Annotated in this window: 381 protein-coding genes and 5 tRNA genes (1 of these 386 running past the window's edge); 225 read left to right on the top strand and 161 right to left on the bottom strand. The window is 47.1% G+C overall.

What is annotated here, in order from left to right:
* Positions 1-656, top strand: the final stretch of a protein-coding gene (locus ACFS25_RS03950; RefSeq protein ID WP_381497102.1) for an IPT/TIG domain-containing protein. It extends 1,138 nt beyond the left edge of the window; only the last 656 of its 1,794 coding nucleotides appear in the window; its start codon lies beyond the left edge, outside the window; it ends in the stop codon at positions 654-656.
* A gap of 121 nt (positions 657-777) precedes the next feature.
* Here ACFS25_RS03950 and ACFS25_RS03945 read toward each other — a convergent pair whose 3' ends face one another.
* A complete protein-coding gene (locus tag ACFS25_RS03945) occupies positions 778-1,713 on the bottom strand; it encodes a 2-hydroxyacid dehydrogenase (protein WP_381497101.1) in 936 nt (311 codons plus the stop codon).
* 188 nt (positions 1,714-1,901) lie between these two features.
* On the opposite strand from ACFS25_RS03945, the gene pdxA reads away from it, so the two are divergent.
* The 7 genes from pdxA to ACFS25_RS03910 all read left to right on the top strand — a co-directional run bounded on the left by pdxA (position 1,902) and on the right by ACFS25_RS03910 (position 11,470).
* On the top strand, positions 1,902-3,545 hold the full coding sequence (gene pdxA / locus ACFS25_RS03940) for a 4-hydroxythreonine-4-phosphate dehydrogenase PdxA (protein ID WP_381497100.1): 1,644 nt from the start codon (positions 1,902-1,904) through the stop codon (positions 3,543-3,545).
* Positions 3,546-3,628: 83 nt separating this feature from the next.
* Positions 3,629-4,516 carry a YicC/YloC family endoribonuclease gene (locus ACFS25_RS03935; protein WP_381497099.1) on the top strand — a complete coding sequence of 296 codons (888 nt, stop codon included), beginning with the start codon at positions 3,629-3,631 and terminating at the stop codon, positions 4,514-4,516.
* Positions 4,517-4,521: 5 nt separating this feature from the next.
* On the top strand, positions 4,522-5,157 hold the full coding sequence (locus ACFS25_RS03930) for a DNA-3-methyladenine glycosylase (protein WP_381497098.1): 636 nt from the start codon (positions 4,522-4,524) through the stop codon (positions 5,155-5,157).
* Between the two features lie 404 nt (positions 5,158-5,561).
* Complete coding sequence (gene treZ, locus ACFS25_RS03925) at positions 5,562-7,487, top strand: malto-oligosyltrehalose trehalohydrolase (protein ID WP_381497097.1); 1,926 nt, start codon at positions 5,562-5,564, stop codon at positions 7,485-7,487.
* A complete protein-coding gene (gene treY, locus ACFS25_RS03920) occupies positions 7,429-10,176 on the top strand; it encodes a malto-oligosyltrehalose synthase (protein WP_381497096.1) in 2,748 nt (915 codons plus the stop codon). Before treZ ends, treY begins: the two co-directional genes overlap by 59 nt.
* Before the next feature lie 332 nt (positions 10,177-10,508).
* Complete coding sequence (locus tag ACFS25_RS03915; protein WP_456242995.1) at positions 10,509-10,910, top strand: hypothetical protein; 402 nt, start codon at positions 10,509-10,511, stop codon at positions 10,908-10,910.
* Entirely contained in the window at positions 10,889-11,470 is a 582-nt protein-coding gene (locus ACFS25_RS03910) for an alpha-amylase family glycosyl hydrolase (RefSeq protein ID WP_381497094.1), read from the top strand. Before ACFS25_RS03915 ends, ACFS25_RS03910 begins: the two co-directional genes overlap by 22 nt.
* Positions 11,471-11,533: 63 nt before the next feature.
* Here ACFS25_RS03910 and ACFS25_RS03905 read toward each other — a convergent pair whose 3' ends face one another.
* The 5 genes from ACFS25_RS03905 to ACFS25_RS03885 form a co-directional block, all read right to left on the bottom strand.
* Positions 11,534-13,096 carry an ABC transporter permease/substrate-binding protein gene (locus ACFS25_RS03905; RefSeq protein WP_381497093.1) on the bottom strand — a complete coding sequence of 521 codons (1,563 nt, stop codon included), beginning with the start codon at positions 13,094-13,096 and terminating at the stop codon, positions 11,534-11,536.
* 117 nt (positions 13,097-13,213) lie between these two features.
* Positions 13,214-13,945 (bottom strand): ABC transporter ATP-binding protein, encoded by a 732-nt coding sequence (locus tag ACFS25_RS03900; RefSeq protein ID WP_381497092.1) that lies wholly within the window; start codon positions 13,943-13,945, stop codon positions 13,214-13,216.
* Entirely contained in the window at positions 13,942-14,223 is a 282-nt protein-coding gene (locus ACFS25_RS03895) for a DUF427 domain-containing protein (protein ID WP_381497091.1), read from the bottom strand. The genes ACFS25_RS03900 and ACFS25_RS03895 overlap by 4 nt, the downstream gene beginning before the upstream one ends.
* A gap of 189 nt (positions 14,224-14,412) precedes the next feature.
* Positions 14,413-14,874, bottom strand: coding sequence for a GNAT family N-acetyltransferase (locus tag ACFS25_RS03890; protein ID WP_381497090.1), 462 nt, complete (start codon positions 14,872-14,874; stop codon positions 14,413-14,415).
* 4 nt (positions 14,875-14,878) lie between these two features.
* Positions 14,879-15,373: a MarR family winged helix-turn-helix transcriptional regulator gene (locus tag ACFS25_RS03885; protein WP_381497089.1), complete on the bottom strand. Its 495-nt coding sequence runs from the start codon at positions 15,371-15,373 to the stop codon at positions 14,879-14,881.
* Between the two features lie 234 nt (positions 15,374-15,607).
* Between ACFS25_RS03885 and ahcY the strand changes: the two genes are divergently transcribed.
* The 6 genes from ahcY (at position 15,608) to ACFS25_RS03855 (ending at position 22,128) form a co-directional block, all read left to right on the top strand.
* Positions 15,608-16,918, top strand: coding sequence for an adenosylhomocysteinase (ahcY, locus tag ACFS25_RS03880; RefSeq protein ID WP_381497088.1), 1,311 nt, complete (start codon positions 15,608-15,610; stop codon positions 16,916-16,918).
* Between the two features lie 412 nt (positions 16,919-17,330).
* Entirely contained in the window at positions 17,331-18,575 is a 1,245-nt protein-coding gene (locus tag ACFS25_RS03875; protein WP_381497087.1) for a hypothetical protein, read from the top strand.
* A gap of 83 nt (positions 18,576-18,658) precedes the next feature.
* A complete protein-coding gene (locus ACFS25_RS03870; protein ID WP_381497086.1) occupies positions 18,659-19,399 on the top strand; it encodes a 5'-nucleotidase C-terminal domain-containing protein in 741 nt (246 codons plus the stop codon).
* Positions 19,377-20,336, top strand: coding sequence for a metallophosphatase (locus ACFS25_RS03865; RefSeq protein ID WP_381497085.1), 960 nt, complete (start codon positions 19,377-19,379; stop codon positions 20,334-20,336). Before ACFS25_RS03870 ends, ACFS25_RS03865 begins: the two co-directional genes overlap by 23 nt.
* A 134-nt stretch (positions 20,337-20,470) precedes the next feature.
* Positions 20,471-21,157: a phosphoribosylformylglycinamidine synthase subunit PurQ gene (gene purQ, locus ACFS25_RS03860; RefSeq protein WP_381497084.1), complete on the top strand. Its 687-nt coding sequence runs from the start codon at positions 20,471-20,473 to the stop codon at positions 21,155-21,157.
* Positions 21,158-21,558: 401 nt separating this feature from the next.
* Positions 21,559-22,128 carry a type 1 glutamine amidotransferase domain-containing protein gene (locus ACFS25_RS03855; protein WP_381497083.1) on the top strand — a complete coding sequence of 190 codons (570 nt, stop codon included), beginning with the start codon at positions 21,559-21,561 and terminating at the stop codon, positions 22,126-22,128.
* A gap of 59 nt (positions 22,129-22,187) precedes the next feature.
* On the opposite strand, the gene ACFS25_RS03850 is transcribed toward ACFS25_RS03855, so the two are convergent.
* The gene (locus ACFS25_RS03850; RefSeq protein WP_381497414.1) at positions 22,188-23,969 is read right to left on the bottom strand and encodes an ABC transporter ATP-binding protein; all 1,782 of its coding nucleotides are present in this window, start codon (positions 23,967-23,969) and stop codon (positions 22,188-22,190) included.
* Positions 23,970-24,229: 260 nt separating this feature from the next.
* On the opposite strand from ACFS25_RS03850, the gene nusB reads away from it, so the two are divergent.
* The 8 genes from nusB (at position 24,230) to ACFS25_RS03810 (ending at position 31,701) form a co-directional block, all read left to right on the top strand.
* Positions 24,230-25,366: a transcription antitermination factor NusB gene (nusB, locus tag ACFS25_RS03845; protein WP_381497082.1), complete on the top strand. Its 1,137-nt coding sequence runs from the start codon at positions 24,230-24,232 to the stop codon at positions 25,364-25,366.
* A 125-nt stretch (positions 25,367-25,491) separates the two neighbouring features.
* Positions 25,492-25,794: a YtxH domain-containing protein gene (locus tag ACFS25_RS03840; RefSeq protein ID WP_381497081.1), complete on the top strand. Its 303-nt coding sequence runs from the start codon at positions 25,492-25,494 to the stop codon at positions 25,792-25,794.
* Between the two features lie 114 nt (positions 25,795-25,908).
* Positions 25,909-26,361 (top strand): DUF1573 domain-containing protein, encoded by a 453-nt coding sequence (locus ACFS25_RS03835; protein ID WP_381497080.1) that lies wholly within the window; start codon positions 25,909-25,911, stop codon positions 26,359-26,361.
* An 11-nt stretch (positions 26,362-26,372) separates the two neighbouring features.
* Positions 26,373-26,696 carry a preprotein translocase subunit YajC gene (gene yajC / locus ACFS25_RS03830; protein ID WP_381497079.1) on the top strand — a complete coding sequence of 108 codons (324 nt, stop codon included), beginning with the start codon at positions 26,373-26,375 and terminating at the stop codon, positions 26,694-26,696.
* A gap of 3 nt (positions 26,697-26,699) precedes the next feature.
* Positions 26,700-27,398 carry a YbbR-like domain-containing protein gene (locus ACFS25_RS03825; RefSeq protein WP_381497078.1) on the top strand — a complete coding sequence of 233 codons (699 nt, stop codon included), beginning with the start codon at positions 26,700-26,702 and terminating at the stop codon, positions 27,396-27,398.
* 69 nt (positions 27,399-27,467) lie between these two features.
* Positions 27,468-28,076, top strand: coding sequence for a dephospho-CoA kinase (coaE, locus tag ACFS25_RS03820; protein WP_381497077.1), 609 nt, complete (start codon positions 27,468-27,470; stop codon positions 28,074-28,076).
* A 52-nt stretch (positions 28,077-28,128) separates the two neighbouring features.
* Positions 28,129-29,796, top strand: coding sequence for an amidase (locus tag ACFS25_RS03815; protein WP_381497076.1), 1,668 nt, complete (start codon positions 28,129-28,131; stop codon positions 29,794-29,796).
* A 453-nt stretch (positions 29,797-30,249) separates the two neighbouring features.
* On the top strand, positions 30,250-31,701 hold the full coding sequence (locus ACFS25_RS03810; RefSeq protein ID WP_381497075.1) for a DUF937 domain-containing protein: 1,452 nt from the start codon (positions 30,250-30,252) through the stop codon (positions 31,699-31,701).
* Positions 31,702-31,765: 64 nt separating this feature from the next.
* Here ACFS25_RS03810 and ACFS25_RS03805 read toward each other — a convergent pair whose 3' ends face one another.
* Positions 31,766-32,677 carry a nucleotidyltransferase family protein gene (locus ACFS25_RS03805; RefSeq protein WP_381497074.1) on the bottom strand — a complete coding sequence of 304 codons (912 nt, stop codon included), beginning with the start codon at positions 32,675-32,677 and terminating at the stop codon, positions 31,766-31,768.
* A gap of 270 nt (positions 32,678-32,947) precedes the next feature.
* On the opposite strand from ACFS25_RS03805, the gene ACFS25_RS03800 reads away from it, so the two are divergent.
* Positions 32,948-33,385, top strand: coding sequence for a MarR family winged helix-turn-helix transcriptional regulator (locus ACFS25_RS03800; RefSeq protein WP_381497073.1), 438 nt, complete (start codon positions 32,948-32,950; stop codon positions 33,383-33,385).
* A gap of 63 nt (positions 33,386-33,448) precedes the next feature.
* A complete protein-coding gene (locus ACFS25_RS03795; protein WP_381497072.1) occupies positions 33,449-34,348 on the top strand; it encodes a flavin reductase family protein in 900 nt (299 codons plus the stop codon).
* 113 nt (positions 34,349-34,461) lie between these two features.
* On the opposite strand, the gene ACFS25_RS03790 is transcribed toward ACFS25_RS03795, so the two are convergent.
* Positions 34,462-35,370 carry a phospholipase A gene (locus tag ACFS25_RS03790; protein ID WP_381497071.1) on the bottom strand — a complete coding sequence of 303 codons (909 nt, stop codon included), beginning with the start codon at positions 35,368-35,370 and terminating at the stop codon, positions 34,462-34,464.
* A 120-nt stretch (positions 35,371-35,490) separates the two neighbouring features.
* Positions 35,491-37,314 carry a gamma-glutamyltransferase gene (ggt, locus tag ACFS25_RS03785; RefSeq protein ID WP_381497070.1) on the bottom strand — a complete coding sequence of 608 codons (1,824 nt, stop codon included), beginning with the start codon at positions 37,312-37,314 and terminating at the stop codon, positions 35,491-35,493.
* Positions 37,315-37,516: 202 nt separating this feature from the next.
* Between ggt and ACFS25_RS03780 the strand changes: the two genes are divergently transcribed.
* From ACFS25_RS03780 to ACFS25_RS03755, 6 genes are all read left to right on the top strand, one after another.
* A complete protein-coding gene (locus ACFS25_RS03780) occupies positions 37,517-38,761 on the top strand; it encodes an ABC transporter permease (RefSeq protein WP_381497413.1) in 1,245 nt (414 codons plus the stop codon).
* 426 nt (positions 38,762-39,187) lie between these two features.
* A complete protein-coding gene (locus ACFS25_RS03775; protein WP_381497069.1) occupies positions 39,188-39,313 on the top strand; it encodes a hypothetical protein in 126 nt (41 codons plus the stop codon).
* Positions 39,314-39,324: 11 nt separating this feature from the next.
* Positions 39,325-39,657 carry a winged helix-turn-helix transcriptional regulator gene (locus ACFS25_RS03770; RefSeq protein WP_381497068.1) on the top strand — a complete coding sequence of 111 codons (333 nt, stop codon included), beginning with the start codon at positions 39,325-39,327 and terminating at the stop codon, positions 39,655-39,657.
* 7 nt (positions 39,658-39,664) lie between these two features.
* Positions 39,665-40,801, top strand: a complete 1,137-nt coding sequence (locus ACFS25_RS03765) for a fatty acid desaturase family protein (RefSeq protein ID WP_381497067.1) — start codon at positions 39,665-39,667, stop codon at positions 40,799-40,801.
* Positions 40,802-40,873: 72 nt separating this feature from the next.
* Positions 40,874-41,776, top strand: coding sequence for an SAM-dependent methyltransferase (locus ACFS25_RS03760; RefSeq protein ID WP_381497066.1), 903 nt, complete (start codon positions 40,874-40,876; stop codon positions 41,774-41,776).
* A 29-nt stretch (positions 41,777-41,805) separates the two neighbouring features.
* Positions 41,806-42,684, top strand: coding sequence for a transglutaminase family protein (locus ACFS25_RS03755; protein WP_381497065.1), 879 nt, complete (start codon positions 41,806-41,808; stop codon positions 42,682-42,684).
* Positions 42,685-42,809: 125 nt separating this feature from the next.
* Here the strand turns inward: ACFS25_RS03755 and ACFS25_RS03750 are convergent, their stop codons facing one another.
* The 18 genes from ACFS25_RS03750 to ACFS25_RS03665 all read right to left on the bottom strand — a co-directional run bounded on the left by ACFS25_RS03750 (position 42,810) and on the right by ACFS25_RS03665 (position 63,563).
* Positions 42,810-44,870 (bottom strand): alpha-1,4-glucan--maltose-1-phosphate maltosyltransferase, encoded by a 2,061-nt coding sequence (locus ACFS25_RS03750; RefSeq protein ID WP_381497064.1) that lies wholly within the window; start codon positions 44,868-44,870, stop codon positions 42,810-42,812.
* 92 nt (positions 44,871-44,962) lie between these two features.
* The gene (locus ACFS25_RS03745; RefSeq protein ID WP_381497063.1) at positions 44,963-46,633 is read right to left on the bottom strand and encodes a sensor histidine kinase; all 1,671 of its coding nucleotides are present in this window, start codon (positions 46,631-46,633) and stop codon (positions 44,963-44,965) included.
* Between the two features lie 4 nt (positions 46,634-46,637).
* Positions 46,638-47,651, bottom strand: a complete 1,014-nt coding sequence (locus tag ACFS25_RS03740; RefSeq protein ID WP_381497062.1) for an ATP-binding SpoIIE family protein phosphatase — start codon at positions 47,649-47,651, stop codon at positions 46,638-46,640.
* On the bottom strand, positions 47,644-48,069 hold the full coding sequence (locus ACFS25_RS03735) for an ATP-binding protein (RefSeq protein ID WP_381497061.1): 426 nt from the start codon (positions 48,067-48,069) through the stop codon (positions 47,644-47,646). The genes ACFS25_RS03740 and ACFS25_RS03735 overlap by 8 nt, the downstream gene beginning before the upstream one ends.
* Positions 48,050-48,433 (bottom strand): STAS domain-containing protein, encoded by a 384-nt coding sequence (locus ACFS25_RS03730; RefSeq protein ID WP_381497060.1) that lies wholly within the window; start codon positions 48,431-48,433, stop codon positions 48,050-48,052. The genes ACFS25_RS03735 and ACFS25_RS03730 overlap by 20 nt, the downstream gene beginning before the upstream one ends.
* Positions 48,434-48,445: 12 nt before the next feature.
* Complete coding sequence (locus ACFS25_RS03725; RefSeq protein ID WP_381497059.1) at positions 48,446-49,330, bottom strand: STAS domain-containing protein; 885 nt, start codon at positions 49,328-49,330, stop codon at positions 48,446-48,448.
* Positions 49,331-49,540: 210 nt separating this feature from the next.
* Positions 49,541-51,049 carry a phosphatase PAP2 family protein gene (locus tag ACFS25_RS03720; RefSeq protein ID WP_381497058.1) on the bottom strand — a complete coding sequence of 503 codons (1,509 nt, stop codon included), beginning with the start codon at positions 51,047-51,049 and terminating at the stop codon, positions 49,541-49,543.
* Between the two features lie 30 nt (positions 51,050-51,079).
* Positions 51,080-51,997, bottom strand: a complete 918-nt coding sequence (locus tag ACFS25_RS03715) for a hypothetical protein (RefSeq protein ID WP_381497057.1) — start codon at positions 51,995-51,997, stop codon at positions 51,080-51,082.
* Between the two features lie 191 nt (positions 51,998-52,188).
* Entirely contained in the window at positions 52,189-52,761 is a 573-nt protein-coding gene (locus ACFS25_RS03710; protein WP_381497056.1) for a carboxymuconolactone decarboxylase family protein, read from the bottom strand.
* A 53-nt stretch (positions 52,762-52,814) separates the two neighbouring features.
* Entirely contained in the window at positions 52,815-54,218 is a 1,404-nt protein-coding gene (locus ACFS25_RS03705) for a vanadium-dependent haloperoxidase (RefSeq protein ID WP_381497055.1), read from the bottom strand.
* A gap of 365 nt (positions 54,219-54,583) precedes the next feature.
* On the bottom strand, positions 54,584-55,147 hold the full coding sequence (locus ACFS25_RS03700; RefSeq protein WP_381497054.1) for a carboxymuconolactone decarboxylase family protein: 564 nt from the start codon (positions 55,145-55,147) through the stop codon (positions 54,584-54,586).
* An 84-nt stretch (positions 55,148-55,231) separates the two neighbouring features.
* A complete protein-coding gene (locus ACFS25_RS03695) occupies positions 55,232-55,921 on the bottom strand; it encodes a hypothetical protein (RefSeq protein WP_381497053.1) in 690 nt (229 codons plus the stop codon).
* A 209-nt stretch (positions 55,922-56,130) separates the two neighbouring features.
* Positions 56,131-56,691: a carboxymuconolactone decarboxylase family protein gene (locus ACFS25_RS03690; RefSeq protein WP_381497052.1), complete on the bottom strand. Its 561-nt coding sequence runs from the start codon at positions 56,689-56,691 to the stop codon at positions 56,131-56,133.
* Positions 56,692-56,704: 13 nt separating this feature from the next.
* Positions 56,705-58,252: a phosphatase PAP2 family protein gene (locus ACFS25_RS03685; protein ID WP_381497051.1), complete on the bottom strand. Its 1,548-nt coding sequence runs from the start codon at positions 58,250-58,252 to the stop codon at positions 56,705-56,707.
* Between the two features lie 13 nt (positions 58,253-58,265).
* Positions 58,266-59,162, bottom strand: a complete 897-nt coding sequence (locus ACFS25_RS03680; RefSeq protein ID WP_381497050.1) for a hypothetical protein — start codon at positions 59,160-59,162, stop codon at positions 58,266-58,268.
* Positions 59,163-59,194: 32 nt separating this feature from the next.
* On the bottom strand, positions 59,195-61,411 hold the full coding sequence (locus ACFS25_RS03675) for a TonB-dependent receptor family protein (protein ID WP_381497049.1): 2,217 nt from the start codon (positions 61,409-61,411) through the stop codon (positions 59,195-59,197).
* 60 nt (positions 61,412-61,471) lie between these two features.
* Complete coding sequence (locus ACFS25_RS03670; protein ID WP_381497048.1) at positions 61,472-62,587, bottom strand: hypothetical protein; 1,116 nt, start codon at positions 62,585-62,587, stop codon at positions 61,472-61,474.
* 439 nt (positions 62,588-63,026) lie between these two features.
* Positions 63,027-63,563 carry a hypothetical protein gene (locus ACFS25_RS03665; protein WP_381497047.1) on the bottom strand — a complete coding sequence of 179 codons (537 nt, stop codon included), beginning with the start codon at positions 63,561-63,563 and terminating at the stop codon, positions 63,027-63,029.
* Between the two features lie 162 nt (positions 63,564-63,725).
* Between ACFS25_RS03665 and moaA the strand changes: the two genes are divergently transcribed.
* A complete protein-coding gene (moaA, locus tag ACFS25_RS03660) occupies positions 63,726-64,706 on the top strand; it encodes a GTP 3',8-cyclase MoaA (protein WP_381497046.1) in 981 nt (326 codons plus the stop codon).
* 61 nt (positions 64,707-64,767) lie between these two features.
* On the opposite strand, the gene ACFS25_RS03655 is transcribed toward moaA, so the two are convergent.
* Positions 64,768-65,724: an ABC transporter substrate-binding protein gene (locus ACFS25_RS03655; protein WP_381497045.1), complete on the bottom strand. Its 957-nt coding sequence runs from the start codon at positions 65,722-65,724 to the stop codon at positions 64,768-64,770.
* A gap of 233 nt (positions 65,725-65,957) precedes the next feature.
* Positions 65,958-66,728 carry an NUDIX hydrolase gene (locus tag ACFS25_RS03650; RefSeq protein ID WP_381497044.1) on the bottom strand — a complete coding sequence of 257 codons (771 nt, stop codon included), beginning with the start codon at positions 66,726-66,728 and terminating at the stop codon, positions 65,958-65,960.
* An 86-nt stretch (positions 66,729-66,814) separates the two neighbouring features.
* On the opposite strand from ACFS25_RS03650, the gene ACFS25_RS03645 reads away from it, so the two are divergent.
* The 3 genes from ACFS25_RS03645 to ACFS25_RS03635 are packed head-to-tail and all read left to right on the top strand — an operon-like array spanning position 66,815 to position 71,566.
* On the top strand, positions 66,815-69,619 hold the full coding sequence (locus ACFS25_RS03645; RefSeq protein WP_381497043.1) for a PQQ-dependent sugar dehydrogenase: 2,805 nt from the start codon (positions 66,815-66,817) through the stop codon (positions 69,617-69,619).
* Positions 69,620-69,677: 58 nt separating this feature from the next.
* On the top strand, positions 69,678-70,703 hold the full coding sequence (locus tag ACFS25_RS03640) for a sugar phosphate isomerase/epimerase family protein (protein WP_381497042.1): 1,026 nt from the start codon (positions 69,678-69,680) through the stop codon (positions 70,701-70,703).
* Positions 70,704-70,723: 20 nt separating this feature from the next.
* A complete protein-coding gene (locus ACFS25_RS03635; RefSeq protein ID WP_381497041.1) occupies positions 70,724-71,566 on the top strand; it encodes a ThuA domain-containing protein in 843 nt (280 codons plus the stop codon).
* Between the two features lie 123 nt (positions 71,567-71,689).
* On the opposite strand, the gene ACFS25_RS03630 is transcribed toward ACFS25_RS03635, so the two are convergent.
* Both ACFS25_RS03630 and ACFS25_RS03625 read right to left on the bottom strand, forming a co-directional pair.
* On the bottom strand, positions 71,690-72,553 hold the full coding sequence (locus ACFS25_RS03630) for a polysaccharide deacetylase family protein (protein ID WP_381497040.1): 864 nt from the start codon (positions 72,551-72,553) through the stop codon (positions 71,690-71,692).
* Between the two features lie 234 nt (positions 72,554-72,787).
* A complete protein-coding gene (locus tag ACFS25_RS03625; RefSeq protein WP_381497039.1) occupies positions 72,788-73,720 on the bottom strand; it encodes a polysaccharide deacetylase family protein in 933 nt (310 codons plus the stop codon).
* Between the two features lie 545 nt (positions 73,721-74,265).
* Here ACFS25_RS03625 and ACFS25_RS03620 point away from each other — a divergent pair.
* Together ACFS25_RS03620 and aspS are read left to right on the top strand one after the other, a co-directional pair.
* On the top strand, positions 74,266-75,735 hold the full coding sequence (locus ACFS25_RS03620) for an amidohydrolase (RefSeq protein WP_381497038.1): 1,470 nt from the start codon (positions 74,266-74,268) through the stop codon (positions 75,733-75,735).
* 139 nt (positions 75,736-75,874) lie between these two features.
* Entirely contained in the window at positions 75,875-77,644 is a 1,770-nt protein-coding gene (gene aspS, locus ACFS25_RS03615) for an aspartate--tRNA ligase (protein ID WP_381497037.1), read from the top strand.
* A gap of 87 nt (positions 77,645-77,731) precedes the next feature.
* On the opposite strand, the gene ACFS25_RS03610 is transcribed toward aspS, so the two are convergent.
* Both ACFS25_RS03610 and ACFS25_RS03605 read right to left on the bottom strand, forming a co-directional pair.
* A complete protein-coding gene (locus tag ACFS25_RS03610; protein WP_381497036.1) occupies positions 77,732-78,394 on the bottom strand; it encodes a Rossmann-fold NAD(P)-binding domain-containing protein in 663 nt (220 codons plus the stop codon).
* A gap of 58 nt (positions 78,395-78,452) precedes the next feature.
* Complete coding sequence (locus ACFS25_RS03605) at positions 78,453-79,940, bottom strand: sulfatase family protein (protein ID WP_381497035.1); 1,488 nt, start codon at positions 79,938-79,940, stop codon at positions 78,453-78,455.
* A gap of 220 nt (positions 79,941-80,160) precedes the next feature.
* Between ACFS25_RS03605 and ACFS25_RS03600 the strand changes: the two genes are divergently transcribed.
* Complete coding sequence (locus ACFS25_RS03600; protein WP_381497034.1) at positions 80,161-83,142, top strand: sialate O-acetylesterase; 2,982 nt, start codon at positions 80,161-80,163, stop codon at positions 83,140-83,142.
* A 36-nt stretch (positions 83,143-83,178) separates the two neighbouring features.
* Here ACFS25_RS03600 and galU read toward each other — a convergent pair whose 3' ends face one another.
* The 4 genes from galU to ACFS25_RS03580 form a co-directional block, all read right to left on the bottom strand.
* Positions 83,179-84,045, bottom strand: a complete 867-nt coding sequence (gene galU / locus ACFS25_RS03595; protein WP_381497033.1) for a UTP--glucose-1-phosphate uridylyltransferase GalU — start codon at positions 84,043-84,045, stop codon at positions 83,179-83,181.
* A gap of 17 nt (positions 84,046-84,062) precedes the next feature.
* Positions 84,063-85,058, bottom strand: coding sequence for a mevalonate kinase family protein (locus ACFS25_RS03590; protein ID WP_381497032.1), 996 nt, complete (start codon positions 85,056-85,058; stop codon positions 84,063-84,065).
* A 162-nt stretch (positions 85,059-85,220) separates the two neighbouring features.
* Positions 85,221-85,706, bottom strand: coding sequence for a hypothetical protein (locus tag ACFS25_RS03585; RefSeq protein WP_381497031.1), 486 nt, complete (start codon positions 85,704-85,706; stop codon positions 85,221-85,223).
* A 108-nt stretch (positions 85,707-85,814) separates the two neighbouring features.
* The gene (locus ACFS25_RS03580) at positions 85,815-86,192 is read right to left on the bottom strand and encodes an XRE family transcriptional regulator (RefSeq protein ID WP_381497030.1); all 378 of its coding nucleotides are present in this window, start codon (positions 86,190-86,192) and stop codon (positions 85,815-85,817) included.
* Positions 86,193-86,447: 255 nt separating this feature from the next.
* Between ACFS25_RS03580 and ACFS25_RS03575 the strand changes: the two genes are divergently transcribed.
* The 5 genes from ACFS25_RS03575 (at position 86,448) to ACFS25_RS03555 (ending at position 90,668) form a co-directional block, all read left to right on the top strand.
* Positions 86,448-87,101: a hypothetical protein gene (locus tag ACFS25_RS03575; RefSeq protein WP_381497029.1), complete on the top strand. Its 654-nt coding sequence runs from the start codon at positions 86,448-86,450 to the stop codon at positions 87,099-87,101.
* A 113-nt stretch (positions 87,102-87,214) separates the two neighbouring features.
* Positions 87,215-88,006 (top strand): PD-(D/E)XK nuclease-like domain-containing protein, encoded by a 792-nt coding sequence (locus ACFS25_RS03570; RefSeq protein WP_381497028.1) that lies wholly within the window; start codon positions 87,215-87,217, stop codon positions 88,004-88,006.
* A 20-nt stretch (positions 88,007-88,026) separates the two neighbouring features.
* On the top strand, positions 88,027-88,374 hold the full coding sequence (locus ACFS25_RS03565; RefSeq protein WP_381497027.1) for a hypothetical protein: 348 nt from the start codon (positions 88,027-88,029) through the stop codon (positions 88,372-88,374).
* Between the two features lie 209 nt (positions 88,375-88,583).
* Positions 88,584-89,360 carry a pentapeptide repeat-containing protein gene (locus tag ACFS25_RS03560; RefSeq protein ID WP_381497026.1) on the top strand — a complete coding sequence of 259 codons (777 nt, stop codon included), beginning with the start codon at positions 88,584-88,586 and terminating at the stop codon, positions 89,358-89,360.
* A 120-nt stretch (positions 89,361-89,480) separates the two neighbouring features.
* Entirely contained in the window at positions 89,481-90,668 is a 1,188-nt protein-coding gene (locus tag ACFS25_RS03555) for a DUF748 domain-containing protein (RefSeq protein WP_381497025.1), read from the top strand.
* A 73-nt stretch (positions 90,669-90,741) separates the two neighbouring features.
* Here the strand turns inward: ACFS25_RS03555 and ACFS25_RS03550 are convergent, their stop codons facing one another.
* Positions 90,742-91,077: a hypothetical protein gene (locus ACFS25_RS03550; protein WP_381497024.1), complete on the bottom strand. Its 336-nt coding sequence runs from the start codon at positions 91,075-91,077 to the stop codon at positions 90,742-90,744.
* 19 nt (positions 91,078-91,096) lie between these two features.
* Positions 91,097-91,381 (bottom strand): hypothetical protein, encoded by a 285-nt coding sequence (locus tag ACFS25_RS03545; protein ID WP_381497023.1) that lies wholly within the window; start codon positions 91,379-91,381, stop codon positions 91,097-91,099.
* Positions 91,382-91,569: 188 nt separating this feature from the next.
* On the opposite strand from ACFS25_RS03545, the gene ACFS25_RS03540 reads away from it, so the two are divergent.
* From ACFS25_RS03540 to ACFS25_RS03515, 6 genes are all read left to right on the top strand, one after another.
* Positions 91,570-92,166, top strand: coding sequence for an RNA polymerase sigma factor (locus tag ACFS25_RS03540; RefSeq protein ID WP_381497022.1), 597 nt, complete (start codon positions 91,570-91,572; stop codon positions 92,164-92,166).
* 72 nt (positions 92,167-92,238) lie between these two features.
* On the top strand, positions 92,239-92,676 hold the full coding sequence (locus ACFS25_RS03535; RefSeq protein ID WP_381497021.1) for a hypothetical protein: 438 nt from the start codon (positions 92,239-92,241) through the stop codon (positions 92,674-92,676).
* Between the two features lie 106 nt (positions 92,677-92,782).
* Complete coding sequence (locus ACFS25_RS03530; RefSeq protein WP_381497020.1) at positions 92,783-93,451, top strand: porin family protein; 669 nt, start codon at positions 92,783-92,785, stop codon at positions 93,449-93,451.
* A gap of 103 nt (positions 93,452-93,554) precedes the next feature.
* Entirely contained in the window at positions 93,555-96,581 is a 3,027-nt protein-coding gene (locus ACFS25_RS03525; RefSeq protein ID WP_381497412.1) for a glycoside hydrolase family 3 N-terminal domain-containing protein, read from the top strand.
* Entirely contained in the window at positions 96,578-97,039 is a 462-nt protein-coding gene (locus ACFS25_RS03520) for a DinB family protein (RefSeq protein WP_381497019.1), read from the top strand. Before ACFS25_RS03525 ends, ACFS25_RS03520 begins: the two co-directional genes overlap by 4 nt.
* A gap of 449 nt (positions 97,040-97,488) precedes the next feature.
* Positions 97,489-98,022, top strand: coding sequence for a hypothetical protein (locus tag ACFS25_RS03515; RefSeq protein ID WP_381497018.1), 534 nt, complete (start codon positions 97,489-97,491; stop codon positions 98,020-98,022).
* A 75-nt stretch (positions 98,023-98,097) separates the two neighbouring features.
* On the opposite strand, the gene ACFS25_RS03510 is transcribed toward ACFS25_RS03515, so the two are convergent.
* The 11 genes from ACFS25_RS03510 to ACFS25_RS03460 all read right to left on the bottom strand — a co-directional run bounded on the left by ACFS25_RS03510 (position 98,098) and on the right by ACFS25_RS03460 (position 119,025).
* Entirely contained in the window at positions 98,098-98,760 is a 663-nt protein-coding gene (locus ACFS25_RS03510) for an endonuclease III domain-containing protein (RefSeq protein WP_381497017.1), read from the bottom strand.
* A 93-nt stretch (positions 98,761-98,853) separates the two neighbouring features.
* Positions 98,854-100,182, bottom strand: coding sequence for an OmpA family protein (locus tag ACFS25_RS03505; RefSeq protein ID WP_381497016.1), 1,329 nt, complete (start codon positions 100,180-100,182; stop codon positions 98,854-98,856).
* 86 nt (positions 100,183-100,268) lie between these two features.
* On the bottom strand, positions 100,269-101,297 hold the full coding sequence (locus tag ACFS25_RS03500; protein WP_381497015.1) for a cyanophycinase: 1,029 nt from the start codon (positions 101,295-101,297) through the stop codon (positions 100,269-100,271).
* Between the two features lie 124 nt (positions 101,298-101,421).
* A complete protein-coding gene (locus tag ACFS25_RS03495; protein ID WP_381497014.1) occupies positions 101,422-102,795 on the bottom strand; it encodes a RagB/SusD family nutrient uptake outer membrane protein in 1,374 nt (457 codons plus the stop codon).
* Between the two features lie 18 nt (positions 102,796-102,813).
* Positions 102,814-105,888, bottom strand: a complete 3,075-nt coding sequence (locus ACFS25_RS03490) for a SusC/RagA family TonB-linked outer membrane protein (protein WP_381497013.1) — start codon at positions 105,886-105,888, stop codon at positions 102,814-102,816.
* Between the two features lie 379 nt (positions 105,889-106,267).
* Positions 106,268-107,968, bottom strand: a complete 1,701-nt coding sequence (locus ACFS25_RS03485) for a RagB/SusD family nutrient uptake outer membrane protein (RefSeq protein WP_381497012.1) — start codon at positions 107,966-107,968, stop codon at positions 106,268-106,270.
* A gap of 19 nt (positions 107,969-107,987) precedes the next feature.
* Positions 107,988-111,251: a SusC/RagA family TonB-linked outer membrane protein gene (locus ACFS25_RS03480; RefSeq protein ID WP_381497011.1), complete on the bottom strand. Its 3,264-nt coding sequence runs from the start codon at positions 111,249-111,251 to the stop codon at positions 107,988-107,990.
* 826 nt (positions 111,252-112,077) lie between these two features.
* Positions 112,078-113,715, bottom strand: a complete 1,638-nt coding sequence (locus tag ACFS25_RS03475) for a RagB/SusD family nutrient uptake outer membrane protein (protein WP_381497010.1) — start codon at positions 113,713-113,715, stop codon at positions 112,078-112,080.
* A 21-nt stretch (positions 113,716-113,736) separates the two neighbouring features.
* A complete protein-coding gene (locus tag ACFS25_RS03470; protein WP_381497009.1) occupies positions 113,737-116,946 on the bottom strand; it encodes a SusC/RagA family TonB-linked outer membrane protein in 3,210 nt (1,069 codons plus the stop codon).
* 358 nt (positions 116,947-117,304) lie between these two features.
* On the bottom strand, positions 117,305-118,084 hold the full coding sequence (locus ACFS25_RS03465) for a patatin-like phospholipase family protein (protein ID WP_381497008.1): 780 nt from the start codon (positions 118,082-118,084) through the stop codon (positions 117,305-117,307).
* Between the two features lie 95 nt (positions 118,085-118,179).
* The gene (locus ACFS25_RS03460) at positions 118,180-119,025 is read right to left on the bottom strand and encodes an MBL fold metallo-hydrolase (RefSeq protein WP_381497007.1); all 846 of its coding nucleotides are present in this window, start codon (positions 119,023-119,025) and stop codon (positions 118,180-118,182) included.
* Between the two features lie 161 nt (positions 119,026-119,186).
* Between ACFS25_RS03460 and ACFS25_RS03455 the strand changes: the two genes are divergently transcribed.
* The 5 genes from ACFS25_RS03455 (at position 119,187) to ACFS25_RS03435 (ending at position 123,215) form a co-directional block, all read left to right on the top strand.
* Positions 119,187-120,053 (top strand): helix-turn-helix domain-containing protein, encoded by an 867-nt coding sequence (locus ACFS25_RS03455; protein WP_381497006.1) that lies wholly within the window; start codon positions 119,187-119,189, stop codon positions 120,051-120,053.
* Positions 120,054-120,184: 131 nt separating this feature from the next.
* Positions 120,185-120,787 (top strand): peroxiredoxin-like family protein, encoded by a 603-nt coding sequence (locus ACFS25_RS03450; protein WP_381497005.1) that lies wholly within the window; start codon positions 120,185-120,187, stop codon positions 120,785-120,787.
* A gap of 121 nt (positions 120,788-120,908) precedes the next feature.
* Positions 120,909-121,664: a cytochrome b/b6 domain-containing protein gene (locus ACFS25_RS03445; RefSeq protein ID WP_381497004.1), complete on the top strand. Its 756-nt coding sequence runs from the start codon at positions 120,909-120,911 to the stop codon at positions 121,662-121,664.
* A complete protein-coding gene (locus tag ACFS25_RS03440; protein WP_381497003.1) occupies positions 121,661-122,461 on the top strand; it encodes a molybdopterin-dependent oxidoreductase in 801 nt (266 codons plus the stop codon). The genes ACFS25_RS03445 and ACFS25_RS03440 overlap by 4 nt, the downstream gene beginning before the upstream one ends.
* Before the next feature lie 19 nt (positions 122,462-122,480).
* Complete coding sequence (locus ACFS25_RS03435; protein WP_381497002.1) at positions 122,481-123,215, top strand: DUF1223 domain-containing protein; 735 nt, start codon at positions 122,481-122,483, stop codon at positions 123,213-123,215.
* 97 nt (positions 123,216-123,312) lie between these two features.
* On the opposite strand, the gene ACFS25_RS03430 is transcribed toward ACFS25_RS03435, so the two are convergent.
* Entirely contained in the window at positions 123,313-125,715 is a 2,403-nt protein-coding gene (locus ACFS25_RS03430) for a family 78 glycoside hydrolase catalytic domain (RefSeq protein ID WP_381497001.1), read from the bottom strand.
* Positions 125,716-125,931: 216 nt separating this feature from the next.
* On the opposite strand from ACFS25_RS03430, the gene ACFS25_RS03425 reads away from it, so the two are divergent.
* Together ACFS25_RS03425 and xylA are read left to right on the top strand one after the other, a co-directional pair.
* Positions 125,932-127,413, top strand: coding sequence for a xylulokinase (locus ACFS25_RS03425; RefSeq protein WP_381497000.1), 1,482 nt, complete (start codon positions 125,932-125,934; stop codon positions 127,411-127,413).
* 214 nt (positions 127,414-127,627) lie between these two features.
* A complete protein-coding gene (gene xylA, locus ACFS25_RS03420; RefSeq protein ID WP_381496999.1) occupies positions 127,628-128,968 on the top strand; it encodes a xylose isomerase in 1,341 nt (446 codons plus the stop codon).
* A gap of 124 nt (positions 128,969-129,092) precedes the next feature.
* Here xylA and ACFS25_RS03415 read toward each other — a convergent pair whose 3' ends face one another.
* Positions 129,093-130,055, bottom strand: coding sequence for an HNH endonuclease (locus ACFS25_RS03415; protein ID WP_381496998.1), 963 nt, complete (start codon positions 130,053-130,055; stop codon positions 129,093-129,095).
* 373 nt (positions 130,056-130,428) lie between these two features.
* Between ACFS25_RS03415 and ACFS25_RS03410 the strand changes: the two genes are divergently transcribed.
* The 12 genes from ACFS25_RS03410 to ACFS25_RS03355 all read left to right on the top strand — a co-directional run bounded on the left by ACFS25_RS03410 (position 130,429) and on the right by ACFS25_RS03355 (position 151,425).
* On the top strand, positions 130,429-131,046 hold the full coding sequence (locus ACFS25_RS03410; RefSeq protein WP_381496997.1) for an RNA polymerase sigma factor: 618 nt from the start codon (positions 130,429-130,431) through the stop codon (positions 131,044-131,046).
* Between the two features lie 117 nt (positions 131,047-131,163).
* The gene (locus ACFS25_RS03405) at positions 131,164-132,297 is read left to right on the top strand and encodes a FecR family protein (RefSeq protein ID WP_381496996.1); all 1,134 of its coding nucleotides are present in this window, start codon (positions 131,164-131,166) and stop codon (positions 132,295-132,297) included.
* Positions 132,298-132,503: 206 nt separating this feature from the next.
* The gene (locus tag ACFS25_RS03400) at positions 132,504-136,004 is read left to right on the top strand and encodes a TonB-dependent receptor (protein WP_381496995.1); all 3,501 of its coding nucleotides are present in this window, start codon (positions 132,504-132,506) and stop codon (positions 136,002-136,004) included.
* A 78-nt stretch (positions 136,005-136,082) separates the two neighbouring features.
* Positions 136,083-137,534 carry a RagB/SusD family nutrient uptake outer membrane protein gene (locus ACFS25_RS03395; protein ID WP_381496994.1) on the top strand — a complete coding sequence of 484 codons (1,452 nt, stop codon included), beginning with the start codon at positions 136,083-136,085 and terminating at the stop codon, positions 137,532-137,534.
* A gap of 114 nt (positions 137,535-137,648) precedes the next feature.
* Positions 137,649-138,203: a gluconate 2-dehydrogenase subunit 3 family protein gene (locus ACFS25_RS03390; protein ID WP_381496993.1), complete on the top strand. Its 555-nt coding sequence runs from the start codon at positions 137,649-137,651 to the stop codon at positions 138,201-138,203.
* A gap of 46 nt (positions 138,204-138,249) precedes the next feature.
* Positions 138,250-139,959 (top strand): GMC oxidoreductase, encoded by a 1,710-nt coding sequence (locus ACFS25_RS03385; protein WP_381496992.1) that lies wholly within the window; start codon positions 138,250-138,252, stop codon positions 139,957-139,959.
* A 93-nt stretch (positions 139,960-140,052) separates the two neighbouring features.
* Entirely contained in the window at positions 140,053-142,242 is a 2,190-nt protein-coding gene (locus tag ACFS25_RS03380; RefSeq protein WP_381496991.1) for a hypothetical protein, read from the top strand.
* 108 nt (positions 142,243-142,350) lie between these two features.
* Complete coding sequence (locus ACFS25_RS03375) at positions 142,351-142,941, top strand: RNA polymerase sigma factor (protein ID WP_381496990.1); 591 nt, start codon at positions 142,351-142,353, stop codon at positions 142,939-142,941.
* Positions 142,942-143,075: 134 nt separating this feature from the next.
* Positions 143,076-144,092 (top strand): FecR domain-containing protein, encoded by a 1,017-nt coding sequence (locus ACFS25_RS03370; RefSeq protein ID WP_381496989.1) that lies wholly within the window; start codon positions 143,076-143,078, stop codon positions 144,090-144,092.
* 89 nt (positions 144,093-144,181) lie between these two features.
* The gene (locus tag ACFS25_RS03365; RefSeq protein WP_381496988.1) at positions 144,182-147,700 is read left to right on the top strand and encodes a SusC/RagA family TonB-linked outer membrane protein; all 3,519 of its coding nucleotides are present in this window, start codon (positions 144,182-144,184) and stop codon (positions 147,698-147,700) included.
* Positions 147,701-147,729: 29 nt separating this feature from the next.
* Positions 147,730-149,169, top strand: coding sequence for a RagB/SusD family nutrient uptake outer membrane protein (locus tag ACFS25_RS03360; RefSeq protein ID WP_381496987.1), 1,440 nt, complete (start codon positions 147,730-147,732; stop codon positions 149,167-149,169).
* A 78-nt stretch (positions 149,170-149,247) separates the two neighbouring features.
* Complete coding sequence (locus ACFS25_RS03355; protein ID WP_381496986.1) at positions 149,248-151,425, top strand: alpha-amylase family protein; 2,178 nt, start codon at positions 149,248-149,250, stop codon at positions 151,423-151,425.
* On the opposite strand, the gene ACFS25_RS03350 is transcribed toward ACFS25_RS03355, so the two are convergent.
* Positions 151,422-151,589: a hypothetical protein gene (locus ACFS25_RS03350; RefSeq protein WP_381496985.1), complete on the bottom strand. Its 168-nt coding sequence runs from the start codon at positions 151,587-151,589 to the stop codon at positions 151,422-151,424. The two genes, ACFS25_RS03355 and ACFS25_RS03350, sit on opposite strands and share 4 nt — an antisense overlap.
* Here ACFS25_RS03350 and ACFS25_RS03345 point away from each other — a divergent pair.
* The 8 genes from ACFS25_RS03345 (at position 151,575) to ACFS25_RS03310 (ending at position 162,071) form a co-directional block, all read left to right on the top strand.
* Positions 151,575-153,344, top strand: coding sequence for an L-lactate permease (locus ACFS25_RS03345; RefSeq protein ID WP_381496984.1), 1,770 nt, complete (start codon positions 151,575-151,577; stop codon positions 153,342-153,344). The two genes, ACFS25_RS03350 and ACFS25_RS03345, sit on opposite strands and share 15 nt — an antisense overlap.
* Positions 153,345-153,364: 20 nt before the next feature.
* Positions 153,365-154,276: a sugar phosphate isomerase/epimerase family protein gene (locus ACFS25_RS03340; protein WP_381496983.1), complete on the top strand. Its 912-nt coding sequence runs from the start codon at positions 153,365-153,367 to the stop codon at positions 154,274-154,276.
* A 127-nt stretch (positions 154,277-154,403) separates the two neighbouring features.
* The gene (locus ACFS25_RS03335) at positions 154,404-155,363 is read left to right on the top strand and encodes a D-2-hydroxyacid dehydrogenase (protein ID WP_381496982.1); all 960 of its coding nucleotides are present in this window, start codon (positions 154,404-154,406) and stop codon (positions 155,361-155,363) included.
* Positions 155,364-155,375: 12 nt separating this feature from the next.
* The gene (locus ACFS25_RS03330; protein ID WP_381496981.1) at positions 155,376-155,528 is read left to right on the top strand and encodes a hypothetical protein; all 153 of its coding nucleotides are present in this window, start codon (positions 155,376-155,378) and stop codon (positions 155,526-155,528) included.
* Positions 155,529-155,648: 120 nt separating this feature from the next.
* Entirely contained in the window at positions 155,649-157,805 is a 2,157-nt protein-coding gene (locus tag ACFS25_RS03325) for a hypothetical protein (RefSeq protein WP_381496980.1), read from the top strand.
* Positions 157,806-157,824: 19 nt separating this feature from the next.
* Entirely contained in the window at positions 157,825-158,730 is a 906-nt protein-coding gene (locus ACFS25_RS03320; RefSeq protein WP_381496979.1) for an NAD(P)-dependent oxidoreductase, read from the top strand.
* A gap of 31 nt (positions 158,731-158,761) precedes the next feature.
* Positions 158,762-159,904 (top strand): glycerate kinase, encoded by a 1,143-nt coding sequence (locus ACFS25_RS03315; RefSeq protein WP_381496978.1) that lies wholly within the window; start codon positions 158,762-158,764, stop codon positions 159,902-159,904.
* Between the two features lie 46 nt (positions 159,905-159,950).
* A complete protein-coding gene (locus tag ACFS25_RS03310) occupies positions 159,951-162,071 on the top strand; it encodes an alpha/beta hydrolase domain-containing protein (protein WP_381496977.1) in 2,121 nt (706 codons plus the stop codon).
* Between the two features lie 11 nt (positions 162,072-162,082).
* On the opposite strand, the gene ACFS25_RS03305 is transcribed toward ACFS25_RS03310, so the two are convergent.
* Both ACFS25_RS03305 and ACFS25_RS03300 read right to left on the bottom strand, forming a co-directional pair.
* Positions 162,083-162,892, bottom strand: a complete 810-nt coding sequence (locus tag ACFS25_RS03305; RefSeq protein WP_381496976.1) for a metallophosphoesterase family protein — start codon at positions 162,890-162,892, stop codon at positions 162,083-162,085.
* A 131-nt stretch (positions 162,893-163,023) separates the two neighbouring features.
* Positions 163,024-165,105 (bottom strand): CehA/McbA family metallohydrolase domain-containing protein, encoded by a 2,082-nt coding sequence (locus tag ACFS25_RS03300; RefSeq protein WP_381496975.1) that lies wholly within the window; start codon positions 165,103-165,105, stop codon positions 163,024-163,026.
* A 122-nt stretch (positions 165,106-165,227) separates the two neighbouring features.
* On the opposite strand from ACFS25_RS03300, the gene ACFS25_RS03295 reads away from it, so the two are divergent.
* The 3 genes from ACFS25_RS03295 to ACFS25_RS03285 all read left to right on the top strand — a co-directional run bounded on the left by ACFS25_RS03295 (position 165,228) and on the right by ACFS25_RS03285 (position 169,558).
* Entirely contained in the window at positions 165,228-166,574 is a 1,347-nt protein-coding gene (locus ACFS25_RS03295; RefSeq protein WP_381496974.1) for a Gfo/Idh/MocA family protein, read from the top strand.
* A gap of 122 nt (positions 166,575-166,696) precedes the next feature.
* A complete protein-coding gene (locus ACFS25_RS03290) occupies positions 166,697-167,689 on the top strand; it encodes an aldo/keto reductase (protein ID WP_381496973.1) in 993 nt (330 codons plus the stop codon).
* Between the two features lie 117 nt (positions 167,690-167,806).
* Entirely contained in the window at positions 167,807-169,558 is a 1,752-nt protein-coding gene (locus tag ACFS25_RS03285) for an alpha-L-rhamnosidase-related protein (protein ID WP_381496972.1), read from the top strand.
* 5 nt (positions 169,559-169,563) lie between these two features.
* Here ACFS25_RS03285 and ACFS25_RS03280 read toward each other — a convergent pair whose 3' ends face one another.
* Both ACFS25_RS03280 and ACFS25_RS03275 read right to left on the bottom strand, forming a co-directional pair.
* Positions 169,564-170,304 (bottom strand): LytR/AlgR family response regulator transcription factor, encoded by a 741-nt coding sequence (locus tag ACFS25_RS03280; RefSeq protein ID WP_381496971.1) that lies wholly within the window; start codon positions 170,302-170,304, stop codon positions 169,564-169,566.
* Positions 170,304-171,551, bottom strand: a complete 1,248-nt coding sequence (locus ACFS25_RS03275; RefSeq protein ID WP_381496970.1) for a histidine kinase — start codon at positions 171,549-171,551, stop codon at positions 170,304-170,306. Before ACFS25_RS03275 ends, ACFS25_RS03280 begins: the two co-directional genes overlap by 1 nt.
* Positions 171,552-171,836: 285 nt before the next feature.
* On the opposite strand from ACFS25_RS03275, the gene ACFS25_RS03270 reads away from it, so the two are divergent.
* The 7 genes from ACFS25_RS03270 to ACFS25_RS03240 all read left to right on the top strand — a co-directional run bounded on the left by ACFS25_RS03270 (position 171,837) and on the right by ACFS25_RS03240 (position 178,490).
* Entirely contained in the window at positions 171,837-174,929 is a 3,093-nt protein-coding gene (locus ACFS25_RS03270; protein WP_381496969.1) for a ligand-binding sensor domain-containing protein, read from the top strand.
* 266 nt (positions 174,930-175,195) lie between these two features.
* Positions 175,196-175,561, top strand: coding sequence for a hypothetical protein (locus tag ACFS25_RS03265; protein WP_381496968.1), 366 nt, complete (start codon positions 175,196-175,198; stop codon positions 175,559-175,561).
* A 33-nt stretch (positions 175,562-175,594) separates the two neighbouring features.
* Positions 175,595-175,921 (top strand): hypothetical protein, encoded by a 327-nt coding sequence (locus ACFS25_RS03260; RefSeq protein WP_381496967.1) that lies wholly within the window; start codon positions 175,595-175,597, stop codon positions 175,919-175,921.
* A 114-nt stretch (positions 175,922-176,035) separates the two neighbouring features.
* Positions 176,036-176,869, top strand: a complete 834-nt coding sequence (locus tag ACFS25_RS03255; RefSeq protein WP_381496966.1) for a hypothetical protein — start codon at positions 176,036-176,038, stop codon at positions 176,867-176,869.
* Positions 176,870-176,879: 10 nt separating this feature from the next.
* Entirely contained in the window at positions 176,880-177,089 is a 210-nt protein-coding gene (locus tag ACFS25_RS03250; RefSeq protein ID WP_381496965.1) for a hypothetical protein, read from the top strand.
* A gap of 117 nt (positions 177,090-177,206) precedes the next feature.
* Positions 177,207-177,953 carry a Gfo/Idh/MocA family oxidoreductase gene (locus tag ACFS25_RS03245; RefSeq protein ID WP_381496964.1) on the top strand — a complete coding sequence of 249 codons (747 nt, stop codon included), beginning with the start codon at positions 177,207-177,209 and terminating at the stop codon, positions 177,951-177,953.
* Positions 177,954-177,968: 15 nt separating this feature from the next.
* On the top strand, positions 177,969-178,490 hold the full coding sequence (locus tag ACFS25_RS03240; protein WP_381496963.1) for a hypothetical protein: 522 nt from the start codon (positions 177,969-177,971) through the stop codon (positions 178,488-178,490).
* A gap of 147 nt (positions 178,491-178,637) precedes the next feature.
* Here ACFS25_RS03240 and ACFS25_RS03235 read toward each other — a convergent pair whose 3' ends face one another.
* On the bottom strand, positions 178,638-180,731 hold the full coding sequence (locus tag ACFS25_RS03235) for a S9 family peptidase (RefSeq protein WP_381496962.1): 2,094 nt from the start codon (positions 180,729-180,731) through the stop codon (positions 178,638-178,640).
* A 146-nt stretch (positions 180,732-180,877) separates the two neighbouring features.
* Between ACFS25_RS03235 and ACFS25_RS03230 the strand changes: the two genes are divergently transcribed.
* The 26 genes from ACFS25_RS03230 (at position 180,878) to ACFS25_RS03105 (ending at position 208,546) form a co-directional block, all read left to right on the top strand.
* Positions 180,878-181,549, top strand: coding sequence for a DUF3431 domain-containing protein (locus tag ACFS25_RS03230; RefSeq protein WP_381496961.1), 672 nt, complete (start codon positions 180,878-180,880; stop codon positions 181,547-181,549).
* Positions 181,550-181,756: 207 nt separating this feature from the next.
* Entirely contained in the window at positions 181,757-183,250 is a 1,494-nt protein-coding gene (locus tag ACFS25_RS03225) for a M20/M25/M40 family metallo-hydrolase (RefSeq protein ID WP_381496960.1), read from the top strand.
* Between the two features lie 92 nt (positions 183,251-183,342).
* Positions 183,343-183,741, top strand: coding sequence for an FtsL-like putative cell division protein (locus ACFS25_RS03220; RefSeq protein WP_381496959.1), 399 nt, complete (start codon positions 183,343-183,345; stop codon positions 183,739-183,741).
* Entirely contained in the window at positions 183,731-185,860 is a 2,130-nt protein-coding gene (locus ACFS25_RS03215; protein ID WP_381496958.1) for a penicillin-binding protein, read from the top strand. The genes ACFS25_RS03220 and ACFS25_RS03215 overlap by 11 nt, the downstream gene beginning before the upstream one ends.
* An 85-nt stretch (positions 185,861-185,945) precedes the next feature.
* Positions 185,946-187,415, top strand: a complete 1,470-nt coding sequence (locus ACFS25_RS03210) for a UDP-N-acetylmuramoyl-L-alanyl-D-glutamate--2,6-diaminopimelate ligase (protein ID WP_381496957.1) — start codon at positions 185,946-185,948, stop codon at positions 187,413-187,415.
* Positions 187,416-187,493: 78 nt separating this feature from the next.
* Complete coding sequence (gene mraY, locus ACFS25_RS03205) at positions 187,494-188,702, top strand: phospho-N-acetylmuramoyl-pentapeptide-transferase (RefSeq protein WP_381496956.1); 1,209 nt, start codon at positions 187,494-187,496, stop codon at positions 188,700-188,702.
* 126 nt (positions 188,703-188,828) lie between these two features.
* Entirely contained in the window at positions 188,829-189,272 is a 444-nt protein-coding gene (rplM, locus tag ACFS25_RS03200; protein WP_381496955.1) for a 50S ribosomal protein L13, read from the top strand.
* Positions 189,273-189,277: 5 nt separating this feature from the next.
* On the top strand, positions 189,278-189,664 hold the full coding sequence (gene rpsI, locus ACFS25_RS03195; protein WP_093825819.1) for a 30S ribosomal protein S9: 387 nt from the start codon (positions 189,278-189,280) through the stop codon (positions 189,662-189,664).
* A 146-nt stretch (positions 189,665-189,810) separates the two neighbouring features.
* Positions 189,811-190,647: a 30S ribosomal protein S2 gene (gene rpsB, locus ACFS25_RS03190; RefSeq protein WP_381496954.1), complete on the top strand. Its 837-nt coding sequence runs from the start codon at positions 189,811-189,813 to the stop codon at positions 190,645-190,647.
* A gap of 190 nt (positions 190,648-190,837) precedes the next feature.
* Complete coding sequence (gene tsf / locus ACFS25_RS03185; RefSeq protein ID WP_381496953.1) at positions 190,838-191,671, top strand: translation elongation factor Ts; 834 nt, start codon at positions 190,838-190,840, stop codon at positions 191,669-191,671.
* A 166-nt stretch (positions 191,672-191,837) separates the two neighbouring features.
* On the top strand, positions 191,838-192,440 hold the full coding sequence (locus ACFS25_RS03180; protein ID WP_381496952.1) for an RNA polymerase sigma factor: 603 nt from the start codon (positions 191,838-191,840) through the stop codon (positions 192,438-192,440).
* 5 nt (positions 192,441-192,445) lie between these two features.
* A complete protein-coding gene (locus tag ACFS25_RS03175) occupies positions 192,446-192,649 on the top strand; it encodes a hypothetical protein (RefSeq protein WP_381496951.1) in 204 nt (67 codons plus the stop codon).
* Positions 192,646-193,482, top strand: coding sequence for a mechanosensitive ion channel family protein (locus ACFS25_RS03170; protein ID WP_381496950.1), 837 nt, complete (start codon positions 192,646-192,648; stop codon positions 193,480-193,482). Before ACFS25_RS03175 ends, ACFS25_RS03170 begins: the two co-directional genes overlap by 4 nt.
* Positions 193,483-193,515: 33 nt before the next feature.
* Positions 193,516-194,517: a DUF3078 domain-containing protein gene (locus ACFS25_RS03165; protein ID WP_381496949.1), complete on the top strand. Its 1,002-nt coding sequence runs from the start codon at positions 193,516-193,518 to the stop codon at positions 194,515-194,517.
* 62 nt (positions 194,518-194,579) lie between these two features.
* Positions 194,580-194,912, top strand: coding sequence for a large-conductance mechanosensitive channel protein MscL (gene mscL, locus ACFS25_RS03160; protein ID WP_381496948.1), 333 nt, complete (start codon positions 194,580-194,582; stop codon positions 194,910-194,912).
* 167 nt (positions 194,913-195,079) lie between these two features.
* Positions 195,080-196,429, top strand: coding sequence for a UDP-N-acetylmuramoyl-L-alanine--D-glutamate ligase (gene murD, locus ACFS25_RS03155; RefSeq protein ID WP_381496947.1), 1,350 nt, complete (start codon positions 195,080-195,082; stop codon positions 196,427-196,429).
* A 76-nt stretch (positions 196,430-196,505) separates the two neighbouring features.
* A complete protein-coding gene (locus tag ACFS25_RS03150; RefSeq protein ID WP_381496946.1) occupies positions 196,506-197,627 on the top strand; it encodes an FtsW/RodA/SpoVE family cell cycle protein in 1,122 nt (373 codons plus the stop codon).
* A 71-nt stretch (positions 197,628-197,698) separates the two neighbouring features.
* Positions 197,699-198,790 (top strand): undecaprenyldiphospho-muramoylpentapeptide beta-N-acetylglucosaminyltransferase, encoded by a 1,092-nt coding sequence (gene murG / locus ACFS25_RS03145; protein ID WP_381496945.1) that lies wholly within the window; start codon positions 197,699-197,701, stop codon positions 198,788-198,790.
* A 67-nt stretch (positions 198,791-198,857) separates the two neighbouring features.
* Positions 198,858-200,243, top strand: coding sequence for a UDP-N-acetylmuramate--L-alanine ligase (gene murC, locus ACFS25_RS03140; protein ID WP_381496944.1), 1,386 nt, complete (start codon positions 198,858-198,860; stop codon positions 200,241-200,243).
* Positions 200,244-200,280: 37 nt separating this feature from the next.
* Complete coding sequence (locus ACFS25_RS03135; RefSeq protein ID WP_381496943.1) at positions 200,281-201,054, top strand: cell division protein FtsQ/DivIB; 774 nt, start codon at positions 200,281-200,283, stop codon at positions 201,052-201,054.
* On the top strand, positions 201,051-202,448 hold the full coding sequence (ftsA, locus tag ACFS25_RS03130) for a cell division protein FtsA (RefSeq protein WP_381496942.1): 1,398 nt from the start codon (positions 201,051-201,053) through the stop codon (positions 202,446-202,448). The genes ACFS25_RS03135 and ftsA overlap by 4 nt, the downstream gene beginning before the upstream one ends.
* Before the next feature lie 81 nt (positions 202,449-202,529).
* Positions 202,530-203,966, top strand: a complete 1,437-nt coding sequence (ftsZ, locus tag ACFS25_RS03125) for a cell division protein FtsZ (RefSeq protein ID WP_381496941.1) — start codon at positions 202,530-202,532, stop codon at positions 203,964-203,966.
* Positions 203,967-204,035: 69 nt separating this feature from the next.
* Entirely contained in the window at positions 204,036-204,746 is a 711-nt protein-coding gene (locus ACFS25_RS03120; protein ID WP_381496940.1) for a DNA alkylation repair protein, read from the top strand.
* A 235-nt stretch (positions 204,747-204,981) separates the two neighbouring features.
* Positions 204,982-205,794: a TerC family protein gene (locus tag ACFS25_RS03115; protein ID WP_381496939.1), complete on the top strand. Its 813-nt coding sequence runs from the start codon at positions 204,982-204,984 to the stop codon at positions 205,792-205,794.
* 45 nt (positions 205,795-205,839) lie between these two features.
* The gene (locus ACFS25_RS03110; protein WP_381496938.1) at positions 205,840-207,441 is read left to right on the top strand and encodes an NADH-quinone oxidoreductase subunit N; all 1,602 of its coding nucleotides are present in this window, start codon (positions 205,840-205,842) and stop codon (positions 207,439-207,441) included.
* A gap of 112 nt (positions 207,442-207,553) precedes the next feature.
* The gene (locus tag ACFS25_RS03105; protein ID WP_381497411.1) at positions 207,554-208,546 is read left to right on the top strand and encodes a bifunctional heptose 7-phosphate kinase/heptose 1-phosphate adenyltransferase; all 993 of its coding nucleotides are present in this window, start codon (positions 207,554-207,556) and stop codon (positions 208,544-208,546) included.
* A 44-nt stretch (positions 208,547-208,590) separates the two neighbouring features.
* On the opposite strand, the gene hemE is transcribed toward ACFS25_RS03105, so the two are convergent.
* The gene (hemE, locus tag ACFS25_RS03100) at positions 208,591-209,610 is read right to left on the bottom strand and encodes a uroporphyrinogen decarboxylase (protein WP_381496937.1); all 1,020 of its coding nucleotides are present in this window, start codon (positions 209,608-209,610) and stop codon (positions 208,591-208,593) included.
* A 122-nt stretch (positions 209,611-209,732) separates the two neighbouring features.
* Here hemE and ACFS25_RS03095 point away from each other — a divergent pair, with 122 nt between their 5' ends.
* Positions 209,733-210,815 carry a glycosyltransferase family 4 protein gene (locus tag ACFS25_RS03095; protein ID WP_381496936.1) on the top strand — a complete coding sequence of 361 codons (1,083 nt, stop codon included), beginning with the start codon at positions 209,733-209,735 and terminating at the stop codon, positions 210,813-210,815.
* Positions 210,816-210,964: 149 nt separating this feature from the next.
* Positions 210,965-212,797 (top strand): ABC transporter ATP-binding protein, encoded by a 1,833-nt coding sequence (locus tag ACFS25_RS03090; RefSeq protein ID WP_381496935.1) that lies wholly within the window; start codon positions 210,965-210,967, stop codon positions 212,795-212,797.
* Between the two features lie 7 nt (positions 212,798-212,804).
* On the opposite strand, the gene ACFS25_RS03085 is transcribed toward ACFS25_RS03090, so the two are convergent.
* From ACFS25_RS03085 to ACFS25_RS03060, 6 genes are all read right to left on the bottom strand, one after another.
* A complete protein-coding gene (locus ACFS25_RS03085; protein WP_381496934.1) occupies positions 212,805-213,701 on the bottom strand; it encodes an SAM hydrolase/SAM-dependent halogenase family protein in 897 nt (298 codons plus the stop codon).
* A gap of 20 nt (positions 213,702-213,721) precedes the next feature.
* Positions 213,722-214,534 carry a class D beta-lactamase gene (gene blaOXA / locus ACFS25_RS03080; RefSeq protein ID WP_381496933.1) on the bottom strand — a complete coding sequence of 271 codons (813 nt, stop codon included), beginning with the start codon at positions 214,532-214,534 and terminating at the stop codon, positions 213,722-213,724.
* On the bottom strand, positions 214,531-215,349 hold the full coding sequence (locus ACFS25_RS03075) for a bacteriorhodopsin (protein WP_381496932.1): 819 nt from the start codon (positions 215,347-215,349) through the stop codon (positions 214,531-214,533). Before ACFS25_RS03075 ends, blaOXA begins: the two co-directional genes overlap by 4 nt.
* A 63-nt stretch (positions 215,350-215,412) precedes the next feature.
* On the bottom strand, positions 215,413-216,069 hold the full coding sequence (locus ACFS25_RS03070; protein WP_381496931.1) for a DUF305 domain-containing protein: 657 nt from the start codon (positions 216,067-216,069) through the stop codon (positions 215,413-215,415).
* A 234-nt stretch (positions 216,070-216,303) separates the two neighbouring features.
* Positions 216,304-217,611 (bottom strand): UDP-N-acetylglucosamine 1-carboxyvinyltransferase, encoded by a 1,308-nt coding sequence (gene murA / locus ACFS25_RS03065; RefSeq protein ID WP_381496930.1) that lies wholly within the window; start codon positions 217,609-217,611, stop codon positions 216,304-216,306.
* A 93-nt stretch (positions 217,612-217,704) separates the two neighbouring features.
* Complete coding sequence (locus tag ACFS25_RS03060; protein ID WP_381497410.1) at positions 217,705-218,541, bottom strand: DUF4290 domain-containing protein; 837 nt, start codon at positions 218,539-218,541, stop codon at positions 217,705-217,707.
* A 143-nt stretch (positions 218,542-218,684) separates the two neighbouring features.
* Between ACFS25_RS03060 and ACFS25_RS03055 the strand changes: the two genes are divergently transcribed.
* Positions 218,685-220,076 (top strand): MATE family efflux transporter, encoded by a 1,392-nt coding sequence (locus ACFS25_RS03055; protein ID WP_381496929.1) that lies wholly within the window; start codon positions 218,685-218,687, stop codon positions 220,074-220,076.
* A 13-nt stretch (positions 220,077-220,089) separates the two neighbouring features.
* Here ACFS25_RS03055 and ACFS25_RS03050 read toward each other — a convergent pair whose 3' ends face one another.
* The 3 genes from ACFS25_RS03050 to ACFS25_RS03040 all read right to left on the bottom strand — a co-directional run bounded on the left by ACFS25_RS03050 (position 220,090) and on the right by ACFS25_RS03040 (position 223,461).
* Positions 220,090-220,329, bottom strand: a complete 240-nt coding sequence (locus ACFS25_RS03050) for a hypothetical protein (protein ID WP_381496928.1) — start codon at positions 220,327-220,329, stop codon at positions 220,090-220,092.
* A 93-nt stretch (positions 220,330-220,422) separates the two neighbouring features.
* Entirely contained in the window at positions 220,423-222,552 is a 2,130-nt protein-coding gene (locus ACFS25_RS03045) for a carboxy terminal-processing peptidase (RefSeq protein WP_381496927.1), read from the bottom strand.
* A gap of 135 nt (positions 222,553-222,687) precedes the next feature.
* Entirely contained in the window at positions 222,688-223,461 is a 774-nt protein-coding gene (locus ACFS25_RS03040) for an FKBP-type peptidyl-prolyl cis-trans isomerase (protein WP_381496926.1), read from the bottom strand.
* A 374-nt stretch (positions 223,462-223,835) separates the two neighbouring features.
* Here ACFS25_RS03040 and atpA point away from each other — a divergent pair, with 374 nt between their 5' ends.
* From atpA to ACFS25_RS03015, 5 genes are all read left to right on the top strand, one after another.
* Positions 223,836-225,410, top strand: a complete 1,575-nt coding sequence (gene atpA, locus ACFS25_RS03035) for a F0F1 ATP synthase subunit alpha (RefSeq protein WP_381496925.1) — start codon at positions 223,836-223,838, stop codon at positions 225,408-225,410.
* Positions 225,411-225,493: 83 nt separating this feature from the next.
* Entirely contained in the window at positions 225,494-226,393 is a 900-nt protein-coding gene (gene atpG, locus ACFS25_RS03030) for an ATP synthase F1 subunit gamma (protein ID WP_381496924.1), read from the top strand.
* Between the two features lie 262 nt (positions 226,394-226,655).
* On the top strand, positions 226,656-227,228 hold the full coding sequence (locus tag ACFS25_RS03025; RefSeq protein WP_381496923.1) for a DUF4136 domain-containing protein: 573 nt from the start codon (positions 226,656-226,658) through the stop codon (positions 227,226-227,228).
* 96 nt (positions 227,229-227,324) lie between these two features.
* Positions 227,325-227,630, top strand: coding sequence for a hypothetical protein (locus ACFS25_RS03020; RefSeq protein ID WP_381496922.1), 306 nt, complete (start codon positions 227,325-227,327; stop codon positions 227,628-227,630).
* Positions 227,631-227,851: 221 nt separating this feature from the next.
* The gene (locus ACFS25_RS03015; protein WP_381496921.1) at positions 227,852-228,925 is read left to right on the top strand and encodes a M48 family metalloprotease; all 1,074 of its coding nucleotides are present in this window, start codon (positions 227,852-227,854) and stop codon (positions 228,923-228,925) included.
* A 121-nt stretch (positions 228,926-229,046) separates the two neighbouring features.
* Here ACFS25_RS03015 and ACFS25_RS03010 read toward each other — a convergent pair whose 3' ends face one another.
* The 4 genes from ACFS25_RS03010 to ffh all read right to left on the bottom strand — a co-directional run bounded on the left by ACFS25_RS03010 (position 229,047) and on the right by ffh (position 238,906).
* Positions 229,047-229,658 carry an NADPH-dependent F420 reductase gene (locus ACFS25_RS03010; RefSeq protein WP_381496920.1) on the bottom strand — a complete coding sequence of 204 codons (612 nt, stop codon included), beginning with the start codon at positions 229,656-229,658 and terminating at the stop codon, positions 229,047-229,049.
* A gap of 51 nt (positions 229,659-229,709) precedes the next feature.
* Positions 229,710-232,055, bottom strand: a complete 2,346-nt coding sequence (gene tamL, locus ACFS25_RS03005) for a translocation and assembly module lipoprotein TamL (protein ID WP_381497409.1) — start codon at positions 232,053-232,055, stop codon at positions 229,710-229,712.
* 89 nt (positions 232,056-232,144) lie between these two features.
* Positions 232,145-237,205 (bottom strand): translocation/assembly module TamB domain-containing protein, encoded by a 5,061-nt coding sequence (locus ACFS25_RS03000; RefSeq protein ID WP_381496919.1) that lies wholly within the window; start codon positions 237,203-237,205, stop codon positions 232,145-232,147.
* A 381-nt stretch (positions 237,206-237,586) separates the two neighbouring features.
* The gene (gene ffh, locus ACFS25_RS02995) at positions 237,587-238,906 is read right to left on the bottom strand and encodes a signal recognition particle protein (RefSeq protein WP_381496918.1); all 1,320 of its coding nucleotides are present in this window, start codon (positions 238,904-238,906) and stop codon (positions 237,587-237,589) included.
* A gap of 379 nt (positions 238,907-239,285) precedes the next feature.
* Here ffh and ACFS25_RS02990 point away from each other — a divergent pair, with 379 nt between their 5' ends.
* Both ACFS25_RS02990 and ACFS25_RS02985 read left to right on the top strand, forming a co-directional pair.
* Positions 239,286-239,633: a hypothetical protein gene (locus ACFS25_RS02990; RefSeq protein WP_381496917.1), complete on the top strand. Its 348-nt coding sequence runs from the start codon at positions 239,286-239,288 to the stop codon at positions 239,631-239,633.
* A 351-nt stretch (positions 239,634-239,984) separates the two neighbouring features.
* Positions 239,985-240,827: an endonuclease/exonuclease/phosphatase family protein gene (locus tag ACFS25_RS02985; RefSeq protein ID WP_381496916.1), complete on the top strand. Its 843-nt coding sequence runs from the start codon at positions 239,985-239,987 to the stop codon at positions 240,825-240,827.
* A 61-nt stretch (positions 240,828-240,888) separates the two neighbouring features.
* On the opposite strand, the gene ACFS25_RS02980 is transcribed toward ACFS25_RS02985, so the two are convergent.
* Together ACFS25_RS02980 and ACFS25_RS02975 are read right to left on the bottom strand one after the other, a co-directional pair.
* Positions 240,889-242,586 carry an amidohydrolase gene (locus ACFS25_RS02980; protein ID WP_381496915.1) on the bottom strand — a complete coding sequence of 566 codons (1,698 nt, stop codon included), beginning with the start codon at positions 242,584-242,586 and terminating at the stop codon, positions 240,889-240,891.
* Between the two features lie 130 nt (positions 242,587-242,716).
* On the bottom strand, positions 242,717-243,076 hold the full coding sequence (locus tag ACFS25_RS02975; protein WP_381496914.1) for a DoxX family protein: 360 nt from the start codon (positions 243,074-243,076) through the stop codon (positions 242,717-242,719).
* A gap of 250 nt (positions 243,077-243,326) precedes the next feature.
* Here ACFS25_RS02975 and ACFS25_RS02970 point away from each other — a divergent pair, with 250 nt between their 5' ends.
* Together ACFS25_RS02970 and ACFS25_RS02965 are read left to right on the top strand one after the other, a co-directional pair.
* Complete coding sequence (locus ACFS25_RS02970; RefSeq protein ID WP_381496913.1) at positions 243,327-244,550, top strand: NADP-dependent isocitrate dehydrogenase; 1,224 nt, start codon at positions 243,327-243,329, stop codon at positions 244,548-244,550.
* 87 nt (positions 244,551-244,637) lie between these two features.
* Complete coding sequence (locus ACFS25_RS02965) at positions 244,638-245,048, top strand: Dabb family protein (protein ID WP_381496912.1); 411 nt, start codon at positions 244,638-244,640, stop codon at positions 245,046-245,048.
* 238 nt (positions 245,049-245,286) lie between these two features.
* Here the strand turns inward: ACFS25_RS02965 and ACFS25_RS02960 are convergent, their stop codons facing one another.
* The 3 genes from ACFS25_RS02960 to ACFS25_RS02950 all read right to left on the bottom strand — a co-directional run bounded on the left by ACFS25_RS02960 (position 245,287) and on the right by ACFS25_RS02950 (position 247,305).
* Positions 245,287-245,787 carry an FAD-binding oxidoreductase gene (locus ACFS25_RS02960; RefSeq protein WP_381496911.1) on the bottom strand — a complete coding sequence of 167 codons (501 nt, stop codon included), beginning with the start codon at positions 245,785-245,787 and terminating at the stop codon, positions 245,287-245,289.
* 53 nt (positions 245,788-245,840) lie between these two features.
* Entirely contained in the window at positions 245,841-246,347 is a 507-nt protein-coding gene (locus tag ACFS25_RS02955; protein ID WP_381496910.1) for a SixA phosphatase family protein, read from the bottom strand.
* 151 nt (positions 246,348-246,498) lie between these two features.
* A complete protein-coding gene (locus ACFS25_RS02950; RefSeq protein WP_381496909.1) occupies positions 246,499-247,305 on the bottom strand; it encodes a 3-keto-disaccharide hydrolase in 807 nt (268 codons plus the stop codon).
* 617 nt (positions 247,306-247,922) lie between these two features.
* Here ACFS25_RS02950 and ACFS25_RS02945 point away from each other — a divergent pair.
* A complete protein-coding gene (locus ACFS25_RS02945) occupies positions 247,923-248,990 on the top strand; it encodes a PLP-dependent cysteine synthase family protein (protein ID WP_381496908.1) in 1,068 nt (355 codons plus the stop codon).
* A 130-nt stretch (positions 248,991-249,120) separates the two neighbouring features.
* On the opposite strand, the gene ACFS25_RS02940 is transcribed toward ACFS25_RS02945, so the two are convergent.
* On the bottom strand, positions 249,121-249,519 hold the full coding sequence (locus ACFS25_RS02940) for a T9SS type A sorting domain-containing protein (protein ID WP_381496907.1): 399 nt from the start codon (positions 249,517-249,519) through the stop codon (positions 249,121-249,123).
* A gap of 338 nt (positions 249,520-249,857) precedes the next feature.
* Here ACFS25_RS02940 and ACFS25_RS02935 point away from each other — a divergent pair, with 338 nt between their 5' ends.
* The 13 genes from ACFS25_RS02935 (at position 249,858) to ACFS25_RS02875 (ending at position 264,274) form a co-directional block, all read left to right on the top strand.
* A complete protein-coding gene (locus ACFS25_RS02935; protein ID WP_381496906.1) occupies positions 249,858-251,462 on the top strand; it encodes a DUF1800 domain-containing protein in 1,605 nt (534 codons plus the stop codon).
* Positions 251,463-251,514: 52 nt separating this feature from the next.
* Positions 251,515-252,801: a DUF1501 domain-containing protein gene (locus ACFS25_RS02930; RefSeq protein WP_381496905.1), complete on the top strand. Its 1,287-nt coding sequence runs from the start codon at positions 251,515-251,517 to the stop codon at positions 252,799-252,801.
* 153 nt (positions 252,802-252,954) lie between these two features.
* A complete protein-coding gene (locus ACFS25_RS02925) occupies positions 252,955-253,209 on the top strand; it encodes a hypothetical protein (protein ID WP_381496904.1) in 255 nt (84 codons plus the stop codon).
* A gap of 392 nt (positions 253,210-253,601) precedes the next feature.
* Positions 253,602-253,844, top strand: a complete 243-nt coding sequence (locus tag ACFS25_RS02920) for a hypothetical protein (protein ID WP_381496903.1) — start codon at positions 253,602-253,604, stop codon at positions 253,842-253,844.
* Between the two features lie 242 nt (positions 253,845-254,086).
* Positions 254,087-254,386, top strand: a complete 300-nt coding sequence (locus ACFS25_RS02915; protein ID WP_381496902.1) for a hypothetical protein — start codon at positions 254,087-254,089, stop codon at positions 254,384-254,386.
* A gap of 547 nt (positions 254,387-254,933) precedes the next feature.
* Positions 254,934-255,398, top strand: a complete 465-nt coding sequence (locus tag ACFS25_RS02910; protein ID WP_381496901.1) for a cold-shock protein — start codon at positions 254,934-254,936, stop codon at positions 255,396-255,398.
* 112 nt (positions 255,399-255,510) lie between these two features.
* Positions 255,511-255,690, top strand: coding sequence for a hypothetical protein (locus ACFS25_RS02905; protein WP_381496900.1), 180 nt, complete (start codon positions 255,511-255,513; stop codon positions 255,688-255,690).
* A gap of 177 nt (positions 255,691-255,867) precedes the next feature.
* Entirely contained in the window at positions 255,868-256,554 is a 687-nt protein-coding gene (locus tag ACFS25_RS02900) for a response regulator transcription factor (protein ID WP_381496899.1), read from the top strand.
* Complete coding sequence (locus tag ACFS25_RS02895; RefSeq protein WP_381496898.1) at positions 256,551-257,918, top strand: HAMP domain-containing sensor histidine kinase; 1,368 nt, start codon at positions 256,551-256,553, stop codon at positions 257,916-257,918. Before ACFS25_RS02900 ends, ACFS25_RS02895 begins: the two co-directional genes overlap by 4 nt.
* 87 nt (positions 257,919-258,005) lie before the next feature.
* On the top strand, positions 258,006-259,256 hold the full coding sequence (locus tag ACFS25_RS02890) for a TolC family protein (protein WP_381496897.1): 1,251 nt from the start codon (positions 258,006-258,008) through the stop codon (positions 259,254-259,256).
* Between the two features lie 23 nt (positions 259,257-259,279).
* Positions 259,280-260,380, top strand: coding sequence for an efflux RND transporter periplasmic adaptor subunit (locus ACFS25_RS02885; protein ID WP_381496896.1), 1,101 nt, complete (start codon positions 259,280-259,282; stop codon positions 260,378-260,380).
* Positions 260,381-260,524: 144 nt separating this feature from the next.
* Positions 260,525-263,629 carry an efflux RND transporter permease subunit gene (locus tag ACFS25_RS02880; protein ID WP_381496895.1) on the top strand — a complete coding sequence of 1,035 codons (3,105 nt, stop codon included), beginning with the start codon at positions 260,525-260,527 and terminating at the stop codon, positions 263,627-263,629.
* A gap of 249 nt (positions 263,630-263,878) precedes the next feature.
* Positions 263,879-264,274 carry a LytR/AlgR family response regulator transcription factor gene (locus ACFS25_RS02875; protein ID WP_381496894.1) on the top strand — a complete coding sequence of 132 codons (396 nt, stop codon included), beginning with the start codon at positions 263,879-263,881 and terminating at the stop codon, positions 264,272-264,274.
* A 60-nt stretch (positions 264,275-264,334) separates the two neighbouring features.
* Here the strand turns inward: ACFS25_RS02875 and ACFS25_RS02870 are convergent, their stop codons facing one another.
* On the bottom strand, positions 264,335-265,339 hold the full coding sequence (locus ACFS25_RS02870; protein ID WP_381496893.1) for a YpdA family putative bacillithiol disulfide reductase: 1,005 nt from the start codon (positions 265,337-265,339) through the stop codon (positions 264,335-264,337).
* 210 nt (positions 265,340-265,549) lie between these two features.
* On the opposite strand from ACFS25_RS02870, the gene priA reads away from it, so the two are divergent.
* Both priA and pyk read left to right on the top strand, forming a co-directional pair.
* Positions 265,550-268,078: a replication restart helicase PriA gene (gene priA, locus ACFS25_RS02865; RefSeq protein ID WP_381496892.1), complete on the top strand. Its 2,529-nt coding sequence runs from the start codon at positions 265,550-265,552 to the stop codon at positions 268,076-268,078.
* Between the two features lie 106 nt (positions 268,079-268,184).
* Complete coding sequence (gene pyk, locus ACFS25_RS02860) at positions 268,185-269,621, top strand: pyruvate kinase (RefSeq protein ID WP_381496891.1); 1,437 nt, start codon at positions 268,185-268,187, stop codon at positions 269,619-269,621.
* 143 nt (positions 269,622-269,764) lie between these two features.
* On the opposite strand, the gene ACFS25_RS02855 is transcribed toward pyk, so the two are convergent.
* Positions 269,765-270,277 carry a DUF5606 family protein gene (locus ACFS25_RS02855; RefSeq protein WP_381496890.1) on the bottom strand — a complete coding sequence of 171 codons (513 nt, stop codon included), beginning with the start codon at positions 270,275-270,277 and terminating at the stop codon, positions 269,765-269,767.
* 66 nt (positions 270,278-270,343) lie between these two features.
* Positions 270,344-271,000 carry a ribosome biogenesis GTP-binding protein YihA/YsxC gene (gene yihA, locus ACFS25_RS02850; RefSeq protein WP_381496889.1) on the bottom strand — a complete coding sequence of 219 codons (657 nt, stop codon included), beginning with the start codon at positions 270,998-271,000 and terminating at the stop codon, positions 270,344-270,346.
* A 184-nt stretch (positions 271,001-271,184) separates the two neighbouring features.
* On the opposite strand from yihA, the gene ACFS25_RS02845 reads away from it, so the two are divergent.
* Positions 271,185-271,658 carry a thioredoxin family protein gene (locus ACFS25_RS02845; RefSeq protein WP_381496888.1) on the top strand — a complete coding sequence of 158 codons (474 nt, stop codon included), beginning with the start codon at positions 271,185-271,187 and terminating at the stop codon, positions 271,656-271,658.
* A gap of 30 nt (positions 271,659-271,688) precedes the next feature.
* Here ACFS25_RS02845 and ACFS25_RS02840 read toward each other — a convergent pair whose 3' ends face one another.
* The 14 genes from ACFS25_RS02840 to tgt form a co-directional block, all read right to left on the bottom strand.
* Positions 271,689-272,720 (bottom strand): MraY family glycosyltransferase, encoded by a 1,032-nt coding sequence (locus tag ACFS25_RS02840; protein WP_381496887.1) that lies wholly within the window; start codon positions 272,718-272,720, stop codon positions 271,689-271,691.
* Positions 272,720-273,634 carry an NAD-dependent epimerase/dehydratase family protein gene (locus ACFS25_RS02835; RefSeq protein ID WP_381496886.1) on the bottom strand — a complete coding sequence of 305 codons (915 nt, stop codon included), beginning with the start codon at positions 273,632-273,634 and terminating at the stop codon, positions 272,720-272,722. The genes ACFS25_RS02840 and ACFS25_RS02835 overlap by 1 nt, the downstream gene beginning before the upstream one ends.
* Positions 273,631-274,887 (bottom strand): glycosyltransferase, encoded by a 1,257-nt coding sequence (locus tag ACFS25_RS02830; protein ID WP_381496885.1) that lies wholly within the window; start codon positions 274,885-274,887, stop codon positions 273,631-273,633. Before ACFS25_RS02830 ends, ACFS25_RS02835 begins: the two co-directional genes overlap by 4 nt.
* Positions 274,884-276,521 (bottom strand): heparinase II/III domain-containing protein, encoded by a 1,638-nt coding sequence (locus ACFS25_RS02825; protein ID WP_381496884.1) that lies wholly within the window; start codon positions 276,519-276,521, stop codon positions 274,884-274,886. Before ACFS25_RS02825 ends, ACFS25_RS02830 begins: the two co-directional genes overlap by 4 nt.
* Positions 276,514-278,730, bottom strand: coding sequence for a bi-domain-containing oxidoreductase (locus ACFS25_RS02820; RefSeq protein ID WP_381496883.1), 2,217 nt, complete (start codon positions 278,728-278,730; stop codon positions 276,514-276,516). The genes ACFS25_RS02825 and ACFS25_RS02820 overlap by 8 nt, the downstream gene beginning before the upstream one ends.
* A gap of 2 nt (positions 278,731-278,732) precedes the next feature.
* Positions 278,733-279,827: a non-hydrolyzing UDP-N-acetylglucosamine 2-epimerase gene (gene wecB / locus ACFS25_RS02815; protein ID WP_381496882.1), complete on the bottom strand. Its 1,095-nt coding sequence runs from the start codon at positions 279,825-279,827 to the stop codon at positions 278,733-278,735.
* Between the two features lie 33 nt (positions 279,828-279,860).
* Complete coding sequence (locus tag ACFS25_RS02810; protein ID WP_381496881.1) at positions 279,861-281,000, bottom strand: Gfo/Idh/MocA family protein; 1,140 nt, start codon at positions 280,998-281,000, stop codon at positions 279,861-279,863.
* Entirely contained in the window at positions 280,969-282,132 is a 1,164-nt protein-coding gene (locus tag ACFS25_RS02805; protein WP_381496880.1) for a glycosyltransferase family 4 protein, read from the bottom strand. Before ACFS25_RS02805 ends, ACFS25_RS02810 begins: the two co-directional genes overlap by 32 nt.
* Complete coding sequence (locus ACFS25_RS02800) at positions 282,129-283,148, bottom strand: glycosyltransferase family 4 protein (protein ID WP_381496879.1); 1,020 nt, start codon at positions 283,146-283,148, stop codon at positions 282,129-282,131. The genes ACFS25_RS02805 and ACFS25_RS02800 overlap by 4 nt, the downstream gene beginning before the upstream one ends.
* A 7-nt stretch (positions 283,149-283,155) precedes the next feature.
* Positions 283,156-284,487 (bottom strand): hypothetical protein, encoded by a 1,332-nt coding sequence (locus ACFS25_RS02795; RefSeq protein WP_381496878.1) that lies wholly within the window; start codon positions 284,485-284,487, stop codon positions 283,156-283,158.
* The gene (locus ACFS25_RS02790; protein WP_381496877.1) at positions 284,487-285,521 is read right to left on the bottom strand and encodes a CgeB family protein; all 1,035 of its coding nucleotides are present in this window, start codon (positions 285,519-285,521) and stop codon (positions 284,487-284,489) included. Before ACFS25_RS02790 ends, ACFS25_RS02795 begins: the two co-directional genes overlap by 1 nt.
* Before the next feature lie 20 nt (positions 285,522-285,541).
* The gene (locus ACFS25_RS02785; RefSeq protein ID WP_381496876.1) at positions 285,542-286,834 is read right to left on the bottom strand and encodes a nucleotide sugar dehydrogenase; all 1,293 of its coding nucleotides are present in this window, start codon (positions 286,832-286,834) and stop codon (positions 285,542-285,544) included.
* 78 nt (positions 286,835-286,912) lie between these two features.
* Positions 286,913-288,061 (bottom strand): Wzz/FepE/Etk N-terminal domain-containing protein, encoded by a 1,149-nt coding sequence (locus tag ACFS25_RS02780; protein ID WP_381496875.1) that lies wholly within the window; start codon positions 288,059-288,061, stop codon positions 286,913-286,915.
* 80 nt (positions 288,062-288,141) lie between these two features.
* Positions 288,142-289,272, bottom strand: coding sequence for a tRNA guanosine(34) transglycosylase Tgt (gene tgt, locus ACFS25_RS02775; RefSeq protein WP_381496874.1), 1,131 nt, complete (start codon positions 289,270-289,272; stop codon positions 288,142-288,144).
* A gap of 124 nt (positions 289,273-289,396) precedes the next feature.
* On the opposite strand from tgt, the gene ACFS25_RS02770 reads away from it, so the two are divergent.
* The 7 genes from ACFS25_RS02770 to ACFS25_RS02740 all read left to right on the top strand — a co-directional run bounded on the left by ACFS25_RS02770 (position 289,397) and on the right by ACFS25_RS02740 (position 294,428).
* Entirely contained in the window at positions 289,397-290,590 is a 1,194-nt protein-coding gene (locus tag ACFS25_RS02770) for a glycosyltransferase (RefSeq protein WP_381496873.1), read from the top strand.
* Between the two features lie 98 nt (positions 290,591-290,688).
* On the top strand, positions 290,689-291,318 hold the full coding sequence (gene rsmG / locus ACFS25_RS02765; protein ID WP_381496872.1) for a 16S rRNA (guanine(527)-N(7))-methyltransferase RsmG: 630 nt from the start codon (positions 290,689-290,691) through the stop codon (positions 291,316-291,318).
* Between the two features lie 32 nt (positions 291,319-291,350).
* Complete coding sequence (locus ACFS25_RS02760) at positions 291,351-291,653, top strand: hypothetical protein (RefSeq protein WP_381496871.1); 303 nt, start codon at positions 291,351-291,353, stop codon at positions 291,651-291,653.
* Positions 291,654-291,767: 114 nt separating this feature from the next.
* Positions 291,768-291,841: transfer RNA gene (locus ACFS25_RS02755), tRNA-Asn, on the top strand.
* A gap of 746 nt (positions 291,842-292,587) precedes the next feature.
* Positions 292,588-293,169: a carboxymuconolactone decarboxylase family protein gene (locus tag ACFS25_RS02750; protein ID WP_381496870.1), complete on the top strand. Its 582-nt coding sequence runs from the start codon at positions 292,588-292,590 to the stop codon at positions 293,167-293,169.
* 6 nt (positions 293,170-293,175) lie between these two features.
* A complete protein-coding gene (locus ACFS25_RS02745) occupies positions 293,176-294,036 on the top strand; it encodes a hypothetical protein (protein ID WP_381496869.1) in 861 nt (286 codons plus the stop codon).
* An 11-nt stretch (positions 294,037-294,047) separates the two neighbouring features.
* Positions 294,048-294,428: a response regulator gene (locus tag ACFS25_RS02740; RefSeq protein ID WP_381496868.1), complete on the top strand. Its 381-nt coding sequence runs from the start codon at positions 294,048-294,050 to the stop codon at positions 294,426-294,428.
* A 177-nt stretch (positions 294,429-294,605) separates the two neighbouring features.
* Here ACFS25_RS02740 and ACFS25_RS02735 read toward each other — a convergent pair whose 3' ends face one another.
* Positions 294,606-295,301, bottom strand: a complete 696-nt coding sequence (locus tag ACFS25_RS02735) for a 3-keto-disaccharide hydrolase (protein WP_381496867.1) — start codon at positions 295,299-295,301, stop codon at positions 294,606-294,608.
* 251 nt (positions 295,302-295,552) lie between these two features.
* Here ACFS25_RS02735 and ACFS25_RS02730 point away from each other — a divergent pair, with 251 nt between their 5' ends.
* Complete coding sequence (locus tag ACFS25_RS02730) at positions 295,553-296,140, top strand: Crp/Fnr family transcriptional regulator (RefSeq protein ID WP_381496866.1); 588 nt, start codon at positions 295,553-295,555, stop codon at positions 296,138-296,140.
* A gap of 100 nt (positions 296,141-296,240) precedes the next feature.
* Positions 296,241-296,993, top strand: coding sequence for an SDR family oxidoreductase (locus tag ACFS25_RS02725; RefSeq protein ID WP_381496865.1), 753 nt, complete (start codon positions 296,241-296,243; stop codon positions 296,991-296,993).
* A gap of 162 nt (positions 296,994-297,155) precedes the next feature.
* Here ACFS25_RS02725 and ACFS25_RS02720 read toward each other — a convergent pair whose 3' ends face one another.
* Entirely contained in the window at positions 297,156-298,241 is a 1,086-nt protein-coding gene (locus tag ACFS25_RS02720; protein WP_381496864.1) for an alpha/beta fold hydrolase, read from the bottom strand.
* A 340-nt stretch (positions 298,242-298,581) separates the two neighbouring features.
* Between ACFS25_RS02720 and ACFS25_RS02715 the strand changes: the two genes are divergently transcribed.
* The 3 genes from ACFS25_RS02715 to ACFS25_RS02705 all read left to right on the top strand — a co-directional run bounded on the left by ACFS25_RS02715 (position 298,582) and on the right by ACFS25_RS02705 (position 303,547).
* Positions 298,582-299,268, top strand: a complete 687-nt coding sequence (locus tag ACFS25_RS02715) for a hypothetical protein (protein ID WP_381496863.1) — start codon at positions 298,582-298,584, stop codon at positions 299,266-299,268.
* A gap of 405 nt (positions 299,269-299,673) precedes the next feature.
* Positions 299,674-302,454, top strand: a complete 2,781-nt coding sequence (locus ACFS25_RS02710) for a DUF7133 domain-containing protein (RefSeq protein WP_381496862.1) — start codon at positions 299,674-299,676, stop codon at positions 302,452-302,454.
* 52 nt (positions 302,455-302,506) lie between these two features.
* Positions 302,507-303,547, top strand: coding sequence for a sugar phosphate isomerase/epimerase family protein (locus ACFS25_RS02705; protein WP_381496861.1), 1,041 nt, complete (start codon positions 302,507-302,509; stop codon positions 303,545-303,547).
* A 302-nt stretch (positions 303,548-303,849) separates the two neighbouring features.
* Here ACFS25_RS02705 and ACFS25_RS02700 read toward each other — a convergent pair whose 3' ends face one another.
* The 3 genes from ACFS25_RS02700 to ACFS25_RS02690 form a co-directional block, all read right to left on the bottom strand.
* Positions 303,850-304,755, bottom strand: a complete 906-nt coding sequence (locus tag ACFS25_RS02700; protein WP_381496860.1) for an oxidoreductase — start codon at positions 304,753-304,755, stop codon at positions 303,850-303,852.
* A gap of 79 nt (positions 304,756-304,834) precedes the next feature.
* On the bottom strand, positions 304,835-305,743 hold the full coding sequence (locus ACFS25_RS02695) for a helix-turn-helix domain-containing protein (protein ID WP_381496859.1): 909 nt from the start codon (positions 305,741-305,743) through the stop codon (positions 304,835-304,837).
* Between the two features lie 150 nt (positions 305,744-305,893).
* Positions 305,894-306,385 (bottom strand): YdcF family protein, encoded by a 492-nt coding sequence (locus tag ACFS25_RS02690; protein ID WP_381496858.1) that lies wholly within the window; start codon positions 306,383-306,385, stop codon positions 305,894-305,896.
* A 479-nt stretch (positions 306,386-306,864) separates the two neighbouring features.
* Here ACFS25_RS02690 and ACFS25_RS02685 point away from each other — a divergent pair, with 479 nt between their 5' ends.
* Both ACFS25_RS02685 and ACFS25_RS02680 read left to right on the top strand, forming a co-directional pair.
* On the top strand, positions 306,865-307,740 hold the full coding sequence (locus ACFS25_RS02685; protein WP_381496857.1) for an alpha/beta hydrolase: 876 nt from the start codon (positions 306,865-306,867) through the stop codon (positions 307,738-307,740).
* Positions 307,741-307,812: 72 nt separating this feature from the next.
* Entirely contained in the window at positions 307,813-309,438 is a 1,626-nt protein-coding gene (locus tag ACFS25_RS02680; RefSeq protein WP_381496856.1) for a carboxylesterase/lipase family protein, read from the top strand.
* 304 nt (positions 309,439-309,742) lie between these two features.
* Here ACFS25_RS02680 and ACFS25_RS02675 read toward each other — a convergent pair whose 3' ends face one another.
* Positions 309,743-310,276, bottom strand: coding sequence for an RNA polymerase sigma factor (locus tag ACFS25_RS02675; protein ID WP_381496855.1), 534 nt, complete (start codon positions 310,274-310,276; stop codon positions 309,743-309,745).
* A gap of 237 nt (positions 310,277-310,513) precedes the next feature.
* Between ACFS25_RS02675 and ACFS25_RS02670 the strand changes: the two genes are divergently transcribed.
* The 3 genes from ACFS25_RS02670 to ACFS25_RS02660 all read left to right on the top strand — a co-directional run bounded on the left by ACFS25_RS02670 (position 310,514) and on the right by ACFS25_RS02660 (position 312,395).
* Positions 310,514-310,819 carry a (2Fe-2S) ferredoxin domain-containing protein gene (locus ACFS25_RS02670; protein ID WP_381496854.1) on the top strand — a complete coding sequence of 102 codons (306 nt, stop codon included), beginning with the start codon at positions 310,514-310,516 and terminating at the stop codon, positions 310,817-310,819.
* An 86-nt stretch (positions 310,820-310,905) separates the two neighbouring features.
* Positions 310,906-311,595: a YjjG family noncanonical pyrimidine nucleotidase gene (locus ACFS25_RS02665; protein WP_381496853.1), complete on the top strand. Its 690-nt coding sequence runs from the start codon at positions 310,906-310,908 to the stop codon at positions 311,593-311,595.
* Between the two features lie 11 nt (positions 311,596-311,606).
* A complete protein-coding gene (locus tag ACFS25_RS02660) occupies positions 311,607-312,395 on the top strand; it encodes a 3-hydroxyacyl-CoA dehydrogenase (RefSeq protein ID WP_381496852.1) in 789 nt (262 codons plus the stop codon).
* A gap of 150 nt (positions 312,396-312,545) precedes the next feature.
* Here the strand turns inward: ACFS25_RS02660 and ACFS25_RS02655 are convergent, their stop codons facing one another.
* From ACFS25_RS02655 to ACFS25_RS02640, 4 genes are all read right to left on the bottom strand, one after another.
* A complete protein-coding gene (locus ACFS25_RS02655; RefSeq protein ID WP_381496851.1) occupies positions 312,546-315,497 on the bottom strand; it encodes a TonB-dependent receptor in 2,952 nt (983 codons plus the stop codon).
* Positions 315,498-315,780: 283 nt separating this feature from the next.
* The gene (locus ACFS25_RS02650) at positions 315,781-316,674 is read right to left on the bottom strand and encodes an FKBP-type peptidyl-prolyl cis-trans isomerase (RefSeq protein WP_381496850.1); all 894 of its coding nucleotides are present in this window, start codon (positions 316,672-316,674) and stop codon (positions 315,781-315,783) included.
* Positions 316,675-316,709: 35 nt separating this feature from the next.
* On the bottom strand, positions 316,710-317,648 hold the full coding sequence (locus ACFS25_RS02645) for an FKBP-type peptidyl-prolyl cis-trans isomerase (protein WP_381496849.1): 939 nt from the start codon (positions 317,646-317,648) through the stop codon (positions 316,710-316,712).
* Positions 317,649-317,735: 87 nt separating this feature from the next.
* Positions 317,736-318,692, bottom strand: coding sequence for a fasciclin domain-containing protein (locus tag ACFS25_RS02640; protein WP_381496848.1), 957 nt, complete (start codon positions 318,690-318,692; stop codon positions 317,736-317,738).
* A 332-nt stretch (positions 318,693-319,024) separates the two neighbouring features.
* Here ACFS25_RS02640 and ACFS25_RS02635 point away from each other — a divergent pair, with 332 nt between their 5' ends.
* From ACFS25_RS02635 to ACFS25_RS02615, 5 genes are all read left to right on the top strand, one after another.
* Positions 319,025-319,762: an isoprenyl transferase gene (locus ACFS25_RS02635; RefSeq protein ID WP_381496847.1), complete on the top strand. Its 738-nt coding sequence runs from the start codon at positions 319,025-319,027 to the stop codon at positions 319,760-319,762.
* A gap of 109 nt (positions 319,763-319,871) precedes the next feature.
* On the top strand, positions 319,872-322,466 hold the full coding sequence (bamA, locus tag ACFS25_RS02630; RefSeq protein WP_381496846.1) for an outer membrane protein assembly factor BamA: 2,595 nt from the start codon (positions 319,872-319,874) through the stop codon (positions 322,464-322,466).
* Positions 322,467-322,581: 115 nt separating this feature from the next.
* On the top strand, positions 322,582-323,154 hold the full coding sequence (locus tag ACFS25_RS02625) for an OmpH family outer membrane protein (RefSeq protein WP_381496845.1): 573 nt from the start codon (positions 322,582-322,584) through the stop codon (positions 323,152-323,154).
* A gap of 19 nt (positions 323,155-323,173) precedes the next feature.
* Complete coding sequence (locus ACFS25_RS02620) at positions 323,174-323,839, top strand: OmpH family outer membrane protein (RefSeq protein ID WP_381496844.1); 666 nt, start codon at positions 323,174-323,176, stop codon at positions 323,837-323,839.
* Positions 323,840-324,084: 245 nt separating this feature from the next.
* The gene (locus ACFS25_RS02615; protein WP_381496843.1) at positions 324,085-325,671 is read left to right on the top strand and encodes a hypothetical protein; all 1,587 of its coding nucleotides are present in this window, start codon (positions 324,085-324,087) and stop codon (positions 325,669-325,671) included.
* Positions 325,672-325,722: 51 nt separating this feature from the next.
* Here the strand turns inward: ACFS25_RS02615 and ACFS25_RS02610 are convergent, their stop codons facing one another.
* The 8 genes from ACFS25_RS02610 to ACFS25_RS02575 form a co-directional block, all read right to left on the bottom strand.
* The gene (locus ACFS25_RS02610) at positions 325,723-326,607 is read right to left on the bottom strand and encodes an aldose 1-epimerase family protein (RefSeq protein WP_381496842.1); all 885 of its coding nucleotides are present in this window, start codon (positions 326,605-326,607) and stop codon (positions 325,723-325,725) included.
* An 86-nt stretch (positions 326,608-326,693) separates the two neighbouring features.
* Positions 326,694-327,161, bottom strand: coding sequence for a 30S ribosomal protein S7 (rpsG, locus tag ACFS25_RS02605; RefSeq protein WP_381496841.1), 468 nt, complete (start codon positions 327,159-327,161; stop codon positions 326,694-326,696).
* A gap of 136 nt (positions 327,162-327,297) precedes the next feature.
* Positions 327,298-327,729, bottom strand: coding sequence for a 30S ribosomal protein S12 (rpsL, locus tag ACFS25_RS02600; RefSeq protein WP_381496840.1), 432 nt, complete (start codon positions 327,727-327,729; stop codon positions 327,298-327,300).
* Positions 327,730-327,894: 165 nt separating this feature from the next.
* Positions 327,895-328,218: a DUF3467 domain-containing protein gene (locus ACFS25_RS02595; protein ID WP_381496839.1), complete on the bottom strand. Its 324-nt coding sequence runs from the start codon at positions 328,216-328,218 to the stop codon at positions 327,895-327,897.
* A gap of 49 nt (positions 328,219-328,267) precedes the next feature.
* Positions 328,268-328,657: a DUF4870 domain-containing protein gene (locus tag ACFS25_RS02590; RefSeq protein ID WP_381496838.1), complete on the bottom strand. Its 390-nt coding sequence runs from the start codon at positions 328,655-328,657 to the stop codon at positions 328,268-328,270.
* A gap of 201 nt (positions 328,658-328,858) precedes the next feature.
* The gene (locus tag ACFS25_RS02585) at positions 328,859-330,091 is read right to left on the bottom strand and encodes a TlpA disulfide reductase family protein (RefSeq protein WP_381496837.1); all 1,233 of its coding nucleotides are present in this window, start codon (positions 330,089-330,091) and stop codon (positions 328,859-328,861) included.
* A gap of 66 nt (positions 330,092-330,157) precedes the next feature.
* Complete coding sequence (locus ACFS25_RS02580; protein WP_381496836.1) at positions 330,158-333,607, bottom strand: pyruvate carboxylase; 3,450 nt, start codon at positions 333,605-333,607, stop codon at positions 330,158-330,160.
* A gap of 271 nt (positions 333,608-333,878) precedes the next feature.
* The gene (locus ACFS25_RS02575; protein WP_381496835.1) at positions 333,879-334,991 is read right to left on the bottom strand and encodes a hypothetical protein; all 1,113 of its coding nucleotides are present in this window, start codon (positions 334,989-334,991) and stop codon (positions 333,879-333,881) included.
* 112 nt (positions 334,992-335,103) lie between these two features.
* Between ACFS25_RS02575 and ACFS25_RS02570 the strand changes: the two genes are divergently transcribed.
* Positions 335,104-335,748 carry a DUF1345 domain-containing protein gene (locus ACFS25_RS02570; protein ID WP_381496834.1) on the top strand — a complete coding sequence of 215 codons (645 nt, stop codon included), beginning with the start codon at positions 335,104-335,106 and terminating at the stop codon, positions 335,746-335,748.
* 3 nt (positions 335,749-335,751) lie between these two features.
* Here the strand turns inward: ACFS25_RS02570 and ACFS25_RS02565 are convergent, their stop codons facing one another.
* Both ACFS25_RS02565 and ACFS25_RS02560 read right to left on the bottom strand, forming a co-directional pair.
* Positions 335,752-335,949 (bottom strand): hypothetical protein, encoded by a 198-nt coding sequence (locus tag ACFS25_RS02565; protein WP_381496833.1) that lies wholly within the window; start codon positions 335,947-335,949, stop codon positions 335,752-335,754.
* Between the two features lie 76 nt (positions 335,950-336,025).
* Entirely contained in the window at positions 336,026-337,261 is a 1,236-nt protein-coding gene (locus ACFS25_RS02560) for a nucleoside recognition domain-containing protein (RefSeq protein ID WP_381496832.1), read from the bottom strand.
* A gap of 86 nt (positions 337,262-337,347) precedes the next feature.
* On the opposite strand from ACFS25_RS02560, the gene ACFS25_RS02555 reads away from it, so the two are divergent.
* Positions 337,348-338,046, top strand: a complete 699-nt coding sequence (locus ACFS25_RS02555; protein WP_381496831.1) for a M15 family metallopeptidase — start codon at positions 337,348-337,350, stop codon at positions 338,044-338,046.
* A gap of 249 nt (positions 338,047-338,295) precedes the next feature.
* On the opposite strand, the gene ACFS25_RS02550 is transcribed toward ACFS25_RS02555, so the two are convergent.
* Together ACFS25_RS02550 and ACFS25_RS02545 are read right to left on the bottom strand one after the other, a co-directional pair.
* Positions 338,296-340,788, bottom strand: coding sequence for a zinc-dependent metalloprotease (locus ACFS25_RS02550; protein WP_381496830.1), 2,493 nt, complete (start codon positions 340,786-340,788; stop codon positions 338,296-338,298).
* 130 nt (positions 340,789-340,918) lie between these two features.
* The gene (locus tag ACFS25_RS02545) at positions 340,919-341,428 is read right to left on the bottom strand and encodes a DUF4293 domain-containing protein (RefSeq protein ID WP_381496829.1); all 510 of its coding nucleotides are present in this window, start codon (positions 341,426-341,428) and stop codon (positions 340,919-340,921) included.
* Between the two features lie 146 nt (positions 341,429-341,574).
* On the opposite strand from ACFS25_RS02545, the gene mnmD reads away from it, so the two are divergent.
* The 19 genes from mnmD (at position 341,575) to ACFS25_RS02450 (ending at position 362,125) form a co-directional block, all read left to right on the top strand.
* Positions 341,575-342,249, top strand: coding sequence for a tRNA (5-methylaminomethyl-2-thiouridine)(34)-methyltransferase MnmD (mnmD, locus tag ACFS25_RS02540; RefSeq protein WP_381496828.1), 675 nt, complete (start codon positions 341,575-341,577; stop codon positions 342,247-342,249).
* Positions 342,250-342,345: 96 nt separating this feature from the next.
* Entirely contained in the window at positions 342,346-342,936 is a 591-nt protein-coding gene (locus ACFS25_RS02535) for a thioredoxin family protein (protein WP_381496827.1), read from the top strand.
* A 109-nt stretch (positions 342,937-343,045) separates the two neighbouring features.
* Positions 343,046-345,061, top strand: a complete 2,016-nt coding sequence (locus ACFS25_RS02530; protein ID WP_381496826.1) for a M13 family metallopeptidase — start codon at positions 343,046-343,048, stop codon at positions 345,059-345,061.
* Between the two features lie 127 nt (positions 345,062-345,188).
* Complete coding sequence (locus tag ACFS25_RS02525; protein WP_381496825.1) at positions 345,189-345,731, top strand: hypothetical protein; 543 nt, start codon at positions 345,189-345,191, stop codon at positions 345,729-345,731.
* A gap of 114 nt (positions 345,732-345,845) precedes the next feature.
* Positions 345,846-345,928, top strand: a tRNA-Tyr gene (locus tag ACFS25_RS02520).
* A 12-nt stretch (positions 345,929-345,940) separates the two neighbouring features.
* Positions 345,941-346,013: transfer RNA gene (locus tag ACFS25_RS02515), tRNA-Gly, on the top strand.
* A gap of 32 nt (positions 346,014-346,045) precedes the next feature.
* Positions 346,046-346,117: transfer RNA gene (locus tag ACFS25_RS02510), tRNA-Thr, on the top strand.
* Between the two features lie 156 nt (positions 346,118-346,273).
* The gene (gene tuf / locus ACFS25_RS02505) at positions 346,274-347,461 is read left to right on the top strand and encodes an elongation factor Tu (RefSeq protein ID WP_381496824.1); all 1,188 of its coding nucleotides are present in this window, start codon (positions 346,274-346,276) and stop codon (positions 347,459-347,461) included.
* Between the two features lie 123 nt (positions 347,462-347,584).
* Positions 347,585-347,658 (top strand) — tRNA-Trp (locus ACFS25_RS02500).
* 15 nt (positions 347,659-347,673) lie between these two features.
* Positions 347,674-347,865, top strand: coding sequence for a preprotein translocase subunit SecE (gene secE, locus ACFS25_RS02495; protein ID WP_012928967.1), 192 nt, complete (start codon positions 347,674-347,676; stop codon positions 347,863-347,865).
* A gap of 103 nt (positions 347,866-347,968) precedes the next feature.
* Entirely contained in the window at positions 347,969-348,529 is a 561-nt protein-coding gene (gene nusG / locus ACFS25_RS02490; RefSeq protein WP_381496823.1) for a transcription termination/antitermination protein NusG, read from the top strand.
* A 149-nt stretch (positions 348,530-348,678) separates the two neighbouring features.
* Positions 348,679-349,122 (top strand): 50S ribosomal protein L11, encoded by a 444-nt coding sequence (rplK, locus tag ACFS25_RS02485; RefSeq protein ID WP_381496822.1) that lies wholly within the window; start codon positions 348,679-348,681, stop codon positions 349,120-349,122.
* 25 nt (positions 349,123-349,147) lie between these two features.
* Positions 349,148-349,846 carry a 50S ribosomal protein L1 gene (gene rplA, locus ACFS25_RS02480; RefSeq protein ID WP_381496821.1) on the top strand — a complete coding sequence of 233 codons (699 nt, stop codon included), beginning with the start codon at positions 349,148-349,150 and terminating at the stop codon, positions 349,844-349,846.
* Between the two features lie 3 nt (positions 349,847-349,849).
* Positions 349,850-350,383: a 50S ribosomal protein L10 gene (gene rplJ / locus ACFS25_RS02475; protein ID WP_381496820.1), complete on the top strand. Its 534-nt coding sequence runs from the start codon at positions 349,850-349,852 to the stop codon at positions 350,381-350,383.
* A 57-nt stretch (positions 350,384-350,440) separates the two neighbouring features.
* Entirely contained in the window at positions 350,441-350,824 is a 384-nt protein-coding gene (gene rplL / locus ACFS25_RS02470; protein ID WP_381496819.1) for a 50S ribosomal protein L7/L12, read from the top strand.
* Between the two features lie 250 nt (positions 350,825-351,074).
* Positions 351,075-354,944 (top strand): DNA-directed RNA polymerase subunit beta, encoded by a 3,870-nt coding sequence (rpoB, locus tag ACFS25_RS02465; protein ID WP_381496818.1) that lies wholly within the window; start codon positions 351,075-351,077, stop codon positions 354,942-354,944.
* Positions 354,945-355,031: 87 nt separating this feature from the next.
* The gene (rpoC, locus tag ACFS25_RS02460) at positions 355,032-359,381 is read left to right on the top strand and encodes a DNA-directed RNA polymerase subunit beta' (protein ID WP_381496817.1); all 4,350 of its coding nucleotides are present in this window, start codon (positions 355,032-355,034) and stop codon (positions 359,379-359,381) included.
* A gap of 268 nt (positions 359,382-359,649) precedes the next feature.
* The gene (locus ACFS25_RS02455; RefSeq protein WP_381496816.1) at positions 359,650-361,692 is read left to right on the top strand and encodes a hypothetical protein; all 2,043 of its coding nucleotides are present in this window, start codon (positions 359,650-359,652) and stop codon (positions 361,690-361,692) included.
* A gap of 85 nt (positions 361,693-361,777) precedes the next feature.
* A complete protein-coding gene (locus ACFS25_RS02450; protein ID WP_381496815.1) occupies positions 361,778-362,125 on the top strand; it encodes a winged helix-turn-helix domain-containing protein in 348 nt (115 codons plus the stop codon).
* Positions 362,126-362,318: 193 nt separating this feature from the next.
* On the opposite strand, the gene ACFS25_RS02445 is transcribed toward ACFS25_RS02450, so the two are convergent.
* Positions 362,319-363,977: a hypothetical protein gene (locus ACFS25_RS02445; RefSeq protein ID WP_381496814.1), complete on the bottom strand. Its 1,659-nt coding sequence runs from the start codon at positions 363,975-363,977 to the stop codon at positions 362,319-362,321.
* A 105-nt stretch (positions 363,978-364,082) separates the two neighbouring features.
* A complete protein-coding gene (locus ACFS25_RS02440) occupies positions 364,083-365,462 on the bottom strand; it encodes a PQQ-dependent sugar dehydrogenase (RefSeq protein ID WP_381496813.1) in 1,380 nt (459 codons plus the stop codon).
* Between the two features lie 203 nt (positions 365,463-365,665).
* On the opposite strand from ACFS25_RS02440, the gene ACFS25_RS02435 reads away from it, so the two are divergent.
* From ACFS25_RS02435 to ACFS25_RS02425, 3 genes are all read left to right on the top strand, one after another.
* Positions 365,666-366,010 (top strand): tRNA-binding protein, encoded by a 345-nt coding sequence (locus ACFS25_RS02435; RefSeq protein ID WP_381496812.1) that lies wholly within the window; start codon positions 365,666-365,668, stop codon positions 366,008-366,010.
* Between the two features lie 173 nt (positions 366,011-366,183).
* Positions 366,184-366,717 (top strand): hypothetical protein, encoded by a 534-nt coding sequence (locus tag ACFS25_RS02430; RefSeq protein WP_381496811.1) that lies wholly within the window; start codon positions 366,184-366,186, stop codon positions 366,715-366,717.
* Between the two features lie 72 nt (positions 366,718-366,789).
* Positions 366,790-368,118, top strand: coding sequence for an adenylate/guanylate cyclase domain-containing protein (locus ACFS25_RS02425; RefSeq protein WP_381496810.1), 1,329 nt, complete (start codon positions 366,790-366,792; stop codon positions 368,116-368,118).
* Positions 368,119-368,163: 45 nt separating this feature from the next.
* Here the strand turns inward: ACFS25_RS02425 and ACFS25_RS02420 are convergent, their stop codons facing one another.
* Positions 368,164-371,826 carry a BamA/TamA family outer membrane protein gene (locus ACFS25_RS02420; RefSeq protein ID WP_381496809.1) on the bottom strand — a complete coding sequence of 1,221 codons (3,663 nt, stop codon included), beginning with the start codon at positions 371,824-371,826 and terminating at the stop codon, positions 368,164-368,166.
* A gap of 180 nt (positions 371,827-372,006) precedes the next feature.
* Here ACFS25_RS02420 and ACFS25_RS02415 point away from each other — a divergent pair, with 180 nt between their 5' ends.
* The 4 genes from ACFS25_RS02415 (at position 372,007) to ACFS25_RS02400 (ending at position 378,188) form a co-directional block, all read left to right on the top strand.
* The gene (locus ACFS25_RS02415; protein WP_381496808.1) at positions 372,007-373,260 is read left to right on the top strand and encodes a Pycsar system effector family protein; all 1,254 of its coding nucleotides are present in this window, start codon (positions 372,007-372,009) and stop codon (positions 373,258-373,260) included.
* A 125-nt stretch (positions 373,261-373,385) separates the two neighbouring features.
* The gene (locus tag ACFS25_RS02410) at positions 373,386-374,771 is read left to right on the top strand and encodes a M20/M25/M40 family metallo-hydrolase (protein WP_381496807.1); all 1,386 of its coding nucleotides are present in this window, start codon (positions 373,386-373,388) and stop codon (positions 374,769-374,771) included.
* A gap of 59 nt (positions 374,772-374,830) precedes the next feature.
* On the top strand, positions 374,831-376,105 hold the full coding sequence (locus ACFS25_RS02405; RefSeq protein ID WP_381496806.1) for an aminotransferase class V-fold PLP-dependent enzyme: 1,275 nt from the start codon (positions 374,831-374,833) through the stop codon (positions 376,103-376,105).
* A gap of 85 nt (positions 376,106-376,190) precedes the next feature.
* The gene (locus ACFS25_RS02400) at positions 376,191-378,188 is read left to right on the top strand and encodes a S9 family peptidase (protein ID WP_381496805.1); all 1,998 of its coding nucleotides are present in this window, start codon (positions 376,191-376,193) and stop codon (positions 378,186-378,188) included.
* A 73-nt stretch (positions 378,189-378,261) separates the two neighbouring features.
* Here the strand turns inward: ACFS25_RS02400 and ACFS25_RS02395 are convergent, their stop codons facing one another.
* Complete coding sequence (locus tag ACFS25_RS02395) at positions 378,262-378,849, bottom strand: hypothetical protein (RefSeq protein ID WP_381496804.1); 588 nt, start codon at positions 378,847-378,849, stop codon at positions 378,262-378,264.
* 238 nt (positions 378,850-379,087) lie between these two features.
* Between ACFS25_RS02395 and ACFS25_RS02390 the strand changes: the two genes are divergently transcribed.
* The 6 genes from ACFS25_RS02390 (at position 379,088) to ACFS25_RS02365 (ending at position 388,082) form a co-directional block, all read left to right on the top strand.
* Positions 379,088-380,275, top strand: coding sequence for a glycoside hydrolase family 172 protein (locus tag ACFS25_RS02390; RefSeq protein WP_381496803.1), 1,188 nt, complete (start codon positions 379,088-379,090; stop codon positions 380,273-380,275).
* A 200-nt stretch (positions 380,276-380,475) separates the two neighbouring features.
* Entirely contained in the window at positions 380,476-381,648 is a 1,173-nt protein-coding gene (locus tag ACFS25_RS02385; protein ID WP_381496802.1) for a pyridoxal phosphate-dependent aminotransferase, read from the top strand.
* 78 nt (positions 381,649-381,726) lie between these two features.
* Positions 381,727-383,301, top strand: a complete 1,575-nt coding sequence (locus ACFS25_RS02380; RefSeq protein WP_381496801.1) for a flavin monoamine oxidase family protein — start codon at positions 381,727-381,729, stop codon at positions 383,299-383,301.
* Between the two features lie 127 nt (positions 383,302-383,428).
* Positions 383,429-384,454: a Hint domain-containing protein gene (locus ACFS25_RS02375; RefSeq protein WP_381496800.1), complete on the top strand. Its 1,026-nt coding sequence runs from the start codon at positions 383,429-383,431 to the stop codon at positions 384,452-384,454.
* Positions 384,455-384,624: 170 nt separating this feature from the next.
* A complete protein-coding gene (locus tag ACFS25_RS02370; RefSeq protein ID WP_381496799.1) occupies positions 384,625-385,833 on the top strand; it encodes an acetyl-CoA C-acetyltransferase in 1,209 nt (402 codons plus the stop codon).
* 38 nt (positions 385,834-385,871) lie between these two features.
* A complete protein-coding gene (locus ACFS25_RS02365) occupies positions 385,872-388,082 on the top strand; it encodes a 3-hydroxyacyl-CoA dehydrogenase NAD-binding domain-containing protein (RefSeq protein WP_381496798.1) in 2,211 nt (736 codons plus the stop codon).
* 71 nt (positions 388,083-388,153) lie between these two features.
* On the opposite strand, the gene ACFS25_RS02360 is transcribed toward ACFS25_RS02365, so the two are convergent.
* On the bottom strand, positions 388,154-389,176 hold the full coding sequence (locus ACFS25_RS02360) for an AraC family transcriptional regulator (protein WP_381496797.1): 1,023 nt from the start codon (positions 389,174-389,176) through the stop codon (positions 388,154-388,156).
* A gap of 118 nt (positions 389,177-389,294) precedes the next feature.
* Here ACFS25_RS02360 and ACFS25_RS02355 point away from each other — a divergent pair, with 118 nt between their 5' ends.
* On the top strand, positions 389,295-389,816 hold the full coding sequence (locus tag ACFS25_RS02355) for a nuclear transport factor 2 family protein (protein ID WP_381496796.1): 522 nt from the start codon (positions 389,295-389,297) through the stop codon (positions 389,814-389,816).
* A gap of 52 nt (positions 389,817-389,868) precedes the next feature.
* Here the strand turns inward: ACFS25_RS02355 and ACFS25_RS02350 are convergent, their stop codons facing one another.
* The 5 genes from ACFS25_RS02350 to ACFS25_RS02330 are packed head-to-tail and all read right to left on the bottom strand — an operon-like array spanning position 389,869 to position 393,584.
* Positions 389,869-390,444, bottom strand: a complete 576-nt coding sequence (locus ACFS25_RS02350) for a ribonuclease HII (RefSeq protein WP_381496795.1) — start codon at positions 390,442-390,444, stop codon at positions 389,869-389,871.
* Positions 390,445-390,447: 3 nt separating this feature from the next.
* Complete coding sequence (locus ACFS25_RS02345; protein ID WP_381496794.1) at positions 390,448-391,533, bottom strand: VWA domain-containing protein; 1,086 nt, start codon at positions 391,531-391,533, stop codon at positions 390,448-390,450.
* A 4-nt stretch (positions 391,534-391,537) separates the two neighbouring features.
* Positions 391,538-392,548: a hypothetical protein gene (locus ACFS25_RS02340; RefSeq protein ID WP_381496793.1), complete on the bottom strand. Its 1,011-nt coding sequence runs from the start codon at positions 392,546-392,548 to the stop codon at positions 391,538-391,540.
* On the bottom strand, positions 392,548-393,411 hold the full coding sequence (locus tag ACFS25_RS02335) for a DUF58 domain-containing protein (protein ID WP_381496792.1): 864 nt from the start codon (positions 393,409-393,411) through the stop codon (positions 392,548-392,550). Before ACFS25_RS02335 ends, ACFS25_RS02340 begins: the two co-directional genes overlap by 1 nt.
* 41 nt (positions 393,412-393,452) lie before the next feature.
* Positions 393,453-393,584 carry a hypothetical protein gene (locus tag ACFS25_RS02330; protein WP_381496791.1) on the bottom strand — a complete coding sequence of 44 codons (132 nt, stop codon included), beginning with the start codon at positions 393,582-393,584 and terminating at the stop codon, positions 393,453-393,455.
* A 676-nt stretch (positions 393,585-394,260) separates the two neighbouring features.
* On the opposite strand from ACFS25_RS02330, the gene ACFS25_RS02325 reads away from it, so the two are divergent.
* The 5 genes from ACFS25_RS02325 (at position 394,261) to ACFS25_RS02305 (ending at position 398,483) form a co-directional block, all read left to right on the top strand.
* Positions 394,261-394,686, top strand: coding sequence for a response regulator transcription factor (locus tag ACFS25_RS02325; RefSeq protein ID WP_381496790.1), 426 nt, complete (start codon positions 394,261-394,263; stop codon positions 394,684-394,686).
* Positions 394,687-395,102: 416 nt separating this feature from the next.
* Complete coding sequence (locus tag ACFS25_RS02320) at positions 395,103-395,477, top strand: DUF4296 domain-containing protein (RefSeq protein ID WP_381496789.1); 375 nt, start codon at positions 395,103-395,105, stop codon at positions 395,475-395,477.
* Positions 395,474-396,829: a protoporphyrinogen oxidase gene (gene hemG / locus ACFS25_RS02315; RefSeq protein WP_381496788.1), complete on the top strand. Its 1,356-nt coding sequence runs from the start codon at positions 395,474-395,476 to the stop codon at positions 396,827-396,829. The genes ACFS25_RS02320 and hemG overlap by 4 nt, the downstream gene beginning before the upstream one ends.
* A gap of 93 nt (positions 396,830-396,922) precedes the next feature.
* The gene (locus tag ACFS25_RS02310) at positions 396,923-397,756 is read left to right on the top strand and encodes a polyprenol monophosphomannose synthase (RefSeq protein ID WP_381496787.1); all 834 of its coding nucleotides are present in this window, start codon (positions 396,923-396,925) and stop codon (positions 397,754-397,756) included.
* Positions 397,757-398,042: 286 nt separating this feature from the next.
* Positions 398,043-398,483, top strand: coding sequence for a BLUF domain-containing protein (locus tag ACFS25_RS02305; RefSeq protein ID WP_381496786.1), 441 nt, complete (start codon positions 398,043-398,045; stop codon positions 398,481-398,483).
* A 152-nt stretch (positions 398,484-398,635) separates the two neighbouring features.
* Here the strand turns inward: ACFS25_RS02305 and ACFS25_RS02300 are convergent, their stop codons facing one another.
* The 4 genes from ACFS25_RS02300 to ACFS25_RS02285 form a co-directional block, all read right to left on the bottom strand.
* Positions 398,636-398,899, bottom strand: a complete 264-nt coding sequence (locus tag ACFS25_RS02300; protein WP_381496785.1) for a DUF167 domain-containing protein — start codon at positions 398,897-398,899, stop codon at positions 398,636-398,638.
* Between the two features lie 100 nt (positions 398,900-398,999).
* Positions 399,000-399,917, bottom strand: coding sequence for an SDR family oxidoreductase (locus ACFS25_RS02295; RefSeq protein ID WP_381496784.1), 918 nt, complete (start codon positions 399,915-399,917; stop codon positions 399,000-399,002).
* Between the two features lie 30 nt (positions 399,918-399,947).
* Complete coding sequence (locus ACFS25_RS02290; RefSeq protein ID WP_381496783.1) at positions 399,948-400,652, bottom strand: peptidylprolyl isomerase; 705 nt, start codon at positions 400,650-400,652, stop codon at positions 399,948-399,950.
* A 43-nt stretch (positions 400,653-400,695) separates the two neighbouring features.
* Positions 400,696-401,322, bottom strand: a complete 627-nt coding sequence (locus ACFS25_RS02285; protein ID WP_381497408.1) for an ATP-binding cassette domain-containing protein — start codon at positions 401,320-401,322, stop codon at positions 400,696-400,698.
* A gap of 167 nt (positions 401,323-401,489) precedes the next feature.
* Between ACFS25_RS02285 and purN the strand changes: the two genes are divergently transcribed.
* Together purN and ACFS25_RS02275 are read left to right on the top strand one after the other, a co-directional pair.
* The gene (gene purN / locus ACFS25_RS02280) at positions 401,490-402,065 is read left to right on the top strand and encodes a phosphoribosylglycinamide formyltransferase (protein WP_381496782.1); all 576 of its coding nucleotides are present in this window, start codon (positions 401,490-401,492) and stop codon (positions 402,063-402,065) included.
* A 2-nt stretch (positions 402,066-402,067) separates the two neighbouring features.
* Complete coding sequence (locus tag ACFS25_RS02275) at positions 402,068-402,463, top strand: hypothetical protein (RefSeq protein ID WP_381496781.1); 396 nt, start codon at positions 402,068-402,070, stop codon at positions 402,461-402,463.
* Positions 402,464-402,492: 29 nt separating this feature from the next.
* Here ACFS25_RS02275 and ACFS25_RS02270 read toward each other — a convergent pair whose 3' ends face one another.
* Positions 402,493-402,723, bottom strand: a complete 231-nt coding sequence (locus ACFS25_RS02270; RefSeq protein ID WP_381496780.1) for a DUF4834 domain-containing protein — start codon at positions 402,721-402,723, stop codon at positions 402,493-402,495.
* Positions 402,724-402,858: 135 nt separating this feature from the next.
* The gene (locus ACFS25_RS02265) at positions 402,859-404,415 is read right to left on the bottom strand and encodes a M20/M25/M40 family metallo-hydrolase (protein WP_381496779.1); all 1,557 of its coding nucleotides are present in this window, start codon (positions 404,413-404,415) and stop codon (positions 402,859-402,861) included.
* A gap of 107 nt (positions 404,416-404,522) precedes the next feature.
* Here ACFS25_RS02265 and ACFS25_RS02260 point away from each other — a divergent pair, with 107 nt between their 5' ends.
* A complete protein-coding gene (locus ACFS25_RS02260; protein ID WP_381496778.1) occupies positions 404,523-406,277 on the top strand; it encodes a DUF6044 family protein in 1,755 nt (584 codons plus the stop codon).
* A 7-nt stretch (positions 406,278-406,284) separates the two neighbouring features.
* Here ACFS25_RS02260 and ACFS25_RS02255 read toward each other — a convergent pair whose 3' ends face one another.
* From ACFS25_RS02255 to ACFS25_RS02230, 6 genes are all read right to left on the bottom strand, one after another.
* Entirely contained in the window at positions 406,285-407,181 is an 897-nt protein-coding gene (locus ACFS25_RS02255) for a LysR family transcriptional regulator (protein WP_381496777.1), read from the bottom strand.
* An 8-nt stretch (positions 407,182-407,189) separates the two neighbouring features.
* Positions 407,190-407,648: a DsrE family protein gene (locus tag ACFS25_RS02250; protein WP_381496776.1), complete on the bottom strand. Its 459-nt coding sequence runs from the start codon at positions 407,646-407,648 to the stop codon at positions 407,190-407,192.
* A gap of 22 nt (positions 407,649-407,670) precedes the next feature.
* On the bottom strand, positions 407,671-408,540 hold the full coding sequence (locus tag ACFS25_RS02245; RefSeq protein ID WP_381497407.1) for a c-type cytochrome: 870 nt from the start codon (positions 408,538-408,540) through the stop codon (positions 407,671-407,673).
* 90 nt (positions 408,541-408,630) lie between these two features.
* Positions 408,631-412,278 (bottom strand): ABC transporter permease/M1 family aminopeptidase, encoded by a 3,648-nt coding sequence (locus ACFS25_RS02240; RefSeq protein ID WP_381496775.1) that lies wholly within the window; start codon positions 412,276-412,278, stop codon positions 408,631-408,633.
* A gap of 93 nt (positions 412,279-412,371) precedes the next feature.
* The gene (locus ACFS25_RS02235) at positions 412,372-413,301 is read right to left on the bottom strand and encodes an ABC transporter ATP-binding protein (RefSeq protein WP_381496774.1); all 930 of its coding nucleotides are present in this window, start codon (positions 413,299-413,301) and stop codon (positions 412,372-412,374) included.
* A 189-nt stretch (positions 413,302-413,490) separates the two neighbouring features.
* The gene (locus ACFS25_RS02230; RefSeq protein WP_381496773.1) at positions 413,491-414,003 is read right to left on the bottom strand and encodes a DUF2480 family protein; all 513 of its coding nucleotides are present in this window, start codon (positions 414,001-414,003) and stop codon (positions 413,491-413,493) included.
* 160 nt (positions 414,004-414,163) lie between these two features.
* On the opposite strand from ACFS25_RS02230, the gene dnaN reads away from it, so the two are divergent.
* Both dnaN and ACFS25_RS02220 read left to right on the top strand, forming a co-directional pair.
* Positions 414,164-415,285: a DNA polymerase III subunit beta gene (dnaN, locus tag ACFS25_RS02225; protein WP_381496772.1), complete on the top strand. Its 1,122-nt coding sequence runs from the start codon at positions 414,164-414,166 to the stop codon at positions 415,283-415,285.
* A 98-nt stretch (positions 415,286-415,383) separates the two neighbouring features.
* On the top strand, positions 415,384-416,604 hold the full coding sequence (locus tag ACFS25_RS02220) for a TCR/Tet family MFS transporter (protein ID WP_381496771.1): 1,221 nt from the start codon (positions 415,384-415,386) through the stop codon (positions 416,602-416,604).
* A gap of 71 nt (positions 416,605-416,675) precedes the next feature.
* Here ACFS25_RS02220 and ACFS25_RS02215 read toward each other — a convergent pair whose 3' ends face one another.
* Positions 416,676-417,272 carry a Crp/Fnr family transcriptional regulator gene (locus tag ACFS25_RS02215; protein ID WP_381496770.1) on the bottom strand — a complete coding sequence of 199 codons (597 nt, stop codon included), beginning with the start codon at positions 417,270-417,272 and terminating at the stop codon, positions 416,676-416,678.
* 202 nt (positions 417,273-417,474) lie between these two features.
* On the opposite strand from ACFS25_RS02215, the gene ACFS25_RS02210 reads away from it, so the two are divergent.
* A complete protein-coding gene (locus tag ACFS25_RS02210; protein WP_381496769.1) occupies positions 417,475-417,891 on the top strand; it encodes an OsmC family protein in 417 nt (138 codons plus the stop codon).
* Between the two features lie 118 nt (positions 417,892-418,009).
* Here ACFS25_RS02210 and ACFS25_RS02205 read toward each other — a convergent pair whose 3' ends face one another.
* The 8 genes from ACFS25_RS02205 to ACFS25_RS02170 form a co-directional block, all read right to left on the bottom strand.
* On the bottom strand, positions 418,010-419,503 hold the full coding sequence (locus tag ACFS25_RS02205) for a serine hydrolase (RefSeq protein ID WP_381496768.1): 1,494 nt from the start codon (positions 419,501-419,503) through the stop codon (positions 418,010-418,012).
* A 75-nt stretch (positions 419,504-419,578) separates the two neighbouring features.
* Entirely contained in the window at positions 419,579-420,136 is a 558-nt protein-coding gene (locus tag ACFS25_RS02200) for a YceI family protein (protein WP_381496767.1), read from the bottom strand.
* Between the two features lie 45 nt (positions 420,137-420,181).
* Positions 420,182-420,865, bottom strand: a complete 684-nt coding sequence (locus ACFS25_RS02195; protein ID WP_381496766.1) for a hypothetical protein — start codon at positions 420,863-420,865, stop codon at positions 420,182-420,184.
* An 18-nt stretch (positions 420,866-420,883) separates the two neighbouring features.
* Positions 420,884-421,420 carry a Rieske 2Fe-2S domain-containing protein gene (locus tag ACFS25_RS02190; RefSeq protein WP_381496765.1) on the bottom strand — a complete coding sequence of 179 codons (537 nt, stop codon included), beginning with the start codon at positions 421,418-421,420 and terminating at the stop codon, positions 420,884-420,886.
* A gap of 64 nt (positions 421,421-421,484) precedes the next feature.
* Entirely contained in the window at positions 421,485-423,077 is a 1,593-nt protein-coding gene (locus tag ACFS25_RS02185; RefSeq protein ID WP_381496764.1) for a porin family protein, read from the bottom strand.
* The gene (locus tag ACFS25_RS02180; protein ID WP_381496763.1) at positions 423,058-423,636 is read right to left on the bottom strand and encodes an RNA polymerase sigma factor; all 579 of its coding nucleotides are present in this window, start codon (positions 423,634-423,636) and stop codon (positions 423,058-423,060) included. The genes ACFS25_RS02185 and ACFS25_RS02180 overlap by 20 nt, the downstream gene beginning before the upstream one ends.
* Positions 423,637-423,761: 125 nt before the next feature.
* The gene (locus ACFS25_RS02175; protein ID WP_381496762.1) at positions 423,762-424,604 is read right to left on the bottom strand and encodes a hypothetical protein; all 843 of its coding nucleotides are present in this window, start codon (positions 424,602-424,604) and stop codon (positions 423,762-423,764) included.
* A gap of 136 nt (positions 424,605-424,740) precedes the next feature.
* Positions 424,741-425,916 (bottom strand): App1 family protein, encoded by a 1,176-nt coding sequence (locus ACFS25_RS02170; protein WP_381496761.1) that lies wholly within the window; start codon positions 425,914-425,916, stop codon positions 424,741-424,743.
* 194 nt (positions 425,917-426,110) lie between these two features.
* Between ACFS25_RS02170 and ACFS25_RS02165 the strand changes: the two genes are divergently transcribed.
* The 9 genes from ACFS25_RS02165 to ACFS25_RS02125 all read left to right on the top strand — a co-directional run bounded on the left by ACFS25_RS02165 (position 426,111) and on the right by ACFS25_RS02125 (position 432,820).
* Complete coding sequence (locus ACFS25_RS02165) at positions 426,111-426,479, top strand: Rid family detoxifying hydrolase (protein ID WP_381496760.1); 369 nt, start codon at positions 426,111-426,113, stop codon at positions 426,477-426,479.
* Between the two features lie 84 nt (positions 426,480-426,563).
* The gene (gene gltX / locus ACFS25_RS02160) at positions 426,564-428,105 is read left to right on the top strand and encodes a glutamate--tRNA ligase (protein WP_381496759.1); all 1,542 of its coding nucleotides are present in this window, start codon (positions 426,564-426,566) and stop codon (positions 428,103-428,105) included.
* A 115-nt stretch (positions 428,106-428,220) separates the two neighbouring features.
* Positions 428,221-428,511 carry a hypothetical protein gene (locus ACFS25_RS02155; protein ID WP_381496758.1) on the top strand — a complete coding sequence of 97 codons (291 nt, stop codon included), beginning with the start codon at positions 428,221-428,223 and terminating at the stop codon, positions 428,509-428,511.
* A gap of 130 nt (positions 428,512-428,641) precedes the next feature.
* A complete protein-coding gene (locus tag ACFS25_RS02150) occupies positions 428,642-429,421 on the top strand; it encodes a TIGR00266 family protein (RefSeq protein ID WP_381496757.1) in 780 nt (259 codons plus the stop codon).
* Between the two features lie 63 nt (positions 429,422-429,484).
* Positions 429,485-429,775 (top strand): hypothetical protein, encoded by a 291-nt coding sequence (locus tag ACFS25_RS02145; protein WP_381496756.1) that lies wholly within the window; start codon positions 429,485-429,487, stop codon positions 429,773-429,775.
* A 95-nt stretch (positions 429,776-429,870) separates the two neighbouring features.
* A complete protein-coding gene (gene gldD, locus ACFS25_RS02140; RefSeq protein WP_381496755.1) occupies positions 429,871-430,458 on the top strand; it encodes a gliding motility lipoprotein GldD in 588 nt (195 codons plus the stop codon).
* A 29-nt stretch (positions 430,459-430,487) separates the two neighbouring features.
* Positions 430,488-430,922 (top strand): c-type cytochrome, encoded by a 435-nt coding sequence (locus ACFS25_RS02135; RefSeq protein WP_381496754.1) that lies wholly within the window; start codon positions 430,488-430,490, stop codon positions 430,920-430,922.
* 77 nt (positions 430,923-430,999) lie between these two features.
* On the top strand, positions 431,000-431,899 hold the full coding sequence (locus ACFS25_RS02130) for a Gfo/Idh/MocA family protein (protein WP_381496753.1): 900 nt from the start codon (positions 431,000-431,002) through the stop codon (positions 431,897-431,899).
* A 27-nt stretch (positions 431,900-431,926) separates the two neighbouring features.
* Positions 431,927-432,820 (top strand): glycosyltransferase family 2 protein, encoded by an 894-nt coding sequence (locus ACFS25_RS02125; protein WP_381496752.1) that lies wholly within the window; start codon positions 431,927-431,929, stop codon positions 432,818-432,820.
* Here the strand turns inward: ACFS25_RS02125 and ACFS25_RS02120 are convergent.
* Both ACFS25_RS02120 and ACFS25_RS02115 read right to left on the bottom strand, forming a co-directional pair.
* Positions 432,735-433,307, bottom strand: a complete 573-nt coding sequence (locus ACFS25_RS02120; protein ID WP_381496751.1) for a dTDP-4-dehydrorhamnose 3,5-epimerase family protein — start codon at positions 433,305-433,307, stop codon at positions 432,735-432,737. The two genes, ACFS25_RS02125 and ACFS25_RS02120, sit on opposite strands and share 86 nt — an antisense overlap.
* Positions 433,308-433,636: 329 nt before the next feature.
* Positions 433,637-435,247, bottom strand: a complete 1,611-nt coding sequence (locus tag ACFS25_RS02115) for an acyl-CoA carboxylase subunit beta (RefSeq protein ID WP_381496750.1) — start codon at positions 435,245-435,247, stop codon at positions 433,637-433,639.
* Between the two features lie 547 nt (positions 435,248-435,794).
* Between ACFS25_RS02115 and ACFS25_RS02110 the strand changes: the two genes are divergently transcribed.
* Complete coding sequence (locus tag ACFS25_RS02110; protein WP_381497406.1) at positions 435,795-438,848, top strand: VPS10 domain-containing protein; 3,054 nt, start codon at positions 435,795-435,797, stop codon at positions 438,846-438,848.
* A gap of 150 nt (positions 438,849-438,998) precedes the next feature.
* On the opposite strand, the gene ACFS25_RS02105 is transcribed toward ACFS25_RS02110, so the two are convergent.
* Both ACFS25_RS02105 and ACFS25_RS02100 read right to left on the bottom strand, forming a co-directional pair.
* On the bottom strand, positions 438,999-440,003 hold the full coding sequence (locus ACFS25_RS02105; protein WP_381496749.1) for an MlaD family protein: 1,005 nt from the start codon (positions 440,001-440,003) through the stop codon (positions 438,999-439,001).
* A 169-nt stretch (positions 440,004-440,172) separates the two neighbouring features.
* On the bottom strand, positions 440,173-441,093 hold the full coding sequence (locus ACFS25_RS02100) for an N-acetylmuramoyl-L-alanine amidase family protein (protein WP_381496748.1): 921 nt from the start codon (positions 441,091-441,093) through the stop codon (positions 440,173-440,175).
* 979 nt (positions 441,094-442,072) lie between these two features.
* Here ACFS25_RS02100 and ACFS25_RS02095 point away from each other — a divergent pair.
* The 3 genes from ACFS25_RS02095 (at position 442,073) to gldG (ending at position 447,038) form a co-directional block, all read left to right on the top strand.
* On the top strand, positions 442,073-444,967 hold the full coding sequence (locus ACFS25_RS02095; protein WP_381497405.1) for a putative LPS assembly protein LptD: 2,895 nt from the start codon (positions 442,073-442,075) through the stop codon (positions 444,965-444,967).
* 84 nt (positions 444,968-445,051) lie between these two features.
* A complete protein-coding gene (locus ACFS25_RS02090) occupies positions 445,052-445,300 on the top strand; it encodes a hypothetical protein (RefSeq protein ID WP_381496747.1) in 249 nt (82 codons plus the stop codon).
* Positions 445,301-445,370: 70 nt separating this feature from the next.
* Positions 445,371-447,038 carry a gliding motility-associated ABC transporter substrate-binding protein GldG gene (gldG, locus tag ACFS25_RS02085; RefSeq protein WP_381496746.1) on the top strand — a complete coding sequence of 556 codons (1,668 nt, stop codon included), beginning with the start codon at positions 445,371-445,373 and terminating at the stop codon, positions 447,036-447,038.
* A 5-nt stretch (positions 447,039-447,043) separates the two neighbouring features.
* On the opposite strand, the gene ACFS25_RS02080 is transcribed toward gldG, so the two are convergent.
* Both ACFS25_RS02080 and ACFS25_RS02075 read right to left on the bottom strand, forming a co-directional pair.
* Positions 447,044-448,723 carry a complex I subunit 4 family protein gene (locus ACFS25_RS02080; protein ID WP_381496745.1) on the bottom strand — a complete coding sequence of 560 codons (1,680 nt, stop codon included), beginning with the start codon at positions 448,721-448,723 and terminating at the stop codon, positions 447,044-447,046.
* A gap of 109 nt (positions 448,724-448,832) precedes the next feature.
* Positions 448,833-450,740 carry an NADH-quinone oxidoreductase subunit 5 family protein gene (locus tag ACFS25_RS02075; protein WP_381496744.1) on the bottom strand — a complete coding sequence of 636 codons (1,908 nt, stop codon included), beginning with the start codon at positions 450,738-450,740 and terminating at the stop codon, positions 448,833-448,835.
* Between the two features lie 179 nt (positions 450,741-450,919).
* Between ACFS25_RS02075 and ACFS25_RS02070 the strand changes: the two genes are divergently transcribed.
* Positions 450,920-451,813 (top strand): class I SAM-dependent methyltransferase, encoded by an 894-nt coding sequence (locus ACFS25_RS02070; RefSeq protein WP_381496743.1) that lies wholly within the window; start codon positions 450,920-450,922, stop codon positions 451,811-451,813.
* Here ACFS25_RS02070 and ACFS25_RS02065 read toward each other — a convergent pair.
* Genes ACFS25_RS02065 through ACFS25_RS02045 form a run of 5 tightly spaced genes read right to left on the bottom strand, consistent with a single transcriptional unit; the run spans position 451,782 to position 457,197 of the window.
* Positions 451,782-452,390 (bottom strand): 2OG-Fe(II) oxygenase, encoded by a 609-nt coding sequence (locus tag ACFS25_RS02065; protein ID WP_381496742.1) that lies wholly within the window; start codon positions 452,388-452,390, stop codon positions 451,782-451,784. The genes ACFS25_RS02070 and ACFS25_RS02065 overlap by 32 nt on opposite strands.
* Positions 452,391-452,449: 59 nt before the next feature.
* On the bottom strand, positions 452,450-452,761 hold the full coding sequence (nuoK, locus tag ACFS25_RS02060; protein WP_381496741.1) for an NADH-quinone oxidoreductase subunit NuoK: 312 nt from the start codon (positions 452,759-452,761) through the stop codon (positions 452,450-452,452).
* Positions 452,748-453,305 (bottom strand): NADH-quinone oxidoreductase subunit J family protein, encoded by a 558-nt coding sequence (locus ACFS25_RS02055; RefSeq protein WP_381496740.1) that lies wholly within the window; start codon positions 453,303-453,305, stop codon positions 452,748-452,750. The genes nuoK and ACFS25_RS02055 overlap by 14 nt, the downstream gene beginning before the upstream one ends.
* An 11-nt stretch (positions 453,306-453,316) precedes the next feature.
* Entirely contained in the window at positions 453,317-454,741 is a 1,425-nt protein-coding gene (locus tag ACFS25_RS02050) for a 4Fe-4S dicluster domain-containing protein (RefSeq protein WP_381496739.1), read from the bottom strand.
* 50 nt (positions 454,742-454,791) lie between these two features.
* Positions 454,792-457,197: an alpha-ketoacid dehydrogenase subunit alpha/beta gene (locus tag ACFS25_RS02045; RefSeq protein WP_381496738.1), complete on the bottom strand. Its 2,406-nt coding sequence runs from the start codon at positions 457,195-457,197 to the stop codon at positions 454,792-454,794.
* A 241-nt stretch (positions 457,198-457,438) separates the two neighbouring features.
* Here ACFS25_RS02045 and ACFS25_RS02040 point away from each other — a divergent pair, with 241 nt between their 5' ends.
* The 3 genes from ACFS25_RS02040 (at position 457,439) to ACFS25_RS02030 (ending at position 460,389) form a co-directional block, all read left to right on the top strand.
* Positions 457,439-457,891: a DUF1573 domain-containing protein gene (locus ACFS25_RS02040; protein WP_381496737.1), complete on the top strand. Its 453-nt coding sequence runs from the start codon at positions 457,439-457,441 to the stop codon at positions 457,889-457,891.
* A gap of 311 nt (positions 457,892-458,202) precedes the next feature.
* Positions 458,203-459,108: a prohibitin family protein gene (locus tag ACFS25_RS02035; protein WP_381496736.1), complete on the top strand. Its 906-nt coding sequence runs from the start codon at positions 458,203-458,205 to the stop codon at positions 459,106-459,108.
* A 132-nt stretch (positions 459,109-459,240) separates the two neighbouring features.
* Positions 459,241-460,389 carry an acyltransferase family protein gene (locus tag ACFS25_RS02030; protein ID WP_381496735.1) on the top strand — a complete coding sequence of 383 codons (1,149 nt, stop codon included), beginning with the start codon at positions 459,241-459,243 and terminating at the stop codon, positions 460,387-460,389.
* Positions 460,390-460,395: 6 nt separating this feature from the next.
* Here the strand turns inward: ACFS25_RS02030 and ACFS25_RS02025 are convergent, their stop codons facing one another.
* Positions 460,396-461,316, bottom strand: coding sequence for an alpha/beta hydrolase (locus ACFS25_RS02025; protein WP_381496734.1), 921 nt, complete (start codon positions 461,314-461,316; stop codon positions 460,396-460,398).
* Positions 461,317-461,373: the final 57 nt, after the last annotated feature.

Below are 461,373 nucleotides of genomic sequence, written 5' to 3'. Positions count from 1 at the left end.
ACCGAATTACCGGGGTTACTATCAGTGGCATTTCCGTACCTATCACTAGTCGCAATGAGGGTTTCGACCTGCTCGTTGGCATTCCCGCAACGGCAGTTAGTGGACCGGTTACGGTTACTAGTCGGGCGGGTACAGCCTCGGCACCACTCGTTATTATTCTGAAAGCGGTTGTTTCGGACATCGTTCCACTGAAAGCGCGACCCGGCGATCTCGTGGTTATACAGGGCAACTTTTTACTAAATGCTCAGATTTTCTTCACCGGATCGGCTACAGCCGCCGTCGATGGCGGCAAAAATGAAGATACTGAACGATGGGTTCTGGTCCCGGCAGATGCCCAAACCGGTCCTTTGAAGGTGGTTAATTCAACGAATGATGCGACCACAACGGCGTCGTTCACCATACTACGGGTTGTTGCAAACGCAGATTTCACCCCTAAATCGGGCAAGGTTGGGGACGACGTTGTTTTGACCGGTCTAAATTTATCATCCGTTCAGGAAATTCGGTTTGGCAATGGCGCATCGGTAGCCGCTAAGTTTGTGCTGGAAGGAGCAACCATTAGAGTGACGGTTCCGACCGGAGCCACGACCGGGCAAATCTGCCTGACAAATGAAGCGGGTACAACCTGCACCAGTGCTAACTTCACGGTAACTAAATAAGAGTCGCCAGGTATTGCCGGACTACGATGTGCCGGCACTACCTGACGACCCTTATTGGATGTCCTTGTTCATATATACATCGCTGACGCATAGGAGCCTTAAGGCACTACAGATCAGCTATTTATTTCAGCAACTGTCTTACCAGCACTTCATTAATTCTAACATAGCTTTCGTGGGTCCAGCCAGCAATGTGGGGAGTTAGCACAACCCGGTCTGATTGACGAAGATAATCGAATGAAAGCTGCTGGTCGGGGGTGAGTTTCGCCAACTTTTCGTTTTCCAGCACATCTAAACAAGCTCCACGAATTTTTCCGCTTTTCAACCCATTTACCACTGCCGACAGCGATACAATTTCGCCCCGCGCAATATTTATCAAGTAGAACGGCTTACCGAATTGACCAATGAAGGTGTCATTGATGAACATTCGTGTCTCGTCGGTTAGTGGAACGTGCAGACTTAGAACATCCGCTTCGGTTTTAATTTCGTCCAGCGTAGCTTCTTTGGCAAAAGCGTCGCCGTAGTTCGTCAGGAATTTATCATAGGCCAGTACCCGGCAGCCAAATCCACTAAGTCGCTGGGCCGTAGCATGACCGTTGTTACCATAACCAATAAGACCAACCGTGAGGCTACCAAGTTCGTACCCCCGATTACCTTCCCGATCCCAAATATCCTGGCGCACCTCACGGTCTGCTTTCAAAATATTCGCCAGTAAAGCCAACAGCATGCCAACCGTATGTTCAGCTACGGCGTCGCGGTTGCCTTCACCCGCGTGAAAAACCCGGATACCCCGCCGTTTCGCAGCATCGAGATCAATTAAATCAAGCCCAGCGCCCGCCCGGCCAATAAAACGCAGCTTTGGTGCCAGCGCTAATAACTCCTCATTAACGCTGGTCTTGCTTCGGATAATAAGACCATCAAAGGGAGAAAGGGCGGTTAGCAGCTCATCGCGTGTAATTTTGGGCTGATAATCGTAGTGAAAGCCCGCTTGATCGAGCATAGCAAAGAGCGACGGGTGCATTTCGTCGGCAATGAGAATAGAGAGTTGGTTCTGGGACATCCGTTGGGTTTTCGTAACTTGCAGGCAATAAAAAAAAGAACGCTGACTGAAGACGGGGTAACCGGAGCGACGAAATGTAAATAGCGTCGCTTCGAGAGTTAATTATCCCTTTTTTATCGCTCCGGTTACCCGGTCTTCAGTCAACATTATTCATTAGTTAAAATTCCCGGCGAAACTACAAAAAGTGCATGGAACAACGCCAATCCGAAGAATCGAACCCACCCCGTACGACTCCGTCAGCCGCGCCCATCACAAACGCCCGACCAGATAATACGCAAGTGGACGAAACCGGATCAATACCCTCACAACAGATGGGGAACCAACCTGTCGGTAATCAGAAGGAAGGGCCAAAGCGCGAGAATCGCACTGGCGAACCTCGCACCGGTGAACCTCGAAATGAGCGTAATCGCAATGGCGAACCACGCGATGGTGGGTCACGAAATAGCGGCCCACGCGAAGGAAGTGCCAATCAACGCGACAACCGACAGCAACCAAATCGGACTGGTCGTAACGAACGGCCTGCCGGTGAGGAGGAGGCCGGTACTGCTCCAGTCGATCGGCCAGAAGGGACACCCCGACCTGGGCAGCGGTTTAAAAATCAACGCGACGGGCAACCCAACAACGGCCAACGGTCTAGTGAAAATCGCCAGCGCGAGGATAACCAGCCCGACCGTAACCGCCCAACAAACGCCACCCGAAATGGACAACGCGAACGCGAATTCATGCCAGGTGATTTGGAGCAAAACGATGATGACAATCAGTCGTTACAACCAACTGAAAATGTCGGGCGGGAAGATCGGTTAATTATTGGCATTTCACTCGGCGATTATAATGGAATTGGGCCCGAAGTGATTCTGAAAGCCTTGCAGTATAACCGTCTACAGAAAATCTGCACGCCTGTGATCTACGGGTCTATGCGGATTTTGAACCGTTATCGTAATTTGCTAAACTTAAAAGACTGGAACCTCAATGGTGCTCAGACTGTCGGGCAAATCAGTCATAAGCTCACGAACGTTATTACGTGCTGGCCCGATCAAAATCAGGATATTCAGCCAGGGCAGGTAACCCCCGACGCCGGGCAGGCCGCTTTTGCGTGTTTGCAGCGGGCCGTCGATGATTTGAAAGACGGCAAACTAGATGCTATAGTGACAGCACCTATCAATAAAAATAATATTCAGTCGGAGGAGTTTAAATTTCCTGGGCATACCGAGTATTTGGCGAAGGAATTTGGCGTACAGGACAACCTGATGTTTCTGGTGAGCCAGACGTTGCGCGTAGGCGTTGTAACAGGACACGTACCGTTGGGACGCGTTCGGCAGAATGTTACCCGCGAACGAATTGCCCAGAAACTAACCTTGATGATGCAGTCGTTGAAGCAGGATTTCGGCATCGAAAAGCCAAAAATTGCGGTACTGGGTCTCAATCCACACGCGGGCGAAGAAGGGCTGCTGGGTACGGAGGAAAATGACATCATAAAGCCGCTTATTGCTGAATGGCGAGACAAAGGTCAGTTGGTGTTTGGCCCCTACCCCGCCGATGGTTTCTTTGGTACACGAGCCTATACGAAGTTCGACGCGGTATTGGCTATGTATCACGACCAGGGCCTGATTCCGTTTAAAGCCATTGCTTTTGAAGAAGGGGTCAACTTTACGGCTGGAATGTCTGCTGTCCGAACGTCGCCAGATCATGGCACTGCCTATGATATTGCGGGTAAAGACCTAGCCGATGAAACATCCATGCTGCAAGCTATTTATACTGCCATTGACATTGCCCGAAACCGGAAAGAGTTTTTGGAACTGGAAGCAGGAGCCTTGAAAAGACAATCCATTTAAACATATATCATGGTTTGTGCGTAATGGACAAAAAATAGCCATGCGTCTGCCACCCACAAACTACATAGTAAAACTCATTACAAATGCTCAAATCAATGACCGGCTTCGGCAACGCAACGGTGGAGGCCGGTGGTCTGTCTGTAACAGCTGAAGTTAAAACACTGAATTCTAAGTTTTTAGACATTTATTGCCGAATGCCCCGTCAATTCTCCGACAAAGAAATTGAGTTACGGGCATTGCTGACTCAACAACTGGAGCGTGGCAAAGTTGAACTTTCGCTTAACCTTGCCCGAACAAACGCCGTTCGGCCAAGCATTACGATTAACAGACCACTCGTCTTGGCTTACGTTTATGATATCAAAGAAACGGCCAACACTATGTTGATGAGTATACCCGACAGCGATGTACTGCAACTGGCTCTGCAACAGCCCAATGCGTACCTCTCTGAATCGGCTGATTCCACAGCCGATTCATCAGACTGGTCAACAGTGGTGGCGGCTGTGCAGGAAGCCATTCGCCGGTGCGATGGTTTTCGCAAACAGGATGGCGCTGTTTTAGAAAGCAAATTTCAGGAGTATATCCAGATTATTACCGACCGCCTGGCGGATATAGAAGAACACGATGTTCGGCGGATTCCAGCCGTACGGGACCGAATGCGTAACTCCGTGCGGGAGTTGTTAGAGAGCGAAACGTTTGACCAGAATCGCTTTGAACAGGAGTTAGTCTATTACGTCGAGAAGTTCGACATTTCGGAAGAGAAAGTCCGGCTCAAAAACCACCTCAGTTATTTTCTGGAAGTACTGGCAACAGAAGAAGCCAACGGTAAAAAGTTGAATTTTATCTCGCAGGAAATCGGCCGCGAAATAAATACGATCGGTTCCAAAGCCAACGACGCATCCATTCAGCGGTTTGTGGTTCAGATGAAAGATGAACTGGAGAAAATTAAAGAGCAGACAATGAACGTGATCTAGGAGATATGTCGAAACTCGCACTCGATTTTTATCAATCCCACGACACACTGACGCTGGCTCAGCTTCTGCTCGGCTGCGAACTTGTTCACGAAACGCAGGAAGGCGTTACCGCGGGAATTATTACGGAGACGGAGGGCTACCTCACCGACGATCCGGCCTGCCATGCTTATCGGCGGCAAACGCCCCGAAACGCAGCGATGTTTGGCCCGGCTGGAATGCTGTACGTGTATCAGATTTATAACCACTACAACTGCATCAACGTTGTAACGGGACCGGAGGGTGTAGGCGAAGCAGTGCTAATTCGCGCGCTCGAACCGACAGAAGGCCTTGACCTGATGGGACTTCGGCGAAACGAAGCTTTCAAAATCGGCTTTGAACGATACCGTAACAATACCATTGATTCGACCACAGCTGATGGCCAGCGTAATCTCACAAACGGCCCCGGCAAACTAACTATTGCGATGGGTATCAACCGGCAGGAGCACAATTCTTCGTCACTGACAACAGGGGAGATTTACATTCGTGGGCCGGTTTTGCACGACTTCGATATGGTTACCACCACGCGCATCGGCTTGACACTGGGCGCCGATTTGCTGTACCGATATTATATAAAAGGAAATAAGTTTGTGAGTAAAAAGTAAGGTATACCATGTGGTTCTACACTTCCTGTGCAGGATAATGGCTTTCTGTAAACCTCTTCTATTTAGGGTAGAGTCCTTTTATCAATCTGTGATTCTTATTAGGAAAGCTCCGTTTATCTGTCGAGTAATGCTGTCGTTCAACTCATACAACTGGCCGTAGGAAGGTAGAAAAGCCTAAACCCAGTGAAGAATAAGGTGTAAACGTGACCTATTTTTCCTACTTTCCCGCTTTAGATTGGCTATAGAGCCGTTGCCTCACTTCACATTCTTCTTAATCGACGTCTGTTACTGCATGCCTGTTTAATAAAGAAAACAGGCATTGGCCCATGTTGTATTCTCAGAGATGAGTCCAACTGGCCGCACAGCGTTAAGCCTGCCGAGAACGCTATAAATCTTTTACGCGTATGACGCACCTCATTACCAGCGATAGGCGCTCACTTGGGGTAAGCTTCCCGACTGCAAATCAGGCGAATGTAGTGGTATGGGCACCTCTGGCCATACATGTTGCCATTAAGATTTATGGAAATCCAGCCGCTATTCCCTTAAAAAAAGAAGAGCTGGGGTATTGGCGATTAACAACTAGCCAAATCAGGCCCAATGACCTGTACACGTTCATACTCAATGGCCAACAGGAGTATTCCGATCCGATATCGCTTTGCCAACCGCAAGGGGTGCATGGCCCCTCACAGGCGATTGATACAGCCTCTTTTCGTTGGGAAGATCAGAGTTGGGTCAACCCTCCGTTAGAAAAATACCTGCTATACGAGATTCACACCGGCACCTTCACGCCCGAAGGAACCTTCCAGAGCCTGGAAAGCAAACTGGACTATCTGAAAGCGTTGGGTATAAATGCCATTGAAATCATGCCTGTGGCCCAATTCTCGGATACCCGTGATTGGGGTTATGATGGGGTCTATACATTTGCTGTTCAAAACTCCTATGGCGGTGCCAATGCCCTGCAACACCTGATTAATGCCTGCCATTTTAGAGGCATCGCTGTCGTGCTGGATGTAGTCTATAATCACTTTGGACCCGAAGGAAGTTACGTCAGTGAGTTTGGCCCCTACTTAACCGATAAATATCATACACCTTGGGGGAAGGCCATTAATTTTTACGATGCCTGGTGTGATGGTATCAGGCACTATGTACTCGAAAACGCGTTGATGTGGTTTCGGGATTTCCACGTTGATGCCCTGCGGTTGGATGCCGTTTATGCCTTTAAAGACTTTAGCCCCGTTCATATTCTGCAGGAACTTCGGCAACAGGTCGATTTATTGATGGAAATAACCGGCCGTCAGCACCATCTGTTGGTTGAGTGCGATTTGAACGATCCCCGCTTTATTGACCCCTTAACCAGACAGGGTTACGGCATGAATGCTCAGTGGATGGATGAGTTTCATCATTCGTTGCGGGTTGCCATCGGAGAGGAGAAAACAGGCTATTATGCCGATTTTGATGGGCTGGCTAATCTGGCTAAGTCCTACCGGGATGGATATGTTTATGATGGGCAGTTCTCGACCGTACGCAAGAAGTTCTTTGGCCGTAAAGCCGATATAGATTCGGGCCAGAAGTTTATCGTCTTTTCGCAGAACCATGATCAGGTGGGTAATAGAAAGCAAGGTGAGCGTTCGAGCCAGCTATACAGCTACAATGCCCTAAAATTACTGGCGGGAGCGGTATTGGTCAGCCCTTATATTCCCCTGTTATTTATGGGCGAAGAGTGGGGCGAAACCAACCCATTTTTTTATTTCGTAAGTTATTCCAAACCCGAATTGATTGATGCCGTGCGGCAGGGTCGTCAGGAAGAGTTTGCCACGTCTCACCCAGATGAGAAGGTAGCTGATCCACAAACAGAAGAAACGTATAAAGAGGCTAAACTGCAATGGAATCTGCTGGAGCAATCTCCTCATCAAAGCCTGCTATGGTACTACCAGACCCTGATTGCCCTGCGCCAACAGCTACCGGCTCTCTATCACCTGGATCGTCAGCAAATAGATGTAATTGACGACCCCGAAAAAGAAACCCTCACTATACACCGATGGCACGAGGATCAGCATGTACTTTGTTTGATGAATTTCGCCAAACAACCACAATCCATACCCTTACAGATAGTCGGAGACGAACACACACTCTGGCAAAAACTTCTCGATTCGGCCGATCCGCAGTGGCAACTGCACCCAAAATTGGAGACCAGTACAGCTCCCGAATTCGTATCTGGCTCTGAAACCATACGACTTCAAGCTGAGTCATTTATTCTTTATGCCCAAAATCATGAAAAATCTCGTTTCCACCTACCGGATCCAATTTCACCGCGGCTTTACCTTTCTTGATTTTGAGCCCATTATTCCCTATCTGGACAAACTTGGTGTTCGCACCATTTATGCCTCCCCCATTGTTGAGGCCGTGCCAGGTAGCCTGCATGGGTACGATTCGGTAAACCCCCAGCAAATTAGTCCCGAAATTGGTACGGAAGCGCAACTACGGTCCATTAGTCAGAAGCTTACCCGGCGGGGCATGCGCTGGATACAGGATATTGTGCCTAATCACATGGCCTTTCATCCCAATAACCACTGGTTGATGGATGTTATGGAGAAGGGTCAATTATCGCTTTATGCACCATTTTTTGATATAGACTGGACTAGCCCGGTGTATGAAGGACGGCTCATGGTTCCTTTTCTGGGTTCTTCATTAGAAGAAACACTCGAAAAAGGCGATTTAGCGGTGGCCTACCAAGGCAGCAAGTTCGTCATTACCTACTACGATACGGTTTATCCGTTACATGTGCGCTCTTACGCTACCATTTTGCAGGCGGGTAAAGGTGGCCCCAATGAGGCTGTTCAGGAACTGCTTGACCAAGTTAAACAACTTCAAAAAACCATCGATCCACAGGTCTACACTCGGCAAAGCACTCACTGTCAGCAAACACTTGCCAAGTTGATGGAGGAGGCTACGACAAAAGCCTATATCAAGCGTTGCATAACATCGGTTAATACACGACCCAACTGTATGCAGCAAATTACCAACGAGCAGGCGTACCGGCTGTGTTATCATGGAGAGACAGACCAGCAAATTAATTACCGACGCTTTTTTACGGTCAATGCTCTAATCTGTGTTAACATTCAAAACCCGGTTGTTTTTGAACAGATTCACGCGCTTCCTAAAGCATTGCTTGACGAAGGCATTTTTCACGGGCTGCGAGTCGATCATATCGATGGCCTGTATGATCCCAGTGGCTACCTAAAGCGACTTCGGAAACTGGCGGGAGAGGACACGTACATAGCCGTCGAAAAAATTCTTCAAAACGACGAAGAGCTTCCTTCTTACTGGCCTATTGAGGGAGCAACAGGTTATGCATATTTGTCGATGGTTAACAACCTATTCACCCGAACTGACAGTGAAATCACTTTTACCCGGTTCTATCAGAGCCTGCTGGGAAAGAAAACGGTAGTGCATCAGGAGTTGTACGACAAGAAAGGTTATATCCTCAACCAGCATATGAAAGGCGAGCTAGACAACCTGTATAAGCTTTTTCTGACATTGAAACTGATTGACAAAAAGCGGTTAGCGGAGGTATCACCTGATCATCTAAAAGCAGCAATCGGTGAGTTTTTAATTCAGTGTCCGGTGTATCGGTACTATGGCAACCAGATGCCCTTGAGCACAGTCGAAACAACAGCAGTGGGTGCTATTTTCAAGCGGGTTAGAAAGAGAAAACCAGCGTTGGCACCCGCGGTTAATTTTCTGGAAGATGCCTTACTGCAAAAACCACAGTCAGAAAAAAAAGATTACAACGACAAGGCATTGCGTTTCTACCAGCGCTGTATGCAATTTACTGGGCCGCTGATGGCTAAGGGCGTTGAAGATACGCTCATGTACACCTACAACCGCTTTATCGGACATGACGAAGTGGGTGACTCTCCTGACTACTTTGGCCTTACAGTCGATACGTTTCATCAGAAAATGAGTGGTCGGCAGGCTCATTGGCCGCTGGCGCTCAACGCCACCTCAACCCACGATACCAAACGGGGCGAAGATGTAAGAAGTCGTCTGAATGTGCTCACCGATCTGGCCGATGAATGGGTCAGCGTTGTGCAGGAGTGGCAGCAACTAAACGTTGACCTTAAACAAAACACAACTCCCGGCCAAGATCTGCCCGATGAAGCTTCTCCTGACCCAAACGACGAATATTTTATATATCAGACGCTGCTTGGCGCTTACCCGATGCCTGATCAGGACGAGGATGATTTTCCTGACCGGCTGACAGAATACCTGCAAAAAGCGATGCGGGAAGCCAAGCGAAATTCGACCTACGATGCGCCTAACGAAAGGTATGAAGAAGCAACCATAGCATTCGCTACGCAGTTACTGGATAAGAAAAGGCCCTTCTGGGACAGTTTTCAGGCTTTTCATCAACGGATAGCTGACTTCGGTATTATTAACTCTTTAGTGCAGGTTGTTCTTAAATGTACCTGCCCCGGCCTGCCCGATATTTATCAGGGCTGTGAAGGTTGGGACTTGAGTCTGGTAGACCCCGATAATCGCCGTCCAGTTGACTTTGATTTGCGCCAGCGATGGCTGAATAAAGGGATGCAGGGCGATGCTGAAACAATATGGCGTGAGCTATGGAAAACGCGGTATAATGCCCACATTAAACTTTGGCTGGTGCATACCCTATTGACCGAGCGCAATCAACATCCCGATCTCTTTGCCAACGGTAATTATATTCCGTTGTTAGTAGAGGGCCGTTACAAAAAGCATGTACTGGCATTTGCCCGACAGTATAAACAGACTTGGTATGTTATTGCGGTGCCACTGGGCCTATCTCAATTGGGTAGCAAACAACCAGACGAGATAGTCACTCTGGACTGGCAGGACACACGTATTATCATGCCTGCTGAAGCGCCCAAACAATGGCATCACCAATTGCTGAATAGTATGGGTAAGGTCGCCAATGGGATTGTCATAGCAGACTTATTTAATGTTCTGCCAATAGCAGTACTTAAATTGGATCTCAATTAATTACTTTACTTCCGTTGCTTCCAACAACACGTTGAGTCTAACTTAGTAATTGAAGAAGGAAGTAAATATCAGATCAAACGGCCCTGGATAATTTTGAACAGTCCCGGGACTATACTTGGCAACAGATGCAGCAACTAATGGTGGAGCAGTTGACCATGCATCCGTAAAATAAAAGGCAAAGACCGCTCATTGACCTTTAATACAGTAGGCTGTTTATGGGGAAGATGGTAGCTGGATAAAGGAATTGCCGGCTTTCGGGTGGACGCGGTTTCCTTTCTAATTGAAATTGCTACCCCGACTTCGATCCAGAGAAGCCTGAATATCAGTTCGATATTATTACACAATTACACCAATACAGTCAATGGCATAAACGGGATGCTATTTTACTGGGGGAAGCTAACGTCGATCCGAAAGATCAGGAGCCTTATTTCGGGAAAGATGGCCAGAACATGCAGACGATGTTCAATTTTTTCACTAACCAGCACCTCTTTTACGCCCTGGCAACAAGCGAAGTAAAATTGCTTAGAAAAGCACTGGAAGACACCAAAAATATTCCACCAACGGCTCAGTGGGCTCATTTTCTGCGCAACCATGACGAAGTAGATTTAGGGCGACTAAGCGATAAAGAACGGGATCAGGTTTATGCTAAATGCGGTCCCGATACAACCATACAACTTTACAAACGAGGCATCCGTCGCCGACTGGGGCTCCTATGCTTGGTGATCGCCGTTTGATTGAGTTGGCGTACAGTATGCTGTTTTCATTGCCCGGTATGCCGGTTATCCGATACGGTGAAGAAATTGGTATGGGCGACGATCTTACGTTGAAAGAGCGTCTGTCAATTCGAACGCCAATGCATTGGTCAACTAGACTCAACAGAGGATTTTCGGGCGCGGCCAAGCTGGTTCGGCCTGTCATAAGCAAGGGCCCATATCGCTATACTCAGGTTAACGTAGCCTCTCAACGTTCCGACTCCGCTTCGCTACTAAACAAAATCACCCGATTGGCCCGTCTGCGCAAACAATGTCCTGAAATTGGTTGGGGAAAATGGGATATCCTCGACACGGGATCAGAGCACGTATTGGCTATCCGGTATGACTGGAAAGGCCGTTCCTTGGTTACGATACACAACTTCAGCCCTGACCCGCAGCAATGCCAGTTAAGTAAGATACTGAAACCCAAAAGTACGTTGCTTAATCTGTTGGATAACACACAGCATCAGGTTGGCAGTAAAGGCGAGTACACAGCTCAGGTGCCAGGTTACGGATACACTTGGTATCGATTAGTAAACTGATGCATCACAAAAACCACGGCTAACAGACTGATAAAATTCAACAATTAATGTACCAATAGATCATCATTTCTTGCCAAGATAGCGCACCAGATCGTCAATTGACTGAATCCCCAATTGTTTCGCCTGCTCCCGGCGCATCATCAGGCAATAGCTATTGTTGAAACCCAGTGGTTTTAACCAGTCGAGCTGATACGTTTCCTGAAACTGTCGCCGACAAAACTGGTAAACCGAGTCCGATTGCATAGACAGCGTTTTGAGCGTTGTAGCCGAGGGTTGCAGAACGACCAGCAAACCGGTGCCGGTGTACTCGGGATAGAAATCAATTGCCCCGGTGCGTAGCGCATCAAAACAGATTTGCGTGCCGCCAAGACCTGTTTTTGTCACGACCCGCAGGTTGGTTTGACCTTCAATTAGTTGGCGGTACATTTCGGCTAGAATATATTGTTCCGTAAACACTTTCGAACCTATTACAACCGTTTCTGACCGGTCACCTAATGCGGCTGGAGTTTTGTATAAACCAACTCGTTGTAAAAAATTCCGTGCTACTATTTCCGGCGATTCTTTTTTATAATCGACTCGGTAATTCAACGCAGTCATGACCGAATCAGTCAATTTACCAGCCAGCAGATTAAGCGTCGGGCCGAGATCGGGGTAGCGAGCAAGGGTTGTTTGTCGAACCACCGGAGCCGCTTCGTAGGGCGGAAAGGCGTGGCGGTTATCTGCCAGCACCAGCAAGTCGAACGCTTTGATGCGGCCATCAGTCGAGTAGCCGCTGATAATGTCAACCTGCTCCCGACGAATGGCTTCGTACATCAGGTTCTGATCAATAAGTTTAGGCCGCAGGTGCAAGCCGTAGGTTTTCTGCAAACCCGGATAGCCATCCGCCCGTCCATAAAATTCGTGCGCGAAGCCAGCAACGAGTTTGTCTTGTCGGCCCGGTAACAGATAAAAAGCCGATAGAAAGGGCACTAGAAATACGAAAGCCAGTACCCCAACGCGAAGTTTTCGGCCCGACAATCGTTGCAAACGAGCTAGTCCAAAATCAAACCCAACAGCTAGCAAAGCCGCCGGAATAGCCCCTGCCAGCATCATGTTGACGTTGCTGAGTGCGATACCACTAAAAATAAATTCGCCCAGTCCACCCGCAGCGACATAAGCCGCCAGTGTTGCCACCCCTACATTAATGACCGTTGCCGTACGGATGCCCGCAAAAATAACGGGCAGAGCCAATGGCAATTCAACCTTAGTTAACACTTGATTATCGGTCATGCCCACACCCCTGGCGGCTTCCTTCACCATCGGGCTAACTTCTGTAATACCAACGTAAGTGTTTCGGATGATGGGCAACAGCGCATACAAAAATAACGCAACCAACGCCGGACCGATACCAATGCCCAATAGAGGAATCAGGAAACCTAATAGTGCAACGCTTGGCACCGTCTGTAATACACCCGCAACTCCCAAAACACCACTCGCCAGCCGGGTCCAGCGCGAGATAATAATGCCAAGCGGCACACCAATCAGCAATGCCAGTAGCAATGACACAAACGTCAACCAAATGTGGGTTAAGGTTTGCTCCAGTAATTTATTAGCATGGTCGCGGATAAAAGCAAAAAAATCAGTCATGAATAATTGATGTCATACTGAACGAAATACGCAAGTAAAGACTACGGTTTCCAGCAAAATAAGTACCGTTCCGGGAAGACAATTTCATTAACAAAAGGGCTGATCAATCCGGCGAAATCACTTGGTTCGCAGTGGTTTATCATCCAGAAAATCGCGTACAAAATCAGTAGCCGGATTAGTCATCAACTCGTCAGGCGGGCCGATTTGTACGATGCGTCCCTTGTCCATGAGGGCAATACGGTCGGCTAGTTCGAGGGCTTCATTTACATCATGTGTTACCAGCACAACGGTCGTTTCGCGTAGTTCATTTAGCCCGAATAATTCCCGTCGAACGTGCCGACGGGTGAAAGGGTCAAGTGCGCCAAACGGCTCATCCATCAGCACCACAGGCGGCTTAACAGCCAACGCCCGCGCCAACCCGACGCGCTGCCGTTGGCCGCCACTCAGTTCAGCCGGATAGCGGGTCAATACTGAAGCGGGTAGTTGGAGTTTGTCAATCAGTTCGCGAGTTCGCTCCTGAATTTGGGCGGGTTCCCAACCGAGCAATTTTGGTACAGTTGCAATTGCGTCGGCAACGGTATAATGTGGAAACAACCCCCCATCCTGAATAACGTAGCCAATTCGTCGGCGCAATTCAGGACCGGGTTGCTGCCGAACATCTATACCATCCACACTGATTGAACCCGTTGTGGGTTCAATCAGCCGGTTAATCATTTTAAGCGTAGTCGTTTTGCCGCAGCCACTAGTCCCCAGCAACACCAACGTTTCACCTGGTCCAACTCGTAGCGATACCTCGTTAACAGCCGTGTGCGAGGCAAAGCGTTTAGTCAGATTTTGAATGTCAATCATTCGGTTATTTTTACGCCTTTCCAGAAAGCCACATACTCTTTGATTTGACTCGCGGCTGGTTTTGGATCAGGATAATACCAGGCTGCATCCGTATTGGTCTTGCCATCTACCGTCAATGAGTAATACGATGCCAAACCCTTCCAGGGGCAGGTTGTATGCGTTTGGCTATCCGTTAGATAGTCAGCCTTTACCGAATCTTTCGGAAAATAATGATTGTTCTCAACGACAACCGTGTCGTTACTTTCGGCGATAGTTTCACCGTTCCAGATAGCTTTCATATTGAGTTATTTTTACGTAGCAAAGACCCGTAAGGGTTGCTGTACGACGTAAAGATATGCAGTTGTTTGCGACACAGAGTCAACTATTTTGCAGAATGTGTGTGGTGGAAAAGTTCTGACCGCTAATGTGCCAAAATACGCTACCGACTAAACAGGAATCGGCAGAACTACTAACTTAAGTGTCTCAATTTAGAGCGTCATTTCCATCCGAATATCGGCGCGCGAGTAGGGTGTTGGCACGCTGGGCACTTCACAAAAACCTACACTCGCATACATCGTCAGCGCGGGAGTAAGTATTCGATTGGATTCGAGCCAGACGGTTTTAATTCCTAATTGTCGAGCGTAGTTAATAGCTGCCAAGCATAGTTTTCTGCCAATACCTTTGCCCTGAGCACTCGGCGAAACCGCCATTTTAGCCAGTTCAAAACCTGTCTCTCCCATATTGACCATGGCCACACAGCCAACAATTTCATCGCCAATCCCAGCAAAAAAAATCTGGTCATCGTTCGGCATAATATGTGCTTCAGGATGATCTAACTGTTCGAGGTCGTGCGGTTCGACCGTAAAAAAGTGTGAAATCCAGTTAACATTCAAGCGTTTAAAATCGGGCTGATACTCAGGTGAATAAGGAATAATGTAAACGTCATTCATGTCATTACAATAAGTTAGTGTTACGAGTCAATTGATCCTGAATCCGATCAAAAAAGCTTCGATCGGAAAGTTGCGCTTCCATTTCCTGAAGCGACAGCAATAGATTATGCGTCTGATGGGCTAACATACTTTTATTGACAGCAATGAATGCATCAAAGAGCGGCTGAAGTTTGGGTAACATGGCTTGGCCGGCCTCACTCAGTGTCAGTAACCGCTTGCGGCCATCCTGTTCTGACTTAGCGGATACAATGAGACCGTGCTTTTCGAGTTCATTAATCACCTGAATTACCGCCGGATGAGTAATGCCTAACCGGTCGGCAATTTCCATAACAGCAACGGGTCCATGTTGAGAAATCAGAACGAAAATGGTTGCCCAGCGCACATCGAAATCCAAGCCTGTCTGCCGATAAGTCGCCGTTACACCCTGCCAATAAAGGTCACTTAATCGCCTGAGTCGGCTGGCAAGCGCCAACTCAGCCATTCCAGCCATAAAATCCATATTATGTAAGAACTTACGTAAGTTCTTACATAATTAGCATAAGTTTAAACTGAAATCAAGTAAGTAGCCTTAAATTTTTCGCCTACATAATTTTTCCGCTTGCTAAAGTAGTTGTCCTTCAGATAGGGATTCTGCCTTACACTCCTTATTTTTGCACTTTCCTAAGAAATCAACTCGCGAAGGCAGTCGTTTTTATGGCTATACAAACGCTCCTTGGCATCTCAAAAATCAACTATGCAAACGTCAACCTACGTCCCATATAAAGTAAAGGACATCGCGCTGGCCGAGTGGGGCCGCAAGGAAATTAAACTTGCTGAAGCCGAAATGCCGGGTCTGATGGCTCTCCGTGCCGAATACGGTCCTTCGCAGCCCTTGAAAGGTGCACGCGTTGCCGGTTGCCTGCACATGACCATTCAAACGGCCGTGTTAATTGAAACACTGGTCGAACTGGGTGCCGACGTAACCTGGTCGTCATGCAATATTTTTTCGACACAGGATCATGCCGCTGCTGCGATTGCTGCCGCTGGCATTCCGGTGTATGCCTGGAAAGGTATGAATGAAGAAGAGTTCAACTGGTGCATCGAACAAACGCTGTTCTTCGGCGAAGATCGTCAGCCATTGAATATGATTCTTGATGATGGTGGCGACCTGACCAATATGGTTTTCGATGTATATCCTGAGTTGATTCAGAATATCAAAGGCTTGTCTGAAGAAACGACTACCGGTGTTCACCGCCTGTATGAGCGCATGAAAAACGGCACGTTGCACCTACCGGCTATCAATGTTAATGACTCGGTAACTAAGTCTAAATTTGATAACAAGTACGGTTGCCGCGAATCGCTGGTGGATGCTATCCGCCGGGCTACCGACCTGATGCTGGCTGGTAAAGTAGCCGTTGTTGCCGGTTACGGAGACGTAGGCAAAGGTTCGGCGGAGTCGCTTCGGGGTGCTGGTTGCCGCGTTTTGGTAACAGAAATTGATCCTATTTGTGCCCTGCAAGCCGCTATGGATGGTTTCGAAGTTATTCCTATGGATGAAGCCGTACCCCGCGCCCAAATCTTTGTAACGGCAACCGGTAATGTAGGTATCATCAAGGCTCGTCACTTCGAGGCTATGCGTGACAAAGCTATTGTCTGCAACATTGGTCACTTCGATAACGAAATTGATATGGCCTGGCTGAATCAAAACTACGGTCAGACGAAGAGCCAGATCAAACCACAAGTGGACATGTACGAGATAAACGGCAAGGACATCATTGTGCTGGCCGAGGGTCGTCTGGTAAACCTTGGTTGTGCTATGGGTCACCCTTCCTTTGTTATGTCGTGCTCGTTTGCCAACCAGACTCTGGCGCAACTTGAACTGTGGGCCAACTCAGACAAGTACGAAAACAAAGTGTATGTGCTGCCTAAAATTCTTGATGAAAAAGTAGCTGCCATGCACCTTGCTCACGTAGGTGCCCGGCTCGAACCACTTGAGCAGGAACAGGCCGACTACATCGGCGTACCGGTTGCAGGTCCGTTCAAATCAGATATGTATCGGTATTAGTAGATGTATAATTTGTGCGTCAGCACCCTAAAAAGTGTACATCGTAAGTGACTAGGCGCGGCTTCGGAAAGGGAGCCGCGCTTTTTTTGCGTTAAATTTGCTAGTATTGGCCTAAGGAAACGATGTTCGACCATGATATTCCCGCTCAATCCTACTATATACTGGAATGATCGCCTGACAGACAATAAATTTTATGCAGTCTGTCAGGCGAATTCTTCACTTCGCCTTGAACGCGAGGCAGATGCCAGATTATTTTTGCGTTGCCCGACAACACAAAAACGAGATTGAGGAATGTTGATTTGATCAGTAAAATTGATCTATCGCAAAAGAGGAGAAATACCAGCAGAATGGCGTTCGGTTAGGCTGGGTATTGATTCACTTAATCAGCAAACAACAATTTGCCGCCCCAACAGTGACCCTGAAACCAAAGGTTTGCGATGAATTGAGCGGTAAAGATGTACTTTCAGGTTTCCATAATACGATTAAGCGATTTACTGTAACGATACTCGAAATGAAGCGCCTGCTCCTCGTGCTGCTTTTGTCTCCCCTGCTCAGCTCGGCGCAGGCGACGATTGATACGCTGCACTGGCAAGCAACCCGGCGCTTGCAACTGGCTGATTTTCACTCACCAACCCAACCTGGGTTGGGCGGGTCCGAGTTTTACTATCAGATTGGCTATGAAGTTCGGGCAACGTCAGTTTGGAGTCAGCCTGCCATTGATGCCTTCTGCCTGATGTTTCGTAACTTATCTTGGGTATCAGAAACCGCTCGCAATGAACGAACATTAGCATATAATCAGGTCTTGTTTGATCTGGTAGAAATACATACCCGGCTGATGAAAGCCAAACTGATTGCGCTTCGCACTGACCGACACTTCAAACAACAGGCTACTCAAATTGAATACCTGACTAACGCCGAACTGGGTGCTGAAGTCAACCGGTTTCGGGCCGAAACGGGTGGTGGCGATGATTTGCCAGTGCTAAAGCGCTGGCAGCTACAGGTGGCACAACGCTTCTATGATACACCCGATTTAGTGACAACCTATCATTCATCGAAAATAGGTTACGGCTTGTTCATGGGTGTAGGTGGTGTTTTACCAACGGGTCCGCTTGCGCAAACGCTCAACCCATCGGCAGGCATTGGATTTGGTTTGGATATTGCCTTCCAGCGAACGATGTTACTCCTCCACCCAACCCTGTATAATGGTAGCCTACGGTCGGGGTTTTCACTCCATAATCAGACTTGGGACAAAGACATGACCGTCAGTTCAACCTTATTTGAAGTGGGTCTGGGCCATGTTATAAGCGACTCCCCCCGTAGTCGGCTGATTCCATACGTTGGCTATCGGTTGCTCGACCTATCCCCGCGAGACCATACCGACGAACGCTACAAAGGTTTATCCTTACTCAACCACGCACCAGCTATCGGAATTATACTTGATATTAAGTTGGGCGATAATACCCGCAAGCGCGACCGCTCGGAGGATAGTTTTTGGTTTGTGCGGACAAAGATATCGTACAGTCCTCTTCTGGATGTGCAGTCTTTTTCAGGCGGCCTGATTAATATGCAAATTAGTCTGGGCGGATTTAGTCGGGTTCGTAAAGTGACTTACATGTCCGAGCACACCCTTATTCCTTTACCGGGCAATAGCCTTTAAGGTTGTTATGGCACAGGTTGACAGTGGTTTCTAACAATTTGTTAACACATGATTGCGCAGACTTTCCGAACTTGCCGTTTCGTATGAAAAAACACTTACTGCTACTGGCTCTGGCTGCCTTGTCGGCCTGTAACCCGAGCTATCATCTTACCAATCGGACGGCGAACCGCATTGGCGTGGACTCGCTGGCGGCTGCGTCGGACAGTAGCGTTGCTAACTTTCTGCAACCTTACCGGCAAGGTCTCGACAAAACCATGAATGAGGTACTGGCCCACTCGACCGGGCGCATTGAGAAAGGCCAGCCCGAGGGGCCGCTCAATGATTTGCTAACAGATGCCCTACTTCAACAGGCTGCCCAACGCTATGGAAAACCAATTGACTGTTCGCATCTCAACTACGGTGGTATTCGGAGTAATTTACCAGAGGGAAATATTACAATTGGCTCCATCTTCGAAGTAATGCCCTTCGACAATCAGCTAATAGTGTTGACCGTTAAAGGAGATATGCTCCAGCAATTGCTGAATCATTTCGCCAAAGGGGGCAAATTAGTTGTGGGTGGATTACGGGCTAAAATACATGACGAGCAAGTACAATCGGTTACGTTCACAAATGGGCGAACACTCCAGCCTAGTGAAACGTACACCGTTGTCATGAGCGATTATGTAGCCAACGGGGGCGACGAAGCCGGTTTTTTGAAGAATCCCGTCAAAAGCGAGAACATTAATTATCTTATGCGGGATGCCTTGCTGGATTATTTCCGGCAGCGGGGCAAAACCGGTCAACCTATTAATCCCGTTTCTGATGGACGCATTAGTATCGAATAGACGGCAATTTCTGAAACTACTAGGCACAACTGCTGTGATCGGCTCAGTTGCGCCAACTGTGCTGGCCCGCCCTGCATTAACCAGCAGTACTGTACGTAATAAATTAACATCGTTGACTATTTTGCACACCAACGATGTGCATAGCCGATTGGACCCGTTTCCAATGGATGGGAGTCGGAACGCGGGTAAGGGCGGGGTTGCTCGCCGGGCCACGCTCGTCCGACAAATACGGCAGGAACAAGTGGATGGTCGCCCTCGCAACGTACTGCTATTCGACGCGGGTGACATCTTTCAGGGAACACCTTATTTCAACTTGTATAAAGGCGAACCCGAAATCTTGGCTATGAATCGGCTCGGCTACGATGCCGGGACCATCGGAAACCATGATTTCGACGGTGGTATTGACAACATGGTCACGCAATTTGGCAAGGCCAGTTTTCCACTGATTATTGCCAACTATGACTTTAAAAACACCGTGATGGATGGGCGGACAATGCCTTACAAAGTGTTTGACAAAGACGGTGTTCGGATTGGGGTTTTTGGCCTTGGAATTAAACCCGAAGGACTGATTCCTAGAGACGCGTACAAGGAAACGAAGTATCTGGACCCCATCGAAATTAGCAGCGACATTGCGGCTAAATTGCGTAGTGACAAAAAGTGCGATTACGTCATTTGCCTGTCTCACCTCGGTTTTAAATACAATGAACCAACCGTTTCCGATAATGTACTGGCGGCTAAAACCAGAAATATCGATCTTATCATCGGCGGCCATACGCACACATTCTTAGATGCCCCGGTTGCCGTTAACAATCTCGACGGGCAGCCCGTCTGGATCAATCAGGTTGGGTTTGCCGGTATTAATCTTGGCCGAATTGATTTGGCATTTGAGCAGGGGAAAACCATTTCCAGCGCAGGAAAATCAGTGGAAGTGAAATAGGTTCGATACGAGTAATCAGGCATTTCCAACCGACTAACATGATCATTCAGGTACACTCTACCCTATATCAGTGGTAGAAGTAGCGATTGAACTGTTATCTTTGTGTATTACATCGATTTAGCAATCTCCCCGCTATGAAATTTGGCGTTGTTGTTTTTCCCGGCTCTAACTGCGATCAGGATGCAGTAGACACGCTGGAACTAATGGACCAGGAAGTTGTAAAACTCTGGCACAAAGAGCACGATTTGCAGGGCTGCGATTTTATTATTTTGCCCGGCGGATTTTCTTACGGCGATTATCTTCGCACGGGCGCAGTAGCCCGGTTCTCACCAATTATGAACGAAGTTATTGCTCATGCTAACCGGGGCGGCTACTTAATGGGAATCTGCAACGGTTTCCAGATTCTGGCCGAAGCGCGTCTAGTGCCGGGTGTCCTGCTTCAGAATAGCAGTCAGAAATATGTTTGCAAAAACATTTATTTAAAGCCCGAATCAACCGATGCTTTGCTCACGGCAGGATTGGATCAGGCAGCCTATAAGATACCTATTGCTCACGGCGATGGTCGGTATTTTGCTGATGCGGATACGTTGAAAGCACTAAATGACAATAATCAGGTGCTGTTTCGTTATTGCGACGAAACCGGAGCCGTTACTGAAGCCGCCAATCCAAACGGAAGTCTAGAAAATATTGCGGGTGTGACTAATAAAAACAAGAACGTATTAGGACTGATGCCTCACCCGGAACGAGCTTCAGACCCCTCGCTTGGCAATACCAACGGGCGGCTGATTATGGACCAGATCCTGAAAGCGGTCCTGGTTTAATTCATCTGCTGAGAAAATAATTAAGTATCAAGAAGCCCCTTCTGAACATTCAGAAGGGGCTTCTTGATTAGGTACACCCAATTAAAAATTAGGCATTTGTTTTTTCTTCCAGCTCAGAGTAATCAGCTTATACTTTTCCGTCAGTGTTGTACAACGTTGTGAAATCAGGCTGGCTTAGCTCGGCACCGGTTTTCAAGCGCTCTACGGAATTCGGTAATAGCACCCGTTGCGCTCTCGCACGAGTTAAAATTCATAATACAAACGTGACAGAAAACGGCTTGTTAAGGCGCAGTATTCAGGCATATCAGGCTTCAGGCCCACAATTTACATCTTACTAGGTCGAAATAACCTTCTGCTTATTTCTATAGTTGCTATAAGCATAACCAACTTCTTAACGTATTATGGAAACGCAGCAACGATTGAAGGGAAAGAAGGTAGCGATTCTGCTAACCGATGGATTCGAACAGGTTGAAATGACCGAACCACGCAAAGCATTACAGGATGCTGGTGCCGTTACGCACTTAATTGCCCCTAATGGCGGAGAGGTTAAAGGATGGGATGAAACAGAGTGGGGCGATAGCTTCCCCGCCGATTTACCCCTTGCCGGCGCTGATCCAAATCAGTACGATGCTCTATTATTGCCCGGTGGGGTGATGAACCCCGATAAACTCCGGACGGAACCCAAAGCAGTACAGTTCGTTCGACATTTTTTTGAGTCGCATAAGCCTGTAGCTGCCATTTGCCACGCGCCAATTATGCTCATCGAGGCCGACGTTGTTAAAGGACGGAAGCTCACTTCTTATCCCTCAATTCAGACAGATCTCCGTAATGCCGGTGCCAACTGGGTAGACGAGGAAGTAGTGACGGATCAGGGGTTGGTAACGAGCCGAAAACCAGCCGATATACCCGCTTTCAATCGCAAAATGATTGAAGAAATTCAGGAGGGTAATCACCAACGACAACATGCATAACCAAAAAAGGCCGATCCACTGGATCGGCCTTTTTTGGTTATTCTAATTTACACTCTCTATCAGGCTTCTTCTGTCTGCAACTGTTTTTCATACAGTTCCCGATAGGCTCCGCTTTTGGCTAGTAATTCCTGCTGGGTACCTTCTTCGATAATCTCGCCCTCGTCAACCATGATGATGTAATCGGCCAATTTCGCGGAGGAAACCCGGTGCGAAATCACCACCGATGTGCGGTCGGCCATGATGCGCTGAAGGTTGTTCAGAATGATGTTTTCCGTATTCGTATCTACCGCCGACAGACAGTCATCCAGAATTAGAATCTTTGGGTCGCGGGCAATAGCGCGGGCAATACTAAGGCGCTGCTTCTGCCCACCCGACAAGGTAACACCCCGTTCGCCAACGCGCGTTTCAAATTGTTCCGGGAAGTCTAAAACGTTCTGATATAAGTCGGCATCCCGAATAGCCTGATCTACGCGTTCCTGAGGCAGGTCGGGTTTGCCAAAGCGGACATTATTACTGATCGTTTCAGAAAACAGGAATACGTCCTGAGGCACGTAGCCCATTTGTTCCCGCAAGGAGGTCAGGTTGTAATCTTTAAGCGGGATACCGTCTACGCGAATCTCGCCCGATGTTACGTCATACATCCGAGTTAGCAGGTTAGCCAGTGTACTTTTTCCCGAACCAGTCGTTCCCAGTATCGCAACGGTTTCACCCGCCCGAATGTGCATCGAGAAGTTCTTAATGGCGACAATACCCGAATCGGGATAAACGAATCGGACGTTTTTAAACTCTACTTCACCGTTTATCGTGTGACGAATATTTTTCTGCGATACGATATCGGTTTTAATATTCAGGAACTCATTAATGCGCTGTTGCGAGGCAGCCGCCCGTTGCGTTTGGCTAGTTGTCCAGCCGAGCGCCATAACGGGCCATGTAAGCATATTTACGTATAGAATAAACTCGGTAATGTTCCCCGGCGTCAGTCGTCCGGCTATGATTTCCTGTCCACCAACAAAAATCACCAATACGTTACTCAGGCCCACCAGAATGGCGACAATAGGAAAAAACAGCGAATCGACCCGAGTTAAACTCAGTGATTTACTGCGGTATTCATCACTTTCAACTTCAAATTTTGCAGCTGAATTAGTCTCCTGTACAAACGCCTTCAGCACACGAATTCCCGAAAAAGCTTCCTGCACATAGGTCGAAAGCCGCGATAAAGACCGCTGAATTTCCTCTGACCGACGAATAATAATGTTATTGACGATATAAATTGCCACCGACAGAATCGGCAATGGCAATAATACGTACAAGGAAAGTCGGGCATTAATGCTCACCATGTATGTAATGACCAGAATAAACAAGATAATCAGATTCAACCCATACATGATACTCGGCCCGACGTACATGCGAACCTTACTCACATCTTCCGAAATACGAGCCATCAAATCGCCGGTGTTGTGCTGGCGATAGAAGCTAAGCGGCAAGGTTTGGTAATGATTATAAATCTCATTTTTCAGATCGTATTCAACGTGTCGCGACATCACAATTAATGTCTGACGAACCAAAAACAGAAAGAATCCCTTCAGCAACGCCAGTACGAGCGTTAACACGCCAAACAGTAAAATGCTGAACGCAAATACGTCGTACAAAGACGATTGTAGAGGAGATTTGTCGTAGAGATAATATATGTCCAGTGTCTCACGCACTAAATCGAGTGCATAACGAACCAACTGCGCCGGAAAAATGCCAAACAGGTTTGAGATAGCGGTAAAAACCGTTCCCAGAATCAGATACCACTTGTATTTGAGAAGGTATTTATTAAGATAAGAAAGTGCTTTCACAGTACGGCCAAACAGCGTTTTGTTCGTAACCGACCAAAACAGCGAAAAGTTGCAAGCCACTAAGTAGTGAACACATAGTCAAGTTTTTCTTTCCCGTATTAGTTACTGATTATTGTTCACTGCTCACTGATAACTGGTTTACTGTTGATTATCGACGGAATAAATCGTAATTTTGCACCCGATTTAAGAAGTTCTTTTCTTACTGGTAGCTATTAGACTTAGGCGGGATGCTCAACAGGCGACTACTCCGAATAAAGGTCATGCAGGCGTTATACGCCCTTCGACAGGCCGAATTCTCCAATCAACAATTAGCCATAGATGGCATCAATGATTTATTTCAACCCGACCTAAACTCGATGCTGCCGCAGAATAAGCGGCAACTCGAAGGCTATCGAAAGCTCGCTGGTCTACTGTTTGAGGAGGCTATCAAGACAGACAAAACGGCTCAGGACGACGATGCACCCAGAAACGTGCTCAAAGCGGCTAACGACGGTTTTGTATTCTACCAAATTCGTACTAGAAAAGATCGGCAGCACCTGGCACAGATGATGCTGAAGCAGGTAAACGGCATCTACGACGATTATCTGCGCGTTTTACTACTGCTTATTGAGCTCGGCCACGCGGCTCGCATTGATAGTGAGCGCCAATATCGCAACGTTGACGAGACACCATTTCCGTTCGAATCGAACCTGAACGACAACACCGTTGTGAAGGCGCTGGCTGAACACCAGCCGCTCATCAATGAAGCCGTCCGGCATGGAATTTCGTGGACTGATGATCTGGGGTTTGTTCGTAAGGCGTTGCACGAAGCGCTGAAAACTGATGAGACTTATCGGGCCTACTGTGACCAACGGACGCATACTATAGATGAAGATCAGGCATTGGCACAATACGTGCTACGAAGTCTGATATTTAAGCATGAAATTATTCGCGATCACTTGGCTGAGATTGACTTGAGTTGGACCGAGAACAGCGATGTGGTGCGGGGATTATCTATCAAAACGCTAAAATCTGCTCAAAGCCCAACGGGTTTGCAACTCGAACCACTCACCGACGATTGGGAAGAAGATGAATTATTTCTGAACACCTTGTTTGAGAAATCAATTGAAAACGACGCGGATTATGAGCAACTGCTGGCTGACCAACTTCAAAACTGGGATGTTGAACGGGTAGCCATGATTGACAAAATTATTCTCAAATTAGCCGTTTGCGAATTGCTCAATTTCCCAAACATTCCGGTCAAAGTAACGATTAATGAATATATCGAGCTGGCAAAGGCATACAGTACGCCTAAAAGCGGTAAATTTGTCAACGGAATTTTAGATAACCTTTCCGAGAAGTTACAATCATCGGGCCGTCTGCGTAAAAGTGGCCGTGGGTTACTAGACAATAAATAAATGAGTTCGTAGTCTGTACCGGGCCGCCGGTACGGAGTAGCATTTTTAGGCATCGGACAACTAATCGATGTATGAATACTGTAAACTCTTAACGACACGATACAAACCACAAACTGTTTTTTCAAATGAGCAGAATTGGCCGTGATTTAACCTTTTTGCTGACTGGTATTGCTGCCGGGTCCCTTTTGGGATTGCTGTATGCGCCCGACAAGGGCAAAATTACCCGTGATCGACTGTCGTTCCGATTGTCGAAATACAGAGAGCAAATTAATCAGTTACTAACCGATTTAAGCAAATCGGTGGAACTACCCGAAAATTCATCGAAAAACGAGGGACAGCGTGTAGTTAATGACGCCCGCGAAAAAGCTGAACGATTGCTGGAAGATGTGGATAGGCTAATGGCTCAGATCAAACAGCAAAACGCCTGACAGTTGAGTTAAGTAATTTGGGCTGGGCCACCGTAAGTTTGTCATTTGCGTTAGTTTACTGACAAAACGGCGAACTACCCGGTAGCCCGGCTCAGACCTTAAACTTCTTTAATAATGTGCAGTAAGAATTACCTATTATTAGTGGCTTTAGCCGGAATAAGTTTTGGACAGATTAGCTGCGATAACCGTCAGCAAAGTCAAGCGTCGAAAGAAACAGCTTCGGCAAAAATGCCCAAAATTACGTTTGCCGAAAAAGGTATTCACGACTTTGGCACACTCACCGAAGGTGATACGGTCGAACACATTTTTGCCTTTACGAACACGGGAGAATTTCCGTTAATTATCAATAATATTACAGCTTCGTGCGGTTGCACGACACCCGACTGGCCACGGGAGCCGGTGGCTCCTGGTGCGAAATCGTCGGTGCGGGTACGCTTTAATAGTCGGGGCAAGAATGGTGAACAAAGCAAAACCATTACCATCTTTGCCAACACGGAACCGGCCATGACCGATCTGCAATTTAAAGCACTGGTAAAATCCAGGGCCGATTCTACCAAAACCTCATAACCCACCAACGTATGTTGTCAATTTTGTTACAGGGCCTAATGGGCGCCAACACCTCAATGATTTATAATGTGCTGCTTTGGGTAGCCATAATTGGTGTGTTTTACTTTTTCATGATTCGTCCGCAGCAAAAAAAGCAGAAAGACCAGAAGAGCTTTGTAGATAATCTCAAAAAAGGAGATAGCGTCGTCACGATTGGCGGGTTGCATGGCAGGATTGCATCAGTTGATGCAACGACGATTACGCTCGAAGTAGACAGGGGCGTTAAAATGACCTTTGAGAAAACCTCTATCTCTCGTGAGGCAACGATTAAACCGGTCGAAGCTGAGAAGCAATAGTGTGTGAACACCACCCAAAACGTCCGCTCGTTTCAACCCACCAAAGCTTTGCTTTGTATAGGAGCAGCCACGCTGTTCTGGTTTCTCAATGCCCTTAATAAACCAGGCTATACGCTCAATGTCGAGTATCCTGTCCGGTTTGTCTATGACGATTCGTTGTTCATTGCTACCTCACCTCTGCCGCACGCTGTGCGGGTCAATGTGTCGAGCGATGGATGGGGACTGCTACGTCATTCGTGGCTTCCCTTCCGAATTGACCCGGTAGACTACATTGTCAAGGATCCTCTGCAGGCAACAGCTATCAATACGTCTTCTCTGGCAGCAGCCTTGGCTGAACACGTTAAAAAACTGCACATCAATTACGTCGTTGCCGACACGCTCGCCATGAGTTTCGACCGGCGTATGACCAAAACGATTCGGTTAGTTGCCGATAGTCTACATATCAATCTGGCCCCTCGATATATGGTGTCGAGCGTGATAAACATGACGCCCCACACTATTGAGGTAGATGGTCCGGCTAGGTTGGTACGAGGTCTACCGGATACGCTATTGGTAAAGATTCCGCGCAAACGTATTTCCGATAATTACGATGAAGAAGTTATGGTAACTCAACTTCGCCATCCACTTTTGCATACCAGTTCCGAGCGCGTAGCAATCAGCTTTGAGGTCGGAGAATTGCTATCGCCCTTACCACAAAAATGATCTAACAAAATGGTGATTTAGTCTGGTATCGGTTGGATACCAGACTAAATCACCATTTTGCAAAAACATATGAAAGCTCCCCTTCAAATTGGCGTAACGGGCGGCATTGGTTCGGGCAAAAGCGTTGTTTGTGAGGTTTTTCGGGCATTGGGTATTCCCGTCTATCAAGCCGATGAGCGAGCAAAATGGCTTACCGAACATGATCCAATCCTAAAGGCCGACATCCGGCGGGTTCTTGGTCCCAATGCTTATGATTTGCTGGGTCACTACAATCGGGCCTGGGTTGCCTCACAAGTGTTTGCTGATCCTGTATTATTGCAACAGCTCAACAGCGTTATTCATCCTCGTGTAAACAGCGACACAACTGCCTGGGTAAATCAGTATGCTGATAGACCTTACGTGGTTAAAGAAGCAGCCTTGATGCGAGCCGCTGGGGATGACAATTCGCTCGATAAAGTGATTGTCGTACACGCTCCAGTAACCCTGCGTATTGAGCGTATACGCAAACGCGACCCCCACCGCTCCGAAGCCGAAATTCTAAATATTATTGAGCGTCAACTCAGCGACGACGAGCGTTTACAAATCGCTGATTATGTAATTGAAAACGACGAAAGCCGCTTGGTACTACCACAGGTGATTCGACTGCATGAGGTTTTTTTACAGCAAGTGGTCAATTAATGCCCATACTGCTGTAATTTGGGCTATTACTTCATCAATTAGCCCAAACAGAGTGAAACAACGCTTTACACTTCTTGCCGCCTGCGCCAGTAGCTTTCTACTGGGTGCATTTATCACCAATGACGACCCAAAAAAACCGCTGACCTCCGACATGGTTGAGGTAGCCGCACGCGTATTTGGGTTGGATTTCACCCCCGCCGAGCGGGATTCAATGCTCGACAATCTTAATAACGCCCGCAACAATTACGATGCCCTGCGCAAGATTGATTTACCCAATGATATTGCTCCGGCACTGTATTTTAACCCCCTTCCAGCAGGTTTTACTATGCCTACCGGCCCATCGTCGTTTAAAGCGTCGGTTTTGAGTAAGGTAGCCCTGCCGACAAATCGCGACGAACTAGCTTATTACACGGTCGGGCAGTTGGGCCAACTAATCCGAACAAAACAGATTTCATCCGTCGAATTAACTCAGTTTTTCTTAAATCGGCTGAAAACCTACGACCCCAAATTACACTGCGTTATCACCCTGACCGACGAATTAGCGCTGAGTCAGGCCAAACGCGCCGACGCTGAATTGAAAGCGGGAAAATACCGGGGACCGTTGCATGGAATCCCCTATGGTGCCAAAGATTTATTGGCAAAAAAAGGCTACAAAACTACTTGGGGGTCAGTACCTTATAAAGACCAAACGATTGATATGGACGCTACGGTTATTCGAAAACTCGAAGAAGCCGGGGCTGTACTGTGTGCTAAAATGACGTTGGGTGCATTAGCTATGGGCGACGTCTGGTTTGGCGGTATGACGCGCAATCCATGGAATCCAGCCACTGGCTCTAGCGGGTCATCGGCGGGGTCGGCGTCGAGTGTATCGGCGGGTTTATTACCCTTCGCCATTGGCACCGAAACGCTAGGATCAATCGTCTCTCCGTCAACGGTTTGCGGTACGACCGGCTTACGCCCAACCTTCGGGCGGGTGAGCCGTCATGGGGCCATGGCGCTTAGCTGGAGTATGGATAAAATTGGGCCCATTACCCGGTCGGTTGAAGATTGTGCCTTGGTATTCAATGCTATTTACGGCCCCGATGGTAACGATCCAACCGTTATGGCCGCTCCGTTCCGGTACGCACCGATGCTATCTTTAAAAGGAGTGCGGATTGGCTATGTAAGAAAAGCGTTTGAAAGTAACTATCCTAACCGGGCAAACGACTCCTTAACCCTGCAAACCCTTCGCAAATTGGGAGCCGACCTGGTGGCGTTCGATTTACCAACGGGTGTTCCGTCCAACAGAATTTCGTTCTTATTAAGTGTCGAGGCTGCTGCATCGTTCGATGAGTTAACCCGTTCAGGGCGTGATGACCAGATGGTACGGCAGACAAAAAATGCCTGGCCGAATGCCTTTCGTTCAGCGCGATTCGTACCAGCCGTTGAGTACATACAGGCCAACCGTGCCCGTACCAAACTCATTAACGAAATGGCCGAAAAACTTAAAACGACTAAAATCGATGTGTATATTTCCCCATCCTACGCAGGCGGCAATCTCACACTGACGAACCTTACAGGCCATCCATGCGTAGTGCTCCCCAATGGATTCACCAAACAAAACCTGCCCACCAGTATCACTTTTATGGGTCAGTTATTTGAGGAAGGAAAACTGTTAGCTGTAGCAAAATCGTATCAGGATGCTACCGAGTTTCACAAGAAACACCCGGTTATTGAGTAGGTATCTTGAGTAAGAGAGTCAAACGTTCCAATAGCACAGTTGGTTAATCTGACTCGAATTGCCGCTCAATATTAACGAAGCAGATCAAGCATTATAGAGAAACGCCCAAGCATATTTAGTAGAACCCTAGTGCCTGTTTATATATTCCCGCTATTGTCGATCGATCGACAATAGCGGGAATTATTTTATTTAGCTATCTCCGCACCCGTGACCAAAACACGCTTGTCCTCTAATTCGCAGTCTACTTCGGGAGAAATACAGGCAGATAAAACGGCAACAACTCCCTCTTGGTAATTGACTATAATCGCCTGTTAATCGAATCGTTAAGGATAACTACACACTACTTGCCATTACTCTTTTCATGAACATTTGTATGTAGTCGATGTTTCAGTAAAGAGATTTTAGAGACTTTCCTTAACCCGTTCAACCAATCAGTTAAACGTTCACGTTCCTATGGCAGAAAATCTGTTGGATTTAGCAAAGAGTTATCTAAGCGACGATGTCGTTAGTCAGGTTAGTACGATGCTTGGTGAAGATCAGCAAAATACGCAGAAAGCCTTTGATGGCGCATTACCCGCTATTTTTAGTGGCTTGGTGCAAAAGTCGGCTGAGCCGGGCGGTACAAGTTCTATAATGGATTTGATTGGCGAAGTGATGTCGCCAAACCGAGCGGCAGGCGAGGTAATTACCCCAATTGGCGGTATTCCAGCTCACTTAACTAGTTTGTTGGCTGACAGTACCGAGTCCAGCAGCCTACTGTCAATGGGAGCCAGCATCAGTCAAAGTTTATTTGGTGACAAAACGGGGGCTATTGCCACGGCTCTTGCCTCTTATAGTGGGGTGAAGCAATCATCAGCCTCATCGCTTTTGAGCCTTGCCGGACCAATTTTATTCAGTGTTCTAGGCAAAAAACTAGCTGACGATGAAATAGGTATATCAGGATTGGGTGGTCTACTCAGCGGCCAAAAAGCCAATAGTCAATCCGCTGTGCCGTCAGGTTTTGCTTCGTTATTAGGCAGTATACCAGGTTTGAGTCTATTTGGTGGGCTAGGTAGCAACATAAGCGATTTACCATCTCCTGCCGCTACGGTTCCACCCATTACGCGTGTTACGACGCCCCCTATACCTAACGACGTTCCGCCGGTTGCTCCAAGTCGCCCTACACTCGCACCCGTCAACACCGTCAATGACGTTCATTCATCAGATAAGGGTAATCGTTGGTTACCCTGGTTATTATTGGCATTGGGCGTGGCTGCGCTCTTTTACTTCATGCGTTCGTGCCGCAACGATGGTCAGGAAACAGCTCGAGGTACAGCCGATAGCGTTAGCGCAACCGTCGATAATATGGCTACCGGCGTGAGTGTAACGGCTGATTCGGCAGGTAGCAAAGTGGGCGCAGCGATGGATTCGGCAGGCAGTGCCGTGAGTGACGCAACCGCTAAGTTAGGCGCGTTCTTTAAACGTAAGCTGCCATCGGGCTATGAGTTAAACATTCCCGAAAACGGCATCGAAAACAATCTTGTGAAGTTTATTGAAGACAAAAGTCGCCCTGTTGATAAAACGACCTGGTTCAACTTCGGTCGGCTATTATTCGATACAGGCAAGGCAACGTTAAAGCCTAACTCAATAGAAGAAGTAAAAAACATTGCCGAGATTTTGAAGGCGTTCCCCGGTGTTGACATTAAAATTGGTGGTTATACCGACAATACGGGTAGTGCCGATATCAACAAGAAACTCTCTCAGGAAAGGGCCGATGCTGTCATGGCTGAGTTGGTGAAATTAGACATCGCTAAGTCGAGACTTGCGGCTGAAGGGTATGGACCTGAACATCCAGCGGCAACCAACGACACCGAAGCTGGTCGGGCAGAAAACCGCCGGATTGCGGTTCGGGTAACGAAGAAATAAACTTGATGCGCTATTTGAAAAAAGGGGCTTTCCTGTTCAAGAAAGCCCCTTTTTCAAATAGTATTTACCATAACTTAGCCGGATAAGCACCCGCTTCGTGTAGCTGTTTCAAGGAAGCCTGTACTACCGGTTTATCGTCGGGGTAGGTTACTCCAAACCAAGCTGAGTGGCTGCGAAATACTTTACAATGGCCCGTGTCAGTCTGAATCAGGTTGGTCATAACGGTTGGAATATAAAATTCGGCTTTGGGCGAATTAAAGTTAGCCAATGCGTAACTCTCGAACTGGTGCTGCAACAACGGAAATACACTCGGTTTGAAACCCCAGAAGTTCATCGAAACGGGGGTATCAGGTGCCAGTGGTGTTAAATCGGTGCCCTCTTCAAACACAATTTTCTTCTCGCCAGACGCGTTCTCCTGCTCATAAATTTTCGTGCGCTCAATAACTGACGTAAGATTACCATTCTCGGCCACCTCACAAACGCCCCTCGACACCGAACCATTCTCGGAGAGGGTATTCTTCACTTCATAACCAACCATTGCATGGAGTTGATCGTCGGTGTCAGTTTTCAAAAAATCACTAATTAGCTGAAATGCTTCAAGCCCATAAAAATCGTCAGCATTAATAACGGCGAAGGGTGTGTCCGTGTGATCTTTGGCACAGAGCATTGCATGACCAGTTCCCCAGGGTTTAGTACGAGTTACCAGCCCTAACTCAGCCGGAACATAAGAATCGAGTGCCTGAATGGCATAATCTACGTCGATTTTACCAGCTAATTTCTCACCAAAAACTTCCTCAAAATCCTGACGAAGTTCTTCCCGGATGATAAACACAACCTTGCCGAAACCGGCCCGAATGGCATCGAAAAGTGAATAATCTATGATGGTTTCGCCGTTCGGTCCAAAGTGATCGAGTTGTTTGACACCACCATAGCGGCTGCCCATACCGGCGGCCAGAATCAAAAGGGTAGGTTGCATTTCAGTTATCACCGGAACGCCGGTACGTTAAACAAGTAGTAGTCTTCAGTTGCGGCAAACGTTGCGCGCCCAAAAGTAAAAAAAGGGGATGGGCTTTACTAGTCATATCGAAAACGAATCAGGCGTACTTGTTCGTCGTTAATTCCAACAAATTGTTCTATCCGTTGGTACAACCGATTGAAGGAACCTAGGAGGCTTATTAGTCAGTTAGATTGGCTAATTTTGTCAGCTATTTATGGTGCTCCTTCTTAACCAATTCTGATTTTAACAATGACGCACCCATCCGATACGCGTGCTTATTTTTTTAAGATTGATACAACGATCAAAAAAATCCGCAATGCTCTCCAAAAGCAATTTACTGATGCGGGGTTCGATCTTACCGTAGATCAGTGGGTAATTATTGACCATCTCTATCGCAATCCCGGTATTAGTCAGAATACAATTTCGGAAATGACAACGAAAGATGCCCCAACAGTTACGCGAATAATTGATTTGCTCAGCCAGAAAGGACTAACCGAACGGCGCATGACGGACACAGATCGGCGCAAGTTTCTGGTATATCTAACCAAGGTTGGGGAAGCAAAATACAGCGAAGTTTTACCGGTTGTATCGGCTATGCGACGCAAAGGATGGGGCGACTTAAGCGATGATGATTATCAGCAGTTTGTCCGAATTATGGATTCAATTTACAGCAATATTAGCGAGTAGATCCCCCATTATTTAGGTACCGAGTTGGGTTGATCAAAACGAAGTATAAGGAAATAGCCACTCATGAAAACTGTCAATCCAAGCGACGTCCAACCCAATGAATTTTACCGGTTCATGATCGGCACTATTGGTCCGCGACCTGTTGCATTTGCCAGCACCATAGACGCTAATGGCAACGTTAATTTAAGTCCATTCAGCTTTTTTAACATCTTCGGATACAATCCACCAACGCTGGTTTTTGCGCCCACCATTAATAGACATGGCCATAAGAAACACACATTACTAAATTTGGAAGAAGTTGGTGAGGTTGTAATCAACGTTGTAAACTATGCTATGGTCGAGCAGATGTCGCTGGCCAGTGCCGATTTTGATCGGGGCATCAATGAGTTTGAAAAAGCCGGATTTACAGCTGTCCCGTCTGATCGAATACGTCCACCGAGGGTAGCTGAATCACCGGCAGCGTTCGAGTGCGTGGTAAAACAAATCATTCCAACCAATCCTGACGCCGGTGTGTCTGAATCTCCGGGGTCAGCTCATTTGGTTATCTGCGAGATAGTTATGGGTCATTTCCATGACAACATTTTCGATGCAAAGGGGGCAATTGATCCGCATCAACTTGACCTTATTGGCCGTATGGGGGCCGACTGGTATTGTCGGGCTCACGGCGACGCCCTGTTTGACGTTGCCCGTCCTCAAGTCGGCATCGGTGTTGATCAGATACCAGGTGATATTAGAAACAGCACCATTTTATCGGGTAATGATCTGGGTAAACTAGGCAGTTTTGATGTCCTCCCAACGCCCAGCGAAATAAAGCACTTCCGGGAATCGGGTGCACTGAATGAGTTAATCGATGAAGCCCGCTACGGCTGTCAATACTTACCTGATTTACTTCACTTGCGAGCTAAAAAACTACTAGCTGAACGCAAGATAAAGGAAGCATGGCTAACGTTGTTGGCCAACTAATTACGGCCAAAGCAGGCCCTACTTCAGTCGATTGCCTAAAAATAAACGTGTTTTTATGGCATGAATCGATTCGTCGCAGCAGTAACTAGTTGATTGATAGCCATATTGATTTGTCAAAGCCAGTCGACAAGCGAAACAGCCAAGCCAATCGTCGTTTGTTTATGGTTATAATCAATTAGTGTTTCGCCGTAGCCGTGCAGAATCTGAAGATCTCCCCGTAGGTTGCCCATCACTGGAAACGTCCAGTCGAACTGAGCTTGTCCCCTGTTTTTAGCCCCGCCCCGAAGCGAATGGCTACCGACGACCGAAAATAAATTTCGTCCGGTACGGTAGATTACTGTAGCGTCGGCTCGACCGATGTAATCCAGAATAGCTGGGTTCTCATCGTCGGTATCGGGGAGACGCCACCACGGTCGGAGCAACACCACCCACTTGCCCCGCTCAAAGCCCGCGTGTAAAATAATACGATTCCAGCTTCGCGAGAGGGGTATGGCCCGGCCGTTGGATTGGTGGTTGAGGGCAATACCCAGCATCCGGGTTTTCAGACCAAGCACCGAAAAGTTCGTAGCGAAGTTAAGAATTATTTCTGGCTCATAATTAGTTTCCCGGAAGGGGCGGGAGAAAGTAGTGTTGTATACTTGCCAATGTGACTTTTGGGTATAGCCAACCCATATATCGCCATGTCCGCCAAAAATACCCTGGAGCATTTTCACTTTCAGGCTCAACTGGAAGCGGGCTTCATAATTTCCCAAGTTGATATAAAACGGATAATTGTACGCGGGATTTTCGCTGACGGGCTGTCCGTTGGGACTATTCGACCACCGCCCGGCTGTCACATATAGAGGCTTGTAAGGTGTAACCAGAAACGTACCCTTCCGGGTAGCTGAGTCGAGTTCCCACCGGTCAGATAATGACCGAAAAACAGGTTTCTTCGTGAATAGCGGGTCTATCTGTGCATACAGGTCAGGCAGAGAGGACCCCAAAAGCACCGCGATAAGAAAAAGTATAGGTCTACAATTCATACGTTGCGCTCGGAGAGCCTTTCTCCCTTTTATAATAAATCGTTCCCGTTGTCTGCCTAATAGAGCTAGAGTACGAATAGTCCTGCTTGTTTTGGATAGACAATCTGGTCAGCCCCATTTTCAATATCCTCTCGCCGTGTTATCAGCCCGTGGGTCGGATGCGCCTTCGTAAGAACCATCCGGGCGAATTAGAACGCAGTCCATACGGCCGAGGGTATTTGTGAGTCTTTCCAGAATATAACCCCTGTTTTTCAACGATTCGATAGTGGCCTCGGAGAACGCCCCATTTTCAAAAATTGTCTTGTCAGGGAGCCACTGGTGGTGAAACTTCAGTGCATTAACGGCCTGTTGCATGGTCATGCCATGTTCAATTACGTTCAGGATGGTTTGATAAACGGAGGTCATAATAGTTGAGCCGCCCGGTGTACCAACCACCATAAACAATTTCCCGTCTTTCTCCAGAATGGTCGGTGTCATGGACGACAACATCCGTTTGTTGGGAGCAATGGCGTTGGCCTGATTACCAATCAAGCCGTACATATTTGGAGCACCCGGTTTCACGCTGAAATCATCCATTTCGTTGTTCATGAAAAACCCGGCTCCGCCAACTACCACCCGGCTACCAAAACCACCATTGAGCGTTGTGGTAATACTCACCGCGTTTCCATCTTTATCCACTACCGAAAAGTGGGTTGTTTCGAGACTCTCATAACCCGGAATCATCCCTCCTTTCACGGCCCGGCTGTCGGTAGCTTTGGCCCAGGAGAAATCAGTCCAGCGGGTACGCAGGTATTGCGGGTTGATGAGTTGTGTTACGGGCACCTTTACAAAATCGGGATCACCTAAAAACTTAGATCGGTCAGCATAAACACGCCGTTCGGCTTCAACCATGACCTGTACCGTACTATCGCGGTTCCAACCCCACTGGCGCAACGGATAAGGTTCTGTAAAACGCATCATCTGTACCAGCGCTACTCCCCCACTGGAGGTTGGTGGCATTGTAATGACGTTATAATTTTTGTAGGTGGCCTGAAGCGGATCTCGCCAAACAGAATGGTAATTTTTCAGGTCTTCTTCGGTGATCATACCTTTACCCCGCACCATTTCTTCGGCTAGTAATCGGGCGGTTTCCCCTTCATAAAAACCCGCCCGACCCTGCAACTGAATGCGTTGCAGCGTTTTGGCCAGATCAGCTTGCGTTAGTAAATCACCTTTCTGCCAGGTAGTGGTATCAGCTATCACTGCACTTTTGAAAAAGTACGTTTTGCCGGGATTAATGGTGGTCAGGTCGGTTTTAATTCGATTCAGGCCAAGCGCATCACGTTCGGTAAGGGCAAACCCTTTTTCGGCCAAATCAATAGCGGGTTGCAACACCTGTGCCCATGTCAGTTTGCCAAAACGTTTGTGGGCTTCGGCCATACCATCGACCGAACCCGGTACACCACTGGCCAGATGCCCGCTGATACTCAACCCCGGACGAATGTTACCCAATGAATCAAGATACATATTTGGTGTAGCCTGGCCGGGTGCTTTTTCACGATAGTCGAGTGTATAGGCTTTACCACCGTTATCGCGATACACCATAAATCCACCCCCGCCAATATTGCCCGCCCCCGGATAGACGACTGCCAGGGCAAATTGTACCGCCACAGCTGCATCGACGGCATTGCCACCTGCTTTCAAAATAGCTAATCCAACCTGCGAAGCTTCTGGATGAGCCGATGCTACCATACCATTTCGGCCAACAACGCCAACCCGGTCTGAGAAAAAAGGCTTAACCGCAACACCCGCCCGCGTTGGATCTTCGTCACGGTATTGATAAACACCCTGACTTTGCTTTACACTAGTTTTGGTGGCCGACGTGGAGGACGATTGGGTTTTGCAGGAAGCGACCGCTACGGCGAAGAGTAGCAATAAAGAATAAGGAGCGACACATTTGTTCATAGAGTGTTATTCTTGCGGTTGTAATCCGTTAAGGTACAAAAATAGTGTTATCTGAATGATACCCAAATCAGCCACTTATCCGACCGAACGTTACACTTATCCGAAATGGGTTGTCCGGTAAGCGTTTGTGCAGTATGTTTATGAATTGTGCTTCGGCAGTGCCGGTACACCAACCCAGTCATTTACCCTTTCTTTAAAACAGGTGAAGTTTCTTCGTCAGACTTACGAAAGTTTTCGGTTCGCGTGGGAAGCCCTACGTTCTAACATGCTACGCACCATGCTGTCGCTACTGGGGGTAACGATTGGTATTTTTGCCATTATCGCCGTTTTTACACTGGTGGATTCGCTGGAGCGTAACGTTAGAGACAGCCTATCGTTCATTGGCGATAAGGTAGTTTATGTTCAGAAATGGCCCTGGTCTTTTGGGGGTGGTGAATACCAATGGTGGAAATATTTTCAGCGACCTGAACCAACCTACAAAGAATATAGATTTCTGAGTACTAAACTTGAAAATGCAAAAGCCATTGTGGCCATGGATTTCAAAGGACGCGTTACCGTCAAAAATGGCAATAACAGCATGGCGTCGCTTATTCAGGGAACGACGTTCGAGTACAACATCATTTCGGATGTGCCCATAGATCAAGGACGTTACTTTACCCAACAGGAAATGGACGTAGGCCGGAACGTAGCCATCATCGGTTCTGACGTAGCGGACAATCTGTTTCCTGGCCAGGAACCTGTTGGCAAGTCGTTAAAAATTAACAGCTTGAATTTCGTGGTCATTGGGGTACAACACAAAAAAGGAGAAAGCATTATTAACGTAGGCGGCAACCCCGATATTAAATGCATGATTCCATACGGAGCATTTTCCAAGATGTTTCACTCGCTTAATCCCAGTATTGACATTGCCATTAAGGGGTACGATACCGATGAGGGGCTACTCGAACTGGAAAGCGAAATTCGGGGGCTTATGCGTACCCGACGCGGATTACGCCCTTTGCAGGACGACAATTTTGCCATCAACCGCCCCGAAGCTGCTGCTCAGGCTATTAGCGGTATTTTTATAGTGCTCACATTAGCGGGCTGGGTTATTGGCGGCTTTTCTATTTTAATTGGCGGCTTCGGTATTGCTAATATTATGTTTGTCAGTGTGAAAGAACGAACAAATATTATCGGGATTCAGAAATCGCTGGGAGCTAAAAATTACGTAATACTATTTCAGTTTCTGTTCGAAGCTATATTGCTAAGTCTGGTTGGTGGATTAGCGGGTATTTTTCTCGTTTATCTATTATCATTCATGAGTTTAGGCAGTCTGGAACTTCAACTAACGGCAGCAAACATCACGCTGGGGCTGGGGGTCTCGAGCGTCATAGGCATATTGGCGGGCATCATTCCCGCCTTCTCAGCCTCCCGTCTCGACCCGGTGATCGCTATCCGGGCCAAGTGATTGTATATGTTACCAGGATTGGCACACTGAGATTATTCGCTTGAAACAAGCATTTTGTTCCGGAATGAGGGTAATGAACCTTTTAGCCAATTATACAGTGCATATGGGGGTTTGTCCTGTATAGCTAATCGCCTTTCCTTATATTTGTAAGGAACTTACTTACATGTAATTAAGTTACCTGGTAGATAGTGACATTTCACTTTCTACACTCACGCCCCCCTTATTTAGTAACTTCATTACAGCTATAGTTGACGAAGGCTTACTAAATTCTCACTTCCCCTATCTGCTTATTTGGTTTTTCGTCAAACAAGTATCTTCTTTACTTTTCTCATTCTAATTTTGTGCCATATCACTTATTAAATCTCAACTCTATTAAGAATCTTTAAGCTTTATCGAGATCACTTCCTTTGACGAAACTGCCTGTAGATGAGTCATCATTTTACTCAACAAACGGCTGCTAGCCGAAATCAGAATAACTACTATATCGTTGAGAATGAGATTCATTTCACGACTGCTTCGGTTTGGGCTACAACCCTGATTCGGTTCGGTTAATTTTAACCACAATGACAGAAAATAACCGAATCGAGCTAGCTTTTGGACCTGATCTACTTTTAATCAGTAATGCCCTGGTAGTTATTTCCGGCAAATGGCGACTGTATATCATTCTGATATTAGGCGAGCAAACACTCCGCTACGGTCAACTTAGTGATAAGTTGCCCAATGTTAGCGAAAAAGTATTGGCTAGCGAGTTAAAAGCACTTGTCGCTTTGGGCGTTATGAAACGAGAGGCATACGCCGAAATCCCCCCACGGGTAGAATACACACTTACCGAACGAGGCCTGTTGGCTCTACCTATGTTGAGAGAGGTACAGCAAATCGGCCAAATTTTTAACTAACTTATTGATGTCAACTCCATTAAAATTTAAGGATAAAAACCGATCACAATTTTTTGCCACCGTTCGAAAACGAGTCGATACTTATTTCACCGAGGAAGCCCTTTCGCCCCATGCCAATGGTGCCATGTGGACTAAGGCCAGTTTTTTCTTAGTCGGCTACGCTTTTATTTATGGACTGATTCTATCCAATCAATTTGGATTATGGACAATGTTGGGGCTGGCTATTGTGTTGGGAATGTTCGCAGCTTTTATTGGTTTTAACGTCTCACATGACGGTTTGCATGGGTCTTTTTCGTCTCGTAGTTGGGTCAATCGTATGGCAGGCAACAGTTTTTATCTGCTGGGAGCGAACCCTTACGTATGGAAGATTACGCATAATATCGTTCACCACACCTATACGAATATACCCGGTCACGACGAAGACATTGAGATTGCTCCGGGACTAGTGCGCCTGGACCCAGACGAGAAACTTCGCCCTTGGCATCGTTATCAGCACTGGTACACCATTCCTCTGTATTCTCTGGCTTCTCTATCCTGGGTGTTTCGCAAGGACTATGTAAAATTTTTTAAGAGTAAGATTGGCCATCACGACAACTCATCGCATCCACGGAGCGAGTACGTCAAGTTGTTTGTTTCCAAAGCGATCTATTATTTTTTCTTTTTAGTTCTGCCATTTCTGGTACTTGACCTGACGTGGTGGCAATTAGTTGTCGGTTTTGTTCTGATGCACGTAGCCGAAGGATTGGTATTGGGCCTTGTTTTTCAGTTGGCGCATGCTGTAGAAGGTACCGCTTTTCCAACACCCGATGAGCAGGGCGACATTCAGGAGGCATGGGCTATTCACCAAATGAACACAACAGCTAATTTTGCGCCCGACAGTTCAGTAGCTGCGTTTTTTTGTGGTGGCTTAAACCGTCAGATCGAACATCACCTGTTTCCCCGAATTTGCCATATTCACTATCCGGCTATTGCCGGTATTGTCAAGAGCACAGCTCACGAATTTGGGTTACCTTATCTGGAAAATCGAAGCTTTACATCGGCACTTGTGTCTCACTTCCGCCTTTTGCGAAAATTGGGTCGGCCTGTTCCGATTAAGCCTGTTCGGACCAACACCCGCAATTTAGCTAGACAGGTGCCTGCTTAACGTCAATAAAGTCTGGTAAGACGTGCCAGTATTACCCCATTAAATATCCTCTTTTACCTCCCACCTTAATTTATGGCGTCACAACAAGATCTGGATTTCACGTACACGACTATTGATAAAGTTTTCCGCTTAAGCATTGGACAAACCGGCGATTACAGTGGCGCGATGTACAATGGCGATTTCTCACTAACCCTTGAGCAGGCTCAACAGCAGAAACACCAATTCATAGTTGATAGTCTACGGATTCGTTCCGGTTCACGTGTACTTGATATGGGTTGCGGTTGGGGTCCATTCCTGACATTCATTAAAAAACTTGGGGCTAACGGACGCGGAGTAACGCTCTCAAGAGGACAGGCAGAAGCCTGCCGGGAAAATGGACTGGAAGTCGACGTTAAAGACTGTCGCCTGATTACACCAGCCGATTACGGTACCTTCGATGCGGTTACGTGCATTGGCGGCATGGAGCATTTCTGTTCCATAGAGCAGTATCAGGCGGGTCAGCAGGATCAGGTATATGCCGACTTTTTCAAAAAACTGTATGATTTATTACCGCTAGGTGGTCGATTTTACATGCAGACAATGGTATTCGGTAAGAACATGATTCCGTTTGACCAAATCAGCTTAGACGCCCCCAAAGATTCGCCTTCTTACGCGCTGGCTCTCATGATTGCCCAGTTTCCGGGGTCATGGTTGCCCTACGGCGCTGAGCAAGTGATTCGGAATGCTCAACCTCTTTTTAAGCTCATTTCCCAAAGCAGCGGACGACTTGATTACATCGAAACGATTGGTCAATGGCGAAAACGTTTCCGGGCTTTCAACCTAAAGAAGTACCTTCTCTATGTCTCGCTGTTGCCTAAGCTACTGACCAACAAACCATTTCAGGATCTTATTGCTGTGTTCAGGGTTAGCCCGAACCGAGTATGTTTCGAGCAGGAGACAATGGAACATTACCGATTGGTATTTGAAAAAGTATAGCTCAAGAAACAACCACTTTATAAGCAATTATGTCTGTCCGCGTCGCTATTCACCACCATACCCATTATGAATTTGATCGGATGGTTTTTTTGTCTCCTCACCTGATTCGGCTCAAACCGGCAGCTCACTCTAGTGCCCAAATTGAATCGTATTCGCTGACAATTGAACCGGCAAATCATTCTCTACACTGGCAGCAGGACCCTTTTGGTAACTTTATAGCACGGATCGATTTTTGGGAGTCTATGCAAAAAATGTCGATTGGAGTGGAGATTACGGCTGTTCTGGCGCCTACCAACCCCTTCGATTTCTTTTTGGATACCTATGCGCAGTCGTTTCCTTTTCAGTACGAGACGCAACTCAAAAAAGATCTTATGCCGTATCTGGAAATCACGGAGCAGGGACCTCACCTGATGCAGTGGTTACAGAAAATAGATCAGACGAAACGGGATATCATAGAGTTTCTGATTATGCTCAATAAGCAGGTCTTTCAGGATATTGCATACAGCATACGACTACAACCAGGCATACAAACGACCGAAGAAACGTTGGAACTGGCAATAGGCTCCTGTCGTGATTCGGGCTGGTTACTGGTGCAGATTTTACGTCATTTCGGCTTGGCAGCCCGCTTTGTTTCCGGCTATCTGGCTCAAGTAATTACGGACGAAACAAGACGCAATGACTCATCTGGAACAAAAGAAGATTCGCTGGCTTTACATGCCTGGGCTGAAGTGTATATACCTGGTGCAGGGTGGATTGGCCTCGATCCTACATCGGGAGTGTTAGCTACAGAGGGGCATATTCCGCTGGCCTGTACCTCCGACCCGGCTAGTGCAGCACCCGTAACAGGCACCACCGACATAACAGAAACAACGCTCACGTATAGCAATACGCTGACTCGCCTTGACTAACCAGCCGTTTATGATGCTCTGGTTTAGCCGGACATAATTAACCTTTTACCAATTGCACAAACGCTCAAATTCGACTACCGAATTTGAGCGTTTGTGTATAACTGAAAGCCAGCGTAACCTACTGTTTAAATTTCAATTCTGAATAGGTGCATAGGCAGTACATAAGGGTCCAGTTCAACGTAATTTTGGTCACCCTTCCAGGTATAGTAAGCCTCGGTAAGCAGGTCATGAACGGTATAGGTTTGATCGTACCCAATGCCTAATTGCTCGATGGGTATCTGCACCAAACCGGCCCGACGCTGGTATGCATCGGTATTGACCACAATGAGCAGCCGATTATCACCGGTAATTTTCAGGTAGGCCATTATAGCGTCGTCGTTAACGGAGCAGAATGTCAGATTATTGGTTGTTTGCAAAGCCACATTCTCATGTCGAATTCGGTTAACAAGCGAAATTAGGTAAGTCAATTTATTGGTTTTATCCCAGTCCCAAAGCCGAATTTCGTACTTTTCTGAGTTCAGAAATTCTTCTTTATTCGGAAAGGGCACATGCTCCATCAACTCAAATGATGGGCCATAAATACCATAATTGCTCGATAGTGTGGCCGCCATGAAATAGCGAATCAGGAACTGCGGTTCGTGGCCCGACTGTAAACTATATGGATCAATATCGTGAGTAGTTGGCCAGAAGTTAGGACGGAAATAGTGCTTCATTTCCCCTTGCGTCAGCTCAGTCATGTATTCCTGTAGCTCGGCCTTCGTGTTACGCCAGGTGTAATAGGTGTACGAATGCGCAAAACCCCGTTTGGCCAACTCCTGCATGACCCTCGGCTTTGTGAACGCTTCGGCCAGAAAGAGCATATCCGGAAATTCTTTCTTGACTTCCGCGATAATCCATTCCCAGAAAGCAAATGGTTTGGTATGTGGGTTATCGACCCGAATAATACGGACACCCCACGAACCCCACACCAGCAAAACACGCTTTAGCTCTTCCCAAAGATTCTGCCAGTCTTCTGTCTCGAAATAAACCGGGTAAATGTCCTGATATTTTTTGGGCGGATTTTCGGCGTATTGAATCGTACCATCGGGCCGTTTTTTGAACCACTCAGGATGTTCTTTAGCCCAGGGGTGATCGGGTGAACACTGAATAGCGAGGTCCATCGCAATCTCCATTCCATAGTTATTGGCAATGGCAATCAGGTGTTTGAAATCTTCCACTGTTCCAAGCTCGGAATGAATAGCATCGTGGCCACCTTCTTCCGAGCCAATTCCGTAGGGAACACCCGGCTCACCTGGCTGGCAAATAACCGAGTTGTTTTTACCCTTTCGGTGCGATGTGCCGATGGGGTGAATCGGTGGTAGATAGAGAACGTCGAACCCCATACCCGAAATACGTGGCAGCAACGCTTCTACATCCCGGAAAGTACCGTGCACACCCTCCTGCCGTGAGGCCGAACGGGGAAACAGGCAGTACCATGTGCTGAACCCGGCTCGGGCACGATCTACTTCTACTCCCAATTCATGGGTGTAGCGCGTTGGATAGTTACGCTCAGGGTAACGGTTCGCATAAAACGTAAACTGATCGCTTTCGGCTATAGATACGGCTTCGTTGTAACGATCCTCATCCGATGCGTCTGACCCAGCCCGAAAAAGCGCAGCCATTGCCCGGAGTGCCTTCACATCAGGCGATTCTTCACTGATTTCAGCTTTCTTTCTACCCTTGCCTTTTGCTCCTACTAATGGCTCATCTACCTTCTTTCCACCCGCCCGTTCAACCATCCCATCTAGATACTGAGCACCGGCCAGCAATTCGCTTGTAATACGTTGACCATCGGCTACCTTCAGATGAACTTCGTGCTGCCAGGATGCGGGATGATTAACCCAGGCTTCGAGTGTGTACACATATCGCCCTATTTTTTCAACGATAAACGACGCCCCCCAGCGGTCATTCCAACTTGGAGCCATTGCCGATTCGGTCCAAGTGGCGTCGTCGATATGTTTATAGAGCAGAACAGCCGTGAGGTGATCGTGACCATCGGCAAAGATGTCGGCTTCAACCGCTACAACATCACCGGGAATTGCTTTTATAGGAAATTGACCACCGTCAAGTTCAGGGCTAACACGCTCGATAACTACGCGGGACTGGCCGAAACCAGATTGGTTGGAAAGAGAATTGAGAAAGCTCATTACTAAATCGTTTGACTAGTTAATCATAAACGGTTGAGCAATGTTACAAAAAAAGCTGGTTCTACTACGTTGATTTGCGGTAGTCTGCTACATTAGTTTACGGGTAGATAGACTAGAAACGTAGCGCCATGACCAGGCTGACTGCGGGCCGTGAGGTATCCACCGTGATTATCTGCAACTTTCTTGCAGATAGCCAAGCCAATGCCCGTTCCGGCATATTCGCTGCGGCCATGCAGCCGCTGAAACAGATTAAAAATCCGATCTATGTATTTCTCATCGAACCCAATTCCATTATCGGCTATGCTTATTTCGAGGTAATTATTGCCGGGGCTTAAGGGTGATACAGGCAACTGCTCGGCAGAAACAGTTCGGGTATCGACACAAACAACAGGCACTCGCTCGGATGGCGTGAATTTCAGTGCGTTACTCAGCAGATTCTGAAATAGTTGCCGCAACTGAAGAGTATTTCCCTGAATAACCGGGAGAGGCCCAACCTGAATCTGGGCAGAACGACCTCTAATGGCAGTTTCCAGGTCGCTTTGTACCTCAGCCACCAACGCCGATAGTGATACTTTATGGAACGAAGGTCTCTCGGTATTGAGCCGGGAGTAGGTCAATAGCCCCCGAATTAACTCCTGCATCCGGCTGGTAGCAGACTGCATCCGGCGAATAATGTCCTGCGCATTAGTATCCAAAGCCGGTCCATACTGCTCGGTCAGCATACTACTGAAAGCCTGTATTTTGCGCAATGGCTCCTGCAAATCATGGCTGGCTACATAGGCAAACTGCGCCAGTTCGGTGTTGCTTCGGCTTAGTTCATCAATATCATCGGTCAGTTGTTGTTGGCTGCTTTCTAAACGGCTTTTGTTCTGCCGCAATTCTTCATTGTCCCGTAACGTCTGCTCAATCACTTTCTGGGCATGAACATCAGCCAGAAACCCGGTCCAGTGAACGACCTGCTGATCAGCATTACGCAGGGGCGTAGCCGAAACCATGTGCCAGATATATTCGCCCGTCAAACTGTTTCGAAGGCGCCATTCTCCTTTGAAAGGCAAACTGGACGCTACGCTATCAGCCCAAATCATTTTTACAACCGGGTAGTCGTCTTCGTGAAAATGCCTTAACCAGCCTTCTTCATTCAGATCGGGTATCGTCTTGCCCAAAAACGTAGTAAAACCCTGGTTTGTATAAATCAGTTTTCCATCTGAGGTCATCGAAAAAATCAGCAGTGGTAATGAGTTCGTTACTTGTTTGTACTGCTGTTCACTTTGGCTAAGCCGCTCGGCCAATTCCTGTAGCTGGCTATTTTTGCGTTTGATATCATCATAGGGCGATGCAGACGGCTCGCGAATAAACTGGTCTTTCCATCCATTAATCCGATCCGAACTAACCGATTTCAAATCCGCAACGGTGCAGTACAATCGAATGTCGGTACCCTTATCAGTAACATCAATACTCAATTCATCGACCAGCCGCCGGGCATGTGTTAAGGCGGCTTCGAAGGTTCCGGAGATATACTGCCGACGATCCTGCAACAAGGCCAACATGCGCCAGCCCTTCGTGTCATTGGCGCTAACGCCGAGCGTCAACGAAGCATGACTACTGCTGGTGACAGCCAGCCGGGCAACCTCCGAAACAGCCGTGGCGAAGGTTGTTTGCGAAGCCAGCGAAAGCCCTGCCAGCTCAGCCAGTTTCATGCTACGCTTATGGACTAAAATGATGTCCATTTCGTTGTCCAGCATTAATTTTGTCAGTTCATGCATAACGTTAGTATAGCTTGCTCACCAACACCGACATATCATCGGCATGGCGGGCGCATTCTTTATAAATAATAGCCGCCAGTACAGACGGATCATAATTGCCAATACTGGGATAGCGCGCTGGATTCCAACGTGCCTGCAATCCATCGGAGGTCATAATCAGTACCTGATTACGCTCATAAGGCAGTTCAACATCAAGTAATGTTCGAGGCAAGACATTACCCAAAATACCATTTTGAGAAATGTATCCTTTTATGCCCAATGAGCCACTCAGTTTGGCGACTATATTACCAACTCCGCAAAGCTTCCATTTCCGACTGGTAAAGTCGAAGACAGCGCAGGTACCTACCAAACCACGGGTTCCTGTGCAAGCCTCATGAACGGCAGCCAACAAGCTAGCAGGACTCCTATCAATTACCCTTCCCAATGCTTGAATAGCCTGATCAACAGCATCTTGTGCCAGCACACCATGACCTAATCCATCTCCCAGAAATACCGTCAGAGATGAGTTTGTCAGTTTACTAAAATAGGCATCGCCACAAGCGGTTTCACCCGTTTTTGGCACACAAATACAACGAATATCAGCACGGGCTGGTATCGTAATTGGCGGTTTGATTTTCTGATGGAGCCGCACCAGCATCACGGTTCCGCGGCCTGGATGCGAATACAGCTGAAACTCGTCTGCCAACCGTTGAATGGCCCCTAATCCCTGACCCAGCGACCCGCCCGTCGATACACCATCCACCATCATTCGGTTAGGCTCGCTCATACCCGGACCACTATCCACGCTGATCAATTCGAGGCTGGCATTGTCCGTATCATGAATCGGTTTGACCAGCAACTCACCGTCGATGGCATATTTGACTAAATTGGAGAGTAGTTCGGCAACAATAATGTCCAGTTCACTCAGCTTTTTTTCGCTGAACCGAAGTCTGGTAGCCAACAAACGAACCTCCCGTTTGATAGAAGCCCCATAGCTGCGATCAGATGCGACAAAAGAGCGGTGAGGTGTACTATCCATTCGTCCACTTGGTAATGACTACGGTTGTTCCCTGCCCAACTGTACTTTTAATAAAAAATTCACTGGATAGCCGTTTGGCACCCGGCAATCCCAGACCTAAACCCATTCCGGTTGAGTGACCATTTTGCATAGCTTGTGTGAGATCGGCAATACCAGGTCCGTTGTCTTTAAACGTTAACCGCAGTCCGGTCTGTTTACCCCGCTTTACCATGTCGATTAATACGTCGCCCGCACCCGCATAATTAAGGATATTGCAAGCCAATTCGCTGGTAGCCGTGATAAGTTTGGTTTGATTAAGTACGGTCATACCGACACGCTGGGCCTGCATACGAACATAGCGAATTAGGTATACTACATCCTCTTCGCTCCCGATAGCAATTGTTTCTGTCGCGGTAATTTTAATCGTCGAAATCGGCATCTTCGTCGGGCACTATCTTGCTATGCAGAAGTTCCATACCTTTCTCCACATTTAATGCCGTATAAACGCCCATCAGAGGTAAGCCAAGTTCAACCAGCGTAATGGCAACGGCAGGCTGCATACCTACAACTACCGTCTCGGCGTCCAGAATACGAGTCATGCTGGCTATGTTGCTCAGAATACGGCCCATAAATGAATCGACAATAGAAACAGCCGAAATATCAATCATGACGCCCTGTGCCTGATGTTTTGTTACGGCATCAATGATATTAGCTTCAAGGTCAAGGGCGAGCCGGTCATATAAATCAACCTGAATCGTTACAAGCAGAAACCGACCCATCTTTAGAATAGGAATTTTTTCCATAGCCGGTCTTCTTTAAAAAGATAGTGGATTGCCCAAGGGTGTGGAGCTTGCGGGTGCTTTCCGTACCTCCAAACGCAATGATCGGAATGCGTGTTTGAGCGCACTAGCCATTGTAGATTTAGTCACAACGTTCGACAAGTCGATTCCCAGATGTACAATTGTCTGGGCAATTTCTGGTCTGATTCCACTTATAATACACTCAGCACCCATCAGGCGGGTTGCATTCACGGTTTTAATGAGGTGCTGGGCCACCATTGAATCGACCATCGGCACACCCGAAATGTCCAGAATAGCAATATCACTACCAGTGTTGACGATCTCCTGTAACAGGTTTTCCATCACGACCAGTGTTCGCGAACTATCCAGCGTACCAATGAGCGGCATCGCCAGAATGCCGTCCCAAACTTTCACCACCGGCGTCGATATATTAGTCATTTCATCCGTCTGACGCAGAATTATTTCCTCACGCCCCTGAATGAATGTCTCAAACGTAACGATACCTAGTTTGTCAATGAATTTGCTAACCTTTAATGTTTCGAGGAAAAGCCGTTGTATATCGTCTTTTATTTCCGCTTGAAGTGTCTCCAGCAAAGCATCTTTCAGGCTAAAGATATACCCGCCCGTTTCGCGGGGGGTATAGCCCTGCCGGGCACGGGACATCGAAATTGACGATAATGTGTTTATGAGGGGTTCGAGATCAGGCGAGTTCTCCTGGGTAAGATTAGCATCGGTCAGAACAGTAAAGAGCATATTGAGAAAATCATCTGACTGCTCCCGAAGTTCGTCATTAGGCATCAAATCGTCACGAAGGCTATCATCAGCTAACTGGATTCTCATCCAGGTAGTTAGAATTTGTTTTTTCTTTTGCCGAAGTAGTTCGACGATCGAATCAGTCATAAGAACACGTTATTCTGTTTTGTAATTACACCCGCTGAGCCGACTGATTCTGAAAGGAGACGTCTATCTAAAAAATATCTAGTCAAGCAGATTAGCATCGATTTAGTACAACAAAAAGAATGTAGTAAAGTTTGTGAAAATGCGCTCAGCCGATGCGAATCTCACCTCCCAGCTACATTGGTAAGTAGCGTGTGACAGTATTCTATTTGCTTACTTCGCACCATCGGCTTTTGCGTCGGCAATGGCCATTTGACCGATAAGCGTCCCTAGCTTCGTTCCCGCTTCCGTGTCGAACCGAACCTGTGTTCCGCCATAAAGTCCCGACATAGCTGCTTCGGCTGCCTGTGCTGTCAAACTAACAGCTTCATCGGGAAACAAATAGGCTAGTACCGTCGTGGCTGTAGCCGCAACGGTTGCATTATCAGCCATGTAACCGGGCGTGTTTGGGATAACGGTCGCGGTTTTAATCGTCGGGTCTAGCTGGGACGGACGTGGCGTAAAGTAGGTATATTTTGTAGACCAAGCAGCCGTTGTGCCGTCCTGCATAGCGCGGTTTAGGAGTGCATAGGTGCGAGCCGTTCTGAGTTCATTCTGGCGAGTTTGCCGAATAAGGTCTTCAACATAAAAATTCCAGTAGCCAGAAAGGGCGTACGTATTGGTCCCATTATCCCAATAATTGGCAATGCGCCACTGTTCACGAGTACGCGTATTGGCAATGTCACGCACCTCGCCCAAGGCTTTCTGATAGTCAGCCGAGGTTGTGGCTGGGGGCGGACCAGGAACTGCCTTAAAAATTGCGGTTGAATCGAACCAGGTTTTTACCCTGCCCGCCAGCGGTAGTATTGGCGAGCGGGCGGGTAATTCTAAACTACGCCATTTAAGATCGTAGGAGGCCGTAACAATTTTCGTTTGCCACGTATTATTCGGGTCATGAGCTACATCAAAGCGGTCGCTTTTTGCGCGGTCGATAACTTTAGCGGTCACGGTAGCAGCTAGCTCTTCGCCAGCTTTTACGTCACTGGGAACATTAGCCCCGGCCCAAATCCGACTTTGTTTATGCTCGGTGGCTTTTGCCTTAAGCCAGGCCACTTCATTTGGGAAGAAAAACGCCAGCATTTGGCAAGAAGCCTCTGCAATGGCCGCATCTTCCGACGGATAGGAGGGCACATCCAGTATTGGCACGCGTGTAATGATACCCTGCCGCTCCAGCGATGACCGATTGTACTGATATTTTGCCCGCCAGGCAACTACCAGCGCATCATATTGCACCACGCTCAACAAGGCGTAAACCCGAGCGGCATAGGGCGGACCCGCATATGGATTAGCGGCATCCGATGCAACGATCTGACCCGTTGCGTTGTCGTAGCCGGGTGCTACATTATATTTCGCCACCAGTTGCCGGGCAATCTGGTTCCAGCGAAGAACGCCCCCAGCGGCCCAATAGTCAACAGCCGTATTTTGCTCAGGGTTAACACTTAACAATCCATTTTTGAGGTCGCTCAACTCATGCTGATAAGCATCAGACGTAGTGGCAGTGGGTTGCGGCACACTGATATCAGCCGCCGATTTTAGAATGATAGGCCGCCAGGTTCCACCGTCGGCCTCTGGCGAGCCCGGTTCTGTAAATGGCAAAATACCTTCGTCGATAATAGGCTCTTTACACGCTGTTACCCACACCAACAAAGCACTTAAAAATATAGACGAAAAAAGCGTTTTCATAGATAGAATGGTCATTCAAAAACCACGCGGCTAATTGTTGGCGGTCCAGTGACCAATGACTAAACCGCCATTGATCTGTGTACTTTTGCCCGTATTACGCCCATCAAGGGTGGTACTGTAGCCTGCTGTCAGACCAAATTGTTTCAGTAACCGCACATAAGCCGTTGCGCCTACCCGCGTAAAGCCAATCGCATTCGTCGGAAACGCAACGCCCGGGCCAATATTTGTCCCTTCGTTATAGGGCGTTTGTCGCTGCCCCCAAACATCCACGTTAACTACTTTCGTTACGAATCCCGTGCGAATAATGATTTCAGTTACGTCGGGTACGTTAACGTTTGAGCCACTGTTTGGATTGAGTTGACTTGGATCATAAGCGTTTACGGGATGATCGAGCGTTACCTGACCATTTCGTATGTAGCCAAACTGGCCGGTCAGGAAAAACGAGCGCGTCTTAAAATGCAGTAGTGTACGGCCATCCAGATTGCGCGACCCACGCCCGATAGCAACCAGCGCGTCATTCACATAATTTTGAATGGGCATCGAATATCCTACTGCGAACTGCCACGACACGTGAAGTTTACCAAATTTGTAATCGAAGGCCTCCCAACGCAACGCAGCCGACACGTTTTGAAACCCCTCCTGCTTAGGTGAATAACCCGCACTGGCCTGCGTTCGCATATAGGGAGCCGCTACAATCAGGTCCAAATCATAGCCTAATCCATACGTTCCAACGAGGGTTAGAGCCTCCGTTGTAACCGTGCCCAGGTTAGGATTGCGCGTTTCGGTTTTGTTGACATAATAGCTGTCATAAGTCGCTTGTGAGCCGATTACGGCTAAACTGGCCTTTCGCTGACCACGCATAAAGCCATCTACCAAACCCTGCGCCTGCATTGGCGAAGCAAGAGTCAGAAGAAGTAGGATACTGGTGGTAAAGGCTACTAATCGCATAAATCCATTTTAGGTTAAACAAAAGTAGTCGTTCGGGGTGAGCATATAGTATGAACGACTGTTTTCCTTGTTAGCGGTTAATCCAATGATAGATTTCTAGATTTTATTATGGAAATAGCCATTTGATTCGCTTATCCATAAAAAAGCCGGGTTTTGAGGCCCGGCGATATGGTTTACGACATCTCCTTTTCTCATTTCGGCATGTAATGATCTTCGTGTGTGTAGCCATATTCAGCTACTTTTTGAGCCCGATATCGATAAAGGGACGCATCTTCGGGTGCCCATGTTGCCAGTCCGTCTACATACCGGTTGAACATACAAAAGGCAGCTGCAATTAACACCGTATCGTGAATGTCGTGATCGGTAGCGCCTTCGGCGCGGGCCGCTTCAACCTGCGCGGGTGTGACAGATTTGCCTCCCTGCTGAACACTACCGGCAATCGTCAGCAGTGTTTTTACTTTCGGTGAAATAGCCGCTTCCTGATAATCACGTTTTACCGAGTTGACTAATTCCCAATTGTCGTCTCCGAGGTGATGGCTGGCAATAGCACCGTGAATGGTCTGACAAAAAAAGCAGTCGTTCAGCGACGACACATAGGTGGCAATTAATTCGCGTTCGCCTTCGGTCAAACCTGACTCCGGCAGACGCGCATTAGACCTTAACAATACATTAACCAGATCGTTGAGGGGGCGGGCTGTTTCGGGACTGAAAGCCATTGGCCCACGAATGCCGGGCAATCCGGCAGGTAGTTCGATATGTGGCACAGTTTTGATTTGTTTAGTTATAGATTAATGTTTTTCTTAACAAAGCGTCACCATTACTTCTCCCAGGGTAAAAGATTCACTTTACGCCCAATTGCGTAGCCCATGCGTAAGCCTTCTTCACAATCCATGCGATAATGTACCCCCAGAACAACCCGCGAATAGGCATTCTCTTGAGCCATTTCGTAAAAACTATTAAAACTTCGGGGTGCACCGTTGAACTCGGTTCGTCCTTCGTGGCAGTGATCGGTCATGGCGAAGCTGGACCCATAAATATTTGTCAGAACTTCAGCCGCCACAGCGCCAAAACACGAATGCCCGGATGGATAGGATGGAAAAGGGGGCGTAATTCCTTCCATAATACTAATCGGATTATTCAGGTGAGTCTGCCAGGTTGGGTCAATCGTCCGTCGAATATAGGTAATGGGCCGTTCGATATTATAGACATATTTGGAACTCCAGCACGCTACACCAATATCGCTCAGGCCGATTCCCAGTTTCGCATAGGTGTACACCGCTTTATCCAGGGCTGCTTTTTCCTGCCGGACGACCTGTTGCGAAATGGCCAGCCAACGGCCCGCCGGTTCAAAAGTCAGTTTGTAAATATCATCGCTCCAAAACTCACCAATCCACTTCTGCTCTTTCGACAACGGAGTTGTGGCTGTATATATTTCTAATCCCTGAGCAAACAGGACAGATTTCACGCTGGTGCTGTAATCGAGGGGAGATTTTGCCAATTTATCGGCTTCATTCGCAACAAACGTCCTGACCTTACCCCAATAGGGCAATAGTGCCCGGCTGTAGTCGGGAGATGTGGGTTGCCACTTACCAACGCCCGTTGGCGGCACGTAATCAGCCGGTTGGTTACGCAGATAAGCCCCATCTCCGGCGACATCCGTTTTAGCGTAGGCCAGCACAGCTACTGCTATTTCTTGCCCGAATTTTTTAGACCGGTCCAGTTCATCGGTGGAACCAGTTACAGGAATCAGTTTCTTATGCAACGTCTCAATCTTGGCTTTGTCGGCATCGACAACCTGCGGAAAAAAGCCTTTCATCATGAGATAATAGGTCTCATTTACAGCCACATCCCACCGATATGACTTACCTGATTCGACAGTTGGCACCGCTAAACCCGTAAATTTATATGCCACCGATTTGTACTTTATTGAGCCAGGCACAACGGTTTCATAAGCGGCTAGGCCAATATAACCCAACGTTCGGGCTGCAACCGGCGGTCTATAACCCGGTGCATAGCGTTCGACATCCAGAAACAAATCCATCCATTGAAGAGCTACCGAGGCATCTATTATGGCTGCGGTTGGCGTTGGAGCCACAGTCTCTTTCGCTGATTGACAAGCAGCCAGTATGCCAAAAAAAACGACAAATAATGTATAGCGAATGCCGCGCCCAAGCCTACAGGTATTAATTTTCCATTTTGAATAATGGGTGCTGAACTTCATGGCTGGCTGTATATAGTGTGCAGTGTAAGCAAGACAGTAAATGCTCGTTGGCATACCATTACTTACACTACGGGTTAATAGGGTTAGCGAAGAACACATCTTCGCCCTCAGAACAAAGGCAACACTAATAGACTCCTGTAATCATTTTGATTATCAGGCCGTCGGGGCAGTGATATGAGAATAAGCAATTACTAATTCTCGCTAGCACTCCACTTAGTCTTAGTATACACTTTGTTCTTTTTTGTTAGCAACAATAGTGCCCCAGCTACAAAGTAGCCAGGGACTACATAACCAACCTATGATAAATGAGTAGTTGTGGATGATACTAGCAAGCGTCATCCACTATCTCTTATTGATGATATTCGTTAAGCCGTTTGCGGCTCATTGATATAAACGTATCCTTTTGTTGCCAGCATTTCACCCATGTCAGCATACGTAGCCGGATCGGTGGGTGTGAGTGTTGCCAGCCCGTCTACATAGCGATTGTACATACAGAATGAAGCGGCAATCAATACCGTGTCATGAATGTCCCCGTCAGTTGCTCCCTTATCGTGGGCCGCTGCCACTAAATCAACTGAAACGGTACGAGCGTCGGCCTGAACATGATCGGCAATGGCTAATAAGGCTTTTAATTTCGCTGAAATCGGGGCTGCACTGGTATCATCTAAAGTCTGATCAACTACCTCGCGCTGGTCGGCGTAGAGGTAGCGGGCTGCGGCTGCATGGCTGTTCATACAGAAATCGGTTCGGTTCTGCTTCGATACGAAGGCCGCAATCAGTTCGCGCTCAGCATTGATGAGTGTGCTATCGGGCGACCCGGCACGAAGCAGAGCCTGAGCCAGCGCATAAAGCGGTTGACCCGTATCGGGCCGGTACATAGCAAGACTCCGAATACCCGGAATACCCTCTGGAAGTGTAATATGAGCCATAATTAATGAGTGTTAAATCTTGAAAATCATTTACTTTCTCAAACTGACCCTTTCAGGATCAATGTTTACAGAGAATTTGACTGCTTATTTTTTGAACCAAACAGCACCAAACGCGACCATGAAAGCCGCAGAGAATACGAGCAACGCATTTCCGATTCCACCTAACGCGATTGTTAAGGCACCAACAAAAAGCACGGTTGTGGCCGTAAATAACCGCCCAACATTGAAACAGAATCCGGTGGCGGTAGCTCGGATTGAGGCAGGAAACAAGGTTGGCACGTAAAACCCATTGACCGAAAAGCGATTACAACCCGTATAATTAGCTGTTCCCTTGGCAAAGTTATAAGAATAAATAGCCTCCAGTTTTGGGGTAATGCGGTAGTGAACAGCTCCGTTCAGTTTCAGGCTATAGACAGTATAATCAGTCAGGTCTTTTTCTAAATAGTCCATACGGGATACCTTGCCGATACCGGTAATGGTCCGGTTCACCTCATCCCCATAGACATTCAAGCCGTTATAGGCGGGGTTGCTAAGTCCCTCCTTTTCGGGCAATGTCGTTGCATCCACGTCTGTATAGTCGGTGGCGAACCAGTCGAGTCCTTTCATATAGGAAGCGACCAATTTTACGGCCAACCGATTGCTAAACGCTTTGGCATAACGCAGTCCATAGTCCTGATAAATAGCCGCTCCCGTATTCGAATCGTTGACATGATTTACCCCTACTTTCGTCTGTACACTAAGTCCCTGATACCGAAATGGGTCTTTACTGGTCATAAGTAAGGCACCATCGTCAGTGTGGCAATGATTTGTCTTGTTTTCATGTCTGTTTCGTTAAAAAAGAGCAAACGGTGGGTGGGCCGACCGAAAATGTGAGTTTTCGGTCGGAGAAATAAAAGCCAGTAAATAGGGTAATCGATTTGTTTTTAAGTGAGCCGTTCAGCTAGTATGCCTCACAACGGGTGAGTTAAGCTTCTGATAACCAGTTAATGCGTTTGTAGTTGATACCCGCCCGGCGGTCGAACGTAGCCCCGGCTGGTTATTCGTTCGCCAAGCATCTGGTAGTAAGCCGGATCGGTGGGCGTTAAGCTTGCCAATCCATCCACATACTTGTTATACAAGCAAAAGAGGGCCGTAATTAGTACCGTGTCATGAATCTCACGGCCGGTGGCACCTGCTTCACGAGCTCGGTCAACGGCTTCGGGTGTAACCTCCTTACCGTTCTTCTGCGTGAGAGCCGCAATGTGAAGCAGCGCCTTCATTTTTTCGCTTACCGGAGCCGTTTCGATATCCTGTTTCACGGCGCGGGCTATTTCGTCGTCGCCCAGCAGTAAGTCAGCGGCTTTGGAATGGGCTGCTTCGCAAAAAACCGTGCCGTTACGAGACGATACCAAGGCAGCAATTAACTCGCGTTCACCCTGAGATAACGTTGATTCACCACGCAGCAAAATCTGCGTGAGTTCACGGATCGGCTGGGCTGTATCCAACCGATATTCGAGCAGACCAGTAATACCCGGTAGTTGTTCTGGTAAGGGAATATGTGGCATAGTTGACAGTAGATTACAATCCTGACCCATCTGCTTTGCCTCGGGCTACGGCGTAGGAACCTATTTTTTTACCGTGTGCCAAACCATCATTCGCGTCGAATCGATAATGAATCAGGCCATATACCCGCGACAGGGAGGCTTCTGTCGCTTCTGCATCAAAATCCTGCGCTTTATCAGGAAAAATCGAACTTAACACGGTAGCAGCGGCTGCCGAAAAGGTTGAGTGACCGGATGGATAGGACGGGAAATTAGGCAACCCAACCGATGTTTTTACCCCAAACTGTTGCGGACGCGGAAAGTAATAATAGTACTTGGCATCCCAGCAACCAATACCGGCATCCATCAGAGCTGTTCCCACCAGCGCCAGTGTTCGGGCCGTTCTGACTTCGCTATATTGGGCATCGTGGGCAGCATTGGCAGCCGTGCGGTGCCAGTGACCAGGAGGAGTGTAGCTACCCGCCCCATCAGACCAGTAGTTGGCAATGCGGGCCTGGTCGCGCGTTTGACTTTTATTGATTTGCCGAAGTTCCGCTATATCCGTTTGGTAATCAGCCGTATTGAGCGCCGGTGGCGGACTTGGCCGCAGTTGAGCCACGGTTGCTTTGTCGAAATTCCAGGGCATTACCGCCCCATAATTTGGCAGCATGGGTGGGCGCAACGGACTTTCCTGACTCACCCAGACTTCAGCAAGTCCACGATCTTTAGCGGCTTGAATCATCCCCGCCGTGAGAGCCTGATTATTAGCCGCACTCATGCCATCCGTTTTGGCCCGGCTCATGACCTTTGCCGCCACAGCACTACCAAGTGCCGCACCAGCCGCCAGGTCGCTCTCTACATTCATGCCCGCCCACAAACGACTGTTGCGGTGTTCGGCCAGTTTAGCATCCAGATATGGCACTTCACCGGGAAACATTGCTTTTAAAATAACAGCGGAAGCAGCCGCAACGACCGCATCCTCCGATGGATACGACGGGAGCGATGATACGGGCAGCAGGGATTTGAGCGTAGCATCTGTCTTGGCAGGCGCAACCCGATTGTAAAGATATTTATAATACCAGGTCGATACCAAGGCGTCATATTGCGCTACGCTCAGATAAGACAGGGCACGAGACGCGTAAGGAGGATTGGCAAATGGAAACTTAGGGTCGGCCAGTGGATTAGCCGCGTCTGGAACCGGGTATTTACCATCGGCATTTGACGCAGGCGGAATATTATAGCGAGCGCATAACTCACGGGCAATTTCATTCCAGCGGTATACCGCTCCGCCCCCCCAATACGTGACGGCATCCTGCTGGTCACTAGTGAGGTTCGTTGCTTTCTGTTTCAAACTGGCAACTTCGGCCTGATAATCTGATGAACTAATCGTAGCGGGTACGGCCACACTTACCTCGGTAGGCGATGTCAATACGTAGGTTTTCCAGGCTCCGGCTTTCTCGTCCACGTTGGTGGGTGCGTAAGCCGATAGCTGAAGTTCATCAATTGTTTTACTGCACGAAATAAGCGCAGCTGATAAGCTAATGATGGCCGCGCTGATCGCGAAAAGGTGACTATATTTTTTCATGACAGGTACGGACTTATTTCTTAAAACTGATTTGATATAACAGACCCACCATATAACTGGTGCTCTGACCCATGTTTAACCCATCGACTACATAGCCGACACGGGCATTGAGGCCGATGTTGTGGGGCTGCACTTTACCGTACCAACCCACCGATGTAGCCTGCATGTTGTTGGTTGGAAAAGGCATATCATTCCGGCGAATATTGTCACCATTTAAGCAGGATGTGCGCTCGGCCCACACTTCGGTTTGCCACCCCCGACGCAGTACACCCAATCGGAGAGCCGCGTCGTATGTATTCGGCACCGGCACCTGATTGACGTTGTAGACTTTGTCGTTGGCCTGATAGACATCCTGATCTATTTTGCTATTACTGCGCCAGCCGTAGCTGCCATGTGCCGTTACATAAAGGCCCGTTCTGGGTTCTCTGTAGTTGACCAGCAACCGCCCAGTAAATGTGCGGCACTGCAAACCAATAGACATCGGTAAGAAATTTGGCACGTAACTCCCCAATGGAATTGACCCGCCCACAATCGCATTGAGTGAAAAACCTCCAACCTGAACGGCTTTCACTTTCAGCCAGGCCGATAGATCCTGAACACCATGCTGACCCATCAGATTGCCCGCGCTGGTACTGGTCCAGACATAAGGCAGACTCAGAATAACGTTCACTCGTTTGCTAATCCCGATAGCAGGCATCAGTGTAACGCTCTGCGTGGTCTGCGTACCGATATTGAAATTTTCTCGTTTGAGCGTATTCTCCCAGTATTGACTCCAGGAACTAGACCCGTACATACCAGCAATACATACCTGCTTTTTTCCCATGTAAATTGCATCATGAGGCATCTGTGCCTGAGCCGCCAACGGCGTCAGCAAGGATGCGATAATCAGACAGTTTAGACTTGTTTTCATAGGTTATTTGTTATTCTAATACGATGGAGTTTTTAAATAGTAAGGCCAACTGTCAACACGGCGCTGCGTCCATCAGAAGGCCACACGCCCGGTCCCGGATAGAATGTTGGGCGTTTGGTGAAATACTGGTGATTCAGCAGATTATTAATACTTCCCCGAACGGTGAATTGACGACCGATGCGCCATGTGCCGTTCAAATCCCACAAACTATAAGCTGGTACGGGACCAACTGCGCCATTAGCAGATGGATTGGCCGTATTCAGGGCATCGGAAAATGTTTGGGCAACATAACTGTATTGTACTGTCAGGCTGGCCGTTCCGTACCGGGCCGTCAATCCATTGCGACTTGTCCAGCGCGGAGCCGATTCCACCTGATTACCCGTGACCGTTCGGTTGTCGATGCCCGTTGAAACGCGGCCATTTATGTAACGGGCGTTGTTAAAGGCCGTTGATGTAAACGCACTGATCAAGACTTTTTTGGTTCGGAGCAATTGACCTTCGATGAGTGCTTCTACACCTGTGCTCCGGCTATCGCCAATATTCGTGCGAAAAATGTAGTTCGTTCCATCGGTGTTGGTCAATAAGAGCGTGCCTAATCGGTTGCGGTACAGCAGATCAAAGACTGTTATATTCAGGTGCAAGCCCCGCCACCGACCATCGAGACCAATTTCGGCGTTGTAGCCGTACGCATCTTTCAAATTCTTGTCGATACGTTCGTAGACCGACGTTGGAATAATGTCCTTAAAAACAACCGGACGATACGCCTGCGACCAGCCGCCGTAAACTTTAACCGCATCATTAACTTTATACTGCCCATTGATACCCAACAGCGCAAAATGGTGGCTGATGTCAGTAGGCAGATTGAGCGGGTCGTAATACGTAATGGTACCGCGCATCTCTGTTTTCCCATCTTCAATCCGAATACCGGGCGAAACCGTCAGACGATCAGTCAGGTGAAACTGATTTTCAACAAAGACCGCTAAGTTATTGGTCCGAAAATGCAAGTCACGCTTGAACGGGCTGGTCAGCGTCAGATCGAAGTCGCTGGCCGTTGTTCCCACACCAAGTTGCCGACGATGCAAATCTGTACTCATCAGCTGGATGCCGCCCGCAATCGTTGATTCTACATTACCCAGTTGGTAGTGGTGCAGCAACCGAACTTCTGTGGTGTAGCTATTGAAATTATCAACATCTACCTGCCGGGCTTTGTATTGCCCCGTAACCCGGTTGATGGTATCGGGAACTGTCGCAAAGGCATCAATCTGAACACTATTGCGGGATCCAAGTACAGCCGATGTCGTCCAGAGCAATCGTGTTCGATCTGAAAGTTGCCAATCCAGTTTCAGCGAGGGAACATAAATATCCGGGTTAAAGTAGTTCCGGCTTCGAGTCGACTGGCGCGGGTCCTGAGCAAACATCGCATCGGTCAGCGGGCCAGGAATCTGGTATGTGTAGGTTGAGCGGCCCAACTCTGCCGTTAGCCCCAATCGCTGCGTTGCCTGGAAATGCAGACTACCGAATTGAGCCTCAGCATTTGATACGCTATTTTTTCGGTATCCATCCGAATGACGACGGTGATAATAGGCATAGTAGGTCCATTTGCCAACACGGCCACCAATGGCGTTGTATGTACTCACCAGCCCATAAGAGCCAACTGAATTGATAGTCTCAAAACCGAACTTGCGGGTGCTGTCAGCCCGTTTGGTTACGTAATTCAACATACCGCCGAATTGCGCACCATATTGCAACGACGCCGTTCCCCGCACAAATTCGACCCGTTCAACGCTTTCCATTGGGGGCGAATAGTGACTGGCCGGATAGCCATACATATCTGAATTGGTGATAACCCCGTTCTGCCGGATGTTATTTTCCCACGACCGGTGCGGATCAAGGCCCCTTGTGGCTATGTTAATCTGATTGCCAGTGCCATCCATATCATACACAAATACGCCAGGAATTCGGGCAAAAATCTGCCGGGGCGTTTTCTCGGCAACGTTGGCATCAATGTCCGACAAACGGATTACCTCACTACGTTTTCCACTCATCAGATAGGTTCCATGTACATCAGGAAGCGACTCAACAACGGTTGGCCGTACACCTTTTACGGTAATCTGGCTTAGCGTGCGGGTAGGTAATGAATCGACTCCCTGTTTTTGTTTAGAACGTTCCGGACCAGTCGCTTGCGCGAATAAGCAGCCTGATACCAGACACAGGCCAATGATCCAACTCGTTACGTTTATGTTTTCCATTAAAAGGTTGTAGTAGTAAAAATGGTACGAAGGCAATCACCTTCGTACCGGCAAATCAGGTTAAAACCAACGAGACACATTGATCGAAACCAGGTAATCGGCGAAAGCTGCATCACCATGTTTCAGCCCCAGCGGGTCAAGCCGGTCGGCATAACTGGTAATACGATTGCGGTAAACAGCAATGGGAACGGTTGCCGCTACTGACGTTTTATGGCGCATATAGGATAGGCCCGGCTCGACTGACACGATATAGCCGGGACGACGGAAACCCGAACTTCCACCAAAGGCATCAATAGCGGGTACGCCCTCAACACGACCGCCCAGCATGACTGCCAAACCCGGAATAGCCTTAATAGATTGGCTCAAGCCAACACGCGCGGCAAACTGATCAGCCACCGAGAAGGTCCCTGTTACTAAATCAACCGTTGTGGATTCGGGGTTGCGTACGGTGCTGTTCGTTTCGCGCGGATTGAACAAATAAAATCCGTTGGCATAGGCTGTTAGTGTTTTTGTAATCTGTGCATAGCCCTGAAGTTCAACGCTTACACCTACACCCCCATCACCCAGCTGAATAGATTGATCAACGGGCTTATTGATGGTGTAATCCACACCTTCTTTCGTCAGTTTATGGAAATTGTCGGTTGCGCCGTAATTCCCCGTTGGCAGTTTGACACCTAATCCCACCGACAAATTAGCTTTAGGTAGTTTGAATGGATTAACAAGCCAGTAACTGCCCGAAATACGCAAGTCGCCAATGCCCTGCGAGTTGGTATGAAAACGTTTTTGTTCGGGGTTCTGCGCGATAGCATTACCATAATGTTCGTAGAGCGACGAGCGGTCGTTGTACTGAATCGGCAGATTTACCGAGAACGATAGCCGCTGATTTACCAGGTGAGTAATACCCAAATCAATGGCGTGCGATACATTAATAACCTGCGTACCCTGCTCAACACGCTGTTTCTGTTCTGCATCGCCCACAAAATGTTTATACGATCGAAAGAAGCGATAACCAGCCGATACCTGCCAATGGCCCGTACGCTGTTTAAAATAATCGGCTGAACCCACCGGAGCCGCAGAGCTCATGTGCCGAACAGCCACGCAACCCTGCGCTAACGTTAACGCAGTAGAAAGTAACACGCAGGCAAAAGCCAATACGGTAGTAAAAATTGATTTCATTCTTGAAGAATATCTGAGAAAATGGATACGAAATGCCGCACAATTAGGCTGAATAGAACGATAACCCTACTCTTTGACGAGACGGATTAACGAGGCTTAGCCAAGAATTTTGCAGGTAAATGGACTGTAGAAAATACAGTCTACGGACAGTCGGCGCGGAGCGATACAGCGACGGAAACTAATTCATACTACCCCACTTACTCTAGTTTGCTAACTACACTCTACGTAAGTGGCAGAAAACCGTCCGATTACGTAACCACCAGGGTCTTCACAGGATACGGAGGTATCTTGTCTTGTGAAAACAGGGAACGCCAATACGGAATACAGTAGTCTACGTCAGCCATTAACAGAAGCCGATTAGAGCACCTATCATGGTTAATCAGGAAAGCATGAATAAATTAATTCGCCAGAACGCATCGCAAAGCGACCGTAACGTACCTCAGATTTCAGGAGGGGGCGAATGAACGGGCAGGGCGCGGGCCGCAAACACAAACAGTGCGTTGGGAATGCGAATAGCCTCGCGCCAGTTGGGAGGGAGAAAATCAAAAATGGCCCGCGGATTGGACGAGTACTCTTTTAGCAGGAATTTCAGAAATTTATTGGCCTTATGCGAGTCAGTTGTGCCGGTGATGTGATCATCCAGAAACGACAACAGGTCACTTTGCCAGAACGAGCGATTCTCTGACTGTAAGCCAGCAATATTCAGCGTATCACCCCGGACTTCCAGGCTTACAACACTATAGTACTGGCCCCGGTAGCTGAAGCCGTCCGATGTGGAACGGGTAATAGCATTGGCATCAGGCTTACCTTTCAGCGGAATCTGAAACTCAACCATACTATCCACCGACCGATACACTAAAAGCCGTTCCGACAAGTCATGCTCAGCCTGCCACCACATACTCACAAACGCCAGCACATAAGCCAGTGTGTGGTACAGGAACAAGCTAAAGAGACCGATGGAAACAGCTTTTTTCACAGATGCCGCTAAAATGTTTTCGCCAAAAATAATACTAATTATTGAACAAATCACAAAAACATAGGTTTTCCCAACTTTTGCCAATTAATTAGTTGAACCGATTCGTATCTATCTGTCCTCTTTGTAATCAAAAGCCATAGTTTTTGGTTAGTCTAATACTACATGATTTACGACAATCACAACCGCCCTATTACTTATCTTCGGCTGGCTGTAACAGACCGTTGCAACCTGAGATGCTTTTACTGCATGCCCGAAGAAGGTATCAAGTATCTGCCAAAACATCAGGTATTAACCTATGAGGAAATGGCGCGATTGGTACGCGTACTGGCTCGGTTAGGGGTGCAAAAAGTGCGTATTACGGGTGGGGAGCCATTCGTGCGGTCAGGTCTGATGGATTTTTTACACGAGTTGGCAGATATTGACGGCCTCAACGATATCTCGTTGACAACCAATGGCGTGTTGACAACACCGCACGTTCCAGCACTGGCCGCGCTTGGCGTTAAGTCCGTAAATTTGAGTCTGGATACGCTTGATCGGGAGCGTTTCCGGAAAATTACCCGTCGTGATGAATTACCTGCCGTCTTGAAAACCCTCGACGCGCTGCTATCAGCCGGGATTCAGACTAAAATCAATGCAGTCGTAATGGACGGTCAGAATATCCAGGATTTGATTCCATTGGCCGACATGGCCCGTACGTTACCTGTTGATGTGCGGTTTATTGAAGAAATGCCATTTAACGGAGAGGGAAGCCATTATCCCGTTCTTTACTGGACACACCAACGTATTGTTGATGAGATTCGGGCGCATTTCCCCGATTTGCAAAAATTACCAGATTCACCTTTTTCTACTTCGGCCAGCTATCAGATTCCTGGTCATCAGGGAACAATTGGTGTTATTGCCGCTTTCAGCCGGACATTTTGCGGTACCTGCAACCGTATTCGCCTAACAGCGCAGGGCACCCTTAAAACCTGCCTGTACGATAATGGCGTTCTCGATGTTCGGGCCTTGCTGCGCAGTGGCGCATCAGACGACGAGTTGACGGCGGCTTTCCTACAAGCTTTTTCTCACCGCCCAGCCAACGGATTTGAGGCTGAACAACAGCGGGATACCGTCACCGAATCAATGGCTACAATTGGCGGCTAATTGATCCGGTGACGGTCCAGATTGCACTAAATGACGTTCTGAATTGCGGTTGAGAAACTCGTTAACGCATCATAGCGGGCACGCCTTCCAAATACTTATTCGTGAATAGGACATCAGCATCCATTCGCTGAATCAGTTCGCCGGTGGGGTCGGTGAGCAGGTGGTTGCGAATCATCCAGTTAATAAACGATACCCAAACGTTCCGATGCATAAAACCCCAGTTCCCTTCGCCATCCAGGTAATAGCCCGAAACCATTTGCTGACTTTGCTCTACAAAATTCCGCTTGGTCAGCGTTGGGTGATTAGCCGTTTTTATTAACAGCCGGGTGGCCTCATCAGGGTTTTTCATGGCAAATCGATAAGCGATTGCTGTCACCTCCAGAAACCGTCGTAAAGCGTCGCCATTTTGTTCAATCCAATTACTATGGGCTGTAAGCACGGGATTGTAGCCATACGGAATTTCGTACTCATCGAACAAAAACTGATTCAGATCGACGCCCTGAATATCTGCCAGAACGCCCTCCCAGGTTAGCCAGCACCAGGCCGCATCGACTTCACGGGTCATCAACGCACGCCAAATGCCTGACCAGCCCAATTTATGGGATATATATTGTCCACGGCCATCGTCGTTCTGAATCAGTTGACGAATAATATCATCTTCATACCGAGCTCCGTATGAAGCGTATACTTTCCCGTCCAAATCCTTCGGCCTGTCGATACCACTTTCTTTCAGCGTGACGATAGCACTGGTATCTCGGGCTAAAACGGTGGCTACCGCAATTAAGTCAACACCGTTGGTCTGATAGCTAATAACGCTTTCGGAGGGTGTAATAGCCAGCTCGGCACTTCCCTGCACAACACGCCGGGCGGGGGCTATCTGGTAGTTATCCTGATCGGGAGATATAAATTCTACGTCAATGCCGACCTGCTTATACGCTCCTTTAGCAAGAGCGACATAGAATCCTGTATGGTTGGTGTTTGGTGTCCGGTCGAGGGCTAAACGAATTCGAGTGTTCATACTGTGTGGTACTATTATGGCTTCTTTACGGGCCAGATCAAAAAACTAAACGGTAATTCAAGTAGCGGGGAAACAAGCTTAATTGACTAAAAATACTGGGTTGATTTACTTATAAATGCCTCTACTTGCCCAGATACCACTGCGCTGCGCCACTAGTTAACAAGCCAACCGATGTAAGGTTTTCTAAAACGTTCGGGCATAATTAATAACAAAAAAATGAGCAAGTAAAATCGCTATCCTACAAATAATATTTCATCGCTTAATGCCTTTTCATACTTCTCTTTATTAAACCGATACAGGTACGGTGCCTTATGTGCTCCACCAATTTTTCGTTCTTCCAGCCGCTCCAGAATACCATAACCAAGCATTCGCTTCTGAAAATTGCGCCGGTCAAGCGTCTGACCCAGAATAGTTTCGTAAAGCTGTTGCAGATCAGGCATCGTGAACTTGTCGGGCAACAACGTATAACCAATAGGCTGATAACTAAGTTGCCTGCGCAATGTCTTTAAAGCCAACGTAATCATATCGTTATGGTCGAACAGAAGGAGCGGAATCTGGTCAATATCCCACCAGCGGCACTCTTCCGTAAAAAAATCGGGGGTGGGCGTTACTCCGGCAAATTCAACCAGGGCATAATAGCCTACCGACACATCCCGACTTATTATTTCCATACCTACCTCAATAGGTAAACCCAGCTTTGTTAACGTTTCCTGGACGCTGAAATTTTTATAGCGTATCACATCACCGAACGTGTGGAACTGTTGCAGGAAGATCTCGCTTAAGCCGGTGCGTTTCTGTAAGCTTCGGTGGGCGGCAGCATCCAGATTCTCATTATGATAGACCCGACCACCAGGTAGGCACCAGTCGTTTGTTTCCTTCCAGCGCAGCAGCAGAACTTTCAACTGTCCATCGTGAAAACCGAATATGGTACAGTCTATTGACACATGCGGTAAATAGTTTTTTAAGTCGTCAATAAATCGTATGACCTCTTTTTTGTACTCCACCGTGGAAATGTAAAATTTTTTATAGTGTGTTTTTCATACACAATGGAAAATAATTGCTATCATTGTGTTGAAGCTACGCATTAAAAATGAAACTCAATTCCTTTCCATCAAAATCGTACAGAACGGTAACTGTGCTGTGCATAGGTGCCATTGGCCTTTGGGCATACTCAGCCAAACCACTAATTGACCCTGGTGACCTCCCCGATGAAAATCGGTTTGCGAAGACGGTATTAGCTGAAAAACTCAACGAGCCGCTCGAAATGGCTATTCTGCCCGATGAGCGCGTTCTGTTCGTTGAGCGTCATGGCGAGGTTCGTCTGTATTCGCCAACGACTAAACAACTGAAAACAATTGCCACCATTCCGGTTAGCACGAAATATAAAGACAAAGAAGGCGTCGAAACCGAGGCCGAAGATGGGCTGTTAGGCATTAATATTGACCCAGACTTCGAAAAAAACCACTGGATTTATCTGTACTACTCACCGGCTGGTGCCGACCCCAAAAATATTCTAACACGCTATGAGCTCCGTGGCGATGAACTGGTTGTTTCCTCGAAAAAAGTGCTGCTGGAAGTAGTGACGCAGCGCGAACAATGCTGCCATACCGGCGGCTCAATCGACTGGGATCGAAACGGTAATCTCTATCTCTCCACGGGAGACAATACCAGTCCCCGCGCCACCCTATACGCACCCATTGATGAACGTCCCGACCGTGGTCCCTGGGATGCTCAGAAATCGTCGGCGAATACGAACGACCTTCGGGGTAAAATCCTGCGCATCCACCCCGAAGCCGACGGGACGTACACCATTCCAGATGGCAACCTGTTCCCAAAAGGTACACCTAAAACACGTCCGGAAATTTACACGATGGGCCACCGTAACCCATACCGCATTGCGGTGGATAAGCATAATGGCTACGTATACTGGGGCGATGTTGGCCCCGACGCGGGTATTGATTCTGCCGGGGTTGGGCCTACTGCCGAAGACGAATACAATCAGGCAAAAAAACCGGGTTATTTTGGTTGGCCCTATTTTGTGGGTGAAAATAAAGCCTATAACGATCTGGATTTCACGACGGGTAAATCAGGGGCTAAGTTTGATCCGGCTCACCCGTTCAACGATTCACCCAATAACACGGGTTTGCACGACCTCCCTCCTGCCCAGCCTGCCCTGATTTCGTACACAGCGGCTGAGACCAAAAAATTCCCGCTCATGGGCACCGGCGGTCGTAGTGCTATGGCCGGACCAACATATTACAAAGACGATTTCAAAAATGCAAAGCGCCCTTTCCCAGATTATTATGACGGGAAGGTGTTTATGTATGAATGGATGCGCGACATGATTCTGGCCGTCAGTTTTGATGGTAAAGGTGATATGACCAAGATGGAGCGCTTCCTTCCCAACATGCCATTCAGCCATCCGATTGACATGGCATTCGGCCCAAATGGTGACCTGTATGTACTTGAGTACGGCACGGGCTGGTTCCTCAAAAACGACGACTCGCGCTTGGTGAAGATTGAATACAATGCCGGAAATCGCAAGCCTAGTGTGCGGGTTGCCGTATCGACAGACCGGGCCAACCAGAGTGCGGGTGCTGTTCCATTGAAGGTCAATTTATCTTCGGAAGGAACCAAAGATTTTGATGGCGACGCCCTGACTTATCAATGGAAAATTTTTAGCAAGCGGTCAGACGGGTCTGCGGGCAGCCAGCCAACGGTTTTGAACGAACCTAACCCAACGTTTACGTTTCAGAAGCCCGGTCAGTATAAAGCGATTTTGACCGTGACTGACGCTCACGGCCTTAAGGATTCCCGCGAGGTAGATATCATGGCGGGTAACCAGCCACCGCAGTTAGCCCTGGAGATAACGAAGGGTAACAAGAGTTTCTATTTCCCCGGCCAATCTATTGCCTATCAGGTTAAAGTAACTGACAAAGAAGATGGTAGCCTGGCAAATGGCCGTATTCCAGCGAAACAGGTATTGGTTCGGGCAACTTATCAGGACGAGGCAAACGCTCAGAACGTAAGCCAGGCGGGTCATAAATTTTCGGAAGCTACGTACTTATCAACCGGACAAACGCTTATGGAGAAAAGTGACTGCAAGGCGTGTCATTTTATGGATAAGAAATCGGTTGGTCCAGCCTTCGCTGAAGTAGCCAAACGATATAAAAGTGACGCCAATGCAGTAGCAAGTCTGTCGAACAAAATTATCAAGGGCGGTGGCGGTGCCTGGGGCGATGCCATCATGACGGCCCATCCGCAACTGGCTTTACCTGACGCAAGCGAGATAGTGAAGTACATTCTCACCTTGTCAGATAAGAAAGTAGCCAGCCCATCCATGCCGACGCAGGGCATGTATACGCCGAAAGAGAACGAAAAAAGTAATCTTGTTTTTCAGGCTTCTTACAAAGATAAAGGGGCCAATGGGCTACCCGCACAAGCAGCTGAACAAGTCTTGGTTCTGCGAAATCCACTGGTAGCTATGGGTACATCAACCAGCCAGTCGAAGGGAATCACACTGTTCAAAATGGGCACGCAGCCGTATCCGCTTGTTATAGTCATGGCCTCGGACACGTATGTAAAGTTCGATCACCTGGACCTGACGGGTATTAAGACGATGGAATTTGCCGTGGCCGTTCCTAAAGCACAACTCATTGCCGTTGGCGGACGTATCGAAGTGCGAATCGACTCGCCAACAGGGCCACTTCTTGGCCAGACCGAAGAGCTTCTGCCCAACGAAAGCAAAGACCCAGCTGATCTGTTTAAGCCCAACATGGCGAAAGTTGCCATTAAGCCTACAACTAGTCAACACGATCTATATTTTGTGTTCAAGAACGAGAAAGCCGGAAAATCTCCGCTATTCGTTCCTGTAACAGTGCAGTTTACCCAATAGCCTACCTCACCCTATCCCCTCTTCTGAAACCAGGAGAGGGGCTTTTCTCCATTGAACCATGACACAATCTCGTCGCAATTTTCTAAATCAACTGGGTCTGACAGCCGCCGGAATGGGTGTAGCATCGGCCTTGCCAAATAAACTTTTCGCCGAAATGACTGCGAAGAAATTCAACTTCGATATCTCGCTGGCAGAATTCTCATTTGCCGGAGAACTCATGTCGGGAAAAATGACAAACATGGAATTCCCGGCCAGAGCTAAAAACGATTTTGGCATTAACGTGCTCGAATACGTTTCTATGTTTTTCAACAATAAACATACCGATCAGGCTTACTTAAAAGAACTCAAGCAACGTTGCGATGATCTCGGCATGAAAAACAACCTGATCATGGTCGATGGGGCGAACATTGCCGATTTGGATTCAGCGAAACGCCAGCAAGCGGTAAACGCTCATCACGCCTGGGTCGATGCGGCAAAGTTTTTGGGTTGTAGTGCTATCCGGGTTAATCTGGGCGATAGCTCGAAAGCTATGTCGGGTGCCGATGACGACCCCGCCGACGAAGCCGCTAAAACCGCTGCGGATGGCTACCATAAACTGCTGGAATATGCAGCAAAATCAAACATGAATGTCATCATAGAAAACCACTTTGGTAATTCGACGAATATCGACTGGTTAGTGGGTGTTTTGAAGCAGGTCAACATGCCAAATGCAGGCTTACTACCCGACTTCGGCAATTTCTGCACCCAGCGCAGTAAGCCCGAAACTAATGATATCAAAGGCATTATGAGTACCAAGTGCATAAAGGAATATGACCGCTACGAGGGTGTGAAGAAAATGATGCCCTACGCCAAAGGTATCAGCGCCAAAACACACAAGTTCGACGCTAGTGGCAATGAAACGGAAACCGATTTCCGGCGAATGTTCAAAATCATTAAAGAGGCCGGGTTCAGCGGCTACGTGGGCATTGAATACGAAGGAGGAATTATAGGTATGTATAAACCAGATGGTGGATATTTACCTACTACGGAAGGCATTCGCACGACAAAAACACTGCTGGAACGTGTGAGAACGGAGCTTGCTTAACGTTAAAATCAACCGTAATCATGCTGCGTAAACTCCCGAAAATACTGTTGGGTCTGGTGTTATTTTTAGTCATTCTGGTGGGCGGATTCGTCGTGTTTGGAATGTATGTTACCCGTCAGCTACCCTGGCAAAAGCCGGTGTTCGATACGGTTCTTCCAGCCGATCCCGGTCAGGTTGGGGCCAAAGGCGTTCTAGTTTTCTCGAAGACTAACGGTTTCCGTCACGAATCGATAGAACCGGGCATCGAAGCGATTAAAAAAGTTGGCAGAGAAAAGGGCTGGGATGTCCGCACAAGCGAAAACGGCGCATTCTTCAACGACAACTACCTCAATCGTTTCAAAGTGGTGGTATTTATGTCTACCACGGGTGATATTCTGACTTCGGAACAGGAAAAAGCGTTTGAGAAATTCGTAGAAAACGGTGGTGGCTATGTGGGTATTCATGCCGCATCAGATACAGAATATAGTTGGGATTGGTATGACCACATGCTTGGCACCCACTTCCGCGACCACCCGCTGTATCCGGAGCACACACCCGAAGCCGAAATCATCACGGACACTCGGACGCACCCAACAACCAAACACCTGCCAGCTAAATGGCGGAAAGTTGACGAGTGGTATAATTTTAAACAGAGCGTACGCGGAAAAGACAGCATTCAGGTATTGTTGACCCTAAATGAAGCGTCTTACAAAGCAACCTGGCCCAAAGCAATGGGGGGCGACCACCCAATTTCGTGGACGAATATAATTGGCAAAGGCCGCGTGTTCTACACCGGCATGGGCCACACGAACGAAACCTTTACGGACAAATATGCTATGCCGCATATTGTGGCGGGTATCGAATGGGCAGGCCGATTTGACTAAAGTAGCCTAAGTTGTGAACAGAAACGCTCATTCCTGAAACCTTGAACTGTTTCAGGAATGAGCGTTCTTTTTTTCTTAATGAAATTTACCTACAAGAGCCTAACTATCACATTATTATCTCATTTACTTCGTTAAATCGTTGTAGCCAATTAGCTGAATCCCTTTGGTCTTGATTAGCTCTTTAACGCGTTGGTTAGTCCATGTATCCGTTACGCCCTGACGATCAGTAGCTACGTTTTCATAGCCAATATGATGAATGGCCCGTATCTCCGGTGTATCGAGTCCGGGGTGATCTACAAAGATGTATGTTTTTCCTGGTTCAAGACTTTCGAGCATCTTCGTAAAGCTTTGCAGTTTCTCTTCAGACGTTACATGTTCCCCCACATAGCCAGCAACCGTAACCCCAGCCCCTTTAAGACTCATGTCATACTGCTGGATATGATATTCCTGCACCAATTTTTCAACGAGCGCGCTTACCTCATCAGTCAAACCTGTACAGCCCATATGCCCGGAAATATGACTAATCCGTGGAATTTTCTTTAGCGCAAGTTCTATCTGAGCGCGAAACTCCTTTTCGACATCGGCTAATTTCCAGTCATTTTCTACCACCGACCGCTTAGGGTAATTCTTGTTTGGACGAAGCATCGGGTAAAAATAGCCATCGGCATCCCGCAAGCTGGGACAGTCCGAAAGAGGACGCCACTTAATATTATCCCACTCGCTGGTCAGCGTTAAATGAATACCGACATCGGCAGTAGGTATTTGCTCTAGCATTTTAACGGCTTCCGGAAACCACGGCGAGGGGACAAGTACTTCGATAGATTTCTCAATACCGTCTTTATAGCATTTCAGAATAGCTTCATTGCCTGCGTGAGAATAACCCATATCATCACCCCGAATTATTAGCCGGGGAGGAGTTGATTGGGCTTTAGCGAAAAACAGGCTCGAAAAAACAAACGCCAACGTAAGCAGAGCTTTACTAGTCATTAGTGGTAACGGAAATAAGTTATTAGTTCGATAAATAAAGTCTCTCTGTTTTGACTACTATTGATTTGACCCCGCTGGGGTCGAATCAATAACCTGACGCATTTATCCACAGGACAAAACGTTTATTAACAAACGCGTCCTGTTCAAAAAAATACTGTGATAAACACGGAGCCAGGCTCTCAAAGCGACAAAAGCGGCTCGAGCCGCTTTTGTCATTCAATCCAAAAATCAGAATTATTTATCATCAAAGCTTTGAATCATATTCCGGTAAAACGTTTTGGCTTTCCACTGACCTCCGGCAATAATACGCCGGACTGTATAAAGTGGCATACTGTCATCGCGTTTATCAGCCAGCGTGAAAGCAGCCACATAGCCATGTTTTTGTAATTGGGGCAGGGCTTCCTTATTCCACAGGCCAAAAGGATAGGCGAAGTAATTCACGGGTTTGCCGATAATGCCTTCCAGCTTTGTTTTTGGTTCTTCAACCTGAATTTTCCAGTCTTCACCCTGGTATTTTTTCACGTTGTGGTGATCCCACGTATGCGCACCAATGGCATGTCCTCTATCCGACAGATCTTTAATCTGCGTCTTGTCCATGTAAGGCTGTTTTCCATGCCGACCAATAGCAACGGTCATGATAAAAAACGCGCCTTTAAAGCCATGCTTTTCGAGTTCGGGAGTCGCCACCGTATATTGGTCCAGGTCGCCATCGTCAAAGGTAAGCATGACAGGCTTTTTGGGCAGTGATGCGCCAGTGGTTAGATAAGCATACAGTTGGTCGGGCAGAATAGTGTGATAACCACTGTCGGCCAGCATCTGCATTTGCTCCTTGAAGGCGGCCACTGGAATAATGTAATCCTTCGACGTTTTGGAATCACTGGCACGCCAGTCGCGAATCTGATGATAGCACAGGACGGGTACTTGCGGACGTGCCAGAATGGTGGCGGCATCAGCAATTTTACCAGCTGGAATTGAACTTGGATCCGGGGCCGTAGCCGTTTCGGGGACTTTATCAGCCGACTTTTCGGCAGTAATGTCGGTTTTCACCGAATCAGCCGTGGTTTCGGTAGTCCCGGAACCTTTTGACTGGCAACCCGTCAGGCCATTAGTAACTAAAACAGATAGGCCAAAGGCCGCTACAAAAGAGAGTGTTTGACGACTAAACATAATAGATGAATATGCCCCAAACTTAATGAAAACTCCGCAGGTACCGATAGAAACTTAGGGAACAGAATCAAAGTTTATGCTAATTATATCATACGTACCGTCTGGACCCATCGTTTACGCTTTCCAGATGACGAAAATAATTTTGGGCCAATGTTCTAGTTGACCCTAAACCGTTTCTCCCTAAACATTCCGCTCAAATCCAGCATTTTCTGGGGCATGGCGTCTACATTGATCACACCTTGACGCGGGCAGTGAACGTAGCGTCTGTTAACCGGGCAATTTCACTCAAACGCGAAGATCATCTGGTTCAAGTTGGCCATAAGAAGCTTATTCTCTGATGTATGACAATAGGCAGGCCATCAATAATTTGCCAATCGAACAGAACTGGCTGCTGACAGCGCAGGTAGCTAATCTGCTTCGGTCAGGTTGGTAATTACAGAACAAAATTGAGCAGGCATCTGGAATGTATGACCCATCAAATTGTCTACCTCCCCTTTTTCCCCTATTTTTATCGGTTTACAACCCAATTGTCAGAATACAATCCCATGAAAACACAATTCCTCACAGTATTCCTTCTGCTGCCGTTGCTCACCATAGCACAGCCCAAGGCAAAGAAAGTCGGGTCTTCGGCTGTCGACCCCGACAAAAAAACCATCATTGATGATTTAAATAAGCGGTTGCCCGAATATGCCGGTATTTCAAAGCAAATCTGGGACTTTGCCGAGCTGGGTTACATGGAAGAGAAGAGTTCCAAACTTCTGGAAGAGCAGCTAGTCAAAGAAGGCTTCGACGTAAAAACGGGCGTAGCTGGCATTCCAACAGCGTTTGTTGCTACCTATGGATCAGGAAAACCTGTCATTGGTATTCTGGGTGAATACGACGCTCTACCAGGACTGGCTACCGAAGCCAAGCCCGAATTTACGCCCATTCCGGGGCAGAAAGGCGGACACGGCTGCGGCCATAATCTCTTCGGGACAGCGTCTATGGCGGCTGCGGTTGAAGTAAAAGACTGGCTCAAAAAATCAGGTCATTCCGGAACGATTAAAATTTACGGCTGTCCGGCAGAAGAAGGCGGTTCGGCTAAAGTATATATGGTGCGCGAGGGATTGTTCAACGATGTAGATGTGGTGTTACATTGGCACCCCGGTGCACAGAATGCGGCTGATGCTGGTACGTCGCTGGCCAACAAGAATGCGAAGTTCCGATTCAAAGGTATTGCCGCTCACGCAGCGGCCTCGCCCGAGCGCGGTCGGTCGGCGCTGGACGGTGTCGAAGCGATGGATTATATGGTTAACATGATGCGTGAGCATATTCCATCCGACACCCGTATTCACTATGTCATCACTAAAGGTGGTGACGCGCCTAATGTGGTTCCAGCCAATGCAGAGGTGTATTATTACGCCCGTAACAAAGACCGGTCGGTGGTGCAAAGTGTCTGGAAACGTATCGAAAATGCGGCTGAAGGTGCTGCTAAAGGAACGGGTACTCAGGTAACGTGGGAAGTATTGGGCGGTGTTTATGATTTGCTGCCCAACGTAACGCTGGCCGAAGTAATGCACCAAAATCTGACAACCGTTGGGGGCGTAACCTATACACCCGAAGAAACGGCTTTCGCGGAGAAAATCAGTGAGACGTTTGGCGACCAGAAAGTGCCCGTCACCAATGCAGCTCTGGTAAAAGATTTCCGCGACGCATCAGAAGGAGCCATTAGTGGTGGCTCGACCGATGTGGGCGACGTGAGCTGGACAGTCCCGACGGTTGGCTTATCAACGGCTACCTGGGTACCGGGTTCATCGGCCCATAGCTGGCAGTCAACAGCCGCGAGTGGCATGAGCATTGGGCAGAAAGGCATGATTGTGGCCGCCAAAACGCTGGCCATGACAGCACTGGATTTATACAAAACGCCCGCCCTCATTGAAAAAGCCCGTGCCGAATGGGTAAAGAAACGCGGAGCCGATTTCAAATACGAAGCCTTGCTTGGCGACCGAAAACCAGCGTTGGATTACCGGAAATAACCTTGCCCGTTGCGGTCTGAGTCTGTACCTTTGCGGCAGAATTTAAATGAGTGGGTGATTGAATGCGTAAACAGCTGAACGAATCCCATCGCACCAGCAATTCACGCATTCAGTCACCCACTCTTTCGCTCTTTAACTAATGCTTCGGACACACACTTGCGGAGAACTCCGCCTTACCGACGACAATACTACGGCCACGCTCTGTGGTTGGGTTCAGACTATCCGCGACAAGGGTGGCGTATTGTGGATTGACCTCCGCGACCGCTACGGTATCACGCAGCTTTTGCTTGAAGATGGACAAACATCTGCCGAACTTTTTGCCATCTCCCGTTCGCTCGGTCGCGAATTTGTTTTGAAGGCGACGGGAACCGTGATTGAACGGAAATCGAAAAATCCGAACATTCCAACGGGTGATATTGAACTGAAAGTAACGTCTTTAGAGATCCTGAATCCGGCTAAAGTTCCGCCTTTTCTTATTGAAGACGAAACCGACGGGGGCGATGATATCCGCATGAAATATCGGTATCTGGACTTGCGCCGGAACCCCGTTCGGCGGAATCTCGAACTGCGTCACCGCATGGCCCAGCAAACACGGGTGTATATGGACGGCCAGGACTTTATTGAAGTCGAGACACCGGTTCTGATCAAATCGACACCCGAAGGTGCGCGGGATTTTGTGGTACCAAGCCGCATGAATCCCGGCGAGTTTTACGCCCTGCCGCAGTCGCCCCAAACATTTAAACAACTACTGATGGTATCAGGTTTCGACCGCTATTACCAGATAGTGAAGTGTTTCCGCGATGAAGATCTCCGCGCCGACCGTCAGCCAGAATTTACGCAAATCGACTGCGAAATGTCATTTGTGGAGCAGGAAGATATCCTGAACATGTTCGAAGGTTTGGTGCGGCATCTGTTCAAAGCCGTAAAGGGCATTGACATGGCCGAGGTGCCACGCATGACCTATGCCGATGCCATGAACCGCTACGGTTCCGATAAGCCCGACACGCGATTTGGGATGGAATTTATTGAACTCAAAGGCACCTTCGATACCATTGATATGACATCGGGCAAGGGCTTTAGTGTCTTCGATTCGGCGGAGCTGGTCGTGGGTATCAACGCACCGGGTTGCGCCCATTATACGCGCAAACAACTCGACGAACTCACGGATTGGCTCAAACGCCCACAAATTGGCGCAAAAGGACTAATCTACCTTCGCTATAACGAAGACGGAACGCTCAAATCTTCCGTAGATAAATTCTACTCCGAAGCCGACTTGAAAGCATGGGCTGCGCACTTTGGCGCAAGACCCGGCGACTTGATGTTAATTGTTTCGGGCGATTGCGGTAAAGCCCGTAAGCAACTGAGCGAGTTACGTTTAGAAATGGGCAGCCGGTTAGGACTGCGTGACCCAAGCGTGTTCAGTGCCTTGTGGGTGCTCGATTTTCCGCTACTCGAATACGGTGAAGAAGATAGCCGCTGGTTTGCCATGCACCATCCATTCACCTCGCCTAAGCCGGAGGATATTCCCCTATTGGACACTGATTTGGGTTCCGTTCGGGCTAATGCCTATGACTTAGTGATCAACGGTACCGAAGTTGGCGGAGGATCGATTCGGATTTTCAACCGCGACTTACAGGCCCGTATGTTCAGCATTCTGGGTTTCTCAGACGAAGAAGCCAAAGCGCAGTTCGGGTTCCTGATGGATGCATTCGAATTTGGTGCGCCCCCCCACGGTGGTATTGCCTTCGGCTTCGACCGGTTGTGTTCTCTATTCGGTGGTGCCGATTCGATTCGTGATTTCATTGCTTTCCCGAAAAATAATTCGGGCCGCGACATCATGATTGATTCACCTTCGCCGATTTCGCAGGCGCAGTTAAATGAATTAAAAATCGCAACGGTAGCGAAGTAAAAAATAACAAAGAACCACGGAGCACGCAGAAATCGGGTAGTTATACCGGCTGTGTGCTCCGTGGTTCTTTTATTAAACTACAGTATATCAGGATTTTGCCAGGGCCACAATATCCTTTACCTCCAGTATTGGTTTTTCGTATCCTTTCTTCACGACGTTGATCATAGCGATACCTAGTTCAGCCAGAGTCGAAACGAAATTGGGAAAAAGAACCCGCATCACCGGGTAAGCCCAAGAAACATAGTGATAATAACTCAGCGTATTTTTCATTCCCTCTGTTGAATGCAGGTAGCCCGGTCGAAACATATAGGCTGCCTTGAAGCCCAGGTCCATCAGGTGATTTTCCGTTTTCCCTTTTACTCTGGCCCACATACTCCGGCCGTGTTCGGTGCTATCCGTTCCCCCGCCCGATACGTAACAGAAAATCATATTCGGGTTTAGCTTTTGTAAGGTACCAGCCACAGCCATCGTTAAATCATACGTCAGTCGGCGATACTCGTCTTCCTTCATGCCGACCGATGAGACACCCAAACAAAAGAAGCAGGCGTTATAATTTCTCAACTGCTCTTCAATGGGCGAAAGGTCAAAAAAATCGGTGTGCAGGATCTCGGTTAGTTTAGGGTGCGACACGCCACCGGGCTTCCTGTTAATCACTAAAACCCGCTCAACATCGGGGTGACGTAGGGCTTCGTGCAAGACACCTTCACCAACCATGCCAGTAGTTCCGGTTATGATAACACTGATTTTCATAGGGTCTATTTTTCTAATGAAGCGTTTTTTTACGGCTAAAATTCCCTTACTCAACCGTTCATTTACTCACCCAGGGGTCACGGGTTTGCTGTTGAAAATGCTTTAGTTTGGTTTTCATTCTAGCCAACACATCCCGATAACGTGAATTACCAGCTAAATTCTGCACTTCGTCGGGATCAGTTTGAAGGTCATATAATTCAAATCGCGGACGATGTAAATAAGCCTCCACCGTTCGTTTACCGAATCGCGTTTGTTTCGTTCGAAGTAGGTCCTGCCACGTAAATGAATTATACAAATCGAAGGCCATTGGGTACGGAAGTGCGTGAGCAATATTAAAAATCAGCTTGTACCGACGTTCACGTAGCACCCGCATTGGATAGTACATAGTTATCTCGTGCAGCGAATGAGAGGCATATATCTCATCCCAACCAGTAACGCCCTCCTGCTCAATGATGTCCTTAAAGGAGCGGCCTTGTTTCGGCATATTATCCAACCAGACACCGGCGAAATCCAGGAGCGTGGGCGTTATATCGACCCATGAAATCATAGCGTTCTGCACAAATCCCGGCTTTTTTGGTTTGGGTAATTTAATAATACAGGGCAGCCGTATACCCGGTTCATAGACAGTCGTTTTCGACCCAGGGAACGGAGCCCCATTGTCCGACAGGTAAATAATCAGGGTGTTGTCGTACTGGCCCGTGTCTTTCAGGTAATCAATAAGGCGGCCAACGCCCTGATCAAGGCGACTGATCGATTCGTAATACTGAGCCAATTCTGCCCGGCACGCTTTCGTATCGGGTAAGTACGACGGTGCTCGAACCTCGCGGGGCTGATAGAAATGGTCACCTACCTGCGGATACCCACCGGGGCGATTGCCAAACAAATTAGGTTTCGACCCATCGAAAATCGGTGACCCATCAGGCGCAACAGTATTGCTACGGTGCGGATCGTCAGTAGCGAAATAGAGGAAAAACGGTTGTGTTGATTTCTCATCCAAAAACGCATAACACTGACGAGCCATCTCCACTGGGCTACGGCCAATAGATGCCGGATCATTAACGCCACCCGCCTTAAGCACCTGCTGAAAATGATAAACTCGCTCTGGGGCCACGTGCAGTTTGCCAATGCGGGCGGTACGGTAACCAGCCTGTTCGAGCAACACGGGCAACGACCGCACGGTATCAAATGAGCTAAAATGATGCGCCTGATGCTCCAGCCCATACATGCCATTAGCGTGATTATGCAGTCCAGTCAGCAATACAGATCGGCTGGGACTGCAACTGGCTGTTGTACAAAACGCATTCGAGAAACGAACTCCATCGGCTGCCAACTGGTCGATATAAGGTGTTTTGATAGCCGGATTTCCATAGCAGCCAACTGCTTCCCGGCCATGATCGTCGGCCACAATCAGCACAATATTCGGGGCCGTACCAGATGAGTGCGATGTTGGTTTGTCTACCCCATGACGATACCCATACATTGACTTACTATACAATGCCAGTAGGCTGAATATACATAACGAAAAAATACTAAGAAATCTATTCATACTAACAAATATGTAAGTCTTACACATATATCCTTTTATAATCATTTTAATGATTTTTGTTTACACCTAAATATATACTCGATACTGTATCAGTATTTATGTTACCATTTATACACATTAAAAAACTATTAGAATATAAAATACCATCATTAGACACAACAACGGGCACAATATTTGTACACATGCTTACTGCTTTATTCAACTATTAATATCAACATGCATGACTTCTCCTTTTCGATGGGTATGGATATGCCTATTTCAATTAGCTCCTTTTGTAGCACTTGCTCAACTTACGATAACCAGTCCGGTTCCACGAATGGTTTTTCAACGCAATTTAGCGAATGAAGCTATCGTAACGGTAACAGGTATGGCCCCGAAGACGGCTACAACGGTTGAAGCTCGTTTTGTGCCTTTAGCCGTTGGACAGGGATCCGTTACTGCCTGGACATCATTACGTTTTTTACCCAACTCATCAGCCTTCCGGGGAAAAGTGACCGTATTGGCAGGCTGGTACCGCTTGGATATCCGGGCGAAAGCCGGTGCAACGCTCTTGGCTCAAACCCAGGTCAACCGGGTTGGAGTTGGCGAAGTATTTGTGGTTGCCGGACAGTCAAACGCCTACGGTGGGTTTCAACGGGTGCCCAGTTCGGTTGAAGACCGCGTTATGTGTATTGATTTTCGGCAGGATAGTCTAAGCGAACAATTACTGCCGCTTCAGTTTAGCCACATCACCTATGGCACCAACATTGGCCCCAGCCAGCCCCCCCACTTATATGGTATTTTGGGGGACAAACTCGTACAACGGCTCAATGTCCCGGTTTTATTTATAGGCGCTGCCTTGGGCGGAACTACCAGTGACCAATGGTATCAATCGGCTTCTGGCAATATAGGTACAACACCAGGACCATCTGTTTATCGGCGGCTGGGAGCTGCCCTGCTGCATTATGTGTCTAGAACTGGCGCACGCGCCGTTCTTTGGCATCAGGGCGAGGGAGATATAAACACCAATACGCAAACGTATTTCAATAATATTAAGTACGTGATCGATAAAAGTCGCCAACAGGTCGGGTCAAAGCCATTGGCCTGGGTCGTTTCCCGGGTGAGTTATATTAGTGGACAAACGAACCCATCTGTTATAGCTGCTCAAAATCAACTCATTAGCACTGTATCCAATGTCTTTGCAGGACCCGCCACCGACAGTCTTACGGGTTATGATAACCGATCGGATAACGTTCACCTTCAGGGAGCGGGTCTATTCCGGTTTACGAATGCCTGGGATCAGAGTCTGTCAAGTTCCTTTTTCCAGAATGCGGTGCCGTTTATGCCAACCGATTCGGCGGCACTCATTACCAGCGGCTACACCTTACCGCTCACACGTCGGCCCGGCGAAACCGTAGCTGTAGCTTCCCTCCGTAGCGATTCACATGAATCGGACAATCAGTACACGGCCCAAATAGTCCGCGTCAGTGATGGGGCAATGGTCTATGAATCTCCCCCAAGCACCGATAATCCCATTCTGATAACCTTACCCTTTACGCTGACCAATGGTCAGTATCGACTACGCACCCGCTCAACCCACCCCGTCATTCTTGGCACTCTGGGCGAGCCGTTCACCGTCAATCAGGATGTATCGCCAAGCCCGCTGTTTCTCATATCTCGTCCACCCGTGAGTAGCGGCACAGCTGATACTATAATCCGTCGATTGGCGTATAGCTATGACTACCCAGCGCATAGCTTTTATGCGATGGTGCAGGCCACGGGCCCTGTAGAGGTTCGACTACAGCGTACTGATGGGGGGAGTTTCAGTGATTCGGGCTGGAATGTTGCACCACCCAGTTCGCAGGCACCTGACTACGAGTCGTTTTCCGATTTCAATTACCTGCGTAATTATCCACCCATATCAGGTGGCGTAGGTGGCGTTGAACCGGGCAAATATCGGTTATCAGTGCGCCGTCAGGGCGATACCGGGGAAGGCTTGTCGTATGAAATGGGGTTAATCAATGGACGTAATATCCTTTATTATCCGATGGAACCCATTATTGGTGCCATTCCACCCGTATTAACGGTCAATGAGCCAGTGGCATCTGTATGTTTGAGTGGAAAATTAACTATAGGCATTACAATATCAGACGGGCCATTGAACAGCGGGAATATTTTTAGCGTTCGGCTATCCGATGTTAATGGCTCGTTCACCAACGAAATAACAATTGGCACGAGTACAACCAGTTCCATCCCCGTCACGTTGTCGCCATCGCTACCGGTCGGAAACAAATATCGTCTACGGGTAGTAGCGAGCAACCCAGCCGTAGCGAGTGCGCCCACCCAACCACTGTCAGTCTGTGCCGGGGGCGCCGATCTCTCTATGTCCATGAGTATCAGCAACCGAACACCGGATACCGGTGAGCCCATCACGCTCACGCTGATAGTAACTAACTCGGGACCATCGGATGCGGCTAACGTAAAAGTCCAAAGTTTGCTGCCCGCTGGTATAGATTTCATCGACGCGACGTCGGCAGCCATCAGTGCAACAGCAAATACGGTCAATATTAACGCTGGCACACTACCTAACGGAGTCAGCCAGCCCTTCGCATTTCGGGTTAAGACCAGTAAGCCGGGCGTGTTTGCCACCTCCGCCCAGATTACAGCCAGTAGTCAATTTGACCCCGATAGCCAGCCAAACTCAGGTACCGGTGATGGACAGGACGACGAAGCTACGGTAGACTTGCGCACGCCTAATGCCAGTGGACCAATTATCGCTTCGCCAAATCCTGGTCAGGTACCACTGCCTACCGTACAGTCGAACCAACCCACTACAGACCCAACCAAAGCCGATTTGAGTTTAGCCATCAGTACCAGCAGTTTGGTCGTTACGCCTGGTCAAGTAGTTAGCGTAACCTTGACCGTCAGCAACCGAGGTGGCGCGACGGCTAACAACGTAACTCCACAAACCCTCTTACCCACCCAATGGCAATTAGCGTCTACGACGGGATTAACAGTTAGCGGTCAAACCGTAACGGGAAATATAGGCTCGATTGCATCAGGTACTACCGGATCATTAGTTCTATCGGTGAGAGTGCCGGGGGCGGGTACATTACGTTCGCAGATAGCAAGTGCTACACCTACGGACCCGGACTCAACCCCCGGTAATGGCTTTATGAGTGGCACAGACGATGAAGCATCAATTAGTATACGAACAAAGTGACGAATAAAGAAGGCCCCGCTTGTTGCGGGGCCTTCTTCATTGTTTCCTGAGAATTTCTTCCAGAAACGTCCGAAACTCGTCGGCAAACTCGGGTCGCTTGAGGGCAAACTCAACGGTTGTTTTCAGAAAATCGAGTTTATTACCAATGTCGTGGCGCTTGCCTTCAATTCGGTGGGCATACACATTCTCACGTTTCAGCAGCAGCAACAGCGCGTCGGTTAGTTGAATCTCGTTGTTCTTACCAACTGGTGTTTGTTCCAGCATCGAAAAAATATCGGGTGTCAGTATGTAGCGACCAGCAATAGCCAGATTCGAAGGGGCTTCACTTAGCGATGGTTTTTCTATCAACGTATCTAATTCCATGATCCGATCGCTCAACGATTTACCCCCTACAATGCCATACCGATTTACCTTATTGTGTGGCACTTCTTCAACGGCAATTACAGAGCAACCATATTGAGCATAGGTATCAATAAGTTGCTGCGTAACGGGAATAACCGAGTCCATGATGGTGTCGCCTAGAAGGACAGCAAAAGGCTCATTACCAACATGGTGACGAGCGTACCGAATGGCATCACCGAGCCCATTCAGTTCACGCTGGCGAACGTAGTGCAGATTGGCCATATCTGAAAGACGGCGCATCTCGTCCAGCAGCAACTGGTCTTCCTTTTCTTCGAGCCGGGTTTCGAGTTCGTAGTTACGGTCGAAGTGATCTTCGATGGCCCGCTTGCCTTTTCCCGTAATAATCAGAATATCTTCGATGCCCGAATCAACGGCTTCCTGCACGACATACTGAATCGTGGGGCGGTCAATGATAGGCAGCATTTCTTTGGGTTGAGCCTTGGTGGCGGGCAAAAACCGGGTTCCAAGACCGGCAGCGGGGATAACAGCTTTTTTGATCATGAGTTTTCGTGGCGTCTCTACACTATATAAGGCTTAATGACGCGGGCATTTACTTTTCTAAGTCCGACAAAGAGCCGGTTCAGCATAGCATCATCACGGTAAAGACCAATTATAGACCCTCCCGAACCCGTGAAAGAAGCTGAGGCACCACAGGCGCGCGCTGTTTCAATCAGACTCCGATTCCGGTCGGTGATGGTATAAATCTGAGCGCGCAAATCGAAATTACGGTTGACGAGTTCATTCAGCAATTTGGTGTCCTGTCGGAGCATGGCTTCCCGCCCTTCGCGGGCAACATCGGCAATGGCACTCATCGTGTCAACTACAAGTGACTCGCCTTTGAGCCACCGCGCCCGAACGTCGTTATGTACCCGTCCCGATTGTTTACCTAAGTCAGTGTTATAGGCAATATACAATTTGGGAATCAACCGCGAATCGAGCGGTTCGTACTGGCCGTATCCCTGCCGTTCCATCGTATCCCGATCAAAATCCATGTAGACGCACCCTTCATAGCATTGAATAACGCGGTCCTGCAAACCAGCCGTAATACCCAGTTCTTCAGCTTCGGTAGCCAGTACTAAATTAGGCAATATTGGCCGTGGAATCTCAACATCATAAAATTGCATGAGTGCCCGAAAAGTAGCCACAATAATGGCGCTGGAACCAGACAGGCCCACTTGCCGGGGGATAGACGTATTATATCGAATCGAAAAATTCTGATTGGGGAGACGTATCTGTTCCGCTTCGCAGTATTCAGCAAATTTCTTGATGGAAGCCTTCAACAGCGGAACACCCCCGTGATAGCCGAGTGTACTGACAGCATCGCGCAGATGATGCAGACTCCGGAACACGTTCGTATCCTGTGGCTGAGGTTCAATGTGTAGTTCAGGCGAAGCATAAAGCGTTACAGACGCCCCGAAGTTGCGGACGGTGATGGCGATGGTTTTACCAAAAAATCCATCAGACGGGTTGCCGAGTAGCCCCGCCCGAGCATAGGCGCGGGTTTCGATGAGCAAAATATAGTGGGCGGAACCGGTGTCCGCTGGCTAATTGATTAAACGACAAGTTTACGAAAGAATCGTCAGCATAAAGAACAGAGAGCAACTCACACGATAATAAAAAAAGCGACCGGAGTATTTCCCCGGTCGCTCTACTCTATAGTCAATGAGCATCAGGACTCAGTCAACATCGTTTTTTTCCACGTCCGTTTTATCTTTTTCTGTATAGCCCACGTTGTGTGGATCGTAGCCTTCTCCCGGCTTATCACCTTCTTCAAGATAGGTGGCATCAGCCCGGTGAAAAAGTGCGTCGTCGGAGGGGTTTTCGGCCACTTCACTTAGCTTTTTGGCTGCTTCATCGCTCATCATACGACCTTTTGGTGCTTCAGAAATAGCATCGGCGTTAACATCCCATTCCTGGGTTCCGCCGAAACTTTCCCCGTGCGGATCACCGGATCGGCCTTCGCCGACATTGGCCTCGCGGGTGTCACGCGTTATTTCCAAATTTTCGCTATCCATATCCATACCCGACGACGAGTCTTTATATGAATTTGTTCCAACGCCTTCCGATTCGCGACCGTAGTCCGAATCACCGTGCTGGTTGGGATCTTTCGAATAAAATTCAGGGTCTACTTTATCCGGATCGAATGGTGATGTAGTTGCCATAGCGTTACGTGTTTTTACACTATAACCCCGAAGTGGAATAGGTTGTTCGGAAGGGGGAACGGGAGGAGAGATTTGTACGCTTACGCGTGACCTTTATTACCCTGCCCCTTACCTTCCTTTCGGCCCTCTATTTAATGAACTCAGTTCAGCAAGGAGTTGGTCGTTGGTTTCCTGAAGCAGTGAAATCCGTTCGTTAAGTTGAAAAAGCAGAAACTCCATATTTCGCAGTCGCTCTTCGGTGGTGATCGCTGCCGATGGCGAACTAAGTAATTTAAACATCAAGCCTTCACCCCGTAATAACCAGTCGCCATTCACCTGCGGATAAGCCACCAGAATTTTTTCGAGCGTGTCGTAGCGGGGCTTCAACCGACCATGCAAAATATGATAAACTTTTTCGCCCCGATGTTCGCCTAACTGTCGGGCAAATTCGAGCACACTAATATCAAGGGAATCGATAAGTTGCTGAAGGCGGAGGTGGATAGTCATAATTTACATTTTTTCGTGTAAAAATCGACAAAAAGTTAGAGCGCTCAAAACAGGTCGGTCATAACAGCTAATAAAGCACACCTAATAGCCTAAATTCGACAATTTACCTTTCTGTCAATCCACAAAAATAGCTACAAAAGAGGCTTGTTTTTTACACAGTTTTGTGTAATTTTATATCTGTAAACACCACCTCTTAAAAAGGCAAAAGGGACCTCAAAATGGGCCCCCTGCTTGAACAGTAAACAACAAATACTAATGAACACACAAAACAAAAGCCAAATCGAGACAATTCAAAGCGATAATGGTCTTAAACCATATCAAAAGATTAACGAACTGACTGGCGAGGTTATCAATAACGGGACCGCCCGGCGGTATAAATACCTGGAAGGACACCCACGGCAATACCGGTTTGATGCCAAGGAAGGTGTGTTCAACATCAACGGTAACGAGAAACTGGACCGCACCCTGACGTTTCAGCCCATCGCCTGGCGTATTTTCACGGACAATATCCTGAACATGGGCACCAAAAACTGGGCAGAACTTTTCTTTATCGATGAGAAAAACTGCGTGTCGGCGGTATTATTCCACGGTTATTCTGTGGATAATATTTTTCGATTGATCGAGCCCCTCTACTATGATGATCTGACGCTGGCCGATGTGGTTATTACCGCCATTGCCGAGAAAAAAGAAAACAACAAAATTCAGCCAAAGGGTGTGTATTACATCGCCAACTTTTCCTATAAAATGGCTGATGTGGAGAAAACAAACGAGCTGAAACAATTTGCGCAGGAGGTCAAAGTATTCCGGCAAGAAACTCTGACAGACATTGCCAACATCAAAACGGCCATGAACTACTACAATCCTTTCGCCAACCCTGTCGACGAGCCAGAACTGCTGGCTGCCGGGTAATTTCAGGCGTAATGGAGTAGACCGCCTGGCGGTAGTAATCGGTTGTTTGCATCAACACTCAACGGAGTGGTACTGCCCAGTGGTCCACTCCGTTATACATTTCCCTTTTCAGAATGATTTCTCAACGAACCATCTACCCGCAGTCTCTCATAAATCCCGGCGACGATTACCGTGCGTTGGCTCGGGTGTCAAATTCTGATTTAACCCGGATGAAAGAAGAACATCTAGGCTACTGGTCAGTGCCTTCAGCGCGGTTTATTCCCGAGAAGACCAAGGTATTTGGCCGGGCGTTTCACCAGCATCTGCTTGAACCCGAAACGGTTGGGACGGTGCTGGCTCAGTTTCTTCCCGATATGATTGACCCGGCAACCCGTCCCGATGTGAATACGCTTGCACCGGCTCAGACCAAGCAGTTACAAACACTGATGCAGACTATTCGGAAGGATGGTTTTTGCCGACGGTATTTGCGGCTGTCGGAGCGGGAACGGGTTGTGCTCTCTACCGAACCAACGACCGGTATTGCCTGCAAAGCGCGTCTGGACATGGTTTATACCAGTCCAAAGCGCCGTAATGCACTGGTGATTGACCTGAAAACAACCTCGGCTAGAACGCAGGCCCAGTTTCTTGAATCATGCTATACCTATGACTACGACCGGCAGGCAGCTTTCTATGTGGATAGCCTGCGCCATGCCGATGGAAACGAATGGAGTGCAACGAAGCAATTCCGTTTCGTATTCATTGGTATCATGAAACAAAGTCCTTACCGACTCTTTGCCGTCGATGCAACGTCGATTCCCGGTTTTATGGAGTATGGACGAAAGAAATACCGTTTCTGGCTTCGCAAATGGCACGATGAACAGGCAACCGAAACATTATCCGTTCCAGCCTGGAGTATGAGTGCATAAACCCCAAACGAACCAACGTTATGAACGCTTCTATTATCACCCTTACCCCTACCGAACTCCATTTTGACTGGGGTACTGATGGGCTGGTGTTGTGGATTGAAGAATTAGATGGAACCGATAGTCTGGCGGGCCAGATGCATGAAGTTATGGACCGGATTGCCTTCGCTATTGAACTGCAAACGGGCTGGGATCACCGAACGGATGCCGATACGCTGCATCCACTTTATGGGTACCGGCTTCTGCTGCGCGACGCGTCGGGCCGCTGGAATGCTGTTCGGACGGATGAGACTGGACACTTTGCCGGATTGATTCCGCTCGAAGAAATGGATTATGAGGTTGCTTATGATAGAGTCATGTGGCTGGATTAGCCAAATTAAAATTTTCCTGTAGTCCCCTTCTTAACGTCACAAAGACACAGCACGAAGAGAAGAGTTGATGAATACTATTGGATATCTTCTAACGTTGAAAACAAATCTGCCGGGCTGGTAACTAAGTCCGGCAGATTTGTTTTCCAGCCCCACGCAACGTTTGTAGTCTGGTATGCATCTTTAGCCAAACACAACTTCAGAAAACACTCATGAAAACAATACTTACCTTCCTCCTGTTCGCCTTCACTGCAATAGCGCCCACACTGGCTCAGACAACCGTTGATGCCAAAGATATTATTGCAAAAATCAACCGCAAGGAAACTATTTCGTACCAAAATGCCACGATTACAGGCGACCTTGATTTGACTAGTTTAGCCAACCGGCATGAAGTGCGGGAAGGTAGCTGGAAAGGCGATTCTCCGCAGTTTTTGAGTGTTGTAGAAGTGCCGCTATCCTTCAAAAACTGCAAATTTCAGGGGAAATTCCTGGCTTACCGAACGGAGGATCAAGACAGAAAATTTTTAAAAGTTAACAATACAGTCTACAATACCAATTTCACAGAAGCTGTTACCATTGAGGGATGCCAGTTTGCCGATGACGCTGCGTTTAAGTATTCAACCTTTAGCCAGCGTGCCATTTTTACCAATAATGCGTTTCGGAATGGGGCTCTGTTCAAGTACGCTAAATTTAGCAACGAAGCCGATTTTAGCGGCTCAACCTTCCAGGATTATGCTGATTTCAAATACACGAATTTTAATGAATCGTCGTCTTTTCAGAAAGTAACATTTGAGCGATATGCTGACTTCAAATACGCAAAGTTCGATGAACGCGTTGATTTCGGTCAGGCGCGCTTTACAAATACTGCCGATTTCAAATACACGAAACTTCCACGCGGCACGAATTTCGACGATGCCCGTTTCAGTGGTTCCACCGATTTCAAGTATGCCACACTCGATGGCCGGAAGTTTTCGCCAACTAGCCGATAGACCAACCAATTAGGAAAATCAGATGAACAGGTAACTGGCTTTTCCAAAAGTTCGGTTACCTGTTTAACCATTTATCAACTTCCGGGTTTATCAAAACGTTAGACCAAGCCATTCAACGTTTTGAAACGCACAACAAAAATCTTATTGGCCCTTGTCGTTCTGCTGATAATCGCCCGGTTGCTGTTACCCTATTTTGTGCTACGCTATGTTAATAAGACCCTTGCCGACATGGGTGCTTATACCGGCCATGTTGAAGATATTGACATCCAGCTCATTCGGGGGGCATATCAACTAGACGACCTGCGCATTCGAAAAATCCACGGTAAAATTAAAGAGCCGTTTATATATATTCCCAAAACTGACTTGTCAGTTGAGTGGAAATCATTGTTCAAGGGCAAATTGGTGAGCGAGGTAGAATGCTACGAGCCCGAAATTAACTTTGCTTTTAGCGACAATGAAGCCAGTAGTCAAACCGGGGCAGATGTAGACTGGACCACCTACCTGAGAAAGATGTTGCCTATCAGCATCAACCGCTTCGCCGTTATTAATGGCAAAGTCAATCTGACAAGTTTGATCACACAGCCCCGCGCTGACTTATCCATACAGAAGTTTCAGGGGGAAATTCGCAATATTCGTAATGTTGAGGACGGGAATAAAAAGCTTCCCTCGCCTGTTGTGGCCTCTGGCGATGTTCCGGGTTATGGTGGCACAATGAATTTCTCGGCCAATATGAACCTGCTGAAAGAAACGCCGGATTTCGACTATAACCTTCGGTTTAGCGATCTGCAATTGGTGAAACTCAATCCGCTTGCCCGCCAATATGCCAATCTTGATTTTGAACGGGGAACGGTGAGCGTCTATAGTGAAATGGCGATGCTCGATAGCAAGCTAAATGGCTACCTCAAGCCCCTCACCAAGGGCATGCAAATTTTTAAGCTTGATGAACACAAAGGGCGAACTGTAGGCCGTTTCTTTACAGAACTGCTGGCTCAGGCTGGCACTGCCATACTCAAGAACCAGAAACACGATCAGGTAGCAACCCGCATCCCGCTGAATGGGACCATAGATAACATCAAAACATTTACCTGGCCAACTATTTTTGGCGTGTTACGCAATGCGTACATCGAAGCCTTCAAAGGTGAGTTTGATAATAACATTACGCTGAAGGATGCACTCAAAAGCGTCAAAGATGACTTCAAAGCCAAACGTGCCGAACGAAAAACGGAACGTAAGGAAAAGCGAGCCGAGCGCAAAGCCGAGCGTCAGCAGAAACGGGCCAAGCGAAAGGCTGAACGCAAAGCAAAATAAAACCCTGTAGTCGGTGCATATTGCGTCCGGACTACAGGGCATTAATACCCTTTTCATTGATCTATACGGTCACTTACGGCTTCCTCCGATCAATCAATGTATCTTTACGGGCACCTGATGCCGTCCGTCTTGGTGTATATCTATTGACGCCCTTATGCACACCAGCATCCTTTTCCTTTTTATAGGAGGGAATAGCATCATCGCCACTTTCAAGTTTTTCCTTCAGCGACGGCTGTGGTAATGGCCGCATTGGCTTAGTCGTCTTGGCGCTAGATGCCATCGAACTAGCCGTTGGCTTGGTTGATCCTGTTTTTGCCGTTTTAGGTGCCGTCTGAGCCAGAGATGCAGTGGTAATCAGTAAGGCACCAAGCAGTACTTTAATCATAATGGTGTTAGTTAGTTTTGTCATCAGGATTATACAAAATGAATTACCGCCGGACGCTGTCTACTCGCGTAGCACCACCCCGGCGCAACGAGTCAGGTCTCAGTCGCCGTTGTTTGCGATTTTTAGGCAAAGTCGAATCCATACCAGCTTCCATTTTCGACCGTTGCCGGCGATTGATAGACTTCATTTTTGGCTGAGCCGGATTAGCCTGGCGTGTATCCGTCGTTGAGGTCGATTGCTGCATGGTTGGTGCCTGACCACTTTGGGCAAACACGTTCAGGCTTAGAACCACACTCAGCATACTACTGACAAACAGGAATCGTTTCATAATTTCGATGAGTTCGTGTTATGTTGGTAACGACTGGCAGCGGCAATAGGTTATGAGACAGGCAAGTTATTGAGGAAGTAATCTGGCAATGTATTCTTTTCTGTTACGGCTAATTTGTAGTCAGCACCGAAACAAGTATGGAATTTAGCCCGCCCATGCATCTTTATGAGTAAGCAGTCAGTTCGTGTATGTTTCTAAAACTGTTTCGTAAGCCTAAATCCAGTACCGGCCAATCTCGTAGCGATCCGGCAGACTACCTTGCGACCTACCGCGCTACGGGTGATTTGACTGTATTGGGCGAACTTTACGAGCAACACATGGACTTAGTCTATGCCGTTTGCTTCAATTACCTGCGCGATGAAGATGAGGCCAAAGATGCCGTAATGAATTTGTTTGAACAGTTGGTAACCGATCTGCGTCGGCATGAGGTGCAGCAGTTTGGACCCTGGCTACACAGTGTGGCTCGCAACTACTGTTTAATGCAGCTCCGAAAAAATCAGGCCCACCCTAAAGCCACTTTAGTAACAGGCACTGACATGGATGAGGAGTTACTTATGCGGCTTCCGGCAGATGATACAGACGACATGGACCTGGAAGAAGACCTAACGTTCATGGAAGCCTGTCTGCAAACATTGCCAACTGAACAGCAAACATGCCTGACGCTTTTTTATCTGGAGCGAAAAACATACACCGAAGTAGCTGACCTAACTGGCTACGAGTTGAAAAAGGTGAAAAGTTATTTGCAAAATGGGCGTCGAAATTTGAAAATTTGTATGAATAAGTAACGGGCGGGATCGCTCGTATTTTAGTCTATTGCGGGCGGCTCCACCTAACGGATAACCGCACGCGCCACTATTATGATTGACCAACTAACTTTCGATGAGTTGCGGGCTTACCAGTCGGGACAATTGAGCGAGTCGGCGCGGTATCGCGTAGAGCGGCTTTTACTCGAGAACCCCTTCTACGCCGATGCCCTGGCGGGTTTGGAGGCTATGCAGCAAAAAGCAACCGATACATCGGTTCGCCCAACAACTGAGCAACTAGCCGACCTTCGTGACGCGTTGCATGAGCGAATCCATGCGTCGGCGAATCAGAAACGGCTCTGGCCACTCTGGATTGCGACCACTACGGCGGCTATTCTATTTATGCTGGCAATGGCGATTTATTTTATCTTCTTCGCACCTAAACAACCGGCTAAACCCAAGCAGAAACCGGCAAATGTCGTAACGAGCCTGACCGCCTTTCCAACAACCAAATACCTGATCAACTATGGCATCGCCACCGTTTTTCATTGAAATTTCCCAGCTGGTTTCCAGCAAAATCCTACATATTATTCTGACACAATAAAACATTTGCAAAACGTCGAGCGTTAACCGGACATACCACCTTATTTAATTGTTTATGTTTCGCACACATTTATTACGCTCTACCCTCTTTTCACTTATCGTTCTTAGTAGCTGTTTATCAAGCAGTTTTGCCCAACAACGCTTCAGTGCCGGACCACGTGTTGGCTTAAATTTATCCACATTTGGTATGGACGCCAAAGGGTATACGATGCGGCCAGGCGTAACAGCAGGAGCTTTTTTAATGTATAGCTCCCTAAACCACTTCGGTATATCGGGCGACCTTCTTTACTCGCAGATGGGCGGTAAGTATTCGGATGGAACTACCTCTTTCAAACAACGTGTCAACTACCTGGAGATTCCGGTAGCACTTCGTTATTTCCTGACGTTGAAGGGCAATTTCCGGCCTAACTTATTTTTTGGGCCATCGCTGGGAATAAAGCTAAATGCGAAACAGACGAACTTAGTAACAAGTGGCGTTGCCTATCCAACTATTAACAATAGCGATGCCTTTCGGCCGCTGGACTTGGGTTTAATCGCAGGTTTTCAACTCAACTTTAAAGGGTTGGGTGATCGGCAGCGCTTCCTGATTGATGCTCGCTACCGCTATGGACTGAGTGATATTACGGTTGATAACAACGCCAATATCAACAACTCAACGATTACTCTAACACTCGGCTACGGCTTCGGCGTTGGTGCAGAACACCCAAGTCGGTATCGTAAGTAATTGATTTTTGTTTGCTGTTATGTGTCCTCGCCATTCTCATTTAATGAAATAGCGAGGACACTTTTTTGTATTTTTGGCTCCTCACGACCCAATTCACTTGCTCATGCCCTTCTGCCGGTCTGCTTTATTTAGTTTACTCAGCTTTCTATTATCCTTTACCGCGTTCGCGCAATCAACGTCACCAACGTTTCTAAAACTCAACGTACGGCAAAATTGCTGGGTCGATTCGGTGTTCACCAACATGACAACCGACGACCGTATTGCCCAGTTGATTATGGTGGCCGGTTACTCGAACCGCAAACCAAGCTACGAAGACTCACTTCTGACGCTGGTACAGACTAATAAACTCGGCGGAGTTGTGATGTTTCAGGGTGGACCCGTTCGGCAGGCCCGGCTCACCAACCGCCTGCAAGGAAGTTCGGCAGTGCCGCTGCTCATAGCCATGGATGCCGAATGGGGCCTGGCGATGCGGCTCGACAGCACAGTTCGTTACCCGTATCAGATGACACTCGGTGCCATGCAGGGCGCGGGTTCCGATTCGTTAATTTATCAGATGGGAGTCAATTTGGCAAAGCAATCCCGGCGCTTGGGTGTTCATGTCAACTTTGCCCCGTCGGTCGATGTCAACAGCAACCCCAATAATCCCGTCATTAATTTTCGGTCGTTTGGCGAAGATAAGTACGCGGTTACACGAAAAGCACTCGCGTATATGCGTGGCATGCAGGATAATTACTTGTTAACCAGCCTAAAACACTTCCCGGGTCATGGCGATACCGGCACCGATTCGCACTACGACCTACCACTAATCAGCAAAAGCCGCGCTCAACTTGACTCGCTTGAATTATATCCATTCCGGCAGCTCATCAACGCCGGAGCAGCGGGCGTAATGATTGCCCATTTAAGCATTCCATCCCTCGATACCACTAGAAACCGCCCGTCAACGCTCTCACCTGCTATTGTTACGAATCTGCTCAAGAATGAATTGGGATTTCAGGGCCTGGTCTTTTCAGATGCCATGAATATGAAGGGCGTAACAAAATATTTTCCATCTGGAAAGGCGGATGAACTGGGGATTGAAGCGGGAATGGATGTGCTGGAATTTACGGAGGATGTTCCGGCTGCGCTGGCTCAAATCAAACAGGCCGTATCTGATGGACGTATCTCACAAGCGTCTCTGGATGCCCGCTGCCTGAAAGTACTGCGGGCCAAAGCGTGGGTTGGCCTTGACCAGAATAAGCCCATCGTGCTGGATAATCTTGTCAGTGATCTTAACCCTGTTCAGGACGACCTGCTCAACCGCAAACTTACCGAAGCGAGCCTGACCGTTCTAAAAAATGAACAGGTTGCACCAGACCGAAATTTATTACCATTGCAACGGCTTGACACACTGCGGATTGCATCGGTTGCGGTCGAAAGCGATAAAATTACTGCTTTTCAGCAAATGGCGGCCAACTATACGCAAGTTGACCACTTCAATATAACCTCCCGAACACCCGATTCTACGCTGGCGCAGATACGCGACTCGCTCAAAACATACAACCTAATTCTGGTTGATGTCCACCTGAACAGCATCCGTCCAGCAGCAAAATATGGTTTACAAGCCAAAACCGCCGAATTAGTGGGTGAGTTAGTGTCTACGGGAAAGGCTGTCATAACAGTGTTTGGCAATGTTTATGCGCTGGATAAACTGACGTTTCCGATGGATACCGCCCAACCCAGCCGCAACATCGAAAAGGCCCGTGCTATCATAATGCCTTATCAGCTAACTACTTATACCGAGGAACTGTCGGCACAATTGATTTTTGGCGCTATCGGTGCATCGGGCAAACTACCTGTAACGGTCAATCAACGTTTCCGGGCGGGCGACGGCCTATCCATTCAGCCCATTGGCCGACTCAAATATACCATTCCAGAAGAAGTGGGCATTGACAGTCGATACCTGACTCAGCAAGTCGATTCGCTGGTGAACGTAGCCCTGACACAACGGGCATTTCCGGGTTGTGTCGTGCAGATGGCCAAAGATGGCAAAGTAATTTTCAGCAAAGCCTATGGGACCCACACCTACGATGCCTCGCTTGGTGCCGAACCCAGAACCGTACAACTGGACGACCTATACGATATGGCATCGGTGACGAAGGTGAGCACCTCAACCCCCGCCCTGATGCGTTTGGTGGATGAGGGGAAGTTTAACCTGAACGGGAAAATGGCCGATTACCTACCCAATTTCAAGAAATCGAACAAGGCCAACTTGCTCTGGCGTGATGTGCTGACTCATCAGGCCCGCCTGAAAGCCTTCATTCCATTTTGGGTAGACACCAAAAATACGGATGGCTCCTGGAAGCCCAAAACCTTCAAAGCAGAACGTTCCGGACGCTATTCAATTGAGGTAACCGACAGCCTGTACGAATTTACCAAATACCCGAAAACCATCTTTCAGCAAATCAGAGATTCACCCCTGAACGCGAAGAAAGAATACGTTTACTCCGATTTATCGTTTATCCTGTATCCTCAAATTGTGAAACGATTGACGGGAGAAGATTTTGAGGACTACCTCAAAACGACCTTTTATAAACCGCTTGGTGCTTCTACACTTACCTTTTTACCACGCCGGTTTTATTCGCTCAACCGTATTCCACCAACGGAGTACGATTCGCTGTTTCGCAAGACACTTATTTGGGGGCGCGTGCATGACGAAGGAGCGGCCATGCTCAATGGTCTGTCAGGTCATGCGGGCCTATTCGGTTCAGCCAATGACTTAATGAAGGTCTATGAGATGTATCGTCAAAAAGGAAGTTATGGCGGACAGCAGTATATTTCGGCTAAAACAATCGCCGAGTTTACACGGTACCAATTTCCGGAGCTAGGTAACCGGCGCGGGCTGGGTTTCGACAAACCCGCGTTTACCTACAACGGTAATGCGCCAAAATCGGCAACCAAAGCCAGTTACGGGCATTCGGGCTATACGGGTACATTTGTGTGGGTTGAGCCCGATCCAGCCTATAACCTGACGTATATATTTTTATGCAATCGCGTTTATCCTACCCGAAATAACCCTAAACTTGGGAATCTAAATACCCGCACCAACATCGTCGAAGCATTGTATCAGGCAACAAAACGTGGACTGAAATGAAAGACTATCTGATTAAGTTACTGGACTATGAACTCTGGGCAAATCGACGATTAATTGATGCAATCGAAAATATCAATAATCCGCCAGCGCGGGCTATTGCGCTCATGGGCCACATTTTATCGGCTCAGCATGTATGGTTCGGGCGTATTATTCATGCTTCAACGTTTGTAACTATTTGGGAAGACATTCCGGTAAGCTGGATGGGCGAAACCGCCGAACGACAGCACCGGCAATTAGTCAGTCATTTGTTGGGTCTCAGCGAGTCCGACATGCTTCAGTTGGCCGAGTATATCAACACTAAAGGCATCGTGTACCAAAGTTCACTACTTAACATACTAACGCATCTAAGCCATCATGCGGCCTATCACCGTGGCCAGATGGTACAGCTCATTCGGCCAATGCTCGAAGAAGCGCCCGAAACAGATTTTATTGTCTGGACGCGGGAAAATAAGGAATAAAGCACAAAGGGCTGAACACTAATCTGATCACCCATCGGCTTTGTCTTTTTTTCTTTTACTCTCTGCGAACTCGCGCATATACAGCAGGATCGTGTGCTTAATTTGGGGAAAATCGACTAAAAGCTTACTAATTTGTGCCAAAAAAAACCAGATAATAACGACCCCAAACGTAACCATCGATAGTGCCAACTCTGCTAAAATGGCGGACCCCACCGATGTAGTCAAAGAGGGTTACTAGCCTAAGCCTATATACTTTACTTGTATTCAGGGCTGGAATGTTGTGTATATCTTGAGTGGATACGCACAGTGTTCCAGCCCTGAATGCTTTTAGTGGTGGACTTCTAATTTCAGAAACTTACTTTATCGAATCACTGATAGGTTATATCTTCGTGTCAGCTTTCGATAGGAGGTTTTCAAAAGCTAATTCTCAAGTCAGAAGCTTATCCAACATGAAATATCTGTTTATTTTCTCGCTATTTTTTTCCGTCACTTCGTTGGCGCAAGTTCAGTTGCCAACCAATGACGCCGGTCAGGTTCAGTATCAGGAACTTGTGCGCGTACCGGATGCGAAACGGCCAGCCCGGCAGATTATGGAACAGACGCGGGTATGGGCTAACCACTATTACTCGGCAACGAACGAAGCCGAACAGCAGTATGACCAGGAACATAACATCCTGTTTGTCAGAACCTTCTATCAGATCGACAAAAAATCCGTACGCTATACACTGACGGTTGAAACGAAGTTTGGGCGTTACCGGGCGACTATAACTGATTTGATGGTTGAGGAAGCTGGGCTTACGCAACCCGTTCGAGCCGTCAGTTCAACCGTTGAGGAGATGAGACAAGTTCCTGATAGCACGGCCAAAAACGAAAAGTTGATCGAGCAGATTGCTACAAATCAAGCTGACTTATATGGACAAATTGACAAGTCCTGCCGCGATACGCTGGCTAATCTGAAACAAGCGTTGACCGAAGATAATTAGAAGCATTAGTTATTGTCGTAATATGACCCCGATGGGGTCATACTATATAGACCCAATTAAATTCTGTATGATTACTTACCGGTGACGTTCTACCCCGACCTGTTCGCACCAAGGCAGCACGGGGCAGGTTGAACAATGTGGCAATACACCGGTACAAATATGCTTTCCGAAAGGCATAAGCAAGCGGTTGATGCTTACCCACTGTTCACGGGGCACCTGCGCTTCCAGTACCTTCAGCGTTTGTTCGGGTTGCTTGGTGTGCACATATCCCCAGCGATTTACTACCCGATGAACATGAACATCGACACTGATAGCCGATTGTCCCGTTGCCACACCCAGCGCCAGGTTTGCACACTTCGGGCCAACGCCTTTTAGCGAAATCAGGGTATCGAAATCGGCGGGTAGTTGTCCATTGAATTCATTTATAATTCGCTCGGCAATGCCCCGCATCGTATACGCCTTTTGATCGGGGTAGGTCGTGCCGTACAGCAATTGGGTTAGTGTTGGAATGTCGAGTGCAAGAAGTTGTTCGGGCGTTCGGGCCTGTTCAAACAACCGAAGTGACACAGGAATTGTCGTTTCATCGAGCGTTCGGATCGATACGATGCACGAAATCAGCTGCTCAAATAATGAATTGTAGCCCCGTTCAAACAGATCAAACATAGCCGCTTTGGGGTATGGCCGAATGGCCTCCTCAGTATGGGCAAGAACAGTAGTAAGGTCGAAGTTGGGTTTCATTTTTTTGTCGTGTGAGAAACGTTCTGTTTTCAAGTTCTCAAACCTGATACTAGACCAGCTCTCACATGACAAAAAAAGCAGTTAAACTGTTTTCTAAACCTTTACAATAACCATCTCAACGCGTCGGTTTTCGGGACGCTCCTTGAGGCTTTTATTGGTGTTGATGGGCCTTGATGGGCCATACCCAACGGTTTCAACCCGGCTGGCGCTGATACCTTTTTCAACAAGATAGCGTTTCACCTCATTAACTCGATTGCGTGACAATTCAACATTTGCATCGAACTCACCAACGGTGTCCGTATGTCCTTCGAGTCGAATTTGCATGGTTGGATTCGACTTCATTACCGTCACCAACCGATCCAACTCGGGAAATGATTCCGATTTAAGGTCATACTTCGACATGTTGAAATAAATATTCTTCAGGGTAATTTTTGCTCCGGCTTCAATCGGCGCAAGATCAAAATCGCGAACAACGTCAACACGATTCGTGGCTAATGTATCGCTCTGACTAAAATACCCTTTCGCCGTAGCCGTCACGGCATAAACGCCCCGTCGGTCAATAGCTATTTTATATTTCCCTGTCGGATTATTACTCTGCACCGAATCGGCTGGATCATTGCCCGACGCTTCGGCACCAGATAATAACCGGTACGTAACCGTTGCCACAATCGGCTGTTTTGTTTTAGCGTCGCGCGTGATGCCATTAATCGCTACAGTAACGGGTGCGGGTAGTCCTTTAGGCTGAGTGGGTACAGGCGTCGCCGGCTCTGGTGGCAATGTAGATTCAGCCGGTGTATCCGATTCACCGACACCCGGCTTTGTTCGGGGTGTATAACGTGGCTGCTGCGGTTTTGACTGGACGGGTGGTTGTGGTCTGGCTCTCGGAGTCCGTTGGGAGTAGCTATCTTTACGAACCGGATTTACAATGTGCACACCCCAGAAATTGAAGCAAATAAAACCTCTACCGTCTTTACATTCAAACAAATCGAACGTTGTATAGCCGGGATCGATACGCTCAAAATACGCCACAAAATCGACACGTTCGCCGGGGCTAACCTGCCTGCGTACTTCCAGAGGAATGTTCTCAGCACGAATAAATTTATACGAACGCTCCCCCTGATTCACGTATAAACGTGATGTCGGCTGAAAACCGATGTTATTTGTCGATTCTACTTGTCCACCCTGACCCCCATTTGGCATTGGAATCGAAAACGGCCACGACCGTCCTTGGGAACCTTGTCTGCGGGCCTGAAACTTCATGTAAATTACAGTATACTGAGCCGTCAATTCAACGCGCTGGATAGTCACGTCGTCGTCGTTAACGTCATCTACGCGGGGACTTTCAGTCGTAAACTGTACCTGCGCACGTAGACCGGGGGCAACTAGCAGAAAGAACAGACAGGCAAGTAATCGGCGGTTCATGGTCGTTATAAACAAGGGATTTATTGTATAAACGTTTGACCATGCCCGGTAGTTTAGGGTTTAATAAATTGCGGCAGAAACTGATTTTACTTTCTCACTCCATTCTCAATATACCAATAGTCGGGCATGGTCTTCGCCAGCGATTTAAACGTTAACAGATTAAAACCGGGATTACCCGCAACCGATCCGGCTATAGTTGTTACTTGTACACCCTTCCTGTTGCCTTTCCACGTTAAGGGTTGATTGGGCTGGCAAATTTCGGGTTTAGTACCGGTCGCTTGCAGGAGATAAGCGTTGCCCTGACCGAATACCTGCACGTTGCCGTCGGGTGTCACGCCAACAGCCGTTTTTTCGTCTACACCAATGCCACGTGATTGCTGGCCCCAATCAGTAACAGCACGAGCCATAAATACCAGATGCCGGCCCTGCCGTTCGCGGGCACTGTAATGCATATCGGTAATGGTATTGGCTAATAGTGGTTGCATCAAAAAATCGTTCCGACGAAGATCTACCCGTTTATCATATGGGTTTGCCAGCGCTTCGGCTGACGTGATAGTTCCTTCTTTGGCCGTAAAATATACCTGTCCCAGAATGCCGCAGCCTGCGCTCGTTCCTCCCAGTACGGCTCCCTGCCGAATACGCTCGTTCAGTGCATCGGCTACGGGTGTTCCCTGCCAGAAATTCACATAATTACCCTGATCGCCCCCGGCTAAAAAGATGGCTTCAGCCGTGCGTACTTTCCTGATAATAGCGGCATTATTCGACAGTTCACGGTTATCGAGCAGGATTGTTTCAACCGAATTAACCGTTTCGCCCAGTTTTTGGTACAGATACTCATTGTAACCATCCTTACCCGACGCTCGGAGGATAAGCACATCACCCCCACCCGACCGGTGCAGAAACCACCGCATAGCCGCATCGACATCCGTACTTCCTCCCGCCAGCAACACGCCACCTTGTGGTTGCGGGCTAACATCGGCAGTATCGCCGACTATCCAGGATGTATAGGCCGGTATTGACTGAGTGAGTGCTAAATCGGGCGTTGGCTGCGAAGGCGCGTATAAACTAAATAATAGCAGACCCGTTACGCCAAGGGCTATATTCTGAAGCGACACAGACGAAGAAAGGTTTATGGTTATGGCTGAATCACCTGTGGTAGTACACTCATAGCAATTGTATATTGTCTATAAAAAACATAGACCGGACAGCTACGTCCGGTCTATGTTTGTGTCTGTTAGATTAATACCCTGGGTTCTGCACTAACGCCGGGTTGGTTGTTATTTCCCGTAGTGGAATGGGAAAAATCAGTTTGGGACTGTTATAAGGTAAAGTCCCAACATTTGATTTCGTGCGTTTCAGATCGTGAATATATGTCCCTTCAAAAGCCAGCTCAAGCCGACGCTCTTTCAGAATGTTTGCCAGCGTTAGCTGAACCGCCGTCAGTGCCGTTGTACCGGCACGGGCGCGAATCAAGTTAATGTCGACCAGGGGAGCCACTCCTACCGACGTACCGGCCCGGAAGTTAGCTTCGGCGCGGGTCAGGTACATTTCACCCAGCCGCAGCACCTGAATATTGCCATATTGATTCACGAATTTAAGCGTTCGGATAGCCCCAACGCCATCCTGATAAAACAACTGCGCCCGTATGTCATCAGCAGCAAACTGGTTGAGGAAATTTTCCGTAATCTCAATGTCGCCCCGGCCCCCTTCTTCGGTTGAGCCGTAAAAGGTGTTCAGGTCATTGATACCATCCTGGTCCGTCATTTGAACAGCAAAAATCGTTTCGGCTGTATTGGCACCATTCTGAAATTCACGCAGATCAAAAACATTTTCAATGGTAACTAACTGATAAGCAGCACTTGCAATGACACGATTAGCGGCATTAGCGGCATTTGGGTAGTCGGCTTTTTGCAAATACACCCGTGAAAGTTGCGCACCAGCGGCTCCTTTTGTAGCAAAGAAGCTATTCGATGCCGGGAGTTTCGCTTCGGCATCGGTCAGGTCCGTAAGTACCTGCGTATAAACAGCGGCTACCGTACTACGTGGAATATTGGAGTTGGCGTCAAGAACAACTGTTGGTGTTGTTACAATTGGCACACCCAGGTTGGCATTCGGGTCGCCATCACCCCAGGTTTTGGCATAGAACCGTACCAGTTCAAAATACAATGAACCACGAATGAACTTCGCTTCTCCTTCCATCCGGGCCTGATCAGCTGTAGCAGCCAATTTCAGATTAGCCAGTACGGTGTTGCAAATATTGATCGTGCGGTAGGCATTGGTCCAGGTAACATCGGCTTGGTCATTATTGACCAGTATGTTTTTGGTATAAATCTGCTGAGGACCCGTAAATGTTCCTGTCCAGAGCACATCACCATCGGTTGGAACCGTAGCAAACAGTTCACCGTCACGAATTAAGCTGCCCCCGTAGAGATTAACGCTGCTCAGTCCATCATAAGCCCCTACCAACAAAGCGTTCAGGTCGGCAGCAGTAGTTAGCGCCTGGCTGGTAGCGACCGAGTTGACAGGCTTAATATCCAATTGGCTATTGCACGAGGTTAGCCATAAGCCAACCGACATCGCCGACGCCAGTATGATTGATTTTTTCGTTTTCATAAGAGTGTTTGTCGTCGCTTAGAAACCAATTTGTAGCCCACCGATAATTGTGCGCGGCTGTGGAGCTGAGTAGAAATCAATACCAAGGTTAACCGGATTAGCCGTGTAAGCATCCGAGTTAACTTCCGGGTCCCATCCTGTATATTTCGTAAAGGTCAGCAGGTTTTGGCCCGTCGCATAAATTCTAACCCGGTTCAGGTGGATACGGCTGAGTAGCGCTTTTGGCAATGTGTAACCCAGCGTAACCGTCCGTAAGCGAACGTAATCCCCTTTTTGCAGGTAACGCGATGATTCACCTGTGCCATTTCCACCCAACAAGCGAGCCTGTGGCACATTTGTTACATCACCCGGCTTTTTCCAGCGATTCAGCTGGTCAATAGATTGGTTATCGAAGTAATCGCCGTTGGCCGACTGGAACTTGCCACCACCATTGTAGATGTAGTTACCAAACTGACCATTAAATAATACACTCAGGTCAATACCTTTAAAGCTGAATGTATTAGTAATGCCACCAATGAACTTAGGCGATGGACTTCCCAGTGGCACATAAGCGGCACTGTTATAGTCGTTGGTCGTTGTCCGATCGAGACTACCATCGGCGTTTTTGGCATTCTTGTAATACAAGGCATCACCGTTTTGGACGTCAACACCCGCATACTCCGGCCCAACAAATACGCCTAGTGGCTGGCCTTCCTGCGCCCGGTTCAGGAAACTTCCGGTAATAGTGGTACCACCCAGATCCGTTACCTTATTTTTATTGTAGGCAATGTTCAGCGATGTAGTCCATTTAAAGGCACCAGTTAGGTTATTTGAATTAAAAACAAACTCAAATCCTTGATTTTGCAGCTTGCCCACATTGCGTAACTGCGTCCGAAAACCCGACGAACCTGGTACGTTGACATTCAGCAGCAAACCGCTCGTATTTTTCTGGTAGTAGTCAATTTCTCCAGAAAAGCGATTGTTTAAGAAACCAAACTCCAGCCCAATGTCAGTTTGAAGCGTTTTTTCCCAAGTCAAATCTGCGTTTGGAATCTGTGAAGGAGCCTGACCAGGAACACCAGCGTAGCCTGCTGAAGTACCAACATTGTTAGTTGCTGCATATAATGCCAACGAACTAAAGTTTCCAATTTCGGCATTCCCGGTCAAGCCATAGCTGGCACGTAGTTTCAGCAGACTCAACGCACGAACGTTTTTCAGGAATGATTCTTCGGTAAGAATCCAGCCAGCAGACACGGCTGGAAAGAAACCATATCTATCATTTGCACCAAAGCGCGACGATCCGTCAATACGACCCGACGCACCCAGCAAATAGCGATTGTTGAAGCGGTAGTTTACACGGGCGAAGTATGACAGGAAGCTAAAGCGGCTTTCCTGACCATCGCCAGCCGTAATTTTAGCCGCAGCCGTGATTTGTTTATAAGCGCTGCTCGGAAATTGCTGGCCCGTTACAGAATTGAAATTAAGCCGCGACTCCTGATAGGACATACCCAGCGTAGCATCAATATCATGTTTCTCGGCAATCGTCCGACCAAACGAGAAATAGTTGTTAGTCGTGTAATTGGCTATCTGCCGAAAGCTGTTCGACCCTAAACCATTCGGTGCACCTGTGTTCCGTTGTGTTTCGCTACCGTAATATGCTTCTTCCTGCTGGCTGAGTAAATCCGTGCCAAATTCGGTACGGAAAGACAAACCAGGCATGAGTTTATAATCAGCATATACGTTACCAATGACTCGGTATACACGGGCTTGCAGCGCAGCAAAATCGCGGTTGAGCAGCGGGTTGTAATACAACGTATAGTCGCCACTCAGTTGACTCGTTCGAGGATCAATGATTGGTGTCATAGGTGGCAGGGCTACAATCTGCAACGGTGTCGAGAATGCGTTGTCGTCTGATACACGGTCGTTGATCGAGTGCGAAATATTCATGTTCACACCCAGTGTCAGCTTGTCCGTTGCAGTGTGGTCTAAATTGATCCGACCGCTCAACCGGCGAAAACGGTTCTTGATAATAATCCCGCTCTGATCAAAATACTGTCCCGAAATGAAGAAGCGGGTCTTTGCATCGCCACCACGCGCACTGAGATCATACTGTTGAGAAGGTGCATTCTGAAACGCTTCCTTCTGCCAGTCTGTATTGTATTTGGGGGTTGCTCCCTGCCAACCGGTGGCGTCACCAGCGGCATAGCGCGTAAAGCGAGCGGCTAACGAAGCAGCTGTATAAACGGGAATGCCTAAAGCGGCTGAGTTATTCCGCGCTTCCTGGTACAACTCTACATATTGCTGGGTATTAAGCCATTGGCGTAAGTGCGTGGGATTACTGGCTCCCATCTGCGCTGACGCTTCGAAGGTTGTTTTTGCCGCCCGCCCTTTCTTGGTCGTAATCAGCACAACTCCGTTCGATGCCCGCGCCCCGTAGATGGCCGCCGACGACGCATCTTTCAAAATCTCCAGCGACTCAATATCGTTAGGGTTCAGGTCGGCAATGGGGTTAGTTGGTGCCGTTGTCGATGACTGATCGGATGATGTCATTGGAATGCCATCGATAACATATAGCGGCTGGCTGCTAGCCGTCAGCGACGACGAACCGCGCACCCGGATTTGTAATCCCTGCCCGACTTTACCGTTTAGAGAGGTAATCTGCACCCCGGCGACTTTGCCCTGTAGTGCCTGCTCTACACTCGGTACGGGAATGTTTTCAATATCGCGGGCATTTACTTTGGCAATATTACCAGTCAGGTTGCGCTTCGACTGAGCACCGTATCCTGTTACAATTACCTCATCGAGCGAACGGCTGTCATTACTCAACGTCACGTTAACCACCGAACGATTGCCAATGGCTGTTTCCTGAGTAGAGACGCCCACAAAACTATAAACCAGCGTACCAATGTTGGCGGGTACCTCCAGAGAGTAGTCTCCATTGGCATCAGTTTGAGTGCCTTTGCTTGTTCCTTTAGCGACGATAGATACCCCTGGTAATGGGGTACCATCTTCGGCGGAGGTAACTTTCCCCGTCACCCGTCGCTCCTGCGCTAAGGCTGAGTTTGTTGTCATAGCGCACAAAAGCACAGCTATAAACAGTAGAAAACTTCTCATAGAGTAAATTTTTATTCGTTGAACTGCTAAAATAAATGTTAAATTCTAGTTAAGAAACGGAACTTCCTAATAATTGTAAAAATACTGCATTTTGAACAATTCTAATATAAACAAAGCTTGTTTGGTTAATTACGTTGTATAAAGTATAGATACAAAAATCCCAGCTCCTGAAAGCTGGGATTTTTTGTCGGCAATTAAACTAGTACGTTATTTTTCGAAATCACTCGCTTCTACTGGTATCTAAACGCTGGGTTTTATACACCAGTTTGTTCGGAGAAATTTTATTCTGAGCAACAGAACGCTGTGTGACGTTCAGGAGAAAAGACACAGAACAAACTATCGTCTGAACAGTCTGTCCTGTACTTTCCTGTTAGAAAAACTAAAAATTGGGGTTCTTAGTAGCAACACCGGCGGATGGATTCAACACCGATTCATCGGCGGGTACATCCCAATAATCCAGGAAGTTATAGTTAATAGTAACCTTGGTATTCACCACACCAGCTGTCGTTACCACCGTTTGATTATAGGCTCCTCCACCATTAGCTATGTCATAAATCCAGCCCCATCGTCGACTGTCATAATAAGACAATCCTCGGCTAAACAGCGATACTCTTCTTTCGCGCGTCAGTTCATTAAGGGCACCCGATAAGGACAATGCGGTTCCTGTAACGGCAGCAACCCCGGCACCTTGATATGTTCTTACCGCATCTACAAAAGCCAAACCCGCTTCTGTATTACCCAGACGCATATTAGCTTCGGCCAGCATTAATGCGTTTTCCTCATAACTACCCGCAATAAACAGTTCATAGGCACTTGCTGTTCGGCTTCCCATAACGTACACACCAGCGGCTCCGAGTCCCCCATCAACCAGACTATACCTGGTTGTATAGATATAATTGTTCTTATAAGTACTGACCGTGCTAAAATTGTTGGTTAGTCGCTTATCGCCCGCGTTAAAGTTCTGGATCAACCGTTCACTAATTCTGAAAGTCGTGCTAGTATTTGAACCTGTAGCTAGCGAAGCAACCGTTCCCCCGGTAGGTGAGAAAAAAGAGTTGCTAGCTGTACTTCTGCCAGTAAATACGAGATCTGTCTTCTGAATACCATTGGTAACCAGGTTCAACACAGTGGTCCAGTCTGCCGTTGTCATAGCTGTTGTCGACGATTTGGCGATGGTAGCACTAGGGTTACCATTCACAAAGGGAGCCAGTTTATTGACCAAAATATTACGGGCCAGCATGGTGTTAATATTCCGCTTCCACATATCTACCGTGAGCACACCGCCATGACCAACCTGACTGGCAGCCGGGATCAATGCACCCAAAACAGCTTGGTAATCAGCCACATTAGTAATTGCACCCAACGCAGTAGTGGCCATATTAAAGTAGGTATTCGACTGGTTAATAATAGCGTCGTGCAGTACATAATTGCTGTTGGTTGTACCTTCTTTATCGTTAATCAGACCCGAGTAATACATGGAGCCAATAGACGCATACGCATATCCTTTCCACCAATAAGCCCATGCTTTAATCGTGTTTGATCGGGAAGCGGCATCACCCGAGAACTTTATCCCGTCAGTCAAGGCTAGTATCTGGTTGCAGCCGTTGTTCAGGGCATACATATTTGCCCACTGGTAAAACAGCGGGTTGTTACCAGCGCCGGTTGCACCCCGGCTATTGAATGACCGGATAATACCAATTTGTGGAGAGGGATTGGTCAATTTAGTACCATCATCCAGAATGATATAATCCGGTTGACCGATGGTCGTGACCTGGTTGTTCGAGGCATCAGCACCTACCAAATCTGCCATAAGGGCGCTATACCCCCAGGGCAACGAAAAGTAGCTATCCCCTAACCAGGTATCAACAGTACCATTAGGTGAAGGTGCATTACCAAAACCATTGATGTATACAGCGCCCTGAGCGAAATTTAAAAGGCCGGTTTCTGTATTGACATTGGCCGTGTAAGTCGGAGCATTGGGATTACCAACATTCAATTGCTCTTTGCAGGAAACTGCGCCAAGAAAGAGAGCCGTCAAACAAGCCGTATAAAGGAATTTATTTTTAGTAAGAAAATCCATGTTCGAGGTAATTTAAAGATTAGAACCCGAGGTTTAATCCAATCTGATACGACTTGGTATTTGGCAGTGTACTGTGATCTACCCCTCTGTCAAACGAAGAGTTAGACGAACCCGAACTAATTTCAGGGTCGTAACCCGTGTATTTCGTAACAGTAAAGAGATTCCGGCCGGTTACGACCAGCTGAACTTTATTGAAATACGGCAATCTGACGAGTTTAGCTACATCTAGTGCCAGCGAAACGTTTCTTAAGCGGGCAAAAGAAGCATCTTCATAGAAGAAATCTTTCGTGGCGTTGTTACCAGCACCGCGTGTGCTTCCCCATAGCGCATAATACGCGCTGGACCAGTAAGCCGAGTAAGCACCCGTTTTACCATCAATCGTTACAGGCTTGGCAAAATCGCCATGGATTCCATCCCGGTACATCCATTCTTTCGTTTGGTTGTAGAGGTGGCTCCCGTATATCCAGTCAATCTGGAAATTGAAGGTAAGGAAATCTTTAAAGGTGAATCCATTGATAAACGACATGTTAAATTTCGGGCTTGGATTACCAAAGGCATAAGTCTCGTTGGTAAACATGATCTGGTAATCAGATTTCCGAACAACGCGTCCATCCACCATTGTGTAGTTTCCTTCATCCGACTGAGGTATGTAGCGAACGCCTTCCTTATTGGTATAATCGAAACTTGTCAAGGCTTTATAGCCATAGATTTGTCCAATTGGCTGACCGGGTGTTAATACCAGAGCGGTGCTGCCTGCTGCCGAATTTAAGATAATATCAGCACCACCGGCAATGGCATCGACTTTAGAAAGCTGATGGCCGAAGTTGGTCGTGAAATCCCACTTGAAATTCTTGGACCTGTACACCGGCAGGGTCAATTGAAACTGAACCCCATTCGACGACATATTGATCGCGTTGGTCAACTGGCCCGTCGCTCCTGTTGATGGCGCTACGCTTACCGTATAAATTACGTTGGCACTGGAGCGTTTCCAGTAGGTAAACGAACCCGAAATTGAGTTCAGCCAGGAGCGCCCCGAATTACCACCAATAGTGAAGTCAGTACCGGCTTCAAATTCTTTGGAAACCTCCACCTGTAGGTTCGGATTGTTGCTGGTCGATTGAATCGAGTAGACGAGACCCGTACCTAGATTTCGCTGATCTAAAACAGGGTAGCGGTCGAACGCACCCGGCTGAATACCCGCTTTACCAAAAGCAGCCCGTAACTTGAAGTACGTTAAAGTGTTAGACAATTTACTGTCTTTAAAGAACGATAAAGGAGCAATATGTCCGTCGAAGTGCGGGAATGTGAACGGGGTAGACCCAGCACCGAAGGCTGAAGACCAGTCCGTTCTGAAACCAGCTGTAAAACCGCCAAAATCACCAAAATCAACTTTCTGGTTAACCAGATAGCCATACGTCACAAAAGGTTTGACGTAGTCAAGGGCTACGGCCTGTGTCGACGAAGAGGAGATATTGAAAGGTGGTGCTGTCCCTAGGCCCAATCCGTATGTGTCGTATTCGGTGTACCGGTTTTTCCGGTAATCGAACGAAATCTGCGTACTGGTTTCAATCGGCAGTTTGATATGGAAATCATCCTGAAAATTAGTCCGTATAAAGGCCGTAGCTAAAAAATTCTGGAATGTGGTATTATACTGAAAGTTATCTATCTCACCCTTGTTGTTAGATGCATAGTTGGATGAGTACGAATTGTAAAAATTGGAGTTTACGTTTTGCGACTGGTTGTAATACGTCCACCGGGCATTCTCGTTCCGGTAGTTGATCCCGTACTTGGCATCCAGTTCTACAAATTTGTTTACCTTATAATTAGCATCGAAATTTTGAACGATATCTACTTTATTGTCCAAGCCGTCGGTGTATTGCATGTTGTAATATGGATTACTGGCATTGATACTCAGGTAGCTATCTCCCTGTTGGTGACGTGGATACGAGCCATCGGCCAGTCTGGATGTGAGGTCAAAGAAAGGAGACGTGTTCAAAAATCCATATACCGACCCAATATTACCCAACGAGTTTCCCTGACCGTAATAGGTACCGCCAGCGGCACCCAGTCCTGGTTTCAAGGTATTCTTGGTGTACACTAACTGGGTAGTGGAGCGGATCGTAAACCCTTTAAACAGTTCGGTACCAAAATTGGCCGACAGATTGCTTCTGTCTATGTAGCCGTTTTTCAGAATCGCCGAAACCGTATGGTTATTGGCCGCTGCTATGTTAAAATCGCTTTTTTCGGAGGCACCCGAAATATTAACGGTATTATTAGAAGTGGTTCCTGTCTGAAATACTTGCTTGAATTGATCATAATATTTCAGATTCGCATTGTATGCTTTATCCGCTACGTTCCGAATATCCTGGATGGCGTAACGCGTTGCCCCACCATACTGGTAAGATATACCCGGTACTGAACCATACTGATCATAGCCTACGATACCTCCTGTGGCATTGACGATGTTGTTATTGGCATCGGTCAGATAAGGATGCAGTTCCGCCTTGTGCACATTACCCGTATTCAAAAACTGATTCTCCGAATAGCTGCTTGATACGTTAACGGCAATCCGGCCTTTCTTACCTTTCTTAGTAAACACCTGGATAACACCATTTGCACCCTGAGCACCGTAGATAGATGCTGAAGCGGCCCCTTGAACAACCTCGACCCGGTCTACGTTACTTAAGTCGAGTGAGTTGATATCTGTAGCGGCTACCTGTACACCGTCCACCATAATCAGTGGTTTAGTACCACCCTGTACTGAGTTGATGCCACGCAGTAGAATATTTACGGGATCACCAGGGTTACCACTGACAGAAGAAATCTGCGCTCCCGGAATCTTCCCGATCAGGGCCTGATCGATAGAAGCCGTTGGCGTCTGTGGCAGATCTTTAGCAGAAACTGATTCAACTGCAATCCCTAATCTGGCCTTGCTGGTAGCGACCCCGCTACCCGTTACAACGACCTCGGTAAGTAATCGTGAATCAGATACCAGACTGACATTTAGCTCCGACTCGTTACGCACCTGAATCTCCTGGGTTGCAACACCCACAAAACTAAATACTAGAACAGGGCCTTTTTCGGCTCCCAACGTGATATCATATATCCCGTTAGCATCAGTGGTCGTACCCTTTGTTGTTCCTTTCACGACAACCGAAACTCCTGGCAGAGATGAACCATCTTCTGCTGATGTTACCTTACCAATTACTCTCCGCTCCTGGGCCCACGCCGTGGTCCAAAGTGTGCATACCAAGAGCATACCCACACATAGAATCTTCCTCATAAAATTTAGTATTAGGTCAAGAAAACGTTTATTAACTAGACAAATTTAAATAACAAAAAATACAATACAAATTTTTGTGCTAAATCTTAACTTCAAACCTTTATTCTTTGTAATCCATTCTAAACAAAATAATATTCCGAATTAGGAAGATTAAAAATGTATTAACGAATAAGATTATTCCAATTTTAGACTTTTTCCAGAAGAATATATGCCTAAGTAATTCTAACAGGTTATGCTATTTTAATGGAATAGTTCAACTTACACCGTCATATTCGCTCTTGATTGACGCCCTAAAGTAAGACATATCTATAAGTATTTTTAACTAATACGTATAGTTTGTACATTCAAAAATAAGTTTCCCGATAGGGCATTTTCACAGAAAAATTGCAGATATCAGCTCTTTCGAGACCCCTGCGCTAAATAGATGCAAACGAGGAATTATACTCAACGTAGACTCCCGCCGGAATCAAGTAGCTTTCAATCTTTTTTTGAACTTTATTTATTTTAGTAACTTCTGGCTGATTGGCTCCGTGTTATCATAGCATTCGTCAACCATGCCTTCGAATGAGGAAAATGGCGATCAGGATAGATAGGCAAGCTGGCAGTTATTGACTACAAACGAATTGGCCCGCACAACTCTGAATTTGAAATAAAATGCCCTGCAACGCCAAATTAAACGTTGAAAATCCAACCTGGTCGGTATCGCACTACATAGCCAACTTAATTGATAATGATTTTTGGGTGGTACTTCATAAAAAGAGAGGTTCCTCTATGACAGAAGAACCTCTCTTTTTATGAAGTGCGTTTCGTTAGTTAACCCTACATCTTATTTCGGGTTTTTTATTGGTGCGCTACCTGCTGCTGCTGGATTATACGCTAATTCGTTATCGGGAACGTCCCAATAGTCGAGGAAGTTATAGCTGATCGTTGCTTTTGTGTTGAGCTTACCCGCTTTATCAACAACAACTGCGTTTGTTCGACCCTTCGTGATCACTTCCCAACGGCGTGCATCGTAGAAAGATATTCCCCGTAAAGCCAGACCTACCCGGCGCTCTTTGCGAAGTTCTTCTTTAGCTGCATCGAGAGCTAATCCGCTCAGAGCCGCTAAACCCGCACCCTGATACGTCCGAACGGCATCAATCGAAGTCAAACCACCGGCAATATCACCCGTATAAAGTTTGGCTTCAGCTTTCATGAGTTCGTTTTCTTCGTATGTACCCGCAACATACAGTTCGTAAGCGCCAACTGCCTGATTGCTTAATACAACGACACCAGCCTGTCCTTTACCGGCATTAACCAACTGCCAGCGCGTGTTAAATGAGTTACCACGGTCGGAGTTAAACAACGAGGGCGCAGCCAATTGGGTAAAGTTATTAGCCAGTCGCTTATCGCCCGCTGGGAAATCCTGGATCAAGCGTTCACTAATTTTGTAGGTTACGCTACCTGGTGTGCCCGTAGATTTAGCAGCGATGTTGCCATTTGTGCTGGAAAAGAAATCGGCATTATCAGTTGAACGGCCAGAAAATACATTGTCAGTTGCTCTTATTCCATCATTTGCTAACGCTAGAACCTGTCCCCACTGCGCAGCCGTCATCGTTGCCACTGTCGTGTTAACCAAGAGATTACGGGCTTTCAGCGTGTTGATATTCCGTTTCCACATATCCGTCGTTGGTGGAAGACCTTTCCCAACCTGGTTAAAGGTTGGAACCAACCCGGTGATCGTCGCGGTATAGTTAGCATCGGTACCCAGAGCGGTCAGTAACGTAGCCGCCTGATCGAGGTTTTTGTTGGCTTCCGTAATGATGTTCTCTTTGGTCACATAGTTGGCATTGGTAGCCCCCGTTTTGTTGTTGATCAATCCAGCATAGTAAATTGAGCCAATACGAGAGTAAGCATATCCTTTCCACCAATAAGCCCAGGCCAAAACGGTATTCTTTTTGGCAGTTGCTGCGGTTGCTTCCCCAGTAAACGTGGTTGTGTTCGTAATATCAATCACGTTGTTCATGGCGTTGTTGATATTATACATGTAAGCCCATTCATAGTAAAGCGGATTGGCTCCTGCATTGGCATTCGTATTGACGGTTCTTAGCAATGCGATCTGTGTATTGATTGAACTGGGGTTTACCACTTTCGTTCCGTCGTCCAGCGTTACCAGATCAGGCATACCAATCTGATTGCCATACACGTTGGCGGCTTCTTCCCCAATCTCATCGCCCATGAGTTCATGGAATCCGATAGCACCCGTCCAGAAATAGCCGGGTGTACCATCCGTATATTTAATTCCATCTTTGAACCCATTGATGTATACGCTGCCCTGAGCCAAAGCAATGACACCCGTTTCGGTAGCCGCACTGGAAGGTGTGGGTTGGTTCGGATTTTTGACATCCAGTTGTTCCTTGCAGGCGCCAAGCAGGCTAACCAGCGCAAAGGACAAAATAGTAGTTCTTATTATATATCGTTTCATGTGTTATTCGAGCTGATAAAATTAGAGGCCAAAGTTGAGAGAGACTTGGTACGAGCGGTTGTTCGGCGTCGTGTTGTGATCGGTGCCCCGATCCCAAGCTGAGTTCTCACCACCACCGCTGGCCAGGTTGCTACCTGTCGTCTGACCGGAGTTCACTTCGGGATCAAAACCAGTATACTTTGTGAATGTCAATAGGTTACGACCACTGAAAACAACTTGCAAACGGCGCAAAGGCAATTTGATGAGTTTCGTCAGCTCTACTCCTAAGGCTACGTTACGCAGGCGAACAAATGAAGCATCTTCGTAGAAGTAATCTTTCGTACCATTGTTGGCTCCAGCCTGATAAACACCCCGGTAGAAAGCTGTCCAGGCACCCGTTTGACCGTTAATGGTAATTGGGTTTGTATAGTCCTTATGAATACCATCCCGATACATCCATTCTTTCGTCTGGTTATAAATATGGCTTCCCTGCGTCCAGTCGAACTGGAAGTTCAGTGTCACGATGTCCCGGAATGAAATATCGTTGATAAACGACGAAACAAACTTTGGGTTAGGATCACCAAAACTGTACTGTGCTGAGCTAAAGAGCGGTTGCTTAGTCGTTTTGTTAACCACGTAGCCATTACTCGCCACTTCGTAGTTTGGCTTGGCACTTTCGGCAATAGCCGGTGTCCCATCGGGTAGAACTTGGTCGAGACTATGTATACCCAGGTAGCCAAATAACTGACCAATTTTCTGCCCTGCTTTCAGTACATAGTTAGTAGACCCTGCGCTCGATGTTACGACAATCTGCTGATTGCCTTTTACCGCATCAATCTGTGAACTCTGATGACCAAAATTCGCCGTTAGATTCCAGGTAAAACTCTTTCCCCGATACATTGTCGCGTTCAACGAGAGTTGGGTTCCCTTAGAGGATAACGAGAAAGCATTGTCCTTTATATTACCTATCCCCGTTGACGGAGCTGCATTCACGTTGTAAATAGCGTTATCGGTAGAACGAGTCCAGTAGCTAAACGCAAAATTGAGCTTGCGGAACCAATCTCCATTGCCCCCTTTCACGGTAAAGTCTGAGCCAATTTCTAATTCTTTCGATACTTCTACACCCAGGTCTGGATTACTTTGGGTAGTTGTATTATAGAATACATTGTTCGTACCAAATGTACGGGTTCCCAATGTCACGTAGCGGTCGAAAGGCCGGGGTTGAATACCAGCCTGGCCATAAGCGGCCCGAAGTTTAAACTCAGGTATGTAATTTCCCAGGGCACTATTCTGCCAGAAGCTAAGCGACGAAGGGCGAACGTATCCATCGGCGTGCGGGAAGGTAAAGGGAGTTGACCCACCACCAAAAGCCGACGACCAGTCACTGCGGAAACCGGCCGTAACACCAGCTAGTTCACCGTATTCAATATGCTGATTGATCAGGTAACCGTACGTTACAAACGGTGTGCTGTTATCAAGCGATATACGATAGGTACTGCCTTGAGCTGCGGTGTAAGGCGTGTAAGTAGGCAAGCCAAGACCGTAGGCGTCAAACTCCTTGTAATTGTTTTTTCGGTAATCAAAAGCTATTTGTGTTGATGTCCGGATAGGAATATTTATTTTGAAATCTTCCTGGAAATCCGTTTTAATAAACGCGCTGGCTAAGAAGTTCTGAAAAACTGTCTTGTACTGATACGTATCAATTTCGCCTTTCGCATCACTGGCATTGCTGCCAGTATAGTAAGTTGGGTTAGCGACGATGTTGCGATTTAACGTCTGATTCGCATATGTGTAGCGATCTTCTTCCTGCGTATAGTTCAAGCCATATTTAGCATTCAGGTCTAAGTATTTAATGGGCTTGTAGTCTAATTCTACACTCTGAATAATATCTACTTTATTATCCTGATGGTTCCGATACTGCAACCGATAGTTAGGATTGTAGCCATTTACGCCCACTGCACTGCCCATAGCGGCTGCGTAGTTCCCGTCAGGATCGACATAATCGTAGTTAGCAAATGGACGCGTATTGTTAATATCATACCATACCGACCGGTCGTTGGTTTTTATCGTGTTCTTCGTATAAACTAACTGTGTAATGCTCCGCAAAGTCAGATTTTTAGCCAGCTTCATACCTATGTTGCTGACAAGGTTACTGCGATCATAAGCACCGTTATTTTTCAGAATTGTCGTTTGATAACTGTTCGAGGCCGTGATGCTATAGTCTGCTTTAGCACTACCTCCCGATATACTCAGCGAGTTATTGATCGTTTCTGAAGGCCGGAAAAACATGGCATACAGATCGTAAAATTTCAGGTTTTGATCGTATGCTTTATTAGCCTGACTGTTGACGTCCAGCGCGTTATATTGCACGTTTTCAAGGTAGGTACTAGAAGTAGGATCCAGCGTAAGTGGCTTACCCGACACCCCAATGACGTTGTTACTGGCATCCGTTACAAACGCATGTTTGTTGGCCTGAGCAACACCACCACTATTAATATATGAGTTGCTGGCGTAGCTATTCGAGAAACTGATCTGCGCTGGTCCGTCCTTACCCCGTTTACTGAATAATTGAATTACACCATTGGCTCCCTGAGCTCCGTATAGAGTACCAGCGGCAGCGCCCTGAATTACCTCTACGCGGTCAATCGTGTTTAGGTCCAGCGAATTTAGATCGGTAGAGCCTACTTGTACGCCATCCATCAACACGATAGGTGCTGTACCTCGGTTAATTGTATTAATACCGCGTAATAAGATGTTAGCTTTTGAGCCAGGTGTACCGTTGGCACTGGTGATTTGTGCACCGGCAATTTTACCAACAAGAGCCTGGTCAATTGACGCAGTCGGAGCGGGTGGGAGATCTTTAGCTGAAACAGATTCAACCGCAATACCAAGTTTAGTTTTAGAGGTAGCTACCCCCACACCCGTTACGACAACTTCTGACAGCTGACGGGAATCTGACACTAAACTTACATTTACTTCAGTATCACTACCGAGCTTAACCTCCTGGCTTGTAACGCCTACGAAGCTAAAAACGAGAATAGTACCTTTACTATTTGGCACCACAAGATCATAAACACCACCGGCATCCGTGGTCGTACCTTTAGTAGTGCCTTTTATTACGACCGAAACACCCGGTAACGACGATCCATCTTCTGCCGATGTGACCTTACCGACTACTCTTCGTTCTTGGGCCCATGCTGTGGTCCAAAGTGAACATACTAATAGCATACTCACACATAGAATTCTACTCATGTACGTTTATATGTTAGGTTAAATAAAGTGTTGTTTGTGCAAAACTAATCAAACCCATACGCATAACAAAATTTTGAAAACATTTAATACTTCACTATATTATCATATTTAAAGATGCAATAGCCAAATTATATTTTGTTTATAATTATTTCAATACTTAGTTATAAATACTTAATAGTATCATTAGAAACCGATTAATAGCAGATAAGTAGTAAGTAATTAACATATAGATAATTAAGCATCCTCCTGTTTCGTAAATACAGCGATAGACGATATTTACGAAACAGAAGGATGCCATAAAAAACGCCAGGCTGTGCAGCCTGGCGTTCTATTCTTTTATCTGGATAATGACAATAGCCTATGATAACTCTAGGGTGGGTCTATTGAGCGCTTTTTCAATATCAGCAGTCATTGATCGGGTATACTGATAGCCGATTCTAAATAAATCTCTCGCTTTACTGATATCGGTGGTGGCGTACTGCGATAATTGGGGCGGTTCGATCAATACGTTGCATTTTACAAAGCGATCTCTTGTTTTACTCTGTACGGCCAGCACCAGACTCCGCTCGATAACTCCGCGCATAGATGTAATCGGTTTGCGCGGTCCCAATACATTGCAATGTGAGCCAATCAAAAAGTCGACCTTATTCTCGATAACATCAACCGGCAAGTTGTTGAGTACGCCCCCATCTACAAACTGTCGCTTGTTAATGAGCATCGGTTCAAAAATACCGGGCAAACAACATGACGCCAGCACCGGCCTGATAAGATTGCCCTGCTCAAATACGACTTGTTCGCCAGCATTCAAATCAACGGCTACCACGTGTAACGGGATTTGAAGCCCTTCAAACGAATCATGCGGAATATACTTTCTGTATAAATCAATAGCCGTATCTAATCGTAAAAGGCCCATACGATTCCAGGCGGGCCTCAGATGACGAACAAAGGACGACGATTCTATGATTTTCAAACTTTCGTCGGGTGTATAGCCCTGTGCTACCAAGGCCCCCGTAATGGCACCAGCACTGGTTCCGGCAATCTGCTCAAAGCCGATACCCATTTCCTGTAGGGCTTTTATGACACCTAAGTGAGCAATGCCCCTCGCTCCGCCCCCCGATAATACCAACCCTATTTTCATAACTCCGTGAGTGAATTAGTGAATGCAATACACCTGACTCTTTAACGGCAGGCATGAAGGTTTGGTTTGGCGGGGCCTTCTCTAGTACGTTACTGTCATGTATGGTGAAGCAAATCGGTTAGGAGTCCTTTGTCCTTAATCCGGACTCCTTTTTCAGTCAGTTCAACGGTGGCAGCTTCCGTAACTGAGTCGTGTTCAAAAACCAGTATCCAGTTTTCGTCGGCTGCTTGCTGCAATAGGCGGGTTTTCTCATCCATCGTAAGTAGAGGCCGCACATCGTAGCTCATCACATAAGGAAGTGGCACATGTGCCGACGATGGAATAAGATCAGCCATGTAAGCGACCGTCCGACCGTTGATATAAAATAAAGGCAGCGCCATTTTTTCGGTATGGCCGTCCACGTAGAGCAGGTCAATATCGGAAAAAGGAAACGGATTTTCCGTCAGAAATTTCAACTGACCGCTTTCTTGCAGAGGAAAAATATTTTCGCTCAGAAACGACGCTTTTTCTCGTGGGTTCGGCTTAACAGCCCAATGCCAGTGCGCCGGGTGTGTCCAATACGTAGCGTTCGGAAAGGTGGGCATCAAGGTCTCGTCAACACGTTTGACCGCTCCGCCCACATGATCGAAGTGAAGATGCGTTAACAACACATCCGTTATATCGGCTTCTGAATAACCCGCTTTGTAGATAGAATCCATCAGTGTAGCGTTTCCATTCAGGTCGTAATGACCGAAGAACTTAGCGTCCTGTTTGTTGCCAATTCCCGTATCGACCAGTAAGAGCTGGTCACCCTGTTCGTATAACAGGCAGCGCATAGCCCAGTTGCATCGATTTTGCTCGTCGGCAGGGTTAAGTTTATTCCAGATCGGTTTGGGAACGACGCCAAACATGGCTCCGCCATCAAGTTTAAAAAGACCAGTATCAAGGGTTTGGAGAGTCATATAGGCTTAGTATATTACAAACAAAGGTAAAACCATTGCCCGATAACTCAGGTCACTAACTCAAAATCGGCCACTAACGAGTAGCAACAAGAACAGGATTACAGTATTTATCAGGCTGCTTTTTACAGCAGCAATACGTTCACATACCAATTTACTTCTGCATGTTACACGCCTATCACGACCCTAAAACCGGGGGTATTCTGAACCTGATATGCCGGGAACCTGGCTTTGAGCAACATCCCTTCCGGACAAGACCAAACCGCCTGTTAACTATCGCCTGGAACGTGGGCAGCGACCAAACGATTACGGTTGATGGCATTACCTACGTTTTTCCGGCGCAGTCTATACTACCTCTCATGATTAGCCAGTTGTTTAGTCTGGAACGCCCCGAGACCATTGTAGCCTGGCAATTCGATCGGGATTTTTACTGTATTGTGGATCATGACAAAGAGGTATCGTGCGTAGGCTTTTTGTTCTACGGCGCTAAAGATCCGATGTTTTTACAGATAGATGCCACTGAGCAACGTAAGTTTGAGGCTTTGCTGATGGTCTTTGACGATGAATTCCTGACCAATGATACCATCCAGGGTGAAATGTTGAGGATGCTGCTGAAACGATTGATAATCAAACTCACTCGCTTAGCCAAAAACCAATACCTCAATCCGGCCCTGACCGAAAAAGACCTCGATATTGTCCGTCAATTTAATTTACTGGTCGAAATCAATTATCGAAAACTCCATACCGTGAGTGACTATGCCGATTTACTGAACAAATCGCCCAAAACACTTTCCAATCTGTTTGCCTTATACAATGAACAAAGTCCGCTGCACATCATTCACCATCGGATTACGCTGGAAGCCAAGCGGTTGCTACTTTACACAGAAAAATCGACCAAAGAGATCGCGTATGAGTTAGGTTTTGATGAAGTATCGCATTTCAGTCGTTTCTTCAAAAAGCAAACAGGTCTGCCGCCATCGGCATTTAAAGACCAGGCGACTATTAATCCTTCGTCTTTCGGGAAAAATTGATAATAGAATGGGCAGTCCAGCCATTTTAACAGGCTGAACTATATATCAGCTTTGTTGCAGCTCCGAAATCCATCTTTTGGGCAATTTTTCATACCCTACATTCATTCACGCATTGGTCAATTGACAAAATCATGAAAAGTATTCTTTCGATTAGTTTACTCGCTCTTTTGTTTGCTTTCACAACAGGAATTGACGTTCCCCAAAAGCCGGAAGATATTAGCCCACTCTTGATTGGAGAAACGATCCCCGATGTTCATCTACAAACACTCGACGGTAAGTCTATCTCGTTGCTGAGTGAAATTGCAAAAAAACCGACCCTTCTGGTTTTTTATCGGGGTGGCTGGTGTCCATATTGCAGCCGACAGTTAGCCGAATTACGCACCCTTGAGCCTGATCTGGAAAAAATGGGGTATCAGCTCATTGCCGTAAGCACCGATAGCCCTGAAAACTTAAAGAGCACTCTCGACAAAAACCACCTCAATTATACACTCCTTTCCGATGCCGATGTAACAGCGGCCAAAGCGTTTGGTTTAGCCTTCAAAGCACCCATCTCCTACAGTTCAACGCTGGAGAAAGGCAGCAACGGCAAGAACACCGAAAAGCTACTGCCCGTACCGGCTGTTTTTCTGCTCAATCAACAAGGTATCATCAAATTTGAATACATTAATCCCAATTTTAAAGAGCGGTTGCCGGGTAAGCTACTGAAAGCGGCTGCCGAAGCAGTTCTCGACTAAGCTACTTTGCGATGAAGCGTTATCTATTCGAATACAATATCGTTACTAATCCAATGGCTTCAATTATTCGTTATATTAACAGCATACATACTACTGTCACTATATCTTCCTATCCCGACTTATGAAACGAATCGTTCATAAACACCCGTTGGCTATCCGCTGGTTTCACTGGATCAATTTTCCGGTTCTGTTCGTCATGATCTGGAGCGGGTTATTAATTTACTGGGCCTACGACCCGTATAAAATCACCATCGGCAATTATACGCTTGTTTCGTTCTTTCCAGACGGATTTTATAAAGCACTGAACGTACCGAAACGGCTGGCCGAAGGTATGGCCTGGCACTGGGTATTCATGTGGCTATTTATCCTGAATGGACTGCTCTACGTTGGCTATACATTTATTTCGGGCGAATGGCGACATCTGGTGCCCAATCGAGATTCATTCCGTGAAGCCATTCAGGTAACGCTTTATGACCTGGGGCTACGCAAAACGCAACCCCCCTTCGTTAAATACAACGGAGCGCAAAAAATCGCGTATTTCTCAATTATGTTAATGGGTATTGGATCGGTACTGACGGGTTTCGCCATTTACAAACCCACTCAATTTTCGTGGCTGACCAATTTGCTTGGCGGTTACAAAGCTGCCCGTCTGGAGCATTTTATTTTAACAGTTGGCTACGTCCTATTCTTCTTTATTCACGTCGGGCAGGTAATTCGCGCCGGTTGGCATAATTTTCAGTCGATGGTGACGGGATTTGAGGTCGTTAAAGACGATAATCAACCCGTCGGACTAACTGAACGTCCGGCAATACCTGACCAACCTGTAACGCCCGAATTAACCCCAACCGTAGCACCCGTAAAACCCGTCTTATCATGAGCTCGTCGAAAGAACCAAAACTACCTGAAAGCGATATTCCAGAGTCGGTCGTTCGGCGGCAAATGATTAAATCCTTCGGCTGGTTTACGTTGGCGGCTGCTGTCCCCGTTGGTGTATATGAATGGATTACAAACAGCCCGAAATTGCTCGGCGTGAAGAAACCATTACGTCGGGTACTGGACGCTAATGAACAGATTGCAGAAACCTATTTCAGCGACACGCACCTAGTACCAACATTCCCGGTGAACCAAGCCGCGAAAAATGCCCGCGTTAATGGGTACGATGGCATAAAAACACCTATTCCTGAAGACTGGAAGCTGCAAATCGACCGGCCGGGTGCTGAGTCGTTAATGCTAACCATCGCCGATATCAAAGCCCTCCCAAAGCACGAAATGGTGTACGAGTTCAAGTGCATTGAGGGCTGGAGCCAGGTGCAACATTGGGGTGGAGCGCGACTATCCGATTTTCTGGAAAAATATAAGCTTGGTACCAAAAGCGGCAACGCGCCTAATCCCGATACGACAGACGATCTGTTCAAACATGTGGGTATGGAAACGCCCGATAAGGGTTATTATGTGGGCATCGACATGGAAAGCGCCATGCACCCCCAAACATTGTTAGCGTATGAGTTAAATGGTGAACCAATTACGGCTCCGCATGGAGCTCCCCTTCGGCTGATTATTCCGGTTAAGTACGGGGTCAAGAACCTCAAGCGCATTGGCCGGATTTTCTTCGCAGATGAGCGCCCGCGTGATTTCTGGACCGAACGAGGGTATGATTATTATGTAGGATTATAATTAAACTATTTTCATCGCCATGAACTATCTCACATTCCTCCTTATGGGCTTAGGATGGGCAGTTTCATCCTCTACGAGCCCGGTAAAACCAGCGACCCAACCTGTTGTCGTATTGGAGTTATTCACCTCGCAAGGTTGTTCTAGTTGCCCGCCTGCCGACAAGACGTTGCAGGAAGTGACTCAGCAAGCTGCCCGAACTGGACAAGCGGTCTACAGTTTATCATTTCATGTGGATTATTGGAACAGATCAGGTTGGCAAGACCCATTTAGTGCAAAACAATACACCACCCGACAACAGCAATACGACCGCGCCTTAAATACGCAGACGTACACGCCCCAACTCGTTATCAATGGTCGTCAAGACGTAATTGGCGGGCAACGCGGACGTATTGAACAGGCCATCCAAACAATTCAAAAGCAACCCGTGTCAGCCTTCGTGGGCGTTGATGGCAGTATTGCCCGTGATGCCAAACAAGTAACCGTCAAATACGAACTATCAGCCGCCGGTCCCTACCGTATAAATGTAGCCTTGGTACAGAAAGAAACCCACACCGAAGTAAAAAACGGCGAAAATGGTGGCCGTACATTAGTCAGCGCGAACGTTGTAAGGCAATTCAAAACGGTTGACGAATCAGGGGTAGCAGGTAGTGTAATAGTCCCTTTTCCTAGTGATTTAATCGCTAATCAAACGGCAGTGTTAGTATATGTTCAGCGAACGGACAATGGACAGATTGTTGGGGCGAAACTATTCTGAAGCACTACTCTGGAGCACTATATTGCAATCTGATTTTTAGGCGTTCGTAGCGAGAAAGCAATTGCTTTCTACGGATAGTCTATTTGGTTATATCCACTCACAAACTAACGGCTTGTTTCCCCGCCTTCAACGGCAATGTCTTGCCTTTCCAACGCAGCGTACCCGTTAGGGGAGCTGGTAGAGTGATGTTACCCGTTAAACCGCCGGTTGGAGTTTTCTGAAATTGCACGATAATCTCGCCCGCTGGATGTGGCATTTTTCCGTCTACAGTTGTTAAATCGCCCAAAAACGGTTCAATACGCACAGACTTGAATCCCGGTTCGCCAGGACGAATGCCACAGGTTGTGGATAGAAACTCGTACAAAGGGGAGGCACTCCAGGCGTGGCAATCTGAGCGGGTTGGCTCAGGGTTTTCGGCGAAGGTCGTCAGGCCCATAGCCAGCATGTCGCGCCAGGGTTTCAACTGTGCCACAAACTGATCGCCAAGACCCGTTTTTTTCAGCGCTTCGAAAAGGTAAAACTTAAAATAAAACGTGGCCTGCGTCAGTGAGTCCGAGCTGCCGTCGGTCATTATTTTCTGTACTAAAGCGGCCTGTTGAGCCGCAGGTACGGCATCGGTCAGCACTGCGAGAATATTGGCATGCTGACTAAAACTGTTCTTACCGGCGGGTACAATGGGTTTATCGGCCACCAATCCGCGTCCAGCATCCCAGCACTGAGCCATAACAGCTTTGTTTAGCCGTCGGCCTAACTCACGATAATGTTCGGCCAGTTCATTTTTCCCGTAGTGCGCCAGTAAATCACCAGCCCGGAAATACGTATACGCCTGTTGCAGCGATAGTATGCTTGAGCCTCCTTTTCGCGCGCCTGATGGCACACCGCCAGCCGTTTCATCGCCCGCATTTTGCCATTTCGACCAGTCTACGAAATTCCACCATTCCAGCGGTCCATTCAGACCCGTTTTAGCAACGCGTTGTTCGTGCCAGTTCAATACGCTAAGAATCCCGGGTAACATTGATTTCACGAATGCATCATCCTGACGATGCATCCAGTAGTCGTGTATCATACAAACCCAGAAAAGCGAGAATGTTGGAATCACTTGAAAATCAGCCGACGGATAGCGACTTTGTGTCAGTCCATCGTTGAAACGGCTGTGGTCGTAATCCATGATTGCCTTGCGCATCAGCCGGTCGTCGCCCGTTACGTAAAGCGAAATCATGGACTGAATACGCGTGTCACCCGTGTATTGAAGTTGCTCGTAATAGGGGCAATCATAGTAGGTTTCGCCCGCGCAAAGGCGAGCCGTTCGCCAGCCAACGTTCCAAATGGCTTTCAGCGTGGTGTCGCTGGTGGCAAACTGGGCTTTTTCCTCAAACGGATAGCCAGTAAATTGACCAACAAGATCTTCCAGAACCAGTGCTTCATCTTTGGTTTCAACGGTCAGTTGCAAATACCGATATGTGCGAAACCAAAGCGGACGGAAGGTTCGCTTACTGGCTCCATCAGCAATAAATTGGTCGTCAAAACCAAGTAACGTCCTACCTTCTATCTCGTTTCGGTTTCCCTTCTGATTCTTCGCATCTACCAACGCTTCGGCATAACCCATCGTTACAGTAGCCCCCTTCCCCTGACTGACGGTCAGTTCGGGATAAGCGTTGGTAAGATTACCCTGATCGAGCAAAAATACGGCTTTGGTATTGGCCGGAACTGTCGTCGGTGATTTTCCTTGCAGGAACGAATTTTCCATCTTACCATTTTCACTCCGCCGAACGGTTGCCAGCCGAACGATGCCTTCTTCCATCATCGGAATAGTACGCGGCACCAGCCCCCAGTTTCCGTCGGTGCCGAAGCCACGGGGTTTCGTCACAAAGCCAAGTGGCTTGGCGGCAACCCAGGTTTTATCGTCAAAATTGGGCTGCTCCCACCCCCACGGATATTGAGCCGCATCGACCCGGTCACCGTCACCGGCAACGATATAGGTCTTGAGTTTAGGAATATCGTTTTTGATGGGCGAATAGGCTAGGTTATGAAAAATCTTCCAACTGGCATCCGTATTAGCTATTCTTTCAGTTTCGCCGTTGCCTTGTACCAGAAAACCAAGCTGATAACTCATCTGCGCGAAGGGTGCCCCCTCACCCATATACCAAACCTGCGCAGCCAGAACGTTACGACCCACCTGTAGGTAAGGGGCTAGATCGAGGGTTTCGTAATTCCAGTTTTGCGTATCACTGCGAGCGGGCCCCATGGCGACCGATTTCCCATTGACGAACAGCCGATAGCGGTTGTCAGCGGAGACGTGCACCACAAAGTGAGCGGGCTTCTGTGGCAACTCAATAGCCTTGCGAAAGTGATAGATACCGTACTGACGGGCCGGTGCCGTAGGGTGTAAAATCCATCGGGCAGTCCAGTATTGATTTGTCCAGTCGGGTGTAGCTGTCTGGGCAAAACTAGCCGACACTGTTGTAAGAAAGAGGGCGAAATAGAGCAGAAACTGTTTCATAAAAGCAGAATAATAGGCAAGATAAGGGACATTTTTATTGTACATACTGATTATCCACGCGAAGTAATCAAGTTGTATCAAACACCTCTGGCTGTTTAAGTCCCAATGCTGGCTAACGCTCCTATCCGTAAATTATCCTTTTACCAAACAGACGGAGGCTGTTTGTAAAACTTCCCGTTGTACTTTCGCATTGGATTTCCTAACTCCAGTACCCACATGTATTTTCTTGGATTTGACCTCGGCAGTTCGTCCGTCAAAGCGTGTTTAGTTGATGCCGATAGCGGTAAGGCTGTTGCTTCAGCATTTTTTCCGGAGACGGAAATGGTCATTGAATCACCCCAAACAGGTTTTGCCGAACAACAGCCTGAGAACTGGTGGAAAAATGCCTGTCTGGCCAGCAAAGCCGTCATGAAGCAGGCTAATGTCCAGCCTGACGATGTGAAGGCTATCGGTATCTCCTATCAAATGCACGGTTTGGTCGTTGTCGACAAGGAGTTTAACGTTTTACGGCCTTCCATTATTTGGTGCGACAGCCGGGCTGTTCCTTATGGTAACCAGGCATTCGACGCCCTCGGCCACGACCGTACGCTACATCATCTGCTAAATTCGCCGGGTAATTTCACAGCCGCTAAACTTGCCTGGGTTAAAGCAAACGAGCCTGATGTGTACGCCCAGATCGATAGATTTATGCTTCCCGGCGATTATCTGGCGGCTCGCATGACGGGTGATATTGTGACGACGGCATCCGGGTTATCAGAAGGGGCTTTCTGGGATTTCCAGGCCAACCAGCCCGCTCAATTTCTACTCGATTACTTCGGTTTTGACCCGGCACTGATCCCGACGATCAAACCAACCTTTGCGCCACAGGGCGAATTGACCCCATCGGCAGCCGCCGAATTGGGTCTCTCGGCGGGAACACCCGTAACCTACCGCGCAGGCGACCAACCGAACAACGCGCTGTCGTTGAATGTGTTAGAACCGGGCCAGATTGCGGCCACGGCTGGCACGTCGGGCGTAGTATATGGCATCAGTGACCAGGCCAGCTATGATCCCAAGTCACGGGTCAATACATTTCTGCACGTTAGCCACACACCTGAGGCACCACGTTACGGTGTTTTAATGTGCGTGAACGGTACGGGCATTTTGAATAGTTGGTTACGAAATCAGGTATTGCAACGATCCATTAGCTATCCTGACATGAACATACTGGCACACGAAGCTCCCATTGGTGCTGATGGTTTACTATGCCTGCCCTTCGGCAACGGTGCCGAGCGAATACTGGAAAATGCTGATTTAGGCGCGTCGTTTCACGGTTTACAGCTGACGCGTCATGGCTTGCCACACATGATTCGGGCGGCACAGGAGGGTATTGTTTTCGCCTTGTACTATGGCATTCAGATTATGGAGAGCGTGGGCGTAGGCGTGCAAACCGTTCGAGCGGGCGAGGCCAATATGTTCCTTAGCCCCCTCTTCCGTGACACACTGGCTAACCTGACCGGAGCCACTATCGAACTCTATAACACCGACGGGGCGCAAGGAGCCGCTCGCGGAGCTGGATTGGGGTTAGGTCACTATAAAAATGCTCAGGAAGCCTTTGCCGGACTGCATGTTACGAAAACCATCGAACCCGATATGCGGGCTCAGGAAGCCTATCGGGACACTTATGAGCGGTGGCTGGCGGTGTTGAAAACTAGTTAAAGGCCGGATAATTTTTAGGTGATATTACTTTACCTACCGTAGTAGAACAAGTCTGTTTCAGTATGGATTTCATTTTCGACAAACTCCCTCACACGGCTTAGCTATAAATTGCGAAGACTAATCGAGAAGCTATACAAAGACGTTGCCGGGTAAATAGGGAAAAACTACCTTTGGCTTTCTTTTTCAATTAAGAAGTACCTTAATTCCTTTCTTCATGTCTGACGTCAAACTAACACTCGGCGAAAAAACGTATTTCCCCTTTATAGAAAAGCCAATTGCCTACGAAGGTCGCGAATCCGACAATCCAATGGCTTTCAAGTTTTACGATGCCAATCGGCTCATTCTGGGTACACCAATGAAGGACCTGTTTCGGTTCGCAACGGCTTACTGGCACACCTTCTGCGGAACCGGTGCGGATCCCTTTGGACCGGGCGTTAAGCATTTCCCATGGGATGCCAAGACCGACCGGCTGGCAGCAGCCCATGACAAAATGGACGCGGCTTTTGAGTTTATCACGAAAATCGGCATGGAATATTACTGCTTCCACGACGTCGACGTTGCGCCGGAAGGCAATTCTAATTCTGAGTTCGAGAAAAATTTTCGCGCCATTGTTGATTATGCAAAACAGAAACAAGCGGCTAGCGGAGTGAAATTGCTCTGGGGAACGGCTAATCTATTTTCGCACGAACGCTACATGAACGGGGCATCGACCAACCCCGATTTCCATGTACTGGCACACGGTGGCTGGCAGGTTAAAAATGCCATTGATGCAACCATCGAATTGGGCGGACGCGGCTACACCTTCTGGGGAGGTCGTGAGGGGTATATGTCGTTGCTCAACACCAACATGAAGCGTGAGCAGGAACACTTAGGTAAATTCCTGCAAATCAGCCGCGATTACGCCCGTAAGCAAGGGTTCAAAGGGTCGTTTTACATTGAGCCCAAACCAATGGAGCCGACCAAACATCAGTACGATTTTGATGCGGCTACTGTAGTTGGTTTCCTGAATCGCTATGGCTTGCAGGACGATTTTGAACTGAATATTGAAACGAACCACGCAACACTTGCGAATCATACATTCGCGCATGAGTTGCAGGTCGCAGCAGACAACAACATGCTGGGTAGCCTCGATGCTAACCGGGGCGACTACCAGAATGGCTGGGATACCGACCAGTTTCCGGTGGATGTGTATGAACTAACGGAAGCCATGTTGGTGATTCTGGAAGCGGGAGGTATTAAGTCAGGTGGCGTTAATTTCGATGCCAAGACGCGCCGGAGTTCAACCGACCTGGAAGATATTTTCATTGCCCACATCGGTGGCATGGATACGTTCGCTCGGGCAGCCATCGCAGCCGAAGCCATCCTGGACAAATCGCAGTACAAAAAGCTACGGGCCGAACGCTACGCCAGCTACGATTCTGGCGCAGGCGCTCAGTTCGAAAAAGGCGAATTAACCCTCGAAGACTTGCGCCAATTTGCCCTGTCTAATGGTGAGCCAAAGCAACTCAGCGGACGGCAGGAGTTGTATGAAATGATCGTTAATCAATACATTTAGGTATAACAGGTGGAGGGCGTTACGGCTCTCCACCTATTTATTAAGAAACTTACCCAAAGCCTTCTTTGGGTGGTAGCCGTTACAAGCGCGAACATCTACCCATTCGGCATTTATGCCCTATAGGTTACGGCCTGAATTTCGTGTTCAAATGCCACCGAAAACTCTCCATTTTCGGGTAATGCATTTCGCCAAAGGGCAACCGTAGCGGTTGGCCGTGAAACCGCGTTAGATTATACGGACTCGATACATTGTCAGCTAAGGAAGGCGAGACAACCACACGCAAACGTTCATCTACACTAATCATACCCTTGTCAAAGGCGGTGTGCAGGTTCGGGCATAAGGCAATGCCGTTGGTGACTTTGTCGTCGCCAGAGATGCTAATCGGAATGATATGGCAGGCTTCAACCAACGATGACCCGTCAACAGCAATCACTTTCATGCCTGAAATGGCACAGGTAAAATCGTAGACCTTAGGCACTAGTTTTTTAAACAAGCCACCTCGTACAAAACGGGTTTCTTCGTCGTCTATCGGTTGTAACAATCTATAAGGAACTTCCTTTTCGTTCAGCAGATACGTTTCGAGATCGTGTAGATAGCTGCGTCCGGCGTTTTTTATATGTAGGAACTCAGCTTTGGTATCGGCGAAATAAGTATCCAACAGCAAATTTTTGAGATGGAGACGGGGAGTTACCTGCGTCAGCAGACCGTATAGATCATCGGTGAAAGAAGCGAAGTCAAGTCGGTCACTTAACGTTTGTACAGAGCGGATATGCGCGTCGATGATGAATGTGGCCTTAGGGTGAAGTAACCAAAATTTCTCGCTTTGGAGATAGAAAAAGGGCTGTGTAAAATCGTCTTTGTGGGGTGTCTTAACCAGTAAAGCAAAGTTCTCCTTAAACGTAGCGACTAACTCCGGCATTACACCTATCTTGTTTTCAGTGATAAGTTGCTTCTCAATCAATTCAATAACAGTGAGTAGAAAAACGGGTTTATGGGGAGCTTTCCCGTAGGCCGTGCCGCCTTGTTTCAACCGAGTAAACTTATGGGCGTATGTAGCTAAACGTTTCTCGTCAAAATTAGTGGTCATGGAGTTAGTAAGTCGAACAGCCAAATATAACGCTGTCCTGCTTGTCTAGCCTAAAAACGCTGTTTGGCTATTTACCCATTTCCTTAATTCTACGAATACAACCACTTGTCGTATAGCCAGACAGCGTGATCATTGACTGGAATTAGACCATATAACTTACCGATATCTAGCGGTGTAATGGGTACCCCCAACCTGGAAAAGCAACTGATCTGTTGCCTTTGGAGCACATCTATCTTGCTTCGTCCAAAGTCCTCCACCTATTTCTGTTACACGTCGATGACCTATCTTTATATAAACCAATTGCATTTTGCATATCTATAATTAAATTTATCCAATTATAGCCTCTACGAATAATCGGTTTTTCTAATTAACAGTGGCCAGTCTATCTTCTTCCTGGATCGATTCTAACGATCAACAACTTTGGCGCGGCCTTCGCGACGGGAATGAATCGGCATTTACGGCCATTTTTGACCGCTATCACCGTACACTGTATAATTACGGAAGTAAACTTTCGACCGATTCGGCGCTGATTGAAGATGCTGTGCAAGAGGTGTTTATCGATATTTGGCGTATGAGAGCCACATTATTGGAAGATATTACGTCGATCAAATTCTATCTGTACCGATCACTCCGTCGCCGAATGCATCGAATGCAGGGCAAATATCAAATCGGCGAAAACATCGACGAGATCACCGATGAAGAAGGTACGCCAACGACCAGCACAGAAGAAACGGTGCGAATTGAACAGGAGTCCAGAGAGTTGTTGACCCGGCGCATTCAGGAGTTGTTGGCCCACTTGCCCAAACGCCAGGTCGAAGCACTTACGCTTTATTATTATGATGATTTCGGCATCAATGAAATCGCCCAGATTATGGATGTCAACGAAAAATCGGTTCGTAATTTCATCCACCGGGCGCTTACTTCACTACGCCAAAATCGGAACTGGCTCATCGGTTCGCTACTGATTTTCTGGCTGTTACTGATTATGTGAAATTTTTTAGAAAAATTTTCCTCTAAAAAAGAGGTCATCCGGCCAATTCATGCTTCTTTCTTAGTGAAGGGGAAATAGTTCTATAACTTCTTCTATAGATCCCGTTTTCTGTATACTATGAAACAAGCCTCCTATTCGCTGGTAGAATTTCTGGAAGACCCAGACTTTATAGCCTGGGTAAAACACCCCGATGAGACCCGGAATGCGTACTGGCAACGGTTTGTGGAAGTATATCCAACACAAAAACCAGTAATTGAGAGCGCGCGCCAATACGTTTTACAGCTAGTTGAGCAAACCAGCCAGAACCAGCCTTCTGCGTTTCAGACAGAGTCTATGCAGCAGACGATTCAGAAGCATATTCGGGAAGAACGGATGGCTACACCCTTCACACGAACTACCGGGACGGGTACGAAATGGGGATGGATGCGTGTCGCAGCGTCGATTATGCTGGTGCTAGGGTTAGGTACAACGGGATACTGGTATACTCAAAGCCAAGCAAACCAGCCCGAAAGCTACCAACAGTTTGTGCAGGCATCTCCGCAGGGAATTGCTTTACGCGAAACGCGTAACGATACGGACGAACCGCTAACAATTTTTCTGAGCGATGGCAGTTCAGTCGTACTTCAGGCCGGTAGTCAATTGAGTTATCCTGATACGCTCAAGAAACGCGAAGTTTATTTGGTTGGCAAAGCTTTCTTCGAAATCGTTAAAGATCCTGCCCGACCGTTTTTGGTGTATACACGCGGTGTAGCAACCAAAGTACTGGGAACCAGCTTTATGATAGACGCTCCTGAATCGAACCAGCCAATAAAAGTAGCAGTGAAGACGGGGAAAGTAGCGGTTTATGCATTGAATGAATCGACATCGGTTCGGCCCAAAGTCACCGATTCTGAACTTAGTGGCATCGTTCTGACGCCCAATCAGAGTGCTGAATATATGACCGCAAGTCATCGTTTGGTGCGCACACCCGATACGGTGCTTGCTTTTACGCAGCCGGGAACACAAGTTGTTGCCAAACAGTCTTTTGACTTTGATGAAACACCTGTCTCAGAGGTATTTAATACGCTTGAGCGGGCCTACGGTGTTCATATTGTTTATAACGAATCATTGCTGGGAACGTGTACATTATCGGCCTTGCTCGTAGGGCAGCCTTTTAACGAAAAACTGTCAGTGATCTGTAAAGCACTGGGCGCTCAGCACACTATTGAGGACCACCAAGTGATTATTACGGGTGGCCAGCGTTGCCAATGACCTTTAACTATACCTAACCTTTTAACCAAATTGACAAAAACAATACCTATTTCCGTCCAATAAAAAACGGTCAGCTATGCGGGAACATAACTGACCGTTGAAACTCCCCTTCTTACCGACCTGACAAGCCATAGCCATTCATTATCAATGAATGGGTTGGGGGGATTTTGTTGAATTTTTATTCAAAAACAAAACCGTACAAATGTATGAAAAAACTACAACTGACAGATTACAGTCTTCTAACAATCATGCGTATAACCCTCATCCAATGGTTTCTGGTCTGTGCCTTCGCCGGAATTTCGTGGGCTCATGATGGGAAGGCTCAACAACTCCTCGATCAGCGGATTACGATTCTGGTTGAGGGTCAGAATGTAAAAAAAGTGCTGCATCAGATTGAGAAACAAGTTGATGCCCGATTTGTCTTCAGTTCTCAACTCATTCAATCGAATCGTAAAATATCAGTACATAGCCAGGCAGAGCCGCTTGCCGATGTACTAAACCGAATCCTGAAACCACTCCAGCTAACGTATGAGGTGAGTGGGAACAACATCATTATTAAGCCCGATCACCCGGTTAAATCTGTTCAGTCTGACGTCCAACAATCTGCCTTGCCTTCGGCAACAGAAGCAGTAATACAGTCAATATCGGGAACGGTAGCAGACCTGACTGGTGAAACATTACCGGGTGTCAATGTTCTGGTTAAAGGAACCCAGAAAGGCACCACAACCGACGCAAAAGGGCAGTTTAAAATAGACATGGCCGATACCGAAACAACGCTGGTTTTTAGCTTTGTTGGGTATCTAAAGCAGGAGGTTGTAGTGGGCAACCAAACGAATCTTTCGGTTGTTCTGGCAACCGATACCAAATCACTGGGCGAAGTGGTGGTGGTGGGTTACGGTACGCAAAAGCGGACTGACGTAACGTCGGCCATCGCGTCGGTCGCAATGGGAGAAGTTAGAGACATGCCCGTTTCAAACGTAGCCAACGCATTACAGGGCAAAATTCCCGGTGTTATCATTCAGCAAAGCAGTGGGGCACCCGGTAGTACGCCCGCTATCAAGGTCAGAGGGTTTGGTTCTATCAGTGCGGGTACATCGCCTTTAATTGTTGTCGATGGTAATATTGTAGGTTCCGGCGTTTTCGGCTTGCTGAACAGTATTGATATTGAAAGTATCGACGTATTGAAAGATGCTTCCTCTACCGCTATTTATGGGTCCAAAGGTTCCAATGGTGTTTTGCTAGTTACCACAAAACGGGGAAAGTCTGGACGCACGAACGTCAACTTCGATGTGTATACGGGTTTTCAGGAAGTAAGCAAGAAAATTGACCTACTCAACTCGCAACAGTACGCCGAATTCGCCAAAGAAGGTTCGAATAATGCATATCTGGATAACGTACCCGGAGCTAAAATTACCGACCCAAACAGCGTTCGACCAGCGAGTTACCTCCGGTACCGTTATCCACGCGGTGATCTGTTCGACTGGTTTAACTACGACGATCCAGCCAAAGTAGCTAACCTGCCTTACACGGACTTTCAAAATCTGATTTTCAGGAAAGCCAAAATGAGTAACTATCAGCTTTCGGTATCGGGTGGCAACGACAAGGTACGTTTTCTGGTGAGTGGCAGCTACTTGAAACAGGATGGTATCATTCTGAAATCGGGACTGGATCGGTATATCTTTCGGGCTAATGTCGAAGCGAATATATTGCCTAAACTGAAGATTGGGATGAATCTGAACCCTTCGTTCAGATCAACGCAAGAAGTTACGGCTGAGAATCAGTGGTTCAATCAAGGCATTATTACGGCGGCTCTGGCGGCTATTCCGATGGCTCCAATCTACGCTGCCGATGGTACGTATTCCTCTCAGCTGGCGCTGGCGGCCCCTTATAACCTACCGGGTGTTACGAATCCGTTGGCGAATATCACCGAATACAATAGCCAGTATCTGTCCGGAAATTTGTTGGGAAATGTATACGCTGAATACGGTTTTCTGAAAAATTTCAACTACCGGGTATCGGCCAATATTAATTTCAGCGATAATCGCCGGAATACGTATCGTACCTCTAAAATGCCGAATAGCAACCTGTTGCCGCCCAATACGGCTATGGGAACGAACTATTCTGACCAGAATATCAGCTGGTTAGTCAATCAGGTGGTCAGCTATAATAAGAGCATTAACAACGTACACAATTTTGAGGCTCTCGTCGGGATGGAGTCTACTACGTCCAAGTTTCAGTCGAGCAGTGCGTCGGGGAGTTCATACGCCAATGATGTTGTCGAAACGCTGAATGCCAGTGCCAGCGGCTCAACCACGACGGCCTGGGCATTTAAAGCCGCTAACGCTTCGGTTTCTTACTTTGCCCGTGCCAACTATAATTACAAAGGCAAATACTTAGCGAACATCTCCGTTCGTCGGGATGGGTCATCCATCTTCGGGCCTGACAATCGCTGGGGTACGTTTCCCGCTGGTTCGCTGGGCTGGCGCATTAGCGAAGAGCCCTTTATGAAGGACATCCGGGCGATCTCCGAAACAAAGCTGAGAGCCAGTTACGGCCTTTCTGGAAACAACGCCTTTGCAGACAACTACCCGTATGTAGCCCTATTGAGGCCCGATAACTACAGCTTTAATAATAATCTGGTCAATGGATTAGCCCCGTCTACGCTTGGAAATCCCAAACTGGGCTGGGAAAAAAATCAGCAGTTTGATGCCGGTATCGATATTGGCCTTTTCAACAACCGCATTTACCTGATTGTCGATTATTACCACCGAATTACTAAAGATTTGCTTTTGTCGGTTAATGTGCCGTCGCTGACGGGCTTCACATCGGCTTATAAAAACATTGGTAAAATGGAGAATAAAGGGTGGGAGTTTGCCATCAATACCCGCAATTTCACCAAAGGATTTATCTGGAACACGTCGTTAAATCTTTCGCTAAACCGGAACAAAGTACTGGCGCTTGGTCCCAACGGCGACCCAATTCGGACAACGAGTGGTAGCATCGCTGATCTGACTATTACACAAATAGGCTCACCCATTGGCAGCTTTTACGGGTACAAACAGCTTGGCATTTTCCAGAATCAAGCTGATTTAGACTCTCATCCGCACGATGTTACGTCTCACCCAGGCGATGTGAGATACGCCGATACTGACGGTGATGGCAAAATTACGGCAAACGACCGGACGATTTTAGGAAACAATCAGCCTGACTTCCTGTACGGATTCACCAACTCGTTTAGCTACAAAGGATTCGACCTGAACGTCACCATTCAGGGTACGCAGGGTGGCAAAATCCTTAATCTGGGCCGACGGTATTTCGACAATATGGAAGGCAATCAAAATCAGATGACAACGGCGCTACATCGCTGGCGTTCGGAAAGCGATCCGGGTGACGGTATCACGCCACGAGCCAATGAACGTAGCACGGGTAATAACAATGCCATCTCGTCGCGCTGGGTAGAAGACGCCAGCTATTTACGGATTCAGAATGTCAGTTTGGGGTACCGATTACCAACTGCCCTGTTAAGTAGAGCCAAAATTCAGCAGCTACGTATTTACGTATCGGCTCAGAATCTGCACACGTTTACGAAGTACCTGAATTACAGCCCTGAAGTAAGCAATTACGAAAGTCCGCTGTCGGCAGGAATCGACTACGGTGCTTATCCACTAGCCCGAACACTCACCTTTGGCATTAGTGCAGGATTTTAAGCAATCGGCAATCCTCGTTTAGTCTCTGATGTAGTCAGAGATATAAATTTCCCAAACAGATCTAAATCATTCGGAACGATGAAGCCCTATAAAATTTTTATTAACCTATTGATTATTAGCCTAATCAGCTCCTGCAAACAACAATTTCTGGATTTGAAGCCAATATCCAACGCCACCACCGACAATTTTTATAAAACGGGCGACGATATCAGAAATGCCGTGAGCGGCAGTTACGCATCTTTACAAGCTGACGGAATCACAGGCAACAGCTACGTATTCAACGAAATAGCCTCTGATAATACGTTGCCGGTAGCCTCTGGCTCAATTACAGATCAGGACGAATTTGACCGCTTTTACATCAAAACGACCAATCCGTACATAAACGGTCGGTGGAACGATAGCTATTCGGCCATTGCCCGATTCAATACCATTCTGGATAAAGTTGGTGGTATTACCATGGACGAAAGCCTTAAGAGCCGGTACATTGGTGAAGTCAAATTCCTGCGTGGTCTGGTTTATTTCTATCTGGTTCAAACGTACGGCGATGTGCCCCTGGTTATCAAGGCGATCAACGACCCGGATGAAGGTTATGCCTACACGCGGAACCCAAAAGCGGAGGTATACACCCAAATTGAAAAAGACCTTGCTGAGGCCGAAGCTGCTTTGCCCGCTACATATACCGGAGTCGATATTGGTCGTGCAACTAAGGGGGCTGCCAAAGCACTGTTAGGCAAAGTTTACCTCACCGAAAAGAAATATCCGCAAGCAGTTGCCAAACTGAAAGAGGTCATTGATCTAAACGTTTATACCATTCTGCCCAGCTATGCCGACGTGTTTAAAGTAGGCAATAAAAACCATAAAGAATCGGTGTTCGATGTGCAGTACAAATCGGGTGGAGCGGGCGAGGGTAATGCCTGGCCCAACTTATTTGCCCCACAAAACTCGGGCACATCGGTTATTGCGTTCAGTGGCAACGGCAACAATCAACCTACCGACGATTTGATCAAATCATATGAAGTGGGTGATGCACGCAGAGATGTATCGCTGGCTACGTCGTATGTCAACGCCAGTGGTCAGACGGTGCAGGCCAACTATGTGAAAAAATATTTTGATACGCCGGTCGCCATTAACGACAATGGTAATAACATCCCGGTCATCCGGTACGCCGATGTCTTGCTGATGTATGCCGAAAGTTTGAATGAAGTTGGCTATCAGGCAACGGGCGCAGCGTTTACTTACCTCAATCAAATTCGGACGCGGGCCGGTTTAAAATCGAAGACCGCAACCGACATTCCCGATCAACCGTCATTCCGACTTGCTATGGAACAGGAACGACGGTCGGAATTTGCCTTCGAAGGGCAGCGTTGGTTTGATCTCGTACGCACAGGACGGGCCGTTCCGCTACTAAACAGCAAAAAAGATCAGATTCGTCTGGTAACTACACTGACTGACAATAATCTGGTGTTCCCCATTCCTCAAAGCCAGATCGACATTAACAAAGATAAAATAAAGCAGAATCCGGGGTATTAACCAGACGTAGCAGGCTTTTGTGTGGAGTCAGGTTCTCAAACCTGACTCTGTGAGGACAAAGGAATCAACACCATTGGAATTAGTAGACAATAGCAAAACGTAATTACAAAGCGAATGAACAGACGGGAAGCAGTAACGCGGGTTGCCTGGATGGTGGGCGGAATCCTTTCGGCACCAACTCTACAGGCTATGAATCGCTGGGAGCAGATCGCTACATCAGGAACGTCCCTTAATCGCATGGGTTCGTTTCTGAACGAAACACAACACGCGATTATGGCCCGAGTCTCCGACTTAATCATACCCCACACCGATACGCCGGGCGCTCTTGATGTTGGTGTACCCGATTTTATCGAAATCATGCTTCGCGACTGTTACAAAAAGCCCGCGCAGGATTTATTCGTAGAAGGTCTTGGCGATCTTAATCGGAAAGGCTTTCTGACGTTGCCGCCTGATCAACAGATCGCTACGTTAACTAAAATTGAGACTGACGCGCAGAAAAACAGCAACTTATCATTCTGGCAACTGATTAAAGAACAGACGTTGCTGGGCTACTTTACGTCGGAAGCGGGCATTAAGGCATCGTTTGATTATCAGCCAATTCCGGGACGATTCGAGGCAATCAAGATTAAACCCGGTCAGAAGGATTTCATGTATGGCAATCAGGCTTAATCGCACTTATTCATTCATCTGTCGTAACATTCGTTAGCCAAAACCTATGAATCTGAACATAAAAGCAGAAAAAGCTCAAACGTATGATGCCATTGTCGTTGGGTCAGGAATGACGGGCGGATGGGCAGCTAAAGAACTAACCGAGAAGGGCTTGCACGTTTTAGTGCTCGAACGGGGATACGAGATCAAGCACGTTGAGGATTATAAAACGGCGATGGAAGACCCGTGGGAATTTGAACATCGGGGCAAAATCACAACCGTTGCCGCCGAGGAGCATTATGCCAGCATGTATTTTTCGGCCAAAGAAGGCAGTCAATTCATGTATACGAATGATAAGGAGAACCCTTACATTCAGAAGCGGCCATTCAACTGGATTCGGGCGTATCACACCGGCGGCAAATCGTTGCTGTGGGGCAAGCATACTTACCGTTGGAATAGTGAAGATTTCATGGCGAATGCCAAACAGGGACTTGGCATCGACTGGCCCATTCGGTATGAAGAGCTAGTTCCGTGGTATAAGTACGTCGAAAAATTCGTTGGCATTAGCGGTCAGGCAGAGGGCTTAGCCGTCTTGCCGGATAGTACGTTCCTGCCGCCAATGGCTATGACGGCCCCCGAAATCCATTTGAAAAAATCGGTGGCACAAAAGTTAAATCGGCCCATCACGATTGGGCGGGTGGCTCACCTTACTAAACCGCAGCCCTGGCATTCGGCGTTAGGCCGAGCTACCTGTCAGTTTCGGAACCGGTGTTCGCGGGGCTGCCCATTTGGGGCTTATTTCAGTTCACTGGCTGCTACGTTGCCAGCCGCTCGCCAAACTACCCGGTTGACGGTGATTCACAATGCTATCGTCAAGGAGATTTTGCTGGACGATAAAGGGCAGAAAGCCAAAGGGGTGCGGGTTATTGATCAGAACACAATGGAGGTACGGGAATTTTACGCCAAAATAATTTTCCTCAACGCTGGCACAATTGGCTCTACCTCCATTTTAATGAACTCTAAATCGGCCCGTTTCCCGACAGGGCTTGGTAACGACAGCGACCAATTGGGACGAAATTTGATGGATCATCACTTGAGTGTAGGCGCCAGAGCCGACATCGAAGGTTTTGAGGACGACTATTATTTCGGAGCCCGTCCGGGCAGTTTGTACATTCCACGTTTCCGAAACTGGGGCAACGATAAACGCGACTACCTCCGGGGATTTGGTTATCAGGGCGGTGCTTCCCGCGCAGACTATTCACGAGGTGCAACCGAGCCGGGGTTTGGAGCCGATTTTAAGAAAAAAATGACGCAACCCGGTCCGTGGAAAATCAACCTCAGCGGCTTTGGTGAAGTGCTGCCGAATCCTAACAATCGATTCACGCTCAGCGAAGATCAGAAAGATAAATGGGGGCTACCACAAGTCATTTTCGATGCTGATTTTGGCGAAAACGAACGTGCCATGCGGAAAGATATTATGAACGACGGAGCCGAAATGCTGGAAGCCGCCGGTTTCAAAAACGTTACTCCCTACGATAACGCGGTGGCACACATGGGTTTGGGTATTCACGAAATGGGAACAGCTCGCATGGGGAAAGACCCAAAAACGTCAGTCCTCAACAAGTTTAATCAGGTTCATGCCTGCAAAAATGTATTTGTGACAGATGGTTCGTTCATGGTCTCATCGTCGAATGTAAACCCGTCGCTGACCTATATGGCGCTCACCGCACGCGCTGCCAACTATGCCGTAGAGCAGTTAAAGGCCCACAACCTTTGACGTGATCGAAAAAATCAAACTCTGAGATTATCGTGTGTCTATGTCCTCACAGGCATGAGGTAATCTTATAAAATTTAATTTGTCTGAGTGCGTATGCAACGGCAATCCGCTATTTTATGGCTATGTATGCTAACGTTTCTGCCTCGGTTTGTGTCCGCACAAGCGAAGGCAGAGCGGCTTGTTGTTGCCTTCGATACGACGAATAAACCAATTCGATTTGGTGTAAGCCATCTGGAAAAAGCACTTCAGAAAGCGGGGCAATCTATCAATACGATGCTACTTGTATCGGGCGCGAAAGCGGCTACTATTACCATTCGGATTGTGCCCGCTCAGACTGAGTCATCTATCCGGGAAGAAGGCTATCGAATTAGTTATCAGCAGACCAACCTACTGATAACCGCTACCGATTCTGTGGGGGCTATGTACGGCGTAATGGACGCAGCCGAACAGATTGGGATGGGCAAAACCTGGAGAACACTCACCACAAAAAAAGTTGATCCGCACCTGACCGTTAGAGCCTTAAAGGTCAATTTACCCTGGTCGTCTTACCGATCCGGCCCGGCGATGGAGTTGCATACGGATGTATGCCGGGATCTGAAATATTGGCAGCGATTTTTGGATCAGATGGCCGAAAATCGCTTCAATATCCTGTCCCTTTGGAATATACATCCGTTCTCCTACATGGTGAAGCCGACCAATTTCCCAGCGGCCAATAGCTTTTCGGCTCAGGAAATGGCCGACTGGAAACGTTTCTGGACAGCCCTGTTTCGGATGGCACAAGAGCGGGGTATTGCCCCATACATTGTCAACTGGAACATTGCCGTATCCCCCGATTTTGCAAAGCAATATGGTGTCAAGGAGCGAAATGACACGTCGGCTGTTGTTAAGCGATACACGCGTGAAGTCGTTACGCAGGTTATCAACGAGTATCCTGATTTAGCCGGTATCGGGATTACCCTGGCCGACTGGATGAGCAATTTTAAGACAGCCGATTCTCCCCTACCGGACATGACACCTAAAGACCGCGAAGACTGGCTTGAAGAAACAATCGTGGCCGGAATCAAAGCCGCCAATCGCTCGGTTAAATTGCTGCATCGCTCGGTGCTTTCAGCCGACCCTGGCGAGATGCGACGCGTCATTAACAATGCTCACCTGCCCGATACCACACTTGTCGAGATCAAATTTAACTGGTCACACGGGCATTCTACGCCGGTGCTGGCATTAACGCATGATTCCCATTCGGGCAAGCGGGACGACGGTTATTGGAATCCATTGCCCGCCAATTACCGCATTCAGTGGATGATTCGGAATGAGGATTTTTTTATTCTGCGTTGGGGACAGCCTGACTTTATCCGTCGGCATATTGCGCAGAACACAGCGCCTTACGTTAACGGCTATTTTGTGGGTTCTGAGGGTTATATACCTGCCAAGGACTATTCACATATCGCAAATTCGCATCGCACCTGGGAGTATGCTTTCGAAAAACAGTGGCTGTTTTATCAACTTTGGGGCCGTTTGTTATACGATCCAGCCACACCTGATGCTGTGTTTGAAGCCAGTTTTGCGAATCGATACGCGCTTAAATCTGGCAAGTCGATGCTCGATGCGTTTTCTGCCGCCAGCCAAATGCCCCTTCGGTTAGCCTCCTTTTACGGCTCAACCTGGGATTATACGTTGTATTCAGAAGGATTTCTATCGCCATTTTCGGCTAGCAAGGGAATCCAGGATGATTTTTCTTCCTTTATTTCCATCAATGAATTAATTGACCATTCAACCTTAGACCCGGCTTATGTTTCCATAAAAGACTACGTTACCGGGACACAGGTAAAGAAGGCCGTCCCAGCCGGAATGACTAGCCCACTGGCGCTCGCCGATTTGCTGGACGCCGATAGCCAAACAGTAGTTGATCGAGTTCAGCAACTACGACCCAATCCAAATCCTACGCTAGCCTGTGAGCTAGCGGATTTAGAAACTTGGGCGTATTTAAGCCGCTATTTTGCTGATAAACTTAGAGCCGGTGTAGCCTTACAAACCTACCGGCTATATCAGGATAAAACACAGCAACAGAAAGCTATCATGCTACTCACCCGTTGCCTGTCGCACTGGCAAAAAGTGGGTGAAATTACGGCTAGCCACTACCACGAAGTCCCTTACATCGAGGGGTATTTATCCAAAGAAAATGCCTACAAAGATGCCCGACGTTTTTCCTGGACCAACTATCTGCCGCAGGTTGAGCGTGACATTGACTTAGCAAAAGATGGCAACTTTATAGACGTGAAGTAACCTACCAATTGTACAAATCGGTGAGGTTATCGGTGAAATATAGAACAAAACGTATATTTTCTTTAACTTGCTAGCCAGTTTAATGAAATGGTTTCTTCTAAAAGTCTAATGAGTTCCTTTGTTCAACAGGAAGATGAAACTGAGCAGTGGCAGAAACTTCAACATGGAGAACAGGATGCGTTGGCCTATTTTTATGAAAAATATGCCGATTGGCTGTTAAAGTATGGTCTGTCTGTAGTCTACAATCGTGAACTGATACAAGACTCCGTCCAGGAGCTTTTTATACAGATCTGGAACCGCCGTGAAAACCTGACCGTCCCTCAGTCGGTCAAGTATTACCTCATGGTTTCATTGCGCCGAATTATTCTTAAAGATGTTACCAAAAGTCGGCTTACCACGAATGTTTTCCCGGATGATACCGTCTCTTTAGCCCATCAACACAACCTTGATTTAGAAGAGTTTGACGAAACTGTCGCGCGTAAAATACAGGTAGCCGTTCGGTCATTGCCCCCCCGGCAACAAGAGATTATTTTCCTGCGATTTTTTGACAAATTGAGTTACGAAGAGATTTCGGAAATCACAGGGCTGGACTATCAGATTCTTCGAAATACCATCCATCGGGCTGTAAAAGCCCTTAGACACGCGCTTGTTCACACGATTGATTTTTTACTGCCTTTTCTTTTATTTTTATCTATTTAACTGATTATCAGGGCATTTCGAATTTTTGTTAAATTTTTAGAAAAATTTTCCTTTTTCGAAGGTTACAAAAGCTGGCTACGGCTTTCTGTGTATATGTAGTTACACCGCCCAACCTTATTACCAGCCTCTTATTTATGAACTATCTTCATTTTACTGAGGAAGATTTTGCGGCCGATGAGTTCTTTCAGCGATGGGTTATTGAACAGGATATTGAAAGTAAATTATTTTGGCAGAAGTGGCTTGCTGAACATCCTGAAAAGAAACCGATTATTAAAAGAGCACAATGGCTCCTTCAGACTATTTCCTTCAATGAAACGTGGAGCGCAACCGAACGGGCCAGCATGTGGCAAACCATTCAGGCGAATCTAACTTCGGGAACTGGTGAGACTGTAGCCATTATTCCGCTGTGGGGTCGTCCGATCTGGAGACGTTTAGGTTGGATTGCTGCGGCTAGTGTTGCCTTACTGCTCGTGAGTTTCGGCTTATTTTATTCAACGCTACAAACGAAGAAAATAGAGACTTCTTTCGGGGAGATGAAAACGGTTACGCTGGATGATGGCTCAATTGTAACGCTGAATAGTAAGTCAAAACTTCATTTTGCCAACGACTTTTTAGAGAAATCCAGCCGTGATGTCTGGATAGAAGGAGAAGCTTTTTTTGACGTTGCCAACCGAACAGTGAATGGAAAGAAAGTCCCCTTTATCGTTCACGCCAATAAGTTGTCTGTCCAGGTATTAGGAACAGCGTTCAACGTTCTCAACCGCCGGGATAAGGTAGCTGTTGCTCTGGAGCGCGGCTCAGTTAACGTAGTGGACGAGGAGAATGAGAAAAACACCGTCATGCTGAAACCAGGCGAGAAAGTAAGCCAGGCCGATGAAAAAGCTTTATTGGTGAAACAGAAGGTCCGAATAGAAGACTACACATCCTGGAAATCGAAGGTTATTTTGTTTAAACAGAAGTCCTTGCCCGACATCGCCGACATGATGAAAGATATGTATGATATCGACGTAGTCATCGATAATCCTGCGTTAAAACAGGAAACATTTACGGGGTCATTTCCCTCCGATTCGGCTGAAGTGTTTTTTGAAAAACTAAAAAAAATGTACCCAATCGACATCCATAAGGATGGCAACGTCTTTCACCTGAAGTGACAAAAAATCCCGCCCTAATGCTGAGTCTTGCCGGACGAGTAGCAGGAGGACGGGCTAAATCAATTGTAAACCCTAAACCTAAAAAAAGGATGTCTCAATTACTACGGGCAGTTCTGTTTTTTTTACTGCTGCACTGCGTCTTTCTGTCGCCGAGTGCCGCCAGTGCCCAGACATTTGCCGCAAATTATGCTCGTCCTGTGTTTCAGGGCGAAGTGAATCCATCAACCAGGCTGTCGTTAAATGAAGCATTGGATGTATTAAGTAAACAGCACCAGGTTATTTTCGAGTTTAACGACAATCTGCTAAAAAATAAAACGGTTGATCGAAGTATTATTGACAGCAAGAAAAGTTTGAAGGAAAAGCTTGGACGTATATTGACACCGTTCGGTCTGAATTTCGAACGATATGGCAAGAAATCATACATAATTTTTCCGCCTGCTAACGCGTCCAGATCATCGTCTGAACTAAAAGAGAAGGAGCTTTTGAAAGCTTCAGCTAACAATAATTCCGCCTATAATCCACTAGAACCGAAAGCTGGACGTGACAGCTTTTTGAAATTAGGCGATATGCAGGTAAACAGCGTTCCAGTAGCCGATATATCCATTCAGGGAACTGTGTCAGACGAAAAAGGAGAAACGCTACCGGGGGTAAGTATCGTCCTGAAAGGGTCGCAACGAGGTACAACAACCGATGCACAGGGACATTATAAGATGGATGTACCTAATGTAGACGGCACATTAATATTCAGCTTTGTCGGGTATCTATCTCAGGAAGTGAGCGTTGGCAATCGGGTTACGCTGGATGTGGTCCTTAAGGCCGACAACAAAACGCTCGACGAGATCGTGGTTGTCGGTTACGGCACCGTAAAACGGAAAGATCTGACGGGTGCTGTTGGATCGGTTAACACGCAGGAAATAAAAGAGTTAGCCGTAGCCCGTATCGATCAGGCTTTATTAGGAAAAGTGGCTGGTGTTCAGGTCAAAACTGTTTCCGGCGATCCCGGTGCGGCTCCACAAATCAAGATACGCGGCATCGGTAGTATATCGGCGGGGTCCAATCCGTTATATGTTGTCGATGGATTCCCGATTGATAATATCCAGACGCTAAACCCGAATGATGTCGAAAGCATGGATGTGCTGAAAGATGCGTCGGCAACGGCAATTTATGGATCACGCGGAGCCAACGGCGTTATTATCATCAACACAAAACGAGGAAAAACGGGAAAAGCAGTCATTAATTTCGATACGTATTACGGCTCGCAAAGCGTAATGAAACGGCCCGAATTCCTTAATGCAAATCAGCAGGCTCAATATTATTACGATGGTGTTCGGAATCGAAACATCGATAATGGCAACAACATTTCCGGCGCGGCAGGCAGTTGGACCGTACCCGTTCCGCAAACCGTTCTGGATGTGTTGTCGGGCAAAAACACCCTGAACACCGATGCATTAGGTGCCGTATTACGCAACGCACCCCAACGCCAGTATCAATTATCGGCATCGGGTGGGAGCGAAAACGTGAAATATGCCCTGAGTGGCGAATATTTCAATCAGGAAGGTATTATCCTGAACAGTAACTTTAACCGGTATTCGATACGCGCCAATATCGACGCCAAACTCACCAATAGATTATCCGTTCGATTTAATTTTAATACAGCCTATACCGAAGCTAAAGTGGTGACGGCCAGCGGACCTGGTGGTGGCGACAATGATGGCATCATCGCGCAGGCAACTTCCGCCCAGCCGTACTATCCGTTGTACAATGCCGACGGCAGTTACTTTGTTTACTCGAACATCGATGCCTCTACTATTCTGCTGAACCCGGTAGCTTTGGCCCAGGAAATCCAAGCCAAACGAAAAGGTATGCGGGTATTGGGCAATGTTAATCTCGCCTATAAACTAACCGATGCGTTAACCTTAAATATTTTACTGGGTGCCACCTCTTACAACTCGAGAGGCTCGCGCTTTAGACCGCAGATTCCCGCTTTCTTTAACAATGCAGCCGTAGGTGCTGATAGTTCGTCGAACACCTTGAACTGGCTTACGGAGTACACCCTGAATTACCAGAAAAGTTTCGGCAAGCATAACGTAACGGGTCTGGCTGGTTTCACGGCGCAGAAAGAAACGACCGAATCGAGTTTCCTGACCAGCAACCGGTATCCAAACAATTTAGTCCCCACCCTGAGCGCTGTGAGCGGTATTCTTACCGATGGATCGTCAAATAGGTATCAATGGTCACTGATCTCTTACTTAGCTCGGGTAAATTATAATTATAGTGATAAATATTATCTGACGGCCTCTATCCGAACGGATGGCTCATCCCGTTTTGGCAGTAACAATAAATATGGCGTTTTTCCCTCTCTGGCCCTGGCATGGCGTATTTCGGATGAGAATTTTCTGAAAAGCATTCCGAGCGTAAGCGAACTGAAACTGCGGGTTAGCTACGGGGAAACGGGGAACAATAACATTGGGAATTATGACCACTTAGCTACGATTAACTACGAGAAATATACATTAGGTGGAGTGGCCATTGGCGGGTACGCACCATCCCGATTGGCGAATCCAAACCTTACCTGGGAGAAGCAGAAATCATTCAATATGGGGATTGATGCCAGCTTCTTCAACCGCCGTTTGGGCATTAATATTGATCATTTCGAGGCCCGGAATACGGATTTACTCCTGAATGTGAACGTTCCCGACATCACCGGATTCAGTACGGCTTTGCAGAATATTGGTGAAGTAAAAAATACGGGTTGGGAGTTTGTGGTCAGCACGCTGAACCTGCAAAATAAACTGGTCTGGTCAACTGACTTTAATGTGTCGACCTACAAAAATAAAGTGGTGAAACTGGGCGCTCAGGGAGACCCAATTATCTCTGGCCGGAACATTACCATGATTGGGCAGCCCATTGGCATGTTTTACGGCTATTTGACCGATGGTATTTTCAAAAGCCAGGCTGATGTAGACCGGGGACCAATTTACAATCCGGGCGCTACGGATCGCTCACGTCCCGGCGACATACGGTTTGTTGATGTTAGTGGTCCAAATGGTACACCGGATGGTATCATCAATAACTACGATAATACCATTATCGGCACGCCCTATCCAACGTTTTATTATGGCATGACCAACCGCTTTGCGTACAAAAGCATAAGCCTGAGCGTAAGTCTGCAAGGGTCATACGGGAGTGAAGTAATCAGCACCGCCCGGAACATCACCTTGCTAACCCGGTCGCGCAGTCGGACGTTGTCCTCCCAGGCCAACTACTGGAAATCGGAGCAGGACCCCGGCGATGGCGTCACCCCGCGACCCAACGATGCGCCTACGGGTGGTATTCGGTTAGCCAATCAACGTTATGTCGACACTGGTACATATCTGCGTATCAACAACGTCACACTTAGCTATCAACTGCCCAGCGAACTCGTTAAAAAACTAACGCTCAGCTCTATTCGAGTGTATGCCAGCGCTACAAACCCCTTCATTCTTACGAAAAATACGTCGTTCAACCCCGATGTTAGTAGCAGTGGGGATGCGCTTACACCGGGTATCGACCTGAATAACTACCCCTTAGCAAAGAGTTTCCTATTGGGCTTAAATGTTTCATTTTAATGTCAGGCCATTACGTAAAAAATAGAACGATGAAAAATATAATTTGGCTTTTCGCCGTGACATCCCTGCTGATGCTATCGTGCCGTAAAGAGTTTATCGAATTAACCCCTGTATCGACCGTAAGTGTCGACGTTTTATACAAAACAGATAAGGATTTTCAGGATGCGGTTGTGGCTACCTACAACACCCTGCAAACCCAGTATCAGGATTTCTGGATTTATGGAGACGCGCGCGGTGATGATTCACGGCAGGAAGTTGTTAAATCCGACCCCTGGTATTTTTCGGATGCCTTTATTCTGAGTAGTGACAATGATGTGCTGAGAACGACGTGGCGCAACTACTACAACATCATCAACCGCAGCAATACTATTTTAGCCAAAATTGAAAGTGCTGATGCGGCTGTTATCACCAACAAACCCCGACATATTGCCGAAGCGAAGTTTTTACGTGCTCTGGCTTATTTCGATCTGGTCCGGATTTTCGGCGATGTGCCGTTGCTCACCAAACCGGTAACGACTGATGAAGCCTATAAACTGGCGCGCGAAAAAACGGACAAAATTTATGATGAAATCATAATCAAGGATTTATTGGATGTAGAAAATGTATTGCCCCTGAAGTACACGGGAACGGACGTTGGGCGCGCTACAAAAGGAGCCGCTAAAGCTATTTTAGGGCGCGTTTACATGACCCGCAAGAATTTTGCCAGTGCCGAAGCCAAATTACTAGAAGTCACTGCGTTAGGATACGCTCTTTTGCCAAATTACAACGATTTATTCACTTACACAAAGGACGAACACCACAGTGAATACATCTTCGACATTGAGTACGAAGAAGGTATTGGCGAAGGCAGCGTTTTCACAAACCGTTTCTTTCCAAATTCGGCGGCAATGGCTGATGTCTATGGCGTGAAAGGCGGGTTGACCGAAACCAATTCGCCATCGCCCGCTTTGTTTGCCCTATTCGTCGCCGGGGACCTTCGGAAAGACGTTACAGCCCAAAAAGATGGCTTTATCGATAAAAACGGCACATTCGTCAAGCTTCCTTCTGCAACATCGCAGGCGTATACTAAAAAGTACATCACTCCGGTAGCGACCGCCAACGATAGTCGGGCAAACTGGAAGGTGATACGGTATGCTGATGTTTTGTTGATGTACGCTGAAGCGCTGAACGAAAACGGTAAAACCGCTCAGGCCCTGCCTTTTATCAACCAAGTACGCACTCGGGCCGGTTTAACAGGCTACAGTAACCTCACCAAAGATGAGTTACGCGAAAAGATTTACTTGGAACGTCGATTAGAATTGTCGTTTGAGGGCGTACGGTGGTTCGATTTAGTCAGAACAGGCCAGGCATTCGATACGCTCAAACCGTTGGGAATGAAAGATTACATGACGGTTTTTGCCGTTCCCCTCAGCCAGGTTCAGTTGATAAACAACCGGGTTCTGTTTCCGCAAAATCCGGGTTACGAATGAAACCGGCAAATCCAACCATACATGTCATAAGTACCCTCAACCCAAGAACTAATGTGAGTTTTTCGCTCACCCCCACTCATGGAAAGAAGAGATTTCATTAAAACCACCGGCCTCATAGGCGGTGCTTACGCGCTCTCAATGCCTGCTGGCCTGGCTAATTCGTCGGCCAATATACTGGCACCAACTTCTCCATATTGGCTCGATGGGCCGATGCGGTGGGCGCAACTTGCCTTTGTCGAACGCGATCCCGGTCATTATGATCCTGATTTCTGGCTTAGTTACTTCAAGAAAATCCATGCTGATGGTGCTTTGCTGAGTGCCGGTGGCGTCGTGGCTTTTTACCCGACCAAGATTCCGCTGCATCACCGGAGCGATTTTATGGGCAACTCCGACACGTTGGGTTATCTGGTGGAAGGCTGCAAAAAGCTGGGCATGAAAATCATGCTTCGGACCGATCCACACGCGGCCCGGCAAGATGTTTACGACGCGCACCCCGACTGGATTGCGGTGAATCCAGACGGCACGAAACGCCGTCACTGGGCCAATCCGGAGTTATGGGTAACCTGTTCATTCGGCCCCTACAACTTCGAGTTCATGCCGAAGGTGAACCACGAGATTATGGAGCTTTACAAGCCCGAAGGGATCTTCTCAAACCGTTGGGCTGGTCATGATATTTGCTACTGCGAGCATTGCGTACGCAACTTCAAGGCGTATTCTGGTCTGGAACTTCCCCAAAAACCCGATAAACTAGACCTGACGTATCGGAAATATAATGATTGGCGGATCAAGCGCTTACGGGAGGTGTGGGCCTTGTGGGACGATGGAATCCGTAAACAACAGCCCAACTCCCGTTTCATACCAAATGGTTTTCCCGACAAGGTATTAACGGGTAAAGAAGCCGATCTCTTCTTTGCTGACCAACAGGCCCGTCGTGGTCTTACGCCACCCTGGGCGAATGGCAAAGGCGCTAAAGAACTACGGTCTACCTTGGGTCTGAAACCGCTGATTGGTATATTCAGCATCGGAATAGAAGAAGAATATCGCTGGAAAGATTCCGTTCAGAGCGATGCCGAAATCAGGATTTGGGTGGCAGAAGGTACTGCCAACGGTATGCGCCCTTGTTTTGTGAAATTTGGTGGCGACATCTACGATAAGCGATGGATGGATGCCGTGGCCAAATTATATGAAGGCTACTATAAAAACGAAAAATACCTGCGCAACACGGCATCAATGGCGCGCGTTGGCGTCGTGTATTCGGAACAAACCGACCGTAATTACGGCGGTCAATCGTGGCAGCAGAAAAGCAGTGACCACCTGGACGGTATCTACCACAACCTGGTGGAGAGTCGGGTTCCGTTCGATATGGTAAATGACCGACTGCTCAGTCCTGACGACTTGAAGCGGTTTAAATTGTTGATACTGCCCAATATCGCGGCTCTTTCTGATTCGCAATGCAAGCAATTACAGGCATTCGTAGACAATGGTGGTAGTATCGTGTCAACGTTTGAAACGTCACTTTATGACGAAGAAGGCAAGCAACGTTCCGACTTCGGTCTGGCCAGTTTGTTTGGTGTTTCCTACGACAAAAAAGTGGAAGGGCCGATGCGAAATAGTTATCTGCAATTGCGGCAGGATGTCAAAGACAGCCAAACGGTGGCCATATTGAAAGGTCTGGACGGTACGCCCCGCATCATCAATACCATTTATAAAGTCAATGTAAAGCCCACAACGAAGTTTTCCAGCCCAATCACGCTCATTCCTTCGTATCCCGATTTGCCAATGGAGGATGTGTACCCACGGGTGGCCGAAACCGACACGCGGGAACTCTATTTACGGCAGGTTGGCAAAGGTCGGGTCGCGTATATTCCCGGCGATCTGGACCGGTCTTTCTGGCAAATGCTGGGCACCGATCATGGACAACTTCTGAGTAATGTTATCAATTGGGCGCTGGATGAAGAACCCGTTGCTGCCGTGAAAGGACCAGGTGTAATCGATGTCAATGTCTGGCGTCAGGATAAATCCATGACGGTCCATTTGGTGAACCTCACCAATCCAATGATGATGAAAGGGCCTTTCCGGGAGTTAATTCCCGTAGAAGCACAGGTTACGGTCAACGTTCCGGCTGGAGCAAAAGTGACGGGCGTGAAACTACTGATGAGCGGGCTTACTCCGAAGTATGAATTAAAAAGCGGTACTTTAACCGTGACAGTCCCCAAAATTCTCGATCACGAGATTGTCGCGCTGGATTTAGCTTAATGCTGTAGGGTCGTGGTGTCGGTTTTGAGCGGTCCGCCGTTGCGGAAACCGACACCACGCGTCAGCCATTTCACGTTGACAATTGCGTCGGTTTTGACCGGACTGGCGTTCCAGAAACCGACACCACTCTTATTAACTGAATACAACTCATGATCTGGAAACAAGTTATTGACCCATTTAATAGTATCGCGTTATCCGTGTTAGTGGCGGCAATACCGATCATGTTCATATTCTGGGCCCTGATTATTAAAAAAATGAAGGGGTATCAGGCTAGTTTAATTGCTACAGGTCTGGCCATGATCATTGCTATTCTGGGGTATGGCATGCCCGTAAAGCTCGCGTTGCTATCCGCTACGCATGGGGCCGTATATGGCTTATTCCCTATTTGCTGGCTGGTAATTATGGCAGTTTTTCTGTTTAATATCACCGTTAAAAGCGGCCAGTTCGAGATTATCAAATACTTTATGGCGTCAATCACCTCCGACCGGCGGTTGCAGGCGTTACTGATTGCCTTTTCATTCGGTTCATTTCTGGAAGGTACCGCTGGTTTTGGCGCGCCGGTCGCCATCACAGCTGCCATGCTCGTCGGGTTAGGGTTCAACCCGCTCTATGCGTCGGGCATTTGCCTGATTGCCAATACAGCACCGGTTGCCTTTGGCTCTATTGGCATCCCCATTACGGTTGCCTCGCAGGTGTCGGGCATTCCCGAACTGCCCATCTCGCAAATGGTGGGACGGACCCTGCCAATTTTGTCTATTATGCTGCCTTTCTATCTGGTGACCATTATTGCCGGGTTCAAAAAAGCGAAGGAAATATGGCCTGCTGTATTGGTATCGGGTATCTCATTTGCCTTCCTGCAATGGTTTTCGTCCAACTATTTGGGGCCCGCCCTTCCCGACGTTATTGCGGGCCTTGGGTCAATTGTTTGCTTAATGGTTTTTCTACGATTCTGGAAACCTAAAACCACCTGGCGCTTTGCCAACGAATCAGCGGCTACGTTCAACGCCGACATAAGCTACACAAACGGACAAATCATCAGAGCCTGGTCGCCTTTTATTATCCTGACGATCATGGTCATTTCCTGGGGCGTACAACCAATTAAAGATGTACTAAATTCGGTTGGGATGATCCAGTTTGAATTTCCTGGGCTTCACAACGCCATTCAGGGAGGAGATGGCGTCTTATTAGCTAAGTTATTTAAATTCAACTATTTATCAGCAGCCGGAACGGCTATTTTAGTAGCAGCTCTTATCGCAATCCCACTGGTTGGATTAACGTATCGCACGGGTGTAAGTGTGTTTGGCGCTACACTAAACCAGCTTAAGTTTCCGATTCTTACAATTGCGGCTGTGTTAGGATTCGCCTATATTCTGAACGATTCGGGTATTACGCTCACGCTGGCGGCTGTGCTGGCCAACACTGGATTCCTGTTTCCATTTTTTGCCCCTGTACTGGGTTGGCTGGGAGTTTTCATCACGGGTTCCGATACGTCTGCCAACGCCCTATTTAGTAAATTACAATACGCTACCGCCCAATCCATCGGCGTCGATCCGGTGGTCACTGTAGCCGCCAATATATCGGGTGGTGTGGTTGGTAAAATGATTTCGCCACAATCCATCGCCGTAGCAGCGGCAGCGGGTAACCTGGTGGGAAAAGAGTCCGAACTATTCCGCTTCACCGTGAAGCACAGTTTCTACATGCTCATCTTTATCTGCTTCATTACGCTGACGCAGGCTTACGTAGTTAAATGGATAATTCCCGTATACGAAATGCTCGGCAGTAAAAAAGCAGTCGCTATGCCTGATGTATCCAAAGGGTACACATACCTGATCATATTGGCCATTTTATTGGCCGTTATAGCCACGGCTATCCTAAGAACTGTCAAAAAGAAAGCACCAACACCCGATTTAGTAAACTAACTTTTGCAACCTGAATTAACATGAATGCTCCACTTTGCAACTACATGAAAGTTGGCCTTGTCCATTTTATGGCTTTTCCCGAAACCATGAAAGGCGAAGGACCCATATTTGAAACCATTAAAAAAGTAGTTCTGGATGAGTACTTTACGGCCATAGAAATTACTACGGTTAAAGATATTGATGTTCGTCGGAAAGTAAAAAGTCTGCTGGAATCTTCGCATATGACCATAGCGTATGCCGCCCAACCCCGGCTACTGACCACCGGCCTTAACCTGAACGATACCAATGAAGAAGGTCGTCAACGGGCGCTGGCAAACGTTAAAGAAGGCATCGACGAAGCCTATGAAATTGGGGCTACCGGCTTTTCGTTTCTGAGCGGAAAATACGATGAAGCCCGCCGGGAAGAAGCGCTTGAACTATTGGTAAAATCGACTAACGAAATCTGCGCCTATACAAAAAGCAAAGGCGACATGAAGGTTTCGCTGGAAGTGTTTGATTATGACGTCGATAAACGGTCGCTGATTGGCCCGGCAGACCTCGCCTTACGTTACGTGCAGGAAGTTCGGAAAGAGCATGACCATTTCGGACTGATGGTCGATTTGAGCCATATTCCACTCATTCACGAAACGATTGAAGAATCACTTTTGCCAGTCAAAGACTACATTACACATGCGCACATTGGCAATTGCGTGGTCAAAAGCCCGGATATGCCCGCCTATGGCGATGTTCACCCGAGATTTGGCTTTCCCAATGGCGAAAACGACGTAGCCGAAGTGACTCATTATCTGAAAGTACTTTTGGAAATCGGTTATTTAAATACGGAAACCCCGCCAATCGTTAGTTTTGAAGTTAAACCGTTTGGCGATGAAGATTCGGATGTTGTAATTGCCAATGCCAAGCGGACGTTAAATGCGGCCTGGGCGAAGGTGTAGTTTTTTGAGTCACGGTTTATTGGTTTTCGTGGTGTCGGGTTTGAGATGGCACCGGCCACCCGGCCCGACACCACGAAAACCAATAAACCGTGACTCGGTTCGTGATATAAACGTAAAAAAATCAACGATGAAGATTGTCGTATTAGATGGATACACCTTGAATCCGGGCGATTTATCCTGGGAAGGGTTGGAAAAACTCGGCGAGTTGACAGTATATGACCGAACATCAGCCGATAAAGTGCTGGAGCGGGCGCAGGGTGCCGAGATTATATTTACCAACAAAACACCGTTGGGTGAAGATATCTTAGCGCAGTTACCCGACTTGAAATTTATTGGTGTGCTGGCTACTGGTTTCAACATTATCAATACAGACGTCGCAAAAAAGAACGGGGTTATTGTCAGTAACGTACCGGGTTATGGAACGCCCTCGGTCGTTCAATTAACCTTTGCGTTGCTGCTCGAACTGACTCAACATGTGCAACGACACAGCGATTCCGTTCGGGAAGGTAAATGGTCGCGCTCGGCCGACTTTTGTTTTTGGGATTATCCGCTTGTCGAACTGTCGGGCAAAACAATGGGGATCATTGGCTTTGGTAGTATTGGCGAAGAAGTGGCTGATGTAGCCACGGCTTTTGGCATGAATATCATTGGCTCGAAACGGCACCCTACGGATCAATCGCACCGTAAAAATTTCAAGTGGGCCGAGATACCCGAATTGCTGGAACAGTCTGATGTGGTGAGTATTCACATACCTTTGTCGCCCGAAACGCAGGGCCTAATCAACAAGGCGAATTTAGCGCTGATGAAGCCGTCTGCATTTCTGCTGAACACGTCCCGAGGCCCACTTGTCGTGGATCAGGATCTAGCCGATGCGCTTAACAATGGCGTTATTGCCGGAGCGGGTATTGATGTCTTGTCCAAAGAGCCACCAAACGCCGATAACCCACTATTTACCGCGAAAAATTGCCTGATAACGCCACATATTGCCTGGGCTACATTGGAAGCGAGAACCCGGCTAATGGCAATTACCGTTGATAATCTGGCTGCATTTATCAATAAAAACCCCGTTAACGTAGTCAATAAGTAAGCAAGTTAATTTATGGGATATAACCCAATCGGACGTTTGTTCGCTACCCGGCGGACGAATGCCCTAAGCCTCTTATTGTGCCTATTTTTTGCCAGTCTACCCGTTGTAGCCCAGCAAAATCAGCACGCTGACAAACGTAAAGCAGGTGATTCACTCGATCACTAGCCCAGCCATATTGAGGTACTGACCCACTTTGGGGAGCGGGCCGACATAAAATAAGCTGACCATTGACTCCCTAAAAGCGGAATAAGTGCCTTTTTCTCCTAAACCTAACTCGTTTCGATCATGAAAACGATCCATCATGTCATAGTCTTTTTTGCCTTTTCTCTGGTGTCCGGCAAGGTAATGAGTCAATCAGGAACAGCGTCAAAAGCCACGACGACCGAACTGGCAAAGATCGATCCGGGCAGTTACGACGCAAGCTGGTGGAACCGGGCACCCGTTCGCCTGATTCAAACTAATCTTCGGGAAATTGATGCTGCCATGAATACGGATGCCTATGTGCAGTCGATGGTCGATGCATCGGCCACGGTTGTGATGTTGAACGTTGGCGGCATTGTCGCCAACTACCCCACAAAGCTTGCCTATCATTTCAAGAATCAATACATGAACGGTGGCGATTTGATTGGCGATCTGGTGACCAAACTTCACGCCAAAGGCATTAAAGTAATTGGCCGTTTCGATTTTAGTAAAATAAACGAAACCTATGCCGACAAGAAACCGGACTGGTTATATGTCAGTACGGAAGGAAAACATGTGCATTTCAACGGGCAGGTTCATACGTGCCCCAACGGCGGTTACCAACAGGAATATGGCTTTGAGATACTTAAAGAGGCTATTACGAACTACCCACTCGATGGGATTTTCTTCAATATGATCGGGTACACAACGTCGGATTATAGTGGAACGTACTACGGTATCTGCCAATGCAACAACTGCAAAAAGCGATTTCACGACGAAACGGGTATGACGCTTCCGGTAAAAGCAGACATGAACGATCCGGTCTTCCGACGGTACAACACCTTCAAAAAAACTACGTCCGATGAGCTTTTTCTCAAAATAGGCGACTATGTTAAAAAGCTGAACCCGAATTTGATAATCAATACATATGCCGATGCGGGTGTCGATATGATTCGGGATGAGTCAAGCTCCTGGCTGACTGACGACTACGAGTGGAATTACTCCGGTACCGACCACGTAAAACGCGTCTTAGGCTCTTTTAAAGACAAAGTGCCCAGCAACGTTTTTATTTACTTTTTGGCCATCGGATTTCGGCACACAGCTACCTCGCCAAATATTGGCCGGGTGTGGTTGCTCGGTAATATGCTCAACGGGGCACCCCTCGATTTCAATGTCGTTGGCACACTCGTTAATCAGGACGACCGGGTATTTATCCCAATCCTGAATGATCTGTATGGCTTTCACAAAAAGCATGAGAAACTGTTCACCAACCTCAAACCCGTTAGTCACGTAGCTCTTATCAAGGGGTCGAAAAAGGAATACGAAGGCATGATAAAACTGCTTTCGGAAGAGCACATTATGTACGACATTATCGAACCGTCAACGATAGGCAACACATCAGCACCGCGCCAGTTGCAGGAGTACGACGCCATTATTCTGGGCGATGTTGCCAACATGGATGATCGTCTGGTTTCTCTGCTTGACGACTATGTAAAAAATGGAGGTAAACTGCTGGCAACCGGATTCAGCTCGACAAACGACGAAACAGGCAAACCGACGAAAACAATCCGGCTCAAGTCGTTGGGTGTGATGCCTGACTATGACGTATTTTCACAATCGAAATCAACGTATTTGCAAGTGTCAGCCAGTGACAAAAAGACGCTTGGCATCGACGGATTCAAGGACATTGACTTAGTTATGATGTACTCCGATTTCATGAAATGCAAGACTAGTGGTCCAACCGAAGCTTACTTAAAACTGATACCGACGACCCGTTTTGGACCACCCGAAAAATCTTATTTCACCGATGCCGACGTTACCGATGCGCCCGGTTTAATCGGCAATACGTTTGGCAAAGGGAAAACAGTTTTCATTCCCTGGAGGCTGGGTACGCAGTATGAATTTAAAGGTCATCATGCGCACCGGACTCTTTTCGTAGCGGCCTTACAAACTATGTTACAGACGCCAACGTCCTTAAAAACCAGCGCGTCACCGCTCATTGAAATGACGCATTTGGCAAATCGTAACGGAGCTTTTGAGTGGATTGGCATGATCAATCATTCGGGGCAAATTGGTGCGTCGTTACGGGAGCCAATTCCGATTCAAAACACGATAATCCGATTCAAACCTGCCAAGCCTGTGAAGCAGCTTACGCTCATGCGGTCGGGGGGCGAGTTAAAGTTCACCCAAACTGATGGTTGGGTAGAGTGTGTCGTACCCAACGTGGCCGATTTCGAAATGCTGGTTTGCCTCTACAGATAACCACTCACTACCAGTCCTTATGAAAAACAAGATTATCGGCGTGATTGGAACCGGCCTGATGGGCAATCCAATGGCGAAGCATTTATTGACTGCCGGATACACCGTAAACATTCATAACCGCACCAAAAGCAAAGCTGATTCATTGATCGGGATGGGCGCAACTTGGTTCGACACACCAGCCGCCCTCCCCCAAAAGTCGGATATAATCATCACGATGATCGGCTTTCCAAAAGATGTTGACGAATGCTACTTTGGGGTCGATGGTATATTTCAGGGTATAAAACCGGGTGCCGTTCTGATTGATATGACCACGACCAAACCCAGCCTTGCCATCAGAATTTCCGAACAGGCGTCTACAGTTGGTGTTGATTTCATTGATGCGCCCGTATCGGGTGGCGAGGTGGGCGCCATTAACGGAACACTTTCGATTATGATTGGTGGCGAAAAGGAAGTTGTGGATACGATGATGCCTATATTTGAGGTGTTCGGCAAAAATAGGGTGTATCAGGGGCCAGCCGGTTCGGGGCAGCATACCAAAATGTGCAACCAGATAACCATTGCGGGTACGCTGATTGGCGTGTGCGAAGGACTTATTTACGGGCTCAAAGCCGGACTTGATTTAAACAACCTGTTGCAATCAATAAGCAAAGGAGCCGCCGAATGTTGGAGTCTGCACATTCTGGCCCCCAAGATTGTAAACGGTGACTATTCGCCGGGATTTACGGTCGATAATTTCGTGAAAGATCTGGGCATTGCACTCGAGGAAGCCGAAGCCATGAAACTGTCATTACCGGGGCTTGCTTTAGTAAAACAACTGTACCTGTCTGTCCAGGCGACGGGCAATGGTTCTTCGGGCAATCAGGCGCTCTATCTTGCGCTTGAAAAGCTCTCGAATCTGGACCAAAAACTAACCCTTGTCAACTAAACTTGACCATACCAGCAGTCCTTTATTCTCCATGAAACCAACGCGCGTCCTTATTGCTCCAAATGCGTTTAAGCATAGCCTGAATGCCATAGATATTGCCAATGCGATTCAGAAAGGGTTAACACAAAGTAAGCTTGACTGCACCTGCGAATGCTTTCCGGTGGGTGATGGGGGCGATGGTACGGGCGAGTTGATGATCAAAAAATACGACGGCTTAGTGGTTTCGGCTGACGTAAATGACCCGTTTGACCGGCAGATAACATCGTCTTTCGGGATGGTTAATAACGGGGAGACAGCCATCATCGAAATGGCGAATGCATCAGGGCTTCAACTGGTAAAACCGGATGAATTAGACCCGCTACGGGCCACCTCATTCGGCACAGGCGAACTCATTAAACTGGCACTGGATAAAGGCGTAAAAGAAATTATCCTGGCCATCGGCGGATCGGCCACCGTAGACGGTGGAACGGGAATTTTGCGGGCGCTCGGTATCCGCTTTTTAATGGCAGAAGGTACCTTTTTGACCACCCCCGAAAGCCTGACTGACTTGGCAAGAATTGATGTTTCAGGACTTGATCAGCGAATTCTGGCTTGCGAGGTAAACATTCTTTGCGATGTAGATAATACGTTAGTCGGTGAGCAGGGGTCGGCGGCCGTTTTTGGACCTCAAAAAGGAGCCACGCCCGAAGGCGTAAAAAAATTGGATGCAAGCCTGAGCAAGTTCGCCGAAGTAGCCTTTACGCAAACGGGTATTGATATGACACGCGTGAAGCACGGCGGTGCAGCGGGCGGTGTGGCTGCGGGGCTCTACACATTTTTCAACGCAAAGCTGGTGAACGGCATTGATTTCTTCCTTCAGTTCACTGGTTTCGATAAAGCGTTGGATAACGCTGATATCGTTATCACCGGCGAAGGCAGCATCGATGAGCAAACCTTACACGGGAAAGGACCATTTGGCGTAGCCTTTCGGGCAAAGCACAAAAACCTACCTGTAATTGGTTTGGCAGGCAAGATTCCGTTAGAGCAGAACGAGAAATTGACTCAGTATTTCGATGTCTTACTGGCTATTGGCAATGGCCCGACAGACATAGACACCGCTATGCAGTCTACCGAGCAAAACCTGATCCGAACCGCCTGGCAACTTGGTAATTTGTTAGCAATGAAGTCTCTTTAAAAACTGGCAATAACCGAGATCAGATGAACCTAAGAGAGTAGGTAAGATGAAAAAGTGGTTTAACATGGATAAAGAAGTCATTAGACATGGCCTCAAACTTCATCTGCTTTTACTCACTATGGCTGGCAATTATTTTAAGCACATCCTACTTACATTAACTCGTGCGCTTGTAGTACTAGTCGGCTTGGCCTCATTGGCGCAGGCGCGTATCATTCGGATTGAGATCACCAGCGTTCAATCGCCCACCTTTGAGGGGAAGGCATTTGGCCGGGTAGGTGCCTACGATAAACTTCGGGGAAAAGCGTATGGCGAATTAGACCCAAACAGTCCGCAGAATGCACTCATCACCGATATTGGCCTGGCTCCACGCAATGCGAAGGGTATGGTGGAGTATTCGATGGATATTTATATCCTTAAACCTATCAAACTCGCCAATGGCAACCACAAGTTGTTTTTGGAAATCAATAACCGGGGCGGCAAGCTCTTCGGCGGATTCAATAAAAGCAGCGGAGGCAACGACCCTACAACGGCTGACCAGGCGGGAGAAGGTTTTCTGATGAATATGGGTTATACAATGGCCTGGAATGGTTGGGATTGTTCGGCAACTTCGGCAAATAATAACCTGACTATCAGTGTCCCCGTAGCCAAAAATACGGATGGTTCATCAATTACGGGTCCCTCCTACGAATATATCGTCTACGACAACGCAACGGCCCTCTCCTACTCACTCGCTTATCCCGCAGCGACATTAACGAAATCTCAGGCAACACTCACCGTGCGCGAACATTTGCAAGACACCGCCAGCGTTATTCCAGCCAACGAATGGGAATACGTCAACGAGCGCACCATTCGGTTGCTCCCCGCTGGAACAACCTTCCGGCAGAGTGCCATTTATGAGTTTAATTACACAGCACGCGACCCCATTGTGGCGGGCGTTGGCTTTGCGGCAACCCGCGATTTCGTGTCGTTTCTGCGATATGCCATAGCCGATGACTTTGGAAACCCCAATCCCTTAGCCGGTGATGTGCGCTACACTTTTTCGTATTCGCTATCTCAACCGGCCCGCTATGTCAATGATTTTCAAACGCTGGGTTTCAATGCTGATGAACAGAATCGGCGGGTCTTGGACGGAATCGAAAACTGGTTGGGGGGCGGCAGCGGCATTGGCCTCAATGTTCGGTTTGCCCAGCCTTCCCGAACGGAGCGCAATCGGCAAAATCACCTGTATCCAGAGGGGCTTTTTCCGTTTGCCTATCCGGTTATGACCGACCCGCTTTCGGGGAAAACAGCGGGGCGTCTTGCCAGATGTTCGGCCAGCAATACGTGCCCAAAGGTGTTTGAAATCAATTCAGCAAACGAATATTGGGTTAAAGCCGCTTCTTTGCTCCATACGGACAGTAAAGGAAATGACTTGCCCGATCCTGAGAATGTTCGCTTTTTTCTGGTATCCGGCGCACAACACGGTACGGGTAACGGGGCTACTCGGGGTTTATGCCAGCAACTCCAAAACCCAACCAATGCCGATCCAGTCTTACGAGCGCTCTTCGTTGCCCTCGATGAGTGGGTCACGAAGGGAACCGTACCACCCGCCAGCGCAGTACCCCGACAGTCAACCGGAACCGCCGTTGTCGCAACTCCACAACCAGGCTCCCAAACGGGTCTAATTTCGCAAGCGGCACTTGGGTGGCCAACGATTCCGGGCGTGGCGTATACGGGCGGCATTACAACGCGCTATCTGCTCGATTTCGGTTCTTCGTTCGAGAAGGGATTCATAACAAAATTCCCGACCGTCGTAGCAGAGCGACCTATCTACGTAAATTTTGTATCCAAGGTTGATAAAGACGGCAATGAACTAGCGGGTATCCGCTTACCTCCCGTTGCCGTACCAACTGCCACAACGACCGGCTGGGCCTTACGACGGGCAGGCTTTGGTGAAAACGACGGTTGTGAAGGTTCTGGCCAGAATATACCGTTCAAAACGACCAAAGCCGAACGCTTGTCAACCAACGACCCGCGCTTGTCGTTGCAGGAACGTTATGAAACACATGATGGCTATGTAAAGGCCATTCAAAAGTCTGTCCAGACATTAACAGCGCAACGTTTTTTATTACCCGAAGACGCGCAACAATACATAAAATCTGCGCAGGACAGCCCTATTTTACGATGAGATAATGAGGCTTATTTTTGCGTATCAGAAGGTGAATAGTCTGAATTTCTTTGTAAAAATTCAGCGTAGAAATCGGGTATAGAGCTATTATGAATCCCCGCAACTGTCTGCTCAATAGAGTAGTTCACTTTGATTAGTTCATACGTTATTGAATCTGGACCAAAGGCAACCTGTTCGCCAGAAACAGTTAATAGTAAGTAAGTCGCCAGAGCATCAGCTTCTTTGGAGCGCCCAACGGACCCACAGTTGATCGCAATTGGCGGAAGGATTTTCTCTGCCGAGTTGAGTTTATTGCTAAGCGGGCGGATATACGACATATGAGTGTGCCCCATAATCAACACGTCAGCGTTCTGCTGGTTCATCATCGCCAGTAAATCGTCCTGATCGTGGCTCTGATAAATGTATTCGTCGTTGGTCCGTGTACTGGCGTGTACCAGAAGAAGAGTAATGGGTGTATCAGCAAAAGAAAAAGACAATTGAATCTGACGCGGTAGACTGGCGAGAAAGGCTTTATTACTTTCGGTAATTGCTTGTCGTGTGTAGTTAATGGCGGCTGTTCGAGCTTGCGTTTCCTGATACGTGTGTTTGGGTAACGGAATAAGCGGCTGGTCGAAGGCAATTCGTTCATCATGGTTTCCCATCAATGTAGGAATACGCTGCTGCCTGATTAACTCAATGACTTCATTCGGCCAGGGGGCAAAGTCAACCAGATCACCGAGGCAAAAAATTTGGTCCACTTTTCTGGCGTCAATATCTGCTAATACGGAGTTGAAAGCGGGGAGATTTGCGTGAACGTCACTTAGAATGGCGATTGTCAACATATATATACAGCTTGTTGGCTGAGCATCTTTAAAGGACAAAGATACTACTGGCGCAATTGGCCTAACAGAACAAATCCGGCCTTGTCTGGTACTAACCAATAGTATTTTGTAGAGTAACTAACGACATCCACTCAACCCTCAATCCATATTTGCTGCGTAAAGGCACCGTTAACAGCCGCATCCCACACCTCAAACCGTACCCATTTTCTGCCCTTGAGATTAGTGTTAAATGTAAATTTCTGTTTGCCGAAGGGAAGCGTATTCGTTAAATCTATTCGCTCCCGAAACACCTGCTTTCCATCGCCGGAGATGATTTCGGCAAACGTTAGCGGGAATGTCCAATCCATATCGACCACGACACTGGCTTTTCCATCCTGAGATAAGGTGAGCGTTTCGCCCGCACCTTTTCCATTTACCGCAAACGTCGGCAGCAACACTTCGCCCGTCGTAACAAAGAATTTCCCTTGCTGCATGACGTCTAAGATTGGTTGCCAACCCTTATTATAATCCGGCAGTTTATTGAGTTGTAAGTAGTTTACATTGAGGTGGGCGTACATTTCGTTTTCCGGCTCGATGGTAAATAAATCAGCTTCGGCAATGACGTGTTTTTTGAAGCCCCAGTTTGCCATATCGTCCATTAAATCCAGCACCCTGCGGCTTAATCGGGGTTCCGACAAATCGGCGGGTATGTTTTTCCAGGCAGCTCCGAAAAAACGGTCGGACTTGTAGAAATCCTCGTCTTTGTATTTGTCAGGAAAACCGGTGGACCCTTTGGTACGGGCGTGGGCGGTCCAGGCAAGTCCGTTTTCAGCTTCCAGCAGTTTCAGCATATCCGCTTTGTCGCCAATACGATACACTTTTCCGTATTGCGGGTCGGCCGTTACGAAAGGCATCTCGGGCTTGCGCGACATGATCCAGTATACCGGCTTCGGGAAAAAATCTAACCAGTGACCACCAAAAAATTCGTTGGGTTCTTCGCCGGGTAATAACAGAAAATCGTTAGTTGACCAGCGTTTGCACATGTCGAACAAGGTTTTCAACTCTAAAAGCCGTTGGTCATCGGGACCCTTCGGATGAGCGGTGTAATGAAACTCAGCCAGATGCACGATGTCAATACCCGTATTTTTAAAAACCTTAACGAAATTTGGTACGTCTGGAACTGGCTTTCCGGCCAGTATTACGCTCATAACATACTCATTATGAAAGTGGCTCGACATGGTTTTGTAGCCCGACACCACCGGATACTTGTCGTTATGGGTGAATTTCTTCACATCTTCCAGTACTTTGGCGGGTGTGTCAGTACTCAACAGGCAAAAAAAGTTTAATCGCTGCTGGGTTTTAGGTGGTGCGTTTACCCAGGGCACCCAGCGTTTATCACCCATCAAATCCTGCCGAATACCGATACCAAAGCCCGGTATCAGACTCCGATAGTTGCTGCCGTACCAGGTAAAGTCCAGATTGAACGCTTCGTCTAACGGGTAAAAATACTGGTGGGGAGCCGGAAATACAGCCAGACTGCCCGTTGCGCCAGCACCAATAATAGTACGGTATTTCACGCCCTGTGCTTTGTTGGGTTGTTTCAGATCGGCGGGTACGCTCTGCATCTGGCCTTGAGTATCCGACCAGGCAATGGTAGTCCATATCGGCAGTTTACTGACCAAACCCGCGTCGTAGAGAATGGCTGTAGAATCCACATCTGTAGCCATAACAGCGGCTATATTGAATAACGGGCTGCCATTATAAAGTGTAATTTCAATGGCTCCGGTAAACGTAGCGGCCTGAATGTCTGACACCCGAATTACGGTTCGGGAGCCATTAGTACGTACACTTGCGCTTCGCTTAGTAAGCGCGACGGCGTAGGACTTATGGGGTAGTTTGTTAGTTTTATCAAAAAAGATATTCCAGCCATTCTGCGAAATCAAATCTCGTTTGCCGACCGTAAGAACAAAGGCGGGGTCGAGGGCTTTGGCGATTTCCCTAAAAGCTCCTCGCTGAGATAGCTGGATACTGCTGAACAGCGGCTTCTCTTTCGCTAAGTCGATAATTAGTTTACCAGTCTCCTTATCTGTGGTAGGCCAGCTTACGACCAGATCATCTCCCTGACTGATGACCGTTACGCCATTTTTTTTCTGATAACCAGACAAATCGACCGGAATCTGCGCACGAACGGCCAAGCCAGTAATGAGTAATAGAAGTAAAAGAATTTCTTTCATAGTTACGGATTCAGATCATTTACACAAAAGGCAATTGGGACTATTTACTTAACAGTACTTAGTGTAAAATCTACCCGGATAGGCTGTCAACAACCGCTTCGTTTCTAAACCTCTATAAACAAATGAAACCTACACGCAGGCATTTTTTGCGAAATTCTGCCCTTGCCGTCACGGGTGCGGGCCTTATTAGTCTCCCAAGTCTGGAAGCCATTGCCAGCCAGCGGCAACGAATTTCGCCTAATGATAAACTTCAGGTTGGGTTGATTGGCTGCAATGGCATGGGCTGGTCAGATCTTCGCTCCCACCTACTACAGAGCGATGTGCAATGTGTAGCTTTAGCCGATGTAGACCAGAGTGTTCTGGATAAACGAGCCACCGATGTCGAAGCCATGCAGCATACCCGACCGCTGCTTTTTAAGGACTACCGGAAGCTGCTTGAGAACAAAGATATAGATGCCGTTATTATTGGTACGCCCGACCATTGGCATTGTATGGCTATGATTGATTCGTTGTCGGCGGGGAAACACGTTTATTGCGAGAAACCATTAGCCAACAGCATCGAAGAATGTAATTTGATGCTGGCTGCTGCGCAGAAGTACAAAAAGATTGTACAGATTGGGCAATGGCAACGTAGTGGGTCACATTACGAAAAAGCAATTGAGTACGTTCGGTCGGGCAAATTGGGGAACATTCGTTTAGTAAAAGTCTGGGCTTATCAGGGGTGGATGAATCCCGTTCCTGTCCGGCCCGACAGTGCGCCCCCGGCAGGCGTTGACTATGCGATGTGGCTTGGACCTGCCCCCAAACGACCGTTCAACCCCAACCGATTCCACTTCAATTTCCGTTGGTTCTGGGATTATGCCGGTGGATTGATGACGGACTGGGGCGTTCATGAAATTGACATCGCTCTGTATGCCATGAATGCCAAAGCACCCAAATCGGTGATGGCGTCGGGCGGGAAACTCGCCTATCCCGATGATGCTTCGGAAACGCCTGATACCTTGCAGGCGGTCTACGAATACGATGGCTTCAACATGCTTTGGGAACATGCCACGGGTATCGACGGCGGCAACTATGGCAAAACGGAAGGCATCGCTTTTATTGGCAACAACGCTACGCTTGTTCTAAACCGGGACGGCTGGTCGCTTCTTCCCGAAACAGAAACAAAGAATGGTATCAAGGTTTACAAAGTGGAAGACATCCCCGATCAGGTGCGTAACGGCGAATACCTGAACGAGCATACAAAAAACTTCGTAAAAGCGATTAAAGCCAACGATGTGAGTATGCTTAAATGCGGTATCGAAACGGGTAGTATTGCTGCCATTAACGCCCACATGGGTAACATTGCCTATAAAACAGGCCGAAAAGTTTATTGGGATAACGCGGCAAAAGGATTCAAGAATGATACACAGGCAAACACGTTAATGGCGGCTCATTACAATAATGGCTGGAAATTACCCGTCGTTTAATGAAATCATATAATCTGGTCTGAAAGCTCCCAACTCACTAATATAAACAGCCAAATAAATAGCCGCCTTAACAAAACAACGAGCGATTTGCTTCTACAAGCAAATCGCTTTTTAGAGAACACATGGAATACAGAAAACTAGGAGAATCTGATTTGAGCCTGTCAGTTATCACGTTTGGCGCCTGGGCTGCCGGGGGCTGGATGTGGGGCGGAACAGAACGAAAAGGAGCTATCGAAGCCATCAAGGCATCTTATGATCTGGGGGTAACCTCTATCGACACAGCACCTATTTACGGACAGGGCACCAGTGAGGAAATTGTTGGTGAAGCCATCAGAGATATTCCCCGCGACAAAGTACAAATCCTGACCAAGTACGGCATGCGCTGGGATTTAGCCAAGGGTGATTTCGGATTCAAAAGCCAGGATAACGATGGTAACGCGCTCGACGTGTATAAATATTCGGGTAAAGAAAGTATTATCAAAGAATGCGAGGATAGCCTGAAGCGGTTAGGGACAGATTACATTGACCTGTATCAGATGCACTGGCCCGATAAAACCACCCCCATCGACGAAAGTATGGAGGCTGTCTTACGATTGATTGAGCAGGGTAAAGTTCGTCAGGCGGGTGTCAGTAATTACACCGTCGACCAGATGAAACAGGCGGAGAAAGTGCTCAAACTCGCGTCGAATCAGGTGCCGTTCAGCATGATTAATCGGGGAATAGAAGATGAACTTGTGCCCTATTGTGTAGAGAACAAGAAGGCCGTTCTAGCATATAGCCCAATGGAGCGCGGGTTGCTGACTGGTAAAATTAAACCCGGCCATCAATTTACTGAAGGTGATCATCGGGCAAGCTATCGGTTCTTCAAAGAGGAAAATATCCAACAGACCGACAGCTTTCTGCAAAAAATCAAGCCATTGGCCGATAGCAAAAACGCCAGCCTGAGCCAGTTGGTCATTCGCTGGACTATCGAACGCCCCGGAATTACGATTGCGTTGGTTGGTGCCCGTAATGCGGAACAGGCCGTCCAAAATGCCAAAGCCATTGATATTCAATTGTCGCCTGATGATATTACGTTCATCAATCAGCAAGTAGAAGCATTAGAGTTGGTATAAATTATAAAATTTGAGCCTACCCGAAGCCGGTCGATTGTACCGGCTTCGGGTAGTTTATTGATTTCTCCCTTGACGCTCGGTTTTGTTTGGAGGATCGTTTGAACGGAAAATAAAATTATGACGCGTATCTACAGCCTTAATATACTTATTGGGCTCTGCTTTAGCCATCTGGCTTTGGCGCAACTGCCGCCTATCTTTGACCAGAGCCGGATACAGGCAGCCCAAAGCGAAGCCACCGTTCGTCGGTTTCTGGCACCCGTAAAAATTCTGTGGACTACCGGCTCAATTACAAACGCAGAACGACTGCTAAAGCCCGGCAACGGGCAGGCCGATTTATCAGGAAAAGACCTATGCTCGCTGAAAAGCGATGCAACGGGTAAGCCTAGTCTACTACTCGATTTCGGGAAAGAATTGCATGGTGGACTTCAGATTGTGACGGGCCAATGGAAGGTTAGTAAACCCATCACGGTGCGGATACGGTTTGGCGAATCGGCCAGTGAGGCTATGGCCAATATTGAACCGAAACAAAATGCGACCAACGATCACGCCATTCGGGATATGACATTGCAAGTGCCGTGGCTGGGCAAGCTGGAAATCGGAAACACAGGTTTTCGGTTTGTCAGAATTGATCTGATCGATGGAGATACTGAACTGTTGCTAAAGGAAGTACGCGCCATTTTCACCTTCCGTGATATTCCCTACCTCGGCTCCTTCCACAGCAGCGACGAACTTCTGAATAAAATCTGGGCGACGGGTGCGTATACCGTTCACCTTAATATGCAGGATTACCTGTGGGATGGTATCAAACGCGACCGGCTGGTTTGGGTGGGCGATATGCACCCCGAAGTATCGACAATAAATGCTGTATTTGGCTATAACGATGTGGTACCCAAAAGCCTTGATCTGGCCCGCGACATTACACCCCTACCCGGCTGGATGAACGGCATTAGTACGTATTCGATGTGGTGGATTCTCATTCAGCGCGACTGGTATCAGCACAACGGCAATCTGCCTTATTTGAAGCAGCAGAAGGATTACCTCGTCAATTTACTGAACCTGCTCATAGAGAAAATAGACGACAAAAATAGTGAAAAGCTAGATGGAACACGCTTTCTGGACTGGCCTTCTAGCGAAAACACAAAAGGTATTCATGCCGGATTACAGTCTATGATGGTGCTTTCGCTAAGCGCCGGAGCTGATCTATGCCGCATCCTGAATGACCCCACAACGGCTACAAAATGCGACAATGCGGTGGCCCGCCTGAAAAAATACGTACCCGACCCGAACGCGTCCAAACAAGGCGCGGCTTTACTGGCGTTGTCGGGTTTGGTACCCGCCGAGAAAGCGAATAAAGACGTACTAGCCATTAACGGTGCCCATAATTTCTCCACGTTTTACGGCTATTACATGCTTCAGGCAAAGGCCAAAGCGGGTGATTATAAAGGCGCATTAGCCAACATCCGGGAATTTTGGGGCGGCATGCTCAGCTTAGGCGCCACCACTTTCTGGGAGGATTTCAATTTGGATTGGATGACGAATGCGGGCCGCATTGATGAACTTGTGCCAGAAGGCAAGAAAGACATTCACGGCGATTGTGGTGCCTATTGTTACATTGGCTTTCGGCACAGTCTGGCGCATGGCTGGGCGTCGGGGCCAACGCCCTGGCTGACGGAGCACGTACTTGGTATTCAGGTAGTGGAGCCGGGCTGCAAAGCCATCAAAATTGAGCCGCATCTGGAAGATTTAACGTTTGCAGAAGGTACTTTTCCAACGCCCTACGGGCTGGTAAAGGTGAAGCATACTAAATTGGCCAATGGAAAAATACAGTCCGAAATAAGTGGGCCAAAAGAGGTAAGAATCATCCGGTAAGACGATCATATTTTCTCTAGAAAGGCGAGAAACTCCTGCTTTTTATTGCGAGATACAGGGATGTTTTTATTATTAGCCATAATGACTTCTCCCCCGTCGCCACGAATGTATTTTTGGACATAGCGCAGGTTTATCAGATACCCGTGATGCACCCGGCAAAAGCCCTTACTTTCCAGAACTTCTTCTACTTCTTTCAGGGTTTTGGAGATCAATATTGTTTTACCGCTGGTCAGAAAAAAGTGTGTATAACCACCGTCGGATTCGCAATAATATATTTCTTCACTCTGTAAAATCTGTAGCCCTTCCATCGTGGGCAACGCAATCCGATCACCGGTTTTCTGCCGATTCAAATAAGCCACAAAATTGTCTACCTGCGTTGTAGGCCGGGATGACAGTGTCGTTTCAGCTTTCGATACGGCCTGGTGTAATTCGTCTTTATCAATTGGTTTCAGGATATAATCCAGCGCATTATGTCGAATTGCCTGAATGGCGTATTCATTATAAGCCGTTGTAAAAACGACCCGAAAACCAGTAAAGCGGCAGTCCTTGAGCATGTCAAATCCACTCATGCCAGGCATCTCAATGTCCAGAAAAACCAGGTCAGGATGGTGCTGCTCAATAGCATTTAAGCCTTCTTCTCCATCGGCGCAAGATGCCAGCAAACGTACCTCAGGGCAGTATTTAGCCAGTAACAGGGCCAAAACATCGCGGCAATGTTTTTCGTCATCAACTAAAATGGCGGTCATCAGTAAGGTAGTTTTAAAGTAAAACGAACGCTGGTGCCAGTCGCTAATCCGTCAGCCTGATAGTTGTCAGTCAGATCAATCCGGGCATTTACGCCATACATTTCATTAACCAGGAGCAATCGTTCCTCCGTTAGTTTGAGGCTCTGAGCCTCATGCGTCACTACTTGGTTGACCCGTAGATTGGCTGAGGCTACCCGACCGATACCATTGTCATTAATTTCTACAACTAAATTTCCCTGTTCCTTGTGGCAGTTGATTTGCAATATTGGTGTTCCATTTTTCTTGGGCATCAACCCATGCCAAATGGCGTTCTCCACGTAAGGCTGAGTAATTAATGGCGGCACATGGACGGTGTCCTGATCTAATTCATCACTTACCTGGTAGTCTACTTCAAACTTTTTATCGCAACGAAGTAATTCCAGTTCCACATAAATTTGCAAGGCTTTTAGTTCGTTACGCAGCGACACCCATTCTGTTTTTGAGTTATCCAACACCTGCCTCATCAGTCGGGAAAACTTAGTGAGCAGGTCCGATGCAAGATCGACCTCGTTTTGCAAGATAAAGCTATTGATCGAATTCAGACTGTTGAAAATAAAGTGAGGATTCATCTGCATACGCAACGCCAACAACTTCGTCTCGGCGACACGTTTGTTAGTCTCCATGAGTTGACGCTCGGCTTGCCAATAGGCCGCGTCTACCTCCACCTGTTTAATCTTTTGGGCGCACAAGGCAGCTACCGTCGTCATAATTTTCAGATGGCGGGACTGAAAAAAATCTTTCCTGGGATGTTCAGCATCAATAACTCCTATGATTTTACCTTCCGAAAGGATGGGTACGGTAATCTCTGCCAGCCGCATGGCATCATCCTGTATATAACGACTATCAGTAGATGTGTCGTTAATGAGTTCAGGCAACCCGGTTGAGGCCACTGTACCAACAATTCCCTGTCCCAGAGGAATATTAATAGGCCGAAAAACAGTGTGCCCACCAGGGTTTTTAGGACCATGTGCCGCTATTTGCACCAACACGTTCCGATCCTGATCGAGCCAGTACACAACACAATCGACAAAGTTGAGCCGGGCGATGCAATTTTTAGCAACGTCCCAAAGCACTTCGTCAATCGTTGTCTGGGCAATCATTGATGTCGCAAAGAAAGTAACTGCCTTTTCTGCTTCTAATTCCTCGCGTAATGCGGTTAATTCCTCTGCTGCGTAGCGGGTAGCTGCTCGTTTTACTAACTTCGTCATTCATCATAAGGTGTCACTCTGGCCGCAACTACGTTAGACTGGCTATTTTTAAAAAGCTTTACTGAATACTTGGTGATTTTCAGGCGTTAACTACCGTAAAAAGTCTATTATTGGGATTATTTTTCGCGTCGTTTTTCCGCTAATCAATCGCTGCGGATGGCTCAGTTCATTACCTATACCCCGTTGGAGAACCGAATCATTTTTGCTTGCCTAACGCTATCATGGTTGTATGGATGGCCGGCCCAATTATGTTACGCTCAATCAGGCGGCAACCCTGGCAGCGTTATGGCTCCTCCATCCACGCAATGGTTTCAACACCTTACCCTTCGGCAGGGACTGGCCGCTAATTATGCCATGTCTATCACGCAGGATAAACTTGGTTTCATCTGGGTCGGCACAGTCAACGGTCTGAACCGCTTCGACGGACTGCGCTGTCTGACATATACACGGCAGACCGGAAGTGCTCATTTGCTTTCGAATCGTATTGTACGGAGCGTATTTACGGCAAAAAATGGAACGCTCTGGGTTGGCACACAGGAGGGATTGAACCGGTTCGAGCCTGACAAGCAGACATTTCAACAATATTCACTTTCGCATTTGGGGATAGGCTGCAATCTCATTCGCAACATAGTCGAAGGCAGTTACGGCACCCTGTTTCTGGCCACAAATGGTGGTCTTGTGCTACTCAATCCAACGACGGGAAAATTCAGCCTGTTGACGCTTCCGGCAGATTCCGCATCTCGTCTGGGAGCGAATACCATCCGGCGACTACTAGTAGATGGGTCTACGCTTTGGATCGCTACTCAGGCGGGTCTGTATGCCTACGACCAACGCACAAAGCAGTTCCAGGTCTTTCACCATGACGAAACCAATAGTGCCTCGTTACCAAATGATTATGTATCGGCACTGGCCATTCATCCAACTACTCGTGAGTTGTTTATCGGTACAAATGAAGGCCATATCGCTAAGCTTAATCCAGCTACACGGGCATTTCGGCAACTACCGTTGCAGGCTAATCATCCAATTTCTTCGATACTTTTCACCAAAACTCACGACCTGTGGGTAGGCGTTTTGGGGGGAGGAATCCAGCGGTACGATTCCATTCGAAATCAATTTTCGGTGTATCTGAATGACGAGAACAATCCCCGCAGTCTGGGCTCAAATTCGGTCAGGGACTTATTTGAAGACCAGAGTGGCGTTGTTTGGGCCGTTACAGATGATGCGGGCGTAAGCTGGTTCAACCCAACGGTGGAGAAGTTTCATTCACTCTTCGACGACGTTGGCTACCGGCCAGCCTCTTCATTAGGTCTCGATGCATCGCGGCTCGCAATCGACCGGCAGAATCGTCTTTGGGTTGCTACTCACGACGGGGTAGTGTGGATCGACCCGAAAACCCAACGCTACCACTCGTACCGCCATGATCCAACCAACCCGCACAGCCTCAGGTCAAATCTGGTGCATTGTGTGCTAATCGATCAACGTGGGCAAGTTTGGTTTGGTAGTGCCAAAGGGCTTGATCGCTTTAATTCATCTACGCAACAGTTTGACCAAATACGGTGTCTGCCTACGCCAGAAAGTCCAACTCAATATCCGGAATTTGACTCAACAAAACATCTGTTTGTTGCTGGAAATCAAGTGTTCAATCTTGCTCAAGGCGCGAATGGCCGCATCTTCGTCGGCACAGATGAAAAGCTAACTATTTACGATCCGAATCGCCACACATTTCGTAACCAGTTTAACGATGAGCGCATCCGCCGGTTACCAGGAAAAAATTACAATACGCTTTACGTAGATCGTCAAAATAACCTGTGGGTAGGCGGCTTGGGGCCTGTTTATAAAATAAGCTCCGATTTACGACTAGTAGCGCAGTACGTACACAAGGAAGATGACCGGTATAGTTTGCCCGACGATGGGGTGACTGACTTTGCGGAGGATGCCTCAGGCCGAATGTGGCTAGGTACTGACAATGGCCTGGCCCGTCTGGATCAGAAAACGGGCCGCTTTACTGTCTATACAACCCAACACGGGTTGCCCAACAACGATATAGCGGCCCTGTTAATGGCAGGCGATTCACTCTGGGTAACAACAAGCCGGGGGTTAGCCTGTGTTGACACACGCCAACTCAAATTCACGGTTTTCGATGAGGCCGATGGCAGTCCTGCGTCGGAGTTTGAGTCGGGCTCGGCCAAACAGGATTCGGCGGGCCGACTTTATTTTGGGGCTATGCGCGGATTGGTTTACGTTCAGCCAGACCGCATCCGCCTGAACCGTTTCGTGCCCCCCGTTTATCTAACGTCGCTTCGAAGCACCGATCAGGAATTTTTACAAGGTTCCCAAACGACTCCGCAAACAGTTGTTCTCAATTACACCCAGAATGCATTTTCCTTCGATATGGCTTCGCTGAATTTCGACCATCCTGAAGGCAATCAGTATGCGTATCAGCTCGAAGGGTTCGAGGATCATTGGAATTCGGCAGGCAATCGGCCATTTGGCAGTTACACAAACGTGCCCCCCGGCGACTATGTATTGCACGTTATCGCGGCAAACAACGATGGCGTTTGGAACCGACGCGGTTATCGTTTGCCATTACACCTCAAACCGCCCTTCTGGCAAACCTGGTGGTTTCGGATCGGTAGCCTTACTACACTGATTACCTTGATTTTAGTGGTTGCCAAACGACGTGATGAAACCATACAGCAGGAGCATCGAGACAAAAGTGAATTCCGTGAACGCTTGGCAGCATCGGAATTGAAAGCATTGCGTTCGCAGATGAATCCGCACTTTTTGTTCAACTCTCTAAATGCGATTCGGCTGTTTGTACTCCAGAATGACAGTGATAATGCCGATAAATACCTTGTCAAATTTGCCCGGCTTATGCGGCTGATTCTGGATAACTCGGGGCAAGAATGGGTGACGTTAGCCAGCGAACTGGATCAGTTGACGCTATATTTAGAGCTGGAGCAACTGCGGTTCAACAGCAAGTTCGACTTCTCGATAGTAATCGATCCAATTTTACAACAGGAAAGAACCAAGATTCCACCAATGATTATTCAGCCATATATCGAGAATGCTATTTTGCACGGCATGGCCCACAAAAAGACCCCTGGTACAATTCTGATTAGCCTAAAACCGGTCAACCAATATTTGGAATGTGTGGTAGAAGATGATGGCATTGGGCGGCAGAAAGCCATCGAATTAAAGAGCAAAACGGTGGCTTCGCATAAAAGTGTGGGACTAAAAGTAACGGAAGATCGGTTGCAACTCATGAGTCAGCGCAGCGGGCAAGAGGCTCGCGTCGATGTGATCGACAAAGTGAACGAAGCCAACGAACCGATGGGCACTAAGGTAATTATTCAGTTACCCCTGATTACCTACTAAAAACGCCTGACTATACAGCCAAGCGTTCCGTCTGAACCAATCTGCGGCCTTAAAGCCCCAAGGTACCATTGGTCAGCTGCTGAGACTATTCCAGTAAAATCGACTACTTATTCATTTATCTCTACCCGTTGTCAATTCCTGCGTTGACGGCGGCAGCAGGTGATATTGTTTTGTGCTCGCTAAACAACTATTTCTGTACTTCTGCGCCACCGCTAATTCACTTCTTTACTGCCTGATTTTTAAACTCTCTTACTTACTATAATACAATGGCAAACGAAAAAACTATACTTGATGAATGGTCCGTCAAAGACCTGGAAGATGGCTCATCGTTGACGATCACCATCGTTAACTGCACAGAGATGGGAAACCAATCGGTACCCGGTATCCAAGTTTTATACATGGGCCAAACGGTAAATTACGAACCCCTGATCACAGAGCGCTGGATCTATCAGGCGTCAAAAACTGATGCTGATGATGAGTATTTACTCGAAGACAATTCGTGGATGGTTCACGAAAATCAGTTTGTAAAAAACTACTTGGTGCTTGGCTCACCTCTTAAAGCTAAAGTAGCCGTGAAAACGCGTAGTTCCAAGGTAATTACCAAAGAATATGAACTCCCGTTTGCCGTGTAAGGGCAATTAAATTATAACCATCTCTCTACATTAGTGGAAGACATCTTTTCGCCGGACCGTCGATATAAAGTGAGCTTTGGAAGCTACGAGGTTAGAATGAGCCACTGGATTGATCAGCCTTACCTAATCCGGGTTAGTGACAATGTCAGCCTTTTCAACCTCAACGCTGATGTCTGGTCGGCGTCGAACGTGCGCTGGCTGGACGACTCAACGGTTGAGCTATATATGCGTAAATATCCCGGTCTGGTGGCCTGCACCCTAACTTTAAATGCATTGACTAATCACGCCAGCGCCGTAAACCAAACTGCTTCTTTTGCAGGAGCATTCTCAGAGCTAAAGATTTGGTTATTAAGTTTATAGAAATCGAAGATACCTTTCCTATCGGGATTATATCTTAATTTTTTACAGTCCCTATCCACTATTAATTAGGAGTAACTATCGGCCTTTGACCGCGCCAAGCGAGGAATAGAATCCATGACGCACTGCCTACACATCATCCTGCGAATTTTGTTCTTTCCATTAAGTTTGCTGTTCATCCGTTGTGGCAATTCATCTCTGTCGTCCGGGGTGGTGGTAGACCCGGCACGTCTTCGTATCAACGTTATCATATCCCGTTCAACAGGCGATGAGGGGAACACGAACGAAAGTATTCTGGCCTATATTAAGGACAATAAAGACCAAACAGTGGCTAACCAGCAGATTCTGATAAAGGTGAATGGTAAGGCGCTACGCCTTACAAATGGGTCGTCAAATTACTACGGTGTATACCCTCACTACCAACTTACGGACACATCTACGGTTATAAATGCCGACTCCACGTACGCCATTACCATCGTGCTTACAGATGGCAGGGAATATAAAGTAGGCAAGATTCAGCCCCAGCCCGACCTTACATCAATGCTTTTTCCCGTACCCGTTACCCACTCCCGTCAGCAGCCGTTAACCTTGCGATGGCAGGCAGTGGAACCCCACAATTGGTTGATTAACCATTGGAAAAGCTGGCAGGGTGAAACATCGGCAACGGAGCTAAAAATCTCAAAAAGCAATAGGGTGCACGATAAGTGGAATACTGTACAGTATGAGCGGAGCAGTACACAAGAATCTGATTATTTAAGTACGTCCATTAGGTCGGGTAATGGGTCATACACGATTCCCTTATCCTATCTGCGGGGGGATACGAAACCCTTCAATACCGTTGACATCCTAGTTGACTCAGAAAAACGCCAGAAGGCGGCCAGCCCTTTCCTGAGCGGTAGTACCATCAGCAGCCGTCGTACAGGTAGGTATCGACTTGCGCTCACTAACTAAAAAATCATCCATGAAACACGTCGGTATTGGCTTACTCGCGGCTCTCATTGGCTATGTAGTCATTGCGGCCATTGGTTATTTTTTATTGCTCAAACTTTCCTCAAACGGCCATGATCGGTCTGTTGAAGCCAGTATGACGAGTATCTTCATTTTCGGGCCCGTTGGCGCAATTATCACATTTATCGTAGCCTTTATATGGTCCAAAAACGTTTTTCACTAACCCAACTAAGGGTACTATCCTGCCGAAATCAACCTTTCTTACAGTAGATAGATCACAGTATTGGCATTAGAAGTAGAGACTACGTTAAGCTAGTCAACCCAACCTGCTGCTTTTGCTATGACGCTCCAATCGAACCGACGTAATTTCCTAAAACAAGGTAGCGCGGCTGCCCTTAGTTTAGCCCTATTTCCGAGCCTAAAGCGCAAAGTTGCTCCCAGCGACCGGGTGCGGGTGGCGCATATCGGTCTGAACGGCATGGGCACTAATCACCTCAATTGGTTTGCTAAACTCCCCGAAGTGGAGGTAGTTGGCCTGTGCGATCTGGACGAGACACATCTAGGCAAAGCGTTAAGCACGTTACAAACGTTGCAGCCCAATACCACGGCCAAAACATATCCTGATTTTCGATATTTACTTGACCGTAAAGACATTGACGCCATCACCTGCGCTACCCCCGACCATTGGCACGCTCAGGTCGCCATCATGGCGTTTCAGGCGGGGAAAGATGTGTATGGCGAAAAACCACTATCCTACAATGTTCGGGAAGGCCAGAAAATGTTGAAGGCCGTTAACCGCTACGACCGAATTTTTCAGTTAGGGACCCAAATTCACGCGGGCGATAACTACCACCGTGTTGTCGAGCTGATTCAGGCCGGGGCCATTGGCAAAGTGCATACCGTACGGCTCTGGAAAACGGGCTTCCCGCCCGTGTTGGGTCCAGCCAATTACCAAACACCACCGTCTACGCTGAACTGGGATATGTGGCAGGGACCCGCTCCGGTTTCATTGTATACCCCTGAACGTTGCCATTTCAACTACCGCTATTTTCTGGATTATTCGGGGGGCGTATTTCAGGATTTCTAGTGCCACATTGCCGATGTGGTTTGGTGGGCCATTAATCCTACGGGCCTGAAAAGTATTAAGGCCAAAGGCGAAGCGCCCGAAGGCATTGGGGATGCGCCCAAGTGGATAGATATAGACTACGAATTTGAGGGTTTGTCGCTACACTGGACCAATACGCCCCCCAACGTACCAGGTGCCGAAAAACGGGGTATTGGTGCTTATTTCGAGGGGGATAAAGGAACACTGCTTTGCGATTATAACACCCGGGAAATCACGATAAATGGCATAGTCATGAGCGATATTGCCGAAATTCCCATTACACTCGAACGGTCGCCGGGTCATCAGCAGAATTTCATAAACTCTGTAAAATCGCGTAAGCAGCCTGAGTCGAATTTAGCCTATGCCCGGCAAATGACTATGCCAATGCACCTCGGCCTGATTTCCTATCGGCTTGGCCAACCATTGGAGTGGAACGCTCGCAAAGAAAAATTCCGGCATAACTCCGAAGCCAATGCCCTATTGTCGCGGGACTATCGCAAAGGCTGGGATTTGATCTAGTTATGGGTGGCTAGAAAATGTCAACTAGTTCTATTGGATTACGCTTAAAATCAGCACAAAAAGATAATAATTTTCTATCATTCGACCGAAACTCTGTAGTCCGGTCGAATGATAGAAAACCTAATTTTACGCATGGAAGAACTTCGTCTACTGCCGTTCACCAACCAGATTCAGTATAAATGAATACTCCAACGCTATTTCTTTAAGCGCCTGGAATCGGCCCGATGCGCCACCATGACCCGCTTCCATATTCGTATGAAGCAAAAGTTGATTGTTGTCTGTCTTCATAACCCGGAGCTTGGCGACCCACTTGGCAGGTTCCCAATACTGCACCTGCGAATCGTGTAAGCCGGTGGTTACGAGCAAGTTCGGATAAGCTTTCTTCTCAACATTATCGTAGGGCGAGTACGACAGCATGTAATCGTAATATTCTTTGTTTTTTGGATTGCCCCACTCTTCAAACTCACCCGTCGTCAGCGGAATACTTTCATCGAGCATCGTCGTTACGACATCGACAAACGGCACAGCCGCCACCACGCCCCGATACAGTTGCGGAGCTTGATTAATAACGGCGCCCATGAGCAAACCGCCCGCGCTGCCGCCCATAGCAAAGAGCTTATCCGAACTGGTGTATTTATTTTTGATGAGAGACTCAGACACGTCTACGAAGTCGTTGAACGTATTTTTCTTTTTCAGCATCTTGCCATCTTCATACCATCGGCGTCCCATTTCCTGCCCACCCCGAATGTGCGCAATGGCGAAAATAAACCCTCGGTCGAGCAGACTTAGGCGTGTGGAACTAAAGCCGGGATCAGTCGAGTAGCCATATGAGCCATAGGAATATTGCAGCAACGGAGCCGAGCCATCCTTCTTCGTGCCTTTGCGGTAAACCAGAGAAACTGGCACCTTCACTCCGTCGCGGGCGGTGGCATAAAATCGCTCCGAAACGTAATTGTTCTTATCAAAACCACCGAGCACTTCCTGTTGCTTCTTAAGGACTTTCACCCTCGTATCCATGTTGTAATCGAAGGTCGAGTTGGGCGTCGTCAGCGACGAGTAGCTATAACGCAGGATATTCGTGTTGAAATCTGGATTATAACCAATCCCCGCAACGTAAGCCGGTTCGCCAAAATCAAGATATTCATCGGCCTTGTTCTGCTGATTAATAACCCGAATACTGGTCAGGCCCGCTTTACGTTCGCCCAGCACGAGGTGATTGGCAAATACATCCATATTAGCTAGGTAGACATCAGGCCGGTGAGCAATCACTTCTTTCCAGGCCGCCCGGTCCATAGTTTTTCCTTCCGGAACTTCCATCAGCCGAAAGTTTTCAGCTTTCCAATTGGTACGAACGTAAAACTTGTCTTTGTAATGTACTATTTCATACTCGTGGCCTTTTTCGCGAGGCAAAAAGACGGTAAACTGCCCTAATGGTTTATTGGCTTCCAGTAGTCTGGACTCGGTTGCAACGCCGTTGTGGTCGGAACTAATCTCGATGTATTTTTTTGATTTCGAGCGGCCCAACCCCATGTAAAACTGGTTATCCTTTTCCTCATAAACCAGCACATCGGCACTAGAGTTAGTACCCAAAACGTGCCGGTAAACTTGATAACCGAGTAGTGTCTGCGGATCTTTTTTGATGTAGAAAAGCGTCTTATTATCAGTTGCCCACGCAAAACTACCAGCCTCCGTATCCTTGATAGCTTCGGGATAAATCTTGCCGGTTTTCAGATTCTTAACGCGCAGGGTGTAGAGCCGACGGCTAACGGTGTCTTCCGCAAAAATGGCCAGCTCGTCGTTGTCCGACACCTCGAAACCACCGATTTGGTAATAATTATGGCCTTTCGCTAATACATTACCATCGAACATAATCTCTTCGGCACCTTGTAGCGACCCCTTTTTGCGACAGTAAATTGGGTACTCTCCACCCGTAATATATCGGGTGTAGTAGTAATAGTTACCTTCTTTGTAGGGCACCGATTCATCCTGTTGCTTAATGCGCCCTTTCATCTCCTCAAACAGCTTGGTTTGCAAGTCTTTGACAGGGGCGAGAACCTGATCGAGATAGGTATTTTCGGCTTTCAGATAATTGACAACCTCCGGGTTTTCGCGTTCGTTGAGGTAATAATAATTATCAGTTCGTTTATGGCCATTGGTAATGAGCTCTTTAGGTTTGATGGCCGCTTTGGGGGCCGTATTGGATGGTGCTGTTGGTACGCCTGTATTTTGTGCCTGTGTCATGCTGTGTAGCGTGAGTGTGATAGTAAATAGTAGACAAGTCCGTTTCATACTAGTCTGTCGCTGGGGTTCGTTTCTGAAGATTATCCGTAAAAATAAGGTATGGATTAACGAAACCTATACGGTTTCAAAAACCTTATAGGTTTGCCATGCCCGAACTCGTCGTTGCCCACTATACCGAAAACTTAAATTGGCTACGCAACGTGCCCACAGGCTGGCAAAAAACAGTGTACGACAAAAGTCCCGATGGGTTAATAGATGGGGACGCCATTGCGCTACCTAACATCGGGCGAGAAGCGCATACGTATTTGCATCACCTCGTCAGTCGGTACGATTCGCTGGCCGAGTGGACGGTATTCTGCCAGGGCAAGCCTTTCGACCATGCCTACGATTTCAAAAAAACACTGCGTGAGTTTGATCCCAATCCAGTCGAATTTCGGTGGCTCGGCCATTTGATTGATACTGACGATAATCAGGGCCATCGGCTATTCAAGCCCTGGAGCAAAAATGAGGACGGGCGCGGCCTTGATTTGCGCGGGTTCCACCGCGCCCTGTTTGACACGGATGGTCCAGACCTTTATACATTTGTGCTGGGCGCTCAATTTGCCATCCACCGCAACATTTTACATCGAAAACCAGTATCCTTCTATGAGCGGGCATTAGCCGTATCAGTATCCTTCCCGGATGCGGCTCATTGTTTCGAGCGGAGTTGGGACCGCGTTTTTGGTGTGGTTGGCATTGACCCCGACTGGCTGGCTGGACGGCTGATGGTTCAACTAAAACCGATGAAGGCTCAATCAACCGATTATCACAACGTATGACCAGCCCCTCTATCTCTACTCAGGAAAGCTTCATCGACCATCATTTATACCAAAACAAATCGAAAACAGGAGCATAAGCGTAGGTTACATAAAAAAGATTCAAATCGACTAAACGCTTTGACAAGACTTCGTGTCTAATCATTCAGCATCAAAAAATCAGCATTCCTTTTTGTATCTTTAACCAAGAATTCTACCACCCATCTTCTCATGGCCCGAACAATTTACGTGCCTCGCTTTCGGCTCGTGCTGTTCTGTATCGGTACTGCCGGTACGCTAACCGCTTTTTATCCAGATACCCTTTCCTTCCGAAAGACATTTACCCGTATTAACAACGAGGTACGCGAACATAGCCGCGCCTACGAAACACTTGCCGATGCGTCCCAACGGGTTGGACACCGCCTAACGGGTAGCCCCAATGGAACACGGGCCGAAACTTACGCCTTCGACCTGCTGTCGTCCTATGGATTTAAGGAAGTTCGTTATGAACCATTTGAAGTTGAGGCCTGGATGCGCGACACGGTTACGTTGGCCGTCGTGCCCGACAAAAGCGACAATTTTCGGGATGTTCCGGTTGTGGCGTTAGCCCATTCGCCCATCGAAGCGCATGTCAAGGGTGAAATTGTGGATGTGGGGAACGGACTGGAAGGTGATTTTGCCGCGCTGAAAACAAAACTAAAAGGAAAAGTAGCCTTAGTGAATATTGGTCTGGCTGCTCCAACCAAAGGGGCCAGGAACCTGCATCGCTCTGAAAAAACGGCGCTTGCCATTCAATACGGGGCTACGGGCGTCATTATGGTGAATCTGGTGCCGGGTAATGTATTGCTGACGGGCACCGCTTCTGTAACGGGAAAATTGATTTCGATTCCATCAGTTTGTATCTCGCTCGAAAGTGGGCAGGCACTACGGGCTTGGATGCAGGAGGAACACGAAAAACTCCACGCACAGATTGACATGACGAATATGAGCCGCAAAATACGCGCTCGTAATGTAATTGCTACCCTGAAAGGCTCTAAGTATCCCGAAGAAAAAATCATTGTCGGGGGACATTTAGACTCCTGGGACCTTGCCACGGGTGCTATTGACAACGGCATCGGTTCATTTGCTATCATAGACATTGCCCGTACATTTAAAGCGTTGAAACTGAAACCTAAGAGAACGGTTGAGTTCGTCCTTTTTATGGGTGAAGAACAGGGGCTTCTTGGCTCGCGGGCAATGGTCGAGAATCTAAAAAAGGCGGGTCAGTTAGACAAGGTGCGCTACATGATAAACCTCGATATGACCAATGATCCCACCGGCTTGAACGCTTTTGGCAGGAACGACATGACTTCATTTCTGAATACGGTTGGTGAAACGATAAAAGAAGTTGAACCGGAATTTGCCAATCAAATGGAAAACCAGGCGGGTCTGCACTCCGACCACCAGCCGTTTATGCTCGAGGGTGTGCCGGTCGCGGGTATGAACGGCCACCTAACCAAAGAAGTGCTTGACTGTTATCACGCTAATTGCGACCGTCTTAACCTTGTCAATGCCAACCAGTTGAAGAATACCGTCCGCTACTCGGCTATGCTGCTCTTCGCCCTGGCCGACGCTGACGATATTCCGACCCGTCGGCAGACAGATGCCCAAACACGCGACTACCTTGTGACCCAGGGCCTACGTACACCCCTGCAAATTGCCAACGAATGGCGATGGAAAGAGTGAGTTAAGTAGGTTTTTACAAAATTTAGCTAGTGGCGGGCGGGACCCGTGACGATGTTTTGTTTCTTTGTACTTACATCGCACCCTAACCCATCATGGCTAAAAATACCTTCCGACAACCTGAGCGTATAGCCAAACAAAAGAAACAACGGCGTAAGCTTCGGCTAGCCTCATGGCTCAATGATTTCATTGGTTTAGACCGCCTTTTCGGGGAAGATAATGCCTGGCCGATTCAGCATATCGACCGTATTCTGTGGGTCACGTTTCTGCTCATTCTGTACATTGGCCTGAATCATAACGCCGAACGGCTGGTTCGCCGAAATCAGCGCACAAAAGCTCAGGTCGACGAATTGCGGTCGCAGTTTACCGTCCTACAGGCCGATTTCAACAAAAGCGGCAAGCAATCCGAAATTAGTAAGCGCGTCGAAATTCTTGGCCTTGCCGATAGCCAAACTCCACCCAATAAAATTGTTGTCAGGACCAATGAACATTAAGCAGGACATCATTCAGCGGGCAAATCACGTCTTTTATTTTGTTATTTTTCTGGCTATCTGCGTTGTAGTACGGCTCGTATCTGTGCAGTATTTTCAGAAAGATTTAAAGGGTAAGTTCTGGAGTGAACGCGTAGCCTCAACCCTCATCCAGCGGGATACGATTCGGGCCATGCGTGGGAATATCTACGCCAATGATGGCAGCTTGCTGGCTACGTCTTTACCAACCTACGTTGTGGGCCTTGATCCAACAATGGCCAAGCCTGAGTACTTTGCTAAAAAAGTAGATTCGCTTGGCGTACTTCTTGCTCAAATTTATGGAGACCGCTCCGCGCGTGACTACGCCGACCTCGTTCGGGACGCTCGTATTCGTAAACGCCGGTATGTGTTGCTGAATCGTCGGCGCGTTACGTTTCAGGAACGACAGAAAATGCTTAAATGGCCGTTTTTTCGGTCATCGGCGAAGGTGGCAGCTCGTGGCGGTGTGCTACGCGCTTATTACGAACGCTATCATCCATTCGATCAGATGGCTGAACGAACCATTGGTAACCTCGACGCCAAAACTGGCCGGGGCCTAATTGGATTGGAAGCTAGTTTTCAGCCCGCACTGGCGGGTAAAAATGCCGTCGGTTTGGTTGAAGTATTGTCTGGTGGGGTGCGTAAACCCGTTGATGATGGCCCCGAAATGAGACCCGAACCGGGCATGGACCTCTACACGACGATTGACGTCAACTACCAGGACATGGCCGAATCGGCACTACGCTCGACCCTCGAAAAGTACAACGCAGCCAAAGGGTGTGTGATCGTGATGGAAGTGGCCACCGGCGAAATTCGGGCAATGGCTAACTTAACGAAACAGAGTAGTAGCAGTGGACCAAACCATTACGTCGAGAATTTTAATCACGCACTGGCAGGGCGCACCGACCCTGGGTCAACGTTTAAGCTAGCGACGATGATGGCCCTGATGGAAGAAAAAGCCATTTCGCTCAACCAACCGGTTGCCACTGGCAATGGGTCAATGACTTATCATGGCCTGGGTATTCACGATGCCAGCCGGACGGGTAAAGGAACGATTACGGCCCGACAGGTTTTCGAGAAATCGTCAAATGTCGGCATTCACTTGCTCATGCGCAGCTATTTCTACAGCCGCCCCGACCTCTATTGTCAGTACCTGCGTCGGTTTCATCTGACCCAACCGACAGGTATTCACATGAAAGGTGAGGCCATGCCTGTTGTACGCAATCCTGATATGAAAGGGTGGAGCAAAGTATCCCTAACCTCCATGTCATATGGGTATGAAATGCAGATTACTCCGCTGCAAATGCTGGCTTTTTATAATGCCGTAGCCAATGGGGGGCGCTGGGTTCGGCCCGTTCTTGTTAAGCAAATTAAGCTGGCTGATGAGATTATTGAAGATAATAAACCTTATATAGCCGCCGAACCGATCTGCTCGAAAGAGACTGCTCGAAAGGCACAGGAATTATTGCGGGGCGTGGTCGAGCATGGCACCGCCAAGCACATTAACAACCCACATTATGCCATTGCCGGAAAGACGGGTACAGCCCAGAAAATTGTGAACGGCAAATATCAGGTCGGTAAATATTACACCTCATTTATCGGGTATTTTCCGGCAGATAACCCCAAGTATAGCATGATTACGGTTGTCGATAGCCCACAGGGCGACAATATAGACCTGCTGTATGCCGGTGCAGTTGCCGCTCCCGTGTTTAAGGCAGTAGCCGACCGAATTGTCGCTTACGACATTCGGATGCACGCGCCCATTCGAGCAAATACGTCGCAACCACGCTCATCGACGGACTTGGTGGCAGGTTATGCCGATGATCTGCATACCATTAATTCAACGCTGAATATCAATAACGAACCATCCACCGAAGGTTGGGTTGAAACAGCCTCGAATGGTCGCTGGAAAGCCCGCCCAACTCGCTCTGACCGTGTACCCGACGTACGCGGCCTCACATTGCGCGATGCTTTATTTCTGCTCGAAAACCGGGGTTTCCGTGTTTTGGTTGAAGGGCGGGGCAAGGTAAAAGAGCAGTCGGTAGCGCCAGGATTAGGAATTGAAAAAGCGTCAGGCAACGTGATAACACTGACGCTGGGGTAAACATGGTCAGAAAAATTAGGCAATTCCGCCCCTAACTCGTTTTTTTGCAGCCGATAAACGGACGAACGGTTCGTTCAACCCGCGAATGCAACTCAAAGATCTCCTCTATAAAATTCCCCTGTTGGCTACATCGGGCAACATGAACACCGATGTGACGAGCCTAACGATGGACTCGCGCAAAGTCGGTCCTGGTAGTCTGTTCATAGCAGTACGCGGGACCCTCACCGATGGTCATTCTTATATTGAAACGGCTATTCGGCAGGGTGCAGAAGCTATAGTATGCGAAGAGCTTCCAGCAGATCCAGCCCCAACGGTGGCGTACATTCGTGTGCAGGATTCAGCTCGGGCAATGGGTTTTGTAGCAGCCAATTTTTACAACCAGCCCTCACAGAAACTTAAACTTGTGGGTGTAACGGGTACGAACGGAAAAACTTCCGTAGCAACGTTACTCTTTCGGTTGTTTCGATCATTAGGCTATCGCTGCGGCCTATTATCGACTGTTCAGAATCAGATTGACGATGAAGTAATACAAGCCACTCACACCACACCCGATGCGATTACGACAAACCAACTACTAACGAAGATGTTGGCGCACGGGTGTACGCATGTATTTATGGAAGTCAGTTCGCACGCGGTGGTGCAGGAGCGAATTGCAGGATTGTCATTCACAGGGGGAATTTTCACGAACATCACCCACGACCATCTGGATTTCCACGGCACATTCGATAACTATATCCGAGCAAAAAAAGGCTTCTTCGATCAACTCCCGGCCTCGGCCTTTGCCCTGACGAACGTGGATGACAAGCGCGGTTTGGTAATGCTCCAGAACACAGCCGCCCGTAAAGAAAGCTACTCGCTCCTAACCCTGGCTACCTTTAAGGGAAAGGTGATTGCCGATAGTCTATTTGGGCTGAATATGTTTATCGACGACCGCGAAGTCTGGTTCAAACTCATCGGTCGCTTTAATGCCTATAACCTTCTTAGTGTGTACGGTACGGCTATTCTGCTGGGCGAAGATCCGGCTGAAGCACTGACGTTACTATCGGGAATTACACCCCCACCAGGCCGGTTCGAGCAGGTTGTTTCGGACGATAAAATTGTGGGTATCGTCGACTACGCGCACACCCCCGATGCGCTGCAAAATGTGTTGGAAACCATCAATGGTCTACGCTACAGCGACGAACAGGATTACCTGCCACAAATTATTACAGTGGTGGGATGCGGAGGCAACCGCGATGCTACTAAACGCCCGATTATGGCCGATATAGCCTGCCGGTTTAGTAACCACGTTATCCTGACTTCGGACAATCCGCGCAACGAGGATCCAATGGCCATTTTGGAACAGATGCAGGCCGGTGTTTCGCCGGTTGATGTAAAAAAAATGACTACGATTGAAGACCGACACGAAGCCATTAAGCAGGCCATTTCTCTAGCTCGCCCGCACGATATAATTCTGGTGGCGGGTAAAGGTCACGAAACGTATCAGGAAATAAAGGGGATTAAATACGACTTCGACGACCGGGTAGTACTTCGGGAAGCTTTCACAAAACGCTGAAATCAGTAACTTTGGCCTGAATCAAAGGGTGAGCGAGCAAAACCGCCTTTTCACTCTTTCACTCTTTCGCTATTTATAATGCTCTATTACCTTTTCCGGTTTCTTGATGAACGCTATAACTTCCCTGGTGCGGGCGTTTTTCAATACATTTCGTTCCGCGCGCTTGGTGCTGTTATCACCTCATTGCTCGTTGCGGCCATCTTCGGTCGGCGTATAATAGATACATTACGCAACCTTCAAATTGGTGAATCTATCCGCGACCTAGGGCTGGAAGGCCAGATGCAGAAGCGAGGAACCCCAACGATGGGTGGGTTTATTATTCTGGCTTCGTTGCTAATTCCGGCTTTATTGTTCGCTAAACTTTCCAATGTGTATGTCATTTTAGCCCTTGTCTCTACTGTCTGGACGGGATTAATAGGTTTTATAGACGATTACATAAAAGTTTTTAAGAAGAATAAAGAAGGACTGGAAGGAAAATTTAAAGTGGTCGGACAAATTGGCCTGGGTCTTATTGTTGGGTTAACACTCTATTTCAACGACTACGTTAAAATTCGGGTCTACGCACCCCGATTGCTTAGTACGTCGACTGTTCCCGACGTTTACACCGACATCAAGTCAACGCTAACGACAGTACCCTTCATCAAGAACAATGACTTCGATTACAGCTCGCTCTTATTTGGGTTTCTACCGGACAGTTATACGTGGATTGTTTATGTAATAGTCTGTATTTTTATTATTACGGCTGTCTCAAACGGGGCAAATATTACGGATGGTATTGACGGGTTGGCGGCTGGAACTTCCGTCATTATTGGCCTGACATTAGGCGTACTCGCTTATTTGTCAAGCAATAAAATCATCTCGCAGTATCTAAGCATCATGTATATTCCCAACTCTGGCGAGCTGGTAATTTTCTGTGCGGCCTTTGTGGGGGCATGTGTTGGCTTTTTGTGGTACAACTCCTATCCGGCACAGGTATTCATGGGCGATACAGGCAGTTTAATGCTGGGTGGCGTGATTGCCGTATTGGCACTGGCCATTCGAAAAGAACTGATGATTCCACTTATCTGCGGCATCTTTCTGGTCGAGTTAGTGTCAGTAATTATGCAGGTTAGTTACTTTAAATACACCAAACGAAAGTATGGCGAGGGTAGGCGAATTTTCCTGATGTCACCCTTACACCACCATTTTCAGAAAAAAGGATACCATGAAGCCAAGCTCGTCACACGCTTCTGGATTATTGGTATTATGCTGGCCGTATTGGCTTTAGCCACCCTAAAGTTACGGTAGCTAGGAATTCTCATTATACCCTTGTTTTTCAGCCTTATACCACCTATATTTGCACTCCCGTTTCAGGATGGGCCTGTTTTTTATGCAGGTAAGTAATTACAAATCAAACAATTAGTCTCCATAACAGTGAATACGCTCAGTTACAAAACCATCTCTGCCAACAAAGCAACGGTACAGAAGGAATGGATTGTGGTTGACGCTCAGGGTGAAGTGCTCGGTCGGCTGGCCAGCCAAATCGCACGCCTGATTCGCGGCAAACACAAAACCAACTTCACTCCGCACGTTGACTGCGGAGACAACGTGATTGTCATCAATGCCCATAAGGTTCGCCTGACTGGTGCTAAGATGACCGACAAAGTTTACACTCGCCACACGGGTTATCCCGGTGGACAACGGTTCACATCGCCCCGTTTGCTGCTTGAAAAACACCCCGAGCGCATCATCGAACACGCCGTGAAAGGTATGTTGCCGAAAAATCGACTTGGTCGGCGGTTGTATACCAACCTGTATGTTTACGCTAGTGAGCAACACCCGCACGAGGCTCAGCAACCCACAGCAGTTAAATTTTAAGTATAATGGATCGTATTAATACCATTGGTCGCCGTAAAACTGCCATCTCCCGCATCTACATGTCGGCGGGCAGCGGAGCCATCTCGGTGAACGGAAAAGATTACAAACAATATTTTCCTACCGAAGTACTGCAAATCATTCTGAACCAGCCGTTTGCAACTGTTAACGGTGTTGGTGGCTACGACGTAAAAGTAAACGTTCGCGGTGGTGGTGTAGCCGGTCAAGCCGAAGCTACCCGTATGGCTATCGCTCGTGCACTAGTCGAGTTGAACGCTGAGTTCCGTCCCGCTCTTAAAAAAGAAGGGTTCTTAACTCGGGATTCGCGTATGGTTGAACGGAAGAAGCCAGGCCGGAAAAAGGCCCGTCGTCGTTTCCAGTTCTCGAAACGCTAACATTGGCAGTAGGTCTGTCGCAAATAGCTTGGGTTTTATCCTAAACGCTATATCCCAGTCCTACGCAAAATTGTCCAGACTGCCCTTAGATGATGCCGACGGGTGGTGCTGCATATTTTTTATAACATTCATTTTTCAATTCGAAAATGGCACAAATTGAATATAAAGACCTCTTAGACGCTGGTGTGCATTTTGGCCACCTTACGCGTAAGTGGGATCCCCGGATGGCTCCGTACATCTTTATGGAGAAGAACGGTATCCATATTATTGACCTTAACAAAACGGTTGCTGCGCTGGAAGAAGCGTCGAATGCTATTAAAGGTATCGTTCGCTCAGGCCGGAAAGTGATGTTTGTCGCAACAAAGAAACAGGCTCAGGAAATCGTTTCGGAAGAAGCGCGTCGCCTGAAAATGCCTTACGTAACTGACCGCTGGCAGGGCGGGATGTTAACGAACTTCGCTACGATCCGCAAATCGCTGAAGAAAATGCAAACGCTGGACAAAATGCTGAAAGACGAGGAGACCGTCAAGAGTATTGCCAAGCGTGAGCGTTTAACTCGTAGCCGTGATAAAGAGAAACTGGAACGCGTATTAGGCGGTATTGCCGATCTAACTCGTTTGCCAGCCGCTCTTTTCATCGTTGATGTAAAACGTGAACACATTGCTGTTGCCGAAGCTCACCGTTTGGGTATTCCCGTATTTGCTATGTGCGATACGAACTCGAACCCCGAAGAAGTTAACTTCGCCATTCCAGCTAATGATGATGCTTATAAGTCGATTTCTCTAATTACGCTTGCCATTGGCAAAGCTATTGAAGAGGGTCTGATGGAGCGGAAGCAGGATAAAGACGATCAGCGCGTTCAGGAAGAAGAAGAAACCAAGCGCACTGACGATCTGGCTCAAGCTAAGGCAGAAGGTGAAACTCAGCCTGAGTCCACATCTGCACCAGCCGCTGTTGCTGAAGAAGACGGACAGGAAGCATAAAGAAGTAGTAAAGTTGTCCGGTTTCTGTGTGGGCAAAAACCCTATGACTTTACAACCGCTATGGCAAAACATTTATAATTCCATTGCAGAATAGCCCGTAGCCAGCCGCTATGGGCTATTCCATTTCGGGATACAATTTATTGAGTCCCAACTAATTTTTGACAATCTTAAAAGACAATCACCTATTACTATGGCAATTACCGCTGCTGACGTAAATAAACTTCGGCAAGAGACCGGAGCCGGCATGATGGACTGTAAAAAAGCCCTCACCGAAGCCGATGGCGATTTTGAAAAAGCAAGAGAAATTCTGCGCAAGCATGGTCAGAAAATAGCCGATAAACGGGCTGATAATGCAACGGCAGAAGGCATTGTATTAGCGCACGTTAGCCCTGACGGTACAATGGGTCGCGTAATAGGATTAGCCTGTGAAACCGAGCCTGTTTCGAAAGTAGCTGATTTCCAGAATCTGGCGATGGCAATATTAGGTACGGCTGTTGCCACAGAAGCCACTGATAAAGCGGCTCTGTTAGCAACCTCTCAGGCTGATGGCCGTTCGCTTCAGGATCACATTACAGACCTGATGGGCAAAATCGGCGAAAAAGTAGAAATAGCGTCGTATGAAACGGTGTCTGCTGACAAAGTAGTATCCTACGTTCACTCGAATGGCAAACTAGGCGTATTGGTTGGTCTGACAAACACGAACGGTACTGACGTAACCGAAGTAGGTAAAGACATCGCCATGCAAATTGCTGCTATGAAGCCGGTGGCCTTGGACAAAGATGGCGTTGATGCTACTATCGTACAGCGCGAAATCGAAATTGGTAAAGAACAAGCTCGTCAGGAAGGAAAGCCTGAAGCCATGCTCGAGAAAATTGCTATGGGTAAGCTTAACAAATTTTACAAAGAGAATACGTTGCTGAACCAGGAATTTGTAAAAGATAACTCGGTAACGATCTCCCAACTATTAGATAAAACTAGCAAAGGATTAACTGTATCTGCTTTCAAGCGGGTGTCTATTGGTTAATATCTTATAGTACATTTCTTTTTGAAATACCCGGCTGAAAAGTCGGGTATTTTTTTTGTTTCTGATATAGGGGTAGGGACGTTTCTTTTTATTATTAATTATTAAGGTCAATGTTACTTCTTATATGGTTTCAGGTCTCATCAGTCACCACCGTATAAATTGAAGTATGATGTCGGATGAGGAGCTAGTTCGATTATACGTCGAGACACAGCGAAACATATATTTTGAGCAATTATACGAACGCTATTGCGATAAAGTTTATCGAAAATGCCTGTCGTTCACGAAAGATACGATCCGTGCAGAAGACCTAACACACGATGTTTTTCTAAAATTAGTCGTCAAACTCAGTAGTTTTCGGGAGCAGTCTAAATTTTCAACTTGGTTATATTCAATAACATACAACTATTGTACGGATCAGTTACGGTCATATAATCTGCGCCGGGAAGTTCATATGGATGATGGCTGGGAGCGGTTGGATGTTGGCGAGGACGATGGGTTGTCCGAACTGGCAGAATTGGAAGCTCAGCAACTTGAACGAGCCTTACATCGACTCCCACCCGAAGAGCAAACCATGCTTCTGATGAAGTATCAGGATGATATTAGCATTCGTGAACTCGCTACGTTTAATGGATTGACGGAGAGTGCAGTAAAGATGCGGCTCAAGCGTTCGCGCGACAAACTGCGCAAGCATTACCTTGAAGGAGCTGTATTCTGGTTGCTGATAGCCATCAAAGTCGCTCTATCTATTCGCTGGCCTTTTCGCCAATAACACTTATGGAAAATCCAAACCCATTTAAAGAACTCGAATCAGATGCTACCTGTCCTCCTCATTTGAAAAATGAGTTGATTTCCGAAATCGATCTTATTCGGAACGTCATCACCGTCATAGAACTTTACGTCGGTGATTTATTCGGTCTGGCCTCAGCCCTGGCAAGCCCATCTCAGGTAACTTCTGACAATACAAATCCTCCCTTATGAATCAGCTCCCAAATTTGACTGAAATTTTACGTAATACCTTTCAAACTCTTATTGACCAGTTTATTGATTTCGTCCCCCGTATACTGGGCGCTGTCGTTGTGATGATCATTGGCGTGGGCGTTGCCCGACTGGCCTCATTCATCGTCCGGCGGGTTTTGGGCCGGGTGGGTTTCGATAAGATTGGGGATCGGCTGAACGAAATCAGTATTATTAAACAGCTTAAAACCGAAATTAAGTTAAGCGAAATTATCTCTAAAGTTCTCTATTATTTTATTCTGTTAGTATTCATCACAGCCGCAACCGAAACGTTAGGCGTAGCAGCAATAACCGAAATGGTATCTTCGCTGGTGAATTTTATTCCCAAATTAATTGCCGCTGCCATTATGTTGCAAGTGGGTGTTTTACTGGCAGATACATTACGGGGAGCTGTACTAAATTTATGTCAATCGTTCAATATTAATTCCGGTCGTTTACTGAGCATGATTGTCTTTGTCTTTTTCCTAATCATTACTATCATTAGTGCGCTCGGACAGGCAGGTATCAATACCGAATTGCTCGAATCAAGTTTCAACCTTATTATTGGCGGAGTTATTTTCGCATTTGCTATTGGTTATGGCTTTGCTTCGCGCGATGTGATGGCTAACATTCTGTCATCCTTTTACACAAAGAACAAGTATCAGGAAGGCCAAATAATTCAGGTAGATGATGTTAAGGGTGAAATATTGAAGATTGATACAATGTCGCTAACCCTTCGTACCGGCGAAACCACAACCGTAGTTCCTCTCCAGACGCTACAAACGAAAAAGGTGGAGGTGTTTCAACCAATTGATTAGTTTAAGATAACAAGGGTGTTTCCTGAATAACATATGAAAAAAATCCTACTATTTATTCTCACTAGCTGGTTATGCCTGAACAATGCAATAGCACAAGATTCGCTCAGAGCTACTACAAACTTCAAAGACACCGTAGCGGTAAGAATTGACACTTCATATTGGCAACGTTCATTCAGTGGCGGAGTCAATTTCAACCAGGCATCATTCAGTAATTGGTCGGGTGGAGGTGTTAACTCAATCGCAGTAGGTGGTGTTGTGGCTGCTCGTGCTTTGTATGAAAAGGGGAAAACTTCCTGGGACAATACCGCTGATCTTCAGTTGGGCTACGTGACTCAGTTAGGGAACACTCGTAAGGCAGCCGACCAAATTATCCTGATTTCTGTCTTAGGGCACAAAATAGCCCCTAAATGGGATTTATTTATTTCCGGGACGTTCAATACATTTTTTGCCGCCGGTTATCGGTATGATAAATTGCCTGCCGACCAGACAAGTCTGAAGGTATCCAATTTTTTTGCACCTGCTCAATTTACACTTGCCGCTGGTATAGCTTATAAACCTACTGACTGGTTTGCCCTCAGGATAAGCCCAATAGCGCCCCGTTTCACTTTCTTAGCTGATCAGAGTGTTCGGGTGCGGCAGGATGCCGTAACTGGTTTATATGTTCTTGACCCTACCCAAAAAGCCTACGGTGTAGACCCAGGGAAAAGCGTCCGAACTGAGTGGTTGGCGTTTCAATTACAGGCTGCCTTGAATAAAAACCTAAGCGAAAACGTATCATTAAGCGCTCGCTATCAGATCTTTACAGAGTATTCACAACTTGATAATATCAACCACCGGCTCGACCTTATTTTGACCGCTAAAATAAGTAGATATTTGAATACTACTTTTGGCCTGATTGCCTTGTATAATAAAGATTTTAGTTCTGAATTACAGATTCAGCAAACGCTGGCTCTTGGGCTCTCGTATAATCTAAGTTCATTTCGGAAGAAAAAAGACCCGCTCAAAGCGACTGATCCATTGCCTGGCCGGTTTTGATTTAAAATCACCAGTATATAACTTGAGCACCAAAAAAAATCTAACCTAAATCAACTGGCCTCATGTTAAGTGAATTTCGAACGTTCATTGCTCAGGGTAACGTATTGGATTTAGCCGTTGGCGTCATTATTGGCGCGGCTTTCGGTAAAATAACTACCTCATTAGTCGAAGACATTTTTAATCCCATATTGGGATTACTACTTGGTGGTGTTGATTTTAGTCAATTAAAAATTGTGCTGAAAGAAGCGGTTGGTACAGCGCCCGAAGTTGCTATTCGTTATGGTAATTTTCTGAATACATTTATACAATTCTTACTCATTGCCTGGGTTATTTTCCTGATTGTGAAACTGGCGAATCGTGCCCATTTATCGAAGTCACTAACTCCTAAAGAATAAGATCAAGGTCTTCTTTCAAGGTTAGTTACAGCCCCAGCTTCTGATTTTGTGGCAATGCATAAAGTTAAAGCCTGAAAACATATCTTAAATTTTTTAACCCAAAAGCCCTGGCTTATAGACAGGGCTTCTTCATTTATGCTTTATTTTGCCAGTTGTACGGTCTTATTATGTCCATTCAGAAAATAGTTATTCTTGGCGGGGGCGAAAGTGGTGTTGGTGCTGCTTTGCTGGCTCAAGCTAAGGGATTCGAGGTATTCTTGTCAGATAGAGGGGCACTCAAAGAAAGTTATCGAGCCACTCTTCAGGCAGCAGGCATTCCATTTGAAGAGGGTCAACATACCGAAGAGCGTATTTTAGAGGCAGACGAGGTTGTGAAAAGTCCCGGAATTCCGGCTACGGTTCCACTTGTACAAAAGCTCCAGGCGCAGGGCATACCCATTATTTCGGAAATTGAGTTTGCCGCCCGGTACACGAACGCCAAGCTTATTGGCATAACTGGCAGCAACGGCAAAACCACCACTACTCTTCTAACATACCATCTTCTCAAATCAGCAGGGCTAAACATTGGGCTAGCGGGGAATATTGGTGACAGTTTCGCTGAACAAGTCATTGCCGACACCTTCGATTATTTCGTGCTGGAACTAAGCAGTTTTCAGTTAGACGACATGTATAAAACGCATCTCGACATAATGGTGCTGCTTAATATCACACCCGATCACCTCGACCGGTACAACTACGATTTCCAGAACTACGTATCATCAAAATTTCGGATTTTACAGAATGCCCGTCCTAAAGATGATTTTATTTATTTCACAGAAAGTCAGCCCATTATGGATGAACTGGCTGAGCGGCAACCCGTTGTGAATATGCTACCTATTTCATTGCAAGTGGCCCTTTCGCCCGGTGGCTACGTAACGAACGGTCAATTAATCACAACAAACAACGAGCATTCTTTCTCCATTCTACAAAGCGACACTCCCCTACGTGGGTCGCATAATGCCATTAATATGCTGGCGGCTATATTAGTTGCGCAGTCGGTGGGTGTAGAGAACGATGCAATTGAGGCCGGTCTAAAAACCTTTCAAAATGCGGCTCACCGGCTAGAACCAGCTGGAACCGTCGATGGGATTCAATTTATTAATGACTCGAAAGCCACTAATGTAGACTCGGTGTTTTATGCGCTGTCAAGTATGGACGCGCCAACAATCTGGATAGCCGGTGGCTTAGACAAAGGCAACGATTATAGCCAGTTGGACGAAGTTGTACGCCGTAAAGTAAAAGCGCTGATTTGTTTGGGCGTAGACAATCATAAATTAGTAGATTACTTCGGTGGTACGATTTCATCTATTTATGAGACGCAGGACATCGCAGATGCAATAGCGAAAGGACTTGAGTGGGGGAAACCCGGCGACGTTGTGCTGTTAGCTCCCGCCTGCGCAAGTTTTGATTTATTCAAAAATTACGAAGACCGGGGCAACCAGTTCAAAGCTGCGGTTAAAACCTTAATGATAAAGTAGGCGGGTAAAGTTTAGCGTAAGAGACTGCAACAATTTTTAACTTATCACGCTTAAAGCTTAACCCATCATAAAAAACATGTTTCTTCGAAACTGGATTCGTACACATCTCAAAGGTGACCGCCAAATTTGGTGGATTGTCCTTTATCTATCCATTATGAGTGTATTGGTCGTTTATAGCGCGACCGGCACAAAGGCATTCCGCGAACTCGACGGCAATACCGAAGTCTTTTTGCTTAAACATGGGTCTCTCCTGCTTATCGGATTAGCCTGCACCTATTTTGCCCATAAGATCAACTACGTTTACTACGCCCGTCTATCAAAATACGGCTTATGGCTCTCTATTCCACTATTATTATGGGCATTTTTTAAAGGTACAAACCTAAATGATGCTTCGCGCTGGGTTACGATTCCGATAATTAATCAAACGTTCCAGCCTTCCGATTTGGCTAAACTAGCCCTTATTTCCAATCTGGCAGCTATGTTGGCGAAGCGGCAACGCTTCATGAGCGACCCCATTGTTTTGTTTAACCTGATTCTCTGGATTGGCGTCATTTGCTCACTCATCATTCTCTCAAATACCTCAACCGCCCTCTTATTGGGGGCAACCTGCTTCTTGCTGATGTACATTGGCCGGGTACCCGTTCGCTACTTGGGCTACATGATTGCTGTTTGCGTACTGTTTGGCGGAATAGCCTTAGCAGCGGGACAGCGCTTCGGCACGGCGTCGAACCGGGTGAAAAATTTCATGAATCACGATACCATTTTTTACCAGGTCGAGCAGTCTTATATCGCGCTGGCAAACGGTGGACTAACTGGTCAGGGGCCGGGTAATAGTCACCAGCGAAACACCCTGCCGAATCCATTTTCTGATTTCATCTATGCTATCATCGTCGAAGAATACGGCTTGTTACTTGGGGGAATTCCGATAGTGCTTGCTTATCTGTGGTTTTTGTGGCGAGGGATGAAAACCCTCCAAAAAGCGACACGACCCTTTGGAGGATTACTATCGGCGGGATTAACTTTTAGCATTGTTTTTCAGGCTTTTGCCAGTATTTGCGTAGCCATTGGCCTGGCTCCCGTAACCGGCCAGCCCTTGCCTTTATTAAGTATGGGTGGTACATCGCTCATATTCACCGGTTTAGCTATCGGCATTGTATTAAGCGTCAGTCGAGACGAAGCCGACGAAAGCAAAATTTAGTGGTTGGCAGATAGTGGCTTATGTAGAACGAGCCCATTTGTCTGACCATTAATTACCAGTTACTAATCATTATGAACGTTATAATTAGTGGGGGCGGTACTGGTGGGCATATTTACCCAGCAATTGCCATTGCCAACGAACTTAAGGTAATTGACCCGGCTATAAAGATTCTATTTGTTGGGGCCGAAGGTAAGATGGAGATGGAAAAAGTTCCTCGTGCTGGCTATACTATTGTGGGGTTGCCGGTTGTCGGAATTAAACGCGAATTGACATTGGCAAATTTAGCGTTTCCGTTCAAATTAGGTCGGAGTTTGATTCGTGCGCGACAAATTGTCCATGACTTTCGGCCCGATGCAGCCGTGGGTGTGGGCGGTTATGCCAGCGGTCCTTTGCTTTTAGCAGCCTCAATGAAAGGGATACCTACCCTCATTCAGGAACAGAATTCCTACGCCGGTCTGACCAATAAAGTACTTGCCCGCTGGGCAAAACGCATTTGCGTGGCCTATCCCGGTATGGATACGTTTTTCCCAATCGACAAGATTAAACTAACAGGCAACCCAGTTCGTAGCGACATCCAGTTTGCCAGTCAACAAGTGGAAGCCGGTCGAAAGCTGTTTGAGTTAGACAGTAACCGTCCGACGCTGCTAATTATTGGTGGCAGTCAGGGAGCGCGAACAATAAACGAAAGCATAGAAGCGGGCCTAATGCGATTTGTCGATGCGGGCATTCAGGTAATTTGGCAAACCGGGCCAGCCTTTATTGAGCGGGCACGAACAGCCGTAGCAGCAACTGGATCAACATTGATTAAGGCATATGATTTTATTTATGAGATGGATAAAGCCTATGCCATTGCCGATTCGGTTGTGTCGCGGGCGGGTGCCTTGTCTGTGTCAGAATTATGCTTGGTAGGACGCCCAGCCATTTTGGTACCTTTCCCGGCAGCTGCTGAAGACCACCAAACAAAAAATGCAATGAGCTTGGTTGAGCATAATGCGGCTCTGCTCGTCAACGACCGGGTGGCTCGCGAGGAACTTGTTACAGCCGCCCTGAATTTGCTGGCGAATCCGGCCCAACAACAGCAGTTAAGCCAGCAAATAAAAACGTTAGCCAAACCAAATGCCGCCCGTGATATTGCAAATGAAGTACTTAAACTAATAAAATAAGAAAAAAAAGTAGCTGGAAGGGGAACATGATTTACACTCCTTTTCACCTTCTCTTTTACCACGAATAATGACTTTAGACCAATTCAAATACATTTATTTCCTCGGCATCGGGGGAATCGGCATGAGCGCACTGGCCCGCTGGTTTCAGGTTAATGGCTATGCCGTAGCCGGATACGATAAAACATCGACTGTGCTGACCGACACTCTTCAGGCAGAAGGGATGATGATTCACTTCACGGATGCCATTGATCAGATTCCAGTTGAGTTTCGGGAGAATCAAGCCGAAACGCTGGTAATTTATACGCCTGCCGTTCCGAAAACTCATTTAGAATATATTTATCTGACCGAACAGGGCTTTACCTTACAGAAACGCTCACAGGTATTAGGCTTGCTGGCGGGACAAATGACTACTATCGGCGTGGCCGGTACACACGGAAAAACCACTACATCATCAATGGTGGCGCATATTCTGCGCGATGCCGGTGTCAATTGTGCAGCTTTTCTGGGTGGAATTACCAATAACTACGGTACTAATTTCCTACTCAATCAACCTGCCGATGACCTTCGGTCGGTGGTTTGCGTGGTAGAAGCCGACGAATTTGACCGCTCATTTCTGACTCTGTTTCCGAAGTTTGCCATAGTGACCTCAACCGATGCCGACCATCTGGATATTTATGGAGCGCACGAAGCTGTGCTCGAATCATTCAGCAAATTCGTTAGTCAGATTGAGCCCGACGGTGTGCTGTTCATGAAGCAAGGCTTGTCTCTAGCCGACAAAACAGAGGCCACCGTTCGGTCTTACTCACTGAAAGAAGGCGATTACTACAGCCAGAATTTGCGCATTGAACAGGCATCTTTTCTCTTCGATTTGGTCCATCCGAAAGGCATTATTTCTGACATTTCCTTGGCAGTTCCTGGCTTCCACAATGTTGAAAATGCAGTGGCAGCCGGAGCGGTATCCCTCGAGGTAGGTGTATCGCCGGAAGCTATCCGGTCGGCACTGAATAGTTACAAGGGCGTTCGCCGACGGTTCGAGTACATCCTGAAAACGGATTCGGTCGTATTTATTGATGATTACGCCCATCACCCGGCCGAAGTACAGGCATTTTTGTTGTCAGTGAAAGCCCTTTATCCTGATCGCGAACTGACAGCTGTGTTTCAGCCACATTTGTTTAGTCGCACCCGCGATTTTGCCGATGGTTTCGCAGAAAGTCTTTCGTTGGCCGACCATGTTATTTTATTGGATATTTACCCAGCCCGTGAATTACCGATGGAAGGAGTGACCTCAGACTTGATTTTTCGTCACGTACACTCGAAAACTAAAAAAAAATGCACCAAAGCCGAATTACCCAACGTTGTGCGGGAAATGAAGCCTTCTTTGCTCGTAACCATTGGTGCGGGAGACATTGATCAACTGGTAGGAACACTAAAAAATATACTTGCAGACCAATAGATAGAAATATCTTAAAAACAATCCAGCTTATTTACAGATGTTTTCTACCTTTAAATCATCCAAAAAATGGTTACTCACCGCTGGAGGACTGTTGAGCCTGTTTGGGCTTATTGCTTTCACGGAAATTCGGCAGGGACAAAAGCACGTTCGAGCAGTAATTGTTCGGCTTGATCAGGGTGACGGGCATCGTTTTCTGACACGTCGGGATGTAATGGGTTACCTAACTAATGAGGGAGCTGATCCGGTAATCGGGAAGAATTACGGAGAGGTTGATCTCCGAAGGTTAGAAACGAGGCTGAGACAACATGGATTAGTAAAAAATTGTCAGGTTTCACATGACCTAACAGGTAATTTATTAGTTGTTATTGAACAGCCGCGTCCGTTGGCCCGGTTAATACTAGCTGGTGATGGCATCAGGAATGTATCAGGACAATATGTAAGCGAAGAGGGGCATTTTTTCCCGATTTCGATGAATTACTCGGCTCGTGTGCCGGTTTTAACGGGCAGTTATTTTGTCCAAAACCGTTCATTGTCGAATGATCGAAACCGACCATTGCTGGATTTATTAAAACGAATTCACGATGATCCCTTTTGGCGGGCACAAATTACCGAACTGTCGGTAGACGACCGGGGCGAAATAACAATGTGGCCGCAGATTGGCAATCACAAGATTGAGTTTGGGCCACCTACGGAATTAGATGCAAAGTTTAAGAAATTGAAATTAGTATATACGGACGTTTTACCGGCAAAAGGTTGGGACCACTATAGTCGAGTAAGCGTTCAGTACCGAAACCAAATAGTTTGCGAATGACACCAACGGGCATGGACGAGAAAATAGTGGTAGGTCTGGACATTGGCAGTACCAAAGTATGTGCCGTGGCGGGGCGATTAATTCGAAATAATAAAGATCAGGAAACACTCGAAGTATTGGGTGTGGGCGAGACAAATTTGACCGATGGCGTAGCAAAGGGCTCTGTCGTGAATGTCAATAATACGGTGAACGCGATCAAACGTGCGGTGGCTGATGCCTCGAACCAGTCGAATTTAAACATTCATCTGGTTAATGTCAGTTTTAGCGGCTCCCATGTGATGTCGATTAAATCCAGTGGTAGCATTACTCGCTCGTCGTCGGGCGATGAAGTGCAGACCGAAGACATTGATCATCTGCTTAATGACATGTATCGTACCTCTATTCCGGCAGACAAGGAAATTATCCATGTTCTGCCAATGGATTTTGTGGTCGATAATGAAACCAGTGTCAATCAGCCAGTTGGTCGGAATGGCGTTAAACTAGGTGCTGATTTTCAACTTATCACTGCTCAGGCCAACGCAGCCCGCAACATTCGCAAATGTATTGTTCGCAACAATCTGGCGCAGGATACCATGATGCTGTCGGCTCTGGCATCTGGCTTAGCCGTGTTGACCGATGAAGAGAAATATGCAGGCGTGGCTCTGGTAGATATTGGGGGTGGTACAACAGAAATGGCCATCTATTACCGAAATGTACTACGCCATGTAGCTGTGTTCCCCTGGGCTGGAAATAGCTTAACATCTGATATTCAGGCAGGCTGCAAAATCCTTCCCAATCAGGCTGAGCTCCTTAAGAAAAAATTTGGCAGTGCTAATCCGGGCGAATACAACCTCAACGAGGTAGTAGCTGTACCGGGCCTGAGCAATCGTAAACCTAAAGATGTGCTACTGAAAAACGTAGCTGTCATCATTGAAGACCGGCTTCGTGAAATTGCCGCGCTGGTGCAGGCCGAAATCATTCGGTCGGGCTATGACGGTAAATTGCTGGGCGGAATTGTGTTGACTGGTGGTTCTGCTCTGATTCCCGGCGTAGAACATACGTTTGGCCGGGTAACCGGTGTTGAAGAAGTTCGTGTTGGTTATCCCGAACATCTTGAACCCAATGGTCGTGCCGACTTAGTTGGCGACCCAGCCTATGCAACAGCTGTTGGGCTGGTATGGGCTGGTTATAAGACAATTGACAACCGTATTTCGTTTATCAGCGATCCCAATCGGACATACAAGGAAGATGATCAGCCCGTCGGGCCTGTCCGACCTGTGTATCCATTAGGCGGCAGTGCTACTAAGCCACCAGTAAGCGTCAAGTCACCGGAGCCCGAACTTAAGAAGAGTTGGCTGGATAAGCTTAAAGAAGCTCTTCAGCCAACACGAGGGAACGAGACTGATACGTATTGATGCTCGTAGCAAACCGGCCCTCTGCCGGGTTAATGGCAATTAGGCAGTTTTTTACACGAACAGACACCATATACCCACACGATGAATAGTCAGGGCTATAGATTCGAACTTCCCGATGACAACCCAATTATAATTAAGGTTGTTGGCGTGGGCGGCATGGGCGGAAATGCCGTCAAACACATGCACAAACTAAAAATGCAGGATGTCAATTTTGCTGTTTGCAATACTGATCGTCAAGCACTTATGAGTAATCCGGTACCTACTAAGTTGCAACTAGGCGACGGATTAGGAGCGGGTACTGAAGCCAAAGCAGGTGAAGATGCAGCCCGTGCCAGTATCGAAGAAATTCGAAATCTGTTGGCTCCGCCTACTAAAATGGTCTTTATTACGGCGGGTATGGGCGGTGGCACTGGTACAGGTGCGGCTCCGGTGGTGGCTGAAGTAGCCCGTGAAATGGGCTTGCTAACGGTAGCCGTTGTGACGGCTCCGTACTGGTATGAAGGTACTGACAAGAAAGAGCAGGCACGTGAGGGTATCGAAAAACTCAAGAAGAGTTGCGATACCGTACTCGTTGTGTTGAACGATAAACTGGCCGAGTTATACAGCGAGTTAACCTGGACAGAAGCCTACGCGCATGCTGATGATGTGCTGGCAAATGCGGTGAAGAGTATTGCTGAGATTATTACGACTCAGGGCGATATCAACGCTGACTTCGCCGACGTTAAGAAAGTACTTGAAGGGGCAGGCCAATCGGTGATGGGCTCCGCAGAGGTATCAGGTGAAGATCGGGCACTCCGAGCCATCGAAGCCGCCCTGAACTCTCCCTTGCTCAACGACCATGACATTCGGGGAGCCAAGCGGATTCTGCTGACTATTTCATCGAGCAAAGAGCACGCCATGCGTTTGAAAGAGCAAATGGCAATTTCAGAGCACGTAGCCAAGAAAATTCAGAGTGAAGCCAGAATGTTTAAGTTCGGAGCTATCACAGATGATAATCTTGGTGAAGGTCTACGCGTGACCATCATTGCTGCTGGTTTCGATGGAACGACCACGCTGATGGATCAGCTTAAGGATACGACGCAGCAAAATAATCATATTGATGCCAATACTGAGTCTGACGACCTGCCAGATGCAGAAATGGAGCAGAACGAACCAACAGACGAGTTAGTGCTTGTTGACGCTGATGGCGACGAAATAGATCCTAATCCAGTAAATCTAAGCGTTAAGTCTGATGACAAACAAACACCAACCGGCTACAATGGCACGACGATAATTCGTCCTGAAACACCGGGTATTATTCGCCCGTTTCCGCATGATGAGTCCGAGCTTTTGTTGATTGATGATGAGGAGCGGCCCAGTGACACCGACCAGATTAAGCAGATGGTAGATGCCTTTGTAAAGGGTCAGTATTTGGCAGCCGACCTTGACAGACCGACTTTTGAGCGAAATAAGACAATGCTTTACTCCCTACCGATGCTCTCTGAACAGGAGTTTGTGCGCTCGAAACTAAATGATTAATTGAGTGTAAGATACGCTCCGGGTATTGGGCAGAGATTCACAGGAGTCTCTGCCTTTTATTTTGCTCCTATGGAATCAACTTATACTGATGTTAAGACCGCTTTACTTGCTTTAGCACAGCCCGAACGAGCCTTGCTGGTGGCCCGTTTTTTCAAAACTGCGCCCGGACAATATGGAGAAGGTGACCAATTCCTGGGGCTTTCAATGCCGCAGCAACGCCGTATCGTCGAACAGTATCAAAACCTATCTCTCAATGATACAGAGAAGCTAGTACGGGATCCAATTCACGAGTGCCGGATGACAGGGTTACTTATCTGGGTTTATCAGACCCGTAAAGCAACGTCAACGCAGCAAGCGTCTATACTGGAACGGTATCTGTCGAACCGACGCTATATTAATAACTGGGATTTGGTTGATGTCAGTTGTTACCACATTCTCGGCCAGTATGTGGTAAAAGGAGATCGCTCAATTCTCTACGATTTAGCTGGTGAGGACTACTTGTGGAGCCAGCGCATAGCGATCGTTTCAACATTCGCGCTCATTCGCCTGGGGCAGTTTGCCGATACATTTGCCATTGCTGAAATGCTGCTGTCGCACAAACATGATCTTATTCATAAAGCCATTGGCTGGATGCTCCGGGAGGTGGGAAAGCGTAGCGCAGAGGCACTGGAAGAATTTCTGCACGATCACGTGCCAAAAATGCCCCGCACTACGCTCCGATACGCTATCGAACGATTTGAACCGGTACACCGTCGATATTATCTGGATCTATCAAAATAATTCCTTTATTGCTTCGATTCCAGTCATGGAATCGATTAAGACAGGTAGCTTATCCGATTTACTTAAGCCGATTATACCCAATTCGGCTATTCACGGTTACCACAACTCACTTCACGGATAAGCAACCAATTGTCCCATTTAGCAACCTTTTGTCCGGTTTGGGGTGCTTTCTTGAACAAGTTGTTGCAGACCCGGACCGGAGGGGGTAATTTTGGGCTTTCACTTCTGTTCAACCATGAGCGATCTCTTCACTGCTGAGTCAATCATCAGCCTGTTAACCCTGACATTTCTGGAAATTGTTCTGGGTATTGACAACATCATTTTTATTTCCATTGCGGCCAATAAGCTCGCTCGGGGAGACCAACCCAAAGCGCGGAACATTGGGTTGATTCTGGCTATGGCTTTCCGGTTAGTGTTATTGCTGGGCATTTCAATCGTTATATCGCTTAGTAAGCCATTTACGCACATTGATATCGGCTGGTTCAAAGCGGCCTTGACGGGGCAAAGCCTGATTCTGTTTGCTGGGGGGATATTTTTACTCTACAAAGCCACCTCCGAAATTCACCATAAATTAGAAGGCGGTGGAGACGAAGAAGTAGAAGGCAGCACAAAAGGCAAAGCAACTATTTCGAGCGTCGTCACGCAAATTGCTATTACAAATATTGTTTTCTCAATTGACTCCATTCTGACGGCCATTGGCCTGACACAGAACGTAGCCATTATGATGATTGCCGTTGTGCTGTCCGTTCTGATTATGATGTTTTTTGCTGGACCGGTTGGTTCTTTTGTCAATGAACACCCCACTATTCAGATGCTGGGTTTAGCTTTTCTAATTATGATTGGTTTCATGCTGGTGGCCGAAGGAGCTCACTTGTCCGAAGTAGTTATCTTCAATCAGGAGGCCGGTACCGTACCAAAAGGTTATTTGTACTTCGCTATTGCTTTCTCACTCTTAGTTGAATTTTTGAACATCCGGCTACGTAAGAAGCAGGCTCCGGTGAAACTGCACAACTACGAAGGGCGGCCAGAGCGTGATGGAATAGTCTGATAAATTCTTCATATCTGCGCTTTTACCTAACGACAAACCACTATTTTGTCCCTTACCGAACAACTTACCGACATTCTCAACAGCCTCGGCGGCTTCGGGCCAGAGGTATGGCTGTCGGCATCGTTTTGCTTACTGCTGTTAGCCGAACTAATTTTAATGCGGCTAACGTCGTTGCTAAACGTACGTCGGTATCTGGCCGGATTAAGTGTTGTGATCTTGCTGGTGGCTGGTCTTTGGACAGGGCTATCGCCCACGCGTGGCTTCCTTTTTATGCACCTGCTCTTCGTCGATAGTCAGGCAATTTTCATTCAGGTTGTGGTGGCGTTGGGAGCTGTACTGGTTATTCTGTACGAGTGGTTTACATCGCTTCCCAAACCTACATTCGAGGAGGCTCTCACGGTGCAAAAAGGCGAAGGGGCACTTGTCGGGAGGCCAGCGTTACCCCTCGAGTGGTACGCCCTGATAATTGCCATGACACTGGGCTTGTTCCTGATGACAATGTCAGTCAACATGCTCAGTATTTATCTAAGCATTGAACTCGTTTCTATTTGCTCCTATCTACTTACCGCGCTCATCGCCGACCGCAAAGCATCGGAAGGAGGCATTAAATACTTACTGTTTGGGTCCATAAGTTCGGCTGTGATGCTATATGGGATGTCATTGCTGTATGGCATGACCGGTACCCTCGACCTTACGGCTGATGTCTTTGGGGTCATACTTGCTCAACAGGACGCGTCTGTGGTAGCGGTGGCCCTACTGCTGACGCTGGCTGGCCTATTGTTCAAACTTGCTGGCGTGCCGTTCCATGTCTGGACGCCTGATGCCTACGAAGCTGCACCGGTGCCAGTCGCTGCTTTCTTTTCCGTTGCTCCTAAAGCGGCAGCGGTGTTGGTCCTGATGCGGATTGTAACGGCTCTGCCAATCGAATCGGGACTAGGCGGCACCACAGCAACAGTATTACAAACTCCACTGGCTGTATTGGCTCTGGCGGGTATTCTACTTGGCAATTTGTCGGCTCTTCGACAAACTGACGCTAAACGGCTGTTGGCCTACTCGACTATTGCGCACGCAGGTTTCTTGCTGGTGGGCGTTGTAGCGTTGAGTGAAGCTGGCTTCGACGCTGTTTTGTTCTACATCGGTACGTACTTGTTCATCTCGCTTGCTGCTTTTTTCCTCGTCGATTTGCTGGCTCGTAGCAATGGAGCTAGTCGAAATAGCTCTGGTGGAGGGTCAGCTTCTCAACCAACCGGATCACTGACCATTAGCAATTTTGCTGGTTTAGGGCAAAAGCAACCTCTGTTATCCATAGCCCTGACGGTGGTTATGCTGGCCTTAACGGGCCTGCCCCCAACGGTTGGCTTCACGGCCAAACTCTTATCATTTTCGGCCCTCTACGAAGCGTATCAGCAAACGGGCGATAACTGGCTGATGGCGTTGTTTGCGTTGGGTTTACTGAATGCATTGATTTCACTGGTTTATTACCTTAAGATTCCCTTTCTTCTTTTCTTTCGACCGGCTCCTCTGGAGTTTACTAACGCTATACCATTGCCGAAACCTGCGGTCTGGTTGGCAGTTGGCTTAGTAGTGCCGGTAATCTTATTGTTTCTAAAGCCTGACTTACTGCTTCAATTCATCACAAAGCAGTAACTGCCCTGTTTCTTCAAAGCCATAATACCAATTTCGGAAAAGGCGTTGGCGTTTCGTTTCTTTGTATCCAGAAACAAGTTGCTTTGTGCTTATGAGTCCGGTTCACGACCTTATGGTCTTAGATATGTCCCTTGATGAACTGTTCGATCAGTTCGATAAACTCCGCGTTCTAATTATTGGCGACGTGATGCTCGATTCCTACGTTTGGGGACGCGTTGAGCGGATTTCGCCCGAAGCTCCCGTACCGGTCGTAACGGTTGACCGGCGCGAACAGCGCTTAGGCGGAGCGGGTAATGTATTGCTAAATGTGCAGGCATTGGGGGCAGAAGCCATCATTTGCTCCATTATTGGTACCGATACACCGGGCGATCAGTTAGAACAGGAACTGTGTAACCGGGGCCTAAATTGTGATGGGCTCATTCGAAGTGCAGCCCGCATCACAACCATTAAGGAACGGATTATTGCCGGTTCTCAACAGGTGGTACGCGTCGATACGGAAACGGACAAATACATCACTGCCGACGAACGGGCTCAACTAATTGCGAAAGCGAAAGAACTCATTCCAACTTGCCACGTCATTATTTTCGAAGATTATGACAAGGGCGTCCTGAGTAAAGAAGCCATTGCAGAAATTACTGACTTTGCTAATGAGCGCAACGTTCCAACGGTAGTTGACCCTAAAAAGCGCAACTTTCTATCGTATCAGAACACGACGCTTTTCAAACCGAATCTGAAAGAATTGCGTGAAGGATTGAAAGTGGATTTTGACGTAGACAATCCCAACGAATTACAGGCGATTGTTGATCAACTGAAACAAACCCTAAATCTGAAAGGCGCACTTATTACGCTGTCGGAACGCGGTGCATTTATTGACTATAATAGCGAGACATTGAAACTACCGGCCCACGTTCGCAAAATTGCCGACGTGTCGGGCGCGGGTGATACGGTCATTAGCATTGCCGCCTGCTGCGTAGCGCTAAAACAGCCACCGCGTATCATTGCTGGCTTATCAAACCTTGGCGGGGGCTTGGTTTGCGAGTCTGTAGGCGTGGTACCAATTGATAAGGCGCAATTAAAACAGGAAGCAAAAGAGAATTTATACTAGTAATTTGGTTCACTGGCTTTCAAGCCGGTGAACCAAATCAACGCCTACATTTCTTTCACTGCATCGACAAAGCACCTTGCTTTGTCGGGGTCAGTATCAGGGTAAATGCCGTGTCCAAGATTGGCGATATAGTGCTGATGGCCAAACGCGTTGAACATCTGTTTCACCTCGGCCCGAATTTGGGTAAAATCAGCGTAAAGAACACATGGGTCTAAATTTCCCTGCAACACCCGGTCGGGAATCAACTGCCGCGACTCATGCGGGTCCATGTTCCAGTCTAAGCCGACAACATCGCAACTTAACTGCCCAATTGCGTGCCGGGCAAAAAAAGCGCCTTTGGCAAAAACCGTCACCGGAACATCGGAAATCAAATCACAGATTTGTTTGATATAGGGTAGCGAAAACGTCTGGTATTGCTCTGGTGAGAGAATGCCCGCCCACGAATCGAAAATCTGAACCAGATCGACTCCGGCTCGTATCTGCGCCTGCAAATATGAAATTGTGCTGTCTGTAATTTGTTGAAGTAGCGCGTGGGCGAAATCCGGGTCAGTATATAGCAGTTTTTTAGCGACAGAAAAGGTTTTCGAGCCTTTACCCTCGGTCATGTAACAAAAAATGGTAAAGGGTGCTCCGGCAAAACCAATAAGCGGCACGCGGCCATTTAATTCTTTTTTTGTCAGTTTAATTGCCTCCAGCACGTAACCCAAATCGCTTTCAGCATCGGCCACACGCAGGCGGCTCAAATCGGCTTTATTGCGTACCGTTTCGGGGAAAACCGGCCCCCGGCTTTCAATCATCTCGTAGGGCAGACCCATCGCTTCGGGGACTACCAGAATATCAGAGAAAATAATAGCGGCATCGACATCAAACGCATCGACCGGCTGAATAGTCACTTCAGCGGCTAACTCGGGCGTTTTCGCCAGCGTGATGAAACTACCAGCCCGCTCGCGAACGGCCCGATATTGGGGTAATACGCGCCCGGCTTGCCGCATCATCCAGACCGGCACTCGCTCAGTCAATTCGCCCCGTGCCGTACGGAGTAATAAATCATTTTGTAAAATCATGGTGCAAATATCCGAACTCCTGTTTGTCTGTAAGAAGATTTCGCCGTAAAGTTTATCAGGAGGGATTTATAACGTGCTGGAGTTCCTAATATTTACCAATTTTGCTGAAATTAGAAAACTCAATGCCTTCTCTTTTCATTGACGCCGAACGTTTGCGCGACCTTAATAGTGGTTTGGGACAGGTGTGTTTGCACCTCGGACACGAACTTGTTCGCCAGCGCCCCGACGGGTGGACTATTACATTTCTGGTTCCAAAAGGTCAAGCGGGCGTGTTTGGTAACGAGGCCGAGTATATTGAAGCGTCATGGCTACGTAAGCTTTGGATTCCGGGCAAGTACGATGTTTGGCATTGCCTGCATCAGGACTCCGATTATTTACCCCGCCAATCCAACTTAATACTGACTATTTACGACCTGAATTTCCTGGAACGAGCCGATTATTCTGTCGCTAAAAAAGGGCGTAAATTAGCCCAGCTTCAACGTAAAATCAATCGGGCGTCGTTGCTAACGGCTGGATCAGCTTATACAGCCTCGGTGGTTAAGGAGTATTTACACGTTCCCGAAACACTACCGTTGAACGTAGTTTATACTGGTGTGGCTGTTAATCCCAAAAACACGCCAGCCGACTTACCCGCGGATTCGCCCATTCGCTCATTTACCCAATCGTCGTTTTTCTTGTTCGTGGGAGTTATTCACCCGAAAAAAAACGTCCATACGTTACTGCCGTTGCTCGAAGCGTTTCCAGAGTATCGGTTAGTGCTGGCCGGACCCGACCGCCATCCCTACGCTCAGCACATTCGCGAGCAGGCCCAAAAGCTTGGCGTTTCCGACCGGTTACTGATGCCCGGTTCGGTAGATGAACCCACCAAATTATGGCTTTATGCCCATTGTGAGGCTTTTTTATTTCCGTCACTAACCGAAGGATTTGGCCTACCCGTAGCTGAAGCCATGACATTTGGCAAGCCGGTGTTTATTTCTGACTTGACGAGCTTACCCGAAGTAGGTGGCAAAGAAGCGTATTATTTCGAGAATTTTGAGCCAGAAAGTATGGCCAAGGTTCTACACGACGGCCTGCACGATTTCGGCCAAAATCCGCTACGTGAAGAACGACTACGCCGACGGGCAGCCGGGTTTAGCTGGCCAAGCATAGCGGGGGAATACTGGACGTTATACAAAGAATTAGTGACCGGAAAGATTGGTCGGTGAGTTCCTGCATTAACTACTTGATTTTAATTTGAACTCTAAATTTAGCCTTTCCAAAAACGCCAACAATTCTGGCTATGCGCTCAGAGGTTTTACCGTGACTAGTTTTCGTGAGTGAATAATATTGCGGGGCGCGTACCTTTGCGGGACTAATGAAAACATACCTTCGATTACTCTCCTTTGCTAGCCCATTAAGCCGCTTCCTGACGCCGTTCGTATTGACGTCGCTAATTGCCAGTGTATTTGGTGTATTGAATTTTACACTGCTCATTCCGCTGCTCAGTATCCTGTTCGATAAGGTCGATACAAAGCAAATGCGGGAATTTCTGAGTCAGCCCGCGCCCTCCTTGACCACCGGCCCTACCGATTTTTTTAGATACTATTTCGCGCAGGTATTTCAGGAGTATGGCAAAGTCGGCGCATTACAGTTCGTTTGCTTTATTATTATACTATCCGTTCTGCTCAATAATTTATTCAAATACTTATCCGTTAGGCAATTAGAGTCATTTAAGGCGCGCATGGTGGCAAAACTCCGCGAAGCTGTATTTGCGCAAACGCTGCGGTTGCATCTCGGTTTTTTTTCGAACGAGCGCAAAGGCAACCTCATTTCCCGCATCACCACCGATGTGCAGGAAGTTGAAAACTCTATTGCTAATACGCTGTCTGCCGCATCAAAAGAAGTGTTTTTGCTGATTGGCTACATCGTGGCCCTGTTGAGTATTTCGGTTAAATTGACGCTGTTTGCTATTATCGTCATTCCGATTTCTGGTGGTTTCATCGCTACTCTTGTCCGACGAATGAAGCGCGATGCGCAGGAGGGTCAACGGCGGTTGAGCGGTTTAGTGAGTCTGTTAGATGAAACCTTCGGCGGTATGCGCGTCGTGAAAGGCTTTGTAGCGGAGGGCTTTATTCTGGACAAATTTCGCCGTGAAAATGAAGGCTATCGAAAGGCCATACGCTCACTGGCGAACCGACGCGAATTAGCTTCTCCATTCTCGGAAGTAATGGGTGTGGCCGTTGTTGCCGGAATTTTATTCTATGGTGGTTCGCTGGTATTGAGTGGCCAATCGGATTTAACGGCGGCTCAGTTTATCGCCTACATCGCTATTTTCTCACAGGTAACAAGACCCGCTAAGGATATTTCTAATGCATTCAGTGGATCGCAACGAGGACTAGCTTCGGGCGAGCGCGTTCTTGAATTGATTGATACTCCCCCTGCTATTCAGGATAAACCGGGCGCCGTAACATTAGACGACTTTCACGACCGGATTTCGGTGCAACACGTATCATTTTCGTACAATACCGATACGCCCGTTTTGCGTGACATCAGTTTCGATTTAGCCAAAGGGAAAACCATTGCGCTCGTCGGGTCGTCGGGCGGAGGAAAGTCAACAATTGCCGATCTAATTCCGCGTTTCTATGACCCGACAGAGGGAAAAATTTTGATTGATGGCGTTGACATGCGCGATTGCACAATGGCGTCGTTGAGAACGCAGATGGGCATTGTGACCCAGGAGAGCATTTTATTTAACGATACAATTTTTAACAATATCGCCTTCGGTAGCGCAGCAACTGAAGCGGAAGTGATGGAGGCTGCCCGGATTGCCAACGCGCATGATTTCGTTATAGCCCAGTCCGATGGCTACCAGACCATCATTGGCGACCGGGGCGGCAAACTATCGGGTGGGCAACGGCAGCGTATTAGCATTGCCCGGGCTATTCTGAAAAACCCACCAATTCTGATTTTGGACGAAGCTACATCTGCGCTCGACACGGAGTCTGAGAAGCTGGTGCAGGAAGCGCTGACGCGCCTGATGGCTAATCGCACGACGCTGGTGATTGCGCATCGGCTTAGTACTATTCAACACGCAGACGAGATTCTGGTAGTGAATCAGGGTCGTATAGTTGAACGGGGTCGGCATGATGAACTCCTGATGCTGGATGAAGGATTCTATCGGAAATTGAGTACGATGCAAAACGTTTGATACCAGATCATTTACTCACGACGATTTTCCAGTCTGGCCCACTGAACACCTTGTACTTCTCTGAAAAATTGCCCTGATTAACAGCAATTGAAAAATTCAAGAGACTGTTTACATACCCCACGTCGTCGCCGGTAGCGGCTTCGCCAAAGGTGTTAACCAGACGAACGGCCTTATCGTACAGGGTGGCGCCTTCGTGAAAAATCTGAACATGTACTATTTCACCAGTTTTGAGGCCAAGCTGGTCAATCATAGCTCTGGGAATATTGCTCCAAACGTTGCCGTACTGAACGTCTAGCACGGGGATATTACCCTTTACAGTGCCCTTACTATACTCTGCTTTTTGATAAGGCAGCCGAACCACTTCATCAGGCAGCTTGGGACCTACCTGCTCAAATGTAATCGTGCGCGAAGCCAGTCGGGCAGCGGTGTACGCATATACGTCGCGGCCGTGGAACGTATAGGATGCGCCAGAATTTTTGAGTCGGTTAATGGCTTCGTCAATTTGCCGAACTTCGAGAATACCAAGGTGTTCGGCTACTAAGGTGAGCGTCCCATTATCGGGTGTCACAATATAATGCCCGGATTTCGTCTGCATCACAATCGAATGCCGTTCTGTGCCCACACCGGGATCGCAAACGGAGACAAATACGGTTCCTTTGGGGTAATAAGGGACAGTTTGGTGTAATCGATAAGCAGCTTCCCAAATGTTGTAAGCAGGAATTTCGTGGGTGAGATCCAGTAATGTAAGGGTTGGTGATACACCTATTGCTACCCCTTTCATCGCGGAAACAGCACCATCTTTCAGGCCAAAATCCGATTGAAATACTACGATGCCATTCTGTCCCTTCGCCAGTGGTTTACCAAGCATGAACAGCAACAAAATATAACCGCAGATAATGCGCATAATGGGTAGTTTAAAGTAGGTCAAATAATCCCCAACTCAGCCAGAATTTTCTCTGTAATACCACGACGGGCCGAAACAAAATTATCGGGCACGGGCGTAGGATGTTCGATGTTAGTAGCAAAGAAATATACATCGTTACCTTTCTCAACGTAGCCAACAAACCAGCCGATGTTTGGTCCTGTAACAGTAACCCCATCAAGATTGATAGCCCAGCCTGTTTTTCCATAAAGCTTGTAGGTTGGCTTATCGTCGATAAGCATTATTTTTTTCAGAACAGCCCGGCTGTGTTCTGAAAACGGCACGTCGCCTGAATAAATACGTCGGAGAAAATCGATTTCTTCAACTTGCGAGATTCGTGACTTTCCCGTGAGCCAAAACATATCGAGGTTGTCGGCATGGATATCCATGTGGCCATAGTCTGCTTTTTTAACGAATGACTTCATTCGCTTCAGACCGATTTTCCGGGCTAGTTCGCGGTAACAGGGTACACACGAAACTTGAAAGGCTGACCGCAATGTATGGTCCTGATTCCAGGATACAATGTCCCGTTTCACACCATCCCATTTCATAGGCGAGTTTTCACCCTGCAACACTCCCGTTTCCAAGCCAATCAGTGTGTTCGCGATTTTAAATGTGGATGCGGGCAAAAATGTTTCTTTACAGCGGTCATATCGGTAAGCCATATAAACATCTTTCTTGAGGTCATACAGCAAAAATGAGCCGGGTAGCTTTTCAGCTTCGAAAAAGCGGGCAAAGTCAGGGCGGTCAATTACTGAAGGCGGGCGATAAGCCGATAGCAAACCTACAAGGCTAAGCAGATACAATGTTCTCATGATTTGTTTTCTACCGGTTTCGTACTCGCAAAATAAACGAGTAACCCCAGTCCAGCTTTAGTAGTAATGTCGGCAATTGTGTAAGCAATATGAATCCAGTTGAAGTCAATATTGCTCACTGTCAATATATAGCCAATCGGATAAGTGATACCAAAAGCACCCATGACAAAGGCCATTAACCGATAAGTGCGTTGTTCGTCGGGCTGAACCTGATTGACAACTTGTTTCCAAAGCCGGGATAGCGTCAGCAGAATTATCGCATACCCTATCATTGAAATAGCGCCCCAAATCAATTTGGGACCAATCTCGATTTCATTGTCGAAGGCGAGTTGCTGATGACCGATATAGCCGGTCAGAATCATAAAAAAACTAGCGACCAGCAATGTAACTAGTGGCCGTCTGCGCTCACTTGGCTGAATTTTGAGCGTAAAAACCACCTGAATCAGCAACAGAGGTATTGTTACGGCCCAATCCATGTAGCGATATTGGCCAATAGCGTTATATGACTCGCGGATAAGTACCTGCCGGTCGTTGGCATTGGTTACAGTCACCAACTCCGCCAGCATATCGTGGTAGTACCCTTGGATGAAGTAGTAGGAAAGACCCGCAACGGCAGAAATAATGGCCGTCAGGATAGGAGATAAATTCTGAAATCGATTCTGGACCTGCTCTGGCTGAGTAGTTGTTCGGGAAGCCAGGGCGAAAATAAAATTACCCAGAAAGAGATAGGTAGCCACGATTAAAAAAAAGTACGTGACTAACGGAAAAATTCCAACGACACCCGCCGTTGGAACAAATGAATCGGCTATTTCCATGAATGCAATAACGTTAATAGCATCAAAATTAACGCTACTGCATTCATGGCGCAATGGGTTGCGTTATTTAGGTGTACCTGGCAACGCCTTAATTTGCTGCATTTGTTGCTTTGACTTATCAACTAATTGCTGGGCAAATGTCCGCAGTGTGCTGTTCTTGCCATATTGCAAATAGCCGGTAGCCATATCTATAGCATCCTGATGCTGATCAAGAAAAAGCGTGGAGAAATTATTGTCTATATCGCTTGTTAATTTATCACTCGAACCCGTCTGTTGCAATTTAAGGCTCATAGCTTCCAGATTTCGACTTTGCTGCTGTACGAAAGCTTGGTTTGGGCGCGTCGGTTTAACTTCTTTAAGCGTCCCGTCGAGCAAATTCATATCAGCTTCGAAAACTGGCTGTAACGACTTCGCCATTTGCTTTAACGAAGAATCTTTCCCGTTCTGAATTTCCTGTTTCAGCAAATCCAGCGCGCCCTGCGTGTGAATTTTAGCCTGAAAAGCGTAGTCAAAGTCCGGGTCGCCAGTTGCCTGCAACTTTTTCATTTTCGCAATCATCTGCTGCAACGGTTGCAGTAGCATTGTTTTAGCCGGGTCGCTGGTTGGCGGGGCACTGGCCGTAGCAGCACTCGTTGTAGCTTGCGCACAAGCCACCAAGGAGCCGCCGGATAGAAGAGCCGCTAGCGCCCAGACTGACAGATTGGATTGGAGCGTTTTCATTAGGTGTCTTTATTTTTTGCTGTTAAACTAATCTTATTCCACTCTAAAGACAAGAATTAGTGAAGAAGGTTTAATTGACAAGACTTTGTTATCAGACAATTAACCGTTTTTGGTGAAGATACTAAGTTGTCATGTTAATGATCTACTTGTAAAATACCTACTGTATAAATGAACGGCTACTGAATGAGAATAGGGCAGTCAACTGCCCTATTTATACGTTGAAAAAGAGTCTTTTTACATCCTGATAATCTCGGCACCAATGGCATTTAGCCGCGTATCAATGTTCTGGTAACCTCGGTCAATCTGCTCAATATTGTCGATAATACTAACACCTTTGGCCGACATAGCCGCAATCAGCAACGCTACTCCTGCCCGAATATCCGGTGATGACATTCGGATACCTTTCAGGGGAATCTGCCGATTGAGACCTACAACAGTGGCGCGGTGCGGATCGCAAAGAATAATTTGTGCGCCCATGTCGATAAGCTTATCGACAAAGAAAAGCCGACTCTCGAACATTTTCTGGTGAATCAATAGGGTGCCCTGTGCCTGTACGGCTGTAACGAGCACAATACTTAATAAATCAGGTGTAAAGCCGGGCCAGGGTGAATCGGCAACGGTCATCATACCGCCGTCAAGAAAGCTTTCAATTTGATAATGTTCCTGCGCCGGGATGAAAATATCATCGCCCCGAAACTCCATTTGAATGCCTAATCGCTTAAACTGGTCGGGAATGATTCCTAACTCTGGAATCTGGCAGTTTTTAATCGTGATTTCTGACTGTGTCATGGCGGCCAACCCAATGAATGAGCCAATTTCAATCATGTCGGGCAACATAGTATGCTCGGTTCCTTTCAGTTCCGATACACCCTCAATGGTAAGCAGGTTAGAGCCTACACCCGTAATTTTAGCCCCCATTGAGTTGAGCATCTTGCTCAATTGCTGCAAGTACGGTTCGCAGGCGGCATTGTAAATCTGAGTCGTGCCCTCAGCCATCACAGCGGCCATAAGAACGTTGGCAGTACCTGTTACAGATGCTTCATCGAGCAGCATATAGGTGCCGCGCAGGTTGCTGGCATCTACCTGATAATAACCCCCGTCATTGGCATCGTAATTAAATCGGGCACCGAGTTTCTCAAAGCCCAAAAAGTGGGTATCCAATCGACGCCGACCTATTTTATCGCCACCCGGCCGGGGGATACGTCCTTTCTTAAAACGGGCAAGCATCGGTCCCAGTAGCATAACCGACCCGCGTAGGGCGGCTGCTTTGCGTTTGTAAGTATCGGTTTCGAGGTATTCGAGATTAACGTCGCTGGCCTGAAAACGATAAGAACTTTCGCCAATCTTGGTAACCCATACACCTAAATCACCAAGTAGATCAATGAGTTGGTTAACATCCCGGATACCCGGAATATTATGAACGGTAACGGGTTCTTTAGTAAGTAAGACGGCACAAAGGATTTGCAGAGCCTCATTTTTAGCGCCTTGCGGATTCAGTTCGCCTTTTAGCTTACGCCCGCCTGTAATTTGAAAAGATGCCATTTAGGAAATAATAAGTAATGAGAAATAAAGGCTGGTTAAAGAAGAATAGCTGGTGTACAGCTATTCTTCTTTAACCAGCCTTTATAGAAAAATCTACCGCCGTTTACGTGAGTTGTCGTTCCGGTCGTTGCGATTACGACTGCCGAAATTGCGTTGTCCCGGTCCGCTATCGCGTGAATTGTCGTTACGGTTATTTGGCCGACTCGGTTGTCCAGTTCCGCTATCGCGTGTTCCGGTTCCATTATCATTCCGGTTGCGATTGTTGACATTGCGCGGCCCACCATCGCGTGAGTTGTCGTTCCGATTATTTGGCCGACTCGGTTGTCCAGTTCCGCTGTCGTTCCGGTTGCGATCATTCCGGTAGTTATTCCCTCCGATGCGCTGGGGTTGATCGCCGGTACGTTCGCGGGGAGTTGCTTCAACGAGGCCCTGTTCCCGAATTAGTTTAATATCGTCGAAGAGTTTACCCTTAGAGAGTTCAATCAGACTCTGGTAAATGGTTTCGTCTTCAACGGCCTCTTTATTCCATGCCTGATAAAACGTGCGCATTAAGCGCGTCAGGTAGGAAACAAACGCACGTCGCTCTTCAGGTTCTTCCAGCGCAACGGCCTTTGCTATCAGCAAATCCACATTACGGCCAAAATGCTTAAACTTCAGATTATGCGTATTATAAGGAACCCGTTGTGGTTTTTTGCCTAGTGACTCCTCCGATGGTGGCGGATAAGGACTATCAACATCCAAGGTAAAATCGGACATAATGTACAGGTCGTCCCACAGTTTATTGTAGTAGTCCTGACCATCCTTCATATTAGGATGGATTTGCCGCATCAACTCAATCAGGATATGCGCATACCGAGTTCGGGTTGAGCGATCTTCGATGTTGACCATGTTGTCAACTAATTTTTGGATACTACTGCCGTATTCTTTCAAAGGCTTTTCCGATAGGTGATAAAGAAAACAAAAGTACGAAGGAATGGGGCAAGGGGCAAGGGGCATTGTCCATAGGATGAGTGGAAGGGAAGAAAGGTTAGCGTATAACCGTTACCTTTGTTTTCTACGCTGTTATTTAGTCAATGCCCACCACACCCCGCCCTTTACTGCTCACTTACCGTGCCGAGTTCACCGATACACTTCGACTGAGTATCCCGATTATCATTGCTCAGCTAGGCGTTGTCTTGATGGGGGTGACTGACAATCTTTTTGTTGGGCGTTTGCTGGGAGCCGTCCCTTTGGGCGCAGCCGGACTGGCAAATTCACTGTCTTTTCTGATGTCGAGTATTGGTGTAGGCGGCCTGTCAGTTGTGGCAGCTTTAGTGTCAAAGGCGAATAATCAAAACGATCCGGCTGCCGTAAACCGTTTGTTTCGGGCTGGATTGCGCGTGGCGGGGTTGCTCAGTATACTGCTGGGCGGCTTGTCGGTGCTTTTAGCGTACAACTTCAGCCTGTTCGGACAAACTCCCGAAGTAACACGATTAGCGCGTAATTTCATGTTGATCTTGAGCGCATCGCTCCTACCCTTGCTGGTTTTTGTGGCGGCTCGTCAATTATGTGATGGTCTGCGTTATCCGCGTGTAGCAATGGCGATTACCCTATCGGCACTCGGCATAAATGCACTTTTCAACTACCTATTCATCAGGGGAGTTGGGCCATTCCCGGCTTTGGGGCTGATGGGATCGGCTTTGGCCACCCTCTTGTCACGCACGTTCATGGCGGGTGCGCTACTGGTTTATATTTACCGGACAACGCACTTTCGGGCTTACTTGAAAACAGGTCTTACTTCACTAGCGTCTACCAGCGAAGCCTGGATAATTCTTCGGCTAGGTATTCCGGGTGGATTAACTTTTTTCTTTGAAGTTGCCACCTTTTCATTGGCAGTAGTTATTGTCGGTTGGCTCGGCGAAGCACAGTTAGCCGCTCACCAGATTGCAATCAATATGGCATCTGTTACATATATGATGGCAACGGGCATTTCATCGGCGGCTGCCATTCGGGTTAGTGCCGCGGTTGGTCAGGCAAGTCGTGAGGGAGCCTGGCGTGCTGGTGTAGCCGCCTTCCTGCTATCGGTAAGTTTTATGAGTGTAATGGCAATAGTGTTTTTGACGGCTAACGATTGGTTGGTGACGCTCTATATTCGTGACAGTCCGGAAGTCATGACTATCGCTGCCTCACTCGTTATTATAGCTGGTTTCTTTCAACTTTCCGACGGCGTGCAGGTGGTAGCCTTAGGGGGATTACGGGGGTTGTCGGACGTAAACGTACCAACCCTGATTACATTATTTTCGTACTGGATTGTCGCCTTGCCATTGAGTTACGTGCTGGCGTTTCCATTTGGCATGGATGCCATCGGTGTTTGGATTGGCCTGCTGGCTGGCCTGACTATTGCGGCTGTATTGCTGACATGGCGTTTTTTTCGACGCGTTCAGCGTACTACTTTATTCGTTGATGCAAGTATGGCAAACCCCTAACAACCTAATTTTTCTACTGCATTTCCACCAGCATATCGTCTCTCGTTGGTCGGTCAGCCGTCAACTTATACTCGATGCCTTCACGATCCAGATAATCCATAAACAAGGAATAAACATCCTTTTCAACAGAGAAAATATACCAGTTTTCAAACGGTTCGTTGAACAATTCCACCTCTGCTAACGAGGCCCTTTTTTGCAGACGCTGATATTGAGCTTTTTCGAGTGCCCGCTGTTTAATGAGGAAATACCACATGTGAAGATGCGCGAATTTTACTATTAAGTACAAAAAACGCGCATCGAAAGTTGCGCGTTTTTTGTACTATCTATTTGTAAAGCAAGCTATTATTTATTTTACAGCCAGAATATAATCAGCCAGCACCAACCCTGCTTCGTTCAGATACAGGTCTTTTTTCTTTTTAGGCGTAGCTGTTCCGGCAGTTGGCGATGGTGTTCCGGTTTCATCAATCGGAGCCGATACCTGCGACACTTTATTGGCAGCAGCTCGTTTGCGTTCGGCTTCGTCACGCTCTTTCCGACGTTTCGTTTCCTGCAACGACACAACCGTATTCTCTTTGGCTTTCTTAAAATCAGCCAAATCCTGCGCCAGTTGTTTCAGTTCAGGGTCTGACTTAAGCCGTTGATCGAAACGATCGCGAAGACGAGCCAGAATTTTATCATCAATACCGCGCGATTGCTCATACCGGGTCGAGTTAATCTGATCCCAGGGCAGCGCACTTGGCTGCGAACTTTCACCGTATTCCTCAGCCGAAAAGGCTGATGGTAACTGTACATCCGGAGTTACACCCTTGTGCTGTGTGCTGCTGCCATTGATGCGATAAAACTTCTGAATGGTCATCTTTACCTGACCTACTTTTTCTGGTTCCTTAGGCAACCACTGATTCAGATCAATCAGCGTTTGCACGGTTCCCTTACCGAACGTTTGTCCGCCCACAATAATACCACGCTTGTAATCCTGAATGGCAGCGGCAAAGATTTCCGATGCCGAGGCACTAAAGCGGTTTACTAAGACAGCCATAGGACCTTCATAGCTCACAGACGGGTCGGGGTCGGTATAAACTTCGGTTTCGCCCGTTGACTCACGCACCTGCACAACTGGTCCCTTCGGAATAAACAGGCCGGTCAGGTTAATGGCTTCGGTAAGTGAGCCACCACCGTTATCGCGCAGGTCAATGACAATGCCGTCCACCTTCTCAACTTTCAACTCTTCTACAAAGCGCTTCACATCACTTGTGGTGCTGCTGAAACCCTCTTCACGTTTACGGGCACCCTCAAAATCACGGTAAAACATGGGAATATTAATAACCCCTATTTTGAACGGCTTACCATTGTCCGAAACTTCAATGACTTCTTTTTTGGCCCGTTGTTCTTCCAGCTTAATCTTCTCGCGTACCAGCCGAATCTCTTTCGGTGGGGCACCCGCCAGCGCATTAGGCGGTACAACCTGCAACCGGACAACCGTACCTTTAGGACCCTTAATCAGTTTGACAACCTCATCAACCTGCCAATTCATAGTATTGACCATTGTGCCATTGTCGCCTTGAGCCACGCCCGCAATTCTATCTTCTTTATTGAGCAGTTTGCTTTTAAAAGCCGGACCGCCAGGCAAAACATCCGTTATGCGGATATATTCTCCATCTTCACGCAACATAGCCCCAATACCTTCCAGAGACTGACTCATCTCCTGATTGAAACGGTCGGCGTTGCTAGGTGACAAATAGTTAGTATGAGGATCGAGCGCTTCGGCAAACGAGTTCATGTACATCTGAAATACGTCAGCACTTTTTACCCGATTGATGGCTTTATCGAGGTTGGCATATCGCTGATTCATAAGTGCTACTACAGCACTATCCTTTCGACTACCTAACCGCAATTCCAACTCTTGATTTTTAAGAATCTTCGTCCACAGCTCGTTTTGCTCATCTACTGTTTTCGGCCAGGCAGCCTTTTCCCGGTCTGTATTAAAGTTTTCATCGGCAGTGAAGGCAAACGGCTTTTTGACCTGTTCTTTAATGAAATCGCTGCGCTCCTGATAACGTTTGCGGAAAACATTATAAAGCTCATAAGCAGCTGTCAAATCACCGTTGATCAGGGCATCATCGATCTGATACCGGTACTTCTCAAACGTGGCTACATCAGATGCCAGCAGGTAAGCTTTGTTACCGTCTACTTCCTTAAGGTAATTATCCCAAACGACGGACGACAGTGAGTCGTTAAGCCGCACCTTCCGGTAGTGATAAGTCGTTAGTAGCTTGGCTACCAGTGTTTCGACTTTTTCCTGTGAGATAGACGGTTGCAGATCGGCAACCGTAGACGATGTCGGTGAAGACAGCGTAGTACCCTGAGCCACACCAGCGGTGGTGCCAGGCGAATTTATATTGGGCGCACCATTCGATGGCGAATCCGGCTGAAAACTTAGCATCAGCACGGGCACTAGGGTTACCAGATACTTTTTCATCTATATTACCCAGATTAATGGCGAAAGAGTAAAAGTACGGGCCGCCGTGATAGTGAATGAGCAAGTTAACAACTAATACTTCTCGCTTTTACTCATTCCCTACATGACAGTGGCCCGGCTTCATTTTTTCGCTCTTTATTGTTTAACTATATCAAGCAACTCTACGTCGAAGACTAATGTTGAGCCGGGTTTAATTTCAGCACCAGCACCCCGGTCTCCGTAAGCTAAATCAGACGGGATATATAGCTTCCACTTTGACCCAACCGGCATCAACTGCAAAGCTTCTGTCCAGCCTTTAATCACTTCAGTTACACCAAATTCGGCAGGTTGACCACGTTCTACTGAACTGTCGAACACCTTGCCGTCGAGAAGTCGGCCTGTGTAATGTACTTTAACACGATCTGTAGCCATTGGTTTAGCCCCAGTCCCTTCTTTCTCAACTGAATATTGTAATCCACTGGCGGTAGTTACTACCCCTGTCTTTGCCTTGTTCTCTGTCATAAAAGCAGTACCAATTTTTTTATTTTCGGACGAAGCCTTTGTCCCTTCCGCATTGCGAACCGCCATCTGTTTCTGCATAAAGTTATTCATCACCTGCCCCGCCTGAGCTTGTGTCAATCGCGTTGACTTACCGTTTAGAGCATCTTCCAAACCGCGCATCAATAATGCGTTGTTGAGATCAGTTATGCCTTGCTGTTTTAAATTCTGAGCCATAAACAAGCCGATACTATAACTAATCGAGTCCTGGGGTGATAAGAGTGATGACCCCGTTGCGACTGTTTTAGCAGCGGTAGCTGATTTAACTGAAGCAGGCTTTTTTGCTGTTGCTTTTTTTACTTGTGCCGTAGCGGAACCGGCGACAAAAACGGCTGACACCATACTGGCCAGCATCCATTGGTTGAACTTCATGCGAAAACGAAACGTGGTGTATGTAAACGAAACTTATATACTATTGAAACGTGAATGAATAGGATAAAAGTTTAAGTAGTGAATAGTTTGATAAAAAAATAGTATGCCATTTGTAACCCGCTAACCTTTAATCTTTGTAAGGTAAGCCGAATAAAAGTAGTTGAAAAATTGGCGTATGACAATTTCGGTTGCTTAAAGTACTGTTAATTCGTATGAATGGTTTCTTCGGCCAAGTCAGTGGCTAAAAGCATACCGATATTTTATCGGAAAAGTCTAACGTTCAGCAGGTGCTTCTTTGTTTCATCGCATTTTTGTCAAATTTTAATCGTACCTTTGCGGCCGAAAAACCAACATTAAATTCTCATTATATACATATGGAATCCGTAAGACCCGACGAGATATCAGCCATCCTGCGCCAGCAACTGGCGGGAACCCAAACCGAGGCTGAACTCGAAGAAGTCGGTACGGTACTGCAAATCGGCGACGGCGTAGCGCGTATCTACGGTCTCTCGAAAGTGCAGGCCGGCGAATTGCTGTCTTTCGACAATGGGCTTCAGGCCATGGCTCTGAACCTCGAAGAAGACAACGTCGGGGCGGTACTGCTCGGCGATTACTCAGAAATCAAAGAAGGCGATACCGTTAAACGTACCGATCAAATTGCCTACGTAAATGTTGGTGATGGTATTCTTGGCCGTGTGGTAAACACTCTTGGTTTACCGATTGACGGTCTGGGGCCAATTCAGGGCGAATTGTTTCAAATGCCGCTGGAGCGTAAAGCACCAGGGGTAATTTTCCGCCAACCAGTAACGGAACCGTTACAAACAGGTATCAAAGCTATTGACGCTATGATACCTATTGGCCGGGGACAGCGCGAACTGATTATTGGTGACCGCCAAACGGGTAAGACCGCTGTGGCTATCGACACCATCATCAACCAGAAAGAATTTTACGACAAAGGCGAACCAGTATTCTGTATCTATGTAGCCTGCGGTCAGAAAGCATCGACCGTGAAGCAGGTAGAGCAAACGCTGCGTAAGGCCGGTGCTATGGATTATACCGTAGTCGTTGCGGCCAGTGCGTCAGATCCTTCGCCAATGCAGTTCTTTGCGCCATTTACGGGTGCCGCTATTGGTGAGTTCTTTCGCGACACGGGTCGTCCCGCACTGGTTGTTTATGACGATTTGTCGAAACAAGCTGTTGCTTACCGCGAAGTGTCGCTTCTGTTGCGTCGCCCACCGGGCCGTGAGGCTTATCCGGGAGACGTGTTTTACCTGCATAGCCGTTTGTTAGAGCGGGCTGCAAAAATTAACGCCAACGACGAAATCGCCAAGACTATGAACGACCTGCCGCCGAGTCTGAAAGACAGAGTGAAAGGTGGTGGTTCGCTAACGGCTCTGCCAATTATTGAAACTCAGGCAGGTGACGTATCGGCTTATATTCCGACAAACGTAATTTCGATTACGGATGGTCAGATCTTCCTTGAATCGAACTTGTTCAACGCAGGTATCCGTCCAGCCATCAACGTTGGTATTTCGGTATCACGTGTTGGAGGTAATGCTCAAATTAAGTCGATGAAGAAAGTGGCCGGTACGCTAAAACTTGATCAGGCTCAGTTCCGCGAACTGGAAGCCTTTGCCAAGTTCGGTTCTGACCTTGATGCTTCGACCAAACTGACCATCGAACGGGGTCGTCGTAATCAGGAGATATTAAAGCAGCCTCAATATTCACCGGTTTCTGTTGAGCAACAAGTCGCTATTATTTATGCGTCGGTAAACGGTCTGCTCGATAGAGTGCCCGTTAATAAAGTGAAAGCATTTGAGAGTGAGTTCGCTATGATTCTGAGTGCGCAACACCCAGCCGTTCTGAGCGACCTTCGCGCCGGAAAACTGACCGACGAAGCTACGGCAACGTTGAAGAAAGTAGCGGCTGATTTGTCGGCTCAATATTAGAAATTAGTTGTAGGTAGGTAGGTTGTAAGTTTCCCAATGGACTCACTTACAACCTACTGACTTAGTAACTTACTCAGTGAAACATGGCAAGTCTTAAAGAAGTACGCGCTCGGATTACGTCGATCAACTCGACACAGCAGATAACCAAAGCCATGAAAATGGTGGCGGCAGCCAAGTTGCGCCGGGCGCAGGACAACATTACGCAACTGCGGCCCTATGCTCAGAAATTGAGCCAGATGCTAGGAACCGTTTCGGCTGGAGCAGAAACCGCGTCAGAAAATCCGTATAAGCAGGCACGCACAATTGAGCGAGTCTTGTTGATTGTGATTACATCGGACCGGGGTTTATGTGGCGCTTTTAACACAAATGTGGTGAAAGGTGCGCTGACACTTTTGGATCAGAAGTATACGGCTCAGGCTCGTTCGGGCAATGTTGACATTATGGCCATCGGCAAGAAAGGCGCTGAAGCGTTTCAACGCCGGGGCTTTAAAGTCAACACATCACATGTTGATGCCTTTAGCTCATTAAGTTTTGCTACTGTCCGGGCGGCTGCTGAAGAAGCAATGGCAGGGTTTGCCAATGGCCGTTACGATGTGGTTGATGTAATTTATAACGAGTTCAAAAATGCCGCCATGCAGATTGTACGGACGGAGCAAATGCTGCCTATTGCTGCGGCAGAAGCTCCAACTGGATCAAAGCCCGGCGTTCCAGCAACCTCCATCAATTACATTTTTGAGCCGTCTGAAGAAGAGATCATTACAGAATTAATTCCTAAAACGCTTAAAATCCAGTTGTATAAAGCCGTTTTGGATTCGAACGCATCAGAACATGGTGCCCGGATGACAGCGATGGATAAAGCAACTGAAAACGCGGGTGAACTTCTAAAGGAACTCCGACTGGTCTATAACCGGACGCGTCAGGCAGCCATCACAACCGAGATTCTCGAGATCGTGGGGGGTGCCGAAGCACTGGCCAGCGCCTAAAACGGCTCTATTTAACCTGCCAATAACAAAGCCACTACCCAACCGGGTAGTGGCTTTGTTATTGGCAGGTTAAGAGTTTGTTAAAAATGGTTAAAACCTAAAATCAGTTTGATTATAAGCACGTTACGAAGTTATCTTTACCGGTAACCGATCAGTATATCCTGAACGAATGAGGCTTATTACTAGTTATTAAGGTGTGATATACGAACAAGTTTTTTTTAGCGTTTACTAATCGGTTCGATACCATCTAACGATTCAAAAAATGAAACTTAACCACATAATCACCAGTTTGTTCGTCGCCGGTACGCTGGCTTCCTGCGCTCCGGCCATTACGGTCAAATACGACTACGATCCTAAAGTTAACGTTCGGCAGTTTGCTACGTATCGTATTGAGGCAGACCGACAACGTAATGCAGACCCTATTGTAGGTAGTAATCTAAACCAACGCCGGATTGCCGATGCTCTCGATCAATCGCTTAAGGCACGTGGTTATAAACCCGTAACGCAGGGTGAAGCTGATTTAGTTGTCCGGTTCTTTATGGATTCTAAAGACAAGCAACAGATGCAGTCCAACAACATGTATTCACCCTATTCGTGGTGGTATGGCGGTGGTATGGGTAACAATATGTACTCCCGGCAATATGAAGAAAACCGGGTGGTTATTAACGTATCAGATGCTCGTACAAATGATATTGTTTGGCAGGGCTGGGCAACGGGCCAGTTAAACAACCGTAACAAGGAGCGTGATCGGGATCAGGCTTTCCGCGAAACAGTGACGAGTATCATGAAGAACTTCCCAGAGAGTGCCGGGCAGGATTATGGTGCCGCTCGGTAATAAGTTTAACTACTTAGTAAAAAACCTGCCACCCAACGGTTGGCAGGTTTTTTTATGGCCATCGGTTTTCGTTAATTTGATACTTTCTACCCTGCTATGTCTGCTATAAGCCGAGGAGTTGTGTATTCTCTCATAGCGGTAATACTTGTACTACTACTAGGCATTGCGGCTATGTTGAGTATAGCGTATCATCGACATCAACGGCTGGAAGACACAACCATTGATCTTCAACGTAATCTTAGCCAGCAGAAAGGGCAAATAAAAGACCTCCAGCAGCGGCTTGACGATTGTGACACAATTCAGACAATGGTTCCGGTTGACACCACCTGGGGCAAGAATGCACCAATAGATTCGGCCAGTGTTATTAGTATGGCCGTTCGCTACCAACAATTTTTACAGTAACAAGGTTATCAATCTACTGGTCAAGGAAGGCGGCTAACTCAGCGGAACCCAATGTTTTAGACCGGATAAAGAAGATTGTTGGCGCTCAACTTAATAAGGGTGACTGATCTGTAAATAGCCCTGATTTCCTTAAAGTCTACAACTTTAGCGACACGCTTCTAAAATAGCTATCCCGGTTTTTTCGTTATTCAGCCGTGTTGAACGATTAACCCCAACCGGTTATGCTTGTGAAAGCGACTTTATCCCTACCCATTATAGTATTAAGTACGGCCCTTGCTGGCCCATTATTTGCCCAGAAAAATACAACGGTGCTTCCTATTGGTTCAGGTGCCTTCATTTGTAGCTATACTGGCGGCAAAGTTGGTCCACAAGTCATCTGCGCCCCAACTACAGCATCTAGCGGTCATGCCGAGCGGGTAGTAGACCGGATTCTTAAACCTATCGGCCTGATGCGGAACTTCAAAGTAATTGAATGTTCTAACACCGACAACTGCTTCGCAACCGTTCTCAAAGGTCAGCGATTTATTGTCTACGATGGAGCATTCATGCAGCAAATTGAAGACGAAACCGAAACAGACTGGTCGGCCATAAGTATTATGGCTCACGAAATCGGGCATCATTTGCAGGGCCATACAATTGATGGACAGGGTGGACAACCGCAAAAGGAAATTGAAGCTGATAAGTTTTCGGGCTTTGTGTTACACCAGTTGGGCTCATCGATGGAGGAATCAACTGTGGCGGTGAAAGCTCTTGGCGATGAACACGCTACCTCAACGCATCCAGCAAAACCGGCTCGTATTGCAGCTATCCAAAAAGGCTGGCTGGAAGCGGAGGCCATGTATCCCAAAAGCCGAACTGCTATAAAGACGCCGGTTGCAATGGCGCCAAAACCAGTTACGGCAACGACTAATCCTGTAGCAGCAGCGAGGCCGGTTATTGTGCCAAAAGCTTCCGTTCGACAGTCCAGTGTTTCGGCAACTGTAGGGTGCGTTTCTGGCGATTGCGAAGATGGTAAAGGTGTATTCGTTTACCCAACTCGCGAGCGCTATGCCGGAGAATTTGAAGAGGGTGACAAACACGGTGAAGGCGTTGAATACTATGCCGACGGTAAAATAAAATACAAAGGCAATTTCCGCGACAACCTCCGCTCTGACTATGGAGTTTACTACTACCGTAACGGTGATAAATACATGGGCTGGTTCCAGAATAACATCCCGAATGGGAAAGGAACTTACCACTTCGCCGACGGTGATCAAATCGTGGCTACGTTCAAAAATGGTCAGCCGGTGCAATGAACAGGTAGAAGGAAAGCAAAAAGGCAAGCGGGTAAATTACCCGCTTGCCTTTTTGCTTTCCTTCATATATAAATGTAGAGATATTCTGTCCTGGCAGTCTCAGACGCTCAACAATAGCCTATTATTCGGGTAACTTAATCAGGTTATTGCTCGGTAAAGGTCCACCAAATTGTTGTAGTTTTCCACCTGTAACAAGTCCGCCAAGGTCAATACCAGCAAAGCCAATCTTCTTGATTAGTTGACTAACGTCTGCTTTTGCAGCAGTATCATCGCCCGACATAAAGATAACTCTTTGTCCACCAGCTTCATGCGGATCAGCCGCTAATATTGCCGCATCAAGCGTGTTGAATGCCTTCACCATACGCGCTCCGGGCACGAATTCAGCAACGACCTCACTCGATGTTTTTTCGCCAAGATCAGCGGGTGTGAATGCAGGGAAAACAATGAAATTTGTTGCGTCAATAACGATACGACCACCCCAATTCGGCAAGTCTGCCAAGGCTTCGGATAAGTGCGTCCACGGCAGAGCTAATAAAACAATGGCAGCTTGCGCAGCTTCTTCAACGGTACCAGCCTTTATACTACCTCCCAGTGTGTTAACTACTTCCGATAAAGATTCTGGGCCCCTACTGTTGCTAATTATAACCTGATAACCGGCTTTTGCTACATGTTTAGCAAAAGCTTGAGCAATGTTGCCCGCTCCTATAATTCCAATCACGTCGTTTGTGTTCATCAGTTCTCAGTTAACTTGTTGACTATAGAACGTAGATTCCGATAATAAAGATTAGAAGGGATAACCAACTGCAATGTTGAATACCAAATTTCTTTTGCGCCAGTCTGTGCTGCTGAAGTCTATTTGATTAATAACCCACTCACTACCATTGGTTTTGTAAGGTTTCCGCAAAGGTGTTGCCAGATCGAAACGCACCAGGAAATACGACAAGTCAATACGAATACCAACGCCCGCACCAATAGCTATCTGCTTTATAAAATCTGAACTGAATTTGGCGTGTGCATCTTCCCCAAACGTGTCGTTGTTTGAGTAGGTCCAGACGTTACCCGCATCCACAAAAACGGCACCTTCGATATACTGCGTGAACTTGGCTCGAAGTTCGGTGTTAGCTTCGAGTTTAATGTCTCCCCCACCATCCTGAAATATATATCCATTGCGAATGGTGTCTCGGGCAAACAAGCCCGGCCCAATAGCACGTGGCCGAAAAGCTCGGATGCTATTACTGCCCCCCACAAAATACTGCTTCGTCAGCGGCAGTTGAAACCCTTTAGAGTTGCCATATGTAACCCCTAAGCCCGCAAACAGGCGATTGGCCCACGTTATTTTTGGCGTTAGTTTTCTGTATAAACGAGCGTCAGCATCAACCCGAAGGAACTGGGCAAACGGAACATTGAAAATGATTTTGTCTCCGTAATCATTTCGTTTATTGGTCAATAAGTTAGCCAGATTACCCGCTATCTCAACATTTGTTGCCAGTCGGAATGTAGATGCCGAAGCCGAACGAAGCGGTGTATTATAGTTGAATGAGTATAAGCTGCTGAAAATTAGCTGCTGGGAGTTACTTACCGTACGAAATTGCTGAAAGGTATACGAGTTGTTTGCCGCTGAGTCAATAAAGGCCGTACTGATATTAGATGGCCTTACATACGTAACATTGAACGGTTGAAAAGAATGTTCGACCTGCTGGTTCTGTCGCCAGGAATACCCGAATGTTGTCTGGAATGAATTCAGATCATACAAGCCTCCCCGAATAATTCTCTGATAACTTAACGTAGCATTTGTTTTAGGTAGTGCCTGACGACGCTGATCGTAGCGAAATGGCAACGGGCTTACCAAACGAGGAAAGCTGAGTAGTATGTCGGCCCCCAGGCGGTAGTTCGTGATACTCTGTTCTCCGCCACCTACCTGGAATTCAATCCCCGCCGTCGTATTGATAGTCAGCAGTTCAGCACGTTTTAGCGTGTTACGATTACGCCAACTTAGAGTCACCTGCGAACCGTTGAAGTTGTTCGAGCGCGACGTTCCGTCCACCTCCACCCGCACTGATTTAGCCGGGTAGGGCGTCAGGTAATAATGCACATCCAGCACGGCGGAGTCACCCTGCTGGTCGGGTTCAAACCGGTTACGGACAAACTTAAAGGCACCTACGTTAATAAACCGGGATAGAGTCAAATCCTGCGCGCGACTGTTATACCGGCTACCGGGCTGCACTGTTAAAATGTCGCGAAACAATTTAGGATCAAATCGGCGTGTGGTATCGACAATAGTAAACCGTTCGTCGCTCTTATAAGACTGGCGTAGGTTTGTATCGGTCTGGGCGGTTGAGAGATTATAATTCGGGTAAATAAACACATTCCGAATCCCATAAGGCACACCGGCAGCATTGGGCATTTCGGGCTTGATAGCGAAATACAAATTGGTCCGATGATTGACCGAATCATTGTCGGCCAGTATGGCTATATAATCAGGCAGAAAATAATAATAGCCACGTTGCTTGAGGGCCTGACTGATGCGTTCGCGCTCTAACTTAATATTATCAAAACGGTATGGGTCACCTTTTTTGATAATGGTACGCCTGCCAGCCACGCGTAAGGCCCGCCGAACAGGTGTTGAATCAGTAAGAAACGCCACTGAGTCAACATGGTAGCGCTGTTGAACATTGACCGTATAAACCCCTCTCGCTTTGTAGCCACTTTCTTTCAATTCTCCCGTAACGTTTGAGCCGAAATACCCTTCATTTTGAAGAGTAGCCTTCCAGACCGGAATATTTGACGAAATAGCCTTTGCACTCGCTAATGTAGGTTCTTCACCAAACTTCCGACGAAACCATGCCCGGAACCCATTTTTTTTGGGTTCACCAAACAGATAGTACAGCCCAACTTTGTACGGATAACCAAAGAGTTGCTTGTTGGGTCTCGGACGGGCTAAGGCGCTTAATTGCGTATTTATGTTCCCCTGCTCATCTTTAGAAACGGTCGAATCGGCCTTGATAACAATGTCCGTTCCGGCGTAAAGACGCTCATTTTCGGGTAAGTGTTTGGCAATATTACAGGCATTAAGCGAAAGAATACACAGCCACAAAAACAGATGCATCGCCGGGCGGAAGCCTGTAGCCATGCCTTGTTTTAACCCGGATTTTGACCGGAGAATACGTATGTTTTGAGTGACTATAGCAGCAATAACTGTATATATACGAACCATCATAGTTAATTCAGCGAGGGTCTTGGCGACCGACGCAGGATGTCGGCCAGCGTATTATAATCGACCGTGATGACAAAGCCAACGCCCGTTTCAATAATATAGCCATCTAGCACGGCCTGATAATCATTACGTCTGTAGCCTCGGAGTACATAACGCCCGTCGCGGCTGAGGTTGTAGTTCAACGAAACGTTGTCAAATACCTCGTTTGGATTGCGGGTTGCGCTTTGAGCCGCATTTTCTAGTACAAAATTCCGGCCAACGGCTACCGTGAGTCGCCCAGAAAGAAAACTCTTTGAGAGACCCACATTCAAATCTGTGCGGGCTCCATTGGTGGTACCTCCGGTATTGGAACTGCCCGTTTGCGACAGGAGGTTAAAATCAACATCGAAGCCTTTCAGAATACCCGATGCCAGTCGCCCCAATTGTTCAGAAATGAGTTTACTAACGCTGCTCCGGGCTACACCCTCTGCCTGCGTATCCAAACCTCCATTGTTGGACGAGGAGAAGAAATCCGACGTATTTTCGGGTAAAAACCGGTTTAAAATCAACAGGGCAAACACCTGTTTATTTATCTGTGACTGGTCTTGCCGGAGGGTTTTGAGCTTGTTTTCAATTGTCGTAGCAAACTCACTCGATGCAGCGGCTCCACCATCTTCAGCTTCGGGAAGGCGAATATCGAAATCCAGTTTTGGCGCAGCTAAGTTATTGCCAATAGTTAACGCTACATCAAAGGGGAGCTTTCGATTAAGTGCTGCCGGACTCGTTGTTGTGGACTCGTTGCCAATGAGGTCGTCAGGAGAAGTAGACACCTGATAAATAGCTGTGATGTTAATATCTGCCTTGAGTGGATCGCCGGTAAACTGGATATAGCCCCCCTTTTGAATCTTAAATTGTCTTTTTAATACCTGATAGGTCAGCGAATATTCCCCCTCGGTTACGTCATACCTTCCCAAAACAGTTATCTCACCGGCGGCATTCACGCCCACGTTGAGCCGGGCATTACCCTTAGCCCGTAGATAATCACCGTTTAACTCATCTACCACAATTGTTAGTTCCGACTTCTCATCAGCCTCTAAATCAAGCGAGATATTAGCATTACTAAGTTGATCAAAGGCTAGCCGGGGTGCCAGACTATCGCGTTTGGGACGGTATAAATATTTTGTCAGCGCCAGCGAATCTTTATGGTTGATGAACGTAACAATCTTGTTCGATTCATTCACATCTAACTGTTGATCGGGTAGCACTACCGATACCTTACTCCCATCTTCGAGCCGAATGGTCCCGTTAACGGAAGGACTGGTACCTGCGCCTTTAATCCGTAAATCAGCTGTAACGGCGGCTTGTCCGTAGGCATAATCATTATCTTTTCGGGCTGCGTTCAAGACCTGAAAATGATCGGCCCGGACGCGCAGATTGTACGTCGCATTGGGCAGGTTTCGTAGCACAACCGTACCATCAGTCGTTAATGTCCGACCTTGATTATCACGCAACTTAAAGCCATCCAATGTGATGGTTTGGCCTGAGAAAGCAAGATTCTCTTTGTCAATATGGTACGTTGCGTTGAGTTGCTTAATGTTGAAAGCGACCGAATCAAAGGCAACACTACCGTCTAGCTTTGGGTTGTCGGCGGCTCCCGCCACTGTAAACCCGCCACTGAGATTACCCTTAGCCTGCCGCAATTCGCCAAAGCTAAAGGCTTCAATCGTACGAGCATCTAATCGGTTCAGCTTGATGGCTAGATCAAACGCTTCCTTTGCATCCTGAGGATTATAGAAACCCGTAATTGTCGCATCATTATATGGTCCGGCAAGAGTTGTATTGACGCTGATACGTCCGTCAGTATTGTTACTGAAGCGGGCGGTAAGGTTGCCGATTGGTTTGCTCATCGCCTTAAGGCTGTCTATGTAAACAGACCCTGTAAAGGCTAAATGGTTATTGCTCCCCATATAATCGCGCACAATCACTGTACCGTTGAGCTGACCACTGGCTAACGTAGTATCCTGATTGGCTAACCGGGCCAGATTAGCAAGCTCAATGGCGCGGGCAGTAACCCGAATTGGCGCATTACCATACTGTTCGGTACTACTAATTTCAAGTGATTGCTGCTTATCTTCAATGTGTAGTTGATTAATCAACACCCCATCTTTACCGTATTGCGCAAAACCAGTGGTATCAGTCGTCCAGCGTTGATAATTGGTTAATAGGCCATTAGGTGCAAATTTGAACCGGTAGCTGGAATCGACAATACTCAATGTACCCGAAACGCCGTGCAAATCCTGATTGATTGAATCTTTATTGACGACTGCAAACCGGAACTGGTTATTAGCGGCTATCCCTTTCAGGTCCGTCTGTCGAATGGTTATGCCATCATATAGCACCCCGTCGATTCGCCCGTCCACTTTCAATTGATTGTTGGCTCCCCGCAGGGCCAGCGTACTTCCCTGTAACGTGGTAGTATCATAAACGACAACACCCGTACGCAACGTAGCCGACAAAGTAGTGTCGCGGGTATTGTCCAGATAGGCATTCAGCCGGACTGTATCCAACCGGGTCAGCGCCGGGACAAACGCCTGAAAAAGAGGATTTTGATAGGCTTTCAGCCCTAGCGTAAACGCATGAGGGGGCGGAATTCTTTTATACGTAAAAGATGGCAACGCAATGTACTGGCTGATTTCGCCCGCAATAATATCATACAATTGGGTGTACTCAAACTGCCCGTTAAGGGTCAATCTCGCCCCCGGCAGTTGAGCCACCACGTCCTTAGTAGGGCCATTGGCGGCCAATCGGGCATACAATGAATCGACTGGGTAATTTTTACCGTTCAGGCTTAGAACCGCATCACTCGCCGAAACGGTGCCAATGGGCCGGGCCGGATCGGTTGAAACCATATCAAGTATAATTCGGCCTTTGAGCGATAATGGATCTTTATAGAGCTTAAGTTTTTGCAGATTCAACTCGTTTATTACTGTCTGACCTACGATGCTTGGGAAGTCGCCCTTTAAACCAACTTTAGTGTCCAGGGTTAAGTTGGCATTAGGGTCTTTAAGTGAGCCGGTGAGATCCAAATTGCCATTCGCCAGTTTGCCTTCTGCATCAAGGTTCTGGTATGTGTAACCGTTCAGATCAGCTGACTGAATATTCAGGTCGAAGCGAGTAGTGAGCGTTTTGGGGTCAATACCCCGTCCATCAACAGTCGCCCGGCCCGTCAATTTACCAACCGTGCCCGTTTGTTTCAGCCACTTGCCCGCATCGAAATCATTGAGGTTCAAGGTGCCTTTATACGTCTGATTTTTGCCAGCCACAAAGCCAGCCAACTTACCATCGAATGCCGCCGTTCCCCAGTCGGTGTTCAGCTTGGCATCCAGAACAAGGTCGTTTAGCTGACCCTTGAGTTTCCCTGTCAGTTTAAACGTGGGTGGTAGAGCAATTGATGAGGGAATCGACCCTTTGGGTGCCAGCTTATTAATATCAGCCAAACTGGTTACAGCCTCCTGCACCGTCATGTCTACCCCAATATGATCGGGGTCGGTCACGTTTGTCATGCGACCACTAGCGCGTACTCTTGTTCCCGATAGCATCGTTAGCTCCATGCGGGGCAGGTTCAACGCAGCCAGTGTACCTACTGCCTGAGCATTTGCCTTGAAAACACCACCGCGATTCCCGGCAAATGGGGGCGTATCGGCCAAAAAGGGAGCTAGTTGCAGAACATCTTCAACCGACAGGCGACTTTGACGCAGGTTTACCCGAACACCCACACGCTTCGCAAACCGTGGGTTACTCAACTGCCCTAACGAGTCATATCGTAATGTTAACTGGTCGCGCAGCAGAGTCGTTGGCGTTTGGATATAAAGTTTGGTCAGCGTGGTGGTCGTATCTGTGTACAGAACATTGCCATCCATTTGCTGGAGAACAAAGCCACTGGTAGACCGGAACCGACCATTTCTTAGTTGCCCACTGATGCGCTGACCCCGTTTACCTAAGTCCTTATAAACCAAAAACCGCCCGTCGATTCCTAAGTTCTGTAAATCGAGATGACCGTAATCAAGACCCTGTTTTTGGCGGGGAGCGGTTTCATCATCGTAACGAATGCGATTATTGGCAAAGCGGACGTTGGTGAGTTTAGCTTGCCAGCCCGGTGCTGTAGTGACGGATGCCGTTGCCGGTTGAGTAGTCGTTGGTTTCTTTACCGGTTTGGTTAAAATGGCCGCAACATCGGCGTTGGACAGATCGAGTGATTTGATACCGATTTTCTCGCCATCTAAATAGAAATAATCTGACTCCATGGCTAAACGTTCCGCGTTGCCCTTCGTCCGAAAATCGGCTGTTTCAACTTGCACATCCCATTTGGCACGGTTAACCTGCCATTTTCCTAAAGCAATATCGAGCGTATCGCCGGGTTTGGCAGGGGGGCTGGGTGGCGTTGGTAACCCTTCGAATAAGCGTGTATAGATATCAAGTCCATTTACGGCTACAGTAGATAAATGATACTTGGATTTGGATACGTCGGTCTCACTGAAGTTGGCCCGCAGGCTATCTACATACGCGTTGACATCAGCTCCAACTACATCATCTTTATACTTAATCCGAACGTCTTTCAAGGCAATACCCGTCAGATTAATGACCATCGAACTAGCGGTTGTGTCAACGGTCGTAGCAGGTCCTGGCGTAATAAACGCATTGACCAGATATTGAAAATTGAATGCCGTGTCTGGTAAGGTACGGTTGATATTCAAGCGAATATGTTCTAATTCAACTTGATTCAGGGCAACGCGATTGTTGAGTAACCCCCACATATCGAGGTCTATGCGCATTCGGCCTCCATTGATCAACGTATCGCCTTTTGGTGTTTTGAAGAAAACGTCCTCTAATTCAATCCAATCCGGAATAGAATAGGTGACACGCCCGATATGGAAAGGCGACTGAATCTTTTTGGTGAGATATGAATTTACCTGATTCGTTACCAACTGCTGCCCCCAGGGAGTTGTGGCCACAAGCACCACAAATCCTATCAGTAACAGGACAATGGCAAGTAAACCAAGCAAAATACGGACAAACAGTTTCGACACAACACGCTGAGTTTTGGCGGGTAATTGACCGGTTCTAAGAACGCATCAGGAAAATAATAGTTGCGATTATAACGAGTTACGAGCGTAATATGTTACTGATTAGCCCTAAAGCTACTAAATGTCCAGAAATATCTCCTATTTATAGAATTGAAAGCCATTTACCAAATCACATTGAAAACATGAAATTATCACTTGTCACTGAAGCTAAGTAGGGAGGAATTACTACCATAGACGTAATTGCCAGGCAATAATAACAGGATGTTGCTGAACAATTTTAACGGCATACCACCAGGGCTATTTAGATTTCTAAAAGTACCTTAATAAAAAGGGACAGTCTTTTCACGACTGTCCCTTTTTATTATCCTAACCGAATACCAGCGTTTATCGCACCATTTTATTCAGCTTACCCGAAGACTGCATAGTGTTCATTTTCTTCATCATCTTACGCATCTCATCAAACTGTTTCAGTAAGTTGTTCACCTGCTGAATACTCGTTCCACTGCCGGCAGCAATACGCTTCTTTCGGCTACCGTCAATGAGTTCGGGACGGCTCCGTTCGATAGGCGTCATTGAACTGATAATGGCTTCGATTGGCTTGAAGGAGTCATTGTCAATATCCAGATCCTTAATCATCTTGCCCATGCCCGGAATCATACCCAGCAGGTCTTTGACATTACCCATCTTCTTGATCTGTTGCAACTGCGACAGAAAGTCGTCGAAGTCGAACTGATTCTTGCGCATTTTAGCACTAATGCGCTTGGATTCGTCTTCGTCAAAGGCTTGTTGAGCCCGCTCGACCAGCGAAATTACATCGCCCATGCCTAAAATGCGGCTAGCCATCCGGTCTGGATAGAACACGTCGAGGGCTTCCATTTTCTCGCCCGTACTAATGAACTTGATGGGCTTGTTAACGACCGTTTTGATGGACAGGGCAGCCCCTCCTCGGGCGTCGCCGTCAAGTTTGGTTAAAACAACCCCGTCGAAATTAAGTCGTTCGTTGAATGTTTTGGCCGTATTGACCGCATCCTGCCCGGTCATGGAATCGACCACAAACAACGTTTCGCTGGGAGATATTGCCCGTTTAAGGTCTTCAATCTCCTGCATCATAACTTCGTCAATAGCCAGACGCCCGGCGGTATCAACAATTACGACTTTCTTACCAGTCTTACGAGCCTGAGCAATACCATTCAGGGCAATTTCAACGGCATTTTTGTTGTCAGGCTCCGAATATACCTCCACGCCAACCTGTTCGCCCAGTACTTTTAACTGGTCGATAGCCGCCGGGCGGTAAATATCTGCCGCAACAAGAAGAACGGTACGACCCTGTTTTTTCAGGTACGCTGCCAGTTTACCCGAAAAAGTCGTTTTACCGGACCCTTGCAAACCGGCAATTAGCATAACAGCCGGATCACCTTTGATATTGATGCCCTGCGCTTCGCCACCCATCAATTCGGTCAGTTCTTCCTGCACGATCTTGACGAATAGCTGGCCTGGTTCAACTGAAATAAGCACCTTGCGATCGAGAGCTTTATCGCGGATGCGGTCCGTAATGTCCTTCGCAACTTTGTAGTTAACGTCGGCATCGGTAAGAGCGCGACGTACTTCTTTAATCGTCGCGGCAACATTTATTTCAGTAATACGGCCCTGTCCTTTTAAGGTCTTAATAGCCTTATTTAACTTATCCTGAAGATTCTCAAACATAGTCTATAACAAACGATGGGACAAAGATAACAGTTTCTGACGGGCGTTTTTGCAGTGAAATACTAGTTAGGTCAGCTTCTACGTTATTTTCCTGAATTCGCTGTTTTGTTGAATAGGTAGAATTAAGGTAAATTTATTAATAACACGTAAAAACACAACAACTTTACACGGCTACAGGGTGAATGTTCTGCTAACGAATAGGTAAGGCAAAAAAAAGTTGGCATCATGTTTGTTAGCATCAACTAAAGCAGAACTATTTAGAAATATCTTAATACAACTATATGAAGCAATAATACTATTATATATATTTGTAACGAATGCATTTCTCTTAGCAATCGTCACAAATAGCATCTTTTAGTGACTCTTAACCAACTGCATCGTGAGAACTACTTTGATTAAAACCGCAACGGGTTGTCTAGCCATTGTTTCGCTGATAGCCTGCCCTTTTATCTTATCAGATACCATCGCGATGTCGTCGCGAGATGCATTCTCAACTACCTCAACCTTTGTGAAAGACCCAACTAGTCACGCTCAAGCGCGGCCAGTTACCTTCGAGAAAAATCACATTTTAGCGCGTAATTCGTCTGCAAAGGTAGAATCGGTTTCAACAGCCACCGCCCCAAAAGTAAACAAGGAGGCTGAGAAAAAAACAATTAGTCGGTGTTGGAAACGGTTGATGAATATGGCGCGTGAAATACGACACGCTCACACGAAAACTACTAAATAGAACTTTGCTCAAAAAGCAAATGCCCCACGGTCTAGCTAGACCGTGGGGCATTTGCTTTTTGAGCAAAGCTGAAAAGAAATGTGATAGCTTAGCCAACAAAAACAAGTATACCGTTCTGAAAAGCATTGTACTTATCCCATAAATTTAAATTTATTTAGAGATTTAGAGCTATCAATTGATTATAGCACAAATTCTATTTACTGGCTCTATGAATGTGCAGAAATAAGCGTCACCTACGGCGAATCACCCTGGCCAGTTGACGTATCTGGAAAATAGGCTAAGAAATTTTCCGTGATTGTGTCTCGTTACAGGAAATATCTGTTTTGTATGCCTTTCTAACTAATGACTAAAATGCATATATCAATTCTCCTCCTGTTTGCGGGTATGTTAGCCTTACAAACATCATTTGCCCAAAAATCTGAACCGATTACGGTTGCTACCTATAATATCCGCTACCAGAATAAAAGCGATGGCCCAAACGCATGGGAGAACCGAAAGGAAAATGTAAAAGCATTAATCCGGTATCACGAATTCGATTTATTCGGAACGCAGGAAGGCTTGCGAGAACAGCTAAACGACATCGCCGAACTGAACGAATATGCCTTTTTTGGGGCCGGTCGCGATGATGGAAAGGAAGCAGGTGAACATTCGGCTATTTTTTATAAAAAAGACCGATTTAAAGTTTTACAATCCGGCAATTTTTGGTTGAGCGAAACACCAGACAAACCCGGTAAAGGATGGGATGCCACGTGTTGCAATCGGATCTGCTCTTGGGTGAAACTTAATGATCTGAAAACTAAAAAAGAGTTTTACTTCTTCAGCGTTCACTTCGATCATCAGGGTGTCGAAGCTCGTCGGCAATCGGGTAAGTTAATGGTTGAGAAGATCAAGGAAATTGCTAAAAATGTACCTGTAATTCTCGTGGGCGATTTTAATTCAACACCCGAAACGGAACAGATTCAAAGCATACAAGGCTTGCTGAAGGATTCTCGTACTGTGACGGCTATGCCCCCTTATGGTCCGGAAGGAACATTTAACAGCTTCAAGTTTGATGCTCCAATGGACAAACGAATCGACTACATTTTCGTCAGTAAACAATTCAACGTATTGAAATACGGCGTATTGACCGACGCCAAAGAACAACGCTACCCGTCTGATCATCAACCAGTAGAGATCAAAGTCGTTTTAAACTAACGAAGGTGGTGTCAGGGTTTAAACCCCTGACACCACCTTCGTTAGTTTAAAACTGATATAACTATTCTGACCGCGACGAAGAAACTTTCGCTGCTGCCTTTTCAACCTCTTTCTTAACCGCTTCCCGCTGATCATCGCGCAAGGTCGGATACGTAATACCCAATTGTTCTAAATAGGTCTTGTACTTAGATGGATTGTAGTAGAACGGCTCCAGCTTAGGCTTGAACTCAGTCATTATTTTTTTATTCAAATAGATGGCTGGTTTCTCTTTAGACGAAATCAACGGCTCATATTTGATGTCTTTGGTCTGCTCGTCTTTGTAATAGGCCCAGGCTTCTTTAAGAATTTCGGGCTTCAGCAGCAGGTCCAGCAGTGTCATGGCTTCCGCCTTAGCCCCATACACAATGCCTTTATGAGCGATTGGCGTAGCCATCGAAATAGCGTTAGCCCAGTGGTGACCCGGTAAGCCTGGAATATTGCTGGGGTAGCGTAATACAATCGTTGGTAACGACCAGGAAATATCAGCGATATCATCAGAACCACCACCCATTGGCGTCATGGCCTGACCACCCATCATTACAACCGGTGCTGATGAAGTAGGCATACCCATCGAATCTAATTTCACAGCGAGCCCTTCAACTTTGGGCGCTTGTAGTTCAAGCTGCGACGCTCGTGCCAGAAGCTGATCATCGTCAGACCAAGTTGGCAGGCCAACTTTCTTGATGTTCTCGTACATAGCGGCTGCAATCGGGCGGTTAGTGTGCACCGGCCAGGCCGACCCCAAAATATCGTACGTGAATTTTGTGTCCGTCATCAGGGCAGCCCCTTCTGCCATTTTTATACCCGTTTCAAACAACTTCTTGATTTTCGGATAGGTACGTTCGCGGAAATAATACCAAACGGCGGCTTTAGATGGCACTACGTTCGGCTGATCACCCCCGTCAGAAATGACATAGTGCGACCGTTGGGTCAGTTCAAGGTGTTCACGTCGGAAATTCCAGCCGATGTTCATCAACTCTACGGCATCCAGCGCACTCTTGCCGCGCCAGGGGGCACCAGCCGCGTGAGCTGCCTGACCTTCAAAATTAAACCGCGCCGAAATCAGACCGTTATAGCCATTATCTCCCCACGATACACCCAAGTTATTACCCACGTGGGTAAAAATGCAGGCATCAACGTCTTTAAAATAGCCATCGCGAATGTAGAATGCTTTAGTACCAACGAGTTCCTCGGCAACGCCCGGCCATAGCATGAGCGTACCGGGAATCTTTTCGCGTTCCATCAGTTTCTTCACCGCCAGCACAGCCACGATATTAAGTGCCTGTCCCGAATTATGACCTTCGCCATGACCGGGTGCGCCCTCTACGATTGGGTCTTTGTAGGCAACACCGGGTTTTTGACTGGCTTTGGGAATGCAGTCAATATCGGAGCCGACAGCAATGAGTGGTTTCCCCGATCCCCAAGTAGCAATCCAGGCGGTTGGAATACCGGAAATGCCTTTCTGAATCGTGAAGCCTTCTTTTTCGAGTAGCGTAGTCAGGTATTTGAAGGACTCTTCTTCCTGGAAACCTAGTTCTGCAAAGCTGAACAGCATGTCGTTGATTTGCTGTGCCTGAACCTTATTAGCCTCAACGGCAGCAACAGCTTCGGCCTTAAGTTTTTCGATACGGTCGTTAGGCTTAGCCGCTTTTTTGCTCTGGCCAAACAGCAGCACAGGGAGCAGCAGCAGCCCAAATAAAAGATTTGTACAGTTTTTCATTAAATTATCAAAATTTCGTTTGGATTATTGGGCTATTGTCAGTTCAATATACTGACAAATTTACTAAACTAAAAAGATAAAAAAAGCAACTCGCTCGTGAGTTGCTTTGTAATGAAGACTATTATTTCTATTACAATGGTTTTGATGGTAGAAACAAACCTGGCTTTGTCAAAAACATAACGACCCAAACAAATGACAACAGAACTACGGGTGATGTTACGGGCTCACCATGCGCCAGGTGGGCAATTATGGCTCCGCCCAGATAACTGCATATCAGAAAAAAACCGATGTTGCGCGTAACCGGCAGCAGATATAGACCTACAATAACCACTTCAATTACGCCAATCAGGGTGATGTATGGCCCAACGCCTAATGCGGTCAAGCCTTTAACAACCTGTTCGGTACCGGCAAGCTTGCTAAAACCACTGCCCAATAATGCAAGGGCAGGGAGAGCAATTAATATCCATTGAATCCATTTGTTTTTGATCATATCAAGTGATAGTTACAGAGTTATGAAAAGTAAGTATTTATAAATGATTGTCAAACAACAGCACCTGACCAGGGCAAGAATATACGACAATCAGCACGCTGAACCATGCCGGATTGACCCTTTCGGTTTGAGAATTCGATGCCGTTACAGACTTTGGCCCGAGGATGGGTTTAGTTTCCCGAATCCGCTTGAATCACTACCTTTGCACCTAAGTTTTTGTATCGTTTTCAATCGTTTATACTAAAGTCAAATGGAAAAAATTAAAGTGGTAAATCCGGTTGTCGAACTGGATGGCGACGAAATGACCCGTATCATCTGGAAATTCATTAAAGACAAGCTAATTCTGCCCTACATTGACGTTGACATTAAATACTACGATCTAGGCATCGAATACCGCGATGAAACCAACGATCAGGTAACGATTGACGCGGCCAATGCCATTAAACAATACGGTGTTGGTATCAAATGCGCTACCATTACCCCCGACGAAGACCGCGTTAAAGAGTTCAATCTGAAACAAATGTGGAAGTCGCCGAACGGCACGATCCGCAACATTCTGGATGGAACAGTATTCCGCGAGCCGATTGTAATGAGCAACGTTCCGCGTTTGGTAATCAACTGGAAAGCGCCAATCATCATTGGTCGTCACGCCTTTGGTGATCAATATAAAGCAACGGATTTCGTCGTGCCGGGCAAGGGCAAACTGACCATGAAATTCGAAGGTGAAGATGGAACAGTTCAGGAATATGAAGTCTATAATTTCCAGGGTCCGGGCGTGGCAATGGGTATGTATAATGTAGACGAATCCATCCGGGGTTTTGCGAAAGCCTGTTTCAACATGGCCCTGCAAAAAAACTGGCCGTTATATCTCTCGACCAAAAACACGATCCTGAAAAAATACGACGGTCGTTTCAAAGATATTTTCCAGGAAATCTACGACGCCGAATTTGCGGGTAAAGTTCATTACGAACACCGCCTTATCGACGACATGGTTGCTTCGGCTCTGAAATGGGAAGGCAACTTTGTGTGGGCCTGCAAAAACTACGATGGCGACGTTCAGTCGGATACGATCGCACAGGGATTTGGTTCGTTGGGTCTGATGACTTCCGTACTTGTTACACCCGATGGTGAGACGATGGAAGCCGAAGCCGCTCACGGTACTGTAACGCGCCATTACCGCGAGTATCAGAAAGGAAATAAAACATCGACTAACCCAATTGCTTCCATCTACGCCTGGACGCGTGGCCTAGCATTCCGGGGGAAACTGGACGACAATCAGGAACTGATTGACTTTGCCAACGCGCTCGAAGCGGTTTGCGTTGAAACAGTTGAAAGTGGTATCATGACAAAAGATTTGGCTCTTTCTGCCTATCCGGTTGGTACGAAATTAACTGCTGGTGAGCAATACGTTAACACCGAGGAATTCCTCGAAGCACTGGACACGAATCTAAAAGCAAAGCGTGGCATTGCGTAATGTTAAGTTATAGTATTTCATCAAGAAAGGGCCGCTCAAGTAGGGTGGCCCTTTTATTTTCTTTACCCTCTAAAATCCTGTTGTCTCATGAAACATATACTTGCTCTCGTGACGTTGGCTCTGTTATCGGTAACAACCTACGCTCACAATCCCAACGCAGAACCACCCACAAAAAAGATGAAAGCAACTACCAGCGTGCAACACATTGTGTTATTCAAGTTCAAGCCCGAAACAACACCCGAGAAACTAAAGGAGATCGTGGCTGCTTTTGAAGCGTTGCCCTCAAAAATCAAAGAAATTAAGGATTTAAAATGGGGTCTGAACAATAGCCCCGAAGATCATGCTCATGGCCTGACTCATGCGTTTATCCTGACGTTCGACTCCGTAAAAGACCGCGATGCCTACCTGCCCCACCCCGCTCATAAAGCGTTTGGCACCATTGTCGGTCCCTGGATTGCCGACTTGACGGTGGTTGATTTTGCAAATCAGGGGAAATAAGTTTGCTTTACGTTTAGACCCATTATCATAGTTCGACCCCTTCAGGATCGCATGTTTATAGCTCAATTGTCTATAAACATGCGACCCTGAAGGGGTCGAACTGTTCTGTTGGTATTATGCTGATTACTAGCAGCTTCACTTTTCAGCCGTAGAACCTACAGCCTGATAAACAAGACAAGCTTCACTTTCTTATGGACTGCAACACCAGCAAGCGCATCGGACCAAAGCGTCACCGCATTTAATTTAACCTCGATGCAGCTGGAATCATGGCCATAAACGAGTCGTAGAATTTTGGGTAGATAGCGGGTACAGTTTTATCGGTTGCTCCCCAGGTAACTTCATTTTTCCGTTTGCCTTTTCGCCACCCAATAAACGTATAAATATTACCAGGTTTGTCGAATTTGGCGGTTTCAATTTTACACTTTTCCTGGGCCACAGTAAACACACGCTTCGTATTGGCTATCGTTTGCTGACCAATAAACGTAAACGCAGTATCACGACTACGTCGCACAAAAAGTTTGCCGTCATCTAAAAGGTAATAAGTAGTTGATAAGCCCGTCATACCTCCGCCACTGCCCACCATAACCTGGTGACCGGTGTAGGTTGTGGGGGTACTACCAGTGGCCGTTTTGCTTACTTCCGGCGTTTTTCTATTAACAGCCCGGATGCTCTGCCCCTGAACAACCAGTGTTGTTAAGGTGAAACAAAGAGAAAGCGTGAGCAGAAATAATCGTTTCATCAGGAAATAGAATAGGAATAAAAGGAGCGATAAGTACCAGGGATTAATCAAGCCTAAGGTGGTGTTATCTGGCCGTAGGTGGTGGGCAGGAATGTAACTGACCGACGAAATAGACCACGATGAATGCGCACCCGAAATAAGTTATCAAAATCTCCCGATTCAATTTTGGCTATTGCTGGCTTCGCGCCCAGTCCTCTTGCAATTTCCAGAATCGTATTGCTGTGCCCCACTACCAGCACCGTTTTTCCATGAATTCGGTTAACCCGATCAACAATAGCCTCGGTAGGCTTAGCCGGGTACGCCGTCACTTGAACGCCAATACGTTTGGCGAGGGGCTGGGCCGTTTGTTGGGTACGATAGTACGGTGTTGTAAAGATAGAATCGATACCCCGGTTGGCTAAGGTATCAGCCAACGCAGCCGCCCGAACGTAACCAGCAGGACTGAGATCGGTGGTATCGGTTTCGTTCATCTTCTCAGCGTGACGTACAATGTAAACGGTTGTGCTTGAGCAGGCGGTAGAGACCCCAATCAGAAAAACAAAACAAGCAAAAAGGCGCATAAAATGTATTCAGGAGTTCAACCTGCGATTAAAGTAGCAATTACTCATTACGGATTAAAGTCCGTGGATACAATAGGACAAAAAAGCCTCCGGCGAATGCCGGAGGCACTTACTGATTGGTTAACTCATTGACCGAACAGTGAGCTTTTGATTACAATTCGCGAATCCAGATGTTACGAAAGCCAACTGGATTGCCGTGATCCTGCAACAAGATTGGACCGGCTCCGTGAGCCTGAACTTTTGGATAGCCAATGTATTCGGTCGTACCGCGAATAGCTGCGTGGTTCTGCACCAGTATGCCATTGAGCAACACAGTCACATAGGCATAATCGAGCATCATACCCGCTTTGTTGAAGCGGGGTGCCTGATAGACAACATCATAAGTTTGCCATTCACCCGGTTTACGGCTTGGATTTACCAGCGGAATCGCCTGTTTGTAAATCGACCCAACCATACCGTCTACATACGTTGGATTCTCGTAGTTATCGAGTACTTGTAACTCATAACGACCTTGTAAAAAGACGCCACTATTGCCCCGAGCCTGGCTTTTACCTTCTACTTTTTCGGGTGTTTTGAACTCGAGGTGAAGTTGGAAATCGTTGAACTCCTTCTTTGAGCGAGCCGAAAAACCTTTGGTCGAATACATAATGCCATCTGTCACCGGCCATTTCAACGGCCCTTCATTGGTTTTCTCCCAACTGGAAGGTGCATAGCCTTTAATGGCGACCCATTCATCAGTGTTTTTACCGCCGAAGAGTACGACCGCATCAGATGGGGGTGTAGTACCACTTGTACTGGCCGAAGATGTACCAGGCGTTACAACGGGAGGAACAGGTTCCCATATCTCGGTAGATTGGGGAGTTTGTTTGGTCGGTTCAGGTTGGGCCACAGCCTGACGGGTAAGGGCGAGACTAATAATACTGGCACAGAAAGCCAGCGATACGTGTACGTTTTTCATGGAAATTTATTCGGGTTAATGCATTCGCCTATAAAACGTTCAAATATAGGCTAAATGTCAATTAGCAGTCTTTTACACGGAAAAAATGTAACTTTCTACCTGCAAAATTAGGTTCTCACTAACATGGTACCCCCAACAATTGCGGCTCGCTTTTCTTGGCTGCGGGACATGGGCTAGATTATTGGCCTCGGTTTCACAACAGCCCAACCCACACCAGCACCGAGCATTAAACTCCTAATCAATGACTTAAGTGTGTTTGTACCACCAATATTCAACTATTAGATTGTTGGCAATAGTCGGGCTGGAATAAACAAGCCCAATACGCTCGTTACCGACAAAGACACCAAAATTTTAGCTACTATTCCGCTGGTGAATCTACGCGCCGACACAAAAAATCTTTACTCGTTTGATCTAATCACGATGCTGCACTACTCGACGCAGTTGCCCAACCATCCGGCTTATTAACGTATAAAATGCGTTTGAAATGAAGCTATAATCAAAGGAACGACCGACAAAATGCTGGAAAAGCAACGCCTGTATCTATTTTTAAACGTTATTATCAATGCAGTGACAAGCGTACGTGACCTTATTTCCCAGTAGTTCCTTTATCAACTTACATGAATTTACCCATCGAAAACGCGCTTAAACCAGCCGTTCAGGAAAAATTTGAACACCTCTGGCATTTGGTCGGCAACACGCCGATGCTGGAATTATTTTATACATACAAAGGTCAGCCCCGTTCGCTGTATGTTAAGTGTGAGCACTATAACCTGACAGGTAGTATGAAAGACCGGATGGCGCTCCATGTGCTACATCAGGCCTATCGAGAGGGCCATATCCAACCGGGCGACCGCATCGTGGAAGCGACCAGCGGTAGTTCGGGCATTGCCTTTTCGGCGGTAGGTCGGGCTTTGGGCCACCCCGTTACGATTATTATGCCAGCCGGTATCAGCCAGGAACGTATCGACATTATTCGGAGTTTGGGGGCTGATATTGTCCTGTTTACGAAAGAGGAAGGCGGTTTTATGGGAGCAATTCGTCGGTCGGAGGAGTTGGCGGCCAGCGATCCGCACATTTTTTTACCCCGCCAGTTTGCCAATAAGTACAATGCCGAAGCCCACCGCCTGACTACAGGCAAAGAAATCTGGCTGCAACTCCAAAGCGTGGACATTACCCCTGATGCGTTTGTGGCCGGAGTTGGAACGGGCGGAACGGTGATGGGTGTGGGACGTTACCTTAAATCCCGCAAACCAGACATCCGCATTCATCCGCTCGAACCCGCCGAATCACCAACCCTATCGGTAGGTTATAAAACAGGAACTCACCGAATTCAGGGCTTTTTCGACGAGTTTATACCAGACATTCTAAAGCTGGACGAACTGGACCGCGTGGTGCAAGCCAGCGATGGCGACTCGATTTTGGTGGCTCAGAAATTAGCCCTACAACTGGGTGTTGCAGTGGGTATTTCGTCGGGAGCAAATCTTATTGGGGCGATTAATCTCCAAACCGAAATGGGAGCAGATGCACGCGTGGTTACTATTCTGTGCGATAGTAACAAAAAATACCTTAGCACCGACTTAGTCCGTGAAGAGCCCGTAAAGCCCGGTTACGTTGCGCCTGATATTGAGTTCACCGACTACCGGCCTATTAGCCGTTTGTTAATAGGTAGGCCGGGGGTATTTTGACAAATTTTAAATTTAGCTGATTAGATGCCTTTAAGAAGGTATCAATCAGCTGGTTTTCAGCAATATCGAACAGTAAAAAACCTCGCCTGTTGTACAGGCGAGGTTTTTTACTGGAAATGAATGCGAGCCATTAGTTCAGGGCAACAAGGCGAGTAGGCGTTTGCGGTTGTGGGGTTGAGATTGTTACGTTATGCGTAGTCGTTTCAACACCGTTTGTAATTTCTACTGTGTAAACACCGTCAGGTAATTCGTTGACATTCAAACGAGTCCGGGATTTAGTTTCCTTTTTACCTACGTGTTGGTTGTATAAAACTTTACCCTCGGTATTTTTCAACTGAATCTCAACAACACCACCTGTTTGCTTATCGAGGGCAATGTTGACGTTACCGCCGATAGACGTGTATATGCCGGATTTGTACGATGCGACAACCGATGGGTGACCAATTGGTTTTGCTTCACTGAAAGAAGCTACAGATGTCAGAAAGCCGATTGAAAGAGCTAAAGCGAGTGATTTGATGAGGGTTTTCATAATTTCTATGTTTTGATTCTTAGTTTAAAATCTAGTCGGGTTATTCCCGATTGGTGAAACAAAGATATAGGTTGCATACAGTACTATGTAATGCAAACTACTGGAACGGTAATTCGACTGGATGAATGGCGAAAAACCCGTATGCCTGAGCGAGCGGTATACATGAATAAGCTACATAATCGGGTAACCGGGTACGTCTAAACCAATATTGACCATCGGAATTGGCTTCTAATGTATCATCAGACATCAGTTAAACTTATATTAAAAGTGAGCCGGTTACCCCCTTTCCTGCGTTAGAGGTCTGTTTGACAAGTCGTTTCCCAACATGAGCCAACAGCATGGAAAACACAGGAGTTATAAATCAACTGGAGCCGTTTAAAACTAAATGGAAAGCTGAGGACATAAAGCACTTGCTTAAGCGCACAACGTTCGGAGCTAAGCCCGACGATGTTGTGCACTTCCGTACGCTCTCACTCCGCAAAGGACTCAACGAACTTCTGGCCGACGAACCCACTTCACCCCCACCCGTCAATAACTACAACGACGACAAATTCACCGACGACGAAATTCAGTCTGGCGAAACCTGGACGACATCTATCAACTACGACGGAATGAACAACGGTCGGCGCAAAAACTCGTTCAAAGCCTGGTGGATGGGGTTAATGCTGAACCAAAATCGCACCCTACGCGAGAAAATGGTGGTATTCTGGCATAATCATTTTGTTACGGAGACCAGTATGGTTGATAATGCGCTGATGTGTTACCGGCACAATGCGCTGTTACGGCAGCATGCGCTGGGCAACTTCAGGGAGTTGGTGAAGGCAGTAACTCAAGACCCGGCCATGCTGAAATACCTCAACGGGACATCTAGTAACAAAAAAGCACCCGACGAAAACTACGGTCGCGAGTTACAGGAACTTTTCACGGTGGGCAAAGGCCCCGGCTCACACTATACGGAAGATGATGTAAAAGCAGCCGCCAAAGTGCTTACTGGCTTCCGTAATGATACCACTACATTTGTCAGCATTTTTGATCCGGGTCGACACGATAGTACCGATAAAATCTTCTCGGATTTTTATAAAAACACGACCATAAAAGGGCAGCGCGGACCCGAAGGTGAACAGGAACTAGACGCTCTGCTGACGATGATTTTCGCACAGGACGAAGTGGCGCGGTTTATCTGTCGGAAACTCTACCGATTTTTTGTATACCATCAGATCGATGCCGATACCGAAGCCAACGTCATTACGCCCCTGGCGGGTGTTTTTCGGGCAAACAAGTATGAAATAAAACCCGTACTGCGCGAACTGTTTGGAAGTCGTCATTTTTTCGAGGCCAATAACCGGGGTTCAATCATTAAAAGTCCACTCGATTACACAGTGGGGCTTTGTCGGGAATATGGCATCATCTTTCCCGACACCACAAATTATGCTGATCAATATGGGCTCTGGCTGGCTATTCAGAATCAGACGGCGAATATGCAACAGAATATCGGCGACCCACCGAATGTAGCCGGTTGGCCCGCTTATTATCAGGAGCCGATGTTCGATAAGCTCTGGGTAAACTCCGATACGCTGCCTAAACGTAATGTATTTACGGATGGTATGACAAACGGCAATATTGGCCGGAATGGCAAAAAGCTGATTATCGACGTAGTGGCCTTCACTCAATCGCTGCCCAACCCTGCTGATCCGGTCGCCCTTATCGACGACGCTGTCCAACGATTATATGCCATAGAACTACCCGAAAAAGACAAGCAATACATCAAGTCCAGCATTTTACTGTCGGGTTTGCAGGACACGATGTCGGACCATTACTGGACACAGGCGTGGCAAAATATGACAGCCAAACCTGACGATACCGCCAATAAAACCAACGTAATACGCAAGCTAAAAAGCCTATATAAATACCTGATGAATCTGCCGCAATATCAACTCACTTGATTGAGATTGACGGGGGTGCCAGCCAATCATTCGCTTATTCACTCATTGATGTATGAAACGTAGAGACTTCATAAAAAATACGGCCATTGCCGGGATTGTTTTACCCCAATTCCTGAACGGATTTTCGATCAAGGCAATGGGGCAAACGGCTCTGATGCCTGCCATTGGGCACGACTCAACCAACGACCGGGTATTGGTTCTGATACAGCTCAACGGCGGCAACGACGGACTAAACACGGTCATTCCGGTGGATCAATACGGAGTGTATCAGGCGGCACGACCGAACATTGCGCTGCCGCAAAATAGCCTACTAAAACTGAACGGTGCCGATGCTACAGGGCTGCACCCGGCATTGAGCGAAATACAGCGACTTTTCAATGACGGCAAGGCAGGGGTTGTGCAAGCGGTGAGTTACCCAAAGCCTAACTTTTCGCACTTCCGGGCCACCGATATCTGGATGACGGGTTCCGATTCTGACAAAATCCTAAATACCGGTTGGGCCGGACGATACCTAAATGACTCGTTTCCAGGATTTCCCGATAAATACCCCAATGAAACCATGCGCGACCCATTAGCGATTCAGGTTGGTTCGGTGGTGGCGTCTGCCTTTCAGGGACCAGCGTTCACAATGGGATTGGCGATTAGCAATCCAGCCAATTTCTATGACCTGATCGAAGATAAAACCGATGTGCCGACCAACACGCGCTGGGGTGAACAGTTGGCCTACCTTGAGAAGATGTCGCAGAAGACCGATCAATACGCAGGCGTTATTAAAAAGGCCGCCCTGAGCGTCACGAAACAATCAGATAAATATCCTGCGTCGGGAAAGAATCCGCTTGCCGATCAGTTAAAAATCGTGGCTCGGCTGGTAGCGGGTGGATTACAAACCAAAGTATATTTAGTCAGTACCGGCAGTTTCGATACCCATGCCAAACAGGCCGAACCTGATGATACGACTACCGGAACACATGCTCAATTACTACGTCGGGTATCTGAGGCTGTTGGTGCCTTCATGGACGATTTGGCGGGCTTAAACGTAGCGGATCGGGTGATGGGTATGACCTTCTCGGAATTTGGACGACGGATCAAATCCAATGCTAGCGGAGGTACTGACCACGGCGCAGCAGCGCCGGTTTTTTACTTTGGTAATACTGTCAAATCAGGTGTTATTGGGAGCAATCCGCAATTACCGACTACGGCGACGGCAAATGACAACATTGCGATGCAGCATGATTTCCGGTCGGTCTACGCAACGGTGCTGCAACGATGGCTCAACCTACCACCAACTGATGTGCAGAACGTATTGATGGGACAGTTTCCGTTGCTGCCAATGGCATAAAAGTACACTTTCAGCGCATTCATCAGCCCTTAAGACAGTCTCAGAAATTTGGTCTTTAATTGAATTAACCTAATTAACATTTCGTTAATAAACCAAAACTCATTAAACATTAATTACAAGTTTCTGTTTTGCTTATTATTATAGCTTATTGATATGAAGTCCACAGCAGAAAACATCAAAAATCTCTGGTTTGGTGCTGATACACCCCTTCGCCAGAACAAAATAAAGCTACACCCCAGATTATGGGCTGCCTGCCAACGGGCTAATGGAAGCTTTATTCCACCATCGGGAGCCTTACATATAGAACATTATCGAAAATCAGATAAGGTAGCTTTCGCCAAGGCTGTATTGAAGGAATTAGATCAGGACCAGCCAGTTTCGGAAGAAGCTAATTACCATCTGGTGTAATTGCGGGTCATTGTAGCCTTACCCGGTAGCAGGGCTTTCTTATAAAAACAATTACCAGCTACTTAGACCAGCGATGTGCTCTTTGTGGCGTCGGCGGAGTCGCTCCGCCGACGCCACAAAGAGCATTTTTATAAGAAAGCCCTATACCCAATGGTGGTCAAATAAATCATAAGCGACAAAGTAGCCGGGATCAACAGTTTTGACTTCCCTATACGCACTCTGTATATTTTTGACGAAAGGGTGCGTATTGGCAAGCCTTGTCGTGGAATACTATTCTCCAGAAGGCAGTCTATTCCGACTCCTTAGAGTAAAACAAATGTGAGGCTCTTTGGTACCCAACCATTGTTTTGTTATCTTTATAACTCAAAATGCCTTTAAACTAACCTTTCAGAATGATCAGTAACAAAGAGGAAAGCCAACTAGCCCATGCGCTTAGCCACGACATCAACGATGCGTTGAACCACCGGATCGAAGAGCGGTTTCGCGCTGCGTTGTTTCTGGTCGATCCGGGCCTGGATATGGCTACGGTTACCATCGTTAGCAATGTAGAAAATGACAATGAACTAACCATTGACGGCATAGACGACGAGACAATTGATAAAGCAATGGTCATTTTTGAAGCTCAGCAGGAGTAAAGAACGCTATAATCAGCACGAACTTTTTAGTCCTGTTTCGTTCAATCGTATGGGGCTCATTGACCTAAGATATGTTGCATTCTAACGGTAGGATTAGCCAATAAAAAGCGCCCGGCTTTATAAGCCGGGCGCTTTTTATTGGCCGGGAAAAGATTATTATTCACCTCAAATTATCAAGATAGTATCCATTTTCATTTTCTCGACTCAACCAGTTAATTTGTATAAAACCACTTAGAGATTACATGACAACTTACCTAACCCTTATTCCTTTATCCGATTTGTTGCAACGGGGTGAGGCCATTCTACCTGGCGAACTTATCGGCTTCGACAGTGCTGAGGGCGCCCAGTGGTGCTACTATTCCCACATCAACGCAGGAATAGTATGCCTCAGAATTTTACCTGACGCTGATTCAGAAAATGATCCGGCGATGCTGGCTGAGCACTGCTTTGTTCAACGTCCAGCGGTATTAGTGACTGATGTAGTAGCAATGCTACAGGAAAACCAGTCTAGCCTGATTAATCAATTACAAGCGCATAGTTGAGGGAGACATATTATTAGTCAGCTACTTTTTACGGTCTCAAATCACGCAAGCGAGATCTTTGGGATAAATTACTATCTAGCTTGATACTATCAAAAAATAACACTAAGTTTACTTAAGGTGATTTTCATTAATATGTGGATTTGTAATAATTAGGTATAGTAATACAAAGCCCGACTGCCATGTAGTCGGGCTTTATTACTTTTTACCGACCTTCGTTTCACAGCAATCTGGGTTTTGGATTATTTCCTTTAATTTATACGAAGTATATCATTATACTGTAATAAGTCAGATAATCGCTTTAGAGAGAATTAGACACACTTTCGGATGTGCATACTACCTCGAAACGTACGTTATATGGTAATAACCGCTTGCCAAATTCGGAATCAACCAGAAGGGAATCAACTTATTTTAGTTGTTTATGGTTCAATATAAGGTGGGGCGGCTAAAGCCGTGTTGACAATCTGGTTTTCAATCTACTTAGGCCACCTTTTTCGAAAAATCTTATGCCGTATATGGGCATGTTAACCTCACAAGAATAAACCAAGGAATGGAGACATTTAGTAAAAAAGAAAAAGAAAAGGCGAGACAAAAAAAGAGAAAAGACAAAGAAGAAAAGCGAGAAGACCGAAAAGCCAATGCCGTAAAAGGGCTGCGTCTTGACGATATGTTAGCCTATGTGGATGAAAACGGCAATATTTCGTCAACTCCTCCCGACCCTAGAAAAAAGAAGCGCATTGATCAGGAAGACATTCAGATTGGAGTAGCTAAACAAGAACCGGGTGAGCCACAGGACCTAATCAGACAAGGAGTTGTAACCTTCTTTAATGATTCTAAAGGGTATGGTTTTATTAAAGATTTACAGACTCAGGAAAGTATTTTCGTCCATATTAATGGGTTGAAAGATGCCATTACTGAACATGATAAAGTGACATTCTCCGTCGAAATGACCCCCAAAGGGCCAAATGCGGTTGACGTTAAGAAGACAGTTGCTGTAGTATTGCCAGTGGTATAGGCTGATCTTGGCTATAGTCTACCATCATTGGACACTAATTATAACAAAACGGGGTTATCTAGCTAGACATAGAGCCATGCGGGCGCATGTACTCTTTATTATCCCCTAAGTTATGAGCCAACCAACATACACTTCCATTCCTCCTACCACTGATAGCGCCTACTGGCTGCTCAAATCTTCGGATGGCAAAACCAGCATATTTGTGCCTCGGGATAAAGAGCTAGATCGGAAACTGAAAGTTAAGTTTCAGGCCGAGGTTGCTGCCAGAACATCGCTTAAGCGAAAAAGGTAAGAGTCGCAATAAGTGACTTAGTTGTTTGTTATAACATTGCCCGGCCCATAATGCCGGGCTTTTTTATGAGGTTCCATAAGATGGATTTCTCTCATTGTAGAAAAGTCAGTACAAACCAACGACACTATTTCTATCTTTCTGCCGGGTAAACGTCCTCTGAAAGGCTTTAGTAGCGAAATGAAAACTATCCTGCTTGTAGAAGACGACCGGCGCATTGCCCAAAATATCAGCCGTGGCCTGACGGATGAGGGCTACGCAACGATTATCGCTTACGATGGACTCGATGGCCGCCAACAAGCCCTATCGAAGGTGTTTGATCTGGTAATCCTGGATGTGAACCTGCCGGGACTGAATGGATATGACTTATGCCGCGAACTACGGGCCGTAACCCCACGCCTGCCCGTGTTAATGTTAACAGCTCTTGGCGAAATAGAAGATAAAGTAACCGGACTAGGCGTTGGTGCCGATGACTATTTAGTCAAACCTTTCGATTTTCGGGAGCTGCTGGCCCGCGTCGCAGCCTGCATCCGCCGGGTTGACCTCCGCCCCGAACCGGATGACATTATCCAAATAGCCAACCTAACACTGAACCGTACCACCCGACAGGTTAGGCGGGATGAGATCGTTATTGACTTAACGACTAAGGAGTTTGTGCTTCTCGATTACCTTATGCAGCACACTGACCGGGCCGTATCGCGGCTTGAGCTAACCGAACACGTCTGGAATATACCTTTCGACACGGGCACTAACGTGGTGGAAGTGTACATCAATTACCTGCGCAAAAAAGTGGATCGGGATTTTTCACCCAAACTTATCCACACCCGCTCCGGCTATGGGTATGTCCTGAAAGACGAACAATCATGACCATTCGCAATCGTATCTCGGGGCAGTTCACGTTGATTGTCGCGTCAATCTTAATTGGCTTTTCGTTACTGATTTACCTGGTTTCAGCGACGTATCGGCGCGAGGAATTTTACGAACGGCTTAAAAGCAAAGCCCGTACTACCGTCCGGTTTCTGGTTGAGGTGAACGAGGTAGACCGCGATCTGCTTCGAATCATTGACCGAAATACATTAACTGCCCTGTTTGATGAGAAAGTACTCATCTTAGATAATCACAACCAATTGGTATACAGTAGTGTAGATGATCTGCCGATTCGCTACAAGCCCGATCTGCTCGATGCTGTTCGCCAAAGTCGTGAGGTAGAAACAACCAACGGCGACAACGAATTGGTTGGTATTCTGTACGAAGCCAACGGGCAGCGGTTAGTTGTACTAGCCTCGGCCTACGACCGATTTGGGCAAAGTAAATTAGCAAACCTACGCTTAACTCTTTTCTGGGGACTGGTAGGCGGTATGGCGATAACGATAGGGCTAGGTTTTTTCTTCGCCGGGCAGTCATTGCAGCCCATTGGCCACATTAACCGACAAGTACAGACCATTACGGCTCGCAACCTGCGTCAACGTCTCGATGAGGGCCGTCGTCAGGACGAAATCGATCAATTAGCAGTCAATTTCAATGCGGTATTACAACGGCTCGAACAGGCTTTTGATCAGCAGCGTAGTTTTGTATCACACGCGTCGCACGAACTTCGAACACCCTTAGCAGCTCTCAAATCCGAAATTCAGCTTGGTCTCCGCCGACCACTTTCACTGGAACGTCACACCGAAATCCTTCAAAATCTGCTCACTGATACCGATCGTCTTATTGCTCTTTCCAACAGTTTGCTACTGCTGGCTCGTACGCTCGAAAACCTGGAGGCCGTAACGATGGGGCCAATGCGACTCGACGATGTAATCTTTGCCGCTCAGGATGAATTGCTCACGGCTCACCCCAACTATATTGTACAGTTTCACTATGAACAAATCCCCGATACCGACACCGATACGGTCGTACTGGGCAACGAATCACTGCTAACGCGGGTAGTCCTGAACTTGCTTGATAATGCGTGTAAATATGCCAATGACCACCGGGCGCGGGTGAGTATTGGCACAGGACTAAAAAGCGTTTGGGTGAGCGTGACCGACACGGGCATTGGCCTGAGTGCCGACGAACAGGCGCATATTTTTGAGCCGTTTTATCGGGCACCAGGGGCAGTAAAATTTGAAGGATTTGGTGTAGGACTCGCTGTTTGTCAACGAATTATGGAGCTTCACAATGGGCATATCAGTGTAAAAAGCGAACCGGAACGAGGCAGTACATTTACCATAACACTACCCCGGAATTAAAATCTAATTTTTTTCTAATCCCTTCGGAGCAGTCTTCCTGCCAGGTATTAAGGAGCTTTGTGGCTGGTATCAACAAAACCACCCGTAATGCGTTCTTGGCTTTCATTTTTATTCCTGCTTCTCGCCAGTCAGGTCAGAGCACAGGACTCCCTGCGGCTTACCCGGCAACAGGCTGATAGTTTGTTTCTCAAAAATAACCTGTTACTATTCGCCGAACGCTTTCGGATTGACATTGGGCAGGCTCAAATTTTACAGGCCAGTTTGCGCGACAATCCTACCGCCACCCTTGAACTTAGCGCTTTCAACAACCAAACAAACCGGGTACTGGATGTGGGACGCGGAGGTCAAAAAACCATATCCATTCAGCAACTGCTTTACACCGCCGGGAAGCGCAACAAACGGATTGCTTTAGCCACAGAAGCTGCCCGCCTAACCGAACTTGAACTTCTGGACCTATTGCGTGGACTACAGTTCGAACTCCGTAGTCGGTTCTATGCCATTTATTTTCAGCAACAGACTCTCGGTCGCTACGACCGGCAGATTGCTACGATTCAGACAACCGTGACCGCCTACGAGCGGGAGTATGAGCGGAATAACGTGTCGTTGCGCGAACTGCTCCGCCTTAAAGCTCTGCTGTTTCAACTCAGCAACGACCGTACAGAAATCCGGTTTCAACTTGCCGAAGACCAGCGAATTATACGAACCTTATTATCGGTTAATCAACCCATCCGTCCACTTGTGCGGAATGACGCCCTGACACGGTATCACATCCCGGCGCAACCAGAAGATTCATTGCAGCAGTTGGCCCTACGCAATCGACCTGACCTACTAGCCGCCCAATCGCTCAACCGGCAGGCCGAATTGAATTATACTCTACAGCGAGCACTAGCCAAACCCGATCTGCGCGTGGGCGGCACCTACGACCAGAATGGCAGTTACATTCCCAATTACGTGGGTCTATCGGTGGGAGTAGATCTACCCGTGTTCAACCGCAATCAGGGAGCCATCCGGGCAGCCCGCAGCCAGATTGGTTACCAAAGCCAAGTGCAGAAACAGCGGGCTATGCAGGTAACTAACGAAGTAGCCACAGCCTTACAAAAAGTTCGGGATGTGGAGCAGATGGTTCAGTCGGTGGAAGGCCGCTTTACTGAGCAGTTCGAGTTATTAAATCAGGGTGTTGTTACAAGTTTTCAGAAGGGTAACATCTCGTTGCTGGAATTTGTGGATTTAATTGAAACCTACAACGAGAGCGTTCGGCAACTCAACCGCCTGAAAGCCGACCGCGTCAACGCCTACGAAGAACTGAATTATCTCATTGGCGACGACTTATTTAACTAAGAAATCCCCTGATTTTATTGACAATGAAAGCTACGCTACACATGCGCTCAATTACTCTTTTTTTCCTACTAGCTCTCCTCGCTCTGCTATCTGGTTGTCATCCCAAACCAGCTCCTCAGGAAGCTACGGCGTTTATTCTGTCGGATACAATGATGAACCGTATCCGTATTGACACCGCCAGAACCCAACCACTTCGCAGTGAACTGACACTTGTGGGGCGAATAATGGCCGACGAAAACCGGGTTATCGAAGTATTTCCGCTGGTGGGTGGTAATGTCGAAAACGTAAAAGTAGAGCTGGGGGATTACGTCCGCAAAGGCCAGACACTAGCCACTATACGTTCTGGCGAAGTCGCTGATTTTGAACGACAGAATACTCAGGCTCAAGCCGATTTGTTGCTGGCCGAAAAGAATCTCCGTGTGGCGCAGGACCTGTTCGAAAGCAAACTTAACTCCCAGCGCGAAGTCATTGCGGCTCAAAAAGAAGTGGAGCGGGCACAGGCCGAAGTTAGCCGAATTAAGGAGGTGTATCAGATTTATGGCGTCAGCAAATCATCGACGTATACCGTCAAAGCCCCCATAGAAGGGTATATCATTGAAAAAAATGTCAATCAGGGCACGCAGTTACGCTCCGATAACGCCAATAGTCTGTTCACCGTGGGGCAAATCAGCGAAGTGTGGGTGCTGGCAAATGTAAATGAAGGCGACATTGGGCGAGTAAGGTCTGGCATGGCGGCTGATATTCAGACGCTGGCTTACCCCGACGAATTATTTCGGGGGCGGGTCGATAAACTGTATACTGTACTTGATCCCGGCACCAAAGCTATGACGGTGCGAATTCGGCTACCTAATCCGGGTCTGAAACTACGGCCCGAAATGCACGCCACAGTTGTCCTCCGTTACGATGATGGTGGTCAGATGGTTACGGTCCCCGCCGGATCGGTCATTTTCGATAAATCAAAACACTACGTAATGATATTTCGGAGCCGAACCGACATTGAGACCCGCGAGGTTACGCTGCTTAAATCACTCGGCGATGTGGCTTACATCCGTACCGGCATCAAACCGGGTGAACGGGTTATCTCCCAAAATCAACTCTTAGTATACGACGCACTGAACGACTAATATTCAGGCTAAGACAATTTTCAGACAGCTCCCTAAAAACAGGAAGCGAAGGAAAGTACGCAGAATAAGGGAGGGTGGCGGTGAATTTGCCCCTTTTCTATCTCTCACCTTCTCGTCTTTTCTCTCTACTCATTTCTCCCATTTATGAACGCTTTCATCCGTAACGTAGTGGGTTTTTCGTTGAAGAACCGCTTTTTCATCTTTTTCATGACGGCTGGCCTGATTATCGCCGGTGTCGTCAGTTACCTTAGCACACCGCTCGAAGCATTTCCTGATGTTACGAACACGCAAATTATTGTCGTGACCGAATGGAATGGTCGCTCAGCCGAGGAAATTGAGCGATTCGTGACAGTGCCCATCGAGGTAGCCATGAATTCAGTACAGCGCAAATCCAGCGTCCGGTCTGTCACTATGTTCGGGCTAAGTGTTATCAAGATCATTTTTGATGATGATGTTGACGATTTTTTTGCCCGTCAGCAGGTCAATAACCAACTCCGTTCGGTGTCGCTACCTGACGGGGTTGATCCCGATGTGCAGCCGCCATACGGACCCACAGGCGAGATTTTTCGGTTCACGCTTCAATCCCCTACCCGCGACAGCCGCGAACTCCTTACCTTACATAACTGGGTCATTGACCGACAACTCCGTAGCGTAGCGGGTGTGGCTGATGTGGTAGCTTTTGGCGGGCGCGAAAAAAGTTACGAAATCCGGGTAAATCCCACGCAACTAGCCAAATACGATATTACTCCACTGGAAGTCTATCAGGCAGTAACGCGCAGTAATATCAACGTTGGGGGTGATGTAATTGAGCGTAATGGGCAAGCATACGTAGTGCGGGGCATTGGCCTGTTAACGTCAATTGCCGATATTGAAAACCTATTGGTAGAAGATCTATCGGGCAATCCGGTGCTAATTAAAAACGTGGCCGAAGTAGCCGAATCAAATTTGCCGCGCGTGGGTCAGGTTGGGTTAGACAGCGAAGATGATGTGGTGGAAGGCATCGTTGTGATGCGTAAAAATGAAAATCCCAGCGAGATTTTGGGGCGGGTAAAAGCGAAAATCGAGGAGCTGAATACGCGCATCTTACCGTCAGATGTGAAGATGGTTACGTTCTATGACCGCGATAATCTTATCTCGTTCTGTACTCGTACGGTACTGCATAATCTTACCGAAGGCATTGTGCTGGTTACGGTGATTGTGTTTCTGTTCATGGCCGATTGGCGTACCACCGTCATTGTGTCTATCATCATTCCATTGGCATTGCTATTCGCTTTTATGTGTCTTCGATTACGGGGAATGTCGGCGAATCTGCTATCAATGGGCGCGGTCGATTTTGGTATCATCGTCGATGGAGCCGTCGTTATGGTCGAGGGTATTTTTGTAACCCTCGACCATCAGGCACATCGAGTCGGCATGCCCAAATTTAACCGAATGGCCAAGTTGGGTCTAATCAAAAAGACCGGGGGTGAGTTAGGAAAGGCCGTTTTCTTTTCTAAACTCATTATCATCACGGCCCTGCTTCCTATTTTCTCATTCCAGAAAGTTGAAGGAAAAATGTTTTCGCCCCTAGCCTGGACATTAGGTTTTGCCCTGCTTGGTGCGTTGCTCTTTACCCTGACGCTGGTGCCCGTACTTTGTTCGATACTACTCAAAAAGGACGTTCGGGAAAAGAACAACCCGCTGGTCAATTTCTTTGACCGTATCGTTATGGCCGGATTCAACTGGTGTTTTTCGCATCGGCGGCTAAGTTTGCTGACGAGTATAGCTTTCATGGCAACCTCCTTCTTTTCGGCCACGCTGCTGGGGTCAGAATTTCTACCAACGCTCAATGAAGGTGCCCTGTGGGTTACGGCTGAAATGCCGATGAGCATGTCGCTCCCCGAAAGTGTTAAAATGGCCCGAACGATTAGAGAAGATTTGCATAAGTTTCCTGAAGTAAAGCAAATCCTCTCACAGACAGGCCGTTCCAATGACGGTACGGATCCAAACGGATTTTACTTTTGTCAATTTCAGGTCGATCTCCAACCGAAAGAGTCATGGGAACGTACTATCTCGGTTGATCAACTAATTGAGGAGATGGATGTAAAATTAAAAAGTTATCAGGGTGTCAACTACAACTATTCTCAACCAATTATCGACAACGTAGCCGAAGCCGTAGCGGGGTTCAAGGCTAGTAATGGCATCAAAATTTTCGGTACCGACTTAGCCGAACTCGAAAAATATGCCAACACCGTCATTGGGGCTATCCGCGATGTACCGGGGGTAAAAGACGTAGGTATTCTACGTAACATAGGTCAGCCGGAAATCAGCGTATTATTCGACGACCGTAAAATGGCTCTCTACGGTGTCTCAACCGCCGACGCACAATCGGTCATAGAAATGGCTATTGGCGGCAAAACGGCGTCTGTTTTGTATGAAGGGGAGCGCAAGTTCGACATTCGCGTTCGCTACGGGGAAACGTACCGAAAAACCGAAGATGACATTATGCGGCTGATGGTGCCTACGCTACGCGGCAATAAAATTCCACTGCGTGAAATTGCTGCCCTTCGTGAAGTAACCGGCCCGGCGTTTGTTTATCGTGATAACAACAAGCGCTTTATTGGCGTAAAGTTTTCAGTCCGGGAGCGCGACCTCGGCAGCACCATTGCTGAGGCCCAGCAGCGGGTCGATGAGGCTGTGAAAGATCTACCCAAAGGCTACGGCATTAACTGGACTGGCGAGTTCGAGAATCAGGTTCGGGCCACCGCCCGATTGGGACAAGTGGTACCAATTAGTCTGGCGGCTATTTTTGTCATCCTATTTATTTTGTTCGGTAGTGCCAAAGATGCGGGGCTTGTGTTGCTTAATGTGCCCTTCGCGCTCATTGGTGGCATTCTGGCCCTGCACGTCACAGGCATGAATTTTGGCATTTCGGCGGGGGTAGGCTTCATTGCCTTGTTCGGCATTTGTGTGCAGAACGGGGTCATACTAATTTCGGTTTTCAACAACAACCGCAAAGCGCGAATGCCGCTTGACCAAGCCATTCGGGAGGGCGTCCGGTCGCGTGTTCGACCCGTAGTAATGACGGCTTTAATGGCCGCTATCGGATTACTGCCAGCAGCCATATCTACCGGTATCGGCTCCGAAACCCAGAAACCGTTAGCTATCGTTGTCATCGGCGGGCTCATTACGGCTACGATACTGACGCTACTCATTTTTCCAATTATATACCGCATATTCAACCGAACGCAGCGTGCTTTAGTGGTCTGATGAAAACGGCAGAATTATTTCTAATGGGATTGTATTCGAAGGGTATTACGCTACACCAGGTTATAGCGTAATACCCTTCTGTCATTCACTTACCATATACCGCTATTCAGCTACCATCTGTAGCTGTTGACAACATAAATCCAAATTTGGTTACACAGGTGATTAGCTTTGGGTGTTACCAAACAAGGTTAACAGATTTCATTTTTAATTGTGAAAGCTGAATTGACCTGATTTATCCAGCAGCCATTTATGAGACCTATTCTCCACCCTATTCCCCCAAGGCTTTCCTTACCAACGGATTCCATCAACATGTACATTCGGCATAGCGGCCAACTCGCCATTCCTATAGCAGACCTTATGTTTTTGCAAGCCACCGGCAATTATAGCTGGCTACATTGGAAGGAGGGGCAACGTATGCTGATGCCCCGCACCTTAAAATATTATATACCTCAACTGCCTAAGGAATGGTTTGTCCAACTGCACCGCAACTGCATCGTTAATCTGCACTACATTGAGCGGATGGAGCGTATTAATCCAGATAAAGGCGGCCTGGTTTACCTGCAATCAGGCGCAATTTTACTCGTATCACGTCGCCGATGGTTTGCCGCTAAACAGTTATTCTCTCAACGCATTTTTTCCAGCTAATTTTATAAACCAGGTGTGTTGGCGTAAGATCAGTATGGACCAGCCTTGCGCCAATACACGTTAAATTCGCTGAATTAATTCGGCTACTTTGTGTACTTCACGGCCCATAATATGATCTATGATGGACTGAGCATGTTCGCGCCCATTTTCAATGAATACTTTCTCAGTATAGATTCCGGCCATGACCGTACCGCAGACGTATAAACCCGGTACGGTGGTCTCAAAGGTTTCTTTATCATAAACGGGAACCTGTGTAACCGGATCAAGTTCAATACCACAGCGACGCAATAAGTCCGCATCAGGAATATACCCCGTCAATACCAGTACAAAATCAGCCGGAAGTTGGGTTTCTTCGCCCGTTTTCAGGTTGTTAACCGTTACTGATTTCTCGTCAATTTGCGTCACGCACGAGTCGAAAACAGTTTTTATTCTGCCCTCTTTCACACGGTTTTTCACATCCGGTACGAGCCAGTATTTTACCGTACTGCGGAAATCATCGCCCCGGTGAACTATTGTTATATTCACGTCGTGGCGGTATAATTCTAAAGCCGCTTCGACCGCCGAGTTCGACCCGCCGATGATAACCACATTGGTGAACGAATACTTAAACGGCTCATCGTAATAATGCGACACATGGGGCAGGTTTTCACCCGGAATATTAAGCCAGCGTGGGCGCGTAAAATACCCCGTCGCCATAATCACTTTGCGGGCTTTATATTGATCACCAACCTTGGTTGTGACCGTAAATAAGTCGCCTTCTTTCTTCACATCCCAGACTTCCTGAAACAACTTAAAATTCAAGTGAAAATAAGCAGCGGCTTTGCGATAATACTGAAGGGCTTCGTCACGACCAGCTTTCACATCCGAAATCGCAAACGGCAGCCCACCAATTTCAATATTTTCGGCCGTCGAGAAAAATCGCATTCGGCGTGGGTACTGCCGGATCGATTCAGTCAGGCTCCCCATGTCCAGAATTAAATGGCTCAGTCCAGCTTTTGCCGCGTCAATGCCAGCCGCTAGCCCACAGGGGCCTCCACCAACAATAATAACGTCGTATGTTTGCATATAATAATTGGTAATGCCTGTTCCCTACTTGTAGCGCGTCTATTTCTCAGGTTTCCGCAGCAGCGGCAAACAGTCAGCGTCACTATAGACTAACAGTCAAAAAGCCTCCAAAGGTTTAGGTGAATCTGCCTTTTTTGCTATCTCTGGAATTCGCAGGACCAACGCCGGGTTTTCTGTATATTTACCTGACGTACCGCCCGTCTTTACTCCGTGGAAAACCAAGCCAATACGTTATTTTCATCATTTGACAGCGAAGAAGAAGTAACTTTCTTCGCCGATTTAATTTTACCCATCCCAGTACCCAAATTATTCACTTATCGTGTTCCGCGTGGAATGGCGGAGGGGCTAAAACTTGGTGCCAGAGTGATTGTTCCTTTCGGAAAAAAGAATGGGCGTGTCTTTACAGCCATTGTGGCAAGGCTTCATAATACGCCACCCACTGGCTACCAGGCACGTTACATCAATGAAGTACTGGACGACTATCCATTAACAACGGGGTATCAACTGGAGCTTTTCAAGTGGATTGCCGAGTATTATATGTGTTGTATAGGCGAGGTTATGAATGTAGCCCTGCCTTCGGGTCTGAAGATTTCGAGTCAGTCGAAAGTACAGGCTAATCCAGATTTCGACTACCCTGAATTGCTTACTGAATTTGAGCAAACATTGCTCGTCGAACTCAAAAAGCAGTCGGCGTTATCGTACGAAGAACTCGGGCGGCTCGCGGGTGAGGGCAGTAATGTGGCAGCCCTGATTAAATCATTGGTGGGAAAGAAAGCAATCATTGTGTTTGAAGAAGTTCGGGAAAAATACGTTCCCAAAATGGTGCGAAAGGTTCGACTGCACCGCAACTATGAAGAGCGGGAGCAGCTTCTGGTGTTGCTGCAACGGCTCGAAAAGCTGCCCAAACAGCAGGAGGTTGTTATGCGCTACCTGAGTCATATTCCGATGCAGCGCACACCGTCGCTCAATCAGAAAGGACTAGACAAGACGATTCTTAATCAGGACGACGAACTTTCTCAATCATCTCTGGCAACACTCATCAAAAATCAGGTATTCGAAGCGTTTGAAATTATCCAGCCACGCTTTTCGGACAATGACGCGCCACAAGCAGAAATAAAACTAACCGAAGCTCAACAGGCGGCTTCGACGCAAATTATGGCCCAGTTTGAGCGCCAAAACATTGTGTTGCTACACGGCATTACGGGTAGCGGTAAAACCGAAGTTTACATAGAACTCATCCAGCAAGCCCTTTCCAGCGGGTCGCAGGTGTTATATCTGTTACCCGAAATTGCCCTGACAACCCAAATTGTGGTGCGTCTGCAACGCGTTTTTGGAGATAAAATGGGTATCTACCACTCCAAATTTTCAGATAATGAGCGTGTGGAAGTTTGGAAGGGCGTTGTGTCAGGGCAGTATCAATTTGTGGTCGGTGTGCGATCAGCCGTGTTTCTGCCCTTCGACAATTTGGGATTGATTATCGTAGACGAAGAACACGAAACCAGTTATAAACAACACGACCCTGCCCCGCGCTACCACGCCCGCGACGTAGCTATCATGCTGGCCCACTGGCAACAGGCCAAAGTTTTGCTGGGATCGGCTACGCCCTCACTCGAAACCTATCATCAAGCCAAACAGGGTCGCTATGGTCTGGTAGAGCTGTTCCAGCGATTCGGCGCGGCAACGCTGCCCAATATTATACTGGTAAACACACAGCAGGAGAAGAAACAAAAGACGATGAAAAGTGAGTTTTCGTCGACTTTGCTCAATGCGCTGGAAGCGAATATGGAACGCAAAGAGCAAAGTATTCTATTCCAGAACCGTCGCGGTTATTCTCCCTATATGCAATGCGAAGACTGCGACTGGACAGCCGAGTGTCCTAACTGCGCCGTGAGCCTGACCTATCATCAGCGCGACGCCGAGTTGCGTTGCCACTATTGTGGCCATAAAGAATCTGTTCCGCGCACCTGCCCAACCTGCGGCTCTACCAAAGTGCGTACTATTGGTTTCGGAACAGAGAAACTGGAAGATCAGCTACTGATTTTCTTCCCCAAGTCGCGGGTACTTCGCATGGATTTAGACACGACTCGCGCCAAAAACGCTTATCAACAAATCATTCAGGAATTTGAGGGCGGTCAGGTAGATATTCTGGTTGGAACACAAATGATTACCAAAGGGCTGGACTTTGACAACGTCAGTTTAGTTGGCATTTTCGATGCCGACCGGCTCATTCACTTTCCCGATTTCCGAGCGACAGAACGTGCTTTTCAGATGATTACACAGGTGAGCGGGCGGGCAGGCAGGCGGGCAGGACGGCAGGGAACGGTGCTGATTCAGACCAGCAACCCACACCAGCCAATTTTGCAAAAAGTAATCGACAACAATTATAAAGGTCTCTTTGAGGAAGAACTTCAGGAGCGGCAGAATTTCAATTATCCACCTTTTTCGCGGCTTATTAAATTAACGATTCGCCACGCCGACCGCGCCGTTAGTCACCAGGCAGCCGAACGGCTTGCTGCCGAATTAACTGACGCCTTGGGCAGCAGCCGCGTTTTAGGACCCGAAGAACCGCTGGTTGAGCGAATTCGAAACCAGTTTCTATTTGATATTTTGATTAAAATCGAGCGCGATAAGGTGAACATAAAAGCCGTGAAAGCGTACATTCAAGACCGCATAAACGACATCCTGACCGACAAAGGTTTACGTCAGGTTAGCGTAGTTGCAGATGTGGATTGTTTGTGAGTTCGGTAACTCATCCGTAAAATTTCCATAAATACAACCGTTTATTAGACCATAGGGTTATTTTTGTACCGGCTTCTGGCCGATTTTGCCCAATTTTTTCCGTCTTATGTCAAAGAAAACCAAGATCGTGGCCACTATTGGTCCCGCTTCCGATACGAAAGAACAATTGCTGGCATTAGCCAAAGCTGGAGTAAATGTTTTCCGGCTCAATTTCTCTCACGGCACGCACGAAGACCACCTGTTGCGGCTTAACCGCATTCGCGAACTGAATGTAGAATACAACCTCAATCTCTGCATATTGCAGGATTTGCAGGGACCTAAGATTCGCATTGGCAACGTCGAGAATAAAGATGGCGTTACAATTGAAGCCGGTCAGGAACTTGTCTTCACTAACGACGACATCATTGGCACAGCCAAACGCGTTAGCACGCCCTACAAAAACATGTATCGGGACGTACATCCGGGAGAGCGTATCCTGATGGACGATGGAAAGTTAGAAGTGAAGGTTCTACGAACAGAAGGAACCGACGTTGTTACTGAAGTGGTTTATGGCGGCTCTATGAAGTCGAAAAAAGGTGTAAACCTGCCTAACACGAAAGTGTCGATGCCTGCTGTTACCGAAAAAGACTGGGCTGACCTGGAGTTTGGTCTTGAGCACGATGCCGAATGGATTGCCCTGTCGTTTGTTCGCGAAGCTTCCGAGATTCTTGAGATTAAGGAATACATCAAGTCGAAAGGCAAAAAGTGTCGTGTCATCGCCAAGATTGAAAAGCCCGAAGCGATTCAAAATATCGATGCAATTATTGCCGCTACCGATGGGCTGATGGTAGCCCGTGGCGACCTTGGTGTTGAACTGCCCGCCGAAGAGGTTCCAATGATCCAGAAAATGCTGGTGGAAAAATGCAACCGAGCTGCCAAGCCAGTTATTGTGGCAACGCAAATGCTCGAAAGCATGATTGATGCCCCACGCCCAACCCGCGCCGAAGTCAACGACATTGCCAACTCGGTGATGGATGGAGCCGATGCCGTAATGTTGAGCGCAGAAACTGCATCAGGCAAATATCCACTGCTGGCGGTCGAGAGTATGGCAAACACCATCATACAGGTGGAAACCATGACCGACAAGATTTATTATCGTTATCACGCCCAGGTAAACGAGCAGCCGACGGAGAACGTTATCAATGATAATGTGGTAATGAGTGCCTGCCGATTGGCCCGAGACACAAAAGCAAGAGCGATTATTGGTATTACAAACTCAGGCTACACGGCTGTGCGGCTTTCGCACCACCGCCCCAAAGCTGATTTACTGGTCTTCTCCAACGACGCGCAATTGCGCAACACGCTGGGCCTATACTGGGGTGTTCAGGTAATGCCTTACGAACCCGATTTAACGCTGACGGTTGATCAGACAGTTGAAGGTATTAAACAAACGCTCATTGGACAGGGTCGTCTGGAGTCTGGTGACATTTTCATTAATACGCTCAGTATGCCTCTGACGCAGGCTCGCCGGACCAACACGGTGAAATTGAGCACAGTCGATTAAAACAACGTCTCTTATATACTAAAAAGCCGCGAAACCAATGGTCATCGCGGCTTTTCTGTTCTCACTGAAAATGAAGAACTTTATTCGTTATACCTGACCAATTAACTTGGCACGACAAACGTATGTTTAGGCTTTCGGTATTTTTAAGCCTCTGGCGTTATCTTTTCTTCGGCGACGGGTACTTCATCGACAACAGTTTCTTCAGCAACCACCGACTCTTCTGAGCCTTCCTCCTTGGCTTCACCAGCGGTTACCTCGAATACTTCAGGAGCAAACTGTCGAAGAATTCCGTACCAGACGATTAGTTTCTTGATGTCTGTTGTCCGAACACGGTCGCGATCATAATTCGGCACAACCGATGCCATAAAATCAGCTAGTTCATCATTCGATCCTTTTGGATTAACGGATAATGTTTCACCGTATTTTTCATTGATTGCCAGCAACACCGGTCCCAGCGATACGGATTGGTCTTCACTTTCGTCATCGACATAAATCGAAATGTCATTCAAAACTGATACACGAGCTGTCGGCCCCATCATAGTCTTGGCCTTCTTTTCGTCTAATGACTCAACAATCACACCCGCCCGACCGGGTTTCAGAATTCGGTAAAGGCCAGTATAACCGGCCACATTGGCAATCTGTTTTAATGCTTCCATAGAGAGACTTTGTAAATTAGTAACGTGTGTTTTGGTGGGCGTATTGCTTTTTAGAGAGCGAAAGAATTACGCACCAGTTTTTAACTGTGGTGCTCTTCGGCGTTCCGGCTTCATTATTTCACTCTTTTTATAGCCCTCATTCAGGGGTCGAATAAAGGAAAGAATGTCTTCTCGACCGGCTGCGGTAATAGCCGACGTAACAAAAAACTGCGGGGCTTCTTCCCACTCTTCGAGCAGTTTAGCCCGATAGGTGTCAAGTGTGTTCTGGAGTTTCGTTGGACTATGTTTTTCGGTTTTTGTAAAGACAATGACGAATGGCAATCCTCTTTCGCCCAGATTACTCATAAAATCGAGATCTTTTTTTTGAGGGGCAATTCGCGCATCGACCAGTACGAAAATGCATAGCAGATTTGGCCGACTTGTCAGATACCCATCAATGAGACCGGCAAATTTTTCACGGTCACTTTTGCTCACCTGTGCGTACCCATAACCAGGAAGATCGACCAGATACCATTCATTATCAATGATAAAATGGTTTATCAACTGCGTCTTACCGGGTTTCCCCGAAATTTTGGCCAACGACGAACGACCCGTCAGCATATTAATCAGCGACGATTTGCCAACGTTCGAGCGGCCAATAAAGGCATACTCGGGCCGGTCGGGTGCGGGGCATTTGTCCGGTTCGGAGTTGCTGATGAGAAATTCGGCTTGCTTAACAGGCATAATATGATTGACTAAAACGACCCCAAAGTTCGGAAAGATTAAGGAGAATGGCACATGATTTGTAATTTGCCGTTCTATGCGTTAATTATGTTCTATAAAACAACTCGTAGCCGGAAACGAAAGTTGCCGGTTCGTTCGTTATTATCCCGAAAACCATAAAGACCACCGGTAGGCCGGTTCGACTATGAAAAAAGTAATTTGGCTGCTGGCTATACTGCTGGTGGGAGTCCATTCTGTACCAACCAATGCTGCCCTCCATTCCTCTAAGTTGAATCGTATCGGAGATGGTAAACGTACTCCAGGTAATAAGGCAGACGGTATTCAGTTTACAGAAGCTTCCTGGAAAGATATTTTGAAAAAGGCGAAAGCTGAGAAAAAGGTGATTTTTCTGGATGCCTACGCTAGTTGGTGCGGTCCCTGCAAACTGCTTCAAAAAAATGTTTTCACCAAAAAAGCGGTTGGCGAATTTTATAATGGAAAATTCATCAATGTAAAAATGGATATGGAGAAAGGCGAAGGCCCTGCCCTGTCAGAGTTGTATCCGCTGGAAGCATACCCAACGTTGCTATTTATCGACAGTAATGGGAAAATGTTGAAGAAAGTCCTAGGGCTTCAAACCCCGGAAAATCTTATTGCCATTGGTAAGAGTGTGAAGTAGTACCGCTCTGGCGGCACGACAGATCTTATCTCACGTATTTTCAAGATTTTTCAGATCAATATAGTAGAGTCGGTTTTCCAAGACCGACTCTTTTTTTGTGACTATACCAATTCGTTTTCTTGTTGTAACATACGCAATAAGCAGACTACCCCAAATCAATCCTACCAACACAAATTGACTTATCGGCAACCAATTCATAGCCAGAATTACCAGTCCGTTAATTCCTAATTGAACAAGTGCGTAAAGCAGTGAGACCCTAAGGTGGGGCCAACCGAGTTGATGAACCAGCAATTGAAAAAGATGCATTTGGTGCGCCCGAAATATATTTTGTCGTAGATAGAGCCGATAAATAATGGTTAGCAGGGTGTCTATCCCATATACAGAAATGAATAAAATGGGCAGGTAGGTATGACTTCGATTAATACTTGCCAGCAGTCCATACAAAATAATAAATCCCATAGAAATACTACCGACATCACCCGCGAAACAAATAGCCCGACGCCGGGCGTTGAAATAACTAAAAACCAGTAGAGCGACAAATACACAGGGAAATAAAACGTCATTCTCCCCCGGTCCTGATTGCTGAACTTGCCAATACCAGAGCGTTCCAACTGTAACTAGGCTGTAAAAAGCAGTCATCCCATTAATACCATCCATGAAATTATAGGCATTCACGATGCCAACCCCAATAAAGAACACCCCGGCAAACAGCCACCATTGGTCAAGAAATGCTTTTTCCTGAAACGTCAGTAACCCTACAGCTAACATATGAATAGCAAGTCGATACCATTTTGGCACAGACGAAATATCGTCCCAAAAGCTAATTAATGTAATGAATGTGAGGCCCAGATAAACATAGGGCAAGCTAAGTTTACTGATCCAAATGGCACATACTACAGCCAGGTAAAACACAAAACCACCACCCCGAATTGTCGATAAATTTAGGTGTGCACTACGCTCATTAGGTCTATCGAAAAGCCCTAAATGCCGAGCCAGCTTTAGATAAAGCAACTCGGCACCGATCAACAAAACCGTCAGGAAAAAACAAATGGGCAGGCTCATTAGAATAAGTCAAGCACAGGACGGGGATTCCATTCGAGCTTTTGCCGGGCCAGATCGTCGGAGAAGGTTAGCGTATTGGTCAATTTCTGGAAGGCAATTGAGTCGAGTGGGAAGCGTCGGCAAACCAACGAATTAATACCATCACCAACTCGGGCAAGGGCCTTAGTAAACGGTACTGGCATTGACGGAATTGGCCTGCTCCGGCCAGTATAGCGGGCAAGGGCATTTTCCAGTTCACAAATAGTTGGATGGCACCCATCAGTAAGATTATAGATACCCCCTACTTCGGCCACACGGGTAATTACGTCCGCTACATCGTCGGCCCGAACCATACTCCGACGTGCCAGCCCAGTGCCGATACGAATATAATAACCATGCCGAATAGCCTTTAGCATCGCGGCTAGATTACCCTTCGGTTGCTCGGCAACGATCAATGGTAAGCGCAGAATAGACAACCGAATTCCCTTGCGTTCGGCCCACTCACACATAAGCATTTCAGCTTCGATTTTGCTGAATCCATACGCATCAGTAGCCTGAAGCGGAGTTGTTTCGGGAAGCAATTCACCCATTGAACAACCATAAACCAGTACAGTGCTAATATGAACAAGGGATTTTGGCAGAATTGACAAATATTCCAAGGCCGTCAGAAAGTGAACTGTACCCTGCACATTGATGCGTTGATAATCAGCCCTTTCTAAAGCTGTACGTGGCACAGAGTGGGCTTTCCCAGCAACGTTAACGATAATATCATACGATTCATTAGGTAACAGAGGCACTTGTTCTGCTAAATTGCAACGAATGTGTCGGCTGTGGATGGGCGTTCTCCCCAACGTTGTAATAGTATGCTCCAGGGCTAAAGTGCGATAAATCCGGCTACCCAAAAAACCCGATGCACCAGTTAGCAGAATGTTCATACGGCGACGGTATTTAGGGTATTTACTTTGTCAACAGTTGTTTCTGCTAGTGTTCTCAGTATTTGCCGGGCCATTGCCTGGCTTATGTTTTTTCGCTGAAACTGTGCTCTAAAATCGGTTCTAACTTGTGTATAGTAAGGCTTTTCACGCAATTGCCTAACCAAATCTGTCGCATCGCCGGGACTAAACAAAATGTGGTTGGGAATATATTCACGCACGAAGGAAGCCGCATGGCCAGCTACACCAGCCACAATGGGTTTATCCATCGCGCCACATTCAAACAGTTTCGACGGCAATACCCGTTTACAAGCGTCCAGATTATTGAGGTGCACAAATAGGTAATCAGCTTTTTGATAGTACTCAATCAATTCCGTTGGGCTCACAGGCTGACGTACCTCAACGTTCATGACTTCTTCAACCCGAATGGCCGCTTCCAGCTTGCCCTTGGCCCCACCATTGCCGATAACAACGAACCGGTAACCGTCGCCCAATAGCCGGGCGGCTTGTGGAATAATTTTATGCAAACTTTGCCCTTCGCCAATATTACCCGCGTAGAGAAGTGTTTGAACATGTGGATCTGGAGCTTCAGGACGGCTCGGAATAGTTAAAAATGTATCATCAATGCCATTGGTAAAATAACTGTATGTTGCCTGAGGGAAGGACTTGAAATACGACCGAAATCCCTCTGAGACCAAGTTGATATGAGTGGCATGACCAAACGTGTATTGTTCAACAGCCCATAACAATGGGTTTAATAACACGCCAACAAAGGGCATTTTGACCATCTCCAGAATAACCTCACGGAATAAATCGCGGATGTCTAAAAACAGTGGTATGTGCTGGTCTCGGGTGAGTCCACGCCGGGACAATCCACGCCAGGCCAGTTTCGCACCTAGAAAAGCCGTAAACAACCGGGACGACGAGGCTACAACCAGATCGTAGTTGACTTTTTTTGTGAGTCTATGCGCGACCCAATAATAGGCGGCAAACGACCGTATCTGATCCAGTAAGCCGCTAGCGTGCGTTGGAATTTTGATACGCTCAATTATAACCGAACAACCTCCATAGCGCTGCTCTTCATATTCTGGGGCTATTGGTTTGTAGGATTTATACCGATTAGGCTGCGTCGTGACTACGTGAATTTCACTATCCGAGCTGAGTTGGCGGGATAGTTCATGCACTAAAGATGTATTTCGGAACGCACCGGGACCAATGTCAGGCTCGAAATAAAAGGTCAGGTAAAGTATTTTCATGGGGTAGGAATAATGGTGGTTTCTAGACTATTTGTAAAAACAACGTTAAGGCAGTGTCCGGTGCGCAGTTTATTAAACCCCTCCGCCATATCATACTTAGTAATATATAATGACGGCTTACTTTCCGACGAAAATGACATTTGCAATGGCCCGCTAATAAGCATATCGCCCAGAATCTGTATCTGAACGGTTGGGTGAAAATGAAAACGGGCGATTCCAGACTGGTCTACTTTGCTCTTGCCACGACCTCGTATCAGTTGGTCGTGTATAATAAATCTGGTCGGCTCAATAAACCAGGCTCGTTCATGGACGACACCAAATCTATAGTAGCCATCGTGGTGGGCTTTAAGTCTCGTTTTCGTATCTGTCAGCACTGTTACCCGCGCCCGGTTTCCAACTCGGAATCCGGCCCAGACTTCAGACGAATTGCAACCGTTTACAGCTACCGTATTGTGGGCGGATGTACTCCGTTCTAGCTCCCGGCGCGGACCAATCTGGTAGGTGGATAACCCGTTATCCACAATCAACGGAAAGTTATCCACATATAGCACGAAGGAAAACGTGTCAGCGTGGGCATGACCGGGCTGATGGTCGGGACCGATCGGCCCGATATCCACAAAAAGTTCGTACCGACCAAAGCGGAACATCCGATAGCCGCTTTCCTGTAGCGTTGCTGTTGCAAGTGTAGTCTGTAAGGTCACGAAACCCGCGCTCGACTGAATTACACTCGCTGCCTTTTTCTGAAGTTGTGCCGTTGTGGGAGCAATGCCGAAAGCAGAGTCGTTAACCATCGGCACATCGCCGTTACGAAAGGTGATAGCGTTTAGCCAATTGAGGATTTGACACGCTTTATAGGATAGGAAGCCAACGAGATCTGCATCCTGTTCCTTATACCAAACATCGTGCTGTAAAGCCAACAGAACCGTTAACAATTGATCGAGCAGCCGCTGATGATACATTGAGCTACGCTCATCATGGCCACCGTCGGATAAAATCTGTTTCTTTAGCTCGGCACGAATAATCTGTGCAGCCGTTCTATACCAATATTTATGACGGAAAAACAAGGAACTTATGAGTAGCGCATAGCCATTTTCGAGTAAGTGATTACCGGCTATGTGGTACTCCAGCCGACGGCTCAGTAAATCGGTCTGGGCAGCTAAATGACTATTGGTAGCGTCACACTGAATTTGATTACGGCTTAAAAACTGTATCCAATTTATAATTCGTAGCGACGTTGGGTAGGAGTCCAAACCGTCTCCCAACGAATCTGTTTGAGCTATAAAATCATGAATCAAGGTCAGTCCTGTATCAGGAGGCAAATCGGGCTGATTCAGGAAATCGAAGTAGTTAAGATTGTACGTCCAGAGTTTGCCATAATTGGTCGGTTTGGCGTTACCGTAATTCCAATTGATGAGACTAGGTGGTGGCGAATAAGACTTATTCAAAAACGTAAACGTTCCGGCTTGCCACGACACGGGCTTATCGGCCTTACCTGCCGTTATGAAATGAGTCGTTGGAGACGTTTTGGAGAAGTGAAGTTTGGGGCGGCTACGTACGCGAGTAAGAACTTGAAAAAGTAGCTGTCGGGGGGTCAAATGCCGAACGGTTCGCCAGAACAACCCAGGGTTATTCATTCTCTTGTGCTGTTAACGGCTGCACTTGAGCCATTCCAATGCTCATCACATCAACCAATCGGTTCTCACGCAGGCTTTGCAAAGCGGCTAACATTGTTTGCGTGGTATTTATTATATCCGCAAACGAAATCAGACATTGCTCTGGTCTACTCAGTCCGGCGGTATAGCTTTTCTCCATTTCCCCCATACGCACCGCTCCGATTAATCGCTTCATCTGCTCGATATGGCCTTTATTTTGCCGCCCAGACAAACGCGAAAATCCTTGAAATCCATAGCCAGTCAGTGTGCGAAAATTGTCCAGCACTAGCGTCCGTTCCTGCGAATAAACCTCTACACGCTCTTTAGCGTAAGCTTTGCTACCATTGCTAAAGTAATTGATCGCGCCTGTTGACCCGTTTTCATAGCGTAAAAGCAACGATGCCGAATCGCTCGTTTCTGTTGGTTGCCGACCCATTGCATTCAGGTATACACTTACGACCCGGCTGCCTGTCAGGAATGTAATCAGGTCTACAAAATGGCAAGCTTCGCCCAGGATTCGGCCACCCCCAATGGCTCGATCGTGCACCCACGAATTAGCTGGAACAAATCCTGCATTTATCGTCGCCACTACATTTATGGGCAATTTGTCTGTGTTTTCTCCAGGTAGCAACGCCTTCATCTTCTGCGCATAAGGCGAAAACCGTCTATTGAAGCCAACCATTACAAGCCGACCGGATTCCTGTTGGGTTTTAATAAGTAGAGGCAGTTCATGAACATGAACTGCTAGTGGTTTTTCAACAAATACATGCTTACCCGCCCGTAGTGCCTCAATAGTCAACCGAGCATGGCTATTGTGCCGCGTTGTAATCACACACAGGTCAATCTCGGAATCGGTCAGAATTTGCCGGTAGTCTGTTGTGCTTTGCGAAATGCTGAATTTCTTCGCTAGTAACGTTGCATTCAGACCGTTGGCACTGGCAATGATTTTTGGAATCGCCCCAGCTGCTTTCAACGCCGGTAAAAGTATAGCTCCGGTGAAGTTACCAGCACCAATTACCCCAACGGTACCGGACCCCGGTTCGTACACGTGCGTCCGTAGTTCAATTACTGGATTCAAGTCTACCTGTTCGGGATAACTGAGCAATGAGGCAATCCGCTCCGACGACTTAATATCGCCGTAGATTTTGTTGAAATCTGCCAGAGAGACACAGTCAGTAATAAACGGCTTTACTCGTAACTGACCGCTAGACAGGAAATTAAGAATCGACTGAAAATTGCGATTTGCGGTCCAGCGTACGTGCGCTATTGGGTAATCATAACCTTTCTGTTCATAATCGTCGTCGTAGCGACCCGGCCCGTAAGAGCACGAAACCTGAAAGGTCAGTTCTTTTTCATAAAAATCGGCTCGGTTTATTGTCAACTCAATTACGCCAACGAGTATGACTTTCCCCTGTTTACGACTCATGCGGGCCGCCTGCGACATGAGTTCGTCCGCTTGGGACGAAGCGGTAATAATCACGCCATCAGCCCCCACGCCGTTGGTGAAAGCCAGAATAGCTTTTACCGGATTAGTACCAGAAGCCGGATTGAAAACTGTTATGCCGCACTTCTCTGCCAATTGGCATTTGGCTTCATTTATGTCTATGCCAACCACGTGGCAACCGTTGATTCGGAGAAGTTGGACCGTTAACAGACCGATCAATCCTAGCCCAATTACCACGACGGTTTCGCCAATATTCGGTTTTAGAAGTCGTATACTCTGCAAGCCAATGGCTCCTAAAACGGTAAAGGCGGCTTCGTCGTCACTCACGGTAGAAGGAATTGGAGCAACCAGATTACGGGGTACACAAACTACCTCGGCGTGGTGACCGTTAGAGACAACACGGTCGCCAACGCGAAGGTCATTAATACCTTCACCTACCGCCAGTACCGTTCCAACATTGCAGTAGCCGAGTGGAAGCGGCTGATTGAGTTTTCGGATCACCGTTTCCAGCGTTGGTAATAAGCCATCGGTTTGAATTTTCTCAAACACCTGCTTCACCTTATCGGGTTGCTGACGCGCTTTAGCAATCAAACTGGCCTTCCCAAATTCAACCAGCATCCGTTCAGTGCCCAGCGATACCAGGGACCGACGCGTCTGAATTAGCACTTTCCCCCGATGCACCAGAGGAGCTGGTACATCTTCGAGCAGCGTTTCACCGGTGTTGAGATTCTGAATGAGTTGTTTCATAGCTAGGGATGGCGCAGTAGTATCTCGGCAATTCGAGTGGCAGTTTGACCATCCCACAAGGGCGGTACTTGACCCGTTTTAGGTTGGCCATCCAAAATTTCCAGTACTTTCTGCTGCACGGTTTCGGGATTCAAGTCGGCCAGTAACTGGTTTGTACCCAGTTTAACAGTTACGGGTCGCTCGGTTGAGGTACGGAAGGTTAGACAGGGCACATTTAAATACGTCGTTTCTTCCTGTACACCCCCCGAATCAGTGATAACGATGGCCGCGTGCTCCATCAGATTCAGAAATTCCAGGTATCCCTGCGGTTCCAGCAATTGGACATTGTTTATGGCTGATAATCGCTGCATCAGACCGAATTCCTTCAATTTAACACGGGTACGGGGATGCAGCGGGAACAACACTGTTTTGTATTTAGCGGTGTCATCTACAAGTTGCAGGAGTCGTTCCAATCCACTTTCTGTATCTACATTGGCGGGCCGATGCATGGTTACCAGCACGTAGCTTTGTGAACTTATACCCAGCGAGTCAAGCGTATCGAGCTCATTTGCTTTCTGCCGATACTGCACCAGCGAGTCAATCATGACATTACCGACAAAGTGGACTTTCCCGTCCGCGACACCTTCACGCCGAAGATTATCAAGTCCAGCTTGCTCCGTTACAAATAGTAAATCCGCAATTGAGTCGGTCAGGATTCGATTAATTTCTTCGGGCATTCCGCGATCACCCGACCGAAGGCCCGCTTCAACATGGGCCACCCGAACGCCCAGTTGAACCGCCACCAACGCACAGGCAAGTGTACTTGTCACATCGCCGACAACCAGCACCCAATCAGGCTGCTCGGTATGAAGTATGCCCTCAAATTTGAGCATAATGTCAGCCATCTGTTGCGTTGGGGTTCCGGCTCCCACGTTCAGACAATGGTCAGGTTGAGGTAGGTTGAGTTGCCGGACGAATATGTCACTCAGCTGAACATCATAATGCTGACCTGTATGGACGATTTTCGATTTGATGCTTGGATGTTCCAGAAATACCCGGTGCAGCGGGGCTACCTTCATGAAATTAGGCCGGGCTCCAACAACGCTGAGGATTTTCATTTGCAGATGATGGCCGAAAAACGGATTGATTATTTATGAATCCCTAAAACCAGCTACGCTAATTATCGTGGATGTATCCAGTGCCTCTTTGGTTTTGAGTATGAGATAACCAGACTCCCAGATCATCGCGACACTGTCTCGCTTCGACTCATCAGTTTGCATTAAGTAACTTTTTAGCACAGACTGTTTATGACCGTGATTTCTGAACCGTAGACGCCTACGAACTACTGTTGAATTTATATCCAGTCGGAGTTCGCTAAAATCACTCAGATTAGCCAGCAGATTACCTTTATGCGCATTTAGGGTTTCCCGGACTCCCTCGAAGGTATGTCCTTTGGCCGAAAAGGTAATTATTCCAATAGAACCGTCACCAAATACGTAGGAAACGCTGATGTCGCAGTCGGATTGGCGGGAACGTGTTGGAATAATCTGAATCGGAAAACGGTTTTGGGCTGGAATCAACCGCAATGTAAAGTCAATCCAATGACACAAATTTCCCAAAATACGCCCACCTTCCTCCTCCGCAAAATACCAGTGGTCAGCCTCGATGGCATGGCCCGCCACAAACCAATTAATCATCGATGAACCGGATTGAGCATCTAGGTACTGCTTTAGCAGCAAACCCAATGCACTTTCAGGCCGGTTAAAACCCAACCTGACCCGCCCGTTATGCTCACGGATTGCCGCACATAATCGAATTAGTTGATCTTCATTGACTACGTGAGGTTTTTCAATGTGCACTGCTTTACCCAACCGGATAGCGGCAATGGCGTATTCGGCATGTGACGCGTGATTCGAAACAATGTAAATCAGGTCAATGTGCGGGTCATTTATAACTTCCTCTGCACTGGTCGTGTAGTAATCGGCCCGGTACCGTTGGGCTAGCGATATTGCTTTATTCAAATCGGTATCCATGACGCCCCGAATGACCGAACCGTACTTTTTGTGGACATAATAAGCCACGTTCGCATAGGCAAACTTTCCGCAACCCAATATCCCAACGTGTTTTCCGGTAGGACCTGATGGCACCGGTAGCGACTGCCTACCGACAAACTCCTTTTTCATGTGGTAGTGTGCCTGCACTTTGGTCAACGTTCTGATAAGGCCAAACAACCGCACATACCGAACGACCTTCTGAATTTTAACGCGTATTTTTTGCTGGGTATAATCCATAAATTGCGGGTGCTTTTCGGGTTAGTACACCCTTGTAGAAATCCACCCAAACAGCTGATTTTGCAGAAATATCATAGTCTCGTTGGGCCAGGCATAATGCTCGTACTCGGTACAGGTCATATTGGGCTGACGGCATAGTGAGGAACTCCTCAATGGCCTGCCGAAGCGAAGCCGAGTCATTGGATACCCAACGGCCAACCCGCTCCTCATCAAGCACTTGCCAGGGTGTATTGGTTGATGCCATAACGGGTGTTCCTTGCGCAAGCGACTCAATAACAACGTTGCCAAAATTCTCGGAATGTGAGGGCAAAATCAGTAAATGGGCATCTGCATATAGCTGTTCTTTACGTTCGCCCTGAACTGTCCCGATAAATGACACCTTTGCCGAAAGTCCTAGTGTCAGCACTAACTCATTCAGTTTCTTTGTGTAACCTTTATCAGAATCTGAACCGGCGATTTGCAACGAATAATTACTTTCCCGAAATAATTTCGATGTGCTGAGAGCTTCCAGTAAACGATCAATGGCCTTGATTGGATGCAGTCTCCCCATAAATAACAAATAGAGCCGAGCTACTCTTACCGCCAGAACGGGTAGTTCCATCATCGTTCGGATTTCGTTAACCATTATAGACGATCCAAAGTAGTGTTGAATCTGATTTTTCTCCTCAGCACAGGTAGCATGAAACCAAACCTCGGAACTACACCATCGGAATATATTTAGTAAGAGCCTCTTTAGGCGTGGCCGAAATCGTAATGCCACGGCGCTTAGTTCGCCGTGGGGTGACCAGACAACAGGTTTTCCCAGCAGACGACACATGATTATCCAAACTAGCGAAGCGGGGTAAAACAGGCTGTTTACATGAACTACATCAGCTTTCCGAATGGCCAGTAAGCCGTACCATATGTGTTTGAGAGGTAGATAAAAGTGCATATTTTTGGTGTAAATCACCCGTCCACAATCGAGCTTTAGCCAGCAGTCAAGCGGTACCGATGTGGGTAAGTCCTGCGAAGTGGCTACCACTGTAACGTCGTGACCAGCCTTCATCAGGGTCTTCGCTTGCCAGTAAATCGTATTACCAGGGCCACCCATCTGCGCCGGATAAAACCGGTCAGCTGACATGACTATCCTCATAAAACAGGTTGCGTTGACGGATGGATTGGCACAAGTTTCTGATACAGTCCCTTATAGCGATCGGCGGCTATCGCTATTGTATATTGTTGAGCGTTTTTTAGACTGACTTCAATTAAGGATTGCCTGTATGTGTCGTCCTGAAGTAGCCGCAAAATACCCTGACGAATCGCTGCACGATCAGTTGGGTCAACCAGATGAGCGGCTCCGGCAGCTATTTCACGCATCGGCGAAATATCAGACGTAATGATCGCCCGGCCAACTGCGTTAGCCTCAAGAATGGGCATTCCAAATCCTTCGTACGTCGAAACGAAGGTGACAATATCGCAGTCTATATATAGTTGAACGACTTCAGCCCGGCTCAGATTGGCGTAACTTTGATAACTAATCTGCCGTCGTTGCAGATCGACTAAAGTTTTGTCGGTCAATGGACCAACGATAACGAGGGTACAAGGGATACCTTCGATAGCCGCAATCAGACGAGACAAATTTTTATGCGGGGCTGTACCTACCTGTAATAACATCGGGTGATCTTGGCAAAAGGACTTAGGACTATTTATGAATACCGGATCATACCCATTAGGAATGACCTGTACCTTCTGCGCTATACGTCCAACGTATAAGAGCAACTCTTGCCGTGTTTTCTCCGAAACAACCGTCACAATACCCGCCCGGCGGATAGGCAAGTAATACCAGAGCAACCAAAACAGCACATACTGTAACGGCTGATTCCTGTTTTTCTTTAATAAGGAACAATCGTGAATCGTCAGTATCGTGCGTGATGCGGGTAAGGCCAGCGCCACGTAATGACTATCGCCGGTGAGGTGGAAAATGTCGGCGGTCAATCGTTTCACAAACTGGATATTTTTCCAGACACTGCGTAAGCCCCGACTAATATGTGGTAACTGAACGGCCTTTGTTGTTACACCCTGCTGACCAATTTCGCATAGAATATTGCCAAATAGTTCTTCAATACTGTGTCCGGTACCGGTACTGCGAAATAAGTAAAAGACGGTCATTCGTGAGTCATAGCTGGATACCGATGCGCTTCAAAGACCAAACTAGCAGCATAACAAAAATGGCATTATTAACTAAACTACCCCATGTTGACAGCAGGTCGGTTTCCATTGTCAGGCAATTAATGTATAGCATTGGTAACCAGAGTATAATGGATGGGATGTTCTTTGCCAAATGCAGGATATACTGAAAAATTCCACTTAACAACAAGCCATAGAATAGGGCAAAAAATACGCCCCCATAGCCAAAATTCACGTATCCCTCTCCCAACGGCGACAGATTAATACTTGTATTTTCATACTGCGGCAGAGTGGTAAAACGTCGAATATTTTCGTAGCCACCCGTCTGAGGTTTATTGGACCAGAGTAGTCGGGGGACGAACGGGTAAATCAACGATAGCATCACATCACCATTGGCGTAGGCTTCATGCATCGGCACTTTTGCCATTGCGCTCCCAATCATAATGCCCTGATTAAACCGGACAAACGACAGAAAAGCATGATCTACATTCAACAGCTTTTCGGGGTTAGAAAGTCTATCAGCCAGTAGTTCGCCCATCAACTGTGCATTGCTATTGCGTTCGGTCTGTTGATGGCCCCAGGTATTATAGCGGTATTCACCTTTAATAGACTGGATTAGCAATAAGAACGTAAAAGCGAAAATAGTAACGATGGTTTTTAGACGAATTGTTAAGGTATCAGGTCTACCGGCTGCAATGAAGATCGTCACCAGCATAATCCAGAAAAACAGGTCACCAAACATACCTGTCCAAACCGTATAAGCCAGCAGAACGGACGCTGCGATACTGATACGAATAAAGCGGTATGTACTCCTAGAATAGCAGGCATAAAACACGCTGACAAACAGGCAATAGGCGGGCAATGCCCCCACTATATTCGGTGCAGCTGGTATGAATACTTTGACTATGAATCCCAACAAGCCAATGATTAACAATACAGTACTGGACGACTGTTTACCCTGAAGATAGGTAGTTACGGCCTGAATATAAGACACATGTGGGCGTTCGGACTGGCGGTTGATAAACCAGTTTATACCGGCATAAAATGCCAGGTAAGCAGGCAGAGCATAGGAAAAATAAATGAACGACTCAATGGGCATAGAGGCTGGAAAAATCCAGTACGTTACGGCTGGTACCAGCAAAACCTCAAGTGACGCAATGAAACTGATACACTCCAACAGGGCAATGGTTTCACCAATACTCGCAATGAATGTCAGAAACGTATAAATCGACAAGGCTACCGCCAATGCTTCAGGGAGTGTAGTATCTACAAGTTGGCCGGCCAGGAAAACAATTAAAAAGATTGGCAATAGGCTTTTCATCAGGTAGTCTTTCTGGCGACTTCTGAAACAGCCACTGAAGGCATCCCAACCGTACGAATCAATTGCTCAACGCGTAAATCGAAGGTATGGTACTGCTGAAAATGGTCGTATTGCCGAGCTGCCAGCTCATGCCGATCTTTAGAATGAGCCAGATAGTAGCGGATTTTATCAATAGCTTCATCCATCGTTCGATACGTTACATGGTCAGTAGGAACGCCCGTATATTCATCTATAGTTGGTTTGTAATCACACAGTTGAAAACCGCCAATGCCATTGATCTCAAAATACTTCTGATTAACCGATGTTATTTCGGCATAATGGAAATTATTAAAAACGATTTTGGCTCCATAAAGTAAACGGGTCTTCTCTGGCCCGACTAGATATTGTCGGCGAAAAGCTGACCGCACGACCGGACGTAAATAGGGGCCTTCGGTGCCGTATACGGCAACATTTATACCTGCCCGCATGAGTTGCTCCACCATGCGGGTACGATACGCGTACAAATTGCCGAATACCAGCACATCAATATTGGTTAGCCATTCGGCAACAGCTTTCTCGATAGTTGGTTTTTGATGAATGCGCGGGTTGAATCCTTCGGGCAGATAATGTGCCTTCACTCCAACTTTGTCCCGTAGAAAATCAACGATATATGGTTCTTTGGAAAAATAATGATCAAAATCGGTGGCAATAATCTGCTGCTTTTCAAGGTTTGAGAGGGCGTCCGGGTTAATTTGCACGACAGGGATACCGGGACATTGGACCTTAAACTTCTCCACCAGTACCGGGTGCAGATTTCTGTACACAACAAGGACCAGATCGGGGTCAAGCAAGGCAATTTTATTAGCCAATCGCACACTTACCGCCCGATCGTAGGATTTAATAAAGCGCGACGCCCAATAAGTCAGTTTAGCCGAAACAGGCAACACATCAATGACATCCAATATTGAAACGTCATGCCCCAGTACACTGAACGAATCGCTCAGGTGATACTCAAATGAATCGAACGTCCGGCTTCCTACAATAACTACCTTCATAATTTTTACTCATGCTTACATTATAATCGCCAGTACTCGATTTCATCACTTTTTCGTATTGTGTATAATCCCTTCAAATCCAGTAGAATCGGAGGCTCATTCATCAACGATTTAAAGTATGACACGTCAAGCGTCCGATACACGTCGTGGCCAACGGCCACAATCACAGCGTCGTATTGGCTGGATGGTTTGTCCAGAAGGGTCATACTATATTCATGAGCAACCTCGTTCGGCGATGCGTGTGGGTCAACAACATGTACATTAATGGCGTATTTCGTCAGTTCCCGTACTAAATCAGCTACTTTCGAATTTCGTATATCGGCAATATTTTCTTTGAAGGTCAGGCCCATTACAAGTACTTTCGTCTGGGCCGGATTTTTATCACGATGCAGTAACATCTGCACCAATTTGGTGGCGACAAAAGCGGGCATACCGTCGTTAATTCGTCGACCGGAATTAATCACTTGTGGGTCGTAGCCAAGTTGACGGGCTTTATAAAGCAAATAATACGGATCAACACCAATGCAGTGCCCCCCAACCAGCCCTGGTGTGAAGGGCAGAAAATTCCATTTCGTCGAAGCGGCTTTAATCACTTCCTGCGTATCGATGCCCATTTTATCGAAGATGATAGCCAGCTCGTTCATGAGCGAGATATTAAGGTCACGCTGAACATTTTCAATGACTTTGGCGGCCTCCGCTACTTTAATAGTCGGCGCGGTGTAGATACCCGCTCGGATGATACAACCATACACGTCGGCAATGGTCTGAGCAGCTTCGGTATCGTTGCCCGAAACTACTTTCAGAATATCGGGTAACGTTCGGGCTTTATCGCCGGGGTTAATGCGCTCGGGCGAATACCCCAGTTTAAAGTCATTGCCCAAGCTCAGACCAGAATATTGCTCCAAAAGCGGCAGGCAATCGTCTTCCGTACAGCCCGGATAAACAGTCGATTCATAAATCACATAGTCGCCCGGTTTCAGTGCCCGACCAATCGTTTCGGAGGCCCGCTGCAACGGTTTCAGATCAGGCACCTTATAATCATCTACAGGCGTAGGTACCGCGACTACAAAGAAATGGGCTTGTTTAAGGTCATCGGGGTTGTCCGTAAAGACAATGTCGGCTCCGGCGAAAGCGTCTGATTGTAACTGGCGTGAAGGGTCCTCGCTCCGTTGCAACATGGTCACGCGTTCGGGGTTGTTATCGAAGCCCACAACCCGGAATTGTTTAGCAAACTCAAGCGCAATCGGCAGACCCACGTAGCCCAACCCGATAACGGCGATTTGTTTTTCTTTCTGTCGAAGCGCGTTCAGCAAAGGGTTGAATTAGTTAAGTATCGTTATTAGTTGGTGTTTGGACAGTCAACAAAAAGCGTTCCATTAATCAACTTCCGTTTAATCATCAGCTACCATCGCTCGGAATCGACCAGCCACATTAGCCTTCTGAGCCAGTACGTACACTATTCCCAACCCCAGCCCTAACACCGCAAAAAGTAACACCAATATAAGTCGCTTTGGCGATATTCGCTTGAGCGGCACTTTGGGAGGCTCAAGTACTTTAAAGACGGGTGTTCGCGCCTGCACCTTCAGCTTCGACTGCTCAAACTGGCGCGATAGCTCCGTATAAACTGTTTGAGCGATTGTCAGTTCAGCTTCCATACGATGTCGCTCCATCGTAGTAGCCAGCATCACAACATTTCGGTTATGGTCGTTATATTGAAACACATTAAGTTGTGCCGTATGATACCGTTGCTGTGCCTCCTTCAATCGTTGACCGTAGAAGTGTAAATCCTGACGCGCTTTCTCAGTGCGGTAATTCGTTACATACTGGGTCAGGTAGTTCATGGCTATCTGTGCCACAGTTGCCGCCACGTTGGCATCGGGCATTTTGGCCGCGATGGTAATTATGCCTGAACGTGTGTCAAATTTGGCACTGACTCGCTCCCCAATGTCTTCAGCTAACTCTTGCTGACTGGCCGACAATTGTACCGTACCATTAGCCTTATTTAGTGGCAACGGCATACGTCTATCAGCGTTATTAAAGGGCAATAGCTGCTTCCAGGACCAGCGATTATCATCGTGAAGTAGAAACTGACCTACCGTTTGCACCTGTCCGTCGGTTGTGGTGATGGACTGGTCGATAAGGTACAGGACGAATGGCGTACTCTGCAACACATTAGGATACAAGTCTGGGCGAATAGCATCCATACCATCTGCATCAGAAAAGTCTACACCGGCAAATCCCGCTACAGATGCCAGCCTCTTTAGTATATCGCCCGATCCATTGTTCATTTCGGGCATAATTCGCGCTTCTGACCGAAACTCTTGTTGCATCAACAAGGCAGTAATAATACCCAGACCGATAAACAGGAACATCGCGACAAGAACCTTATATCGTTCTTTCCAGAGCGTCCGTATGATCACATCCGTTGGCAAACGCAACCAGCGATTTGTGGACAATACCGGCTTTGATTCGGTCAACACAATCATATAAATTTGGTTACGGTTACGCAGCTTACAACCTGTAGAGGATTGAGCATGCATATAGGACGATGAAATACAGAAAAAGTCTCCCAATAAATCGTTCGGGAGACTTTTTTAGATTCTTTTAGTAACCTTACTTCTTATAGTCGCTGCATAAGCCGAACAACCATTTCGTTTTTCCAGGAAACAAAATCACCAGCCTCAATGTGCGCTCGCGCTTGCCGAACGAGCCAAAGATAAAACGTGAGGTTGTGGAGACTGGCAATTTGACCACCGAGTAACTCCTCTGATTTGATCAAATGGCGAAGGTAGGCTTTCGAGTAAAATGTGCTAGCATAGCCCCCTAATCCTGCATCAATAGGACTAAAATCACGATTCCACTTTTCATTCTTGATATTAATAATTCCTTCCGTCGTGAACAGAAGTCCATGTCGGGCGTTGCGAGTAGGCATCACACAATCAAACATATCGACGCCTAACGCAATGGCTTCCAGAATATTAGCTGGTGTTCCTACGCCCATCAGGTAACGTGGCTTGTTGGCAGGCAGGATTCCGTTTACCAGTTCAATCATAGCGTACATCTCCTCGGCTGGTTCGCCCACAGCTAAACCACCGATAGCATTTCCTTCACGCTCTTTGCTGGCAATCACCTCGGCAGACTGACGACGCAAATCAGTATATGTGCTGCCCTGCACAATGGGAAATAAAGTTTGTTGATGGCCATACAGCCCTTCAGTCGCGTCGAAGCGATCAATACAGCGGCCAAGCCAACGGTGAGTCATTTCCATCGACTTCCGGGCGTATTCGTAGTCGCAGGGATAGGGCGTACACTCATCGAAGGCCATAATAATGTCGGCTCCAATGGTGCGTTGAATATCCATCACACTTTCGGGTGTAAATGTGTGTTTCGACCCGTCGATGTGCGACTTGAACGTAACACCCTCCTCCTTAATTTTTCGTGTATTTGATAAGGAATATACCTGATAACCACCGGAATCGGTCAGAATAGGCCGACGCCAACCGTTAAACCCATGCAGTCCTCCAGCCTGGTTCAGCACCTCTAGACCAGGTCTTAGATAAAGGTGATAAGTATTACCCAGAATAATTTCGGCATTAATATCGGTTTCGAGTTCGCGCTGATGAACAGCTTTTACGGTTCCAGCCGTGCCAACAGGCATAAAAATCGGTGTTTGAATGGGTCCGTGATCCGTTGTCAGTGTTCCCGTTCGAGCCTTTGACTGCGGGTCTTGGGCAGTAATCGAAAATGTCATTCTGCAAAGATACTAGGTGTAAAGCAGGAAGAAGGGAGTAGCCGGTTAAAACCTCCTCTCCTTTTGTTCTATCTTTGTCCCTTCAATCAAAAACAATGCATTCGCAAGTAAACGTTTCCCCTTTGTGATTACAGCCTTGCTGATAATCTGGCTAGTTGTAGTTAGTATTCAGCTTATTTATATTTTCTTTGTTTATTCCAGAACGGCCTTTTATCGCCAATCTTACCCAAGCACTGTAGCCTTGCACACAAATTCACCCGGCGAATCCACCACGCCGGGTATAACTATTGTGGTTTGTGCCCGTAATGAGCTGGAAAATCTGACCGAACTATTGCCGTTGCTGAATAGCCAGCACTACCCAACGTTCGAGGTTTTGGTCATGGACGATCGATCAACCGATGGAACCGACCAATTTCTGGAAAACGATATTGCTGACCTCCGATTCATTAGATTCATCCGTATCGACAAGGAGCACGGGCACATAACGCCTAAGAAATATGCGCTAACGATTGCCCTAAAGAAAGCAATTTACTCCATTGTTCTGCTCACGGATGCTGATTGTCGCCCAGCTTCAACTAACTGGCTATCGGAAATGGTCGCTCCCTTGCTAGCTGATACAAAAGATATTACGCTAGGATTTTCCCCTTACGAACACCGGCCCGGCTTTCTAAACTTACTTATCCGGTCTGAAACCTTATTTACGGCTGTACAGTATTTTTCGCTGGCCTTGGCTGGTCGGCCTTACATGGGTGTCGGTCGAAACTTGGCTTACCGAACCAGTCTATTTTTTGCTAATCGGGGCTTTTACACGCATATAAATGTGACAGGTGGCGACGACGATTTGTTCATTAATGAAGTCGCCACAAGCCATAACACAGCTATTTGCATTAACCCGAACACGTTTGTCTGGTCGAAGCCTAAAGAAACCTGGGCGGACTGGAAGCTTCAGAAGCGACGCCACCTAAACGTCGGCAAATATTATAAACTGAGCAACAAACTTCTACTTGGCCTACTAACCGGTTCTCATGTACTAAGCTGGCTACTAGCCCTGCTTGTTGGTATGGTCGTTTTGGTCCATGAATTTCTACATCGTTCCTTTAGTACTCATGAATGGTTACTTTTACTGGTCAGCACTAGCTTTTTCATCGCCCGGGGTCTCATTTTTTGGAGCGTAGTTGGTCGGATTAGTTATCGGCTGGCTCATACAGTCCATTGGGCAATTATGCCATTTATGGATCTCTTACTGGCCGCTTACTACGGTCTGGCAGGTACGAAAACGCTGTTTAAACGTCGCAGACAACGACTTTACTGGCGATAGTTTTACCAGGCAGCGAACTATGGCAAAGCCTACTAGTTCAGGTTGGTTTGCCAGGAATAGTTTATTATTCTCATATTATTTACAGTATCCATTCGACAATGAATATTGATCTTATCCTAAAATACTTCCCTAAGCTGACGGATGAGCAGCAAGAACGCTTTACGGCTTTGGATGGTTTATACCGCGACTGGAACGCTAAAATTAACGTCATTTCTCGGCAAGACATCGACGCTCTCTACGAAAAGCATATCCTGCATTCGCTGGGAATTGCTAAAGTCGTTTCATTCAAGCCCGGCACCGAAATTCTTGATGTTGGAACAGGCGGTGGATTTCCGGGTATTCCACTGGCAATTCTTTTTCCGATGGCCGACTTCCATCTGGTCGACAGCATTGGCAAGAAAATAAAAGTGGTACAGGAAATTTCTAATGCACTGGGTCTAACAAACGTGAAAGCCGAACAAATCCGTGTCGAGCAATTAAACACGACCTATGATTTTGTGGTGAGTAGGGCCGTTACGCGCTTAAATCCATTTTTGGGTTGGATGCGCTACAAAATTCACAAGGCGGGTAACAACGACCGGCCTAATGGAGTTTTGTACCTCAAAGGGGGTGACCTTACTGAGGAATTGGCTGAAGTTCCGGACCGTTACCGGGTGTATGATCTTTCAGACTATTTTGAAGAGCCTTTTTTTGAGACTAAGAAACTAATTTACGTACCTAAAAAATAACCTCTCCGGCAATCGGAAGCGATTCAAACGATATGGCAGAAAAATTCCGCTCCAGCAGTTTTAAAGACCCACTCAACCCCGATGAGGTTGAATTCAACGACAAGGGCGTTACGTTCCGCGCACGCAAATTGATTGGCGGCACCGACAACTTCGTATTCTACTCTGACATCTCAGGTGTTGAGATCGACAATGGGTTATTCTTTGCAACCATCCGGATCATTCCACGCGCCCGGCCTGAGATTATCATCAATAATTTCTCGAAAGGGGATGCCCGACGCATCAAAGAACTGATTTTACAGAATGTTCCTAACCATCGGCCCGATACGTTTCGCTAAATTATTGGTCTGATAATCATATTATTGCGAGTAAAGTTAAATTTTTTTCGGCCTGATACTTGCGAAGTAACGTAGTGCAGCTTACTTTTGCACCACAATTCACCCAGTTAACACTCCTGAATAGCTCAGCTGGTTAGAGCATCTGACTGTTAATCAGAGGGTCGTTGGTTCGAGCCCAACTTCGGGAGCAAAAAGCCTCAAATCTTACGATTTGGGGCTTTCTTGTGTTTGTTTATATGCTTACATGTAACATTTAGCCATTGAAAATTAGACCTTTAATTGATCTATATTTTGTTAATGTTTTCAAAGGCTTGAGTGTAATTAGGGTTAATCACATGTGCTTTTGTGAAGTTTCCTTCAGCTCCAAGTAGTAGTCCTTCAGTCTCTTTCCTCGATGTCCTCCTTGCCAGTTCCGAAAGCGTATTACCTAACCCATTAAATGGTTGTGGTGAGGTAGGAGAATCTTCTAGTATTTTTTTATAAATATTTATTTTTCACTAATAGCCCAGTAGTTTGTGTAGAGTCTTCAAGCTTGGATGCTCTGGCAGTAATGATGTAAGAGCGCTTGGCGGTCTCTTCCCATGGCTCGACTCATCCAAATTACCCTGAAGAAGCTTTTTGGTTGGCCGTTTAGGGCTGGGTAATATAAGGCACTTTGTCTGTTGATCAATCACCTTGCCCAGATAGGGTATATGTTGACGCCGATTATGCCTCTCAACCTTCATTGTCCAAAATAGCCCGTTTCATAAAAATAAGGTCATATAAACGTTAATTCAGAGCCAGTAATTTGGTTTATTAATTATTTAGTTAAAAATTTAACTTTAATAATAACATTAAGTACTCAATATTCCTTATTAAGTAAAATATTATTTAACCATATGTATAAAAGTAAATTTTAACATCAACTGCAAATTGCGTTTACTTTCCCCAATCAATGGTCGCTATTACTATGGAACAGCATTTACCTTTTAAAGCCATACCCTATGAACAGGCAACGGTTGAAGTTCAGCAAATCTATGATGAAACCAAGCGGGCATTAGGGTTGCCCTTTGTGTTAAACTGGTTTACATGCCAAGGCGGAAACCCCCTACTTTTACAGGGGAACTGGACTAAACTACGCGCCACTCTAATTGAGGGAGTAGTGCCTAACATTATTAAGCAACTCATTATCTACAACGTTTCTGCGCAGCGAGGGTGCCAATATTGCGCCAAAGCCCATGCCGTTTTCGCCAACACAATGGGCAAGTCCTTTGGAGAAAACTTTATCATTACCCAAAATTTAGATTCAGATCTGATTCCGCTCAGCTATCGAACAGCGGTGAAGGTAGTCACTAAGGCCGCTCTGCATTCAGCTTCGATAACCACGACGGATTTTCAACAGTTAACCGATGTGGGCTTTAACCAGTCCGAGATTCAGGAACTGATGGCCCAAGCTGATCTGGTAAACATGCTCAATACCATTGCCGACATTTCAGGTATCAAGATTGACAATGAACTACTGGAAATCGATACTTAAGCCCGCATGTCTACTACTCTGGCCTTCAAGTATCGCATTATTTACGAGTCCTTATCGCGGTTTTCGAGCGCTCTGAGTCGCTCGACTACGCTGGCGGAAGTGAAGCAGTGCTTACAGGGGCAGGTAAAGTATCTCTTCGATTACCAGCTGGTTCGATTCTGCTTTTATCAGCAGGCGTATTACATTATCTATTCGCTGGTTCCTACCCAATGCGCTCTGGAATGTGGTTCTGAAGTCTTGCTGTGGGCGCACGAACGCGAGTTAAAAGACAAAGACATGCCGATAATCATTGATGACCAAACTCTGATTGTTAATAGCCTGTCTCAAGATATGCTTCCCTTGGCGGGTACACCCACGCAGCTTTGGGGGTGGCACATGGGATTTACCGCTCAGTCAGGCATGATGGTATCGGTCTATTCAGGTAATGGCCGCCAATTTCAGCCCACCGATGTGCCCATTTTAAAGATCGCCCTGGAAAACCTCTACGCTAAACTATTGACTATCCGGTTAATTGACGAGCTGGGCAATAGCAAGCAAGCCGTTGAGCAGGCTCTGCTGGGTCTTCAGGAGCAAAGTGCCATCATCGCCCGGTTGGTGGCTACTCAGGAAGATATTATTCGGAAACGTACCCGGGAACTGGAAACAAAAAATACCCGCCTGCTGCATTTATCAAGGCAACATGCCCATACCATTCGCGAGCCGCTATCCAGAATTCTTAGCCTGGCTTTCCTGATGGAGGAGTTGTCAGCTGACGAAGTAATTAATGAGATTATCCCTTTGCTGGTTATGACATCCAACGAGTTGGATGGGGCTCTCCAGCAAGTCATTCAAAGTATAGATACGGACCTAATTCCTGGGGACGAGTAACCCCTACCTGTATGGCAACAACAATTATGTTGGTTGATGATAGCCCAATCTGTAACCTGATCATGAAAAAGGTGCTAGGGCGAATACCCATAGATATTAATACGCATGACTTCACCGATCCGGTACTGGCCTTTTCGCAGTTGTTACTCCTTAACCCAGCGCTGGTATTTTTAGATCTAAATATGCCCCAACTGGATGGATGGGGGTTCTTAGAACAGATGAAGGCAACTGGACAAACCAACCGAGTTATTATCCTTACCTCGTCGACAAGCGCTTTGGACCGGGAACGGTGCGCAGAATTTCCCAATGTTTTAGCTTACTATACCAAACCTCTGACGCAAATTTTGGTCAGAGAGTTAGGGCACATCTTTCAGAGGGAGCTGGCTGAGTAATCGCGTCTGCTTCATCGGACAATCGCTTAAACGTGAGTAGTGTCAGATTGTCTTGTCTGAAAATAGACTGAACATTTCGTTCATTACAAAAAGGTTTGCTTGAATAGAAGTAGATCCATTGCTCAATTATCCTGTATAAATTACAGGCAGTTGGAGGGCTACTTATGGTTACTTTTTTTACAGTCGTTTGATTTTGATGTTTTTCAACCAAACCTTCTGTCCATGATGCTGGAACATAATTAGCCCATTAGTCGATTTAGCGAATTTAGGATTATTTTTGTATTTGCTTTGGCTAATCAGCTGATTTAACACCGATGACCCTAGTTGATACTCAACCACTTTGGTCCCGTTCAACCAATGCTCAACATGATCATTATTTACAACTAACCGAGCCTGATTGTACTCACCTACCGGTTTTAACTGCTTATTAGTTGGTACAATCAAATCATAGAGTGACCCTGCTGAACGGATGGGCGCTTTATCGTTAAAATTGATATCGTCTAATAGTTGCATTTCAAAATTATCCAGCCAATTCGGGCTGTTTCCATTGCCTGCTTCCTGATTGGCCTCTTCGTTTACATAGTAAAACACACCGCCGTTACCCGCTACCGATACTTTCCAATCAAAGGAAAGGTCGAAGTTTTTATAGGTCTCTTTAGTTACCAAGTCTATATTAGGCACACCCGGTTGGGCAACCAGAGCACTATCTTCAATTTTCCAGGCTTCAGTCGGGAAGGTGGCCATTTTGTAGCCTCTTAAAGGAGCCGCCGATTTACCATCGAACAGATAAGTCCACTGTGATTTTTGTTGAGCATGAGCTATGGTACTACATAAAGCAACAAGTGCAATTAGGTAAACAAATGAGAGTTTCATAAATGAATAAGTTGGACTAACTATACACGTCTTCTCCATAAGGCACCGAACGGCGCGAACAGATAGTGCTGGTTCGCTCATTACAAGGGCGCATGGAGTATTTTCTACTAATTCATTGGCTTGCTCTGTTCAGCCAAAAGGTACTTGACGTCACCAATTGTTCTTACATTTGGTGACGAGCCCAATCACCTAATCCGGACCTTTAGAAAGGAGTTCGGCGCTTACTTTTTCAACCAATTCGTGCGCTTCTAATGGATAGCTTTTCAGAAATAAAACAATATGTTGCCAGAAATATCCAACTGACTGAAGAAGAAGAAGCCCATTTTGTTTCTCTCTTACGAATCATAAAGGTGAAGAAAAGGCAATTTATTGTTCAGCCCGATTTTGTTTGCCGGTACAGGACGTATATCCTTAAAGGTACGCTACGCGCTTACCTTATTGATACAAAGGAGCAGGAACACACGGTTGCCTTTGGTATTGAAGACTGGTGGATTGCCGATTTCAATAGTTACTTTTTTCAGCAACCGGCAACGCTATTTGTAGAAGCACTGGAAGACAGTACGCTGATCCAGATCGAATACAATAAAGAACAGGAACTGATGAAGACCATTCCAAAATTTGAGAAATTCTACCGAATCATTGCCCAAAATGGCTATGCCTCTGTTCAACGAAGGATACTATCCAACCTCAGTATGAGTTCGGAGGAACGCTACGAAGAATTTATGCTGAAATATCCATCTATTGCCGCCAGAGTGCCTCAATATACGTTGGCATCGTATCTGGGTTTTACAACTGAGTTTCTAAGCAAAATCAGGAACAAAAGGGTTAAGAAAAGATGAACTAGTTCATCTTAATTTCCTAATCTGGTTCATTTTTAGCGGCAGGCCTTTGCGGCAACTTTGCATTGTCAATTTCGACAAAAAACAACACAAAAAGGTCATGTCACTAAAATTAGAAAATAAAGTAGCCGTAGTTACAGGCGGTAATAGCGGTATTGGATTAGCAACCGCAAAACTATTTGCTGCAAATGGCGCAAAAGTCACCATCACCGGTCGTAATCAAGTAACCATTGACAGTGCAATAAACGAGATTGGCCATGAGTCGATTGGTGTAGTTAGTGATGTTTCTGATATCAGAAATATTGACAAGGCATACCAGAAAGTCAATGAAACATTTGGCAAAATAGATGTGCTGGTGGTGAATGCCGGAATCTTCCTGGCTGCTCCGCTGGCTGATTTCACTGAGGATATGTTTGACCAGACCAGTGACATTCTTTTTAAGGGAGCGTTTTTTTCTGTGCAACGAGCCTTGCCTTATTTAAATGACGGGGCGTCAATTATCCTGACATCAACTGCCTTGAATGAAAAAGGACTTGGTATTGCTGCTGCTTACTCCGCGTCTAAAGCCGCTGTTCGTTCCTTGGCCAGAAGCTTCTCGGCTGAATTATTAGATAGAGAAATTCGGGTTAATGTACTATCGCCGGGCGCTATTGATACACCTATTTTTGGACGGGGAGGTGGTTCAAAAGAAGAAGTTGATGGCACGAAAGCCTATTTTGCTTCCGTTGCTCCCGCAAAACGGCTGGGTACTGTTGACGAGATGGCAGCCGGTTATCTCTACCTGGCCTCCGACGATTCGAAGTACATGTTGGGCGGAGAATTGGTTCTTGATGGTGGCGTTAAAACACTTTGAGCTATAAATTTTCTGTTTGTTACTGTGCTTGTAATAGGGTTGAAATTTGGTGAAATTTCAACCCTATTACCTTTAATAATCAAGGATAGTTGCCATAAAAATTAACTACTGAATAACGCAATTTCTGCACCGAGCAGATAGACTATTTTTTAGTAGGGACGATTACTTTCCGGTGCCAAAGAGAAAGTTGCTGATGTTTTCGTTTAGAAATTTAGCATCAGCCGGGTTACTGGCGGCACCAGCCGTGTGCCCCCACAAGGAGGGAATAGGCATTAAAGATACACCGGGTATAAAGGCTGCCTCATACTTCGCATCGCCCAGGGGAAAATACAAATCGGTTTCTGAGGGCATATACAGTAAGGGTACCTGAATACTGCGTAGGGCCTTTTCTATGTTACCGTCAAATCCGTCTGTGCTGCCAACATCATGATGCTCCCAGGTGCGCATTTGCAGAATAAGGTCGTTAGCATCTGCTCCCTCAATAAAATGTGTCCGGTAATTCGTGAGCACTTGCTCAAAGGTAGTACCTGGCTTGGCCCGTGCCCGCCATAGTTCCTTACGCCACCACTCCTGAGAAAAGAGCCACCCAGCCCAGACAACAGAGAAAGCCTGAATACCTTTTGTGGGGGGTGCTGTATAGTCACCATTCATGAAAGCAGCATCAGTGGTGAGAGCCGCTATTTGACCTTCAAGGCGAACCACGCCATGCGGATAGTTTTTAGCCGTACCCGCCGTTGCCACAATACGGTCGGCAAATTTGGGATAACTTACCGCCCACTGGAAAGCCTGTTGAGCACCCATCGAGAAGCCAACAATGGCCCGTAGATGTGATATGTTTAACTGATTGACCAACAGACGATGGACAGCCTCAACATTATCCCGAATGGTCATCGTTGGAAAGCGGGGACCGTGATAGGGTTCTGGCGTATTGCTGGGCGACGATGACCGGCCATTACCGAAAAGTTCGGTGGCTATCAGAAAGTATCGGGTAGTATCCAATGCCTTCCCTGGCCCGATCAACCATTCGTAGCCATGATATGTAGCCATGTAATGCGATGGCAGGAGTATAGCATTATCATGGGCGCTATTCAGATGACCATAGGTACCATATACAAGGTGGGCTTTGGGTAATGTGACTTTACTTTCGGTTTTGAAGTTATCGATAACATATTCGGTACGCCCATCCGATAGGGTAGACTGAGCCAACAAACGTTGGGAGAGTAAAAGCATCAGGAAAAATTTCTTCATAATTGGTTGTACTTGTTCGTCAGATGAAACATAGATCCTACTTACTGGAAGAACTCAACGCCCTACAGTGGTGTGGCTCTAAAAACGTCTAAATCTATATAAAAAAGAGGTACTCAAGTGCGTTTTGCCCCTTTCTGAAGGGTAAAACCGCGAGATTGAGCAGCTTCACTTATTCGTTTATAATAGTAGAGCCAAATTATTTTTATAGACTTATTCACCGCCTATTTGTTTAACTCAGTATATAGCAGATGCGTTTTGCCTGAGAACACATTTCTTTACTCATAAACAGGCTTGCCAACTAATCGTCCAAAATATACGCTTACTATCTGTGGAAGATCTTATGTCAAAACCTACACGCTTGCATCAACGGAAGATTGGCTGGTGGCTATGGCGAGGGGGTTTACTAATAGTACTCATCTGGATTGCCGTTGACATTTTTGTGCCACACCACCACAGTATTCGACAGTTCAACCCGCAGGAAGTAGCTCGACTTGAAACAGCTATGTGGAGGTCGTATTATGATAAAAAACCGGTGGTATTATTTTGGCAATTGGCCGGAGGCTTACGTCAACAGTTTCATGCACCGTTCTGGCGATCATTTGGATTAGCGTTTCTGGCGACTAAAGCTGCGTTTGTTTTTAAGCAAGGCCAATCCCGCACCGATTACCAGCAGGCATTACCCGCATTAATAATCTATTATGAGGCTATCCAGAAACTCACTGTCGAGCGTTTCTCTGTACAAAAAGTAGCTGCCCTAGAATTAAACTGGTGGATTATCCATCGCCAGCGGGACCGCTATTCGTACGCCGACTTGGCAACTGCATTAAGGCAAACATCTGCTGCTTTGTATGATCAGCCAACCGCACAGTTCGCTACTTACGGAAATTTACGGGCAGATGCTATGCGCCTGTGTGACGAAGCCGGACGCCAACCTGGGGGAGCAACTGAAGCCAATTGGCTGCGTATTGAGCAAAAGTTAAGTCAGGCATGGAACAGTCTGCACGATACGGTCCTTATAACTAACTAAAGCGGCTAACCTGATTAAGCTTATAGCCCATTCTGTCTTCTGTATTGACTTTTTTATCCTCATTAATCTAGTTGAAAACTAGTTAATCATCCCATCTATTAATGACAATCTATCGGCTAGAACGGTATATCTGTCGACGTTTTCACTCTCATTGTCTATTGCGTTTGTACATTCACCATAAAAAGTATTGCTTTGGCACTTAAAATGCCAAGTCTCATTCAAGAAAAATAATATAGGAAGCATTTAGGCTACAAGCCTAAACAAGCCGATGAACAGGTTACGTTCACGGGTAGAAAACAGTATATAAAAGATTCCCCGCTACCAGAGTTGGGATTCATTGGGCCGTTAATGCTGCGTTCGGCCGCTATTACTTAGTGCAGTATAAAACTAAACGGTTTTGATTATATGTTGAAATCTTTCTCTACAATCAGTCTGACAGTAGCTCTTTGCGCGATTGCTATGTCGGCTTTTATTGGTTCAGACCCAATCATGCAAATTCGCCTGCAACAGAATTATGTTGTAACCGATACGCTGCCCAAGCTTAGCCTGCCCGAAGGCGCTAATCCCGATGATCCCGATTGGAAAGACGTTGATTTAGAAGCCAAAGCGCCTGTTCAGCCCTTATCGCCGACGGACGAAGCCAAACTTTTCCTGTTACCACCCGGCTACAAAATCGAACCCGTTCTGACTGAACCGGCTATTCAGCAGCCCGCTGCCATCAGCTTCGATGGCAATGGGCGGATGTACGTGCTGGAACTACGAACATACATGCTTACAGCTGACTCCAAAGACGAGTTGAAACCGACGAGCCGGATTTCCAGATGGGAAGACAAAAACAACGATGGCGTTTACGAAACCGGAACGGCCTTTGTCGACAACCTGATTTTCCCCCGCTTTGTGCTGCCCTACGGCAAAGACTGTATCCTCACCATGGAGTCTGATGCCGACAATGTTTATAAATATACCGATACCAACGGCGACGGCAAGGCCGATAAGAAAGAGTTGTTTACCACTAAGTATGGCCGGTCAGGTAATGTCGAGCACCAGCAGGCTTTCATGTATTGGGGCATGGACAACTGGCTCTATAGTACGGTCAACGCGTTTCGGGTTCGAGAAACACCCAATGGAGTCATTCGTGAAAAAACGGGATTTAACCGCGCTCAATGGGGTATTACCCACGATGACAACGGCAAATTATGGTTTCAGGGCGGGGCCAGTGGCGTGCCTTCTTATTTTCAATTCCCGGTCCAATACGGCAATTTTGACGTACCCAATGAGTTGGCTAAGGGCTTCGACGTGCCGTACGGAGCCGCTGTAAAGCTGGCCGACATGCAGGGGGGAATGGATGAAGTTCGTCAACCGGACGGATCGCTGAATCATGTGACGGGCTCGGCTGGCAATGATGTGTATCGGGGGGACCGCCTACCCGCCGAATTGAAAGGACAATATTTTTACGGCGAACCCGTCGCCCGGATTGTCCGCCAAATCAACCCCGTTGTTACCGAAGGACTTACGACGCTGCACAACGTCTATCAAGACCAAAAATCAGAGTTCCTACGCTCAACCGACCCCCTGTTCAGACCAATTGATATGACCACCGCGCCCGATGGAACGCTGTACATTACGGATATGTACCACGGTATCATTCAGGAGGGGCAATGGACGCAAAAGGGAACTTATTTGCGGACGAAGATTGAGCAGTATCAACTGGACAAAGTTGTCGGCCTGGGTCGAATCTGGCGCATTACCTACGAAGGGAAAGAGCGGGATAAAACTCGGCCCAATATGTACGCGGAAAAGACAGCCGATTTAGTAAAGAATCTGGCTCATCCTAACGGGTGGTGGCGCGATGCAGCCCAGCAAGTACTGGTGCAGCGAAAGGATCTTTCTGTCGTACCGCAATTAACGGCGATGGCGCTTACCAACAAAAATACGTTGGCCCGAACCCACGCCCTCTGGACGCTGGAAGGGCTGGGCGCGCTAAAGACGAGCGTCGTGCAAAAAATGCTTAAAGACGCCAATCCGCACCTACGTATCCAAGCGCTTCGGGCCAGCGAAACTGTCTACAAAGCAGGCGATAAAACACTGGAAGCTGATTACAAGCAAGCCTTGACCGATGCTAACACCGACGTACTGATTCAGGCTATGCTCACGGCCAAGTTTTTAAAACTACCCGACTTGGATAATGGCATAAAAACGGCGATGGCCAGCAATAAGGCCGCAGGCGTAAAATTGGTCGGCGAACAAATTCTGACGCCCCCTAAGCAACGTAACATGGGACCGTTTGGCGCACCAGAATTGAGTGCCAATCAGAAAGCACAGGTGGAGCGTGGAGCACTGATTTACAATGAATTGTGTTCGCAGTGCCACGGTAACAACGGCATGGGAACACCAGCCGGAAACGGGCGTTTGCTGGCCCCGGCCTTAGCGGGTTCACAACACATGCAAGCGCACCCCGAGTATCCCATACGAGTCGTTTTGCATGGTCTGGAAGGGGCAATTGAGGGGAAGATGTATGCTGGCGGTATGATGGCGAGTATGAAAGAGCAATCCGACGAGTGGGTGGCTGATGTACTTTCGTATATACGGAATGGACTATCAAACGATGCGTCGTTGATTTCGGCGCAGCAGGTAGCCAGGGTTCGCCAAAAAACGGCGGATCAAAAAGGGTCGTACCAGTACGCACAACTGTCGAAATTGACCCCTTATGAACTGCAACCCCAGGCGTTAACCGTTACAGCCAGTCACACGGCGTCTACCCGCATTGGGGGAAATGTGTCGCCCGCGAGCGCCTTTACCTACGAGGGCTGGTCAACGGGTGGCCGCCAGGAGAAGGGTATGTGGTATCAGATTGAATTTCCCAAGGAGGTAAACGTAGCCGAACTACGATTTACTGCCTCTCAATCCATAAAAAAGGGTTGGAAACCAACACCCGGCCAACCTATGGGATCAATGAAGATACCGTTTATTCAGAACTATCCCCGAGCCTTCATTATTGAAGTATCCTCCGATGGCCAAACCTGGCATGAAGTTCCGGCTGAAGCCAAAGGGGTTGAGGGAGATAATATCATTTCGCTGAATGGAGTTAAGGCCAAATTTCTGAAGATGCAATTAAGCGAGAGTTTAGCAAATGATCCGGATGAGATTCCGTGGTCAATGGGCCAGCTAAAAGTGTTTGCCCAATAGTTGCGCGTCTTTTATATTCCTATCATCTTATCAAACATACAGCATCAAATACATGAAAAATCATCCAACACGCCGTCAGTTCTTGGGCGCTACAGCAGCACTTGTTTCGGGAGCGGCACTAAGTAGCAACCAGCTTTTTGGAGCACCCGCTTTACTTCGTAGTCTGGGCGATAAACCGAATTCATTAATCGATGGGGTTCAGATTGGCGTCATTACCTATTCGTTTCGGGATATGCCCGACCAAAGCGCCGAAGCTACCTTACAATACGTGTTGGATTCTGGGATTAGTGCTATTGAATTGATGGGTGGTCCTGCCGAATCGTTTGTAGGCGCTCCCAAAAATTCGGTTGATATGAAGTCAGTCTTCCCGTTGATGCGAAAACGATTCGAGAAACAGGAACTCACAGAAGACGAGAATAAACAACTCGCCGAAGTAGATACGAAGATGAAAGCGTATCGGCAAGAGATGACCAAATGGCGGCTCTCGGCACCCATAAACAAGTTCGAGCAAGTGCGCAAGATGTATAATCAGGCAGGCGTAAAAATTTATGGATTTAAACCCGATACCTTTGGGATACAAAGTTCAGATGCCGAGATTGAATACGGGTTGCGGGCGGCCAAGATGCTGGGTGCCAATCAGGTTACGGTCGAACATCCCGGCAATGATGCTCATACCCTTAAATTAGGGACGATGGCCCACAAACAGGGTTTACGAGTGGGCTATCATGGGCATGAACAGCAAACGCCAACTTTCTGGGATACCGCCTTGGCTCAATCGCCGGGGAATGCGATAAACTTCGATTTAGGGCATTACGTAGCTGCGGGCAATCCCGATCCGTTAGTATTCATCAAGCAAAAGCATGATCGTATTGCCAGTATGCACATTAAAGACCGTCAAACAGCCGACCATGGGAAAGGCAATTTGCCATGGGGACAGGGCGATACCCCCTTACTTCAGGTGTTGAAGCTGATGCGCGAACAGAAATATACCTTCCCGGCCACGGTCGAACTGGAATATCAAATACCACAAGGCTCCAATGCAGTTGCCGAGGTGAAGAAGTGTGTGGCGTTTTGTCGGAATGCATTGAGCTAGGACTGGCAAAGATCAACCATATGGCTCTTTTTTAGAGAGAAATTTATGTTGCAATAGATGACGAGTTACCAAAAAACTGGCCAAGAACGAGTACTCGTTCTTGGCCAGTTTTTTGGTAACTCGTCATCTATTTGACCTTATCTTCTTGTGGCTTACCTGAAAAACAGGAGTTCATGGTAATTTAGTGGCGTTGGCTTTTGTCCTTCGCAGTAGACTATTGGCTTGACTAACTCCCCATTCTACTTATCCTATTACGAGTTAATGAGAGTTCCCAAGATGGAGCTGCCGGGTTACAAGCATACTTATAGGTTGGGATAATGAACACCTGTCGCCTGCTCAGCCAAACTCCAGAGTTTATGCGCCACAGTTGTATCTAAGGCGTTAGGGGTTATAGTTGCCTGAGCCGGAAAGCCTCGGTATCCCCCATCTCTGTCTGGTCCATACAAATCTCCTCCAGTAACCTCCGTTGAAACAGCAGCATACAAGGATGGCAAAGCCCCTTGCCAGGGTTCCATAAGCTCGCCAATGCGCGCGACTGCTGCGTTAAAATCATCCTGATCCATATGCCGCGACAGTTCAGTCTTGTTGGCTCCAGGCTGTGCGGCTACAGAAAGTATTTTATCACCGGCAGTGTCGATTCTACGCTGTAACTCAATTGAAAACAACATATCGGCTAGTTTGCTTTGGCTGTATTCACGCATTGGGTTATACGATTGTTCTGATTTTAGGTTATCAAAATCGATGGTCCCGTTGAGGTAGGCCAGGCTGCTTAGCGTAACAATCCGTGAACCGGGGGTGGATTTTAGAATAGAATACAAATACCCGGTAAGCGCGAAGTGCCCCAAAAAATTCACTCCAAATTGTAACTCATACCCTTCAGCTGTTTTCGTTGCGGGCGGTATCATCACGCCTGCATTATTAATTAGTATGTGGAGTTGCTGATGCGTTTGTCTAAACGTTTCACTAAATTGTTTGACAGAGGTCAAGCTCGACAGATCAAGAAGTGCGGTTTCCAGTGTACCACTCCCTTTTTGCTCCTGTATTTTAATTAAGGCTTCTTCTGCATTTTTTAAATTTCGGCAAGCGAGTATAACATGTGCGCCTGCTTCATAGAAAGCAACGGCTGTTTCAAAGCCGATTCCGGCATTAGCACCGGTTACTATTACCGTTTTGCCGGTTTGATCCGGCATGTTGTTCTTTGTCCACATAATGAATTTAGTTTATGAGTCAAAGGTCCTGAAAGGGTAACTGCCAACGATATCAAAATGAAAGCAAAAACTGTATAAATCAATCAATTTCAGATTGTCTGAATTTTACTGGTGCGATATTTACCCGGCTCTTGAAGAAGCTGGAAAAATGATTAGGCTCATCAAAACCAAGGCTCCAGGCTATTTCGCTAATTGTCCAGGTGGTACTTTTTAATAATACTTTAGCTTCCTGCACAATTCGGTTATGAATTAATTGAGAGGTCGTATGACCCGTTATTTCTTTCAGCGCTTTGTTGAGGTGATTAACATGAATATTCAATTGTCTGGCAAACGCGGAGGGTGAATGTAATTTGATAACTTGATTCCCTAATTCAATTGGGAATTGCCGTTCCAATAACTCAGCAAACAGCGCAGTAATTCGTTCGGGAGCGTTAGAACCGACCGGTAAACTTCCGGAAGCCGGCTGCTTTTTTTGGGCCGCATGGATAACCTCCATCAACATATTCCGCAACAGATCGTATTTATACACATAATCGCTGTGTAGTTCATTGAACATTCGCAAAAATAGCTCCTTGAACAGGGGTGTCTCAGCGGCTGATAAGGGTATCACCGCAGCATCGGCAAACTGGAAAACGGGGTAATCTTTTATTGATCCAAACCGATTAAAAAAAGCTTCGGTAAATATGCAGATATAGCCACTTTGCTTTTCACTGATTATTTCCCAATGGTAAGGGATCATAGGATTCGTAAAAACCAGCACGCTGTCGACAACTTCAATACATTGATCGGCATAATGTATTTTACTATGACCCGTGACCAGGCTTACCTTGAAAAAACTGCGTCGGCTGTAGGTAGCCTGTTTGTGGTTTTGTAGAATCATATCTTCTACTTTAAATAGATTAAAGTGTCCGATTTCATTTTTAACCGGCTCTAACGCTTGGTTAGGAATATGTTTATAAAATGTTTGAAGTTCAATGAATCCAGCCATGATCAAAGATACAAAAATCAAATAATTAGTACCCGTACAGGTTGGTACATTTCAAGTATCGTTGATGGCATTCACTAATTTACCAAAGGGGCTACTTAAAGAAACCTTCCGTTCGTTGCCGTAAGTTCACCCCAATTTTCCCTTAACTCTTTATCGTACACCGTGATCGACTAGATCCTGCAACGCTATTTCTTCGTGCCGCTTGAGTGGATTGATAATGGACGGATCAATAAATTCACTCGAAGCGACGGCAAATGTAATGTTGGTAAAAGGCGCGTAAACAGTTTCAAAAATCAGTTTTGCGCGGGCCTGATGATAGTCTGAGGTAACGATAATAATCTCGTCGGGCTTATACAGATCGATAATCCATCTAGACAACTTAGCATCCTCAACAGAATTTCCGGATTCAATCAACGCCAAAACGTCGGCAGTCGTAACCCCGGAAGTAAGCAAAGCCTGCTGTAGGTAATGCGCGTGAGGTTTACTCGTCGTATTGAAATGCGTTCCAAATCCTCCTGTGAGTACAATTTTGGTTAAACCGGCAGAATACAATTGGCGACAAACCTGCAAACGACTAAAGGCCATAGCACTCAATTCACCATTGGAAGAATTAGGCGAACCTAACACCAGAATAATTTTCATACCAGTACGGAAGTCTGTTTTCAAAGCGCGAAATCAACCTCTATTTAGTAGTCAAAATTCAATTGTATAACACTATCAATAAGACCCTAATAGTCATCACTGTTAGACGATAATTTGTCAAATTGAAAATGATTATCGTAGGCTTTGTAGAAGACTACGATTAAGAAAGACGAATCTCCGGAGAGACAATAGTAAAATAATTTAGCCGCCAGGGGACCACTCAACCAGTAAACGGAAACTAAGTTGTTCATCAAGCGACAATCAATTAAATGATCATCGAAGCGTAATTGACAAGTGAATAAACAGCCGGATGGTTATACTTAATCATAAAATTTTCCACAAAATATCATTTTGTATTGATGATATGATCCATCTTTCTGTACTTTTGACACAAAGATAATACTCGGTTCTTACACTTACTGAATCAAGATAAGGCTGCTCTATCCCTTACTCTACATACTCACGTTTAATCTATGGCTATGAGCTTATTCCGCGTGTTCATCTGCATCAGCCTGCAACTCATTTCACTCGTTGTCTTCAGTGCGAAAGTCGATACACTGGATGTACCAAGCGCGAGTATGAATCGAACCCTTCGGGCAGCGGTAGTCTTGCCGGAGCGGTATAAAAAAGCCAAATCACCATTGCCTGTCCTGTACCTACTTCACGGTGGTACGGGTAATTTTCGGGATTGGCTGACTAAACTACCGGACAAAATGCTGCTTCAGCGACTGGCCGACCAGTACAATCTAATTATTGTGACGCCTGATGGCGACCCAACCAGCTATTATTTCGACAGTCCATTGGTCAAAAGCAGCCAATTCGAGACCTTTATCGCAAAGGAGTTAATTGACAAAATTGATAATACCTACCGTACCGTTCGCGACCGCAAAGGCCGTCTTATTGCGGGTTTGTCGATGGGCGGCCACGGGGCAATGTTCATCTCGTGTCGTCACCCTGAACTATACGCGGCTGCGGGGAGTATGAGTGGGGTTATGAATATCAACACCGCAGCCTGGAAAGTAACCTCCGATTTTGCAAAGTCCCGCGCTGAAAATTTCGCCAAGCTGCTGGGACCACCGAAGGAAGGTGACGCGCCATATCCGGGTTATACAATGGTGACACTTGCCGACCAACTTAAAGCCAATAACCTGCCCCTGATTTTCGACATTGGTGTAGACGATTTTCTGATTGAGACGAACCGCGATCTGCACCGCCGATTAGTGGAAAACAAAACCCTGCATGACTACATTGAGCGACCCGGTGGACATACCTGGGACTATTGGGAAAACGCATTGCCTTATCAACTGCTGTTCTTCAACAAAATCCTGAAAGCGAATGGCATAGTGACACCCTGAAAATGAAGACAACGCAACCCCAGTAACCGCATACATACTCTTTATAAAACTGCCGTTAAATAACTAGGTTCCATGAAAGTCAAAGAAATCTTACTCTCCCTGATTGTGCTCACGCTGCCCCTGCTGGCGATTGGACAAACTAAAAAAGAAACGGCTCCCCCCATCGTGGCGGGCAAGGGAATCGCCACCGTCTCCACCGAATCCGGTACTGTTCGAGGCTATATTCACAACGGTACGTTCACCTTCAAGGGCATTCCCTACGCAAAGGCCGAGCGGTTTATGGCTCCATCGAAACCCGATTCATGGACGGGCGTACGGAGTTCCATGTCGTACGGCCCTGTTTGCCCAATGGATATAACGACGACAGTCAACGACGAGATTGAATTTCCCTTTCACCACGACTGGGGCTATACCAATGAAAATTGTCTGAGCCTAAACGTATGGACACCCCACCTGACGGATGCGAAGAAACGGCCCGTGATGGTCTGGCTGCATGGGGGCGGATTTACGGGTGGTTCTTCGGTTGAGTTACCATCGTATGATGGCGAAAACCTGACAAAAAAAGGGGACGTTGTGATTGTGACGGTAAACCATCGCCTGAATATCCTGGGTTTTCTGGATTTGTCAGCCTATGGCGAAAAGTACAAAAGCTCCGCAAATGCAGGGCTGCTGGATTTAGTAGCGGCCTTGCAATGGGTGAAGCAGAATATTGCGCAGTTTGGCGGTGATCCAGGCAACGTAACCATATTCGGCCAGTCGGGCGGGGGTGGCAAAGTAACCTGCCTAATGAATGCGCCCTCAGCCAAGGGTTTGTTTCATAAAGCTATTGTACAGAGCGGCAGTTACATAACCAATTTCACAGAACGCGAATTAGCCCAGAAAGTGAGTGCGGCTTTGCTCAACGAACTGCATTTACAACCCAATCAGATTGACTCACTGCAAACAATCTCGTACGAACGCCTAAATGCAGCCGGTAAAAAAGCCCTCCGCCACGTGTCGGATGGTATGAAAGCCGAAGGGCTACCTGCCTTTGGGCTAGGCTGGGGGCCAATTCATGACGGCAACTTCCTCCCTTACCAACCTACGGAGCCAGCCGCAATGGCACTTTCTAAAGACATTCCACTGCTGGTAGGTTCGACTAAAAATGAGTTTACCCCTTTTGTACCTGGTACCAGAGACATTACAATGGATGGAGCCAAGGCTAACCTCCAGAAAAAATACGGCGACAAAACCGAGGCTTACCTGGCAGCGGTCAAAAAGGCGTACCCCGAAACAGTGAAGCCATCCGATTACATTGACATTGACTTCAACTTCCGACCTCTTACCGTTCGGCAGGCCAATGGGAAAGCGGTTCCGGGTGCAGCACCGGTATATATGTACCTCTTTACCTGGCAATCGCCAGTGCTGGATGGGGCTTACAAAGCTATGCACTGCATGGAGATACCCTTTGTATTCGACAATATTAGCCGCTGCGAAGAAATGACGGGTGGTGGACAAGAAGCACATATATTGGCCGATAAAATGAGCCGAGCCTGGATTGCCTTCGCCCGAACTGGCAACCCAAATCATAAAGGATTACCCAACTGGCCTCAGTATACGTCAGAAAACGGCGCCACCATGATTCTTGACAATGTGAACCAGATGAAAAATAATCCAGATAAAGAGTTACTGCAAATTGCTACCGGCAAGTCATTATAGTACATCATTTCCTTTTACTGCAGCCCCGCTGAACCGAGCGGTGAATTTTATTGGGGAAAGATTTCTGTTGATTCAACATGCTCAGGTTGAAATAGAGAAGGCTGTAAAAATGATCTATCAAAAAACAGCCTTCTCTACTTCTCTATTTCAACCTCTTTGGCTTTGCTACCATAGGTATTTTCTCATCCCATCCTGCTGGTTCTTCTCTATTTTGGTTTCTGGCTGGATTATGCGTCAAAAAAAAGATACTGCCCGAAATCAAGACCTGATATAGGTCTTATAACCAACTAAAACGGCTGGTAGCTTACGCTTTTGGCCGTGTTCGCAGTTGTTGCATGGCTAAACGCAATTGCTGACGCGCCGTTTCGACTGGCATACCGATTGAAACGGCGGCTTCTTCGGGTGTGCAGTTGTCGAAGAGTACAAAATTGAGCAGTTTCTTTAATCGGGGGTCAGTCGAATCTTTACTGAAACCAGTTGATACATCTGTATCACTTGCTGGAAGAGGAACTACTTTCCCCGTCTCTGTCAACTGCAATACAGGCGTTAATTGTCGGCGTTCTTTAAGCGCATTCAACGCTGTACATCGGGCAGTAGTTATTAACCAGGAAAAAAGGGGTTGTTGCTCAGAACGAGGTTTATTTATTTCGGAATGAATTTTTGTGAACGTCGTCTCCAGCAGCACCGCAGCCTCAGCTTCATCTGAAATTATTTTTGTAATAACACCCAACAACGCGGGGGCATATTTATCATATAACGTAAAAAAGTCGAGTTGGCTCATTCCATCATGTACGCCAGATAATTCGGGTTCATAATGTGACTCTGTTAGGCGGTTCATGAATGGATATGAGTATATTTCTGGTACGCTACAGCAATCCTATCTAGTTACTTACCAGATAGTCAGAAAGTTCTACTGAAATCTGTAAATATATGTACCTACACAATAACTGAGTAAGGTTGATTTGGTTCAGTTAATTTTTTATTCGGTAGGTAATGCCACTGGCAATGAGCACAGGTAAATAAATGGTCGTTGCGTAGGTTCTTATTACCTTTGAGTACTGATTTAACCAAGTTTATGAAATACCAAAAGCACATTTTTATCTGTACTAATCAAAAAGCGGCTCCCAAGAAATCCTGTGGTGAAGCACATGGTACTGAATTGGTCGATGCATTTAAAGCGGCCATTGCCGAACGCGGCCTGTCAAAAGAAATGAGAGCACAGCGAACGGGGTGCCTAGACGCCTGTGCCTTCGGCCCTGCACTGGTCGTTTATCCTGAGGGTACTTATTACGGTAATGTTCAACTTACCGACGTTGCCGAAATTGTTGATAGCCATTTGGTAAACAACCAGCCCGTAGAGCGGCTTAAACTTGATTTTTAGTGCTTAGCTGCCTGTGTGGTCAGGAGAAAATTATAGGCTCTAACCGCATGGGCGGCCCAATAGTAGCTAGTAAGCACTAACCCTTTATGTACAAACACCTCTTTTTCGATCTTGATCACACTCTTTGGGACTTCGACCGTAACTCAGCGGAGTGTATTGCAGAATTGTTCGATACGTTCCGTTTAGCTGATCTGGGAATTGCTTCGTCTGCTGAATTTAGCCGCCATTTCATTGCTATAAATCGGCAATTATGGGACGACTACGACAAAAACCTTATTGAACACGGCTATATCAGACAGCACCGATTTCCAATGGTATTTCGAGCGTTAGGTGTCGATGAGTCAGCTGTTCATACAGACCTGAATACCGAGTATCTGCGTTTGTTGCCTCGCAAGTCGCATTTGTTGGAGTCGGCCAAAGAGGTATTGGATTATCTGAAAGGTCGGTACACAATGCACATTATTACCAATGGGTTTGCCGAAATCCAGGCATTGAAAATGGACAGTTCTGAAATCGCACATTATTTTACCCACGTTGTTACAAGTGAAAACGCCAACGCCAAAAAGCCGGATCCGCGAGTATTCCAATATGCAATGGAAATTAGTGGCACCAACGCAGCAGAAAGTCTAATGATTGGTGATAACTACGAAGCCGATATTTTGGGGGCGAAAAGCGTTAATTTGGATACTGTGTTTTACAACCCACAACGCCAGCGGGTTACCAATCCACCGACTTACGACATTAGCCACCTAAAAGAACTACTGGCCATTTTGTAAATAGAAGCCGCATGCAACTCACTAATTCAACGGCCATCGTTACCGGAGGAGCTTCGGGATTAGGCGAGGCAACTACACGTTTACTCGCCCTTAACGGTGTTAATGTTGTCATTTTGGATTTGAACGATGAGCGCGGCAACGCACTGGTCGAGGAATTGGGCGCAACTGTTCGGTTTCATAAAACCAACGTGACCGACGAAGCTAATGTGCAGGAAGCCATTAATCTCGCTATTGAAACGTTTGGTGGCCTACATATAAATGTCAACTGCGCGGGTGTGGCCGAAGCCCGGAAAACACTTGGCAAAGTTGATGGTGTTTACGGGGCGCATTCACTGGCGGTTTTCCAGAAAGTCATTTCCATAAACCTCATTGGTACATTCAACGTAATTCGGCTGGCAGCTCTTGCTATGGAACGTAATGAACCACAAGACGGACCATTCGCCGGAGAGCGGGGTGTTATTATCAATACGGCATCTGTCGCGGCTTACGACGGTCAAATAGGACAGGCCGCTTACTCAGCCTCGAAAGGTGGAATTGTGGGCATGACCCTGCCCATTGCCCGCGATCTGGCTCGTTCCGGTATACGAGTTATGACTATTGCACCTGGCCTGTTTGAGACGCCTTTGCTCGCAAGTTTACCCGACGAAGCCCGGTTGTCATTGGGTCAGCAGGTACCATTTCCGTCTCGACTTGGCCGACCGGAAGAATATGCGATGCTGGTTAAAAGTATCATCGAAAACCCTATGCTGAATGGTGAAGTAATTCGGCTGGATGGAGCCATTCGAATGGGACCGAAGTAATGTACTAGAGTAGGTATAAGGAGCGAAAGGCCAATTGGTATCAACAATAAACCCCGTTGGAGTTACCTCCAACGGGGTTTCGTTTTAAAGGTAGCCTTTTAAAAACGCTTCCTGAATGGTCAGCAAAACGCTTTCACTGACTCCGGTTGATTAAAAATTCACATTTATCCGACCAAACACATAGCGTCCATTATACCCGCCCTGATTTGGCGAATAAAGGAAACGGCCCCGGTTCGAGTTGTCACGACCAGACGCGTAATCGGTGCTACCAAGAGCATTACGGGGGTCAATGTAAAGTTGATCAGGGTACACATCAAAAATATTATTGGCACCAATCGAAACGCCAATGGCTTTAGTTGCCCGGTAAGCTATAATCAAATCTGTAATCCAAACGGGCTTGAACGTCTGATCGATAAAGGCATGACTTTCGTCACGCAGAAACTGGGTGTTCCATAAGGTACCATCTGCTTTTTTGGCATCAGGGTCGATTGACGTTTTGAATTTCACTTCGCCAAAACGCACTGTGCGCGCGGTAATATCAAACTTACCAATCGTGTAGGTTGCACTCAGGTTCCATTTGCTGCGGGGCAGATAATCTTCGATGATCGAAATCTGGTTACGGTCAAATAGCGAAGTCCGATACCACGTACTTGGGTTAGCACCAGCCGGATTATTTTTCGGATCATCAATCAAGGGAGTACTATTGATAGCCGTCACCGTGTTTTTATTGAAGTTCAATGCAGCCGTCAAGACCAATTTACCTTTCCCAAGATCAAGTCGCTCAGCCGCAACGATGTCGAGACCCCGTGTTCGGGTGTTAATAGCGTTGGCAAAGAAACGAACTAAGTTTACACCCGGATAATCGGTTGCTCCGAAGCCCAACTGAGCGCGGGTAAACGACCCCGAATACACAATCCGGTTCGTAATGTCAATCTGGTAAGCATCGACAGTCAAGGTAAACGCACGACCAGCGCGGGCAGTTACACCCAGAGCGACGTTTACAGAAGTTTCAGGTTTCAGCGCATTTACGCCAATCACATTCCGAACAATCGGGCTGTCGTTGTTGAGTGTCAATGTGTTTGATGGCAAGCCATTCACAAACTGAGTACTGGTATTTTGGAAATACCGTTGGTGAAGCGATGGTGCCCGGAAACCCGTACTGGCCGATCCACGCAAGGCAATAGCGGGCGTTACCTGAAGCCGTGCCGTCAGTTTACCGTTGATGGTTGAGCCAAAGTCACTATAATTTTCGAAGCGACCGGCTGCACCAATTAACAATTTACCTTTTTCGCCTTCAAGGTCAAGATAAACAGCCTGACTGGTCCGCGACTTACTCAACGCGTCAGTTGGCTGATTACCCGGAAATACCTGCGCTCCCGGAGCCGCTACCACGGTACCCGATACCGGAGGGGCCAGGGTTAAGATACGCGTTGGATCGCCCGAATAAGAACCGGGTTCACCCGCTTTATTCTGAAAGTTCTCATACCGAAACTCAGCGCCATAGGCGACGTTGAGTGTGGCACTATTCGTCGACACAAACCGCCGGCTTAAGTCCAAATTGAACGTATTCTGAAGGAATGAAAGCTGACCTGCGTCGAAGCTGGTTTGTATATTATCACTGGCGGGCAGCGATGCATTACCAGAGTTCGTAACGCTGAAGGCAAATGAATTTCGGCCAATTACGTTGCTGATATCTGCATTCCACTGTCCAAACATCGTTTTATACCCCAAAATCAACGATTGGTCATTAATGTTCGATCCAATACCCGGCAGGAAACCATCTGGGTAATAAAGCGATCCATCAAGTTTTAGCGGCTGCTGGTTACGTGAGTTTGGTATGCGGTTGTTACCATAGCCTGTACCTGTACGGTGAGTGATACCCCCCGAAAAGTAGAACTCAGACTTACCGTTAATCGGAATACCACCGTTGAAGAACAAGCCCAGATTTTTGGCGTTCGAGTTACCAACAACCATGTTATGACGGTCATAACCACGTTGCTGAATGATCGCCTGATCTTGAGCAATTAGTGTTTTGCGAAACGTTGTTGCGTCCTGCCCGCTTGGAGTAGCAGGAAAACCGCCCGCCGAACCAAGGTAGATTGTAGGACTGTTATCGTCGCCACTACGGTTGGTTTTACCTCGCTCGTTGTACTGACCGCTAACGGATAGGCGTCCTTCTTTGCCAAGGCGAAACCCTTTCGAGAAATCAAACTGAACCAGGCCACCATCATTTATCTTCTGAGTTTTCTGATCCAAGCCGCCACTAATATTAGGGATCATGTACTTCATGGTGGTCGTGTTTTGTCCACCTGTAAGCGATGCCGTAAACCCGTTATAATTTTTCTTGAGTACTACGTTAATAACACCCGCAATGGCATCCGTACCGTATTGAGCTGCTGCCCCATCGCGGAGTACTTCAATACGTTCTACAGCCGCTACCGGAATCACGTTCATATCGGTACCGACCGAACCACGACCTACTGAACCATTGATGTTTACCAGGGCCGTTGTGTGCCGACGCTTACCATTCACCAATACCAGAACCTGATCGGGACCCAACCCTCTGAGTGATGCCGGATCGATGTGATCAGTACCGTCTGTAACGGTCTGACGGTTCGAGTTGAACGAGGGAGCCACGTAGTTCAGAATCTGGCTAATATCCACCTGAGGAAAAGCTTTCAGTTCCTTGGTTGTAATTACATCTACCGGTGCTGCCGTTTGAACGTTCGTCCGGGCCGTCTGCGATCTTGACCCAATGACAACAACTTCGTTTAAGCTGGATGTGGTTTCAGTTAGCGACGCATTGGCAACCGCTGATTCTCCATCTGTCACCGTTACAGGCACGCTCAATGTCTCGTATCCAACGAAGCTAACGCGCAACGTGTACTTACCGGGAGTCAATTTAATGGTGTAGTCACCGCTGGCATCAGCCGTTACACCAGTGTTTGTATTCGCAACGACAATTGTCGCTCCTGGAATGGCAGATTTCGTAGTTATATCCGTTACTCGACCCCGAACCCCTTGCGCCAATAAAGCTGTAAGCGGTAGCAGCCAAATGGCTGTACTCAATAAAAAACGATTCAATGTAAACTTATTTCTCATAGATAAATTTTTGTAAATAAATCGCAACTTACAACTAAGCTTAGTATAAATAAAATTTATCTTTATTATATTTTGATAAACTTAACTTTTCCCAAATATTATTAACCCTTTACCAGTAGATTACATACATCTATCTGTACCTTATTGATATACTAAGTAGCATTATCAGTAGTGTTTTATTTCGGTCTGCTAGTCGGGAAACGGGAATTTTCGGTAGCCGGAAACAAAAAGTGGCTGCTGTTCTAGAACAGCAGCCACTACTACTACATGGTTGGCAATAAATTTATTGCGCTAAAATCAACTCTATATCAAATCGCATAGGGGCATAAGGTGGGATACTTCCCCTACCAACAGACCCGTAGCCTAGTTTAGACGGCAAAATAATCGTTGCTTTTTCCCCTACTTTGAGTTTGGCTAATCCCTCATCAAACCCTGGAACAGACTGGCCGATAGCCGTCAGGTACGTGCCCGTACCAGTACTATCGAAGGCAGCAGTGGCTCGCAATAGCTGACCTCTATATTTTACAGTGAGCGATTGCCCGGGAGTTGGCGTGTTTCCGGTAGAGTTGCTGAGCGTTTTGATGAACCGTAATCCGCTTACCGTTACTTCAGTAGGCGTCAGTTTATTCGCGGTCATGTACTCATTTATCTGTTGATCTTCCGTCCGTATCCGTTTCAGATTTATATCAAGTCGAACGGGCGAGTTAGGTAAAATTACCCCATTACCACTCCCTGCCGTGCCAAATGCATAAACAGACGGTAATAATATAGTTGACTGATCACCTTCATGCATACGTAGTAACCCTTCCGTCAATCCCGGATTAGTGGCTACGAGGTATGTAAAACTAGACTTGGTTGCAAAGGTCGAATCAACAAGTTTATCCGTTACCACTGTTGAACTGCTGGTACCACTAACTAATGTATACAACGTATAGCTATACTCAGCTTCCTGCCCGTTTCCAGGGGTTACTGTAGAACCTCCAGCTTTATTCAACGCATAATATACGCCCGTTGGAGTCATTGCGCCAGACAGACCTTTGCTTGTAGCGTAGTTAATAATTTCCTCTTTGTTCGACTGCAGGATACTGTCGTCTGTAAGGCCAACGTCTTCTTTATGACAGGCAAATAACCCACTGATAAACAAGCAACTAAAAATGAATGAATATAAATTGCGCATGGAAATAGAGTAAAAAGAACAGATTTATTTACGAGCTATTTCGCAGATACTACTTCCAGGTCAAATCTAATTGGCGAATAGGGTGGAATGACGTATGTTTGATCCTGAGCCGCTCCTACCGCCCCATACCCCAGTGAAGACGGAAAAATAACGGTTGCTTTTTCCCCTACTTTGAGTTTAGCCAAGCCTTCTTCAAAACCTGGCACGTATTTAAGTACTCCAACCGTTTTGGTATCTGTTCCCGTACCACCAACAAACCCGGCAGTAGCCCGCAGCAATTTACCGGCATAATTTACGGTTATTATCTGACCGGCTGTTGGGACAAGGCCCGTTGGGTTATCTTTCGTTTTAATAAATCGCACGCCAGTTGTAGTTTTTTCGGTAACGACCAGATTATTAGCTACAACATACTCGTCGATCTGCTGATCTTCGGTTCGTGCCCGTCTCAGGGTTACATCGAACCGAACCGGCGAGTTAGCCGGAATAATTGTGCCAACTGTGGTAGCTACAGTACCAAATGCCAGAATAGACGGCATGATCAATATTGCCGATTCACCTTCGTGCATTTTCAGCAAACCCTCTTCCAAACCTGCCTTTAGTGAACCGGCAAAAAGCGGAAAGAACGTAGAGGTTACGGCATAGGCGGAATCCACCAGTTTATCCGTTACGACAGTCGTACTCGTGCTACCCGTATTACTGGGACCATTTAGCACATATAGCTTGTAATTGAATTCGATTTCCTGACCATAGGCCGGCACTACCGTTGACGAGCCCGGTTGAGTAGATAAATAATAGAGCCCTGAGGTGGTGGTGGTTCCTGACAATCCTTTACTCGTGACATATCGTTGAATGTCGGCCATATTAGCCGTAAACGTAGTAGCGGTATCGCCACCGGCATCAATATTTTGCGTTTGGCAAGAAGCCAGTACGCCAATAAGAAATGCGCCAAGAATGGCAAAATGAAGTTTATACATGAAAAATAGAGTAACAAGAAACAATAGTACTACGCTTACTGACCTTAAAACGTGGCAAAGGGTTGTAAACTGCTTAATCTTTATAGATTACGGTTGCAACACCTGATCTATGATATGAACCACACCGTTAGTGGCAGCTATATCAGCCTGCTTGATAGTGGCTGCCGTCGTGTTCTTATTACCTTTAATTGTAATTTGATTGGCGGTTGAACTCACAGTCAATTTGTTATTACTTAATAATGTGCTGATACTGCCCGTTTGAAACTGATTTGAAAATGTTACTCCTGGCACAACATGATACAACAGTGTGTTTGTCAAGGTTTGCAAACTGACTGAATTAATAGCAGACAAATCTTTATAGCCCGCCGACTGAAAAGCCGAATCATTTGGGGCAAACACCGTCACACTATTTGCAGATAATTCTGTGTCCAGCGTTGCCAGCAGGTTAGGATTGCTGGTATTTATGCGCTTTATAGCCGCCGTTAGAAACGTCAGATTCGGGTTATTCTGGATTGTTGTCAGGAGATTTCCTGCCGAAGGAGTGAGCACCCGATCTATACTATGCACATACCCATTGGCTACAGCGATGTCGGCCTGAATTACCTGTGCATTATTAATATAAATAGTACCAACCGACGTTTTGTTCACATAGGCAACCCCGTTACTGGCCGTTGAGATAGAATTCAGACCCGTCGGAATCGTTGATGTCGAAACGGAACCGTATAATACATGATATAATACGATTGCCTTGACCTGATCTTTAGAAAAAGCCATAATGGCTGCTGGAGTTGCCAGACCCGATGCCTGAAAAGCGACATCGTTCGGTGCGAAAAGAGTTAGATTACCTCCTTTGAGCACATCGCCAACTTCTGCGTAGGCAACGGCTGCCCTAAACAGGCTAAATTGACTATCTTCCAGAATACGGTCGGTGATGGTTTGGGGCGTTGCAACGGTGTCGTCGTCTTTTTTGCAACTCAGTAAAGCCACCAGCAACAACGCAATCACACCGATACGGCGGGTATTCATCCAAAAAATGAGGTTCATATGCAAAAGGACACGTTAACGAGAGTCTATATGTAAAAACGTCAACCCCCGATGTATAGTCTTCAATGACAAAGATACGGAGAGTTCGTCAGTCAACTAGTCTGACAAGCGAATGGAGATATAAAACGAGTTTGTGGTGATTCAGCTATATAATTAACCGGTAAAATCCAGTCAATTATATAGCTGAATCACTAGATCAGGCCGTATGATTCAATAGGCGAACGCTTCACCAGTAAACTTAACTCCCTCTTCCCTCTATACTGGCTTACCGACTAACTAAATTTCCGTATCTTCGCGGTCTTGTTAAGTTTTGTTAAAACTCCCCCATTGGGATGAAAGAACATATTGACCCGAGCAATCTGCCCCAGCACATAGCCGTTATCATGGACGGAAACGGACGCTGGGCTAAACAACAGGGCGCTGCCAGGGTATTTGGCCATCGCAATGCGATTAAGGCCGTTCGTGAGGTAACGGAAGGATGCGCTGAATTAGGCGTGAAGTTTCTGACGTTGTATACCTTTTCAACCGAGAACTGGAAACGTCCGAAATTTGAAGTAGATGCATTGATGACGTTGCTGGTTCACACCATTCGGGGAGAGATTAAAACGCTGATGGACAACAACGTACGACTGGCGACCATTGGTCATATAGATAGTTTACCCGGCGATTGTCAACGTGAACTGGCTGAAGCTATCCGCGAAACAAGCCAAAATACTGGCCTGACGCTGATACTGGCTCTTAGCTACAGCGGACGCTGGGAAATTTTGGAAGCTGTTCGGCAACTGGCGGCAGATGTTCGCGATGGCAAACTGACACCAGACCAAATTGACGAAACCGTATTCGGGCAACACCTTGCCACAAGTGGCATTCCCGACCCCGAACTAATGATCCGTACTAGTGGCGAAATGCGCATTAGTAACTTTATGCTTTGGCAACTAGCTTACTCTGAACTATATATGCCCGATGTGCTTTGGCCTGATTTCCGTAGAGAGCACCTGTATAAAGCTATTTTAACGTATCAACAACGTGAACGCCGGTTTGGTAAAATCAGCGAGCAATTAGCTAAATAAGATAGTATAGGGAGTCAACCGCTTACAACTTGGGAAATATAATATCATATTCCAACCATTTTGTTTGAAACTGGCTCCTGAAAATCACCAACATAATACGTATTACAACTTGGAACACCGTATAAAAGTTATAGTAGGAGCCGTTTGCCTGCTCATTAGTTTATTGTCTGCTCAGGTCCGGGCTCAGGTGCGCGTTGGCATTGGTCGCGATAAGGCCGCTCCAACAACAGAAAGTAACGATCTGCTTAATTACGCTAGCCCCAAAGAATATGAAATTGCAGGGTTAACGGTAACGGGCACTCGCTATCTCGATCCAAATTCGCTGGTTTCTCTGGGCGGGTTGAAACTGGGCGACAAAATTCGCATTCCGGGTGAAGCAATCGGTTCGTCGGTGCGAAAACTAATGGAATCCGGCTTGTTAGATAACGTCGAGTTATTTGCTACTAACGTGGCCGACAATAAAATATCACTGATGTTTCATGTGCAGGAGCGGCCCCGACTTTACCGGGTTAGTTTCATGGGCGTTAAAAAAGGTGAACAGGATAACCTGAAGGATAAAGTAAAACTCAATCTGGGTAAGATCGTAACCAACACAATTACGAAAAACACCCAAATGGCCGTACGAAAGTTCTTCGTCGATAAGGGCTACCTGAATACGAAAGTTAAAATTACGACCATACCCGACAGTACCCGCAACAATGCCACCATGCGTGTATTGGTTGATAAAGGGCAAAAAGTAAAAATTGCAAAAATTAACTTCGAGGGTCTGAGTAGCGTAGATGAATCGGCTGTTCGGATGAAGATGAAAAACACTAAAGAGCAACGTTTCGGGCGGGTGTTCTCACCGTCGAAGTTTGTTCCTAAAAAATACGAGGAAGACAAGCTGAAGCTGCTTGAGTATTATAACAAGCTCGGGTATCGTGATGCTACCATTGAACACGACACAGTTGTCAATAAGGGTGGCAATGCTATTAGCATTAATCTGAAGATAAACGAAGGTCATCAATACTATTATCGGAATATTGATTTCACGGGTAATTACCTTTATACAGCTGCCCAACTTCGTACCGTGCTGGGCGTAACGAAAGGCGATGTGTATAATCCAGACGACCTGGATAAGCGCATGAACGGCAACCCTGGTCAGGATTTAAGTTCGCAGTACATGGATCTTGGCTACTTGTATTACAATGCCCAACCCATTGAAAAGGCCATTGAAGGCGACTCAATCGACCTCGAAATTCGCATTTTTGAAGGTAAGCAGGCGACAATTAATAAAGTCATTCTAAATGGTAACACCAAAACCAGTGACCATGTGGTGATGCGTACCATCAGAACACTGCCGGGACAGAAATTTTCAAAAACGAACTTGATTCGTACACAACGGGAATTATCAACGCTGGGCTATTTCGATCCGGAGAAAATTGGTATCAATCCTGTACCGCAGAACGACGGAACGGTTGACATTGAATATACAGTTGAAGAAAAACCCTCAGACCAGATTGAGTTATCGGGTGGTTGGGGCGGTTATGTAGGCTTCGTCGGTACGCTTGGGTTAACGTTCAATAACTTCTCGGCCCGCAATATTCCAAATTTGAAGGCATGGCGGCCTTTGCCAGCCGGAGATGGTCAACGAGTGCAGTTGCGTTTCCAGGCCAATGGCTCCCAATATCAGGTGTACTCGCTGTCATTCACGGAGCCTTGGTTAGGTGGGCGCAAACCCAATGCCCTATCGGTTAGCGCCAGTCATACAGTCTATCAAACGTTCTACGATCCTTTGAACCCTAATAGTATTTACCAAAGCTTAAAAGGTCGTAAACCAACCGGATCTTATACGAACACCGCAATTACAGTCGGCTTGGGACGTCAATTGAAAATTCCAGATGATTACTTTAGTTTGAGCAATTCGATTTCGTTTCAGCGGTATGACCTGAACAACCTCGATTTGTTTTACATAGGGTATAAAGACGGAATTTCGAACAACATTACGTTCAACACAACCATATCGCGTAACAGCATCGATAACCCGCAGTTCCCGCGTAACGGTTCGTCGTTTACACTTAGTGGTTCGTTTACGCCCCCCTACTCGGCTTGGCGCACAACAACTGCAACCGAGGCCCCAAAGGATAAGTACAAGTTTGTGGAATACCATAAATGGATGTTCGATGCCAGTTGGTTCCAGACAGTTTTTGGGAAATTGGTGCTTAATACCCGCGCCCACCTTGGTTTCTTGGGCAGCTATAACAAACGTACCTCTATCGGGCCATTCGAGCGGTTTGTGTTAGGCGGCTCAGGTTTGGCTGGTCAGGGGCAGTTCGCACTGGCACAGGACATTATTGGTCTCCGTGGTTACGATGACCGTAGTGTTTACACTGCCGACTACGACCGGGCTGTCGATGCTACGGCCCGTAGCCAGGGTGGTGTCGTTTACAACAAATTTGTTGCTGAGCTGCGTTACCCGGTTTCATTGAATCCATCGGCTACAATCTTCGTCCTGACATTCATGGAAGCCGGTAATAACTGGGGTAGTTACAAGCAATACAATCCATTCGACCTGAAGCGGTCAGCAGGCTTCGGAGCGCGTATCTTTATGCCAGCCTTTGGCTTGATCGGTATTGATTATGGATATGGTTTCGACAAGATTCCAGGGGTCAAGGATAAAGCTTCCGGTCAATTCCACTTTACGATTGGGCAGCAGTTAAGATAAGATTTTGGCAGGTTAAACGTTTTTAATCTAACCGATTAGAGTTCAAAAGGCTAATCGGTTAGATTAATGTAACCTTGACAATCAATTACTTCCTGCAAAAATTGACGCACAATCAATGAAGAAAGCCCTATTTTTCGTACTTTTGTGCGCTGTTTGGGTGTCTACACCTGCAAAGGCGCAAAAGTTTGGGTACGTGGACACTGAGTTCATTTTTGGCAAAATGCCCGAATATCAGAAAGCACTAAGCGAAATTGATAAATTTGCGGATAAGTGGTCGAAAGATATTCAGGATAAATATGTCGAAATTGATAAGCTACAGAAAGCTTATCAGGCAGAAGAAATTCTGTTGACCGAAGACATGAAACGTGACCGGCAGCGTGCTATTGGTGATAAAGAGCGCGAAGCACGGGAGTACAACAATAAAGTGTTTGGCTACCAGGGATTACTCTTTGAGAAAAAAAAGGAATTAATGAAATCGCCAATGGAGTTAGTGAACCGGGCCGTTGAAAAGATATGTTTGCAGAAAAAACTGGATTTTATGTTCGACAAAGCATCTGATTTTGTTATGCTGTACACAAATCCAAGACATGACTATTCAGACTATGTAATGGAAGAACTAGGCTTAGATATTAAACCAACGGCTACAAACAGTAATCCAATAAATAAAACAACCATAAAACCTAAGTAATACAAACAACTAATTCGAGATGAAGAAAAACCTCGTCATGGCGTTTGCAGCAGCCCTTCTAATGGGCGGTTTAAGCGCACAGGCACAAGCCCCGACTATAACGCCGGCAACGACTGCTACAGCTGGTCCATTAAAGTTAGGCTACACGAACATTGATTACGTGCTATCACAAACGCCCGAAGCAAAAGATATTCAGAACCAGTTGACCATTCAGCGCACACAGTCGGAAAACGAAATGAAGCGCATGAATAAAGAATTGGAAGATAAATATGAGGCCTACCAAAAGGGAGCAGCTCAAATGTCGGACGTAATTAAGAAAGACCGTGAAACTGAATTGCAGGGACTTCAGGCCCGTATTCAGGAATTTGGTCGTACGGCTGAGCAGTCACTGCAAACGAAATACCAACAATTGGTTAATCCAGTTGTACAGAAAATTCAGAAGGCTATTGATGCTGTGGCGAAAGAAGCAGGCTATCAATATGTATTTAATCTGGATGCCGGTGCCAACACTATTCCAATTTTGTTGGTTGCCCCAGAAGAGAATAATCTTACGGAATTGGTATTGAAGAAACTAGGTATCGATCCTTCTAAGGCAACTGCTGCAAAACCGGCAACGACCGGAGGTAGTACGCCACCAGCGGCAAGACCAGCGACTGGTTCAGCCGCAGCGCCGAAGAAAAACTAGGGTTAGAATAGATCTTGTGTTTTAAAGTCGCTTCCTGCTAACGGGAAGCGACTTTTTTCTGAGCTTAACTTTTTGTTCCTACACGGATAAGTGTATTATCACTTTTCACTAGAAAAGTATAATTATTATAGGCAGAATAAACCTAATAGCTACGAAAAGTCTCAAACCAGGTTTATAATCCCGATAAGACGAAATCTTCAACCTATTTTTACGTTTTTCAAGACAGACCACCTTTCAACGTCACTATGAACCGAACTGCCGGTGTAATGGCGTGGATGCTACTCATAAGTACAATTAGTAGCCTCCATGCGCAGGATTCTAAATCACTACAACTACTTCTACCTACGCAAACCAACTGGAATGTTGTGCCCGAAGGCAGTACTGTTCGGTTTGATTTAAAAGCCGCTGGGTTCTCTACAGACTCACTTAAATTTTCTTTTGGAGGTGACAAGCAGGATGGCATGCAACTTGATTCGTTGGGCCATTTTAGTTGGACACCCGGCTTTGATCTGGCCGACCGTATTCAAACAACTAAAACTTACCCAGTTAGTTTTGAGGTTCGAAACAAGCGTGGCCAAACAGCTTCGCAAAACAGTGACTTTAAAATAATGCATGTAAACCGCCCGCCTGTAATTGGCGAACTGCGGCCATTTTATGTAAGCTACCGAACGCAGAATACCTACAAAATGGATCCTCAGGTAGTACATGACGACGACGGTGACCCGATAGCCTTTATCCCAATTGCCGACCAAATGCCGGAGGGTAGTAAAATGTCATCGCAGGGTGAACTGACGTGGACACTGTCGCTCAATCAATTCAACCGGCTGAAGCTATCACCTCAATATATTGAGTTTTGGGTGGAAGACCAGCCTGCCAAAACTCGCACAAAGGGGCGGCTAAAAGTGGAAGTTACGCAGATGGATCTACCACCCGATATTGCTGTTATTCCAAAGGAAACCAATTATAAATTGCGTGAAAATGCGACGGTAAATCTCAAATTTTACCTTTCAGATCCTAATGGTGAAGATGACGTTGCGACCTTCGGCTTCCTATCTGATAATCAGCAAATTCCGAAAACAGCTTTGGTTAAAAATACGGATAATCAGTACGAGTTTATCTGGCAACCGGGCTATGATTTCGTAAGAGATCCCTACGATTCTCTGAATGTACAAATAACGTTTTATGTGCTGGATAAAGCGCAGAATCGGGAAGAACGCCGAATAACATTCACCATTGTCAATACCGTTAACGAGGCCGAAAAAGACCGTTACTACTACAATCAATATCGACAGGTGCTGGTGCAAGCCTGGGGTCTGGTCGAGCAGTTGGGCGATAAAGAGGAGCAATTAAAGTACGATTATAAAAGAGCTAAAGGCGGCAAGCGTAACCGGTCGGTTACGAATGCGTCATTAGGAGCGGTAACAGGTGTAACACCAGCCGTTACTGGGTCAAGTACAAGCCAGAGTGCTCAAAATAATGGCCGCCTTATTTCTGCCATTGGTGGTACAGCCGTGCTCACAATGGGAACGCTCGAAGCAACGGAAGTAATTGGCAAATCCATGAAGGACCTGCTCGACCGGTACAACTACGTGCTGGGTAAGAAAAGCGAGTTACAGAATAAGGGTGACGTATTTGCTCGTGAGTTTGCCCTAAAATCGGCTCGGCGTAATGGGGAATTTGTGAAAAAATTAGACGATTTTCGGAGTACTATGAGTCTAAGTGGCCTAGTGGCGTTGGAATTAGATGCCAACTGGCAAAGCAAAAAAGAAGCAACTGATAAAGCCATAAAACGGACGTTTAAAGACTTCACGACGTTAGAAGAAACGCAATAATTTACATCATAGCTCCATCCATTTATCCCATGCCGGAGCTATGATGTAAAACTAACTAACGTCAATCCAGAAAGCGGCTTCAAATACCCGCCCTGGTTCTACCTGTTGAATAGCTTCCTTCTGTTGAATTGGCTTGGGCTCTCCCTCGCTGTCGGCACAACCCAGCCACGGTTCAATACAAACAAAGGGCGCACTAGGCTTGGCCCATACTCCCAAATACGGAAATGCCGGATACTCAACCGATAAAGCGTGGTTATGCTTGTCGCTGCGAATAGTTACCCGCCTGGCCACCAAATTTTTGAATACTAACGCATCGTCATCAAACAAATGCTTCGTTAAGGCAAGTCTACGTTCTGACGTATTGACTTCTACGGTTGGAACAGGTTTTGTTTCGCCAGTAAAATAACCCGCCGACGAGAGCATATGCGTTTCTAATGGCTCTACCTGTTCAAATTCAATAAAGTAGTCTTCATAATTTTCACCAGATTCGAATGGTACGGCAAACGCTGGATGTGCCCCAACCGAGAAGAAAATAGGCTGTTCATCCTCATTTACCAGTCGGTAGGTAATTGTAAGCCGAGGGCCGTCGAGTTCATATAAGATTTGAAATTCGAACGTATATGGGAAATGTACGCGCGTTTCTTCGCTCGACCGTAACGAGAAAATAGCATGATTCGTCGTTGATTCGGTGGTATCAAAAAGAGATTGTCGGGCAAAACCGTGGCGTTCAATTGGATACGTTTTCCCATCAATCAGCAATTGATTATTCAGGCATCCTCCTACCACGGGAAACAAATTAGGTGCATGCCATCCCCATACACTCGGGTCAGCCTGCCAGAGGTGTTCAATATCCGTTGGCTTATGGACAATTGATGTCAGTTCGGCTCCTTTTGGCCGGATAGAGACGCGGAGGTAGTCGTTTTCTAAAGTTGTCATGTGTGTAAAAATAACAAAAGCCACCCAATATTGAGTGGCTTTTGCGAATTCGACGGCCATCGGGATTGTGGCCAGGATTAATTGGTTTAGAACCGGAAGTGAGAGAACGCCTTGTTGGCTTCGGCCATACGGTGCGTATCATCCTTCTTTTTCACAGCTGCGCCTTCGCCTTTAGCGGCTGCGACGATTTCGGCTGCTAACCGGTCTACCATTGTTTTTTCACCTCGCGAACGAGCGAACCGGATAAGCCATTTCATGCCTACCGCGACCTTCCGGTCTGCCCGTACTTCGGTTGGTACCTGAAAGGTAGCTCCACCGACGCGACGGCTTTTTACTTCAACTGATGGCATGACGTTATTCAATGCCTTTTTCCAGGTATCAAGACCGCTCTCGCTGGTGCGCTTGGCAACCACATCGAGGGCGTCGTAGAATATGGAGTACGCTAAGCTCTTTTTGCCTTCGTACATCAGGTTATTTACAAATTTGGTTACAAGGACCTCTTTATATTTGGGGTCAGGTAATACGTAACGCTTGGGTGGCTTCGCCTTTCTCATGTTTGCTTCAGATTTTTGGTCTTACTCTGAACGTAGCCCGACTTCAGATGAGCGTTCTAACGTCCAGTCCTATTTTTTACTGTGACATAAACCGTATGCTATGTTTGTTTAAAACACGTCATAAGTCAGCATCACTTTACTTCTTTTTGCCTTTTGCTGGAGGTGCACCTTTGCCACCTTTAACTGGAGCCTGACCTGGTTTAGGACGTTTGGCACCATATTTCGAACGGCTTTGCAGACGACCGCTTACGCCAGCCGTATCCAGAGCACCCCGAATGATGTGGTAACGAACACCCGGAAGATCTTTTACCCGGCCACCGCGAATCAGCACAATCGAGTGCTCCTGCAAGTTGTGGCCTTCACCTGGAATGTAGGCGTTCACTTCTTTTTGGTTCGTCAAGCGAACCCGGGCGACTTTCCGAAGGGCCGAGTTCGGCTTCTTCGGCGTCGTTGTGTACACACGCGTACACACGCCCCGACGTTGTGGGCAGGAATCCAAAGCTGGCGACTTCGACTTGTCGATCAGCTTTTCGCGGCCCTTGCGCACTAGTTGTTGTATAGTAGGCATTCTTGAATTTGATTTATGAAAAAACAGTCTCCCCGAATTTTGAGGTGCAAAGATACGGAAAACTGTTTGAAAGCCAAAGTAGAAGATTTTAGATATACGACAAAAGGCGTAAAAGAAGTAGATAGATAAACTACTTCTTTTACGCCTTTTGTCTTTCTGCTGATATTATGCCTGTCCAACAGGTCCGCCGAAGCCTCCCCCAGCCGGAAACCGGAATTCGTTCGGCTCGTTAATACCCCCGTAGGCTTCTTCAAAGCGACTAATGTTTTCACGCAGGGCTTCCAGTAATCGCTTGGCGTGTTCGGGTGTCAGAATAATTCGGGCTTTCACTTTAGCTTTAGGAACACCGGGCATCAGACGGATAAAATCTAGGATAAACTCACTATTTGAGTGAGCAATCATAGCCAGATTGGCATAAATACCCTCGGCAATGTCTTCGCTTAATTCGACGTCAATTGCCCCTTCAGGGTTTTGTTGTTGAGGATTCATACTAAAAAATAGTTGGCAATACTAGATAAGAGCTAAATCAGGAGACAGTTTATTTAATAAACCGAATCGTTAATGGATAACGATAATATTCCCCGTTGTTGGCTTTTACAGCAGCAATAATAGTGAAAACGAGCCACACCACACCGACAACGAAGAGTAAGAATACCCCAATCACGAGAATCATGAGCAGAAATGATATGGCCGCTGCAATGGCCATTGTGATTTGAAAATTAACGGCTTCTTTACCATGATAGTCGACATAAGCCGATTTTTCTTTTTGAATCTGCCAAATAATAAGTGGAGCTACTACGCTGCCAATCAACACGAAAGAACCCGGTATTGCACTCAGATGAGCAAGCATAGCCCACATGCGGGCATCGGACTCACTCAGTGATATGGGAGCAGGCGTTAAAGGCGAAATAGGCGGTTGGTTTTCCATAATAGTAAGAGGGTTCGTTTATGTAGAGTAAGTTGGCGTAAATTTTTGTCTGACACAACGTTATCTTAACAAACTCACGAAACACGTTAGCCTTTATGCAAACCTTTAATTCCATATTTAATGAATAGTGGACGAATAGTAAAAACCAAAGCCACTGCTGATGCAGTGGCTTTGGAGAAGAACGAAACTTACTAAATCTAGTTATTTATTGGACCTCTGGCTGGTTTCCTCATTAACCCGTTCATTAAGCAATTGGTCCATAGTAGCGTTGAATTCCTTTACAAATTCTTCGTAATACTTGCCTGTTGCTGGTCCTGAATAACCCGTATGCACCTTGGCGACGTCACCATTGCGCTTCACATAAATCGTTGTTGGATAAACAGACATCTCGCTCAAAGCGGGTAATACTTCTGATGCGTGTTTTGTATCAGCTATACCGGCAAATAGCATATCGTAATCTATTTGGTAGCGATTTTTCACTGTTTCGAGCCGAGCTTTCGCAAAAACTGGGTCATTTTTGGCCTCGAAGGCTAACCCAATAATTTCAACGCCCCGTTTTTTATTGGCCTTATACCAAGGTGATAGGAAAGCAGCTTCGTCCATGCAGTTATGGCACCAGCTTCCCATAGTCGTGACAATCACAACTTTACCCTTGTATTTAGGGTCGTTCAGCGAAATCTGTTTTCCCGTAAAGGCATCGGGTAATGTAAATGCCAGAGGAATACCGTCTCTCATTTTTGTCAGGCTGTAAGCATCCGGCAAGGCAGCTTGTGCATTCCGGGTACCTTTGACAGAACGTGCCCGTTGGCTGTTGACAAAATCGCCTGTCAACTCGTTGCCGCTAATTTTACCGGTAAACAATTGCGGATTTGATCCATCGAAAGCGGATAAGGAAAATTCATCACCCTGAACAGACCCTTCATAAAAACGAAGGTCACCCCCTGTGCTAAGAAATGTGCCAGTTAGCTTACTACCACGCTGATCAAAAACGCCTATCAGTTTAATTTTCTCATCGATGACAATATCCCAGTTCCCATGCATGCTAACACTTGCGGTGGCGGGTTGCTCAACAAATCGGTAGCGCTTTCCATACTCAGCCCGAAAAGGGATGCCAGCCACTGGACTATCAAGATGTTTGAACACGCCTGAAAGGGTGTTAGCATCCTCAATTTTTGCTGCCAGTACCGTATTATACACATCGACCGGCAAAAAAATCGAGTCGCCCCGCTGCGTAACGTTCTTTAATTCAAACCGTTCGGCCCCGTTAATCAAATAAGCCGTCTTGCCTGTTAGTTCAAAATTAAATGGCGCTGTATGTCCGGCTGCCAACGTAAATACACCTCGCCACACACCAATTTGAGGCTTTGTCTGTGCTTGCCCTACAAGCCCAATCAGTAGCAAACTACTGACTGTCAGAAGTTTTTTATAAATCATACTGGTTATATACATATAGCTAGACTTGTTCCTGACATTTACTCAAGCAGGTTTATCAAAGATGTATTAAGACAATTCCACTACACAATCGTCCTGCTCCACCACCGTACCTTCTTTCAAAACGACCTTGGTAACTTTCCCCTCTTTCGTGGCCGCCACAATGCTTTCCATTTTCATGGCTTCGATGACGAACAACGGCTGGTTTTTCTTGACGGCGTCGCCTTCTTTCACCAGAATACGCGTTAATCGACCCTGCAATGGAGAGCCTACATCGCCCGCTTTGCCTGCTTTGGTATTCATCTGTTTCTCAACCTTCGAAGCGCGGTCACGAACCTGTACCTGTCGGCTTTGGCCATTGAGTTCAAACGTAATTGTCCGCATACCAAACTCATCCGGCTCCGACTTAAACAACAACCGAACAAGGATATTTTTCCCCTCTTCGATGTTGATCAGAATCTCCTCGTTTTCTTTCAATCCATAGAAAAACGCAGGTGTTGGAATGATGCTGACGTTGCCATATTGCTCATTGGCTTTATAATATTCGTCATACACTTTGGGGTACATCTGGTATGACAAATAATCAACGAAGCCATCACTAAGCGGGTATTTTTCCTGAAAGACTTTAAAATCAGCGTCGAAGTCGATTGGTTTCAAATGCTCATTCGGACGACCCGTGATTGGCTTTTCTCCTTTGAGCACCACTTGCTGAATATCCTCTGGAAAGCCCCCAACGGGTTGTCCAAGAATACCTTTCATCAGGTCTTTAACCGACTCAGGAAAGGATAGTGACTCTCCGCGCGTCAATACATCGTTAGCGGTGAGGTTATTAGCCGTCATGAAAATTGCCATATCACCTACAACTTTCGATGATGGCGTTACTTTCACGATGTCACCAAATAGCTGATTAGCAACCGAATAATTCTTTTTCAGCGTCTCAAACTTATCCCCTAGCCCGGTGGCAATGGCCTGTGGCTTCAGATTGGAATACTGACCACCCGGAATCTCGTTTTCGTAAACTTCAGCGCTGCCCGCTTTCATTCCCGACTCAAACGGATAGTAATATTCCCGAACATCTTCCCAATAGTTCGAATAGGCATTCAGGGAGGGCAAATTCACTTCGCACTCGCGCTCGTGGCCCTGCATCATAGCCACGACAGAATTGAAATTGGGCTGCGACGTCAGACCCGATAAGGCTCCAAGCGCACAGTCCACAATGTCAACGCCAGCGTCAATCGCTTTTAGGTAGGTAGCAGCCTGAATACCCGCCGTGTCGTGCGTATGTAGATGGATGGGAATACTCACGGCTTTCTTTAGCTCACGCACCAGTACTTCGGCAGATAGCGGTTTCAATAAGCCCGCCATATCTTTAATAGCCAGAAAATGCGCGCCTTCGTCTTCCAGTTGACGCGCCATGTCCAGATAATACTGAAGTGTGTACTTTTTCTGTCCCGGAGACAGCACATCACCCGTGTAGCAAATTGACGCTTCGCACAGGGCATCTGTCCGTTCGCGCACTGCCCGGATGCTCACCTTCATAGCTTCGACCCAGTTGAGTGAGTCGAAAATACGAAAGACATCAATACCGGTTTCCCACGATTTCTCAACGAATTTTTCAATCAGATTATCGGGATAGGCAGAATACCCAACGGCATTGGACCCGCGAAATAACATTTGCAGGAGCATGTTCGGCATCGCTTCACGCAGTGCCTCCAGGCGTTTCCACGGACTTTCGTACAGAAAGCGCATGGCTACGTCGAAGGTTGCGCCACCCCAAACTTCCATCGAAAAGAGTTCCGGGTGATTTTTAGCAAATCCTTCGGCTACCTTCTGTAAATCCTGCGTTCGAACACGCGTTGCCAGCAATGATTGGTGCCCATCGCGGAACGTCGTATCTGTGTAGAGTACGCTTTTCTGGTCAAGTACCCACTGCGCGAATTTCTCACGGCCCAACTCCTTCAGCCGATCCCGGTTACCCGCCGGATAAGGGCTATACGTGTCGAAGGCTGGGACAATGGGTGTACGAAATATTTTGCTATCGTCTTTCTTTTTGACTTCCGGATTACCGTTTACAATTACCTCGGCGAGGTAATTGAGCACCCGCGTCGAGCGGTCCTGCGGCTTGCGGAAGTTAAAGAGTTCGGGGTGGGTTTCAATGAACGACACCCGTGCTTCACCCCGTTGGAAAACCGGATGACTAATTACATTCAGCAGAAAGCCAATGTTGGTTTTAACGCCCCGAATACGAAACTCCAATAACGCCCGTGTCAGGCGTTGCGTGGCCCCTTTTAGCGTTCGCCCCCGCGCTGAGACCTTCACGATCATCGAGTCGAAGTAGGGCGATATTTTCATACCCGCATAGCTACTACCCTCATCAAGCCGGATACCAAAACCAGCCGCGTTACGGTAGGCAGTAATGGTTCCAAAATCGGGTTTAAAGCCATTAGCCGGGTCTTCGGTGGTGATGCGGCACTGGATGGCGTATCCGTTGAGCGGAATATCTTCCTGACGATTAATATAAATACGATTGTCGGAAAGCAGGTAACCCATTGCAATCAGAATCTGCGTTCTGACAATATCAATGCCGGTAATTTCTTCTGTTATCGTATGCTCAACCTGAATCCGGGGATTGACTTCAATAAAGTAAATATTCTCTTCTTTATCGACCAGAAACTCGACTGTTCCGGCATTGGAATAGTTTACCGCCCGTCCCAATTGCAGGGCATATGCGTAGAGTTTATCTTTGGTATCCTGGCGCAGCCCGAATGATGGTGCTACTTCGACAACCTTCTGAAATCGCCGTTGAACTGAGCAATCGCGTTCGTAAAGGTGAACGATATTACCGTGCTGGTCACCAAGCAACTGAACTTCAATATGCTTGGGATCTTCGATAAATTTCTCCAGAAAAATCGTGTCGTCGCCAAAGGCATTTCGAGCTTCATTTTTGGCTTCGGCAAATGCTTTCTCAAACTCTTCGGGCTGCCGAACGACACGCATACCGCGTCCCCCCCCCCCAGCAGCAGCTTTCACCATGATCGGGAAACCAATTCGTTCAGCTTCCGTCAGAGCAAACTCTGGAGTCATGTTTTCTTCCCGCGAATCGGGAATAAGGGGCACTCCTGCCGTACTAGCTAGGTTTTTGGCCCGCACTTTATCACCCAGCGCGTCCATCGCTTCGGGGGACGGCCCAATGAAAATAATATTTTCGTCACGGCACCGTCTGGCCAATTTTACATTCTCAGACAGGAAACCATAGCCCGGATGGATTGCATCGATCTTGTGTCGTTTAGCCAGAAGAATAATGCCTTCGACGTCCAGATACGGTTTTAGCGCATCTTCATCACGACCAATCTGGTAGGCTTCGTCAGCCTTGTAGCGGTGGAGTGAATAGCGGTCTTCGTAGGTGTAAACGGCGACGGTGGTAATGCCCAATTCAGTGGCAGCCCGCATGATGCGGATGGCAATTTCGCCCCGGTTGGCAACAAGCAAACGGTTAATGGGTCGGATGTACTCTTTCATGATTTTCAACAAAAGCGGCTTCAGGCTATAAGAGCGACAAATAACATAGCAAGATTGTTGAAAATTTTGAAATAATAGTCTTGTCCCGTATAATCATTGGAGAAAACAGCTTTATCGGGGAATATTCCTGAAATTAATAGTGTGCGTCTTGAAGCGGTCAGTACCACATTTTATATCAAGCAACCTGTTTATCTGTGTTTAGTAGAGGCTCGTTACTTTATAAAAGTCCCCAACAACCCTAAGTAACTGACAACCAAATCAACTCAAATAGCTAAAAATCATCTGATTTTTCAATTTGATAAGTTCTCAGCCAATGCTTCAATAAGCCCGTATCGGCCAGGGCTTTCACGTCGGCTTTTAGGTACTTTATGTCTCGCTTTAGTTGGGCAATATCGCTGTTGAGGCTAAACTCCATGCCTATTTTTGAATTAACGGTGAAGGCAGGCTTACCCGTCATAGCCGCTAATTCATTTTGCAGCCCCAAAAACTCGTCGTCTAATTCCTGCGCTTGTTGCCGTAAAATTTTGTTGTAATATTTGAGTTGGTCTTCGGCAAGCGTTTCCAGATGTGTCTGGTCGATACGCTCAAATTCAAGCTGCAAGCGAAACAAAGCCAGTATATCGCTTTTTTCGTAGGCGGCTATCACACGGTGCATGATTTCAGTTTTACGCACTTTTTCGGCTTCGTCGGGTTCGCGGTCGGGGTGAAACGCTTTCACCAAATCCATATACAACGTTCGAACGGCTTTTGTACTATTCCGCTCTTCGGCTTGCTTTTTAGCCTCACGCTCCTGCTGTTTGGCAGATTTTGGTTTGTTGGCGCGTTGTTGCTGACGATGGGCTTCGGCGGCTTCCTGCCGGTCAATTTGCTCCTGCACATAGTCAGTCATCTTCTGCGGGTCGCTGACATCAACATCTTCGTTAAAGTCAATACCGAACACAGTACCCATCATTTCCTTCATCAACTCCTCCGTTTGCTGATCGGCTTCATCGTTAGCATTGTCGAATCCTACTGCATCATATTTGTCGTAAATAGGCTTAAGACTAACGATATCGTGCCCTGAAATCAAATCGAAGGCTATGTTTCGAATCAAGTCAGCAAGCTTTTTCTTTTCTGTTTTCGTATAGTCTTTACTGTCATAAGCTCGGTCGAATAGGCGCACCAAGTCGGCTCGAAAGTGGCAGTACTGTTCAACCAACGGACGATAGTCAGTTTGCATCCGTTGATGAATGTAGTGAGCGGCTTCACGCAGGTTATGCAGATCAGCGCCTGTTTTTTCGATTTTGAGCGTCAGTCGGTTAAATTCTTTCTGCGATTTTGAAAGAACTGCATTCTGTTTACCAGTGCCAATTCGGACAACATGTTGTTGAGTCAGTTGGGTCATACGCGCTTGATTTTCGATAAGTTAAGATACCATTGAAGCAATCAATAACCGTAGATTTGGGTAGTAATGGGCGAACGGCGTACTTAGCACCTGATTAGTATATACCCAGGAAATGATTACAAATATAATTCGCCACATTGCTCGTCTGGACTCTCACCACCGCTTATTGATCGGCCTGATTGTTTCAATAGTTGTCTATTTCATTGTTCCGGCAACAGCCAGTCTATCAGCTCATTTCACCATTGTCTGGGTATCATATGCGATAACAATATTAACTCTCATGTGGACAACTATTGTGGTTGCTCACCCTCGTGACTTACCGCAACTATCACGCCTTCAGGACTCAAGTCGAACGCTGATTTTGATCTTCGTTGTTATAGCGGCTGGAGCCAGCTTATTTGCTGTGATCGACTTGATAAAGGATAAGAACCAGCAGCAATACATTCCTCTGGCTATTGGGGCTATTATCGTCTCATGGAGTTTGGTGCATACGGTTTTTACAATTCGATATGCTCACCTGTATTACGGCAATGATATTGAGCAAAAGAAACGACCTGGCGGCCTGGATTTTCCGACCGAACCCGAACCTGACTATTTAGATTTTGCTTATTTTTCGTTCGTTATCGGCATGACCAGTCAGGTTTCTGACGTAGCGGTTGGCTCGAAACCTATGCGCCGAACGGCTCTGGCACATGGCGTACTATCTTTCGGGTTCAATGCCATCATCATTGCCCTGACAGTAGGTGGACTATCGTAGGATTTAGCCGGAACGTCGTTCGCCGGGCCGGGCTTGTTTTTGTGCTTTTTCCCGAACATCAGTCCGGCTCTGTTCTTTTTCGTAAGCGTCGCGCTGTTGCTTGTCAGATAGTAGGTTACGGTAGAGGCCATTCAGCACATAAATGTCGTCAACCTCGTCGATAAGCCGGTGGAGGTGTTCGCGGACTTGGATAATATTCATTGAGTTGGACCGCCGATGCGATTAGTTTGTTGAGTAAGCAAGGCTACTTTATTAACACGTTTCTGAGGTTTTTTGCTCAATGGAAGAAGAAATATCCCAGTGCTATTCCAGCAATGATGCCCATTAAATCGGCAAACAGTCCGAATGGAATAGCGTACCGTGAATTACGAATACCCACCGAACCAAAGTATAGCGCTACGATATAGAATGTGGTGTCGGCAGCGCCCTGAAACATACAGGCCAACCGCCCGACGAACGAGTCCGGACCAAACTGCTTCATGGCGTCAATCATCAGAGCCCGCGACCCGGAACCACTTAACGGTCGCATCAGGGCCACCGGCAAGGCGTCGGTAAATTCGGTGTTCAGGCCCGTTAGACTAAATACATATTTAAACCCGTCAATCATGTAATCCATAGCGCCGGAATTTCGGAACGCGCTGATAGCTACTAACATACCCACCAGATAGGGAATAATTCGGACGGAGGTTTCAAAACCACCCTTCGCCCCTTCGATGAACGCGTCGAAAATATCAACCTTTTTTCGCATCGCCCCTAACAGAAACGATACGACAATAAGCATTAGAACAAGGTTGCCCGTTACTTTCGAGATGACTTCTATTTCTTCTTTTGTCTTGGTAGACAAAAACCACAATATCAGGGCAATCAGACTTGTAACACCACTCAACCAGCCAATTACGGTGCTGTTCATCAGATTGATCCGCTGCTTGATAGCTACGGCAATCATACTCACGACTGTGGCAACATACGTGGCAATCAGGCAGGGAATGAATATATCTGATGGATCTTTAGCACCCAGAATAGCCCGTTGCGCCATGACACTCAGCGGAATAATCGTCAGGCCCGATGTATGAAGCACCAGAAACATAATCTGGGCATTAGAAGCCGTTTCCTTCGTCGGATTTAGCTCCTGCAAACTCGCCATTGCCTTCAACCCGAAGGGCGTGGCCGCGTTATCTAACCCCAGCATATTGGCCGAAAAATTCATAATCATCTGTCCATTGGCCGGGTGATCTTTAGGCACTTCAGGAAACAGTTTATGAAAGAACGGGCTAATAATGCGGGCCAAGAAATTGATAGCCCCGGCTTTCTCACCGATGTTAAGCAGCCCCAGGAAAAACGTCATGACACCAGCCAGCGGTAGCGCAATGTCCATTACCGCTACCTTCGATGAATCGAATAAACCCTCGACAATAATTTTAAAGATTTCTGTATCGCCCAAAAAAATCAATTTTGCCAGAGCGACCAGAAAGGCAATGATGAAGAATGCAACCCAAATATAGTTTAATGCCATTTTTAGTGCTAGTGGCCAGTAATTAATGGTTAGTTGGTAGTTTCGCCATCAATATTCATCATTTGGTTATCAATAAGCAAAATATCATGCGCTTCTTCGTTCTCCTTTTGTTTGCTCTTTCACCATTCGGTGGTACACTTGTTTGCTCTTTCGCTCAGCCCAAAGTTGAGCAGGCTATGCTAAAACAAGGGCTTGTGGATGTGCAGAAAGTTGACCCAACAATTTTGGTTGACCTCAAATATTCGACTACCGGCAACTTCGTTGGTAAAGACGTGTATGGTGACCTTACACGCGCTTACATGCAGCCGATGGCTGCAAAAAAACTAGCCGATGCGAGTAAATATCTGCAAGCCCATCATCCCACCCTTCGCTTACTGGTGTATGATGCGGCCCGTCCCCGTTCGGCGCAATGGAATCTTTGGAATGCATTACCCGATTTACCCGAACACGAACGCCAGAAATACGTAGCTGATCCACGCAAGGGGTCTATTCACAATTACGGCTGTGCTGTCGATTTAACCGTTGCCACTAAAGAAGGCCGAAATGGAACACCAGAGCCATTAGACATGGGTACCAAATACGATTTCTTTGGTGAATTGGCGTATCCATCGCGCGAAAATGAACTCCTAAAATCAGGTAAGTTAACACAACAACAAATTGACAATCGACAGATTCTGCGCACAGCCATGCGACAGGGAGGATTTAGTTCAATTGAGTTTGAGTGGTGGCATTTCAACGCCCTCTCGCGGGAGAAAGCAAAAATGGCATTTCGAATTGTGGACTAACCAATGACAGATGTCTATTCTGTGTTTGGTAAAGTATCAACGGCCAAAGCCGATGCAAAACCTTACTAAGTGTGTACTCAATGCCCGAAAACTAAAAAATAGAGTTAGGCCCGTACGATGGTAATGCTGCTCCGTCGGTTTGAATGAAAAACGGATGCAATGATTATGGGTGTTGTCGGGCTGTATCGGCTTTGATTAGTCAATAAAAAAGCCACCTGTTAGATGACAGGTGGCTTTTTTTAGCGCTACTTACTTCCAGTCGCAATCGGGAGAGAGCCATTCCTGACCGGGGTCAATAGGTGAACCATCCGGTGGCGCTTGTACACTTGTTGGGCGTAGATCGGCAATATTTCCCTCGGCCCGGCGAATCTGATCGGCAGCAAATAAGTGATGGGCGGCTGTTTTCGGATTCGCACTAGGTGGACTGAGTTTACTTTTTAACTGAGTCATTTTCAGGAGGGCTACGGCCCGAGCCTGAGACGCAATTTCCTGATTGCTAGCCAAGTCAATCAGTCTCTGCAAAAATAGCTTGTCAGTCATGCGTTTCACTTCAGCCTGATAACCGTCCGCTGGATCTGCTTTGTACCACGTAGCACTTAGTAACTGGTCGAGCATCGACTCCAAACTAACTTGCGATGCATCAAGGGATGACTGGGCTACTAACCGGCTCACTCGTTCACCGTTAAGCAGCATTTGAAGGGTCAGGCCTGCCGCAGCTTCAGCTGGGCTCATTGGGTCAAACGTAATACCTGTCCGGCGTTTAAATACTTCGCGCGGATTTGGATCATAGCGGAATGGCCGGGGTGGAATCATCGCCAGCACGGGCTTCGGTAGGGCCAGAAAAGCTGGATCGATAGTAGCAAGCAGGGCATCCAAAGCCCGCTTTTGTTCCTGCGCCGGAACAGTGGATAAAACCGCCTGACCATCGCCACGAAGGGCATTCGTGTAGGTTTGACCACCCACAACTTTTGCGGCTGCCTCAACCTGATACCGATGAAACATATACATTGGTACAAGTACTTCTTCGAGCGTCGCCATAGGCATGCCAGCCGGTATCTTGGCGGCTGTGAAATTCGATAAGGCAATGCGCCGAACATCGGATACACGCTTTAGTTCGTCCACTGCATTTGTCCCGTTGTCCCATAAGTGTGTGCCGGGGTGAGCTGAACCTTCGGGCCGGGCATCCTGATCGGTCAGGAAGGTAAGACCAGCCTTATGCATATCGACTACCAGTTTATCCAGTGCCTGTTTTTCGTTTGTTCCAGCCGGGAACTGCTCATATCCATACCGAATACTCCATTTATCGTAAGCGCCGATGTTTTTGGCATAAGCGTCAGACAGGTCAATACTGGTTCCTTTTATTTTCGCGACCATCGTCGGGTAATCCATTACCGATGCGCGACCAAACGTAGAGCCGCCTTCTGTGCTGGCTATGTAATTATGGGGTAATCCAAGCGTATGACCAACTTCATGAGCCGCCAATTGCCGTAACCGATCAATCGACATAGTCATCATTGGGTCGGCCTGCGACGAATCCTGTAACGATGAACCAAAGTTTCCAACCAGACCCTGCGCAATTAAATAATCCTGCCGAACACGCAATGAACCAAGTGTAACCTTTCCTTTGATGATTTCACCCGTGCGTGGATCATTAATGCTGCCTCCGTACGACCATCCCCGCGTGGAGCGGTGAACCCATTGTACAAGGTTATAGCGGATATCCATTGGGTCGGCATCTGCCGGGAGCAACTTAACCTGAAACGCATTTTTGTAACCAGCCGCTTCAAATGCCTGATTCCACCAGGCCGTACCCTCCATTAAAGCTGAGCGAATAGGTTCGGGCGTGCCAGGATCTATGTAATAAATAATTGGTTTAACGGCTTCACTCATAGCTGCCGAAGGGTCTTTTTTCTCCAGCCGGTGCCGCGAAATATACCGCTTCATAATTGGTTGACTAACGGGCGTAGCATAATCAAAATACTCGATGCCGCCATAGCCGATACGTGGGTCAAATAGCCGGGGTTTGTACTTATTATCAGGAAGTTGTACAAATGAATGGTGCTGGTGCATGGTCACCGCTGAAGGTGTCGGCACCACTTCACGTAGGTAAGCTCCCGGGTTGTCGCCTGTCAGGGTAATAATCGTTTCAAACTCGGTATTTTGCGGAAATGCTTTGGTGCGGGGCAAATACATCGCACTCCGCATCGGATCAAATTTGAAGCTCCCTTGCTTGGTTCGGGCGATAGCCTGTACGGCACCAACAGCGTCCTGCATCAAAAATGGTGTGAGATCTACAATGACTTTGCTATTCTCCTCAGCGACAATATCAAACCCGGCATGAACTGATTTAGCAAATGACTCCTCAACGGCTTGCCGTTCGAGCGGATCGTTACTAATGGCACGGTACGCATAGTTCGGTTCAATCATCAGAACTTTGTTGCCGCTACGCTCAAACTTAACGACGTGTTCCTGTCCCAGTCTGCCCCGATCAAGCCCGATGTCGTTGGAGCCAACACCCTGTGCTAATGTTGGATAGTACAGAAACTCGGTATCGAATGAGGAGATTTCAAGCCAGATTTTACCTTTTTTTGCGTCCCAGTAATAGGTCATAAAACCGGGATTGCGTTCCATGCCATTGGTGAAAGTAGCAATACTATTCGACGTTGCCGTTGGTGACTGAGCCTTGAGTTGATGAGTACCTGTCAGCAGTAGACAGAGAAATAAGAGGAATTGTTTCTGCATTTTTATTGAGGTTGTAGTTGACGCTCAAGTTACGGCAAAAGCGTTTACCGAGGATACACCCAGACAAAGAATAGCCCAGCAACAGAGTAAAGTGTCGCTGGGCTAGCTGTCTTTTTGAGAGGTAAATTTTCTACCGTAACCGGTCTGACCCTTTTACTAATTTTTCATCCCGACGAATGAATCGGTTGGCCAGCGCGTTAAAAACCAAAGCCGCAATGATCGCGTAGAAACCGGGCAGAAATGTGCCTTGGTCGGCGGGGTTACCATATTCTTTACCCACGTAAAGCGTCCGATAAAGGATAATACCCATTATGGAGGTTAGCATTAGCGCGTTTACGGCGCACATGGCGGTTTGTGTCAGGCGGTTACGGTATTGAAAAATAGCGTAGAGTGAAGATAGCCCAACCAAAGCGATCAACAGAGCTAAATACCAAACCGATACTTCGTAGGTAACCGGAATTGTTTGCGTTGGTAGACCCGACTGTTGAAGCGGGGTCTGTTGTTGAGTATGCACCAAGGCTGTAAGGCGTGCCATCGCTGGTGGCTGTAAATTCACTTTCTCCCAAATGGGATTAGCCAGAGCAACGCCCATGGCAACAGCAATAAGAAACAAAAATATCGTTTGAACGCGTTGAATCATTGTTGATTAGAATAGATAATAGTTGGTAAATAATGTGTACTAGCTGATGAATACTGGATGATAGGTTGACGGCTGACCTTACTATTTGGTAGTCATTCTACGGTATCCATTATAAAAAGGCAAAAGTAGGCCAAAAACGACAGATAATGAAAGCAGACATTCGCCTGATAGTAACAGCCGATGGTTCGCATACCGCCGTTAATGAGGGCCTCGACAAACCTTATCATTCGGTTCATGGAGCCTATCAGGAATCGCAACGGGTATATATCGAACTGGGCTTGCTGGATGCATTCGACAAATTTGCCGAACCTGAACTATATATTTTTGAAATGGGCTTTGGCACCGGGTTGAATGCCCTACTAACGGCCCGTGAAGCGCAAACGCATCAACGACGGGTGGTTTATTCCTCAATTGATGCCTATCCGCTGTCAGTAGAAGATGCTCGCCAGCTTAATTACGATGAATTACTAGGTACCTCATACCTACCTAAACTTCACGAATCTGCCTATAATGAGCCTGTTAGCCTAAATCCTTATTTTACCTTGATTAAATACGAAAGTAAATTACAAGACCTACGGACGCCCGACCGTTTTCACATAATTTATTACGACGCCTTTGCACCAACATCGCAGCCTGAACTTTGGGAACCGGAAATCTTCAGTCAGATGGCTCAATTATTGCTTCCCGGTGGTGTGTTGACTACGTACTGTTCAAAAAGTTATGTACAACGTAATATGAGAATGGCCGGTCTAACGGTTGAAAAGCACCCGGGGCCGCACGGAAAACGCGACATCCTTCGGGCAGTCAAACAGTACGAATAAACGGCTTCGTATTCTCCGTAAGCATTTTCTACGAGTACTATCTGTTTCGCTAATTTTATTAACCTATGAACGTTATTACTTAAAACAACAGCACGTATGAACCGTCTGCTTCTCTTTTTCGCTGCTTTCGTTTTGCTCACAATAAGTGCATTTCGAACCACCTTGCCCACTGCACTGGTAGTAACCAAACCTAGTGACGAGCGTAAACATATTAAATGGCTGACCATCCAGGAAGCCTATGCCCTGACACAGAAAAAACCCAAGAAATTTGTGGTGGATGTTTATACTGACTGGTGCGGCTGGTGTAAGGTGATGGACCGCGAGACATTCTCGAAACCCGCTATTGTCGATTACGTAAACGAGAATTATTACGCCGTTCGATTCAATGCCGAGCAAACGGCAGATGTGACGCTGGGTAAACAGACATTTAAGTACATCAGCGGTGGTAGCCGGGGCGTTCATGAACTGGCCGCAGCCTTGCTGAAAAACCAGATGAGTTATCCTACGACAGTATTCTTAGACGAAAAATTCAATCTGATTCAGCCAATTGCCGGTTACCTGGAGCCACGAACCTTTCACCAGATCATTACCTACTTCGGTGAAAACTACCATCAGAAAGAACCATTCGACCAGTATAAAACAGGCACCTATAAAGAATTTCAGTCGGCATTGACGGCGAGTAAATAAACGAAAGATGAGTAGGAATACGGATAAATTAGCTAGACTGGCTGGTTTATCCGTATTCCTATTTTTAGTTAAATTTGCAGTCTTTCATCAATACAAACTAAACACCAACATGACAACACGAGTGGCTTTGTTTATAATCTTAGCTATAGGATTTATAGCCGCAGGAACCCAAAAGTTCATCGATCCTCAAAACATGGATTTGTCGGTGAAGCCGGGTGACAATTTTTATCAGTATGCCAACGGTAACTGGCTTCGTCAGAATGCTGTTCCAGCATCTAAAACATCGTGGGGCAGCTTTAATGAGCTTCGCGACAAGAGCCTGGATGCCATGAAAGTCTTGCTTGAGGATGCATCGAAAACGACTACAAAAGGCCGTTTATATCAAATGGTGGGCGATTATTACGTGAGTGGAATGGATAGTGCGACTATTGAAAATCGCGGTTTCGACCCTATCAAACCCGATCTTGCCCGGATTGAAAATGTCAATAACAAAGCTGCCTTCTTTAACGAATTAGCCTATCAGCGGACACAGAGTAATGGCATGCTGTTTGGCTTTTTTGTAGGCCAGGATCGAAAGAATGTTACGAAATATTTGCCACAATTTAGTCAGGGCGGCACTACACTCCCCGACCGCGACTACTATTTAAAAAATGACGCTCGTAGTTTAAAAATTCGTGATGCCTATCACGATAACCTGACTAAAATGTTTGCCCTGATTGGTGAGGAGCCAAATCAGGCATCGCAGGACGCTGATGTTATAATGCGTGTCGAAACAGCCTTGGCAAAAGCCCAACTACCTCGCGTCGCTCTCCGAGACCCATACAAAACGTATAACAAACTGACCGTTGCCGGTTTCACACAGCAGACGCCCGGCATCAATTGGGCGGACCAGTTAGCAAAATACGGTACGAAAGGGCAGGATACAGTGCTGGTGCAAAGTCCGGCCTTTTTCCGGTCGATCGATAGCTTAGTGGCGGCTACACCCATTGAAGATTTGCGTATCTATATGCGCTGGAACATACTTAAAGGAGCAGCGCCTTATTTGAGCAGCGCCTTTGTTAAGCAGAACTTTGCGTTCTCGAAAGTGCTGACCGGCCAGAAAGAACAAACACCACGCTGGCAGCGCGTCAGTAGTCTGATTGATGGCTCGCTTGGCGATTTATTAGGGCAACTATACGTTCAAAGCTATTTTAAGCCCGCAGCTAAACAGCGAATGCTAACGCTGGTTGATAACCTGGAAGCTTCGTATAAAGAACACATCAAAAACCTCGACTGGATGAGCGAGGATACCAAGAAGAAAGCCATTACGAAACTGTTGGCGTTTAAGCGTAAAATCGGTTATCCTGACAAATGGAAAAACTACGATGGCGTTACTATTGCCAGCAATGATTTTTACGGCAACGTAAAGTCAGCCAGCAAGTGGTCGTACAATTATATGATTAACCGCCTGGGCAAACCTGTTGACAAAACAGAATGGGGCATGACACCTCCAACGGTAAATGCCTATTATAATCCCGTTAACAATGAGATTGCGTTTCCGGCGGCCATCCTACAATTTCCGTTCTTCGATTTTGAAGCCGACGATGCCATCAACTACGGAGGTATCGGTGCAGTTATCGGGCATGAGATGACGCATGGTTTCGATGATTCTGGCCGTCAATATGATGCCGATGGAACACTACGCGATTGGTGGACAAAGACCGATGCTGAAAACTTTAAGAAACGGGCAGATCAGGTAAAGGATCAATTTTTCGGTTTTAAAGTTCTTGACTCTCTTAAAGTCAATGGCCAGCTAACCCTGGGCGAAAATCTGGCCGATCTTGGTGGACTAGCTATTGCTTATGACGCCTTCAAAAAAACGGCACAAGGAAAATCAAGTGGTAAGAAAAGTACGATTGATGGCTTCACACCCGATCAGCGTTTCTTTTTGTCCTGGGCACAGGTCTGGCGCATTAATATTTTACCAGAAACGGAGGCTCAACTTATCATGACCGATCCCCATGCACCGGGTCTTTATCGTTGCAATGGTCCCCTATCGAACATAGATGCCTGGTATCAAGCCTTCAACGTACAGTCTGGCGACAAAATGTATAAAAAGCCCGCTGATAGAATAAAGGTCTGGTAACGGGGGATTTATTTCAGTAAAATCACGCCTGCACTTGTTGGGCGTGATTTTACTGAAATTTTATCAGTGTAGATTTCACATCCGAAGCCAGAAAAATCAATGTCTACACCTCCTAACCACCTCTTTTATGCCTATTTCACGACTTCTTATACTCTTGCTTTTTTTTGCCGTATCGTGTCAGACTAAACCGAAGCAGGAAACGCAAACTACATCGACCACCGCCACAGCATCGGAAGATAGTGCGACGATACTGGCAAAACGACCCGGACCCGATGCACCTCGCACAGCGGCTGATCGTTTGGTGAGAGCACTCTACTTTGAGCACAACAAAACGGAAAATCCTATGCGGGAAACAAAAGACCGTTCTTTAATAGACCAGTTTTTTGCAAAACCCACCGCCGACCTTATATGGAGCGATGGTAAGAAATCATCAACTAAAGTAAATCGGTCGAAAATAAATTTGCTTTTTAACGCACCAGACGCAGCCATCAAAAAGATGTGGGTTTTGCCCGCTGTCATAGGAGGTTCAAGGGCAATCGTGTACGTAACATTCGAAAATGACGCTAAACCAGAAGAACTTAGAGTTGATATGCAGCGCTTAAGTGGTCGGTGGCGTATTACCGACATACTCTACCCGAATGGAAAGTTATTAACTCAATTGCTGCACTAAAAGCCACTTTCTATAAATTATTTTAAAGCATCTGTTGACAACATCGTAAAATCGTGTAATTTTGCAACTCCAAACCGGAAACGGTGCGGAAAATGTTCTTTAACAGTGTTTTTTGGGGAGTTTCCAGAGTGGCCAAATGGATCAGACTGTAAATCTGCTGGTGTACGCCTTCGGAGGTTCGAATCCTCCACTCCCCACAATAAATCTTTGCGGAAGTAGCTCAATTGGTAGAGCGATAGCCTTCCAAGCTATAGGTTGCGGGTTCGAGACCCGTCTTCCGCTCTAATGATTTGATTGAACACTGTTAAAGACATGCCGTTATAGCTCAGCGGTAGAGCACTTCCTTGGTAAGGAAGAGGTCCGGGGTTCAAGTCCCCGTAACGGCTCAAGGCTTCTTCGTGAAGTCTTTTTGACGGGGCCGCCCGTGCGGTATTAAGCCCAAATGGTATTAGTCCTCAAACGAGGATGATCCCGCTGGGTTTAGTTTATTTTCAGCGAGTTTCATCCAATAAAAAAACAGTTCACAATAGCGTTTTAAAAACATGGCAAAAGAAAATTTTGACCGCTCGAAACCGCACGTAAACATCGGTACGATTGGTCACGTTGACCACGGTAAAACGACGCTGACGGCTGCCATTACGAAAGTGCTGGCCGGAAAGGGTCTAGCCGCAATTCGGGATTTCTCCTCAATTGACAACGCTCCGGAAGAAAAAGAGCGTGGTATCACCATTAATACATCGCACGTTGAGTATTCAACGGTAAATCGTCACTACGCGCACGTTGATTGCCCAGGTCACGCCGACTATGTGAAAAACATGGTAACAGGTGCTGCCCAAATGGACGGTGCTATCCTTGTGGTAGCAGCAACGGACGGCCCAATGCCACAAACACGTGAGCACATCCTGCTTGCCCGCCAGGTTGGTGTGCCTCAGCTTGTTGTGTTCATGAATAAAGTGGACATGGTTGACGATCCTGAATTGCTTGAACTCGTTGAGATGGAAATCCGCGAGCTGCTAAGCTTTTATAATTACGATGGCGACAATATCCCTGTTATTCAAGGATCGGCGCTTGGCGGTCTAAACGGTGATGCACAGTGGGTTAAAACCATTGAAGAGTTGATGGATAGTGTTGATAGCTTTATCCCACTGCCTCCTCGTCAAACGGAATTACCTTTCCTGATGCCGGTAGAAGATGTATTCTCGATCACAGGTCGCGGTACAGTTGCTACAGGTCGTATCGAACGGGGTATTATCAACTCTGGCGAACAGGTTGAAATCCTGGGTATGGGTGCTGAAAACCTGAAGTCAGTTGTAACGGGTGTTGAAATGTTCCGGAAAATTCTGGACCGTGGCGAAGCCGGTGACAACGTAGGTTTGTTGCTTCGTGGTATTGAAAAAGCCGATATCCGTCGTGGTATGGTAATTTGCAAGCCAGGTTCGGTAACTCCGCATGCTAAATTTAAGGCTGAGATTTATGTACTGTCGAAAGAAGAAGGTGGTCGTCATACTCCATTCTTCAACAAGTACCGTCCACAGTTTTACTTCCGCACCACTGACGTAACGGGCGAAATTATGTTGCCTGCTAACGTTGAGATGGTAATGCCAGGTGATAACATCACGATTGAAGTAAGTCTGATCAATAAAATCGCTATGGAAAAAGGTCTTCGTTTCGCCATTCGCGAAGGTGGCCGTACTGTAGGGGCTGGTCAGGTAACAGAAATCCTCGATTAAGGTAAAATAACTCAAAACAAGTGCATTTCTCAACAGAAATGCACTTGTTTTTTGAAAATGTTTCGTACTTTTGCAGTCCGTTTCGGAAGCACGCCGATACGGACGTTTTTGTAATTATAACAAACGGGTGTAGTTCAAGGGTAGAATAGCGGTCTCCAAAACCGTTGATGGGAGTTCGAATCTCTCCACCCGTGCCAATCCCTCACTTTAATATGGACAAGTTTATATCGTTTCTGAAAGCCTCTTGGGAGGAAGTTCAGCACAACGTGACTTGGCCTAAATTCAGCGATCTGCAATCCAGTTCAACGCTGGTACTGGTAGCATCGCTGATTTTTGCGCTATTGGTCGGTCTAATAGATTTAGTATTTGAGAACGGACTGAACGCATTTTATCAGTCATTCTAAATTGATTTACGAGATACGGTTTACAAAGTACGATTTTATCGGCTTTGCAGATCACAAATCGTAAACCATAACGGGGGCCGCCCACGCGGTCGCAAATAATAACATGAGCGGCATACAGTGGTACGTCATACGGGCAATATCGGGGCAAGAGAAGAAAATCAAATCTTATCTCGATAACGAAATTATCCGGCAGAAGTTGGACGAAGTAATTCCGCAAGTTCTTATTCCGGCAGAAAAGGTGTACGAAATGCGCAACGGCAAGAAGCGTGTTCGGGAAAAATCATTTTTCCCTGGGTACATCTTAATTTCGGCTGATCTGGGTAATAACCGGGCCCTCGACATGATTCTGAATATGCCGGGAGTATTGGGATTTTTGGGTAATTCGCAAGTAGGAACCACCTCTAAAGTTCCCGTTCCGTTACGTCAGGCCGAAGTGAATCGTATTTTGGGTAAAGTACACGAAGAAGCGCAGGAAGTTGCTACGCCAACCGTTGCTTACATCAAAGGAGAATCGGTAAAAGTTGTTGATGGACCCTTTGGTGGTTTCATTGGCACTGTAGAAGAAGTATTCGACGACCGAAAGAAAGTAAACGTCGTTGTAAAAATATTTGGCCGGAATACACCGGTAGAACTCAGTTACGCGCAAGTAGAAAAGGAAAATTGATTTTATATCAGTTTCCGTGATCCGGCGTCCTATGCTTCCCTCAGAGGACAAACGATCAAAACAAGTTGGTTTATTATGAAGGAACACGGACCGGTTATGTGACTGACCCCCATGCAACGTAAGTTTTAAACCGTAACTCAATTATCACAATGGCAAAAGAAGTAGGTGGCTACGTAAAGCTGCAAGTCAAAGGCGGGCAAGCCAACCCCTCACCTCCAATTGGTCCGGCACTGGGTTCCAAGGGTTTAAATATCATGGAATTCTGTAAGCAGTTCAACGGTCGGACGCAGGATAAGGTGGGTACGGTACTGCCTGTTTTGATTACGTATTATAAGGACAAATCCTTTGATTTCGTTATCAAGACTCCGCCGGCACCGATTCTGCTGTTGGAAGCAGCTAAGCTGAAAAGCGGCTCTGCTCAACCAAACCGCAACAAAGTGGGCTCTGTATCATGGGAGCAAATTCGGACTATCGCGGAAACAAAGATGCCCGATTTGAACGCCTTTACGGTGGAGTCAGCAATGAAGCAGGTGGCCGGTACGGCCCGCAGTATGGGAATCACGGTGACGGGCACAGCGCCCTTCGAGAACTAATAGACTTGCCGAAGCAAACACAGACATGGCTAAGTTAACGAAAAAACAAAAGGAAGCTAAATCGAAGTACGATGCTGCTAAAGAATACTCGCTCCAACAGGCGGCTGAGATTCTGAAGGAAATTTCGTCCGCTAAGTTTGATGCTTCCGTGGATATTGACGTTCGGTTGGGCGTTGACCCGCGTAAGGCCGACCAGATGGTTCGTGGCGTCGCTACGCTTCCACATGGTACGGGCAAAAAGATTCGCGTTTTGGTGCTTTGCACCCCAGACAAGGAAAACGAAGCGAAAGAAGCAGGTGCTGACTACGTAGGTCTGGATGACTATATCCAGAAAATCGAACAAGGCTGGACTGACATCGACGTGATTATCACGATGCCGAGTGTCATGGCTAAAGTTGGTCGCCTAGGTAAAGTGCTGGGTCCACGCGGATTGATGCCAAACCCGAAATCGGGTACGGTAACTCCCGACGTAGCGAAGGCTGTTCGTGAGGTGAAAGCGGGTAAAATTGACTTCAAAGTTGATAAAACCGGCATCATTCACACCAGTATTGGTAAAGTATCGTTCACGCCAGAGAAACTGGCCGAAAACGCGCAGGAGATCATGGCTACATTAATGCGACTGAAGCCTTCATCGGCTAAAGGAACGTATGTAAAAACGATTAACCTGTCGAGCACAATGAGTCCGGGAGTAACGATTGATAAAGGCACAGTAGCCGGAATTTAAGCCATGAAGCGCGAGGACAAAGGAGTAATTATTGAGGAATTAACTGGCAAGTTCCAGTCTATTCCCTTCTTCTACATCACGGAGGCCAATGGCATGACGGTTGCTGAAACCAACAACCTTCGTCGGATGTGTTTTGAAAGAGGTATTGAGTACAGAGTGGTGAAAAACAGTTTCATCAAGAAAGCACTTGAAACCCTCGATACGGATTATACGCCGTTCAACGATACGGTGCTGCATGGTCAGTCGGCGGTGATGTTTCACCCTGAAAATGGCAAAGCACCGGCTAAGCTTATTAAGGAGTTCCGTAAAACGAGCGACAAGCTGCAACTAAAGGCTGCCTCTATTGATTACAGTCTATTTATTGGTGCTGACCAACTTGATATGCTCATCGCACTGAAGAGCAAAGAAGAGTTGATTGGCGAAATCATCGGTCTGTTGCAATCACCTGCCAAAAACGTCATTTCGGCGTTGCAAAGCGGTGGCAACAAATTGGCCGGTATCCTCAAAACGCTGTCGGAGCGCGAGGAAGCAGCTTAGTTTTTCCGGCATCTAATTTTCAATATTGTATCACAATCAAATAAAAAAAATACTACAATGGCAGATTTGAAAGCGTTCGCGGAGCAGCTTGTAAGCCTGACAGTTAAGGAAGTTAACGAACTGGCTACCATCCTGAAGGATGAGTATGGTATCGAACCGGCTGCTGCCGCTCCCGTAATGGTAGCTGGTGGTGGTGCAGGCGCTGATGCTCCGGCTGCTGTCGCTGAGAAAACTTCGTTCGATGTCGTTCTAAAGTCGGCTGGTGCTGCTAAGCTGGCTGTCGTGAAATTAGTTAAAGACCTGACAGGTCTGGGTCTGAAAGAAGCCAAAGAATTGGTTGACAACTCACCCAAACCAGTTAAAGAAGGTGTAAGCAAAGACGAAGCGGAAGCCCTGCGCAAGCAACTTGAAGATGCTGGTGCTGAAGTAGAAGTTAAGTAAGCAGATAGCTCTTTCGCATATCGCTCCAGGCAGGGGAGGCCAGACCAACGTCTGGTCTTTTCCTGTTTGGAGACTTTTTGTCTAAGCTATTGCAAAAGACAAACTTATTTATATTGCCTTATGTTGTCTATTTACGCCCCTTGGGTTGGGTAACACCCGGGGCCTGAATAGCCGCTTAGTTCGAGTGCCGTGGCAAATCTTCGCAACGCACTCATTGAGAATCGGTTACGCAACTAAACGAAGCACAATCTTGGCGACAAACGCGAAAATCAGTACGCGCAAAAATTTTGCGACGATTCAGCCAGTGATTGGGTATCCAGACTTTTTGGATATTCAAGTTAAATCCTTCAAAGATTTTTTCCAGCTTGACACCCCTTCCAACCAACGGTCGGAAGAAGGCTTGTTCAAAGTTTTTCAGGAAAATTTCCCTATTTCAGACTCACGCGAGAACTTCAAGCTGGAGTTCATCGACTATTTAGTTGATCCGCCGAAATACTCGGTTGATGAATCTATTGACCGGGGTCTGACGTATTCGGTACCTTTGAAAGCGAAACTGCGCCTGACGAATAATGATCCTGATAATGAGGATTTTGAAACGATTGAGCAGGAAGTATTCTTAGGTAATATTCCATATATGACCGAGAAAGGCTCGTTCGTCATTAATGGAGCAGAACGTGTAATTGTTTCGCAGTTACACCGTTCGCCGGGCGTGTTCTTCTCTATGAGTAAGCACACAAACGGGACCAAACTTTATTCGGCTCGGATTATTCCATTTAAGGGGTCCTGGATTGAATTCTCAACTGACGTTAACAATGTCATGTACGCGTACATTGACCGGAAAAAGAAATTCCCGGTTACAACGCTGTTACGGGCTATTGGCTTTGGTTCAGATAAAGACATTCTGGATTTGTTCGGTCTATCGGAAGAAGTACCAGCAACGCCTGCCAACCTGAAAAAGGCCATTGGTCGTCGGTTAGCAGCTCGGGTACTACGTACATGGACGGAAGACTTCGTAGATGAAGATACGGGCGAAGTAGTGTCCATCAGCCGAAATGAGGTGCTCCTGGAGCGCGACTCAGCTATCACGGCTGACGACATTGATGTTATTACAGAATCGGGTCAAAAATCAGTCATCCTGCATAAGGAAGATATGAACATGGCCGATTACAACATCATTTACAATACGCTGCAAAAAGATAGCTCCAACTCTGAAAAAGAGGCTGTGGAGCAAATCTATCGGCAGCTTCGGAACGCCGACGCACCTGATGAGCAAACAGCTCGTGAGATCATTCAAAGTCTGTTCTTCTCAGACAAACGGTATGATCTTGGTGATGTAGGACGTTACCGAATTAACAAAAAACTTGGTCTCGATATTTCGTCGGAGATGAAGGTATTGACCACAGAAGACATTGTGTCTATTGTGAAATACCTCATTGGTCTGATTAACTCGAAAGCCGTTGTCGATGATATTGATCACCTTAGCAACCGACGTGTTCGGACGGTAGGGGAACAATTATATGCACAGTTCGGTGTCGGTTTGGCTCGGATGGCCCGGACGATTAAAGAACGGATGAACGTACGGGACAACGAGGACTTCAAACCTGTTGATCTTATTAATGCCCGTACGCTGTCGTCGGTTATTAATTCGTTCTTCGGAACGAACCAGTTGTCGCAGTTCATGGACCAAACTAACCCATTAGCCGAGGTGACGCACAAGCGTCGTATGTCGGCACTGGGACCGGGTGGTCTGTCGCGCGAGCGGGCTGGTTTTGAGGTTCGTGACGTACACTACACCCACTATGGTCGTCTGTGTACTATCGAAACGCCTGAGGGTCCGAACATTGGGTTGATTTCATCACTTTGTGTCTATGCTAAAATTAACAGCATGGGATTCATCGAAACACCGTATCGGATTATCGAAAACGGTAAGGTAGCGATGGATAAGCCGGTGATGTATTTAACAGCCGAAGAGGAAGATACCCACTACATTGCGCAGGCTAACGCAGGCATCGACAAAAAAGGAAACTTCACTGTTGATCGGTTGAAAGCCCGTTTTGAAGGTGACTTCCCGATAGCTGAACCGCAGAATGTAACCTTCATGGATATTGCTGCCAATCAGATTGTATCGGTAGCTGCTTCCATGATTCCGTTCCTTGAACACGATGATGCTAACCGTGCCCTGATGGGTTCGAACATGCAACGTCAGGCTGTGCCCCTACTCCGTCCCGAAGCACCTATTGTTGGTACGGGTCTGGAAGGTCGTGTAGCTGTTGATTCGCGGACATTAGTAATCGCCGAAGCTGATGGTGTAATCGAGTTCGTTGATGCGAGCAAGATTATTGTTCGGTATAGCCTCGATGAGGATCAGTTGGCAATTACGTTCGATGAAGATCGGAAAACATACAACCTTATCAAGTTCCGTCGTACTAACCAGGACACATGCATTAACATTCGACCAACTGTCCTGAAAGGCCAGAAAGTGAAGAAGGGTGATGTGCTGTGTGAAGGTTACGCAACACAAGCTGGTGAGTTGGCACTTGGCCGGAACATGAAAGTAGCGTTCATGCCTTGGCAGGGTTACAATTTTGAGGATGCCATCGTGATTTCAGAACGCGTTGTGCGTGAAGATATCTTTACCTCGATTCACATCGAAGAATTTGAGCTGGAAGTACGTGATACGAAACGGGGCGAAGAGGAATTAACCTCCGAAATTCCGAACGTAAGCGAAGAAACAGTTCGCAACCTTGACGAGAACGGTATCGTTCGCGTAGGTACAGAAGTGAAAGAAGGTGACATTCTTATCGGTAAAATTACGCCGAAGGGTGAAAGTGATCCGACACCAGAAGAAAAACTTCTCCGTGCCATCTTTGGCGACAAAGCCGGTGATGTTAAAGATGCTTCCAAAAAAGCACCACCATCGCTGAAAGGAGTCGTGATTGATACCAAGTTGTTTGCGCGTCCGGCCAAAGAAGATCGGGGTAAGCACAAAGATGAGGTAAAAGCGTTGATGAAGAAGTACGGTCGTGAGTTGAACGACTTCCGTGCCCGGATGATCGAAAAAATGGTTTCGCTGTTAGATGGTAAAATCAGCGCGGGTACCAAACATAAGTTTGGTGATGAGATTGTGAGCAAAGGAGTGAAGTTTAACCGTAAAAACATTACGGATAACCTCTTTCCAGATCGCAATGCATACCGTGATGAAAGTAGCTACGCCGTGCCAGAAGAAGCCAATCTGCTCTTCGACATGAATCTTGAAAACTGGACGGAAGATGAAAAGCTGAACCATATGATCGTTTCATTGGTAAAAAGCTATAACAATCGTCGCAGTGAAATCACAGGTCGGTTTAAGCGTGAGCGGTTTACACTTGAAGTTGGTGATGAATTACCGGCGGGTATCGTGAAGTTGGCCAAAGTATATATCGCCAAGAAGCGTAAGCTGAAAGTTGGGGATAAAATGGCTGGTCGTCATGGTAACAAAGGAGTAGTTGCCCGGATTGTACGCGATGAAGATTTGCCGTTCCTTGAAGATGGAACCAAAGTCGATATCGTATTGAATCCGCTTGGCGTACCATCCCGGATGAACCTTGGTCAGATTTATGAAACTGTGCTAGCTTGGGCAGGTCAGAAATTAGATCGTAAGTATGCAACACCGATTTTCGATGGCGCAACAGAGCAACAGGTAGCTGACGAATTAGACGAAGCAGGTCTTCCATCGTTCGGCCGTACATACCTCTACAATGGTTTGACGGGTGAACGGTTCGACCAGCCTGTAACAGTCGGCATTATTTATATGCTCAAACTCGGCCACTTAGTGGACGACAAAATGCACGCTCGTTCAATTGGACCTTACTCACTTATTACACAACAGCCGTTGGGTGGTAAGGCGCAGTTTGGTGGTCAGCGGTTCGGTGAGATGGAAGTGTGGGCGTTAGAAGCCTTCGGGGCATCGCATATACTACAGGAAATTCTTACTGTGAAATCCGATGACGTGGTTGGCCGTGCTAAGGCGTATGAGGCTATCGTGAAAGGTGAAAATCTGCCGAAGCCAAACATTCCGGAGTCGTTCAATGTACTTGTACATGAATTGCGTGGTCTTGCACTTGAAATTACATTAGAGTAGTCGATAGTCATCAGTCGGTAGCGTTGGTTAAAAACTAACGACTACGGCTGATGACTACGATTGATTTTAACCTATAATCTCCAACCAATGTCGTTCAAAAAGAACAAAAAGCTCAACAGCGACTTTGCCAGCGTGACGATCAGTCTGGCATCGCCGGAGTCTATTTTGGAGAGTTCCTACGGCGAGGTAACACAGCCGGAGACGATCAACTACCGGACCTACAAACCCGAAATGGGTGGCTTGTTCTGCGAGCGCATCTTCGGGCCAGTGAAGGACTGGGAGTGTCACTGCGGTAAATACAAACGGATTCGCTATAAAGGCATTATCTGTGACCGTTGTGGTGTTGAAGTAACCGAGAAAAAGGTTCGCCGGGAGCGTATGGGCCACATCGAACTGGTGGTACCTGTGGCGCATATCTGGTATTTCCGCAGCCTACCTAATAAAATTGGGTATCTGCTAGGTCTCTCGACCAAAAAACTCGACCAGGTTATCTACTACGAACGTTACGTAGTTGTGCAGGCTGGTGTAAAAGCGGAAGACGGTATCAACCAACTTGACTTCTTAACAGAAGACGAGTATCTGGATATTATTGACAAATTACCAGGTAACAATCAGCACTTAGACGATAAAGACCCAAACAAATTCATCGCTAAGATGGGGGCTGAAGCGCTGGAAATGTTGTTGTCGCGGGTAGAGTTAGACGAATTATCGTATTCTCTACGCCACGCTGCTGCAACCGATACGTCGCAGCAACGTAAGGCTGAAGCGCTGAAACGGCTGAAAGTTGTGGAAGCGTTCCGGGAAGCCAATGGCCGTATTGAAAACCGCCCTGAGTGGATGGTTATCAAAATGGTGCCGGTTATTCCGCCTGAATTACGTCCGCTCGTCCCACTTGATGGTGGCCGTTTTGCTACGTCTGACCTAAACGATTTGTATCGTCGGGTAATTATTCGGAACAACCGTCTAAAGCGGCTTATCGAAATCAAAGCTCCTGAAGTAATTCTCCGTAATGAAAAACGGATGTTGCAGGAAGCTGTCGATTCGCTGTTTGACAACTCACGTAAGGTAAACGCCGTGCGTTCGGAAGGTAACCGTGCGTTGAAGTCGCTGTCCGACATGTTGAAAGGTAAGCAAGGTCGTTTCCGGCAGAATCTGCTCGGTAAGCGCGTTGATTACTCAGGTCGTTCGGTTATTGTCGTTGGTCCTGAATTGAAATTGCACGAGTGTGGTTTGCCGAAAGATATGGCGGCTGAATTATTCAAGCCGTTTGTCATTCGCAAACTGATTGAACGCGGTATTGTCAAAACAGTTAAGTCGGCGAAGAAAATCGTTGACCGGAAAGACCCTGTTATCTGGGACATTCTGGAAAACGTGTTGAAAGGCCACCCTGTTCTGCTAAACCGTGCGCCAACGCTTCACCGTCTAGGTATTCAGGCGTTCCAGCCGAAACTGATTGAAGGTAAAGCTATTCAGTTGCACCCACTCGTTTGTACAGCTTTCAACGCTGACTTTGACGGTGACCAGATGGCCGTTCACGTGCCGCTGGGCCAAGAAGCCATATTAGAAGCGTCGTTACTGATGCTTGCATCGCATAACATTCTGAACCCTGCCAACGGTGCGCCAATTACGGTACCATCGCAAGACATGGTGTTAGGTTTGTATTATGTGACTAAGGGCCGCAAGAGCATACCTGAGTATCCGATTGTGGGTGAAGGCATGACGTTCTACGGTACTGAGGAAGTTATCATTGGTATCAACGAAGGTAAAGTTTCCAAACACGCCAATATCAAGTGCCGGGTGAGAGTCCGGGATGAAAGTGGCGAGATGGTTTACAAAGTCATTGATACGGTTGCAGGTCGGTTGTTGTTCAACCAGGCTGTACCGGAGGAGGTTGGTTATATCAACGAACTTCTAACCAAGAAAAAACTTCAGCAAATCATTGCCCTGATCTTTAAGATTTCGGGTGGTGCACGGACAGCTCAATTCCTGGATGAAATCAAAGAACTTGGGTTCCAGATGGCATTCAAAGGTGGTCTATCCATTGGTCTGAGCGATGTTATGATTCCTGAAGCCAAACAGGGTCTTGTTGATGAAGCGAAAGCTGAAGTGCAGGCTGTTTGGGATAACTACCTGATGGGTCTGATTACGGAGAATGAACGCTATAACCAGGTTATTGACATCTGGACGCGTGTGAACTCCCGGTTAACCGAGACGCTGATGAAGCAACTCGAAGCTGATCAGGGTGGGTTTAACTCGATCTATATGATGATGCACTCGGGAGCGCGTGGTTCGCGGGAGCAGATTCGTCAGTTAGGTGGTATGCGGGGTCTGATGGCCAAGCCGCAGAAAAACCTGCAGGGCTCAGTCGGTGAGATCATTGAAAACCCGATTTTGTCGAACTTCAAAGAAGGTCTTGACGTATTGGAGTACTTTATCTCGACACACGGTGCGCGGAAAGGTCTGGCCGATACAGCTCTGAAAACAGCTGATGCTGGTTACCTGACTCGTCGTTTGCACGATGTAGCCCAAGATGTTATTATCAGCGAAGACGATTGTGGTACGCTACGCGGCCTGCAAGTATCGGCACTGAAAGACAACGAGGATATTGTTGAGCCATTATCAGAACGGATTCTGGGCCGTACTACGGTTCACGATGTTTATGATCCGCTCACGAAAGAGTTGATTGTTGCTTCTGGCGAGTTAGTAACGGAAGAAGTAGCTGCTCAAATTGACGAAACAAGCATCGAGACGGTCGAAATCCGGTCGGTACTGACATGCGAATCGCGGCAGGGTGTTTGCGCCAAGTGTTATGGTCGTAACCTAGCATCGGGACGCATGGTAGACATTGGTGAAGCTGTAGGTGTAATTGCCTCACAGTCAATTGGTGAACCAGGTACTCAGTTAACCCTCCGTACTTTCCACGTAGGTGGTACTGCTTCTAACATTGCAGTAGATGCGTCGATCAAGGCGAAATTTGATGGCGTGATCGAGCTTGAAGAAATGCGGACGGTTGAATCGGCTGATGGTGAAGGTAACACGCAAACGGTCGTTATGGGCCGTTCGGGTGAGGTTCGAATTGTGAATCCAAACGACCGCGCTGTCGTGCTGATTAGCAATAACGTGCCTTATGGAGCATTCCTTCGAGTGAAAGACGGTGATACGGTGAAGAAAGGCGACGATATTTGCGCCTGGGATCCTTATAACGCCGTAATTCTATCGGAATTAACGGGTACGCTGAACTTTGACGCTATTGAAGACGGTATTACGTACCGTGAGGAGTTCGATGAACAAACCGGCTTCCAGGAGAAGGTAATTATCGAAACCCGTGATAAAGCGAAAAACCCGGCCATTATCGTACAAGGTACAACGACGCTAACGCTGCATTTACCTGATAATGAAGGTGGTCCATTGCAAAAGAGTTATAACCTTCCGGTTGGATCTCGTCTTGTTGTGAAGGAAGGCCAAAAAATCAGAGCTGGTCAGCCATTGGCAAAAATTCCACGTAACGTTGGTAAAACCCGCGACATCACGGGTGGTCTACCACGTGTAACGGAATTGTTTGAAGCCCGTAATCCGTCGAACCCGGCTGTAGTAAGCGAAATTGATGGTGTTGTTACGTATGGTGCTATCAAGCGTGGTAACCGTGAAATCTTCATCGAATCCAGAGATGGTACGAAGAAGAAGTACCTCGTACCTCTGTCTAAATTTATCCTTGTACAGGATAATGACTTTGTGCGGGCCGGTGCTCCACTATCTGATGGTGCCATTACGCCAAGCGACATTCTGGCTATCAAAGGACCGACAGCTGTTCAGGAATATCTGGTAAATGAAATTCAGGAAGTATATCGTCTGCAAGGGGTGAAAATCAACGATAAGCACATTGAAGCCATTGTTCGGCAGATGATGCAGAAAGTTGAAATCATCGACTCTGGCGACACTAACTTCCTCGAAGGTCAGGTTGTGGATAAGTGGTCTTTCCGCGAGGAGAACGATAAAGTCCTTGATGCTAAAGTGGTTATGGACGCTGGTGATTCACCAAACGTTAAACCAGGACAGATTCTGACGAGCCGTCAGCTACGTGACGAGAACTCCAGTCTGAAACGTCGTGATTTAGGTCTTGTGACCGTTCGCGACGCAATGGCCGCCGTTTCGCAGCCAACGTTGATGGGTATCACGCAGTCGTCGTTAGGCACCGATAGCTTTATCTCGGCAGCTTCCTTCCAGGAAACGACGAAGGTATTGAGCGAGGCTTCGATTCGTGGCAAGCGTGACGTACTCGATGGTCTGAAAGAAAACGTTATTGTGGGTCACCTGATTCCGGCTGGTACAGGCCTTCGCCGTTACCAAACCGCAATTGTTGGTTCCAAAGACGAACTGGAAACGATTACCGAATCGCGTGAACAGTTTGCCCGTAGCAAAAAGAAAGCTACTGCATAATCGTTGCAATAGATTTATAGTATGTGTAAAGCCGCCCCGGTCATTTCTGACCGGGGCGGCTTTTTGTTGTAGTATTCAGCCAGGTCTAAATTAGTGATAACGATAGGCAAGTGTATAGTCATGAGTACCTCTAATAGAGAAATTGGTAGATATAAAGATCTTTTTTAAGGTGTATATGGACGTTTCTCATCAAAAATAAATGGTGTTTTAATGGTTAGTAAACGGCAATATATTACATTCCATACATTGAGACATCAATCTAATTTCTGTGCAACCTAGCCGCTCACAGTCTTTTACGCAGCAAGTCAGAAACTACATAATTGCGTTCTACCAGACGCAGCGAAACGCTTTTGTGCTTATTATCACATTACTCATTTCGCTATACATTCTGACTGTTCCTGATCAAGCTGCTGACATGATTAATGCTGTAATTGACGACGGCGTTTTTCATAGTCTTTTTCAATACATTGTGCTTAGTACGTTCGTCTGGAGCTGGGTTGTCTATGGCAGTACACGCATGATTCTGCATATTTCGCCTGTTGGATTGCGCATTAACAACGAATGTAATTTACTACTTCGATGGCTACCCAAAGTCGGGGGTGTAATTCCGGCGTTGATTCTGGCCTACGCTTTTTGGCAACCTGACCATTGGCAACCCTACCTGTTACTACTCGAAGGTGGACTGATGCTAGTTCTATTTCTGTGGGTCGAACAGCACGTATCCGTTTTTATACTACCAGAACACTGGCGCTTTCCAGACCGCTATACCAGTTTTAAACAAGACATTCGAATGCTCTGGCGGCATCCTCTTGGTCGATTGGTTGTTTCGGCCGGGTTACTGCTGACCGTTTTTCTAATTGCCCTGTTGAGTTTACCTGTCGAATGGGGAATAGCTAAACGACTACGACCCACCGCCATTATCATTTTTGGCATCACGATGTACACTTTCTGGGGAAGCCTTGTGGTTTATTTCAACGACTACCGCTATAGGCCACTCGTGTTGCTGGTGTTCTTTTATTTGATTGTGATTAGTGCTTTTAATGACAATACGACTGTTCGACAGGCTATTGATTCATCAGTGCCACCTATCTCGCAACGCCCAACAGTCGAAGCTCATTTTGCCCAATGGGTAGCTGCCCGACGACAGGAGGAAGGTGATACCATTCCATTAGTGCTGGTTGCGGCCGAAGGTGGTGGTATCCGCGCCTTAAACTGGACTGCCGAAACACTTATTCGGTTGGATTCTATCATTCCAGGTTTCAGTCGTCATGTGTATGCGCTTAGTGGCGTATCAGGCGGGGGCGTCGGAACGGTTTTTTATACAGCCTTCCTGCGCGATGTGGCCGAAACCGAACGGACGGGCCGATTTGAGCAGTTTAGAAAGGTAATACGTGATGATTATTTATCAGCGGTATCATCCGCTTTGCTCTTCCCAGAATCCATTCAGCGGCTTGTGCCCGTACCACTGCCCGCGCTGGAGCGCGCCAAATGGCTCGAAGATTCCTGGTCTGGTTCCTATGGAGACAATCTTGGTTTACGAACACTCGACTCGTCGCTGACGCAATTGTATCAGACGTATAACGGCTATAACTACAACTTACCTTCGTTGTTGCTGAACGGAACGCTCGCAGAATCGGGTCAGAAAATCATCACATCGAACCTACAACTCGATCCGCGTTATTTTAAAAATGTAGTATCAACGCTGGACGTAATAGGGACTGATGTTCCCCTCAAAACAGCCGCGTCGCTATCTAGCCGTTTTCCAATAGTAACCAACGGTGGCCTGATTCAGAAAGACACAATTCTGGGCAATGGTCGTGAAAAGCATTATGGGGGGCATGTAGTTGATGGTGGTTATTTTGACAATTCGGGTGTCGAAACCTGTATTCAACTTATAAATAACCTTGTTCCTTCAATTCGGCGGCTAGATACGGTTGAACGAGTTGTAATAATTCCCTACATTCTCTTTATTCAGAACAGCAACACTATTGGCAGACTACCGCAGAAGCGATCTATATTGCAGGAAGTCCAGGTTCCACTACTGGCTTTTTTTAATGCCTGGGATAATGGTTCCACTACCCGCGACAATATGTTCAACTCGTTCATGGACCGCTTTACTAACCCTAAAACCAACTACCTGACATTACGACTAGCCTATAACGATAAATACCCACTAGGCTGGTTTATGTCCGATAGTGTTGCCCGAAGCATAGGTCAGCAGGCAAAAGACTCTATTAGCCTCAAGAACAAAGAGTTGGTGAAATTGAAAAGCGCATTCCGGCGCATGAGAGTGATTCGGGTAACGCAGTAGCAAAATAAGTGAAAGCAAGGCGCCTTGTCCAACAAGTCTCTACTCTGTTGTACTTTAGCCGTTTAAACAACTTTCTGTTTCTGGCATGAATCTCCGCATAAACGGCCGCATCTGGCTTGAGACAATATCCAACGACTCAGCTGAACGATTTATGGGCATTGGCCGGCTGGAATTGTTAGGCCATATTGAGCGTACTGGTTCTATTAATCAGGCAGCGAAAGCCATGAAAATGTCTTATAAACGAGCTTGGGAGATGGTCCATTCGATGAATGTACAGGCCGACTTTCCATTGGTAACAACCCAAACCGGGGGCGAAAAAGGTGGTGGAACAGTTTTAACGCACGAAGGCGAAAAATACCTTATCCATTACCAAGCGTTACAAGAGCGGTTTCAGAAATTCCTGGCTGACGAACTAGCTAATCTTCCTACCTAATAGCCCTTAATGTATCGTTATGTGATACGATACGATCTTATATTGTTATCTTTCACTAGGAGTAACGATCGTCTATAAAACAATTATCCTTACTATTCTTCTTAACAAGTCAGGCAGTCATAGCTACGTTGGAGGTTTTTACTACGCTACAATGATATTGTACTGGATTAGCGCAGATGACAAGGTTTGATTGTTACTTCAGCAAATCCCGTCGCATAAAACTGTACGTATTGGGGTCGAAGCCGGGTGTACGGATAAATGCCTGAGGTGGCTGTTCAATGAATCGCTGCATACTACTATCATTTTCATAATATTGAGTGACTTCAGTCCGAAAAATAATCAGATTGATGTCGTTCTGCTCAACAAACTTATAAAAATCTGTATTGCGTTTGTATTGGTCAAACCCGATAGCTATGCTGCCCAGATGCGTCGATAAAGCATCTGGATTATCGAAAATTCGAATTCGGTTTTTATCGGCTATCGAAGCCGTAAGTTGCTTCGTATATTGAAGCAATTCCTTATCTTTCGTTGTAGCAGGCGTTTGATGCTTCCATTCCCAAATCATCCATGCCCCTATTCCGAGCAGAAAAAATATGGACAATGCGCTGCCCACTATCCGAATCACTGGTTTGCGAGCCGCCAGGAAATTGCTTAACCAAGGACGAAACTGAAGGTTCATCAGCATAGCCCCAATTACTACCGGAATAAAGAAGTAAAAAGCGGGCAGATAGCGAATCTTTATACCCATGGAATAAACCGAACTCACGATAGGAGCAATAATCGCCGTAGTCGCCACGATATAGGGCCACGGATTAGCCATAACCGCATGACTCACCGCCCGTGCCGTCTGGCGAATGGACACAAGACCGACAAAGATTATCAACAAAAGGACCCAGGTAATTTTTCGATCAAACAGCGATTGAATAGTGGTTGCACCCGGCAGATGCGAAAGGGGCTGAAAATAGCTACCAAGGACGGTTAACAACTGCACACTCAGGTTATATACGTTTGGCAATAGATGGTCGCCAATAACAAGTTTCGGATGTTTCAGCAGCGCATCACCAAACCCTTTGACCCGTTCGCCAAAAATGAGTTGTGACATCACTTCCGAATCGACCCAGTTGCTATAAGTACTAAGCCGTTTATCTTCGGGGTGACGCATGGCGTAGTTATAAGAAAAATCCTGTTTAAACGCTTTCTCTCCCTTTTCAGACAGGGGGCTGCCTACGCCGAAAAACAGAACCAAAACAACAGCCACAATGCCGACTATTGGATAGACAGATTGCCGAAACCAGAAAGTAGCCCCAATCAGCAGAACCAAACACACGCCAAAAGGCACGACGAACTCCGGACGAAAATAAGCAAACAAAAAATAAGTCAGCGTGAGCAAGGCGAAGGCAATATGGAGCTTATCGCGTAAATAGCGGGCACCGATAATAAAGAGCAGCAACGTCAGCAAAAAAAGCAGGATGGACACTTTCACACCTTCCGGAAAATTCATCCGGGAAAAATGAAACACCAGTGTGCAGTATAAAGCCCAGTACCAGCGGAAGCCCGTGAAACGCAGGGCAACGTATAACGCAATCGTCGGTAGCGACGATAGTAAAGCCATATTTAGGTAATACAGGCGAATCGTATCCGGTTCAAATAAGGAGAGGAACTTGTACCAGAGTGAATAAGCCGGTCCCCAGTCAGTTTGCAAACCCAGACGGAAATTGCTGATTCCCTGATACATGTAGAACGCTTCATCGCCCAGTTGCACATCGGATATAGTTGTAAGCTGATGGTTCAGGACGTAAATAGCAACGATAATCAGTAGCAGGCTTAATCCGTCGAAAAGTCTATCTTTCATTAAATGAAGGTGGTATGTATCAGCGGGCAAAGGTAGTCTGAAACTAATAAAGCATAAAAAAAACGCGTACCACCCGAAGGTAATACGCGTTTCACAGAACACTGTTTATTTTTTCGCCGTATACATTACCCGCCAAACCTTTCCTTTTACAGAGTCGGAAATATAAAGTGAGCCATCAGGTCCCTGAGCCAGTCCTACCGGACGAGCTTTCGCATCGCCGGGGCTAGCCAGATCAAGTTTGCCCGCATTGACATCGGTACCCGGTTTGCCCTGTTCAGCGACACCCGCGAAGTTTTCAGCAAACACTTCATATTTACCCGATGGCCGACCGTCCTTTCCGAACGGTATAAATGCCACAAAATAACCACCCTGCTTTAGCGGGGCGCGGTTCCATGAACCATGAAAGCAGACAAAGGCGCCGTTTTTATACCGAGCCGGGAAGCTGTTTGCTCCGGTGGCCGTATAAAACAATAGGTCATTGGGAGCCCAGTGAGCTGGAAAGGCCATGATAGGCTTATCTTTTCCGGCACAACGATCTTCTTTCGTACCATCTCCACCGTATTCTGGTGCCAAAAATTTCTTGTTTTTAAAATGGTCGTTGTAACAATAAGGCCAGCCAAAATCTGAACCTTCTTTTACCATCAAAAACTCTTCGGACGGTAGCTCTGCACTAAGCTCATCTGTAAATACACCACCCCAATTATTAAGATTATCGCGACCGTGCTGAAGAGCGTAAAGCGAATTCGTTGCCGTGTTCCAATCGAGGGAAACAGCGTTACGAATGCCGGTAGCATATCGTTTGCCGTCGGCTTTGTGTTGGTTCAGTTTATTGGCGTCGAAGAGCCAGATACCACCGTATTCTTCCAGAATTGGGCAAGGATCCATTCCTTTCGAGCCCTTTTGCCGATCTTTTTCCTGACAGGCATTAGACGGAGCCCCAAAGTTGACGAACAATTTACCATCCGGCGAAATCGCGAGCGACTTACTGGCGTGCTGGCGTTGAAGCGTTAAGCCCACCACAATTGGTTCGGCGGGGGTCGTTTCCATAACCTTACCATTAGTCAATTTATAGCGATAAACCGACGTGTCCGATGAGGCATAGAGATAGTCATTATAGATACCCATTCCCGTTCCGGTGTTGTTACCAAACATAACCGTCTGGTCTGCACGACCGTCGCCATTGGTATCGTTCAGTTCGACAATGCCTTTGCCGTCATTAAGTTTCTCTAATTTTACAAATACCGTTCCGGCATTATCGACGACAAGGTGACGGGCTTTACCAAGATTGTCAGCGAAAACCAATGCACCAAATCCAGTCGCAAGTTTGATTCCTCCGTTGTCGGGATCGGGTGCTATGGCAGACCCGGCTTGGACCAGATGGTTTTTGGGGGGAGCAGATTTAACTGACTTAGCCGGGGGCCTTGCGTCTGGCCTTGCCAAGGCAATGGTCGTAACTGCCGTTAATAAAAGTACTATTGCTTTCATGGTTAAAAATAAATTGGGTTGAGCATTAGGAGCGACAACAGGGGATAAACGGGACGTAACAGACAAAAGTTTTTGCCAGCAATCGCTAATCAGTACCGTTTATAAAATTTTAATGAGTGTCCTGCTATCAATCGCCATCTTGCCAGTTATAATAGACAAATATCGGTATAACTTGATAACTCTCGACTAATCGTGACAAGCCAATGCTAACGCCTAATCCCCTCACCTGGGCCGACTTTGACAAGGTTGACATCCGAACAGGAACCATCGTAGACGCCGAAGATTTTCCACAGGCCCGGAAACCAGCCTACAAACTAACGATTGATTTTGGTGAATTAGGAACAAAACGCAGCTCGGCCCAGCTCACCAAACTGTATCGGGCCGATGAGCTAATTGGCAGGCAGGTTGTGGCAGTGGTAAATTTTCCGCCCAAACAGATTGCCACGTTCATGAGTGAATGCCTGGTGCTCGGCGCGGTATCTGACGATGGCACGGTAACGTTGCTCCACACCGAACGGCCAACCAAAAACGGCCTGCGGATCGCCTAGCGTAAATAAACTGCCACTCCCGGAAGTAGTGTAAATGATCTACATAGCGGGTTAGCCAACGCTGTTAAAACGCACGAGAAGGATAAAGTCACCCTTAAATAATGACAATTTCTACAAGAGCGTCCTTATTTTTACGCCACGGCTTAATCGCCCGCTTTTTTCCTTCTATCTCTATGCGAACTGTTTTACTGCTCATTGCACTAATATTTGCTTTTCTAACAGCTAACGCGCAACGCCGACGTGACGACGATACGTCGCACTATCGAACTGTGCCTATTCCGGCGCATTTGTTGCCCATTGAGCGGGCTTATGGATCATCGTCGCTGGGAAGTGTATATTTCTATGGCGGCAAAAAACTCTCATCACCTTATTCGCTGGAGATACCATTTTACGAGCTCAACGACCCAACGGTTAGCCATCGTTTTCAGACCTTCCGAACGCTGACAACCCTAAGCCGCCTGACAGCTCTATTGCCCCTAGCCTATATTCTACTGAGCAGTAATCGTAACGGAGGCACTTACTGGACGGTTTATGGTGGCTCAATTGCAGCCTCTTTAACGCTTTCTATTATTGGTAACAGCCAGATTAACAAGGCCGTAACACGCTACAATGAATTGCTACGCCAACCTCGACTGGGTTTGTTTGTTGCCCCTGTTCCGCTAACAGGCCAATTAGCTGTGGGAATGGGAATAACCTACGGCTTTTGAAACCGAGGTTCCCGTGAATCAATACTGAACTGTCCTTGTTGAACGCAGACGAACCATCTTGTTTACTATGAAATGACATTTCCGTTTCACCCGACACCAAAACCACAAATAGAGTCTTATTTTCAGGCGCATTTTTCTGACGAAAATCTAAAGCGAGAAGCTCAACGGGCCAGTGTCTTATCGTTCTTTTTCCTGTTCTCTACGGTGATGCTGGTGCTTTTACAGCCTTTCCTGCGCGCTGATAATTTGATGTACCTTCCGGGGCCGATTATGCTCACCATTACTCCTTATTTTGTGGGTATGAGCATTTATGAATGGGGAATGCGCCGACTGTTACTGCGACAACTTCATCAACATCAAAACCTGCCAACCTTCTTCAAATTTGCCAATGCCTCTTTTGAAATTACGTCTATATCGTTGATTGTCTTCATCGTATCCCGTCACCTCGACGATCCGTTGCTGATTCTGAACAGTCCACTGGCATACATCTATTTATTTTTTATCATCCTCTCGACACTACGGCTTAACTTCTGGCTATCCGGTTATACGGGTTTTATTGCCGGGGCGGAATTCATTGCGCTTTATTTTCTGATTACAACACCGACATTAACAGAGCCTTATCAGGAAATAGACATGTTTGTGCACTTGCCCCTAATGTTTATCGCCAAAGGAGGTCTATTGATGACGGCGGGTTTAGCGGCTGGTTACGTATCCCATCAAATTAGGGAGAGTATCAGAGACACTATCCGGGCTACCGAAACTGAGCAACAGGCGGTACTGCTCTTTGGGCAGCAGGTATCACCCGAAATTGCCCATGCCGTTCTAGAACAGAAGGGAAACTACCAGAGTCGACACATGCGCGTGGCAGTCATGTTTTTGGATATTCGAAATTTCACGAACTACGCCAGCCATCATACGCCCGAAGAAGTAATGGACTATCAAAATACGTTCTTTGGTATTATCATTGACATCGTTGAGCAGCATCGCGGTGTCGTCAATCAGTTTCTGGGCGATGGTTGCATGATTACATTTGGTGCACCGGTTGAAGCCGAAAATCCGGCCGAAGTAGCCGTTGAGGCTGGCTTTGCTATTCTTAAAGAACTCCGAAAGGCGGTAACCGACGAGTTAATGATTCCGACAACGGTTGGCATTGGCATTCATATCGGCGATGCGGTAGTGGGTAATATTGGCACTAAAACAAGGCAGCAGTATTCGGTTACGGGTAATGTCGTTATTCTGTCGTCGCGCATCGAACAGCTAAATAAGTTCTTTAAAACTCAGTTTCTGGTGTCGAGCGACGTTTACAATACCCTGGCAAAACCACCCGAAACGGCTCACTACCTAGGACCAACGTTTGTAAAAGGCGTCGATCAGGAAATAGAATTGTATCAGTTATTTTGAGACGATTGTTGTCAAAATCTAGCTGATTTACTGGTACTTATCGACTCAGAAAAAGAACCCAACCCGTAGCATGGGAATGCGGTCTTCGCGGGAAATCGCGTAGATCAGCGAAATAACGGCTGTATTATAGGGGGACAGCCAAATACCTCCGCCATAGCCATGATGCCAGGTTTGCGACCGTTCGCCATCGAGCCAGACTCGCCCAATGTCGTTGAAAGCGACAATACCCGCATAAGCCGGAAAGAGATACGTTCGGATGGTTAGCAGGCGCATTCGTAAATCAAGGTTGTGATAGAACGCATTCTCACCAGCAAAGCGTGTCCGACGAAAACCCCGCAGATTTGTTAATCCTCCGAGCGTGCTTGCCTGAAAAAACTCATAATTATCACTCAGATTCAGGCTGGTACCAACGCGGGTGGCAATAGTCAGAAGGGCTGGTAGGCGAACACTGACATAAAACGAGAGATCGGACTGGAGTTGAGTGAACGATTTTGACTGCCCATTTAAGCCTTTATAAGCCGTCAGCGACGTTCGCCATAATAGGCCGCGAGTCGTTAATAGCGGATTATTCCGGGTGTCTACAGTAAAGCCCGCTTTCAGACCACCGTACCAAAACGACTCAAACAGTCGCTTACCATCTGGAATGCTTTGCGCGTATTCCTGAATAAATTTTGGCTGATTTTCTTCCAGTTCAACTCGTTCGACGGCAGGGCCATAATAAAACGTTGCCTTCCCAAGCCGATGCTGCACAAGGGCGTTCAGGTTCCAGTTTTCAAACCGAACACGATAATAATTAACCCCAAGTTCTTTATTGAATACCGTCTCGTTGCCTAGCCCGAAGAAGTTCTGTACAAAATTCGGCGCTTTGATATCGGCATTGATCACCAGATCAGCACTGCCAAAAAGGTCTGTGAAGGTGCCATCGTAATGAAAGTTATACGCTTTTGTGGCAAACGCGTGGCTGGCCATGAAGCGATGTTGCTGGGCAAATGGTTCTTTACGAAAACCTTGCGTTCGGTGTAAAAAGCCACCACCCAAAAACAAGCCATCGTCGGGGTTTGCCTGAATGGTAACGAGTGGCATGGTAAGATTGTACCGAAAAGATTCTCGGTTATATGTATTCACAGTCTTATTGTCTGACAGGTTGCTGCGAATTTCCGAACCGCCCGCAATTGTCGTGTTTTTGCGAAGATCATATACCCACGTCTTTCGCGAAGGTCCCTGAACGGATGAACTATCGGTTATAACATCATCGCCTTTGCCACCAATGATACGCACCAAAGTACCCGTCGAAGCAGTGCCGTGCAACACAAATCGGTCATCGCCACCCAACCCATACAGCCGAATCTCGCGGGTTTCAGTAGGATCGAATCGGCGGGCGTAAAGCTGTTGAACAGATTTGTTATCCTTATTTACTTTATAAACCACCACATCCGTCTGGCCATCGGGTTGCCGATTTACCTCAAAGAGTTCGTCTTTATCGCTCCCCACCACGTCAACATCTTTAGCAAGGAATAGATACTGTTCTTCGGCATAACGCGCCAAATCAGCCCGGCGCTGACGCAGTTTAACCGCTATTGCGTCGGCAGTCAGTTTACGAGACGGCTCGGGTAATTGGCGCATAGCCTCGTCAATAACTTTGTCGGTCAACAGGTGCTGGAGTGAGTCGGCCATAGCCAGCCAATCGGCTCGGCTAGGTTCGGTTAGGAAGGAGCGGTCAAAAAAGCGGGCGTTGGTATTAAAACCCGGTACATACCGGATTTCAGGACCAAATCCCTGAATTTTTGGCATCAGCCAGCGTCGGCTGACGATTTTAGGTAAGATACCTTCATTGACAAAAAAAGCCTGATCGCGGTCGCGCGGAACAGGCTTGAATTGTAGTCCTTTACCTGACTTGAAACTGGCCCACCGCCATTGGTCGTCATGCCGATCCCAGTCACCAATCCACATATCAAAAAGTCGCGCCCGTAACACCGATTGTTGATCTACGCGATTATCGTTATCGTCCTGTAGTTTGTCAAGCAATTTGGTCGTGCTATAGAGTTTGGTTGTGTTGCCAAACAGCCCCATACCTTTATAATTACCGTCGGCACGTTCTTCGAACAGCATAAGCGTGTGGCCAAGAGTTCGCTGGTAATCAAGTAGTGTAGAATCGTCGGGCGTTACCACCAAACGTGGCTGCGTGTGGTAAATACCGGCAGCTTCGGCCAGGGGCGCCACGGCCAAGGCCCCAAACGGATGCGACGCCGAAATTTGATCCTGCACAATGTCATTAACAAGTCCACTTTGCAAAGCGGTCGGGATGGCTTTCTCCGGGTATTTTTCTACGGACCGAATGGCAAATTCGTGTTGACTCTTATCGATGAGCCGCAACGACAGCGTTTGCATTCCGCCCCCGCGTTCGGTTGGCGTTAACCCCTCCGCGCGTAAGTTTAGTACTGGCACGGTTAGTGGCTGGGTCCAGACATCACGGTAGTTGGTCCCAAACCAGAATCGCTTGCCAGGGCCAGCGGCATAACGGCTACCCGGTACGATACGCAGGCTATCTACCCGATTTGGAATACTGCCTACCTTATTAGGAGTGGGTTCCGGTCGGAGTTGAATGATAGTTTGGTACAATAATTCACCCGATGGATTTTGCTCACTCGGCACGAAAAATGAAATCGTTAGCTGATCACCAGCCCCGAAATCCAGCCGGGCAAACCCTTTTCGTTCAGCGGCAAATACAGACCCTTTACCCTTCTTCGCCACTGACTCGTGTTTAGAACCGCTACCGCTGGTGAGGTAATACAGACTATCGTGCCGGATTAGTTGCAGGTTGTGGTCGTGACCGTTGGTGTATATCAGATTTCGGTATTTGTTAAAAACAGCCACCATTCCGTTGCGCATCTCCCGATAAACCGGATTTGGCAAATCCTGCAAACTCCCGAACACCGACCGATAAATGGGATAAATGGAGCCAATAACGGGCAGGGGTATATACAATGATTTATTAAGGGCCGTCAGCGGAAACAGATGGTCTTTAAACGTATAATGCCCCCCATGTTCACCATGACTATACATTGGATGATGCCCCGCCACCACTACGCGCCGGTGGCGATTCCGGTACAGAATATCATCTAACTTCGTCAGGAAATCAGGCAGATTTTTGGTTCCGCAATCCGACGATTCGCCCGGCTTATCCCAGGGGTGCAGCCAGTATTGCGTATCCATCAGCACCAGCGTTAATGAATCCGACAGTTTTATTTCTACGGGGCCGGGGCAGCCATCAGTGGGAAAAAATACATCATCTCGACCCGTGTACTTTTGTACAAAAGCCGCCTGATTTTTGATCCGTTGCCAGCCTTCCCGACCACTTTTATCCCAATCATGGTTGCCGGGAATCGCAAATAACCGACCTTCAAAAGCTGTTCGCAGATCGAGTTGCTCGCTCATTCGACGTTCAGCATCGGGCCGGTCAGGACTGTCGGCATCGGGCATACCAAACTGATAAACGTTGTCACCTAACAAGATCAGGGAACTGTTAGGCCCCGCTGTCTGGAGTTGAGTTCGGAGGGTATTGAGTACCGGGTCATGGCCGTTGGGCAGGGGTGCTCCGGCATCACCAAGCAAAAAAACGCTGTACTTGGTCTGTGCCCGAACCGGCACCGTAACCCCGGCGAACCAATTGATAAAGAACAGCGAGAAAAAGAAGTATAAAAATCTCATGTGCTAGGAGGAAGTTTGGCAGGTAGGTATACAAATCACGTAATATAACTTAATGAAATGATCAAAGAAGACTGATAACCAACACTATATAAGCAGGAAATCCAGAAATGAATGGTAACGAAATCTGATTTTTGTTCGTTAGGTTGTAGCTTACCAGTAAGTATAGTAAAAACAAATCGCATGATCGCTCAGGAAACCACGCTGCTTCATCAAACCCGAATTTATGCCGAATCGTTGCTGAAGCACCTTACACTCGATTATACGTACCATAACCTAAGTCACACGCAGGCAGTGGTAGCGTTTGCAAATGAGATTGCCGATTACGAAAAATTGTCGGATACCGACCGCGAAACCGTACTGATTGCGGCTTGGTTACACGATGTAGGCTATAATGGAGGCTGCGATAATCACGAAGCGACCGGAATCGATATGGCGCGGCCATTCCTGGAGAAACTGGGGGTATCAAATAAGCGCATCGACGAGGTAACTACCTGTATTCAGGCAACCAAAATGCCGCAGGCACCTCAGGGCAAACGCCTGGCAGAAATTCTTTGTGACGCCGATCTGGGCCATCTTTCATCCGATGATTTTCTGGAACACAGCGAAGATCTCCGACAGGAATTGAAGCATACGGGCGAAAAAATCAGCAAAAAGAAATGGCGAAAAAAGACAGCCGGTTTTCTGGAAAACCATAAGTACTTCACACATTATGGCCAGACAGTATTAGGCCCGCGTCAGGCCGCTAATCTGGACCTTCTCCGCCACCAACTCAATGAGGAGGAGGATGACGATGAGCCTAAACATGGCAAGCACGAGAAAGACAAACCCGAAAAACAGGCAAAGAAAGAGGACAGCCCAAAACATCGATTGGATGAATTGGTAACCGACACGATCAAGAAAGAGCGCAAACCTGAGCGTGGTGTCGAGACGATGTTTCGCCTGACATCTACAAACCATTTTCAGCTGAGCGCGATGGCCGATACTAAAGCCAACATCATGATTTCAATCAACACTATTGTGTTGTCCTTAATCGTGAGTATTCTGGCTCGAAAACTGGAAGAATGGCCCACTCTGACTATTCCAACCGTTATGCTGGTTTTGACTTGTCTGATTGCTACCGTGCTAGCGGTTCTGGCTACCCGCCCCAATGTAACGAATGGATTCGTCAGCCGGGAAGACATTGAAAGCAAAACGGCCAACCTACTCTTTTTTGGTAATTTCTACCGGATGGAATTGTCGGACTATGAATGGGGGATGCGCCGGATGATGGAGGATTCCGATTTCCTGTACTCAAGTATGATTCGCGACATTTACTTTCTGGGCAAAGTACTCGGTCGAAAATATAAACTTCTGCGCTGGTCTTACTCCGTATTCATGTTTGGACTGGTTGTCTCCGTTATTGCCTTCGGTATTGCCACATACATGAGTCGGTAGTTGATTATCTTATTTGGTCTCAATGCCAATTCACAAAATAGTAATTGGCATTGAGCACGGTGAAAAGCGCAAACTAGGCTAGTTTGCGCTTTTTTATTAGCTTCGCCCACTCAATCAACAAATTCATGCAAACTAAAGCGTTACTTCCTCTTTTTATTTTATCCTTTCTCTCTTCTTCCCTACTACAAGCGCAAACCATTTTAACCCGGGATTCCCAGATCTCGGATATGATCAGTCAGATTTCGGCTGATAGTTTACGGGCACACGTTAACGGCCTCGTTAGTTTTGGAACCCGTCATACGCTGAGCGTACCCGCCACAGCAACCGACCAACCAGCAAAAAAAGGCCTTGGTGCAGCCCGGCAATGGATTCTGGGAAAATTTAACCAATACGCCAAACAATCGGGTGGACGAATGACGGCCACACTTGATACCTGGATGCTCCAGCCCGACGGCAAGCGCGTGGATAAACCCGCCAACATGGGTAACGTTATGGCTACTCTCAAAGGCACTGACCCAACCGATACCCGGATTTTTATTGTACAGGGTCATATGGATAGCCGCGTCACCAATGTCATGAACCGGGAATCAGACGCACCAGGTGCCAATGATGATGGTTCCGGTACTGCCGCCGTTATTGAACTTTGCCGGGTAATGAGCAAGTCGTCTTTCCCGGCTACAGTCATCTTTGTAACCCTGACTGGCGAAGAACAGGGTTTATTAGGGGCAGAACATCTATCTGAACGGGCGTTGACCGAGAAATGGAACGTTGAAGCTGTGCTCAACAACGATATCATGGGCAGTAATAACAGCAGCGATACCCGCATCATCGACAACACCCGGCTGCGGGTTTTCAGTGAAGGCTTGCCCGGTGTTTTGCTCAAAGATACCACCGGTCGTATTGGACAGATTCGTCAGTTTGGCAATGAAAATGATGGCAAAGCACGTTCACTGGCCCGCTATTTGAAAGAAGTTGGCGAACGCTACGTCGAAAATCTGGAAGTAGTTATGGTGTATCGGAATGACCGCTACCTGCGCGGGGGCGATCATACGCCTTATGTACAACGTGGGTTTGCGGCTGTGCGGCTGACCGAAATGAACGAAAACTACGAACACCAACATCAGGATTTACAAACCAAAGACGGCATCGAATTCGGTGATTACGCCAAATTCATGGATTTCGAGTACCTACGAAAAAACACCGCTGTTAATCTGGCTACGCTTTCCAATCTGGCTAAAGCGCCGACTGTACCACAAAAAGTAACGGTAGATGTTCGAAATCTTACCAATGCGACTGTACTCTATTGGCAGGCACCACAAGCAGGCAAATTGAAAGGCTACTACGTATTGATGCGCGAAACTTACTGGCCTTTTTGGCAGAAGAAGTTCTTCACGACAAAGTTAGGCATGACCCTACCCTACTCAAAAGACAATTATTACTTCGCAGTGCAGTCCGTTAGTGAAGATGGCAATGAGAGTTTGCCCATATTGCCCGTTCCGAACTTACGGTAAATATCGATGATCTATTAAGGTTGTAAAATAGCCTGTCACCTCATATAACGCCTATAGCCATGTCTCCTCTTTCCAAGCGGCAGTTTTTAAAAACCCTCGTCGGTACCACAACCCTGTCGGCAGGGTTGTGGGCTGGCTTGGAAGAGACACTGGCAAAAGCGGCACATTTACCGTCCGCTGCACTGGCGCAACAGGAGGATTTCTGGGCCAAAATACGAGCGGCCTACCCCGTAACGACTGATTTCATCCAACTCGAAAACGGTTATTACTCACTGGCTGCGCAACCGGTATTGGATAGTTACTTGCAGCACATCCGCGACGTGAACACAGTGTCGTCCTACTACATGCGAACGCGGCAGTTTACCGACAAGCGGGAATCCCAAAAGCAACTCGCAAATTTGTTAGGATGCTCGTCTGATGAGTTGATTATTACCCGCAACACGACCGAGTCGTTGGACACGGTCATTGCAGGTTTGAACTGGAAAGCCGGTGACGAAGTAATAATGGCCGAGCAGGATTACGGCGCTATGCTCGATATGTTTAAGCTTCAGGCCCGGCGACATGGCATTGTAAACCGGACAGTTTCGCTCCCTAACCATCCCAAATCCGACGAGGAAATTGTCAGTCTGTACGAAAAAACCATCACGCCAAAAACCCGGCTGCTGATGGTTTGTCATATGGTCAACATCACGGGGCAGATTCTACCCATCCGCCAAATTGCCGAGATGACGCACAAACATGGTGTTGAGGTGATGGTAGATGGCGCACATGCCTTTGGGCAGTTGGCCTTTTCTATAGCCGACCTTGGCGGCTGCGATTATTACGCAAGCAGTCTACACAAATGGCTCGGTACACCCTTGGGTGCAGGCATATTATACGTACGCCAAGACAAAATTTCGGCGCTCTGGCCGCTGTTTGCCGACAGTAGCGTTGCCGATGATGATATTCGGAAACTCAACCACACCGGAACACACCCGGTAGCCACAGATTTAGCCATTCAGGACGCTATCCGATTTCATAACGGAATCGGTATTGAGCGCAAAGAAGCCCGTCTTCGATACCTGCAACATTACTGGACCGATCAGGTACGAAATCATCCGAACATTGTTCTGAATACGCCCGAAGCACTCGCCCGCTCCTGTGCTATCGCCAACGTAGGCGTAGCCGGAAAAACGCCCGCCGAACTGGCTAAAACCCTGTTCGAGAAATACAAAATCTTTACTGTCTCTATCGACTCGGCCAATGTGCATGGTGTACGCGTCACTCCACATCTATACACGACTACGGCGGAATTAGACACGTTTGTCCGGGCATTAAAAGAACTGGCCGGGTAAATAAATCGGTTAGTCAGGAAGGAATTTTAGTTCATTTTCAGAAAAGATAATATCTTCTATAGTATCAAAATCTCTACTTTTTATCATGATTAACCGCTCACTACTTGTCTATCTACTGGCTCTTTTGAGCTTTAGTAGTCTGGCGCAGACATCAATAAAGAAGCGCCCCTTAACGCCAAAGGACATGTACCGATTGCAAACCATCAGCGATCCGCAGGTTTCGCCCGATGGCAAATGGGTGACATATGGGTTGTCAACTGTCGATACGACGAAAGATAAACGCAACGCCGACCTCTGGATGGTGAGTTGGGATGGTAAGGAATCCGTTCAGCTGACTAATACGCCCGACGGAGAATCGAGGGCTCGGTTCAGCCCGGATGGAAAATATGTGTCGTTCGTATCGGCGCGGCAGGGCGCTACCAAAGGGCAAATTTGGCTGATGGATCGCCGGGGTGGTGAGGCAAAAAAACTTACTGACTTAAAGACCGATCTGGAAGACTACGTTTGGTCGCCGAATGGGAAAAAGATTGCCATGGTACTGCGTGATCCTGACTATGCCGATTCAGCCAAAACCAAAGTTCGGAAGCCATATGTACTTGACCGATACCACTTCAAAGCCGACGTAAAAGGCTATTTGGAGAAAGGGTCTGTCCATTTGTATGTGTACGACTTGGAAGCTAAAAAAATTGACACCCTGACAACGGGTCTCTACGACGAAACATCACCGGTTTGGTCTCCGGATGGATCGCAATTAGCGTTTGTGAGCAACCGGACTGAAGACCCAGACCGGAATCAGAACACTGATATTTATGTCATCGACGCCAAAAAGGGAGCTACGATGAAGCAACTAACTACCTGGGCGGGCTCCGATAATAACCCAGCGTGGAGTCCCGACGGCAAGAAAATTGCATTTTTACGCTCGACGGCATCGGGCAATTTTCTGATGTATGACCAAGCTATGCTGGCCATTATCAGCCGGGACGGTGGCGAACCAACCTTGCTATCGAAAGCATTGGATCGCCCCGTTCGTAACCCGCGCTGGGCCAAGGATGGACAGACAATTGGGGTATTAGTGACAGACGACCGTCAAACCTACGTCGGCCAGTATTCGCTGTCTGATAGTAAGTTCACGAAAGTTGCCAGTGGAAATCGGGTGTTCGGAGATCTGGAGCCAGCAGCCAGTGGCAATTGGTTAACCCTGATGAGCGAACCCCAATTACCCGGCGAATTGTATGCTCTTGAAAACGGCACATCCCGTCGGCTAACGCATACGCACGATGCGTTTCTTGCCCCGCTCGAACTGGCAACTGTAGAGGGCTTTACATCGCGTAGTAAAGATGGTGTACAGGTTTCGAACGTATTGTATCGTCCTGCCAATTCACCGGTAAACAAAAAATTACCGACCATCTTTTACATTCATGGCGGGCCGGTTTCGCAGGATGAATTTTCGTTCGATTTGACCCGGCAACTGCTATCGGCTGGCGGCTATGCCGTTGTAGCCGTCAACTATCGGGGTAGCAATGGCCGTGGCCTTGATTACACTAAAGCGATCTATGCCGATTGGGGCAATAAAGAAGTGCTGGATATTCTGGGCGCAACCGACTATCTCGTTGAGAAAGGCATTGCCGACCCCGACCGTTTAGGTATTGGGGGCTGGAGTTATGGCGGCATTCTGACTAATTACACCATCGCCACCGACACGCGGTTTAAAGCCGCAGCCAGCGGAGCCGGAAGTTCGCTGCAATTGTCTTTGTACGGTATTGATCAATACACCAATCAGTACGAAACCGAGTTGGGAGCACCCTGGAAAAACACCGATAAATGGCTGAAATTGTCATATCCTTTTCTGAAGGCTGATCGAATTAAAACACCAACGCTGTTTATGGCGGGCGAAAAAGACTTCAATGTACCTTCGGCGGGCAGCGAGCAAATGTTTCAGGCACTCCGATCTTTAGGAATACCAACCCAGTTAATTATTTACCCCGGCCAGTTTCATGGCATCACGGTGCCAAGTTACCAGAAAGACCGGGTTGATCGGTATTTGCAATGGTTTGACAAATACCTGAAACCAAAGACATTGTAGTACAGACATGGGTTTGGCCGCCCGTGCAAATCACACGGGCAGCCAAACCCACATCTATGCATTTAACCTGATATCAATTAAAATTACCTGCATGATGAGGCTTGGGAAACGGCTGGCGCGGCACAGTTCCACAGCGCTCGATATCATCTGAAAGTTGGCTAGCTACCCCTCGGCTAATAGAAGAAGCCGTTTCAACGAGTGCTTTATTAAATTCCGCCTGCATTGTTTGCGCAGACAATTGCGTCAGCACAGAAGCCAATTCAATCTGAATAACCGAATTAATAATCGGCTTAGGTTCACCATCGTCGCCACCCCCACCTAGTGGGTGCCACAGGTCATCTTTGGGCCAGGGAAATGGCCACCGCCAGGGCGGACAAAGTTCGTCGCCTGGCTCCCAATCAGCCATCAGTGAACGAGTTGCCAGTTCAGCCATTTTCTGCGAAAGAGCAAGCGTTTGCTTGGCTATTCTTTTGTCAGATATTGTAGCACTGACGCTACGGACCACATCGGCTACTAACAGTTCAACATGAGCATCGCTGAAAACGTGAGCCTTGGCTGGACCACCGGGACCTCCCGGACCACCACCTACTACTTCCCAGGCTTTAGCGTTTAGGGTTGCAATAAACTCCGCTTTTGAACGAATCAATTTTAGATTTACCATAGCAATAAACGTTTAATTGTTGGACACAAATCTACGCTTGCTGCAACTGGTGATTATGAGCACTAGTACCTGATTATCAGACCATAAACTACGCATTTCTGCTCGACGTATTCATCCCATTTACGAGTATTTATCCGCTTACTACTTGGCTAGTCAATCAAGATTGCCATTCATCTGTGCGTTAACGTGGTAAAACTTACGATCTTCTCCTTTTATTTAAAACTAAGCCCTTATTTCTATGGCCCACTTCCGCAACACCTTTATTGTTCTACTCTTCGCGCTCACGTCTGCCCTCGGCCAGTCGGAACGCCGTACTTCGACAGGGTCAGGCTCATTCAACGGCCTGGACATGAATCTCGGCAATTTATCGCGACTATCGACTGCAAAAACCCGGTCTATCAGCCCTGAAAATTTCACGGGCGAAAAAGGCAAAGGCGGTATGGACGACCTTACTGACAACCGACCTAATCATGCCAATGCCAAAGATGCCGCTCGTGATTTGGGCCGAGGCTGGAAAGTCAATCCGTTTATTAAAATCAAAGCGGGTGAAACGTTCACTTTAGCTGATGTAACTGGGCCGGGAGCCATTCAGCATATTTGGATGACGCCAACCGGCAACTGGCGTTTTTCCATTCTTCGCGTGTATTGGGATGATGAGAAAGAGCCATCTATCGAAGTGCCGGTAGGTGATTTTTTCGGTATGGGCTGGGGTGAGTACGCTCAGCTGAATTCGTTGCCGGTTAGTGTTAATCCGGGCAGTGCCTTCAACTGTTATTGGCAGATGCCGTTTCGTAAACGCTGCCGGATTACAATGGAGAACATCAATGACAAAGATGCCATGAGTCTGTATTTTCAGATTGACTACACACTCACCGATGTTCCCGACGATGTGGCTTACTTCCACGCGCAATTCCGGCGGACGAATCCGAATTCGTATAAGAAAGACTTGACATTACTGGAAGGCGTAAAGGGTAAAGGGCAATATGTCGGCACCTTCTTAGCGTGGGGCGTCAATAATAATGGCTGGTGGGGCGAAGGCGAAATTAAGTTTTTCATGGATGGCGATACCGACTTCCCGACCATCGCTGGTACTGGAACGGAAGACTATTTTTGTGGATCGTATAATTTTGATCGAAGTGGACAATACACGCCATTCTCAACGCCTTACGTTGGTCTCCATCAAGTAACCAAGCCCGATGGCACCTACAAATCGCAGCAGCGCTTTGGTATGTATCGCTGGCATATCATGGATCCGATTCGTTTTGAAAAAGATTTACGGGTAACGATTCAGGATTTGGGCTGGCGAAGTGGTGGTCGATATTTACCGCAAATGTCGGACGTAGCCAGTACTGTATTTTGGTATCAGGCCGAGCCCCACGCCCCGTTCCCGAAACTACCAGCCAAAGATGATTTGGAAGTTAATTGAAATTTTTTCTTTTGAAAATACTATCATATAAGCTGGTTAAATTTGGTATATCAACTAAATGTCAAAATAATTTAAAAGCGTTTTCTGTCGGGAGACGCTTTTTTATTGGCATTAATTCGTACTTTCACAAAACTCTATCTATTAAGGAGTTAGATTCTATTTTACTTTTATTTTATCCTGGATAAATACAAAATACTCTCATGTCATCACAACTAACTCGCCGGGACTGGCTTCGCGCCAGCGGCCTTCTTACTGCTGGTCTTGGTTTGAGCCGGTTCACCCCTGCTAATGCCGCCCGCCCGAACGCTCCTTTGGTTTCAGGATTTGCGAATGAGTTTGCCTTTACGGACGACCCATTCGAGAAAATGTCTAAATTAAAAGTACGGCTGTTAGCGAATGAAAATCCGCTAGGTATCTCGCAGAGTGCTAAAGATGCCATCATGAAGGCAACTGAGATTGGCAACCGCTATGCCTGGGCGGAGTTCGGTCCGCTGAAAAAGCTGATTAGCGAGAAGGAGGGTGTGATGCCTAAAAACATTTTAATGTCGCCGGGTTCATCGGATATTCTTCTGGCCGCAGCAGAATATTTCGCTAAAGGGGGAGGCACCATTCTGACCTGCCGCCCAACGTATGATGACCTGCTTGAAAAAACGACTAAGTTCGGAGCTACCATAAAGGCAATTCCGCTCACGAAGGACTTCAAATTCGATTTACCTGCGCTGAAAGCCGCTATCACGCCCGACGTGAAACTGGTGTACATCGTGAATCCGAATAACCCAACGGGTACAATTTTGTCACCCGCCGAACTCGAAGCTTTCTGCCGGGAAATTGCGCCTAAGGTTCCGGTATTCCTCGACGAAGCCTATATTGACTTCCTATCGCCCGCCGACCGTCCAATGCTGGGTAAGTTGGTAGCAGAAGGGTTGAATATTATTCAGGCCCGGACATTCTCCAAAATTCATGGCTTTGCCGGCTTGCGTCTGGGCTACGCTATGGCGCAACCTGATATGTTAAAAGCACTGCATCAGTACATTGGTGCAGAAGGTGACGTTAGTATCACAACGCTGATGGGCGGCACGGCCAGTTATCAGGATATAGCCTGGCAGGACCACTGCCGTCAGGAAAATGCTAAAGCACGGGATTATACCACTAAAGCCTTGACGAACTTAGGGTACGAGGTGATCCCATCGTACACAAACTTTATTCTGTTTCCTATTCGCATGAAAACCACAGCCTTCAGCAATCAGATGTTTGCTAACGGTATCGGTATTCAGACCCGCGACTTTAACGGACAACCTTATTGTCGTGTCAGCGTGGGAACGATGGACGAAATGACCCAATTTATTGATGGGTTCAAAAAAGTAGTAGGGTAATTGCACTTGTCTGAGCCAGCAAAATGCTGGCTCTATGGCATACAACGGTCAGCAATACGCTAACCGAGACGATTAACTATGACGCGAAGAGATTTTATTAATTCAACAAGTGCCAGTTATGCCAGCTTACTGGCGTGGGGAATGTTACACCCTGCACCAGCATCGGCGCTCAACCTACCCGCCAATGGTCGAAAAAGTGACGGTAAAGGTCGAAAAGTTATCATTTTAGGTGCCGGTTTAGCCGGTATGACCACAGCCTACGAACTCGGGAAACTCGGCTACGATTGTACAGTTCTTGAAGCCCGGTCACGCTCTGGTGGGCGCGTCTGGACAATTCGGGGTGGTACCAAAGAGACTGAATTAGGCGGTGGCACCGATCAGACTTGCCAATTCGGTGATGGTTTATATTTCAATGGTGGAGCTGCCCGGATTCCGCACCACCATCAATTGACACTCAATTATTGCCGTGAATTGGGTGTTCCATTACAAATGTTCAACGGTAACAACGAAGCCGCCTACTTATATAATGAAGGCGGCACAGGTGAGCTGGCAAATCGACGCCTACGTATAAAAGAGTACCACAACGACATGCGCGGCTACACAGCCGAATTACTTTCCAAGGCACTGGACCAGCCCGCGCTGGATCAACAATTAACCAAGGAAGATGTCGAAAAACTGGTTGATTTCCTGAAAAATGAAGGTGATCTGACTACAGCGCATCTCTATAAAGGCACCAACCGACGCGGCTATAAAACAAAAGATCATCCTGGCGCAGGCCATAAACCCGGTGCCACCACAGACCCTTTCGGATTAACGGATTTATTGCGGTCGGGATTTATGCAACCCGTATTCTATAACGTTGGCGACTACATTTACGAGCAGCAAACAACGTTGATGCAACCTGTTGGTGGCATGGATGCGATTCCGAAGGCATTAGAGAAGACATTGGCAGGTAAAATTATTTTTAATGCACCCGTCAGTGAACTCCGCAAAACCGAAAACGGTGTTCGGGTTGTATATCAGAAAGAAGGTAAGCCTGTAGAAATCACCGGCGAGTTCTGCGTCTGTACATTACCACTGCCGATGCTCAAAAATATCGAATCTGATCTATCGGGTACGGTAAAACGCGCGGCTGACTTTGTCCCGTACATTAAAACCGGCAAAATCGGGTTGCAGTTTAAACGACGATTCTGGGAAGAAGACGACTGGATTTATGGTGGTATTTCGCGTACCAACTTAGACATTAACCAGATTTGGTATCCATCGTACGGGTTTCAAGGCAAAAAGGGTGTACTGATTGGGTACTACAATTTTTACAGTCGGGCCGAAGCGGTGGGGGCTATGTCTATTGACGAGCGAGAAAAGCTAGCGCTGACACAGGGAGTCAAGATTCATTCGCAATACCCGGCGGAATTCGAGAATTCGTTTTCGCTAGCTTGGCATCGGGTACCTTATAGCGGTGGTGGCTGGGCTACGTTTGATGACGCGACACGAAAAAAATACTATCCTTCGCTGATAGAGCCGGATGGCAATATCTATTTTGCGGGGGAGCACACCACTTACCTGACTGCTTGGATGGCCGGGGCATTCACATCCGCTCATCGAACCGTCGAAGCGATCCACGCCCGAGTGGGTGAATATACGAAGAAATAATTTTTTGTCATGCTGGAACGCCAGCCCGGTGCCGAAGGAAGCATCTTCGCGCAGGACATATTTTTCAATTGATGAAGATGCTTCCTTCGGCACCGGGCTGGCGTTCCAGCATGACAAAAAAATTACTATGAAACACAACCTATTATCTATTCTAGTTTTCTTATGCTGCGCTGTTTCTGCGCAGTTTTTTAGCCAGCGAGTTTACGCGCAAGCAACGGCGTCCACCGCGACCGGCATGACCGTTGAGCAACTTAAAGCGGTTAAAGCTATCAAAATTGCAAACCTAGACAAAGACACGTATTTCAAGTCAAATGGCTTTATACTGGATCGCTACGAGGAGCGTCCTGCCTACGTTTTTAATTATACCGATGGTATTACCCGCAAGATTTATCTGTATAAAATCTTTACGGCTGCCGACACCAAAGAACTTGGTCTATTGGCAATTTACAAAAACGAAAAATCGGGCGAGATAAAGCAATTCGTTATTCCCGGCGCGTCAGCCGACCGCAAGGCGTGGGACGCTTACATTGACGATCTCAAATACGTTGGCGAAAAAGAGCCTGGTCTGATGTCCACGCTGACATTTGTACTGTCGCGCGAGATGGCCGGTTTGCTATCTGGTGGCGCGGGTAAATCCGAAGAAGGTGGGGCCAAGAAAAAAGAGGAATATAATTTCTGTTTCGCAGCAGATGCGCCTGTAACGATGGCTGATGGCTCCTCTGCAACGATCAGCAACATAGCCGTGGGTGATATTGTACTGGGTTACGATACCAAAACCAAGACCCTCTCTCCTACCCGCGTAACAAAAATAGATACCCACCGGAACATTGAGTCAACAGGCAACTTTGCGCTATCGGGCGTTTGGCTGACTTCGGCAAATGAACTCACCGCTGATAATCGAAGTGTGTTAACAGCTCCCATATTATTTGAAGCAACGGCTAATCATCCCGTTCTTACCGCCACAGGCCGCAAAGCATTAGGCGATGTAAAAGCTGGTGATGTTTTGTATCGCTACGATGCAATGACCAACGGAGTGGCAGCCTACAAAGTTGTACGGACGCAGCAAGCAGTTCGGTCAGTGAAAGAGGTTTATAATCTAGTGACTGAGTCGGGTGCGTATTTAGTTGGCGAGACGGTCGTACTGGATAAGTAAAATAGAAAAAAGTCTCAGTAGAAGTCCACAGAAGCATGTATGCTTCTGTGGACTTCTTTTTTGCAAATAAATTGCTGATTTATCCTATTCTCATTGCCCTATTAAGCTTTTGACCGTACTTTTGTCTGACTGAAAACCGTATGCTTGCATACTAATTTTTCGACAAGATTATGGCTGAAGCCTTCATTTATGATGCCGTTCGAACACCTCGGGGACGAGGCAAGAGCGACGGTTCGCTGCACGATGTGCAACCAATTCAACTTCTCACGAGCGTCTTGCGCGAACTTCGCGACCGTAACCAGCTTGACACATCGCTAATAGACGATGTTATAATGGGTTGCGTAACCCCCATTGGCGAACAAGGTGCCGATATTGCCCGCACAGCCGCTCTCGAAGCAGGCTACGACGAATCGGTGGCAGGAGTACAACTCAATCGGTTTTGCTCGTCGGGCCTGGAAGCTATCAACATGGCAGCGGCTTACGTCATGTCGGGTCAAGTAGACGCAATTGTGGCGGGTGGCGTAGAATCTATGTCGCGGGTACCAATGGGTTCAGACGGTGGCGCACTCTTTATGAATCCACAGATTGTGGCCCGTCATAATATCGTTCCACAGGGCATTTCGGCTGATCTCATCGCTACGAAATACGGTTACTTTCGTTCGGATGTTGACAGTTTTGCCGCTGAATCGTACCGCCGGGCGGTGGCCGCCCAAGCCGCTAATCGTTTTCATAAAACTCTCGTGCCGCTTAAAGACGAGATCGGTGTAACTGTTCTCGACCGCGACGAAGGTGTCCGTCCAGGCACAACTGCCGAAAGTCTAAGTAAACTAAAACCAGCTTTTGAGGCTATGGGTAAAATGGGTTTAGACGCCCTTGCCCTGCTCAAATACGCCCAATATGATAAAATCAATCACGTCCACCACGCCGGAAACTCATCACAAATTGTCGATGGTGCTGCTGGCGTTCTGATTGGCAGCGTAGAATTTGGTGAAAAATCTGGACTGAAGCCTCGTGCCCGCATTAAAGCGTTCGCCATTGTGGGTTCAGAACCAACGATAATGCTCACCGGTCCCATTCCGGCAACGCGCAAAGTGCTTAAACGGGCAGGCATGAGCATCAGCGATATTGATTTGTTCGAGGTCAACGAAGCGTTCGCGGCAATACCGATGCTGTTTATGGATGAATTTGGTGTGGATCATAGCCAGTTAAATGTCAACGGAGGAGCTATTGCTTTGGGTCACCCGCTGGGCGCAACCGGCGCTATTATTTCGGCTACCTTACTTGACGAACTGGAACGTTCTGGCAAGCAGTTCGGTCTGTCAACACTTTGCATTGGGGGCGGCATGGGCATTGCAACTATTTTTGAACGAGTCAATTAATGAATGCGGGGCCACTCCTTATTCACTCTTCACCAAAGATGATAAACTACAACGTCGACCAAAATATAGCCGTCATTTCGTGGGAGATGACTACGGCTCCCATGAACGTTCTTAACGACGAATCGATACCTCAATTTGAAGTTGCCTTGCAGAAAGCTTTTGCGGATGAGTCAGTTACAGGAATAATTATCACCTCAGCTAAACCTGAGTTTGTAGCTGGGGCCGATTTAAAAATGATTCTGCGCAACAATGACAAAGACCCAGCCGAAATGCTGAAGGTTTCATCGGAGCTGAACCGTGTATTCCGCAGTATTGAAACATCGGGTAAGCCAACTGTAGCGGCCATTAATGGTACAGCCCTTGGTGGCGGTTACGAAATCTGTTTGGCTTGCCATCACCGTGTGGCTCTAAACAATCCTAAAACCCTGATTGGCTTAGTCGAAGTGACCATCGGGCTATTGCCGGGCGGGGGCGGTACGCAGCGGTTACCCCGCATGATCGGCATTCAGGCCGCGTTACCCTTACTGGTCGAAGGCAAAAAAGTGGGCGTTCAGGAAGCCAAAAATCTGGGTATGGTTGACGATATAGCAGACACTCCAGCCGACATGCTGGACAAAGCCCGCGCCTGGATTGCGGCTAATCCGAAACCCATTAAGCCGTGGGATGAGGTCGATCGCAAGACGGGCAAAATTGTTGGAAAAGACAATTTCAATATCCCTGGTGGTATTGTTCAAAGTGCTGTAGGTGCACAGACCTTTGGTGTAGGAGCGGCCATGCTGATGAATAAAACCAAAGGTAATTACCCCGCTCCGCTCGAAATTATGGCCTGCTTATATGAAGGGTTGCAGGTTAACATTGACCGTGGTTTAATTATTGAAGCGAGACACTTTGTAAAAGTAGCCACATCAAAAGTCGCTAAAAACCTTATCCAGACTATGTTTCTGGGTATGAATGAAGCAAATAAAGGCGCTAGCCGCCCAAAAGATCAACCTAAAACCGACGTAAAAAAACTCGGCATTTTGGGCGCGGGGATGATGGGTGCGGGCATCGCCTATGTATCAGCACAGGCAGGTATTGATGTTGTGCTGAAAGATGTGTCGGTCGAAGCGGCCGAGAAAGGAAAAGACTACACGCGTAGTTTACTCCAAAAGGGAGTTGAGCGTGGCAAAGTGGACCCGCTAAAGGTGGACGGTATTCTTAACCTCATCAAACCCACCGCCGATGTTCAGGATTTGCAAGGTTGTGACCTCATTATTGAAGCTGTCTTCGAAAACCGTGATCTGAAAGCGCAGGTTACCAAAGAGGCAGAACCGATGCTGGTCTCTAATAGTCATCCAGCCGAGGACCATCCAGTCGGGGGCCATCCAGCCGGGAGCCATCCAGCCGGGGGCATTTTTGCGTCCAATACATCTACGCTGCCCATTAGCAGCCTAGCGCAGGCAACAGCTAAACCAGAAAACTTCATCGGTATTCATTTCTTTTCGCCGGTGGACAAGATGATGCTTGTGGAAATTATCATGGGCAAGCAAACTTCCGATTATGCTCTTGCCGTAGCTATTGATTTCACCCGAAAGATTCGCAAAACGCCCATCGTCGTCAATGACTCGCGTGGTTTCTACACCTCGCGTTGTTTCGGGACGTATTCGGCGGAGGGGATGGAATTGTTGAAAGATGGCGTTAACCCAATTCTGATTGAAAACGGGGGGAAAGATGCCGGGATGCCAGTAGGACCGCTTGCCGTTACAGACGAAGTTGCTCTTGATTTAGTTTATAAAATCGCTGGTCAGAGCATCAAAGACGGGGTACTTAATGAAGGTGATACGAGTTATCAAGTTGCCAAAAAATTCGTTGATATCGGACGGACTGGCAAGAAAGCTAAAGCCGGTTTTTATGATTATCCTGTAGACGGCACTAAGCAACTGTGGCCCGGTCTACAAGATTTATTCCCAAGATCTGAGCAGCAACCAACGCTCGACGAAGTAAAAACGCGCCTGCTTTACCGGCAAGCCATTGAAGCGGTACGCTGTTTTGAGGAGAATGTGGTACGCACAAAATTAGACGCTAACCTCGGGTCAATTCTGGGTTGGGGATTTCCCGCCTATACAGGTGGAACCTTGTCATTTGTCGATTTTGTGGGCATAGAAACGTTCGTCAAAACGCTGGACCGGCTAGCCGACCAATACGGCGAACGCTTCCGCCCAACGGAAAAATTACGCGAGCGGGCCGGACAGCCGGAGTTGATAAAGTGATTTCTTTAGCTTTCGGTTGAAGTCTAAAACAGAAGCAGCCTGATGCAGTCATTGCATCAGGCTGCTTCTGTCTATAAGGGTGACAACTGTCCTTTCTGATAACTAACTGGCGTTGTTCCCGTCCACCGTCGAAATGCCCGATTGAAAGCACTTAACTCATTGTATCCCAGGATGTATGACACTTCTTTAACTGGGTATTGCCCGGATTCTAAATAGTGCAGGGCCAACGATTTACGGGTCGAATCTGACAATTGCTGATAGGTTACGCCCTCCTCCTGGAGTTTGCGTTGCAGACTACGACTGCTTACATTCAGATTAGACGCAATACTATCGAGGGTAGGCAGTCCCAAATAAGCATTAGCCAACAAGAAATTATTGATCCGTTCGCTTAATAATTTTGTCTTACTATAAGCTTCATCCATCGCACTTACTTTCCGCAATAACACGGCTTGTAGTTCATAATCAGCCGTCAGGATAGGCTCGTCCCAGTACCGGCTATCGAACTCCATCATGTAATCAGTCGCGTTCTGGATAGAAAGGCAACGTAATACGCGTTCATATTCCGGCAAAGCTGAAGTTTCAACTGGAATTCTCACGGTGGTTGGTTGAATTTTTTTCAGTATCAGCCCATCGACTTCATGCAGAGTAAAGGCCATAAAAAAGTCCATCATCTGGCGAAATACCAATGGAGACTTCTCCTGACTATTTACACCAGGAATGAACCGAATAGCGAATGATTGACCAGATGAGTTCACGTCCATAGTAAGCACATCCGTAATTAAATGTGCAAAGGTGGCCGCATGGGTCAGAGCTTCACCAATCGTTCGACTATGCCGTATCAGTTCGCCCACTATCCCCAGCGCAGCGACCTGCATCGATTCGCCAAAGTGGAGACCAAACAACGGATCATGGCTCAATTCAGTAGCATTAAGCCAAAGATCATTGATTTGTTTCGTCGTCAGAGGAGGACTTGCTTCGTTTTTTACCTCAATCAGGTCTATACCGGCTAGGCTACCTAGCTGTTCTAACTGAATGTCCTTCTGCACGGCGTAAGCCATTAGATTAAGCGCCAAACGTTTCTGATAATCTTGCATAGAGTAAAATTACTGAAATATCTGACCGCGTTTTCACCTTGACGTGAAGTGGTAATTGGTTGGCGTTCAAAGGTAAAATGGGTAGTGTCCCTCCCAAATACCTTTGTCAAAAAACGCCATGAAAACAATTGCAATCGCTCTCATTATCGCTCTGAGCCATTCAGCAAATACGCAGATAGGCCCCGAAAACTCGAATAAAACAGGTCGTCATCAAACCGATAAACAACCAAACTCAAGAACAATGGAAACACAAGCCATGCAAGTCGTCAGTGATTTCTTAACCGCTGTTCAACAAGGAAATCAGGCAAAACTTGCCGCGTCTCTCCACCCGAATGTGGAGTGGGATCAACCCGGAAGCAACCGCTTTTCAGGGACTAAAAAATCAAGTACTGAAGTCTTTAAAATGGTTGGCGGTATGTTTGACGTATCAGATAACAGCCTCGCTCTGACCGATGTAAAAGTGCTTACGGCGAATGGCAACAGTGTGGCTTGTCTGGTGCACTGGAAAGCCGTTCAGCCAAACGGAGGCATACTTGACGTAGACAATATTGACGTGTATACTGTAGAAAAAGGCCAGATTATCAAAGCTAAAGTTTACTCCGCCAATGTAGCCCAGGAAGATAATTTCTGGTTGAAGTAAGCTTACCTCAACCATCCTTGAAAAGTCCCTGCTAACGGTAGTGGGGATTTTTTTATAGTAGCCGAAAACTCATCCGGTGGTATCTCGTCGGGCCGAACTGCCGAATTGCTTCCCGGTGAAAAGGCGTTGGGTAGCCAACGTTTTGTGCCCATCCATAAGCCGGAAACTCTAGTCCAAGTTCTGCCATAAGATCGTCCCGGTAGGTTTTAGCTAATACCGACGCTGCGGCAATAGACAAAAAGTGCGCATCACCTTTAATGATGCAGGTGTGTGGAATCATAGGATACAGCACAAAGCGATTACCATCCACCAACAGATGTTCTGGCTTTATTACCAGCTCGTCAACGGCCTGATGCATAGCTAGAAAACTAGCTTTTGAAATATTAATCTGGTCAATAACCTCGTGTGATACGTCGGCCACGGCCCAGGCCAATGCGTCGCGTTCGATATCTTTTTTCAGTATTTCCCGCTGCCGACGAGATAACTGTTTGGAATCGTTCAGAATCGGATGCGTATAATTCTTCGGCAAAATAACTGCAGCCGCCACAACTGGTCCGGCCAGACAGCCTCGACCAACTTCATCTAAACCGGCTTCAATAGCCGTAGCATTATAATAAGATTTCAACATTTGTCAATCCTCCAGCACGTTACCAAAAATTGTGTTTTTCAGGAATAAGGCTGTCAATAAGAACGTAATTCCCCAATACATGTACACCTGATAGTAATCCCGTACATCTTCGTAAACCTGAACACGAATGGGCGCTTTTTCCAATCGGCTGATCTGCGCAAAAACAGCCTGTAACCGCCCGGTATCTGTAGCCCGAAAAAAGTTACCGTTCCCAATGGTGGCAATGGTTTTCAAAACGCCTTCATCAACCGTAGTGGCCTTGGACGACGATGTGTTTGGGCGTCCAACCGCGATGGTGTAGACTTTAATATTGAAGGCCTTTGCCAGACGCGCTGCCGTAAGAGGATCAATATTTCCAGCAGTATTATCGCCATCACTCAAGAGAATAATAATCTTGCTACGCTCTGGTTGCCATTTGGCAGCATCTTGCCGGACTGTATCAGTCTGCGTAACGACCCGGTCGCGCATTCGGTTAATGCACCGAGCCAGCGCGTCGCCAATGGCGGTTCCCGAGGTACGAATCATATGGTCGTTCAGATCGCTGAGGTACTGTTTCACCAATGTATAATCTGTCGTAAGCGGGCAAAGTGAAAAAGCTTCCCCCGCAAAAACGACTAAGCCAATACGATCATTTTTACGTGTGTTCACAAATGCCTGGGCTACGCGCCGGGCTGCAGCCAGACGCGTAGGGGGCAAATCCGTTTCACTCATCGAGACAGACACATCTATAGCCATCATAATATCAATGCCTTCTGATTGCTCACTGCGTTGTTGACGGATAATTTGCGGGCGGGCCAATGCAACGAGCAAGCAAGCAATGCCAATGAAAACACTGAGCGGCACCATATATCGACCTAAACTCAGTAGCGAATATGTAGTTTGAACGCGTCCTGCCCGGCCATGAGCGCGGGGTGAATCAAGTTGCCCAAGCGACATATTGAGTCGCTGTTGTGCGTTCCGATGCAAATAATAGCGTAGAGAGAACAGCAACAAAACAACCGGAATTAACCACAGAGCTAACGGATGCGCCAGTTGAAACTGCTGCCATTGCACCCGGCTGAACCAATGAAGTGAATACCAGGGTTCCATGCAGTCAGAATAAAGAAGATGGTTCAGCCGAATTGGCCTGCGATATAATTTCATCCCTCTGACTGTCAGGACGCAGTAAATTTGTCCGGCCACGAAGGTATATCTGCGTAGCTACATCACTCAAAACTTGCAGAGCGGCCTGTGATTGGGGTGTAAATGTACCCCCATAAATCATCTGGTCAGCTTCGCGAAGGGCGTTCGTTACACGCTGATCACGGAGCCGGTCGGCCAGTTCGGGTGTGGTTAGTGAGATATAAGGCTGAGGATCTAACTGCTCTAAATACGTTTTCCACATAACAACGGCTTGATTGGCCGTTTCAGCAGCCGTAAACGGACTAATACGCTCATTTAACAATGTGTATTCACGCAGGAAGCGGATATGACGTCGATTGAATAAATAGAGCCGCCATTGGCGCCTTGCCAGTTTTCCAAAAAGTAAATACAACAAGCTTATTATCAAAGCAATACCTATAAATCCAATAGCTAGTGACACATAGTTGAATTGCTGTTGTAGTGGGGCCAGAGTTGTTTCGGTAGCGAGTGTATGCGACTGAGGAGCAAGCGAATTGGGCAAAGCCCGTGGTAGTTTCGAGCGCAGAAAAACGGTATCCGTCTGGGTCCACTGCGCCGTACAGTCAATGTCGTTGATTACCCGAATTGGTACGCGCAAGGCCTGGATTGACTCGGTTTCGAACGACACCAGGGTGTAAACAGCACTATCTCGGCTGATAGCCATTGGTCCAGTACCACTAGTTTTTGTCGCAAACACAGCCACCTTCTGTACCCGATAAGGGGCAAAATGCCGGGCCGTGTCAGGAAACAAAACATCGGTGGTGGGAGAATGCCGATACGTCAGGGCATACCGGAAAGGCCGACCTATTTCAATGCTATCTACCAGAAAGTGCCCCCCCAATGGAGACTGTTGCACTGGTGATTGCTGCAAGGTTATTTGCGCCTGGCCCGAAACGGTCAGTAAGCTAAAAAAAACAAGAAAAATAATGATGCCTGGTTTCATTAATATTTTCTAACCCTAAACAATTCCACAAGTTTTGGCACAAAATCTTCTTGCGAATCGAGCGCGAGATAATTGGCATTGTACTGCTTACAAAGCCGTTCGAGCCGCAGTTGATTTTGCCGAAACGTGTCGTATAGCTTGTTCCTAAACGAGGCCGAAGACGTATTAACCCATATACTACGCCCAGTCTCCGTATCATGAACAGGAATAATTCCTAATTTAGGCAGCTCTACCTCTCGCTGATCATACAGATGAATCACCACCAAATCATGTTTTTTTGCCAGTGCTTTGAGGTTGTGCTCATAACTCAGGTCAATAAAATCTGACAGCAAAATCACGACACTCCGCCGTTTGAGTGCGTTAAGCGTAAATAGCAAGGCATCAGCAATACTGGTTCCGGCTGATTCGGGTTGCAGCTTGTGCAGACTCATAATCAACTGATAACCCGTTTTCAGACCGTTGCCCGGTTTGATATATTTCTCCTTTTGGTCCGAAAAGCAATACATTCCCACATGACTGGCCTCGCGAATGGCTGATAGAGCCAACACGCCACATACCTCTTTGGTGGCCTTCAATTTGTCGCGATGGCGGGGGCCAACCTGCTGTGATGCGCTGACATCGACAACAAAAAAAACGGTCTGGTCTTTCTCTTCCCGGAAAACTTTCACGAATGTACCATGCCCTTTCGACGACACGTTCCAATCGATAGCCCGCACATCATCACCGTATTGATAGGTTCGTAAATCGCTGAATTCCAGCCCCGTTCCTTTAAATATGGATCGAAAACTACCACGCATCTGCGAGTTAACCGCTTTGCGGATACGAATATCGAAATTACGGAGCTTGGCCAAAAACTCATCCATGTAAAACAGGCGTTATACTAGTTTAACCAAATCTGGATACTCTACTGTACCTGACCGTCGAGGCAAGTCGAGACGATACCAGGGCGTTTCATAATTTCCGGGAAGGTGTTAATCCGCGTTCCTCCGTCCATCAGTAGACTAGCAAAGGTACACCAAGCGATGTGACTATTCATCGTATCATAAAGCGGATGTCCTTTGGAGAGTAATTCAACGTTGTAGTCGGCTCTGCTGTTACTTCTCGAATCAAGTTTCAGCTGGAAGGGCCCTATTTAGTTGACAATTGACAGACCGAAATAGACCAGAGTCAAGTCGATGAACGTAAAGTAAGTGAGCACTAAAAAGGCTGTTACTAAGCGACATCAAAATTGAACTCAGCGTCAAAAAGGGAATTTGTCGCACAATACTATTTAGGGAGATGAACCAACATTTGTGACTCAGAAAAACAAAGACAGTCCCAAATATAAATGGATACACGTTGGTTTCAGGCAAAGAAACATATCTCACGCTTATACATGAGAATTAACGCATAAAATCTGACGATCACCAAAATTGATAATACTAAGAAGGTTCAGCAAGACAAGGGGTATACTGACCCTTCTTAACAGATTAGCTAATGTGTGAATATGATCGGCAAGCTGGCTAAAATGAAACTAGAAATCGTAAATGTCATGAATGAGATTGTGCGCAGTCGTTAAGCAAAATCAAAGCATAGCAACAAAAAAAGTCTCTATGCTTTGATCCGAAAAACTTCCGTGTAGAGCCTGTAAAGCAATATACTAAATCGTTCTCGGCGCTAAAATACAACGCCGTGGCATAACCCCCAATGCCATGAGGCCATTAAGAACACTTTTGAATTCAAGCTTACTCGCCCTGAAAACCGCACTTGACGGTTACCAGCGGTACGAGCACTCAGACCCGCCCTGTGCGGCCTACTTTCGAACCATTATCACCGCACTAATCGGACAAGCCGACAAGCCCGATATTTGGGCGATTCGCGAACAGCTTATTAATGAAGATGAGCGCCGAATCCGGCAAGCGCCCCTCTTATCGTATATATCCGAAGACATTAATGTCGACTTGTCCTGTTTGGGACGCCAGGAAATACGTGTGTTGAGACTAGTTGCCGAAGGAAACAAACCGGCGAGAATTGCCGAGATATTGCAGGTTAGCCCGCACACCGTATACAATCACAAAATGAATATTGGCCGTAAATTGGGGCTGGGCTCAGCAGCCGATTTAGCTAAATTCGCGATTGAGAACTTACCTTCCCGTTAGCGTCTAGGTAACCTCCACACACCGTAAAAAAAATTCTTTTTGTCATTACCCTAATCGCTATACAATCGATTCAGGTATGACGGACTAATAAACCGTTCCACACATAGACTAAGCAAGTCGCAATTCAGCAGCCATTTCACAATTTTCTTAACCATTAACAAGCCCGGCCACCTAATCGTCGCCGGGCTTATTAATGGTGAGGCTCAGAGATCCCATTTTATAAAGTGGTGTTACTATTCATGCTTACTAACGGGAACTAATGGGCCTCAGCGCTTCCTTATATTTTTTGACATGGCCTACAATTGGGTTAGTACCCGTTTGCGGCTATTAATGTCGATGTCAACTTAACCTATTTTAACAACCAATCCCGAACTTTGCCGATGGGGATTGACTTACGAAGTTACCCATTTAAGTGTATGCATCGAAACCAATCTCAACGGCATTTGTGGAATCTGCTACTAGTTGGCTGGCTGGTTGCAGCTTGTACCGCACCCGAAAACAAACGCCCAGACAACCTGCTTAATGAAAACCAGATGGTCGATATTCTGACAGAGATACATATGGCCGAAGCCCGCGTCAGCCGGTTGAGTTTACGATCAATTGATTCATCGAATATTGCCTACAAGCATCTGGAAGGTACAATTTTCAAAAAAATGGGTGTCGATACCGCTGTGTATCGTAAGAGCTACATTTTCTATTCATCGCATCCGGCCAATATGGAAGCTATTTATCAGCAGGTTACCGAGAAATTGAAGAAAACTGTGGACGCAAAAAGTAAGAAGAAATCATGACAATTGGCATCATCGGGGCGGGAATTTCGGGCCTGACACTGGCCTACGAACTACAACGGAGAGGCATTAATTATCATATCTGGGAAGCAACCGACCAACCGGGCGGCTATATTAAATCGAGACGAGAAGGGCCAGCCACATCGGCCAACCCAAACGAGGGTAGTTACCTATGCGAGCTTGGTCCAAACTCGCTCCTTGGCGATGCTGATTTGCTGTTGTGGCTCGATGAACTCGGCCTGACGCCTGAACTGACGTTTAGCAAACCGGTGAGTAAAGCCCGCTATATTTTTCGCGATGGAGAGTACCGTCAATTACCTTCGGGGCCGCTCTCTCTTTTATTTGGTCATATTGGCGAATCCTCTTTTTTTAGCTGGAAGACTAAACTAGCTATACTCCGCGAACGAAATAACCGGACTATCTCCCCACCGGGTGAGACATTGGCGCAGTTTTTTCGACGTCGGTTTTCCAGCGAGATTGTGGATTATGCTTTAGGACCGTTTGTAGCAGGCATTTATGCTGGTGACCCTGAGCAACTTCTTGTTTCTGAAACATTTCCTGTATTACTCCGGTACGAAAAAGAGTATGGTTCGGTACTGCGCGGCCTGATTAAAAACCAATCGACTACTGGCCGTCGGCAGTCGTTTAGTTTCCGGGAGGGTGTGCAAATGTTGACTGACGCTTTAGCCGCCAAACTAACGAACCTTTCACTTAATACCCCCGTTGAGCGTATTAGCCAAACTAGTAATGGCTGGCAAGTTGACACAAAAGAAGGTACGCAACTCGTTGATAAACTGGTATTAGCTATCAGTACCGATGCAGCGGCCCGTCTGGTAGAGCTGCACTATACCGACTTCGCCCGCACACTTCTCAATATTGCCTATCCGCCCATGACAGCCGTCCATTCTGTGTATAAACGCGCTGATGTTCGACATCCGCTCAACGGATTTGGTGGGTTAAATCCAAAAGTTGAAGGCCGTTTTGCTGCTGGACATATTTGGAGCAGTTCAATTTTTGACGGCCGTTGTCCAACTGACGAAGTGCTTTTTACGACTTTTGTGGGTGGTCAGGCTGGAGTCTGCAACGCACAACTCCCCGATGACGTATTGGCAGATAATGTTCATCAGGAATTAACAGAGGGCTTTGGTGTTACGGCAGCCACGCCAGTTTTCCGGGCTATTTATCGTTGGGAGCGGGCCATTCCTCAGTATGACATTAATATTGTTGCGGTGAAACAACCTCTAAAAGCGGCCGAAGCCGACCAGTTGTTTGTCTGCGCCAATTGGTATGGAGGGGTGTCACTGTCAGACTGTATTGGCAAAGCCAAAAAATTAGCCGAACAACTAAGTAATTAGCTACGGATTAAGAATTTTTAATGATTTTTTTAGACAAAAAGGGAGTACTTTGCTGTTATACTAATACCTCCTTATTAACCTACTCAATAGCCTGTGAAAGAGCGCTTAGTCGTTATTCCAACCTATAATGAAATCGAGAATATCGAAGCGATCATCCGAAGGGTGTTTAGCCTGCCAGATCCGTTCGATGTCCTTATTGTAGACGATGGTTCGCCCGATGGCACCGCTCAGCGTGTTCGTGATTTACAGAATGAGTTTCTAACTGGTACTTCTTCCTCTCGTAGTTCGACAGCCCGTCTCCACTTGCTCGAACGTCGCGGTAAGCTGGGCTTAGGCACGGCTTATATAGACGGTTTTAAGTGGGCTTTATCGCGGGGTTATCAGTATCTTTTTGAGATGGATGCCGATTTTTCGCATAACCCCGACGACTTAATTAAACTCTACCACGCATGCGCCGACGATAGTTCTAACCGGGGGGCTGGCGTGTCTCGGGCCGATGTAGCTGTCGGTTCGCGCTATATTCGGGGCGTTAACGTGGTCAACTGGCCGATGGGGCGAGTGCTGATGTCATACTTTGCTGGCGTGTATGTTCGCTTCATTACAGGTATGTCAATTATGGACCCAACTGCAGGATTCGTTTGCTATAGAGCTGAGGTATTGGAGGTAATCCTGCATAATCCTATCAAGTTTGTGGGGTATGCTTTCCAGATCGAAATGAAATTCACATGCTGGAAATACGGATTTCGTATTCAGGAAGTACCAATTATATTTACCGACCGCACACGGGGTGTCTCTAAAATGTCATCCAAGATTTTCAAAGAAGCCGTCTTTGGCGTGTTACAAATGAAAATCAGCAGCTTCTTCCGGCACTATATTCCCCGTCGGGAAACGGCAAAAAAAGTTGAAGAGCCGGTTGATGCAATATAAAGGCTTTACAGAGTAAAAGTTGTGTATACCTTATGGCTTATAGGAAATCAGCCATACAACAAGAAACGACAGAAGATAATACCCTATCAGTTAGGGTTTTTTCTCTTTTTAGTTACCAATTTATTAACAGGTAGCTAATTCTGAATTGATCAACTTATCAAATTACACCTTAAGAATAGAACATCATGAAGCAGCTTAATCTAAATAAAACTGCTTTTATGGATGAATTATGTTAGCTTGTCGTTGAGAAGCCACACAATAACTTTACGATCTTCTTACTTTATAAATGGATCATTGTATTGTTTATCTCAGCTCCGCAGTTGAACCGTTGGAAAAAGCAGATCTTTCTATCCTCCTTTTGCAAAGTCGCCGGGATAATATCGCAGCAAATATTACAGGTGTTTTACTTTATGCCCACGGAAGCATCATTCAAGCATTGGAAGGAAATAAAGCAGTCGTTGAAGGATTATACAAACGGATTGAAAAAGATTACAGGCATAAGAATGTTACCTTAGTATTGAGTCGTCCGATTACTCAACGTCTTTTTTCATCCTGGGCGATGGGTTATGAGACGATGACGACTCACCAGCTCGATGAGATTACAACGCTAATGAGTCTAGTTAAGCAGAAAAAGAGTATTTCTGAGGCTACCAGCGATCATATTGTCTTAAAATTGATCAGAAACTTTTTTAAAGATACTAGCTACCTAATGTTTCATAACAGTTAATGAATTTTTGTAACCTACGGTCAGGAAATTTTCTTGCCAATAAACTGGCGGTAGTGAATTAAAAATAGGTCAAGAAGAGAGTTTCTTGCCCCCGATGGGCTACAGAAACTAAGCCTTTTTTTTATAAGTAGGGATACATTACCAAACTTTCTTCACTCAGCTACGCGCTCCTGGAATCGCGTATATACTTCCTCCGTTACCTCAATCTCAATCCGCTTGTGTGGATTCGTAAAACCGGCTACAATGGTCACGTTTGACTTTGCGGTGCCAAACTGTTTCGCCAAAAACTCGACTAAATACGCATTAGCTTTGCCGTCCTGCGCTGGAGCTTTTATTTTAACATTGAGCAGCCCGGCAGCATCGTAAAACAACTGGTCTACTCTACTACCTGGCTTCACTTTCAAATGCAGCGTCATAAGCTCAAACGTCGATTTTATCGTTGAGCATGATTTCGTCGCCAGTCGTGCTCCGAAACATTGTACACCATAAATTATTCACCTGACTCATAGGTGACTTCTATTTAAGTTGCTCAGCCAGCACAGCAATACCTTCTGCAAAACTGTGCGGATCGTAGCCTAATACGGTGCGGGCTTTATCCAGAATGAAACCTGTACGGGGGGGACGTCTTGCTACTTGTGTGAACGTCGATGCATCGGCTTGGGCAATCAACGATTTATCAAGGCCAAAATAATCAGCCGTTTGGATGGCCATATCATAAGGTGTTATAACTTCTTTTCCGGAGATATTGAAGATGCCTTCGGCTTCCTGATCGGCAATGAGATAGCAACCCATTGCCAGGTCTTCGGCCAGAGTTGGGCTACGCCATTGATCGGTTACGACCTTAATATTTTTGCCATCCTCAAGTGATTTCTTGACCCACAGAATGATGTTACTACGGCTCATATCATGGGCGATACCATAGACTAGTACCGTCCGGGCAATAGCCCACCGCAACGGAGCATCCGCGCGGCTTGCATTCCGAACAGCCGATTCGCCAGCTTGCTTGCTCCAACCATAGAAACTAATTGGATTTGCTTCGGCCGTTTCGTCATAAGGTCCGGCTGCACCATCGAAAATAAAGTCGGTAGAAACATGTACTAGAAATGCATTGACCGATTGACAAGCTTCAATGATATACTCTACGGCATGTACATTTTGCGCCCAGCAAGCATCTTTTTGCGTTTCGCACTTATCCACATCCGTCATGGCGGCCCCGTGGATAACTACGTTCGGTTGTATCTCACCGATAATGTCAAGCACCTGTTGGCGGTCAGTTATATCCATCGAATGATAGCCATACCCTTCCGAAAATGGAAGTCGGTTTTCACCCCGCGCCGTAGCAATTAACTCAACATTTGGCTGCTGGGTGAGCAGTCCAACTAATTTCTGACCCAGTAATCCGTTGGCACCAGTGAGAAGGATTCGTTTTTTCATAGTATTTCCTGTAAGCAAGGTGGGACGCTTTTACAGGTATTTATATCCGTATTGTTTGGTAATTTTCTTTTTCTTTACCCATTCTCCGGTCATGGTCATACGAACGTCTTTTAACGGGCGGTCCATCTCATTTCGGGGTTGTTTAGCAACACTATCTATTACGGCCAGCCCATTAATTACCTCGCCAAAAACGGTGTAATTACCATCTAAATGTGGAGAACCGCCGAGAGTTTTATAGACTTGTTTCTGCTCACTGGTAGGCAAGCGTCCTTTCATGGTTTCAATACGTGTGACTTGTTTCTGAAACCCTTCTTCATCCCAAACCCGGCCCTGTACTACATAAAATTGACAGCCACTCGACGCTTTTTCGGGGTTGTTGTCTCGAGCAGCTGATAGAACCCCTTTTTTGTGAAAAAGAGTGGGAACGAACTCTGCGGGAACGGTATAGCCAATGTCACCATTGCCCAGTGGTTGGTCTGTCTGCGCTTTACGTGAGTTCGGGTCGCCCCCCTGAATCATGAACAGAGGAATAATGCGGTGAAACAACAGGCTGTCGTAAAACTTCTGATTAACAAGTTTAATAAAATTTTCCTTATGTTTCGGGGTCTGGTCGTACAGTACAAGTCGCATGGTTCCGAACGTGGTATTGAGCGAAACAAGGTAATCTTTTTTTTTGCGATTTTGAGCAATCGAAAGAGTCGGAATTAGCAGAATCAATAGCAGAAGTTTCTTCATTCAGCAATAAAGATAGTTTTTGAAACCGAAAGTTGGTACTGGTTTACAAATTTACGCGATTTTGAAAGGCATCTTTCAACCGTTGATCGTGGGTAACAACAATTAAACTGGCACCGATTTGCTCTGACTGTTGGCGCAAAAGCGTTACAACACGGTCGGTATTTTCGTCGTCAAGACTGGAAGTTGGTTCATCGGCCAGAATAACATCGGGTTGATTCATAACGGCGCGGGCAATGCTGACCCGTTGCTGTTCTCCTTGACTGAGTTGGTTTGTTTTTTTTGCTAGATGGTCAATGAAGCCCAATTGTCCGGCCAGTTCGCGAGCGCGGTTTTTATCCTGTGGTTTATTGGCTAAGTAGTTTGCCAGCAATAAGTTATCCATTACAGATAATGCGCTGACAAAGTGGGGCTTCTGATAAACAATACCCACATGTTTAGCTCGAAAAGCCGCTGTTTCAGCCGGACTTAGTTGTGTCAGATCAGTCTTATCAATGATTACCGAACCACTTTTGGGCTTGAGTAGTAAAGCCAGTAAGTGCAGAAAGGTCGTCTTTCCGGTGCCGGATTGCCCTAGAATCAGGAAGGCTTCGCGATTAGCACAGTGTACGTCAGGAAACGTAAACTGTTTCGTAGGGCCATAGTCAAACGTGAGTTGATGAGTCGCCAGCATTGGATTTGAGGGGATACCCACAAAAATAGGCAAAAGTTGTAGTTTTGTGGGCGGTGTTGGGGTTGAGAACCCAACATAACTGCTGACGAAAGATGTAGGCGGGGCCGCTCGTGCAATTTAAACAAGCATTAGCCACTCGGACCGACAACATAATAACATTCATTCACTTGAAACACATCGTCCTGTTTGCTTCCGGTTCCGGCTCAAATGCCGAGAAAATTGCCGAGTATTTTACTGATGTTCCCAATGCAGAAATTTCGTTGATTGTCTCGAACAATCCCAAAGCGGGTGTTATTGAACGCGCCCGAAAATTACATATTCCGGTGCTTCTCTTCGACCGGACGACGTTTTATGACACGGATCGAATTACGCAACTACTTCTCAATCAGGATATTGATTTAATTGTGCTGGCCGGATTCATGTGGTTGATGCCAACAGATTTAGTGCGGGCCTTCCCCAATAAGATTGTCAATATCCATCCGGCTCTATTACCTAAATTTGGTGGCAAAGGCATGTACGGCCATTTCGTACACGAAGCAGTCGCAGCAGCCGGAGAAACCGAATCAGGCATTACAATTCACTATGTAAACGAGCGCTACGACGAAGGACAGATTATTTTTCAGGCTACTTGCGCTGTCTCTCACACGGATACGCCGGACGATATAGCCCGGAAAGTACAAGCCCTGGAACACGCGCATTATCCACGAGTTGTAGCCGACATTTTAGCCTCGATCACTAAATAACTATGAAAAAGCTAGCCGTATTAGTGCTCTTACTGAGTTTGACTGGCTGCTTCAAGCCCATTGCTTACCTGCAAAACAAACCTAATTATCCGGTCGAGGTGTTTTATGATACCCAACGACCTGGACGCCCATTTGATCCACTACAGGATTTGGAAGTAAAAGGAGAAGTACCTCTTGTTAGCCGGCAGTCGCGTAACCATCGGATGCTTAGCCGGGGAAACGATATGCAACAGAAAGAACTAATGTTAGCCCGCCTAACTATACAGGCAAAAAATCTCGGTGCCGATGCACTGGTTTCGGTTCGATATACTTATTATACCTCCATGACCGACAATGGCTACACGATGACAGGTATAGCAGTGAAATATAAAAAGGAAATTGATACGGCTGCGAAGTGAAGCCGCTTTACTGAATATACATCAAAAAACTACTTAACTTCTTCGTAATCAACGTATTCTCCACCCTTAAAAGAAGAATTATCTTTCGTTGACTGCCGGTTCACCCGTACTTCACCTTCCCGGGTCTTTGCATATGGATCCGTCTGTTGTTTCTGCTGCTTAACCAACTGCCGGCCAACGAGTAGGTAAAACACAAATCGGCGCACTGGCGGTACGAAAAGAATAATCAGCGTGATGATGAACAGATATTTGAACAGCATGTCAGAGTAAGAGTGTCGTTAGTAATAAATAAACGTTGAGACGAGTTGTTTAGTTTTCCGGTATGATATACGGCGTTTTATCCGGATGAACTGTAATCGGCTCCTATTTGTAAAAGCATGTTCGCGTAAACTCTACTACTGCCCATATAGTGCTTTTCCGGCGGCTTCGTATTTATCACCCGCCGACCATTGAGGACGCGTTGGGCGATTAGCAATCAAACGAGCCGCGTGTGCGTATGCCTGACAGAACCGTTGGAAATACGTATAATTCAGCGATTCGGGATTGTCGATAGCCTGGTGGTAATACTTGGCAATGGCTTCATCAAAGGATTTAAACCCGGGTGAAAACGTTGGAGCAGGAACGCCTTTGGCGGCAAAACTTACATTATCTGACCGATCGAACAGACCCTGTTCGGGAGCAGGTTCGGCAAATACGCCCAAACCAAACGCTTTGGCACCGGCTTCAATTTCAGGGCGGGCACCCGTCCTCTCCAGACCAATAACCGAAATAATAGTTGTATCGTTGTAGCCTGCTCCGTCGATATTCAGGTCAAAAATAGTTTGCTTTAACGGCACTAACGGATGCTCAGCATAATAACGACTGCCCAATAAACCGACTTCTTCCCCCGTTAGAGCCAACACCAATACTGACCGTTTGGGGCGTTGTTGTGACAGCGCTTTGGCTGCTTCCAGAATGGCTACCGTTCCCATCGCATTATCCCGCGTCCCATTAAAAATACTATCGGCCGGTTGATACGGTGTCCCGCTTTGTTTGCCTACGCCGATGTGATCAAAGTGGGCTGACAACATAATGTATTCATCTTTGAGCTTAGGATCAGTGCCCTCGATAATACCCGCCACGTTAGCCGATACTACGGATGTACGCAAACGGCCCGATGTGCGAATAGTGACGCGTTGCGCCGCTTCTTTGAGTTGCTTATACTGATTATTTGCGTTGTTGACCCACAAGTGAGCTACGGGCGCTATGCCATCTGCCGTAGTTGAAATGGTTAGTTGCTCTCGGTTGAAATACTGATTCACAAATCCCCACGGAATGGATTCACTGTATAGCTCGATGAGGGCAGCGGCCCCTTTTTCACTGGCTAATTTACGCTTAGACGCTGATGCACCAAAGATTTCACGCGGCCCTTTGGCATCGGGTGAACCGCCCTGCGCTACTAAAATTCGCCCTTTAACGTCGCGCCCTTTATAGCCATCTTCGCCATCTGTCAGGCCATAACCAACATACATAACCTCGCCCGAAACATCTGTTGGGCCGCCAGCCATCACCACCAACTGGTTACCGAGCCGAAGCGTATCCTTACCTACAAGCATTGTGGCTGAACTGGCCGCTTTGACTTTCTCTAAATTAATTTGCTGAAAATAATCATGCTGATTATCTGTAGTTACGGCGGGTTTCAATCCCAACTGCCGAAACTGCTCGGCGATATAACGGGCCGCAACCGCGTTTCCCGACTCACCCGTTCGGCGACCCTGTAACTCGTCGGAAGCCAAAAATCGGGTGTGGGCTTCAATCTCAGCACGAGACAAAGCAAATTCCGGCAGTTTGGCAGTCGGGTTAGGTACGTTAGAACGAGAAGAAATGGATTTAACGGAGCGATTCTGTGACTGCGCTGAAATGGTAGTCAGGGTTAATCCTGCCAATAGAGACAGTACAAATTTCGTTTGCATGATGATTGGGTTTCGGATGGTAAAAGTACGAAAAACCCGCAACGTCTACTGTGTCTTCCCGGCATCTCAACGAATTTCAGTACTTTCGCTGCTCTTTTTAATTCGTTATGCCGCTTCATTCATCTGACACAACGCCCGAAAAAACGTATATTCTAATTGCCATCGGGTTGTTGGGGCTATACGTTTTTCCTTATGTCTGGCTCGGCGAAGGAGCACACCTGACTATCCACGACAATTTAGATAGCGATTTCCTCTATCTATACCTGCTTAAAATTACCCACACAGCGTTCAATTTCGATCTAAACACAGTGATTCCGAATATGATGAGCAGCGGCCCAGATGCTACCTCATCGTTCAGTGGAATTCCTCGCTCGGCATTCCGAACGGGTCTGAATCTTGAAGTGCTCTCATTTTACCTGTTGCCTCCTTACGCAGCGCAGGTTGTTAACTTTATAGCTGTCCACGGAATTGGCTTTGTGGGTATGTATTTACTGCTCAAAAAATATGTTTTGCCCGAGTCGAATTTGGCATTTACGTGCGTAGGAATTGCCTTTTTATTTGCGTTAGTACCCTGTTATATCGTTCATGGAGCATCGGTAACCGGGCAGCCTTTGCTACTCTTTGCCTTTCTGAATCTCTTAACGAAGCAATCCCGCTGGAGCGACTGGCTCATTATTGGTCTATTCCCTTTTTATTCATTTTTGGTTTGGGCCGGACTGTTTATTTGCGTGGCACTGGGTATCATTGGGTTAGTCAGCATGATTCGCCTTCGGCAAATCAATTGGCTCTACATAAGTGGATTATTTCTACTCTCATTGCTGTATGTAGGGAGCGAATGGGAGTTAATTTATGGATTCATTGAACAAAAATACGTCTCGCAACGGGTCGAGTTCGACTACAGCCAGTTGCGCTCTATGCGGCTTACGGATAGCCTGCGCCGAAGTGCCGATTTGTTTGTCTGGCCGATGTTCAACACGGGAGCCTTTTTCACGTTGGGTATTTTGGCGGTAGCGGGGTTAGGTGCCTGGCGAGCTTATCGAAAACAGGATTTTCACTCTGTCAATTGGCTTATTGGTTTACCTGCACTGGCAATTATTATTTGCCTGATTCATGGCTTTTACCACTATTTAGTTGTGTGGTTAGGCGACAGTTCACTGGGATTAAAATTTCGCGTATTTCAATTCGACCGTTTTTACTTTCTCCTCCCGACGCTCTGGTTTTTGCTCTTTGCACTTGCACTACGGCAGTTCCGGGTAAACGGGCGTTGGAGCCGCCTATTTTTGGCCGGGCAATTCGCGCTCATGATTATAGCCAATAAAGAATGGCGCATTAACATTGGCAAGATGACGGGCTACATCACGGAGGCTCAACATCCGTCGTTCCGGGCGTTTTTTGCCGAAAAACAATTCACTCAAATTCGTACTTATATTGGGCAACCACAAGCCAACTACCGCGTAATTTGCCTTGGAATGCATCCGTCAGTCGCCCAGTTCAATGGCTTTTACACGCTGGACAGTTACCAAAATAATTACCCGCTCCCCTATAAATACGCCTTCCGGAAAATCATCGCGACTGAGTTAACCAAAGGTACTAGACAAATGCGCATTTATTACGACGCGTATGCTTGCCGTGTTTATCTCTACACTGCCGAATTAGGCATGAACTATCTATTTGGCAAAACGCAACATCCAGCACTTAACCATCTGCAAATTGATACCGATGCCCTGGCGTCGTTAGGTGGAAAGTACATTATTTCGGCGGTACCGATTCAGAATGCGACTGAGAATAGATTACGGCTGGAAAAGGTATTTGATGAGCCGGAAAGTTATTGGCGGGTGTGGTTATATTGTGTGAACAACTAAAAAGGCATTATCCCCGCTTATAATGTTGCCGGGCAAAGCGCATAAATGTGTCAGCCAATCCTTCTGTAACACCCTGTAATTGAATGGAATAGAAATCTCTCTGTATAGAAAGCCCTTTTACATCAAGAATTTTGAGGCTACCAGCCTGAAGTTCATGCTGTACTGCAAAGACCGACACGAAAGCCATACATCGAGAGCTACCGAGGTATGATTTGATGCTTTCGGTACTGCCCAATTGCATATCAATAGTCAGGTCAGTAAGGCGCAATCCAACGCCCCGGAGCGCGTGTTCAATTACTTCGAGTGAGCCGGAGCCACGTTCACGCAGCACAATAGGTACAGTACGCAACTCATCTAATGTAATCTCGTCACGGTCGGCTAGGGGGTGGTCGGCGCGGCAGATGAGTACGAGTTCATCTTTTACGAAGGACGTATACCGGATATCACTATGGTGAGTTCGGCCTTCTACCAATCCCAAATCAATATCGTTATTGAGCAACCGCTGCTCTATTTGTTCGGTATTGCCACTCAAGAGCGATATAGAGACATCAGCCGATTGCTCATGGAAGCGAGCCAGCACGGGCGGAATTACATATTGCGCCACGGTCGTGCTGGCTCCTACCCGCAGTGCTCCGCCCGACTCACCTTTGAGAGCGTTCATGTCGAACTCCAACTGCCGGTACGTTGCCAGAAGGGTTTCGGCATGTCGTAGAAACAAATTACCAGCCGTGGTCAGACTAATCTGGTTACCGCGCCGGTCAAACAGGGCCATACCGAAGTGGTGTTCGAGTTCCTGAATGTGCTTCGTTACGGCGGGTTGCGTTACATACAGTTCAGCTGCTGCTTTGGTAAAGCTGAGCCGCTTGGCAACAGTGTAAAAAACGTTGAGTCGGAAGGCGAGCATGGATAAGGTTACGGACGAATGATGGCCCAGCCTTCCTGTTCGCGAATGATGAGTTCACCGTTGGCCGTTGGTACATAACTTACAATCGGGAATAGCTCATCACGGCTGATTTTCCGCATCTTCATGGTGTTTTCACACATCGCCATAATAACACCCTGCTTTTGCAAACTGGTGACCTCCTTCTCGAAATAGGGTTTGTCTTTTCGGTAAGCCGCCACCGCACCACTATACACGACTAATTCAACATCTAATTTACCTTTTAGGCGTGGGTCGTTCAGGGCGTTCTGAATGTTGGCTAATGCATGACGGATCACGTTCGTGTCGGCGGTATTGAGCTGATAAACGGCCCGATATCGATCTTTTGTCGGTTGAGCACCATGAAACGCGCCAGCGTCATTTGTTTGAGCCGTAGCTGACACAACGGCACTTAATAACGTCAGAATGAACAGATAGGTGAATTTTTTCATGGTTGTTATTTTTTAGGTAAAGCTACTTTACTTTTCGCGCATCAGCAATTGGCTGAAACGGTCCAAACTTGTGTTGTTTTTCACCGAATTGATCGGCGTAGGGACCAAATGGAAAATCAATGGGTTTGCCCGCCACTTTAGGCCAATCAGTAGTTTGGTCTTTGTGGGGCCGGGGCATTGAATTGATAAAAGCCGCCACATCCCACGACTCTTCGTCGGTTAGTTGCGGATTTGTGTAATTGGCCCCGAAAGGCATGTTGTTTTTGACGTAACCCGCAAAGCCCGACAACCGATAGAGACCGGCTCCATCATTGTAGCTGTGCGACCCCCACATGGGAGGATAAATGTACTCCGAAGCGCCAGCTACCTTCATACCTTCGCCCTTTACTCCGTGACACACCTGGCATTTAGCCACATACACCAACTGGCCTTTTGTCGAATCAGCCGCCCGAGCCAGAAAATCCAATTTGACCAGTCCTACGCCATCAGGCCGCTGACCTTTGGGTACATCCGTACCCAGCCATTGCATATAAGCTACAATAGCCTTCATCTCGCGACTCGTGCTGTCGGGCGCTCTACCACCCAGACTCCGCTCGAAACAATCCGACACGCGCTTAACAATTGTTTCAACCGATCCAGAGCGTTCCCGAAATTTAGGATACGTCGAAAACACGGCTGAATAATTGTTGCCCAGTATTTTCGTGCCCGCATCAAGGTGGCAGTTCTGGCAATTCATGCCATTAGACAGATGCCGAACCGAACCCGTCGGACCAAGGTATTTAGCCGTGTGGGCAATCAACTCCCGACCATATCGCACTTGCTGCCCCTCAGCGCCAGCAGGTATTCGGCTATCGGCGGGAGGATGCCAAAAGATGGGGGGTGTTAATGCCATTAGTCCACTGAATAGGCTAATCGACCAAACGAACCAGTATCTTCTCCAAACGGATGTTGTAACAGGTTTAAGGAGTTGTTTCTTCATAGTTTACGGCATATCTATCTTTACTAAATTATCGTCTGAAACGCGGTCAATTAGTTTGTTATACGGGTCAATACCCGCCTTTACGGGCTTGCCTTTTACAGTCACCTCAATAACGTGCTCACCGGGCGACAGGCTTCGCTTCTGGAGTAAGAGCGGCACTTTGGTTGTCAGCCCATCCTTGTTTTTGCCGTCGTCGGTTAGTACAGCGATATCAGCAATAACAGGGCCTTTCCCCTTCGCAATTTCTTTGCCCGTTTTGTCATAATACTCCGTTGCGGTTCGGACATAGAGTTTAACGCGATATTTTCCGTTGCCGAGTGCTTTCGCTTCTGCTTTGGTGATGCGGTTATCGTAGAGAGTTAGTTTCTCGAAATTATCCGTCAGCCAAGGTTTTAGCGAGTCGGGCGTAGCCGATTTCAGAAAACCGTACCACTCCAACGACGTTGTAAAGGGGGCTTTCTGGCGGAAGCGGGCCGCTTTCATGTAGTCGTTCATAGCCTGATTAACCCGATCTTCACCGATGTAATCCTGCAAAGCATACATCAACATCGACCCTTTATTGTACCAGATATACGACCGGGTATCATTATCGAGAATGTTGGCTTCAAATTTATCCTCGTTGGAGCGACCGCGTAAATATTGATCGAGACTATACTTCAAAAACTTCGGCATAGCATCGGCTCCATACCGTTGTTTGAGCACCATAAGGGCCGAGTATTCAGCCATCGTTTCCGAAATCTGATTGGCTCCACGAGTCCGGCTAGGCATAATCTGATGCCCCCACCACTGGTGCGCTACCTCATGGGCGGTCACGTAAAACGCATAGTCTGTTTTGTTGGGATCATGAAAGTCACCGACCCAGCCAAACTCCTCCGAGTACGGAACCGTTGTTGGAAACGATTGGGCGAAAGCGGCATAACGTGGAAACTCCAACACGCGCAGGACCGGGTACGGATAAGGCGCATAGTTTTTGGCGTAATACGTCAGCGATGCCTTCATGCTGGCTATAAACCGATCTAGATTACGGTCGTGGCCGGGATGATGGTATACCTCTAAAGCTACCGTTTTGCCATCAGGTCCCGTCCATTTATCACGCTTTACACCATATTTGGCCGAACACATACTAAAAAAGTAGTCGGAGAAACCGGGTAACTTGTACTCAAAGTATTTGCGGTATTTACCGTCAGGACCAGCTTTTGTCCAGGTTTTCAGCAACTGGCCGGGCATAACAGCCGTTTGATCGGGTGTAGTCGAAATAGTGCCTTTAAAAGTAACCCAATCGGCATCGGTAGTGAAAAGGAAATCACGCAGACCACGCGGGTCATTTTGGGCGGGAAGGCTCCATTCTTTAATGGGTAAACCGTATTTCTTCCGGTACTTATCACTGGTCAATTCATCGCCCTGATTGTACCCAAAACTAGGAAAGATACCCACGTTGAAAAACGTACCATTGGCCACTACGTCACGATTGTCGCCACTATTGGCAAACCCAACGTATTGGCCCGTTACATCCATCTCCAGTTGGGCGGTGTCTCCCGGATTTAGGGGCTTAGGCAAGCGGTAAATGAAGTAGCCGAGGTTGGTATCGTTTACGAGTAGATTAGGGGATTTCCCATCGACCAGCAGCTTTGTTAGTTTGCGATGAAAATTATCGGCGGGGATAGTTAAGTGTAAGGAGTCGATGGGTTGATCGCCCTTGTTGACCATCACAAATGTACCTGTCGCAACGGCTTTGAATTCATCAGGAAATACGTCGACGTTCACATTCGCGCTGGTAATTTTAGGTTGCAGCACATTGGCGTATTTGTGGTACGTTTTTTCTGTTGTTGCCTGCTGTTCCCGACGTTGCCCAGCCGAAAGATATCGGTTTTTAACGCTGACATTTGTATAAATCCAGGCACCCATACTCACAAAGGCGAGTAGAAGTAGGGCAAATAAAGCCATTGACCCACGGCCCATTCGTTGCCGGGCCAATTGCCAGCGTGCTTTGAAACTTGTGTCGGCACCGCGATTCCAAAACCACAGAGCCACAATTAACAGCATGCCACCGAAGGCATACCAGTAAAGCCGAAATGAAGCTAATCCAGCCAGGTAATGCCCGAAACCATTCATAGCTGAAATCTGAACACCCCCTCCCGAGAACGGTATCGCCAGTTTATAATTAAATTCAGCAAACGAGGGTATCGCCCAGATAACGATATAGACCGCCAGCGTGACAATGTGCCCCACAAACTTCTGGTTAACCAGTGTGTGCACAAAAAATGCCAGCATCACCAACTGAAAATATTGCGTAAACGCGATACCCAGAAGGTCACGAAAGTAGAGTGAAAACTCGTAGTTAAAATAGCCCTTTATAGTCTGATTTAAAAGTCCCGATACCAGAATGAGTGTGCAAAGCATCAGACAGATGTAGATCATCGACAACAATTTGGCCCCGTAGTTCATCCAATCGGGTACGGGCAGCGCATCAGCAATTGTATCGTAATGAACAACTTTATCGCGGTGAACCACCTCGCCCGTGTAGAAAATGAGGACGATCAGTACAAAGAAGAAAAACGTGCCATTTCGCGCTTCGAGCATGGCGTAAGTTGTCGGCAGCGACGGTGTGCCATAGGTTTCGGAGCTGAACCATCCATCCAGAAATAAAAACAGTACAGCCCCAAGTAAGATGGCAATGAAATACGGGTCGCGAACAATGTTTCCAAACTCGATCCGGGCCTGCCGAAACATCTGCCGCACGTAGGTACTCGTCTGAAAAACAGGTGTAGGTATCGGTAAACTCGCTAGCGACGGTATCCCTTTTTCCACAACATCCTCCTTTCCTCGTTTACCCAGTTTAACGGCCAGAAAACGCGAGAAACTAAACCGGAAAAGCGTTCCGAAAAAGACAAGCAGAGCAACACCAAACCAGATGAGTCGATTGGCAAGTAAGTCGCCTTCCAACGGAGCAAGCAGCGAGTTCTGCTCAATAGGCGACCAATATTTAGTATCCGCATCGTACGCATACGAACCGAACGGGTCGAGTAGATTAACAAGGTGTTTATTTTCTAAATCCTGCGATAGCGTTGACCCGAGCAAATAGGCAATAAACAGCAAAATACTACCTGCATACGTCGCAAAAACCTGGCGGGAGAAGGCTACCAGGCTAAAGAAAATACTGCCAACCAGAAACATGTTTGGCACAACGAACAGGATAAATGGATACGCATAATCGCGAAATCGAATGGGACCAAAGCGGTCAATATTGTCAGCTAAATTGAAGACCGGCCCCAACAGCGACCCAATCAAAATACCGAGCGTACCAACCGCCATAATGCCTAACAGCACGACAAATGACCCCAGGAACCGGCCCAATATATAGCCCCGTTCAGTGATGGGAAATGTAAAAAAGTAATTTTTCGTGTTATGTTCAATATCGCGGTAGACGGGCACACCCATTACAGCCGAAGCAATAAGCATCCCAAAAATGGTCAGCACGGCCACAAACTGGCTAATAGCGTAGGGTGAATTGATATTAGTTTTCTCCGACGCTGGTCCACTACCGTATATGACGAAGAGAAACGTAAACAAAAACAGGATCAGGGCGTAGAGGTAGGTAGCGGGCCGTTTTAGCCGGTAAGCCAACTCAAACTTAAAGATTTCGATGAACATGAGATTGAGGGTTAGTGTAGTTGTGGTGTCAGATTCTTAAACCTGACATAGGCGCAAGCAACTAGGGTCAGGTCTGAGGACCTGACGCCACAACTACACAGTGACCACATCCATTTTCTCCGTAATTTTCGCGAAGTACACATCTTCCAGATCTGGAACAACAGGCTCGAAGCCCCCCAAAGGCACATCGCTGTAAGCATGAAGCCGCGTTTTGCCACCTTTGAGTTGAGTTGAAATCACACGGTGATGTTGGCGATAGGTTTCTATTTCAGATTTCTCGACGAATGTCTGCCAAATTTTCCCTTTCAGGTCGCTCACTAAATCGTTCGGATTGCCCGCTGCCACCACTTCACCAAGACAGATAATGGCCATATCGGAGCAAAGGTTCGTGACATCCTCAACGATATGTGTAGACAGAATCACGATTGTATTCTCCCCTATTTCCGACAGAAGATTATGAAAACGGTTTCGCTCGGCAGGGTCCAGTCCAGCCGTTGGTTCATCAACAATAATAAGCCGGGGACTACCAATAAGCGCCTGTGCAATACCAAATCGCTGTTTCATACCACCCGAATACGTACCTAGGTTCTTCTTGCGGACCTGGTAAAGGTTCACTTTTTGTAACAGCCCATCAACAATATTTTTACGCTCGCGACTATTAGCGATTCCCTTAAGCGTAGCAATGTGATCGAGCATCGTCTCGGCTGTTACGCGCGGGTAAACGCCGAACTCCTGCGGTAAATAGCCTAACACCCGACGAACCGCATCTTTTTGGGTAAGCACATCCAGGTCGCCCGGCATGGAATTGCCTGGTATGGAGGTACCTTCTGGCAAACCTGTTAATCGAACAGAACCACTGTCAGCTTCTTGCAATGTGGCAATGGTGCGCATCAGGCTCGATTTTCCCGCTCCATTTGGTCCGAGAAGGCCGAACATTCCCTGTGAAATAGTAAGTGAAACACCTTTCAGCGCCCGGACACCGTTAGAGTAAGTCTTTGTGAGGTCTTTGATTTCGAGCTGCATACAAGAAACGAGTGACTATTTGGTAGAAGGAAATAAAACACAAATATGTTAAACCTATCTGAAACCTATAGCCAAACTTTCTCTGATGGTCATTATTAATTCTAAAAGACAAAAAAAATAGCTCCGCTGTTGGCTGGAGCTATTGGTTTGGCAAACATTGACCCTTACTAGTCATCAAGACGGGATCTATTATACTTTCGGACGTTTATAAAGCGGCACAGTACTACATGGCTCACCGAAAAGCAAGCTCTGCACAACTGGTCGCAACACCCGTGTAATTTCTACATAAGCTGCCGTTGGCACGGGCACTTTAGAGCATCCTTTCACCACTACGCGGGCATCCCGATAATCTTCGGGGTTAATTTTAGCGATAGCATCGAAATAGAGTTTCTCTTCCAGATCGGCAAGATCCCCAAACACGATACTGGTGGCGAAGGGTTGCAGTTGCAGCGTCAGCAGCATGTACGACCAGGTGGGGACGATAGCATCTTCGGTACAGGTGATAGCTACGTTTTTGCCAGCGTACTGGCTCCAGTCATGCTCTTTCAAAAAAGCGCGGAAGTCCTTTTCTTTCAGAATCAATCCCATGTACAAGTTGTCTTTGAGATCATAAACAACTCGTTCGCCGGAGTGATAATAATCCTCCAGATCAAGGGTAATAAGACCGCTAGTAGCTACGCGATTAACGATTTCGGCTTCCATATTTTCAGTTATCAGTACACCCTAAACAGCGAGCAGCGGCTGGTCGTTCATTACTCGGAAACACCTATGTATGGTTTACAAATAACGCACTCATGAGTCCACTTTTTTTGCTACTTTTGTTCTCATATAGGATTACAAACCGCATTAGATACCTGGCCTTATGAAATTCATAGTTTCTTCATCTGTACTGCTCAAAAACTTGCAAAATATTAACGGCGTCGTGGCAACGAATCCGATTGTACCAATTCTCGAAAATTTCTTGTTTCGTATTGAAGATGGGACACTTACGGTGACGGCTTCGGATTTGCAAACGACAATGACGACGCAAATTCCGGTGGAAGCCAGTGAGAGCGGAGCCATTGCAATTCCAGCAAAGTTGCTGTTAGATACGCTTCGCAGCCTGCCCGAACAACCCGTTACCGTCAACATCGATACCGATACATTCGGCACCGAAATTCTGACCGATAACGGTCGGTATAAACTCTCCGGCGAAAACCCGATTGATTTTCCGAAACTACCGACGGTTAATAAAAGTATGTCCGTCGATATGACATCCGATGTGCTGCTTAGCGCCATCAACAACACAGTTTTCGCAACCAGCACCGACGATCTGCGTCCAGCTATGACGGGCGTACTTCTGCAAATGAATGAGGATAATGCCACGTTTGTCGCAACGGACGGTCACCGGCTTATTCGCTACCGCCGAACTGATCTTAGCTCGTCAGCCAGCACATCAATCATTATTCCGCGGAAGGCGTTGCAATTACTGAAGGCATCACTGCCAGAAAATGTACCCGTTACGGCTGAGTTTAGTCAGGCCAACGCATCGTTCACGTTCGGACCTACGCAATTGATCTGCCGCTTGATTGATGAGCGTTTTCCTGATTATGAAAACGCAATTCCGACCAACAATCCAAACGTGATGACTATTGGCCGGACTGATCTGCTTAATTCACTGAAGCGGATTATGATCTATGCCAACCGTACTACGCACCAGATTCGGTTATCGCTCAAAACAAATTCGCTGACTATTTCGGCTGAAGATCTCGACTATTCCAACGAAGCCAACGAGAAACTTCTATGCGATTACGACGGTGAGCCAATGGAAATCGGGTTCAATGCCAAGCTAATGGCTGAAGTGTTGAGCAACCTGAGCGCCAAAATGGTATCGCTTGAAATGTCGGCACCAAACCGCGCCGGTCTACTTATTCCGGCTGACAAAGAAGAAAACGAAGACATTTTGATGCTGGTGATGCCAGTAATGTTGAACACGTACGCTTAAGTTTTTTGAGGAGTTAGGAGCGGGAAGTGAGAATCATCAGGTCGAATAAGTTGACGCTGGATGAGTTCTTACTCCTTGCTCCTAACTCCTTTATTTTTATGAAAAAACGTACGGCACCCGCCCTGGTTTTCATTTTCATTACACTACTGATTGACGTTACGGGGCTAGGTATTATTATTCCGGTTTTTCCGAAACTCATTGAACAACTCATTCATGGCAACATTAGTCAGGCGGCAAGTTGGGGCGGCTGGCTAACGTTCTCCTATGCGTTGATGCAGTTTGTGTTCTCTCCCGTGTTGGGTGGCCTAAGCGACCGTTACGGGCGTCGGCCTGTATTGCTATTTTCGTTGTTCGGTTTCGGCCTTGATTATATTCTTCAGGGCTTTGCGCCCACTATTGAATGGCTCTTTGTGGGTCGTCTGTTGGCTGGTGTTACGGGAGCCAGCTTCACAACGGCAACTGCTTACATTGCTGACATTAGCACACCTGAAAAACGAGCGCAGAATTTCGGTCTCATTGGAGCGGCCTTCGGCGTAGGATTTATTCTTGGTCCAGCTGTAGGCGGATTTCTGGGGCAATATGGGGCACGCGTGCCATTTTTTGTCGCAGCTGGATTAACAATGGTCAATTTTCTTTATGGCTTTTTCATTCTACCCGAATCGCTCGCTCCCGAAAACAGACGACCGTTCAACTGGCGACGTGCGAATCCAGTCGGCTCGCTAATGCGTTTGGGGAAATACCCGGTTATTCTGGGTTTAGTTGCGTCGATGGTGTTAATTTACGTTGCCGGATTTGCTGTGCAGGGAACCTGGACGTTCTATACAATGGAGAAATTTAAGTGGGACGAAAGGACTGTCGGATTTTCGTTGGCTGCCATAGGTTTATCATTTGCCATTGTGCAGGGCGGTTTAAGCCGGATTATCATTCCTAAACTGGGCCAACAGCGGTCGGTTTACGTTGGGTTGTTGTTTAGTGCTATCGGCTTCGCGCTATTTGCCGTAGCCAACCAAGGCTGGATGATGTTTGCGTTCATGGCCGTATATGCAATGGGTGGCATTGCCGGGCCGTCTATTCAGGGCATCATCTCCAATCAAGTACCGGATAATGAGCAAGGAGAGTTGCAGGGAGCCCTAACCAGCCTAACCAGTACAACCTCCATTTTTGGTCCGCTTATTATGACCAATTTGTTCTCCTTTTTCACCTCACCAGCAGCCCCCATCTATTTGCCCGGCGCGCCATTTTACTTGGGTTCCGTGCTGATTATTATCAGTGCTGCCCTGGCCCGGCGCGGATTTAAAAGACGAACACAGGCAATTTAGTAGCTATTGGATAGTGTTTTTACTGAAGCGAGTTCTATATCGTCTACTCCGTAACTGGACAAAGATCTTGTTTAGTGTTTATGGGCTAGTTGTGCCCCGATCCGGCTCAAAGAAGGACCTTTAATGCCTAAATAGGACGAAATATGGCCTAATGAAACGCGGTTTAACAAATCTGGATAGTTCTGTAGCAAGTCTGTATAGCGTTCTTCAGCCGTCTGCGTCAGCAAACTCTCCGACCGGCTCTGGTTGAAAATAAGGTACTGCTCTGCCAAGAGTCGGCCAAACCGTTCCCATCCGTGCGATTGGGGATAAAGGGATTGTAAATGATCGTATTGCAAAACCAATAGTTCTGCGTCCTCTAAGGCTTCGATCGTATAAGGGCAGGCCATTTGCGTTAACATGCTTTTTAAGGATGTTAAAAACATGTTTTCGGTGGCAAAGAAAAGGTTGTGTTCCCGTTCAGTTTTGGGATCTACGTAATAAACCCGAAAAATACCTTTCAGAATAAAGCCAACATGTCGGCAGACGGAATTGCGGAAATTAAAAAAGTCGTGTTTAGCGATTTTCTTAAGTGTCCAAAGGCCATCTGCCAGGCGAATATCCTCTTCTGATAGTTGAGCAAACTGTTGTAAGCGATCTTGTAAAATAAGGTGTTGCGGAGAAGCCATTCTGTTTTTACCGTTGTCAATCTATTTATTAATACTTGCAATAATCCTGGTGCGTTGGGATCCATACTTCCTCAACGTTATATAGAATCTATTTTCATCACGGTCTGTCGCTTTTTAACATAGGTGAAAAATGACCAAACAATCGCCCGTTATCTTTGGTCTATCAACTAACAGATTACCAGTCAATTTAACTTACAGCTTCATGAAAATCACCCGCAATGCGTCAGCCCACTGGGCTGGGACCGGCAAAGATGGTAAAGGTACAGTGACCACTGCCAGTAAAGTGCTTGACCAAACTCAATATTCATTCAATACCCGCTTTGCTGATGGCATAGGGACTAACCCCGAAGAATTGATAGGGGCCGCCCACGCAGGCTGCTTCGCAATGCAATTGGCGTTTAACCTTCAGCAAGCAGGTTTTGCGGCTGATTCACTGGATGTGCAATGCACCATCACACTCGAAGATAGCGGTATCACCAGCTCAAAGCTGACGCTCAACGCTACTGTACCCGGTTTGGACAAAGTTAAGTTCGATGAACTGGTTGATCATGCCGAACACAACTGCCCAATCTCGAAGTTATTCAATACTACAATTAGTGTCGATGCGACATTAGCCTAGAGAAAAAAGCGTATGATCAGGGCGGCAAACTACTAGTTATAAAAACTGGTAGTTTGCCGCCCTGATCGTTAAGAAAACGGTATAATAATTAGTGGCAAGGAAATAGCCACTCAACTTATTATTCTTTCTTAAACTCCATTCCATCAAAAGTCAACACATCCACTTTACCCAAAATACTCAGGTTAAACTGGGCTTTCGCTTTCCCTTGCCAGGCTTTCTTATAAGGACCGTAAAACGTGTCGTAATGCCAGTGCGGTAATGTGGCATTTAAACTATTATCATTAATATTAAATATTAACTGATTATCCACTGTTCCAACCTCCACTCGTCCATATAGAGGGCTGGTATACGTCCCAATATAGGCCAATAGAGGCACTGAAGGTGAGGTATTTAGAACCCGTTTTTCAACAAACGCTCTGGCCGCTTTTTGATTTTTTTCCCTTATAGTCGTATATAATGTCTTAAACTCGGCGCTCCAGTCGCGGGTGCCGCCCAGGGCAAACCAATCGAAGGTTTTATACATCAACGCATGCCGCACTTCGGCATGATCGTAATTTCCAAAGATGTAAACGCCTAATTTTTCATCAGGCAACTGCCCGGTTATGGCTGTCAGTCCGGATAGACTACCTGTATGAAAGTTCACTTTATGTCCCTTATAATCATGTTGATACCATCCCAAACCGTAGGTACGCCAGTTGGGTTTTAGAATCTGCATGGTTGGGTATTCGTCCTCTGGAAAAAAAGTTTGCGGTTTAAACATTTCAGCCCATGTTTCGGGCTTCACCAAACGACCTCCGTTGTATTTGCTGCTGTCAAGCATACAGATAACCCATTTGCTGATATCGTCTGCTGACGACCAAACGGCACCAGCCGAACCGACCTCGCTATCGGCACCGTACTCAATTACCTTAATGGTATCGTTGATGTTATAATGAGGTTTCGTAACATTAGCATCGGTAATGTAGCTACGTTTGGGTACTGTACGGGTCATTCCTAACGGCATAAAGATCCGTTCCTTTATAAATTCGGCCCAGGTCTTTCCCGCTATCCGTTCAATAATTCTACCAGCTGCCGAATAAAACGTATTCTGATAGGCGAATCCGGCCCTGAACGGGTAGCTTGGCTTCACCATCTCCATTCGACGAAACATCTCATTCACCGGAATCGTCATGGCTCCGGTCATAAAATCGGTGCTGCCTACACCTGTATCGTGAATGAGCAAATCACGGATTTTTAACTCACGGGTTACATAGGGATCGTAAAGCTGAAGTTCTGGCAGATACTTAGATACAGGGTCATTCCAGGCTAGTTTCCCCTCATCGACCAGCATACCCATAAGCGTGACGGTCATTGCTTTTGTTGTCGATGCACAGGCGAATAACGTTTGTGTGTCAACGGGTTCTGGCTTGCTTAGCTCGCGTACACCATACCCTTTCTTAAAAATAACTTGATTGTCTTTTACTACGGTAATCGACAATCCAGGAACATTCCATTGTTTACGGACAGCTTCTACGTAGGTATCGAATTCCTGAATTTGTTTGGCGGAGATTTGCTTTTGCGCAAAAGCAGTAAGTGCACCACAGGCAAGAATAACTATAAGTATTTCTCTCATCGAGGCTTGAAATGTATTGTGTGGTTAAAGATGTACCAACTACTTTAGATGTACATCCTTAACCACACAATATATTCACAAACCAAATACAATGTTAAACCGAAGTGTCATTGCATCCTCAGTCTTTAATCCCATTAATGATGGACGCTCGATATTATGATCGCTCATGTTTACGGGAAACTCGCCCGTTAGCGTCATTTTACCGCTCGCGTCTTTGCGCGTTGCAGTCAATGTAGCGGGTTTGGCAACGCCATGAAACGTCAGCGTTCCCTTAGCCGTTAACGTGCCATTCTCACCCGCTTTTATATCCGAACTGACAAATGTTACAGTAGGGTATTTTATTCCTTCCAACACTTCCATTGCGTGCGAATCGCGGTTGTTGTTATCACTGTCAAACGAGGCCACTTTTATAGAAACGGCTACATTTTCGGGCTGCTTCGTGTCGTCATTATAAATGATGGCGCTATTGACGTCGTGACTAACCCCGTCCCACTTGTGTAGCGGGTGTTTAGCCGAATACGTAATGGTAGAAAGTGTTTTATCAGCCATCACTTTTCGTTTGGCCATCGGCGAAACAAAGGCACAGAGTAACAGCACGGCCAGCCAGTAGCCACTAGAAATTGAGTAGTTCATGTGCGTAGATTAGTTAGGGAATGAGCTACTGGCTCACTCCCAGTGTCAAAATGCTATGGCCAAAATGGAAGCCGCGTAGGCACCAAACGTACCGTAGGCAGCTGCTCGGTGATATGGTTTGAGATCAGGGTTGTTATCAATCATATGCGCCAGAATGTTCGTAGCGATCATACCTGTCAGGTGAACAATAGCCAGATACTTATGCAGTTTGATGGATGTAAACCCTGGTTTTGCCCCAACTACCGGGGGCGGAGTCGTCAGTGACAGAGCCAATGTAGTGCCATAAGCAATGTTGATAAATGTGGCCGACCGTTCATGCCACACTTTTGTATCAACATAATCCTGACCTTTCGCATTATATAGTTTTGCTCCGAGTATGCCCTGCGCGACAAAACCTGCCAGTGTCACAAACCCACCAATCTGGTGCATGATAAGCATCGTCCGGCGAACTTTCAATTCGTGAATACGACCTTCGGGTGTCAAGGGAGCTACATTCATTACCCGAAGCAGACCCTTTGGCCCCCAAAATGCCCGTTGTGTAAATAGCATTTTATGGGGTAAAAGCTGTTGCTTTTCGGTCGAGTCAGTAAGTCCCGCCAGCAAGTCATTACCAGACGTATCTGTTGTAGTCGGCGCAATGACGGTATCCCGACGAACAGCCGTCGAATCCTGTGCACGAAGGGGGCTGGCTCCAAGCCATAAAATCAAGGCAAAACAGACATATTTCATCGTACAATCAGTAATAAGTTAGGCTGTAACAGTCAGTGTGTTGCCATCAGTACTGAGGGCCGATTTGTAAAGCGTCATTGCTGCCTGACTAGGCCCACCAGGCGCAACAACCACACTCCCGTTTGTTGCAAAGACTGAACCATGTCCATCACAATAGAAATCATCTGATGCCAGCCGATAAGAAACTAGATCCAATTGCTGGTGCGTGCATATTCGCTGAATGGTAACATATTTACTTCCTTTTGCATTTGCTACCAAAACACTACCAACTTTCACGAATGCACCCACCGTTTTCAACTTGCTGTAATTGGCATCTGTTAAATCGAGCGTGAAATTAATCGCTCCTTTTGACGCATCAGCGTTACCTGTCAGACCCGTACCAGTTGTAGTCCCTGTAGTGGGTGTAGTAGGCGTGGGGTCACTACTTTTTGAACAGGATGTCAGGCTCGTTCCCATGCAGTAAAAGGCCATCAGTGCTGCGCTGCTCATGCCTAAGCTACGAAGAAATTCTCCGCGCTTCATTTGTTCCTGGTCGGTAGTTGGATGGTTTTTCATGGCAATTTATTTTATGTATATACAATTATTAGTGAACAATTATAGGATAAAGTAACAATTGATATTACAGCTTGTAGCGGATTGAGAAAAAGACACCAGTACTCAACAAATTGACCTTAAAGAACCCAACACTTTTTATCGGCACCTTCACAAACGGTTCAACTTGCCAGGATAGTCGTCGGCTTATTGTCCGCTCGTAGCCTGTAGAAAGGTTTAAGTTGCTAAAACCGTAGCCGCCCGTGTTCACAGCTTTTTCAGTAGGCTGATTATAGGTATGCGGAGGATAATTATATACGTAATTTTCCTGATTCATGATATAACTCGTTACGCCCCCATTCACAAACCAGCGGCTTGGTAATCGCCCGTCTGATCGGGGCCTTACAGCAAAGTCATAGCGCACATTAATCGGGATATCAAACATGTTGCAGCGCCCATCAATACTCGTTGGATCAACCGGCCAACTCCACGGAAGATTGTATTCGTTGGCCTGTGCCCGGTACACTTTTGTGCTCTGAATTACCCCCGTCTGTACGCTCCAGCGAGAGGCAAATCGGTACTCTACCAATACGCCAATATTGGTGCCGGGCCGGGAAAAGTTGTTCAGACCAACCGAACTCAAATCCGGCGCTATGGCCAACCGAACGCTTAACCCGAGCTGCACAGGCGGCTTTGGAACAACACTGTGCGAAACTGTATCTGGCTGGGCAACAACTACAACATCACGACCGGTAAATGTCAATGCCTTAGACCAATGTGCAGGCCGGATTGACAACTCATTTATAGGCGGCAACAAAACAGCTTCTACTTTATCTAACGCTGGTTTAGCTACATTTTCACCTGTACCAGTGGGTGTCATTTGATTCAGTTTTGGATCATTTATCCGATGCTGTTTACCAAACGATGAGGCAGATGGCATCGCATAATTCATTGTAGAAAAAGGTGCCCGATCAGTAGTACGATTAGCTTTCCACTGTTTCTGAGTTAATAAACGTTCAGTCTTCATTCGCTGTGTGCGCTGCCTGACCGTTACACTTAATGCTTTCTCGGTAGTACGTGGCATGTGTGTCGTTTCGCTACGCTTGGGTTCCACTTTATACGCCAGTAGATTGTCATTTTTTGCACTTACCCTGTCAAGTTTAGGGCTGGGGCTTTCACCCAAACGATTTACTAGCCTATCAGGTTGGTTATCCGTTTCGACAGCCTTAGACTTCCTAACTGGCTCCGCCAGAACAGCCGATTGATCTTTATTATCAACCGGCCGTTCTAACGTGCTAGTGGGTGTGGGTAGCGCAGAGTCGGTATGTGCCAACGGGGCTGATGCTGACCGCTGCGGTTGAGTAGCAGTCGTCGTCAATTTTGGTTGGTTACTAGCCCCCTTTAAGGGCAATTTGGTCACTGTAACAGGCGAAGAATCAAGGTGTGAAGAGGTACTTCGATAAGTATACCAGCCACCAACCAGTAGCAATAACAGCACACAAGCCAGTAATCCCCAACGGAGCACATTCTTCCAGAGAGGTGTTCCACCGGTCATCGTGCGGTCGTGCGTGTCCAGCTGGTTTTTCATGTCCTGCCAGGCCGTCGGATCGAACGGAGGATCAAACTCTTCAGCCGACTTTCTGAAGAGCCCGTCCAATTGGTCATCGGTTAGCTCTGACATACTCATCGTAGTTTATTTGCCTCAGTAATGAGCGCAGATTCTCCCGTGCCCGGGCCAGGTTCGACTTCGACGCGCCAACTGAAATGCCGAGTTGCCCGGCAATTTCTTCGTGCGTGAATCCATCCATAACATACAGGTTAAAAACTAGCCGATAGGCTGGTGACAACCGTTGAACCAGTCCCATCAAATCTTCGTGAGCCAACTGACTAAAGGCGTCAGCCGATTCTGAAGCGATGGTCTGTTCAACCTGTTCAACATCTTCGTGATGATGATGGCGTACCTCCTGTCGGTAGTGATCTATAGACGCATTAATTAAAATGCGCCGAAGCCAGCCTTTAAATGGCTGTGCTGGGTCATACTGGTCCAATCGCGTAAATACCTTCAGAAAACCATCATTCAGTACTTCCAGCGCCCCCTCGCGGGTAGGTGCATAGCGTAAACAAACACTCATAGCATACCCGTAAAACTGCCGGTAAAGCAATTCCTGACTTTTCCGCTGGTTGCGTAAGCAACCAGCCAGAAGATCGGTTAGAGCTGATATGTTGGGCGCGTTGGACAAAGTAACCTATTTTATAAAGTACGGTTATCAGTTTATAGCCTTTGGCATTCCGATTATCAGTCTATACATGACTGTACACATACTCGAACTAATAAATCGTAAACTATAAACTGATAACTGCTTCACTAATTCGGGGCCACGGGCGAGGTCAGGTTAACCACCGGCCAAACACCTGGCTTTGGTACACTAACTCCTTTTGTGTTACCTCGTTGCGCCAGATCCGGTCCGAAATAATAGAGTGGCCATCCTTTGAACGCTAATTGTGTTTTTCCTACTGATGTTATCGTTGTAAAATTGGTTTTGCTAAGTACGGAGGGAATATCTCCAATTACTGCCGACGTTTCGAATATGGGCCAAGTTGGATTATTACTCAAATCGGCTTTTGTATACTTGTTGACGTTGTTTTTATCGTTAGCGAAGGCATACAATGTGCGGCCTGTACTATCGACTAAAAATAGTGAATTTCCAGTACCCTCCTTCGTATCAAACGTATAGCTTTTCCCATCGTTGCCAATTAATTGTCGCGAGGCCAGCATTACAGTATAGTGAGCTTTAGCTACCATCCAGACATTACCAACATTTTCACCGTTAACATCCCCTGCTTTGGCGTCATTTTTGAAATAATAAAGAGGCCAGCCTTTAAAGGTTGTTTGTTTGGCACCGTCAGTCCGGGTAATAGTTGCAAAATCAGTGGACTTCAGACCAGCACTCAATGTAGGTGTTTCTTTGTAAAATACCGGCCAAACATCCTTACAGCCTCCAGAACAGGTAGCATCACCAGCTACATCGGGAGCAAAGAAGTAGAGCGTTTTGCCCCCTTCGCCAGTCAGTACATTGCCGAGTGACGAGGTTTTGAGCGCAAGATCAGGTGAGACAATTGTCGGATTTTCCTCATTACAACTGAATAATACTACAACCAGCAGGAGTGTGGTAACTAACAGGCGATTGGTGTAAACGAAAGGTTTCATTATATCAACTGTGTTTTTAAGGTGAGCAAAAGAACAGTTGAACCGGTTCGTTCATCAATACGGGAGACCGTAAAAAAAGGTTGCGTGGTGTATGAAAAAAGAATCCTTTTATACTTATTTCAGGATGAATTCTTATTTACAATTCGTTATCAGCGCGTCGGTCGGCACGAATTTCAGGAACTGTGTCAGGGTCAATCAGACCAAGCGAAGCGGCATGTTCGGCAGCAGCAACCGTATCAGCTACGAGCAGCATGGGCACGTTATATGCTTCTGTTGTTCGAATGAGTTCGCGAACGGATTCATCACGTTGATCTTTTGATACATCGCGGATGTAAATAGCCAGAATACGACCAGGGTTTTCACGGACGACCTGAGAATAGATTTCGGGGTCTTGCTGACCACTGTCGCCGATGAGTACAAACGGCAATTTCGGATTTACGTCCAGCACTTTGCGAATCATTGCCAGTTTATGGCTATGATGACCTTCAGAGGCTAACAATTTGGTACTAAAACTAAAATCGCGCAGCAAAATGGGGCCTTTTGGAATGCCCTGGATGCGAAAGAAATCAACCAGCAAATCATACAAATTCCAGGGGCTGCTTGACACAAAATAAATTGGGTTGAACAACGTCGTGACAGGGCCGCTTTGTAAGGCCCGATAAAAAGCGGCTATCCCCGCAAAAGGCAGGCGAGTGTAGGCATTTCCCAGAAACGTCAGTCGGGCGGTTTGGATCAGATTGGTAGCATCGGTAACAAGCACCGTATCGTCAATATCAGAGATAACCCCAAAATGACTGTAAGGGGGCGCAATCATCAAATGACCATCTTTCACAACTATCTGATCTACAGTAGCTTCAACCCCAATTGGGCGATTTTCATTAAGTTCATTTTCTGTCTGAACAACATTATCCAGCGAATAGCGAACTGGAAACCACGCTCTGCCCACAGGCAAGTCAGTTGGTGGATTGATGGTTACATCAAAATAACCTTCCTTATCAGTCACAGTTGTAATCGTCTGCCCAAAAGCTTCTATACGTACTGTTACACCGGGCACTTCGTCGCTTTCGAAACGTTGGTATGTTGCCAATAAATTTTGCCAAAATGTATCCCGGTCGCTCGGTGTACTCAAGTTCCGTTGGCGCAGTACCCGCCCTTTGAGCCAGACGGCAGAGGGGCTGCCAAAACCCCGGTAATAAATAATTCGGTACGGCTTATGGGCCTCAAGTCGGCCAAAAAGTCGATTTTTAAGTCGATCAAATTGCGTCTCTGCATCAGTAGAGGTATTGGATAACAACTCTTTCCAGAAGGCCATATATTAGAGAGTAAACAAATTGGATTTACCGGACCGAAAATCGTTTTTTGACGAAGATGATTGGGTGATTTTCGGCCATTCGGGGGTTTAGTGATAACTTGCAGGCAATTTAATTGTCAGCCGGTAGTCTACAGTGGTTTTGCGTCTATTTAAACGGGCCACTTTTCAATACAGACTAATCATCACTAAAAACCATGAGCAAACAAATTATTTATACCGACCAGGCCCCGGCACCCATTGGGCCATATAGTCAGGCTGTTAAAATTAATGGAACGCTATTTGTTTCAGGTCAGGTAGCTATCGAGTTGGCCCCAAAAGGCGACATTCAAGCCGAGACCCAAAAAGTAATGGAAAATATCGGCGCTATTTTGAAAGCTGCTGGCCTGGATTATGCCAACGTTGTAAAAAGTAGCATTTTCGTAAAAGACATGAACAATTTCGCGGCTATTAATGAGGTGTATGGCCGGTTCTTCACCGTTGACCCGCCTGCCCGCGAAACCGTTGAAGTAGCGCGTCTGCCTAAGGATGTTAATGTTGAAATTTCAGTGATTGCCGTTGACTAAAAAGGAGGCAAGGAGACGGAAAAAGTAAGCTCTGCTTCTACTCTTTATATTTTCCCCTATCCTTCCTCTCTTCTCTTTTCTCTTATGTCAAATACCGTTCGCGTTCGTTTCGCGCCTAGCCCAACCGGCCCCCTGCACATTGGTGGGGTGCGTACTGCGCTTTATAATTATTTATTCGCCCGGAAAATGGGCGGCAAAATGCTGTTGCGTATTGAAGATACCGACCAGAATCGCTTCGTGCCAGGTGCTGAAGATTATATTCTGGAAGCCTTACGCTGGGTCGGCATTGAAATCGACGAAGGCCAGGGCATAGGGGGTCCGTATGCGCCTTACCGTCAGTCAGAGCGTCGTGAAATTTACCAAAAAGAAGCGCAGCGATTAGTTGATGAGGAAAAAGCATATTATGCTTTCGATACGGCTGAAGAGTTGGATGTCATGCGAAAACGGCTCGAAGAAGCTAACGCGCCAGCCGCGCAGTACAATTCTATAACGCGTATGCAAATGCGCAACTCACTGACGATGAAGGCCGCCGACGTTCGCGCCCGAAGGGATGCAGGAGAGCCTTATGTTATTCGTCTCAAAACACCCCGTAAAGAAGAAGTTCGACTGAACGACCTTATACGGGGTTGGGTCAATGTGCATTCGTCGGCAATTGATGACAAAGTATTGCTAAAATCCGATGGTTTACCAACGTACCACCTTGCTAATATTGTCGATGACCATTTGATGGGCATTACGCACGTGATTCGGGGCGAAGAGTGGCTACCATCAGCGCCATTACACGTATTGTTATACCGCTATTTAGGTTGGGAAGACACCATGCCGCAGTTTGCTCATTTGCCACTGCTATTAAAACCCGAAGGTAACGGGAAGCTCAGCAAACGTGATGCCGACCTCGGTGGGTTTCCCGTGTTCCCCTTGCAGTGGACAGATCCGTTCACGGGCGTTGTGGCGCGTGGGTTTCGCGAAGATGGCTATCTGCCCCAGGCAACCATAAATTTTCTGGCTTTGCTGGGCTGGAACCCCGGTACGGAACAGGAACTGTTCACGATGGATGAACTGATTGCCAGTTTCGATCTTACGCAGGTTCATAAAGCCGGAGCGCGATTCGACATTCAGAAGGCGCAGTGGTTCAATCACCAGTATATTCGGCAGTGTTCTGACCTCGAACTGGCTCCCACGGTTCAGCAACAAGCCGAAGCAGCGGGCATTACCTGCTCATTGGAAAAAGCCGAGAAAATTTCGGCTTTACTAAAAGGACGCGTTAATTTTGCCCACGAAATCTTTACCGAAGCCAACACAATTTTTACTGCACCATCAGCTTACGATGAGGCTATTGTGGCCGCTAAATGGAACAATGATGCTGTACGGGCAGTGACGGTTTTCCGGGATGCCCTAGATTCCTTTGCCGGTGAGTTTCTGGCCGATGACATTAAGCACACCTTAGCTGACGCGATGCAGCAGGCGGGTATCAAACAAGGTAAAATTATGCAGGCCATGCGGGTAGCCCTAACGGGTTCTGGTGCTGGTCCGGACCTGATGCTGACGATGGAAATCATTGGCAAAGAGGAGACAATTAAGCGTCTAGACCAGGCCTTAAACACATTGAAAACGATTACTACATAATCACAAGAACACAGATTCGGCAGACATAAGAGATATTAACTGATTTATGAAGAAACAATCCGTTTAAATCCGTTGTATCTGTTGAATCCGTGTTCCTATCTACTTTCAGACGACGATGGCAAAGAAAAAAACAAATCCCGATGAAAATGAAAAGCCCCGCGTTCATAAAGAACTCGAAGGCTTTGATATTCAGATTAACTCATTCGGTGAAATCACGACGAGTTTTGATATTGATAAAATCAATCAGTTCCTAAACAAGACCGTCGATGATAAAAAACTCCGTCATCGAACCGATCTAAATTTGAAAGGCACCCCCGAACCCCATGAAACGGCAGATCTGCCCGAGGAGGAGCGGCTCTTCGACGATACAGACAACGACTTGCCTGACGACATCAACCAACGCTAAAAGCCCGACCCGCAAAAACGCCCGGTCGGGCTTTTTTTGTACCGTTTATCCGAAAAGTTACGGGTAAAATGCGCTTGATTTCGTAGTTTTCGTCCACTATTATCTGTCTAGGGATAACTAAAAACTGACTATGTACGCTCACGAAATCGACTACAAAATCATTGGCGAAGACATCCAGATCGTTGAAATAGAACTGGACCCTAACGAGACTGTTATTGCCGAAGCTGGCTCGATGCTATTTATGGAAGATGGTATCACGTTCGAAACCAAAATGGGCGATGGCTCACAACCCGATCAAGGTTTTCTTGGCAAATTGTTACAGGCCGGTTCTCGCGTGGTGATGGGCGAATCACTATTTATGACGCACTTTACAAACCGGGGCGTCGGAAAAAAGAAGGTGGCTTTTTCAGCTCCGTATCCCGGCACAATCATGCCGGTCAATCTGGCAAATGTATACGGCAACACGCTTATTGTTCAGAAAGACGCCTTTCTATGCGCGGCTTTGGGCACGAGACTTAGCATTCAGTTTAATCAACGGTTAGGAGCCGGTTTCTTTGGTGGTGAGGGCTTTATTCTTGAGAAAGTACAGGGCGACGGTATGGTTTTTATCCATGCCGGGGGCGTGGTAATTGAACGAACATTGAACAATGAAACCTTACGTGTCGATACGGGATGTGTTGTCGGGTTTGAGCCGAGCATCAATTTCGACATTCAGCGGGCGGGTGGTTTACGTAGTATGGTATTTGGGGGTGAAGGTCTTTTTCTGGCTACGCTACGTGGCTCCGGTAAAGTCTGGATTCAGTCGATGCCAATCTCTAAATTAGTACAACGATTATCGCCCGGTGGTGGTCAGGCCAACAAAGAAGGCGGCTCTGTACTGGGGAAACTAGGAAATTTGTTTGAAGATTAATTGGGAACAGTTTTCTACACAAGTTGTTATCTTTGTGAAGTTTTATTGAGCAAGAGACAACATATGGAAGTTATTTGCACAAACGATAAATTTCCGGCTCCCGTATTGGCCTTTTATGCTGAGTTTGGTATACAAACGCCCAAACGCGACCAGATGTATACAATCCGGCAGGTGAAACGTCACACAACCGGCGACACCGGCGTACTACTGAATGAAATTCAGAATCCTGACGTGCCGGTAAAGCATCCGGTCATGGGTGAAGTCTGGTTTGAACCCACATTCAACGCCAACCGATTTGCTACATTGATGGGTCAACCGGTTCTGAAAGAAGAACTGGAAGATGTGAATGTATAAGCAAATCTCTATCGACTTTACGCAAAAGCCCGGCACCAAACCGCCGGGCTTTTGCGTTCTTCTAGTTATCAATTTGCCCATATTCCGGATTAACTGTGATAAAGTATTCACTCTTTATACTAACGGGGATATTGTTAGCCGCCTGTGGCAGCAACCCGTCCGAGAACTACATCCCCAAACCGAAAGGTTATCCCCGTTTCGACTTGCCTATGCCAAGTTATAAACTACTCGACCCGACGCATCCATACCAGTTTGAGTACAATAAAATTGCCCGGATTTTACCCGATACATTCGCCCGGTCAGAACCAGACTGGATTTTCATCAATTATCCAGCTTACAAAGCCAGCGTTCAATTGACTTATAAGCCCGTTCGGAATGATATGAAGCGGCTGCGGGCTATGCTCGACGATTCCTATAAATTGGCGGCTCGGCATAAAATTAAAGCATCTATGTTTGAGCAGCGAAAAATCCGCCTAAAATCGGGATTAGAAGCTAGTCTGATTGATTTATCAGGCGAGGTGCCCAGTCAAGTGCAGTTCATAACGACGGACTCTACAACCCATTTCTTACGGGGGGCGTTATACTTTAATACGGCTACCGAGAACGACTCTCTTCAACCTGTTATTCAATACATTCGCAAAGACATTTTGCATTTGCTCAACACACTGAAATGGCGGAAGTAGGTATTTAAAGCCGTTACCAAAAAATCATCATGAAGTCAATGAAGCTAATCCTGACCGTACTATTCTGCCTGTCGCTTTCGGGCACCTTTGCACAAACTAAAAAGCTATCGGCGAAACCAATGCCCAAAGCTTCGGCAGTAGCCATTAAATCTGCCGGACAAGTTATTTATGAACAAAACTGCCTGACCTGCCATCAGGCCAACGGCTCCGGCGTTCCGAACCTCAATCCTCCCCTACGCGAAACAGATTGGGTTTTAGGCGATAAGAGCCGGATTATTAACGTCGTATTGAAAGGTTTGCAGGGAAAGGAAATTGAAGGCGACATGTACGACAATGCTATGCCCGCCCACGACTTCCTGACCGACACTCAAATTGCTGACGTGCTGACTTACATACGGAGCAGTTTTGGCAACAAAGCGGAGGCAATTACCGCAGATGAAGTGAAGGCAGTACGGGGAAAGTGACGGCTACGATTTATTCTTACGTGTTAATACGAATCGAATGATACAATCTAATTAAGCCTATTAGTTAATCATAATCCATGCGCATTGGCTTGATTGGTTGTGGGCGTTGGGGAAAACTCATCCTGACTACGTTAACAAAGTTGTCTGTACCGGTAATGGTAGTCGACTTAGATCCGGAGAATTGTCGGCAGGCAATGGTGCTGGGGGCGGTCGCTACTGCGTCATCTGTTCAATCACTACAGGTTTCTGACGGGCTGATCGTAGCTACGCCAGCTTCTACGCACCGATCGGTACTAGAGCAGATCGCACACCTGGGTCAACCAATATTCATTGAAAAGCCGTTAGCTACGTCCTATGACGATGCCCTTGCAATTGGCCGTCTACCGTTACCGCCCACCTTTCTGATGCACATCTGGCGGTATCACCCTGGTGTTCGCTTACTGGGCGACATAGGGCAGTCTGGTAAGCTCGGCCAGGTATTATTTGTGAAAACCATCCGGACGAACTGGACAAGCCCCCGTACTGATACCGATAGTCTACGCACGCTGGCTCCGCATGATCTAACGATTTTCCTCCAGATTCTAGGGTATATACCGACCCCTAAAGCCGCCATTGCCGAACGGCATAACGGGCAGATACGTGGTTTGACGGCCTTTTTAGGCGAAGACCCGGCCTGCATCATGGAGGTATCGACCCGGTATGCCGATAAACGTCGGGAGGTAAGGCTCCACGGTACTCAGGGAGTAGCAGTACTCACGGATGAAAAGACAGATTATATTGACATCTGGTATGGTAGTGACCAAACGATGGCTACCGACCGGCACCATGAACGCCTTTTTTATGACGCCACTCCTCCGCTTCAGCTTGAGCTGATGGCTTTTCTTGAGTACCTTCGGGGCGGCAAAGCTCCCGTTAGTTCGTTGTTGGAAGGCATTGAGATTACCCGTCTGATCGACGCCATTGAGCAGCTGATTTAAGTACGATATTCCCTTCTGACTATATCTATGAGCTTGCCGATTCAGGCCACGATTATTCTACCAACTACCGCCGACCGAGGCCTACTTTTGCCATTATGTGTAAGCAGTATTCGGCGTCAGGTAATACAAGCGTTTGAGTTATTCATCATTGGTGATGGCGTGGACGAACCTACTCGCGCTGTTGTTCACGATCTGATACGGCAGGATGATCGTATTCGGTTTTTCGACCATCCAAAACATTCCCGACGGGGCGAGGTGTATAGGCATCAGGCCCTACAGGAAGCACGCGGAACGTTCGTTGCTTATATCTGTGACCGGGATTTGTGGTTGCCTAATCATCTCGAAGTGCTCGCTCACCACCTGCAAAAAGCGACATTGGTTACGACCAACTACTATTACGTTCGCCTTGACCAGCAGTTGGTTCTACCCTATCTGCTCACTTCACCTTCACAAACCGCCAGGGGAATTTTATCGGCTGCGGGACATCGGCTTGATTTTTACCACCGTCTACCTTATGGCTGGCGGACAACACCCAACAATCGACCCACCGACCTGTATATGTGGGAGCAGATGCTGGCCCACGCTGACTGCCGGGTTGCGGTAGCCTGGCAACCTACGCTGCTGTATTTCAAACGTAACGATCATCCAGGATGGCCAACGGCACAACGTTATGAAGAGTTAGTTCGATGGAATGCGTTGTTACAAACGCCACCAGCGTTACAGCCTGTTATGGATAAGGCGCTCATCAGCGCGGCTTACGAACGAAACCGCTACAGGGAAAGCTGGGTTCTGCTACGTGGAAGGCGTATTTCTGAATTGCCCGACTGGTTCAGGACTAAACTTCGAGAATGGCTGAAGTTACCAGCAGTTCCGAAAGCGGGGGAAAACGGGCTGCCCGCTCCGATAGAATTGGATTACTAATGCCCCAGGGGATATCCAGAGCAGGATCATCCCAACGGCAACCGAGATTATCGTCGTTTGCATAGTTGTTATACGACTCCGAGACAGCCTGCAAATGGATAGAAGGCGTATAGAAATACCAGCCGTGCAGAAGGCCTGCCGGAAAAATAACCGCCTTCAGGTCGGTTCCAAACAATTCGTAAAGGGCATATTGCAGGTAAGTGGGCGACGTAGGCCGGACATCGTGTAACCCTACCAGACAATGTCCTTGAATCAGGCTGAAATACTCGTCGTGCCGTTGGTGAATGTGCAACCCCCGCAACACATGGGCCTCCGAACGAACCATACTCCACTGTGTCGGCGCAATGCCCGATCCCCAATGATCAGCAAAGGTTTCAGTGAACGATCCGCGTTGATCACAGGTTTCGGTCATCTCTTTCAACTCAACATCCTTAAGAGCTAATCCGGCTATTTGCTTTGATGTATGCGTGATTTGTTGAGTTTGCATCAATAGAAAACATCATGCGCCAATACATACATTGACGATACAGTTACATTAATTCTATTTTCCAGAAAGCGTCCATAAAGGCGCTATTGGGCGGAGTAATCTTACAGAAATACTGACGTACTGAGTGAAACTGTAGTTGCTTTTCAAAGGCGTTGTACCGATTGCGACATAATCCATTACGCCACCAGTTGGTAATATATGTAACATAAAACGCGCTAACCGGTGAGCAAGTACCTCCATAGTATACGGCTTTATTGAATATAGGAGAGCCAAAAATAGTCAGATTCGCAGATTTTTCAAATACTTGTATACAAACATGAGAAAAAGCATCAGGTTTGTATAACTCCTACCGAAAAATGCTTCGTAATGGGCGCGTGATTAGCGGCAGCAATGCCTTCTGAAAGAATTTGCCTAGTCTGAAGCGGGTCAATGATTGCATCAACCCAAAGCCGGGCGGCTGCATAATAAGGTGAGAGTTGGCTGTTGTACTGATCCGTTATTTTTTTCAATTGGGCCTGCTCTTCCTCAGGCGTCATAGGCTGACCTTTTGCTTTCTGCCCCGCCACCTGAATCTGGAGCAATGTTTTTGCGGCTGCGGCTCCACTCATCACAGCCATTTGTGCCGTGGGCCACGCCAACATTAAGCGGGGGTCATATGCTTTGCCGCACATAGCATAATTGCCTGCACCATAGCTATTCCCCACAACAACCGTAAATTTTGGCACAACTGAATTAGCCATGGCGCTAACCATCTTAGCACCGTCTTTAATGATACCGCCTTGCTCGGCCCGGCTCCCAACCATGAAGCCCGATACGTCCTGCAAAAACACCAGTGGAATCCGTTTCTGGTTACAGTTCATAATAAACCGGGCTGCTTTATCGGCGGCATCGCCGTAGATAACCCCTCCCATCTGCATTTCGGTTGGTTGTCCTGTCCGGCCTTTCGCCTTCACGACTTTCCGCTGATTGGCGACTATACCTACTGCCCACCCATCAATTCGGGCATATCCACAAAGCAATGACTGTCCATAACCGGGTTTATACGCGTCGAAATCCGAGTTATCCACAAGTCTATCCACAATTTCCTGCATGTCGTAGGGCTTGACGCGGTCAGCAGGTAGAATCTGGTAAATATCATCGGGGTTTTTAGTTGGCAAAGCGGGTTCAGTACGATCAAAACCAGCCGTTGCTTGATGGCCTGTTTTATCAAAAATGCGTTTGATAGCGTCAAGGCAACTCTTGTCATCTGGATATTTATTGTCTACCACGCCCGAAATATCAGTATGTGTAGAAGCACCACCAAGGGTTTCGGCGTCTACATCTTCGCCAATTGAGGCTTTGACGAGGTAAGGGCCAGCCAGAAAAATAGATCCTGTTCCTTCAACAATCAGGGCTTCGTCAGACATTATCGGCAAATAAGCCCCGCCCGCCACACAACTTCCCATGATGGCGGCAACCTGCAAAATGCCCATTGCTGAGAGGTGCGCATTGTTTCGGAACGTTCGCCCGAAGTGTTCTTTATCAGCGAAAACCTCATCCTGTAAGGGCAAATAAACACCCGCACTATCGACTAAATAAATGATAGGCAGCCGATTCTCCATGGCTATTTCCTGCGACCGGAGGTTCTTTTTAGCCGTAATTGGAAACCAGGCTCCAGCTTTCACGGTCGCATCATTAGCGACGATTACACATTGCCGACCTGACACATATCCAATGCCCACGACGACACCACCTGATGGGCAGCCACCATGTTCAACATATAACCCATCGCCGGTAAACAGGCCGATTTCAATGAATGGTTTTCCGTCGTCAATCAGGTAATTGATTCGTTCACGAGCGGTTAGCTTACCTTTCCGGTGCTGATCGTCAATTTTTTTCTGCCCACCACCAAGTTGAGTCTGTGCGGTGCGTGTTGCAAGTTCGTCGAGAAGGGGTTGCATGGAAGAATTTTATATGTGCCGTTGGTGGTAATTAATAAACGGCCAATATAAACGAGTTGTTGCTGGTAGCAAAACTTGACGGTCTATTGCCAATACTACATTTTGCCAGCGTTCTCAGCTAATGATAACTGCCTGATTTATACCTCGTGGGTGTAAGCTACTCTTATTACGACTCATTTAGTAGTCAGCAGCAATGAGCTTACTTTCTATACTACACATAACCAAAAAGAACTTAGCCTAAAATTTAATTTCTCTATTTACTGATTTTTCAATATAATATAAGGAAATTCAACTTATTATCTAATAGAATTATACTTGTTTACTAAGTTTGTTAGAATTTCAGTTAGGCATCATAAAAAATTGTTTAAGCCTGACTGCTACAAAACTTGGATCTGCAAAAATGGCTGATTTTGATACTGTCTGTCTAGTTGAACACACCTTCGCTGCACGAAAACCTACTACAAAAAAGCTTGAGCACCAATCCCATTTTCGCATGAAAAAGTCTACCTTTTACCTCTTTTTGACCCTTTTTATTACCCACTTATCAATGGGTCAGCCGCAGAAATCGACAACGGCTTTGACCTTTGACCCTTCTACGTATGAAGGTTTGCATTGGCGGGAATTGGGGCCTTTCCGGGGAGGACGTTCCTGTACCGTTACGGGCGTAAAAGACAATCCTAACTTATATTACATGGGTACCGTTGGCGGGGGCGTCTGGCGGACAGTTGATGGCGGTCAAACATGGGGGAATATCACAGATAATTATTTTGGAGGAACGATTGGTGCTGTGGCTGTGGCTGAAAGCGATCCAAACGTAATTTATGCAGGCGAGGGGGAGCAAACGTTGCGTAACAATGTAGCATCGGGCGCGGGCATGTGGCGATCTACCGATGCGGGCACAAGCTGGAAACACATAGGATTGACCGACTCAAAGCATATTGCCCGGATTCGCATCCACCCTAAAAATCCCGATATAGTGTATGTAGCGGCAATGGGTAATTTGTGGAAGCCCAATGACATGCGGGGTATTTTTCGCAGCACCGACGGCGGACAGACCTGGAAAAAGGTATTGTACATCAATGACCAGGCAGGAGCCGCCGATTTGGTGCTTGACCCCAACAATCCTCGCATTATGTACGCAAGCACCTGGAACATGAAGCGCAACGGCTATCGCATGGATAGTGGCGGGCCAGATTCTAAGTTGTGGAAAAGTACAGATGGTGGCGATACTTGGGAAAACCTCTCCGACAAAGCCGGGATGCCAACTGGCACGAATGGCGTTATTGGTGTGACGGTTTCGCCAAAAAATTCAAATCGGGTGTGGGCAATTATCGAAAACAAAGAAGCAGGTGGGGTTTACAGGTCTGATGATGCGGGTAAAATATGGGCTCGAATCAATCAGGATCGCGCTTTGCTGCAACGAGCCTGGTATTACTGCCGCATTTATGCCGATTCGCAAAACGAAGACATGGTCTATGTGATGAACGTTAGCTATGGTATTTCGAAAGATGGTGGCAAAACGTTTGAACTAAAAGATGCCCCTCATGGCGACCACCACGACCTTTGGATTGATCCGAACAACAACAGACGCATGGCTATTGCCGATGACGGTGGCGCACAGGTATCGACAGATGGCGGCAATAATTGGACAACGTATTATAATCAACCAACGGCGCAGTTCTATCGTGTCTCTACCGACAACCATTTCCCGTATCGTATTTATGGCGCACAGCAGGACAATACCAGTGTCAGAATTTTGCACCGTACGGGTAGTGCTGCCGTCACTGAAAAAGATTGGGTGGCTTTAGCCATTGGCGAAAGTGCTCACTTAGCACCCGACCCGCTGAACAGCGAAGTAGTTTTTGGTGGTGATTTCAAAGGGTATATGACTATGCAGGACATTGCTACCGGACAGGAACGTTCCACCAACGTTTACCCCGACCTGCCGGCTGGTTCGGGCGTTGAGCAGATGAAATATCGATTCAACTGGAATTATCCGGTCTTTTTTAGTCCACATAATCCAAAAAAGATTTATGCCGGGTCAAACCATCTGCATGTCAGCTACACAGGTGGAGAAAGTTGGGAAGTTATTAGCCCCGATTTATCAAGAGGAGAGCCAGAAACAATCAAATCGTCGGGCGGTCCTATTACGCAGGACAACACAGGGGCCGAATATTACGCCAATGTTTTTGCAGCAACAGAATCGCCCTATAATGAAGGTGAAATTTGGACTGGTTCAGATGACGGCCTTGTTCATGTGACGACAGACGGTGGTAAAAACTGGAAAAATATCACCCCGCCTATGTCACCGAAGTTCAACATGATTAATGCCGTGGAAGTAAATCCATTCGTAAAGGGTGGCGCTTATGTTGCTGCGACTTCTTACAAATTTGGCGATTACACACCGTATATCTACAAAACGCTGAATTATGGTAAAACCTGGACTGTACCAACAAAAGGCATTCCCAAAGACGAGTTTGTGCGGGTAGTCCGGGCAGACCCCAAGCGCAAAGGGTTGCTTTATGCCGGGACAGAAAAAGGAGTTTGGGTTTCTTTTGACGACGGCGAAAACTGGTCGAAACTACAGCTTAACCTACCCCCTGTACCCATTCATGATTTGGCCATAAAAAATGACAATCTCATTGCCGCTACCCACGGACGTAGTTTCTGGCTCATTGATGATCTCACGCCTTTACACCAGCTCAACAGCGAAATAGCCTCGAAAGAGGTCATTTTATACCAACCTATGCCTTCATACCGCATGGCAGGCAGCGATAAACGAGGTGCTCAGCTAGAAGGCGAAAACCACCCCAACGGCGTTATGATTCATTACTTCATAAAAAAAGTAGCCCCCGCAACCGAGGTCAAACTCGACATTCTGGCGAGTGATGGAAGCACGATTCGTACGTTTAGCAATAAGGCAAAGGAAAAAGCTGACCAGTTGAAGATCAAATCAGGGGGTGCCCGCTTTGTGTGGGATATGCATTACCCTGGCTACAAGACGTTTCCCGGCATGGTTTTCTACGATTCCCCCAATCTGGGTCCCAAAGCCGTACCCGGAAAATATCAGGTCCGGCTAACGGTAAACGGGCAGTCGCAAACACAATCCTTTGAGATCCTTAAAGACCCTCGCCTAAAAACAACGCCAGACGACTTTCAAGCCCAGTTCGACTTCTTAATGAAGGTGCGCGATAAGGTGTCTGAGGCTAATGAAGGCATTATCAATCTACGAAAAATTAAGGATGATCTGACTTATCTCAAGAACAAAATGGGGTCTGACGAGAAAAACAAAGACTTGAATGAGGCAATAAAAAAATTTGAGGATGAACTCAAGACGATAGAAAACGACATCCACCAGACTAAAAACAGCAGCGTTCAGGATCCACTTAACTATGGAATTAAGCTTAACAACCGCCTTGCCCACCTTATGACTGAGCAAGCCAAGGGCGATTACCGCCCCACCAAACAAGGCGAAGAAGTGCGCAGCAAACTAACACAAGCGGTGGATGAAGAATTAGGAAAACTAAAAATGAGTATAGAAAGCAATCTCCTCCGTATCAATCAAATGGCCAAGGATAAAGGAGTCGTCCTTGTCAATTAAGTACCCTATCTGACAAAGCAAAGCAGTATTGATGCAGTCCAGCCGGGTTCACTTCAGCCATATATTGGGCGTCGAAGCGAACCCGGTTATTTTTATTCCAGAGTTGTTCAATAGGTTTTTACGACCAAAGTGCGAGGAATACAAGAGCCCTTACTTCTTTGTTGAGTCTGCCGTTGTAGGCACAATGCTGGATGTTGTACTAGTCGTACTAGCGTCGGGCGTTACAACAGGTTTCTCTTTACGGCCAAAGAGCGAAAAATGCACGTAGCGTTTGGGGTTCTCGCGGAAATCGGTTAAAAGCTTTTCGAGGCTTGCCGTTGTTTTATTGACGTTGGTATAGAGTGCTTCATCCGTGGTTAATTTACCCAATGAGCCACGCCCGCTATTAATATCAGCCAGAATATGCTGCAGGTTACCAACCGTTTTATTAACGCTTGAAAGCGTTTGCTTCAATTGCAGTCCCTGAAGCGAGTCGGCAAAATTATCGGCTTTAGCCAGAATGGGCTTTAATTGCTTTTCGGTTTCGATAAGCGACGATGACAACTTGTTTACATTGGCGAGTGTTGCCTGCAACCCCGCCCGGTTTTCGGAAACGGTTAGTCCTAGCGCACCAACGGCAGCATTGGCACTGTGGAGGGTTTGGTTCAAGACCACGCCTGTTTGATCAAACTGCGCCACAACGCGGTTAAGCTGGTAGGTTAGGGAATCCACATTATTAAGTACGGGTAGCGTTTTTTCCCGAATCAACGCTGAAAGACCCGACTCTTTAGCCGCAACCAACATCCCCCCGTCTTCGAGTTGGGGCGTACCATAACTAATACCAAGCCGTATTAACTTCCCACCCAGCAGTCCATCGTCAGCCAAGACCGCTCGTGATCCTTTCGTAACTATAATTCCATTTTTAATTTCCAGCACAACCAACAGCTTATTCCGCTGGTTCTGTAGGATCTCAATGCTTTTTACCTGTCCTACTGTTAAGCCATTGATTGTTATTGGATTAGATGCGACTAACCCATCAATATTGTCATAAACAACCTTGTACTTACGCGTAGAGGAGAAGAAGTCAGAGCCTTTCAAAAATGTAAATCCAAAATAGAGCATCATCAGCGAGACGACAGCTAATAAGCCTACTTTTACTTCCTGCGAAACTTTCATGCGTGTGTGAAGGTGAACAGCCTATAGGATAGGCTAATCAATTTGATTGACCTTATAACCAACTTTCGAGGGCATTTGTCCCAAAGATTAGTGAATTTAGTGGAGTGGATGAAGTAAGCGAAACCTACAACGCACTCTATTATCTACATTTACGATAATCAGGTTACATCTACCCCCCTGCTTCAACTTCCTGTTTGTATTGCAAAAAGGCTTTATAAATAGCAGACGAAATCTCATCCTGCCCTTCCGCTGACCTTAAATAGTTCTCTTCGGATGGATTAGTCAGGTAACCGGATTCGATCAGAACGCTGGGCATTGTCGCTTTCCACAGCACGATAAACCCAGCCTGTTTAACGCCATTGCTCTTCCGTTCGGCATCACGACGAAAGCTATGCTCAATTTTTTCGGCGAAATTAATGCTGCTGCCCATAAAGGCGTGCTGGTAATTAGCCAGCATAATAGTCGCCAGAGGTGAATTCGGGTCAAACCCCTTATAAGTCTGCTGATAGTTCTTTTCCTGCAGAATTACAGCGTTCTCGCGTCGGGCTACGTCAAGGTTACGTTGCGTTTTGTGCAGTCCTAATGTATACGTTTCAGTACCATTTACCTGACTGCTCGATGGGCTGGCATTGCAATGAATAGAAATGAATAAATCGGCCCGGTTACGGTTGGCAATTGCGCCCCGTTCGTATAAATCAACAAAGTGGTCAGATGAGCGGGTATAAATAACCCGGATGTTTGGATGCTTATTCTTAATTTTCCGGCCCAATTGCAGGATTAGGTCCAGATTGATATTTTTCTCTTTGACGTAACGACCGTGCGTACCGGGATCTTTACCACCATGGCCAGCATCAAGCACGACCGTACGTAGCTGGTTAGGCGCGTCATCAGCAGCTGGTGTCGTTTCGGTTTCCTGCGTCCCAGACCGACGAACAGTGTCTTGCGTCAACACAGGCGATAAAACATCTGGCGTAGTAAGGGCTAATAAAGGCAAGACCAATAGAGCTACTGTTGTCACTATTCCGGGAGACGTTGCCGAAATCTGAATGCCAGTTGATTTAATAATTTTTAACGACCAAAAACGTTTCAAAGCGGTAGCGGGATAACGGTTCGTGAATACCTTTGTAAGCAATAGACTTAACGGTCTTTTGGCAAATATAATTTTTTTAATAAACCTGAAAAAAGGATACTTTATTTTGCGGCCCTCGCGGATACGACCAATATGGATAAAGGCTTTAGGCTGCCTTGTCTGGCTACTCTGGACGTTTAACGCGTTAGGGCAGAGCAAAACAACGCCCCCAAAGACTGCAAAAGGCGGTTTATCATCCGCTATCGTTCCAGCGCAGCGGGTACAAAGCGCAGCATCGGTAGCAGCCAACGATACTACACCACCATCCAAAAAAAAATCAGGTGGTAAAGTCATCATTGGCCCTTCGTCGGGCGTCATTACTCTTCCCAATTCACAAACTGGAGCAGGACAAGAGAGCGATTTAGAACGGGAACTGAATCCACAATACTCCGCACCTAATCGTCTCGGCCCCAGCCCATCGAAGCGCAAGGACGTACTTCCATCGAATGTTGCTCGCCCTGCAAAACTAGACTCTATTCGTTCGCGTCAGACGGAACGGGCAGTAGCGCTGGCTGATTCGACAAACGTTAGTCCCGTCAAGATAGCTAAACTAGCCCGGTTGAAACCTAAACAGATTCAACCAAGACAACTAGTATCAAGTATCCTGCCAATCAATTCAGTTCAGGTACAACAACGTTTCTTCACTCTTACCAGCGATCCACGACAGGCAACCCCTGATAAAACGAATCCGGTTGTTCAAGTGCCGCCTAAACCTGTCCAACCTGACAGTATTCAACCGGGTGTTGTCCGTTCGCCAAGTCAAACCAAGCCTGACCAACCTGGTCTTTCTCCGCAGAAACCAAACCAAAGAGCTGGTAGCACTGATTCGCTACGTACAGTGACCACTGCCGTAGCTCCCAAAGACTCAATTCAAACCAAAAGTCAATCGATCAGCGTAAAACCAAAGACGCTTACTACCCCCCCGCGTTCGCAAACGAGTCTGGTTCAAAAAATCAACAAGGCCAAACCGGGCCAGTTTATACCGGGAGTTGTGTCCCCTAATGAAGTACGTCCACAAACCCAACTTAAGCCGGGCCAAGCTAAACCAGATCAAACAAGTCTTAGCGCCGATTCATCACAGGTTGCGCTGCGTGATTCAGCTCAAAATGACTCAACCAAAACCGCCGACTCATTTAAGACAACGGTCAAATACCAAGCCAAAGATTCAACATTCTATTCAGCCGACGGACGAACGGTTGAGCTATTTGGGGATGCTAGTGTAATCTACGGCGATATTTCACTTAAAGCCGATTATATCCGGTTGAATTACCTCACCAATGAGGTGTATGCCAAAGGCCGATTTGATTCGACAGCAAAAAAACTGATTGGGCGGCCAGTGTTTCAGGATGGCGAAGGAAAATACGATGCGAAAGAGATTCGCTATAATTTCAAATCCCGCAAGGGTCGTATTCAGGGCGTTATCACCCAGCAGGGCGAAGGAAACATTCGTGGGCAAACCGTTAAGAAAGACGATGAGGACAACCTCTATATTGGTCGGGCGATTTACACGACTTGTAATCTGGCAACGCCCCACTTTCACATTAATGCCAGTAAACTAAAGGTTATTCACAACAAGCAGGTTGTGGCCGGTCCGTTTAATTTAGTCATAAACCAGATTCCATTGCCTATTGGCTTGCCTTTCGGTTTTTTCCCGTTTCCAAAACGAAAAGAGATTGGTGTTTCCGGCATTATCGTGCCGCAATATGGCGAAGAACCCAACGGGCGGGGCTTCTACCTGCGTGATGGTGGCTATTATTGGGCCGTGAACGAAAATCTGGGACTGCAATTTAAAGGGCAGATTTACTCGCGGGGAAGTTGGGGATTAGGACTATCGTCGGCTTACAACAAACGATATCGCTACAGCGGAAGCGTGAATTTACAATTCAACCGCAACCGTTCCGGCGACCGGGTCGATACAACCCAAACTCCACGTAACGATTTTTCCTTTACTTGGTCGCACTCACCGGTGCCACGCGGTCGGGGTAGTTTCTCGGCCAACGTTAACGTCAGCAGCAATAGTTATAACCAATTTAACTCCTATAGTACACAATCGTACATTTCTAACGTAGCGGGTTCATCGGTGCAGTATAGCCGCACATTCGGACAATATGTTCGGGCAGGAGCCAACATACGTGTTAACCAGCAGTTTGGACAGGTAAACCAGAAAACGGGCATTCGTGAAAATGGGAAAACCGATGTATCCACGAATTTCAACTTTGGCGTTAACCAGATTGCCCCTTTTGCTCTCAAAGGCGGCACGGGTCGTTGGTATGAAAGTTTCCGGGTAGGGTTAGATGTCAGCGGGTCAATTGGGGTTAGTAACACCATCAAAACACAGGTTGACACAACGGGTCTGGGCTTCCCGGTCCTTACCAACATAACAACGGTTAATACGCTTCAGCGCATTGAAGACAGTACCCGGCGGGCTCTTAATCTGCGGCTGGGTATTGTCGAAGCCGACCCAACTCTAATTGCGTTTAGTGCCGCGAATGCCGCCCGGATCTTGAAAAACCGGGTAGTCCAAGCCCAGTACAGTATACCTATTTCACTGCCCAATATTAAGCTATTCCGCTACATTAACGTGACACCGGGCTTCTCGTTGCAAGGCAATATTTATGATAAAAAACTGAGATATAATCCAAATAATGAAAAAACTGCCGTGAAAATTGATACGATACCGGGATTTTTCCCCTCGTATAATTTTTCGGTTAACGCCAGCATGAACACCCGCTTTTACGGTACGTATTTCATCCGTGGTAAGCGCATTGAGGCCATTCGCCATACCGTTGCTCCATCTATTTCATTCAGTTATGTACCTGATTTTACGAATCCATCTTTTGGACAGTTTCAGGTACTTCCCGCAGAAGGGGTATTAGCCAATTTACCGGCTTACCGCCGAACATTATCCGTATTTCGGGGACTGGGCGGCAGTACCAGTTCATCGAGTACGCAATCAGCTTTTATCTCGTTTGGTATCGTAAATCAGCTGGAGATGAAAGTTCGTACCCGCAGTGATTCGTCCGGGCAGGATTTCAAGAAGATTCCCATTTTTGACAACCTGAGTATCAATGGAAGTTATAACCTGCTGGCTCCCGATTATAAATTATCGCCCCTTTCGGTCAGTGCCAATACGCAGATTTTCAAGAACGTTAGTTTTAACTTCTCCTCTACATTCGATCCGTATGCTTCTCGCGCTTACGGCGGAACGGCTCAGTATTATTTCCCTACAACGACTATAACGCCCCTATCCTACTCGCCCTCAATCTTGGCAATCAGACAGCCTTACGTCGATCAGCAGTACATTCGGGTACCCAATTTATACGCCTTTCAGGCAGGACAAGGGTTGCTACGCATGACGAATTTGCAGGCTTACGTTAGCGCTCGCTTTGCGCCGAAACAAGCCGACAAAAAGAAAGTCAGCCCGAACGCATCCGACGCGACGATGAAATCAATCAATAATAACCCCGAGTTATACGTTGATTTTAACGTCCCCTGGACAATGAATGTCAGTTATACATTTAGCCTAACCAAACTGACGCCCGAAATATCGCAAGTAATTCAGGCGCTTACACTTACCGGCGATCTGAGTCTGACGCCCAAATGGAAAATCACGGTCAATACAGGTTACGACTTTCAATTCCATAGTCCAACGCTGACAACTATTGGCATCAACCGTGATTTACACTGCTGGGAAATGGCGTTTAACTGGACACCTTATTCGGGCAATAACTTCCGTTCGGGTAATTACTCATTCGACCTACGAGCGCGGTCATCCATCCTTCAGGAACTCAAACTCAGTCGTCGCCGGAGTTTCTACGATAGAGGTGGGTTTTAGGACAGGTAATCAGCCTGTTAAGGCGTAAACAAAAGCCACTCAAATAAGACTAACTTGCTGCAAGAACTCTTACCGTAACAAACTATGACTGACCGCGACAAACAACGCCTTGACGAGTTGGAAGAAAAAACGGCTTACCTACTGGCCCGGCAGGACGAACAAGACACGCGAATGAGTCAGATTGTGGCTCGACTGGTTTATATTGAAGTCTGCCAGCATCGACTCATGAAGGAAATGGGTATTGCGCCAGGCAAAATTGACACGATACAGGCTGCTCAGGACGATGCTAAAACCATTAACCTAACAACCATCCCCGAACTGAGGTTAAATTAAACCCTGATAAATTGTACTGTCGGAGCGATTCTAAAGACCATGTTGGTTTAGTTGTTCGTTAAAGTCCCGTATGAAATCCGCTTCTCTGCGCACACTCTTTATTATTGCCGCGTTAATTGCCGTCAATATTCTGTCGGCATTCGTCTTTTTTCGACTCGATTTAACGCAGGAAAAACGGTTCACGCTCTCCAAAGCCACCCAAACGCTGCTGGCTAATCTGCCCGACGATATTCATATTGATGTATATCTGACAGGCGACCTCCCGCCTGCTTTCAAACGACTCGAAAGTGCCGTCCATGAGACATTAGACGAGTTTGAGGCCCGTGCGGGTAAGACCGTTACCTACCGATTTATTGACCCCGCCCTTGTTACTAACACGGATGAGAAAAATAAACTCATCGACAAACTACAGCAACGAGGCTTACTGCCAACCAATCTCTTTGCTAGTGAAGGCGGAAAACGGACCGAAAAACTGGTATTTCCGGGGGCTGTTGTCTCTTATAAAGGTCAGGAAACAGCCGTCCAGTTATTGAAGGGCAATAAAACGGCTACACCTGAAGAACAGCTCAACCAATCCTACGAAGGTGTAGAATTTCAACTGGCCTCGGCCATTCGAAAATTAACCCAAACCGAAGGTAACCGACGACGCGTTGGATTACTCTACGGCCATACGCAGGTTCCCCCGTCACGCTTCGCCGATTTGCTGGCATCGGTGCAACAGAATTACGATCTATTTTTTGTAGATATGGCTAAACCCGGTCCTATTGCTGGTCTGGATGCCGTGATTGTACCAAAGCCTGACAAACCATTTTCGGAGGAGGAGATTTTTAAACTCGATCAGTTTGTTGTAAACGGGGGACGGGCCTTATTTTTCGTGGATGGTCAGCGAGTGGATAGCGTCAATAATGAAGGCACCTATGCCCAACCCATTAGCCTAAATCTCGACGATTTATTTTTTCGCTGGGGTATTCGACTTAACCGCGATGTGGTGAAAGATCTCTACTGTGCATCAATTCCGCTCAATGTGGGCAATCTGGGCGATAAGCCAAATATTCAGTTGATGCCCTGGCGGTTCTATCCTCTGCTCAATAATTTCGGTTCGTCAGGTAATCCCATCGTGCGCAATCTTGACGCTGTGTTAGGCCGATTTATTAGTACACTCGATACGGTACAAGCACAGGGCATACAAAAAACACCGTTGCTTTTAACGTCGCCTTACACGAAGGTGCTGAAAGCTCCGGCATTAATTTCCTACAATGAAGCGCGTCAACAACCCGACCCTAAAACGTACAATGAAGGGGTCAAAATTATTGGGTGTTTACTCGAAGGCCGATTCCAGTCGCTGTTTGCAAACCGAATTTTACCGGGTGATCCCCGCGCAAGGAGTTTTCGGGCAGAAGGCGTAGCATCAAGGGTATTCGTCTGCTCAGATGGCGACTTGATTGTGAACGATGTGGATTACAAACGTAATACGCCCTACCCGTTGGGTTTCGACCGCTTCACGCGCAATACGTACGCTAATAAAGATTTTGCGCTTAATGCTATCGATTATTTAGTGGATCCAGACGGCGTTATTTCAGCCCGCTCCCGCACGGTAACCCTTCGCCCATTAGACAAAATCCGGGTCGATGCTAACCGCACCGGTTGGCAGTTTCTCAACTTAATCGGGCCGCTGGTTTTAGTCGGGGTTATTGGATTTATTTGGCAAGTGGTTCGGCGCCGACGGTATGGACGATAATCTTCTTACTCCACAGAAAATTTTACCAACCACTGCCCCACCGTTGCGTTCGTGAGGTTGAAGACAATATTTGGGAATAAACCCAGAATCAACGCCATCGCTCCTAACGGAATCAGCATGAGTTTTTCGCGGGCGGTCAAGTCAGTGATTGCAGATGTCAGACCAGCTTGAGAGTCGAATGGGCGAATCCAGGTTGGGCCAAAAAACATACGCTGGAGCGTCCAGAGAAAATAGGCAGCGGCCAACAGAATACCCGTCGTGGCAACAGCCGTGAGCCAACCGGGTAACCACTCCGACTGGAAACTGCCCATAAGTGTAAACAACTCACCAACGAATCCCGAAAACCCCGGCAATCCCAACGAGCCAAAGAAGGCTATCGCGGTCAGCGTTGTGTATTGCGGCATAGGTTGCATCAGACCACGATACGAATCAATTCGCCGATCGTGGGTCCGATCATAAATAACGCCCGCAATCAGGAACAACATGGCCGATAGGACACCGTGACTCACCATCTGATAGACAGCGCCGTTGATACCCTCAGCCGTTAGCGAGGCTACACCCAGCAACACAAAGCCCATATGCGACACCGACGAGTAGGCGATCATTTTTTTAAGGTCGGTTTGCGCCAGTGCATTTAATCCGCCATATACGATTGATAGTACGCCCAATCCAGCCAGCGTTTGGGCATACTCAGCCGCTCCGTCGGGAAAGAAATTCCAGGCAATACGCAAAAAACCATAACCGCCAATCTTGAGCAACACACCCGCCAAAACCACCGATACGGGCGTAGGCGCTTCAACGTGCGCATCGGGCAACCATGTGTGCAACGGAACGATAGGAAGTTTGATAGCAAAGCCAATAAACACCGCCCAAAACGCCAGCATCCGAGCGGGTAAACCTAGCACAATTGGCTCAGTAGCTGGATTTAGAAACGCATTGGGCAGATAATTACCACCATCGGCGAGGTAGCGCATATCGAAGGTATGAACAACTTGCGCCGGGTTTAGCTGGCCACTCTGAAGATACGATTGAATGGTTCGCACAACATCATTGGTCACGTCCAGGGGGCTTGTAACCAGACCAGCCGCAACTGCCGTGCTGACAGGGTCCATGACGGACAAATACAGTCCAATCATAACCAGCAAAATCAATAGCGAGCCAAGCAGCGTGTAAAGAAAGAATTTGATAGATGCATACTCCCGACGTGGCCCACCCCACAGGCCGATAAGGAAATACATCGGTAGGAGCATAAACTCAAAAAAGAGAAAAAAGAGAAAGAAATCGAGGGCTACAAAACAACCTATTACAGTGCCCGTCAGCAGAAGATAGAGCGAATAGTATGCTTTTAGCCGATGTGTTATCGGCCATGATGAGATAACGCCCACCAGCATCACTACCGCCGACAGCACAACTAAGGGTAAACTAATGCCGTCTACGCCAACCAAGTAATCAATGGAGGCAACACCCAGCCCACCGAGTGGTAATGTAATCCAGTTGGCCTGTTCGAGAAGTTGATAGCCCGAACTAGTTGTATTAAATTCTGCGTAAGCCATACCAGCCAGCACAACTTCACCCAGCGTTACGGCCAGAGCAATCCATCGAAATTTATTGGTCTGGCTCTCCGGCAGCAGAGCTACCAGTAATGAACCGAACAGGGGTAGAAAAATGAGTAACGAAAGAATCATAAGTTTATCTCCAACAGGATGTTACTGTCGGAGAAAATAAAATAAACCGTTTTACCTCGCCCCGGTGCGGTGTAATGGTAAATGGCAACTCGGCTTATTGTTCGCACCGTTAAAGTAACCACCAAAGTACCAGCAGCAAACCAACCACGGCAGTTGTAATGTACGACTGTACCCGACCGTTTTGTACAGAACGTGCTAACTGTCCAAGCCTACTTGTCAGCCAGGCCGCCCCGTTCACCAGACCATCAATACCCAAGCGGTCGAGACCGTGGGCAAGATGTGCCAACACAACAGTAGCGATACCCGCGCCATTAACCATCCTATCCACCACACGTTGGTCAGCGCGGTTAAGCAGTGTTGCCAGCCGTAAAGTAGGATTGATAATCAATACCTTGTAAAACAAATCTAGAAAACCGTATTCAAGCGAAAGGCGCACATAGCTAGAGTTAGCCATTGGTTCACGCATTCGAAAGCCAACCCAGCCGCCCAGCAATACCAGCCCGATTGACACGGGAGCCAGCCACCAGAAAGTTTCTTCTTCAGTTGTTGGCACTATGTGAAAGAACCAACTCCCATGAGCCGAAAAAGGATTAGCCGAGAACCAAATCCACACCGATAAGGCAGCCAGCACCATTACTGGCCCACGCATTAGCCAGTTGGGTTCGTGAGCCTGCGTTAGTGGTACGTTTTCATTACGGTAATCACCGAAGAAAATCAGTCGCCATTGCCGGGCCATATACAGCGCGGTTAGCCCCGACGATACTAAGAGTAATATTGGAATAAGGGCTGCCAAGCTATCATTTTGTGCATTAGCCCAGCCAAAGGCACCTCCCAGAATGGCTTCCTTTGATAAAAATCCGGAGAATAAAGGCAATCCAGCTAATGCCGCAGCACACACAGAGTAGGCGACAAACGTAGTGGGTAATGCTTTGCGTAAACCGCCCATCTGGCGCATATCCTGCGTATGAACAGCATGAATGACAGCGCCCGCGCTTAGGAACAAACCGGCTTTAAAGAAGGCATGCGTTAACAAATGGAACATGGCTCCACCCACATTATCAGTTCCCATTCCGGCAACCATCAGGCCCAATTGGGAAACGGTCGAAAAGGCTAGCACTTTTTTAATATCAGTTTGAAAAACAGCCGAATAACCACCCCAAAGAGTTGTGATAGTACCAACTACCGTAATTACGACTAAGGCATCGGGAGAGAGAAGCGGGTGAATTCGAGCCAACAGAAAAATTCCAGCAGCAACCATCGTGGCGGCATGAAGCAAGGCTGACACGGGTGTGGGACCTTCCATAGCATCGGGGAGCCATGTCAATAGCGGAAACTGCGCTGACTTCCCGACGCAACCCATGAACAGGCAGAGACCCAACACGGTTGGCGCAACGCTCCCCACACCCTTCGTCGCTAAGGTCGAAAAGTCGAGTGTATCGAAATAATAGTAAGTAAGGAAAATGCCAATCAGGAAACCGATATCCCCAACTCTATTCATCAGGAAAGCTTTCTGGGCAGCTTTAGACGCGGCAGGGCGCTCGGCATAGAAACCAATCAGCAGATACGATGCAAGGCCAACCAATTCCCAGAAAGCATACATCACCAGTAAGTTACCTGCCAAGACAATTCCGAGCATTGCCCCGATAAACAGTTGCAAATAAGCGAAATAGCGGCTCAGCTTGGGCTCATCGTGCAAGTAAGAAACCGAGTAGATCTGCACTAGTAAGGCTACAAAATGCACAATTATAAGCATCAGCCCGGTGAGCGCACCAAGCCGTAAACTTATATCAAACGACATACCTGCCATTGTCGCCCAATCCACCTGCAGGGTTATTGGCTGTTCGGGTAGATTTATTATCAGAAATATTGATAAAGCCAGCCCCGCGCCAGTCAGCACTATAGCCATGAAACTGGCTATCCGGCGGTTTACAGCAGTCAGCACCAGAAATCCCACAAAGGGTAATCCCAGCAAGGTAGCCATCAGCACAGGAAGCAGTTGGGGGGTGTAGGCGGGCATTCGTCGTTAAGCAGAATTGGCCGCAAATATCCCGATTCTGCGGTATGGAAACAAACCGTTCTAAATACAACTGCCCAAGCTTTTGATAAATCTATCAAAAGCCCTTTATTTACTTTATTAATATATCCATATCAAGCCTCTATAACCGTTCCGGCAAAATTGTTTGTCAGAACTAACGAATGTTGAAAATTCAGGTACTAGTCCGCTCATTGCTTCCCCCGGCTTTACGTAAAGTACTCAAACAAACGTATCACTTTGCACAAGAACGCTTAGTGGAGCCGACTGAACTAATCCTTGGTTTACGTGACCCGTTAACACCGCCCAAATCAAAAATCTTTGTTGGCGATGGTGATTTCAATGCCATAGGGAAAGAATTTAGACAGTATTTTATTGATTTCTGCCAATTAAAACCCGATCACACCCTATTGGATGTTGGCTGTGGCATTGGCCGTATGGCGGTTCCACTCACCACTTATCTCTCATCAACCGGCATGTACGAAGGCTTCGATCCGGTAAAGAAAGGAATTGACTGGTGTCAGGAACATATTACATCCCACTACCCAAATTTTCATTTTCAGCACATCAACGTTTTCAATGGCTCTTATAATCCAACGGGTCAGGATCAGGCCATCAACTTCCGATTTCCGTATGATGATGAACATGTTGATGTTGCAATAGTCGTGGGCGTTTTTACGCACATGACTATCAATGAAATTTCTACTTATCTAGGCGAAATAAAGCGCGTGTTAAAACCGGGCGGGCGATGCTTTACGTCGTTTTTCCTATTAAACGATGCATCCCGCCAATTAATGAGTGGTCCAACCAGTACGTTTAATTTTCAGTATGAATTTGAGGGTAGGTGGTCTTTCGACTCACAAAATCCGAATAATGGGTCTGCCCACGATGAAGCTGAACTTCTCCACTTATTTAGTGAACACGGCTTACAAATTGATTATCCTATCCGGTACGGCTTTTGGAGCGGTCGTCAACCAGCCACTTCGTTTCTTGACATCATCGTTGTACAAAAAACCCTGAGGATTACTACACCGTTTTTAACCAACCCGTTACACTGAGTCGTTCACAAATTGCGGGTAACACCTCATGCTCTAATCGACCACTCTCGAAACACACCAGACGCCCGCCCATTGGCGAAATAGTAATTTGCTGTTCTTTGCCGCCATTAATTTTGGGTAGGTAAAGAGCTAATTGACCTCCGTCTGCTTCGTGCCAATCGGTATTTAAGTAGCAGATTATGGACAGCTTCCGACGCGAATCGCTATGAAATTGATCAAGATGTCGTTTATAAACCGTACCGGGCGGATAAACGGCATAGTGAAATTCGTAATCGCATAGTCCCAGGTAACACGTTTGGTTGACGTATTCAACAAACTCCCCGATACGTTGGAGAAAAGCAACCTCATCGGGTGCAGTCGTGGCTTCTTCCAACCACAGAATCTCGTCACCCCGGCTAGCATTTACGACCGCTAATAGCTGGTTTCCAGTACCAGCCCCCCGAAATTGTCCCATTCCCCGCCGTTGACGAAGCGACTTGGCGAGTGCCACCACTTCATCTGAAGTCAGGAAATTATCTGCAATGCCGTAGCCATCGGTCAGAATACCGTCAATGATAGGTTCAAATAATAAATTCATAATTATAAGACCTACGAGCCGGGCCGCCGGAGCAGTTTCAAAAAAAACTTATGGGCCTGTCATTCCTTCAACTCGTTTAATTCATCCAACTGCACCGAGCGGAAATGACGATAAACTTGTAGGACGATAGCCAGCGCAACTGCCGACTCTGCGGCTGCTACAACCATTACAAATAAACTTAACATTTGCCCCTGCAAGCGATCTGGATCGTACTGGCTAAAGGCAACGAGATTGATATTGACCGCATTAAGCATTAATTCAATACCCATCAGCACCACAATAGCATGGCGTTTAAGCAATACTACTGCCAATCCAATGCTAAAAAGAGCCGCGCCCACGATTAAGAATAAATGACTATCAACGGGTTGCATTTTGCGATGATTTAGTTTGTGGAGACGCTAAATACGTAGCGCCAACAAGAGCAGCTAACAGCAAAATTCCGGCAATTTCAAAGGGCACGACATACTCTGTCATGAGTTGTTTTCCAATCGTGTTTACGGTACTTTGCCAGCCAACGGGTTGATTTAGCAAGGTAAAATTGGCTCGCGCCAACAATGTATATAAGGCAATAAACAAAGCGCCTGTAACAAGTATAGCAACTATCCAGCCCGACCAGGTATCTGATCGATTCTGAGAAATAATTCGGTTAGGCTGCTGACTATTTGTATTCGCTGAAAGTTCGGGTTTATGGGTGAGCATGACACCGAAAATCACTAATACCAATACTCCCCCAACATAGATCATAATTTGTGCAATAGCCAGAAAATCAGCACTTGCCAGCACAAATAGTCCCGCTACACCGAATAGGGTCAGCAGTAAAAAAAAAGCCGCGTAAAGGACACTGCGGGTAAGAAGAACGGCCAATGCTCCAACAAGTGTGAGTGCAGAAAAGGCGTAAAAGGCAAATTGTAGCACTGATTTTGCGGCTATAGTTGAGTAGACTGATCTGGTTTCTCATCGTCTGCTTTCGGCTTGGGACGCATCGTTGGTCGAAAGGCCACTGGTTTGGGCTTAGGTAGATCGCCGGCTTGCACCTCAGACGCTGCAACATTTTCGCCAATAATGGGCGCTTGCTGTTCAGATTTAGGGCTATCCTCTTCATACTTCGATGGTTCCGTAGCCGGTTTCATCGTTGGCCGAAAGGCAGGTGGCTTTGGCTTAGGAATTTCGGGCTGTTCACTCGACGCTGTTTCTGCCGGGTTCGCAGGCTTCATGGTGGGCCGAAAGGCCGCTGGTTTGGGTTTCGGCAGTTCAGAATCCGGGGAACTGTTTTGTTGATCTTTCGGCTCAGGTTCCACCGCTTTAGGTGGTTTCATCGTTGGCCGAAAAGATGGTTTGGGCTTTGGTGATTCGGAATTTACAGGTGTATCCAGCTCTGGTTGGTTTGGTTTGGTAACCGGCGGCTTCATTGTCGGTCGAAAACCGGCTGGCTTCGCAACTGGCTGTATAGGCTCGGGCTTTCCTGGTAGCGCTTCTGGTTCTGGCAATTCCGCTTGTGGTACCTCAGATAGATCGTCAGGTATCGGCGTTACTGGTTTTCGCGTTGGTGTAAAAACCGGTCGTTTCGCTGATTCTAAACCACCCTGAGCAATCTGCTGCATTTCATCTGGTGTGGCATCCGTGAGCGGATGTTCGATAGATGACCCTTCAGAATTAACCAGTTCAGCAGGTGGTGTTGGCGTTGTGGTCGGCTTGGCTGTTGGCCGGAACACGGGCCGTTTTGGTGTAGTGGGACTAGTTTCGGTTTCGGATGGTTGAATCGTTGCCGTTGCTTTAGCGGCTATTTGTGCGACTTTAGCTTCTTCTTTCTCCCGAACGAATTGCTCATATAAGGCCCGTTTTTCATCAGCTTGTTCCGGCGTAAGTTCAGAAAAATGATAGGTTAACTTACCAAGGTCAAACTCACTATAATCAAATTTTTTGTCCATTGTCAGGCATTCAGTGGGGCAAACCACCGTGCAAAGACCACAGTAGCAGCATTTGGCCATATCAATGTCGAATTTGGCAGCATATAACCGAATTGGTGACCCATCCGATGCGCGCCCTACTTCTTCAGTAGCTTTAATTGCGTCAATCGTAATACAATCGACAGGGCAGACTTTGGCGCACTTGTCACAAACAATACAATCATCGATCTCATTACGAAGTCGATAGCGGCCATTATCGGGAATAGGCAGTTGTTCGTGCGGATACTGAAGCGTGACTAACCCGTTCTGCAAGTCAAAATAAGTAGCACTTGCTATGCCTTCGGGCATCCTGCGTTTTGTGGCATGTCGAAGGTGACGCAACGTTAGGCTTAACCCCTTAATCGTCGTTCGGATACCCGATTGTATGTCCTTAAAGTATGACATTTTAAGAGTAAAAGTATCAACGAGCCAATGTCTGGCAAAAGCCGTTTCCGCTAAAGCTGAGGAAACCGTTGCGGTTCGGCCTCACTCATAATAGAATATACGGTCTCGATTATATCGTCAACGTTTGGTTTCGAAAAATAATCTCCATCTGAGCCGTAAGAAGGTCTATGTGCTTTCGCCGATAAGGTACGAGGGGCTGAATCTAGATATCGATAGGCGTTCTGGCCTTCAATAACCTGCTGCATCATGTAGGCCGATGCTCCGCCGGGTACGTCTTCATCGGCAAATAACACCCGATTCGTCTTTTTGACAGACTCAACAATGGTCTGGTTTACGTCAAACGGTAGTAGTGTTTGCACATCAATCACCTCAATACTGATACCCATTGAGGTCAATTGGCTGGCGGCATCTATCACGATTCGACACATCGAACCATACGTTACAACCGTCACATCGGAGCCAACGCGCAACGTTTCCGGTACGCCAAGAGGTACACAAAATTCGGCTAGATTGGCTGGCAATGTCTCTTTTAGACGATACCCATTCAATGATTCGATTACCAAAGCCGGATCGTCACCTTTAATTAGGGTGTTGTAGAAACCGGCCGCTTGGGTCATATTTCGAGGCACCAGTATATGAAGTCCTCGAAGGCTACTAAGCATTGTACCCATTGGCGAACCCGAATGCCAGATACCTTCCAATCGGTGGCCCCGTGTTCGAATAATGAGCGGGGCTTTCTGACCACCTTTGGTCCGATACTGCAACGTAGCTAAATCGTCGGTCAACGTGGCCAGTGTGTAATATACATAGTCGAAATACTGAATCTCAACAATGGGTCGCAGGCCACGCATAGCCATGCCAATTCCCTGCCCAATAATAGTGGTTTCTCGAATGCCGGTATCTGTTATGCGTATCTCACCGAACTTTTCCTGCAATCCCGCAAAGCCCTGATTTACGTCACCAATTTGGCCTACATCTTCGCCTATGGCAACCACACGCGGATCACGGCTGAACAGGCTATCAAAATAGCGCTGAAGCAGCAGATACCCATCTAGAACCGGGCTATCGTCGGTAAACTGCGCTGGTACTGCTTCAACCAGCATGGGCGAATCAGGCGACTGGCTATATAAATGTGAACTAAAGCGGTCGGCATTTTCGGCATTAGTGCGTTCGAGCCAGGCGCGTAGCCGTTGCCGACCCGCATCGCTATCGGTACGAAGTATGCGTAATGCTTTCCGAACGGCGGCTACCGCATCCCGACGCACGGGCGAGAACGTCTTACGAAGTTCTTCCCGAATAGCCATCAGTTCAGCCGATTTAGTATGATGACGAGCCGTTTGCTGGAGCAAATCGAGGGCTTCGTTAAAATCGCCTTTCATAGATGCCTGAAAAGAATCCCAGGCACTCAGGCGAGCCTTCTTTGTCGATTGTTTGGTTTCGTTTTCAATGGCTTCTAACTCTTCGTTGGTTGCATAGCCATTCTCTAAAATCCACTGCCTGAATATCAGGTTGCAGTCATGCTCAGCTTCCCACGTTAAACGTTGCTTCGATTTATAGCGCTCTTGCGAACCGGACGATGAGTGCCCCTGTGGCTGGGTAAGTTCCTGAACATGAACCAACACCGGTACATGTTCAGTACGGCAAATATGGGCCGCCTGCTGATACGTTTCCAGCAGGGCAACATAATCCCAACCTTTCACAGTAAAGATTTCCAGCCCTTTCTCTTCGCCGTCGCGCTGAAAGCCAGCTAACGCTTTTGAAATACTTCCTTTAGTAGTCTGGTATTCAATTGGTACAGATATACCATAGCCATCATCCCAGACAGACATTAACAGGGGTACCTGCAATACGCCAGCCGCATTCATCGTCTCCCAAAACATTCCCTGCGAGGTCGATGCGTCGCCAATAGTAGCGAAAACGATTTCGTTGCCGTTGTGCGAAAAATTGGTCAGTTCACTCAGGGCAGGGTTGTTGCGGAAAAGTTTGGATGCATAGGCTAATCCAAGCGCACGCGGAACTTGCCCCGCTGTGGGTGCAATATCACAAACAGAATTATAAAGTTCGGTTTGGTTACGCCACAATCCCTGTTCGTCGAGCCAGCGAGTAGCAAAGTGACCATTCATTGATCGACCAGCCGTATTCGGTTCTGCCTCCAGATCAGTGTGGGCGTACAGTTGCGCAAAAAACTCCGTCCAGCGTAGTTCACCCAAAGCCGCTACAAACGTCTGATCGCGATAATAGCCCGAACGAAAATCGCCCCGGTTAAAAGCACGGGCGGCTGCTAGTTGCGCCAGTTCCTTGCCATCGCCGAATATGCCGAATTTAGCTCTTCCTCCCATTACATCACGCCGACCCAACAAGCTTACCTGTCTACTTTCGTAAGCTAGCCGGTAATCTGACAGGATTTTTTCACGACTTAAAATATCAGTCGAGCGAAGTTGTTCGTTTGCTATCACAACAGAGCCACGGATTTAAATCGTCCAACAATCAATTTATTGATGAAGAAGTTGGCACCGGATAATCCGATTACCAAACGAAAGTAAAAGTAAGGCAAAACAAGTCAGCTTTCAAAAAAACGATTTTTCGTGTTTATTTGTTGACCAAATGAAAACTATAAGGTGTTTGGCAAACTGTTTGCTCTGAATATAGTTTGTAAGACTTAGTATTTTATAACCAAACCATAATTCTGTTTAATCCATGAAGAACATTCTTTCACTTTTCGTAGCTTTATTTGTGTTTGTCTCAGTTGGATACGCCCAAAAAGGAGTTTTAAAGTTCACAAAAGAAACGCACGATTTTGGCAAAGTTGAGCAAGGTAAACCGGTAACCCATGTTTTTGATTTTAAAAATACAGGCACCGATCCAATCGTTATCAACGATGCGCAAGCTTCCTGCGGTTGCACAAAACCAAGCTTCTCTCGTGAGCCAATCATGCCAGGAAAGAGCGGTTCTATTTCGGCAACGTATAATGCTGCTTCAGCCGGACCGTTCAACAAGTCGGTAACAGTAACCAGCAATGCAGAATCAGGTCAAACGGTTCTATATCTGAAAGGTGAAGTAACTACAGCCGGAACTGCTGAAACGGCTGCTGCACCTGCTGCTACACCGGTCTCTAAAGACAAAAAGAAAGGCACAAAAACTTCACGCTAACCTATTGAAGGGTTAGTAGTGCAGTCAAAAAAGGTATCTGGTAGTTTACCGGATGCCTTTTTTTTGTTTATATTTTCTATCATCCCGGTCGGTAACCGGCTAACAAACTCGGCGCCCGCTCTTCCTATTCCGCTTCTTTATGATCTGATTATCATCTACCTTTAAGTAATGTTTTCTGATCCAATCCTGTCTATGACTCCGCCCCAACGCCGGTAAATTGAGTCCTTTGTAACACGTTATTTTTCGATTGTCTGTTTCACCAGCAGCCATTTTGCTTTTTACGCAAACCGACAGCTAATTTCCCCTAAACTATGTTTTTTCTCATCCTTGGCATTTTGGTGCTTGTCGCCGGATTTGCCATCAATACGCCTGCGCTAACGTTTTCGCGTTTTTCCCGCCCTGCCAAAGTAATTGGCACGATTTTGATAGTAATGGGTCTCCTAACTGCCAGTGTACGCCAAATTGATGCCGGTCAGGTAGGCGTTATATCCACATTTGGTAATGTCAGCGACCGAGCTATAAACTCAGGTCTTAATTTTGTCAATCCACTGGCAAATGTAACGGAGTTTGATGTGAAGACTCAAAACTACACAATGTCGGCCGCACACGATGAGGGTCAGAAAGAAGGCGACGATGCAATACGGGTGCTGACAGCCGATGGTCTGGAAGTTGTGATTGACCTAACTGTACTCTATCGTGTGGTACCGGCTGATGCGCCGAAAATATACAGCGAAATTGGTACCGACTATATGGACAAAATTGTGCGCCCTATTACACGTACCCGCATCCGTGATAACGCCGTTTATTATGATGCTATCGCCTTGTACTCAACTCGGCGGGATGAATTTCAAGCCCGGATTTACAAAACTATCGAAGTTGATTTTCGGAAGCGGGGCCTTTTACTGGAGCAGCTATTGATTCGGAATATTGACTTGCCCGCATCGGTCAAGAAAAGCATCGAATCCAAGATTAATGCTGAACAGGACGCTCAAAAGATGCAGTTTGTTCTGCAAAAAGAACGGCAGGAAGCTGAACGGAAACGGGTCGAAGCCCAGGGCATTGCCGACTATCAGAAGATTTTATCTACAGGTTTGAGCGATAAACAATTACAATATGAACAGATAAAAGCCCAGCGTGAACTAGCGGCATCGCCAAATGCTAAAATCGTAATTATGGGTGGGCGTGGAAACGTGCCATTGATCCTGAACGATAAGTAACGCTAGTACTTTGTGGTTCGGTATTGACGAACTATGTATAAATAATACCAGAAACAGACCCTATTGAATCATATTGGTTTGATAGGGCCTGTTTTTTATTTATCATTGTTCCGTTCATAAGCCTGCTAATCTATGGAAAATACTACGTCTGCCACCCAGGAACCTGCTGTTGCTCAACCAGCACCTATTCGGCGGCTCTTATCCCTTGATGCTTTACGGGGTTTCGATATGTTCTGGATTATTGGTGGGGAAGAAATTTTTCATGTATTGGCCAAAACAACTGGTTGGGCATGGGCTATTTTTATGGCTGACCAATTTACTCATGTTGATTGGAACGGTTTTCGTCCTTACGACTGCATTTTCCCTTTATTTCTATTTTTGGCGGGCGTTTCAACGCCTTATTCACTCGGTAGCCGGTTGGCTAAAGGCGACGATAGAGCAATGCTGGCCCGCAAAGTCATTACACGCGGATTAATTCTGGTCGTACTGGGAATTATTGCCAACAACGGTCTATTTACGAAAGCTTTTTCCGATATGCGTTTCGGAAGTGTATTAGGACGAATTGGGCTAGCAGGTATGTTTGCCCAACTTATTTATCTTTATGTGGGCAATGAACGGACTCGCTATGGAATTTTCGCAGGTATCCTTCTGCTTTATTGGGCATTACTAATGCTTGTACCAGTGCCCGGTTTCGGCGCGGGTAACCTGACAATGGAAGGAAGTTTAGTCGGTTATGTAGACAGACTGCTGATGCCGGGTCATCTTTATAAAGTTGTCCATGATCCTGAAGGCATACTATCAACCTTACCCGCTATTTGCACGGGGTTATTGGGCGTCTTCGCGGGCACTATCCTACGTCGGCATGGCCTGACTGACAATCGGAAGATTCAACAACTCGTTCTGGCTGGAGTTAGTTGCGTTGCGCTGGGTTGGGTCTGGAATATCGTATTTCCAGTCAATAAAAATCTCTGGACCAGTTCCTTTGTGCTGGTAGCCGGGGGCTGGAGTTTGCTAATTCTGAGCTTGTTCTACTGGGTTATTGACGTTCAAAACATACGCCGATGGACGTTTTTCTTTGTCGTTATCGGTATGAACTCTATTCTGATTTACCTCGCTGGCAGAGTCATTGATTTTGAGCACACCGCTAATTTCCTGTTTGGCGGGTTGCTTCATTACTTCAGCGAACCAATCCAGGCGGTGGGTGGCGTATTGGCTTTTTTAGCAGTTAAATGGCTTTTTCTTTACTTTCTATACAAGAAAAAGACGTTCCTACGGGTTTGATCTTGGCTATTTCGCTGTAGTAAGCGCCATCAGCCACGCTTTACAGGTTTCAGGCCACGTAGTGAGAGAGCCGAACTTTGCTGTGCGTAGACCGTAACCGTGCCCGCCCTGTGGATACAAATGCATTTCGGCAGAAACGCCACTCTTTAAACACGCTAGATAATAATTAATACTATTTTCAACGGGAACAGTCTTATCATCCTCCGAATGAACCAAAAACGTAGGGGGTGTTTTAGTAGTCACCTGTAATTCATTAGAATAGTAGGCCACCATTTCTGGTGAGGAAGCTAGCTTACCCAATAAGCTATTGCGTGAGCCCGCATGCGCTTTATCGCCGAAGGTCACCACTGGATAAAGCAAAATGGCAAAATTTGGCTTAGCCTGTTCACTGGCTTTGGGACCTAAATTGTAGTGTGTAGAGAGCGTTGATGCCAGATGTCCACCCGCCGAAAAACCCATGACGCCAATCTTATTTGAGTCAATTCCATAACGGGCCGCATTTTGCCGAATAAGCGTCATACCCTGCATAGCATCCATGAGCGGGACTTCCTGCTGATTTGTCATGATTGCCGGGTTTGGCAGCCGGTATTTTAGTACAAAAGCAGCTACACCCATTTCATTGAACCAACGAGCCACATCTGAACCTTCGTGGCTTGCGGCCAAGATTCCGTATCCACCACCGGGACAAATCATGACTGCCGCTCCTGTAGCCTTATCTTTTGGAGGTAAATAAGCCGTAATGGTAGGTACAGATACATTGCTGATACGAAGAATGCCATTTGCATCTGTTTCCGATTTTTCTGTAATCTGCGCTCCCGAAATAGCGTTGGGGATGGCGCCATCGGGCCAGAGTTTAATAATATCCTGCGACAAAGCAAGTTGAGGTAATAGACTGGCCAAAAGCATAGTAAGCAACAAGAAGCGCATAACGAGTTGACAGCTCTGTGAGCCCAGATTAGGGTTAAAAATAGAAAAGCCGACCTC

Origin of the sequence: Spirosoma flavum (assembly GCF_042686045.1) — a bacterium.
GTDB classification, from domain to species: domain Bacteria; phylum Bacteroidota; class Bacteroidia; order Cytophagales; family Spirosomataceae; genus Spirosoma; species Spirosoma flavum.
The sequence above is the reverse complement of the archived record's forward strand: the minus strand, read 5'-3'. Positions and strand labels throughout refer to the sequence as shown.

Excerpts from the sequence above, each read along its gene's own strand:
- ACFS25_RS03445 (WP_381497004.1), top strand. The coding sequence starts at position 120,909 with ATGAAACGAATCGTTCATAAACACCCGTTGGCTATCCGCTGGTTTCAC.
- ACFS25_RS02345 (WP_381496794.1), bottom strand. The coding sequence starts at position 391,533 with ATGGAACCCTGGTATTCACTTCATTGGTTCAGCCGGGTGCAATGGCAG.
- ACFS25_RS02830 (WP_381496885.1), bottom strand. The coding sequence starts at position 274,887 with ATGAAAATACTTTACCTGACCTTTTATTTCGAGCCTGACATTGGTCCC.
- ACFS25_RS02875 (WP_381496894.1), top strand. The coding sequence starts at position 263,879 with ATGAGACCTATTCTCCACCCTATTCCCCCAAGGCTTTCCTTACCAACG.
- purQ (WP_381497084.1), top strand. The coding sequence starts at position 20,471 with ATGAAATTTGGCGTTGTTGTTTTTCCCGGCTCTAACTGCGATCAGGAT.
- ACFS25_RS02680 (WP_381496856.1), top strand. The coding sequence starts at position 307,813 with ATGAAAGTCAAAGAAATCTTACTCTCCCTGATTGTGCTCACGCTGCCC.
- ACFS25_RS02445 (WP_381496814.1), bottom strand. The coding sequence starts at position 363,977 with ATGAAAGATAGACTTTTCGACGGATTAAGCCTGCTACTGATTATCGTT.
- ACFS25_RS03575 (WP_381497029.1), top strand. The coding sequence starts at position 86,448 with ATGAACACACAAAACAAAAGCCAAATCGAGACAATTCAAAGCGATAAT.
- ACFS25_RS02290 (WP_381496783.1), bottom strand. The coding sequence starts at position 400,652 with ATGAAGAAACTTCTGCTATTGATTCTGCTAATTCCGACTCTTTCGATT.
- ACFS25_RS03015 (WP_381496921.1), top strand. The coding sequence starts at position 227,852 with ATGCTTGTGAAAGCGACTTTATCCCTACCCATTATAGTATTAAGTACG.
- ACFS25_RS03250 (WP_381496965.1), top strand. The coding sequence starts at position 176,880 with ATGAAACACGTCGGTATTGGCTTACTCGCGGCTCTCATTGGCTATGTA.
- ACFS25_RS02555 (WP_381496831.1), top strand. The coding sequence starts at position 337,348 with ATGCGCTTCTTCGTTCTCCTTTTGTTTGCTCTTTCACCATTCGGTGGT.
- ACFS25_RS03220 (WP_381496959.1), top strand. The coding sequence starts at position 183,343 with ATGGCTAAAAATACCTTCCGACAACCTGAGCGTATAGCCAAACAAAAG.
- ACFS25_RS02975 (WP_381496914.1), bottom strand. The coding sequence starts at position 243,076 with ATGATCAAAAACAAATGGATTCAATGGATATTAATTGCTCTCCCTGCC.
- ACFS25_RS02670 (WP_381496854.1), top strand. The coding sequence starts at position 310,514 with ATGAAATACCAAAAGCACATTTTTATCTGTACTAATCAAAAAGCGGCT.
- ACFS25_RS02185 (WP_381496764.1), bottom strand. The coding sequence starts at position 423,077 with ATGTCAGAGCTAACCGATGACCAATTGGACGGGCTCTTCAGAAAGTCG.
- ACFS25_RS03635 (WP_381497041.1), top strand. The coding sequence starts at position 70,724 with ATGCTGCGTAAACTCCCGAAAATACTGTTGGGTCTGGTGTTATTTTTA.
- ACFS25_RS03120 (WP_381496940.1), top strand. The coding sequence starts at position 204,036 with ATGGAATCAACTTATACTGATGTTAAGACCGCTTTACTTGCTTTAGCA.
- ACFS25_RS03300 (WP_381496975.1), bottom strand. The coding sequence starts at position 165,105 with ATGAAAGAAATTCTTTTACTTCTATTACTCATTACTGGCTTGGCCGTT.
- ACFS25_RS03775 (WP_381497069.1), top strand. The coding sequence starts at position 39,188 with ATGAGTCATCATTTTACTCAACAAACGGCTGCTAGCCGAAATCAGAAT.
- ACFS25_RS03320 (WP_381496979.1), top strand. The coding sequence starts at position 157,825 with ATGAAAAACAAGATTATCGGCGTGATTGGAACCGGCCTGATGGGCAAT.
- ACFS25_RS03750 (WP_381497064.1), bottom strand. The coding sequence starts at position 44,870 with ATGAGCTTTCTCAATTCTCTTTCCAACCAATCTGGTTTCGGCCAGTCC.
- ACFS25_RS02120 (WP_381496751.1), bottom strand. The coding sequence starts at position 433,307 with ATGCAAACTCAACAAATCACGCATACATCAAAGCAAATAGCCGGATTA.
- rpsB (WP_381496954.1), top strand. The coding sequence starts at position 189,811 with ATGGCACAAATTGAATATAAAGACCTCTTAGACGCTGGTGTGCATTTT.
- ACFS25_RS03495 (WP_381497014.1), bottom strand. The coding sequence starts at position 102,795 with ATGAAAACGAAAAAATCAATCATACTGGCGTCGGCGATGTCGGTTGGC.
- ACFS25_RS03230 (WP_381496961.1), top strand. The coding sequence starts at position 180,878 with ATGCCCGAACTCGTCGTTGCCCACTATACCGAAAACTTAAATTGGCTA.
- ACFS25_RS02050 (WP_381496739.1), bottom strand. The coding sequence starts at position 454,741 with ATGTCATACTTTAAGGACATACAATCGGGTATCCGAACGACGATTAAG.
- ACFS25_RS02985 (WP_381496916.1), top strand. The coding sequence starts at position 239,985 with ATGCATATATCAATTCTCCTCCTGTTTGCGGGTATGTTAGCCTTACAA.
- ACFS25_RS02910 (WP_381496901.1), top strand. The coding sequence starts at position 254,934 with ATGGAGACATTTAGTAAAAAAGAAAAAGAAAAGGCGAGACAAAAAAAG.
- ACFS25_RS02625 (WP_381496845.1), top strand. The coding sequence starts at position 322,582 with ATGAAGAAAGCCCTATTTTTCGTACTTTTGTGCGCTGTTTGGGTGTCT.
- ACFS25_RS02855 (WP_381496890.1), bottom strand. The coding sequence starts at position 270,277 with ATGGAAGCATTAAAACAGATTGCCAATGTGGCCGGTTATACTGGCCTT.
- ACFS25_RS03765 (WP_381497067.1), top strand. The coding sequence starts at position 39,665 with ATGTCAACTCCATTAAAATTTAAGGATAAAAACCGATCACAATTTTTT.
- ACFS25_RS02835 (WP_381496886.1), bottom strand. The coding sequence starts at position 273,634 with ATGAACATTCTGCTAACTGGTGCATCGGGTTTTTTGGGTAGCCGGATT.
- blaOXA (WP_381496933.1), bottom strand. The coding sequence starts at position 214,534 with ATGAGAACATTGTATCTGCTTAGCCTTGTAGGTTTGCTATCGGCTTAT.
- tuf (WP_381496824.1), top strand. The coding sequence starts at position 346,274 with ATGGCAAAAGAAAATTTTGACCGCTCGAAACCGCACGTAAACATCGGT.
- ACFS25_RS02300 (WP_381496785.1), bottom strand. The coding sequence starts at position 398,899 with ATGACGCTGCATTTGAAAGTGAAGCCAGGTAGTAGAGTAGACCAGTTG.
- ACFS25_RS02110 (WP_381497406.1), top strand. The coding sequence starts at position 435,795 with ATGGGTCAGCCGCAGAAATCGACAACGGCTTTGACCTTTGACCCTTCT.
- nusB (WP_381497082.1), top strand. The coding sequence starts at position 24,230 with ATGCAGGCGTTATACGCCCTTCGACAGGCCGAATTCTCCAATCAACAA.
- ACFS25_RS03115 (WP_381496939.1), top strand. The coding sequence starts at position 204,982 with ATGAGCGATCTCTTCACTGCTGAGTCAATCATCAGCCTGTTAACCCTG.
- ACFS25_RS02190 (WP_381496765.1), bottom strand. The coding sequence starts at position 421,420 with ATGAAAAACCATCCAACTACCGACCAGGAACAAATGAAGCGCGGAGAA.
- ACFS25_RS03530 (WP_381497020.1), top strand. The coding sequence starts at position 92,783 with ATGTTTCGCACACATTTATTACGCTCTACCCTCTTTTCACTTATCGTT.
- ACFS25_RS03900 (WP_381497092.1), bottom strand. The coding sequence starts at position 13,945 with ATGATTGACATTCAAAATCTGACTAAACGCTTTGCCTCGCACACGGCT.
- ACFS25_RS03040 (WP_381496926.1), bottom strand. The coding sequence starts at position 223,461 with ATGAAGTTCAACCAATGGATGCTGGCCAGTATGGTGTCAGCCGTTTTT.
- ACFS25_RS03735 (WP_381497061.1), bottom strand. The coding sequence starts at position 48,069 with ATGCCGATTTCGACGATTAAAATTACCGCGACAGAAACAATTGCTATC.
- ACFS25_RS02430 (WP_381496811.1), top strand. The coding sequence starts at position 366,184 with ATGCGAACTGTTTTACTGCTCATTGCACTAATATTTGCTTTTCTAACA.
- ACFS25_RS02405 (WP_381496806.1), top strand. The coding sequence starts at position 374,831 with ATGTCTCCTCTTTCCAAGCGGCAGTTTTTAAAAACCCTCGTCGGTACC.
- ACFS25_RS02900 (WP_381496899.1), top strand. The coding sequence starts at position 255,868 with ATGAAAACTATCCTGCTTGTAGAAGACGACCGGCGCATTGCCCAAAAT.
- ACFS25_RS03470 (WP_381497009.1), bottom strand. The coding sequence starts at position 116,946 with ATGAGTAGAATTCTATGTGTGAGTATGCTATTAGTATGTTCACTTTGG.
- ACFS25_RS02735 (WP_381496867.1), bottom strand. The coding sequence starts at position 295,301 with ATGAAACTCTCATTTGTTTACCTAATTGCACTTGTTGCTTTATGTAGT.
- ACFS25_RS02435 (WP_381496812.1), top strand. The coding sequence starts at position 365,666 with ATGCTAACGCCTAATCCCCTCACCTGGGCCGACTTTGACAAGGTTGAC.
- ahcY (WP_381497088.1), top strand. The coding sequence starts at position 15,608 with ATGCAAACGTCAACCTACGTCCCATATAAAGTAAAGGACATCGCGCTG.
- ACFS25_RS02090 (WP_381496747.1), top strand. The coding sequence starts at position 445,052 with ATGACTGACCGCGACAAACAACGCCTTGACGAGTTGGAAGAAAAAACG.
- ACFS25_RS03840 (WP_381497081.1), top strand. The coding sequence starts at position 25,492 with ATGAGCAGAATTGGCCGTGATTTAACCTTTTTGCTGACTGGTATTGCT.
- ACFS25_RS03025 (WP_381496923.1), top strand. The coding sequence starts at position 226,656 with ATGAAACTTAACCACATAATCACCAGTTTGTTCGTCGCCGGTACGCTG.
- ACFS25_RS02295 (WP_381496784.1), bottom strand. The coding sequence starts at position 399,917 with ATGAAAAAACGAATCCTTCTCACTGGTGCCAACGGATTACTGGGTCAG.
- gldG (WP_381496746.1), top strand. The coding sequence starts at position 445,371 with ATGAAATCCGCTTCTCTGCGCACACTCTTTATTATTGCCGCGTTAATT.
- mraY (WP_381496956.1), top strand. The coding sequence starts at position 187,494 with ATGCTCTATTACCTTTTCCGGTTTCTTGATGAACGCTATAACTTCCCT.
- ACFS25_RS03905 (WP_381497093.1), bottom strand. The coding sequence starts at position 13,096 with ATGACTGATTTTTTTGCTTTTATCCGCGACCATGCTAATAAATTACTG.
- ACFS25_RS02715 (WP_381496863.1), top strand. The coding sequence starts at position 298,582 with ATGTCAAAACCTACACGCTTGCATCAACGGAAGATTGGCTGGTGGCTA.
- ftsZ (WP_381496941.1), top strand. The coding sequence starts at position 202,530 with ATGAATAGTCAGGGCTATAGATTCGAACTTCCCGATGACAACCCAATT.
- ACFS25_RS02710 (WP_381496862.1), top strand. The coding sequence starts at position 299,674 with ATGTTGAAATCTTTCTCTACAATCAGTCTGACAGTAGCTCTTTGCGCG.
- ACFS25_RS03670 (WP_381497048.1), bottom strand. The coding sequence starts at position 62,587 with ATGAAATCAATTTTTACTACCGTATTGGCTTTTGCCTGCGTGTTACTT.
- ACFS25_RS03390 (WP_381496993.1), top strand. The coding sequence starts at position 137,649 with ATGAACAGACGGGAAGCAGTAACGCGGGTTGCCTGGATGGTGGGCGGA.
- nusG (WP_381496823.1), top strand. The coding sequence starts at position 347,969 with ATGAGCGGCATACAGTGGTACGTCATACGGGCAATATCGGGGCAAGAG.
- ACFS25_RS03150 (WP_381496946.1), top strand. The coding sequence starts at position 196,506 with ATGTTTCTTCGAAACTGGATTCGTACACATCTCAAAGGTGACCGCCAA.
- ACFS25_RS03885 (WP_381497089.1), bottom strand. The coding sequence starts at position 15,373 with ATGGATTTTATGGCTGGAATGGCTGAGTTGGCGCTTGCCAGCCGACTC.
- ACFS25_RS02035 (WP_381496736.1), top strand. The coding sequence starts at position 458,203 with ATGTTTTTTCTCATCCTTGGCATTTTGGTGCTTGTCGCCGGATTTGCC.
- ACFS25_RS03675 (WP_381497049.1), bottom strand. The coding sequence starts at position 61,411 with ATGGAAAACATAAACGTAACGAGTTGGATCATTGGCCTGTGTCTGGTA.
- ACFS25_RS02420 (WP_381496809.1), bottom strand. The coding sequence starts at position 371,826 with ATGAGATTTTTATACTTCTTTTTCTCGCTGTTCTTTATCAATTGGTTC.
- ACFS25_RS02665 (WP_381496853.1), top strand. The coding sequence starts at position 310,906 with ATGTACAAACACCTCTTTTTCGATCTTGATCACACTCTTTGGGACTTC.
- ACFS25_RS03480 (WP_381497011.1), bottom strand. The coding sequence starts at position 111,251 with ATGAGGAAGATTCTATGTGTGGGTATGCTCTTGGTATGCACACTTTGG.
- ACFS25_RS02330 (WP_381496791.1), bottom strand. The coding sequence starts at position 393,584 with ATGAATAGTCACATCGCTTGGTGTACCTTTGCTAGTCTACTGATGGAC.
- ACFS25_RS03365 (WP_381496988.1), top strand. The coding sequence starts at position 144,182 with ATGTCTCAATTACTACGGGCAGTTCTGTTTTTTTTACTGCTGCACTGC.
- dnaN (WP_381496772.1), top strand. The coding sequence starts at position 414,164 with ATGAAATTCATAGTTTCTTCATCTGTACTGCTCAAAAACTTGCAAAAT.
- ACFS25_RS02355 (WP_381496796.1), top strand. The coding sequence starts at position 389,295 with ATGAAAACAATTGCAATCGCTCTCATTATCGCTCTGAGCCATTCAGCA.
- ACFS25_RS03545 (WP_381497023.1), bottom strand. The coding sequence starts at position 91,381 with ATGAAACGATTCCTGTTTGTCAGTAGTATGCTGAGTGTGGTTCTAAGC.
- ACFS25_RS03395 (WP_381496994.1), top strand. The coding sequence starts at position 136,083 with ATGAAGCCCTATAAAATTTTTATTAACCTATTGATTATTAGCCTAATC.
- rplJ (WP_381496820.1), top strand. The coding sequence starts at position 349,850 with ATGAAGCGCGAGGACAAAGGAGTAATTATTGAGGAATTAACTGGCAAG.
- ACFS25_RS03510 (WP_381497017.1), bottom strand. The coding sequence starts at position 98,760 with ATGAAACCCAACTTCGACCTTACTACTGTTCTTGCCCATACTGAGGAG.
- ACFS25_RS03305 (WP_381496976.1), bottom strand. The coding sequence starts at position 162,892 with ATGTTGACAATCGCCATTCTAAGTGACGTTCACGCAAATCTCCCCGCT.
- ACFS25_RS03315 (WP_381496978.1), top strand. The coding sequence starts at position 158,762 with ATGAAACCAACGCGCGTCCTTATTGCTCCAAATGCGTTTAAGCATAGC.
- galU (WP_381497033.1), bottom strand. The coding sequence starts at position 84,045 with ATGATCAAAAAAGCTGTTATCCCCGCTGCCGGTCTTGGAACCCGGTTT.
- ACFS25_RS03440 (WP_381497003.1), top strand. The coding sequence starts at position 121,661 with ATGAGCTCGTCGAAAGAACCAAAACTACCTGAAAGCGATATTCCAGAG.
- pyk (WP_381496891.1), top strand. The coding sequence starts at position 268,185 with ATGTCAAAGAAAACCAAGATCGTGGCCACTATTGGTCCCGCTTCCGAT.
- ACFS25_RS02230 (WP_381496773.1), bottom strand. The coding sequence starts at position 414,003 with ATGGAAGCCGAAATCGTTAATCGCGTAGCTACTAGCGGTCTTATTACC.
- ACFS25_RS02905 (WP_381496900.1), top strand. The coding sequence starts at position 255,511 with ATGAGCCAACCAACATACACTTCCATTCCTCCTACCACTGATAGCGCC.
- ACFS25_RS02960 (WP_381496911.1), bottom strand. The coding sequence starts at position 245,787 with ATGAAACGATTATTTCTGCTCACGCTTTCTCTTTGTTTCACCTTAACA.
- treZ (WP_381497097.1), top strand. The coding sequence starts at position 5,562 with ATGACGCACCTCATTACCAGCGATAGGCGCTCACTTGGGGTAAGCTTC.
- ACFS25_RS03895 (WP_381497091.1), bottom strand. The coding sequence starts at position 14,223 with ATGAAAGCTATCTGGAACGGTGAAACTATCGCCGAAAGTAACGACACG.
- ACFS25_RS03515 (WP_381497018.1), top strand. The coding sequence starts at position 97,489 with ATGAAATATCTGTTTATTTTCTCGCTATTTTTTTCCGTCACTTCGTTG.
- ACFS25_RS03630 (WP_381497040.1), bottom strand. The coding sequence starts at position 72,553 with ATGACTAGTAAAGCTCTGCTTACGTTGGCGTTTGTTTTTTCGAGCCTG.
- ACFS25_RS03620 (WP_381497038.1), top strand. The coding sequence starts at position 74,266 with ATGAAAACACAATTCCTCACAGTATTCCTTCTGCTGCCGTTGCTCACC.
- murC (WP_381496944.1), top strand. The coding sequence starts at position 198,858 with ATGACTTTAGACCAATTCAAATACATTTATTTCCTCGGCATCGGGGGA.
- ACFS25_RS03430 (WP_381497001.1), bottom strand. The coding sequence starts at position 125,715 with ATGAAACAGTTTCTGCTCTATTTCGCCCTCTTTCTTACAACAGTGTCG.
- ACFS25_RS03570 (WP_381497028.1), top strand. The coding sequence starts at position 87,215 with ATGATTTCTCAACGAACCATCTACCCGCAGTCTCTCATAAATCCCGGC.
- ACFS25_RS02155 (WP_381496758.1), top strand. The coding sequence starts at position 428,221 with ATGGCAAAGAAAAAAACAAATCCCGATGAAAATGAAAAGCCCCGCGTT.
- ACFS25_RS02885 (WP_381496896.1), top strand. The coding sequence starts at position 259,280 with ATGAAAGCTACGCTACACATGCGCTCAATTACTCTTTTTTTCCTACTA.
- ACFS25_RS02205 (WP_381496768.1), bottom strand. The coding sequence starts at position 419,503 with ATGAGAGAAATACTTATAGTTATTCTTGCCTGTGGTGCACTTACTGCT.
- ACFS25_RS02165 (WP_381496760.1), top strand. The coding sequence starts at position 426,111 with ATGAGCAAACAAATTATTTATACCGACCAGGCCCCGGCACCCATTGGG.
- ACFS25_RS03580 (WP_381497030.1), bottom strand. The coding sequence starts at position 86,192 with ATGACTATCCACCTCCGCCTTCAGCAACTTATCGATTCCCTTGATATT.
- ACFS25_RS03685 (WP_381497051.1), bottom strand. The coding sequence starts at position 58,252 with ATGAAAAAATATAGTCACCTTTTCGCGATCAGCGCGGCCATCATTAGC.
- ACFS25_RS02255 (WP_381496777.1), bottom strand. The coding sequence starts at position 407,181 with ATGCTCGCCTTCCGACTCAACGTTTTTTACACTGTTGCCAAGCGGCTC.
- rpsG (WP_381496841.1), bottom strand. The coding sequence starts at position 327,161 with ATGAGAAAGGCGAAGCCACCCAAGCGTTACGTATTACCTGACCCCAAA.
- ACFS25_RS03325 (WP_381496980.1), top strand. The coding sequence starts at position 155,649 with ATGAAAACGATCCATCATGTCATAGTCTTTTTTGCCTTTTCTCTGGTG.
- ACFS25_RS02955 (WP_381496910.1), bottom strand. The coding sequence starts at position 246,347 with ATGCGCCTTTTTGCTTGTTTTGTTTTTCTGATTGGGGTCTCTACCGCC.
- ACFS25_RS02135 (WP_381496754.1), top strand. The coding sequence starts at position 430,488 with ATGAAGTCAATGAAGCTAATCCTGACCGTACTATTCTGCCTGTCGCTT.
- ACFS25_RS02970 (WP_381496913.1), top strand. The coding sequence starts at position 243,327 with ATGGAAAAAATTAAAGTGGTAAATCCGGTTGTCGAACTGGATGGCGAC.
- rpoC (WP_381496817.1), top strand. The coding sequence starts at position 355,032 with ATGTCGTTCAAAAAGAACAAAAAGCTCAACAGCGACTTTGCCAGCGTG.
- hemE (WP_381496937.1), bottom strand. The coding sequence starts at position 209,610 with ATGATTTTACAAAATGATTTATTACTCCGTACGGCACGGGGCGAATTG.
- ACFS25_RS02675 (WP_381496855.1), bottom strand. The coding sequence starts at position 310,276 with ATGAACCGCCTAACAGAGTCACATTATGAACCCGAATTATCTGGCGTA.
- ACFS25_RS02925 (WP_381496904.1), top strand. The coding sequence starts at position 252,955 with ATGAAGTCCACAGCAGAAAACATCAAAAATCTCTGGTTTGGTGCTGAT.
- ACFS25_RS02115 (WP_381496750.1), bottom strand. The coding sequence starts at position 435,247 with ATGCAACCCCTTCTCGACGAACTTGCAACACGCACCGCACAGACTCAA.
- ACFS25_RS02220 (WP_381496771.1), top strand. The coding sequence starts at position 415,384 with ATGAAAAAACGTACGGCACCCGCCCTGGTTTTCATTTTCATTACACTA.
- wecB (WP_381496882.1), bottom strand. The coding sequence starts at position 279,827 with ATGAAAATCCTCAGCGTTGTTGGAGCCCGGCCTAATTTCATGAAGGTA.
- ACFS25_RS02840 (WP_381496887.1), bottom strand. The coding sequence starts at position 272,720 with ATGAGCCTGCCCATTTGTTTTTTCCTGACGGTTTTGTTGATCGGTGCC.
- ACFS25_RS02390 (WP_381496803.1), top strand. The coding sequence starts at position 379,088 with ATGGCCCACTTCCGCAACACCTTTATTGTTCTACTCTTCGCGCTCACG.
- ACFS25_RS02660 (WP_381496852.1), top strand. The coding sequence starts at position 311,607 with ATGCAACTCACTAATTCAACGGCCATCGTTACCGGAGGAGCTTCGGGA.
- ACFS25_RS03810 (WP_381497075.1), top strand. The coding sequence starts at position 30,250 with ATGGCAGAAAATCTGTTGGATTTAGCAAAGAGTTATCTAAGCGACGAT.
- ACFS25_RS03335 (WP_381496982.1), top strand. The coding sequence starts at position 154,404 with ATGAAGATTGTCGTATTAGATGGATACACCTTGAATCCGGGCGATTTA.
- ACFS25_RS03270 (WP_381496969.1), top strand. The coding sequence starts at position 171,837 with ATGGCTCCTCCATCCACGCAATGGTTTCAACACCTTACCCTTCGGCAG.
- ACFS25_RS02730 (WP_381496866.1), top strand. The coding sequence starts at position 295,553 with ATGGATAGCTTTTCAGAAATAAAACAATATGTTGCCAGAAATATCCAA.
- ACFS25_RS02250 (WP_381496776.1), bottom strand. The coding sequence starts at position 407,648 with ATGAAAAAATTCACCTATCTGTTCATTCTGACGTTATTAAGTGCCGTT.
- ACFS25_RS02810 (WP_381496881.1), bottom strand. The coding sequence starts at position 281,000 with ATGGATTATACCCAGCAAAAAATACGCGTTAAAATTCAGAAGGTCGTT.
- ACFS25_RS02545 (WP_381496829.1), bottom strand. The coding sequence starts at position 341,428 with ATGATTCAACGCGTTCAAACGATATTTTTGTTTCTTATTGCTGTTGCC.
- gltX (WP_381496759.1), top strand. The coding sequence starts at position 426,564 with ATGTCAAATACCGTTCGCGTTCGTTTCGCGCCTAGCCCAACCGGCCCC.
- coaE (WP_381497077.1), top strand. The coding sequence starts at position 27,468 with ATGAAAGCTCCCCTTCAAATTGGCGTAACGGGCGGCATTGGTTCGGGC.
- ACFS25_RS03265 (WP_381496968.1), top strand. The coding sequence starts at position 175,196 with ATGGCAAACGAAAAAACTATACTTGATGAATGGTCCGTCAAAGACCTG.
- ACFS25_RS03490 (WP_381497013.1), bottom strand. The coding sequence starts at position 105,888 with ATGAGAAGTTTTCTACTGTTTATAGCTGTGCTTTTGTGCGCTATGACA.
- ACFS25_RS03935 (WP_381497099.1), top strand. The coding sequence starts at position 3,629 with ATGCTCAAATCAATGACCGGCTTCGGCAACGCAACGGTGGAGGCCGGT.
- ACFS25_RS02590 (WP_381496838.1), bottom strand. The coding sequence starts at position 328,657 with ATGGAAAACCAACCGCCTATTTCGCCTTTAACGCCTGCTCCCATATCA.
- ACFS25_RS02945 (WP_381496908.1), top strand. The coding sequence starts at position 247,923 with ATGAATTTACCCATCGAAAACGCGCTTAAACCAGCCGTTCAGGAAAAA.
- ACFS25_RS03310 (WP_381496977.1), top strand. The coding sequence starts at position 159,951 with ATGAAAAAGTGGTTTAACATGGATAAAGAAGTCATTAGACATGGCCTC.
- ACFS25_RS02145 (WP_381496756.1), top strand. The coding sequence starts at position 429,485 with ATGGAAGTTATTTGCACAAACGATAAATTTCCGGCTCCCGTATTGGCC.
- ACFS25_RS02535 (WP_381496827.1), top strand. The coding sequence starts at position 342,346 with ATGAACCGTCTGCTTCTCTTTTTCGCTGCTTTCGTTTTGCTCACAATA.
- ACFS25_RS02305 (WP_381496786.1), top strand. The coding sequence starts at position 398,043 with ATGGATCATTGTATTGTTTATCTCAGCTCCGCAGTTGAACCGTTGGAA.
- ACFS25_RS02620 (WP_381496844.1), top strand. The coding sequence starts at position 323,174 with ATGAAGAAAAACCTCGTCATGGCGTTTGCAGCAGCCCTTCTAATGGGC.
- ACFS25_RS03865 (WP_381497085.1), top strand. The coding sequence starts at position 19,377 with ATGGACGCATTAGTATCGAATAGACGGCAATTTCTGAAACTACTAGGC.
- tsf (WP_381496953.1), top strand. The coding sequence starts at position 190,838 with ATGGCAATTACCGCTGCTGACGTAAATAAACTTCGGCAAGAGACCGGA.
- ACFS25_RS03610 (WP_381497036.1), bottom strand. The coding sequence starts at position 78,394 with ATGAAAATCAGTGTTATCATAACCGGAACTACTGGCATGGTTGGTGAA.
- ACFS25_RS03085 (WP_381496934.1), bottom strand. The coding sequence starts at position 213,701 with ATGCGCATTATCTGCGGTTATATTTTGTTGCTGTTCATGCTTGGTAAA.
- ACFS25_RS03280 (WP_381496971.1), bottom strand. The coding sequence starts at position 170,304 with ATGACCGCCATTTTAGTTGATGACGAAAAACATTGCCGCGATGTTTTG.
- ACFS25_RS03070 (WP_381496931.1), bottom strand. The coding sequence starts at position 216,069 with ATGAAAACGCTCCAATCCAATCTGTCAGTCTGGGCGCTAGCGGCTCTT.
- ACFS25_RS02070 (WP_381496743.1), top strand. The coding sequence starts at position 450,920 with ATGTTGAAAATTCAGGTACTAGTCCGCTCATTGCTTCCCCCGGCTTTA.
- ACFS25_RS03090 (WP_381496935.1), top strand. The coding sequence starts at position 210,965 with ATGAAAACATACCTTCGATTACTCTCCTTTGCTAGCCCATTAAGCCGC.
- hemG (WP_381496788.1), top strand. The coding sequence starts at position 395,474 with ATGACAATTGGCATCATCGGGGCGGGAATTTCGGGCCTGACACTGGCC.
- ffh (WP_381496918.1), bottom strand. The coding sequence starts at position 238,906 with ATGTTTGAGAATCTTCAGGATAAGTTAAATAAGGCTATTAAGACCTTA.
- ACFS25_RS03235 (WP_381496962.1), bottom strand. The coding sequence starts at position 180,731 with ATGACACAGGCACAAAATACAGGCGTACCAACAGCACCATCCAATACG.
- ACFS25_RS03740 (WP_381497062.1), bottom strand. The coding sequence starts at position 47,651 with ATGGATAGTACACCTCACCGCTCTTTTGTCGCATCTGATCGCAGCTAT.
- ACFS25_RS02725 (WP_381496865.1), top strand. The coding sequence starts at position 296,241 with ATGTCACTAAAATTAGAAAATAAAGTAGCCGTAGTTACAGGCGGTAAT.
- ACFS25_RS02880 (WP_381496895.1), top strand. The coding sequence starts at position 260,525 with ATGAACGCTTTCATCCGTAACGTAGTGGGTTTTTCGTTGAAGAACCGC.
- ACFS25_RS03455 (WP_381497006.1), top strand. The coding sequence starts at position 119,187 with ATGTTACACGCCTATCACGACCCTAAAACCGGGGGTATTCTGAACCTG.
- ACFS25_RS03255 (WP_381496966.1), top strand. The coding sequence starts at position 176,036 with ATGACGCACTGCCTACACATCATCCTGCGAATTTTGTTCTTTCCATTA.
- ACFS25_RS02125 (WP_381496752.1), top strand. The coding sequence starts at position 431,927 with ATGAGCTTGCCGATTCAGGCCACGATTATTCTACCAACTACCGCCGAC.
- ACFS25_RS02640 (WP_381496848.1), bottom strand. The coding sequence starts at position 318,692 with ATGAACCTCATTTTTTGGATGAATACCCGCCGTATCGGTGTGATTGCG.
- ACFS25_RS02210 (WP_381496769.1), top strand. The coding sequence starts at position 417,475 with ATGAAAATCACCCGCAATGCGTCAGCCCACTGGGCTGGGACCGGCAAA.
- moaA (WP_381497046.1), top strand. The coding sequence starts at position 63,726 with ATGATTTACGACAATCACAACCGCCCTATTACTTATCTTCGGCTGGCT.
- ACFS25_RS02175 (WP_381496762.1), bottom strand. The coding sequence starts at position 424,604 with ATGAAACCTTTCGTTTACACCAATCGCCTGTTAGTTACCACACTCCTG.
- rplA (WP_381496821.1), top strand. The coding sequence starts at position 349,148 with ATGGCTAAGTTAACGAAAAAACAAAAGGAAGCTAAATCGAAGTACGAT.
- ggt (WP_381497070.1), bottom strand. The coding sequence starts at position 37,314 with ATGAACAAATGTGTCGCTCCTTATTCTTTATTGCTACTCTTCGCCGTA.
- secE (WP_012928967.1), top strand. The coding sequence starts at position 347,674 with ATGGACAAGTTTATATCGTTTCTGAAAGCCTCTTGGGAGGAAGTTCAG.
- ACFS25_RS03655 (WP_381497045.1), bottom strand. The coding sequence starts at position 65,724 with ATGAACACTCGAATTCGTTTAGCCCTCGACCGGACACCAAACACCAAC.
- aspS (WP_381497037.1), top strand. The coding sequence starts at position 75,875 with ATGCTTCGGACACACACTTGCGGAGAACTCCGCCTTACCGACGACAAT.
- ACFS25_RS03055 (WP_381496929.1), top strand. The coding sequence starts at position 218,685 with ATGCCCACCACACCCCGCCCTTTACTGCTCACTTACCGTGCCGAGTTC.
- ACFS25_RS03370 (WP_381496989.1), top strand. The coding sequence starts at position 143,076 with ATGAACTATCTTCATTTTACTGAGGAAGATTTTGCGGCCGATGAGTTC.
- treY (WP_381497096.1), top strand. The coding sequence starts at position 7,429 with ATGAAAAATCTCGTTTCCACCTACCGGATCCAATTTCACCGCGGCTTT.
- murD (WP_381496947.1), top strand. The coding sequence starts at position 195,080 with ATGTCCATTCAGAAAATAGTTATTCTTGGCGGGGGCGAAAGTGGTGTT.
- ACFS25_RS02585 (WP_381496837.1), bottom strand. The coding sequence starts at position 330,091 with ATGATTTATAAAAAACTTCTGACAGTCAGTAGTTTGCTACTGATTGGG.
- ACFS25_RS02195 (WP_381496766.1), bottom strand. The coding sequence starts at position 420,865 with ATGAAATATGTCTGTTTTGCCTTGATTTTATGGCTTGGAGCCAGCCCC.
- ACFS25_RS02350 (WP_381496795.1), bottom strand. The coding sequence starts at position 390,444 with ATGTTGAAATCTTATTATAATGCTACGGCTATTGAAGCCGGTTTAGAT.
- ACFS25_RS02565 (WP_381496833.1), bottom strand. The coding sequence starts at position 335,949 with ATGAATATTATCCAAGTCCGCGAACACCTCCACCGGCTTATCGACGAG.
- ACFS25_RS02635 (WP_381496847.1), top strand. The coding sequence starts at position 319,025 with ATGAAAGAACATATTGACCCGAGCAATCTGCCCCAGCACATAGCCGTT.
- ACFS25_RS03680 (WP_381497050.1), bottom strand. The coding sequence starts at position 59,162 with ATGAAAACAAGTCTAAACTGTCTGATTATCGCATCCTTGCTGACGCCG.
- ACFS25_RS02245 (WP_381497407.1), bottom strand. The coding sequence starts at position 408,540 with ATGGCATTAACACCCCCCATCTTTTGGCATCCTCCCGCCGATAGCCGA.
- ACFS25_RS02400 (WP_381496805.1), top strand. The coding sequence starts at position 376,191 with ATGATTAACCGCTCACTACTTGTCTATCTACTGGCTCTTTTGAGCTTT.
- ACFS25_RS02695 (WP_381496859.1), bottom strand. The coding sequence starts at position 305,743 with ATGGCTGGATTCATTGAACTTCAAACATTTTATAAACATATTCCTAAC.
- rpsI (WP_093825819.1), top strand. The coding sequence starts at position 189,278 with ATGGATCGTATTAATACCATTGGTCGCCGTAAAACTGCCATCTCCCGC.
- ACFS25_RS02335 (WP_381496792.1), bottom strand. The coding sequence starts at position 393,411 with ATGGATGAGTTTTTGGCCAAGCTCCGTAATTTCGATATTCGTATCCGC.
- ACFS25_RS03450 (WP_381497005.1), top strand. The coding sequence starts at position 120,185 with ATGAAAAGTATTCTTTCGATTAGTTTACTCGCTCTTTTGTTTGCTTTC.
- ACFS25_RS02030 (WP_381496735.1), top strand. The coding sequence starts at position 459,241 with ATGGAAAATACTACGTCTGCCACCCAGGAACCTGCTGTTGCTCAACCA.
- ACFS25_RS03465 (WP_381497008.1), bottom strand. The coding sequence starts at position 118,084 with ATGAAAATAGGGTTGGTATTATCGGGGGGCGGAGCGAGGGGCATTGCT.
- ACFS25_RS02170 (WP_381496761.1), bottom strand. The coding sequence starts at position 425,916 with ATGGCCTTCTGGAAAGAGTTGTTATCCAATACCTCTACTGATGCAGAG.
- ACFS25_RS03715 (WP_381497057.1), bottom strand. The coding sequence starts at position 51,997 with ATGCGATTAGTAGCCTTTACCACCAGTATCCTACTTCTTCTGACTCTT.
- ACFS25_RS03290 (WP_381496973.1), top strand. The coding sequence starts at position 166,697 with ATGGAATACAGAAAACTAGGAGAATCTGATTTGAGCCTGTCAGTTATC.
- ACFS25_RS02845 (WP_381496888.1), top strand. The coding sequence starts at position 271,185 with ATGAAAAAAGTAATTTGGCTGCTGGCTATACTGCTGGTGGGAGTCCAT.
- ACFS25_RS03285 (WP_381496972.1), top strand. The coding sequence starts at position 167,807 with ATGACGCGTATCTACAGCCTTAATATACTTATTGGGCTCTGCTTTAGC.
- ACFS25_RS03180 (WP_381496952.1), top strand. The coding sequence starts at position 191,838 with ATGATGTCGGATGAGGAGCTAGTTCGATTATACGTCGAGACACAGCGA.
- ACFS25_RS02700 (WP_381496860.1), bottom strand. The coding sequence starts at position 304,755 with ATGTGGACAAAGAACAACATGCCGGATCAAACCGGCAAAACGGTAATA.
- ACFS25_RS02940 (WP_381496907.1), bottom strand. The coding sequence starts at position 249,519 with ATGAAAACCCTCATCAAATCACTCGCTTTAGCTCTTTCAATCGGCTTT.
- ACFS25_RS03760 (WP_381497066.1), top strand. The coding sequence starts at position 40,874 with ATGGCGTCACAACAAGATCTGGATTTCACGTACACGACTATTGATAAA.
- ACFS25_RS03525 (WP_381497412.1), top strand. The coding sequence starts at position 93,555 with ATGCCCTTCTGCCGGTCTGCTTTATTTAGTTTACTCAGCTTTCTATTA.
- ACFS25_RS02215 (WP_381496770.1), bottom strand. The coding sequence starts at position 417,272 with ATGGCTTCTCCGCAACACCTTATTTTACAAGATCGCTTACAACAGTTT.
- ACFS25_RS03170 (WP_381496950.1), top strand. The coding sequence starts at position 192,646 with ATGAATCAGCTCCCAAATTTGACTGAAATTTTACGTAATACCTTTCAA.
- ACFS25_RS03355 (WP_381496986.1), top strand. The coding sequence starts at position 149,248 with ATGGAAAGAAGAGATTTCATTAAAACCACCGGCCTCATAGGCGGTGCT.
- ACFS25_RS03805 (WP_381497074.1), bottom strand. The coding sequence starts at position 32,677 with ATGCAACCTACCCTTTTGATTCTGGCCGCCGGTATGGGCAGCCGCTAT.
- ACFS25_RS03010 (WP_381496920.1), bottom strand. The coding sequence starts at position 229,658 with ATGAACACAAACGACGTGATTGGAATTATAGGAGCGGGCAACATTGCT.
- ACFS25_RS02260 (WP_381496778.1), top strand. The coding sequence starts at position 404,523 with ATGCCGCTTCATTCATCTGACACAACGCCCGAAAAAACGTATATTCTA.
- ACFS25_RS02440 (WP_381496813.1), bottom strand. The coding sequence starts at position 365,462 with ATGAAAGCAATAGTACTTTTATTAACGGCAGTTACGACCATTGCCTTG.
- ACFS25_RS02530 (WP_381496826.1), top strand. The coding sequence starts at position 343,046 with ATGACAACACGAGTGGCTTTGTTTATAATCTTAGCTATAGGATTTATA.
- ACFS25_RS03645 (WP_381497043.1), top strand. The coding sequence starts at position 66,815 with ATGAAACTCAATTCCTTTCCATCAAAATCGTACAGAACGGTAACTGTG.
- ACFS25_RS03485 (WP_381497012.1), bottom strand. The coding sequence starts at position 107,968 with ATGGATTTTCTTACTAAAAATAAATTCCTTTATACGGCTTGTTTGACG.
- ACFS25_RS02275 (WP_381496781.1), top strand. The coding sequence starts at position 402,068 with ATGAAAAAGCTAGCCGTATTAGTGCTCTTACTGAGTTTGACTGGCTGC.
- ACFS25_RS02980 (WP_381496915.1), bottom strand. The coding sequence starts at position 242,586 with ATGAAAAACTGTACAAATCTTTTATTTGGGCTGCTGCTGCTCCCTGTG.
- ACFS25_RS03790 (WP_381497071.1), bottom strand. The coding sequence starts at position 35,370 with ATGAATTGTAGACCTATACTTTTTCTTATCGCGGTGCTTTTGGGGTCC.
- ACFS25_RS03330 (WP_381496981.1), top strand. The coding sequence starts at position 155,376 with ATGGGATATAACCCAATCGGACGTTTGTTCGCTACCCGGCGGACGAAT.
- ACFS25_RS03755 (WP_381497065.1), top strand. The coding sequence starts at position 41,806 with ATGTCTGTCCGCGTCGCTATTCACCACCATACCCATTATGAATTTGAT.
- ACFS25_RS03345 (WP_381496984.1), top strand. The coding sequence starts at position 151,575 with ATGATCTGGAAACAAGTTATTGACCCATTTAATAGTATCGCGTTATCC.
- ACFS25_RS03800 (WP_381497073.1), top strand. The coding sequence starts at position 32,948 with ATGACGCACCCATCCGATACGCGTGCTTATTTTTTTAAGATTGATACA.
- ACFS25_RS02065 (WP_381496742.1), bottom strand. The coding sequence starts at position 452,390 with ATGAATTTATTATTTGAACCTATCATTGACGGTATTCTGACCGATGGC.
- ftsA (WP_381496942.1), top strand. The coding sequence starts at position 201,051 with ATGACACCAACGGGCATGGACGAGAAAATAGTGGTAGGTCTGGACATT.
- ACFS25_RS02790 (WP_381496877.1), bottom strand. The coding sequence starts at position 285,521 with ATGAAGGTAGTTATTGTAGGAAGCCGGACGTTCGATTCATTTGAGTAT.
- ACFS25_RS03225 (WP_381496960.1), top strand. The coding sequence starts at position 181,757 with ATGGCCCGAACAATTTACGTGCCTCGCTTTCGGCTCGTGCTGTTCTGT.
- ACFS25_RS02890 (WP_381496897.1), top strand. The coding sequence starts at position 258,006 with ATGCGTTCTTGGCTTTCATTTTTATTCCTGCTTCTCGCCAGTCAGGTC.
- ACFS25_RS02380 (WP_381496801.1), top strand. The coding sequence starts at position 381,727 with ATGACGCGAAGAGATTTTATTAATTCAACAAGTGCCAGTTATGCCAGC.
- ACFS25_RS03565 (WP_381497027.1), top strand. The coding sequence starts at position 88,027 with ATGAACGCTTCTATTATCACCCTTACCCCTACCGAACTCCATTTTGAC.
- ACFS25_RS02550 (WP_381496830.1), bottom strand. The coding sequence starts at position 340,788 with ATGCAGAAACAATTCCTCTTATTTCTCTGTCTACTGCTGACAGGTACT.
- ACFS25_RS03175 (WP_381496951.1), top strand. The coding sequence starts at position 192,446 with ATGGAAAATCCAAACCCATTTAAAGAACTCGAATCAGATGCTACCTGT.
- ACFS25_RS02795 (WP_381496878.1), bottom strand. The coding sequence starts at position 284,487 with ATGAAAAGCCTATTGCCAATCTTTTTAATTGTTTTCCTGGCCGGCCAA.
- ACFS25_RS02340 (WP_381496793.1), bottom strand. The coding sequence starts at position 392,548 with ATGAAACCAGGCATCATTATTTTTCTTGTTTTTTTTAGCTTACTGACC.
- ACFS25_RS03360 (WP_381496987.1), top strand. The coding sequence starts at position 147,730 with ATGAAAAATATAATTTGGCTTTTCGCCGTGACATCCCTGCTGATGCTA.
- rplL (WP_381496819.1), top strand. The coding sequence starts at position 350,441 with ATGGCAGATTTGAAAGCGTTCGCGGAGCAGCTTGTAAGCCTGACAGTT.
- ACFS25_RS03535 (WP_381497021.1), top strand. The coding sequence starts at position 92,239 with ATGATTGACCAACTAACTTTCGATGAGTTGCGGGCTTACCAGTCGGGA.
- ACFS25_RS02370 (WP_381496799.1), top strand. The coding sequence starts at position 384,625 with ATGGCTGAAGCCTTCATTTATGATGCCGTTCGAACACCTCGGGGACGA.
- ACFS25_RS02240 (WP_381496775.1), bottom strand. The coding sequence starts at position 412,278 with ATGTTCATCGAAATCTTTAAGTTTGAGTTGGCTTACCGGCTAAAACGG.
- ACFS25_RS02395 (WP_381496804.1), bottom strand. The coding sequence starts at position 378,849 with ATGGTAAATCTAAAATTGATTCGTTCAAAAGCGGAGTTTATTGCAACC.
- ACFS25_RS03375 (WP_381496990.1), top strand. The coding sequence starts at position 142,351 with ATGAGTTCCTTTGTTCAACAGGAAGATGAAACTGAGCAGTGGCAGAAA.
- murG (WP_381496945.1), top strand. The coding sequence starts at position 197,699 with ATGAACGTTATAATTAGTGGGGGCGGTACTGGTGGGCATATTTACCCA.
- ACFS25_RS03930 (WP_381497098.1), top strand. The coding sequence starts at position 4,522 with ATGTCGAAACTCGCACTCGATTTTTATCAATCCCACGACACACTGACG.
- ACFS25_RS03725 (WP_381497059.1), bottom strand. The coding sequence starts at position 49,330 with ATGACTGATTCGATCGTCGAACTACTTCGGCAAAAGAAAAAACAAATT.
- ACFS25_RS02105 (WP_381496749.1), bottom strand. The coding sequence starts at position 440,003 with ATGAAAGTTTCGCAGGAAGTAAAAGTAGGCTTATTAGCTGTCGTCTCG.
- ACFS25_RS02580 (WP_381496836.1), bottom strand. The coding sequence starts at position 333,607 with ATGAAAGAGTACATCCGACCCATTAACCGTTTGCTTGTTGCCAACCGG.
- ACFS25_RS02750 (WP_381496870.1), top strand. The coding sequence starts at position 292,588 with ATGGTCGCTATTACTATGGAACAGCATTTACCTTTTAAAGCCATACCC.
- ACFS25_RS03600 (WP_381497034.1), top strand. The coding sequence starts at position 80,161 with ATGACTTCTCCTTTTCGATGGGTATGGATATGCCTATTTCAATTAGCT.
- ACFS25_RS02320 (WP_381496789.1), top strand. The coding sequence starts at position 395,103 with ATGCATCGAAACCAATCTCAACGGCATTTGTGGAATCTGCTACTAGTT.
- ACFS25_RS02825 (WP_381496884.1), bottom strand. The coding sequence starts at position 276,521 with ATGAATAACCCTGGGTTGTTCTGGCGAACCGTTCGGCATTTGACCCCC.
- ACFS25_RS03245 (WP_381496964.1), top strand. The coding sequence starts at position 177,207 with ATGACGCTCCAATCGAACCGACGTAATTTCCTAAAACAAGGTAGCGCG.
- ACFS25_RS03075 (WP_381496932.1), bottom strand. The coding sequence starts at position 215,349 with ATGGAAATAGCCGATTCATTTGTTCCAACGGCGGGTGTCGTTGGAATT.
- ACFS25_RS03560 (WP_381497026.1), top strand. The coding sequence starts at position 88,584 with ATGAAAACAATACTTACCTTCCTCCTGTTCGCCTTCACTGCAATAGCG.
- ACFS25_RS02575 (WP_381496835.1), bottom strand. The coding sequence starts at position 334,991 with ATGACCCAACTGACTCAACAACATGTTGTCCGAATTGGCACTGGTAAA.
- ACFS25_RS03695 (WP_381497053.1), bottom strand. The coding sequence starts at position 55,921 with ATGACCAGTAAAGACCCATTTCGGTATCAGGGACTTAGTGTACAGACG.
- ACFS25_RS02025 (WP_381496734.1), bottom strand. The coding sequence starts at position 461,316 with ATGCGCTTCTTGTTGCTTACTATGCTTTTGGCCAGTCTATTACCTCAA.
- yajC (WP_381497079.1), top strand. The coding sequence starts at position 26,373 with ATGTTGTCAATTTTGTTACAGGGCCTAATGGGCGCCAACACCTCAATG.
- ACFS25_RS03890 (WP_381497090.1), bottom strand. The coding sequence starts at position 14,874 with ATGAATGACGTTTACATTATTCCTTATTCACCTGAGTATCAGCCCGAT.
- ACFS25_RS02375 (WP_381496800.1), top strand. The coding sequence starts at position 383,429 with ATGAAACACAACCTATTATCTATTCTAGTTTTCTTATGCTGCGCTGTT.
- ACFS25_RS02080 (WP_381496745.1), bottom strand. The coding sequence starts at position 448,723 with ATGATTCTTTCGTTACTCATTTTTCTACCCCTGTTCGGTTCATTACTG.
- ACFS25_RS03945 (WP_381497101.1), bottom strand. The coding sequence starts at position 1,713 with ATGTCCCAGAACCAACTCTCTATTCTCATTGCCGACGAAATGCACCCG.
- ACFS25_RS02285 (WP_381497408.1), bottom strand. The coding sequence starts at position 401,322 with ATGCTGGCGACTCATCAACTCACGTTTGACTATGGCCCTACGAAACAG.
- ACFS25_RS03605 (WP_381497035.1), bottom strand. The coding sequence starts at position 79,940 with ATGAATAGATTTCTTAGTATTTTTTCGTTATGTATATTCAGCCTACTG.
- ACFS25_RS02870 (WP_381496893.1), bottom strand. The coding sequence starts at position 265,339 with ATGCAAACATACGACGTTATTATTGTTGGTGGAGGCCCCTGTGGGCTA.
- ACFS25_RS02525 (WP_381496825.1), top strand. The coding sequence starts at position 345,189 with ATGCCTATTTCACGACTTCTTATACTCTTGCTTTTTTTTGCCGTATCG.
- ACFS25_RS02685 (WP_381496857.1), top strand. The coding sequence starts at position 306,865 with ATGAGCTTATTCCGCGTGTTCATCTGCATCAGCCTGCAACTCATTTCA.
- ACFS25_RS02740 (WP_381496868.1), top strand. The coding sequence starts at position 294,048 with ATGGCAACAACAATTATGTTGGTTGATGATAGCCCAATCTGTAACCTG.
- ACFS25_RS03730 (WP_381497060.1), bottom strand. The coding sequence starts at position 48,433 with ATGGAAAAAATTCCTATTCTAAAGATGGGTCGGTTTCTGCTTGTAACG.
- ACFS25_RS03045 (WP_381496927.1), bottom strand. The coding sequence starts at position 222,552 with ATGAAAAAGTATCTGGTAACCCTAGTGCCCGTGCTGATGCTAAGTTTT.
- ACFS25_RS03520 (WP_381497019.1), top strand. The coding sequence starts at position 96,578 with ATGAAAGACTATCTGATTAAGTTACTGGACTATGAACTCTGGGCAAAT.
- ACFS25_RS03640 (WP_381497042.1), top strand. The coding sequence starts at position 69,678 with ATGACACAATCTCGTCGCAATTTTCTAAATCAACTGGGTCTGACAGCC.
- ACFS25_RS03435 (WP_381497002.1), top strand. The coding sequence starts at position 122,481 with ATGAACTATCTCACATTCCTCCTTATGGGCTTAGGATGGGCAGTTTCA.
- ACFS25_RS02450 (WP_381496815.1), top strand. The coding sequence starts at position 361,778 with ATGAATCTCCGCATAAACGGCCGCATCTGGCTTGAGACAATATCCAAC.
- ACFS25_RS03165 (WP_381496949.1), top strand. The coding sequence starts at position 193,516 with ATGAAAAAAATCCTACTATTTATTCTCACTAGCTGGTTATGCCTGAAC.
- ACFS25_RS02075 (WP_381496744.1), bottom strand. The coding sequence starts at position 450,740 with ATGCCCGCCTACACCCCCCAACTGCTTCCTGTGCTGATGGCTACCTTG.
- ACFS25_RS03380 (WP_381496991.1), top strand. The coding sequence starts at position 140,053 with ATGCAACGGCAATCCGCTATTTTATGGCTATGTATGCTAACGTTTCTG.
- ACFS25_RS02040 (WP_381496737.1), top strand. The coding sequence starts at position 457,439 with ATGAAGAACATTCTTTCACTTTTCGTAGCTTTATTTGTGTTTGTCTCA.
- xylA (WP_381496999.1), top strand. The coding sequence starts at position 127,628 with ATGTCTGACGTCAAACTAACACTCGGCGAAAAAACGTATTTCCCCTTT.
- ACFS25_RS02425 (WP_381496810.1), top strand. The coding sequence starts at position 366,790 with ATGACATTTCCGTTTCACCCGACACCAAAACCACAAATAGAGTCTTAT.
- ACFS25_RS02690 (WP_381496858.1), bottom strand. The coding sequence starts at position 306,385 with ATGAAAATTATTCTGGTGTTAGGTTCGCCTAATTCTTCCAATGGTGAA.
- ACFS25_RS02965 (WP_381496912.1), top strand. The coding sequence starts at position 244,638 with ATGAAACATATACTTGCTCTCGTGACGTTGGCTCTGTTATCGGTAACA.
- ACFS25_RS03700 (WP_381497054.1), bottom strand. The coding sequence starts at position 55,147 with ATGGCTCATATTACACTTCCAGAGGGTATTCCGGGTATTCGGAGTCTT.
- tamL (WP_381497409.1), bottom strand. The coding sequence starts at position 232,055 with ATGGCTACAGGCTTCCGCCCGGCGATGCATCTGTTTTTGTGGCTGTGT.
- ACFS25_RS02800 (WP_381496879.1), bottom strand. The coding sequence starts at position 283,148 with ATGACCGTCTTTTACTTATTTCGCAGTACCGGTACCGGACACAGTATT.
- ACFS25_RS03405 (WP_381496996.1), top strand. The coding sequence starts at position 131,164 with ATGAAACAAGCCTCCTATTCGCTGGTAGAATTTCTGGAAGACCCAGAC.
- ACFS25_RS03910 (WP_381497094.1), top strand. The coding sequence starts at position 10,889 with ATGCTTGGTGATCGCCGTTTGATTGAGTTGGCGTACAGTATGCTGTTT.
- murA (WP_381496930.1), bottom strand. The coding sequence starts at position 217,611 with ATGGCATCTTTTCAAATTACAGGCGGGCGTAAGCTAAAAGGCGAACTG.
- ACFS25_RS02760 (WP_381496871.1), top strand. The coding sequence starts at position 291,351 with ATGGCAGAAAAATTCCGCTCCAGCAGTTTTAAAGACCCACTCAACCCC.
- ACFS25_RS02650 (WP_381496850.1), bottom strand. The coding sequence starts at position 316,674 with ATGCGCAATTTATATTCATTCATTTTTAGTTGCTTGTTTATCAGTGGG.
- ACFS25_RS02720 (WP_381496864.1), bottom strand. The coding sequence starts at position 298,241 with ATGAAGAAATTTTTCCTGATGCTTTTACTCTCCCAACGTTTGTTGGCT.
- ACFS25_RS03460 (WP_381497007.1), bottom strand. The coding sequence starts at position 119,025 with ATGACTCTCCAAACCCTTGATACTGGTCTTTTTAAACTTGATGGCGGA.
- atpA (WP_381496925.1), top strand. The coding sequence starts at position 223,836 with ATGGAATCCGTAAGACCCGACGAGATATCAGCCATCCTGCGCCAGCAA.
- ACFS25_RS02935 (WP_381496906.1), top strand. The coding sequence starts at position 249,858 with ATGGAAAACACAGGAGTTATAAATCAACTGGAGCCGTTTAAAACTAAA.
- ACFS25_RS03795 (WP_381497072.1), top strand. The coding sequence starts at position 33,449 with ATGAAAACTGTCAATCCAAGCGACGTCCAACCCAATGAATTTTACCGG.
- ACFS25_RS03425 (WP_381497000.1), top strand. The coding sequence starts at position 125,932 with ATGTATTTTCTTGGATTTGACCTCGGCAGTTCGTCCGTCAAAGCGTGT.
- rpsL (WP_381496840.1), bottom strand. The coding sequence starts at position 327,729 with ATGCCTACTATACAACAACTAGTGCGCAAGGGCCGCGAAAAGCTGATC.
- ACFS25_RS03095 (WP_381496936.1), top strand. The coding sequence starts at position 209,733 with ATGCCTTCTCTTTTCATTGACGCCGAACGTTTGCGCGACCTTAATAGT.
- ACFS25_RS02920 (WP_381496903.1), top strand. The coding sequence starts at position 253,602 with ATGATCAGTAACAAAGAGGAAAGCCAACTAGCCCATGCGCTTAGCCAC.
- ACFS25_RS03745 (WP_381497063.1), bottom strand. The coding sequence starts at position 46,633 with ATGCATGAACTGACAAAATTAATGCTGGACAACGAAATGGACATCATT.
- ACFS25_RS03690 (WP_381497052.1), bottom strand. The coding sequence starts at position 56,691 with ATGCCACATATTCCCTTACCAGAACAACTACCGGGTATTACTGGTCTG.
- nuoK (WP_381496741.1), bottom strand. The coding sequence starts at position 452,761 with ATGCAACCCGTTGATAGTCATTTATTCTTAATCGTGGGCGCGGCTCTT.
- ACFS25_RS03855 (WP_381497083.1), top strand. The coding sequence starts at position 21,559 with ATGGAAACGCAGCAACGATTGAAGGGAAAGAAGGTAGCGATTCTGCTA.
- mnmD (WP_381496828.1), top strand. The coding sequence starts at position 341,575 with ATGAAAGCAGACATTCGCCTGATAGTAACAGCCGATGGTTCGCATACC.
- ACFS25_RS02745 (WP_381496869.1), top strand. The coding sequence starts at position 293,176 with ATGTCTACTACTCTGGCCTTCAAGTATCGCATTATTTACGAGTCCTTA.
- ACFS25_RS02385 (WP_381496802.1), top strand. The coding sequence starts at position 380,476 with ATGTCATCACAACTAACTCGCCGGGACTGGCTTCGCGCCAGCGGCCTT.
- ACFS25_RS03415 (WP_381496998.1), bottom strand. The coding sequence starts at position 130,055 with ATGACCACTAATTTTGACGAGAAACGTTTAGCTACATACGCCCATAAG.
- ACFS25_RS02270 (WP_381496780.1), bottom strand. The coding sequence starts at position 402,723 with ATGCTGTTCAAATATCTGTTCATCATCACGCTGATTATTCTTTTCGTA.
- ACFS25_RS03210 (WP_381496957.1), top strand. The coding sequence starts at position 185,946 with ATGCAACTCAAAGATCTCCTCTATAAAATTCCCCTGTTGGCTACATCG.
- ACFS25_RS02560 (WP_381496832.1), bottom strand. The coding sequence starts at position 337,261 with ATGGCATTAAACTATATTTGGGTTGCATTCTTCATCATTGCCTTTCTG.
- ACFS25_RS02895 (WP_381496898.1), top strand. The coding sequence starts at position 256,551 with ATGACCATTCGCAATCGTATCTCGGGGCAGTTCACGTTGATTGTCGCG.
- ACFS25_RS02570 (WP_381496834.1), top strand. The coding sequence starts at position 335,104 with ATGATTACAAATATAATTCGCCACATTGCTCGTCTGGACTCTCACCAC.
- ACFS25_RS03475 (WP_381497010.1), bottom strand. The coding sequence starts at position 113,715 with ATGAAACGATATATAATAAGAACTACTATTTTGTCCTTTGCGCTGGTT.
- ACFS25_RS03050 (WP_381496928.1), bottom strand. The coding sequence starts at position 220,329 with ATGTGGTATTTCCTCATTAAACAGCGGGCACTCGAAAAAGCTCAATAT.
- ACFS25_RS02915 (WP_381496902.1), top strand. The coding sequence starts at position 254,087 with ATGACAACTTACCTAACCCTTATTCCTTTATCCGATTTGTTGCAACGG.
- atpG (WP_381496924.1), top strand. The coding sequence starts at position 225,494 with ATGGCAAGTCTTAAAGAAGTACGCGCTCGGATTACGTCGATCAACTCG.
- ACFS25_RS03705 (WP_381497055.1), bottom strand. The coding sequence starts at position 54,218 with ATGAAGTTCAGCACCCATTATTCAAAATGGAAAATTAATACCTGTAGG.
- ACFS25_RS03295 (WP_381496974.1), top strand. The coding sequence starts at position 165,228 with ATGAAACCTACACGCAGGCATTTTTTGCGAAATTCTGCCCTTGCCGTC.
- mscL (WP_381496948.1), top strand. The coding sequence starts at position 194,580 with ATGTTAAGTGAATTTCGAACGTTCATTGCTCAGGGTAACGTATTGGAT.
- ACFS25_RS02595 (WP_381496839.1), bottom strand. The coding sequence starts at position 328,218 with ATGAATCCTCAACAACAAAACCCTGAAGGGGCAATTGACGTCGAATTA.
- ACFS25_RS03275 (WP_381496970.1), bottom strand. The coding sequence starts at position 171,551 with ATGACGAAGTTAGTAAAACGAGCAGCTACCCGCTACGCAGCAGAGGAA.
- ACFS25_RS02150 (WP_381496757.1), top strand. The coding sequence starts at position 428,642 with ATGTACGCTCACGAAATCGACTACAAAATCATTGGCGAAGACATCCAG.
- ACFS25_RS02930 (WP_381496905.1), top strand. The coding sequence starts at position 251,515 with ATGAAACGTAGAGACTTCATAAAAAATACGGCCATTGCCGGGATTGTT.
- ACFS25_RS03720 (WP_381497058.1), bottom strand. The coding sequence starts at position 51,049 with ATGAAAACGCTTTTTTCGTCTATATTTTTAAGTGCTTTGTTGGTGTGG.
- ACFS25_RS02705 (WP_381496861.1), top strand. The coding sequence starts at position 302,507 with ATGAAAAATCATCCAACACGCCGTCAGTTCTTGGGCGCTACAGCAGCA.
- ACFS25_RS02645 (WP_381496849.1), bottom strand. The coding sequence starts at position 317,648 with ATGTATAAACTTCATTTTGCCATTCTTGGCGCATTTCTTATTGGCGTA.
- ACFS25_RS03385 (WP_381496992.1), top strand. The coding sequence starts at position 138,250 with ATGAATCTGAACATAAAAGCAGAAAAAGCTCAAACGTATGATGCCATT.
- ACFS25_RS02360 (WP_381496797.1), bottom strand. The coding sequence starts at position 389,176 with ATGCAAGATTATCAGAAACGTTTGGCGCTTAATCTAATGGCTTACGCC.
- ACFS25_RS03400 (WP_381496995.1), top strand. The coding sequence starts at position 132,504 with ATGAAAAAACTACAACTGACAGATTACAGTCTTCTAACAATCATGCGT.
- ACFS25_RS03020 (WP_381496922.1), top strand. The coding sequence starts at position 227,325 with ATGTCTGCTATAAGCCGAGGAGTTGTGTATTCTCTCATAGCGGTAATA.
- ACFS25_RS03340 (WP_381496983.1), top strand. The coding sequence starts at position 153,365 with ATGAATGCTCCACTTTGCAACTACATGAAAGTTGGCCTTGTCCATTTT.
- rsmG (WP_381496872.1), top strand. The coding sequence starts at position 290,689 with ATGAATATTGATCTTATCCTAAAATACTTCCCTAAGCTGACGGATGAG.
- ACFS25_RS03135 (WP_381496943.1), top strand. The coding sequence starts at position 200,281 with ATGTTTTCTACCTTTAAATCATCCAAAAAATGGTTACTCACCGCTGGA.
- ACFS25_RS02415 (WP_381496808.1), top strand. The coding sequence starts at position 372,007 with ATGATCGCTCAGGAAACCACGCTGCTTCATCAAACCCGAATTTATGCC.
- tgt (WP_381496874.1), bottom strand. The coding sequence starts at position 289,272 with ATGACATTTTCGATTACTGCCCAAGACCCGCAGTCAAAGGCTCGAACG.
- ACFS25_RS02805 (WP_381496880.1), bottom strand. The coding sequence starts at position 282,132 with ATGAGGATAGTCATGTCAGCTGACCGGTTTTATCCGGCGCAGATGGGT.
- ACFS25_RS03585 (WP_381497031.1), bottom strand. The coding sequence starts at position 85,706 with ATGGCAACTACATCACCATTCGATCCGGATAAAGTAGACCCTGAATTT.
- ACFS25_RS02365 (WP_381496798.1), top strand. The coding sequence starts at position 385,872 with ATGATAAACTACAACGTCGACCAAAATATAGCCGTCATTTCGTGGGAG.
- ACFS25_RS03540 (WP_381497022.1), top strand. The coding sequence starts at position 91,570 with ATGTTTCTAAAACTGTTTCGTAAGCCTAAATCCAGTACCGGCCAATCT.
- ACFS25_RS02235 (WP_381496774.1), bottom strand. The coding sequence starts at position 413,301 with ATGCAGCTCGAAATCAAAGACCTCACAAAGACTTACTCTAACGGTGTC.
- ACFS25_RS03215 (WP_381496958.1), top strand. The coding sequence starts at position 183,731 with ATGAACATTAAGCAGGACATCATTCAGCGGGCAAATCACGTCTTTTAT.
- ACFS25_RS03770 (WP_381497068.1), top strand. The coding sequence starts at position 39,325 with ATGACAGAAAATAACCGAATCGAGCTAGCTTTTGGACCTGATCTACTT.
- pdxA (WP_381497100.1), top strand. The coding sequence starts at position 1,902 with ATGGAACAACGCCAATCCGAAGAATCGAACCCACCCCGTACGACTCCG.
- ACFS25_RS02820 (WP_381496883.1), bottom strand. The coding sequence starts at position 278,730 with ATGAAACAACTCATTCAGAATCTCAACACCGGTGAAACGCTGCTCGAA.
- rplK (WP_381496822.1), top strand. The coding sequence starts at position 348,679 with ATGGCAAAAGAAGTAGGTGGCTACGTAAAGCTGCAAGTCAAAGGCGGG.
- ACFS25_RS02200 (WP_381496767.1), bottom strand. The coding sequence starts at position 420,136 with ATGAACTACTCAATTTCTAGTGGCTACTGGCTGGCCGTGCTGTTACTC.
- ACFS25_RS02655 (WP_381496851.1), bottom strand. The coding sequence starts at position 315,497 with ATGAGAAATAAGTTTACATTGAATCGTTTTTTATTGAGTACAGCCATT.
- ACFS25_RS03870 (WP_381497086.1), top strand. The coding sequence starts at position 18,659 with ATGAAAAAACACTTACTGCTACTGGCTCTGGCTGCCTTGTCGGCCTGT.
- ACFS25_RS02610 (WP_381496842.1), bottom strand. The coding sequence starts at position 326,607 with ATGACAACTTTAGAAAACGACTACCTCCGCGTCTCTATCCGGCCAAAA.
- ACFS25_RS02950 (WP_381496909.1), bottom strand. The coding sequence starts at position 247,305 with ATGAAAAACGTACACGTATCGCTGGCTTTCTGTGCCAGTATTATTAGT.
- yihA (WP_381496889.1), bottom strand. The coding sequence starts at position 271,000 with ATGCCTGTTAAGCAAGCCGAATTTCTCATCAGCAACTCCGAACCGGAC.
- ACFS25_RS02265 (WP_381496779.1), bottom strand. The coding sequence starts at position 404,415 with ATGCAAACGAAATTTGTACTGTCTCTATTGGCAGGATTAACCCTGACT.
- ACFS25_RS02410 (WP_381496807.1), top strand. The coding sequence starts at position 373,386 with ATGCAAACTAAAGCGTTACTTCCTCTTTTTATTTTATCCTTTCTCTCT.
- ACFS25_RS02615 (WP_381496843.1), top strand. The coding sequence starts at position 324,085 with ATGAACCGAACTGCCGGTGTAATGGCGTGGATGCTACTCATAAGTACA.
- ACFS25_RS03625 (WP_381497039.1), bottom strand. The coding sequence starts at position 73,720 with ATGTTTAGTCGTCAAACACTCTCTTTTGTAGCGGCCTTTGGCCTATCT.
- ACFS25_RS03105 (WP_381497411.1), top strand. The coding sequence starts at position 207,554 with ATGGTCTTAGATATGTCCCTTGATGAACTGTTCGATCAGTTCGATAAA.
- ACFS25_RS03835 (WP_381497080.1), top strand. The coding sequence starts at position 25,909 with ATGTGCAGTAAGAATTACCTATTATTAGTGGCTTTAGCCGGAATAAGT.
- ACFS25_RS02130 (WP_381496753.1), top strand. The coding sequence starts at position 431,000 with ATGCGCATTGGCTTGATTGGTTGTGGGCGTTGGGGAAAACTCATCCTG.
- ACFS25_RS02780 (WP_381496875.1), bottom strand. The coding sequence starts at position 288,061 with ATGCATGCTCAATCCTCTACAGGTTGTAAGCTGCGTAACCGTAACCAA.
- ACFS25_RS03505 (WP_381497016.1), bottom strand. The coding sequence starts at position 100,182 with ATGAACCGCCGATTACTTGCCTGTCTGTTCTTTCTGCTAGTTGCCCCC.
- ACFS25_RS03550 (WP_381497024.1), bottom strand. The coding sequence starts at position 91,077 with ATGACAAAACTAACTAACACCATTATGATTAAAGTACTGCTTGGTGCC.